The organism is Janthinobacterium sp. SUN026 (assembly GCF_030397625.1).
In the GTDB taxonomy this organism is placed as follows: Bacteria; Pseudomonadota; Gammaproteobacteria; order Burkholderiales; family Burkholderiaceae_D; genus Janthinobacterium; species Janthinobacterium kumbetense.
The window spans coordinates 55,391-512,450 of sequence record NZ_JAPQNU010000002.1 but is presented as its reverse complement, the minus strand read 5'-3'; the positions used below and the strand labels follow the sequence as shown (position 1 = coordinate 512,450).

Here is a 457,060-nt window from a genome sequence, read left to right as displayed (position 1 = left end):
TGGGGCACGTCGAGATCGGCAACCGCTGGTACGGCTACCTGTGCGATCAGCGGGGGCTGGAACTGCGCGCCACCTATGCCGAGCTGGCGCTGCGCTACGAAGCGCCCACCCTGCGCGGCCCGTTCAATCTGGAAGCGCGGCGCCGGGCGGGGTTTTCGGAGCTGGAACTGTCCGACTTGCCTGCCTGACGCCGTCGCGGCATTCCCTTCACGGATGGGCCGTCATGCTCAGATGCCAGTGGTGCAAGTGGGACGGGTCGATGCTCACCTTGAGGGGTTTGGTCCACACCGGCACGCCCGGTATCCGCGCGTGCGGCGGGCTGGCGAAACAGCCGTCGATGAGGGCCAGCTTGATGAAGCGGTGGCCGATGTAGACGACGCGCGTGCTGGCGGCGCCCGCTTCCAGGGTCAGCATGGCCCGGTTGGCCGTGATCCACGCGCCCAGCCTGGCCAGTTTCGGCTTTTTCGGCAAGCCGGCCGCCACTTCCGCTTCCGCATCGTTGATCAGCTGCAGAATGGCGGCGCCATTGCCCAGGCCGCCCAGCTCGTCCGAATAGCCGCCCGCGCCATCCGCGTAGCGCATGTCGATCTGCTGGCCATCGCTGTGGCCGTCGTGGTCGAGGATGGAGCGGCCTGACGCCTCCTGCGTCACGTGCTGGCCGCTGATATCGTTGAAACGGTAGGGTTTTCCCGCCAGCCAGGCGATGGTCAGGCGCGTGGCCCACGAGTCGCCGCCGTCATCGCGCGGCCCGTAGCGCCGCTTCGCCAGCGCCGCTTCGTTGTGGGCAAGATACAGCGGGATGAACGCCGTGTCGCCCTTGAGCTCCACCTGCCCCCCTTCCGCGGGGTCCGACACGGCGTTGGCATTGCCAACGCGTCCCTTCAGGCGGACGGTGAGCACGGCTTTCCTGTCGATTTTCGGCCCCGGAAAGTCGGGCAGCTTCAGGCGCGGGAAGGTGATCCTGTCCTTGCCGCGGATGTTGGCCTGGTCGAGCAGATTGACCGTGCTGAAGGCCGGGTTGGCGCCGTCGGCCGACATGCCGATATTCACCTCGGTCAAGTTGACCCGCTCCGGCGAATAGCGCACTTCCAGTGAGATGGTATGCCGGTCGGGCGTGTTCTGCGGCACGGACACGTAGGGTCCGGGGAGGTTGTGCGTGAGATTGCGCGGCTGCAGTACGGGATGCAGGTCCGCATTGATGGGGAACAAGCGCGCCCGCGTGATCTTCAAGCCCTTGCAGGCCAGGCTCAGTTCCACCGTGGTGAGCGTGGCCAGCAGGCTGTCGCCGATATTCGTGGCGCTGACGGCGCCCGTGATGACGAGCGGCCCCGCCTTGGTTTGCTGGCTGACATCCACGCATTCCGTCCTGACGGTGGTGCCTTGCGTGAAATGCGACTGGTTGACGGCGCCCATGCTTGCCAGGTCGACGCCCGGCAAGCCGACCACGACGTAGGACCAGGTGTCGTTGTACTGGCTTTGCTGGGTCGTGTAGGTGGGATATTCCGCCGTCCTGACGGTGATTTTCACGCCCACGTCCTGCGTGCCTTTCGGTACCGTGTAGCTGAAGGGACGCACGACGGTCTGGTTTTGCGGGCCGGCCGTGGCGGTGAAGGACTGCGTGCCGTCCTCGTCCTCATCCTGCGGCGTGGCCTGCGCCGCTTGCCGCACCGGCGGCGCGGCGCCATCCTGCGTCACGGCTGCGGCGGTCCATGGCGCCGTCGCCGCCTGCAAGCCGGGGCCGGCGGCATACGGGTAGGTGATGTTGACGTTGACGATGGTGCTGGTGGGGAAGATGGCCGTGCTGATGCCGACGACATTCGGATGGTCGAGGTCGTTCAGGGTCAGCTGGTAGGTGTCGGGAATGACGCCGTCGAAATGGAAGGCGCCCGCCGCGTCGATCACGGCCACGCGGCGCAGGTGGAAGTTATAGCCAGTGAGCAAGATTTTCTTGCCGGCCAGGCCGCTGGCGTTGCCGCCTGCCGGCGTGCGCATCTGGCCCTGCAGCACGGTGGCGGCCTTGATGACGGTGAGCGCGTATGACACGGCAAATTCGCCATCCTGCGTGACAAAATTCAGGTGCAGCTGCAGCGCGCCGGCCGGCAGCACGTTCAGCAGTTGCTGCATGGCCGTGGCGCTGATGCTGAAGCTGCCCGTGTCCGCATGAAAGACCCAGTAGGAATGGATGGCCACGGTGGCGCCGCCTTGCGCCGCCAGGAAGCCGCCGCTGTCGTTGCGCAGGTTCATCGGCGCCACGCCCTCGAGGCGGAAGGAGAGGCCGCCGGGCTGCAGCGTATTGTTCGGCCCCAGGCCGCCGATGGCCAGCTTCGGCGGCGCGGGCGGCAGCGAACCGTTCTCGAGCGGCTCGACATACACTTGCAGGGCGGTCGGCAGCTCGCTCTGGATCAGCAGGTCGAGGGTGGTGACGATGTTGCCCTTGGTGACAAAAAACTGCGCGTGCTGGTCTTCGCCCGTGTCGCCCGGGGTGGAAAAGCGCAGGCTGCCATCTTTCAGCAGCACGTCCGTCACGGCGCCGCTGGCCGCGACCTTGTCGGCGCCGGCGGGAAAGCCCAGTTCGGCCAGCGGCAGGCTGACCACCTGCGCCGGGCGCACGGGGTCGAGCGCCACGCTGGCGCCGGACGTGATGTTCCACGCCAGGCCGCCAAGCTCGAACGGACGGATGCGGTCGATGCGCAGGGTGATGGTGTCGTCGGGAGTGACCGTCGCGCCCGCGTCCATGCCGCCGGCCAGGACGCTGTCGTCCACGATGCCGGCGCCGGCGGGCACGCTGGCGAGGACGGCGCGCACGTTGCTTGCCGCTTCGCTGCCATTGTTGCGGATGCTGATGCGGAACGTGTATTCGTAGATGCGGCGGTTGATGCGCTGCTCGCCCACCTTGTGCAATGCCGTCACCGTGAAGGGGCCGGCAGCCAGGCCGGCGTCCGCGCTGGCCGCCTGGGGCGCGGCCGTGTCCGGCCCCAGCGTATCCGCATCCGGGGCCAGCATGACTTTCGGCGTGGGCGGCTGCGTGGGATCGTTCGAACCGCCGCAGGCGCACAGGCTCAGGGTCAGCAATGGGGCCAGCACGGCGGCGGCCAGCTGCCGGCGCCGCAGGCACAGCACGGCCAGCACGCCGGCCAGCAGCAGCCAATATGTGGAGGGCAGGGCGATGGCGGCCGGCTGCGTGCTGCCGGAGTCGAGTTCGATGAAGGAAACGGGGTCGAGGATGGAAAACGGCTGGGCGCCGGGGCTGCCCGCGCCCAGGTAGTCGAAGGTGACGGAAAAGCCCGTGGCCGTGGCGCCGGGATTGATGCCGCCGGCCAGCGCCAGCGCGTCGAGGTAGCCGCTGGCGGGGATGGCGGGATCGGGCTGCACCAGCAGCAAGTCCCAGCCGGGCGCCGTGGAGACCTTGTGCAGGTTGGCGTACTCGCCCACGTTGAAGAACAAGGTGAATTCCCCGATGGGCACGCCCAGGGTGGTATTGCTGACGGTATAGTCGTAGCGCCACTGCGTGCCGCCCAGCGCGGTTGCCGTGTAGCCGATGCGGGTGGCGTGCGCGGCGGACATGGCGCACAGCAGCAGCACTAGCAGCGCCTGTTTGATAAAACCCATGATCGTTCCCCCGTTGACTGGCGCCAAGCGTGCCCAGGCAAGAGGTCAAGCAGGAAGCGTTCCCGTACAAAATGTGCTGTAAAAACAAGGGCTTGGTTGAGGCGGGGTGGCGCCGGTGTCAAATCCGCCGACACGGGTTTTTATGACTGAGCCTGTCAGCGCTGTCCTACTTATCTTGTCGAAACTGTCTGATTGTATGCCTTGCGGAAACACGCGATGATGATGTTCATGCTGCAACAGCCAACCAGTCCGACGGAGTATGCGATGCAAAAGCCAGTCCAGTCCATCCACGTGAACAAGCCGTTCCTGCTGATCTGCCTGTTTACTTTCTCGACCCTGGCGGCCACCTTGATGAATACGGACGAGGCGCGGACGGACGATGCCGCCCCGGCGCCCGTGGCGCGCGATGCAGGCCACGGCGCCTTGCCCGTCTGCCGCAGCGACGCCCTCACACTGTCGGCCAAGTGCCAGCCCCAGCCGGCCCGCCAGGCTTGATGGGGTCAAGCCTGCAGGCGCTGCTGCAGCAAGGCCAGCACGGCCGCTTCTTCCGGCGCCAGCGCCGGCAAGTCTTCCTGTAATTGCTGCCGCGCCCGCGCGCGCATGCCTTCCCATAAGCTGCCATCCAGATACGATTCCAGCACGGCCGGGTGCACATAGCACTTGCGGCAGATCGTCGGCGTGTTGCCCAGTTTTTTTGCCACCGACTCGATCGCTTGCACGATGTTTTTCTTCGCTTGCGCCTCGGAATCGACCTGCTCGAACGCCTGCAGGGCCAGCGCGGCCAGGAGGGTGCCGGACCAGGTGCGGAAATCCTTGGCCGTGTAGTCTTCGTCCGTCACTTCGCGCAGGTAATCGTTGACGTCGCCCGAATCGACGCCATGGCGCGCGCCATCCTCATCGACATATTGAAACAGTTCCTGCCCCGGCAGCTCGCGCATGCGCTGCAGCACCCTGGCCAGGCGCCGGTCGCTCAGGCGGATATCGTGGCGCACGCCGCTCTTGCCCTTGAAGCGGAAGGCCACGGCGTTGCCGTCGAGCTGCACGTGGCGCGTGCGCAAGGTGGTCAGGCCGAATGATTTATTGGTGCGCGCATATTCTTCGTTGCCGATGCGCATCATCGTCAATTCCAGCAAGTGCACGATGGTGGCCAGTACTTTTTCACGGGGCAGGCCGGGCAGCTGCATGCCGCGCGCGACGGCGGCGCGGATGGCGGGCAAGGCGCGGCCAAAACTGAGCATGCGCTCGTACTTCACTTCATCGCGTACCTGGCGCCAGCGCGCATGGTAGCGGTACTGCTTGCGGCCCCGCGCATCGCGCCCCGTCGCCTGCAGGTGGCCAGTCGCGTACGGGCAGATCCACACATCCGTCCAGGCGGGCGGTATGGCCAGTGCCTTGATGCGCGTCAAGGCGGCGGCATCGCGCAGGAACTGGCCATCCCCGTCGCGGTAGCGGAACTTGCCGGGCTTGCCCAGGCGGGCGATGCCGCGCTGGTGGTCGCCCGTGTAGCGCAGGCCGGCGGCGCGGGCCGTGGTGGTGGCGGATATTTCCATGACGATAGCTTACCTTGCATGCCGCGCGCCCGGCGCGCCGTTATGCTAAGGTGCGCATTCGTAACGCCGTGCGCGGCAGACAGGAGCAGCAGATGTTTGGCAGAAAAAGGAATCTGGAAGAAGACCACGCCCCCCAGGCCGACAAGCAGTATGAAAAGAAATACACGGATGACAGCTTCTGGGACAAGGTCGTCAAGTTCGCCAAGACGGCGGGGCGCGAAGTCATCGAGAAAGCCCTGTGGCTGTATTACGCGGCGCAGCAGCCGAACACCCCGCTGTGGGCCAAGACGGCCATCTATGGCGCGCTCGGCTATTTCATTTCGCCCATCGATGCGATTCCCGACATCACGCCCGTCGTCGGCTATGCGGATGACCTGGCCGTGCTGGCGGCGGCCGTCGCCACGGTCGCCACCTACATCACGGCCGACGTCAAGGAACGGGCCGCCGAGAAACTGCGCGGCTGGTTCGGCGCCTAGGCTTTCTTTGCCGCCGGCGCGCCGCTGCCCCCATGGGCCAGCAGGCGCAGCACGACTTCTTTCTGGAATGAACGAAACTCCTTGTCCGCGCTGACGTTGGCGAAGGCCAGCACGGCCGTCTTGCTGGCGCGGTCGACGCAGACGACGGACGCGGCGCCCGGGTCGCCGCCGCTGTGCGTGGCCAGCGGCTTGCCGTCGACGTCGCGCAGCAGCCACACCAGCGCCTGGCGCACGGATGAATCGGCGGGCACGACGGGGGCCGCTTGCGGGGCGAAAAACAGTTGCAGGGTGGCATCTTGCAGGTAGCGGTGGCCATCGACCCGGCCGCCATTGCTGAAAATGGCCAGGAAACGGGCGAAGTCATGCGCCGAGCTGCGCAGCAGGCCGGCCGGCCAGTCCGGATAGCCGACGGGCGGCAGCACTTGCAGGCCCGGCTCCTTGTGCACATACGGCTGGGCGACGACGGCGCGCCGCGGCAAGCCGGCCAGGCTCCACGCCGTATGGTCCATGCCCAGCGGTTCGAACAGGTGCTCGTGCGTAAAGGCGTCGAGGCCATCGGGGTTCACGCGGCCCACCAGATAGCCGAGCAGGGCGATGCCGACATTGCTGTAGCGCCATTCCGTGCCGGGCCGTGCCGCAAACGACACATCCGCGTCGTACCAGGCGCCGCCGCGCGACAGATAGCCCTTGACGAAGTCGCGCAGCGGTAATCGCGGGTCGCCCTGCACGGCAAACGCCGTCGTTTTTTCGTACACGGCGTCGGAAATGCCCGAGGTGTGGTTGAGCAGATGGCGAAAGGTGATGGGCACGTCGGGAAACTTCGGGTGCATGAGCGGGAAGTCCAGGTAGGCCGCCACCTTGTCGTCCAGCTGGAAGGCGCCCTGTTCCAGCAGCATCATGACGGCCGCGGCCGTGACAAGCTTGCTGACGGACGCGACATGGAAAACCGTGTTGGCATCGGCCTTCTTGCCGGCCTGGATGTCGGCCCAGCCATAGCCGCGCGCGAAAATGGTCTGTTCGCCGCGCACCACGGCCACGCCCATGCCCGGCGTTTCCGTGCGGGCCAGTCCATCGCGCATGAAGCCGTCAAATTCCGTTTCCCACGCCAGCCTGGCCGGATCGGTGGCGCAGCCCGTTTGCAGCAGGGCCAGTGAGACGCCCAGTCCCAGCACGCTTCGTCGTTTCATTGATTCTCTCTTTTGCCATTTTTAATTATCTTAACAACATTTCCGCCCAGCATAGGGGCGATTGACAAAACATTGCTTTGAACCAATGACAAAGTTGGCCGACTGGTGCCTATTTGCGCCAGTAGCGTTCCAGCAGGGGCTTGACCGTCAAGCCGTGCGCGACGATGGACAGGATGACGACGACCAGGGTGATGTCGGCCAGTTCGCGCGCCAGGCCGCGCGGCAAGCCATGCGCGATGGCATAGCTGAGGTAGTACAGCGAGCCGATGCCGCGCACGCCGAACCAGGCGGCCAGCCCGCGCAGGCGCACGCTGGTGCCCGAAGCGAGCAAGCCGAGCATCACGCTGGCCGGGCGCGCCACCAGCAGCAGGAACAGCGCCACGCTCCACGCCTGCCAGCGCCAGGCGGCGGCCGTGACGGCGCCGCCCAGCAACAGTACCAGGGTCAGTTCGGACAGGCGTTCCAGGTGTTCCTTGAAGACGAGCGATTCGCCGCTGACCGTCAGCGTCACCTCGCCGTCGTGCGCCCTGGCGGCGGACGCGGCGTGGGTTTCCCCCGCTTGCAGCAAGCCTTGCCGGTCTTTCGGCGCGCCGGCCAGCCGCAGTTCCGTCTGGCGCAGGGCCACGCCGGCAAAGAACACGGCCAGAAAGCCCCACGCGTGCAGCCAGGTCGCCACGCCGTACACGCAGGCGATCAAGCCCAGGGCCGCCAGGTCGTCCAGCATGGCGTGTTTCGGTTCCTTGGCGCGCACCTGCCAGGCCAGCCAGGCCAGCAGCGCGCCGCCGGCCGCGCCCAGGGCGATGGCGCCCGCGCTGGCCCAGACCAGATCGCGCCACAGCCAGGTGGCGCCATGGGGACCCAGTTCATGCAAGCCCAGCAAACCGAGGCCCAGCATGACGAAAGGAAAGCCGCTGCCATCGTTCATGCCCGCTTCGCTGGTCAGGATGAAGCGCAATTGCTCGCTGTCGCCCGCATGGCGCAGCTGCACGTCCGTGGCCAGCACGGGGTCGGTGGGCGCGAGGATGGCGCCCAGCAGCACGCCCGCACCCAGGGGCAGGCCCAGCACCAGGCATGCAAAGGCCGCCACCAGGGCCACGGAAATGGACATCGACAGCCACGCCAGGCGCAGCGACGGCAGCCAGCGCGCCAGGCTGAAGGGCACGGGCATCTTCACGCCGGCGGAAAACAGGGAGATGAGGACGGCGATTTCCGTCAGGGTTTCCAGCAGGGGCGCCTGCCGCACCAGGTCGAAGGCAAACAGGCCGAGAAACATGGGCCCCAGCAGCAGGCCCACGCCCAGATAAGCGATGGCCGAGGTCAAGGGCAGGCGCGCAATGCGGTCGGCGCCCAGGCCGCGCGCCAGCATCAGGCAGCCGATCAGGATGAACCAGGCGGTGGTGCTCATGCGGCCCATTGTAGCGGCGCGCCGGCAAGGGCAGCGCGCCGCACGGTTTCTTTACACCTTGTACAGCGACACGCTGTCGTTCTGCGCCTGCATGGCGTGCACCTCGACGGGGTCGTGCGTGGAGCGCAAACGGGGCAGGCCGTGCGGATAGCGGGCCGTGATAAATGCCAGCATCTGCTCGCGCACGATGCAGCGCAGCTCGAAAGCCAGGCCCGAATCTGCCGCACTGACGAGGAAGCGCACGCGCACGGCCCGTTCGTTCGAATCCGTCGCCTGCACGGTGCAGACGCGGCCATCCCATTGCGCGGCCGACTCGCAGATGCGCGTGAGCTCCGCGCGCAGCGGGTCGAGCGGGATGCTGAAATCGAGCCACAGGAACACCGTGCCCAGCAGGGTGGACGAGCTGTGCGTCCAGTTCTCGAACGGATTTTCAATGAACCACTGCAGCGGCACGATCAGGCGGCGCTCGTCCCACACGCGCACGACGACATACGTGCCCTTGATTTCCTCGACCTTGCCCCATTCGCCATTGACGATCAGCACGTCATCGATGCGGATCGGTTGCGAAAATGCAATTTGCAGCCCAGCAATGAAGTTGCCGAGCACGGGACGGGCGGCGATACCGGCCACCAGGCCCGCCACGCCGGCCGACGCGAGCAGGCTGGCGCCGATCTGCCGCGCGCCGGGCAAGGTCAGCAGCACGAAGGCCAGGCCCAGGATGACGACGATGGCGTGCGCGCTGCGCGTGAGCACGCGGGCTTGCGTGATCAGGCGGCGCGCGCGCAGGTTGTCGGCCACGTCGACGGGGTTGACTTCGGAAATCGTGATGGACAGGGCCTGGATGCATTGCATGGCCAGCCAGGTCAGCGCGATGATCAGCGCCACGCTGGCGAGATGCGACATGGCCAGCAAGCCCGGCGTGTCGTCGGGCGCGCCGGCCAGCACCATGCGCAGGCCGAAGACGATCACGCACAGCTGGCTGGCGCGAAAGGCCACGCGCGTGGCGTTGGTGGTGAACGGGCGGCCATTGGCCAGCCTTTTCAGTAAACCAATGCCGGCCCGGTGCACGCCGATGGCGACCACCGTGACGAGCAGGGCGGAAACGAGCACGGTCAGCGCCGAGCGCAGCGGGCCTCCCATCAGCGAGTGGAACGTGCTGAGATCCATAGGCGAAAACTCCTTGTTTTTAGTGAAATGGATGTCGGAAGCGGTATTTTACGGGCAGATGGCGTAACGGGGGCGTGCGTTGCCGTACGGATAAGACCTGCGTCAAGGTGGATACTGGAAGAAATTGCTGCGCTGCGCCATGCCACGTTGACGTTTCGCTACGGAAAGCAAACGGGCGTCGCCGCAGTGGAAACATAGTCATACTTGCCATGCTTTTTGTTTTTGCAAAGGAAAACGATGATAGTACGATCACTCCGAATGTCCTTGCGCTTCATCCTGCCACTGGCTCTGGTGCTGGGATTGTTTGCTTATATCGTGGTACCCCTGCTCGACAACATCACCCTGCGCTGGTATGTGCGCGACCTCGACAGCCGGGCAGAATTGCTCGCTGGAACCCTCCGGCCCTCGCTCACCGAATACCTGCCCGCGCAGGACGCCACGCGCGTCAAAGAACTGTTCCAGGGCGCCACGCGCGACGAACGCCTGATCGCCATCGGCTTTTGCGACAATGCAGGCCACTTGCTGTACCAGTCCGCGCAATACCCAACTTCCATCGGCTGCTGGAGCACGCCTCCCACGGGTGGCCTGTACAAATCCCTCGCGCAATTGCCGCAGGGCCAGGTCCACCTCAGCGAAACCCCCGTCATGCAGGATGCGTCCCAGCTGGGACGGCTGGTGCTGGTGCAGGACATGAGCTTTGTCGAGCGCCGCAATACGGATACCAAGCGTTTCATCTTTGCCTTCCTGGCCGTGCTGGCCGTGCTGATTTCCCTGATGACCGTGTTCGTGGCCCACCTGAGCTGGCGCGGCTGGCTGTTGGCCGTGAAGGATATTTTACGGGGTGAATTATTACCGAAAAGTAATGGTGCCGTGGCCGCCGCCGCACCCGCCGCCGCGCCCGCGCCGCCGCCGGAAATGCAGCCGCTGATCGGCGACTTGCGCGAATTGCTGCAGGAATACCATCTGGAACGCCAGAGCGATAACGGCTGGTCGTCCGACTGGACGCCGGACAAGCTGCGCGCCTTGCTGGAAGCGGACTTGCAGGGCGACCAGGTGCTGGTGGTATCGAACCGCGAACCGTACATCCACACGAAAACAGATACCGGCATCGCCGTCCAACGTCCCGCCAGCGGCCTGGTGACGGCCGTGGAAGCCGTGATGCGCGCCTGTTCCGGCACGTGGATCGCGCATGGCGCCGGATCCGCCGACCGCGAGACGGTGGATAAACTCGACCATGTTCCCGTGCCGCCCGACAATCCCAGCTATACCTTGCGCCGCGTATGGCTGACGGAAGAGGAAGAGCAGGGCTATTATTATGGTTTCGCCAATGAGGGCATGTGGCCGCTGTGCCATATCGCCCATGTGCGCCCCGTGTTCCGCTCGTCCGACTGGGAGCAGTATGTGAAGGTCAACCGCCGCTTCGCCGACGCCGTGATCGCCGAAGCGAAGACGGACAACCCCGTCGTGCTGGTGCAGGATTACCACTTCGCCTTGCTGCCGCGCATGGTGCGCGAAGCCTTGCCGAAGGCGACGATCATCACGTTCTGGCATATCCCCTGGCCGAATTCCGAATCGTTCGGCATTTGCCCATGGCGCGAAGAAATCCTCGACGGCTTGCTTGGCAGCACCATCCTCGGCTTCCATACGCCATTCCACCGCAAGAATTTCCTCGAAACGGTGGACCGCTACCTGGAAACCCGCATCGAGCCGGAAGCGTCGACCATTTCCTACGGCGGCGAAATGACGCAGGTCGAGGATTACCCGATTTCCATCGCCTGGCCCGAGGACGACCCGGCGCAGCCCGACGTGGCCACCTGCCGCGCACAGATCCGCAGCGAGCTGGGCGTGGCCCAAGACCACTTGCTGGGCATCGGCGTGGACCGCCTCGATTACACGAAAGGCATCGTCGAGCGCTTCCAGGCCGTCGAGCGCATGCTGGAACAGCAGCCTGGCATGGTGGGCAATTTTACCTTTGTGCAAATCGCCGCCCCCAGCCGCGCTTCGCTCGATGAATATCAGAGTTTTGACGCCAGGGTGCGCAAGATGGTCGAACGCATCAACCGCCGTTTCGGCAGCGGAGATTATGTGCCCATCCTGCTGAAAGCGGAGCACCACGGCCAGGACGACTTGCAGCGCTATTTCCGCGCCTCGGAAGTGTGCATGGTGACAAGCTTGCATGACGGCATGAATCTGGTGGCCAAGGAATTCATCGCCGCGCGCGACGACGAACTGGGCGTACTTGTTTTAAGTCAATTCACGGGCGCCGCGCGCGAGCTGCACGAAGCGCTGATCATCAATCCTTATCACATCGAGCAGGGCGCGGACGCCCTGTACCGTGCCCTCGTGATGCCGCCCGTGGAACAGCGCGAGCGCATGAAGAGTATGCGGGCCCGTGTGAAACATTTCAATGTGTACCGCTGGGCCGGGCGCATGCTGCTGGATGCGGCCCGCTTGCGCCAGCGCGACAAGGTCATGACCAAGATCGACGCCCACAGCCGCATCAAGCGGCGCAAGGGGATGATTTGATGGCCGATATACCTGACGATAGCGCAGCCTTGCTGCAGTTGCTGGGTACGCCCGGCACAGGCGTTTTCCTCGACTTCGACGGCACCCTGGTCGACCTGGCGCCCACGCCCGACGGCGTGCGCCTGGAAGCGGGCGTCATTGAGGCGCTGGCGCTGCTGGCCGAACGCCACGGCGGCGCGTTGGCCGTCATTTCCGGGCGTCCCGTGGCGCAGATCGACGCCATGCTGGCGCCCCTGGTGTTGCCGGTGGCGGGCGTGCATGGCGTGGAGCGGCGCGGCGCCGATGGCACGTTCAGCGTGGCGGCCACGCCCGACGTGTCGCCCGTGCTGGCGCGCGCGCAGGCGCTGGCGGCGACGTACCCCGGCTTGCTGGTGGAACGCAAGCGGGGCGCCGTGGCCCTGCATTACCGGCTGGCGCCGGAACTCGAGCAACTGTGCACGCAAGAAATGACGGCGGGCGTGCAAGCGTGCCCAGGGGTATTGCTATTGCATGGCAAAATGGTCCTGGAAGCCAAGCCGTCCGCCACGGACAAGGGCGGCGCCATCGCCGCCTTCATGCAGGAAACCCCGTTCGCCGGCCGCAGGCCCGTGTTCGCGGGCGACGACACCACCGATGAGGCAGGCTTTGTCTTTGTTCAACAAGCAGGCGGGCAGGGCGTGAAAGTGGGCAGCGGCCCCAGCGCCGCCACCCTGCGCCTGGCCAGCCCGCGCGCCTTGCGCGCCGCGCTGCTGGCCGCGTCCGTATCCCCTTTCAAGGAGTAGCCGATGACCATATCCCATGAACAAGCTGATGACACCCCCGGCGGCGCGCCCGCGCCAGCGTCCCTCAACTGCGGCGTGGTGGGCAATTGCGCCTTCAGCGCCCTGATCGACCAGGCGGGGCAGGTCGTCTGGTCGTGCCTGCCCCGTTTCGACGGCGATCCCGTCTTCAACCGCTTGCTGGACGACACTGAAAACGGCAGCGTGTGGGCCATCGACATCGAAAACTTCGCCCGCAGCGAACAAGTCTACGAGCCGAATACGGCCGTGCTGCGCACTCGGCTGTACGATACGCAGGGGCGCGGCGTGGAAATCACGGATTTCGCCCCCCGATTCCTCAGCCGCGACCGCATGTTCCGCCCGCTGATGCTGATCCGCCGCGTCCGGCCGCTCGACCACGCCGTGCGCATCCGCGTGCGCCTGCGCCCCCGCTACGACTGGGGCAAGCTGGCGCCGCAGATCACGCAGGGCAGCCACCACATCCGCTACGTGGGGCCGGAACAGACCTTGCGCCTGAACACCGATGTGTCGCTCAACTATGTACTGAGCGAAACGTATTTCGTGCTGGGCGGCACGGCCAACTTCCTTCTCGGTCCCGATGAAACCCTGGCCGGCGGCATCGACGAGACGGCGCGCATTTTTGAGAAGGAAACCATCAACTATTGGCGCACCTACACGCGCCGCCTGGCCGTGCCGCTGGAATGGCAGGACGTGGTCATCCGCGCCGCCATCACATTAAAACTGTCTTTATATGAAGACACGGGCGCCATCATCGCCGCCATGACCACCAGCATTCCGGAAGCGCCCGGCAGCAGCCGCAACTGGGATTACCGCTATTGCTGGCTGCGCGACGCCTTCTTCGTCGTGCGCGCATTGAACAGCCTGTCGGAAGTGGGCACCATGGAGGAATACCTGCGCTGGCTGACGAATATCGTCGCCCGCTCGAAAGGCGGCCACATCCAGCCCCTGTACGGCATCGGCCTGGAAGAGCAGTTGCCCGAATCCATGCTCGACCACTTGCCCGGCTATAGGGGCAACGGCCCCGTGCGCGTGGGTAACCAGGCGCAGGAACACTTCCAGCACGACGTCTACGGCAACATCGTGCTGGGCGCCGCGCAAGCCTTCCTCGACCACCGATTGTTCCACCGGGCGGGAAAAGCCGAGTTTGCCGCGCTGGAAGCCGTGGGCGACCAGGCGTTCCGCCTGCACGCGGAGCCGGACGCGGGCATGTGGGAACTGCGCACGCGGGCGAGGGTCCACACCTCGTCCATGCTGATGAGCTGGGCGGCCTGCGACCGCCTGGCCAAGGTCGCGCACAAGCTGGGGCTGGACGACCGGGCCGACCACTGGAACAGCCGCGCCGTGCTGATCCGCGAGAGATTACTGCGCGAAGCGTGGAGCGAAGAGCGCCTAGCCTTCGCGGAAAGCCTGGGCGGACGCGACCTGGATGCTTCCGTCCTGCTGATGGCGGAAGTCAACTTCATCGACCCCATGGACCCCCGTTTCATCGCGACAGTCGATGCGCTGGAAGCGTCGCTGTGCGACGGCCCCTACATGCGCCGCTACGAAGCGCCCGACGACTTCGGCAAACCGGAAACGGCCTTCAACATCTGCACCTTCTGGCGCATCGACGCCCTGGCGCGCATCGGCAGGAAGGACGAAGCCCGCAAAATCTTCGAAACAATGTTGATGGCGCGCAACCACCTTGGCCTGCTGTCGGAAGATACGCATCCCGTGACGGGCGAAATGTGGGGCAATTTCCCGCAGACTTACTCGATGGTGGGCTTGATTAACTGCGCGGTGAGGTTGTCGGCGCCGTGGGATAGCGCTATTTAACTGTGCTATTCCAGCTTAATTATTCTAATTGAGTTTGATTTAATTTTTTCCTTGAAGTCCGCTGAAAGCGGGCTTTTCTCATACAGCGTTTGATCGATATTTTTAATGCCTTTATCACGCGGATTTTGTATTGCAAGGTGTAATCTAAAATAAAATTCCACTTTGAATTTTTCAGTTATATGAGAAGGTGTCTGTGGAGGTAAGTCACCTTCGAGTAGGCTTAGAGTAAGACGCGACGACTATCCGGAGCAGCCATTGCGGTGTTGGGAGATACAGTGGATAAGGTAAGCCCAAAAGTTAAATTATCAATATCTTCCTGCATGATGCACAGATCTTTCGCCAGCATGCTGCGTGTGATCTTTTCTGCCCGAAGTGCATCGAAAATTTTTCGTAAAACTTGAGAGGATTCATGACGCATCGGTCTTGGCTCTGAGGTGCGATAGCCATTTTTTGCCATTTGAATGCAAAGATTGCGATATGACCACTCAGTAAATAGGCCTAAATGATTCATTCGATATGCAAGAGCCGCTAACGAGACCCCCCATATATGTTTTATCTGCATCAATTTGTCTAGCGTCAAAACTCCAGAACCTCTTGCGAGTACATTCGCTCTCGGCATTAGGAATGCCGAGGCAAATGCATTCGCCTCACGTTCCATCTCCGGGTTATGATCCTCTCCGTGCAACATGCTATGTCGGTCGCGGACTAAGTGACCTAGCTCATGAGCAGCATCAAATCGGCTATGTTCGGCAGACTTGAACGTGTTGAGAAAGACAAAAGGATGTTCCCGGTGCCACACGCTAAATGCATCTACCTCTTTAGCTTCAATCGCTAATGAATAGACCCGAATTCCTTTTGCTTCTAGTAGATGAATAAGGTTGCCGATCGGAGTCTCTCCCAAGCCCCAAACACGACGTAAGGTTGCTGCTGCGTCTTCAGGGGATAGGTCACTTAGGTCAGGTAAGTTGGCCTGTGGAAGGCGAAATCGTTCTTCTATCCAATCGTTGAGTAAAAATGCCATTACACCAGCACCTAGAGCGGTGTTTCTTAGTGCTGCGGACATTTTTGACATTGACCGGAAACTGACTGTGTCCGGTTCAATAACGGGCAGGTCGTCTCCTGAAAAAAATTCTACTGGGAAATGGAGAAGCGAACTAATCGCTGCAAGTTTCTCCGGTTCTGGTGTGTATTCGCTCAATTCATATCCTTGTATCGAGCGCACTTGCAGACCTAATTCCTTGGCAAGGCGAGCCTTCGTAAATCCGCGTCGTGTACGAGCGAACGTTAGCCTTGATGGGTTAAAAAACATTATACCTCTAAATTATTTATGTTCCAGTGCGTCGTTCAATGGGTACATCAATCGGTCCAGTGGGACTGTCATTTTGAATAAAAGCTTCACCGTCAGGTAGAATGGAAGAGAGAATAATTCTCTCTTTCCAATTTATAATTTTTTTTCTTTCAAATTCCGAAGGCAATGAGAGTTCAGCTCTAATTTCAGCTTTCCCATTTGAGCCAGTACTGACGTGATAAAGTAAAACCCACAGTTGTGTAGCTTCTTTCGAATTGGCAAGCCTTGTAGATGCCAAATCTGCGTTAAAAAGAGTCAATTGTTTGTAGTTGTTGGCTACGGCTTGTTTAAGAACAGCCCCTTTTTCTGCTTGATTTGTGGGATATCCGCCGATGGAGCCAGTATCTGAATCACCTGTCATTACTACAATTGCAATTTTTCGATTGGGGTCGACAATAAACGGACAATTACGCGTGTTCTCAGGTTTCCAACCGCGCTCAACTAGTAAAGAGCGAATAGCGTACACAGCAGCGTGCCAATGATATGAACCAGCGGCTGTGGTCGAGTGTAACTCTGTCGCTTCAATTCGCGCTCGGTAGCCATGTTCGCTGACTTCTCGTAACAACGCTTCATTCAGGCTTGCGCTCAGTTCAGAGAGGCGACTAGAGACCAATGTGGGCTCCCAGACTACCTTGCACACAAATTGATTGGGCATCGGGGGAATACCAGGCAGTTCTTGTAACAAGGAAGCCTCCACAGGTAAATTTACTTCCGATAATCTTACCACGGAATGAGGTTGATAAACCGGAAGTTGGCGCTCGATTAGACTATAAGCATTTTTCGTCTGCACGGTGGCGTGGTAACGACGAGAACTCTCCTTCGTAGGCTCGAACACGGATCGTAAGGGCTACTGGCAACTTTTATGGCTACTGATACTCTGAAAAGCGTTCATAAAGCAGAAATCTATTAAGCACTCGAGAGCCTGCTGAACAGAATCATTCGCTGCGCTCGCCACGCCCATACAACCTGCACTCCGCCGCCAGCGCCAGCAAGTTCGGGTCGCGCTCGCGGCTGCTCAGCATCAGCAGGGTGATTTGCTGGTGCGAGCCGTAGCGGGCGTCCAGGGGCAGCAGTTCGATGCGCGAGCTGAAGGCGCGCACGCGGCCGGGCAGCAGGCTGTAGCCGATGCCGCCGCTTACCAGGTTGATCAGCGAGAAGATGTCGCCCACGCGCATGGCCGTGTCGGGCACGAAGCCCGCCAGCTCGAATGCATGGTTGAAGCTTTGCGAGGTGACGAAACCCTCGTTGAGCGTGACGAATTTGTCGTCGCGCAATTGCTGCAAGTCCACGGAAGCGGCCCCCGCATAGGGCGAGGCCAGCGGCGCGGCCAGGAAGATGTCGTCCTGGAACAGGGGCACGGCCACCAAACCCGCATGCTGTTCGTCTTCCTGGACGCCGACGATGATGGCGTCCAGCCTGCCATCGGCCAGGCTTTGCAGCAGGTCGCGGTTCGAGCCCAGGGTCAGGTCGATGTCCAGGCCCGGCCTGCGCAGCTTCAGGGCGATTACCAGTTGCGGGATGCAGTGCAGAGTCAATGAATACAGCGAACCGATCTTCAGGCGCACGGGGTTGATGCCCGACATTTCGCGCACCTTGCGCACGCCTTCCTCGCACTCGGCCAGCGCGCGCCGCGCCGATTCGGCAAAGGTGTAGGCCGCATGCAACGGGATCAGGCTGCGGCCCTCGCGCTTGAACAGGGGGCAGCGCAAGCCGTCTTCCAACGAGTGCATGGCGCGGTGCACGCTGACGGTGCTCTGGCCCAGCGCATCGGCCACCCGCGCCAGGTTGTTCAATTCCATAAAGCTGAGAAACACTTCCAGCTTCTTCAAGGTGATTTCTTCATTGATGGCCATGGCTAGCCTCTTTTATGGCAGTTCATTAACTTCAGAGTAATGAACATGGTAGCAGGTTGATTGTCGCGGTGACGCTTTCGTTCTATCGTCGGGGTTCGATAGCTCATTCCGGAGGCATGATGTCAACCGCCACAGCAGCGCCAGCGCAGCGGCAAAAACAATGGGACACGCGGCGCACGGAGAAGCACCGCCGCCTGGAAGCCGTGCGCCAGTACGCGAGCGGCCCCGTGCTGCAACAGGGCGACATGGTCGCCGTGCTCGAAGCGCTGCTTGCGCCGGGCGACCGCGTCGTTCTTGAAGGCAATAACCAGAAACAGGCCGACTTCCTCGCCCGCATGTTGACCCAGGTCAACCCCGACAAGATCCACCATCTGCACCTGATCATGCCCAGCGTCAGCCTGCCCGAGCACCTGGACTTGTTCGAGCGGGGCATCGCCCGCAAGCTCGATTTTTCGTTTGCCGGCACGCAAAGCCTGCGCATCGCGCAATTCCTGCAGGATGGCTTGCTGGAAGTGGGCGCCATCCACACGTATATCGAGCTGTATGCGCGCCTGTTCGTCGACCTGACGCCCAACGTCGTCATGGTGGCCGGCTACATGGCCGACCGCCAGGGCAATCTGTACACGGGCCCCAGCACCGAGGACACGCCCACCCTGGTCGAATCGGCCGCCTTCCGCGACGGCATCGTCATCGCCCAGGTGAATCAGATCGTCGACGACGTGAGCGACTTGCCGCGGGTCGACGTGCCCGGCTCGTGGATCGATTTCGTCGTGCAGTCCGATAAACCGTTCTTCATCGAGCCCTTGTTTACCCGCGACCCGCGCGTCATCAAGCCCGTGCACGTGCTGATGGCCATGATGGCGATCCGCGGCGTGTATGAAAAACACCAGGTGCAGTCGCTCAATCACGGCATCGGTTTCAATACGGCCGCCATCGAACTGATTTTGCCCACCTACGGCGAGCAGCTGGGCTTGAAGGGCAAGATTTGCCGCAACTGGGTGCTCAACCCGCATCCGACCCTGATTCCCGCCATCGAGACGGGCTGGGTCGAGAGCGTGCACTGCTTCGGCGCGGAGCTGGGCATGGAAGGCTATGCGGCCGCGCGGCCCGACGTGTTCTTCACGGGGCGCGACGGTTCCATGCGCTCGAACCGCGCCCTGTGCCAGCTGGCGGGCCAGTATGCGGTCGACCTGTTCATCGGCGCCACCCTGCAGATGGATGGCCTGGGCAATTCGTCCACCGTCACCAACGGCCGCCTGGCCGGTTTCGGCGGCGCGCCCAACATGGGCCACGATCCGCACGGCCGGCGCCACCCGACGCCCGCCTGGCTGGACCTGATCGAGACGGACGACCCTCTTGCGCGCGGCAAGAAGCTGGTGGTGCAGATGGTCGAAACCTTCCAGGACGGCGGCCAGCCGACCATCGTCGAATCGCTCGACGCCGTGGCCGTGGGCCAGGCCAGCGGCATGCCGCTGGCGCCCGTGATGATCTACGGCGACGACGTCACCCACGTGCTGACGGAAGAGGGCATCGCCTACCTGTACAAGGCCCGTTCGCTCGACGAACGCAAGGCCATGCTGGCGGCCGTGGCCGGCGTCACGCCCATCGGCCTGCGTCACGACCCGAAGACGACGGCGAAACTGCGCGCCGACGGCCTGATCGCGCTGCCCGAGGATATCGGCGTGCAGCGGGGAGCGGCCAGCCGCTCGCTGCTGGCCGCGAAAAGCATCGCCGACCTGGTCGAATGGTCCGACGGACTGTATCAACCACCCGCCAAATTCAGGAGCTGGTAATGATGACAATGATGACCACAATGACGACGACAGTGCCGGTGCAGGTACGCCCTGCGGCGCTGGCGCGCCAAGTGCTGCAGGCGCTGCTCGATGAAGTGACCCTGACGCCGAAACCGGGCCTCGTCGATTTGCGCAGCCGTGGCGCCCATGCGGACTTGAACTGGGCCCTGATGTGCCACTCGGCCTGCGTGCTGCAGCCCGTGTTTGCCGCCATGGCGCAAGCGGGCTGGGAAAGCGGCGATGACGACAGCCTGCGCCAGCGCATCGGCGCCATCGGCCGCGACGGCGAAGCGCTGATGCTGGCAGCCACGGGCGGCGTGAACACGCACCGGGGCGCCATCTGGGCCCTGGGCCTGCTGGTGACGGCGGCGGCGCAGCAGGGTGCGCGCGGCGCGTCGCTGGCGCCGCAAGCCGTGGCGGCGCGGGCCGGCGCGCTGGCCCGCTTGCACGACCGTGGCGCGCCTGGCGCCACTGGCAACAAGGGCGAGCTGGCGTGTCGCCAGTATCAGGTCGATGGTGCGCGGGGCCAGGCCCGTGCCGGCTTTCCCCTGGTGACGGGCGCGGGCTTGCCCGCTTTGCACGCCTCGCGCTTGCGCGGCGACAGCGAGACGACGGCGCGCCTGAACGCCTTGCTGGCCATTCTCAGTGGCCTGGACGACACCTGCGTGCTGTCGCGCGGCGGCGAGGCGGCCTTGCTGGCACTGCAATCGGGAGCGGCGCGGGTGCTGGCGGCCGGCGGCGCGGCCACGGCTGCCGGCACCGAGGCGCTGCTGGCGCTGGAAGCGGTGGCGCTGGCGCGCGGCGTGTCGCCGGGCGGCGCGGCCGACTTGCTGGCGGCCACCCTGTTCCTCGATCGATTGACAGAAGGAGAAGCGCATGGAAACGCGTGACTATACATTCCCGGCCGGGCCAGCGGCGCCGGGGCGCGCCCTGGCCGGCGTCGTCGGCTCGGGCGACCTGGAAGTGCTGCTGCAGCCGGGCGACGATGGCGTGACCCGCATCGTCGTCAACACGTCCGTCGATGGCAAGGGCGCCGTGTGGGATGCGCTGTTGCAGCGCGTCTTCGGCGGCGAGCCGCTGCCGGCGGCGGCCATCGTCATCAACGATTGCGGCGCCACGCCGGGCGTGGTGCGCATGCGCATCGAGCAAGCGTATGAAGAATTGCAAGCGGGGAGGTCTACATGAGCACCTTGACGCAATTGCTGGAGCGCGACAGCTTCATCGAGCGGGGGGCGCGCAGCCGGGCCAAGGCCTTGCTGGACTCTGGCAGCATGCGCGAACTGCTCGACCCGTTCTGCGGCATCGCTTCGCCGTGGCTGCCAAAGCAAGGCGTAACGGCGCAGGCGGACGACGGCGTGGTGGTGGCCAAGGGCCTGTTCGACGGCCAGCCGGCCGTGGTGCTGGCCATCGAAGGCGCCTACCAGGGCGGCAGCATGGGCGAAGTGGGCGGCGCGAAGATCGCCGGCGCGCTGGAACTGGCGGCGCGCGACAACCGCAACGGCGTGCCGACGCGCGCCGTGATCCTGTTCGAAACGGGCGGCGTGCGCCTGCAGGAAGCCAACCTGGGTCTGGCAGCCATTGCCGACATCCATGCGGCCATCGTCGACCTGCGCCGCTTCCAGCCCGTGGTCGGCATCACGGCCGGTACCGTGGGCTGCTACGGCGGCATGTCGATCGCGGCGGGCCTGTGCAGTTATCTGGTCGTCACGCGCGAGGCGCGCCTGGGTCTCAACGGCCCAGCCGTGATCGAGCAGGAGGCGGGCGTGGACGAATTCGACTCGCGCAACAAACCCTTCATCTGGAGCCTGACGGGCGGCGAGCAGCGCTTCCACAGCGGCCTGGCCGACGCCTATGTGGAAGACGACACGGCGCAGATGCGCGCCACCGTGGCCGCATTGTTCGCGCGCGGCGTGCCGGCGCAGCACCGCAGCGACCAGGCGGAAGGCTACCTGGCCCGCCTGGCGCAAGTGGACGCGGGCCCGCAAGCCACGCCGGAAGCCGTACGTTTGATCTACAGCAAAGGAGCAGCAGCATGAACGCCATCACCGACACGAGCCGCGGCGCCGTCTGGCTGGCGGCACTCACGAATACCGCTGCGCCGCTGGACGGCTATCCGCCTTCCGTGCGCGTGGTGGACGCGCCGCTGGCGGGCGAGCCGGCGCGCTACCTCGCCGTGCTGCCCGACCCCGGCAACCGTTTTACGCGCGCCCGCACGGGTGAAATCGGCCTGGCCGAGGCGTGGCAGCTGGCGCGCGCCGTGCAGCAGGTGCTTGCCGAGGACCGCGACCTGGCCGTGAAGCGGCCCATCGTGGCCGTCATCGACGTGGCCAGCCAGGCGTATGGCCGGCGCGAAGAGGCGTATGGCATCCACCAGGCGCTGGCCGGCGCGGCGGGCGCCTATGCCGAGGCGCGCCTGGCGGGCCATCCCGTGATCGGCCTGATCGTCGGCAAGGCCATGTCGGGCGCCTTCCTCGCCCACGGCTACCAGGCCAACCGGCTGATTGCGCTCGACGATCCGCAAGTGATGGTGCATGCCATGGGCAAGGCGTCGGCCGCGCGCATCACTCTGCGCACGGTGGAAGCGCTCGAAGCGCTGGCCGCCACCATCGCGCCCATGGCCTACGACATCAGGAACTACGCCACCCTGGGCCTGCTGTGGCAAACCTTGCAGGTGGCGCAGCCGGACGCGCCGTCGGAGCTTGATCTGGCGCAAGTGCGCGCCAGCCTGCAGGCGGCGCTGGCCGATATCCGCGCCGATCCGGAACGGGGACTGGACAGCCGCCTGGGCGCGCCGCACCGCCAGGCGTCGGCAAGAGTCAGGGAGGTGCTGGGGCAGCAGTGGTAGGTGCAACAACAGAGAAGACATCAAGTCATTCCTATTCCTATAACGGAGACAATCATGATCATTTACGGAACCGCATTGCTGGCCCTGTGCCATTTGCTCGGCATCTTCCTGGGCGACCTGCTCGGGCAGCTGATGGGCGTCAAGACCAACGTGGGCGGCGTGGGCATCGCCATGCTGCTCTTGATCTGCGCCCGGCTCTACATGCAGCGCCGCGCGTGGCTGCCGCAGATGACGGAGCGGGGCGTGGAATACTGGGGCGCCATGTATATTCCCGTGGTGGTGGCCATGGCGGCGCAGCAGGATGTGGTGGCGGCCCTGCGCGGCGGCCCGGTGGCCGTGCTGGCCGCCATCGGCTCCGTGCTCGTTTGCGGCGCCGTCATTTCTCTTATTAACAGGATGGAAAGCCCAGCCGCCATCGCTGCCGCTGAAGCCGACCGCGTGCAAGCCGACTCGATGTTGATGAAGGAGCACCGTCATGCTTGAAATCTTTGAAAAAGCCGCCATCCACAATGGCCTGGTGACGGCCTTCGCCTTCGTCGGCCTGATCATGCTTGTCTCGGTGGCGCTGTCGAAATATCTGACCCTGGGCCGCGTGCACGGCTCGGCCATCGCCATCGTGATCGGCCTGGGCCTCGCGTACTGGGGCGGCGTGCATAGCGGCGGCCACAAGGGCCTGGCCGATTTGTCGCTGTTCGGCGGCATCGGCTTGATGGGCGGCGCCATGCTGCGCGACTTCGCCATCGTCGCCACGGCCTTCGAGGTGCAGGCGACGGAAGCGCGCAAGGCGGGCCTGATCGGCGTCGTGGCACTGATGCTGGGCGTGGTGCTGCCTTTCCTCGTCGGTGCCGGCGTGGCCTATGCGTTTGGCTATTCGGATGCCGTCAGCATGACCACCATCGGCGCCGGCGCCGTCACGTACATCGTTGGCCCCGTCACGGGCGCGGCCATCGGCGCCAGCTCCGACGTCATGGCCCTGAGCATCGCGGCAGGCCTCATCAAGGCCATCCTGGTGATGGTGGGCACGCCCGCCGCGGCGCGCTTTTTGCGCCTGAAAACGCCCCGTTCGGCGATGGTCTTCGGCGGCCTGGCCGGCACCGTCAGCGGCGTGTCGGCCGGTCTTGCCGCCACCGACCGCAAGCTGGTGCCGTATGGCGCGCTGGTGGCCACGTTTCACACGGGCCTGGGCTGCTTGCTGGGACCATCGCTGCTGTTCTTCGCCGTCAAGGCGGTGGTGGCTTGATGGACGCCTGGCGCGCGCATGACTTGCTGTGGGTGTCCGGCTTGCCGGACGGTGCATGCTTGCCCGCCTGGGCCGACGCAACCTGGCTGCAGGCGGCGCCGCTGGTGGTGCGGCGCGCCAGCAGCGCGCCCGGACGCATCCCCGTGGGCTTGCGCGGCCGGCTGCGCAGCGAACGGCATGCGTGCGAAGTGGAGTCTTCCGCCGTGCTGCGCCGCGTGACGCCGGAGGTGTTGGCGCGGCTGGCGCACACCCCGCCGTCCGGTTTTGACTGTACTGCGCTCGATGCGCTGCGGCTGGTGGCGCCGCTGCTCGATGCCACGGGCTGGGCCTGGGGCCCGACGGGCGGCGTGGGCTTCGCCCTGGCGAGCGGCTTGCCCGTGCTGCGCGCCGACAGCGACCTCGATCTCGTGCTGCGCATCGCCGCGCCGCCGGACCCCGCGCAAGCCGACGCCCTGCGCGCCATCGCCGCCACGGTCACGGCGTGCCGGCCGGATCTGCAAATCGACACGGGCCATGGCGGCTTTGCGTATGCGGAATGGGCGGCGGGCCGGGGCAGGGTCTTGCTGAAAACGGACCATGGTCCCGTGCTGACGGCGACGCCCTGGGAGCGTACATGAGCGTGTTATTCACCTTTCCGGGACAGGGCGCCCAATATCCCGGCATGCTGCATGCGCTGCCCGACGATGCGGCCGTGGCGGCGGCCCTGGCCGAAGCGGCTGACGTGCTGGGCCAAGATTCCCTGGCGCTGGACACGGCCGAAGCGCTGGCGTCGACGCGGGCCGTGCAACTGTGCTTGCTGATCGCGGGCGTGGCGATGGCGCGTTCGCTGGCGGCGCGCGGCGCGCTGCCCGACATGGTGGCCGGCTTTTCCATCGGCGAGTATGCGGCGGCCGTGGTGGCCGGCGCGCTCGATTATGCGGATGCCGTGCGCCTGGTGGCGCGGCGCGGAGAGTTGATGGAACAGGCGTATCCGGCCGGCTACGGCATGGCGGCCATCATCGGACTTGATCTGGCGCAACTCGAATCGTTGCTGGCGCAAGTGCATGGCGCCGCGAATCCCGTGTATGTCGCCAACCTGAATGCACCGCGCCAGATCGCCATTGCCGGTAGCGAGCCCGCCTTGCAAGCCGTGATGGCGCTGGCCTTGGCGCAGGGCGCCAGCAAGGCCAAGCGCCTGGCCGTCAGCGTGCCGTCGCATTGCCCTCTGCTGGAAGGCGCGGCGGGCGGCATGGCCGCCGTTTTTGAGGGCGTGACCGTGCGCCGCCCCTCGCTCGTCTACCTGAGCAGCAGCGCGGCGCGCGCGCTGTTCGACCCGGCCCGCATCCGCGACAGCCTGGCCGCCAACATGGCGCGGCGCGTGCAGTGGACCAGTACCGTGCGCCTGGCGTGGGAGCGGGGCGCCCGGCTGGCGCTGGAAATGCCGCCCGGCAGCGTCCTGACGCGGCTGACGGCGCCCGATTTCACGGACGGCGTGGCCGTCTGCTGCGACGGCAACCGGGGCGACAGTGTGCTGGCGCTGGTGCGGCGGGAGCGGAACGGCAGCGTGCCTTAAAGCCTGGCGCTCAAGCCAACTTGAAAGCCACGGCCCGGCAAGGGCGCGATGTATTTCAGTGGGGAATTGTGCGGCCTGGCATCCGCATCGAGCAGGTTGCTGCCGCTGATAAACACGTCGATGCCTGCAAACGGCGAATTGGCTACCTGCAGGGCGCGGCTCACCTGGAAGTTCACCATGGTGTAGCCGTCGAGCGGCACTTCCTCGCTGACATTCTTGCCCAGGTACTTTTGCTTGTCGTAGCGGGTGCCGGACAGCCTGGCCTTCCACCCCTTGTTTTCCCACTGTACATTTGCGCCATAGCGGTTGGTGGGCATATTGGGCAGGTAGGCGCCGTCGTTGTGCGCACGCAGCTTGTCCGGGTTATCTGCCTTGTTCTTGACGAGGTCGGCAAAGGCGGAGAGGTTCAGCTTGCCGTAGCTGCCAAGCTGCACGACCTGGGAGGCGTCGATCTCGAATCCCCTCACCGTCGTATCCGTCTGCTTCCAGTACTTCAAGGGCAGGCGATTGGCCATCTGGGCGCCAGAGTGGCCAAGGTAGAGGTAATTCTCGTACTTCATGACGTAGCCCGTTGCCGACAGCTGGAAGCCGCGGTTGGCGAACAGGCCGGTGAGTTCCGTATTCTTCGCGCGCTCGGCCTTCAGGTTCTGGTTGCCTTCTTCCTGGGTCATGATCGAATAGTGGCGGTTGCTTGCATACAATTCATTGACGTCGGGCGCTCTTTCCGACGATGCGTAGCGCAGCTTCGCGCCGAACAGCTGGCCCAGCTTGGCCGAGGCCCCCAGGCTATAGCTGTTCAGGCTGAACGACTTGTCCTCGAGTGTCGAGTTGCTCGCATTCCTCGACGTCTTGAAGCCGCTCTTGCGGATCTCGTGCTCGACTTTTTCATGGCGCAAGCCCGCATCGAAGGTGGCCCAGTCGACATCGAGGCTTTCCTTGAGGAACAGCGCGCGGCTGACCGTGTTCGCGTCGGGAAGGTACAGCTGCGGCCCGCTGCCGGCGATATCCCTGGCCTTGTGGCTCAAGCCCAGCATGCCGGTCAAGGGGCCTGCGCGCCGGTGCGCCAGCAGGAGCTCGGCCTGATTCGTGTCGAACTGGTAATCATTCGCCTTGATGGAACCCAGGCGCTCTCCCGACGCATTGTTCAGGCGTGACATGCGCAATTGCACGCTTTCAAGATACGCAACGGGGCTGGACAGCCGGGCTTCCAGCGCATATTTATCCTGTTTGATCACGACGCCGACGGGCAACCCCTCGTCATAATTCGCCCCGAACGACTTGTTTTCCATGGAAAAACCCGGCACGCCATACTCGCTCTCCTTGGAGTCGAGGCTGACGGCCACGTAGCCCTGGTCGAAAAAGTAGGTCGTGCCGACGGCAAAGTGGGCATTGCTGGCATGGCTGTTGCCCAAGGTGCCGTGGTAGTCGGGGGTGACGTCCTTGTTGATCTTGTTCTGGGTCATCGACGGCGTACCCGGCACGTAAGCGGGATTGGCCGGGTTGACGTAGGTCTTGCGTTGCCAGACGGAGGTGGGATTATTGGTGTAGAAGGAAAAATCACCGTCCGCCCAGTCCGGATTTTCCTTCATGAACTGGTCGATAAACGGTTGCGACGCCTTGTTGTAGATTTGCTGGATACGCGCTTCCTTCTGGCAACTGTCGGCCAGGAAGGTGTTGACACCGCCGTTTGCAGGGAACAGCTGGCTGTTGCACACGCCGGCCTTGCTGTTGCCGGGAATATCGTAATGCCCGATTTTCTGGAAGGACAGTTGCAGATTCGTCGAGAAGCGCTTGCCATCGTTGAAGTTCATGCGCAAACCTTGCGCGTCGGCATCGTTGAAGCCCTTGCGCAGGACCAGTTCCACGTCCTTTTCCTTGCTTTCCATCTTCCTGGAAACGATGCCGGAATCGACGTCGACGCTGCCGCCGATGGCATTGCCGCCGAAACGCACGCTATCGGACGATTTGTTCACCGTCACGCTGCGCGCAAACAGCGGGTCGAAAGGGATGTTGATGTCGCCGCTGAGCGCATTCATGCCGAGGATGGACTGGCCATCTTCGAGGATCTGCACGCGGCTGCCGCTCAGGCTGCGGATCACCGGCGCGCCCGCATTCGGCCCGAAGGCGCTGCTTTGTACGCCCGAGACATGTTCGAGCATGCCGCCCAGGGTCCGGTTCTGGGTTTGCGTATTCTCGACGAGGACGACGCTGTCGATGCTGGAAGGCCGGTCAGCCCGGACCTTGATGGTTTGCAGGGTGACGTCGTCCGCCGCGTAAGCGAGCGGGGCAGTGGACAGCATGGCAGCTGCGAATACGTGATGGCGCATAGGACTTTCTAAAAAGGCGGAAGGTGGTGCTGGACGCGGGTCCGGCGTGAAGGTGTAAATGCAATTGAGTTGCAATAATAGTTTGCGCCCAATGCTATTGCAAGTAAACTGCATTTGATGGCATCGGCGGACTGGCGCACGGAAGCTGCGCAGCGCAGGCAGCCGGCATGTGCCGGCTACTAGGTTGTAAAGTGGGGAGGTGTGCTGGCGTTGCGCGTTGCGCGTGATCAGGCCGCTGGCAAGGTGTGCGGCGCAGACTGCATTGGTCCGCCTGCGCCGTGATGGAGTTGCTGCTTCAGGTGATGTTCGCTGGCTTTTTCGCCTGCAGCCGGCGCGCGCGCCGTTTTCTTTCCCAGATGACGATGCCCGTCACGGACAGCATGGCCACCATCAGGCCCATGCAGGACATCAGTATGCGCCCCGGCAAGCCGAGGATGCGGCCCGAGTGCAGCGGGAATTGCAGTTGCACGAAGACGTCGGCGGCCGTGCCTTCCCACGGCTTGTGCTGGCCGATGATGCTGCCGTCCATGCCGTCGACGTACAGGTTCGACAGGCCCATGCCGGCCGCGCCGAATTCGTCGGCCGGGTCGAAGAAGGAGACGTTGTAGAACGAATAATTGCCGCCATAATAAATGCCGCCGATGGGCGCCGTGATGCCGCGCTGCGCGGCTTGCTTTTTGGCAATCTCCACCGCCTGCTCGAAGCCGATCGCGGGCGTGATATACGTGCCGTAGGGCGCCGGCGTCTGCGTTTCGTACGGTCCCGGCGTGGTGGTGGACACGAGCGACATGACGGGATAAAACACTTCGCGGTACAGGTTCAGCGAAAACGAGGTAAACGCGACGACGATGATGACGGGCCACACCCACAGTCCGCCCGCGCGGTGCAGATCGAAATTGAGCTTGTAGCCGCCGGCCGCCCAGCGCAGCACCCACGACGGTTTCCACCGCTGCCACCAGCTGGCGGCATCGCGGTGGCGCGGTGCCTCGTCCTGCGTGCGCGGGCGCAAGCGGCGCGGCGTGGTCAAGTAAAACGCCACCATGCAGTCGAGCAGCCACACCAGGGCTACCGTCCCCATCAGCCAGTAACCCCAGCGGTCCGTGCCCCAGAAGGCGGGCACGTGCAGGCTGTAGTGCAGGTGGCGCAAGAACGGCATCAGGCTGCGGCGCGACAGGGAAATGGCCGTCGAATCGCGCGTGCCCGTGATCTGCGCCGTGACGGGGTCGATGTAGACGGTGTTGTAGTCGAGCACGAACGGCTTGTTCGTGGCCGGGTCCGTCAACGGGCGCACCATGAAGGCGGCCGCATGGCCTTCTTCCAGGCCCAGGGTCATGTAATTGACTTCCACGCGCGGGTCGGCGGCGGCAACTTTTTGCGCCAGCACAAACGGCGGCTGCAGGGGACCGCGGCCCGGCGTGTCCATGATGTCGGCGTTGAGCCATTCGTCCAGTTCGTGGTCCCACGACGTGACGGCGCCCGTGAGGCCCGCGACGATGAGGAAGAGGGCGATGGTCAGGCCAGCCCAGCGGTGTATGACAGTCCAGAAAGCGCGCATGCGGTACAAACCTTCAACATAAAACCGGCTTGTTGCCGCCAGCAGGCGCCACGGGGGCGCACAGGGAAAAGCCAGGCACACGCCTGCTATTTTGATAATGGGAATCGTTCTCATTATCCGCCGTAGCGTGGCGTTTGTCCAGCGCCAATGGTGTTGCCCAGGGTCAAATGGCGCATGCTAAGATGCTAGCAAGAAGTTAATTTACATTCCACATGGAAATATTCAAGGCTGAGGCGGCATGCGCATAGAAGACCGGAACAATGTCCGCATTCGCGAATGCAACGGTGCGCCGCAGGCGGGCGCCGCTGCCACCATGGTGTTCATGCATGGCTTTGGCTGCGACCAGACCATGTGGCGTTACCTGGAGCCGCTGTTTCGTGCGCGCTACCGCACCGTGCTGTTCGACCTGGTCGGCAGCGGCGCTTCCGACCTCAGTGCCTATGATTTCGATAGCTACGCGCGGCTCGACGCGCATGGCGCCGATTTGCGCCAGGTCATCCATGCCGTCGGCGGCGGCCCCGTGATTTGCATCGGCCATTCCGTCAGCGCCATGAGCGCTTTGCTGGCCAGCATCGCCGAGCCGGAGCTGTTCGCCGCGCAAGTCATGCTGGCGCCGTCGCCGTGCTATGTCGACGATGCGGCGGCCGGCTATCGGGGCGGCTTCAGCCGTGCCGATATCGACGACTTGCTCGATGCCATGGACAGCAATTACCTGGGCTGGTCCGCCGGCATGGCGCCTGCCATCATGGGCGCGCCAGGGCAGCCGGCGCTGGGGCAAGACCTGGCGAACAGTTTTTGCCGCACCGACCCCGTCATCGCCCAGCATTTCGCGCAAGCCACGTTCTTGTCCGACCACCGCGCCGTCTTGCCGCAGAACAGCACGCCGGCCCTGATCGTGCAATGCAGCGACGACTTCATCGCGCCACCTTGCGTGGGTGTGTACTTGCGTGAAATGTTGCCGCACAGCACCCTGCACGTGCTCGAAAACGTGGGCCATTGTCCGCACATGAGCGTGCCCGATGCCAGCTACCGCGCCATCCGCCACTTTCTCGACGGCCAACACCTGTAATGCGCGACACGATGCCTTCCTTGCCTGACGCCGCTACCCTGTTCCAGCACGCAGCTTGCGGCTTGCTGCTGTGCACGGCCGACGGCACCATCGTGCAGGCGAACGCCACCTTTTGCGGCTGGCTCGGTTATGGCGCCGGGGAGTTGCTCGGGAAAAAGAAACTGCAGGACTTGCTGACCATCGGCGGGCGCGTATTCCACCAGACGCACTGGCTGCCGCTGATGCAGGTGCAGGGCAGCGTGTCGGAAATCCTGCTCGACATGCGCCAGCGGCAGGGGCAGTCCATCCCCATGCTGTTCAACGCCGTGCGCCGCGAACATGATGGCGTGCGTTATGACGAGATCGCCGTCTTTGTCGCCAGCGACCGGCGCAAGTATGAACAGCAGTTGCAGCTGGCGCGCAAGGAGGCTGGCGAGCTCAACGAGCAGCTGGCGGCCGCCGACCGGCGCAAGGACGAGTTCCTGGCGACCTTGGCGCACGAGCTGCGCAATCCTCTGGCGCCCATGCGCAATGTGCTGGAAGTGCTGCGCCTGGCGCAACTGGACGACCCGCAGCTGCGCTGGGCCCGCGACGTGCTGGGCCGGCAAGTGGGGCACATGACGCACCTGGTCGACGATTTGATGGAAGTGTCGCGCATCACGCAGGGGCGTTTGGAACTGCGCCGCGCCAGTGTGGAACTGGCGCCCGTGGTGGAGGCCGCCCTGCATAGCGTGGCGGAGCTGGCGGTGCAATCCGGCCACAAGGTGCTCGTGGAGCAATGGCCGCAAGCCATCTGGCTCGACGCCGACGCCACGCGCCTGGGGCAGATGATCGCCAACCTGCTGACGAACGCCATCAAGTACACGCCCGCCAACGGCGTCATCGGACTGGAAGTGGCATGTACGGACAACGACGTGCACATCAGCGTGCGCGATTCGGGCATCGGCATTGCGCCCGAGCACCTGGACACGGTATTCGATCTGTTTTCGCAGCTGGAACCGGCCCTGTCGCGCGCCCAGGGCGGCCTGGGCATCGGCCTGTCGCTCGTGCGCGGCCTGGCCGAGTTGCATGGCGGCAGCATCAGCGCGCACAGCGATGGCGTGGGGCAGGGCAGCACCTTCGCCTTGCGCCTGCCGCTGCCCGCCGTGCCCTTGCAGGCGCCGCCCGAACCCAACCGCCGCTTGCTGGCCGGCACGCGCGAAGGCAAGGTGCTGGTGATCGATGACAGCGCCGACGCGGCCGAAAGCCTGGCGCTGGCGCTCGACATCCTCGGCTATGACGTGCGCACGGCCTACGACGGCGCGGCGGGCATGGCGGCGGCGCAAGTTTTCATGCCGCAAGTGATCTTGCTCGACATCGGCTTGCCGCATATGAATGGCTACGACGTGGCGCGGCTGTTGCGCAGCCAGCTCTGCGGCAAGGACGCCATCCTCGTGGCCGTCACGGGCTGGGGCCAGGACAAGGACCGTCAGATGGCGTCCGACGCAGGCTTTGATTTGCATCTGACCAAGCCCGTGGATTTTTATGAGCTCGATGCGGTGTTACAGAAGATGCTGCAGGCGGGTGCAGAGTAGTATGCGTGAATTGAAGGTAATTGAACAACTGACAGCACTTGAAATCGCCGTTTTCCAGCTGCGCATGGGATTTGGTCATGCCGACCGCTGCGTGGACTGGGCCGTGGAGCGTTTGCGCCTCGACCAGGAAGGCGACGACCTGGAAGTCGTGCTGCTGGCCAGCGCCCGGGGCCGCGACGAGGTGCTGCCGCTGGCCGAGGTGATCATCGAGCGCTACCGGGGAACGCAGCGGCTCAGTGAACAATTCCTGGCCGGCAAATACATCGTCGAACTGCGCGCCGCCTACCTGGCGGGCCGGGAAAGCGCGGCGTCGCTCGATGCCATCTTTACCCGCCTGTACCCGGCGCTCGATTATCCCGACTGGCTGGTGATGCTGAGCCGCAATTGCGAGTATGCGATGGACGTAGCCGATTTCGAGCTGCCGTTCGAGGATGAATTCCGATATATTGCCAGCCTGTGGGCGCAGGCGGATAGCCTGGCCGCGTTCGAGCGCGAATGCCGCCGACAGACCTCCAATACCCATGATATCAAGTAGGTGCAGATGACTGACAATAATGTGCTGCGCGCGCTGGGACTCAGCGAAGCTTTGCTGGCTCATCTGGATGGTGATAGCGTTGCATCGCCATTGGATTACCGTTGCCAGGCGGCGCGTGCATGGCGTTCCTCGCCCATGGCAGGGAGCGGGATCGTGGCCTTGTGGGAATGCGGCATGGTGCTCGATTACTTCAATCCTGCCAATGGATGTTTCGAGCGCTGCAGCCTGGAAAATATTGACGAGGTGTGGCGCAGCTATGCATCGCTGCAAGGCTTACTGGCAGAACTATTTCTTAATGCATACGAGGATGAAGTGGATGACGCCGCGCTGTGCGCCTGCGCCAGCCTGTTTGGCTTCCATGCGATACAGCGTTTGCTGGCGGAGGCCGCTAACGCGGGAACGGGCTACAGGCAATGGCGTAAGGGCTTTGGCGCGAGTTGTACGGACCGTTAAGTGGTCTGTCGCACCATCGTTGACATGCTTCACTTCTGACAGTCCTGTCCGCTTGCATCGCTGAGATAAATTGATATATCTCACCGTATAATTTGCGCAATTCTTTTCGCTGGGAATAATGTGCAAAACAAGACTATAGGTTTACTTGGCGGCATCGGCTGGGCTTCGACCCTGGAATACTACCGGCTCATCAATGAAATGCTCGTGGCGCGCATCGGACCCGCGCACAGCGCGCGCATCCTGCTGGTCAGCATGGACCAGGCCGATTTCGTCGCGCACGCATCGCAGCCCGATTCCCATGCCATTGAGCAATTCCTCGTCGGGGAAGGGCAGCGCCTGCAAGGCATGGGCGCGGACTTCTTCCTGCTGTGCGCGAATGGCGCACACCGCTTCGCGCCGGCCGTCGTGCCGCGGATCGGCTTGCCTTTTATCAGTATCGTCGAGGAAACGGCAAAGCGGGTGCAGCAGTCGGGCATACGCAAGGTGGGTTTGTTGGGCGTCAAGCAGACGATGGCAGGGAGTTTTTACCACCAGGCGCTGGCGCAGCTGGACATTGCCACGGTGACGCCCGAGGCGGCCGACCAGGAGATCCTCCACGACCTGATCTATACGGAACTGGTGCAGAATATCTTTACCGACGCCAGCCGGAAGATTTTTCTCGCCATCATCGAGAAACTGCGGCGGCAAGGCGTGCAGGGCGTGATTTTGGGATGTACGGAGATACCGCTGCTGATCCAGCAGGGCGATGTGGACTTGCCGCTATTTAATACCACGGCCATTCATTGCGAGGCGGCGGTGGCGTTTGCCATCGAAGATTGAGCACTGCCAACAGAGCGGCTGTCTGGGCAGGCTGCCGCTCTCGTCATCATCAAGCCGGCTGCGCGCCGCTCACATTCCGGCTGCGGTTTTCCACCAGCACGGAAATACCGAGCACGACGATGCCGCCGCAGGCCAGCATGGCGCCCACCCAGCCCGTCGAGCGCAAACCCATGCCCATGGCGATGGCGATGCCGCCGGCCCAGGCGCCCAGCGCGTTGGCGATGTTGAAGGCTGAATGGTTGAGGGCGGCGGCCACGGTTTGCGCGTCGCCGGCCACGTCCATCAAGCGCGTCTGCACGGCCGGGGCGACGGCGATGCCAGCGCCGATGGCGAACAGGTTGATCGCCGTCAACCAGACATTGCTGCTGGTATAAGTAAAGGCGGCCAGCGCGGCCACGTTCCACAGCAGCACGCCAAAGATGGTCCACAGGCGCGAGCGGTCGGCCAGCCAGCCGCCGATCAGATTACCCACCGTCATGCCGATACCGATAATGGCCAGCAAGATGGAAATGACCAGCGGCGACACTTTCGTCACTTCCAGCAGGGTTGGCGTAATAAACGTGTAGACGGCGAACATGCCGCCGAAGCCGATCGCCACCATCAGCAGGGTCAGCCACACTTGCAGGCGGCGGAACACGCCCAGTTCGCGGCGCGGGCTGGAATCGCCGGCGGCCACCATGGGCACGAAGATACGCACCATCAGCATGGTCAGCAGGCCCAGCGCGGCGACCAGCAGGAAGGCCGAGCGCCAGCCCAGGGTCTGGCCGATGTAGGTTGCCAGCGGCACGCCGAAGATATTCGCCACGGTCAAGCCCATCAGGACGCGCGCGACGGCCTGGCCGCGCCGATCCGGTTCGGCCAGCGCGGCCGCCACCAGCGCCGCCACGCCAAAGTAGGCGCCGTGCGGGATGCCGGCCACGAAGCGGGCCACCACCAGCAAGCCATAATTTGGGGCGATGGCGCTGAGCAAGTTGCCGCCAGCGAACATCAGCATCAGACAGATCAGCATCAATCGGCGCGGCATGCGCGCCAGGAAGATGGTGATCAGGGGCGCGCCGATGACCACGCCCAGCGCGTAGGCGCTGATCATGTGGCTCATCTGCGGCAAGGTCGTGCCCAGGTCGTCGGCCACCACGGGCAGGATGCTCATGGAGGCGAACTCGCCCGTGCCGATGGCGAGGCCGCCGATGGCCAGGGCCAGGTCGGCGTATCCAGCGCCAAAAGGCGCGGTGACGCGCGGAATCAGGGGATCTACGGAGGCGTGCATGTTCTTGTTAGTTGGGTAAAGAATGACAGGGCGGAGGGGCGCGCAGTGGCCCAGCCGGAGGTGGCAATGCGCCACCAGAGTCGACGGATGGCCGGTATTTTCGGGCTAGAAGAGCTGCCCAAAGACAACATTGTAAGAGATTCGGGCAAGCTCTGCAGGGCGCCGGCTAAAATCTGCTGCACTGCACACAACAGCGTTTGCTCTTGTTGTTAACGATAACACGGAATCAGCGCGATTCCGCCACAGGGAGAGCGAAGAAAGCCTGGCTGTGGCGGAAATGGTCTTCTTTGCGTATTACTTCGCTAACGATTGCTGCAGCGCTTCCAGTCCCGCCACGTAGATGCCGTGGAACAGGTCCGTCACTTCCTGCTCGCTCACGCCCACGGGCGTGAAGCGGCCCGACCAGGTGACCCGCGCGCCATCGCTGCCGGCAAGTGGGTCCACTTTCAGGGTCGACAGGTAATCGGTGGCGGGAAACGGCGCCTGCAGGATGGAATAGCTGTAGCTGCGCGCCGTGTTGTCGTACGCTTCCAGTTGTTCGACGATGACGTCGCCGGCCGGGTTGGCCAGGTGGCGGATGCGGCCCCCTGCGCTCAAGGTGCTGCTGGGAATGTAGGGCAGCCAGTCGGGCAGGGCATTGAAGCCGCCGATCAGTTGCCATACTTGCGCCGGCGTGGCGGCGATGTCGATCGAGGTGGTGGTGTGTGCCATATGTATTCCTTATCTATTAGTTGGCGCCGGTTGGCAGCGGGGCGAATGGCGACACGAGTTGCTCGGCGCGCATGTCGTGCCAGAAGGCGGCGGGGATGACCGCGTGTAACGCTTGCTGGTCTTCGGCCAGGCGTTCAGGACGGCTGGCGCCGGGAATCACGGCGGCCACGGCCGGATTGGCCAAGGAAAATTGCAGGGCGGCAGCCTTGACGCTGACGCCGTGGCGCGCGGCAATCGCCTTGATGCGTTCTACTTTGGCAATGATGTCGGGCGAAGCCTTCTGGTATTCGAAGTGCGCGCCGCCGGCCAGGATGCCCGAGCTGTAGGGGCCGCCCACGACGATGTCGACGTTCTGTTTTGCCGCGGCCGGCATCAGGCGCTGCAGCGCCCGTTCATGGTCGAGCAGGGTGTAGCGGCCGGCCAGCAGGAAGGCGTCCGGCTGGGCTTCGGCCAGGTCCAGGGTCAGTTCCAGCGGTTCCACCTTGTTCACGCCCACGCCCCAGGCCTTGATGACGCCTTCTTCGCGCAAGCGGGTCAGCACGCGGAAGGCGCCCGTGCGGGCAATCTCGAATTGCGCCAGCCAGTTGTCGCCGTGGAAATCCTGGGCGATGTCGTGCACCCAGACGATATCGAGGCGGTCTGTATCCAGGCGTTTCAGACTGCCTTCGATCGAACGCAGCGTGGCGTCGGCCGAGTAGTCATCGACGATCTTGTTCTTGCGGCCAAATTCGAACAAGCCCCCTTTTTCGCCCAGTTCGCGGGTGGCCGGGTCTTCCAGTTCGTCGAGGATGAGCCGGCCGACCTTGGTGCTCAGCACGTAATCGTCGCGGCGGCGCTGCTTCAGGGCGGCGCCCAGGCGCAGCTCGGCCAGGCCGGCGCCGTAGAACGGGGCCGTGTCGAAGTAGCGGATGCCCGATTCCCAGGCCGCGTCGACGGTCGCCAGCGCTTCCTGTTCCGGAATGTTGCGGAACATATTGCCCAGCGGCGCCGTGCCGAAACCCAGTTTGCCTGTCAGTAAGTGTTTGATTGTCATGGTGTTTTCCTTCAATGAGTGAGTCAGTGCAGACAGAATAGCTGGACAAGTTAAGCCTGTCCAAGACATAATTGGCGCAACTTGAGTCCTGAAAGGTCTGACATGCTGGACATACGCCAATTGCAATACTTCATCGCCGTCGCCGAGGAAGAGCACGTGGGGCGGGCCGCCGAGCGCCTGCATATTTCCCAGTCGCCGCTGAGCCGGCAAATCGCCCAGCTCGAAGACCGGCTGGGCCTGACCCTGTTCGAGCGCAGCGCCCAGCGCATCCGCCTGACGCGCGACGGCCACACCTTCCTGGCCGAAGCGCGCGCGTTCATTACCCACGGGAACCGCCTGGAAGCGCTGGCGAAACGCCTGGGGCGCGGCGACGAGGGTGGCCTGTGCATAGGCTACATCGAAAACGCCATGCATGCGGGCGTCTTGCCGGAGGGGCTGCGCGCCTTGCGCGCCACGCGGCCGCAAGTGCACGTGGCCCTGTACAACCTGCATTCGGCCGAGCAGATCGAGGGCTTGCGCCAGCGCAGCCTCGATATCGCGCTGCTGTGCGAGCCGCCGCTGCCGAACGACCCGGACCTCGATTGCGCGCAAGTGCTGAGCGACCCCATGCTGCTGGCCTTGCCCGCGACGCATCCGCTGGCGGACAAGGCCCAGCTGACCCCGGACGACCTGGCGGGCCAGGAGTGGATCGCCGTGCTGCACAAGGAAAGCGTGCTGAAGCACGATAACTTCATCGCCGCCTGCGCGCGCGCCGGTTTTACGCCCGACATCCGCATGGAAGCAACAGAGCCGCTGACGGCGCTGGGCCTGGTGGCGGCCGGACTGGGCATGGCCATGATCCAGCACAGCCTGCGCCAGCACGCACCGGCCGGCGTCGTCGTGAGGGAATTGCCGTGGTTCAGCTACCGCACGCCCCTGTGGCTGGCCTGGCACAAGGTCAATCTGCGTCCGCTGGTGGGCATCTTCCGGGAAACCTTGCTGCAGCAGGCGGGCGCAGCCGCTTAGCAACACCTAACAAAACCGTAGCGAGCGGGATGAGTTGTGGCTGAGAAGCGGAGCTGTGCTTGAGCACAGTGAGCATCGGAGGCCGCAAATCGCGACGCGCAGTAGGTTTGGTTAGGTGTTCTAGATTTTCCTGGCGTGCTTCAAGTGCAGGGGCAGCCACCACCACATGCAGACGATGAGCGAGCCCATCAGCACGCAGGCGATGATGCCTGCGACGTGGCCGAACACTTCCGACATCACCAGATTGGTGCCGAGGATGAACGCCAGCGCCAGCGAAAAGGCGCCGCACATCATGATGCGGTCGGCCACGCGCTTGAAACGTTCGCGGTCTTGCAGGGGGCGCATCACGCGGTGCTGGATGGCTGGCGCGCTGAGCAGCACCAGGCTGGTCATGGACAGGAAAAACGTCAGCAGGAAGACGATTTTTTCCGCCTGCACGATCTTCGCGAAGCCGCCGTTGAAGGGCAGGATGATGAGGAAGGCCGTCAGCATCTGCGCGCCCGGCAAGAGGATGCGCAATTCGCTGAGCAGGTCGGACAAGTCGCCTTCCTCGCCTGCTTGATTATTGTCGTCATGTGGCGGGGTGTGCGGCATGGCGCTATTCCTGTTGGTGGCGATGGGGCCAGTCTACGCACAGGCGGGCAGGCCGACTGTGGGCGGGCGCACCTTCGGAAGCATTGCGTCAGAACCAGTGCGGGTAGCGTTGGCGCAGCCGCCACAAGGGCGTCGAGACGATGGCCGTGGCGCTGTGCGAGGCGTCGTGGCCGCAATGGCCGCAACTGTGGCGCCGGTGCGGCGCCAGCGCGAAGTCGCCCAGGTCCAGGTGCGGGTGGCCGCAGCGGGCGCAGTCGCTGCAGCCCAGCGGTGCGCCAGCCTGCAAGGCGGCGGCGAACGCCTGCGCGGCGGGCGGCGTGATATTCAGCTGCACGATGTCGGGAGGAAACAGGCCGGGCAGGGCGCGGCAATCGATGGCCAGCGCGGCCGCGTCGCGCGCCAGCAGGGCGCCGCCGTCATTGGCCCGGGCGCGCAGTTGCAGCAGGCCATCATTGCCCAGGCGCAGGGTGCTGGCGTGGAATTGCGTGGGGTCGAACAATTCCGGATACAGCACGTAGCCCATGGGGCTGGCGTGCTGGCGGCACTGCATGGGTTGCGCGGACGGGCAGGCGGCCAGGTCGGCTTGCGTGCCCCAGTAGCACTGGTGCGTGCGGCACCAGTGGCGCGCCGCGCCATTGCGAAATTTTCCAGCGGGCAGCAGATCGCACACGATGATGGCGTCCAGTCCCGCACCGGCTCGAAAGTGGCCCGTGATGTGGGACGTGGTGACGGCAAGATGGCCCGTGCTCGCGTGCAGGGGCCAGCAAATGCCGGGCAGGGTCAGCGGCGTGGCCAATGGCGCCTCCGCGCGGCTATCGGCTTGCCAGCCGCCCGCTGGCCGGAAGCAAAAAACCCGCCGGTTGGGGCGGGCTGTGCTGACGGGGATGCCTGAGGCATGGCCCGGTCTATTCTTCCGTATCGGCCAGGGTGACGATGGCGCGCGCCCACTTCGAGTATTTCAGGTTTGCCAGGTCGCGCACGGTCTTGATATTGAATGCCTGCTTGAGCAGCTCCGCATCCTTCTCGCTCACGCCTTGCAACGCATCGACGGGTGCATCAGCGATTTCCTTGAACGTCTTTTTTTCGTAAGCCTTGTCTACCGCTTTATTGATGTTCATGTGTTGATACTCCTCAGTAAGTGGGAAAATTAATTCTACACGTTTTTGAGAACCGTCAATTTACGCTTGCAAGTTGTGCTGAACTAAATATGATGGAGGTGGGCGCCTCGACAGTGAGGCCGTCTGTGCGTTCGCCTTGAGATTGTAATTATGTCACTGTTATTATTCATAGTATAATTATTTCCATGGCGGAGAATGGTCTGCGCCATGCCGGACACCGCGGTCACGCGGCACCAATCGATAGCGTTCAGGAGAATACGATGAGTTTGCTAGATCAACTTGCAGGACAGGCGATGAGCGCTTTGGGCAATAAAAGTGCTGACGGGGAAGCCCCATCGGGATTGATGGCCAGCGTGATGGACCTGGTCAACCAGCATGGCGGCTTGCCCGGCCTGCTGCAGAAATTCCAGGAAAGCGGCCTGGGCGACCAGGTGGCCAGCTGGATCGGCACGGGCGCCAATGCACCCGTCTCCGGCGAACAGATCAAGGATGCGCTGGGCAGCGACACGATCACCCAGATCGCTGAGAAAGCGGGCGTCGCCCCGGACGCGGCCTCGGGCGGCCTGGCCGCCTTGCTGCCCCAGCTGATCGACAAGCTGACCCCGGATGGTCAGGTGCCGGAAGGCAACGACCTCGTCAGCCAGGGCTTGAATATGCTCAAGGGCAAGATCTTCGGTTGATTCCCTGGTCTTGCAAGTGAAAAACCTCGCAGCGATGCGAGGTTTTTTTATATGCAAGGTTTCTGGGGGATCAGTGTTAACGTCGGAAAAACGCCTGTGGCTAGGCGCCGCCCCGAAGACAGTACGCGAGTACGGCGAGGGACAAGAGTAACCCCGGCAACAACGCCACGGGCGTTTTTCAGGCGGCGGCCATTATTCCCAGGCGCTGCGCCATATACGCCGGTTCGCTGGTCAGCCGCGCCGTACTCCCTTCCACCAGATACGAGCAATACCGTCTCCGCTCGGCGCTGCCGCCGCGCCGTTCCATCAGTTCGCCCAGCATGGCGACGGCATCGGCGGCCATCTTTTGCACGGGCTGGCGCAGGGTGGTGATGTCGTAGCTGAGCCAGCCGGACGCTTCCAGCGCGTCGAAGCCGGCCACCGACATTTGCAGCGGCACCTGGATGCCCATCTGGTGGCGCGCCGTGTCCAGGCAGCCGATGGCCATGATGTCGTTGCCGCAAATGACGGCATCCGGCACGCGGCCCAGGCGGTCGATGACCTTGCGCAAGCCCCGTCCGCCGCTGGCGTAGTCGTAGTTGCCGCTGACGACGATGGGCGCGGGCAAGCCCAGGGTCAGCAGCCGGTCCAGCATGCCGGCCTTGCGCTCCTGCGCGACGGCCGAATCGCCGGGGCCGTCGATGATGGCGAACTGGCGGTGGCCCGCTTCGGCCAGGCGCGAGACGAGCAGGCGCGCCGCTTCGCCCTGGTCGCACAGCACGGCATGCACGGCGTGTTCGCGCGGGCTGCGGTTGAACAGCACCAGGGGCACGTCGCGCCGGCCGAATTCGGCCATCTGCTCGTCCGACAGGCAGGCTGCCACGACGGCGCCGTCGACCTGGTATTGCCACACATCGCTGAGGACCTTGCCGATGTCCGCTTCGCGCTCCAGGGTAAACAATAACAGGCGCTTGCCCTGGCGGGCGATGTGCTGGCTCAGGTCGGACAATACTTGCGGATAGTACAGATTGGCCAAGTTGGAAATGATGACGGCCACCAAGTTCGAGCGGCGCGTGATCAGGCTGCGCGCGGCCGCGTTGGGGATGTAGTCGAGGCTGATGGCCGCCTGCATGACCTTGGCGTGGGTGGCTTGCGAGATGCTGGCGCCGGGCTTGAAGCAGCGCGACACGGCCGATTGCGACACGCCGGCCAGCAAGGCCACGTCATACGAGGTCACGCGCCGTCCGGCGCCGGGTATGGCGCGGCTGGCGGTGCTGGGTGTCCGGGCTACAGTATTCTTTTTTCGCATATTGGTCTGGCAAGCAACCTGTCTCAAAGTATTCCTGCAGGCCCGGCCGCTTGTGGCGGCCTGGGCGGGCAGAATGAGCATAGCGTAAAAGATTGCCGCATGGCAAGACTGTTTTCTTGTTCATGTTGCAAAAAATATGACTGAATGGCAAGTGGTATGCTTGCTCCTCAATCGGCGCTGTCGCAGGGCCCGCTGCCATAGGGGCTGAGGCGTCCCGGCGGGTCCACGCGGCGCGCGCTGAAATCGCTGGCCAGCGTGGGTAATGGCCATTCCGCCGTGGCGCTCGCTTCCGTGCCGCTGACTGTGCCGCGCACGGTCAGCGCCACGTGTACCCAGGAACCATAGTTGCGCGGATAGCTGACGGTGACGGTGGCCATGCCCAGTGCGTCGCTCAGGCCGCTGGCGCTGACGGTCAGGGGAATGCCCGGGTCGAGGACGCCATTGCCGTTGCGGTCGTAGGCGGCGTCAAAGATGCCGTTGCGCAAGACATCCTCATTGGCGCAGCTGTAGAGGGGCAGGGCCAGGCGCCAGACGCCCGTGTCGGGGAACTCGGGCTTGTCCGCCTGCCACACGTAAGATCCCTTGGCATAGCGGCTGGGCCAGGCGGCGGCCGTGATGGCGACGCCCGGCACGGCATTGCCGGCGCTGTCGGACACGAACACGGCAAAGTCCTTCTGCAGCACGCTGGGTGAATATTCGCGCAGCAGGCTGCCCGTGCCCAGCTTGATCGACAGCGCTTGCCGCGCCACCGTCAGGCGCACGAGGGCCGTGGCCGCCGCTTGTGGCGCGCCTTCGATGCGGGCCTGGATCAGCACGCCGTCGCGGCCGCTGTCGGCCGGCCCCGCCACATATACGGCGCGCGCCAGGCCATCGCTGCCCGTCAGCACCCGGCCAGCCTGCCGCAGGTAGCCGCCGCTGGGGTCGCTCAAGATGGAAAACAGCACGGGCGCGTTCTTGACCAGGTTGTTGGCCGCGCCATCGCGCACCACGGCGCTGATGGTGCTGATACTTGTGCTGACGTTGTCGGCCGATGCCGCCGAAGTGGTCGTATTCGCCCGCAACACTGCCGGGTCCGCTTGCACGGCCAGCTTGCTGGCGCCGCTCAGGAGCGCGACGAATTCCAGCCGCGTCTGCGCCGTGGGGCCGCCCGCCACGGCGGCCGTGAGGGTGGCCACGCCCGCGTTGGCCGATTGCACATAGCTGCGCGGCAAGTTGCCATTGTTGAAAATCAAACTGGCAGGCAAGGCCTGGCTGCAGGCGCTGTCGCTGAACAGGCTGCCGCGCGAGGTCGACAGGCTGGCGCTGCCCGCTTGCGGCACGCCCGCCTTGTCATAGTGCGCGTCGATGGGCTGGCACGCCAGGGTCGCCACTTCCGGCAGCACGTCCGCGCCGCTGGCGTCCTGGCTCACGGCCGGACTCAGGCGCAGGTCGCTGCCGGCCACGGCATATGCTTGCGTGGCGGCGGCGCCCAGCGCGCTGACGGACACGGCATCCTTGCCCAGGCTGCCAGCCGTCAGGCGCAGCACCAGCTGGCCTTGCGCATTGCTGAGCGCCGCGCCCCCATCCTTGACGCGCACGCCGTTGCCGGCACCCGTGCTGTAGGCGATGGCAGCACCGGCAACGGGTTTGCGGGCCGAGTCGCGCACGGTGACGGTGAGGTCGGTGCCCTGGCCCAGCATCAGGGCAGCCGGCCCCAGCACTTCCACGCTGCTGCCCGTGACGGCCACCGTGCCCTTGCCGCTGCGCGCGCCGACAGTCGCCGTCACGGTGATGCTGCGGTTGCTGTTGGCGCCGCCGGTCCCCAGCAGGGCGCGCGCCTGGCCGTTCTTGTCCGTCACGGCGTCGACGCTGCCGAGGATGCCGGAATCGGCGGCAAAGGAAATCTTTGCGTTTGGCAAGGCGAGGTTGGCGCCATCCTTGACGAGGGCGGTGACGGCCACTTCGCTGCCGGCCAATCCCGCCGAGGCCAGTTCCGTGCTGGAAAACACCAGGTTGACGGCGCTGGCCAGGCTGGCCGGCTCGGGCGGCGTGACCGGCGGAATCACGGGGGGCGTCACGGGCGGGGTGACCGGCGGCTTCACGGGCGGCACGGTGGGCGGCGGGCTGCCGCCGCAGCCTGTCGTGCTGTGCAGCGAGCAGCCGGCGCCGGCCTGGGCATCGGCGGAACCGCCGCCGCAGCCGGCCAGGGAAACGAGGAAGGCCGCCAGCACGGTAGCAGGCAGCAAAGCAGCGGGCAGGTGGCGCGGGTGGCGCAGGCGGGCGAGGGGCACGATGGGTCTCCGGGAGCTGGCCGAGTTGCTCGGCATTCATTTCCCAAGAGTAGCTTTTGCGCGCGGCCGCTACTTGATGCAAAGCAAGTTTATGCTGTTGACCCCGTCGAAAGGGTTTTGCTGGTGCAATAGCCTGCCTTCTGATAACATAACGCCCCTTTATTCAGGGAAGGGTCGACATGGCCAATGCTTGCGGCGTCGATTTCGGCACGTCAAATTCCACGGTAGGCTGGGCACGTCCCGGGCAGAGCACCATGCTCGGCCTGGAAGATGGCAAGACGACCTTACCGTCCGTCGTCTTCTTCAATGCGGAAGACGAGGAAGTCAGTTTTGGCCGCGCGGCGCTGGCCGGCTATCTGGCCGGTTACGAGGGGCGTTTGATGCGCTCGCTGAAAAGCTTGCTGGGCACGAGCCTCATCGATGGCCAGACGGAAGTGGGTGGCCGCGCCTTGCCATTTCGCATGTTGCTGGCGCAATTCATTGGCGAAGTGAAACGTCGCGCCGAGCAGTCCGCCGGCCGGGAATTCTCGTCCGCCGTGTTCGGCCGTCCCGTCTTCTTTATCGACGACAATGCGCAAGCCGACCAGCTGGCGCAAGACACGCTGGCCGAAGTGGCCCGCTCCGTCGGTTTCAAGGACGTCGCGTTCCAGTTCGAGCCGATTGCCGCCGCGTTCGACTACGAGTCGCAGATCGACAAGGAAGAACTGGTGCTGATCGCCGACATCGGCGGCGGTACGTCCGACTTTTCGTTGGTGCGCCTGTCGCCGGAACGGGCGAAGAAAACCGAGCGGCGCGACGACATCCTCGCCACCGGCGGCGTGCACATCGGCGGCACGGATTTCGATAAATACCTGAGCCTGTCATCCGTCATGCCCTTGCTGGGCTACGGCAGCCGCCTGCATAACAATAGCGAAGTCCCGTCCAGCTATTATTTCAACCTGGCGACCTGGCACACGATCAACCTGGCCTACACGAAGAAGATCTGGGTGCAGCTGGCCGACGTGTGCCGCGATGCGCGTGAGCAAGACAAGATGGGCCGTTTGCAAAAGCTGATCGACGAGCGCGCCGGCCACTGGCTGGCCATGAAAGTTGAAGAAGGCAAGATTGCCCTGTCCGACGCGGCCGAAGTGCAGCTGGAACTGGACCGCCTGTCGCCCGCGCAGAGTCTGTTGCTCAAACGCACGCAGTTCGACGAGGCCATCGGCCACCTGTGCGGTTCCGTGGAAGAAACCGTGCTGCGTCTGCTGCGCGACGCGGGCGTGGCGCCGGAAGCCGTCGACACCGTGTTCTTCACGGGCGGTTCGAGCGGCGTGCGCTTGCTGCGCGAAAAGATCGCAGCCCTGGTGCCGGCCGCGCGCAAGGTCGAAGGCGATCTGTTCGGCAGTATCGGTGCGGGTTTGGCGCTGGACGCCGTGCGTAAATTTGGTTGATAAAATGTGCATGGCGGCGTTGCCGCGTCTTGCCGTACTGGTGTACTGTCTGCGACGCGGCGCCTTGCCCTGCGCATTTTATCGATACCCCCACTGTTGCACCCACGAAAGAGCGCCCCATGAATGTGTTTGACAAACCGATCGTCATGATCGACTTCGAGACGACCGGTTTATCTCCCGACATGGGCGACCGCATCACGGAAGTGGCGGCGCTGCGCATCGAGGGCGGGCAGATCACGGACCGTTATGTGACCCTGATCAACTGCAATGCGCGCATCCCCTCGTTCATCACGGGCTTGACGGGCATCACGCAGGCGATGGTGGACAAGGCGCCGCCCGTGGCCGAGGTGGTGCCGCGGCTGCTCGACTTCATCGGCAGCGATGCCTTGTCGGCGCACAATGCCAGCTTCGACGAGAAATTCCTGCGCGCGGAAAGCGCCAGGCTGAACCTGACACCGGCGCACCAGTCGCTCGTGTGTTCATTGAAACTGTCGCGCCGCGTGTTTCCCGGCATGGCCAGCTACAAGCTGGGTTTGCTGTCCAGCCAGCTGGGCATCGCCTTCAAGAGCGCCGCCCACAGGGCCGAGTCCGATGCGGAAGTGGCGGCGCAAGTGCTGATCCATATCGGCCGCCATTTGCGCAGCAGCTATGGCATCGCCGACGTCGACGCGGACTTGCTCGTGTCGCTGAACAAGCTGGCCGCCGCCAAGGTGCCGCAATTCCTGCAAAAACACCCATCACGCCGCTGAGCGCCATGCCTGCCTAAGCGGGCTCATCAAAACGATATAATTTTGTTATTTCGTTTGAGCCTGCTCAAGTCCTTCCCCAGCATCGAATTTAAAATTTAAGCAACACATGATTTCGCCGCCCTGGGCCGCCGTTTTGCGCGTGCTGCCAGCAAGCGCAATGTGGATGGGGGCGCACATGGACAAGCACCATACTGCCAGAGATAGCCACGAGGCGTATATCTGGTTCCGCACGGCTGCCGAGCAGGGCAATGCCTACGCCCAGTTCAATCTGGGATTGATGTACAAGAAGGGCGAAGGCGTGGCGCAGGACGATGCGCGCGCCTTTGTCTGGCTACGGCTGGCCGCGCTGCAAGGGCTGGCGTTCGCGCAAAACCACCTGGGCGCCCTGTATTACCACGGCCGCGGCGTGGCGCAGAGCGACGAGGACGCCGTGCTGTGGTTTCGCCGCGCGGCCGCGCAGGGCGACGCCTCGGCCCAGCAAAACCTGGGACAGATGTACCGCAAGGGGCGGGGCGTGCTGCAGAGTGACGAACTGGCCCTGGCGTGGTTTTACCGTGCCTCCGAACAGGGCGTGGCCAGCGCGCAATCCTTGTTGGGCGAAGCCTATGCGCAAGGCCTGGGCGCGAAAAAGAACGATGCGCTGGCCCTGGCGTGGTTCCGCAAGGCGGCCTTGCAGGGCGATGCGCAGGCGCAGCTGAACCTGGGGCTCGTCTACAAGCGGGGCCAGGGCGTGGCGCAAAGCGATACGCAGGCGCTGGCCTGGTTCCGCCAGGCCGCTGCCCAAGGCCTGGCCGTGGCGCAGCGGCAACTTGGCGTGGCGTATGCGGAAGGCCTAGGCGTGGCGCCCGATCAGCTGCGCGCCTACGCCTGGCTGCAGCGGGCGGCCGAGCAGGATGATGCCGACGCCCAGTTCAACCTGGGCCTGATGCTGGCGCGGGGGCAGGGCGTGGACAAGGACGAGGCGCGCGCCGTCGTCTGGTACCGGCGTGCCGCCCTGCAAGGTCACTGCATGGCGCAATACAATCTGGGCGGCATGTTTGCGGGCGGGCGGGGCGTCGCCCGCGACCTGCGCCAGGCGCTGGACTGGTATGCCAGGGCGGCGGCCCAGGGCGCGTCGAATGCGCAGTTCAACCTGGGCGTGATGTATGCCAATGGCCAGGGTGTGGAGCGCGACGAGGTGTGCGCCGTGCGCTGGTACCGCACGGCGGCCGAGCAGGGCGATGCCAGTGCGCAAAACAACCTGGGCGTCATGTATGCGAGCGGCCACGGCGTGCCGCAAGACGATGGCCTGGCCGTGCAATGGTATGCGCGCGCGGCCGGCCAGGGCCATGCGCTGGCGCAGTACAACCTGGGCGGCATGTACAACAGCGGGCGCGGCGTGGAGAAGGATCCCGTTTGCGGCTATATGTGGCTGGCGCTGGCGGCCGAGGGCGGCGATAGCGGGGCGGCCAGGGCGCGGGAAGCGGCTGCCGCCAGGCTGGAGCCGGCACAGCTGCAAGAGGCGCAGCAGCGCATGCGGCAATGGCACCAGGTGCGTTCCCCGCCACGGCCGCCACGGCCATCGCGCGACTGAAGCGTGGGCGCGGACGCGGGCTGCGTGCGATAATTGCTGGCAGGAATGTCGCGAAGGCGGCGTGGTTTTTGGCACAGCGAAAGGCGGAATATGGTAAGGCAGGCAGGCGAGGATGCATCCGAACAAAAAGTCATCGACGACATCGCCACGCATGGCTGGCATGGCGTGCATATCAGTGCCGATGAAGAGGGCCCCGGCTACGCCTTCACGATAGGCGCTTGCCACAGCTTTGGCCAGCCTGAATTTCTCATCATGGGCTTGCCGCGGGCCGTGGCCCACCAGATACTCGACGTGGCGCTGGACGCCGCGCGCAGCGGCGCCATCACGGATTTCACAGCCACCACGGACGTCTTGCTGAAGGGCCATCAGTGCGCCTTCGTGCGCGTGCCCGTCGAGCAATACCGCAACTATGTCGGCTATGCGCGCTGGTATTACCAGGGTGACGAGTTTACCGTGTACCAGATCGTCTGGCCGTCGCGCGATGGCCATTTTCCATGGCAGGCGCAAGCCAGTGCGCAGTACGTGGAAAGCCAGCCGCTGCTGGGACCGGCGCCGCTGGCGGCATGACGAGAATCGTGACCGGCACGGCCACCCTGTGCGTGTTCGATCCGGCCCTCTTGCGCCACAAGCTGGAAGATGACTGCGACTGGTGGAGTATTCCCAGTGCGGAACTGGCGGCCGTGAACGCGGGGCAGGTAGCGTTTTTCAACGTCGGCGGCGACGGCGCGTATGACATCGCCTTGCACGCCGAACTTGCCGAGCCGCATGTGGTCGTGCATCTGGCCGTGGTCTCCGGCCGCGTCTTCATCGGCGCCGGGGAAGACGTCACCGGCGGCGGCCAGGAACCGGACACGGCATATGGCGGCCTGTTCGTCGACGTGCCTGCAGGCAGTTACCGCTTGCAGGCGCGCCGCGACGAGGCACGCATCAGCCTGGCATTCGTGCCCGATGCCCGCAGCAGCAATGCGTTTGTCGACCTCGTGCGTATTTGAGCGTGCCTGGCCTGTCCCTGTCCAGCTTTTGACTATTGCCCCTGGTTACGCATCCATGCGTGCCGCGCCCGCGCCTTGCCGCCGGTCCAGGAACAGGCTGTTGCCGTGGATTTTCTTGGCCTGCTTCTTCGCTTCCGCCGCCTGCGTGGCAATCTGGTGGTGCGTGTAATACTGGTGCGCTTCCACCTTGATGACGCCCAAGGATAGGCTGATCAGGGAATAAAACACTTTCTTGCCTTGCCGGTCTTCGCTGATGTAGCCGCCCCGTTCGCAATCGCTGGTGCTGTAATAGGCGAGGATGGCGGCCGCGAAGTCGTCCAGCATGGCCTGGCAGCGCGCTTCCCAGTCTTCGCTCTGGAACAGGATCATGAAATCGTCGCCGCCGATGTGGCCGATGAAGTCGCGGTTCGGGTCGCAATGGCTGCTGAGGATTTCTCCCGTCAGCTGGATCACGTCGTCGCCCTTGCGGTAGCCGTACACGTCGTTGAAGGGCTTGAAGTGGTCGAGGTCGCAATAGCAGACCCAGAAGCGGCTGCCACTGTGCAGCAGGCGGTCGATATGCTCGTTGATGGGCACGTTGCCGGGCAGTTGCGTCAGCGGATTGGCATAGCGGGCCGCGTTGATCTGCATCTGCGTGATTTCGCGCATCAGGTCGTGTCCCGTGCCCATGCCCAGGTAGCGGCCGTGTTCGGTAATGATGAAACCGTTGAACAGATGGTGGGCGCTCGATTGCACCATGGTGTAGCTGAGTTCCTGCAAGCTCGTCTCGTGGTCAGCGATCAGCGGCGTGGCATCCATGAACAGGCTGCACGATTTCTTGCCATACAGTTCGCGCTGGTAGGGGCGGGCGAAGTGATCGATCATCTCGAAGCGGCTGATCAGGCCCAGCGGCACGCCGTCGTCGACGACGGGAATGATCATCAGCTTCGGGTCTTTCAGGAAAATATCGTACACCTCGTTATTGTTTTTCTCGGGCGAAACGGCCGCCACGCGGTGCAGCAGCTTGCGGATGCTGGCGCCGTTCTTTTCCAGGCTGCTGCGCTGCGGATACACGGCCACGCCGTTGCGTCCCAGCGCCTGCACCACTTCGGCCGGCAGGGCGCGCGCCGGCACCGCGTTGGGCCGGCCCAGGTGATAGCCTTGTCCGAACGCCACGCCCAGGTCGCGCAAGACGAGCAATTCCGTCTGCGCCTCGATGCCTTCGGCGATTACCAGGGTACCCGATTTCTCCGCGATTTCCTGGATCGAGCGCACGAACTGCAGTTTCACGGGGTCATTATTGATGCCCTGGATGAAATGCATGTCGATTTTCACGTATTCCGGGCGCAGTTCCGACCACAGGCGCAGGCTGGAAAATCCCTCGCCCAGGTCGTCGATGGCGATCTGGAAACCCATGTTGCGGTAATGCAGCACCGCTTCGCGCATCAGCTCGTAGTCATACGTGGGCTGGTTTTCCGTCAGCTCGATGATGACGCGGTCCGGATTGATGCCGATGTGTTCGATGTATTCCAGGGTTTCGCCATGGCGGGCATTGCGCAGCAACAGGCATTCGGGGCTGACATTGAGAAACAGCTTGCCCGGCAACTGCAGTTCGGCGAAGCGTTCGAGCACCACTTGCCGGCACAGGTGTTCCACTTCCAGGGTCAGGTCATGCGCGCGCGCCACCTTGAACAGATTCATCGGCGCGTGCAATGGGCTGTCGGACGGCCCACGTATCAAGCCTTCGTAGCCGATGATGTCGCCGCTGTGCATGTGGATGATGGGCTGGAACAGCGCGCTGAGCTTGCGGCCCGCGAGGATCTCGTGCAAGGCATCCGTCCCTTCGATGCTCATGGATACCGACGGCGGCTTCAGGTAAGCCACATTCGATGGCACCGCGCCGGGCGGCGCGGCGGTGGCGGTGGGGAGGGCGAGAGTGTGCATAGGCGGATGTGGCGGCACGGCCTCTGGACGGGCCATGAACATGTTGCCGATAGTAAAGAAGATTTATGACGGCTTGATGAAACGACTTTGTTTTTGATAATGTTTCTTGCATGAATGTCAGTTTGCCGATTCCGGCGAAAGCGAGATTTATCATGGTCATTCATGTAAATTCCCCAAACAAAAGACGGTAAATCCACTGGATAACTGTGCTTTAAAAGTGGCAATCCGCGCTATGATTTCTCTTGGCGAAAGTCAACATGGGCAGCCGCCGCGCATGCAGGCGGCCTGCTTTCCTCGACATCCAACAATGAGACAACAACCCATGCAATTACGTAGTGCAACCCTCATATTCAGCTTGATGGCCGCCTTCGGTGGCAATGCCCTGGCGCAAAGCGCCGCGATGCCATCGTGCCCGGCCGGCGATGGCGCACCCGTGACGTATCCGGTCAGCAAAAAAGTCGACCAGCAAGACAGCTATTTCGGCACCACCATCGCCGACCCGTACCGCTGGCTGGAAGATGCCAACAGCGCCGAGACAGGCGAATGGGTTGCGGCGCAAAACAAGCTGACGCAATCGTACCTGGGCACCATCCCGGAACGTGCCGCGATCAAGCAGCGCCTGACCAAGCTGTGGAACTATGAGCGTTTCTCTACGCCAACGAAGCAGGGCGGCCGTTACTTCTACAGCCGCAATGACGGCTTGCAGAACCAGGCCGTGCTGTACACGGTGAAAAAACTGACGGACGAGCCGCGTCTGTTGCTGGACCCGAACACCCTGTCCACGGATGGCACGGTGGCGCTGGCCGGCACTTCGATCAGCCCGAACGGCAAGTACCTGGCGTATGCCACGTCCGCTTCCGGTTCCGACTGGAACGAGTGGAAGGTGCGCGACATCGAATCGGGCAAGGATTTGACGGACCACATCAAGTGGGCCAAGTTCTCCGGCGCTTCCTGGACCAAGGACAACACCGGTTTCTTCTACAGCCGCTATGATGCGCCGAACGAAGCGACCAAGCTGGCCGATATCAATTACTTCCAGAAATTGTATTTCCATAAGATCGGCACGCCGCAAAGCGACGACGTGCTCGTCTTCGACCGTCCCGACCAGAAGGAATGGGCGTTTGGCGGCAGCACCGTCAGCGACGACGGCAATTACCTGATCATCACGGCCACGCAAGGCACGGAACGCAAGAACCGCATTTTCTACAAGGACTTGCGCCAAAAGAACGCCAAGGTGGTGGGCTTGCTGGAAGCGTTCGATGCGTCGTACTCGTTCATCGACAATGACGGCCCCGTGTTCTTCTTCAAGACGGATAACAAGGCGCCGAAATCGCGCGTGATCGCCATCGACACGCGCAAGCCTGCGCCTGCCGACTGGAAAGAGATCGTGCCGCAAAGCGCGGAAACCCTCGTCGCCGTCAACCTGATCAACAACCAGTTGGTGCTCGACTACTTGAAAGATGCGCAAACGCAAATCAAGATCGTCGACCTGAATGGCAAGCTGGTGCGCGAAGTGGCCTTGCCGGGCATCGGTTCGGCCGGCGGCTTTGCCGGCAAGCGTGGCGACACGGAAACGTTCTACTCGTTTACCAGTTTCACGACGCCGGCGACCATCTACCGCTACGACATGAAATCGGGCAAGAGCAGCGTGTACCGCCAGCCGAAGGTCGATTTCGACCCGAACGCCTTTGAAACGCGCCAGCAATTCTTCACCAGCCGCGATGGCACCAAGGTGCCGATGTTCATCGTCTCGAAAAAAGGCATGAAGCTCGCCGGTTCCAACCCGACCTATCTGTACGGCTATGGCGGCTTCAATATTTCGCTGACACCGAGCTTCTCCGTGGCAAATCTTGCCTGGGTGGAAATGGGCGGCGTCTACGTGATGGCCAACCTGCGCGGCGGCGGCGAATACGGCGAAGCCTGGCACCAGGCCGGCACCAAGCTGAACAAGCAAAACGTGTTCGACGACTTTATTGGCGCGGCGCAATGGCTGGTCGACAACAAGGTCACTTCGCCATCGAAGCTGGCCATCGGCGGCGGCAGCAATGGCGGCTTGCTGGTGGGCGCGGCCATGACGCAGCGTCCCGACCTGTTCGCCGCGGCGATCCCGCAAGTGGGCGTGCTCGACATGTTGCGTTTCCACAAGTTCACCGTGGGCTGGGGCTGGGTGCCTGACTACGGTTCGTCGGACGATGCCGAGCAGTTCAAGGCGCTGGTGAAATATTCGCCGCTGCACAACCTGAAGGCGGGCGGCTGCTATCCAGCCACCATGATCACGACGGCCGACCACGACGACCGCGTCGTGCCTGCCCACAGCTTCAAGTTCGCCGCCGCTGCCCAGGCAGCGCAAGGCGGCGCGGCGCCCGTGCTGATCCGCATCGACAGCAAGGCCGGCCATGGCGCCGGCAAGCCGACGACCAAGCAGATCGAAGAAGTGGCCGATCGCTGGGGCTTCCTCAGCCGTTCGCTGAAGATGACGCCAGTCGCGGCGCCGGAACCGGCGAAAGTGGCGGCGCAGTAATTAGTTGGTGTTCAGGTAAAAAGCGCGGGTGCCGTTGGCCCGCGCTTTTTTACGTCCGGCGCAAAGGCGCGATGCGCGCCAGCACGCCGTTGCCAAACGTGGACTGGAACGGCAAATCCTTGCGCTGCGCATATCCGATATAGCAATCGCACTTGAAGCGCGGGCAGGATTTTTCTTGCAGCATGTCCGTCAGGTCGTCCGTGTACAGGTTGCCCAGGCGCTCGGGCACGAAATGGCAGCGCGCCAGCTCGCCGTCGCCATCGACGGACAGCGACGCCTCGCCCGCCAGGCACGGTTTATTGCGCGAGGGCGAAGGGCGCCGGTTTTGCGCGAACCACGGGTCGACGGCGTCCAGCCAGGCCAGGTCTTCCACCGCGTAGTAGCCGGGACCACGCCGGTCGTACGCGTTCAGCCACAGGTAGACGTGCGCGGGCAGGGCCGCGCGCAGGGCGCGGATGGCGTCCAGGTGCTCGTTCATCGCCACGACGCCGACGGAATAGCGCACGCCCATGGCGTCCAGGCGCGCGCAGCGTTCGAGAAAGCGGGCCAATGTCGTCTGATCCGGGTGGTAGGTGCACCACAGGCCGATCTTTTCCAGCCCATCCATCCCCTGCAGCCAGTTCAGGGGGCCGGACAGATTCGTTTGCAGCGCCACCTGGCGCACGTGCGGCAGTGCGGCCAGGGTTTGCATGGCCGCGCGGTAGTGGCGCCGCACCAGCGCTTCGCCCCAGGGGGTGAACAGCACGCCGATGGGGCGCGTTTGCCGCGCCACCCAGTCCGTGAAGCGGACAAGCTCGCGCGCATCGCGGGCCAGCGCGGCGCGGCTGTCGCGCTTCTTGGCAAACGGGCAGTAGCCGCAGGCGTAGTTGCAGCTCGCCAGCGTGCCCCGGTACAGCAGGGACAAAGTGCCAGGCTGGGTTGTCAGCACGCCTGGCCCTCTTGCGCCATCAGCGCGCGCACCGTCTCGGAGGCCAGCCACGGGCCGATGGTGTCGGCGTAGCTGTAGCCGCGGTCATTGAGGCGCAGCAGCGGACCATCCTCCTGCACCAGCTCCAGCGCGTGCAGTTCGGCCAGCTGCGGCAGATCCATCTCGCAGCGCGTGCCGAAGCGCGCCGTGTAGGCGTCGCGGTCCAGGCCCGGTTCCGTCAGCAGCGACTGGATCACGTAGCGCCGGCGCTGTTCTTCCTCGCCCAGCACGTAGCCGTGTTCGGCCTGCGCGAAGCGTTCCTCGTCCAGCGCCAGGTAGTTGTCGATGATGCCGATGGTCTCTGTCCGTGCCACCGCGTACTCGCTCGAATAATGCAGGCTGGCCGTGTAGGAGCGCGCGCCCGCGCCCAGGCCCACCATGCCGTCATTCTGGCAGCAATACGAGGGACCGTTTTGTTCCGGCGCATGGGGAGCGCGGAACATGCGCATCGATACCTGTTCATAGCCTTGCGCGCGCAAATGGTCGCGCGCGGCCGCGTACAGGGCCAGCCGGCTGTCGCCGTCCTGCGCCAGCATGATGGGGTTCAGCGTATCGGCGCCTTTGCGCCGCGCGATCTTGCCGAGGCCCGTCTGCTCGCGCACGTACAGCGGATACAGATAGATTTCCTCGGGCCGGAAGGCCAGCGCGCTGTCGATGGACGCCAGCAGGCTGGCGACGGTCTGCCCCGCGATGCCGTAGATCAAGTCCAGGTTCAGGGTGGGAAAGCCGGCCGCGCGTATCAGGCCGATGGCGTGATGGACGGTGGCGTTTTGCTGGGGACGCGCCAGCGCGCGCATCTCGCCGGCGGCAAAGCTCTGGATGCCCAGGCTGACGCGGTCGATGCCGTGCGCGCGGCAGACGGCCAGGCGCTCGGCCGTGATGGTTTCGGGCGACGCTTCGATGCCGGCCGGCGTGGCTTGCAAATCGATGCCGAGGATGTCGCGCGCGCCGGACAGCAAGGTGTCCAGCTGCGCCGGCGACAGATAGGTGGGCGTGCCGCCGCCCAGCGCGAAGCGGGCGAAGCGCCGTTCGCCCAGCGCGCCGGCCAGTGCGCGCATCTGCACCAGCACTTGCCGCACGTAGCGTTCGACCATGTCGGCGCCGGGGCGGGCCATGGCGAACAGGTTGCAAAAGCCGCAGCGCATCTCGCAAAACGGAATATGGATGTACGCGAACAGGGCGGAGCGGTCTTGCCGCGCCCACAGGGGCGCCAGCGGCGCCGCCTGCGGCAAGGCGCGGTAGGCCGCCTTGTGCGGATACGAATACGAATACGCCTGGTAGGGCGTGTGGCGCATGCGCTGCGCCAGGGTGCCAGGTTGTTCGGCTGGGCTCACGGTGGGGACTCCTTGGGAGGTGTATCGGGGGCGATGAAGAAGTGCGCATACGGCACGTTCCACACGCTGTCGTGGGCGATGCGGTGGCCGCGGTAGCCATCTTCGCCATAGGCGCTGCCGTGATCCGAGCAGACGATGGCAAACGTGGGCGCGCGCGCGGCGCAGGCGGCAAACAGGGGCGCCAGCGCGCCATCGACATAGCGCAGCGCTGCCGCGTGGCTGTCCAGGCAATCGGCGCGGCAGCCGGGCAGGTAGGCGCGGTTCGGCGTGTGCAGGGCGGCCACGTTGATGAACAAAAAAGTGCGCTGATCGCCATCCGCCAGGCGGGCTAGGGCCAGCGCCACCTGCTTTTGCGTCGAATGGCGGCTGGCCACGCCCATGCCCGCGCTCCAGTGGCTTTCCTGGAACAGCGACGGCAGCACCGTGCCCAGCGCCGTTTGCTTGTTGAAGAAGCCCACGCCGCCGATGCAGATGGTGCGGTAGCCGCGCGCGGCCAGCGCGGCGGGAAGGTCCGCTTCCGCGAAGGTAAACGTGTCGGGCGACGTCGTTTCGCTGCCCGCAAACGCGCTGGCGAACAGGCGCGGATGGCGGCCCGGCGCGGCCGGCGTGGGCAAAAAGCCCGCGAAGAAGGCCTGGTGCGCCGCATAGGTGAACGTGGCGGGCGAGTGGCGCCGTTCCCAGCCGCCCGGCGGTAAAAAACGTCCCAGCACGGGCAATTCACCCGCCTCGTACAGGGCTTGCGCCACGTCAAAGCGCAGGGTGTCGAGCGTGAGGAAGACGATATCGTGGCTGCCGACGATGGCGTGCATGTCGGGGATGGCCGGTGTGTCCGGTGTATCTTTAAGCATGTGTCAGTTGCGTCAATTGCGCCGCATAGGTGTCCGCGCCTTGCCACAGCAGGCCTGGCAGCAGGTCGCCGAAGGCGTTCGCTTCCAGCACGTGGGCCTGGCCCTGGCGCACGACGAGGTCGTAGCCCGTCACGTGGCTGGCGGGGAAGGCGCGCGCGGCCTGGGCGGCAGCCGCTTCCAGTGCCGCCAGGTCGGCTGCGTTCAAGAGGCCGGATGCCTCGCCGCGCCGGTTGTCGAGGTGCAGATTCGTCATCATGTGCTGTCCGATGCGCGCCACCCGGTGTGCGGGCTGGCCCGCCAGGGTCACGACGCGCAGGTCGTAGTGGCTGTCGCCGCTGCGCGGCTTGTTCAGCCACGTTTCCGCATACAGCTCCTGGGCGGCCAGCGCGTCGACGAGGGCGGCGATGTCGTGCTGCGTGTCATAGCGCGCCATGCGCTTGACATTGAACAGCCGCGCCGCGCCATCCCCATGCTGCAGGGCGGCCGAGGTGGTGGCTTGCTGGCGTCCTGCCCTGTTCCTGCGGTAGGCGACGACGCCGGACGCGGACGAGCCGTAGCGCGGCTTCAGGTACACGCGGTCGAGGTCATGCTGGTGCAGCAGCGCTTGCAGGTGCTCGTAGCCATGCACGGGGCCGAGCAGGGCGGGAATGGCGATGCCGTGTGCGGCCAGGTGGCGCTGGCAGGCCAGTTTGTCCGTCATGCGGACAATCTCGGCCGGCGCATTGAAGACGCGTATGTGCGGCAAGGCCGCCAGTTGCCCCGCCAGGTCTTGCATGGCACTGGAAAAGCCCGCAAACCACGCATCCATGGCCAGCAGTTCGCCATGTTCGGGCGCCTCGACGAGGGGACGGTCCAGCAAACGGCAGCCCGCCTGCAGCAAGAGAAAATGCGCGGCGGGATCGTCGCCGGGCGGTTCGATCTTCAACAGGCCGGGCTGGCGCAAGGCGTCTGCCAGCAGCGCCGGCCGCGCCAGCCAGTGGCGCCATTCCAGCACCTGCGCGGGCGGCAGGCGCAGTTGCGCGCGCGCCGCCTGCATCAGGCGCACGCGCTTGCTGCCGGCGCCGGCCAGCAGGGTGAGGGGTGTAGCCAAGGAAAAAGACTCCGTTTATTCGCCCACGGCCACGTAGCGGTAGCTTTCGCCGTCGTCTTCGTCCGCTTCCTGCGGGTCGTCCAGCACCACCTCGAAGGGCAGCGCCTTCAGCTTGGCCTGGTTTTCTTCCGAGATGTAGTGGTGCGACAGGTCCAGGCGTTTCAGCTTGCCCAGCTGCGTGTGATTGAGCACGGCCACGGCGCCCAGGTCGCCGATGGTGCCCAGCGACAGGTCGAGCGTGTCGAGCTGCGCCACCAGCGGCTCTTCCGCCAGCCACACGGCCAGGTCATCGGCGATTTCCGCGTCGCGCAAGCCCAGGTAGCGCAGGGTCGGTACGGTCAGCTGCGCCAGCACCTTGCGGTACAGGTCGACGTCGCCCGAGAAGCCGTATTCCTCGGTGCCCAGCCACAGTTCCAGGTGTTCCAGCTGCGGCATGCTCGATTGCGCCAGCGCTTCGGCGATCTTTTGATCGAGGCCGCCCGCTTCGATGGTGAAGCGGCGCAGGTGCTGGTGCGCGAACGGCTCGATGACGAGCTCATTGCCGCCGCGGATGCGCAATTCTTCCAGCTGCGGGAAGGCGTCCAGCAGGGGCTTGTAGCTGCCTTGCACGATCCACGAGATTTCGCATTCCTCGTACGTCATGTCGCCGATGAACAGGGCGCGCACATTGGGCAGTTGCGGCGCGTGGGCGATCAGCGCGGCGATCACTTCGTCGGCGCCCGATTCGTACGGGTCGCCCCACATGCCGATGATCAGCGCTGCGAGCGCATTCTGGTCCGCCTTGGCGAGAAAGCCGGCGATCAGCTCGTCCATCTTGCGCTTGTCGTCGTACTCGAGCGACAGGCGGTAGACGATGTCGGGCGAGGCGTCGAAGGGCAGGTCAGGGTCGTACTGGACGACTTTCTTGTTGTGGAAGGTGGTGGTGCTGTCGGAAATCGTCATCGGTAAGGCTCCATGAAGGGCAGTGGAAATCTTGTCTAGTCCGAAATCTTAGCATGGGCATAAGGGCTTATTGCACACTGCTGGCCCCTGCACGGGGAGCCATCAATGCTTATCTTGCATCAGAGTTGTCAAAAAGGTTTACCTTTTTTATATTATCGATTATCTTGTTAATTTTATTGGAAAATTGACAATGAAACCGATACATAAAACCCTGTGTTTCTTGCTGTTGAGCGCTGCGACAACGACGGCGTTTGCACAAATCCTGCCTGCACCTGCACCGATTTTCTCTTCGACAACGTTTGCGCTCCCCTCGACTGGCCGTTTGCAGTGGGGCGGCATCACGGCGCTGGGCGAACTGTATGGCTATGTTCAGCTGAATGGCGTGGACATGTGGTACGGCACATCAGGCTCGGCAGTGACGGCCGTGCCTGCGGCTCAGGCAACGAATATGCTGCGTGGCGGCAATATTGCAGGAGACTTGCTGCTGCGCTCCACCGCCGCCGATGGCACCTTGCACATGCAACTGCAGTCGGGCAACACCCTGACGTCGCTGGATATTCCCGGCCAGGTGTCGTGGACCGGTCAAGTTAATGCGTCGGGGAAAGTTGCGTTTGGCGCCACCGTGGTCGACAGCCAGACCAAGGCCAGCAGCACCAACGCCTATCTGTACGATTCCGCATCGGGCATTACTCCCCTCGGTACGCTGGGCGGCGCCTGGAGTAGTGTTTCAGCAATCAATGATCATGGGGTCATCGTCGGCAACTCCTCGACGGCCAGCGGCAAGCAGCACGGTTATATCTATGAAAATGGTGTGATGAGAGACATCACGCCCACGATCAGAGACGCCGAGGTGAAGATGCGAGGGATTAACAATGCAGGGGAAATCGTGTTCAACCAGTACTTCCGCAATGCCCCCTGGCCGGTTCCCTACCGCGCCTTCAAGATGGTGGACGGCAGCTGGAGCGGGATCAACTCCATGTCGGAAGCGCTCGGGATCGATGGCAAAGGGAACGTGGTGGGTATCAGCCTTTCAGGTGCGGAATCCATTATCAATATGAATGGCAACACCTATATGCTGGCCGACCTGGTCGATGGCATGGAAGGCTGGCGCAATCTGCAAGTCAATGGCATAAACGAGGCTGGCCAGATCGCCGCCAGCCGCTGCAACGACCGCTTTTGTGAAGTGATCCGCCTCGACCCGCTCAGCGCCGTGCCGGAGCCTGAAACCTATGGCATGTTGCTGGGCGGCCTGGCATTGCTCGGCTTTGTCAGCAGAAGACGTCAGCGCCAGGCCTGACGCCGGAGCCGTACGCCGCGTTGCTGGTGGCCACTAGCGGTGGATCACCACCAGCAGCGCTTTTCCTTCCGTCTTGCCCAGGTTGCGTATCGTATGCGGCAAGTCCGCCGGATACCTGGCCGTGCCGCCATTCTTGACCTTTTTCTTCGCCGTCCCCACTTCCAGTTCCAGGTTGCCGTGGATCACCGTCAAATGCTCGGTGGTGCCCGGATCGTGCGGCTGCGACGCCAGCTCGCCGCCCGGCGCCAGGGTCACCTCATACCATTCATATTTGCCGGCCAGTTCCATCGGTCCCAGGATGCGCAGCACGTAGCCCGCGTGGTCGCCGGGCAGGGTGGGGGTTTCGTGGGCGTCCGTGATGCGGATGGTTTCCACGGCTTTTTCCGCGCTGGACAGCAATTCGCCAATCTGCACGCCCAGGGCGTTGGCCAGGCGCCACGTGATGGCGATGGTGGGATTGGCTTTTTCGCGCTCGATCTGCGACAGCATGGACTTCGAGACGCCCGCGATGCGCGACAAATCCTCCAGTGTCAGGCCGCGCGCAAGGCGCAACCGTTGCAGGGTGGCGCCCACTTCGGGCGGAGAATTGGTCGAAACGCTGGTTTTCATCGGCAGGTGGCTTGCAAAGTTCAAAAGGCTTGGGTAATATCCACTATATTGAATTTCAGTTCGAAATAGTGGATTTTGAGGAAAAACACGGAAACGTGTAGACTTCAAACAGCGCTTCACGGTACAGCATTGTGCGCGCACCGGTCAAGCGGACGCTTTTCCCTATGGCAACTGAGCTCACCCGGATAGCACACATACAACAGGGACACACAAGGATCATCATGAGCGAGCAAGCGAAGAACACCTTTTTCAGCGGTCTGCAACAGAATCTCGATCAACTGCGCCAACAGGGCTTGTACAAGCCCGAGCGCGTGATCGCCTCGCGCCAGGGCGCTGAAGTGGTGTGCGACGATGGCCGTACCCTGATCAATATGTGTGCGAACAACTACCTGGGCCTGTCCGGCGACGTGCAGACGCAGGAAGCGTCTATTGCCGCCACGCAAAAGTATGGCTACGGCCTGTCGTCCGTGCGCTTCATCTGCGGCACGCAAACCGTGCATAAAGAGCTGGAACAGGCCATCTCCAGCTTCCTGGGCACGGAAGACACGATTTTGTACGCGGCCGCATTCGACGCCAACGGCGGCGTGTTCGAGCCCCTGTTCGATGAAAACGACGCCATCATCTCGGATGCGCTGAATCACGCTTCCATCATCGACGGCATCCGCCTGTGCAAGGCTGGCCGCTACCGCTACGCGCACAACGACATGGCCGACCTGGAAGTGCAGCTGAAAGCGGCCGTCGCCGCCGGCAAGCGCCATAAAGTCATCGTCACGGACGGCGTATTCTCGATGGATGGCACGATCGCGCAACTCGACAAGATCTGCGACCTGGCCGACCAGTACGGTGCGCTGGTGATGATCGACGAATGCCACGCTTCCGGTTTCATGGGCGCGACGGGCCGCGGCACGCACGAACACCACAATGTGATGGGCCGCATCGACATCATCACGGGCACCCTGGGCAAGGCCCTGGGCGGCGCCATGGGCGGTTTCACGTCGGCACGCAAGGAAGTCATCGACACTCTGCGCCAGAAATCGCGCCCTTATCTGTTCTCGAACACCCTGGCGCCATCGATCGCCGGCGCCTCGCTGTCGGTACTGGAGCGCCTGGCCAAGTCGACGGAACTGCGCGACCGCCTGCATGAAAACACGGCTTTCTTCCGCAGCGAAATCGAACGCATCGGCTTCACCATCAAGCCGGGCACCCATCCCGTCGTTCCCGTGATGCTGTTCGACGCTCCCGTGGCGCAGAAATTCGCCGCCCGCCTGTATGAACTGGGCGTGCTGGTGACGGGCTTCTTCTACCCGGTCGTGCCGATGGGCCAGGCCCGGGTGCGCGTGCAGCTGTCGGCCGCCCACACCCGCGAACAGCTGGTGCAAGTGCTGGCCGCCTTCGAGCAGGCTGGCAAGGAACTCGGTTTGCTGACCGCCACTAACACTACCAACTAACAGGAATTCAGGAAAATAGCATGGAACGCATCTTAGTCATTGGCGCAAACGGCCAAATCGGTAGTGAACTGGTGGGCGCACTGGCGCAGCAGCACGGCGCGGACAACGTGATCGCCAGCGACATCGGCACGAATAATCTGTACCAGGCCAAGCGCTATGCGCAATTGAATGTGCTGGACAAGGACGGCCTGGCGAAGATCATCGCCGACGAAGGCATCACCCAGGTGTACCAGCTGGCGGCCATGCTGTCGGCCACGGGCGAAGCGGCGCCGTTGAAGGCGTGGAGCCTGAACATGGACGGCTTGCTCAATATCCTGGAGCTGGCGCGCGAGCGGGGCGAAGCGGGCAAGCCGCTGCGCATCTTCTGGCCATCGTCGATCGCCGCCTTCGGCCCGAACACGCCGCAAGTGAATACGCCGCAAATGACGGTGATGGACCCGACCTCGATGTACGGCATCAGCAAGCTGGCCGGCGAGCGCCTGTGCGAGTACTACTTCAACAAGTACGGCGTCGACGTGCGCAGCATCCGCTACCCGGGCATCATCAGCTACAAATCGCCTCCGGGCGGCGGCACCACCGATTACGCCATCGCCATCTTCCATGCGGCCTTGCGCGGCGAGCGCTATGACTGCTTCCTCGATGCGAACACCACCTTGCCGATGATTTACATGCCCGACGCCATCCGCGCCACCATCGAACTGATGGACGCGCCTGTGGCCCAAATCAAGATCCGCTCCTCGTACAACGTGGCCGGCGTGTCGTTCAACCCCGAGCAGCTGGCCAAGGCCATCGTGCGCATGGTCCCGGACTTCAAGATCAGCTACAAGCCGGACAGCCGCCAGGCCATCGCCGACAGCTGGCCGCAAAGCCTGGACGACAGCAAGGCCAGCGCCGACTGGGGCTGGAAGGCGCAGATCGGCGTCGAGCAGATGGTCACGGACATGCTGGCCAATGTCGATGTTGGCCATGCGGCCAAGGCAGCCTGAATCCAGCACCGGCATTCATAAAAACATACTAATATAAAGAGACACTACATGGACATGAGCGTATTTGACCTGTTTAAGATCGGCATCGGGCCGTCGAGTTCCCACACTGTGGGGCCGATGGTGGCGGCGCGGCGTTTTCTGGTCGAATACGGTCCGCTGGACCAGGTAGTGGGCGTCGAGGCGGCCCTGTATGGCTCGCTGGCGCTGACGGGCGTGGGCCATGCGACTGACAAAGCCGTCATTCTGGGCCTGATGGGCGAGACGCCGCAAGACGTGGCGCCCGATGCCGTCGACAGCAAGCTGGCCGCCATCGAGGCGGCCGGCGAAATCGCCTTGCTGGGCACGCACGTGGTGCCATTCACGGCCGCCACGGGCTTGATCTGGCACAAGAGCGAATCCTTGCCCGAACATCCGAACGGCATGCGCTTTACCCTGAAACTGGCGGATGGCAGCCGCGTCGACAAGGTGTATTACTCGATCGGCGGCGGCTTTATCCGCGAAGCCGGCGAGGCCCAGGCCGAGGCGGCCGTGGAGTCGGCCGCCAGCGCGCGGGTCGTCTTCCCCTTCGATACCATGGAGCAGTTGCTGGCGCACGGCGTGGAAAGCGGCTTGTCGATCCCGGAAATGCTGCGCGCGAACGAATGCGTCAAGCGCAGCGACGATGAATTGAACGAGGGCCTGGACCGTATCTGGCACGTCATGCGCGACTGTATCGCGCACGGCCTGGAAACGACGGGCAACCTGCCGGGCGGCTTGAACGTGAAGCGCCGCGCCGCAAAATTGTGGCGCCTGGCGCAGGAAGCGAAAGCATCCGATAACCGCGCCAACGACTTGCCGCACGACGCCGTGCACCTGGTCAGCCTGTACGCGATGGCCGTCAACGAGGAAAACGCGGCGGGCGGCCGCGTGGTGACGGCGCCGACCAACGGCGCCGCCGGCATCATCCCGGCCGTGCTGCGCTACTACGCGCAGGATTGCCGCCCCAGCGACCCGGTCGGCGGCGTGCGCCGCTTCATGCTGACGGCGGCCGCCATCGGCATGTTGTGCAAACGCAATGCCTCGATCTCGGGCGCCGAAGTGGGTTGCCAGGGTGAAGTGGGCGTGGCGTGCGCCATGGCGGCGGCCGGCCTGGTGGCGGCACTGGGCGGCACCAATGAGCAAATCGAGAATGCGGCCGAAATCGGCATCGAGCACCACCTGGGCATGACGTGCGACCCGATCGGCGGCCTGGTGCAGATTCCCTGCATCGAGCGCAACGGCATGGGCGCCGTGAAAGCCATCACGGCCGCCTCGCTGGCGCTGAAGGGCGACGGCACGCACTTCGTCAGCCTCGACGAAGTCATCGAAACCATGCGCCAGACGGGCGCGGACATGCAGGACAAGTACAAGGAAACGTCGTTGGGCGGGCTGGCCGTGCACGTCATCACCGTCAACCACGCCGCTTGCTGAGGGCGACGTCCCGTACGATTCCCTAACATCGTGTATGTCGGCTTGCCGCAGTGCGCAAGCCGACAGCCTTACTCCTCCTCAAACAGCTGCTCCAGCCTTCTCGGGTAGTTATTCAGGAAATCGCGCGTCACGGCGTAGTGTTCCGTGTCTTCATACGCCACTTCGTGGATGCCGCCGCCCGTAAAACTGAGGATTTTCGCATTCGGATAGGCCAGCAGGATGGGCGAATGGGTGGCGATGATCAATTGCGAGTCGTCCTGCACCAGCTGGTGGATCACGGACAATGCCGCCATCTGGCGGCTGGGCGACAGGGCCGCCTCGGGTTCGTCCAGCAGGTACAAGCCTTTTCCCCGCAGCTTGTTGATCAGGGTGGCCATGAACGCCTCGCCGTGCGATTGCGCGTGCAGCGACTTGCCGCCGTAGCTGGCCAGGTATTCCGGCATGTCGTCCATGTAGGTGGCGACGTTGAAAAAGCTTTCGGCGCGCAGGAAATAGCTGTCCTCGGGTTTTTTATAGCTCTTGCTCAGGCGCAAGTGCGCGTGCAAGCCCGATTCCTCGTCCGACGGCAGGGCGATGCGCACGTTGCGCGTGCCGCCATCCTTGCCGAAACCGAGGGCCACGGCCAGCGCTTCGAGCATGGTCGACTTGCCGCTGCCATTCTCGCCCACGAAAAACGTCACGTCGCGGTGGAAGTCCATGTGCACGAAATCGCGGATGGCGGGAATGGTGAACGGATAGTGGTCCAGGTCGACTACGGCGTCAGGGCGCAGCGCGGCGCTTTGCAAATACGGTTTTTTACTCAGCGACATGGCCGGTTCCATGAATGACCCGGAGGCGGGCCGACGGGTGCCAGTGTGGCGCAAATCCGGCGCACGCGCCAGCACGCGCGCCGGATTTTTTGATATTACAGGTCGTTCAGGCAGTTGCCGAAGTAGTCGTTATAAAATGCTGTGGGTGCACCATTCTTGTCGAGCAAGCCAAAATGTCTACCGACATTGAGGCCTACACGATACAAAGTGTCGGCCGAGTTTTCTGTTCCGGCATAGCCTCGCTCCATCAATAATGCTTCGCGGGCATTATCCGTTAGGTGGGCAACTCGTCCTGCAAGCAGTGCGTCAAAAAGACAAATGTGTTCGCGTTCGTCACTTTCCTTGTACGCATCTTTACTGCCGACAGCCATGTATAGGCCAGCTTCGCCACCAGCGCTGATGCACTCCAGGTCAGCAACTGATCGTTCATGGAGGCCGAATTCGCCCTTTGCCAAAGGAAAACAATAGCTGTTTGCACTACTTTCCTTCAGCGTCTTTGTTTTATAGTTGTTCGTAAGCCATTTGGAAAACGCGGAAGAGCTTGGCTGGCCGCCCTGGCGACGATAGGCGGTATAGTAAGTGAGTACGGTCGAAAAAGGGTGGCCGCTAGGTACGGCTCCGAATGTTCCTGATTTGGCTACCGCCGGCATCGTGGCTGCAACCGTATCTGCTGGACCAAAACACCGCAAGTCATACCCCAGCATGAACAAACTCGCTTCGAAGGCATGGCAGCGGGCGGCCATGTCGGCGCTGTCCGCCTTGAACCAGTCGCACTTTTCCAGCACGGCGCGCAGGAGCCAGCCCAGCTTGACCTGCCACTGCGCCCAGTCCTGGCACGACACGGCCTTGCCAAAGAATTGCGGTGCGCCGGCAAAGCCGCTGTCGATACCCTTGGGATTGCGGATCTGCTTGCCGCGTGCGGCGCCCGAGGGGAAGGCCAGCCAGTGTTTCTTTGCCAGTTTGGCGCCTGCCTGGCTGCGGTACTGCGCATACAGCATGGCCATGGCCGCGCCCACGCGGCTGTCGTAGATGGGCGAGCCGCTGTCATCAAACAGGGCGTGGATCTTGGTCAGACCCGCGTCGAAGCGCTCCACGCTGTCCGTATCGAGCGCATCGAGCGGCGCATCCGAGTCGAGCGACATGAATGGCGCCAGGCGCGTGAAGTAGGCGGCCAGGCGGCCTTGCGCATGCAGGCGCTTCAGGAAGACGATGGCGCCGCGCACGCCGCCCCATTCGAGGATGGCCAGGCAGGCCGCCAGCACCTGGTCTTCATCCTGCCGCGCGATGGCGTCCTTCAGCCAGCCGCGCAGCAGGCCCAGCGAGGCGGTCGTCTCGCGCCAGTTGCCCGAGACGACCGCCTTGCCGCGCGCATCGGTCCAGCGGGTGTTCCACACATAGTGCCCCAGCACCGCTTCCAGGCCCGTCGCCTGCACGTCCAGGCCGCCCGGCACGAAGCGGCTGCGCGCCATCTTCAGCTGAAAGCGCTTGACTGGCAGTTCGGCCGCCAGCCAGTCGATAAAACCGCGTACATCGTCCTGCTTGAGAAAATCGTCACGTTTCGTGTGGAATGGCTGTGGCATGGTCGTCATGGGCAGGGTTGGCGCCCGCTTGGTCTGGAAAGCGGCCATGATACAGTTGCCGTGCGACAAGGTGTGTCGTTTGGCAACAGTCGCCGCTCGCATCAGGACGGCGGCGCCCGGGCAAACGCCACGCGATTCGCCTTGGACGGCGGCTGGCACTATAATATCCGCTGCCATTCATGATCAACCGCACTCAGCTCAACTGGACTCTTCAAATCTATGCACTACGTGTCTACCCGCGCTGATAAAGCGCCAATGAATCCGCAGCAATTCTCCGACATCCTCCTGGGCGGCCTGGCCCCCGATGGCGGACTGTATCTCCCTGAACACTACCCGCAAGTCACTGGTGCCGAGCTGAACGCCTGGCGCACATTGTCGTATGCCGACCTGGCCTACGAAATCCTGAAGAAGTTCGCCACCGATATCCCGGCCGCGGACCTGAAGGCGCTGACGGCGAAAACCTATACCAAGGCAGTCTACAAGAACGCCCGCGCCGGCGAAAACGCGGCCGACATCACGCCGCTGCGCGTGCTGGAAGAAAACGTCGTCAAGGGCGGATCGACCACCCTGATCCTGCAGGCGCTGTCGAACGGCCCGACCCTGGCCTTCAAGGACATGGCCATGCAGCTGCTGGGCAACCTGTTCGAATACACGCTGGCCAAGCACGACGCCGAACTCAATATCTTCGGCGCCACCTCGGGCGACACGGGCAGCGCGGCCGAGTACGCGATGCGCGGCAAGAAGGGCATCCGCGTCTTCATGTTGTCGCCGCACAAGAAAATGAGCGCCTTCCAGACGGCGCAGATGTTCAGCCTGCAAGACCCGAACATCTACAATATCGCCGTCGAAGGCGTGTTCGACGATTGCCAGGACATGGTCAAGGCAGTGTCGAACGATTTGCCGTTCAAGGCGAAACAGAAGATCGGCACCGTCAATTCCATCAACTGGGCAAGAGTCGTGGCGCAAGTCGTGTATTACTTCCGCGGCTACCTGGCGGCCACCACCAGCAACGAGCAGAAAGTGTCGTTCACGGTGCCGTCTGGCAACTTCGGCAATATCTGCGCCGGCCACATCGCCCGCATGATGGGGCTGCCCATCTCGAAACTGGTGGCCGCGACGAATGAAAACGACGTGCTCGACGAATTCTTCCGCACGGGCGTCTACCGCGTGCGCAAGTCCGCCGAAACGTACCATACGAGCAGCCCGTCGATGGATATCTCGAAAGCGTCGAATTTCGAGCGCTTCGTCTACGACCTGGTGGGCCGCGACAGCGGGCGCGTGCGCGCGCTGTTCACGAAAGTGGAAACGCACGGTGGCTTCGACTTGTCCGGCAAGCCGGGCAGCGATGGCGACGAGTTCAAGCTGGTGGCCAAATATGGCTTCAAGTCGGGCAAGTCCACGCACCAGGACCGCCTCGACACCATCCGCGACGTGGCCGACGACTATGGCATCACCATCGACACGCACACGGCCGACGGCATCAAGGTGGCGCGCGAGCACCTGGAGCCGAACGTGCCGATGATCGTGCTGGAAACGGCGCTGGCGGCCAAGTTCAACGAAACCATCCTCGAAGCGCTGGGCGTGGATGCGGAACGTCCGGCCGGCTTCGAGAACATCGAAGACTTGCCGCAAAAGTTCGTCGTGATGGATGCGGACGTGGAAAAAATGAAGGCGTACATCGCCTCGAACACGGGACTGTGATGACAGACGCGAGCACTGTACGTAAACCCATGCTGTCGGTGGCCGAGGCGCAAGCCTTCATGCTGGGCGCGGCGCGCCCGGTGACCGACGTCGAGCTGGTCGACACCATGCGCGCCAACGGCCGCGTGCTGGCGGCCGCGCAAACGTCGACCCTGAACGTGCCCGAGCGCGACAACACGCAGATGGATGGCTACGCCGTGCGCGCGCAGGATTGCGCCAGCGGCGCGGCCAGCCTGCCCGTGTCGCAGCGCATCGCGGCCGGCCACGTGGGCCAGCCTTTGCAAGCGGGGACGGCGGCGCGCATCTTCACGGGCGCCCTGATCCCGGACGGCGCCGACTGCGTGGTGATGCAGGAGCAGTGCACGGTGGCGGATGGCGTGGTGACGGTCAATCACGTGCCGCACGCGGGCGAATGGGTGCGCCGCCAGGGCGAGGATATCCGCGCCGGCGGCGAAATCCTCGGCGCCGGCCGGCGCCTGCGCAGCCAGGAAATGGGCCTGGCCGCCTCGGTGGGCCTGGCGCAAGTGCCCGTGCTGCGCAAGCTGCGCGTGGCCGTGTTCTTCACGGGCGACGAGCTGGCCATGCCGGGCGAGCCTTTGGCGCCGGGCGCCGTCTACAACTCCAACCGTTTTACCTTGCGCGGCTTGCTGGAAAATTTGGGCTGCGAGATCACGGACCTGGGCATCGTGCCCGATAGCCTGGACGCGACGCGCGCCGTGCTGCGCCAGGCGGCCCAGGGCAATGATTTGATCATCACTTCGGGCGGCGTGTCCGTGGGCGAGGAAGACCATATCAAGCCGGCCGTGGAAGCGGAAGGGCGGCTGAACATGTGGCAGATCGCCGTCAAGCCGGGCAAGCCGCTGGCGTTTGGCGAAGTGCAGGACGCGTTCTTTGTCGGCTTGCCCGGCAATCCCGTCTCCAGCTTCGTCACCTTTTTGCTGTTCGTGCGCCCGTTCATCCTGCGCCTGCAGGGCGTGGCGGGGAGCCTGGCGCCGCGCAGCTACAAGCTGCCGGCCGCGTTTGAACGCCTGAAGGCGGACAAGCGCAACGAATTCTTGCGCGCCAAGGTCAATGACGAAGGCGAGCTGGAACTGTTCGCCAACCAGAGTTCGGGCGTGCTGACGTCCACCGTGTGGGGCGACGGCTTGATCGATTGCCCGCCGGGGCTGTCGATCGCGCGCGGCGACATGCTGCGGTTTATCCCGTTTAATGAATTGCTGTACTAAGGAAGTCTTGATGAAGATCAATCTGCGATTTTTTGCCAGCGTGCGCGAGCTGGTGGGCACGGGCCAGGAAGCGCTGGAAGTGGCCGGGCCGCTGACGGTGGGCGAGGTGCGGGCCCTGCTGATCGCCCGTGGCGGCAACTGGGAATATGCGCTGGCGCAGGGCCGCGCGCTGCGCATGGCGCATAATCAGGTGATGTGCGATGCCGATACCGTAACAGGCGACGGCGACGAAGTGGCGTTCTTCCCGCCCGTGACGGGCGGCTGATCCCGCGCGCCAAATGAAACGGCCACTTCATCGAAGTGGCCGTTTTTTCATGGCGCCTTGGTTTTCGGCTTGCTGGCCGTGGTATCGCCGCAGGTGGCGCAGGCGATGGCTTTCTTGTAGCGCCAGTATTTCGAGCCGATGAAGATGGCTGACGCCACCAGCGACCAGGCCAGCGCGCTGAGGATGTCGGCGCGGCTGGTGGTGCCCTTGCTGTACTCGACCACCGTCAGGATGATGAATAAAATCGAACTGGCCAGCAAATAACGGGAAATCCAGAATCCTGCGCCCATGTGTTTCTCCTCTTGTCGTCGCGTTGTCTCGTGAAGTCGAAGTGCCGATCGCTGCAGCATGTCCGCGCAGTATGCATCATTTTTCGGCCTTCTTGCCATCCGCCGGCCTTATCTCGACTAAAATGCCGGGGTTTTCACCGTCTTTCCAGCTCGCCATGACCCAAACCAGTTCCCCTCCGTTTCACATCGCCGTCATCGGCGGCGGCCCCGCCGGCCTGATGGCCGCCCAGGCGGCCACCGACCAGGGAGCCAGGGTGGAGCTGTTCGACGCCATGCCGTCCGTCGGCCGCAAATTCCTGCTGGCGGGGCGGGGCGGCATGAATATCACGCATGCGGAAGGCTACCAGGCCTTTGTCTCGCGCTACGCCAGGCAAGCGCACCGGGTGAAACCGGCGCTGGACCAGTTCGGCCCGCAAAAGGTGCGCGACTGGGTGCACGGCCTGGGCGTGGAAACCTTCGTCGGCTCCTCGAACCGCGTCTTCCCGACCGATATGAAGGCGGCGCCCTTGCTGCGCGCCTGGCTGCACCGCCTGCGCGAAGCGGGCGTGCAATTTCACATGCGCCACCGCTGGACGGGCTGGCAAGACGGCCAGCTGGCCTTCGCCACGCCGGACGGCGAACGGCTATTCGCCTTCGACGCCGTGATCCTGGCGCTGGGCGGCGGCAGCTGGGCGCGGCTGGGATCGGACGGCGCCTGGGTGCCGCTGCTGCAAGAGCAGGGCGTGGCCGTGACGCCCCTGGCGCCGGCCAATTGCGGCTTCGACGTGGACTGGAGCGAGTATTTCCGCAGCCGTCATGCGGGCGATCCGCTGGCGACGGTGGCCATCACGGCGCGCGACATCGATGGCTTGACGATCAAGCGCCAGGGCCAGTTCGTCATCACGGCGGGCGGCGTCGAGGGCAGCCTAATCTACGCGCTGTCGGCCGCGCTGCGCGAGCAGATCGCCGCCGAGGGCAGCACCACCATCTGGCTCGACCTGGCGCCCGACCACAGTCATGAACGCGTGTTCGAAGAAGTGACGCGCCCGCGCGGCGCCCGCTCCATGTCCAGCCACCTGAACAGCCGCCTGGGCATCAAGGGCGTGAAATCGGGCTTGCTGCGCGAATGCCTGAGTGCGGCCGACTTTGCCGACGAGGCCAAGCTGGCCGCCGCCATCAAGCTGCTGCCCGTCACCTTGCAGCGTCCGCGCCCCATCGATGAAGCCATCAGCAGCGCCGGCGGCGTGGACTTCGAAGGCATCGATGGCAGCATGCTGCGCGCCATGCCGGGCGTGTTCCTGGCGGGGGAAATGCTGGACTGGGAAGCGCCGACGGGCGGCTACCTGCTGACGGCCTGCCTGGCGCAAGGCAAGGCGGCCGGCGAACAGGCCATCCATTGGCTAGAGGCGCGCTCCGCCTGATTTCATTACGGTGTGCCCGCGCGCTGCCGCGGGCGCATGCTCTTGCGCTATTTCCCATTTCCTAATTTTATTGACAATCAATAATGCCCTGCGCTAGTATCGTGCCTCGCTATATCGATTGTCGATATAGTGGGGCACGATATGGAGCAGCATGGACGATATCAACTTTTCGCGCTACCTGCCGCTGTCCGAGGCCACGTTCTATGTGCTCGCTTGCCTGCATGAACCCATGCATGGCTATGCCATCATGCAAAAGGTGGACATGCTCAGCGGAGGCAGTGTCAGCATTGGTCCCGGCACCTTGTATGGCGCTTTTGCCACGCTGGAAAAGCAGGGCTTGATCGTCAAGCTCCGGGAAGAGGAGCGGCGCAAGATATATGGCATGACGAAGCTGGGGCGCGAGGTCTTGAGCGAGCAGGTACGGCGCTTGGACATCATGGCAGCCACAGGAAAAAGAACATTGTCACTTCTACAGGGGGATGCGGCATGAGCAAGCAACTGGTCAAGAAATTCAAATGGTGGTGGGTGTGGCAAGACGGGATGCATGAGCGATGGCTGCAAGAGCAGGCGCGCCAGGGACTGCACTTGCATGCAAGCGACCCCCTGGGCATCCGCATGACGTTCCATCGGGGCGCACCGGCGGACATCGCGTATCGATGGGACTTTCCGGGTGTAAAGGCGGATCCTGTTTACACGCAACTGTTTGTGGATGGGGGTTGGGAACGCGTGGTGGATGTGGCGGGATGGCGTTGCTGGCGCAAACCTGTGGTGGATGGAAAAATACCCGAAATTTTCACGGATGTGTCATCGAAGGTGCGGAAATACCAGCGCAATCTGGCCTTCTTGTTGGTCTGCGGTTTGCCATTGTTCGTGGTGGTCGTTGCGCCAGCATCACGCCATGCCTTGCTGGCCGAACCCCGGGCAGCCACCGTTGCTGGCGGGGCCATGTTGATGCTCGTCTACGCCATTGGCAAACTCGTGCAGCGCATGCGTCAATTGGGCCAGGGCGTGGCGCAGTAAGCCCGGTGCCAGGTACGGCTGGCCCGCTCAGTGCCAGATGATGTCGCCCGAGCCGCTCTTCTGCGTCTCGCGCTGGCGCGGGTTGCCGTGGACGTGGATGTCGCCGCTGCCGCGCACGGTCAGGTTGGCGGCGTCGCGCACGAAGACGGTGCTCGTGCCCGAGCCTTGCAGGCTGACGCTGGCCTTGTCGGCGGCCAGGTGCTCGGCATCGATGTCGCCTGAACCGCTGAGGTCGGCGCGCAGGAATTTCGTGTTGCCGCTGGCGGCGATGCGCCCGGAGCCCACCATTTCCAGCACCACGCTGTCGCTGTTGCCCGCATTGATGTCGAGGTCGCCACTGCCGTTGACGGTGGCTTGTACCTGCTTGTAGCGTCCCGTGAAACTGACGTCGCCGGAACCCGTCAATTCCAGGATGAAACTGTCGCCGGAAAAGCCCGTGATCTTGCTGTCGCCATTGCCGTGCACTTCGACGCGCACGAGGGCTGGCAGCACCAGTTCCACCTGCAGCGGCTGGCGATGGTGGAACAGCATGCCTTTCGGGCCGATATGCACGGTCGTGCCATCCTGCGTGGTGTCGACGTTCGACAGCAAACGCTGTTCGCCGCTGACCTTCAGCGATGGCGTGGCGCCGCGGCGCAGCACCAGGTCGATGGGGCCGGCCAGGTCGATGCTGGTGATATCGGCGGAAATCGGGCGCGTTTCGCTGCGCACGGCGCGGCCGGCAGCGCTGCTGGGATTGCTGATTCCCTTGGCGCGCAGCGCCGCATACGACATGGCGATCAGGACCAGTGCCAGCAAGAGCATGGACAGGCCAACTTTGAGCAAGCGTTTCATGGCAGCCTTTCTAGTGACCTTTGAGCAGGGAAACATTCATGGCAACGTAGCGCTTGATGCCGATCAAGGTATAGCGCGTTACGACCAGACTGAGCAGGAAGATGGCGATGCCGCCGAGCAGCATGCCCACGCCAAAGACGGTTTGCGTGGTGCGCGCATCGCGGTCCATGTCGGTGGAGATGCGGATGCCGCCGCCGGCCAGCGCTTCGGCCCGTTCCATCATGCGCGATGAGGCGCCCGGTGCCTCGGGTGCGGACTCGGCTTTGACGGGGCCGGGCACGTGGTCGACTTCGATGCCCGTGTCGCCGATGGTGATGCGCGTTTCGCGCCGTTCGCCGCCTTCGCCGCCGTCATCGTCATGGATGAAGACGTGGCGCAGGGGGCCGTCGAGCACCAGTTCGTTGGCGCCGGACAAGCCGCTGGCCGTGATGGCGATGCCGGCCAGGTAAAAGCTCAGGCCGACGGCGTACAGGGTGGCCAGCAGGGCCGCGTAGACGGCGGCTGGCACGACCATGAACAGGTTGAAGATGGCCAGTCCCACCAGCGAGACGAGCAGGCGCAGCAGGTTGATGGGCGTTTTCTTTTGCTCGAAAGCCTGGCGATGGGTGCTGCTGCGCAAGGTGAGGGCGATTTTTTTCGGGTCGCCCAGGTCGTCGGCGATTTCGTGCTCGCTGCGGCCGGCCGCAGCGCCTTCGATGAAGGTCTGTTCGTAATAATCGAGGGTCTTGGCCACCAGGTCCGGTGGCAAGCCTGCCAGTGCGCGCCGCAGCGCGTCGAGATAATCTTGCTTGTTCATCATATTCTTCCTGTCCGCCGCTTCAGCCCACTGCCGGCAGCAACATGCTTGCCTGGCTCAGCAGCAACGGTGCCTGTGGCGCCTGCTGTACCTGCATGACGATCAAGGTGGCCAGCACCACACCCGCCAGCAGCGCCAGGGCTTTCAAGCTGTTTTTCAAGTGCAAGGTGGTGTGCATGGTATTCCCCGTGGCATGGCCGTTGTCGATGATCAGACTGTACCCAAGCGCACGCGAGCGCACCAGCGCGGTGCGACAGAATGCAATTTCGCGGGGGCGAGCGACGCCAGGGGAGGATGCACCGTCAAGTCTACTTTGCCGCCTTGCCCGTGGTGACGACCTTGGCCGCCGCCACGCCGCTGCGCACGGCCGCCTCGATGGTGGCCGGATAGTCAAGCGTGCGGTCGTCATTCGCCGTGTAGTCGCCGGCCAGCAGCAGGCCCGGCACGCCGCTGGCGTTGCCGGGGCGCGCCAGGTCCGGCGTGCAGGCGAACGTGGCGCGCTTTTCCGTGATCAGCTGGGTCCACAGGGGCTGGGCCAGGGCAGGGCGCTGCAACACTTGCGCCAGCTGGGCCGCGATGGCTTGCGCCAGCGGCCCGTGGCCTTGCTCGGCGGCAGGGCCGGAAGCGCTGATGACGACGGCCAGCAAGCCGGCCTGTTTGCTGTCGAGCTGGCCCCGGTCGAAGACGAACTGGCCCCAGTGCCGGTTCGCCGGCGTATCGACGAGGGCGTAGAACGGCAAGTCCAGGCGCACCGTGGCGTCGTATTGCAGGTAGCAGGTGCTGATCGCTTCCGGCGTGAAGGCTTGCATTTTGGCAATAACGTTATCGAGGCGCGCGTCCTGCAAGCCTTGCAGCAGGCCGGCCGCTTGCACGGACGAGGTGGCGACGATGACGCCGTCAAAGATTTCTCCATCGTCGACGCCGTCATCGAGCCGCCAGCGGCAGTCGGGCAGCGCCTGCAGGGCGGCCACCTTGGCGCCCGTGCGCACTGCGCCGCCATGTTGTGCCACATAGCGGGCGGCCGCGTCGGGCAAGACGCTGCTCAGGTCCGCCTTCGGGACCAGCATGTCGGAGGCGCGGCGGCGGCTGGCGCCCAGGCTGTCGCGCAGCACGTTGAGGAAGACGCGGGCCGAGGCGCGCTCGGGCGGGGTATTTAATGCAGCCAGGCACAGCGGGTGCCACATCAGCCGGCACAAAGTGTCCGTCTGGTCGAAGCGCTGCAGCAATTCGCTGACCGTGCAATCGTTGTACAGCTGCCAACCCATCGTCCGCATGGCGGTGGAAAAGCGCATCAGGGCCAGTTTGTCGGCGCGCAATAGTCCCGTGGCGCGCAGCAGGGCCCAGACCAGGTGCAACGGCGCGGGCAGGCGGGGTGCGATGAAATCCATGCCCCCGGAGCCGGCCGGATAGCGCATCTGCAGGGGCAGCGTGAGGATCAGTTCGTCCGGGTCTTGCCCCGCCAGCTTGATCAGGCGCAAGGTTTCCGTGTAGGCGCCCAGCAAGATATGCTGGCCGTTGTCGAGCACCGTGTTTTCTCTCTCGACCCTGCGCGCGCGTCCGCCCAGGGTGCGCGCCGCCTCGAATACGGTCACCGGGTGACCGGCACGCGCCAGTTCCATGGCCGCCGCGCAGCCAGCCCAGCCGGCGCCGATGACGGCGTAGCGTTGCTTCACGATAGGCTTAGCCACGAACCCAGGTCTTCCAGGCCAGCCACAGTTTGCGGATCGGGGTGAGCGAGATGCGCTGTTTCAGCACGTGGTAGCCGTCGCGCTCGACTTCGTTGAGCAGGGTGCGGTAGATGGCGGCCATGATCAAGCCCGGACGCTGGGCGCGGCGATCCTCGGCTGGCAACAGCGCGAAAGCTTCGTCATACGCCTTTTGCGCGCGCGCCACCTGGAAACGCATGAGGTTTTCAAAGTTTTCGCTGTGGCGCGCGTTCAGCAAGTCGGCCGCCGTCACATTGAATTGCTGCAATTCGCTGATCGGCAGGTAGATGCGCCCCTTGCGCGCATCTTCGCCCACGTCGCGGATGATGTTGGTCAGCTGGAAGGCATGGCCCAGTTTTTCCGCGTACAGCAGGGTTTCCGGGCGGGTCGCGCCAAAGATGCTGGCCGACAAGATACCCACCACGCTGGCCACATGCCAGCAATAGCGGCTCATGGCCTGGTAATCGAGGTAGCGGGTCTGGTTCAAGTCCATTTCCATGCCGTCGATGATGGCCTGCAAATGCTTTTCTTCCAGTTGATACACGGCCAGATGCGGTTCCAGCGCGCGCATCACGGGATGCGTGGGGATGCCCTCGTACATGGCCTTGACTTCCTTGCGCCACCAGACCAGCTTGGTGCGTGCCACGGCTTCGTCCGTGCATTCATCGACCGTGTCATCGACTTCGCGGCAGAAGGCGTACAGGGCCGTGATGGCCTTGCGGCGCTCGGCGGGCAGGAACAGGAAGCTGTAGTAGAAGCTGGAGCCGCTCTGGGCGGCCTTTTGTTGGCAGTATTCGTCGGGAGACATAGTCAAAAGAGCAAGGGTTGCAGATCGAAGCCGCTATTCTATCGTCTTACAGAGTGGGCGACGGGGGAAAAGCCGTTTTTACTTGTGTCTCTTGATGCAAGCTTTTGCGCGACATGCGCAGGGCGCGCCAGAAAATGATCAGCCAGTCGCGTTTCTCCAGCTTGGGACGGCGCCGGAACACGTCGTAATTGACGGCTTCGATGCATTCGAGGATGCGCAAGCCGCCTTGCACCACCAGGCGCAATTCCCAGCCGATGCGCCCGCGCAAGCGCAGGGCCAGCGGCGCGCCGGACAGCATCAGGGCGCGCGTGCGGGCCACTTCGAAGCGCATCAGGGCGCTCCACTTGCCGTGTGCCTCGGGCCGCTCGAAGGCGGCGGCGGAGACGGCAAAGCGGCTCAAGTCTTCCATCGGCAGGTAGATGCGCTCTTTTTGCTGGTCGATGGCGACGTCTTGCAAGAAATTAATTAGTTGCAAAGCTGAACATATCGCATCGGAATCGCGTACATTCTGTTCATCGGCCGCGCCATACAGGTGCAGCATCAGCAGCCCTACGGGGTTGGCCGAGCGGGCGCAGTAATCGAGCACATCGTCATAGCTGGCGTAGCGCGTCGTTTCCACATCCTGTTTAAATGCCGACAACAGATCGTGGAACGGCTTCAGCGGCAGCTGGTGTTTGGCGATGACGGCGGCCAGGCGCTCGAACATGGCGGCGTTCTCGCCGGCATGGCCTTCGTGGCGGTCCATGCGGCCCAGCGCTTCTTCATAGGCGTGCAGGGCGGCCAGGCGCTCGGCCGGCGTGGCGTCGCCCTCATCGGCCAGATCGTCGGCGCTGCGGGCGAAGGCATAGATGGCTTCGACGGCGGGCACCAGGCGGCGCGGCAGTAAAAATGATGCAACAGGAAAATTTTCGTAATGGTCTACAGGCATGAACACACTTCTCTAGTCTTGCGTTTGTCCGGCACCCTCACACGCTGGAATGGGGCCGGACGTTGTACGTCTCAAGATTAATGACGCAAAAGTCACTAAAAACTTTTACGCACGATTATAATTAATAACCAGAAAGTCATTAGGGGGAAATCGCTCCCCGCGATGACCAAGCTGATATTGTCACAAATTTAAGGATATCGCGTGCGAAAAAGTTTGGCTTGGCCCAAAGGACAAGCAAAAAGTTTCTCCGCATAAAAATATTGCAGCCCGCATAGTAAAGGAAAATACCTTGTTTGCCCTGAAAACCCTGCGCCGCGAGACCGGCGCTCCCGCACTTCCCGCCCTGCGGCTGATTGCCGCCGCCGCCCTGGCGCTGACCCTGGCGGCTTGTTCCAAGCCTGCCGTCAAAGTGGAAGACGTGCGCCCCGTGCGCGCGATCGTATTGTCTAGCAGTAATGTTGACGTGAGTGCCGAGCTGTCGGGCGAGGTCATGCCCCGTGTCGTATCGCAGCTGGGCTTCCGCGTGGGCGGCAAGATCGTCGCGCGCAAGGTGGACGTGGGCGCCAGCGTCAGGAAGGGGCAAGTGCTGATGCAGCTCGACCCTGCCGACTTGCAGCTGTCGCAGGCGCAGGCCAAGGCTTCGCTCGTTAGCGCGGAAACGAGCCGCGACCTGGCGCGCGCGGAATTGAAGCGCTACCAGGATTTGCGCGAGAAAAATTTCGTCAGCCAGGCCGTACTTGACGGCAAGGACGCTACCTACAAGGCGGCGCAGGCGAACGTGGAAGCGGCCCAGGCCCTGTACCGTGGCCAGGCGAACCAGTCCGGCTATGCCAGCTTGCTGGCCGACGTCGATGGCGTCGTCACGCGCATCGAGGCCGAAGTGGGGCAGGTGGTGGCGCCCGGCGCGCCCGTCGTGCAAGTGGCGAAGAGCGGCGAGAAGGAAGTCGTGATCGGCATTCCTGAAGACAAGGTCGAGACCTTGCGCGGCGTCAAGGATGTGGTGGTGCGCCTGTGGGCCGACCCGAAGCAGGGCTTGCCGGGCAAGATACGCGAAGTGTCGCCCGTGGCCGATGCCGCCACGCGCACCTATATTGCCAAGGTCAGCATCCCGGACGCGCCGCAGGCGCGCCTGGGCATGACGGCCGTGGTGCAGTTCGCCTCGCAAACGGCCACGCCGCAGATCAAGGTGCCGCTGACGGCCCTGTTCAATGAGAAATCGCAAAGTTCCGTGTGGGTGGTGGAAAACGGCGCCGTGAAGCTGGTGCCGGTGACGGTGGGCGGCGTGGCGGGCAATGAGCTGCTGCTGACCTCGGGCGTGAAAGCGGGCCAGACCGTGGTCACGGCCGGCGTCAACCTGCTCAAGCCGGGCCAGAAAGTGACCATCCTCGGCGCCGAACTGGCCAGCAAGCCTGCCGCCGGTGCCGCCGCCGTCAGCGTGGGTGCGGCCAAATGAAGGGCGGCTTCAATCTGTCGCGCTGGGCGCTCGAACACATCCCGCTGACGCGTTACTTGATGGCCGTGCTGCTGATCGGCGGCATGCTCAGCTACGCCAGCCTGGGCCAGGATGAAGATCCTCCGTTTACTTTCCGCGCCATGGTGCTGCAAGCGTACTGGCCCGGCGCCACGGCCTTGCAGATGGCCGAGCAGGTGACGGACAAGCTGGAAAAGAAACTGCAGGAAACGCCGTACATCGACGAAATCACCAGCTATTCGAAGCCGGGCGAAACCCTGATCCTGCTGGAACTGCGCGAATCGGCGCCGCCCAAGGAAACGGCCGCCGCCTGGTACCAGGTGCGCAAGAAGATCGGCGACATCCAGGGCACCTTGCCGGCCGGCGTCGTGGGCCCGTTCTTCAATGACGAGTTCGGCGACACGTATGGCTCCATCTTCGCCCTGTCCGGCGACGGTTTTACGTACGCGGAAATGAAGGATTACGCGGACAAGGTGCGCCAGGAATTGCTGGCCGTGGGACAAGTATCGAAGGTGGAACTGTTCGGCGTGCAGGATGAAAAGATCAATATTGTCTTTTCTCACAAGAAATTTGCCCAGCTGGGCATTCCTTTCGACGCCATCGTGCAGCAACTGTCCGCGCAGAACAGCATCAACGCCACGGGCGTGCTGGTGACGCCGACGGACAATCTGCAAGTGCGCGTGACGGGCGCCATGCTGACCGTCAAGGACCTGGAAAACCTGGAACTGCGCGCCAACGGCACCACCTTCCGCCTCGGTGATTTTGCTACCGTGAAACGTGAACTCATCGATCCGCCGAAGGACAAGATGCGTTTCAACGGCAAGGAAGTGATCGGCCTGGGCGTGTCGATGGAAAAGGGCGGCAATATCATCGACATGGGCAAGGCCTTGCAGGCAACGGTCACGCGCATGAAGAGCGAGTTGCCGGTCGGCATAGAACTGCAGCGCGTGTCGAACCAGCCGGAAGCCGTGTCCGCCTCCGTGGGCGAGTTCGTGCACACCCTGGTCGAAGCCATTCTGATCGTGCTGGCCGTCAGCTTTGTCGCGCTGGGCTTGCACACGAAACCGCTGCGCATCGACGTGCGTCCGGGCCTGGTGGTGGCGCTGACCATTCCGCTGGTGCTGGCCGTCACCTTCCTGTTCATGCGCCTGCTCGACATCGACTTGCACAAGATTTCGCTGGGCGCCCTGATCATCGCGCTGGGCTTGCTGGTCGATGACGCCATCATTGCTGTCGAGATGATGGTGCGCAAGATGGAAGAGGGCATGTCGCGTTTCGACGCGGCCACGTTCGCCTATACGTCGACGGCCATGCCCATGTTGACGGGTACCCTGATCACGGTGGCGGGCTTTTTGCCCATCGGCCTGGCCAAGTCGGCCGCCGGCGAATACACGTTCTCCTTGTTCTCCGTCAATGCGCTGGCCCTGATCATCTCGTGGGTGGTGGCCGTCGTCTTCACGCCCTACATCGGCTATGTCTTGCTGAAAGTCAAACCGCACGCGCACAACGACCATGAATTGTTCGATACGCCGAACTTCCGCCGCTTCCGCCGCGCCGTCACCTGGTGCGTGGAATGGCGCAAGACGACGATTGCCGCCACCCTGGCCATCTTTGCGCTGGGCATCTACGGCTTTAACTTTATTGAAAAGCAATTCTTCCCCGATTCCAGCCGTCCCGAACTGATGGTGGAACTGTGGTCGCCCGAAGGCACGACGTTTGCCGCGAATGAAAAGCAGGTGAAGAAATTCGAAGCCTTCGTGGGCAAGCTCGACGGCGTGGAAAGCGTCACCAGCTATGTCGGCACGGGCAGTCCCCGTTTCTACTTGCCGCTGGATCAGATCTTCCCGCAGACCAACGTGTCGCAAGTGGTGGTCTTGCCGAAGAGCCTGGCTGACCGCGAACGCTTGCGCCAGCAAATCGTCGATGTCTTCAAGAAAGATTTCCCGGAAGTGCGGGGCCGCGTCAAACTGTTGCCGAACGGACCGCCCGTGCCGTATCCCGTGCAATTTCGCGTCACGGGACCGGAAGTGGCCCGTGTGCGCGCCATCGCCGACCAGGTCAAGGACATCATGCGCGCCAATCCGAACACCTTGGGCGTGAACGACAACTGGAATGAATCGGTGAAAGTATTGCGCCTGGACCTGGACCAGGACAAGATGCGCGCGCTGGGCGTCACGTCGAAAACGGTGATGCAGGCGGCCAATACGATCCTGTCGGGCACGGTCATCGGCCAGTTCCGCGAAGACAATAAGCTGATCGATATCCAGGTGCGCCAGCCGCTGGAAGAGCGGGCGACGATTTCCGTGTTGAATGACACGAATATTCCGACGGCGACGGGCAAGTCCGTGCCCATCTCGCAGCTGGCCCGCGCGCATTTCGTGTGGGAACCGGGTGTCGTCTGGCGCGACAAGCGTGAATGGGCCATTACCGTGCAGTCGGACGTGATCGACGGCATCCAGGGCGCCACCGTGTCGACGCAGCTGGCGCCGCAGCTGGACGCCTTGCGGGCCAAGTTGCCGGCCGGCTACCGCATCAATGTGAAGGGCGTGGCGGCCGACAGCGGTGAAGCGGAAGCGTCGATCTCGGCGAACTTGCCGCTGGCCATCTTCATCATCTTCACCTTGCTGATGCTGCAGTTGCACAGTTTCTCGCGTTCCCTGCTGGTGTTCCTGACGGGGCCGCTGGGCGTGGCGGGCGCCGCGTTTGCCTTGCTGCTGCTGCACCGTCCGCTGGGCTTCGTGGCCAACCTGGGCGTCATCGCGCTGTTCGGCATGATCATCCGCAACTCGGTGATCCTTGTCGACCAGATCGAGCAAGACATCCGCGATGGTTCGGCCCCATGGGACGCCATCATCGACTCGGCCGTGCGCCGCTGCCGCCCCATCGTGCTGACGGCCGCCGCCGCCGCGCTGGCCATGATTCCGTTGTCGCGCTCCGTGTTCTGGGGGCCGATGGCGGTGGCCATCATGGGCGGCCTGATCCTGGCGACGGCCTTGACTTTACTGTTCCTGCCGGCCCTGTATGCGGCCTGGTTCCGGGTCAAGAAGCCGGCGCCGGCGACCGTAAAAGAAGGCTAGCAGCCAGCGCCAGGGCATAGGCAAAAAAAGGCGGCATTCCTCTGGGAAATCCAGTAGAATGCCGCCTTTGCTTTACTGAGGGCTTGCTCGTTGAGTCTGCGGTAGCCAGATCGCTCCCGAGTTGTTAAAATCAGGGAGGCGCAGACGACAGTCTGCGCGGCGGCAGTCTGTTGCTGGTAGTGAAAAAATGCGGATGTGGTGGAATTGGTAGACACGCTGGTCTTAGAAGCCAGTGCTTCGGCTTGGGAGTTCGAGTCTCCCCATCCGCACCAATCCGGGTTGTTCCAGCCCGGACGTGCAGCACCATCAAGTTGTTCTTCAGCCTCGTTCAGGCATCTTCCTGTTTTTCTTCCCGTTCTTCCCGTGTTTTCGTCATGGGATGCGTCTTCCAACGCGCTATTTTTCGTCCGGCACGGCAGGATAGGGCGGGGTATGGGCGGCGATTTGCCTGAAAAATGGCCAAATTGAGATAAATCAAAGGTTTTTTGCCCGAAATCTTCGCCATGAGCGCATTTCTTTGTTTCGGACGGGGCGCCAGTTCGCATATACTAATGAACGAAGCAGGCTGGAAAGCCTGTCTCTGGCGAAACAAAGAATGCCGGGGCAAGAGTAAAGACAGGGCACCCCCAGGCTGTGGCGACTCGTTCGCCGCCGCTGGTATCCTCTGTGGCCGCGCTGCAAAGCCAGCCACTTTCCCGAAGTCCTTTGTTATAATGCCACGCTTTACCGAATGATGGCCGGCCCTGCATTTACTTAGAAGCAAGGCTGGACGCTCGGAGCCCTGTCGCAGTACTGGAAGCGGCGGATTGTTTGGTGCCTGGTGCGGGTTTTCCCTCAGCCGGGTAGACCAGGTCCATTGTCCTGTTTGCAGTACTTTTACAGATGATATATGCGAGCGAGTGAAGCTGGGCCCATGTCTTGCCGCCAGTGATGGCGCAAGGGGTCGGGTCTTCTTTTCTCGCACCAACAGTGTTTATTTTTTGGACGATTTTTTACATGGCAACTGCAGTCGAAACCTTGGGCAAACTCGAACGTCGTATCACGATCTCCTTCCCGCTGACGGACGTCCGCACGGAAGTTGAGAAGCGCCTGAAAGTGCAAGCCCGTACGGCTAAGGCACCGGGCTTCCGTCCGGGCAAAGTGCCGTTGAAAATGGTCGCAGCACAATACGGCTACCAAATTGAATCCGAAGTGCTGAATGACAAAGTCGGCCGCGCGTTCAACGACGCCGCCAACGAAAACAATCTGCGCGTGGCCGGTTTCCCGAACATCGTGCCGAAAGAAGAAGCAGCCGAAGGCCAGCTGGCTTTCGACGCAACGTTCGAAGTGTATCCGGAAGTCGCCATCGGCGACCTGACGGCCGTTGAAATCGAAACCGTGCAAGCCGACGTGTCGGAAGCCGAAATCGACAAGACCATCGACATCCTGCGCAAGCAGCGCGTGCACTTCCACACCAAGGGCGAAGCTGGCGAACACGGCGACGGCGGTGAGCCGATCGCTGCCAACGGCGACCGCGTGACCGTCGACTTCGTTGGCTCGATCGACGGCGTTGAATTCCCAGGCGGTAAAGCTGAAGGCTACGCTTTCGTGCTGGGCGAAGGCCGCATGCTGCCAGAATTCGAAGCAGCAACCCTGGGCCTGAAAGTGGGCGAGTCGAAGACTTTCCCATTGTCGTTCCCTGAGGACTATCACGGCAAGGACGTAGCCGGCAAAACCGCTTCGTTCACCATCACCCTGCAAAAGCTGGAATGGGCGCACCTGCCGGAAGTCGATGCTGAATTCGCCAAATCGCTGGGCGTTGCCGATGGCGACCTGGCCAAAATGCGCGAAGACATCAAAGTCAACCTGCAACGCGAAGTCGCTGGCCGCGTGAAAGCACGCAACAAGGAAGCCGTCATGGACGCGCTGATCAAAGTTGCTGAGCTGGAAGTGCCAAAAACGCTGATCGCTCAGGATTCCGAGCGCCTGGCCGAAATGACCCGCCAGGACATGGCGCAGCGCGGCATGAACGTCAAGGACGTGCCTTTCCCAGCAGAACTGTTCGCAGACAAAGCCGAGCGTCGCGTACGCCTGGGCCTGATCCTGTCGCAACTGGTGGGCGACAACAAGCTGCAAGCTACGCCTGAGCAAGTCAAGGCGCAAATCGAAGATTTCGCTCAAAGCTACGAAGATCCACGCGAAGTGCTGAAGTACTACTACAGCGACCGTCGTCGTCTGGGTGAGATCGAAGCCCTTGTATTGGAAGAAAACGTCGTCACTTACGTGTTGGGCCTGTCGAAAGTCACGACGAAAGCAGTTGCTTTCGACGAACTGATGGGAAGCAACGCACAAGCGTAAACCAGTTGGTATTGGGATGCCATGATCGCTTTTAACACCTGATAGAACCGTAGCGAGCGGATGGGAGTTGTGGCTGAGAAGCGGAGCTGTGCGAATGCACAGTGAGCATCGGAGGCCGCAAATCGCGACGCGCAGTAGGTTTTGTCAGGTGTTCCAAGGTGGTGGTAGCATCCCCTAACTGCTTCACAAGGAAATGAAATGACAGGTATGAACCGTAACCCAGCGCTGGACACAGAGATGCTCGGCCTGGTGCCGATGGTGGTGGAACAAAGCGGTCGCGGCGAGCGCTCGTATGATATTTACTCGCGCCTGCTGAAGGAACGCTTGATTTTCATGGTCGGCCCGGTCAATGACCAGATGGCCAACCTGGTTGTCGCCCAGCTGCTGTTCCTGGAAAGCGAAAATCCGGAAAAGGAAATCTCGCTCTACATCAACTCGCCAGGTGGTTCGGTCTCGGCCGGCATGGCCATCTACGACACCATGCAGTTCATCAAGCCGGACGTCTCGACCCTGTGCACGGGCATGGCTGCTTCGATGGGCGCTTTCCTGCTGGCCGCTGGCGCCAAGGGCAAGCGTTTCTCGCTGCCGAACTCGCGCATCATGATTCACCAGCCGTCCGGTGGTTCGCAAGGCATGGCGTCCGACATCGAGATCCAGGCGAAGGAAATCCTTTACCTGCGCACCCGCTTGAACGGCATCATGGCCGAGCGCACGGGCCAGACGATCGAACAGATCGCCAAGGACACCGACCGCGACCGTTTCATGTCCGCCGACGAGGCCGTTGAGTATGGTTTGATCGACAAAGTGTTGACCAGCCGCGCTTGATGAGCCCCTACCGGTATTGCTAAGTACGTAAGTAAACGCCCGGGCGCTCAAACGTTCGGGCGTTTCGCTTTTATTTCGGGTAGCATGGAGCTTGTGCACGTTGTTGACTTGCGCCATGGGGAGTTGCCTTAACGGGCGGCAACCATCATCCGGCTTGCGATTTTGCAATATTGTTAATGCAGTTCCAACCAAAATGCCTTATGTCAGACAAAAAATCCTCTAGCGGCGAAAAATTACTGTATTGCTCGTTCTGCGGCAAAAGCCAGCACGAGGTGAAGAAACTCATCGCCGGCCCGTCCGTATTCATTTGCGACGAGTGCATCGACCTGTGCAACGACATCATCCGTGATGAAACGTCGAGCATCGAGACGGTGACCGGTACCAAATCCGACCTGCCGACGCCGCAAGAAATTGCCGCCTTGCTCGATCAGTACGTGATCGGCCAGCAGACTGCCAAGCGCATCCTGTCGGTGGCGGTGTACAACCATTACAAGCGCCTCAAGCACCTGGGCAAGAAAGACGACATCGAACTGGCCAAGAGCAACATCTTGCTGGTCGGTCCTACCGGCTCGGGCAAGACCCTGCTGGCACAGACCCTGGCGCGCATGCTCAACGTGCCGTTCGTGATCGCCGACGCCACCACCCTGACCGAAGCCGGTTACGTGGGTGAAGACGTGGAAAACATCATCCAGAAGCTGCTGCAAAGCTGCAACTATGACGTCGAGAAAGCCCAGCGCGGCATCGTCTATATCGATGAAATCGACAAGATTTCGCGCAAGTCCGACAATCCGTCCATCACGCGCGACGTGTCGGGCGAGGGCGTGCAGCAAGCCTTGCTGAAACTCATCGAAGGCACGATGGCTTCCGTGCCGCCACAAGGCGGCCGCAAGCATCCGAACCAGGATTTCGTGCAGATCGACACGACCAACATCATGTTCATCTGCGGCGGCGCCTTCGACGGCCTGTCGAAAGTGATCGCCAACCGTTCCGAAAAGAGCGGCATCGGCTTCTCGGCCACGGTGCGCAGCAAGTCGCAAAGCTCGGCCAGCGAACTGATGCTGCAAGCGGAACCGGAAGACCTGGTGAAATTCGGCTTGATCCCGGAACTGGTGGGCCGCCTGCCCGTCATCGCCACCCTGGCGGAATTGACGGAAGAGGCGCTGATCCAGATTCTCGTCGAGCCGAAGAATGCGCTGATCAAGCAGTATTCGAAGCTGCTCGAGATGGAAGGCGCGGAACTGGAGATTCGTCCGGCCGCCCTGCATGCGATCGCCAAGAAAGCGCTGGCGCGCAAGACCGGTGCCCGTGGCCTGCGTTCCATCCTGGAACATGCTTTGCTGGACGTCATGTACGAACTGCCGAGCGAACAAAATGTGGTGAAAGTCGTCATCGACGAAAATACCATCACCAGCGGCGCCAAACCTTTGTTGATTTATCAAGAGACTGCCAAAGCCTCCGGAGAAAATTGAAAACTGCCGAGACAAATGCATAAAAAGGGTTTTGATTCCTTAATGCATGGCAGTACAATTTAAATCAATGAGTGCAGGCTTCAATCGGAAAGCCACTCGCGGCGCTTAGCTGCGCGTGGCTTTTTTACTGTGAAAACTGCATTTATTACCGTCATGCGGGTGTGTTTTGCGAAATAAACAGAAAAATGTTTGTTTCACAGAATTATTTATTCTCGCCGGTCTTGTGTTTTGGCAGCGAGCGCCAACATCGTAAACACGCTTTCTATAAGGTACGCCATGACAACTTCCAAATTAACTGAGCAAACTCAACTGCCGTTATTGCCGTTGCGGGATGTCGTCGTTTTCCCGCATATGGTGATACCGCTGTTCGTTGGCCGTCCAAAGTCGATCAAGGCGCTGGAAGCTGCGATGGAGCAGGGCAAGAGCATCATGCTTGCCGCTCAAAAAGCAGCCGCGAAGGACGAGCCGTCTCCTTCGGATATCTATGAAATTGGCTGCGTTGCCAATATTCTGCAAATGCTGAAGCTGCCCGATGGCACCGTCAAGGTGCTGGTCGAAGGCGCGCAGCGTGCCCGTATCAACCACATCAGCGATGCCCCGACGCACTTCATCGCCGACCTGACGCCGCTCGAGTCCGAGCCGGGCGACGAGTCGGAAGTCGAAGCCATGCGCCGCGCGATCGTGCAGCAGTTCGACCAGTACGTCAAACTCAACAAAAAAATCCCGCCGGAAATCCTCGCTTCCCTGTCGGGCATCGACGATGCCGGCCGCCTGGCCGACACGGTGGCCGCGCACTTGCCGCTGAAACTTGAGCAAAAACAAGTCATCCTGGAAATTTTCAGCGTGGCCAAGCGCCTCGAGCACCTGCTGGGCCAGCTCGAAGGCGAACTCGACATCCTGCAGGTGGAAAAGCGCATCCGCGGCCGCGTGAAGCGCCAGATGGAAAAATCGCAGCGCGAGTACTACCTGAACGAGCAAGTCAAGGCGATCCAGAAAGAACTGGGCGAGGGCGAAGATGGTGCCGACCTCGACGAGCTGGAGAAAAAAGTCGCTTCGGCCAAAATGCCGAAGGAAGCGCTCGACAAGGCTACCAACGAGTTGAAAAAACTCAAGCTGATGTCGCCGATGTCGGCCGAAGCCACCGTCGTGCGCAATTACATCGACACCCTGGTCAACTTGCCTTGGAAAAAGAAATCCAAGGTCAATAACGACCTGGCGAACGCTGAAAAAGTGCTCGAGGGCGACCACTACGGCCTCGACAAGGTCAAGGAACGCATCCTGGAATACCTCGCGGTGCAACAGCGCGTCGACAAGCTCAAGGCGCCTATCCTGTGCTTCGTCGGTCCTCCGGGCGTGGGCAAGACCTCGCTGGGCCAGTCCATCGCCCGCGCGACGAACCGCAAGTTCGTGCGCATGGCCCTGGGCGGCGTGCGCGACGAAGCGGAAATCCGCGGCCACCGCCGCACCTACATCGGCTCGATGCCGGGCAAGATCCTGCAATCGCTGTCGAAAGTCGGCGTGCGCAATCCCTTGTTCCTGCTCGATGAAGTCGACAAGATGGGCGCCGATTTCCGTGGCGACCCGTCGTCGGCCCTGCTGGAAGTGCTCGACCCGGAACAGAACCACACGTTCTCCGATCATTACATCGAAGTCGATTTCGACTTGTCCGACGTGATGTTCGTGGCGACGTCGAACTCGTACAACATTCCGCCAGCCTTGCTCGACCGCATGGAAGTGATCCGTCTGTCCGGTTACACGGAAGATGAAAAGACCAGCATCGCGCAGCGTTACCTGTTGCCGAAGCAGATCAAGAACAATGGCTTGAAGGAAGAGGAAATCTCGGTGGCCGAGTCGGCGCTGCGCGACATCATCCGCTACTACACGCGGGAAGCCGGTGTGCGTTCGCTCGAGCGGGAAGTGTCGAAGATCTGCCGCAAGGTGGTCAAGATGCTGCTGCTGAAGAAATCCGACAAGAAAGTCATCGTCAACTCGAAGAACCTGGATAAATTCCTCGGCGTGCGCCGCTATGATTTCGGTGTCGCAGAGAAAGAAAACCAGGTAGGCCAGGTGGTCGGTCTGGCATGGACGGAAGTGGGCGGCGATCTGCTGACCATCGAAGCCGTGTCGATGCCGGGCAAGGGCGGCATCATCCGCACGGGTACCCTGGGCGACGTCATGAAAGAGTCGATCGAGGCAGCCCGCACGGTGGTGCGCAGCCGGGCACAGCGCCTGGGCATCAAGGCGGACGTGTTCGAGAAGAGCGACATCCACATCCACGTGCCGGAAGGCGCGACACCGAAGGACGGTCCTTCGGCTGGCGCGGCCATGACGGTGGCGATGGTGTCGGTCTTCACGGGCATTCCCGTGCGCGCCGACGTGGCGATGACGGGCGAGATCACCTTGCGCGGCGAAGTATTGCCGATCGGCGGCTTGAAGGAAAAGCTGCTGGCGGCCCATCGCGGCGGCATCAAGACGGTCCTGATTCCAGAGCAAAACGTGAAAGACCTGGCCGATATTCCGGACAACGTCAAGAACAAACTGGAGATCGTACCGGTGCGCTGGATCGACAAAGTGCTGGAAATCGCCCTCGAACGCATGCCTGAAGCGTTGGCGGACGTCGCTGTGGTGGAGGCTGTCACGGCTGCCGCGGCCAAGCCTGACGCGGCCGGTGAGGTAGTAAAACACTAACGTTTTACCCCTGTTTTCCCCAAACAAGCGCTTTTAGAGCGCTTGTTTTATATTGAAACGTGAATTGCGCCCCCAAAGCGCTTGACACATATACAGTGTGGCTTGTTTAATACGCCTGCACATTTTTTTCGCCGGACAGCTGTGGTGCCAAAAGTGCCGCAACGATACGGTAAACGTTTTATACCTTTGTAATTGGGGATGCTAGTGAACAAGACTGAATTGATCGACCACATTGCTGAAAAAGCTGACATTTCCAAAGCCGCCGCTGCGCGCGCACTCGACGCTGTTATCGGCGGCGTGACGGAAACTTTGAAAAACAACGACAGCGTGACGCTGGTTGGTTTTGGCACTTTCTCGGTCAGCGAACGCGCTGAGCGTACCGGCCGCAATCCGCGTACCAAAGAAGCGATCACGATCGAAGCAGCAAAAGTTCCAAAATTTAAAGCTGGTAAAGCTTTGAAGGATGCTGTAAACTAACGGACTTCGGTGAGGTGACAATCACCGGAAACATTTGGCGGCGCCTCCGGGTGCCGCGATTTCAGGATCGACGTTCTTGAATGGCGATCCTGGATACAAATGCAAATAGTACTGTGTATTTTTCGGAGTGGTAGTTCAGTTGGTTAGAATGCCGGCCTGTCACGTCGGAGGTCGCGGGTTCGAGTCCCGTCCGCTCCGCCAAAAAAATACGCTCTCAAGGAGTGGTAGTTCAGTTGGTTAGAATACCGGCCTGTCACGTCGGGGGTCGCGGGTTCGAGTCCCGTCCGCTCCGCCAGAATATAGAAGCCCGCGCTGCTGAATAAGTAGCGCGGGTTTTTCTTTTTCAGCGCCAGATTATCTCGGCGCGCCTGCTTTTTAAAATTCCATCCTGCCGTGTTGAATAAAAACGCCGGCGTTTAAATCCCCTTTAAGCTGCGTCGGGTTAAATGCCCGAGTCCGGCGCCTTGCCATCCAGGCGGCGCCAGGGCAGGGCGCGCGCCCTGATTTACTCTTGCTATAGCGCTATGGGCATTGTAGAATCAGGAGATAATGGCTTGGGCGTCAGAATCCTGCTTTAGTTCCAGCGCCAAGTTGTTGAATCTAAAGGGGAAGTGGACATCTGTCCCGTCCATTCCGCCGAAGAAATCAAGGCGAACGCATGTTCGCCTTTTTTTATAGTGATCCACTCATCCCGAATTGGCTGACCATGTTTGAATTTATTCGTACCCATCGACGCTTGATGCAGTTTCTCCTGATGCTGGTCATCGTCCCGTCTTTTGCACTGGTCGGTATCAGCGGCTACCAAAGCTTCGGCGATGGCGCGAACACCATCGCCAAGGTCGGCGACCAGGTCGTTACGCAGCAGCAATATGAAGAAGCGCAACGCCAGCAGATCGACCGCTACCGCCAGATGATGGGCGAGCAGTTCGACCAAAAAATGTTTGACACGCCGGAAGCGCGCCAGAGCATCCTCGACAACCTGATCGCCGAGCGCGCCGTGGCCGCCGAAGTGGGCCGTAGCCACCTCGTCATCAGCGATGCCGTGTTGCAAAAGGAAGTGCTGGAAATCCCAGGCTTGACCTTGCCGGACGGTAAATTCGACCTGGAACGCTACAAGGCCATGCTGGCTGCCCAGGGCATGACGCCGCAGATGTACGATGCGCGCCGCCGCAGCGACCTGGCCCTGCAGCAACTGGCCGGCGCCGTGCAAGGCACCGCCTTCGCGCCGAACACCGTGTCCAAGCGCCTGTCCGACATCACCTCGGAAGAGCGTGAAGTGCAGGAACTGCTGTTGCCGATCGCCCAGTACGTGTCGGAAGTCAAAGTGACGGACGCCATGATCAAGGCGTTCTATGACAAGAACAGCAAGTTCTTCGAAATCCCGGAACAAGCCAAGATCGAATACGTCGTGCTGGACGACAGCGCCGCCGGCGAGCAAGTCGACGTCAGCGACGCCGACGTGACCGGCTACTACGCGAAGAACCAGAAAGCCTACACGACGGAAGAAGCGCGCCAGGCCAGCCACATCCTCGTAGCCGTCAAGAAAGACGCCTCGGCAGCCGACAAGGCAGCCGCCAAGGCCAAGGCCGAAGCGATCCTGGCTGACGTGCGCAAGGCGCCTGCCAGCTTTGCCGCCGTGGCGAAAGCCAAGTCGGAAGACCCGGCTTCCGCGGAACAGGGCGGCGACCTGGGCGTGATCGGCAAGGATGGCTTGCCAGCACCCCTGCTGAGCGCTGTTTCGAAACTCAAGCAAGGCGAAATCAGCGATGTCGTCGCTTCCGATTTCGGTTTCCACATCCTGACCGTCACCTCGCTCAAACCGCAGCACGTGCGTGCGCTCGATGAAGTGCGCGGCGAAATCACGGCCGACCTGCGCAAGCAGTTCGCTGCGAAGAAATACTCGGAAATGGCCACGGTCTTTACCGAGACCGTCTATGACCAGTCCGATAGCCTGAAGCCGGTGGCCGACAAGCTGAAACTGAAAGTGGAATCCGTTGCCAACCTGTCGCGCACGCCGTCGCCGGCACTGGGCAAGGCGCCGTTCAACAACGCCAAGTTCCTGGCCGCCATCTTCTCGAACGATTCGCTGAAAGACAAGCGCAACACGGAAGCCGTGACCGTCGCACCTAACGTGCTGATCGCTGGCCGCGTGGTGGAATTCAAGCCGGCAACGAAGCGTCCGCTGGCCGAAGTCGAAGCGATGATCCGTCAGCGCGTGACCCTGGAAGAAGCGGAAAAGCTGGCCAAGAAGGCGGGTGAGACCAAGCTGGCCGCCTTGAAGGCGTCGGGCGATGCGACGGGCTTCGGCGCGGCGCAATGGGTATCGCGCAGCAAGCTGGACGGCATCAACCGTGCCGCCATCGCGCAAGTCATGAAGGCCGACACGAGCAAGCTGCCAGCCTATGTGGGCGTGGAGCTGCCAGCCCTGGGCTACGGCATCTACCGCATCGGCAAGGTGCAGCAGCCGGCGCAAGTGGACGCGGCACGCCGCCAGCAAGAGAAAGACCAGATCAGCGGTATCCTGGCGCAACAGGAAATGTTCGATTACGTCGAGTACCTGAAAGCCAAGGCCAAGGTGAAGATCGTCAAACCGCTCACCGCCCCAGCCGTAGCAGCGCCGGAAGCGCCGTAAGATTTAGTTTCCACGCATAAAAATAGCCGCTCTCGAGCGGCTATTTTTTTGTCTGCAGAATGTGTGGACTACTTGGCTTTCAGCAACGGCGCCAGTTGCGGCCAGATGTTTTTCAGAATCGTCGGATGCGCCTTGGCATTCGGGTGCATGCGGTCGGCCTGGAACAGCTGCGGCTGGTCGGCGATGCCTTCGAACATGAAGGGGACCAAAGGCGCCTTCCATTCCTTTGCCAGCTTGCCGTACACGCCATAGAATTGCTCGCCGTAGGCGCGGCCATAGTTGGGCGGCATGCGCATGCCCACCAGCACCACCTGCGCACCCGATTTCCTGGCCGCCTCGCCCATGGCGCGCAGATTCGCTTCGGCGGCCGCCACGGGCAAGCCGCGCAAGCCGTCGTTGGCGCCCAGTTCGATCAGCACGACGTCGGGCTGGTGCTTCGCCAGCAGCGCGGGCAGGCGCGCGCGGCCGCCGCTGGTGGTCTCGCCGCTGATGCTGGCGTTGACGATGCGCGTGTCGTTCTTTTGCGCTTGCAGCCGCTGTTCCAGCAGCGCCACCCAGCCCGTGCCCCGTGCCAGCCCATACTCGGCCGACAGGCTATCGCCGAGCACCAGCAGCGTTTTTGGTGCAGAATAGGCGTTCGTCATGCCTGACACTAGGAGCAGGGCTGCCGCAGGAAGCAAGGACAGGGTACGCCGCCGCAGGCGGTTGCCGCCCTCGACACTTATTTGTTCACGAAATTTTTTAAGATAGATCAGCATGCCCGAATTCCCTAAAGCGACTTCCACCAGTTTTCTCCCGTCAGAAGCAGCGGCCCAGCGGCCCGCCGCACCTAACAGTCAAAACAGCCAAAATGCCCGGCCGGCCATCGAAGTGGTCCAGCTGGCCAAGCGCGTACCCGATGCCGATGGTGAGCTGACCATCCTGCATCAAGTCGATTTTACCGTGCAAACGGCCGAGACGCTGGCCATCGTCGGCGCCTCCGGTTCCGGCAAGTCCACTTTATTGGGTTTGCTGGCCGGCCTGGACACGCCCAGCGAGGGCAAGGTCATGCTCGACGGCACCGATATCTTCGCCCTCGACGAAGACGGCCGCGCCGGTTTTCGCAAGGAAAAGCTCGGCTTCGTGTTCCAGTCCTTCCAGCTGCTGGCCCATCTGACGGCGCTGGAAAACGTCATGCTGCCGCTGGAATTGCGCGGCGACCCGGACGCGAAAGAGAAGGCGCAAGCCATGCTGGGAAGGGTGAACCTGGGCAGCCGCCTGAAGCACTATCCGAAATACCTGTCCGGCGGCGAGCAGCAGCGCGTGGCGCTGGCCCGCGCCTTCGTCACGGAGCCGCCGCTGCTGTTCGCCGACGAGCCGACGGGCAGCCTGGACGCGGCCACGGGCGAAGCCGTGATCCAGCTGATGTTCGAGTTGAACCGCGAGCGGGGCTCGACCCTCGTGCTCGTCACGCACGACAGCTCGATCGCGGCCCGTTGCGGGCGCACGATTACGATTGCGGCGGGGAGGCTGGTGTGATTGCTGCTGCTGATTGTCGGATTACGCGCTGACGCGCTAATCCGACCTACTTGCTGTCAGGCGTCGTGACATTCCTTGTAATACGTCGTTATTACACCGACAAGGCATTGATCAACTTGCGTATCGCCGGTATCAATTCCCCCGCCGTCAATCCGATGGGGCCGCTGCCTGCCGCCACCAAGGCATCGGCCGCCGCGCCGTGCAGCCACACGGCGCCCAGCGCCGCTTCCCATTCCGGCCAGCCTTGCGCCAGCAGGCTGCCGCACAGGCCCGCCAGGACGTCGCCCGTGCCGGCCGTCGCCAGCGCGGGGCCGCCCGTGTTGTTGACGACGACCTGGCCGTCGGGCGCGGCGATCACCGTGCCCGACCCTTTTAACACGACGATGACGCCCAGCTGCGTGGCCAGCTGGCGCGCCGCGCCCAGGCGGTCGGCTTGCACCTCGGCCACCGTCATGTCGAGCAGGCGCGCCGCTTCCAGCGGATGCGGGGTCAATATCGTCGCCCCCGCGCCCGTGCGCACGGCCAGCGCCGATTGCAGTTCCGGTTCGGCCGCCATCAGGTTCAGCGCATCGGCGTCCAGCAGCAGGGGGCTGTCGCTGTCGAACGCCCGCAGCAGCAGCTCCACCGTGCCGGCCTTGTCGCCGAGGCCGGGCCCCGCCACCAGCGCGGCGAAGTGCAGGCCCGAGAAATCCACGTCCCGGGCGTGCCGGCACATGAGTTCCGGCTGGCCGCTGTCGAACGCCGGTGGTGCGTCGGGAAACGCGAGATACACCCGTCCCGCGCCCGCATGCAGGGCCGTGCGGGCGGCCAGGATGGGCGCGCCGGCCATGCCTTGCGCGCCGCCGATGATGGCCACGCTGCCGTAGCTGCCCTTGTGCGTGTTTTGCCGGCGCGGCTGCAGCTGGCGGGCGAACAGGTGCAGGCCGCCCAGCTGCGCCTTCGCCGCGGGCAGCAGGGCAGGGGCGATGGCCAGCGCGGCCACTTCCACTTCGCCCGCATGGTCGCGGCCATTTGCCGTGTGCAGGCCAGGCTTGTCGCCGATGAAGGTGAGCGTATGCGTGGCGCGGATGGCGACGCCGTCGATGGCGCCCGTGTCCGCGTGCAGGCCGCTGGGCACGTCGAGCGCCAGCACGGGGCAATCCAGCTGGTTCACCAGCTGGACCACGTCGCGGCATTCGCCTTCCAGGGGACGCGACGCGCCGATGCCGAACAGGCCATCGATGACGAGGTGCCACGGCGCGGCGCCCACGGCGGCCGACGCCGTGCTGGTTGCCGCGTCCATGCAGCGCGCGGTGCTGTTGCGCGCGCGGCTCAGCGCCTGTTCGCGCTCGGGCGACGTGGCTTGCGCCGCGGGCGCCAGCCAGACGAGCACCTCGGTGCCGCTGCCGGCCAGGTGCGCGGCCGCTTCCAGCGCGTCGCCGCCGTTGTCGCCGGGGCCGGCCAGCACCAGTACGCGCCGGTGGCCCGCATCGCCGCCTTCTTCCTGGGCGTGCAGCAGCTTCAGGGCGGCACTGGCGGCGGCCTGGCCCGCGCGCTGCATCAGCAGCCCTTGCGGCAAGTCGCGCATGGCCGCCTGTTCGATGGCGCGCAGTTCGGCGATGGAGTACAGTGGTGTTGCAGAGTCGATCAGGGGCATGGAGCGTGTTCCGTTAGTCAGCATGTCTTCAACATAAGGCCGATGCGGGCGAAAGGCAAGGCGCGCACGCCTGAAATGCGCGCCTGTTTGGCGGCTACAATAGCCATCTCACACAAGCGCGGGGGCAAGGCGATGGACTGGCAATTCTGGATCGACCGTGGCGGCACCTTTACGGACATCGTGGCGCGCCGTCCCGATGGCAGCCTGGCCACCTGCAAGCTGCTGTCGGAAAATCCGGGCCAGTACCGCGACGCGGCGCTGGCCGGCATGCGCCGGCTGATGGGCCTTGCGCCCGGTGCGCCGCTGCCCGTGGAGCAGGTGGGCGCCATCAAGATGGGCACGACGGTTGCCACGAATGCGTTGCTCGAACGCAAGGGCGAGTCCACCGTGCTGGCCATCACGCGGGGTTTTCGCGACGCCTTGCGCATCGCCTACCAGAACCGTCCGCAATTGTTCGCGCGCAAGATCATCCTGCCCGAACTGCTGTATGGTGACGTGATCGAGATCGATGAAAGGATGGGCGCCCATGGCGACGTCGTCACGCCGCTCGACGAGGCGGCCGCGCGCGCCGCGCTGGCGCAAGCCCATGCGCGCGGCGTGCGCGCCATCGCCATCGTGCTGATGCACGGCTACCGCCATCATGCGCACGAGGCGCGGATGGCGCAGCTGGCGCGCGAAGCCGGTTTTACGCAGGTGTCCGTGTCGCATGAGGTCAGCCCCATGATGAAACTGGTGGCGCGCGGCGACACCACCGTGGTCGACGCCTACCTGTCGCCGATCCTGCGCCGCTATGTCGACCAGCTGGCGATGGAGCTGCCCGGCGTGCACCTGCAATTCATGCAGTCGAACGGCGGCTTGACGGATGCGCGCGCCTTCCAGGGCAAGGACAGCATCTTGTCCGGTCCCGCCGGCGGCATCGTCGGCATGGTGCGCGCCAGCGCGCTGGCTGGTTTCGACAAGGTCATCGGCTTCGACATGGGCGGCACTTCGACGGACGTGTCGCATTACGCGGGCGAGTTCGAACGCGTGTTCGAGACGCAGATCGCCGGCGTGCGCATGCGCGCGCCCATGATGAGCATCCACACGGTGGCCGCGGGCGGCGGCTCCCTGCTGCATTTCGACGGCGCCCGCTACAAGGTGGGACCGGACAGCGCGGGCGCCAATCCGGGCCCCGCCAGCTACCGGCGCGGCGGCCCGCTGGCCGTCACCGACTGCAACGTCATGCTGGGCAAGCTGCAGCCCGCGTTCTTCCCCCGCGTCTTCGGCCCCGACGCCGATGAAGCGCTGGACGCGGCCACGGTGCGCGCCCAGTTCGAGGCACTGGCGCGCACGGTCAATGCCACGCCGGAGGAGGTGGCCGAAGGCTATGTCGCCATCGCCGTGGGCAATATGGCCAACGCCATCAAGCAGATTTCCGTGCAGCGCGGCCACGACGTCACGGAATATACGCTCACCAGCTTTGGCGGCGCGGGCGGCCAGCATGCCTGCCTGGTGGCCGACGCGCTGGGCATGCGCACGGTGTTCATCCACAGTCTGGCGGGCGTGATGTCGGCCTACGGCATGGGCCTGGCCGACCAGAGCGCCATGCGCGAGCGGGCCATCGAAGCGACACTGGGGGCCGACCTGGCGCGCGATTTCGCCGCACTGGGAGAGCAGGCGCGGGGCGACTTGCTGCGCCAGGGTGTGGCTGGCGAGCGCATCGCGCTCGTGCATCGCGTGCACCTGCGCTACGAAGGCACGGATTCGGCCCTCGTCGTGCTGTTCGATACGGTGGCCAGCATGCAGGCGCAGTTCGAAGCGGCGTACAAAAAACGCTTTTCCTTCCTGATGCCGGCGCGCGCCTTGATCGTCGAAGCCATTTCCGTGGAAGCCATCGGTGCATCCGATGCGCCGCAAGTGGCCACGCCGGCGTATGCGGCCCGCGCTGGCACGCTGGCGCCCGTGCAGACGGTGGCCATGTACTGCGCCGGTGCGTGGCGCGACAGCGGCCTGTATGCGGCGGACAGCCTGCGTCCCGGCGATACGATCGCCGGCCCGGCCATCGTCAGCGACGCCAACGCCACCACCGTGATCGAACCGGGCTGGCGCGCGCAAGTGACGGCGCACGGCCATTTGATCTTGCGCAGGGTCGCCGCCTTGCCGGAGCGGCGCGCCATCGGGACTGATGCCGACCCCGTGATGCTGGAAATTTTCAACAACCTGTTCATGTCGATCGCCGAGCAGATGGGCCTGCGCCTGCAAAATACGGCCCATTCCGTCAACATCAAGGAGCGGCTCGATTTCAGCTGCGCCATCTTCGATGCGCAAGGCCACCTGATCGCCAATGCGCCGCACATGCCCGTGCACCTGGGTTCCATGGGCGAGAGCATCCGCACCGTCATGACGCGCAATGCGGGCGCCATGCGGCCGGGCGACGTTTTCATGCTGAACGACCCGTATCACGGCGGCACGCATCTGCCCGACGTGACGGTGATTTCGCCCGTCTTCGATGAAAAGGGGGATTCCATCCTGTTCTACGTCGGCTCGCGCGGCCACCATGCGGATATCGGCGGCACGACGCCCGGTTCGATGCCGCCGGACTCCACGCGCATCGAGGAAGAGGGCGTATTGATCGACAATTTCAAGCTGGTCGACGGCGCCACGGGCGTGATGCGCGAGGCGGAAACACTGTCCCTGCTGGCGGGCGCCAGCTGGCCGGCCCGCAATCCGCGGCAAAACCTGGCCGACCTGCGCGCCCAGGTGGCGGCCAACCAGAAGGGGGCCGACGAACTGCATAATATGGTCGCGCATTTCGGCTTGCCTGTCGTGCAAGCCTACATGGGCCATGTGCAGGACAATGCCGAGGAAGCCGTGCGCCGCGTCATCACGACCCTGAAGGATGGCAGCTATGCGCTGGACCTGGACAACGGCGCGCGCATCCAGGTGGCGATCAAGGTCGACGTGGCGCGGCGCAGCGCCGTCATCGATTTCACGGGCACCTCAAGCCAGCTGCCGAACAACTTCAATGCGCCGTCCGCCGTCTGCATGGCGGCCGTGCTGTATGTGTTCCGCACCCTTGTCGACGACGAGATTCCCCTGAATGCCGGCTGTCTGAAGCCTTTGACCGTGATCATCCCGCCCGGCTCCATGCTCAACCCGCGGTATCCGGCTTCCGTCGTTTCGGGCAACGTGGAAACCTCGACCTGCATCACGAATGCCCTGTATGGCGCGCTGGGGGCGATGGCCGCCTCGCAGGGGACGATGAACAATTTCACGTTCGGCAGCGTCAAATACCAGTATTACGAGACGATATCGGGCGGTTCGGGCGCTGGCCCCGGCTTCGACGGCACGGACGTGGTGCAGACGAACATGACCAATTCGCGCCTGACGGACCCGGAAATCCTCGAGTGGCGCTTCCCCGTGCGCCTGGACAGCTACAGCATCCGCGCCGGATCGGGCGGGGCGGGGCGCTGGCACGGCGGCAATGGCGGCATGCGCCGGGTGCGCTTCCTGGAGCCGATGACGGCGGCGATCCTGTCGAACAACCGGATTATTCCGCCGTTCGGCATGGCGGGCGGCGAGGCGGGCGCGCTGGGGCGCAATTACGTCGAGCGGGCCGATGGCACGGTGGAGCACCTGGCGCATATCGGTAAGACGGCCATGCGGGCGGGCGACGTGTTCGTCATCGAAACGCCGGGCGGCGGCGGCTACGGCAAGACGGAATAGGCCAGGTCAGCACTGGCACTGGCGGCACCGGCGCCGCTGAGCTGCGCGCGCACCTGGCCCACGTCGCGCATGGGCGCGCGGCCGAACTGGCGGCTGTATTCGCGGCTGAACTGCGATTCGCTGGCGTAGCCGACCCGGTAGCCGGCCGTGCCCGCGTCGATCTGCTCGACCAGCATCAATCGCCGCGCTTCCTGTAGCCGCAGCAGCTTCTGGTACTGCATCGGCGTCATGGCGGTAATCGCCTTGAAGTGGTGGTGCAGCGACGACATGCTCATGTTCGCCATGCCGGCCAGGTGCTCGATGCGCAGCGGCTGCGCGTAATGGTGCTTGATCCAGTCGATGGCTTGCCCCACCTGGTGCGACTGGCTGCTGGCCAGCGCCATGTGGCGCAGGCGCGCGCCTACAGGGCCATTGAGCAGGCGGTAGGTCAGCTCGCGGCGGATCAGGGGCGCCAGCGCGGCGATTTCCCCCGGCTTGTCGAGCAGGCGCACGAGGCGCAGCATGGCGTCGAGCAGCTCGGGCGACACGTCGCTGACGGAAATGCCGCGCGTGGCGGGCAGGATTTTCTGCTGCGCGGCGCTGTCGCCGCCGCTTTCGCTATCGAGCAGCGCGGCCACGTCGGCGATGTCGATGCCCAGCACCACGCACAGGTGCGGCTTGTCCACGCTCGCTTCCACCACGCGCACCTGCACCGGCAGGTCGACGGACGTCAGCAGATACTGCATGCGGCTGTAATGGAAGGTTTCCGTGCCCAGGGTGACGTCCTTCGCCCCTTGCGCGATGATGGCCACGCTGGGGCGCGCCGCATGGAACAGCGACTCCGTGACGGACGACTGGCGGTGGAAGGTGAGGTTGCCGATGGCCGTCGCGTAATCGCCCGTGCGCGGCGCGTGGCGGCTGATCAGGGCGGCGATTTCATCTTGGGGCAGGAGTAAGGTAGGCATGGGTGGCAGTATGCGTCAGGCGAGGGAGGGCAGGGGTTGATCTTACGCAGATTTGGAGGATCGTGCAAAGGTCTTGCAGGATCGCGGTAACGGCGGGCCGGCTTCTCGGGCACACTTGTGCAATCGCATGCATGGCACGCGTTCCCCCTCGTTACACACATATAGATACAGGAGTTTTCATGACCACCATCGCCAAAGGCTACGCCGCACTGGGCCCGACCTCCGCACTGCAACCGTTCACGTTCGAGCGCCGCGCCCCGCGCGAAGACGACGTGGCCATCTCGATCAAATACTGCGGCGTGTGCCATTCCGACATCCACCAAGCGCGCGATGAATGGGGCGGCGCCGCCTTCCCGATGGTGCCAGGCCATGAAATCGCCGGCGTCGTCACGGCCGTCGGCGCCAACGTCAGCAAGTTCAAGGTGGGCGACCACGTGGGCGTGGGCTGCTTCGTCGACTCCTGCACCACTTGCAAGACGCGCAACGTGGACCTGGAACAGTACATGCCCGGCCTGATCCAGACCTACAACGGCGTCGAAGCGGACGGCAAGACGGCCACGCAGGGCGGTTACTCGGACAGCATCGTCGTCAAGGAAGGCTATGTGCTGTCGATTCCCGACAACCTGCCGCTGGATGCGGCCGCGCCGCTGCTGTGCGCCGGCATCACCCTGTACTCGCCGCTGAACCACTGGAAAGCCGGCCCCGGCAAGCAGGTCGCCATCCTGGGCATGGGCGGCCTGGGCCACATGGGCGTCAAGATCGCCCATGCCATGGGCGCCGAAGTGACGGTGTTGAGCCAGACCCTGTCGAAGCGCGAAGACGGCCTGCGCCTGGGCGCCGATCACTACTACGCCACCAACGACGCGGAAACGTTCAGCAAACTGGCCGGCACCTTCGACCTGATCATCTGCACCGTGGGCGCGTCGATCGACTGGAACCAGTACATCAACCTGCTGAAAGTCGATGGCAGCATGGTCATCGTCGGCATTCCCGACGGCGCCGTGCCGCCGATCAGCGCCTTCGGCCTGGTGGGCGCGCGACGCAGCCTGTCCGGCTCCATGATCGGCTCGATCAAGGAAACCCAGGAAATGCTGGATTTCTGCGGCAAGCACAACATCGTGTCGGACATCGAGATCATCCGCATCCAGGATATCAATGAGGCGTTCGAGCGCGTCGTGAAGAGCGATGTACGATACCGCTTCGTCATCGACATGGCATCTCTGTAACGCTCGAGAAAAAGCCCAGGGCGTTGTTGCAGCGTCTCGCCGTACATTCGTACTGTCTTCGACGCGGCGCCTAGCCCTGGGCATTTTTCGAGCGTTCCAACGGCGTTTGCTTGAAAATCAAAACCGGCATGCCGGCGTCGCATCGCCATCTCCACCATCCAATCTCCGCCAAAAATCAAGCTCCTGCATCAATTTTTCTTTCCTTGCGTCAAAAATCGGCATAAAATGAAACCGTACAGTACAGTTTCACTACGTAGATTTAAAAAATCAGCCATCCCCGGCGTGTTGGCCTGGGCAGGGGAGGCGTCATGGATAAAAAATGGACACTTCAACAAAGAATGGAGCGGCGGCGATCCCGGCGGTCTCCAGGGGCAAGCGCATTGCCCTGGCGGTTTTTGGCGTTTTTCTCGGATGTTCCGGCCTGGCCCTGGCGGCGGGCGGCATCGAACTGATTAGCCTCGGCGGTTCCTGGTATTACCTGCTGGCCGGTCTCGGTTTAATATTGGCAGGCGTGCTGTATTGGCGCCGCAAACCGCTGGCTAGTGGCATCGTCGCCGCGCTGGTGCTGGCTACCTTGCTGTGGGCCGTGTGGGAAATCGGCTTCGCCTTCTGGCCCATGGTGCCGCGTTTGGCGCCATTCCTCGTCATCGGTCTGGCGGCCGCCTTGCTGCATCCGTGGCTGGCAGGCCGTGGCCACGGTGGCCAGTCGCGCGGCTTCGCGGCCCTGTTTGCCGTCGTGCTGGTGGCCGGCTTTGCCTCCATGTTCCAGCCGCACGGCGTGCTGGAAGCCACCGCGCAGCCGCAGTACGATACCGTGACGCCCGTCAATGACGGCAGCGCCAACTGGGCGCATTATGGCCATGGGCCGAAAGGCACGCGCTTCGTGCCCTACACGCAGATCGACCCGCAGAATGTCGGCCAGTTGCAAGTGGCGTGGAGTTACCGCACGGGCGAGCTGGCCGAGGGCGCGTCCGAATCGCAGAATACGCCGCTGCAGATCGGCGACACCATCTATACGTGTACGCCGACCAGCAAGGTCATCGCGCTGGACGCGGACACGGGCAAGGAGCGCTGGACCTTCGATCCGAAGCCGGCCAACACCAAAACGTGGAACCGCTGCCGCGGCGTCGGCTATTACGAGCCGGCCAAAGTGACAAAGCCGTTCCGTGTCGAGGGCATGCAGGTGGCCGGCGCGCCGGCGGCGGGCGCGTGCGCCAAGCGCATCGTGCAAGTGACCATGGATGCGCGCCTGATCGAGATCGACGCGCAGACGGGCAAGCAGTGCGAGGGCTTCGGCGACAAGGGTTCCGTCGACCTCACCGTCGGCCTGGGCAAGGTGAAAATGAACGTGCCGTACTACGCCTACACATCGGCGCCCACGGTGGCGCGCAACCTGATCATCCTCGGCGGCTGGGTCTTCGACGGCCGCTCCACCGATGAACCGTCGGGCGTCGTGCGCGCGTACAGCGCCGACACGGGGGAACTGGTGTGGGCCTGGGACCTGGGCAATCCGGCCATCACCAAGCTGCCGCCGGAAGGGCAGACCTACACGCGCAGTACGCCGAACATGTGGTCGACCCCGGCCTTCGACGACGAATTGGGCCTCGTCTACCTGCCGACGGGGAACGAGCAGCCGGACTTCTGGGGCGGCAAGCGCCCGCCGCTGACGGAAAAATACGCGTCGGCCATCGTCGCCCTCGACATGGCCACGGGCCGCGAACGGTGGACGTATCAAACCGTCCACCACGATATCTGGGACTACGACGTGGCGGCGCAGCCGGCCCTGTACGACGTCCCGGACGGCAAGGGCGGCAAGATTCCCGCGCTGGTACAGCTGACCAAGCGTGGCCAGATCTTCATGCTGGACCGCCGCACGGGAAAACCGATTGCCGAAGTCATCGAAAAAGCCGTGCCGCAGGAGCACGCGGCCGGCGACTGGGTGGCAAAGACGCAGCCATATTCCACCGGCATGCCGGCCCTGGGCGCCGACACGCTGACGGAGCGCGACATGTGGGGCGCCACCTTCTTCGACCAGCTGGCGTGCCGCATCAGCTTCCGCAAGCTCAATTACAAAGGGGAGTTCACGGCGCCAAGCACGCGAGAGACCTTGATCTATCCAGGCTACTACGGCGGCTTCAATTGGGGCGGCGCGGCCGTCGATGAAAGCAATGGCTATATGTTCGTCAACGATATCCGCATGCCGCAAGTGGTCAAGCTGGTGCCGCGCGAAACGGTGGACGTGGCCAAGCTGACGTCGGGCCACGGCGTGGGCAGCACCTATCCGATGGATGGCACGCCCTTCGTCATCGACCACAAGGCCTTCAATTCGCCGCTGGGCATACCTTGCCAAAGCCCGCCGTGGGGCGTGTTTTCCGCCATCGACCTCAAGACGCGCACGAAAGTGTGGGAGCGTCCGGCCGGCACGGTGCAGGACGCCGTCATCAACGGCGTGCGCGCGCGGCTGCCCATCCCGCTGGGCATGCCCACCCTGGGCGGCGGCGTGAGCACGGCGTCGGGCCTCGTGTTTTATGCGGGCACGCAGGATTATTATCTGCGCGCCATGGATATCGCCACGGGACGTGAAGTGTGGAAGGCGCGCATGCCGGTCGGTTCGCAAGGCACGCCGATGACGTATGTGTCGCCCAAGTCGGGCCGCCAGTATGTCGTGGTGGTGGCGGGCGGCGCCCGCCAGAGCCCGGACCGGGGAGATTACGTGATAGCATACGCGCTTCCCAAGACACAGTAAGAGTTTGCTTCATGCCCCAGTTGCGCACCGTTCCAGCTTCCCCGAGTACCCGAAGCGAGGAGCGGCGGCGCAAGCTGCTGGCGGCGGCGGCGGACCTCTTCCTCGCCTCCGGCTACGACGGCGTCAGCATGGACGCCATCGTGGCCGAGGCGGGCGGCTCGAAGGCCACGGCCTACCGCTATTTCGGCAGCAAGCAGGAGCTGCTGGTGGCGGTGGTCGAATACCTGTGCGCCGATTTCATCATCGACCTGCGCCGGCTCGATACCTCGCAAGCGGGCCTGGAACAGGGCTTGCAGCTGATCCTCGATGAACTGGTGGCCGTCGTCACCAGCCCCCGCCACGTGGATTTCTACCGCCTCGTCGTCACGGGCGCGGCCGCCGTGCCGGCCGTGGGCCTGACCTGGTACGAACACGGTCCGCAAGTGTGGCATGCGCTGATATTACGCCTGCTGGAGCAGCAGCGCGCCCAGGGCCGCATCGCGCCCGACGCCTCGTTTTCCAATCTGCCGCAAATTTTGTTCGACGCCGTCTTTTCGCACCTGACCACGCGCACCGTCATGCTGGGGCAGGGCGGTAATGCGGCTACGTTCCGGCCCTTGATCGCGGAGCTGATCGAGCTGGTGGTGGCAAGGGTGGCGCGCAAGGCGGATTCGGCCCGGTAGGACCGTAATCCGAGAATAGTCTGTTGGCCGGTGGCCTCAGGGATTTGTGCGCCGGAGCTTTTCCAGTTCTTCAGTCGCGTGGCGATTGCCGGGATCCAGGGCCAATACCTTCGCATAACCGGCGCGGGCGCCTTCGCGGTCTCCCGATGCAAGCAGGGCTTCAGCCAGGCTGTCGTGGACGTTATGGCTAAGGGGATGGGCTTCCGCATTCCAGCGAAAGACCTGGATGGCAGCTTCCGGCTGGCCCTTGCGCAACAGGCTATAGCCAAAAGCGTTGAGCGCGGATTCGCTCACATCGTACGTTGCGGACTCGCGTACGCCAAGGCGGAGGTAGGCGGCACGCATCGCGTCCAGGCCTTCACGAAACAAGATGGGACTAAGGGCAGCCTGCAGGCTGCGTCGTGGCAAGGCCACCGGTTTGCCGTGCACAAGGTCGGCAATGTCCCTGGCCATCGCGACCACCGTCGCCCCCTGCCAGGCATTGTCAAGAATGACGATCGCCACATGATCGGATAAGGAGCGCACAAATATGCTCTGGTAGCCAGGGATGCTTCCGGTATGCAGGACAACGGGAAGTGGCGCATCCGTGCTTACGGCCCAGTCCGCGACCTCCCAGCCGTAGCCATAGCCCTTGCCCCTGTTGGTGTACATTTCGCGCTGGGAGGTCTGCTTGAGCAGGCGGCCGCCGGCCAGCGCAGAGTCAAAGCGCACCAGGTCGAGCGCCGTCGCATACAGGCCAGCGGCGGAATAGGATACGGATGGATCGATATAGGGGGGCATCACGCGCGTGCCATCGTCGGCCTGCACGGTTCCCTGTGCAAGTTTCGCGATAATTGTGCGGCCATCGAATACGCCGCTGTCTTGCATGCCCGCCGGCGCAAAGACATATTGTTTCATATTCTCGGCATAGCTTTTTCCGGTGGCCGCTTCAACTATCATTCCGAGCAAGTAATAGCCGTTGTTGTTGTAGCGCCAGGTTCCGGGTTCGCTTGCCAGTGCGCCAGGAATCCATTCGCTTGCGAATTCTTTGGGCGTGTAATGACGGCGTGCGTCCTTGCTCCAGAATGGATCGGTGTAGCGGGATGGCAGATCGGCCAGGCCGGACGTATGCGCCAGCAGTTGTCGCACCGTTATTTTCCCCGCGGCAGTACCTGCATACGCCGCCGGGAGGTAGGTGCCGACGGTTTCATCGAGGTCGATACGGCCAAGCTCCGCGAGCCGCATGACCAAGGTCGCGGTGAGCGGCTTGCTGAGCGAACCGATACGAAAGACGCTATCGTCGGTGACGGCTACCTTCCAGGCCGGCTGCGCGATGCCAAACGCGGCCTGGTAGATGGGCTGGCCATCGCGCGCGACCAGCACGACGCCGCTAAAGTCGCGCTGTTCAGCGTAAGCGCGCACGAGTTCGTCAAGCGTGCTTGCCTGGACATTGACAGCGGCGCTCATGGCGAATACGACCGCAGCTATCAGACCTATCGTTTTTTGCATTGTTTCCCCTTGTTTGGCAGCGTGCTATCCGCCGCTCATGATAAAGACTTAACAATACGCTGTGATTTTTCAGCGCCAGACAGGCATGCGACGGGCCGCGCGAATACAGGGACAGAATGCACACTGGCCGGATATATGGAGTGTGTCCATTGCGCAATTGCGTCGGGCAGCTTCTGGCCGCTATTTTGGGCCTGATGCCGCCAGGGGGCGGATGATATAGTGGCGGGAATGTATACACTGAAAGAAACTGCCATGAAAAACGACGCAACCGCGCGCCCGCAAGCCAGCCAGACGCCTGCCAGGCTCAGCAAAGGGGACTTCGTCACCGCATTGCGCAAACTGCTGCAAGAAGAGGGAAAGGCCGGCAAGACCAGCGTGGACGTGCGCGCTGCAACCCTGCACACCGACGTCGGCATCTATCCGGCGCGCGGCCACTCGATGCCGACCTGTTGCACGGTGATGTATGAAGAGATGCTGCCCGGTGACGAGATACTGCTGACGCCATCCGGCGGCAAGGGACCTACGCTGCTGATACGGTATAAATTGCCGCGCTGACAATCGCGGTCCTGGAAATAGCTTACAACCTGGCGTAAATGCAGGCGATGACCTGTGGCGCGCCGTAGCTGGCGCGCTGCTGATGCCAGCCCGGTCGGGCAGGGCATCCTAAGCCATCCGTCAGGGCGGGAATGCCCCGTTGGCCCCAGACGCCATCCATCCGTTTTTCACCTTATCTCGTCTCTCACCTTCCTTAGTTCCACACGGCAGCCTCCGGCGGCGGCTTGTCGTAAAAGTTTTCAAATATGTAAAATATTTATATAAGCTCTTATGTAAATGGTGCTACCATGGTTCCATGAAACCTGGACTCGGCACACAATTACGACATCTCATCGAACTGCTGGACGGCGCGGTTGAGCAAGCCTACGTGGACGCGGGGCTGGATTACCGGCCGCGCTACACACCGGTGATGCGGGTGCTGGCCGAGCAGGCTAGCGCGACCATCGGCGAGCTGGCGGCCCTGGCCGGCCTCACGCAGCCGGCCGCGACGCAGACGGTGGCCTTGATGGTGAAAAAAGGCCTGTTGACGGTGGCCGCCGGCGGCGCAGACGGCAGGCAGCGCGTGGTGCGCCTTAGCGCCGCTGGCGAAACGCTGCTGCCGCGCCTGCGCGTGTGCTGGCAGGCGACCAAATCGGCGGCCGACAGCCTCGATGCGGAACTGGCGTTTCCCTTGTCCGCCTGCCTCGGACAGGCGATCGCCGTACTCGAGACACGCTCCTTCGGCGCGCGCATCCGCGACGCCAACTTGCAGCGCCTGCGCGACGGCGGGCCGCAGCCGGATACCGCTCCGGCGCAGGCACGGCCACACCTGGACGATCAACCCGAATGATGCAGGCATGCCTGCCCAGGCGCCGCTTCGATGACGCGCCCGGGGGGGGGGCATCACGCGTATTTTTTACATAACGATCAATCGCTTCGCAGTCCAACTTGGAGGAATGTATGTCAGGTAGCAAGAAATTTGTCGCAGCTGTCGTATTGGGTACGCTGGTGTCGTTTCAGGCTTTTGCGGCGGCGGACACCGCGTTGAACGTGTCCGGCCGCGCGGCGATCGTGCAGACACTGGTCACGAAAATGAACGCGAACTACATCGAGCCGGCCGTGGCCGAACGGGTCGGCACTGCGATCGCCAGGAAAAATGCCGAAGGAGGCTATGCGAGCGCCGCCACCACCCAGGCGTTCAGTGCTGCGCTGGCAAAGGACTTGCGGGAATTGAGCGGCGACTTGCATTTCGGCACTGCAGTGTACGAAGGCCTTCGCGAGCGCAGCGCCAACCCCGAGCTGCCTAGCCGCGCCAAGACGGACGAATGGCGCGACCAGACCGCGCGGCGCGGCTACGACATCGAGAAGATCGAACGCCTTCCCGGCAACGTCGGCTATATCGAGCTGCGCGGCTTCGGCGGCCCGGAATACGTCGGCGCGGCGTACACGGCAGCGATGTCGCTCATGGCGGGGACGGATGCGCTGATCCTCGACCTGCGCCGCAACGGCGGCGGCAGCCCGGCCAGCGTGGCTTACCTGATGAGTCATTTCTTCCCGCTCGGCGACGAGCGTCACCTGATCGACATGTACGATCGCCCGACCGGTCTGACGCGGCAGTTCTGGACCGTGAAGACGGTCGCACAGCGTTACGACAAGCCCGTGTACGTGCTGACCTCGGCCCGCACGTTTTCCGCCGGGGAGGACTTTTCCTATGGCATCCAGGCGCAAAAGCGCGGCACGGTGGTCGGGGAAACCACCGGCGGCGGCTCCAATCCCGTGAGCTGGTACAACCTGGGGCAGGACATCATCGTCTCGATCCCGACCGCGCGCACGACCAATGTCGTCACCAAAACCAACTGGGAGCATGTCGGCGTGAAACCGGACATCGCCGTGCCCGCGGCGCAGGCGCTGCAGGCGGCGCATGTCGCCATCCTGCGCAACCTGGTGTCATCGGCCAAGGAGGGCAGCGAGCGCAAGGAACTGCAGCGCGTGCTTGCGATGGCGGAAAAAGGCGAATCCGAGAAGCCGGTCTACACGCTCAGGGGAGAGCCTTGATACAAGCCGCCGGACATGGCCGCGAAGAAGCGCGCGGCTCGCTAATCCGACCTGCGCGTTTTTGACGCCAACGCACGTCACGACGCCTCTGAAAACCGTAGCGAGCAAGCCCAATGTCGGGTTGAGCAGCGCAGCCGTACTTTAGTACGGTGAGCAACGCCGACCCGAGAGTGGGCTGCACAGCAGGTTTGCAGCGCGTCCCTCCACTCAGGTCGCAATACCGTATTTGTGCTGCATGGCCGCATACTGCTGCTTGAGCGACTCCAGTTTCGGATGCTTGGGGTCGATCTTGCGGATCACCTGCATCTGGTGCTGCGCCTGTTCGGCCAGCGGCGCTTCCCAGCCCAGCATATTGAGCTGGCGCAAGATGGCGTCGACGGAGGCGAACAGCACGGGCAGGTTGCCAGGCGTCTTGCGCAGGGCCTGGCGCAGCACGAAGACGGCGCCCTTGAGCTCTCCGCTTTCCGACTTGCTGGCCGCATCCTGCATCAGTTCCTGCACCTGGTTCGTGATCTGCTGGCCCATGCCTTGCGCCAGATCATGGCGGCCCGCCTTTTCAAACACGTCCACGGCCGCTTCCATCGTCACCTCGCTGTCCGCTTCGTTGACGAGTTTCATCATGACGTCGGACGCCGCCTGTTCCAGGTTGTTCTTCAGGCAGCTTTGCACGAGGCCCACCTTCAGTTGCGTCGACAGGCCCCGCGCCGTATCCAGGGCGGCGGCGGCCAGTTGCAGTTCGCTGGCGGCGGCGATGTCGTTGCCCGACAATTCATGCAGCATGGCGGCCGAGATGGCGCGGCACGCTTCCACGTTGGCGCCGCCGCGCAGCGAGCGCTCCATGTCGCGCAGCACGCCGCTCGCCTGCGGCGCATCGCCTTTCTTCACCAGTGTCTTCACCAGGTTGACGTGGTCTTCCGGATCGCGGAATTCGGAGTACTTCGCTTTCGTCACGACCTGCTTATACGCCCGTTCGGCCGCGCCGATGTCTCCCGTGTCATACGCGATGCCGCCAAGGTGGCGCAGGCGGCGCACCATGTGCGGCGAGATGGCCACCGCGTCTTCGAGGATTTTCTTCGCCTGCAGCTGCTGGCCCATGGCTTCGTGGTTTTTCGCCAGCAAGTCGTAGGCGGCCATGAAGCGGGGATAGATTTCCACCAGTTCCAGCAGCGCATCCTGCGCCTCTTCGTGGCGCTGCTGCTCGAACAGGGTGCGCGCCAGTCCCAGGTGGGCCCAGGCCATGGGCCGCGTGGCCAGCATGTCGGCGTACAGCTGCTCCGCTTCCTTCCATTCGCCCAGGGTGAGGTGCAGCTCGGCGCGCAGGCGGGTGAAATCGGCCGCCAGGCGCGGATGCTGCAGCTCGGCCGCGCGGCAGCTTTTCACGGCTTCGCGCAAGTCGCCCTTGTCGATCAGTTGATACGTGGGCAGGAACATGGCGCGCCGCTCGATGGCGCGCGCGATGCGTCCGCTCAGCACGTCGACGGTGAACGGTTTTAATATGTAGTCGGACGGGGTCAGTTCGGCCGCGCTGATCACCTTGCTGTGGATGGCTTCGGAAGTCAGCATGATGAAGATCGTCCACAGGCCGATCAGCTTGTGGTGGCGCAAGTCTTCCAGCAATTGCTGACCATCCTGGCCATCCGTGCCACTACCAAGATCGTATTCGCACAGGATGATGTCGAACGGTTTCTTCGTCAGCAAGCGGATGGCCGTGCCGGAATTGACGGCATATTCCACCTTGGTGATGGCCGCCTGGTTCAGCATATTGTGCAGATTGCCCCGCATGCTGGGGTTCGGGTCGACGATCAGGACAGATAAGTCGCTAGTTTCTGGCATTGTTCAGCTCTCGTTCATCTGTGTATGGCTCTGCGGCTCGATGGTACGACGGTCTAATAATATTACTATTTGTCAGCATACTGCAAAGCCAGTGCAAATCGCTAACAAAATGCAGGCGAGTGCGCGCGGCGCGACACGGCAGGCGTGCGCGCTTGCGGGCAGGGCAGGCGCGGGGTATCCTAAAAGCAACCTTTTGCGTTCGCTCATGCCTGACACCACGCCTGGAAAGCCGCCATGTACTTGACCGACACTCGCAGGCAAACCCTGCACCACCTGCTTTTCGGCGGAGGACGGGCGCATGCCGAGAAGTATTTTCCCGAATTGCGCCGCATGGCCGTCGTCAGCGAGTCCTTTGGCCTGGCCAGTATCTTGTTCGTGTGGGCTTTTATTCCGCATGTAAATACGCTCGACAGGGGCGCGCTGCTGTATGCGCTGGCCGGCATCGTGCTGGCGATCGGCATCAATGTGGCCGCGCGCGCCATCTGGGTGCTGAAACTGGGGGGCGCCGTGGGCATGTGCGCCATTGCCTTTTGCTTCCGCCTGCTGGCGGAGGCGGCGGGGCAGGCCGAATTCTGGATGCAGCCCGTGGGCGTGTTCATGGTGCTGCTGGCGGCGCCCATCTTCAATGGCTGCGTCGTGTATCTCATCGTTGCCGCGGCAGTCTGGCTGATACTGGGCTACGGGCATTTCCCGATCGATCCCGCCATGGCGCATGCTGCCTGGGCGAACTTGCTGATCGTCTACAGCATGCTGTTCGGCCTGGTCCTCAGCATCAGCTTTAATCTGTTGCGCCTGCGCGACTTCCGCGCCAGGGAGGCGCTGACCCGCCTGGCCTACCAGGATGGCTTGACGGGCTTGAACAACCGCCGCCGCTTTACGGAATTGACGCAGCAATTGCAGCAGCGGCCGCAACCGATGTACTTCCTGATGATCGATATCGACAATTTCAAGAAAATCAACGATACCCTGGGCCATGACGCGGGTGACGTGGTGCTGGTCAAGACGGCGGGCATCATCGCCGATGCCTGCGGCGGCCACCTGTGCGGACGCCTGGGCGGCGAGGAGTTCGGCATCGTCTACGCGGGCGACCGGCGCGCCGTCTGCCAGTTCGCCGCCAGCCTCGTCGATGCCGTCTACCTGGCCTTCAATCCGGGGCAGGCCGTGTCGATCAGCGTGGGCATTGCCGAGCTGGCCTGCGACACGGAGCTGGCGCACAGCTACCGCCTGGCCGATGCCTCGCTGTACCAGGCCAAGCACCAGGGCAAGAACCGCTATGTCATTGCCTGACGGCATGCACATGAGTCTTGCGGAGGCGCCAGGGAGCGGGTATTCTGTTTGTATTAATATATCAGCCGCAGGCAGGCGCGATGTGGCGCAGACGCAGAGTTTCACCGTGACGTGACCGCTGGCGTTTTACCTTTACCAGAGAAAATCCAGCCTTCGTGATGCGCCTTCCTTCCATGAGTACCCTGCGGCGCATTGCCGTCCCCCTCGCTTTTGGCGGCAACAGCGAGCAGCAGCACACGTATTTCGCGGAATTGCACCGGGTCGGCATGGTGACGCAGCTGCTGGGCATCATCGCCTACAGCCTGACCTGGCTGCTGATGCCCGATCCCTATCATCCGAACTTCTCGCACGCCGTGCTGGCGCTGCTGGGCATGTTGACGAGCCTGATCGTGCGCTACCGCTGCACCACCTTGCCCGTGCTGACCATTACGGGCGCCTGCGCCGTGCTGACCCTGACCTTCGGCTTGCGCACCATGGCCGACGCCGTCCATCACGCCAGCTTCTGGGTCTTGCCCGTGGGCGTGTTCATGACCCTGGCCATCGCCTCGATCTTCAATGGCGGCCTCAGTTACCTGGCCGTCGTGGCCGGCGTGTGGTGGAACGTGGGCCACGGCCTGTATCCGGTGAACGCGGGCTTGCCCGACGAATCCTGGGCGCCGCTGATGATCGCCGTCAGCGTGCTGTTCGGTCTGGCGCTGAATGTCAGTTTCAGTTTATTGCGCTTGCGCAACTATCACTCCAAGGTGGAATTGACGCGGCTGGCCTTCCAGGACGGCTTGACGGGCCTCAACAACCGCCGCATGTTCACGCAGCGCGCCCAGCAGATGCATGGCGCGCCGCACGGCGGCATGCTGTACTTCCTGATGATCGATATCGACGATTTCAAGATCATCAACGACCAGCAGGGCCACGATGCGGGCGACGAGGTGCTGGTGCGCACGGCCGCCATCATCGCCGACAAGGCGCAAGGCCATCTGTGCGGGCGCCTGGGCGGCGAGGAGTTCGGCATCGTCTACGCGGGCGACCGCGACGCTGCGCGCGCCTTTGCCGGCGCCCTGGTCGAGGCCGTCAGTCAGGCTTTCCATGCGGCACAGTTTGTGTCGATCAGCGTGGGCGTGGCCGAGCTGGACCGGGCCAAGGAGCTGGGCCACAGCTACCGGCTGGCCGACGAGGCGCTGTACCTGGCCAAGCGGCAGGGCAAGAACCGCTACGTGATCGCCTGATCGTCGGCTGACGGTGTTGTTGTCGCGTCATAAATGGCCGCTGTGCGGGGCAAAAGGGTGGCAAAGGCCCAAGTTCCGGTCATAAGGCAGGGGTAAAACGGGTATAATGCGCGCAAAGGAAATTTGCCGTACGAAAGATATTGTCATACCTACCTTTAACCCGCAGCCACGCTGCATCAACCACCTTCCAATCATGTTGATACTGCCGGGTTCCAATGCCCTGTCCCATTTCCGTAGCCACCGTCTGTTAAGCCAACTGCAAGCCGTTTCGCCTGCGATTGTTGCCGTGCAAGCACGCTATGTCCATTTCATCGATGCCAGCGCGCCTCTCACCAACGACGACAGCACGCGCCTTGGCGCCTTGCTGACGTACGGCGAGCCGGCCCAGGCTGACAATACGGAAGGCGCTGCCGAAGAATTCTTCGTCATCCCCCGTTTCGGCACGATTTCGCCGTGGGCTTCGAAAGCCACGGACATCGCGCACAACTGCGGCATGGCGCACATCAAGCGCGTCGAACGCGGCATCGCTTTCCGCATCAACCTGAAATCGGGCATCCTGGGCAGCGCCATTGGCGCCGGCAAACTGACGGACGAGCAGGTACAGGCCGTGGCCGACCTGCTGCACGACCGCATGACGGAATCCGTGCTGCGCAGCGCCGACGACGCCAAGGACTTGTTCCGCACCCTGGAAGCACGTCCATTGGAATCGATCGACTTGCTGGGGCAGGGCAAGCTTGCTTTGGAAACGGCGAACACGGAACTGGGCCTGGCGATGTCGGAAGACGAAATCGACTACCTGGACGCCGCCTTCACCAAGGCCGGCCGCAACCCGACGGACGTGGAACTGATGATGTTCGCGCAGGCGAACAGCGAGCATTGCCGCCACAAGATCTTCAACGCCGACTGGACCATCGACGGCGTGGCGCAGCCGAAATCCCTGTTCGGCATGATCAAGAACACGCATGAACTGCAGCCGAAAGGCACCGTCGTCGCCTACAGCGACAACTCGTCCATCATGGAAGGCGCCACGGTGTCGCGCTTCTACCCGCGCGGCGACAAGCACGAATATGCGGCGTCAAACGAATTGACGCACACCCTGATGAAGGTGGAAACGCATAACCACCCGACGGCGATTTCTCCATTCCCCGGCGCCTCCACGGGCGCGGGCGGCGAGATCCGCGACGAAGGCGCGACGGGCCGCGGCGCCAAGCCGAAAGCCGGTTTGACGGGTTTCACCGTATCGAACTTGTCGCTGCCGGATGCCGTGCGCAGCTGGGAAACGGCCGCTTCCGTGACGGCGCCATTGGCCGCGCGTACTGATGCAGATCAATACGGCAAACCGGAACGCATCGCTTCGCCCCTGCAAATCATGATTGAAGGCCCATTGGGCGGCGCCGCGTTCTCGAACGAATTCGGCCGTCCGGTCCTGGGCGGCTACTTCCGCACGTATGAACAGAACGTCGGCACGGACAAAGACGCCGTCTTCGGCTACCACAAGCCGATCATGATCGCAGGCGGCATCGGCAATATCTCGGCGCAGCACACGCACAAGAACGACATCCCCGTCGGCAGCCTGCTGGTGCAGCTGGGTGGCCCGGGCATGCGTATCGGCATGGGCGGCAGCGCCGCTTCGTCGATGACCACCGGCAGCAACACGGCCGACCTGGACTTCGACTCCGTCCAGCGCGGCAATCCGGAAATGGAACGCCGCGCCCAGGAAGTCATCAACGCCTGCTGGCAAATGGGTGCGGACAATCCGATCATCTCCATCCACGACGTGGGTGCGGGCGGCTTGTCGAACGCCTTCCCGGAAATCACCAACGACGCCAAGCGCGGCGCGATTTTCGACTTGCGCAAAGTGCCGCTGGAAGAATCGGGCATGGCGCCGAAGGAAATCTGGAGCAATGAATCGCAGGAACGCTACGTTCTGGCCATCGCGCCGGAAAGCCTGCCGCTGTTCAAGGCCATGTGCGAACGCGAACGCTGCCTGTTCGCCGCCGTGGGCGTGGCCACCGAAGAGCGTCAATTGAAGCTGATCGACCCGGAACTGGGCAACGAGCCGGTCGACATGCCGATGGACGTCTTGCTGGGCAAGCCGCCAAAGATGCAGCGCGACGTGGTCCACGTGGCCAACGATTTCCCGGCCATCGACTTGACGGGCATGGACCTGGTTGATGTAGCGCAAAAAGTGCTGCTGCTGCCGACCGTGGCCGACAAATCCTTCCTGATCACCATCGGCGACCGCAGCGTGGGCGGCATGACCGTGCGCGACCAGATGGTGGGACCATGGCAAGTGCCGGTGGCCAATTGCGCCGTCACCACCATGAGCTTTGAAGGTTATCTGGGCGAAGCGATGGCCATGGGCGAACGCACGCCGCTGGCCGTCATCGACGCCGCCGCCTCGGGCCGCATGGCCGTGGGCGAAGCCGTCACCAACATCGCCGCAGCAGCCATCGGCGACATCTCCGACATCAAACTGTCCGCCAACTGGATGGCCGCCTGCGGCCAGCCTGGCCAGGACGCGGCCCTGTACGACACGGTAAAAGCCGTCGGCATGGACCTGTGCCCGGCGCTGGGCATCAGCATCCCCGTCGGCAAGGATTCGCTGTCGATGCGCACGACGTGGAAAGACGAGAGCACGGGCGCGGCGAAATCCGTCACGTCGCCCGTGTCCCTGATCGTCTCCTCGTTCGCGCCAGTCACGGACGTGCGCAAGTCGCTCACGCCGCAGCTGAAGACGGACAAGGGCGACACGTCCTTGATCTTGATCGACCTGGGCCGCGGCAAGAACCGCCTGGGCGCCTCGGCGCTGGCGCAAGTCATGGGCCAGCTGGGCAATGAAACGCCGGACGTGGACAGCGCGGAAGACTTGAAAGGCTTCTTCGCCGCCATTCAAAAGCTCAACAGCGACGACAAGCTGCTGGCCTACCATGACCGTTCGGACGGCGGCCTGTACGCCACCCTGACGGAAATGGCCTTCGCCGGCCACACGGGCATGTCCGTCAACCTGGACATGCTGACCATGGAAGGCGAGCACTCGAGCGACTGGGGCGACGCCAAGAACTGGACGGGCCAGGTAGCGGAACGCCGCAACGAACTGACCCTGCGCGCCCTGTTCAGCGAAGAGCTGGGTGCTGTGATCCAGGTGCGCGCGGAAGAAAAATCGCTCGTCATGGACGTGCTGCGCACCTTCAACCTGGGCGCCTGCAGCCATATCATCGGCAAATTGAACGACCGCGACGTGATCGAATTCACGCGCGACGCCAAGCTGATCTACACCCAGCCGCGCGCCGACCTGCACCGCCTGTGGAGCGAAACGAGCTGGCGCATCGCCCGCCTGCGCGACAATCCGGCCTGCGCGGACGCCGAGTACGACCGCCTGCTGGACGTGCAAGATCCGGGCATGTCGCCTATCGTCACCTTCGACCAGAACGACAACATCGCCGCGCCATTCATCGCCACGGGCGTGCGTCCGCGCGTCGCCATCCTGCGCGAGCAGGGCGTCAACTCGCACATCGAGACGGCGTACGTGATGCACCAGGCAGGCTTCACGGCCGTCGACGTGCACATGAGCGACCTGATTGCGGGCCGCGTGAAACTGGACGACTTCCAGGGCGTCATCGCCGTGGGCGGTTTCTCGTACGGCGACGTGCTGGGCGCGGGCGAAGGCTGGGCGAAGACGATTTTGTTCAACGCCAGCCTGGCGGAACAGTTCGCGCGCTTCTTCAACCGCACGGACAGCTTCGGCCTCGGCATCTGCAACGGCTGCCAGATGATGAGCAACTTGAAATCCATCATCCCCGGCGCCCACGCCTGGCCCAAGTTCACGCGCAACAAGTCGGAGAAATTCGAAGGCCGCTTTGCCATGGTCGAAGTGATGGATTCCCCATCGATCTTCTTCAATGGCATGGCCGGCACCCAGGCCGGCATCGCCATCGCCCACGGCGAAGGCTACGCCGACTTCTCGCAAACGGGCGACATCACCCAGGTCACCAAAGCCATGCGCTTCGTCGACAACAAGGGCGCCGCCACGGAAGCGTATCCGTACAACCCGAACGGCTCGCCGGAAGGCATCACCTCCGTCACCACGCCAGACGGCCGCTTCACCGTGCTGATGCCGCACGCGGAGCGCGTGTTCCGCAGCGTGCAACAGTCCTACCACCCTGAAGCATGGGGCGAGGATTCGCCGTGGATGCGCATGTTCAGAAATGCACGGAAGTTTGTGGGGTAATTAGTTCGCTTGCAGGGCAGCGCTGGAGTTCAAGGCGTTGCTGCTGGGGTAGAAATGAGAAAGCCGCTGTCGGGAGACAGCGGCTTTTTATTTTCCATCATTCAATGATTTAAATATTTTTATTGAGTAACATAATTTTATTGTATTGCACGTTCAGAAATTATCTCTTTCAATTAATGCGCGTAAAAAATATGGAAGTTCTCGGCCCATCATCCATATATCCTTGTCTGGGGAATAGATATCTCTCATCATTGGATTTTCAAGGGTAAAACTTACTAACTGAGAAAATTTTTCTATTGTTCTTTCTTTTTTCTCTCTTGATAGAGTTAAACTACGAAGACTTTTTAAGGTTTCCATTCCAGAATCGTAAAGCCAGGGGAAATCTTCTTTTAATAAACTTATTGCAATCTGAAATCCAGTGAATTTGTCCAGGAACGTATGGCTATTGTTTAATAATTCCTCAAAGAACATCGGATGAAATCTGCGATTTTTCCTCATTCTCCGTGGCTCTCCATCAAAATCCATTCGCTTTGCCACTTTTTCTACAGCAATTCTTATGGATTCGACTTCTTTAGTGAATTCTCCATCGGGATTTCTTAAGAGTTTTTGATTGCTTCTTGTTAAATCCAATATTTCTTCTAGTATTTTCCCTGTCGTATCAATGATTTCTTCTTTTTCTTCATTGAATGACGATTCAATATTAATTTTGTGTAGCGAATTAAGTTGTTCTTCAAGTGTTGGGTACCATACTGAGAATGCTTTTTCTAGCCGTTCTTCGCTTAAATTTTCAGTAGCACACGCTCTATTTAATGATGATATTAACTTCCTGATATCTTCTTTTTCGAAAATTGTCGACTGGAATTGCAGAATTGGGCCGCTAACTTCTGACCGTTTTATGTCGAATAAGAAAGGGCTAACAGAGGCCTTTTCCATTGTTTTTGATAGCGCCCCTGCTTCAAATGTTAGCCATGGAGCATGAACATTTTCTTTTGTTACGCATAATATCCCAAAACTGGAATCCTCTAATTCTTGAGCAATGTCCGTGCTCCACCTCGCACCCTTGTCAATATCCTCAGAAGAAACATAAGGGACTATGGACTGAATGACTGATGGTAACCAATCTCTAAAAATTATGGCAGTCTTATGGCTTGTTATGCCTGACCAGCTAAGAAAAACCTTCATGTTTGCCTTTAAATTTCTTTAATAAAATTTCATTTCTGAAAATTGCGTTTACAACTTATTAGCCACCCCCACAATCACTACCGCCGACGGCACCAATAAAAACTGCGCAATCAGCGTCCCCGCCAGCCGGCTCCCCACCAGCCACACCACCGCCCGTCGGAATTGCGATTCTTCGATCTTGCCTTCGATGACGTCATCCGTCATGCCCGACATGTGCGGGTCGATGAAGACGGCCATCATGATGGTGGCGCCGCCGTTGATGATGGAGGACAGGGTGCTGGAGGTGACGCGCACGCTCGGGTCCAGCACGCCCGCGTACAACGCCGCGATGACGCCCACCGTCCACAGGGCCGTGGCGATGACGTTCATGGCCGTCATGGAGACGGAGACGCCGGATTTTTCGCGCAGGCCCGTGACGTTGGCGGGCTTGGGCAGGCTGGCGGAGGTCTTGAGGTAGGACAAGCCACCCTTGAAGACGGCGTGCAGCAGCAGTTTCGGCACGGACCTGTGCACCTGGAAATGTTCGACGGCGCGGCAAAAGGCGCGCTGGAAGGTGGGGATCAGTATCGCGCCCAGTAAGGTCGCCAGACTGGCGGAGAACAGCAGCCAGCGGAAGTCTACCAATAGCGTGCTGGCGGCCACGTGCTGGTCTATGCCCGTTTCCACGCGCTTGGCGAGGAATGGCCCGAGGAAGGAATTCGAGGTGCGCGACAGCAGCATCAAAATGCTGAACAGGGCCAGGGATACGGCGATGCGCCGCGTGCGGATGCCGGCGATGCGCACGGAATAGGCGAGGGTGCCGATGATGTGGATGATGAACGTCAGTGCGCAAATCAACAGCAATTGCTTGTCCATCACAACCTTGCAGTAAAGAAAATGTAATTCCATGCTGCCATGAAGTTACTTATTTTTCAACTGCAAATTATTTAACGTTGCGTGTGGCTCAATTGGTGTTGGATTGCAGTTGTTTTTCAGGGCAAGGCATGGATATCTGCAAACGCGGCGCGCTCAGTGGCGTGCTTGTTGCTCGTGCCTTGCTTGTATTTCAAGCTTGCACCCTCAACTATCCCTGGTGGCGGCATGTCTTGCCGCTCGATATGCACCAACCAAACCGGAGGTACACCATGAGTTTCGATTCCTTTCTGTCCAAACTGAAGACCAAAGCCAGCGAACTGAAAACCGAGGCACTGAAGTACAAGAACAAGGATTTTCTGAACGCCGCGATGGCGGGCTCGGCCCTGATCGCCATGGCGGACGGCAGCGTCAGTGCGGAAGAGAAGCAGAAGATGGTGAAGTTTATTGAAAGCAATGACGCGCTGTCCGTGTTTACCACCACGGATGTGATCAAGGCTTTCCAGGAATATGTCGGCCAGCTGGAGTTCGACAAGGATATCGGCGAAGCCAAGGCGTATCAGGCGCTGGGCAAGATGAAGTCGAATGTGGAGGCGTCGCGCCTGCTGGTGCGCATGATCATCGCCGTCGCCTCGTCGGACGGCAATTTCGATGCCAACGAGCAGCGCGTGGCCGGCAAGATCGCGCGCGAGCTGGGCTTGGCTCCGGCGGAGTTCGAGCTGCAGTAAGCGCCAAGCCAGCCGGTCCCGGCTGGCTAGCTTAATCCTTGTCCCACCACGGCGGCGCGCTCTCCGACCTCGGGCATGCCATCTTCAATGGACTTATCTTGTAGCGGATCTCGATCACCTGCCCTTGGTGAAACGGACCGCGTATCCAGTCGCCGGAATTAAAGAGGTAGGACTTGCCATTGATGCAACGTTCGGTCGGCAGGTCGCCGATGGGGCCGGTCGAACGCAGGGTGACGCGCACTTCGCCAGTTGCATCGAGCGGCGCGTCGGCGCTTGCATACAGTATATCGATGCCGACATCGCAGACACTGGTGCTGCCTATCTTGCTGCAGTACTTGATATACGTTTCCTGGCGCGCCATGACCATGTGATCTTCATGCCGCATCGGCTTGCCATCGTCAAAGGTAAAGCGCAGGATGACTTGCGTGGGCTCGCTGGCAGGATGGCGCGTGGTGCTGGTGCAGGCGGCGCTGACGAGGGCCAGCAAGGGCCAGGCCAGCAGGCGCAGGACGCGGCGCAGCAGCGCCGGGATCGGGTTGTTGCCGAATGGATGCTGCATGTAGCGTTGCCATTTATCTCATGAACGGGGCGCCGATCATAGCATGCGCCAAGGGCGGTTCCGCTAGCACGCGCCGCGATTCAATTCCTGCAACACTTTCTTGCACAGCACACCATAGCCCACGCCCGTGCCCCGTTTGTGCGCGGCCAGGTCGTAGCCGGCGCTGATGTCGTCCCACGCCACGCTGCCGGGCAGGGGGCGCAAGTCGTCGTCGAGGTCCATCTCGAAATGAATGAAGTGGCCATCGGCGCTCAGCAGCTTGCCGTACACGGCGGGCATGCCGGGGCAGGCCAGTTTCAGGTCGAGCATGAGGGCCGTGCCCAGCGCCACGCCATGGCTGGCGGCGCACTGGCGCAAGGCGTCGGGCAGGGGACGGGCGCGCCACCAGGCCGCCGTCTGCTTGATGGCGGCCTGGGTCAGCGCGTTTTGCTGTTGCACAGAATACTGTTTGCTCATGGCTGTCACCCATGCGGCATGCGGCTTGCCGCCCTAACGCGATGCCAGGCTCATGCTTTGCACATGGGCGGGCACAAGCTCGCCGCTGGCCAGTTTTTCGGCCGGTACCCGCATCAGCACTTCGCCGCCCACGCTGCCGTCGTCGCGCAAGTCGATGCGCATGGCCAGTTGCTGGTCGAGCGCCACGAAGCTGTCGCTGCCGGTGGCGACGATGCGGTGTTCTTCCTGGTCATCGATGCGCGCATACATGATGGCGCCGATGTTGCCCGCATTGCGCAGGTAGAGCACTTGTCCGTTCGACAATTCATAGCCGCCGCGGAACGGGGCAAACCTTTCCGCACTCATGAAATGTCTGTGTGCCGGCAATTCGATCGTGTGCATGCGTCCGCCGGGAACGACGACGGTCTGGCTGTCGGGGAGTGTTTGCGCATTTGCCAGCAGGGCGCAGACGCCCAGGGTGCCGGCCAAGATCCATGTTTTCATTTTTTTACCCATCCTTGAACTGTGGTGCCGTCCCGCTGCCGGCGCGGCGATGTTGATGTGGGTGACAGGGAAACCGCACCGGCTGGTCCGCAAGCGCTGCTGTCACACTGGCAAGGCGCGGGCTGCCGGTCTTGCCAGTGTAGGCAGGCAATATGCAGCGCGCATCATCCGATCGGATGACACGGCCTCATGCATCGAGTACGGCCAGGTGCGCCGTGGCGCCGTGGATCAGGGCGATCAGCTCGCCCTGGCGCCGCGTATCCGTCTTTAAATAGGCGTGGTGCAGGTGCGTCTTGACGGTGTTGACGCTGATGCCGCCCTGCGCGGCGATTTCTTCGATGGTGGCCCCCTGCGCCAGCGCCTTGCCCACTTGCGCCTCGGCTTGCGTCAAGTCAAACAGTTGGCGCAAGGCAGGGACGGACGTGCACGTTTTCGTGGGGTCGCGGGCGATCAGCAGGGCGCAGGTGGGCTGGCAATCGGCAAGCGGGGTGACGGTCAGGGCCAGCGGCGCTTGCTGCTTGCGCGGCAGGCGCAGCGACTGGCATTGCGTAGCGCCACCGGCGCTGGCGATCACCAGGCGCACGGCGCGCACCAGGGCGGGCGGGGCCGCGTGTTCCAGTTGCGCCGCATGCAGGGCGTGTCCGGCGGGGGTGGCGAAACGCAAGGCGAGGTTGCCATCGAGCACCAGCACGGCCGCGCCCATGGCATCGAGCGCCGCCAGCGCGCAGTGGCTGGCCAGTTGCGCCTCGCGCAAGCGTTGCTGCAGGCACAGCGCGCGTTGCAGATGCGGCAGGAGTTCCTGCCATTGCTGGCCGTTCAGTCCAGCGTTGTCGAGCTGCGGCCAGTCGCCCGTGCCGCAGGCCGAGTCGTACATGGCGCCGATCAGTTTGCCCACATCCGCGGTGACTGTCCCTGTGTGCATGCTTGCCCCCAATCCTGATTACATCAGTGTGCCGCAGGCGTGCAGGTGCGGAACTGGGTAAGGGCGGTGTTGCGCAGCGATCCGCCCCACCTTTGTGAGGAGGGGCGGGTCGCTGCCTTCTGTCCTGGGCAACTATCAAGATAGTACATACGTGGCGCCACCGCAATGCGGCGCTGCCGATGCAATCGTGCTCCTGGATAAAAAATTCCCCGATACAATAAAAAATTGTCAAAAATATAAACTCCAGGTATGGGGCGGGAGTCGCATGCCACTCACTTAGCGAAAGTTCTTATGCAACCAAGCAAGCCTTACCCGACGACGTTCCCGGCGCTGGTCCTGTGCGCGGCGCTGGCGTTTATCGGTGGCAACCCCATGGCGCAGGCTGCCGACAAGGCGGCGCCGCAAGCCTCCAGCGGTGCGCGGCAGGTCAAGGTCAAGCCTGCCGATACCGCCAACCTGGTCAGCCATCTGCGGCGCGTGATCACGGATGAAACGAATGACACGCCGCCGCGCGTGCTCAATGCCTTCGTTGCCAAATACCAGCAGCGCGCGCTCGATGCGGGAATCGATGACCTCGACCGGCAGACGCAATATGTGCTGCTGGCGCTCTACACGTCGGGCAAGGCGATGGAACAGCCGCAGTTCGTGACCCTGATGAAAAATCCGCCCGCCTCGCTGGACGCCTTTTACGACGCTTTGCACGCCTTGCCGAATACCGTCTGGGAGGCGGGCACGCCGTTGTGGGATGCGCAGGCGGCAAAATAGGCAATCGTCGAGGCGCGACAACAATGCAGAATTGACAGCGTCATTCATACGCGATTGCCGAGGGTATCCCATGCTCAAGAATCTTTTTTCGAGGAAAGCGGTGCTGATCGGCTTCCTGTGGCTGTTCACGGCCTTGCCGCATGCCGCGCAGGGCAAGGAAAGCCGGGAACTGACGGTGAATTTGAGCGGCTACAACCATACCGATCACGGGGTGGGAAGCTATGAGGTGACCTTGCAGAACGGCGCCACTGCGGGGGCGGGCTATCTGGACGCGGGCCAGGGCGGCGGCGGATTGACGTGCTGCCTGTCCATTCCCCGCGTGTGGCAAGCGGGAATGACGGCAAATATCGTCATGCATACCATCAAGAACGGCAAGGATATCCGCGTGGAGCAAACCGTGCCGGTGCCGAAGTATGCTCCCGCCGATGCGGGCCGGTTCGTCGTGCATTTTCTTCACGATGGCAGCTACAAGGTCTTCGTGACCAAATACTCGCTGGGGCATCGAAAATATCCGCTTTCCGGCAAGGAGGCGGAGCTGGAGCCGGGCGTGCCCTTGGAAATCATCTGGGAATAGTGCTGCTAACTTGCGGCTGTACGTCGCGCACCGTCGGCTATCAGGCTTTGCAGCAACATGCGCGATTTCGCGTCCGTGACGCGGACATCCCCTATCCTCGCGAGCAACTCGCCCGGATCAAATTTTTTGATTAATTTGCAATAATCTTCCGTTTCTCGCGGACAGAATTCGAGTTCCAGCAACGCAACGGTTTTCGCGATCAAGCCACGTCGTTGCATCTCGGACAGCAGGTCGGCACGTTGCCTTAACGCCCTGGCGAAACCGCTCTTGAGGAGCTTGCCAAAGGGCATGCCAGGATCCTTTGTCAATATCAGGACGGCGACGCGCACGGCAGTGGCGTTGCCGTTGCGGATGTCCAGCGCCACCTGCCTGCACACCTGCGACAGCCGCAGCCCCGGATGGGCGATCGGCGGCCCAGCATCGAACTGGTCCAGTTTTTCTCCCAGGAATTCTTCCAGCTCTTCCAGGCTGGCGATCGGTATCATCATCCAGTTTGCTTATTGCAGGGTGGCCGGCACTGCCGTTGTCTTGCGCCGTATCACAACCGTACCAGCGATCTTGTCGTGCCATCCCTGCTTGCGCGGGTCCCTGGCGACCCAAAGGAATCCCAGGTAAAACGGCAGTGCCGACAGGTAAGCACTGAGACAACGTTTGACACACTGGCTGGCAGACGGTTTGCCGCCCGTTTTCGCATCGACAATGATCGCGCCGATGGCCATCTTGCCAGGAGTTGTAGACAGGGTCATCCAAAACCCCAATTGAATCAGTGGCGGCATGACACATGAAATCATGAAGTGGGCCGGGCCACGGAAAAAGGAATCGGTCAAAAAGTAGCTTTCGCCATATATGGCAATCAACATCGGTATGATAAAAATCAGCAAGAGAAAGGTGTCGATCAACGTCGCGCCAACGCGCGGCCAAAAGCCGACATAGTCCATTTCAGGGTGCAGTTGCATAATTTTTCCAAAACGTCAGTAAATGGATGGCCGCCAGAGTCGGAGCAGAATGGCGCAGTGTACGAGCTTGTTATTTTTATTGCAAGCCAGAGGTTTTGTCAGGTGTTTGATGCCGCATGGTGAAATCTGAAGCAATCGGACGCATGGAAAACATATCCATAGGGTAAGCTTCGGCCCTAAGCTATTTCGCAACTCTATCAAAATTACATGACTTCCATAATGATCCCCGACGTCGCCCTGGTCGACAATACCGAACAACGCACGCCGCTGGTGCTCGTGCTGGACTGCTCCGGCAGCATGGATGGCGAACCCGTCTCGCTGCTCAACGAAGGCCTGGCCTTGCTGGAACAGGAACTCAAATCCGACGTGATCGCCGCCAAGCGCGTGCGCATCCTGGTGATTCAGTATGGCGCGCACGACGAGGCGGTCGTCGCCAGCAACTGGTGCGACGCCATGGATTTCACGGCGCCTCGTCTTGAAGCGAACGGCACCACGCCGACCGGCGCGGCCGTGGAGCTGGCGCTGGCGGAAATCGAGCAGGAAAAGCAGCGTTTCCGCCAGGCAGGCGTGGCGTACACGCGGCCGTGGCTGTTTTTGATGTCCGACGGCGAACCGACGGACCGCTGGCAGCATGGCGCCGAACAGGCGCGCGCGGCCGAGCAGGCGAATAAAGTGGCGATCTTCCCCATCGCCGTGGGCGACCATGCGAATATCGATTCCCTGGGCGAATTCTCCAGCCGTGGCGAACGGGGCGTGAAGCAGCTGAAAGGCTTGCAGTTCCGCGAACTGTTCCTGTGGCTGAGCGCCAGCATGCAAGTGGTGTCGCAATCGCGTCCCGGTGCGCAGGCCCAGCTGGCCTCGACGGACGGCTGGTCGGTCGTGAATACGTGAAAGCCCGCTGATCCATGACTGCAGTACAGAATATCTGGCGCGTGTTCGGCGCCTCCGTCACGGGCAAGGCGCACCTGGATAAAGACATCGCTTGCCAGGATGCGCACGCGCACGCCGTCGTGAATGGCGTGCTGGTCGCCATCGTCTGCGATGGCGCCGGTTCGGCCAGGCTCAGTGAGCAGGGCGCGCAGTTTGTCGCAACGCAAACCGTGCAAGCGCTGGCCGGACGGCTGGAGCAGGGCGCCACCGTGCAGGATTTGCATGACGGCGCGCTGGCGGCCACCCTGGCGCAGATCCGCGCCGCCCTGGACGACATCGCCCGCGCCGCCAACGCCACCCTCGACGACTACGCTGCCACCGTCATCGGCGTGGTCATGGGGCAAGATGCTGGCTTCTTCTTCCACCTGGGCGACGGCCTGGGCGTGGCGCAACTGGGCGATGGCGGAGAACTGATCTCGTTGCCCGCCAACGGCGAATACGCCAACGAAACCTATTTTCTGTCGGGCGAGCGCTGGCGCGAACAGCTGCGCCTGTTGCCGATTCCCCGGTCCGCGCGCGGCGTGGTGCTGATGTCGGATGGCTGCATGCCCTTTGCCATGAGCAAGAACAATGGTGGCCTGTACGCGCCGTTCATGGATGCCGTGCAAGGCTATCTGCGCACGGTCGCAAGTATCGAACTGGGCAATACGGCGCTGGCGTCCACCCTGGCCGACCCGCGCACGCACCAGATCACGGGCGACGACAAGACCCTGCTGCTGGCCTTGCGCGCATGAGCCGGAAGCAAGGCGTGACACCCGGCCTGAGTCCGGGTGGAAAAATTTGGCTGGATAAAGTCCGCAGTTTGATCTTGGGCAAACTCGTCAAGAGCGGCGGCGCGGGCAGCGTGTACCTGCTGCCCGGCGCACCCGCGCAGGTTGCCAAGCTGTACCACCCGCACCTGGACCGGGCCGCCAACCGGCGCAAGCTCGAAGCGATGCTGGAATTGTCGCCCGAGCTGCCCGATCAAGTGGAAAACGGCAAGCGCTACGTCCAGATCGCCTGGCCGCAAGCGGCCGTGTTCGATGGCCAGGGCGGCTTTGCCGGTTTCGTCATGCCCTTGCTGGACATGGCGCAGACGGCCGAGCTGGAACAGATCATGCAGGAGCGGCAAGCGCGCGCGGCAGGCTTGCCCACGGGACTCGGTCCCAAGCTGACCCTGGCCGCCAACCTGGCCGCCGTCATCGATGCGCTGCACCAGCAGCAGCATTACGTGGTCGATCTGAAACCCGTGAACCTGCGCTTTTACCGCGATTCGCTGTACATCGCCATGCTCGATTGCGACGGTTTCAGCATCCAGGGCCATGCGGAGCGATTTCCTGCCGAGCAATTCACGGCCGACTACCTGGCGCCGGAATTCCAGCGCAAGGGCATGCCGCCGGGCACGGAAATGGCGCAAGACCGCTTCGCTCTGGCCGTCATCATCTTTCAGTTGCTCAACTTCGGCATCCACCCGTACAGCGGGCGGCCCGGCAATGCGCAAGTGGCGACCGATATTCCCGGGCGCATCCGCGACGGATGCTATGCATATGGCGTGAAGCGCCACAAGCAGCTGGCGCCGAACGCCACCAGCGGCCATGCGCTGATGCCGCCCGAATTGCGGGCCATGTTCGACCGCGCGTTTTCCCAGTCGCCGAAACCCCAGCGGCCCGCGGCGGCCGACTGGGCGCAGTTGCTGCGCGGCTATGCGCAGCGCAGCGGGGGCAAGCTCGTCGTGTGTACCGCGCATCCCGAACACCAGCATTTTGCGGGCCTGGGCTGCGCGGCCTGCGCGCGCGACAAGGTCATCGGTGCGGCCGCGCAAGCGTCCGTGCAGGCGCAGCAGATGCAATTGCAACAGCCGCCGCAGCAGCGCAGCGCGCGCCGCACGGCGCCGGGGCAGGCGCCCGTCGCCATTCCCGCTGCGAATTGGGCCGGCAATGTGGCCGGCAATGTGGCCGGCAATGTGGCGGGCAACGCGGGCGGCGGCATCACGGGCAAGGGCTGGGCCGTGGTGGTGCTCTTGATCGTGCTGTTCCTGATCGGCTTTACGGCCTGGACCTCGTCGTCCGATGAAGTCAAGGACAAGGCCAACTTGCAGGCGCAAGCCGACCAGGCGGCCGGCCTGGAAGTATTTCGCTGGCGCCCGCGCAAGGCGGCAGGTTTCCAGCCGTCCGATGCGCGCAAGGCCGTGCGCAGCCTGTCGCAAGCCGTCAGCAAGGGCGACGATGACGCCGTCACGCGCGGCTTGCAACTGCTGTACCGGGCCGGCGAAGAAAAGCAGTCCGGCTACGGCGGCGACCGCACGCAGGCACAGCTGCGCGCTTCGTTGCTGGAAGGCCTGGGCTGGGTGCCCGGCTATCAGCCGGCGCTGGTCGCCAACTATCTTGATCTGCTGCAAGCCAACCCGCGCGACCATCTGGTGGCGGCGGCCATGGGCCGCATGCACCTGAGCGTGAACGAACCGCAGGCGGCGCGCCAGTACTTCGAGCAAGCCGTGTGGGCGCGCCCGACCGATGGCACGGCCTGGCTGGGCATCGCGGCTGCTGCACAGCTGCGCGGCGGCGACGAGCGCGACGCCGTCAATCTGGTGGCGCTGGCGCGCCTGACGGCTTACCGTTATGCCGTGCAGAACGCCTTGCCGGCCGACCCGGGCGAGCCGGCCGACAATGGCGTCGCGCGCACGATGCAGCGCATGGACCTGACCGCCCGGGTGTTGCGCCTGGCGCAACCGGGCGCCTACCAGAAACGCTGGGACAAGACGCTGGCCGATGGCGCGCTGCTGGCGCAAAAACTCCAGGCCATGCCGCCGCTGCGTGACCAGGTCGGCGGCGTGCAGCGCGAGACGATGACGACGGTCGACTACGGCGTGCTTGATGCAAAGCACGCGACGGGCGAAAACCGCTTGATCCTGTCGATTGCCGCCGACGGCAGCCTGACGCTTGCGACAGCGGAATTGCCGATGGAACCCATGCTCAACAAGGCGCTGCTCGATAGCGTGCAGCGCTGGACCTATCTGCCGGCCGTGCAGCACGGTCAATTGATGGATGTCAAGGTGGTGGTGCTGGTGCGTTACCGCGATGGCCGGGTCAGCTTCGTGCCGGGCGGTATAGCCGTCACGGCGGAAAATTAGAGGAATAGCATGAAAATCAAGACGATATGCGCCGTGCTGGGCGCTTCCTTGCTGTATTCAGCCATGGCGCAGGCGGAAATCGTGCAGCGTCTGGTGGTGACGGCGATGGCCAGCGAGCCGGATAGCGAAGGCGGCGATGTGTTCACTATTGCCGGCACGACGGCCTGCGGCGGCAAGCAGATACGCATGGATGCGCGCTCGGTGAACCTCGACGAGGCGCCGTACGAGGCGCTGAAAGTCCGGCTGGCTGAACGCATGCGCGCCAGGACGCCCATGCTCGTCACCGTGAAAAAATGCCCGGAGGATGCGAGCGTGCCCATCGTGCGCCAGATCGCCGCCTGCACGCCGGCCGCCTGTGCCGATGGCCGGGCGCGACTGTACCTGCACGAGCGTTTCTACCCCATCGAGCAGGAAAACGCGCCCAACGTGCTGCTGTTGCCCTTGCCGAAAGGCAAGCTGCCGCGCACGTGGAAGGTGGAGATTGTCAGCGTGGCGGGCGGCAAGCTGCGCCTGTCGGGCCAGGTCAACCGCGCCGACTATGCGCAGGGCGAGCTGGTAGGCGGCTATGTCACGTATTACCCGGATGGAAAGATCGAGAAACAGGTGGCGCAGGATGGGCAGGGACGGCAGGATGGCGTCACCAGCCTGTATCGTGCGGATGGCAGCCTGGAATCGCGTGGCAACTGGCGCCATGGTTTGCCGGAAGGCACGCACCAGCAATATCACGCCACGGGCCAGCTGCGCGAGGCCAGCGTGTACCGCAACGGACAGCGCGTGGACGGCCCTGTGCAGACGTTTGACGCGAATGGCAAGCTGAGCACCAGTTACGTGCTGCGCGATGGCCGCATGGAAGGCGAACTGCTCTCGTATTTCCCGGATGGAAAAGTAGCCGGCCGCACGCAAGTGAGCAAGGGCAAGTTCAATGGCCGCAGCGCGGAATACTATCCCGATGGCGCCGTGCGCGCCACCATGACGCAGGTCAACGATTTGCCCGTAGGGGAGGCGCTGGAGTTCTATCCCGACGGCAAGGTGCAATCCCGCCAGCAATATGGCGACGAAGGCGGGCTGCTGAGCGTCCGGCGCTACAGCCCCCAGGGCGTGCTGGTACTGGAAAGACGGTGGGATGCGCAATTGCGCGAGCAGGGCACGTCGCGCTCGTGGTATGAAAATGGCAAGCCCGAGCAAGCCATCGAGTACGTGAACGACCGGCGCGACGGCTGGAGCCGCAGCTGGCACGAGGATGGCAGCTTGAAGGGCGAGTGCCAGTATCTGGCCGGCAAGGCCCAGGGTGACTGCGGCGAAGCGCCGCCAGCGCCCGAACTGCAGCGCAAGGAGCAAGCATGGCGCGCACTTTGAAACATTTGTTTGGCGCCATGCTGCTGTTGCCGGCGCTGGTCCATGCGGAAATCGTGCAGCGGCAAGTGGTCACGGCGATCACGGCCGCACCCGGCGGCGGCGATATCCTGACCGTGGACGAGGACACGGGCTGCGGCGGCAGGCAGCTGCGCATGGAGGAAGGGGAGCTGGCGAAGGGGGACGCGTATGCGGCGTTGAGGGCCACGCTGGCCAGGCGTATCCGCGACAAGACGCCGATGCTCGTCACATTGGCCCGGTGCCCGGTGGTGGGCGCGACGGGCGATGCGGCCCTTCCGCTGGTGCGCAAGCTGTCGGCTTGCCAGCCCGGTGCTTGCGCCGACGGCAAGGCGCGCCTGTACCTGGATGAACATCTGGTCCCGCAAGAAAAACGGCTGGCACCTTATATGCTGGTGTTGCCCCTTCCGCCAGGAAAATTATCCGGTGCGTGGCAGGTGGAGATTGTTCACGCAGTGGATGAGCAGAAACCGCGCATGTCGGCCCAGTTCGATGCGGCCGATTTTGTGTCGGGCAAGCCGGTGGGCGGCTATACCGCCTATTACGACGATGGCAAGATCGAAAAGCAGGTGGGACTGGATGCGCAGGGCCGCAAGGATGGCTTGAGCAGCAGCTTCTATCCCGATGGTCTCCCGGAAACACGCGGTGCATGGCGTCACGGTCTGCAAGAGGGCGTGCATGAAACGTTTCATGCTACGGGGAAGCTTTTGGAAGCGTTCACCTACCGCGACGGCATGCAGGTCGACGGGCCGTTCGAGGCGTTTGACGAGGATGGCAATCTGGTTGCGCGCCAAACCTTGCGGAACGGCAAGCTGGACGGTGAAATCATTACCTTTTTCCCTGATGGCAAGGTTGCCAGCCGCGCGCAGGCCGGCGATGGCATGCTCAACGGCCTGTGCACCGAATACTATCCCGATGGCAGCGTACGCAGCACGGTCACGCGAGTCAATGATAAGGCCACCGGCGATGCTCTAGAATATCACCCGAATGGAAAACTGGCCAGCAAGCTCACATACGGCGATGACGGCAAGCGGCGCAGCGCCCGCAGCTTCAATGAGCAGGGCGTGCTGATCCTTGAAGAAGCGTGGGATCCACAGGAGCGCCTGCAGGGGACGATCCGCGCATGGCATGACGATGGCAGCGTGAAAAGCGAATGCCTGTACGTGGCCGGCAAGGCCCAGGGCAAATGCGGAGTGGCGCAGCCATCTCCGGAAACATTATGAAAGGAGCAAGCATGGCGCGCACTGAATTGAAACGCCTGCTTGGCGCCATGCTGCTGTTGCCGGCGCTGGCCCATGCCGAGATCGTGCAGCGGCAAGTGGTCACGGCGATCACGGCCGCGCCCGGCGGCGGCGATATCCTGACCGTGGACGAGGACACGGGCTGCGGCGGCAGGCAGCTGCGCATGGATGCGGCGTCGGTCGGACTGAACGAGGAACAGTATGGCGTCATGAAGGCCGAGCTGGCCAACATGATACGCGACAGGAATCCCTTGCTCGTGCGTTTGCGCGCCTGCCCGGCGCCCGAGCGGACCAAGGCCGAGGCCATTCCCGTCATCCACATGCTGCGCGGCTGCGATGCGCACTGTGCCGACGGCAAGGCGCGGCTCTACCTGAACCACAACCTGTCGCGCGGCGAGGTGATGGAAGAGGCGCGCTATGCGCTGGTCCTGCCGCTGCCGCCCGGCAAGACGCCCGGCACCTGGCAAGTCGCAATCTATCATGTGCGCGAAGGCGAACCGAAGCGGCTGATTGGCCACGTCAACGCTCCCGATTACCTGCGCGGCAAGCTGGTGGGCAACTACAGCATGTATTACCCGCATGGACAAGTCGAGATGCAGATGGAGCGGGATGGGCGCGGCGTGCAGGAGGGTGTGCAGACTCTGTATTACCCGGACGGCAAGGTTTCCATGCGTATTACGTGGCGCAATGGCGTGCAGGACGGGGAGGAGCAGACTTTTCACCAGAATGGCAAGCAGATCGCGTCGCGCACCTACCGCAACGGCGCACGCGCCGATGGTGTGATGGAAACGTTTGACGAGGACGGCAAGCTGAAAACGCGCACGACCCAGGTCAAGGGCAGGACGGATGGCGAATTGCTGCGGTTCTATCCGGACGGCGCCGTGGAAAGCCGCAGCCAGCATGACAACGGCGTCATGACGGGCCCCAGCATCGGATATTTTCCGGATGGCAAGGTGCAGCGCACTGCCAACTACGTGGACGGCAAGCCTGTCGGCGAGAGCGTCGAATATTACCCGGACGGTAAAGTCGCCAGCAAGCGCACGCACATCGATCACTTTGTGTTGCGCAGCGAACAACGCTTCAGCCGGGCCGGCGTATTGATCGTGCACAAACTATGGAACGCGGGCGGCCGCGAGGAGGGCGCCTTGCGTTCCTGGTATGCCGATGGCAAGCCGAGGCAGTTGATCGAGTACGTGGATGGCGAGCGCCAGGGCTGGACCCGGCACTGGCGGGAAGATGGCAGCGTGGAAAGCGAATGCCGCTATGTGGCGGACGAGCCGCAGGGCGCATGCACGGGCGAGTCGGCCAAGATGTCGTACACGGAGGATGGGATCGAGTTTGAGATGCCGGAAGAATAATGCGCGCCGGTACCAGTCCGGCGCGCATTCCAGCCGCGGTTAGCGGTGCGGCGGCGTCAGCACACTCGCTATCGCCTTCGGTAACGTTTCCGGATAATCGCGGCTGAAGTGCAGGCCGCGGCTTTCGCGGCGGGACAGGGCGCTGTTGACGATCATCGAGGCCACGTCGACCAGGTTGCGCAATTCCAGCAAATCGTGGGTGATGCGGAAGTTGCGGTAGTACTCGTCGATTTCTTCCTTCAGCAGGGCGATGCGGTGCTGGGCCCGCTCCAGGCGCTTGGTCGTGCGCACGATGCCCACGTAATTCCACATGAAGCGGCGCAGCTCGTCCCAGTTGTGGGAAATCACCACTTCCTCATCCGCATCCGTGACGCGGCTTTCATCCCAGTCGGGCAGGTATGGCGTGCCCAGTTTTTCCTTGCTTTCGATATCCTGCGCGCAGGCGCGGCCGATGACGATGCATTCCAGCAAGGAATTGCTCGCCAGGCGGTTCGCGCCATGCAAGCCCGTGCACGCCGTCTCGCCCACGGCGTACAGGCCCGGCAGGTCGGCGCGGCCGGACAAATCCGTCACGACGCCGCCGCACGTGTAGTGGGCGGCGGGCACGATGGGGATAGGCTGCTTGGTGATGTCGATGCCCAGTTCCAGGCAGCGCGCGTAGATGGTGGGGAAGTGTTCGATGAGGAATTCGGCCGGCTTGTGGCTGATGTCCAGGTGCACGTAATCGAGACCCCGTTTCTTGATCTCGAAGTCGATGGCGCGCGCCACGACGTCGCGCGGCGCCAGTTCGGCCCGCTCGTCGTGCGCCAGCATGAAGCGCGTGCCAGCCGCCGCGCCCGCTTCGGGCGGCAGCTTCAGCAAGCCCCCTTCGCCACGGATGGCTTCGGTGATCAGGAAGGATTTCGCGTATGGGTGGTACAGGCAAGTGGGGTGGAACTGGATGAATTCCATGTTCGACACGCGGCAGCCGGCGCGCCAGGCCATGGCGATGCCGTCGCCGCTGGCCGTGTCCGGGTTGGTGGTATATAAATACACCTTGCCGGCGCCGCCCGTGGCCAGCACGGTGTGCTCGGCAGCAAAGGTGAGGACTTTCCCCGTTTGCTCATCCTGTACGTACAGGCCGTGGCAATGCGGTTGCGCGTTGCGCTGGGCGGGTTTCATGCCCAGCTTGTCGGAAGTGATCAGGTCGATGGCGCAATGGTGTTCGAACAGGCTGATGTTCGGGTGGGCGCGCACCTTTTCTTCCAGGGTCACTTGCACGGCGTGCCCGGTGGCATCGGCCGCGTGGATGATGCGGCGCTGGCTGTGTCCGCCTTCGCGGGTCAGGTGGAAACCCAGCTCGGCCGTGGCGTCGCGCGTAAACGGCACGCCTTGCTCGATCAGCCATTCGATGGCTTCGCGGCCGTGCTCGACGATGTAGCGCGTGGCGCTCTCGTCGCACAGGCCGCCGCCCGCGATCAGGGTGTCTTCGATGTGCTGCTGGTGGCTGTCGCCCGAGTCCAGCACGGCCGCGATCCCGCCTTGCGCCCAGTTGCTGGCGCCATCGAGCAGCGCGCGTTTGGAAATGATCGCGACGGTGCGCGTCTCAGCTAAATGCAGTGCAACCGATAAACCCGCCAGGCCACTGCCGACAATCGCTACATCAAATTTCATGACATTTATCTTTTTTCAGGGGAAGCATACTATAGTCCATTTCACATCAATCGGTAATGTGTTGAGATAAATTCTGCCAGTGAAAGATAGCTGGGGCCGTAGCTTGTGGCGTATCAATGTCTTCGTGGAACAGTTCGCCATGATGGCAGGAGAGCAGCAGGCCGCCTTGTGCGCGGCGTGTCGCCTTTGCCGCAGGAGGCCCCATGATCCGCATCTTCAGCCATTACGTCTCGAAAACAGCGTTTATCTTGCTGTTGCTGGAAATCCTGATCCTGCTGCTGTCGGCCACCCTGACGTCGCTGCTGTGGCTGGCGGATGGCAGCCGCCTCGTGCGGGCGAGCGAGGTGTATTTGTCGTCCTCGATCTTTGCCCTGGTCATCGTTTTCAGCATGAGCGCGCTGGGCATGTACCAGCACCGCTCGCGCGAAGGCATCCGCAACACCCTGCTGCGCATCCTGCCGTCGTTCGCGCTGGGTTTTGCCGTGCTCAGCGTCTTGATCCGCTTTATTCCTTCCTTGCATTTCGGGCGCGGCAGCGTGCTGATCTTCGGCCTGGGCGCCATCGGCGTGCTGCTGGCGCGCCTGGTGGTGTTCAAATCCTCGCAGTCGGCGCTGATGGAAGGCCGGCTGATCCTGGTGGGTGGCGGGGCGCTGGCGCGCGAATGCATGGAGTTGGCGGCGAGCAAGATCGGTTTCCACCAGTTTACCGTCGTCGGCTGCATCGACGTGGCTGGCGAGCAATGCTGCGTGCCGGCTTCGGCCTTGCTGCCGGCGGAACCGTCGCTGCTGGCCATGGCTCAGCGCCATGCGGCGCATGAAATCGTCGTTTCCGTCAGCGACCGGCGCAATGGTGCATTTCCTGCCAAGCAACTACTGGAATGCGCGCTGGGCGGCGTGAAAGTGATCGACGCGGCCACGTTCTTCGAGCGCGAAGCGTGCCAGATCCGCATCGATTCCTTGCAACCGAGCTATCTGATCTATGGCGGCGGCTTCGACCAGAGTTTTTTCCGCGCCGCCTCGAAGCGGTTGTTCGACCTGGCCGCCAGCGGCGTCATCTGCCTGGCGGCGTTGCCCGTGATGCTGGCGACGGCCGTGTGCATCCGCCTGGAAGACGGCGGCCCCGTGTTTTACCAGCAAGAGCGGGTGGGGCGCGACGGCTTGCCCTTCAATGTGCTGAAATTTCGCAGCATGCGCTGCGACGCGGAGCGCGATGGCAAGCCCATCTGGGCGCTGGACAACGATGCGCGCATCACGCGCGTGGGCAAGCTGATCCGCAAGCTGCGTATCGACGAGTTGCCGCAGATGCTCAATGTGTTTCGCGGCGAGATGAGTTTCGTAGGGCCGCGGCCCGAGCGCGCCTACTTTGTCGAGCAATTGAAGCAGCAGGTACCGTACTACAACATTCGTCACAGCATCAAGCCGGGCATCACGGGCCTGGCGCAGGTGCGCTATCAATATGGCGCCTCCGTCGACGATGCCGTCAAAAAACTGCAATACGATCTGTATTATGTGAAAAACAATAGCCTGTTCCTCGACTTGCTGATCTTGCTCGACACGGTGCAGGTGGTGCTGTTTGGCAAGGGCAGCCGATGATGCGGGCGCAGTCGGACTGGCTGGCGGCGGCCGATGCGGCGGCCCTCAGCCACGGCCTGGCGTCGCTGGCCTTCTTCGTGCTGGCTCTGCTACTGATCAGCAACTGGCGCGCGCGGCAAAACGTGCGCGCCTTGCTGGTCGCCTGCCTGGCGACGGGCGGCTGGGCGACGGGCACGGTCGTGCTGGTGCTGCTGGGACAGCGCACGGCGCTGGCCGGCGATGCGCTGGAACTGCTGCGCACCCTGGCCTGGCTGGTGTTCCTGCTGCTGCTGATCGAACCGGCGCGGTCCCGTTTGCGCCTGGTGCTGGCCGGCATCGCCCTCACGGCGCTGGCGCCCTGGCTGCTGTCCATGGCCTCGTCCTGGCTGGCGCTGCCTTTGCCGGCGCGACTCATCGCCAGTGTCTGCCGTTTGCTGCTGGCCGTGCTGGGCATGTTGCTGGTGGAACAGTGGTACCGCAATACGCCGCCCTTGAAACGCTGGGGCATCAAGTTTGCGTGCCTGGGTGTCGGTGGCCTGTTCGCCTACGATTTCTACCTGTACAGCGACGCCTTGCTGTTTCGCGCGGTCAACGACGACATCTGGGCCGCGCGCGGCATCGTCGACGCCCTGTGCGCACCCCTGCTGGCCGTCTCGGCCGCGCGCAATCCCGGCTGGGCGCTGGGTTTGTCCGTGTCGCGCCAGATGCTGTACCGCTCGGCCGCCTTGCTGGGCTCGGCCATCTATTTGCTGGCCATGGCGGCCAGCGCCTACTATTTGCGCTACTTCGGCGGCACCTGGGGTTCCTTGATGCAAATGGCCTACCTGGGCGGCGCGGCCTTGCTGCTGGCGGGCGTGCTGTTTTCCGGCAGCTTGCGCGCCAAGCTGAAGGTGACGATCAACAAGCATTTCTACAATGCCATCTTCGATTATCGCGAGGAGTGGCTGCGGTTTACGCGCGCGCTGTCCGAAGACGGGCCTGACCTGGGCGAACGCACGATACAGGCCATGGCGCAGCTGGTGGAAAGCCGCGCCGGCGCGCTGTGGATCTTGCGCGAGCAGGACCGGTTCGCGCCGGCCGCCAGCTGGAACTGGCCGCCGGGCACGTGGAGCGAGCCGGCGTCCGGCCCCCTGTGCCAGTTCCTGGAAGCAAGACAATGGGTGATCGACGTGCCCGACTGGGTGCAGAATCCGGACCAGTACGGCGGCTTGCCGTTGCCGCCCGCGCTGCTGGCGCTGCCCGACGTGTGGCTGCTGGTGCCCTTGATGCTGCATGGCCAGCTGTTCGCCTTTGTCGCGCTGGCGCGGCCCCGCACGCGTATCGGCCTGAACTGGGAAATCCGCGACGTGCTGAAAATTGCCGGCAGCCAGGCCGCCAGCTACCTGGCGCACCGCGAATCGCTCGCTACCCTGACGGTGGCGCGCCAGTTCGACTCGTTCAACCGCATGTCCACCTTCATCGTGCACGATCTCAAGAATTTGGTGTTCCAGCTGTCGCTGCTACTGAGCAATGCCGAGAAGCACCGCGCCAATCCCGCCTTCCAGGAAGACATGCTGGGCACTTTGGACCATTCCGTGCAGAAAATGAAGACCCTGCTGCAGAAACTGGCGCGCGGCGAAGCGCCGGAAGCACCGGCGCCGCTGCTGCTGGACGGCTTGTTGCGCCAGGCCGTGGCGGCCAAGGCCAGCCTGGCGCCGGCCCCGTGCCTGGAAATCGTCGATGGCGAACTGACGGTGCTGGCCAACCGCGCGCGGCTGGAGCGGGTGCTGGGCCATTTGATCCAGAACGCCATCGAGGCCACGGCCAGCGACGGCAAGGTGGCCGTGCGCTTGCGGCGCGTGCAGCATACGGCCGTCGTCGAGCTCGACGATACGGGGCAGGGCATGAGCGAACAGTTCATCCGCGAACGTCTATTTACACCGTTCGACACGACCAAGACGGCGGGCATGGGCATCGGCGTGTTCGAAAGCCGCGAATACCTGCGCGAAGTGGGCGGCAGCCTGGAAGTGCGCAGCGAGCCGCAAGTGGGCACGACGTTTCGCGTGATCCTGCCGCTGCATGCGGCATAGCAAAGGAGTGCCATGGGCAAACAGAAACTGCTGGTCATCGAAGACGATCCCGGCCTGCAAAAGCAGTTGCACTGGAGTTTTGACGGTTACGACGTCTTGCTGGCGGGCGAGCGCGAGGCGGCGCTGGCGCTCGTGCGGCGCCACCAGCCGGCCGTGGTGACGATGGACCTGGGCTTGCCGCCCGATCCGGACGGCGCCACGGAAGGGCTGGCCACCCTGCAGCAAATCCTCGCGCTGGCGCCGGACACGAAAGTCATCATCCTGTCGGGCAACCAGGAGCGCGCGCATGCCTTGAAGGCCATCGCGCTGGGCGCCTACGATTTTCACCAGAAACCGTTCGAGGCCGACATGCTGGGCCTGGTCATCGCGCGCGCGTTTTACTTGCACGCGATGCAGCAGGAAAACCGCCGCATGCTGCAGACCCAGGCCGACTCGCCCCTGGCCGGCATCGTCAGCCGCGATCCCGGCATGCTGAAATTGTGCCGCAACGTGGAAAAAGTGGCGCCCTCGTCGGCCAGCGTGATGCTGCTGGGCGATTCGGGCAGTGGCAAGGAGTTGATCGCGCGGGGATTGCATGCGCTGTCGAGCCGCCATGCGCAGCGTTTCGTTGCCATCAATTGCGCAGCCATCCCGGAAAACCTGCTGGAAAGCGAGCTGTTCGGCTATGAGCGGGGCGCGTTCACGGGCGCGGCGCGGCAAACCCTGGGCAAGATCGAACTGGCCCACGGCGGCACGTTCTTTCTCGATGAAATCGGCGACATGCCGATGCCGCTGCAGGCGAAATTGCTGCGCTTCCTGCAGGAGCGGGTCATCGAAAGGGTGGGCGGGCGCGCCGAGATCGCCGTCGACGTGCGTATCGTCTGCGCCACGCACCAGGACCTGAAAGTGCTGGCGGAACAGGGACGTTTCCGCGAAGACTTGTTTTACCGCCTCAGCGAAATCGTCTTGCGCATTCCGCCCTTGCGCGAGCGGGCCGGCGATTGCACCTTGCTGGCGCAGCATTTCAAGAACAAGTTCTGCGCCAGCGAGGGCCGCAGCAACCTGCATTTCAGCGCGGGCGCGCTGCAGCTGATCGAAAGCTATGGCTGGCCCGGCAATGTGCGCGAAGTGGAAAACTGCATCAAGCGGGCCGTCATCATGTGCGACGGGCCGCAGATCGCCGCCGACGACCTGGGCTTGCCCGCCAGCGCCCGGGCGGCGCCCCCGGACGAGCCGCTGAACCTGCGCCAGGCCCGCGAAGGGGCCGAATACAGGGTGATGGTGCGCGCGCTGGCGCGGGCCGACGGCAATATCGCCAAGGCGGCCGAGCTGCTGGGCGTGAGCCGGCCCACCCTGTACGACCTGATGGGCCACCACGGCATCAAGTAGGCGAATGTATTAAAAATCAAGATTGTGTAAGGCGTCGCACATACGCTGGCGCCGCCGTGGCGCATCCTTGCCTCATCCACAACGAGGAGGCGCCATGAACGCGATCAGTTTATTGATGCAGGACCATAAGGCCGTGAAGGCTTTGTTTGCACAATATGAAGGCTTGAGCGACCGCTCATTTGCCACCAAGAAAAAGCTGGCCGATCAGATCTGTCAGGAATTGACCGTGCACACGCAGCTGGAAGAAGAAATCTTTTACCCGGCCGTGCGCCGCCCCATCCACGATGGCGATCTGATGGATGAAGCCGTCGTCGAGCACGCGAGCGCCAAGGAACTCATCGCGCAGATCGAAGCGATGGACCCTGCCGACGACCTGTACGACGCCAAGGTCAAGGTGCTGTCCGAACAGATCGAGCACCACGTCAAGGAAGAAGAGGGCGACATGTTTCCCAAGGTGCGCCACACGGCCGTCGACCTCGATGCGCTTGGCAAGGAAATGGCCGCGCGCAAGGAACAGCTGACGGGCGTCGCCGCCTGAACGGCTTAAACAATCAACAACCAAGGGAGTATTTCATGCAAGCTACACAACTGTCCGTCTCGGACTTGAACAATCCGGGCGTCTCCTGGGGCGCCGTGCTGGCGGGCGCTGCCGCTGCGGCCGCCTTGTCCTTCATCCTGCTGATCCTCGGCGTGGGCCTGGGCCTGTCGTCCGTGTCGCCGTGGTCGTTCAATGCGACGGCCATCGGCGTGTCGACCATCGCCTGGCTGGCCTTCATGCAACTGGCCGCGTCCGGCATCGGCGGCTACATGGCGGGCCGCCTGCGCGTGAAATGGAGCTCCATCCACACGGATGAAGTGCATTTCCGCGATACGGCGCACGGTTTGCTGGCCTGGGCCGTGGCCACCCTGATCACCGTGGCAGTGCTGGCCGGCGGCACGCGGGCCGTGCTGAGCGGCGCCATTGATGCGGGCAGCGGCGTGGCGGCGGCAGTGGGCCCGGCCGTAGGGGCGGGCGCTGCGGCGGCCGGCGCCAAGGCGGGCGAGGGCAGCAGTGCCAATCCGCTTGATTATTACTCGGACATGCTGCTGCGCGCCGCTCCGGCGGCCGGGGCGGGTGAAGCGGGCGGCGTATCCGCCGGGCAGCGCGGCGAAATCGGCAAGATCTTCGCCACCGGCCTGTCCACGGGCAGCCTGGCCGCCGATGACCGCGCCTACCTGGGCCAGGTCGTCGCCAGCCGCACGGGCTTGACGCAGGCGGAGGCGGAAGCGCGCGTCGACGCCGTCTACGCCCGCGCCGCCAAGGCTGCTGCCGATGCCAAGGCGCAGGCACAGCAAGCGGCCGATACGGCCCGCAAGGCCGGCGCCCATACGGCGCTGTGGATGTTCGTCGCCTTGCTGCTGGGTGCTTTCGTGGCCAGCCTGGCTGCAACGTTTGGCGGCCGCCAGCGCGACCATGAGCGCGTGCTGCGCCATGTGACCATTTAATTCACCGATTAATCCACCAATTCAATCCAGGAGATTGCCATGCGTTCCATCCTCTTGCTGTTGCTGGGCATTCCATTGCCCATCGTTATACTGATCGCCCTGTTCGTGCGCTGACAAGGCCCACATGCAAACCGGCGTCCGCTGCAAGGTGGGCGCCGGTTTTTGCGTGAAAGCGGGCGCATGTGTAATATGGCGCCATCTTTCCACCGAGACTATCCATGAACGTGACCGCCTTTCGTCCCTTGCTGAAAACCGCCGCCATCGCCGCCTTGGCTTGCAGCGCGCTGGCCGCGTGCTCCACCCTGATCGGCCCGCGCGACGTGAATGTGTCGCTGAGCAAGATGCAGCAAGGCCTGGAGCGCCGCTTTCCCATCGACAAGCGGGTGCTGTCCGTGCTGGATGTCAAGCTGACGCATCCGCAATTGTCGCTGCAGCCCGAGCGCGAAAGAGTCGCCCTCAGCGTGGACGCCAGCGTCTTGCCGCCATTCATACGCCAAAGCTGGCGCGGCAGCCTGGCCATGTCGGGCCGCCTCGTGCTTGACGCCCAGCGCAACGCCGTCTACCTGAGCGAAGCGAGCGTGGACAAGGTGACCATCGACGGCATGGACGAGTCGCAGCAGCGCCAGTTCGCCAAGGTGGCCAGCCTGGTGGCCGACCAGCTCATGCATGAAACGCCGATCTATACGTTCAAACCCGACGAATTGCGCTATGCGGGCGTGCAATTCGTGCCCACGCAGATCCGGACTACGGGCAACGGGTTGACGGTGACGTTCGAGCCGGTGAAATAAGAAAGTAGCTAGGCCTGGAACGCGGGCGTGGTGATTTGCGTGGCCGTGTTATTGCGCGGCGTCGCCTCTTCATGGAACAGGTCCGCCAGGTATTCGCATAACGCATCGCCTTGAATATCGTCGGGAATGATGAAATCGGCGGGTCTGCGCTTGCCTTCCGCGCCGAGATAGAAGGCGCGCCATGCTCCTTGTTGCCCCCGGACGGCAATCAGCGTGCCGAAAATATTGAATCTGCATTCCTGCATCAAACTTCTCCAGTCCAAGAGCCAGGCAAAAAAGGTGGTGAGCGACAGGTATGGCTATTGCCAGATGGTAACATTTGCTGGTCATCGGCGCGGGCTTGAGGCGTGCTGCAGCGAACATCGGATCACCGGGATTGTTCAACCGACATTGTTTCCCCACAAGCATGCCGACTATAATCCGACCTCTCATGCCTGGATACAGCATGTTCCCCAACATGAAGTCAAAACAATTAAAGGAATCTTCGTGAAACGTTCGCTTGTCGGCGCCGCCTGCTGCGCCTTGTTCGCCTTGTCTTCGCCGTCGCTGTACGCCCAGGAGGCGAGCAATCCGACCGCGCCGGTCTCCGGCATCGACCTGAAAACCTTGGACCCGGCAGTCAGCCCTCGTGACGACTTCTACGGCTACGTCAACGGCGTCTGGACCCGCAATACGGACATCCCGGCCGACAAATCCGTCTGGGGCACGTATATCGAATTGCGCGAAATCGCGCAGGGCCAGTTGCGCGGCCTGATCGATGCCACCGTCAAGAACCCCGGCAAGCCCGGCAGCGAGGCGCACAAGATCGCCGACCTGTACACGAGTTTCATGAACGACAAGGCGCGCAATGCGGCCGGCTTCAAGCCGCTGCGCGCCGAGCTGGCCCGCGTGGCTGGCGTGAAAGACAAGAAGGACTTGCCGGCACTGCTGGCTTACCTGCAGGGCAATGGCGTTGCCACGCCGTTTTCCGCCTACGTGGCGCCCGATGCGCAAGACCCCGAGCGCTACACGGTCAACATCAGCCAGTCCGGCCTGGGCTTGCCTGACCGCGATTACTACCTGAAGGATGACGACGCCAAGCTGCAAGCCGTGCGCGCCAAATACCTCAAGCACGTCGAAACTATGCTGGCCATGAGCGGCGACAAGGCCGCTGCCGCGCACGCGGCGCAAATCCTCGACCTCGAAACGCGCCTGGCGGCGGTGCAGTGGACGCGCGTGCAGATGCGCGACCCCGTCAAATCGTACAACCGCGTCGATTTCGACAAGTTCGCGGCGCTGGCGCCGGCCTTCGACTGGAACGCCTACTTTACGGCTGCCGGCCTGGCGCCGAAAGCCACCTCGGCCGTGGTGCGCCAGCCCAGCTTCATGACAGGTTTTGCCGAGACCGTGGCCGCCGTGCCGCTGGAAGCGTGGAAAAGCTACCTGAACTGGCGCATCATCGAAAGCTATGCCTCCTACCTGGACAGCGCCGCCGTCAAGGAACGCTTCGCCTTCGATGGCACGGTGCTGCGCGGCGTGCCGCAAAGCGAACCGCAGTGGCAGCTGGCGCTGCGCTTCACGGATAACGCAATCAGCGACGCCGTCGGCAAGCGCTACGTGGAAATGTATTTGCCGCCGGAAACCCGGCCCCGCGTGATGGCCATGTTCGACAATTTCGTCGCCTCGTTCAAGGATGGCATCGAGCAGCTGGACTGGATGGGACCGGAAACCAAGAAGGAAGCCCAGCTCAAGCTGGCCGCCCTGAAGCCGAAGATCGCGTATCCCGCTACCTGGCGCGACTACGGCAGCATGAAGACGCAGCCGAACGACCTGATCGCCAACGTGCGCGCCGCGCGCGCGTGGAGCCGCCAGCAAAACCTGGCCAAGCTGGGCAAGCCGGTGGACCGCGACGAATGGTCGATGACGCCGCAAACCGTCAACGCCAGCTACAGCCCGGCCCTCAACGCCATCACGATCCCGGCCGCCATTTTGCAGCCGCCGTTCTTCAACGTGAAAGCGGAAGACGCCGTCAATTACGGCTTGCTCGGCATCACTTTCGGCCATGAAATCAGCCATGCCTTCGACGATTCGGGCAGCCAGTACGACGCCAAGGGCCGTCTGCGCAACTGGTGGACGGCGGAGGACCGCGCGGCCTTCAAGGCGCTGGCGGCCGGGCTCGTCAAGCAATACGGCGCCTACAGCCCCGTGCCTGGCTACCATATCAATGGCGAACTCACCCTGGGCGAAAACATCGGTGACAATTCCGGCCTGTCGATCACCTACAAGGCGTACCAGCGTTCGCTCGGCGGCAAGCCGTCGCCCGTCATCGATGGCTTGACGGGCGAACAGCGCCTGTACATCGGCTTTGCGCAGAAATGGCGCGCGAAATTGCGTCCGGAAGCGGCCATCGCCCAGATCAAGAGCGACCCCCATTCGCCGGGCGAATTCCGCGCCAAGGGCACGGTCAAGAATCAGCCCGGCTTTTACGAAGCGTTCGGCATCAAGCCGGGCGACCCGATGTACCTGCCGCCCGAGCAGCGCGTGATCATGTGGTAATCAGCTAGGGCGTTGGGCAAGCGCGCCGGGGACTATTCCTTGGCGTGGTTGAGCGTGTACCTGGGCAGTTCGAGCGTCAGGTCTTCCTGCGCCATGCGCGCCTGGCAAGACAGGCGCGAGTGTGGCTGCAAGCCCCAGGCCTGGTCGAGCATGTCTTCTTCATTGTCGCCAAGTTCGTTGAGCGAGTCGAAACCCTGCACCACGACCACGTGGCAGGTGGAACAGGCGCCCACCTGGCCGCAGGCGTGTTCCATGTCGATCTTGTTGAGCAGCAAGGCGTCGCAAATGCTCATGTTTTGCGGCGCGTCAAACACGGCGCCTTCGGGGGCCAGCTCGGGATGGGGTAATACGGTGATGGTTGGCATACGATAATCTCCTTGAGTACCGCTACCTTGCACCTTCCCGTCTGGACAAGGTCAAGCGCAATGTTGCGCCTGACGGGGATGGCTTGCGCCTACAGCTTCGAGGCCGGATGTTCCGCGAGCGGGACAAACTGGCCGGTAGACTCGTCGAGCGCATCAAGCGAGCCATTTTCGATGTCATACACCCAGCCATGCAGGGTCAGGCGCTTTTGCGTGATGCCCAGCGCCACCGAGGGGTGGGTGCGGATGTTGTTGAGTTGCGCCACCACATTGGCCCGCACCATGCCATCGATGCGGTCCTGTTCCGTCGCATGCTCGATCGATTCATTGATCATGCGCGCCGCGTCAGAGTGCCGCAGCCAGTTCTTGACCGCCGGCATGTGATCGAGGCAGGTGCAGGTGGCGATGGCTTTCATCGCGCCGCAATCGGAATGGCCGCAAATGACGATGTCCGTCACATTCAGGGCCGCCACGGCAAATTCGACGGACGCGCTCACGCCGCCCGGTTCCGGGCCAAACGAGGGCACGATATTGCCCGCGTTGCGGATCACGAACAGTTCGCCAGGTTCGCGCTGCGTCACCAGTTCCGGCACCATCCGGCTGTCGGAGCAGGAAATGAACAAGGCCTTGGGCGTCTGTCCCGTGGCCAATGTCTTGAACAGCTCTCGGCGTTCAGGAAAGACTTCCTTCTGGAAACGTAGAAATCCGGCAATGATGTCGCGCATAAATAAAAGAAGAGAGTGGTGTGAACCCGTATTATCGCCGATGTCAGCGCGGCTGGCTTGCCGGCCGGCCCGTTTCAGGGGCCGCCGTGCAGCGCCCGACATGCTCGAGCAATTGCAGGAACACGCGTTTGTCGGCCATGTGGTTCAGCGTGTTGCTCGTGAAGACGTCGCTGGCGGCCGCTGCCACGGCGTTGCGGGCTTGCGCGCAGGCGGCGTGCAGTTGCGCGCGGTCAAGGTCTACCAGCGCCGCAGCGATACCTTCGGGCGTGAAATCGAAGGCATCCATGCCGCAACAACCGGCCACGCAATAGGTTTCCAGGCGGCAGATCAGCGGCCACAGGCCGTCCAGCAGGGCATCGATGTCGATGGCCTGGTCATAGCGGCCGTCAAGGCTGATGAACTCGATCCATGCATCGTCGCCGATCTGGATATCGTACTGGCGGTCGCGTTCGGTCATTTGCAGATTCTCCTGGTGAGTGGCATCGCATTATAAAAAAAAACCGCCCGAAGGCGGTTTTTGTCAAAGTGGCGATGCCGGCATCTAGATAAAGTAGATCAGCGCGATCACGCCCACGACGAGGGCCACGCGGGTGACCTGGTACGCCGTCTTGTTCCACGCCTTGAAGCGGCGGCGGTACTGGCCCATGGTCCAGGAAATCTGGAACAGCTTGCTCACGCCGCCCACCTGGTCGCCCAGCTCGTTCGGCGAGGCGGCGGCCGTCATCAGGGTGCGGCCCAGCCAGCGGTTCAGCGCTTGCGCCCAGCGGTAGCGCATCGGGCGCTCGATGTCGCAGAACAGGATGATGCGGTCGCTGTCCGCGTCGTTGCGGGCCCAGTGGATATACGTTTCATCGAACATCACGGCCTGGCCGTCGCGCCAGCTGTGGCGTTCGCCATCGACATCGATGAAGCAGCGGTCGTCGTTCGGCGTCTGCAAGCCCAGGTGGTAGCGCAGGGAGCCGGCGAACGGGTCGCGGTGCGGGTTGAGCTTGCCGCCTTGCGGCAGTTCCGCGAACATGGCCGCCTTGATCGATGGAATCGATTGCAGCAGCGCATAGGTTTGCGGGCACATCTGCTGCGCCGACGGATGGTTCGCGTCATACCATTTCAGGTAGAAACGCTTCCAGCCATACTTGAAGAAGGAATTGAAGCCCACGTCATTGTTCTTTTCGGCCGCCTTGATCTTTTTCATTTCCTGCATGCGCAGCGCTTCATCGCGGATGATCTGCCAGTTCTGCTGCAGCGGCGCCAGTTCCGGGAATTGCTCGACGGCTAAATAGGGCGTGGCCGGCACCTTGGAAAAGGTGTGCATGAACAGGTTCAGCGGCGCCATGAACGAGGAGTGATCGAAGATCTGGCGGCGGAACGGCAGGCGCACCTTGCCACGAAAATGAATATGTAAAACAGAAAACACAAAAATGCCCAGCAAGGCCCACTTCATACACAACCTCGTTTTTAAAGAATGGGGCAATTATAACCAGTTAATGCCGGCGCCACCCCGTGCCACGGTGAAGGAAAGATGAAGCGGCGCACGGCAGCGCTCTGTCCTACAATGGCTGTTCTCTCCACTGATATGAGGTAACGATGGAAATCTGGCACGCACCGCTCGACCTGGCCACCCTCAACGCCGCCAGCGAAGGCACGGCCATGCGCCACCTGGGCATCGAATTTAGCGCCTTCGGCCCCGACTGGATCGAAGCGACCATGCCCGTCGACCACCGCACCATGCAGCCTTTTAAACTGCTGCATGGCGGCGCTTCCGTGCTGCTGGCCGAAACCCTGGGCAGCATGGCCGCGAATGCCTGCCTCGATTCCAGCCGGCAAGTGAGCGTGGGCCAGGAAATCAATGCCAACCACGTGCGCGGCGTACGCGGCGGCCAGGTGACGGGGCGCGCCACGCCGATCCACCGGGGCCGCACCAGCCAGGTCTGGGAAATCCGCATCACCGACGACGATGGCAAGCTGTGCTGCATCTCGCGCATCACCATGGCCGTCATCGATACGCCAGGCCAGCGTTAATTGTCTTTTTTGATATGCGTCAAGGCATTAAAAGTGAGCGCGTGGAATCATCCATAACGCTGTTCGCTTATAATTCATTGTGCTGTTGTATGGCGCAGGGTATGTCCCGCGCGCCTGCATTGCCCGAAATTAGAAGCTGACTGCCCAAAAAACGCCAGTTAGAGACCCATCCTGCGCCATGCAGGAAAGGCAACACGACGGCGAGCAGATCGCTGGTTTTTAAATAACCAGCAACAATCAACTTTATTTACAGGGCAATAACAACAATGATGTCATTCAATCGTTTGACGATAGGCGCGCGCCTGAGCGCAGGCTTCGGGCTGCTGGTGGTATTCATGCTGGTGCTGGCGGCTTTCGCGCTGCTGCGCATCGGCGCCATCTCCGGCGCCATGGACGCGCAAGACAAAGTCCAGCTGGAAAAACTCGAACCCCTGTACGTGGCGCGCGAAGCGCTCGACCAGACGGGCCTGGCCGCCCGCAACGCGTATATCTTCCATGACCAGGCCGCCGCCGAAAAAGAGCTGGCCATCCTCGACAGCCAGAAGGCGCTGTACCTGGAAGCGCTGGCGCGCCTGGCGCCGCGGTTCGCCGGCGATCCGCAATTCGAAAAAGTCAGCGCGGGCTTGAACACCATGGCGCAGCAATTGCAGCGTCCGCGCCAGTTCCGCGCCACGGGGCAGATGGAACAGTACGGCACCTTCCTCGTCGAGGAGTGCAGCCCCCTGCGGCGCCAGATCGTCGCCGACATCGATACCGTGCTGAAAAACGTGCAGCGCGAATCGGAGCAGGCCAGCGTGGCCGCGCGCGCCATCTACGGCCAGTCGCTGCGCTGGATCGGCGTGCTGGCCGCCCTCAGCGTGCTCATTTGCATCTTTGTTGCCACCGTCATCACGCGGGGATTGCTGCGCCAGCTGGGCGGCGAACCGGGGTATGCGGCCTCGATCGCGGGGCGCATCGCGCTCGGCGAACTGGCCATCGACGTGCACACGCGCCACGGCGACGACAGCAGCCTGCTGTTTGCGATCAAGACCATGCGCGACAACCTGGCCGCCATCGTCGGCAAGGTGCGCCACGGAACGGAAAGCATCGCCACGGCTTCGACCGAGATCGCCTCGGGCAACCGCGACCTGTCGCAGCGCACGGAGCAGCAGGCCGGCTCGCTGGAAGAGGTCGCCTCATCGATGGAAGAACTGATTTCCACCGTGCGCCAGAATGCGGACAATGCGCAGCAGGCCAACCACCTGGCGCGCGAAGCGTCGAAGGTGTCGGAGCAGGGCGGCAAGGCGGTGGCCGAAGTGGTGCACACCATGAGCCTGATCAATGCCTCGTCGAACAAGATCGTCGACATCATCGGCGTGATCGACAGCATCGCCTTCCAGACGAATATCCTGGCCTTGAACGCGGCCGTGGAAGCGGCGCGCGCGGGCGAGCAGGGGCGCGGCTTTGCCGTCGTCGCCACGGAAGTGCGCAACCTGGCGCAGAGGTCAAGCGCCGCCGCGCGCGAAATCAAGCTGCTGATCGACGATTCCGTCAGCAAGGTGGGCACGGGAACCTTGCTCGTCGAGCAGGCCGGCGTCACCATGCATGACGTGGTGGCCGGCATCGGCCGGGTGACGGGCATCATGGCCGAGATCAGCCACGCGACGCAGGAGCAGGGTGCCGGCATCGAGCAAGTCAACCGCGCCATCGTCGACATGGACCGCGTGACCCAGCAAAACGCGGCTCTGGTCGAGCAGGCGGCGGCCGCCGCGCATGAATTGCAGCAGCAGGCGGCGCAGCTGGAACAGGAAGTGGGCATCTTCAAACTGGCCAAGCCGGCCAACGGTCCGCTGCGCCTGGCGGCCTGACGCCGATAGCGCGGCAGCGCGGCGCGCCATGCGCCGCGCTCCACAGCCATGCGCGAACAGTCCTATTCCGCGCTACAATGAGCGCTGGATCACCGCCAGGACTACTCATGCAAGTGCGCAGCAGCCATGATCTCTCCAGCCCGGACGACGACGGCCCGGCGCCACCCGTGCTGCAGCTGGCCCTTGCCGGCCTCGGCTGGGGGTTACTCACCTGCATGCTGTGCTTTGCCATCCTGTTCCTCACCAAATGGCTGTTGCCGCCCGAATACTGGGGCGCGCACACGGGCTTGTCCAAGTTCAAGCGCGAAATGTCGCTGCCGCTGCTGGTGTTCTGGGTCGTCATCTATTCCCCCATCCTGGAAACCTTCCTCGGCCAGCTGCTGCCGCTGGAAATCCTCCGGCGCCTGGGCGCCAGCCGCCAGCTGAGCATTTTTATCGGCGCCATCCTGTGGGCCATCGTGCATTTCATCAGCGGTGGCTTGCTGCACGCCATCGTCGCGCTGGGGTCGGGCGCTATGTTCAGCTTTGTCTACCTGCGCTACCGCGGCCCGAGTGTGGCCGTGGCCTACGCCACAACGACATTCTCGCGCGCCTGCAATAACATCGCCATCCTCGTCGCCGTGTTTTACGGCCTGGACGCCTAGGACGCCTGCCCAAACCTGCTGCGCGTCGGTATAGATGGCCTGCGATGCTCACCGTACCTGAGTACGGTTGCGCTTCTCGACCACCTCTACCTTCCGCTCGCGAAGGTTTTGTCAAGCGTCGTGAAGTTCTCTTTTCTTGAGTAAATACGGCACCAGCGCCGCCAGCGCCGCGGCCAGCACGGCCAGGCTATTGAGCAAATGGCGGAAAGCGGCGTCATAGCTGGCGCGCAGCAGCGCTTCCTGGCCGCCCAGCAGTTGTGTTGCCTGTTGGATATCACCGAGCGCGGCGCGGCTGGCGGCGGCCAGCACGGGCAGGCCGGCGGGCAGCTGGTGCTGCAGCGCGGCGCCGATCAGGCTGGCCAGCACGGCGCCCGCCAGGGCCAGCGCCACGCCATCGGCGCTGATGCGCACGGTATTGAAGATGCCCGTCGCCATGCCGGCCCGCGGCGTGTCCACCACGTTCAGGGCCATGCCATCCATCAAGCCCCACGGCAAGCCGATGCCGGCGCCCACCAGCAGCAGCGGTCCCGCCAGCGCGGCGGTGCCGCCGTTGCCCAGCACTTGCGCCAGCCAGGCCAGTCCGGTGGCCGCCAGCAGCAATCCCGCCGCGCACACGGTGCCGGCCTTGAACCAGCGCAATAGCAGCGCCGCCAGCATGGGCACGACCAGCAGGGGCGCGGCCAGGGCGATCATCAGGCGGCCCGCCGCCAGCGGCGACACGCCGTCGATGCCGATGAAGCGCCCCGGCAGCATGACGATCAGCACGATGAACAAAAAGGCGGGCGAGGCGGCCAGCACTTGCACGGCGACAAAGCGGCGCTGGCGGAACAGGGTCAAGTCCAGCATGGGCCGCGCCGTCCTGCGTTCGACCGCGACAAACACGCAAAACAGCAGCGCGGACGAGGCGATGGGCAGTTGCACGGCCCCGTTGCGCCAGCCATGTTCGGGCGCCAGCAGCATGCCCAGGGTCAACAGGGACAGCGCGCCGCTGAAGCTGAGGGCGCCGGGCCAGTCCAGCCGGCCCTGGGCACGGGGCGCATCGGCCGGCACGCTGGCCAGCACCAGCAGCGCACCGATGGCGCCCAGCGCGGCCGTGGCGTAAAAGATGGCGGGCCAGCGGGCCAGTTCCAGCATGGCGCCGGCCGCCAGCGGGCCGAAGGCCAGGCCCAGGCCGAACGTCGTGCCCAGCACGCTCATCACCCGGCTGCGCGCTGCGCCGTGGAACAGGGGCGCCAGCGACGACATGGCGGCGGCGAACGCGGCCGCGCCGCCCAGGCCCTGCACGAAGCGCAGCGCGGCGACCAGCGCGACGGACGGGGCCATGGCGATGGCCAGGGTGGACGCGCAAAACAGGGCCAGGCCCGCCAGCCAGACGCGGCGCCGGCCCAGCACGTCCGTCAGGCTGCCGGCCACCATCATGGCGCTGCCATAGCTGAGGATGTATGCATTGATGACCCAGTTCAGGGCGGCGGCGCTGCCGCGCAATTCGGCGCCGATGGCGGGCAGCGCCACGGCAGGGCCCGTGAAGCACAAAGGAATCAGCAAGCCTGTCAGGCAGGCGGCCAGCACTTGCAGGGCAAGTGTCAAACGTGGGGAAGAGGGCATGGATGTCGGTTCGGAGAGAAGGAGCGGCAAGTATGGCGCACCCGTCATTGAAGAAAAATGGGCTAAACTGATCAACATATCGGACACATTTGTCTTTAATGGGGGCGCATGGATAGTCTCGGCGGCATCGCCATGTTCGTACAGGTGGCCGACAGCGGCAGTTTCTCGGCCACGGGCCGGCTGCTGGGCCTGTCTTCGTCGGCCGTGGGCAAGAGCGTGGCGCGCATGGAAGCGCGGCTGGGCGCGCGCCTGTTCCAGCGCAGCACGCGGCACCTGGCGCTGACGGCGGAAGGGGAAAAATTCCTGCAGCGCTGCAAGCGCATCCTGGCCGAGGTGGACGCGGCCGAGCGGGAATTGAGCGAGGCCAGCAGCGGCCCCAGCGGCCGCCTGCGCATCAGCCTGCCACGCTACAGCGGCTTGTTCGAGCCGGCCATCGGCGCTTTCATGCAAGCCTATCCCGCCATCGAACTCGATCTCGATTTTTCCGACGCCATGGTCAACCTCGTCAGCGACGGCTTTGACGCGGCCGTGCGCACGGGCGAGCTGGCCGATTCAAGCTTGATGCGGCGCAAGCTATGCACGTTCCGCCGCTTGCTGGTGGCGTCGCCCGCCTACCTGGCGCGCCATGGCTGGCCCGCCGATGGCGCCGCGCTGCTGCGGCACACCCGCCTGGACTACCGTTTTCCCGCCACGGGCCGCCTGGAGCCGTGGCCGCTGATGGATGCGCTGGCCCAGCCGGCGTCCGGCATGGTCTGCAACAGCGTGGAAATGCGCGTCTTCCTGGCCTTGCAGGGGCAGGGCATCGCCTACCTGCCCGCGTTCGCCGTGCAGCGCGAGTTGGCGGCGGGGCAGCTGGTTTCGCTGCTGGACGCGCATACGCAGGCGCGCACGGCATTCTGGCTGCTGTGGCCGGCCAGCAGCCATCTGCCGCCGCGCTTGCGCGTGTTCATCGATTTCCTGGTGGCGCAGCTGCAGGATCAGACGTTCGGCGCCGGGCCGTCAAGCGAGAGCTCTGTCCCTGCCGCCTGAAACCATACGCCATCGCAGCGGGCGCGCCCGCGCGCTTCCTTCCCCGCCTCCCTTCCACCATGCAGTGTGACATTTGCATGACAAATAACAGTGCTACACCCGCTTGAACGTCAATACGGCGTGCATGCGAGGCGGCGTTCAATCGCGCGCCGTCCCTGCGCCGAAAGTGCCGGACCGTTGAAGGTGCACGCTGAACTGCAAGTGGAGGCGGCCGGAACTTTTGCCTTGCATGTCAGCTTGCGCCGACATATTCACTCTTGGTTTTGACGTTTAATGACAGGAAACTGCAACATGACTGAAAAATTTGCATCGCAAACTTCCACCGCTGCCGACGGCATGTCCGCCATCGAGGCATACCTGAACAGTGTCGCGGCCGCCCCGCAGCGCTTCATCGGCACGGCGAACGCGGATGTGCTGACCGGCACCACGGGCGCGGACGTGCTCGAAGGCCTGGCCGGCGACGACACGTATTACGTCAACGACAGCGGCGACGTGATCGTCGAACTGGCCAACGGCGGCAACGACAGCGTGTACACCAGCGTCAATTACACGGTGGCCGAGAACGTGGAGAAAGTCTACCTGACCGCCGCCGGGCTGACCGTCACGGGCAGCGCCAATACCAATAATATCTTTTACGTCGACACGGCCGGCGGCAACAGGATCGATGGCGGCGGCACGGGCAACTCGGTTGTGTATATCGGTTCCCGCACGGGCGTGACGGCAACGCTGCTGGGCGCGAATGACCCTCTGACGGCGCCAGCGGGCAGCGACGTGCTGCTCAACTTCGCCAACCTCATCGGCAGCAAATTCGATGATGTGCTGATCGGCAATGAACTTAAAAACAGTCTCCTGGGCGGTATTGGCAACGATACCTTGCGCGGTGGCCAGGGCGATGATCACCTGATTGGCTTGGGCGGTGACGACACCTATATTTTTGCCCGTGGCGATGGTGCAGATTTCATCACCGAAATGGCCGAAGCGGGGGCGCACAACGTCGTTTCCTTCCTGGCCGGCGTCAGCGCCGACCAGCTGTGGTTCCGCAAGGTCGGTTCGAACCTGGAAGTGAGCACCATCGGCACCGGCGACAAGATCACCATCGGCGGCTGGTACAGCGAGGGCATCGTGCCCCGCATCCAGGAATTCCGCACGGCCGACGGCCGCGTGCTGCTGGGCAGCGACGTGCAAAACCTGGTGCAGGCGATGGCGGGACTGACGCCGCCGCCGCTGGGCCAGCTGACTTTGCATGTCTACGAAGCCACCGTCCTGGCGCCCGTGCTGGCGCAGAACTGGCGCACCGAGGGACCAAGCCAGCCCGCCAATGGCGTTTTTACCGGCACGGCGAATCCCGACATCATCAAGGGCACGACGGGCGCCGACGTGATGGCGGGCCTGGGCGGCGACGACATTTATTACGTCAACCATGGCAACGACGTGGTAACTGAACAGCCTGGTGGCGGCCGCGACACTGTCTACACGACCGTCAACTACACCATGGCTGCCAACATCGAAGAACTGCACCTGGCCGCAGCGGGCCTGGGTGTGACAGGCAACGGCAGCGGTAACGTCTTTCACGTCGACGTAGCCGGCGGCAACTTGTTGTATGGCATCGGCAGCAATAATTCCGCCACCTATGCCGGTTCCAGGGCGGGCGCCACGGCGACCATCGCTCCCGCCGGCGGCAGTACCGCATTCCTGCCAGGCAGCGATGTGCTGGTCAATATTTCCAGCGTGACAGGCAGCGCCTATGACGATGTGCTGATCGGCAACGAACTGGCCAACAGCCTGTCCGGCGGCCTCGGCAACGACACCTTGCAAGGCGGCCAGGGTGCCGACACGCTGGCCGGCGGCCTGGGCGACGATACCTACGTCTTTGCCCGCGGCGACGGCGCCGACGTCATCACCGAGCTTTCCGCCGACGCCGGCTACGACGCCATCGCCTTCCTGCCCGGCGTCAACATCGACCAGCTGTGGTTCCGCCAGGTGGGCGCGGACCTGGAAGTGAGCACCATCGGCACGACGGACAAGATCACCATCCGCGCCTGGAACGCGGCCGCGCCGAACATCGAGGAATTCCGCACGGCCGCCGGCCACGTCCTGCGCGGCGCCGACGTGCAATCGCTGGTGCAGGCGATGGCGTACCTGGCGCCGCCTGCGCTGGGCCAGCTGACCTTGCCTGCCATTACGGCCGCCGCCCTGGCGCCCGCGCTGGCCCAGGCCTGGCACTTCAACGGCCCCACGCAGCCGACGGGGCAAACCTTCACGGGTACGGCAAATGCCGACGTCATGTATGGCACGGCCGGCGCCGACCTGCTGCAGGGCCTGGGCGGCGACGACACGTATTACGTCAACCACGGTGGCGACTTCATCGACGAACGGGACAACGGCGGCAACGATACCGTGTTTACCACGGTCAACTACACGGTGGCCGACAACGTCGAGAATGTGCGCCTCGGGGGCTCTGGCCTGACCGTGACGGGCAGCTCCTTCACCAACAACATCTTTTTCGTCACTACCCCCGGCGGCAATGTGCTCGACGGCGGTGGTGCGGGCAACGCGCTCAATTACGTCAACGCAAGCGCCGGCGCGACGGTTGCCTTCGCAGCCGTAGGCACGGCACTGGCGGCGCGTCCGGGCGTGGATGTGGTGGCCAATTTCAACGCGGTCGTCGGCAGCAAGTTCGATGATGTGCTGATCGGCAATGAACTGAAGAACACCCTGCTGGGCGCCCTGGGCAACGATATCTTGCAGGGCGGCAAGGGCGACGACGTCCTGGCCGGTGTGCAGGGCAACGATACCTATATCTTCGCCCGCGGCGACGGCGCTGACATGATCAACGAGGCCAACGAGGCGGGCAGCCGCGACGTGGTGTCCTTCCTGGCCGGCGTCAGCGCCGAGCAGCTGTGGTTCCGCCAGGTGGGCACGAACCTGGAAGTGAGCACCATCGGCACCACGGACAAGATCAGCATCACTGGCTGGTATGCGGCGACGGGGGCGAGCATCGAGGAATTCCGCATGGCCGATGGCCGCGTCTTGCTGGGCAGCGACGTGCAAAAACTCGTGCAGGCGATGGCGGGCCTGACGCCGCCGCCGGCTGGTCAGCTTACCTTGCCTGCCGGCACGGCCGCCACCCTGGCGCCCGTATTGGCGCAGAACTGGCGCGCTGCGCAACAAACCCAGGCCGTCAGCTCGGGCGGCTTTGCCGGCTGGCAAGCGGATGCGTCGCAACTGGTGCAAGCGATGGCCGGCTTTGCCGTGCCGGCGGCCGCATCGGCGCCGTGGTCGGCCCATGGCGGCCCGGCGGCGCAGATCCAGCTGGCGGCGGCCCACTAACGGCTAGCTAGCCGTATCGCCACTTACGCAGCCAGGCCGGCTTTGCACGCGCCGGCCTGGCTGCGCCATTGAATTTCTGACATGATCCGATGACCGCATTTTCATATCGCCACGATACGCCCCCCCTGGAACCTGCCGCGCCCGACACGGGCTTGCTGTCGCTGCTGCTGATGGCCAGCCTGCATGGCATTGCTGCCGACGGCGCCCAGCTCAAGCACGCATTCGGCCAGTCCGTGTTCACGCGGCAAACCGTCTTGCTGGCCGCAAAACAGCTGGGCTTGACGGCCAAGCTGGTGCAGCAAGCGCCTGAACGGCTGGCGCAGGCGCCGCTGCCGGCCATCGCCATCGGCCACGACGGCCGTTTCTTTATCCTCGGCAAGGTCGACACGGGCGACGGCGGCGTGAGCAAGGTGCTCGTCCAGCATCCGGGCCAGCCGCCGCAAATCCTGGGCCGCGACGATTTCCTCGCCATCTGGTCGGGCGAACTGATCTTTTTCACCAGCAAGGCCAGCTACGCGGGCGAGACGGCCCGCTTCGACTTCAGCTGGTTCATCCCCGCCATCGTCAAATACCGCCGGCTGCTGGGCGAAGTATTGCTGATTTCCTTCGTGCTGCAGCTGATCGGCCTGGCCACGCCCCTGTTTTTCCAGGTGGTGATGGACAAGGTGCTGGTCAACCACGCCATGCAGACCCTGAACGTGGTGGCCATCGGCCTCGTGTGCGCCATCGTCTTCGAGGCCGTGCTGGGCCAGATACGCACCTATGTCTTTGCGCGCACCAGCAGCAAGATCGACGTGGAACTGGGCGCGCGCCTGTTCCGCCACCTGCTGGCCTTGCCGATCGCGTATTTCCAGGCGCGCCGCGTGGGCGATTCCGTGGCCCGCATCCATGAATTGGAAAGCATACGCTCGTTTCTCACCGGCAACGCCATGACCCTGGTGCTCGACGTGCTGTTTTCCTTCATCTTCATCGCCGCCATGCTGTGGTACAGCGCCGCGCTGAGCGTGATCGTGCTGGCCTCGATTCCCGTGTATGCGGCCCTGTCGATGCTGCTCACGCCCGTGCTGCGGGGGCGCTTGAACGACAAATTCAACCGCAGCGCGGAAAACCAGTCTTTCCTGGTCGAAACGATCAGCGGCGTCGACACGGTCAAGGCCATGGCCGTCGAGCCCCGCTGGCAAGTGCAGTGGGAAAAGCAGCTGGCCGGCTACGTGTCGGCGGGCTTGTCGGCGAACAACATCGGCATGCTGGCCAGCGGCGGCGTCACCCTCGTCAGCAAGCTGGTGACGGCCGCCATCATGTGGTGGGGCGCCACCCTCGTCATCGACGGGAAAATGACGGTGGGCGAGCTGGTGGCCTTCAATATGCTGGCGGGGCAGGTGGCTTCGCCCATCCTGCGCCTGGCGCAGCTGTGGAACGATTTCCAGCAAGTGGGCATTTCCATGAGCCGGCTGGGCGATATCCTGAATGCCCGCACGGAATCCGGCGGCCTGGGCGGCAGCCAGAAGGCGCGCATGCCGCGCATCGCGGGCGCCATCGAATTCCAGCAGGTGGGTTTCCGTTACCGGCCCGACGCGGCCGAGGTGCTGCGCGACGTGTCGATCGCCATCGCGCCCGGCGAAGTGATCGGCATCGTCGGGCGTTCCGGCTCCGGCAAGAGCACCCTGACGCGGCTGGCGCAGCGCCTGTACATCCCCGAACGGGGCAGGGTGCTGATCGACGGGCAGGATATCGCGGTCATCGACACGGCCTCGCTGCGGCGCCAGATCGGCGTGGTGCTGCAGGAAAATATCCTGTTCAACCGTTCCGTGCGCGACAATATCGCGCTGAGCGACCCGGCGCTGCCCATCGACGCCGTCATTGCCGTGGCGAAACTGGCGGGCGCCCACGATTTTATCTGCGAGTTGCCAGAAGGCTACGACACCATGGTGGGCGAGCACGGCACGGGCCTGTCGGGCGGCCAGCGCCAGCGCATCGCCATCGCCCGCGCCCTCGTCGGCAATCCCCGCATCCTGATTTTCGATGAAGCGACGAGCGCGCTCGACTACGAGTCGGAAAAAATCATCCAGGACAATATGCGCGGCATCTGCGCGGGGCGCACCGTGCTGATCATCGCCCACCGCCTGTCGGCCGTGCGCGAGGCGCACCGCATCGTCGTCATGGAGCGGGGGCAGGTGGCCGAGCTGGGCACGCACAACGCGCTGCTGGCCAGGCCGAACGGCATCTACGCCCACCTGTACGGCTTGCAGCAGGGAACGACCGGGAGCGCCGCATGAGTGCCGGCCACCGCCTGGCCGCGTATGGCGAACTGCTGGCCCGCTATGGCCAGGTGCTGCGGCACAGCTGGCGCAGCCGCGCCACCCTGGGCGGACCCGTGCTGAGCGAGGATGAGGCAGCCTTCCTGCCGGCCGCGCTGGCGCTGCAGGAGCGGCCCGTGTCGCCGTCGCTGCGCTTCACGGCGCGCGTGCTGATGCTGCTCGTCGGCTGCGTGGTGCTGTGGGCCGTCTTCGGCAAGGTCGACATCATCGTCAATGCGGCGGGCAAGATCATTCCCTCCGGCAATACCAAGACCATCGCTTCCGTCGACGTGGCCGCCGTGCGCGCCCTGCACGTGCGGGAAGGACAAGCCGTCAAAGCGGGCGAGCTGCTGGTGGAGCTCGACAGCCGCGGCCCCGACGCCGAGCGCGACAAGGCTGCCGGCGACGCCGTGGCGGCCGCGCTGCAGATGGCCCGCTCGCGCGCGCTGATCGCCGCCGTCGACGCCGTGCGCGCGCCGAAACTGGCGCCGCCCGCGGACGCTTCCGCCGCCGACGTCGCCGCCGCGCAAGCGCATGTGGACGGCCAGTACGCGAATTTCCGCGCCCGGCTGGCCCATCTCGACGGCGAAATCGCCCGCTATGCGCAGGCGCTGCCGCTGGCGGTGCAGCGCGCCAGCGACTACCGGGCGCTGGCGGGGACGCGCGACGTGGCCGAACACGCGTGGCTGGAAAAGGAGCAGGCGCGCATCGACCTGGCCGGCCAGCTGGCGTCGGCCCGCAGCGAACGGGCGGCGCTGGTCGCGCAGACGCGCAAGGATGCGTACGACGCGCTGGCGGAAGGGGCCAGGGTGGCAGCCGCCAGCGGCCAGGATGCGCGCCGCGCCGGCGCCCGCGGCAGCCTGTTGCGCTTGACGGCCCCCGTCGACGGCACGGTGCAGCAACTCAAGCTGCACACGGTGGGCGGCGTGGTACCGGCCGCGCAGGCGCTGATGCAGATCGTGCCGCGCCAGGGCAGGCTGGAAATCGACGCCATGCTGGAAAACCGCGACGCCGGCTTCGTGCAGGCAGGGCAGGCGGTCGCCATCAAGGTCGACGCCTTCGACTACACGAAGTATGGCACCGTGCCCGCCGTCGTCAGCAGCGTGTCGCGCGACGCCATCGAGGATGAGAAGAAGGGCCTCGTCTATGCCGTTCGGATCACGCTGCAGCAGCCGGCCATCGCCGTCGACGGCAGATTGGTGCCGCTGTCGGCCGGCATGGCCGTGCGCGCGGAAATCCGCACGGGCACGCGACGGGTGATCGAATACGTGCTGTCGCCGCTGGTGCAGCACCAGAAGGAGGCGCTGCATGAACGCTAGATGCCGCGCCGCCTTGCTGGCCGCCGCCTTGCTGGGGACCTTGCCCGTGCGGGCGCAACCGCTGCAGGAGCTCGCCGCCGCGCCATGTCCGTCCAGCTGGGAGTCCGAAGTACAGCTGACCTTACCATTGACCCTGCCGGCGGCCGTCGACCTGGCCCTGTGCCGCAACGCGCAGGTGCACGGCGCCTGGGCCGGCATCCGGCTGCAGGCGGCCGGCGTGGGCGAAGCGAGGGCCGCCTATCTGCCCACGCTGAATGGCAGCCTGAGCCGCGTGCATGACCGCACGGCCTATCCCGGCGCCAGAACGGCTTCCAGCAGCCTGGACAGCAATACGGGTTCGCTCGGCCTGTCCTGGCGTTTGTTCGACTTTGGCGGCCGGGCGGCGGGCCAGCGTTCGGCCCAGGCCTTGCTCGATGCGGCCCTGGCCAACCGCGACGCCGTGCTGCAAAAGACCCTGGCGGCAACGGTCAGCGCGTATTTCGATGCGCAGACGGCGCGCGCCAGCGTGCGGATGCGGCAGGCGTACGAGGCGCTGGCCCGGGAAACGGTGCAGGCGACGCAGCGGCGCGCGCAGCGGGGCCTGGGCTCGCACAGCGACACCTTGCAAGCGACGAGCGCGCTGGCCAAGGCGGCCCTGGGCGCCAGCCGCGCGGACGGCGACGAGCGCAAGGCCCGCGCCGTGCTGGTGTACACCCTGGGCTTGCCGGCCGACACGGCGGTGCTGGTGGACGACGACGGGGATGGCGCCGGGGCGGGCTTGAACGCGGGCTTGCGCGACGACTTGAGCGCCTGGCTGGCGCTGGCCAGGGAACGGCATCCGGCCATCGTGGCGGCGCAGGCGCAGCTGGCGGCCGCGCGCGAGCGGGTGGCCGTGGCCCGCTCGGAAGGCCGGCCCAGCATCGACCTGACGGCGAATCTGTACCAGAACGGCCGCCCGAACCAGGGCTTGTCGCCCGCTTCCACGCGCGAAACCTTGGTGGGCATCTCGCTCAACATCCCCCTGTTCGATGGTTTTGCGCGCCACTACAAGGTGCGCGGCGCGCAGGCGCAGGCCGAGCAAAGGGAAGCGGAGGCGCAGGAGGTGCAGCAGCAGACCCTGATGGACCTGGTCAGGACGCATGCGGAGGCGAGCACGGCCCTGGCCAACTTGGCCACGGCGCAAACGTGGCTGGACGCGGCGCAGGACGCGCTGGCCAGCGTGCAGCGCAAGTTCGGCCTGGGCGCGGCGGACATCCTGGAAATGCTCAATACGCAGTCGGCGCTGCTGGAAGCGCAGCAGGAACGCATCCGTTGCCAGGCGGAATGGCGCTCGGCCCGGCTGCGCCTGCTGGCCAGCGCCGGCATGCTGGGACGCGCCGATATCGCGCAAGAGGGGAGTACAAGCGGCGGCACAGGCGGCGGCAAATTGCGCGCCTCGACGGCGCGATAGTGACTATGATGGAGCACTGGCCTTCCCGCACAGGGAAGGTGTTTCTACTTCGGCCAAGGGAGACATCATGCACAGCGTACAAAAGATTACCCCATGTTTATGGTTCAACGGCAACGCCGAGGCGGCGGCCCGGTTTTACACTGAAATATTTCCCAATTCAAAGATCGGCCAGATCCTGCGCTATGGCGAAGAGGGCAGGGAAATCCACGGCCAGGAGCCGGGCAGCGTGCTGACGGTGGCCTTCGAGCTGGACGGCCAGACGTTCACGGGCTTGAATGGCGGCCCCCTGTTCCAGTTTTCCGAGGCGATCTCGTTCCAGGTCAACTGCGAAACCCAGGACGAGGTCGACCATTACTGGCGCCTGCTGTCCGAAGGGGGGCCGCCGGAAGCGCAGCAATGCAGCTGGCTCAAGGACCAGTTCGGCGTGTCGTGGCAAATCGTGCCCACCCTCATGATCAAGCTGCTGACCGATCCCGATCCCGTCAAGGCCGGGCGCGTGATGAAGGCCATGATGGGCATGAAAAAGATCGACATTGACGAGATCAAGCGGGCGTACGCCGGTTAGAAGCTGGCCCGCAAGGTCAGCTGCGCGTTGCGCGGGTCGCCATAGTAGCCGCTGCCGTACAGGCCATAGCCACTGTAGTAACGCTTGTCGAAGACATTATTGATATTCAGCACGGCGCTGAGCCCCTTGCCGAACTCGTAGCGCGCCATCAGTCCCGCCACGCCAAAGCTGCCTTCGTCGGCGCGCGCCGGCACGTCGCCCGTCAGGACGGTGTGGTAATAGGTCCGGCCTTGCCAGTTGATATTGCCGCCCACGCTCAAGCGGCGCCAGTCGCCGCCCAGGCGGTAGCTGGTCGCCAGCTTGACGCTGCGTTCGGGGCGCGTCGTATCGATGCGCTGGCCATCCTTGTCGCGCGGGCGGCTGAACGTCGCGCCCGCCTGCACTTGCCAGCCCGGCAACAACTGGCCCGCCACTTCCAGCTCCACGCCGCGCGTGGTGGTGCCGTCGATGGGCCGGTAGACTTCCCGTTCGTTGGCGTCCGTGCCCACGTAATCGGCCAGGTTGTCTTGCTGGATGTGAAAGATGGCCACGCTGGCGTTCAGCTTGCGCTCGAAAAACTCGCCCTTGATGCCGCTTTCCCAGGATTTCCCCGTGGTGGGCGGCAGCGCCCTGGCATTCGCGTCGCTGACCGATTGCGGCTCGAAGATGCTGGCATAGCTGAGATACGCGGAATACGTGCCGTTCAAGTCGTAGACGGCGCCCGCATACGGCACCAGCCGGTGTTTTTCCTTCGCGTCGTCGCGGCCCGTGCCGCCCCAGCCGTAGATCAGGTCGCCCGTGCGCTCATAGCTGTTCAGGCGGCTGCCGACGATCAGCGACATTCCATCGGCCGGCTTGAAGCGGGCCGCGCCGTACGCCGCGTACTCCTTGAAGCTGTATTTTTGCGTCAGGCTGACGGCCATGCTCGCCGGCAGCGGCACATTGTTGTTCCAGTGGCGGTAATCGATTTCCACATTGCCGCCGCCATACGCCAGGTAGTCGGACGTGCGGTGACTGGCGTTGACGCCCAGCACCAGTTCATGCTGGCGGCCCAGCCACTGGAATGGTCCCGTTGCATACGCATCGAGGGAATTGCTGTCGATGACATAGGTTTTCGCGCCCCGCTGCACGGTGGCCAGGCCCGTGGCGGGGTTTGGATACGGTCCCCAGCTGATGATGTTCGCCTGCAACTGGTCCGTATCGCCTTTCCAGTGGCTCGCTTCCGCCTTCACTTGCCAGCCGTTGTCGAACAGGTGCTCGGCGGCGGCGAACACGCGCGTGCTGGTGCTGCCCGCGTCCGTCCAGCGCGCGGCGGGGTTGAAGGCGCGCGCGAACCGCGTGCGGCTGCCATCGGCGTAAAACAGGGGATTCTGGCCGAACGACGACCCCTTCGAATCGATTTTCTGGTAATCGATGCCGGCCAGCACGCGCGTGCGCGGCGTCACATCGGCCTCGATGACGCCGTACACCACGCTCTTGTCCTGCTGGTAATAGTCGATGTAGGAGCCGTGCTCCTGGTGCGCGGCCACCAGGCGCGCGCGCACGGAACCGTCCGCATTCAAGGGGCCGGAGACATCGGCTTCCGCGCGGTAGCGGTCCCAGCTGCCGATGCCCGCCTGCGCATACGCCTGGAACTGGCGCGTGGGTTTCTTGCGCACCAGGTTGACGGCGCCGGCCGGGCTGCCTGCGCCGCTCATCAGGCCATTCGCGCCGCGCACCACTTCCACCCTGTCGTAGATGGCCATGTCGCGGATGCCCAGGCCGTTCGAATTGGTGCTGAAATCGAAGGTGGGCACGCCGTCATACTGGAAGCTGTTCAGGCTGAAGCCGCGCGCATAGTAGTTATAGCGCTCTGTATCGTCGTGCGAAACGGTCACGCCCGGAGTTTGCTGCAGCACGTCGGCCAGGCTCAGCACGCCCTGGTCATCCATCTGCTGGCGCGTGATGACGGTCAGCGATTGCGGCGTTTCGCGCGGCGACAGGGTAAAACGCGTGGCCGTGCCAGCCAGCGCCGCCGCATAGGCGCCGCTGCCTTCCGTTTCCAGCGCCGGCTCGCCGCCGGCCGTGACCGTGATTTCGGCCAGTTGCTGCGCGCCATCGGCCGCCGCGTTCGCCGACTTGGGCAGCGGGCGCAGGACGAAATCGTTGGGCGCCAGCCGCAGCGCCGCCAGGCCGCTGCCGGCAAGCAGCGCATCGAGGCCGGCGGCGGCGCTGTAATTGCCGGCCAGGCCGGCCGTGCGCAAGCCGCGCACCTCGGCCGCCTGGTAGGTAAGCGTCAGGCCCGCCTTGCGTGCCAGCTGTTCCAGCGCCGCATCGAGCGGGCCGGCGGCGATCTGCAGGGTGTACGTGGCGCTGGCGCTGCTGGCCTGCGGCGGCTTGTGCTGGGCCAGGACGGGCGCCGCGCCGAGCAGCAGCAGGGCGCCGGCGACGGCGCCGGCCAGGCGGGAGCGGGCGGGAAGTGGTGGGAATGGCTGGGGGCGGGGCAGGAAAGAGTGGTTCATAATCGCTATCAAGTTGGGGGGTATCAAGCTGTATGCCGTGCGGCCAGCCCGATCCCCTCATCTTTTTTACGCTTTTTTCAGCGTGACCCAGAAGCGCGTGCGGTACACGGCCACGATGGGCTGCGTCTGCAGCAGCACGCGCAGGGCACGTTCGGGGTCGTCCAGCTGGAAGACGCCGGAGACGGGCAAGCTGGCGATATCGGCGTCGCACAGCAGCAAGCCGTGCCGGTGGCGCGCCAGTTCGGCCACCAGCTGGCCCAGGGGCATGTCGCGCGCGGCAATCACGCCGTCGAGCCAGGCGGCCGGATCGTCATGGACCGGCTCGCGCCAGGTGCGCGCGCCATCCGTCAGGACGCTGTCGCCGGCCCGTACCAGCACGGGACTGGCCACGCCTGTGCTTGCGCCGGCCTGCAGCTGCACCGCATGCTCCTGCACGGCCAGGCGCGTCAGCATGCCGTCGGCGCCGGCGAGACGGCGCACCGTGAAGCGCGTGCCCAGCGCCAGCATGCGCGCTTCGCCCGTGTCGACGAGAAACGGCCGGCGCTGCGGGTCGGCTTGCGTGGTGACGGCCAGCTCGCCATGCAGCAAGGTCAGCAGCCGTTGCTTGCCGTCAAAGCGCAGCCTGACGGCCGTTCCCGCATTCAGGTGCAGCAAGCTGCCGTCCGGCAGGCGCACGGCCAGGCGCTGCCCCGTGCCCGTGCGGTAGTCGGCGCGCGTATCGATGGCGAACCAGGCGGCCGTGCCGGCAAAGCCGATACCGGCCAGCACTTTCAAGGCTTGGCGGCGCTGGCGGCGGCGCGCCAGGCTGGCGTCGAGGGTGGCGCGGCTCGCTTCCGGCGGCAAGCCCGAGAATTGATGGCCGATGGCGGCCAGGCGCTGCCACGCCTGTTCGTGGCCGGGATCGGCATCGCGCCAGCGCTGCAGCGACTGCAGGGCGTCCGGCGTGGCGCCGTGCATCTGCAGGCGCACGGCCCAGGCGATCGCTTGCTCGACGGGGTCATCCTGCAAGGCGGCCGTCACTGGAAATACACGCGGTAGCAGGCGCGCCAGGCGCTGGCCAGGTCGCGCTCGACGGTGGCCAGCGAGACGTCGAGCCTGGCGGCGATGGCGGGCCCCGTCAAGCCGTCCAGCTGGGCCAGCAAAAAGGCCTGCCTGGCGCGCGGCTTGAGGGCGTCGAGCGCCGTATCGAGGCGCACCAGGGTGTCGATGATCAGCAGCCGCGTTTCGGGCGACGGCGCCGTCTGTTCGGGCAGGGCGGCCAGCGCCTGCAGGTAGGCGTATTCCACGTCGCGGCGCCGGTAATGGTCGATCACCAGGCCTTGCGCGATGCGCGTCAGGTAGGCGCGCGGTTCGCGCAGGGCCGGCTGCGGCCGTTCGCGCCGCTGCAGCAGGCGCAGGAAAGTGTCGTGCGCCACGTCGGCCGCATCGGCGCCGCAGCCCAGCTTATGCCGCAGCCAGCCCTGCAGCCAGCCGTGGTGGGCGCGGTACAGGGTGGCAAGGTCGGGCGGTGCGGCAGGGTTCATGGCGGCAAGGACGATGGTCGGCGATGGTTAATTGAGAATCATTCTCAATTATTGCATTGACTGCGGGCGCTGGCAAGTGCCGCCGCCAGCGCCTGCACGGTTGGCGCACCCTGTCCAAGCGGGCCGGCATTTGTTATAGTCCCAGCCATCTTTCCATCTGCCTACAGACCCTGCCATGACCACTAGCAACACCAGCAGCACCATCGCGCCCCGCACCTTCGGCACACCGCTGTCGTCCACCGCCATCAAAGTCATGCTGCTCGGTTCCGGCGAGCTGGGCAAGGAAGTGATCATCTCGCTGCAGCGCCTGGGCGTGGAAGTGATCGCCGTCGACCGCTATCCGAACGCGCCGGGCCATCCGGTGGCGCACCGCTCGCACGTGATCGACATGAGCGACGGCGTGGCGCTGGCTGCCTTGATAGCCCTGGAAAAGCCGGATCTGATCGTGCCGGAAATCGAAGCCATCGCCACCGATACCCTGGCTGCGCTGGAAGCGGCCGGGCAAATCACGTGCATTCCGAACGCGCGCGCGGCCATGCTGACGATGAACCGCGAAGGCATCCGCACCCTGGCCGCTGAAACCCTGGGCGTGGCGACGTCGCCGTACCGCTTCGCCAGCAGCCTGCAGGAGTTGCAGGACGCTTGCCGGGAAATCGGTTTCCCGTGCGTCGTGAAACCCGTGATGTCGTCGTCGGGCAAGGGCCAGTCCAAGCTCGATGGCGCCGCCGAGGTGGACGCGGCGTGGGCGTATGCGGCCAGCGGCAGCCGGGTCGATACGGGCCGCGTCATCGTCGAGGGTTTCATCGACTTCGATTATGAAATCACCCTGCTGACGGTGCGCGCCGTCGGGGCTTCGGGGCAGGTCGAGACGCAGTTTTGCGAGCCGATCGGCCACTTGCAGGTGCACGGCGACTACGTGGAATCGTGGCAGCCGGCCCGCATGGCGCCGCTGGCGCTCGAACGCGCGCGCGAGATCGCGCGCAAGGTGACGGACAACCTGGGCGGCCTGGGCCTGTTCGGCGTGGAACTGTTCGTCAAGGACGACATGGTGTGGTTCTCGGAAGTGAGCCCCCGTCCGCATGACACGGGCATGGTCACCATGGCCAGCCAGGTGCAGAGCGAATTCGAGCTGCACGCGAAAGCCATCCTCGGCTTGCCCGTCAACGTGGCGCTGCGTTCGCCCGGCGCCTCGGCCGTCATCTATGGCCAGCTGGAAGCGAAAGGCATCGCCTTCGAAGGCGTGGCCGACGCCTTGAGCGTGCCGGGTACGGACTTGCGCCTGTTCGGCAAGCCGGAATCGTTCGCCCGCCGCCGCATGGGCGTGGCGCTGGCCACGGCCGACGACATCGACACGGCCCGCGCGCGCGCCGTGCTGGCCGCGTCCAAGGTCAAGCCGGTGGCGCCGTAAGCGTGTTGGCCGATACAACAGTCATCAACATGGAAGCCGGTGCATGACGGAACTCGATCATTATCTCGCGCAGCACTATCTGGACGAGACGCAGCTGGCGGCCGCCGCCGCCATGACCATGGAAGAAATCGACGCCCTGATCCAGGCCCGCCTGGTTCCCGCGCCGGCATACGTGGTCGATGCCAGTGGCAATCTGTGCTCGTTCGTCTTTGGCGCCATGGCGGCGCCGGGGGCCAGGGCCGGCCGCTATTTTCCGCCGTCCCAGCTGGCCTGGATTGCCATTGCGCGTGACGCTGTTGCCGGCGATGCGGAAACGGCGCAAGCGCGCCTGCAGGCGCAATTTGCTTCCCGCTACGCGGCCGCGCTGGCGACCCTGAACCTGACGACCTGGCGCCTGCGCGACAGTTTCGACGACAGGGGCGCGCCGATCGCGGAGGGCTTGCGCGCCCGCACCGACAGCGCCTGGACGTATTTCTTGAACGGTACGTTTTCCCTGTGCGTGGCCAATCCCATGTCCGAGGCGCACATCGCCTGGAAGGAAGTGCTGCAGGAAAAGCTCGCGCAGCAAAGCGGGAATGGCAGCAAGACGCTGTTGGCGCAAGCGCAGGCGCAGCAGATGCATGCGCTGATCGATGCCTATGCGGCGGCCGCCATGCCTTTTTCGCCCATCGAATACGCCTTGAGCAGCCGCAAGCGCCTGGTCGAGGATCTGCGGGCGAACCTCCGCGTGAGCGACGCGCAGGATACGCCCGCATGACGGCATCAGCGACGCACGGCTTGCCGCAGGCCGATGCGGGCGGCGACGACGTCAAGCGCAAGCTGCGCGGCCACATCGCGCGGCGCAACCTGGCCGGCGCCGCCAACGACTGCAAGTGGAACGCGTTGCTGGCCTTCATGCGCGGGCAGCCCGATTGGGCGCCGTCCTACCGTTACGGCTCCGTCACCGGCTATGTCTCGCGCTGGGATACGGAATGGGATTACCACCCGCCGTTTCCCTTCCTGGGCGTGGAATGGTTCGACATCAGCCTGTACTCGGAAGAACACGTGGCCATGCTGCTGCCAAAGAAAATCATCGACCATGGCGTGTGGATCGTGCCGGAACTGGCACGCATCGGCTTCGATTTCGAGGTGCGCGACCGGGTGGCGCGCATCTGGGGCTATCTGCCCCGTTCCTATCATGACTTTCCACCTGCCGATTGACACCTGAAAAAACCTACTGCGCGTCGGTATAGGCGGCCTGCGATGCTCACCGTACTAGAGTACGGTTGCGCTTCTTAGCCACCTCTCCCTTCCGCTCGCTACGGTTTTGTCAGGTGTCGTAAATAAAGGATTAATAACATGCCTGATAACGACATTCCCCAAGTAGCGCAACCGGACGACGCCGTCGTCGGCAAGGAAGCGGGCGCGCGGATGCTGGCTGCGGCCTGCGCCGCGCGCGACGCCTTTTACGCCACCCTGGGCACTGTAGATGCCGACGTGCTGGCGCCCCTCGTTAATCCCGCCTTCATGGGAGGCCCGCGCTGGCCATCGTTGCGCCAGGCGTGGCGCGTGATCCGCCGCGCCGAGTCGATCATTCTCGCCAGCGATGGCTTGAGCGATCCGTTCGAGGATGACGACGACGTGTTCGTCCCGCGCGGCCACCTGCTGGAAGTGTGCATCGAAGCGCCGCTGTCCGCCTTCGACGACCAGGAAGTGGCGCAATCCTGGCTCTTCGACGTGATTTACCAGGTCAGCCAGAATGCGGCCGACCACGGTTCCATCGATTTGCTGCTGCAGCGCCACGGCAGCGTGTCGATGGTGCTGGACGTGCAGGATGCTCCGGCAGGACTGGAAGACGAAAACGAACAGGTGGGCGTGCTGCTGGCCCAGGGCGTGGCGACGATTCCCCCATCCTTCGACACGCCGTATGGCGAAGTGATGCTGCTCACCGCCACCGTGCTGCAGCCGGCGGAACTGGCGCACATCGGCAATGCCGCCGACAAGGCGCAGTCGCGGCGCGACCTGGCGGCCGCGCTGGCCGCGTCGCCGACCGGGCATATGAGCGTGGCCGGGCGGCCCGCCGTCATTCCCCGCTAGGCTGTTCGACCGGCGGCACGGCCGGTTCTGTCGCTGCCTTCGGTGCTTCCTTGGCTTCCACGACGGCCGGCGGCGGCTCTTTCCACTTGCCCGCCGCCTTCAGCTTGTTCTTCAGGCCCGGCAAGGGAAATCCCAGCGCGTAGGCTTTTTGCGCGTGCGCGCTGGCCTTGTCGTATTCCTTCTTTTTCACGTACATCAAGCCCAGGTTGTACTGGATGGTGGCCTGGTCGGGCGCCAGGCGGCTGGCGGAGTCCAGCTGTTCCAGCGCTGCCGCGTCCTGGCCCGTGGCCAGCAGGTAGTTGCCATACACCATGCGCGCCGTCACGTCGTGCGGCGCGAAGGCGATCGCCCGTTCGAAGTAGCAGTTGACCGTGTAGCGGGCGCCGACGGGTTGCGCGCTTTTCAGCCGCAAGCCGAGTTTTGCCATCGACGCCAGCGCCCGGTGGTGATTCGGGAAGTGCTCGAGCGTGTAGCTGATGTCGCCGCCCAGGCTGGTCGTCATGCCTTGCGTGAGCGTTTCCACGGCGCGCGAAAAATGGAATTTCTCGACCACGGACAGGCCGGAACGGTCTTCCTCGCTCGTGTAGTCGCCGCCCGGCGTGTGCTTGACGTAGGGCGGGCATTCGGCCGCGCCGGCATGGGCGCAGCAGGCGGCGAGGGTGCAAGCAAGCAGGCGATGCTTCATGTCGGGCTCCTGTGACTGACCTGGTCCAGCAAGGCGGCCAAGGCGTTGCTGCGGGCTTGCCGCGATTGCAGGGCGATGGCGGCGGGGCTGGCCAGCGGCGCCTGGCCCTGGCGCGCCAGTTCCAGGAAGTGCAGCAGGGCGCGCGCGCAATCGCCGCTGGAGGCCAGCTGGCCGATGGTGTCGATGCCGCAGTGGCGCAGCTTGGCTGCGCTGTCGCCCGCCGCGTCGGTCAGCGCGAGGATGGGCCGGCGGCAGCGCAGGTATTCATACAGCTTGGCGGGAATCTGCCCGTTGCAATTGGCCGCCTGCAGCAGCAGCAAGCCGTCCGCGGCCTGCATTTCCTGCAGCGCCGCGCCGTGCGGCTGCAAGGGTTCCAGGCGCACCAGGTCGAGGATGGCGTATTTCACCAGCAGGCCCGCCAGCCACGCATCGTGGCCCGTGGCGCGCAGCACCAGCTGGAAATTGCGCGCGTGGAGCACGCCGTCGCGGCGCAGCCGGGCCAGCGCTTCGAACAGCGCTTGCGGATCGCGCTCGGACGGGTAGATCACGCCGCTGTGCAGCAGCAGGAAGCGGCCGCGTTGGCCCGTGCGCTCATGGCCGCCGTCATGCGCATAGCCGTCTTCATCGTAACCGTTCTCGATCAGGTGGAAACGCTCGCGCGCCACCTGCGCCAGGCGCCGCTGGTGCGCCGCGATGGCGCCCGGCGTGGTGCAGACGATGGCCGCGCTGCGTGCTGCGATGCGCTGTTCGATCCACGCATGCATGCGGTGCAGGCGCGGCTCGGGCGGATACGGCGCCTGCGGGTCGCTGTCGTCCAGCATCGGGTCGCGCTGGTCGGCGATCCACGGCAGGCCGCTGAGTTTATGCAGGGTCAGCGCGATCAAATGCGCCGTGGCGATCGGGTACGTCGACCAGATGGCGTCGGGACGGTAGGCGCGGATCATGCGCAGGCCGGCCGGCACGGCGCTCAGCCACCAGGAACTCCAGCGGTCGGGCAGCGCCAGGCAGCGCGGATAGCGCCCGCCGACGGCGAAATGGCGCGCCGCATCCAGCGCCAGGGTGCGCCGCACGGTGGCTTGCGTGGCGGCCTGCGCCAGTTGCGTATCGCCCCGCTGCGCATATGCGCTGGCGCTGGGGCTGAGCACGAGCGGCTGCCAGCCGCAGTCGGGCAAATGGCGCGCAAAGCCCAGGGTGCGCAGGATGCCGCTGCCGCCTGCCAGGGGCGGAAAATGGTAGGCGACCATCAGCACCCGTTTTGGCCGGGCCGCTACCATGACTGCAGCCACCGCGCGCACAGCTGTTCGACCGCGCCGCGCCAGGCGGCGCTGGCAAACGTGTGGTTGGCGCCGTCGACCTGCGCCTGCGTCCATTGCCCGCGGGCGGCCACGGCGCGCCACGCCGCGTCGCCTTCGAGCAGCGCCTGCCACTCGCGCGCGCCCAGGTCGTCGCCGCTGAGGATCAGCAAGACCTTGCCCTGGAATTGCGCCAGCGCCCGCAGCAGGGCCGGCGCGGGCGCGTCGTCTTCCCCCGTTGGCGCTGCCCGCGTGGCGGCCGCCACCTGGCGCAGCGACGCCAGGCTGGCGCCCAGCCGCAATCCGCCTTTGGCCAGCTTGCGCCAGAAGTCGCCTTGCAGCAGGCGCCCGAAGTAATAATGGCGCAAGGTGGCGCGCGCCAGGCCGGCGCTGCTGCGCACCCACGGGTTGAGCAGGACCAGCGCCTTGACGCGCGCGTCGCGTGGCGCATGGCAGGCGGCGGCCGTGGCGCCGTCGCACAAGCCCCACAGCGCCACTTCGCGCAACGAGGGCACGGCGTCGAAGAATTGCGCCAGCGCCCCGGCGATGTCGGGACCGGCGGCGCGGTAGTCGCGCGCGCCGCCCTCGCTGTCGCCCATGCCGCGCAAGTCGAAGCGCAGCACGGGCCAGCCTTGCGCGGCCAGCGCGCGCGCCAGCAGGACGAACTGGCGGTGGCTGCCGATCCGGTACTGCGGTCCGCCCGTGACGATCAGGACGCCGCGCGGGCCAGGCGCGTCGGGCAGGCTGAGGATGCCGGCCAGGCGCGCCTGCGCCTCCTCGTCTTCGGCTGCACTGCGAAAGCGCAGGGCCAGCTCGCGCACGGCGTGCTGCCGGCTGTCGTCGCGCTTCATCGCGGGGACCTTTCCTCGTCGAGCCAGTCGCGGCACAGTTCCCGCGTGGCGTACAGCAGTTGCGGGCACGCGAGCAGCTCGCCGCTGTGCCAGAACGGGCCGTCGTCGAAGCTGGCCACGTGCACGGCGGCGCCGCGTTTGCGCCATTGCCGCGCCAGCAGCGGCGGCGACCAGGCGTCCTTTTGCTCCGCCGCGCGGTAATCGAGCCAGTAGACGGGCACGCAAGGCAGCAGCGTCGACGCGTTGACACCGTCGATGGCCTGCGCCAGTTCGGGCGCCAGCAGGTAGCCGGCCACTTCCACAGGTGCACTTTCCGCCAGCGCGGCGCGCGCCTGGCCGGGCGCTTCCTGTGTAGCCCCGGCCAGCATGTGGGACGCCAGGCGCAGGCGCAGGAAGCGGTCGATGCTGCGCCGTCCGTCGAGTTCCGGTTGCCACAGCAGCAAGCGCGCCAGGGGCAGCGGCGCGCGGCTGGCGAAATCGAGGGCCAGCAGGGCGCCCAGACGCAAGCCCCATACGGTCAACGGGCCGTCGACGCGCTGCGCCAGCCACGCGCAAGCCAGGTGCAGGTCGTTGTGCCAGATATCCCAGCGCGCTTCGCCAAAGTCGCCGCTGCTGTCGCCGCAGCCGAACAGGTCGATCTGCAGCACGCTGTAGCCGGCCGCGGCAAAGGCACGCGCCTGCGCGGCGGCCACGTGGCGGCTCTTGTTCAGCTCTTCCGCGAACGGATGCACGTAGAGGATGCCGCCGCGCGCGGCCTGGCCCGGCGGCGGCAGGTGCAGCAGGCAGTAGCGCTGGCCGCCGCTGGCGGGCAGGAAGAAGGGCAGCAGCGGCAGGGCGTCGAGGGCGGCGCGGTTCATGCCCGCAGCTTTGCAAACACGAAATCGTGCAGGGTGCCCACGGTGGCGAAGTGGCGCGCATGGATGTCGTCGTCGGCGACCGCGATGCCGAAATGGTCTTCCAGCGCGGCGATCACGCCGATCACGGCCATCGAGTCGAGTTCCGGCACGCTGCCCAGCAGCGGCGTGTGGGCTTCCAGCACGCGCCCGTTCAAACCCAGCGTCGTGTCGAGGATGTGCTTTACTGCTTCAAGATGCGGCATGTCAGCTCCAGGGAAGGGTAGTGCGGCAGGGAAGACGTATCGAAGGCCAGGCAGGGAATATCGTCGGGACGGCGCGACAGGTGCAGATACGGCGGCAGGCTGGCGGCCATCGCTTGCCAGCGCCCGCAGCGAAGAAAGGTGGCCGTGCCCAGCGCGTGCGTGCCCAGGCGCGCATGGGCGCCCAGCGAGGCGCGGTTGAAGCGCGAGATGCGGCTGCACGTCCAGCGCACGCCCTGCGCGTGCAGCACGGCGTTGGCTTCCTCCCACAGGCGCGCGAAGACGAGACCGCCGCGCCGTTCGGGGTGCACCCACACGTCCAGGTCCCACGACGACTGCTGCGACGCCAGCGCATAGCGGGCGCGCACCTCGTCTTCCTGGCAGCCGTGGCGCAGCAGCCAGATCCAGCCCAGCATGCCCGACGCGTCGCGCGCCACCAGGCATTGCGCGCCTTGCCGGTAGCGCTCGCGCAGGGCGCCGGGCCGGCGCTCGGGGCCGGGCGGCAAGTCCGCTTCCGCCAGGCAGGGCGTCACCTTGATCGACTGGCCGCGCCCGCGGCACAGCGAGCCGGGCGCGACGGCCTGCGCGACGAACTGGTAGCGGTACAGCGCGCAGCGTCCGCCCGGCGCCATCGCCAGCAAGCGCGCCACGGCCAGCCAGGCGCTGTCGCGCCAGCCCAGTTGATCGAGGCTGGCGGCCAGTCGTTGCAGCAGGGGAAATTGCGGGGATAGGGCCATGGCGGTAACGGATGGGGCGGCTATGCAGCCAACGCTGTCCATTAGAGCGCAGCGGCCAGCGGCGGTCTTGCGCCGGCTCAAGCTGTGTTGCTGAAACTGTTAATTGATCAAAATCAAGACCGCTGTGGCCGTTTGTCTGAATCATAGGGGAATGCATGGCAATCATGGCAACCCGGGGATGACACGATGGCGACACTGATACACGATCTGATCTTTGAAACGGCGCAGCGCGCGCCGCAGGCGCCGGCCCTGTCGTGGCAGGGTGAGGAAATGCACTATGCCGCGCTGGCGCAATCCGTGCGCGAGGCGGCCGGCGCCTTGCTGGCCCTGGGCTTGCAGCGCGGCGCGCGCGTGGCCGTGTACCTGGAAAAACGCCCGGAAAACGTCAGCGCCATGTTTGGCGCGGCGGCGGCCGGCGGCGTGTTCGTGCCCGTCAATCCGCTGCTCAGGCCGGAGCAGGTGGCGTATATCCTGGCCGATTGCAACGTGGACATCCTCGTCACCTCGCGCGAACGCCTGGCGCAGCTGGGCCCCGCGCTGGCCGCCTGTCCGGACTTGCGCACGGTGCTGCTGACGGGCGAAACGCTGCCGGAATCGCGCCTGGGCAAGGTGCGCGTGCTGGCGTGGACCGCCGTTCCCGCAAATGTGCCCGCCAACGTGCCCGCCGGCGCGTGCGCGTCCCGGCCGCATGCGGCGATCGACGCGGACATGGCCGCCATTCTATATACCTCGGGCAGCACGGGGCGGCCGAAAGGCGTGGTGCTGTCGCACCGCAACATGCTGGCGGGCGCGCTCAGCGTGTCGGGCTATTTGCGCAATACGCCGCAAGACCGCATTTTGTGCGTCCTGCCGCTCAGTTTTGATTACGGCCTGAGCCAGCTGACGACGGCGTTTGCCAGCGGCGCTTGCGCCGTGCTGATGAATTACCTGCTGCTGCGCGATATCGTTGAAGCCGTGGAGCAGGAAGCCATCACGGGCCTGGCCGCCGTGCCGCCCCTGTGGGTGCAGCTGTCGCAGCTGAGCTGGCCCTTGTCCACGCCCTTGCGCTACATCACCAATTCGGGCGGCGTGATGCAGCGCGCCACGCTCGACCGGTTGCGCCAGTCGCTGCCGCGCGTGCAGGTCTACCTGATGTATGGCTTGACGGAAGCGTTCCGCTCCACGTATCTGGCGCCGGAACAGCTGGAGCGGCGCCCCGATTCCATCGGGCAAGCGATCCCCAACGCGGAAGTGCTGGTGCTGCGCCCGGACGGCAGCGCGTGCGACACGGACGAGCCGGGCGAGCTCGTGCACCGTGGCGCGCTGGTGGCGCTCGGCTACTGGAACGATGCGGCGCGCACGGCCGAGCGCTTCAAGCCGCTGCCGCCCCAGGCGAGCGGCCTGGTGCTGCCGGAACTGGCCGTCTGGTCGGGCGACACGGTGCGCCGCGATGCGGACGGCTACCTGTATTTCGTGGGCCGCAGCGATGACATGATCAAGACGTCCGGCTACCGGGTCAGCCCGGCCGAGATCGAGGAAGTCGTGTATGCGAGCGGGCTGGTGGGCGAGGCGGCCGCGCTGGGCTTGCCCCATGCCGTGCTGGGCCAGGCCATCGCCTTGCTCGTCACGCCCGCGCCGGGCGTCGTCTTGCTGCGCGACAGCGTGCTGGCCGCCTGCCGCGCGCGCTTGCCCAGCTATATGGTGCCGCTGTGGGTGGAGATCCGCGACGGCGTGTTGCCGCGCAACCCGAACGGCAAGATCGACCGCCCCTTGCTGGCCAGGGAACTGGCGCATGCGTATGCGGTCCAATCAGGAGATGCGGCATGAAGGACTTGATACGCTCGAACAATACGGAATTGCCATCGCACCCACCGCTGCGCCAGTTCGCAGTGGAAAACGACATGCTGCAGCTGGGCGGTGTTTCCCTGCGCCGGCTGGCCCAGCGGGTGGGCAGCACGCCGTTTTATGCTTATGAACGGGCGCACATCGCGCGGCGCGTGGCGGATTTGCGCGCCGCCATGCCCGCCGGCGTGCACGTGCATTACGCCATGAAGGCCAACCCCATGCCGGCCGTGGTGCAGTGGCTGGCGGGGCTGGTCGACGGCATCGACGTGGCGTCCGGCGGCGAACTGGCCACCGCGCTCGATACGCCCATGCCGGCCGAACGCATCAGTTTTGCGGGGCCGGGCAAGAGCGATGGGGAACTGGCGCGGGCCGTGGCCGCGGGCGTGCTGGTCAATGTGGAGTCGGGCGCCCAGCTGGAACGCCTGGCGCTGGCCAGTGAACGGCTGGGCCTGACTGCCAGGGTGGCCGTGCGCGTGAATCCCGATTTCGCCTTGCGCCGCACGGGCATGCGCATGGGCGGCGGGGCGCAGCCGTTCGGCGTCGACGCGGCCCTGGTGCCGGCGCTGCTGGGCCGCATCGGCCAGCTGGGACTGGATTTTCACGGCTTTCACCTGTATGCGGGTTCGCAAAGCCTGTCGGCGCCAGCCTTGGCCGAAGCGCAGGCGCTCAGCGTGCAACTGGCCCTGCAACTGGCCGACAGCGCACCGTCGCCCTTGCGCACCCTGAATATCGGCGGCGGCTTCGGCGTGCCGTATTTTCCCGGCGACCAGGCGCTGGACCTGGCGCTTGTCGCCGAAGGCTTGCAGCGGCAGCTCGCCATCCTGGCCCAGGAAGCGCCCGGCGCGCGCCTGAACCTGGAACTGGGCCGCTATCTGGTGGCCGAGGCGGGTGTGTATGTGTGCAAGGTGCTTGAACGCAAGGTGTCGCATGGGCAGGTATTTCTCGTGACGGATGGCGGCTTGCACCACCACCTGGCCGCGTCCGGCAACTTTGGCCAGCTGATCCGCAAGAATTACCCGGTCGCCATCGGCAACCGGCTGCTGGGCGGGCCGCGCGAAGTGGCGTCCGTCGTGGGGCCGCTGTGCACGCCGCTGGATTTGCTGGCCGATCAAATGGAGATGGCGCGCGCCGAGGAGGGCGACCTGGTGGTGGTGTTCCAGTCGGGCGCCTACGGCTTGACGGCCAGCCCGACGGCCTTTCTCGGCCATCCGCTGCCGGCCGAGGTGCTCGTATGAGCGGCCTGTGCGGTTGGCTGGCGGCGCCTGGCGGGGTGGCGCACGGCGCTGCGTCCGATGGCGCTCCGGCCAATGCGGCCACGGCGCTGGCAAGCATGGCCGCGCCCCTGTCGCGTTTCGATGGCGCGTCGCTGGCCAGCAGCTTGAGCGAAGTGGGCGGCGTGGCCGTGGCCGCCATCGACGGCAGCCGCCATGTGTATCAGCAAGATGGCTTGCAAGTGGCCCTGTGGGGCCGGCCCGAGCTCGACGGTTCGGCCGACGACGTGGCGTGCCGCCTCGCCTCCCTGTGGCTGAGCCGTGGCGTGGCGGCTTGCGCCAGCCTGTCCGGCCCCTTTGCGCTGGCCATCCTCGACGCCTTTTCCGGCTCGGCCCTGCTGGCCGTGGACCGCGCCGGCATGCATCCGCTCAGCTATGCGAGCAATGCGCAAGGCCTGTTCTTTGCCTCCTCGGCGGACGCCTTGCTGGCCCATCCGTCCGTGCGGGGCGCGCTCGATCCGCAGGCACTGTATCACTACCTGTACTTCCACATGGTGCCGGGCCCGGCCACGGCTTACCTGGGCCAGCAGCGCCTGCTGCCCGGCGAATACCTGCATATGCGGGGCGGCAAGCAATGCAAGGGCAGCTATTGGCAGCTGGCCTTCCAGGAGCCGGCGGCGCGCACGCGGGCCACCTTCGCCAGCAACAAGCAGGAATTCCTGCGCCTGCTGCGACAGGCAGTGGAAAGCAGCCTGGGCGCGGATGGGGCGGATACGGGCGCGTTTCTCAGCGGCGGCACGGACAGTTCCACCCTGGCCGCCATCATGGGGCAAGTGACGGGCCGGCCCGCGCGCACGTATTCCATCGGCTTCGACTTTCCCGGCTATGACGAAATGGCGTATGCGCGCCTGGCGGCCAGCCATGCGGGCAGCCTGCACCACGAACGCTATGTGACGCCAGGCGACGTGCTGGCCGCCATCCCCGCCATGGCGGCCATTTTCGACCAGCCTTTCGGCAATGCCTCGGCCATTCCCGCTTACTATTGCGCGCAGATGGCGCGCGAGGATGGCGTGACGCGCTTGCTGGGCGGCGACGGCGGCGATGAACTGTTTGGCGGCAATGAGCGCTATGCGCACCAGGCCTTGCTGTCGCAGTACGAGCGCTTGCCCGTCATCTTGCGCCAGGCCATCATCGAACCGCTGCTGTTCCGTGAACAGACAGGTAAACCGTGGAGGCTGGGCGACAAGGCGCGCCGCTACATCGAGCAAGCCAGCTTGCCGTTGCCGGCCCGCCTCGACGGCTACAACTTGCTGCTGCGCCATGGCTACCGCACGGTGCTGGAAGCGGGCTTCATCGATACCATCGACCCCGGCATGGCACCTGGCTGCGTGAATGGCGCATATTGGGAGCGGCAAGGCCAGGGCTTGAGCCAGATCAATGAACTGCTGGCCCTGGACATGCGCTTCACCCTGGCCGACAACGACTTGTTCAAGGTGCGCAAGGCGTGCGAGCTGGCCGGCGTGGAAGCGGCGTTTCCCTTCCTGCACGATGCGATGGTGGCGTTTGCCGCGCGCCTGGCGCCGCGGGACAAGCTCGACGGACAAAATTTGCGGCCGTTCTTCAAGCGGGCGCTGGCCGAGATCTTGCCGCCGGCCATCGTGCGCAAGAAAAAGCACGGCTTCGGCTTGCCGTTCGGCCAGTGGCTGCACAGCCACGTGCCGCTACGCGAGTTTGCCTTCGACAACTTGACCCAGCTGCGCGGGCGCGGCATCGTGCGGCCCGCCTTCATCGACGATCTGCAAGGGCGCTTGCTGGCGGAACACCCGGCCTATCACGGCACCATGGTGTGGCTGCTGCTGATGCTGGAACAGTGGCTCAGCCAGCATCCGGGCGCGCTGGGTGCGCTTGCCAGCGGTTTTGCCGCATGCGCCACAGAAACGCCAGCCGTCCTCGATCCCACGGCGTAAAGCGGGGCAGCTGGAGCAGGTCCAGATCCGCGCCGGGGCGCGCAACGCCCCAGTCCGTCGCGACGGCCGCCTGGAAACCGAGGCGCTTGACCATCGCCACGTGCGGCGCGCCATAATCGCGCCCGGCCTTGCCGTTCGGATAGGCAAACAGGGTGACGGGCGCCTGGACCAGGCTTTCCAGCTGGCGCTTGCCATTTGCGATGTCCAGCTGCGCGGCCCGCTCCGCCAGGGTCGATAGAATCGGATGGCTGGCCGTATGCCCGCCCAGCGTCATGCCGGCCCCGTGCAGCTGGCGCAGTTGCGCCGTGCTCAGCATGGCTGGCGCGCTTGCCCGGGCGCCCGCCTGGCGGCGGATCTGCATGGCCAGCCGCTGGCGCTGCGCGAAGGGCAGGTATTTGAGCCGGCCCAGCAAGGTGGCGACGGCCGCCTGCCGCTGCGCCAGGGTGGCGACGGGGAAGGTCCCCAATTCCTGTGCGCGCAAGTCCAGCACGGCGCCTGGCGCCTGGCGCACGGCGTCGATCACCGTGTCGTTCCACATCTGTCCCCCGTCCAGGTAGCCCGTGGCGATAAAGAACGTGGCATGCAAGCCGTGGCGCAGCAGCAGCGGCAGGGCGACTTGCGCATTGTCCGCATAGCCGTCGTCGAAGGTGATGCAGGCGGCGCGCGGCGGCAGGCTGCCATCCTGCAGGCGCCGCACGGCGTCACCCAGCGGCAGCGGCGTATAGAAACGCTTTAACAGGCGCAACTGGCGCTGGAACAGGGCCGCATCGACTTCGCCGGGAAACAGCGGGTCGGGCCGCGCCAGCACGCGGTGGTAGATCAGGATGGACAAGGCGGCCGTCATGGCTGCTCCGCGATGGCGGTGCGGGGCTTGGCCGGGCGCGAGGTCGGGGCCGGCGCCTGCTGTTCGACGACGATGCGCGTGGCGATCAGGGCGGCCATCAGGTAATACGGCATGTCGAAATACAGCAGGCTGAGGAAGGCGCCGCCCACGGCAAAACCGATCAGGCTGGCCTGGCTCATGGTGGCCAGGCCGTGCGCCCAGCGCAATTCCGGCTTGCCCCGCGTGCGGCGGATGATGGCGGCCGCCGTGCGCCAGGTGGCGATGCCCAGCGCCAAGTAAATCAGCAAGCCGATAAAGCCGTGTTCGCCCAGCGCCTGGAAGTAGATGCTGTGCGCCGCGTGCACATCCATGGGGTTTGGCGCATAGCGGGCGAAGACGGCGGCGTCGGAGACGTCGAAGCCGCCGCCGGAAAAGCGGTCGCGCGCCAGGTTCCAGGCCATGCGCCACGCATTCAGGCGGCCCATGGCGGATTCGTCATCCTGGTAGGTATTGATGGTGTCCATGCGTTCGGCCCAGCGCTCGGGCATGAAGGCCAGCAACAGCGGCGTGACCGCGGCGAGCAGCGCGCCCAGCACCAGCTTGCGGTCGCTTTTCAGCCACATGAACAGGCCCATGGCGGCGATGGCCAGCAAGCCGCCGCGCGAATACGAGCCCAGCGCGGCGAGGGCCGACAGCAGCATGGCCCCGGACAAGCCGTGGCGCAGCCAGCGCCGGTCCGTGTTTTGCTGCAGATAATACATGAGGGGGATGGTGATGATCAGGGCCAGGGCCAGCGCGTTGTTATCGCCGATAAACGTGTCTTCCGGCCCCCACACCCTTTCCGTGCCGCCGCTGCGGATGGTGAAGATGCCGCCTTTCACGCCGTAATAGCCGATCGAGCCCACCAGCACCCAGACCAGGCGCACGATGTCGCGCCGCGAGCGTATCACCATCATCACGACAAAGCTCATCAGCATGATCTTCATGACCTTGTTCCACTGCACCCACGACGACTGGGGCAGCAGGGCGAACGGCGCCGTCACGTTCATCCACGCGACGAACAGCAGCAGCAGCACGCTGACGGGGGTCAGCGGCAAGTTCTTCGGTTCGCGCGTCATGAGCAGGCCGAGCAGGGTGGCGATGGCGATGATGAAGGCGAACGGCATGTGGGTGGCGAAACCCCAGCCCTGCGTGTGCGGGTTCATGACGCTGACCCAGACCCACATCAGGCCGCCGATGGCCGGCGCCTTCAGGATGAAGGGCAGCGAACCCAGGATGATGACGGTGATCAATATGTCGCGCATGAAGGGGGACGCTCCTGGTGTTGCCCGGTTTGCCAAGGTCTTGATGCCTGTCAACGGGCTGGCGGGCAGGCTCAGTACACTGGTTCAATACCGCCCGGCGTTGTTGAAACTGCCAATCAGTTTTGTCATGGTAAGACCAAGGAGGCATGTCCTTGTTGACCGTTCTCATGGCGACCTACAATGGCGCCGGCACCTTGCCCCAGGTATTGCGCGCCTACATGGGCTTGCAGTCGCCCAGGGGCGGCTGGCGCCTGGTCATCGCCGACAATGGCAGCACCGACGCCACGGCCCAGGTGATCGCCGCCTTTCGCGGCCGCTTGCCCTTGAGCTATATCTACGTGGCGCGGCGGGGACGCAGTCCCGCCCTGAACGGCGCCGTCGAACACGCCCTGCGCCAAGGGGGGGATGGCGGCGAGCTGTTCGTGTTTGGCGACGACGACGCCATGCCCGCATCCGACTGGCTGTGCCGCCTGCAGGACAGCGCGCGCGCCCACCCCGGCTACGCCCTGTTCGGCGGCGCCATCGTGCCCGCCTGGCGCGAGCAACCGGAGGAGTGGCTGCTGCGCCTGACGCCGGTCGGCTTGACGTGGGGCATCACCAGCGCCGACTTGCGCGACGCCCCCATCTATCCGGGCCTCGTCTGGGGCGCCAACATGGCGATACGCCGCCGCATCTTCGAGGCGGGCGCCCGTTATGACGAAAGCATCGGCCCGCAGGGCGCCAATTACGCCATGGGCAGCGAAACCCGGCTCAACCTGGAGATGCATGCGGCCGGCAATCCTTCCTGGTTCTGTCCGCGGGCGCGTGTGGCGCACATCATCCGCGTCCCGCAAGTGCGGCGCGCCTGGATACTGCGCCGCGCCATGCTGTTCGGCCGGGGCCAATGCCGGCTGGCGACCTTCGCCCCCAGCGTGGAGTTGCTCGGCGTGCCGCGCTGGATGCTGGGCAGATACGTGCGCGATACCCTCGGCGCCGTGCGGGCCTGGCTGCGGCGCGACCACGCCGACCTGTTCCTGCGACAGTGGGAACGGGCCTGGCTGCGCGGTTTCTTCCACGAAGCGTGGCGGGGACGGCGCAAACGCTTGCCGCGCATCGTCATCAGCAGTTATTCGGGCGAGCTGGGCGGCATGGAGCTGCGCATGGCGCAAGAGGCAAGGATGCTGGGCGCGAACGGTTATGACAGCGTGCTGGCCCTGCGGCGCTTTCCCGGTTTCAGCCAATGGGCGCAAGGCTTGCGCGCGCAGCAGCTGCAGGTGCGCGTGTATGAGCCGCCCTTGTTTCTCGAACACTGGGCCTGGCGGCGCTGGAACTGGCTGCGCGCCAGGGTCACGGGCGCGTGGCGGCTGCGGCGGCTGCGGCCCGATATCGTCCACGTGGCGTTTTGCTGGACCAGCTATGGCGCTTCCATCCTGTGGCTGGCCCGGCAATGCCGGCTGCCGGCCGTGATCAGCGTGCACAATGCGTTTCCCTTGGAACCGTTCAGCGACTGGCAGCGGCCCCGGTTGCAGGAAGCGTTTCGCACCGTCAAGGGCGTGTACGCCGTGTCGGCCTCGTCCATGCAGCATTTCCTCGACCTGTACCGCGACATGCTGGCGCCGGACACGCGGCTGGCCGTGATTCCCAACGGCGTCGATACGGAGACCTTCATCGTCTCGCCGGAACGGAGAATACTGGCGCGCAAGCAGCTGGGGCTGCCGCCGGACGCGCTCGTGCTCGGCTGCGTGGCGCGGCTTTCCGCACAGAAGCGCCCGCAAGCGCTGCTGGCCCTGTTCGCCCGCCTGGCGCCCCGGTTTCCCCATTTGTATCTGGTGTTCGTAGGCACGGGGCCGCTGGACGCCATGCTGCGGCTGCAGGCGCAACAGACGGGCTTGCAGGACAGGGTCGTGTTTGCCGGTTTCCAGCAGCGCGTCGAATGGCTGATGCCGGCCTTCGACCTGCATGTGTTGCTGAGCAAAAATGAGGGTTTCGGCATCGCCACCATCGAAGCGATGGCGTGCGGCGTGCCGGCCGTGGGGACGGATGTGCCGGGCACCCACGATATCCTGCACGACAGCGTTGGCGGCTTGCTGCTGCCGCTGGACGACGAGCACGCGGCCTGCGCGGCCGTGGCGCAGCTGCTGATGGATGCGCCACGGCGCGCCCGCATGGGACGGCTGGCCCGCGAAGAAACCGTGCAGCGCTATTCGATGCCGCGCCTGGAGCGCCAGCTGCGCCAGTTCTATGCCGGCCTCGTGTAGGCGCCGGTCACGGGCATGAACGCCACCCGCCATTCGTTTTTCTTTTCCTTCGCCGAAAAATACACGGTGCTGCTGCTGGGCATCATCGCCACCATGGTGCTGTCGCGCCTGCTGACGCCGGCCGAGGTGGGCGTGTATTCGCTGGGCGCCGTGCTGGTGGCCCTGGCACAAGTGGTGCGTGACTTTGGCGTGGGACAATACCTGATCCAGGAAAAGCAGCTCGACATGGCGAAATTGCGGGCTGCGCTGGCCACCAGCCTGCTCGTCGCCTGGCTGCTGGCGGGCGTGGTGCTGCTGGCCAGCGCGCCGCTCGCGCAATTCTATGGCGAACCCCGGCTGACCCTCGTGCTGCGCCTGCTGGCCATCAATTTTGTCCTGATCCCGTTCAGCGCGCTGACCTTGCCGATGTTGCGCCGGCAACTGCGCTTTCGCGCCATCTACGCCATCAATGCGGCCAATAGCGCCGTCAACCTGCTGGTGGCCGTGCTGCTGGCGCTGCAGGGCTGCAGTTATATGAGCATGGTGTGGGCGGCGCTGGCCGGTTCCTGCGCGTCGCTGCTGGTGAGCCTGCTGGTGCGTCCCAAGGAGCTGCCGTGGCTGCCGGGACGGCGGGGCATGGGCGCCATCGGCCGTTTTGGCGCGTATGCGACGGGGGGCGGCCTCGTCGACGAGGCGGGCGTGGCGGCGCCGGACCTGATCATCGGCAAGCTGATCGGCATTGAAAGCCTGGCCCTGTTCGGCAAGGCGCAAAGCGTGCTCAATATCTTCAACCAGGCCATCACCAGCGCCATTTCTCCCGTCGTGTTTCCCCTGTTCGCGGCGCGTGCCCGCGGGGAAGGGGGGCAGGGCGGGGCGGAACTCGTGTATCTGCGCACGATCAGCTACATGACGGCGCTGGCCTGGCCGTTTTTTCTCTTTCTCGCCTGCATGGCTTTGCCCCTGGTCAAGGTGTTGTATGGCACGCAATGGCTAGGCTGTGTGCCCTTGATCCGCATCATGTGCCTGTCCTCGGCCGTGTATAGCATGTTCAGCATGGCCCGCTACCTGTTCGTGGCGACGGGCCAGCTGCAGGCGCAAGTGCGGCTCGATGCCTGCGCCGGCGGCATCAAGGTGGCGCTGCTGCTGGCCGCGGCGCCGTTCGGCCTGGTGGCCGTGGCCTGGGCCGTGGTGCTCAGCAACGTGCTGCGCAGCTGGCTGAACTACGGCTGTCTGCGGCGCTTGAGCGCCCTGGACTGGCGCATCCTGGCGCGGGCCTTGCGCAAGAGCCTGCTGCTTTGCGGCGTCAGTAGTGTCGCGCCCGTCGCTGCGCTGCTGTGGCTGCCCGTGGACACGCCGGCGCTGCTGGCGCTGGCGGGCACGGCGCTCGTCACCTTGCTGTGCTGGCTGGCGGGGATTTTCCTGTTGCAGCATGAGCTGGCCGGAGAATTTTTGTTATTGCAACGCAAGCTGGCGGGACGCTGGCTGGCAGTCAAATGGACGAAAGGATGACCATGCGTGTCGGTATCTTGTCCTACCCGATGCTGTTCCAGCGCGACGGCGGCTTGCAGATCCAGGTACGCGAAACCATTGCCGCGCTGAACCGGCTGCCCCAGTTGCCGGCGCGTCCCCTGGCCGTGCAGCTGGTCGACGCCAACCATCAGCGGCTGGCCGATTTCGACGTGCTGCACGTGTTTTCGGCGAGCAATGGCACCTACCGCATCATGGAAATGGCCAGCGAGCAAGGCGTGCCCGTGGTCCTGTCGCCGCTGCTGTCGCCGGGCTGGGGCCGGGCCAATGCCTGGCGCGCGCGGCTGGCCGACCGGCTGGCGGGGCGCTTGACGGAGTGGATGGTGCAGACGAGCTATGCGCAGACGCGGCGCGCCCTGCAGCTGGCCGACGTGGTGATCGCCCTGGGCGAGGCGGAGCGCGACGCGATCGTGCACGGTTTCGGCATGCCGGCGCAAGCCATCCGCGTCTTGCCGAACGGGATCAACCCGCATTTCTTTACGGCCAATGGCGACCTGTTCCTGCGCGAGACGGGCATCGCGGGGCCGTTCGTGCTGATGGTGGGCAGCATTTCGCCGTATAAAAACCAGCTGGGTCTGGCCCAGGCGCTGGCGGGCGCCGGCTTGCCCCTGGTGCTGATCGGCGCCGCGCCGCGCGAACAGCAAGCGTATCTGCAGCAATTGCTGGACTTGCCGCACGTCAGCTGGCTGGGCGCGCTCGACCACGCCGACCCGCTGCTGGCCAGCGCCTACCATGCGGCGGCCGTGGCGGCCTTGCCCAGCCAGGGCGAAGTGTTTCCCTTGAGCGTGCTCGAAGCGCTGGCGGCCGGCACGCCTGTCGTCATGACGGCGCAAAGCGCGCTGGACTTGCCCGATTCCGCGTTTGCGCTGCGCAAGGTGCGCTGGGACGATGGCGCCGCGCAGCGCCAGGCCATCCTCGCATTGCTGGCGCTGCCCCCCGGACGCGGACGCGTGCAAGCGCTGGTGGAACGTTTTACGTGGGAACGGGTGGCGGCGCAGATCGCCGAGTGTTATTACCAGGCGCAGTCGCTGCCGGCCAGGAGGCAACATGCTGTTTAATTCCTTCGCCTTCCTGTTCGGCTATCTGCCCATCGTGCTGGCCGGCTATTTTCTGCTGGACCGCTGGGCCACCGCCGGCGCCTCCGCCAGCTGGCGCCGCCTGGCACCGGCCACTTGGCTGGCCGGCGCATCGTTGTTCTTCTATGCCTGGTGGGATGTGCGCTACCTGCCGCTGCTGCTGGCGTCCATCTGCGTCAATTACGCCGCCGGGCGCCTGATCGGCGCGCGCGCAGGCGCGGCCCGCAAGCGCGTGCTGCTGGCGGCGCTGGCGCTGAACCTGGGTTTGCTCGCCTACTATAAATATGCGAACTTCTTCATCGACAGCGTGAATGCCGTCGCCGGGCTTGCCGGTGCTGGCGCTGGCAGCCTGCCGTGGTCCGGCCTCGATATCATCCTGCCGATCGGCATCTCGTTCTTTACCTTCACGCAGATCGCCTTCCTCGTCGATTGCTACCGGGGCGAGGTGCGCGAATACCGTTTCATCCATTACGTGCTGTTCGTCAGCTACTTTCCGCACCTGATCGCCGGGCCCGTGCTGCACCACCGCGACATGATGCCGCAATTCGCCGACCCGGCCAACGCCCACCCGCGCGCGGCCAATTTCGCCATCGGCCTGTCGATCTTTACCATCGGCCTGGCAAAAAAGGTGCTGATCGCCGATAACCTGTCGCCGCTGGCCATCCCCGTCTTCGCGGCCGGCGCCACGCCCACCCTGATCGAAGCGTGGATCGGCGTGCTGGCCTACACTTTCCAGCTGTATTTCGACTTTTCCGGCTATTCCGACATGGCCATCGGCCTGTCGCGCCTGTTCGGCGTGAAATTGCCGCTGAACTTCAATTCGCCGTACAAGGCCGCCAATATCGCCGACTTCTGGCGCCGCTGGCACATGACCTTGTCGCGTTTCCTGCGCGACTATCTGTATATTCCCCTGGGCGGCAGCCGGCGCGGCGAGGCCATGCGCTACCGCAACCTGATGCTGACCATGCTGCTGGGCGGCCTGTGGCACGGCGCCGGCTGGACCTTCGTCATCTGGGGCGGCTTGCACGGCCTGTATCTGGTGCTGCAGCAGGCGTGGCAGCGGGTGTTCGGCGCGGCGCGGGCGTACCGCTGGCTGCGCTGGTGGCCTGGCTTGCTGACTTTTCTTGCCGTCATGCTGGCCTGGATCTTTTTCCGCGCGCCCGACGTGGCCACGGCCTGGGATATCGCGGGCGCGCTGGTGGGCGCGAACGGCGTGAGCCTGCCGCGCGGCCTGGCCAGCCATGGGGCCAGCCTGGCGCAGTGGGGCATGCATCCCGCGTTCGACGGCATCCGCTGGATCGAACTGGCGGGACCGGGCTTGCCCGTGCTGCTGGCGGCGATGTTGCTGGCCTTCAAGGCGCCGAATACGCAAGAAATATTCTTTCTCTACGAGCCTGCCATTGAAAGAATCTTTCAGCCGGCAGGGCGCTGGGCCTTCAGCTGGCGTCCCACGCGCCGCTGGAGCGTGGGCTTTGCCGCGCTGTTCATCGCCTGCATCTTCGGCATGAACCGGGTCACCGAATTTCTCTACTTCCAGTTCTGAACATGGACACCGCCGCCCGCCATTACCTCACCGGCTTTTTCGCCTGCGTCGGCCTGGTGCTGGGCGCCGTCTCCTTGCTCAATTACCAGGTCGATCCCTATCTGCTGCACCAGTGGGACAGCCCCTTGCTGCAGCGCCCGCGCCAGCTCAATGAAAAGCTCGGCGCCTGGGCCAAGACCTACGCCGTGGCGCGCTACCGTCCCGCCGTCATCTACATCGGCAATTCGCGCACGGAACTGGGCTTGCCGACGGGCGTGCGCGCCTTGTTCGACGGCAAGAGCGTCTTCAACAGCGCCGTGTCCGGCGCCTCGATCGGCGACGCCATCCGCCTGGCCGAGCATGCGGCCAGGGTCAGCCGCGTCGAGACCATGGTGTGGGGCGTCGACGCGCCCACTTTTTCCCTGGACATGGGCGCGGCGCGGGTGGAAGACAGCCTGACGGGCGCCGAGCACGGCTTTTTCGCCCGGCGCGCCCTGGTCAACCTGAAGCGGGGCCTGACCCTGGACATGACGGAAGACAGCGTGCGCATCCTCACGGGCAAGGCCGGCGACGTCTGCCGCTCCAACCTGGCCCTGTACGGGCAGCGCGACGAGACGTGCACCCGCAAGGGCATGCGGCACTGGCTGGGAACGAAGGACGCCATTCCCGTGCGGCTGCAGGAATTCGGCGACGGACTGGGGCCGACGCCGCCCTCGACACTGGCGCTCGACGCCAGCATCGCCAAGCTGTGCCGCAGTGGCCTGCGCCTGCGCCTGTACATCAACCCCACGCACGCGCTGACCTTGTACGCGCTGCACTGGCGCGGCAAGTGGGATGCCATGCAAGCCTGGCAGCGGGGACTGGTGCAGCTCGTCGAGCGCCACCGCCTGCACGGCTGCGACGTGCGCCTGCATGATTTTTCCGGATTTAACAGCATCACGACGGAAGCGACCCCGCTCGTCAGCGGCAAGCCCGACATGCATTATTACTGGGAAGTGTCGCATTACCGGGACAATGTGGGCCGTTTGATCCTGGCGCGCCTGTTCGGCGGCGACACGCCGCCGCCGGCCGATTTCGGCGTGGAACTGACGCAGGCCAACGTCGACGACCACCAGGAGGCCATGCGCGCGGCGCGCGACCGCTATGGCGTGGAACACGCGCACGAGGCGGCCTATGCGCGGCGGGTGCTGGACGGGCCGCTGATCCGGCGCTGAACGCCATTTCTCTACTCATTTTGCTACTTCCCGTGCTGACCATGGATACCACCGCCCGCCGCTATCTCGCCATCTTCTTCGCCTGCGTGCTGGCCGCGCTGGCCCTCGTGTCCGCCGTCAATTACCACGTCGATCCGTATCTGCTGCACCAGTGGGACAGCCCGCTGCTGCAGCGATTGCGGCCGACGACCGAAAAGCTCAGCGTGTGGGGCAAGACGTATGCCGTGGCGCGCTACCGGCCGGCCGTCGTCTACATCGGCAATTCGCGCACGGAAATGGGCTTGCCGACGCATCGCGTGCGCACCTTGTTCGCAGGCAAGAGCGTCTTCAACAGCGCCGTGTCGGGCGCCTCCATCGGCGAAGCCATGCGCCTGGCCGAGCATGCGGCCAGGGTCAGCCATGTCGACACCATGGTGTGGGGCATCGACGCGCCTTCGTTCTCGCTGGAACTGGGCTCGGCCGGCGTGGAGCCGGGCCTCACGGACCCCGGCCCCGCGTTTTTCGCGCGGCGCGCCTTGCTCAACATCAAGCGCGGCCTGACTGTCGACATGACGCGCGACACCTGGCGCATCCTCAGCGGCAGCTATGACGGCGTGTGCCTGTCCAGCCTGGCCTTGCACGGCCAGCGCGACGAATCCTGCCTCACCAGCCGCAACCGTACCTGGACCGGCACGGCGCGCGCTTTCACGCCGCGCCTGCAGGAATTCAGCGACGGCCTGGGCCCCACGGCGCCCGCGCTGCACGCCTTCGATGCGAGCGTGGGGAAACTGTGCCGTGGCGGCACGCGCCTGCGCCTGTACATCAATCCCACGCATGCGCTCACCCTCGACGCCCTGTACTGGCGCGGCAAGTGGGCTGCCATGGAAGCGTGGCAGCGCGACCTGGCGAACATGGCCGGACGCTACCGGCGCCAGGGCTGCGACGTGCGCCTGCTTGATTTTTCCGGCTTTAACAGCATCACCAGCGAGCCGATTCCCCAAGTGACGGGCGCGCGCGAGATGCGCTATTACTGGGAAGCGTCGCACTACCGGGACAATGTGGGGCGCATGATCCTGGCGCGCCTGTTCGGCGGCCCGGAGCCGCCGCCGGCGGACTTCGGCGTGGAACTGACGCAGGCCGGCATCGACGCCCACCAGGCGGCCATGCGCGCCGCGCGCGAGCGCTACCACGCGCAGCACGCCGAGGAAACGGCCTACCTGCGCCACGCGCTGACCTTGCCCCGCGAACCCAAATAGGCGGCCGGCGGCGCCAGGCGTACGGCGTGGGGCAGGGCGCTTGCGCTATGATAATGTTTTGCCATCCAGCAAGTTCCAGGACTCCCCATGAAAATCGCCTTCTTTGCCAGCCAGCCCTATGACCGCCGTTTCTTCGACGAAGCCTTGCCGGCCCAGCCCGATTCCGCCGGCATCGAACTGGTTTACCACAGCGCCTTGCTGAGCCAGGAAACCGTGGTCCTGGCGCAAGGGGCCGATGCCGTGTGCGTCTTCGTCAACGACGTGCTCGACGCGCCCGTGCTGGAAGCCTTGCACGGCTACGGCGTGCGCGCCATCCTGCTGCGCTGCGCCGGCTACAATAACCTCGACCTGGAAGCGGCCAGGCGCCTGGGCCTGTTCGTCGCCCGCGTGCCGGCCTACTCGCCGGAAGCCGTGGCCGAATACACCTTGGCCCTCGTGCAAACCCTGAACCGCCACACGCACCGCGCCTACGCCCGCGTGCGCGAAGGCAATTTCTCGCTGGACGGCTTGCTGGGCGCCACCCTGCACGGTAAAACGGTCGGCATCGTCGGCACGGGCAAGATCGGCCTGGCCACGGCGCGCATTTTCAAGGGTTTCGGCTGCACGGTGCTGGGCCACGATCCGTTCCCGGCGCCCGCGTTCGCGGACCTGGGCACGATGGTGGAGCTGCCGCGGCTGCTGGCCGAGTCCGACATCGTCTCGCTGCATTGCCCGCTGATGGACAGCACGCGCCACATGATCAGCGAAGCAACCTTGCCGCTGATGAAGAAGGGCGCCATGCTGGTGAATACGTCGCGCGGCGGCCTGATCGACACGGGCGCCGTCATCGAAGCGCTCAAATCGCGCCAGCTCGGTTCGCTCGCCATCGACGTGTACGAGCAGGAAAGCAATCTGTTCTTCCAGGACCGCTCGTCCGACATCATCGACGACGACATCTTCCAGCGATTGATGACCTTCCCGAACGTGCTGGTGACGGGCCACCAGGGCTTCTTCACCATGGAAGCGCTGCGCGAGATCGCTGCCATCACGTATCACAACCTCGCGTGCTTCCGCCAGGGCAAGGCGTGCGAAAACAGCGTCTTAACCAGCTGACACCTGTTTTTTAGGCTTGGGCGGCGGCTTGGGTTTCGGCAGCGGCAAGGCGTCCGCCGTGCGCCGCGCCAGCTGGCTCAGCCAGTCGCGTTCGTCCCACAGCCCGCCATCGATGAGGAAATACGGCTTGGCTTGCGGATAGGGCGGCGCTTCCTGCAGCGTGCCTTGTGCGCTGATCCAGGCGCGGCCCGCGTCCGTCGGCTTGATAAACAGCTGGTCGTCGGCGACGATGGCGAACATCTTGCCGTCGCAATACAGGCCATACTCGCCAAACATTTTTTTCGCGCTGATGCTGCCCGCGCCCGCCATCTGGTCGAGCAAAAAATCCACCGTGCCTTGCTGTGATGCCATGTCGTCCTCCGTGTGAAAGAACAGTGTAGCGCACTGGCCAGGACGGGCCGCGGCGGCTACACTATCGCCATTATTTATTTTGCATTAGCTATTTTGCCATGACACCCCAGCATATTGTTCACCGCGGCATCCGCATCGCCACCCTGGCCGCCGGCGATGCCATCGAATCCCATTGCGCACCGGGCCAGACGGCCATCCGCGAGCAGGGCGACGGCTGGTGGCTGTACTTTGTCGACGAGGATGGCAAGGTCGACGGTTATGACAGCCCGTTCGCCAGCCATGCCGAAGCGCTGTGGGCGGCCAAGGCCGCAGCCGAGTTCAGCGCGCAATGAAGGCCAGTCCCTGGGCTTTCCTGGGCTTGCCGCAAGCCCCTGTGCCGGAAGCGGAAAGCGCGGACTACGGCGCCTGCCGCGCCGAGCTGCACGGCAAGCGCCTGGTCTTGCGTGTGGCCAAAACCACGCCGACGAAGATCGGCCAGTTCGTCACCGTCTGGAAGCGCCCCCATCCCGACGCCGACATCGCCCCGCTGGATGAAGCGGACCCCGTCGACATCGTCATCATCGCCGTGGCAGACGAAGACGGCGCGCGGCACGGCTTTTTCATCTTCCCGCGCAGCGTGCTGATCGAGCGCGGCGTCATGTCGCGCGCCGCCCAGGGCGGCAAGCGCGCGCTGCGCGTGTATCCGCCGTGGTGCGCGCCGGAGTCCATCCAGGCACAGCGCACGCAGCGCTGGCAGGCGGCGTGGTTTGTGACGGCGGGGGATCAGCAGGGGCTGGCAAAGCTGCTGGACATCGCCTGACGTTTCCGGCCCAGGGGCAGATATACATACTGAACGGCATGGGAAAGCGGGAATGAAGTCCTTTTTTGATGGAAAAATTTATCTGACGCTTTTTGTCGTGTTCGCGATCTTCGTTCTTTCCCAGCTGGGCCGCAATGACACGCCCAAGCGCGGTCCCGACGTCATGCAGTTCATCGAGAGCGACCTGGCCGAAGTGCTGCAGAACGGCGGCAATGTGATCGACCGGACGAGCCGGGTGCAGCTGCATGGTGTGGTCTATTCGGTGCGCTTCAAGGACGAGGGCTGGAGCGCTGCGCTGCGCGACAGGAATATCGCCACCTTGCGCAGGCTGGACTGGACGCAGCGTGCACCGGCCGTGCTGTGCAAGATGGGCGCGCAGGCGACCATCGGGGAAGGTGAGAGCATGTATCGTGGCCAGGGCACGAATAGCATCAATTTCGACTATAGCGCGAAGACCGTCAGGGCGTGCGCGGCGCCGGCCCCATCGTCGAGTTACTAGCGCTTTGGGGCGGCTCCAGTATCCGGTGCGCGATCGCGTCGGAATGGCAGCGTTGCCCTGCCTGCCTGGACAGGAAATTCAAAGAAAAAGGAGAGTGAAATGCAATTGCTTATAAATAAATATGGTCAGCACATCATTGATGCGGCGGCCAGGCTCTCGCAGCGTGAAAATGTTGCAGTATTGATCAATTTCATCAGGCGCCAGGCGCCATTGATGGAGCAATTCGATGTCCGCTATGGTGAAAACAGGTCCCGGTATTTTTTGAACATGGTCGAACTGTCATTGAATGGGGAGGCCTGCTTTCAAGATGAACAGGTATTGGGGAATATGCTGGCGACCCTTGATTCGGAAATTCCTGACAGCGAGGAGTTTGGCGATATCGAGGGCGATCTTGCACAAAATGCGCTTATTTCAGCCAGTTATGCGATTCAGTACATGCAATATGGCAAGCTTGCCGATTTTTGCGCTTCGGTAGAAAAAGTGCTTGAGACGGTGGATGTACTCCACTACTCAGAAAATCCCGATTACGATGAGCGCAAAGCGATGATGCGGGAAATCGGATTGCTTGGCCTTCTCGTCCGTGGGCTTAGTGTTCCCCTGACGAACACGGTGCTTGAAAATCTGGACGAGATCGCCAGAAATGCGCCGATAGGGGCAGATAGCGCTGAAATTTCTTGATGGCTGCCACCACCTCGGCTGTGGCGCAATCTCCGCCCAAGCACAGCGCACGCAACGCTAGCAGGGTGGTTTGTGGCGGCGGAAGATCAGCCAGGGCTGGCAAAGCTGCTCGGGCCGTGATTGTTTCCGTTCACCTTAGAATTTATCTGCACCTTGCCGCTGTGATATAAGGGCTTGAGAAATCTCTTTTTATCAGGATGGTAATAAAATCTTTATTGAGGTATTGTCATCGTCCGCTGGCGGCCAGAAGCAGCCGTTGACTTCATGAGTGACAGAGAGTTGACCATTCGAATGCAGTTTTTAAATCCACGAATCAAAGAATTCATTATTGTCTGTGTGATATTGACCTCATGTGCGACATCCGTATTCGCGCAGGAGCCGGGGCGAATGGCCCAGGTTGCAAAAGAGTCGTCTGGGGCCGAAAGCTGGCTGCATATCTATCGGGATGTATCGCCAATGATCGTTCCAGCCGATAAATGCCCATATGACGAATATCTGAATTTAGATCATGTGGAAGTCAAAGGGGAGTGGGTACTGGTGCATATAAGGACCATTCGTGATGGACCTTCCACGGAGTACCATGGCAAGCTGATACTGAGCACCTTGGCTATTGCCTGCGAACGGGTCAAGTTCGGCCACCCTTATATAGCCGGCTTTCACGATGTGGAAGGACGCATGCCGATGCACGAAACCACCCTTACCTTTGCGGAGCTGGATCGGCTTGCCAGTGGGCGTATACCTGCCGCAAATTCGCCAAGTGCAATCTATTATCGCTTTGCCTGCCTTGGCCTTAAGCCGCGGCCAGAGGAGGTCGGGTGGACTGGGTCCTGAAAAGGACGGCGACTTCCTCCTGCCACCTTCAGTCAGTCGAGCACAGGCGAAATTCAATGACGCCGTGATAACTTCCAACGGAACCGTATTGTGCAATCCAGCCTATGAATATTAACTACACATCCGATCAGCCATGCGCCGAGGCGTTTAAGGCCCTGTACGACACGACTGGCTGGGGGCCAATATCGCGCGGGACTGCTTTCTATCAAGATTCACTTGACGGCTCCTGGTGTTCGCGATCCGCCTATTTTGGCGGCCAGTTGGTTGGTTTTGTGCGTGTCATTTCGGATGGCCGCTTGCATGCGTTTGTCACCGAGATGATTGTTCACCCCGAATTTCAACATCAAGGAATCGGGGCCGCGTTGCTTAGTGCAATTCTTGACGATTGTCGCGATGCTGGCATTTCAGATGTCCAGCTTTTCAGTGCCAAAGGCAAGTCGATATTCTACGAAAAACTTGGATTTTCCTCACGGCCGGAAGATTCGCCTGGCATGCAATTCAATGCAGCCACCTGACTAGTCGTTCAAACCATCGCTGAATGACAGTTGCGGAGCAAATCGTATGTCTCATGTGGCGCGGAAATTCCCAATAACGGCAACCGGCCAGAAACGGACGCCTGGACGCTTGCCAATTCGTCTGGCCACACAAGTTCCATAATGCGGATTCAGGCCGGCGGTGTCGTTGCAAGCGAGAATGGGCTGCGGCACTGAAGCCCCCCGGTCTTTTAATCTCTGGGCCCGCCGGCTCAGCTACAAGTCAGGTTGCGACATGGAGTATTCGTTTTCACGCTTGATAATTGCGGCTGGCTTGGCTTGTTTAGCCATGGGCATGGCCGCCATTCAACAGATGCGCCTTGGTCGCCCCCTTCGTAAAGTAAAAAACTTCCTGCTGAAATTAGCGGTATTAATCTGGCTGGTGAGCGGGCTATTTGTCGGAACATTCTACAGTCACGGATTCGATGTGGCGTGGTACATTTTTGGCGCCGCCGTCAGTCTGGCCGGATGTGTCGTTGCGGGCATTGTGGTCCTTGCCTGGGCGGTTTTCACAGGGCGCAAGCAGGACAGTTAAGTGCTCTCAAGTGGGGGCGGACAGGATCTAAAAGGCCAAGTTTAATGTGGAATTTTTTTAAGCGTAAAAATACGCCAGAATTGCCTATCACGCCTCAGATTGTGGCGCAGGTTGAAGTTGAGATAAGTCAAAATAGGTCTGCAGAAAAAAATAAAATATCCTTCTCGTGCGCTGAAAAAATTCTTGAGTGTTTTGAAAACTCCCAGGGACTTCTTGCACCTGACAGCGAGAGTGAACTCGACTCGCCGCGGGTGCGCCAACAACTCTACAAAATTCTGCTGGAGCGGCCACTCGCGCCATACTCCACGCTAATTCGACAAGTCTTCGAGAAGGAAGTGCAGTATAGAATTGCGCTTTGGAATGGGACAATTAAGGATGATGGTGATTCTTACGAAGGAATTTATCGTTGTGCCTACTTGCTTTATCGCCTCGGCAGCACAAACGATATCCATAGCCTTTGGGTAGCAAAGCATATAAATATGGATGTCGGAACATCAATGGGCGTGGAATTTTTTATTGGGGCGGGATTTCAAGCGACAGTTTCATATTTGGCAGAATCGAACTTGCAGGATGCGGATGAAATATCCTCTTACGTAGCCGGCTGGTTCGATCAGGACGATTCAGAAAAATGGCAAAAGGACTGGGAGCTAAGTATGGTGCAGAATATTTCAAGTGCCAGCGATGCGTGAAGCCCCACAACGGCGCCAAACCTGCCAACGGCGGCAAGCAGCCGGAATTCGGCACGCCAGCAAACGCGGGCCGCAATTCATCCGGGAAAATGACCGTCCATGGCTGATATTTGACGGCCTGTCGCAATCCCGCATGGCGGCAGGACGGGCTGACGTATCGTCAAGGTTTCCTTCCTGGCATCCGTCCATCACCGTTGAAAGAATCGTTCATGCGAGTTCATCCCCTGGCACTGGTCCTTCCCCTGTTGTTCGCAAGTAGCGCCCGGGCGGACGCATTGGACGACATCGTCAAGGCCGAAATGAAGATGCGGCAAATCCCCGGACTGTCGCTGGCCATCATCGAGAACGGCAAGATTGTCAGGGCGCAAGGGTACGGTGTCACGGAAAAGGGCGGCAAGACGCCGGTCGGCCCGCACACGCTGTTCCAGGCCGGGTCGGTCAGCAAGCCGGTAGCCGCGCTGGGGGCGCTGCACCTGGTAGAGCAAGGCAAGCTTGGCCTTGACGAAGACGTCAATCCCCGGCTGCTCACGTGGAAGCTGCCGGACAGCGCCCTGACGGCCGAACAGAAGGTGACCTTGCGCAGGCTGCTCAGCCACAACGCGGGGCTGACCGTGCACGGCTTCCCCGGCTACGCCAGCAATGCGCCGCTGCCCACCGTGGTCCAGGTGCTGAACGGCGAGCAACCGGCGAATACGGCACCCATCCGCGTTGACATGGTTCCAGGCAGCAAGGTGCGTTACTCCGGTGGCGGCTATACCGTCATGCAACAAATGGTGGCCGACGTCAGCGGCCAGGCGTATCCCGACTACATGCGCGACGCGGTCCTCACGCCCTTGGGCATGCAGGAGAGCTCCTATGTGCAGCCGCCGCCGGCCGAGCGCGCGCGCCTGAATGCCAGCGGCCACCTTGCCGACCGCAGCCTGGTGGCGGGACGCTGGCATGTGTATCCGGAAATGGCGGCGGCCGGTTTATGGACCAACGCGTCGGACCTGGCGCGCTTCGCCATCGGCGTGCAGCAATCCCTGGCGGGCACGTCGAATCCGGTCATCTCGGCAGCCTTGACGCAACAGATGCTGACCCCGCAAATAGAGAACGCGGGCCTGGGCGTCTTCCTGCACGGCAGCGGCAGCGCGCAACGCTTCTCGCACGGCGGGCGTGACGAAGGCTTCGACACCTTGTTGACGGCATTTTCCCGCACGGGCCAGGGCGCCGTGATCATGATTAACGCGAATGACAATTCCCGCATGATGGACCGCCTGACCGACGCCATCGGCCGCGCCTACCACTGGCCGGATGCCGATTACGCCGTCTTGCGCAAGCACCCCGCCATCAAGATCGATGCCAGGGCGCTCGGCCGCTACACGGGCCGCTACGAGTTGGCGAACAACACGATAGGCACCTTCGATGTGCAGGGTGGCCGGCTGCGCAGCATTTACGATGGCTTGCCGGACGAAACTTTCGTGCCTGCCGGCGCGCACCGCTTCCAATCGACATCGCGCAATTGCGAACTGGCGTTCGCCATCGATGCACAAGGAGAGGTGACAGGCGTCGTCGTGACGACCAAGGACAAAGCCAGCACGGCGCCGCGCATCGGCCCGCTGATGCACACTTTGAAAGCGCGCACCGACCCCAAGCCTGCGCGTACCCGGAGTGTGCAGGCTTTGCTGGCCGATATCGCGCGTGGCGGCAGCGCCCTGGCCAACTCGGATTTTGCCACGCCGGGCATCAAGAGCAACTTTGGCACACAGGCGATTGGCGAACTCGCCAATGTGAAGTCGCTGACTTTTTTGCACGAGCAAGCTGTTGCAGGCCGCGCGATCGAACGGCATGGCAGCAAGGTGGACAACATTCTTGCCTTCCATGCCAGCGGCATCCAGCCGGAGCGCACGCTGCTGGTTTACCTGACGGCGGACGGCTTGTTTGCCGACTTCGATCTGGTGGACGACTGAACGCTGCGGTCGAGCACGGCGTTTCCCTGGAAATAAACAACTGACCGACAATTTCCCATGAAAAATCCCAATACGGACAACAAGACGCTGCTGCCATTAAAAACAGTGGCGTTTTCTTTCTTGCTGATGGCATCCGCCTTCGTGCATGCCCAGGCTGGCGATCATGCCCATGCGGAAAAGGCCGATGATTACTCCGCCAAAATTGACAAGCTGGTACAGGCAACCAGTCCACGACGTTTTAATGGCGTCATTCTCATCACGAAAAATGGAAAAACAAAATACTCGAAAGCGTATGGCTATGCGGATTTTGAAAACAGGATACCGTTAAGGCTGGACGATAATTTCAGGATTATGTCGAATAGCAAGCAAATGACGGCTGTATTGATTTTAAGGGAAGTTGAAAAAGGCAAGATAGACTTGCACAGTCCCGTAAGACGATACTTGCCCGATCTGCCGCAAGCCTGGGCCGATCAAGTGACCGTGCATCAATTGCTCAATTTTTCGGCGGGAATCACTGAAATCGACCAGCCGCTGAGCTTCAAGCCGGGAACGGATTTTCTGTACGGCGTGACAACGTATACCATGCTGGGTCAAATTTTTGAAAAAGTCAGCGGGAAAACGTATATCGAGGCAGCAAATGACTTGTTCAAGGAACTGGGAATGAAGAACAGTTTTTGCTATGAGGAAGATAAGAATAATAAGGTCATCAATGGCTATGTGAACACGGAAAATGTCTTCGCGCTGAAGGCGCATCCGGTGCAGGGAAAAGACTGGATCGGCTTCATCCCGGCCGGCGGTATTGTTTCAAATGCAAAAGATTTGACGATCTGGGATGAAAATCTGCATCGGGGAAGAATGTTAAAACCGGAAACCTATCAGCGGATGACGAGTTACGACATATCCAGCCAGCATGTCGCTTTTGGCGATGGAAAAAACGGTTATGGCTACGGCGTTTATGTGAGCGATACAACGCCCGTCAAATATATAGGCCACTCGGGAAAAGGCCTGGGATTTGCATCGATTAAGGTGTATTTTCCTGAAAAAGACGTCGATGTGGTTGTGTTGGAAAATCAATATAGCGAGGATAGCGGCCTTCATTACTATTTTGAAATAAAAATAAGGGAAATAGTAATGAATAGCAATCTTTTAAGATAGAAGGCCCGATTTGCTTCAGGAATATATGGAAGAACACCGCATCTGCGCGATTTGCAGTTTATGTGGTTCGTCCAGCGCCACTGTTTGCGCCAGCTGTGGCCTCGCTTTCGCTGGCATGGCCCGCTTGTCGCGCCGGATGAAGTCATCGACAATATGGCATGCCAATCAAGATATCGCCTAAAAAAATCCTGCTGTGCCTGCTCATCCTCAGCCCGGCCTGGTATGTCGCCGCATGCTGCGTGTTTTCCAACAGCCGCAAGGCGGCGTTCTATCAAATCCAGACGGGCGATACGCGACAAGCGGTGCTTGACCGCTTCGGCGCGCCGACGCATGTGGAGCGTGCGGGAGTCTCTTTCAAACAGTATTCCACCACGCCATGCGCCGCGCCTTGCGTCGAGCGGCTGTGGTTCGAGAACCGCTTGAACACGGAACTGGAGGTGTGGTCCTTAGAACTGGACCGGCATGGTCGCGTGGTGGGGAAGAATTATCTGATGTCGTCGTAGGCCGCCTGGCTAGGCGACTTTGCTGAGCACATAGCGGTACTTGCCCGACGCCTCCGCCGCGATTTCGTCGACTTCCTCGATAACGACATCCACTTGCGCGCCCAGCCTGGCCTGGAAGCCGGTGACGATGGCGGCGCGGGTGGCGTCGTCCAGGCGCGGCTGGCAGACCAGCAGCACGCGCGTGCGCAGCAGGGTTTCCTGGATGATCTTGAAGCTGCGCACCTGCGGCAGTTCGCGCACGATGTAGACGAGGGCCAGGCCGTGCATGACGGTGCCGTCCGCGGCGGTGAGGAAATCCGTGCTGCGCCCCTCGATCTTCTGCAGCAGGGGCAGGCCGCGGCCGCAGGCGCACGGCTGCGTGCCCAGCGCGCCCATGTCGCCCGTGGCGTAGCGGATGAACGGGTAGTCTTGCGTGGCCAGGTGGGTGACGACGATTTCGCCCGTCACTCCCGGCGGCAGCGGCTGGCCCTGGCCATCAAGGATTTCCACGATCACGTCTTCGGCCGTGATGTGCATGCCGCCGTCCGGGCATTCGTGGGCGATGAAGCCCGCGTCGCGCCCGCCGTAGCCGTTGGCCACGGGGCAGCCGAAGGCGGCGGCGATCTGCGCGCGCTGCTCGTCGTACAGGCGTTCGGCCGTGACGAAAGCCACTTTCACGCCCAGGCCGTCGAGCGGCAGGTCGCGCGCGCTGGCGTGGCTGGCGATGCGGCACAGGGCTGACGGGTAGCCGAACAGCATGCGCGGACGCCAGCGGCGCAACTGCCGCACGTAGCCGTCGAGGCGGTCGGGCGACATGGCAAACGCGGGCAGCAGGGTGGTGCGCAGCAGCGCATCGCGCAGGCGGCGCACGCGGTCTTGCGCATGCAGCTCGATGGGCGAACCCCACAACACGGCTTCGCGGTCGCCGATGTCGACGCCCCACCAGCGCGTGGCGCGCCACTTGGCGGCGATGTCGTGGCTGACCCTGCGCCGTCCCAAGAAAAACTGCAGCGGCTCGCCGCTGGAGCCGCCCGTGGCGAACGGGCGCAAGCCCACGGCGCGGGCGGACTTGAAACTGTCGCGCGCAGCCGCGATGTCGCGCTTGCGCAGCAGCGGCAGGCGCGCCAGATCGGCCAGCTGCCGCACCTGTTCCGGGTCGAAACCGCTGCGGGCGAACAGGGCGCGGTAATGCGGCACGTGCGCGCCCGCGTGGCGCAGCAGCGCTCGCAGGCGCGCCAGCTGCCACGCTTCCAGCTGCTGCGCGCTCCACCACTGCGAGCGTTCCAGGCGGCGCAGCAGGCGCGCACTGTGGTGCCCCTTCAACCATTCGTGCAGGGGAAACAGCCAGCGGGCGACGCAGCGCGTGTAGGCGCCGGGGCGCGGCGCGGCGCGGATGCGGCGGTAATGGGCGGCCAGCCGGGGCGCGATGCCGGGCCAACCGAAGGTGGCGGCGTGCGCCAGGCCCGCGTCTGCCATGGCCCGCGCGCGGGGCGGGTCGCGCAGCAGCGCCACGATGGCTTGCGCCATGGCGGCCGGCTCGCCGGGCGGCACCAGCAGCGCCGTCACGCCGTCCTGCAGCAGGGCGGGGATGCCGCCCACGTTGGTGCTGACGACCGGCACGCCGCAAGCCAGCGCTTCGAGCACGGAATTGGGCATGTTGTCGGCCAGGCTGGGATTGAGGACGATGTCGCTGGCCTGGTACAGGGCCGGCATGGCGGCGTTGTCGACGGGGCCGGTGAAGCGCACGGCATCGAGAACGCCGAGGGACCTGGCCAGGCGCGCCAGCGCCGCGCGCTGCGGCCCGCCGCCTGCCAGCACCAGGCGCGCCGTGGGATAGGTCCGTCGCACGAGGGCGAAGGCGCGCACGGCGCTGGCGTTGTCGTACAGGCTTTCCAGGTGGCGCGCCACGAGGATGCACGGGCCATCGGCCGATGCTGGCGCGCCACGTGCGGCGTGGGTAAAACGCTGCAAGTCCACCACGTTCGGCACGATGTGGGCCGTATGGCCATGGCGCTCGAAGACGCCGGCCAGGTAGGCCGAGGGCACAACGATGGCGCTGGCGCGGCGCAGGCTGAAGGCCACCAGGCGCGGCGAGCGGGCGAAAAAAGCGGCCGCTTCGCCACCCCGGTAATTGAGCAGGGCCGGCTTGCCTTTCAGGCTGGCGATCCACAACGCGGGCGCGGCCTGCAAATGCCAGGACCAGCCGGAATTGGCCATGATGTGGAACAGGTCGACCGTATTGGCGGCGCGCCACAGGCGCCACAGGTGCACGGGCAGGCGCAGCGCGGCGCGCAGGTAGCGGATGCGCGCCAGCCAGGGCGGCAGCAGGGGGCCGTTGACGGCCAGCAGCTGCACCTGCGCGCCATCGTCGCGCAGCTTGCGCGCCAGTTGCGCCGTCTGATTCGCCATGCCGCCGGCCGGCGGCGGCAGCGGGCCGACCAGCGCGATGCGCAGGCCCGTGAAGATCATGGCATCGCTCCCGCCGCCACGCGTGCCGCCGCCGCGCGCGCATACACTGGCGCGTAGCGGCCCACGCTGGCGTCCCAGCTGCGCTCCGTCTCGACGAAGGCGCGCGCCTGGCGCCGCAGCGCCGGCCAGCTGGCAGGCGCCAGCAGCAGGGCCAGTATGGCGTGCGCCAGCGCGTCGGCGTCGCCGGCGCGAAACAGCATGCCCGTCTTGCCATGCTCGATCAGTTCGCGGTGGCCGCCCACGTCGGACGCCACCACGAGGCGGCCCTGGGCCATCGCCTCGAGCGGTTTCAAGGGCGTCACCAGCTCCGTCAGGCGCATCGGCAGGCGCGGGTACACGCAGATGTCGATCAACTGATAATACTTGGCCACCTGCGCATGCGGCACCCTGCCGGCGAAGACCACGGCGTGGGCGATGCCCAATTGGGCCGCCAGCGCGTGCAGCGCCGCTTCCTGCGGGCCGCCGCCGGCCAGCAGCAGCCGCAATGCCGGCTGCGCCGCCAGCAGGCGCGGCATGGCGCGCAGCAGCAGGTCCAGTCCCTCGTAGGCGTAAAACGAGCCGATGAAGCCGATCGTCAGGTGGCCATGCAGCCCCAGCTTGTGCGCCAGCCAGTGGTCTTCTGCGGCGGTGGCGCTGAAGGCGGCCGCATCGACGGCGTTCGGGATGACGGTGATCTTATGCGCGGGCACGCCGCGCGCGCACAGCTCGCGCCGCAAGCCGTCGCAGATGGTGGTGACGGCGTCGGCGCGGCGCAGCGCGTAGGTTTCCAGCGCCCGCGTGAGCCGGTAGCGCAGGCCGCCGGGCCGGCTGCTGCCATGGTCGGCGGCCGCGTCTTCCCAGAAGGCGCGCACTTCATACACGACGGGGATGCCCAGCGCGCGGCCCGCGTTGAGGGCGGCGATGGCGTTCAGGGCGGGCGAATGCGCGTGCAGGATGTCGGGCTTGAGCCGCCGCGCCAGCCGGCGCAGGCGCACGGCCAGGCCGGTGATGACGGCCACCTGCCGCAGCACGGGCAGGCGCGCCCACCAGCGCGCATCGGGCGCCGTGCGGTAAAAATGCCAGCCGTCGACCAGCTGCTGCGCGCCATCCGTCGGCCCCTGCTTGGCACTGGTGAGCTGCATCGTGTGCCAGCCCAGCGCGCGCTGCTGCCGCAGGATGGCCAGGGTGCGGAAGGTGTAGCCGCTGTGCAGGGGCAGCGAGTGGTCGAGGATGTGCAGGATGCGCATGGATTTACTCCATTGCCAGGGCCGGCGCGGGCGCCGGCGTCTTGGGCGCACCTGCCGGCAGCACCTGGCGCAGGAAGGACTCGAACATCAGCAGCGCCCACAGGGGCGCGCTGTAGTCGCGCCGCCCGCTCGCATGCTGTTCCAGCAGCAGGCGCACGTAATCCATGTCGAACAGGCCGCACTGCGCCAGGGTGGGGCCCAGCAGGCGCTGTTGCAGGCGCTGGCGCAGCGGGCCGCGCAGCCAGTCGGCCAGCGGCACGGAAAAGCCCATCTTCTGGCGGTACAGCAGGGCGTCGGGCAGCAGCGGGCGCAAGGCTTTTTTCAGCAGGTACTTGCCTACGCCGCGCCGCAGCTTCAATTGCGGCGGCAGGCCGGACATCCACGCCACCAGTTCATGGTCGAGCAGGGGCGAGCGCACTTCCAGCGCATGCGCCATGCTGGCCCGGTCGACTTTGGTGAGAATGTCGCCGGGCAGGTAGGTCTTCAAGTCCAGGTACTGCACCTGCGACAGCGGGTCTTGCGCGGGACTGGCCAGCGCGTGGCGGCGCAGCACTTCCACGGCGCGGTAGCCGTGCAGGCTACGCCGCAGCTCGGGACTGAACAGGCGCGCGCGCATGGCGTCGCCCAGCAGGCTGACGCCGTGAAAATACGCGTCCGTCGTGTCGCGCGCCAGGCCTTCGAACGTGGTCTTGGCGCGCAGGAAACGGGGCGCCCAGTCGGCCTTCGGGTACCACCGCCCCAGGGTGCCGAACAGCGACTGGCGCAAGCCGGCGGGCAGCAGCGGGTCCATGGCCTTGCGCACCTTTTCCTCGCGCGTGTGCAGGCGGTAGCGCCGGTAGCCGGCCAGGCTTTCATCGCCGCCGTCGCCCGACAGGGCCACCGTGACCCGCTGGCGCGCCAACTGACAGACGCGGTAGGTCGGCATGGCGGAACTGTCGGCGAACGGTTCGTCGTACAGGTTGGCCAGCAGGTCGATCAGTTCGAAGTCGTCCTGCTCGACCTGGCGCGCGTGGTGCGCCGTGGCGTAGCGGCGCGCCACCAGGTCGGCGTAGCGCGCTTCGTTGTACGCCGGGTCGCCGAACGAGATGGAACAGGTGTTGACGGGCGTGCTGCTGGCCCCCGCCATCAGCGCCACGACGGCGCTGGAATCGACGCCGCCCGACAGGAAGGCGCCCAGCGGCACTTCGGCCACCATGCGGATGCGCACGGCTTCGCGCAGGCGCGCCAGCAGCTCGTCGGCCGCCTGCGCTTCGCTGGCGGGCGGGTTCGGCGTGAACGGGATATCCCAGTACGGCTGCGGCGCGGGCAGCGGCTGGCCGGCGCGGATGGACAGGGTATGCCCGGGCGGCAGCTTGCGCGCGTGCTGGAAGATGCTGCGCGGCTCGGGCACGTAGCCGTAGGCGAAATACTCTTCCACGGCCAGCGGGTCGAGCGCGCGCGGCATGGCCGGATGCGCGAGCAGGGCCTTGAGTTCGGAGCCGAACAGCAGGGTGCCGTCGTCCGCCTCGCCGTAGTACAGGGGTTTCACGCCCAGGCGGTCGCGCGCCAGGAACAGCAGGTGGCGCCGGCGGTCCCACAGGGCGAAGGCGAACATGCCGCGCAGGCGCTGCACGCATTGCTCTCCCCATTGTTCCCAGGCGTGGACGATGACTTCCGTGTCGCTGCTGGTGCGGAACGGGTGGCCGAACTGGCGCAGTTCCGCCATCAGGCTGCGATAGTTATAGATTTCGCCATTGAAGACGACGGCGATGCTGCGGTCGGCGTTGAACAGCGGCTGCTGGCCGCTGGCCAGGTCGATCACGGACAGGCGCCGGTGCGCCAGGCCCAGTCCCGGCTCGCGGTGCAATCCCCCTTCGTCCGGCCCACGGTGGCGCAGGCTGTGGTTCATGCGCGCCAGCAGCAGCACGTCGATGTCGCGCTGGCCCTGCAAATCAAAGATGCCGCTGATGCCGCACATGGGAGGCCTTTCAGGGAGTGGTGGACAGGGGGGAGGGCTGGCGCGCGCCCGTCAGGCGGTCGTACACGGCCAGGTAGGCGCCGGCCATGGCGGGCAGGCTGTGCTCGGCCAGCACCTGGCGCCGCCCGCGCGCGCCGTGGCGCGGACCCAGTTCGGGCATGCTGTAATAGTCGAGCATGGCGTCGGCCAGCATCTCGGGCGATCCGGGCGGCACCAGGGTGCCGCTCCAGCCCGACTGCACCAGTTCCGCATTGCCGCCCACCTGCGTGGCGACGATGGGCAGCCCCGTGGCCATCGCTTCGAGGATGGTGTTCGAGCTGCCTTCGGCCAGCGACGGCAGCACGAACAGGTCCATGGCGCGCAGCAGTTGCGCCACGTCGTCGCGCGCACCGGGCAGCCAGGCAAGGTGCGCCACGCCGGACTGGCGCAGCAAGTCCAGGCATGCCTGGCGGCACGGTCCGTCGCCGACGATGATCAGGCGCAGGCGCGCGCGGGCGCCCGGCTGCGCCAGCAACAGCAGGAAGGCGTGCACCAGCGAGGCGTGGTCCTTGACGGCCGCCATGCGGCCCACGCTGCCGATGACGAAGGCGCCGTTGCACAGGAAGCCGGGCGGACCCACGGCGGCCGGCGGGCCCAGGCGCGGATGGAATTGCACGCTGTCGACGCCATTGCCGATGTGCGACACCTGCGCGGGCGCCGCGCCGATGGCGTCCACCAGCCATTGCCCCAGGTCGGCGCTGACGGCGATGAAGTGCTGCACCAGCGGCAGCATGCATTTGCGCAGCAGCCGGTATTTGCGGCGGGTGCCGTGCAAGTCGCTCATGTCGCGCCCGTGTTCGCCATGCACGCGCAGGCGCACGCCGGCCAGGCAGGCCAGCAGTTGCGCTTCGAGGCAACCCAGGTTGCGCGTGTGCACCAGCGTCGGGCGCAGCTGTTTCAGCACGCGGTACAGGTGCAGATAGTGGCGCCAATCCTTGCCTTCGCGCTTGTCCAGGCTGATGATGTCGACACCGGGCGTGGTCAGGCGCTGGCGAAACGCGGTGGCGTTCTTCAGGCAGACGATGGCGTGCCGGTAGCGTTCCGGCGGCAAATGGTTGATCAGGTTCACCAGGCCGTTTTCCAGCCCGCCCACGTCGAGCTGGTGGATCACGTGCACGATCAAGGGGGCCGTGCTGGCCGCCGGCGCGCGGCCCGTCTCGGTGTCAAGGGCCATGCGGCAACTCCTGCAAGCGTTGTTCGATGACGGGCAGCGCCGCCCGCAGGAAGGCTTGCAGGTGCGCGCGCGGCGGCGGCGCCAGCTCGTCGTAGGCGGCAAGGACGATGAGGTCGGCGCCATCCTGGCGCCTGCCCAGCAGCTTGGCTTGCGCCAGCAGCAGTTTCACCAGCACGGGCCGGGCCGTGAAGACGCCGCCCTGGCGGTAGACGCGCCACACCAGCAGGCGCTCGCCGCCGTGGGCCAGCACGCTTTCGCGCACGTCCAGGGCGCCGCCGGGCAAGCCGACCTGCCGCACGCGCTGCGCCAGGGCCGTCCAGCGCGCGCCGTAGGGCGACGATAGATGCGTCAGCAATTCGGCATCGCGCACCTGGCGCGCATACCAGTGCAGTTGCAGTCCCACCGGCGCGCCGTCGCCGTCCTGGCGCGCATACGTGGCGGCAAACAGCGCGGGCTTGCCCGCATACGGCGCTTGCCAGTCGATACTCCCCGGTGCCGCATCGTGCAGCCGTCGCCAGGCGGGCGGATCGGGCAAGGCCAGCGCGATGGCGGGCAGCGCGGCGCCGTCGTCGCGGTGGCTGGCCAGCGCCAAGGCGGGCCACAGGGCCGCCAGCAGCAGGCAGGCGGTGCTGGCGCGCACGACGGCGCGCAGGCTGGCCGCGGCGTCGCCTAGGCGTACGGGTTGAGCTGGCGGCACGGCGCGCGCCGGCGGCAGTTCGCGCCAGCGCGCGGCCAGCCAGAACAGCAGCAGCGCCACCAGGCCGAAGAACAGCCAGCCGTAGATCAGGTGGTCGACGCCGACGGCCAGGCGCATGTTGCTCAGGTGGCCCAGCATCACGATCATATAGGCGCGCACGCCATTGGCGAGGATGGGCACGAGCAGCGCGGCGGCCATGACGGCCAGGCGCCGCCGCGTGCTGTGGAAGTTGACGTGGGCGAACAGGGCGCCCAGGGCCAGCGCGGCGATCAGGTAGCGCAAGCCGCTGCACGCTTCCACCACCGACCAGTTGCCCGTGGGCAGAGAGAAATTGCTGCCATCGCGAAACACGGGCACGCCCGTCCACTGCAGCGCGGTGACGGTGAAGGCGGCCGTGAAGTCGATCAGCGGTTCGAGGAAGACTTCGCCAAACGGCACGGCGAGAAACAGATACGCGAGGGGAAAGGCCAGCAGGCGCACGGCCGGCCAGCCGAGGATGGCCAGCACGCAGGCGGGCAGCATGGCCGTGGCCGCATATTGTTCCACCACGGGCACGTTGGCGGCGTCGGCCAGCAGCCATGCCAGGCCCAGCGCGCCCAGCAGCAGCAAGCCCGGCCGCGACGGCTGGGGCGCCAGCGCGGCAAGGCGCGCGCGCCGGCGCCAGGCCAGCCAGCAACTGATGGGCACGATCAAGAAGCCGTGCGCGAAGGTTTGCGAGCGCGACCACAGTTCCAGCATCGACCAGAAGGTGGCGTGGTACAGCAACACGACGGCGGCCAGGGCCAGCAGCAGGAGCGGCAGGGCATGCCGCTGGCCATGCCCGTCCGGCCGGACGGCCGCCTCCGGCAAGCAGGCCACCGGGTCGAGTTGCACGCTCATGTGGAGGGTTCCCGCACGGGCAGCACCGGCGCGGAGGCGCCGCCGGCCGGCGTATTCGACCCGGCCTCGGCCTCAGCCGATATGCCCAGCATGGCGCCCAGGCCGTGCAGGTTGCGCTCCCAGTCGTAATCCTGCAAGACCAGCTGGCGCGCCGCCGCGCCCATGGCCACGCCGCTCGCTTCGGCCGCGCCGTCCTGGGCATGGCGCAGCACGCGCGCGGCATGGTGGATGAATTCGGCCTCGTCGCGCGCCAGCAGCAGTTCCAGGCCCGGCTGGGCGGCGATGCCTTCCAGCGCCTGCGGCGTGGCCAGCACGATCTTGCCCATCGCCATCGCTTCCAGCACCTTGTTTTGCACGCCGCGGGCGATGCGCAGGGGCGCCACGGCCAGGGCCGCGCCCGCCAGGTAGGGGCGGATGTCGGGCACCTTGCCCGTCACCACCACGCCGGCCACCCTGGCCAGCGCCGTGACGGCGGACACGGGCGCGCTGCCGACGATATAGAACTGCAACCGGGGAAACTCGCGCCGCAGGGCGGGCCAGACGTGGCGCACGAACCATTGCACGGCGTCGATGTTCGGCCAGTAATCCATGGCGCCCGTAAACACCAGCGCCTGCACGCCGGCCGGATACACGCTGGCCCGGGCCGGCTGGGGCGTGAAATACGCCGTGTCGACGCCGTTGTTGAAGTATCCCGTCTTGCGCCGCGCCATCGGCGCGCACTGGCGGAACAGGGCCGCCTCGGCCGGCGAAACGAAGCTGGCGGCCGTGAACTGCTGGGCGATGTGGCGTTCGTACTGCAGCAGCAGCTGCGCTTCGCGCCGGTACAGCAGCGACATGGGCCAGGGTTTGCTGTCGCCGTACTGGCGCCACTTGTCGGAATCGACGTCGACGAAATCGATTACGCGGTGCAGGGCGCGGCCCGCGCTGCCGTCGATGTATTGCGCCATGGGCCCGGAAAAGGCCAGCGCATGGCGCACCTTGCCGCCGGACAGCAAGCCGTCGACCCATTGCAGCAGCCGCGCATCGCGGTAATAGTGCACGCTCATGGCTTGCCGCGACAGCAGCGCCTGCATGGCGCGCCAGCGGGCCGTGCCGCGCTGCAAGCCGATGAAGCGCGTGCTGGCGCACAGGGCGGCCACGCTTTTGGCGTGCCGCCAGTCGTCGTCATCGTCGATGAAGCAGCCCAGGTGCACGCGGAAATGCCGGCTCAGGTATTGCAGCATGTGCCACGAACGTATCTTGTCGCCCTTGTTGGGCGGATACGGCAGGCGGTGGGCGAGGAAGAGCAGTTCGCGCATGGTATGTCCCCTTGCTTAGCCCAGTTGCCGCACGATGTGCGGCCCCAGTAGGTTGGCCAGCGGCAGCGGCAGGCGGCGCCAGGCGCGGATGAACAGCGCGTATTTCGGATTCAGTGGATTGACTTCCGGCAACGCCTTGGCGCGCACGAGCCGGCACGCATACGGCAGCGGCTGCGGCGTAAAACCCCAGTTCTTCTTGAAATCGTATGCCCCGGTGCCGAGCTTGCTGCGGCCGAAATCGAACAGGCGGCAGCCGCGCGCGCTGGCGCGGCGCATCGCTTCCCAGTACATGAAATCGTTGGCGCCCGTGCGGCGCGCCAGCACGCTGCCGCCGCCATAGTACGGCAGCACTTCGTCGCGGAAATAGAACAGCAGCACGCTCGCTTGCGCCTGCTGGCCGTGATACACGGTGAGGATCTCGCAATCGCCGCCAAACACCGTGCGCAGCAGGGCAAAATGGCGGCGCGCGAAGACGGGCGTGCCCAGCCGGTGCACGCTGGATGCGTAGAGCGGGTAGAAACGCTCGAGGTCATAGTCGATGGCGCTGTGCAAGCCGCCCGCCATGGCCTTGCGCACGACGGCGCGCTGCTTGCGGGGGATCGCCAGCAAATTCTGTTCCGCCTCGGGGAACAAGGCGCGGCGGAAGGTGGCGTACAGGGGTTTGTGCAGCCAGGCCGCGTCCGGCTGTTGTTCCACCTCGCGCCAGCGGTATTCCAGGTGGCCCACGCCGAGGCGCCGGGCCAGCGCCAGCGCCGCGCCGTCGAGGGCCTGGCGCACGGCCGCGCCGCCGCCGGCGATGCCGCCGTACACGCAAAAGGGCAGCGAAACGAGGGACGAACCGAACAGGCGGCTGCGCACATGGGCCAGCGGCAGCACGCCGGCGATGCGCCCGTGCTGTTCCACGTACAGGAAATGGCTGTCGTGCCGGAAACCCTGCTGCATGACGGTGTGCCAGCCGGCGCGGTGGAAGAAGGTCGCTTCCGGGCAGGTATCGACGAAGGCGTCCCAGCGCGCATGTTCGTGCCCCTGCAGCGAGCGCACGGCGATGGCGGCGCTGCCATGCAGCGGGTCGGGAGGAAGGCTGGCCTCGTGCATCATGTGCTTTCCAGAAAAATACGGTCCATGCGGTCCCAGGAGAAATCGCCCGTCAGGCGCGCCAGCCGCGCTTCCATGCGACCCAGGTTCAGGTAGTGGCGAAAGCGCGTCCTGGCGTCGAGGCCCGCCGGGCGCGGCTGGCCGGGATCGAGTTCCCAAGGATGAAAATAGAATATGCCAGCTTGCCCGTCGCGCGAATTGATGCGTCGCAAAAGCCAGCGCGACAGTGCATACGGCATCAGCCTGAAATAACCGCCGCCGCCGGCCGGCACGTTGCGCCCGCGCAGGCGCACGGTGCTGACGGGCAATTCCAGCACGCCCTGCGGTCCCCGCGGGCGCCAGGCGAAGCGGGGCGAGTCCGGCATGCCGTAGTGGTCGTGGCGGATCGGGTAGATGCTGGAACTGTAGCGGTAGCCCGCTTCCTGCAGCACGTCGAAGGCCCACAGGTTGGCCGCGCCGATGGAAAAGCTGGGCGCCCGGTAGCCGTGCACGGCCAGCCCCGTTATTTGCTCGAGGATGGTCTTGCTGTGGCGCACGTCGTCGGCGAATTGCGCGGCCGACTGGTCGCAGGCGCGCAGGTGCGCATAGCCGTGGCTGGCCACTTCGTGCCCGGCGTCCGCCACGCGGCGCAGCATGGCCGGATAGCGCTCGGCGATCCAGCCCAGGGTAAAAAAGGTGGCGTGGATGCGCCGGCCTTCCAGCAGCAGCAGGATGCGCTCGATATTCGCCTCGACCCGGCATTCCAGGCGCGGCCAGTCGGCGCGCGCGATGTGCGGCGCGAAGGCGGACACCTGGAAATAGTCTTCCACGTCGATGGTCAGCGCATTGCGCAGCATGGCCGGCGGCGTCATGGCGGCCCCCGGCGCGCCGCCAGCCAGGGCGCGACGACGGCGGCGATGCGCTCGGCCGCGCGGCCATCCCACAGGGGCGGAAGGCGACCGCGCTTGCCGCCCGTGTCCAGGATGCCCCGCGCCAGCGACAACATGGCGGCCGGCTGCGTGCCGGCCAGGGTATTCGTGCCGTCGCTGACGGTGACGGGGCGCTCCGTCGTGTCGCGCAGGGTCAGGCAGGGCACGCCCAGGGCCGTGCTTTCTTCCTGCACGCCGCCCGAATCCGTCAGCACCAGGCGCGCCTCTTGCATCAGGCCCAGCATTTCCAGGTAGCCCAGCGGCGGCAGGCTGACGATGGCATGCCGCGCCAGCTGCGCTTCCAGGCCCGCCAGGCGCAGGCCGGCCAGGGTGCGCGGGTGGATGGGAAACAGCAGCGGCAGCTGGCGGGACAGCTGTCCCAGCGCCTGCAGCAGCGCTTCGAGTTGCGCCGGGTCATCCACGTTCGACGGCCGGTGCATCGTCAACAGGCCATACGCGGGCGGGCAGGCGTGGCCGTGGGCGCGCAGGGTGGCGGCGGGCGGCATGGCGCGCGGCAGCTGCTGCCGCAGGCTGTCGATCATGACGTTGCCCGTGAAGTGGATGCGTTCGGCGGCGATGCCTTCGCGCAGCAGGTTGGCGCGCGCGCCTTCCTCGCTGGTCAGCAGCAGGCTGGATAACTGGTCCGTCAGCACGCGGTTGATTTCCTCGGGCATGCGCCGGTCGCCGCTGCGCAAGCCCGCCTCGACGTGGATCACGGGCGTGCCGCGCTTGGCCGCCACCAGCGCGCAGGCCAGCGTGGAATTGACGTCGCCCACCACCAGCACGGCATCGGGCGCCAGCGGCGGATGGGCGTCGAGCACGGCGTCGAAGCGGCGCATGATCTCGGCCGTCTGCTGCGCGTGGTTGCCGGAGCCGACGTCGAGGGCGATGTCGGGCGGGCGCATGTCCAGGTCGATGAACAGCTGTTCGTTCATGGCCGTGTCGTAATGCTGGCCCGTATGCAGCAAGGTCACGCGCACGGCGGGGGCATGGCGCGCCAGGGCGGCCAGGATGGGCGCCATCTTCATCAGGTTGGGGCGCGCGGCCACCACGCACAGCAGGTGCGCCGGCGCGGCGGATGACAGCGATGGGTCGGACATTGCGGGCTCCTTAGAATTGCATGGTGAGCGTGGCGCTGACGCCGTTTTCGCGGTAGTCTCCGCCGCGGTTGCTGGCGTGCCGCGTATGCCGCACGTCGATGCTGGCCGTCATGTCCGGCTGCAGGATGCGCGTGTAGCCGGCCGTCAAGGTGATGTTGTTGTCGCGCCGGGGCGCGCTCAGCGAACGCACGCCGGCGTAGCCGGCATTGACATTGACGGTGGTGCGCGAATTGGCTTGCCAGCCCCAGCCCAGGTTGCCGCCGACCTGGCGCGTGCGGTCTTCGCTGCCGAACTCCACGCCGGGCAGCAAGCCGCTGTCGATGCCGCTGGCCGTTTGCGCCGTGCGGTCGACGGCCGTGACGCCGACGATCATCGTGCTTTTCGCCGTGGCGCGCGCCATCGTCAGCTTCAGCTGCTTTTGCAGGAAATAGCGGTGGCTGAAGTAATTGATGGCGCCCCGTTCCGGCCCCAGGCTGTTGGCGTAACGCAGGAAGGCATCGATGCGCAAGCGCCGGTCGCGCGCATTGGGAAAGATGCCGCGCCACAATTGATCGAGCAGCCGGCCCGCATCGCGGTCGCCCAGGCGCGAAAACTGCGTCGGCATGGTGGTGATGTTTTCGCCGTAGCTCAGTTGCCAGTTGGTATGGCGCTGCAGGAAGGTGGCGTCCAGGCTGTAGGTGGTGCCAAAGAAGCGCTTGCCCGTGCTGAAGGCCACGCTGGTGCGCGGCGACGGCGTCCACACGCCGCCCAGCGACCAGAAGCGGCCCGCCGGCGCCTTGCCGCTGGTCGACAGATAGCCTTCCTTTTCCATGCCGCCGGTGACCGTGGCCGCCCACTTGCTGTTGATGGGATAGCGCAAGCCCGCGCTGCTGCGCTGCATGCGCACGGGCGCCAGCTTGCTGTCCTGCGTGCGGCGCACGTCGTGGCTGGCGTTCCAGGTCCAGCCGTTGCCGCGCGGCTCGCCATTGAGCAGCAACTCCAGTTCATCGCTGTGCACGGAGAGCAGGTCGCCGCCGCTGTCGACCGTGTTGCGCGTGTAGCGCAGCTCGGCCGAGGCCAGGCCGCGGAAACGGTGGCGCAGGTAGGGGCTGATGCCCGTCGTGCGCACGGTGCTGGCATTGTCCGTGTCGGGCAGGCCGTCGATCAGTTGCGGGCCGAATGGCGAGATGTTGCGCCGGCTCACGCTGGCGTCCGCATCGATGAAGAACCAGTCCTGCACCAGCTCGGCGTCGGCCGAGGCGTGCAGTTCGTGGGTATCCGTATCGGCGCGCTGCCCCGACAGGTATTTGCGCCAGCTGTAATCGAGGTGCACGCGCAGGCGCGGGCCCGTGCCGATGAGGGCAATGGCGGGCGCGATTTCCGTGATGAAGTCCGATTGCGCCTGGCCGGACGGCGCGCGCAAGGCATTGTCCGTATAGCTTTCGCGCAGGCGCAGCGACGGTTTCACCAGCCAGTCGACGGCGCCGGCCGGCAGGGGCAGCAGCAGGGACAGGAACGGCAGCAGCGGCAGCGGAACCCGGCCGCTAGTCGTAATAGCCATAGCCGTAGTAGTCGTTGCCGGGGAACGATTTGGTCTTGTTGTAGATCAAATGAATGTGTTCGCACGACTCGATCTGCCGCAGCGCTTCCTTGACGGCGTGCTGCGTCGTCGTTTCCGCCTCGACCACCATCACCACTTGTCCCATTTGCCCGACCAGCGCGTGCGCCTCGCTGGTGATCAAGAGGGGCGGCGAATCGAAGATGACGACGCGGTCGCTGTAGCGGCTGGCAATTTCCGCCAGCAGGCGGCTCATGGCGCGGCTGGCCAGCAATTCCGTCGCATGCTTGTTGCTGCGCCCGGCGGGCAGGATGCTCAGGTTGGCCACGTTGGTTTTCAGGATCACGTCGCCCATGGCCAGTTGCGGGTCGAGCAGCACGTCCATCAAGCCCGGCTCCGGCGGCAGGCCCAGCACCTTCAGCACGGACGGGCGCGCCACGTCGGCATCGACCAGCAGCACCGTGATATCCATTTCCATGGCGATGCTCATGGCCAGGTTCACGGCGCAGTAGGTCTTGCCTTCGCCGGGCATGGCGCTGGTGACGACGATCAGGTTGCCGTGGCGGATGGCCTCGGCGCCGCTGGCGCGCGCCTGGCGCAGCAGCGGGCGCTTGATGATGCGGAAATCCTCGGCCACCGAGCTGCGTCCGCCTTCCTGCGTGAGCATGCCTTGCTCCGCCAGCCGGGCCAGGTTCAGGGGGCGGTACTGGGGCGACCGGGCCGCATCCGCGCCATCCGCACCCGCCGCGCCGTACGGCACGCCGGCCTCGGCCACGCCCAGGATGGTGGGTTCCTGCTTGCCGCTGTCCTTGCTGCTCATCGTCGCTCCCCCGGGATCTAGAATTTCAGCAGCGCGGCCGTCATGACCCCGCCGTACAGCACGAACAGGCTGCCCAGGCAGGCGCCAAAGCCGTAGCGGGCGCGACGGCGGCGCACTTGCTGCAGCGCCGTCCAGTTCATCGATACCGTGCCCAGCACGTTCAAGCCCGTGGCGTCGCGCAGTTCGGCGGGGCTGAGGAAGGTGGGACGCACCTGGCTGATGAGCAAGGCCGTGGCGACGCCGGCCACCAGGGCCGCGCCCAGCGCCGCGCTGAACAGCAGCGGGCGGTTCGGGCCGACGGGCGCATATTGCACCGTGGGCGGGTCGATGATCTTGAAGGCCATCATTTCCGTGGTGGAACTGAGTTCGCCCGACAGCTTGGCCGCTTCGCGCCGGCCGATCAGCTTTTCATAGTTTTCCTTGTTGATGATGTAATCGCGGTTCAGCTGCGCCAGCTGCGATTCCACCTCGGGCACGGCATTGCTCTGCGCCAGCAGGCGTTCATTGCGCGCGTTGTATTCCTGCACGCGGGCGCGGATGGCGGCCACCTTGGCGTCCGCATCCGTCAGCGCCACCTTCAGCTGCTGCAGCATGGGGCTGTAGTTCTTGCCGGGGTCGCCGGCCGCCGTCTTCAGCTTGCTTTCCTCGATCTTGCGTTCTTCCAGCTGGGCAATGAGGCGCTTCGAGGAGATGATGTCGGGGTGCAGTTCCGTAAATTGCATGCGCAGGCTGTCGAGGTTCTTGTTGAGCGTGGCGATGCGCTCGTCGAGTTCGGGATTCGCGATGGCCGATGCGTTCGGTTCCAGGTCGAGCACGGGCTCGTCGCCTTCGATCTGGCTCTGGATGGCCTTGCGGGCCTGCTCCGCCTCGACCAGTTCCAGCTTGGCATTGTTCAGGCTATCGGACGACATCAGCAGCTGGCTGCCATAGTCGATGCCCTGGCGCGGCAGCAGCAGGTTGTTGCGGATCTTGAATTCCTTCACGAGGTTTTCCGCCGCGCTCAGCTTGTCCTCGTAATTCTTGATCTGCTCGTCGATGAATTGCACCGCCTTTTGCGAATCGCCCTTTTTCCCCTGGAAACTGCCTTCGACAAAGATGGTGAGCAGGCTTTGCACCACGTCACGCACCAGCTTCGGGTCGCGCCCGCTGTAGCTGATCGTGTAGATGTCATACGCGTTGGTGCCCGTGATCTTGATGCGGCTCATCAGGTCGTCGAGCTGGGCCTCGTGTTCGCGCATGGTCTTCGAATCGAGGTCGAGGTCGACCATGCGCATGACGCGCTCCACGTTCGGACGGCTGAGCAGGGTGCGGCTCATGATGGCCACCTGCTGTTCCGTGTTCGGCACGCTGGTCATGCCGGCCATCAGCGGCTTGAGGATGGTTTGCGTATCGACAAACACGCGCGCCGACGTCTGGAAGTCGTCTGGCAGGGTGATCACCTTGATGAAGCCGACGACGGCCACCAGCCACGCCACCAGCACCGCATGCCAGCGGTACTTCCAGATGCCTTTCAGGCTGGAAAGCAATTGCTGTATCAATTCTTCCATGTCGCTTCCTTCAAGTGACGGTGCTGCACGGTCGATGGGCTGGCGACGGCGTCTTGCAACAAATGCTTGCCTGTTGAGTAAGCAAAGTATAGGGCGGCTGAGAGGCAAAATTTCCCAAGATGATTGCTTCTTGATACGCCTCAAGGTTGACTTGCCGGGTTTTAATAATCATAGGAAGTTCGCGGCCCAGGCTGGTTCTGCGGGGCCGGCCATGGACGCGCCATCGACTCGAAGAGGCTCCGCATGAATCCGTTTCGCCGTGCATTTGTCTGCAACACGCTGGGCCTGGGCTTGGCCGCCGGCTTGCTGGGCGCCTGCCGCACGTCCCATCCGCTGGCGCCCTCCGACGACAGCGCGCCCATGCACGACTACCTGATCGGACCGGGAGACTCTGTCAACATCATCGTCTGGCGCAATCCGGAAGTGTCGCTGACGGTGGCCGTGCGGCCGGACGGCAAGATCACCACGCCGCTGGTCGAGGATTTGCCCGCCAGCGGCAAGACCTCGACCCAGCTGGCGCGCGACATCGAGCAAGCGTTGGGCAAGTTCATCCAGCAGCCCGTGGTGACGGTCATCGTCACCAATTTCTCGGGCCCGTATGGCGAGCAGATCCGCGTCATCGGCGAAGCGGCCAAGCCGCAGGCGCTGCCGTACCGGCTGGGCATGTCGCTGATGGACGTGCTCATCGCCGTGGGCGGCATCACCGATTTTGCGGCCGGCAACAAGGCCAGCATCATCCGCATGCGGGAAGGCAACCAGCAGCAGCTAGGCGTGCGCCTCGACGACCTCTTGAAGCGTGGCGATATTTCCGCCAACGTCATGATGCGCCCGGGCGACGTGCTGCTGATACCGGAGAGCTTCTTTTAATAGCGGACTCGGCAATATCAAAACAGCACTTATATTTGTCATTTTGTACTTGCAGGCAAATTTCAGCATGAAATTTTGCTATTAAGTAGCATATTTCTTCTGTTTTTTTTGCCTGGCGCGGGAACTTCTCCAGTTTTTCTCTTGTCACAAGGCATTGGCTTCAGTCCGTCTCGACGGCGGCCGATGAACGTGAGGACAAGATGAGCTTTGAAGATGAACCCATTATTTCCTTCGACACGCCCGGTACTTTCAATGACCTGGTGGTGGGCGAGGGGCAGATCGATCCGGCCATGGAGCATGAGCTCGACCTGCAGCGCTTTCATATCCGCATGGCCAATTCGCGCGGCCGGCGCGAGGCGGCCAGTTTGCTGATCCGCAAGATGTACGGCTGGCGCGGCTATGCCGTCGACCCCGGCATCGCGCATGCCCTGAATAAAATCACGCTGTTTGCGGAAACGGCCGGCACCACCGTCGGCACCATGACCCTGTGCCTCGACAATGACGAGACCGGCTTGCCGGCCGATGAAAACTTCCGCGACAAGCTCGACATCCTGCGCGAGGAAGGCCGGCGCCTGTGCGAACCGTCGCGCCTGGCCATCGACAAGGGGGTGAGCAAGCGCGTGTTCGCGGCGCTGATTCATATTTCTTATATCTATGCCCACAATATTCACGGCTTTACGGATTACGTGATCGAAGTCAATCCGCGCCACGTGGTGTTTTACAAGCGCATGCTGGGATTCCAGGACTTCGGCGGCGAGCGCGAGTGCACGCGCGTGGGGGCGCCGGCCGTGCTGCTACGGCTGGACCTCGATTACATGGGGGCCCAGATCCGTAAATACGGTGGCCTGATGGAACAGCATGGGGGTGAACGGTCGTTTTACCCCTTTTTTTTTCCGACATGGGATGAGCCTGGCATTACGGACCGGCTGAGGCAGGGGCGCAACTGATCACTCATTTGTTTTTCAGCAAGAGCGTCTGCATGTAGCTGCCCGGAATCGCGTAGGTGATGCCGCTCGGGGCGCTGATGGCCGCTTCCTTGAGGCCCTTTACGTACACCATGTTGACGATGCCGTAGACGAGACCGGTCTCGGGATCGAACAGGGGGCTGCCGCTGCTGCCCGGATACGCCGTCGCGTCCAGCTGGAACACGGTGTACGGCGCCTTTTGCAGCTGCGCCAGGCGCCGGATGTCGAGGCGCTGCGCGTTTTCGCTGGGCATGACCACCGGCGTCAGCGATGACACGGTGGCGCGGTGCGTCACGTGGTGCAGCCCGAGCAAGGTGCCCAGCGGAAAGCCCGTAAACGCCATGGCCTGTCCTTCGCGTACCGTGGCCGCGTCGCCCAGCGCCAGGGCGGGCAGGGGCGCGCCCGCCAGGCGCAGCAAGGCCAGGTCGTGTTCCGTGTCCAGCGCCTGGACCCTGGCGGGGCGAAATTGCGCCGCTTCGCCCTGGCCCGTGAGGATGCCGATGACTTCGTTCGGATTGGCGTCGAGCAGTTTCTGGATCACGTGGGCGCAAGTCAGCACGCTCAAGCCGTCGCCCGTCACGAAACCCGTGCCGATGAAATTCATCGGCGGCGTGCGCGTCTTTTGCAGGCTGCCCACGCCGACGATGGACGGCTTGATGCGCGCGATGGTTTGCGCCAGCGGCGCATCGGCGCGGCACGGCGCGCTGGCCAGGGCCAGGCAGAATAGGAGGGCGGAAAACAGGGGTGTCATGGCGGCGCGCTTTCAAGGTGGGGAGGTGGCGGGGAGGGCGCGGGCTGCAGCAGCGCGCACAGCAGCATCAGATGGCACAGCAGGGCGAGGCGCGGCACGTCGAGCAGGCTGTCGAACAGGCCGACGACGAGAAAACCCAGCAGGGCGGCGGCGCAAGCCAGCGCGCCCGGCTCGCCCCGCGCGGCGCGGCGCAGCAGGCGCAGGCCGGCCACGGCCAGCAGGGCCAGCATGGACAGTGCGCCGCACCAGCCCGTTTCCACCAGCAGGTGCAGCGCCATGCTCTTGATATGCCACGGCAAGTGATGGTGGTCGCTGCTGAAAAACCAGTAATTGTTGGCCTGCGTAAAACGGCCGTTGGCGATCAGTTCCTCGCCGCCTGGCGCGCGCAAGCTCAGGTTGTCGACGTCGAGCAGGGACGAAGCGGCCGTGCCGCTGGCCGCCAGTTCCAGCTGCACGGGCGGGCGCAGCAGCCAGGCTCCCGTTCCCAGCCAGGCGCTGTCGAACGGCACGTCATAGTGTTGCCAGGCCGCCGGCGGATTGCCGGGCGGGGGCGGGCGCAGGCGCAGGGGGATTTCCACGCAATTTTGTGCATACAACAATTGCCGCTGGCACAGCCGCACCTGCAGCACGGGCATGGGGCCGCTTCTGCGCACGTCGAGCGCCAGGGTGTAGCGCGTGGCCGGCTGCACGCGCAGGCGTTGCAGCAGCCGCAGCAGTTCGCCATAGCCGGCGCTGTAGCCGGGACTGGCCAGGCGCACATAATAATTGCCGGGCGCGTCCCTGTCTTCTGCATACGCGATGCTGGCCGGCACCTCGCGCCCCGGATTGTGCCAATAATAGGTGGCGGGAAAGCTGCCGCTGCCCATGCCGAACAGGCGGTCGCCCCAGTCGGGCGGCTGCATGGCCAGCACTTGCCGCCAATGGCGCAAGCGGCCCTGCATGTCGAAGGCCGTGGTGGCGAAACGTTCGGTGGCGTAATAGCTGGCCGACACGGGGATGGCCAGCAACAGCAGGATGCCGGCCGCGCCCGCGATGCTCAGGCTGGCCCGGTTCAGCCGCCACAGCGGCGGGTGCAAGCGTCCGTTGCACAGCATCAGCATGGCCAGCAGCACGACCAGGCCGGCCGGCAACAGGGCCGGCGGACCGGCCCAGTGCCAGCCTATCCAGGCGAGATTGCATGCCAGCATGGTCCACGCCATCATCGCCAGGCCCAGCCTGGCTGGCCCCTTGCCGCCGGCGCCGCCCGGCCACAAGGTGCCCGTCAGCAGCATGGCGGCCAGCAGGAACAGGAAATACGGGCCTTTCAGCCAGCCGGCCGTTGGCTGCAAGGCCGGCTCCGGCCACCAGGCGGCCAGCAGACCTTGCAGGCACAGCGCGCACAGCAGGCTGGCCGGCGCCAGGCGCCACGGCAGGGGCCGCGCGGCCAGCACGAAGCTGGCGGCGAGCAGGACGGCGGCGGCCAGCAAGCCCCGGTAGCCGGCCAGGCTGAACATGTACAGCAGCAGGGCGGTGCCCAGGCCGGCCAGCAGCAGCTTGAGCAAGATGCCCCGCACGGGCGGCCGTCCGCGCGCTTGCCGCCCCGCGCCGGGCGGCGCCCGCAGGGCTTGCCACAAGGCCAGCAGCATGGCCGCCGCCAGGGCCGCGTACAAGCCCCGTGAAAAGGTGGTGAACGCCGCGTGCAGGGCCAGGGCCAGCAGCAGCAAGGCCAGCGCCGCCTGCCAGCGGCTGCGCGCGCGCGCCAGCCACAGGCCGGCAAAGGGCAAGCCCAGGGCCAGGTAACCGTCCAGCGCGGCGCCGCCCGTGTGCATGGCGGAAAACGGCGCCGTGATGCGGTAGTCGCTCGACAGGTTCAGCAGGCCGGGAAACACGGCCCGTTCCCACAGGGCGAACAGGGACACCATGGCCAGCCCGGCCAGCATGCCCGGCAGCGCGTAGCGGCGCAAGGCGTGCGGATGCGCGTCGCGCAGCAGCAGCGGCAGCAGCAGCATGCTCCAGGCCCAGGCCTTGCCCAACCGCAAACTGTTGTAGGGGCTCAGATAGTTGTCCCAGGCATTCAGGTCGAGCGGCGCCAGCGGCAGGACGCCGCGCAGCAGCGCCGCCAGCCAGGCCAGGCTGCACAGCAGCAAACATAGGCGGGCGGCGGGCGACAGCCGCGCCGCTGTCGGCTGGCTGGGTCCGCCCAGGCGCCAATAGCCGCAGGCCACCGTCAGCAACAGCAGCACGTCGATTTCTTCGAGGAAGAACCAGCCCGTCCACGGCGCCAGGTCCAGCACGGGCAGCAGGGCGGGCACGCAGAACAGCCAGCAGGCGGGACGCCAGCACAGCAGCAGGAAATACGCGGGCAGCAGGATGGCAAACAGCAGGCCGGGCCAGCCGTGGCCCAGCGGATAATGGCGCAGGGCCAGCACGCAGGCCGCGCCCGCCAGCAGGGCCAGCGGCCGCGCCGCCACGCCGGGCATGGCCGCTTGCACAGCCATGGCCTACAACTGGGTCAGCAAGGCCTGCGCCGCGGCCCGCTGCGGAAAGTCCTTGTTGGCGGCAAGCAATTGTTCCAGTTGCTTGCGCGCACCGCCCTTGTCGCCCGATTTCGCCAGGGCCGCGCCCAGGTGGTATTGCACTTCGGGCGATGCGGGCGCCAGGCCCGCCGCCTTGCGCAGCAGCGTCGTGGCGCGCTTGACGTCGCCTTGCTCCAGCGCGATCCAGCCCAGGGTGTCGAGCACGGCGGCATTCTCGGGCGCCAGCTTCAGCGCCTGCTCGGCCGTGGCCAGCGCGCGCGGATCCTTTTCCTGCTGATACGCCCAGGCCAGATCGTTCAAGGCCACCACGTTGCCCGCATCCTTGGCGACGACATACTGGAACTGTTCGATGGCGGCGCGGTATTGCTTGGCTGCCAGCCGGGTGCCTGCCAGGTAAGTGCGCGTCGGCAAGTCTTCCGGATGCTCTTTCAGCCACGCGGCCATGCGCGCATCGGCTTCGCGCTCCTGTCCCGACGCCTGCAAGGCGCGGTACAGCTGCACTTGCAAGGGGCCGATGGGACTGATGCCGAAGGCGTGCTGGTACAGCTTGACGGCTTGCTGCGGCAGCTTTTGTTCCATCAGCACGTCGCCCTCGAGCTTGTAGCCGGCCGCCAGCTTCGGCTGCTGTTCCTGCACTTGGCGCGCCACGGCCAGCGCCTCGCGCTGGCGGTTCAGGGTCAGCAGCATGGCCACTTCCACCACGCGCGCTTCCAGCAGGGCCGGGTCGAGCGCCTGCGCCCGCTTGACGGCTTGCAGCGCATTGTGATGGTCGCCCAGCGCCATGTGCAGGCTGGCGATGCGCATCTGCAAGGGCGCCGACGTGCTCTGTATGCTGGCCAGCTTGATGTAGCTGTCGAGCGCGGCCGGCGCCAGGCCGGCGCTGTATTCCACCTGGGCGCGCAGGGCCAGCGCATCGGCGTCGCCCGGATGGCCCGTCTGCAGGGTGCGCGCCAGTTCCAGCGCCTTGTCGGGCGCGCCCGTCTTCAGGTAAAAGTTACTCAGCAGCAGGGCCGGCGCGACGGCGTCGGGATTGTCGCGGTTGGCCCGTTCGAGCCAGCGCCGCGCCTCGTCCGTCTTGCCCTGCGACGCGGCCAGCTTGGCCAGCGCCGCGCACAGGTCGGCATTTTTCGGCGCCTTCGCCAGCGCCCGTTCGAAGCGCTGCCTGGCTTGCTCCGGCTTTTTCTCGACCAGGTCGATCTGCGCCAGGTTGTTCAGCGCGGGCAGGTAGACCGGGTCCATGCCCAGCGCTTGCTCGAAGCTGGCGCGCGCGGCCGGCAATTCGCGCAAGGCCAGGTAGACGCCGCCTTTCAGGTTCAGCAGCAAGGGATTCGTGCCTTTCTGCTGTTGCTCCATCATCTTGACGCTGGCCAGGGCCTTGTCGTTCTGCTTGTTGCGCAGCAAGGTCATCACCAGCATGGTGCCCGCCTGCGGCGTGCTCTTGTCGAGCATGCTGGCCCGTTCCAGTTCACTGATGGCGCGGCCGTTCTCGCCCTGGCCCAGGCGGCTGATGCCCAGCGCCGCGTGCAGTTTGGCCGTGTCCGGCGCCAGGATGCTGGCCTGTTCGAAATACGCTGTCGCCTTGTCGTACTGGCGCGCGCGCAAGTGGGCTTCGCCGGCCAGCGACAGCAATTCCACGTCTTCGGGAAAGGCGGCCAGCATCGGCTGCAGCAAGTCGATCGCCGCGTCGGTCTTGTTGCGCATCAATTCGATCGACGCCATCATCTTGACGGCATACAGGTGCCGCGGATACACGGCCAGGAAGCGCCGCAGGTAGCTTTCCGCCTGGGGCGGCGAGCCGAGCGCCAGTTGCACGGCGCCGGCCAGCAGGATGGACGGCATGTGGTCGGGCGCCGCCTTGAGCACCAGTTGCAAGCCTTGCAAGGCGGCCTTGTGCTTGCCTTCGCGGAAATCGAGCAGCGCCTGGGTTTGCAGCAAGCCCAGGCTGTTGGGCGCCGTCTTGCGCGCCGTGGCCAGCTGGGCCGCCGCTTCCAGGTAGCGGTTTTCCAGGATGTCCAGGTTGGCCAGGTCGATGTGCGCCTGGGTATTGTCCGGTTTTATCTTGAGGATCTGCATGTAGGCGAGCCGCGCCGCTCCATTCTTGCCTTGCAGACGCAGCAGGTCGCCCTGCAGGCGCAAGGCGTCGAGGTTGGCGGGCGCGCCTTTCAACGCTTGCGCCAGCAGCAGCTCGGCCGCCGGCACCTGCTGCTGCAGCGCGGCCAGGCGCGCCAGGCCCAGCAAGGCTTCGAGCTGGTCCGGATGGGCTTCCAGCAGGCGCGCATACACGGCGCGCGCCTCGTCCTGGCGGCCCAGAGCCAGCAAGGCGTCGCCGCGCAGGGCCAGCACGCTGGCGGGCTGCGCCGCATCGTCGGGGATCTCGGCCAGCACCCTGTCGAACTGGCCCAGCATCAGCCAGGCCTTGCCCAGCAATGGCATCACTTGCGGCGACGCCAGGCCCAGCGACTTTGCCTTGCGCAATTCTTTCTCGGCCGACAGCGCTTCGCCCGTGTCGATGTAGATGCTGCCCAGCAGCAAGCGCGCGGCCTTGTTGTCCGGCTCCTTTTGCAGCAAGTTCTTCAACTGGATGATGGCGGCGCGCGCCTCGCCTTTCTGGCGATACTGCTGCGCGTCGGCCAGCAGGGTCTCGCTGCTCTGCGTGCCGTGGCAAGCCGTCAGCAGTGGCAGCAGCAGGGTGCAGCACAGCGCGGCGGCCGGCAGGCCGGGGAAAGGGCGGGGCAGGGAACGGGCCATGGAAGTCTCCGGTAGCGGCGTGCATGAGTGATCGGCATGGCCTAGCTTAAAAAGATGGCCGCCGCTCTCCTTGATTGCGCTCAACAAGCCGCCGATTCTCCGCGCGCCCGCCGGCCGCCGCCCCGCGTTCCTTGTTCCTGCTCAAGAATGGCCGGACCGGCAACCGTAGAATTTCCCGGACGGCGATGCTCAGGCCGCAACCCTACGGAGCACATGCATATGGACAGCAAGGCGGATAGCAAGGTGGATGGCAAGGCGGGCGTGGTGGCGGTGGTGGGGCTCGGTTATGTGGGCTTGCAGCTGGCCGTGGCGTTCGGCATGCGCCAGCGCACGATAGGCTTCGACTTGTCGGCACGCAAGGTGGAAAGCTACCGGCGCCACATCGACCCGACGGGCGAAGTCAGCCATGAACAGTTGCTGGCGGCGCAAGGGCTGAGCGTCGGCTGCGATCCGGCCGAGCTGCAACTGGCCGATTTCATCGTCGTGGCCGTGCCCACGCCCGTCGACAGCGCGCACAATCCCGACTTCTCGGCCCTGGCCGGCGCCAGCGCGGCCGTCGGGCGGCACATGCGGCGCGGCGCCATCGTCATCTACGAGTCCACCGTGTATCCGGGCGCCACCGAGGAAATCTGCATCCCCCTCCTGGAACAGCACTCCGGCCTGCGCTGGAAGGAAGACTTCCACGTGGGCTTTTCGCCCGAGCGCATCAACCCCGGCGACCGCGACCATACCCTGCACAGCATCCGCAAGGTGGTCTCGGGCGACGACGCCGCCACCCTCGACAAGGTGGCCGCCCTGTACGAGGGCGTGGTCGAGGCGGGCGTGCACCGGGCGTCCAGCATCCGCGTGGCCGAGGCGGCCAAGGTGATCGAAAACACGCAGCGCGACCTGAATATCGCGCTGATGAACGAGCTGGCCATCATCTTCGACCGCATCGGCATCGACACCCTGGAAGTGCTGCAGGCGGCGGGCACGAAATGGAATTTCCTGCCGTTCCGTCCCGGCCTGGTGGGCGGCCACTGCATCGGCGTCGACCCCTATTATCTGACGCACAAGGCGGAAATGCTGGGCTACCACCCGCACGTGATCCTGGCCGGGCGCCGCATCAACGACGGCATGGCCAAGTTCGTGGCGGAAAAGACCATCAAGGAAATGGTGCGGGCAGGTTTCAAGCTGAAGGGAGCGCACGTGAACGTGCTGGGCCTGACCTTCAAGGAAAATTGTCCGGACTTGCGCAACTCGAAAGTGGTCGACATGATCCACGAACTGCAATCGTACGGGGTGCAGGTGCACGTGCACGACCCGGTGGCCGATGGCCGCGAAGCGCTGGAAGAATACGGCCTGACTCTGGAAAGCTGGGAGCAGCTGCCGCGGGCCGAGGCCATCATCAGCGCCGTCTCGCACCAGGCCCTGCTGGCCAGGCCGCTGGCGGACTTCCAGGCCAAGGTGCTGGAAAACGGTTGCTTCATCGACATCAAATCGCATTTCGACCCCCGTCCGCTGGAAGACGGCGGCTTGCACGTGTGGCGGCTGTGATGGCGGCCGGTGTCTTCGATCGGGCGGCGGGCGCGGCGCAAGGCGCCCCCGCTGGCGCTCCCACTGGCGGCCCGGCTGCCGGCGCGTACGCGGCGGCCTGCGAACGGCTGGCGCAGGCGCCGCGCCGCTGGCTGGTGACGGGCGTGGCCGGCTTCATCGGTTCGCACTTGCTGGAAACCCTGCTGAACCTGGGACAGGAAGTGCGCGGCCTCGACAATTTCATGACGGGCTACCGCCACAACCTGGAGCAGGTGCGCGCCAGCGTGGGCGAGCAGGCGTGGCAGCGCTTCACCTTCATCGAAGGCGATATCCGCGACCCGCAAGCGTGCGCGCGCGCGTGCGGAGCAGGCGCTGGCATGGCCGGTATTGCCGGCATGGCAGGCATGGCAGGCATGGCAGGCGCAGGCGGCGTCGCAGGTGCAGGTGCCGACATCGCCAGTATCGGCGCCCCTCATGCCGGACATGCCGGGCGCCATGCGGGTCATGCCGCCGGTGCAAGCGACGGCGGCGAACCTCCGGATGGCCGTGCAGATCCGGACGGTCCCGGCGCCGGCGCCGGCGTTGCCGTCGACTATGTGCTGCACGAGGCGGCGCTCGGTTCCGTCTCCCGTTCGCTGGAAGACCCGCTGCTTTGCCACGCCGTCAATGTCAGCGGCTTCCTGAACATGCTGGCCGCCGCGCGCGAGGCGGGCGTGCGGCGCTTCGTGTATGCCGCTTCCAGCGCCACGTACGGCGACCATCCGGACTTGCCGAAAGTGGAACAACACATCGGCGCGCCCCTGTCGCCATATGCCCTGAGCAAATATGTCAATGAACTGTATGCGCAAGTGTATGCGCGCTGCTACGCCATGCAGACGGTGGGGCTGCGCTACTTCAATGTCTTCGGTCCGCGCCAGGACCCGCTGGGCGCCTACGCGGCCGTCATTCCCCGCTGGATCGCCGCCATGCTGGACAACGAGGCCGTGCACATCCACGGCGACGGCGCCACCAGCCGCGACTTTTGCTTCGTGCACAATGCCGTGCAAGCGAATATTCTCGCCGCCACAGGCACGGACCCGGCGGCCGTCAACCAGGTCTACAACGTGGCCGTCAACGCCCGCACCAGCCTGACGCAGCTGCACGCCACCATGCAGCAGATGCTGCTTGCCGCCCGCCCGCAGCACGTGCCGCAGGCGCCGCAGTACGGCGAGTTTCGCGCCGGCGACGTGCGCCATTCGCAGGCGGACATCGCCAAGGCGGCCCGCTTGCTCGGCTATGCGCCCACGCACGACCTGGCGCAAGGCTTGCGGCACACCATCGCCTGGTATGTGGCGCAGGCGGACGGGGCTTGAAAAACACGCCGGCCAGGCCGGCACATGCCGGCCGCGCTTGCGGTGCGCGCGCAGGCGGCCGGCGGCGTGCGCGTCCGGCACTGGCCATTCGCATGTTTTCATTGCCAGATATGCATGCTGACATGCATATCAGATACATATACACATACCCATACCAGATATGCCTACCAGATGCACATGCCAGATACACATACCCGATACCCATGCCAGATGTACATGCCGGATGCACATATCAGATGCGCAGGCTCGCCATCCGTCCGGTAGCCTGCCGCCCGGCCGCAAGACCGCCAGACCGATTGGTGCCTGGTGCCTGGCGTTCAGCGTTGCGTGGGCGGCGCTGTCGGCGTTGCTGACGTTACTGTTGACGTTGTTGATGACGTTGTCGGCGCGGGCGGCTCGGGTACGCCGTCGCTCTTGCTGCGCAGCACCCGGGGCGTGCCCCGAAAGTCGGCCGTATGCAGGGTGACGGGACGGCGCCAGACGCGGGCGATATACGCCAGTACCTGTTCCGCCCGCTCCAGATCGAGGCCGCGCCCATCGCGCAGGTGGTCATGGCGCAGCACCAGGCTGCCGTCGTCGTTGAGCAGGGTGACGGCGATGCACGGTGCGCCATAGTTGTATTTGGGCGCCAGGATGGTTTCGCGGATGACCCGCAAGTCGCGGCTGGCCAGCCGTGTTTCGCCGTCGCGGCGGCTTTCATGCACGAACAGGCCCAGGCGGTCAGCCAGTTCGGCGTCCAGATAGTTGCGTATGAAACTGCAGTCATCGTCGTCGCGGCAAATCTGGCGCGCCCGCGCCAGTCCTTCGCGCTCGATGATGTGTTCCCACATGCAAAAGCCCAGGTGATAGGGATTGACGGCCAGCGCTTGCTGGTGCTCGCCCGCGTATGGGCGCACCACGTCCGAGTGCGACTTGAGGGCGGCCAGGTACAGGGCCGGCGGCAGGAAATCCGCTTCGCGCAGCAGCCGCGCATGCCAGTACGAGGCCCAGCCTTCGTTCATGATCTGGCAGGCGTACACGGGATAGAAGTAAAACGACTCTTCGCGCACGGCCAGGAAAATGTCGCGTTCCCAATCGGCCAGCTCCGGCCCATGTTGCGCGATGAACCAGAGCAAATCGTATTCGGGCTGCGGCGGCAGGAGCGGGCGCTGCGTCACGCGGGCCCGTGCCGTCTCGCGCGCCGCCAGCGCGGCCGCTTCGCCGGGCAGGCGCCGGTAGCGTCGTGCAAACGGGTCGTCTCCCCCGGCGCCGCCACGCCTGCCGGCGACACCGGCCGGTCCAGATAGCACGGCATAGGGCGGGCGGTGCAGCTCGGCGTGGATGTCCACGTGCTGCTCCAGCGCCAGTGCCGCGTCGAGCACGGCTTCCACCTGTTCCTGCCCATGGCGTTGTAGCGCCATTTCCAGACGTTGCGCCCGCGCCGCGCTCTGTTCCAGGATGTGCTGGCCCGCCATGGCGCCGAAACGCAGGAACAGGGCATTGCGGCTGGCGAAATCGGCGTGGCCCAGCACGTGGGCCGTGACGAGGGTGTTTTCCGCCACGGAATTGTGTTCGGCCATGTAGGCATGGCAAGGGTCGCCGGGAAACATGACTTCGAACATGTGCGAGTTGCCCATCTTTTGATGCACGAGCTGGTGGATGTAGCGCACGCCGAACGACCAGTGGCGCATGCGCACGGGCAAGCCATAGATGGCGATCTCGGCCATGAAACTGTCCGGTACCAGCTCGAACTCGACGGGGGCGAACGCCAGCCCCAGTTGCCGCGCCAGCGCTTCGATGCGCGCCGCGTAGCCGTCCAGGCCAGTTGTGTTCGCCATGTCCGCCGTATCGGCCATATTGGCCGTGTTGGCGTGGCGCCGGGCGTCATGCCGCGTCATGCCGCGTCCTCCGTATCGGCCGCCTCGTGCCGGAAAAAGGTGCGGATGGCTTCCCACACGTCGTCGCTCTTGCCGAGGATACTGCTGTGCAAGGGCAAGCCGCGCCGTTCCTGCTCGGCGAACAAGCTGTGCATTTCAGTTTCCAGGCTGCGCGGCATGCCGGGCACGGTTTCCACATAGCCCATATAGTTAAGCAAGACGGCCAGTTCGCCCAGGGCCGCGCTGGCCGGCCCCCGGTCTTCGCTGAAATTCTCGCCATCGGAGGCATAGAACAGATAGGCGTTGTAGCGGCCCGGCGCGTAGTGTTCCTGTAGCAATTCGCGGCTCAGGCGAAAGGCGGTGGACGCCATGGTGCCGCCCATGCCATTGACCTGGAAGAACTCGGCTTCGGAAAATTCCCAGGCCCGCGTCGTATGGGCGATAAAGCGCGTCTCCACGCGCGCATACCTGCGGCGCAAGCCTTGCAAGGCAAAGAAAAAGAACGATTTGGCCAGCTTGCGCTCGGGCTGCGCCATGCTGGCCGACACGTCCAGCACGAAAAACACGACGGCGTTCGTGCTGGGCCGGGGTTGCGGCAGCACCTGGCGGTAGCGCAAGTCCTCATTGGTGAAGGGCACTGGCTGCGCTTGCAGGGCGCGCCGCTTGATGGCTTCCTTGACGGTGCGCCGCCGGTCCAGCCGCGAACGGGCGCCATGCCGGTCCAGGCCGCTACGCACGAGCCGCACGTCGTCGATGGCGCCCAGGTGGCGTGGCGTCAGGTGCGGCAATTCGAAGGCGTCCCACAGCCAGTCGAGTATGTCGTCGATGGGAAACTCCAGCAGCAGGTGCACGGCTCCCTCGCCATCGCCGCCGTCACCTTGCGTGCCGGCCCCGCCCGTGGCGGCGGGCCGGGCCGGGCGCAGGATATCGCCGGGCTGGCCGTCCCCCTGGCCCGCGCCCAAGCTGCTGCGCGCGGGCGCCAGGCGGAAACGCGCATGTTCGAGCAGGCGCATGGGCACTTGCACCGTGCGCTGCTGCGGTCCGCCGATCAGGTCGGGCGTGGCGACCAGCTCGGGCAAGTGCGCCTGCACGGCTTCGCGCACTTTCTGGTTGTGGCGCAGCCAGTCGCGCGCGCCGCGCGAGAACAGCGCGTACCAGGGCCGGGCCAGAGCTGGCGCGGCGCCCGCTGAAGCCGCCGCGCCGGCGGAACCGGCGGAGCCGGCCGTGGCGGCGGGGGCTGCGGTGCCTGCGGGGTCCGTGGAATCCCCCCAGGCCGGATGGCCATCCGGTGTGCCGCTGCCTGGCGTCGTGGTGGCGGCCATGGCTATTCCTGCGCCAGCAAGGTGGTCACGTAGTTGAGCGCTTCGCGCGCGCTATGGGCGTCATAGCCGTATTCGTCGACCAGGCGCTGCTCGACGGCGGAGATCCTGGCCCGCACGTCGTCGTCGGGCCGCTTGGCCGAGCCGACGAGACGCAGCACGTCGCGCCGCTGCTCGAACAGGTATTGCTGGATGGCGTCGTGCAATGGCGCATGGCTGGCCAGGCCAAATGCTTCGCCCCGCTTGAAGGCGCTCATGGCCTTGCGCACCACTTCTTGCCGGAAGGATTGCTTGCCCGAGTCGCTGATGTGGATTTTCTCTTCCACGGCGCGCAGGAAGCGCTCGTCGGGACGGCGCTCTTCGCTGGTGATGGGATCGCGGATCTGGCGGTTGTCGAGCATGGCTTCGACTTCATCGAGATATTTGTTCAGCAAGTCTTGCGCTTCTTGCTCGAATGATACGAACAAGGCCTTGTGCACGTCGGCCTTGACCCAGCGGTTATAGAAATCCTTGCGCGTGAGCACCAGGTAATCGACCCATTTGCGCTTGCGCCGCGGTTCGATGCGCGCATCGTTTTCGATGCCGTCTTTCAGGGCCAGCAGCACGTCCATGGTGGACAGGCTGTTGCGCTGGGCGGAAATGATGGCATGCGACAGGGCATTGATGACGAAGCGGGGCGACACGCCCGACAGGCCTTCGTCGGGCGACTTGTCGCGCTCGCGCATGCGGCGCAGGTCGGCCGGCTGCAAGTCGTCGACATCTTCGTTCGCGTAGATGCGCAGTTTCTTGACCAGCTCGGCCTCCTTGTCCTCGCCCTCGGGCATGCGGCTGAGGATGGCAAACACGGCCGCCGCATGCAGCAGGTGCGGATCGAGGTGCACGTCGCGGAAGGCGGGCGCGGCCGCGAGGATCAGCTTGCGGTAGATGCGCGCTTCCTCGCGGTAATTGAGCGTATAGGGCACTTGCACGATGACCATGCGGTCGAGCAGCGCCTCGTTTTCGCTCTCTTGCAGGAATTTGCGGAATTCGGCCAGATTCGTGTGCGCGAGAATGGTTTCATCGAGGTAGATCAGGGGGAAGCGCGACACCTTGACATTCTTTTCCTGCGTCAAGGTCAGCAGCAAGTAGAGGAATTCCCGCTTGACCTTGAGGATTTCGATCATTTCCAGCATGCCGCGGCTGGCCGCGTACACGGCGCCGGACCACGACCAGGCGCGCGGATCGCCTTCGTCGCCGTATTGCGCCACTTTCGACAGGTCGACGGAACCGACCAGGTCGGCCAGGTCGGCCGTCGTGGGATCGTGCGGCGCATACGTGCCGATGCCGCAGCGGCCCGCCTCGGACAAATGGATGCGCTCGACGGGCATGCGCAGGAAGTCGCCCGCATACTGCTCTTCCAGGCGGGCGCGGCAATGTGGGCACAGTTCGCCCTGCAGCTCGGCATCATAGCTGGCGCGAAAGTCGGCGCGCATGCTGTGCGGCACCAGGTGCAGCGGCGATTCGTGCACGGGACAGCCGGCGATGCCGTACAGCGCGCCTTCGCTGCTGTGGCTGTATTCTTCCAGGCCCCGCTTGAGCAAGATCACCATGGTCGACTTGCCGCCCGATGGCGGGCCCAGCAACAGCAACATGCGGCGGCCCACTTCGGAGCCGGCGGCGGCCGCCTTGAAGTAGGCGGCGACCCGGTCGATCGCCTCGTCGATGCCGAACAGCTCGTCGTCGAACAGGCGGCAGCGGAAGCGCCCGTTGCCGTCGGTCTGGCCATTCCAGCGCATCATGTCCCACAGGTACTGGTGCGCGCTGCGCGTCAGCAGGGCGGCGCGGCCGGGCAGGATTTGCTCGAGGAAGTCGGCAAAACTGCCGCGCCAGGGCGTGATGCGGTGTTTTTCCGCCCAGGCCGCCATGCCGTGCACGAAACCCGCATGCTGGGCCGCGCCACCGGCGTCCGTCGTATTGTCGGCGGCTGTATTGGCGCCGGCTGAGGCCGCTACCGCAGGGGCGTCGTCGGATTGGCGTGTCATACCAGGGCTCGTTATTGCAGGGCTCGTCATTGTTTCCTCATCCTTGCTGTTGCTGGCGTTGCTGCCGTGGAGCAGGCCCGGTTCCAGCCTGTCGGCCAAGTATACGGCGGCGCCTCTGCCCGCACGCCTGATCCCGCTCAACCTTGACGAGGGAACTATTTTTGCACTTGCTGTCCCCCAATGGGGCAGGGCGGCCAGGCATCCGCGCGGTTCAATCCAGATCAATACCGGCCCGCGCAGCCCGTCCACACTGGAAGCTTGCGGCGACCCACGAGGAGAACACGATGATAGGCAACGAAAATGGTTTCAGCGCCCCGCCCGGCAGCAGCGGCAGGGGACAGAGCGCGGACGATGAAGAGGCCGTCGGCCAATTTTCCGTCCCGGGCGAAGACGACAATACAATCGAGAGCGCGTCCGTCGCGGATGTGCCCGACGCGCTGAGCGGCGTCAGCATGGAATTGCTGGAAATCAAGCGCAGCATCGAGGACGGCATGCGGCAAAGCATCGCGCAAGCGGGCGGCGCGCGCGCGGCCGACGCCTTCAGCGACAGCGGCAATATCCAGGGCGTGTCCATCGGCCTGGGCGAGGGCGCCAGCGACAGCTCGTCCGGCGAGCCGGGCTTGCCGGCCCTGACCCTGTACGTGGCCGAGCCCACTTCCGTCGACCGCGCCAAGGCCGCCATCGTGGGGGCCATGGGCGTGCGCGCCGTGGCCAGCGACAAGGTGCCCGTCAACATCGTCGTCACGGGCGTGATCGATGCGCAGCCCCACCGTTTCCGCCTGCGCCCCGCGCCGGGCGGCGTGTCGGTCGGGCATTTTCGCATCACGGCCGGCACCATCGGCTGCCTGGCCGTGGGGCGCAGCGCACCGCGCAACAGCCGCCTGATGATTCTTAGCAATAATCACGTGCTGGCCAATTCCAACGGCGGCGTGTTCAACGATTGCATCGTGCAGCCTGGCCCCATCGACGGCGGCCGCTGTCCGCAAGACCAGGTGGCCGTGCTCGAACGCTTCGTGCCCATCAATTTCAGCGGCGGCGTCAATTTTGTCGATTGCGCCACCGGCTGGGCCTGGCCAGACAGGGTGCGTCCCGAACTGGTCTACCTGAGCGGCGGCGTGCCCGCGTACTTCCGCATCAGCAATGCGCTCGTGGCGCCCGCACTGGGCATGATGGTCGGCAAGTCCGGCCGCACGACGCAATTGACGCAGGGCCGCATCACGGGCCTGGGCGCCACCATCAACGTCAATTACGGCGGCGGCAGGATCGCGCTGTTCCAGGACCAGATCGCCATCACGGGCGTCAGCGGGGCGTTCAGCGCGGGCGGCGATTCCGGCTCGTCCATCTGGACTTGGAACCAGCAGCGCAATCCCGTCGGCCTGCTGTTTGCCGGCGGCGGCAATATCACGTTTGCCAACCAGATGCGGCGCGTGGTGGTGGCGCTCGACATCAATTTGTACACCTGAGCACGCTTTAGGAGCCGGTCGGGCGGCCGCGTGCCGCCTTGCCCGGCGCTGTTTTTTGCACGATGACGATCTTGCTCAAGTATTGCGCAAGGGCGGCCGCCGCGCATGGTCTTGGCCGGCGAAGCGTGCTGCAGCGCCGGTTGGCCGGGTGTATCATGCAAGGCATCGGGAGGGTTTGTCATATCAGGAGGGTGTGTCATGTCAAACAGTAAGTTCGCACAATCGCCATATGCCGTCTTCGAGGACGCCGCCATGCCGTACTTGCCGGATGCCCTTCCTGGACAGGGCCCGGGACAGCATGCCCAGGCCGCGCCGCACGGCCGCCTGGAAGCGGCCCGGCGGCGCAACGAGCGGGCGCTGATGGCCATCGACGGCGTGGAAGGCGTCAGCCTGGGGCAGACGGCCGTGGGCACGGAAGCGCTCGTCGTGTACCTGCGCGACTCGTCCGTCAAGCGGCGCGTGCCGTTGCAGGTCGAGGGTTATCCGGTGGAAACGAGCATCACGGGCCAGATTGATATCCAGCGCCGCTAGGCCAGCCGGCCTGGCGGCGGGGGCCTCCGGCCGCGGATGGCGGCGGAAGGCCCGTCGCCAGGCCTTCCGTGTTTACTGTCAGCCTGGGCTCAGGCGACCGATCGCTGCGGCCACGCCCGCGCCATAGGCAGGGTCGCACAGCGTGCAGTTGCCGATGTGGCGTTGCTTGACTTGCTCCGAGGCGCCCGAGATGGCGCGCGCCGTGTTGTCGAACAAGGCTTGCTGCTGCGCCGCGGTCATCAAGCGGAACAGGGCGCGCGGCTGCGAATAGTAATCTTCGTCGACGCGGTGGTTCCAGTGGTCGGCCGCGCCTTCGATGCTGAGCGGCGGCTCGCGGAAATCGGGCTGCTCGGCCCATTCCTGCTCGCTGTTCGGTTCATAGCCCAGGGTTCCGCCCTGGTTGCCGTCGACCCGCATCTGGCCGTCGCGGTGATAGCTGTGGAACGGGCATTTCGGCGCGTTGACGGGGATATGGCTGTGGTTGACGCCGAGGCGGTAGCGCTGCGCGTCGCCATACGAGAACAGCCGGCCTTGCAGCATCTTGTCCGGTGAAAAGCTAATGCCGGGCACCACGTTGGCCGGATTGAAGGCCGCCTGTTCCACTTCCGCAAAATGGTTGTCGGCATTGCGGTTCAGTTCCAGCACGCCCACCTCGATCAGCGGATAGTCGCCGTGCGGCCACACTTTCGACAGGTCGAACGGGTTGAGGTGATACGTGCCTGCCTCTTTTTCCGGCATGATCTGCACGTACAGCGTCCAGCGGGGGAAATCCTTGTTTTCGATGCTTTCATACAGGTCGCGGTGCGAGCTTTCGCGGTCCTTGCCCACCAGCGCCTCCGCTTCGGCATCCGTCAGGTTCTGGATGCCTTGCTGGGTTTTAAAGGTGAACTTGACCCAGAAACGCTCGTTTTGCGCATTCAGGAAGCTGAAGGTATGGCTGCCGAAGCCGTGCATGTGGCGGAAGCTGCGCGGCAATCCCCGGTCGCTCATCACCACCGTCACCTGGTGCAGGGCTTCCGGCAGCGAGGTCCAGAAATCCCAGTTGCTGTTGGCGCTGCGCAAGCCCGTGCGCGGGTCGCGCTTGATGGCGTGATTCAAATCGGGAAATTTCAAGGGGTCGCGCATGAAAAACACGGGCGTGTTGTTGCCGACCAGGTCCCAGTTGCCTTCTTCCGTATAAAACTTCAGCGCGAAGCCGCGGATATCGCGTTCCGCGTCCGCCGCCCCCCGTTCGCCCGCCACCGTGGAAAAGCGCGCGAACATCGGCGTTTGCTTGCCCACTTCGCCAAAGATTTTCGCCCGCGTGTAGCGCGTGATGTCGTGCGTGACGGTAAATGTGCCGTGCGCGCCGGAACCCTTGGCATGCATGCGGCGCTCGGGAATGACTTCGCGGTCGAAGTGGGCCAGCTTTTCCAGGAACCACACATCTTGCAGCAGGGCGGGGCCGCGCGGGCCGGCCGTCTGGATGTTCTGGTTGTCGACTACGGGCGCGCCAAAGGCGGTGGTCAGCTTTTTCATTGGACTCTTTCTTTATAGGGGAGGTCAACGGACGAGCCAGGGCCTACCCAAACACTGGCTGGGCTGAGCGTGTACGACGTGCTCACCGAGGCTGGTCCAGAGTAACAAATTTCTAAAAAGCAAATTCAGTGTAATCCATTTCGGAGCCGGCAACAGCCCCGCCGCGTCCGGGGAAGCGGCTTGCCCATCATAGCCTCTCGGCCTTGTCCAGCCCAACACGATTGACCTGGCACAAAGCGCAGCGTGATTTCCGACGTATTGGCGATATGTATTGGCGGTATCAGCGATATTGGGCCCAGTTAGCCCGCAGCCACGTCAGCACGGCGGCATGGCCGCGTATGTCGGCGGGCAAGTGGCGCTGGATCAGGCGTTCGCATTTGAGCGCCGTCGCCAAGCTGCCGCCGGACCAGCTGTTGCAGCTGTATAGCACTTCATACCATTCGTGGCGGTTCAGCAAGGTGCTGTCGGGGATGCCGCGCTGCGCCGGGTCGTCGCCCGCCGCCGGGCCATCCGGATAGCTGAACTGCAAGTCGCTCTTGGTCATGGGGCCCAACCGGTGATCTGCCATGCCTGCCTCGCGATGAAGTTGTGCGCGAACAGCCGTCCGTGCCAGGCAAGCTTATGCCACCGGCAAGCATTCCATTTGGCAATATGGGCCGGCCTTGACCTGGCTTAAAACTTGTTCCAGTTATTGTGCCGGTGCTCCGTCGCCTCCTTCATCAGGTGGCCGGCGCGCAGGGCGTCGTCCGCTTGCACCGTCATGGCCAGTTCCTGGATGGCGGGCGGGTATTCGTGGTGGGCCGCTTCTTCCAGCAATTCGCGGCCTTTCGCCAGATCGCGCGGCACGCCGCGGCCTTCGCGGTAGGCGTTGTACAGCAGGAACATGGCGTGTGGATTGCCCAGTTCGCTGGACTTGTCCAGCCAGTGCGCGGCGGTCACGGGGTCTTTCGGCACGCCTTCGCCATTCGCGGCCAGCAAGCCCAGCATCAGGGCCGCCTTCGCGTGGCCTTGCTGCGCCGCCTGGCGGTACCACAGCCAGGCCTGGGCCGGCGTGGCCGCGCGCAGCATCTGGCCCAGCTCGAAGGCCGCTTCCGTGTCGCCCGCGCGGGCCGCCTGTTCGAACAGGCTCAAGGCCTCGGCACGGCGTTCGGCGCGGGGCTGGTAAATCAGCGCCAGTTCGCGCTCGGCGACGGGCATGTCCTTGCCGGCCCAGCTGCGCACCTTGCGCTCGGCCTGGTGGTCGCCCGCCTGGCGCGCATGCATGGCAACGGCTTCGATTTCCGCCGCCGTGGGCGGTGGCGACGCCTGGCAAGCGGCCAGGACGGAGGCCAGCACGATGGCGGGCAGGGAGAGTGCGTGTTTCATTGTGATCAACTTTCATCAAAACGGGCCGGAACTGCGCTTGTTCCGGCCCTCGGACCTTATTTGCTCAGGTCGATGCGGTACTTGGCAAAGCCGCTGGCGTCGAGTCCGCCTTCGGCCGCCACGTTGGTGATGCCGCTGCCTTGCGCCAGCGCCAGATGGCCGGGCGCCGAGCGCAGGATCACGGGACCGGCCGTGGCCGTCTTGACGAAGCTCCAGCTGCGCGCGCTGCCATTGTTGGCCAGAGTCACCTTGCCGCCCTTGGTGCTCAGCGACGCCAGGTAGTTGCTCACCACGGCCTGGTTCGCATCGGGCGACTTGATGATGGTCTTGCTGCCATCGATGCCAGGCACGGCGCCGCCGCCACCGGCGCGGTAATCGTTGGTGGCGACGATGAAGTCATCGCCATCGGCGACGGCCGCACCCTTGTACGTGAGGTTGACGATGCGGCTGCCCGGCTTTTTCGTCACGTCGATCTGGTACGTCAGCGCATTGTTTTCCGCGTAGAACACGTCATAGTTATAGATCGTGCCATACGACGGCACCAGGTCTTGCTCGGCGCTGCTGGCCGGGTCGATCTGGTTGAATTGTTTGGCCGACGTTTCCAGCCACGCTTTCAAGTCCGCGCCCTTGATCTTCACGGCTTGCAGGTTGTTGTTGCTATATAAATACAGGTCGCCCGGATTGCGCACTTGCAAGCCGACCGGCGCGGCAGGGGAAGCGCCAGCGGCCACGTCCGTGAAGTCCGATGGCCCGTTGCGGCCCGCCTTGAATGGCGCGCTGCAGGAAATGACGGGGATGTTCTTGTAGCTGGACAAGGTGGCATCCGTGCTGGTGGCGATGAAATTTTTCACGTAATCGAGCTGCGCCTGGTTCACCAGCTGGATGGCGCTGACGTCGCCCACCAGCGCGAAATAGGCGGACATCTCGAAATCCGTGCTGATGCCCAGCGGCTGCTTGGCGTAGGCGATGGTGGCCGCGTGCTCGGTGGCGACCAGCGGGGCGATGGCCGGGTCGGCTTTCACGAGCGTCTTGCCATCCGTGTATTTGAAGCCGCGCGATTCCACCGTCGTCTTGGCCGGCTGCACCACCCACTTGCCGCCCTGATAGGCCATGGTCAGCTTGATGATGCCCAGGCGGCGACCCCAGCTTTGCGCCATGACGGTGGGCACGCCATTGACGAAGCCGTTCTCGGCATCGATCTTGGCGCTGGCGGGGAAGGCGGCAAACGAGGCGTCCAGGGCGGCCGCGCCCGTTTCCTTGCCTTTCGGGAAGATCAAGTGCGAGTGGCCGATCATCAAGGCGTCGATGCCCGTGCTGGTCAGGTGATAGCTGCCGTTTTCCATCTTCGGGCTGTAGGGGCTGGTGTCCAGGCCGCCGTGCGACAGGGCCACGACGAGGTCGGCGCCCTTGCTGCGCAATTCCGGCACGTATTGTTTCGCCGCTTCCTGCACACCCGTCACGCTGACTTTGCCAGCGAGTACTTTCTGATCCCATTCGAGGATTTGCGGCGGCACAAAGCTCAGCACGCCCACATTGATTTTCACGGTCAGCTTGCTGCCGTCGGGCGCCGTGGCGGCGAAATCGCGGGGCAGCAGGGTGTAGGGCTGGAAAATCGGCTTGCCGCTGGACACGCCGACGACATTGCTCAGCACGGAAGGGAAGGCCGGCGCGCCGCACGTGCCCGTCGGCTTGGCCACGCCGGGAATGCCGAAATCCGTGTTGGTGATCTGGCTCAGATAAGGCAAGCCGTAGTTGAATTCGTGGTTGCCCATGCCGCCCGCATCGTATTTCAGCGCGTTCATGGCCTTGTGCACGGCCAAGGTGCCGCTGCAAGGCACGGGCGCGGCCACGGCTTGCAGGTCGGCCAGCAAGGTGCCCTGGATGACGTCGCCATCGTCGAGCAAGACGTTGTTCGGATTTTCCGCGCGCGCCGCCTGGATCAGGGTCGACGTGCGTTCCAGGCCCAGGCTGGTGTCTTCGGCCAGCGCGTAATAGTTATAGCTGAGGACATTCGAGTGGATATCCGTGGTTTCCAGCAAGGCGACGGTGACCGTCGTGCCTTCGGGAATGGCCGGCGCCGTGTTCGAACTGCCGTTGCAACCGACGAGACCTGCACTTGCCAGCGCCGCCAGCATGATCCAATTTGTTTTCATTGCCGCCCTTAGAATGATTCAAAAGACGCGACTGTAACGCCGGCATATGACGCCACCATGACAGTGTGGCAGGGCGCATGGCGTCGTGCCGGCGCATCAATGCGCCGGCAGCTTTATCAACACCTCATTGCTGAAGTATGGTTCATCCTCCACCCAGAAAATATAGTCCAGGCCCAGGTAGTTGCGGGCAAAGTCGAGGACATCCTCGACCGAGTTTTTTTTCCCGGTGCGGGGATTGATCTGGCGCAGATTGCCGTCTTGCACGGCCATGCCTTTGACCAGATCGGCCGGGTAGTCCTTGATGAAGCCGTAGCTTTGGCCCATATGGCTTTTTCGATACGGCATCAGGTCGGGGCCGCCCACGCCCATTTGCAGCGTTTGCGCTTGCGCAAACACGCTGCGCATATAACCCTTGTCGCTCCACGGAAGCCATTCACCTGGCAAAAAATTCAAATACACCATGGTATTGGTGTGAGGAAAGGCGCCGGCCAGCACCCGCATGTTTTCCTTGATGGCATCGACATACTGTTGCGGCTTGAAATCATCGGGAAAAATCGTATTTCCTTTACCGTCTTCGACGCCGATGTCGATCGAGCTTTCGCTGAAATTAATGCCCTCGATTTTCCCGTCGAATTCCTGGCCCAGCGCCCGGATCAAGCGCTGGTAACGGTCGCGCACCGGTTGTTCCCACATCTTTGGCGACCAGCCGTATTCATCATCCGTCACCGGTTTGTGCGGGTCGCGCTCCGGCGCCGAGAGCATGCTTTGCTTGATGATGCCGCCCTGGTAGCGAGGATCGCTGAGCAGATAGGCCGGCACATTATGGCGCGGCGTGAAGGATTTTTCCTGCAGTTGTATCCACAGTTTTTTGCCGATTGAATCGAGATAGGCGATGTCGTGGCGGATCGCCGAAAAATCATACCGGTCCTGTTGCGGCTCCAGGCTGCGCCAGGTGTAGACGATTTGCGCGCCACGGAAGCGGGCATCGTTTAACGCTTTATCCGAGCGGATGTTTTCCCCGTTCAGTTCACGGTGACTAAAGTAAAGATAGTGCTGGATCGGCTTTTTTATGTCTGCGGCAATGGCGCTGCCCATCATCAAAACAAGTACGGCAAGAAGCCTTATGGAGTTGCGCAAGAACATCGATTCCTTGGTGATTGTGAAAATTGAACTGTGGCAAGATGGAGTATCTTCACGCGCCATGCAAGCATAATTGATCAAGCGCGACAAAATCTAATTTTGTATTAAATCTATATCTTCTGCTGATCTTTTGGCCAATTCAGGATTATTGCTATTATTTAAAACCCAGAGAGCAAGCTTGCCATTTTCAATAATTTCTTTTTTGGAATAGATTGTACTAAAATAATCCTGTAGTTTGTTATTGTCTGTCGGTAACGGCAAATTTTTCTTCTTCTCTTCAGGGATATCTTCGAAGTAATACCTTGATTTTTCCAATGAAGGATACTTCTTTAGCAAATAATCATTCACGGTATATGGCTCATAATTTCCCACGAATAAGTCTTTTGTCAAAATTCCTGTAATTGTAATTTTATTGATATGTTTTTTTAAATATTCAAAATTCTCTTTTGTGGTCGAGAAGTCGGATTGTAAAATTGTGTTATTTTTCGACAATTGCCTGACCACAGAAAGCCGAACATGATCGCCATTGATCTCTATTACTTTGAAAATGTAATAATCCGTTTGAATGCTTTGGCTTCCACCATTAACCCCTGTTGTTTTGTTGAAAATAAAACTTCCAATTTGCAATTTATGCTCAGGGCTGTTAATGGTTTGTTTCCATATATACGGGTTGTAAATCATTTTCTTAAAAGAATATATGGAGATGAGAGCGAGCAGGCTTATTATCAGTATTTTTTTCATTGGCTAGGCGAGAATAAAATATTTAAGAGCGGCTTGCTAAGGGCTAATAAAATCGAAGCCAGCCGATGTGATGCTCGCGCTGCCGCACGGTTGAGAAGCACGGCTGTATGTCTGCACGGGGGGGCAGAATCAGTCTTCATCGCATCATCCAGGGGCTGTCGACAACAGTTCAGCCGCCATGCGCTTACTTCGATGGCATCGCCGACGAGTTCGCACTCTAGCACGTCGAGGGCCGGGATACTGATCCTGCTGGTAGCGCATGGATTCCTCTTTTTCACGGTGGCAGGCAAAGATCGCCAGACAAATGCAAGTTGGTTGCATTATAATTCGAAAACGCAATTCATTTGCATTAGTGCGACCTTCGCCAACCCAGCAACTCAGCCAGCCTAAGGAATCCCCATGCCACAGCGCAAACTCCCTGTCACCGTCCTGTCCGGCTTTCTCGGCGCCGGCAAGACCACCTTGCTCAACCACATACTGCGCAACCGCGAAGGCAAGCGCGTGGCCGTCATCGTCAACGACATGAGCGAAGTCAATATCGACGCTTCGCTTGTCAGGGATGGCGCCGAGGCGGCCGGCGCGGCCCTGTCGCGCACGGAAGAAAAGCTCGTGGAAATGTCCAACGGCTGCATCTGCTGCACCCTGCGCGACGATTTGCTGCTGGAAGTGCGGCGCCTGGCCGCGGAAGACCGCTTCGATTACCTGCTGATCGAATCGACGGGCGTGGGCGAACCGATGCCCGTGGCCGCCACCTTCGACTTCGAGGATGAGCACGGCGACAGCCTGAACGACGTGGCGCGCATCGACTGCATGGTCACCGTCGTCGACTGTGCCAACCTGCTCAACGATTTCCACAGCGAAGACAGCCTGGAGCAGCGCGGCGAAATCGCGGGCGAGGGCGACGACCGCCAGCTGGCCAATTTGCTCACGGAACAGATCGAATTTGCCAATGTCATCGTCCTTAACAAGGTCGACATGGTGGCGGCGGACGAGCGCCTGCGCGTGCTGGCCATTTTAAAAGCCCTCAATCCCGGCGCGCGCATCATCGAAACGAACCAGTCCGTCGTGCCGCTGGACGCCATCCTGGGCACGAACTTGTTCGACCTGGAACAGGCGGCCGGCATGCCGGGCTGGGCCCAGGAGCTGGCCGGCGTGCACACGCCGGAGACGGAAACGTATGGCATCAGCAGCTTTGTCTACCGCGCCAAGGAGCCGTTCCACGCGCAGCGCCTGCACGATTACATTGCCCAGCCGATCAAGGGCGTGGTGCGCAGCAAGGGATATTTCTGGCTGGCCAGCCGGGCCGAATGGGTGGCCAGCCTGTCCGGCGCGGGCAAGCTGATGAATATCGAACCCGTGGGCCTGTGGTGGGCGTCCGTGCCGAAGGAGCGCTGGCCCACGGATGCGGCCTCGCTGGCGGAAGTCAAGGCGGGCTGGAGCGAGCCATATGGCGACCGCTACCAGGAGCTCGTCTTCATCGGCCAGGACATGGACCAGGCCGCCATCGAGGCCGACTTGAAGAAATGCCAACTCAACTACACGGAAACGCGCCAGGGCATGGCCGCCTGGCGCAAGCTGCCCGATCCGTTTCCCCAATGGCAGCGCATGGAAGAACTGGAAGATTAACCATCGATAGGAAACAAATATGACAGAATTGATCCCCGTCACCATCATCACGGGTTTTCTCGGCAGCGGGAAAACCACCTTGCTCAAGCGCATATTGCAGGGCGATCACGGCGTACGCATCGCCGTGATCGAAAACGAATTCGCTGCCGAAAGCATCGACCATGGCTTGCTGGTGCAGGACAGCGACGAGCAGATCGTGGAAATGAACAATGGCTGCATCTGCTGCAGCGTGCGCGGCGACCTGATCCGCATCCTGGGCGAGCTGCACGCCAAACGCGAATCCGGCACCATCGTTTTCGACCACGTGATCATCGAAACGACGGGGCTGGCCGCGCCCGGTCCCGTGGCGCAAACCTTCTTTGCGGAACCGTCCGTCAGCGAGTACTACATGCTCGACGCCATTTTGACGGTGGTCGATGCGCGTCATGCGCAGCAGCAATTGACGGCGCACAAGGAAGCGCAGGAGCAGGTGGGCTTTGCCGACCGCATCCTGCTGTCGAAGACGGACCTGGTCGGCAAGGACGAGCTGGCCGCGCTGCGCCAGCGCCTGGTCGCCATCAATGGCCGCGCCAGCATCCAGAAAGTGCGCTTTGGCAATGTGCCCTTGCGCGATATCCTGAACATCCGCGGTTTCAATTTGAACGCCATCGTCGAGCTGGAGCCGGATTTCCTGGGAGAATTGGGCCACCGCCATGGCGACGGCGTGCAATCGTTCGTCTATCACCAGTCCCAGCCCCTCGATCTGTTGCAGGTGGAAAATTTTCTCGATGCCGTGGTGCAGCTGTTCGGCAGCCAGCTGATGCGCTACAAGGGCATCCTGTACGTGGCCGACTTGCCGTGCCGCGCCGTCTTCCAGGGCGTGCACATGCTGATGGGCTCGGAACTGCGCGCACCGTGGAACGACGGGGAAACGCGCGCCAGCAAGATGATCTTCATCGGCCGCGACTTGCCGCAGGATATGCTGACCCGTGGCCTGGACCGTTGCGTGGCCAAGGCGGACAGCCCCGCCGAGGTGGCGGCGTGAGCGTGGAAGCGGGCTTGCCCGCCCTGGCGCTGATCTTTTTGCTGGGCATGCGGCACGGGCTGGAACCGGACCACCTGGCTGCCGTCGACGGCCTGACCCTGCGCAGCCAGGCCGCGGCGCCCCGCTGGACGCCGTGGATGGGCGCGCTGTTTGCGCTGGGCCATGGCGTCACCGTGCTGGCCATCGTAGCCGTGGCCGCCGTAGCGTCACAGCAATTTTCACCGTCGGAAACCGTGTTCGGCTGGCTGGAATGGCTGCCCATCGCCTTGCTGCTGCTGATCGCGGCCCTGAATGCGCGCAGCTTGCTGGCCGGTGCCCAGCTGGCCCAGGTGCGCGGCTGGCTGCTGCCGCGCTGGCTGCGGGGCGCCTCCGGGCCGCTCGCCGCCATTCTCGTCGGCATGCTGTTCGCGCTGGTCGTCGACACGGCCTTGCAGGCGGCCGCCTGGGGCTATGCGGCCGTCGCGCTGGGCGGCATGCAGCCGGCCTTGCTTACGGGCCTGGTGTTTGCCGTCGGCATGGGCGTGACGGATACCTTCGATGGCTGGGTTACGGCAAAAGTCATGCGCACCGGCCAGATTGACCTCGTGCGCGCCTTCCGGCGCCGCCTGGGCTGGCCCATCGTCGCCATTTGCGTGGCCATGGCCGCTTGCATGGCGGCCGGCAAGCTCGACCCGGCCTGGTCGTTGCCGGAAAGCTGGACGGCGGCACTCGGTGCGGCCATGGTGCTGCTGATGGCGGCCCTGTACGGCTGGACCTTGCTGGGTTTGCGCCGCGTGCGTGCCTGAGGCGGGGGCGTGGGTATAATGGAAAAAACTGCCGGATTCCACCATGCCCGCACCTGAAATCGTCATTCGCCTGCTGACGCCGGCCGACACCGCCGCCTTTTGCGCGCTGCGCCTGCGCGCCATCCTCGATTCGCCCAGCTCGTTTTCCTCGTCGCGCGAGGACGAGCTGGCGCGCACGCCCGAAGAACACGTGCAGCGCATCGCCGACGGCCCGCTGCACCGGGCGTTTGGCGCCTTCGATGGCGAACGCCTGGTCGGCTTTGCCGGCTTGCGGCGCGAATCCATGCGGCAACTGTCGCACAAGGCCTTGCTGTGGGGCGTGTTCGTCGATGTGGCGCAGCGGGGCAAAGGCGTGGCGCGGCGCCTCGTGAACGCCTGCATCGCGCAGGCCGAAGCGGACCCTGCCGTCATGCAAGTGCATTTGAGCGTGAATGCGGAAAACAATGCCGCCCTGGGCCTGTATGAATCGCTGGGATTTATCGCGTATGGCACGGAACCGCGCTCGATGCGCGTGGGCGAGCTATTTTATGACGAGCATCACCTGGCTTTATTGATCAGGTAATGCTGCCGCCGATTACTTGCAGCGCGGGCACAGGCCCTTGATCAGGTAATCGACTTCGCCGCCGCTGAAACCTTCCGGCAAGAGCACGGGCGGGGGCAGCTTGACTTCATTGAAGCAGGTGACGTTCGCGCATTTCGTGCACTGGAAATGCGCGTGTTCGTGCGCCTGGTGGCCGGCGCCCGCGCTGAAGCGCCACACCTGGTCGGCGCCCGCGATGCGGTGCACCAGTTCATTTTCCGTCAGCCATTCCAGCACCCGGTACAGGGTGACGGAATCGATGTCGCTGTCCTGCGACAGCGCTTGCTGGATTTCATGGTGGGTCAGCGAACGGCTTTGCGCCATTAAAAAGTCGAGCACCTTCACGCGCGTCTTGGTGACGCGGGCATTGGTGTTGCGGATCAGCGATTCGGCTTGCGGTGTAGAAGATGATGTCAACATGATAGGCCTGCTTGCGGGGGATCGGCTGGCGGCGTCATCGCCGTGCCTTTGCCACCCTCTGGGCCGTATCTTAGCATGCGTGCCGTACTCGATGGAACGGCGTCACGGTTTGAACGTCCAATAGCGGCCGGCCACTGTATCGACGGGGTCGAGAAAACGCTGGTCGGCGCGCGCCTGGTTGCGTATCAGATAAAACATGTCGGACAGGGCCGAGCGCTTTTCCGCAAAGTAAGAGTGCTTCATGAAACTCGTGTCCACGCCCGTGGCGTCGATGGTTTCCACGCCCGCCACGATCAGCATGCCGGCGCCGCTGTCGCCCGCGCGAGGGTAGCCGTGCACGGCTTTCGAGGCGGCCAGGGCCAGGTCTTGCGACGAGGCATACAAGGTGACGGGGTTGCGCGCGGCGGCCAGTTTCGGCGCGATATCGTGCTTGAAGATGGCGGCGTCGATATCGGGCGCAGACAGGATGATTTCCGTAATCTTTTGCGCCAGCTGCGGCTGCGCGGCCAGCAAGTCGGCCACGGCGCGCGCCAGGCCGCGGTTGCCCATGCTGTGTCCGACCAGATACACTTGCGCCGCCTCCGTGCTGGCAAGAAAGTCGCTCAGGAAGCTGGCGAGGTGGGGCGTGCTCCACTCGATATTGTTTTCATCGATGGTGTAGCCGGCCACCTCGCCGCGCGACGGCCAGCTGTAGAACACGGGCGCGCCGTCAAAGCCCAGGTCGTAGGCCATCTGTCCCGTGCGCCGGGCCGCATCCTCGAAACTCATGTTATAGCCATGCACGAAGATAAAGGCGCTCTTGCCAGCCGAGGCGCGGATCTGGGTCTTCAAGGCGGCAAGGAAGTTGCCGCGGTCTTGCACCTCGGCCGACAGCAGCACCACGTGCTTGGCCGGGTCGTCGCGAAATTCCAGGCGCCACAGCGACGGCGATTCCAGCTGCCCCATGCGGTGGTCGCGGGGGATGCTGACGTCGCAGCTGCCATAGCTGAGGGGGCCATTGCCGCCCATGATGTTGCGTTCGCCGCTGAAGCGCTGGGCCGGCGGCTTGCCCACGTCGCGCTGGCGGTCCGTGGCGAAATACACTTTCACCACCGCATAGTTCGACACGACGGCGCCCTGGTCGGCAGGGGCGGGCGACGGGGGAAATGGACGCAGCGGGGGCTGCACGGCATCGAGCAAGCCTTGCGCGGCAAACAGGGTTTCCATGTCGTCCGGCACTTTTGCGCTGGACAGGGCGGCGGACAGGGCCAGTTGCAGCCGGGTATCGGCAGGTTCGGTTTCCAGCGCGGCGATGGCGGCCAGGATGGCGGCGGCGCCGTCGAACTTGGCGATGGCTTGCTTGAGCCGTTCATAATGGCTGGCGACGGCTTCGGGAGCATGGCCGGGCGCGCCATGCCCGATGGCTGCCACGACGGCGGAAGTGATCAAGTCCATGCGCCACCTGCCTTTCAGGTCAATCTGGATTGAATGTCAACCCATATTGCCATAAAAGCACGCGGAAAGCGACTTGTCCAGCGTCCCGCGCAGCGGGCCTGTCAACGGTCAATGCTGCTTGTCGTCGCTGAACTGCTGCGCCAGGGATTGCAGGGGCGCCACGGTCAGGCCGCCGCGGCTCACGTGCTCGGGGATGGCCACGCGCACGGGCTTGCTTTGCATGTTGGACGACGATAAGACGTTCGTCGTCGTTTCCGGCGCCGCATTCCACACGGGATCGACGATGCCTTCGAACACATGTTTCAATTGTTCGCCCCACGTATCGCGGATCATGCGGAAATACTGGTTCTTTTCATCGATGGTGACGAAGCGCGTGACGGCCAGGCTGCCCGTCTCGTAGACGAGCAAGTCCAGCGGCAAGCCGACGGAAATGTTCGAGCGCAGGGTGGAATCCATGGAAATGAGCGCGCACTTGGCCGCCTCGTCCAGGCGCGTGAACGGGTTGATGACCCGGTCGATGATGGGCTTGCCGTATTTCGCTTCGCCGATCTGGAAATACGTGTTTTCATCGTGCGATTCGATGAAATTGCCGGCCGAATACACCTGGAACAAGCGGCAGCGCTCGGCGCCTATCTGGCCCCCGAGAATGATGCTGACATTGAAATCGATGCCGCAGTCGGCCAGCGCCTTCGCTTCGCGCAGGTGCACGGTGCGCACGGCTTCGCCCACGATGCGGGCCGCGTCGTACATGCTGGCCACGTTCCAGATGCTGCGCCCGTCCGCATCCACGTGCTCGGACACGATCTGGCGGATCGCCTGCGAGATCGACAAATTGCCGGCCGTCATCAAGACCAGCATGCGGTCGCCCGGGTTTTCGAACACGCTCATCTTGCGGAAGGTGCCCACCTGGTCCACGCCGGCGTTGGTGCGGGAGTCGGACAGGAAGACCAGGCCTTCGTTCAGGCGCATGCCTATGCAATAAGTCATTGTCGTAAATCAAATCAAAAGGGGAAGCATTTTACACCAGCCGGGCCTTGCCTACCGCCTGCAAGGCCCGGCCAGCCTCATTCCTGCCCGTTTACACGGGCACGATCTGCACATCGACTCGTAATGTTTCCGTGCCGCCACCCTGGCGCACGCCCCGCACGGGGGCGGCCGAATCGTAGTCGCGTCCGATGGCCAGGCGGCAATACGCATCCGTCATCAGCCGCGCATGCGTGACGTCGATGCTGACCCAGCCCGCGAAATCCGCGTCTTCCGCCCAGGCGTCGACCCAGGCATGGCTGGCCGCGTGGCCCGTCGTGCCCGGATCGATATAGCCGGACACATAGCGGGCGGGGATGCCCCAGGCGTGGCAGCACGCGAGGAACAGATGGGCGTGGTCCTGGCACACGCCGCGCCCCAGGGCCAGGGCGTCGCCGGCCGTGGTGGTGACCATGGTGGCGCCGCTTTCATACGCCACCTTGCCGACGATGTGCTCGGCCAGGCGCAGCAAATGGCCCGTGCCGGCCGTCACGCGGCGGTCCGGCAGGCTGGCGGCCGTCAGTTCGATGATGGCGGGGTTGGCCTGGGTCAGCGGCGTCGGCATGGTAAACAATAGCGGCGACAGGGTATCGACCAGGTTCAGCCGTCCCTTGTGCGGGTAGATGGTTTCCACCACGCCGTGCGCCACCAGGCTCAGCGACTGATGGCTGCCGTTAATCGTCAGCATGTGCGACAGATTGCCGTAGGCATCCGTGTAGGCGTGGCACTGGCCCGGCGTGGAAATATGCCAGGACAGGGCGCGCTGCTGCGGCTCGATACGCGGCGTCAGGTGCAGCTGCTGGATGGTGTAGGCCAGCGGCGCACTATAGGCGTAATGGGTTTCGTGGCGGATGGTGAGCTGCATCAGGCCGCCAATGGTACGAGGAAGTCGCGGCTGACCCGGTTGCCCAGGTCATAGATGTTTTCCAGAAATTCCGTCAATGTATGGTGCAAGCCCGCCTTCATGATGTCGTCGATATGGCCGAATTTCAGTTCCGCATGCAATTTGCCGGCGAAACGCTCCGTATCGGCCGACACGTCGTTGCGGATATGTTTCAGGTTTTCCACCACGTCATCCATGCAGGCCAAGAGCGACCTGGGCATGTCGCCGCGCAGCATCAGCAATTCCGCCACCCGTGCCGGCGTGATCACGTCGCGGTAGACCTTGCGGTAGATTTCGAAGCCGGAAACGGAGCGCAGCAGGGCCGCCCAGTAGTAGAAATCGCGCTGGGTGATGTCTTTCGACGTGTCGCGCGCGCCGTGGAACTTCACGTCGAGGATGCGCGCCGTGTTGTCGGCCCGCTCCAGGAAGGTGCCCAGGCGGATGAAGTGGATGGCCTCGTCCTTGAGCATGGTGCCCAACGTGACCCCGCGCGACAAATGCGAGCGGTATTTCACCCATTCGAAGAACTGGCTGGGGTCCGTTTCCAGCAGATTGCTCTTCAGGCGCTTTTGCATGTCGAGCCAGGTGGCGTTCTGGATTTCCCACACTTCCGTCGTCAAGGTGCCCCGTACGGCGCGGGCGTTTTCGCGCGCGCCCGTCAGGCAGGCGAGGATGGAAGACGGGTTGTTCGGGTCGCGCACCATGAAATCGAGCACCTCGCGCGTGTGGAAGCGGCCATATTTGTGGTCGTACGCGCTTTGCAGCTCGGAAATGCCCAGGGTGGCGCGCCAGCCTTGTTCCGCGTCCTGCTCGGACTGGGGCAGCATCGACGTCTGCATGTTGACGTCCAGCATGCGCGCCGTGTTTTCCGCTCGCTCCGTGTAGCGGGCCATCCAGAACAAATGATCGGCGGTGCGGCTCAGCATGTTTTCTCTCCTGCAAAAGCGGATGTGGCTTCCAATACCCAGGTATCCTTGGTGCCGCCCCCTTGCGAGGAATTGACCACCAGCGAGCCTTCGCCGAGGGCCACGCGGGTCAGGCCGCCCGGCACCATGGAAATTGTCTTGCCGGACAGCACGAACGGGCGCAAATCGATGTGGCGCGGCGCAATGCCGGCCTCGACATACGTGGGGCAGGCGGACAGGGCAAGTGTCGGCTGGGCAATGTAGCCGCCCGGATTGGCCAGCAGGCGCTGGCGGAAATCCTCGATTTGCGCGAGGCTGGACGCCGGGCCCACCAGCATGCCGTAGCCGCCCGCGCCATGCACTTCCTTGACGACAAGTGTCGGCAAATTCGCCAGCACGTAGGACAAATCGGCCGGTTTGCGGCATTGGTACGTCGGTACGTTGTTGAGGATCGGCTCCTGCGACAAATAAAACTTGATCATGTCGGGCACAAAAGGATAGATCGACTTGTCGTCGGCCACGCCCGTGCCGATGGCGTTTGCCAGGGTCACGCGGCCCGCACGGTACACGGACAGCAGGCCCGGCACGCCCAGCGACGAGTCGGAACGGAAGGCCAGCGGGTCGAGGAAATCGTCGTCCACCCGGCGGTAGATGACGTCGACCCTCTTCGGCCCGCGCGTCGTGCGCATGTACACGGAATTGTCGTTGACAAACAAATCCTTGCCTTCGACCAGTTCCACGCCCATTTGCTGGGCCAGGAACGCGTGTTCGAAATAGGCGGAGTTGTACATGCCGGGCGTCATGACGACGACCGTCGGGTCGTCCACGCCCATGGGCGCGACGGAACGCAGGTTGTCGAGCAGCATGTCCGGGTAATGGTCGACGGGGGCGATGCGGTTGCGGGCGAACAGTTCCGGGAACAGCCGCATCATCATCTTGCGGTCTTCCAGCATGTAGGACACGCCGGAGGGCACGCGCAAATTGTCTTCCAGTACATAGAATTCGCCCTGGCCGGCGCGCACGATGTCGACGCCCGCGATGTGGGCGTAGATGTCGGAAGCGACGGAAATACCCTGCATTTCCGGGCGGTATTGGGCATTCTTGTAGATTTGCTCGGCAGGAATGATGCCCGCCTTGATGATGTTTTGCTCATGATAAATATCATGGATGAACATGTTCAAGGCTTGCACGCGCTGCACCAGGCCCGTTTGCATCTGCGCCCATTCGGCGGCGGGGATGATGCGGGGGATGGTGTCGAACGGAATCAGGCGTTCCGTGCCGGCATCGTCGCCGTAGACGGCGAACGTGATGCCGACCCGACGGAACGTGAGGTCGGCTTCGGCCCGCTTGCGGGCGATGGTCTCGGGCGATTGCTGTTCCAGCCAATTGCTGAATTCACGATAGTGTTCACGTACCTTGCTGTCCGTACCCACTTCATTTGCAGTCATTTCATTGAAAAAATTTGCCATGTTGTGATTTCCCTTGAGCCGTGTCTGGGTATAGCTCAGCAGGAAGCGTGCCAACAGGGCGGACGTGAACAGGTGTAAATATGACCACTTTTGTGGCGTCGCGCCATTCCTTGCACCAATTCGGTGCGCTAGGCGCCACTCTTGGGGACGTCGGCGGACGGGACGAAGGGGCGGCAATCGACGGGCACGTCGAAGATGAAGCTGGTGCCCGTTTCGGACGCGCTGTCGACGGCGATGCTGCCGCCGTGGCTTTCGGCCACGCTTTGCACGAAGGGCAGGCCGATGCCCCAGCCTGGCGCGGGGTTGTCGTTTTCGCGGCGCAAGTAGTCGAAGATGCGTGCGGCCTGTTCCGGCGCGATGGCCTGGCCGCCATTGTGGACGGTGACGATCAGGCGTTCGTGGACCGCTTCCACGTGCACGCTGATGGGCGTGTCGTCGCCATACTTGAGGGCATTGCCGAGCAGGTTTTCCAGCGCCCGCCGCAGCGAGTTCTCGCACCACCAGCCGGTGACGGCTTGCCCGCTGACCCGGCATTTGTCCGGCCGCTGCAAGTTCACCTGGCCGGCCACGGCGTGTACCAGCGGCAGCACGTCGAATTGGCTCAGCACCAGCGGCAGCTGCTGGCCCTGGTGGTAGCTGAGGCCATCGAGCAATTCCTCGATCATGCTGTCGAGCCGCTTGCTGTGCTCGACAATCTTGTGCGCCAGCAATACCACCCGCTCCGGGTCGGCTGGCCTGAACAGCAGCTGGGCGCTGGTGCTGATGACGGCCAGGGGATTGCGCATGTCGTGCGACAGGCCGGCCGCGACGCGGCGCCGGAAGCTTTCGTGCATGCTGGTAAATTCGCGTATCGATTCGCGGATGCCCACGTCGATCGACTTGTTGATCACTTGCCAATCCTTGCTGCGCAGGGTGATGCCGGACTCATGTGCAGTGGCGGCGAAGCAGTCGCGGAAGATCTGGTATTCCTGGATCACCTGTTCCGGGCCGTAATTGGTCATGCGCGCCCGTTCGTTGCCATGCACGGCGGGCACGTTGCTGTTGCTGGCGGCGTTGTCGCGCGGGTGGCCGGGGGTGAGGGCTTCGGCCAGGTTGTCGAAAAAGGCCGGCAAGGTATTGATGAGTATGGGCGTGAGCAGCTGGTCCGCGCCGCGCACGCTGGCGCGCACGCGCTGTTCCCAGGCCTCGAGGACGGCGTCGCGCATGGCGAAGATGCGCTGCGCGCGCTGCAATGGCTGCTGCGCGCCGGCCAGGCGACCCGCGTGCTGATCCGTGCTGATGCTCACCTGGCCTCCCTGACCGCAGTGACTATGCTTGCAATAGTATGCACCTAATCAGCCGGCGGGGAAACGCTTTATTGTCCAGTCTCGGCCTGGCGCAAGGCCGCATACAGGCGGGAAAGCGAGGCTGACCACTCGCTCAGCGAAAAGTTCTGTGGGTCATCATGACCATTCGCAAACCCTGTATCGAGCACGGCGTGGAAGGCGGGAATCAGCCACGTTCCCTTGCGCACGCTGGCGGCGATATACAGCAGGGCCAGGCGGTCGTATTGGGCCGGCGTAAAGCCGGGATCGGGCGCCAGGCCATCGTTGCCCTTGCCGCCGCCAGGCACGGAGTTGCGCGGTTGCACCAGTTCCACGTGCAGGAACAGGCCCGTCAGCGAAGGCTTGTCCTTTTCCAGCTTGCTGGCAAAGCTGGCCGTGCCGAAATCGCGCACCTGCAAGGAACCGCCCAGGCGGTTCACGTAGACATGGCCCTTCGGACCGCCGCCCAGCGCCGGATTGCGCAGGCTGAAGTCGTTGAAATCCCAGCTGGCGTCGTTGATGTGGTCGGGAATGGTTTCTAACAAGAAATTCGGGTAGCTGGTGTCGTGGATGACGAAATAGCGCGCCATCGGCGCTGCCAGCCGGCCCACGGCGCGCGACAGGGGCGCATCGACGGCGCCGCCCACGTCCGCCTCGGCGATGCCCTGTTCCGCCAGCCAGGCGCGCAGGCGGGCCGGCGCGATGCCCGCGCGCTGGCCGATGCGGGCGGCCAGGAAGTCCGGCAGCGGCGCGCTGTCGCCCAGGCGCGCATACAGCTTGACGGGACGCAGCAGGCACGTGGCTTGCGCCAGCGCATCGCCCTTGAAGCCGCTTTTCCAGGCGGCGTACGGGCAGGCGGCTTGTTTTTGGGCAAGGGCCGGCAGGGACAGGCAAAGCAACAGCAGCAGGGCAGGGAGTCGTTTCATGTCGGCATTGTCGCCGAAGCGCGCCTTGCGGCACAGGCGCACACATGAAAAAAAAGCTGCCCGAAGGCAGCTTTTCATCGTGCGACAGGTGCGCGGTCTTTAAAACGCCACGCTGGCCGACACGACCACGGTGCGCGGCGCGGCCAGAACCAGCGAGCCGATATTGAAGGACGACACGGCCGACGACCAGTAATTGCGGTCCGTCACGTTGTCCACGCGGGCGCGCACGGTCACGTCACGGCCCGCCACCTGGGTCAGGTAGCGCGCGCCGATGTCGATGCGGGTCCACGATGGCAGTTGCCGGGTGTTGGCCAGGTCAGCGTATTGCGTCGAGGTGTAGATGGTGCGGGCGTTCAGGGTCAGGCCTGGCGCGCCGGGCACGTCCCATTCGCCGCCCACGCTCATCTGCGTTTCCGGTGCGCCGATGGGTTTCTTGCCATTGTTGGCGGCCACGCCGGTATTGCTGAGCTTTGCATCGAGCCAGGTCAAGCCGCCCAGCAGGCGCACGCCCTGCATCGGCGTGCCGAAAATCGACAATTCCAGGCCGCGGTTGCGTTGCTCGCCATCAAGTTCGGCCCGCTTGCCGAGCACGGCCAGCAAAGGCTTGCTTGTCGTGAACAGGGCCGCGCTCATGCCCAGCTTGCCGCCGTCATACTTGACGCCGATTTCCTTCTGCTTCGATTTATACGGCGCAAACACCTCGCCCATGTTGTCGACATTGACCTGCTGGCCGTTTTCCAGATACGTTCCCGTGGCCGTCGGTCCCTTGACCAGCGCCTCGATGTAGTTGGCGTACAGCGACACGTCCTTGCTGGCCTTGAACACGATGCCGGCCACGGGCGTCGTGGCGCTCTCGTCATAGGCCTTGCCTTGCGGCGCCGAGGTGTTGTAGTCGTAACCGGCATCCTTGATCTGCTGGCGGCGCAAGCCCACGGTCAGCAGCAGCTTGTCGTCGAGGAAGGCCATGGTGTCGGCCAGGGCGTAGCTGTTGAGGATGGTTTTCTGGGTGATGCGCGGGTCGCTCATGATGCCGCCCGTGTAGGGCGCCGGCGGCGCCGTCACGTTGACCGGTGCGTAAATGTTGGTGGCAAACTTGTCGCCGATCGCAAACGCGTTCTTCGCTTCATTCCAGTGCCCGGACCAGCTGGCCACCAGGGTGTGCTTGACGGCGCCCGTAACGAGCTTGCCGCGAATGCCCAGTTCGCCCGTGCGGATTTCTTGCTTGCGGGCATTGTCGAAGCGCGACACCGTGGCGTCGCCATTGATCGAAGTCAACGTCGGCTCGGCCAGGCTGTTGGCTTCCTTGGTCGAGCGGGAGCCAAATGCGGCCCAGGCCACGACATCCTTGGCCAGGTCCACTTCGGCGCGCGCCGTGCCGAACACATCGTGTTCCTTCGAATAGCTCCACGGCTGGGCAAAGTTCTTCGACGCATCGGGTGCGGAGGGCAGCACGGCCACGCTGCCAATGCCGACGGACGGGCGCGGCGATGTCAGGTCGAAATTCTGGTAGCCGGCGTCGGCCGACAGGCGGTAGCCGCTGCCGCGGTAGTCGAGGCCGACCGAGAACATGCCCACGTCGTGGTCTTCGCGCTGGATGCCGGTCTCGCCCTGGCGCTTGGCGGCGTTGACGCGCACGCCGAATTCCTGGCGCTCGCCAAAGCGGCGCGCCACGTCGATGGCTGCATAGGCGTGGCCGCCCGATTCCACGCCCACCGTCAATTCCGTCAGCGGCGCATTGCCGGCGCGCTTGGGCATCAGGTTGATGGCGCCGCCGATGCCGCTGCCGCCCGGTGCCGCGCCATTCAGGAAGGCGCTGGCGCCACGGAACACTTCCACGCGCTCGAGCAATTCCGGCGAGACATATTGACGGGGCAGCACGCCGTACAGGCCGTTGTACGCCACGTCGTCGGAATCGAGGGCGAAGCCACGGATCACATACACTTCCTGGAAATTGCCATAGCCGCGCGACATGCGCACGGCCGGATCGCTCTGCAGCAAGTCGCCCACGCTGCGCGCTTGCTGATCGGCAATGAACTGCTGCGTGTAACTGGTGCTGCCGAATGGCGAGTCCATCATGTCCACGGCACCGAGGATGCCCATGCGCCCGCCGCGCGCCACCTGGCCACCCGCATACGCCTTCGACAACCCTTCCGCCGACGCATCGGCCGAGGCATTGACGACTACCGTGGGCATGGTTTGCGCGTCGCCGGCCGGCGCGGTGGTGGTGGCTTGGGCGGCGGCGCTGGCCAGCAGGAAGGCGGCCAGGGCGAACGGGGTAGGGACGAGGTGGAAGGTGCGCATGGAGTTATCTGGATATTAATGAGAATGATTATCATTATATTCCAGCGTGGCGCAGCGCGTGGGAAAGTGTGAGAAAGCGGTCAAGAAAGTCGCCATTCGTACAACACCGGGCAGGCCAGGGTGCTGGAATCTGGCGGAAAAAGGCGCGCCAGGCGATACCTTGCGGATTTATTAATGTGCATATTCAAGTTTCGCTAGAATAGGCCATCGCGCCCCGCGCCCACAGGACACCGCATGCCATTGCTTCACCACTTACCGTCCGCTTCCATGCGCATGCGCATACGGGACGGCTTGAGCCTGAAAGGCGCGGCCGTCGCGCTGATCCTGGCCATGCACGTGCTGGGCCTGTATTTCCTGCTCTTGCCGGCGCGGCAACTCAAGCAATACACGGAAGTGGCGTTCATGACCTTGCTGCCGCCCCGTGCGTTGCCGCAGACGCCGCCGATGGCCTTGCCGATGCCCATGCCGGCTCCTGCGCCGCGCGCGCGGGCTGTTGCGCCGCCCGCCGCGCCGCCCGTCTTCTTCGCGCCGCCGCCCGTGGCGGCGGAAGCGATCACCGTACCGGCCGAGGAATTTCCCGCCGCGCCAGCCACGGCGCCTGCCACGGCCGACTTGCTCACGCGCGCCCGGCTGGCCGCGGGCGCCGCCGACAAGGCCCTGCGCGGCGAACGCAGGCAAGACCAGCCGTGGCTGGCCGCTGCCGACCTCAAAAGCGAAAACACCTTCCAGAAACTGGTCGCCTCCGCCTGGCGCGGCGGCCCCGTCATCCGCGTGGAGGACTACCTGACGGCCGACGGCCGGCCCGCCACACGCGTCGTCAGCGCCGGCGGCGCCACGTGCTTTGGCATGGCCGAGAACCCGGGCTCGGGCGCCGATCCGGCCAGGACGGGCGGCAAGGTCAAACGCGTGCCTTGCCCGGGCTAAAGTTTCCGCGCAGTACACGGTTTTCACGGCATACGGGGCGCTCAACCCCGGCCGGTTCCCAAATATGCTAAGTTGCGTCTGCTAATCCTGTCGACACCAACTTGGACGCCCATGCACCCCGAACTCCTCATCCTCGCTCCCAGCCCTTCGGCCGCCGTCAACGCGCAGCTGGAACAGCACTACACCTGCCATCACGCCTGGCAAGTGCCGGCGGACGAGCGCCACGCCTGGCTGGCCGAACGGGCGCCGGTCATCCGCGGGGTCGTCACGACGGGCGCGCTGGGCTTGAACGCCGCCGACATGGCCTTGCTGCCGAAGCTGGAAATCGTCGCCGTCAACGGCGTGGGCCTCGACGGCGTGGCGCTGGACGTGGCGCGCGAACGGGGCATCGCCGTCACCACCACGCCGAACGTGCTGACCGATGACGTGGCCGACGTGGCGCTGGCCTTGCTGCTGGCCAGCGCGCGGCATATCGTGGCGCTCGACCGTTTCGTGCGCGACGGCGGCTGGGAACGCCGCGAGGCCATCGTCCCCGCATCCAGCCTGCGCGGCAAGACGGCCGGCATCTTCGGTTTCGGCCAGATCGGGCAAGCCATCGCGCTGCGCCTGGCCGCGTTTGGCGTCAAGGTGCGCTACTTCCAGCCGCGCGCCATTGCCGGCGCGAGCGCGCCGCGCGCCGCATCCTTGCAGGCCCTGGCGCAGGAAAGCGACTATCTGATCGTCTGCGCGCCGGGCACGCCGGCCACGCGCAAGATCGTCGAGCGCAGCGTGCTCGACGCGCTCGGCCCGCAAGGCACGCTGATCAATATCGCCCGCGGCGCCCTGATCGACGAAGACGCGCTGATCGCCGCCTTGCAGGATGGCCGCCTGGGCGCGGCCGGCCTCGACGTGTTTGCGGACGAACCGCGCGTGCCAGCCGCCTTGCGCGCCTTGCCGAACGTGGTGCTCACGCCGCACGTGGGCAGCCTGACCGTGGAAACGCGGCACGCCATGGGCCAGCTGGTGCTGGACAATCTGCAAGCCCACTTTGCCGGCTTGCCGCTGCTCACGCCCGTGCCTTGACGCCGCGCCGCCGCGTCAGGGCCGCACCACCCAGCGCACGTCTTCGAGCGACAGCAGCAGTTGCTCGGGCGCGCCGTCCGTAAAGAAGTTCAGGCGGAAATCCATGGCGGCGCCGCCATCCGTGGTCGGCTGCTGCGCGTCATACCATTGCTGCACCTGGGCCACCAGGGCCATGGGCGCGGCGGGAGGCTGGGCCGCATCGATGGGCGCGAGCACGGCCGGCAGCAGGCTGACCGGCAGCGAAGTGCGGGGAAAGCCCGCCACGGCCGGCATCACGCTGTAGGAATAGCTGCCATCCATGGCGATGCGCACGCTGCCCGAGGCGCCCGTGAAGAGGGCGTTGAAGAAGCCTCGCATATAGGCCGCCACGTCGCTGCCGCCCACCGGTGCGACTTGCCGCAAATCATAGCCTTGCCAGCTCAGGCGTGGCAGGATGGGGTCGCTGAACTTGACGACCGGCGTCTGGTACAGGAAGGCGTGCATGGTCGACACCTGCGTCTGGCTGGGCGGGCACAGGTAGCGGTTGCGCTGCACGTACAGCGAAGCCTGGGCGTTCTTGTACACCATCACGTTCAGCCCCGGCATGCGCACCTCGCGGCCGGTATTGGCCAGCGCGGCGGCAAACGACAGGTCGGGCGCGTCGGCGGCGATGGCCGCGTAGCGGTAGGCCAGCAGCGCATCGGGTGGCGTGGGCGTGGCCGGCGTGGCCCGGTACTGCTGCGCATCGATGTCGAGCACGGGCACGGGCACGCTGACGGTGCCGTTGCTCAGGGTGCCGGACAGCGGGTCGTAGGTGGCGGGCACGCCGCCGACGGTGACATTGAGCAGCGCATACCAGGCGTCGCCGCCATGGTCTTCCAGGCGCGCGTCGAATTCCACGGCCACGCTGGCCTCGCCTTGCGCCGCCGCCAGCCGCGCCGTGCCGAAATGCTGGCCATAGCTGGTTGCCACCAGGGTCACCAGTTGCTGGAAGGCGGTGGTGGCCAGTGTTGCCTTGGCGACACTATCGGGCGTATCCTGCTTGCCATCGAGGGGGGCGAGGAAGGCGTCGAGGTCAGCCGAGATGAGCGGATAGTTGCTGACGAAGGCGGCCAGCGCCGTGAACAGGTCGGGACCGGTCGCCGCGGACAGTCTGGCAACCTGCGACGGCACGTTGAGCACGACGCTGACGTGCACGGCATCCTGCGCCGCCTGGCGGTAGGTGTAGCTGAAGCCGTAATCCCACTGGGCCAGCTGGGCCGGCTGCAAGCCACCGGCGGCCAGGCGCATGCGGCCGCCCTGCGGCGCGGCGGACGCGGTGGCGGTCTGCCGGTTGACCGTGGGCGGCACGGGCAGGGCGCGGTTCAGCACGGGGATATATTGCGTGCCATTGCCCAGCGGTACCTCGAACGGACCGGTGATGAACAGCAGCCACTGGCTTTGCAGGTATTTTTCGATGCCGGGCACGGGGCGCTGGTCGAATTCCATGTGCGTGATCTGATAGCGCAAGTCCAGCGGCACATAGGCCTGGCCTTCGACGTTCTTCGAGATGAAGTTGAATGACAGCCGGCTCTGGTCCTGCGCGGCCGTGCCTAGCAAAGGCAGCCGGGTCGGGAACAAGGTGTAGTTCTGGTTGCCATCGCCGGCCGCGCCGTCGGCTGTGCCTGCAGCGGCGGGCTGGCCGTACAGCGCTGGCGGCGCGCCCTCGTCTTCGTCGTCCGCGCCCGTGACCTGGTCCACGCCGTACACCACCACGGCGCCGGCAGCAAAGGCCGGCCCCAGAGTGGTCAGCAACTGCTGCCGCATGGTGGCGGCCGCGCTGACGCGCGTGGCTTCGTCCCCGGCGCTGCTGCTGAGCACGGGGCTGACCGTGGCGCTGATGACGTCGGCCAGCGTCTGTTTCGCCTTGAGTACGAGGCCCAGCTGGCCGCTCTGCAGCGGATCGGCGACGCCGTTGAGGCGATCGAGGATGTAGGCGGGCGGCGCATAGGTGGCCGAGAGGAACTTGTCGATGGCGTCGAGACAGCTTTGCAGCCACAGGTTCAGGTCGACGCTATTGAGCGTCAGCGCATGCGGCGTATTGGTCGGATAGGCGTCGATGCTGACCGTGCGGCTTTCCAGCGAATTGGCGACGGGCAACGGCGCGTAGTAGCTGGCTTGCTGGCCCAGGCGGAAATGGATGCCCTGGCCCGGCGTGTCGCTGAAACGCACGGCGAACAACTGCTGCGTCTGCTGTCCGGCGCTGCCTATGCGCGTCAGCCCCGCGCCCGCGCGCATCGACCATTGCGGCGTCTTCAGGCACGCTTCGAGCGCCTTGGCAAACGTGGTGAAGCTGGACGCGCCGCCGTTCGTGTCGGCCTGAGGCAGCACGGCGCTGACCACGCTGGCGCCGTCCGGCAGGGCCGCCAGCGCGGGATCGAGCAGGATGGCCTGGCGCGTCAGCACCAGCGCCACGTCAAGCGCGATGCGGTTGGCGCTGGCCAGTTGCGCCAGCGGCACCGGCACCGACAGCGTGGCGGCGGGCGCCGTGGCACTGCCGCCGTTGGCCAGGGCTTGCAGGTAGATGGCGCAGGCGGCGGCGAAGTCGCGCACCTGGCGCGACCGGGCCTCGTCCAGCGGCTGCAGCGGCGTGGCCAGCAGGGAGTTGCTGAGGGAAATGCTCACCGCATTTCCGCTCAGTCCGGGCACGCCCAGGCCCGTATAGTCCTGGTGCAGCTGGAAGTACAGGCGTTGATAGAAAGGCAAGTCTTGCGCCGCGTCGGCTGGCGTGGCGTAGGCCAGGCCATCCATGCGCAAGGTCAGCAGCAGCGCGGGCGCGCCGCCCGCATCCGTGCCATACAGGTAGCTGGCCTGGACTTTCGGCCAAGCGGACAGGCCCAGCAGGCGATCCGTGTAGCGCAGCGGGGCGGGGGCCTGGTCCAGCGCACCCGTGTAGCCGGCCGGCGGCGCCTCGAACGGCGTGACGGTGGTGTTGCCGAACAGGTCTTGCCAGCGCAGGGCCAGCGACGCATGGCCGCCCACGCCCAGGTAGGGATTGTCGGCGGCGGGCGGCAGGCCGGCCGGCGGATTGGCCGGCGCCGCATTGAGCGTGGCGAACGGCCGTCCCTGGCTGTTGTTGCCCAGGTAGCCCAGTGCCTGGCGGTAGTCGTAATCGGCCAGCGCCGCGGCCGCATAGCGCCGGCGGTGAGTTTCGCCATCGTCGCTGCCGTCGCTGTCGTTCGCATGGTCTTGCGGTCCGAAAGGCAGGCTGTAGGGACTGGGCAGGAAAAACGGGTTGCGGCCCAGGCCGGCCGACAGCGTGTTGTACAGCGCGGACAGGGTCGCCTGCGCATATTGCTGCCGTTGCTGCGGCGTGGGATTGGGCGGCAGCACGGGTACGCCGTCGTTGGTGCGCTTGAGCTGGAACGACAGGTTGCCAGGCGCCAAGGTCGCTTGCGCATCGAGGGCCAGGCTGTCGACGTCGAGCACGGCGCCATCGGCGTACAGGCCTTCGGTGTCGGCCGCGCCCAGGGCCAGGGCGTCCACCGGCAAGCCGTAGTAGGCGGCCAGGGTGGCGAAGGTATTGCCGGGACCGCCAGAGTTGGCGGGCACGCGGTAGACGAGCGGCGGAATGCGCATGGTCGCGCCCAGCGCCACCGTCACGCCGGGATTGTAGGCGGCGATCTGCGCCGCGCTCAGCGGGGTGGCGCCGGCCGAGTAGTACGCGGCCAGCTGCTCCAGCGCTTGCGCGGGCGCGGCCATGTCTTGCAGGTTCAGCTGGTGCAGGATGCCGGCCACGGGCACGCTGGCGCCGGCGCGCAGCGGCCGCCCGGCGTTTTGCCGCGCCAGCTGTCCCACGCCCATGCCGTACGTGGCGGCCACGGCGGTCAAGGTGCGCGTGGCGGCCACGGCCAAAGGCTGGCTCTTGGCCGGCTTGCTCAGCGACTCGAACACCAGCACGTCTTGCTGCGGATCGATCGCTTGCGTCGTCAGCAGGGCGTTGACGAAGTTCGGCACGGTGTCGGCGGCGCCCGCCGCCTGGCGCGCCAGCGGCACCACCAGGGTCAGCGTGGCCGTGCCCGTGGCGTCGAAGACGGATGGGGGCAGGCCGGCGCCCGACACCATGTCCTCGAAATACAGATAGTATCCGCCGCCGCGCACCACCGATTGCTCCCACAGCAGCTTGATGAATTGCGAGGGGCTGTTGGCTATGCCGCGCGGCAAGACCGTCCCCTCCGCGTCCAGCAGCATGCGGCTGGCCGGCGGATGGCTTTCCGTGGACAGATTGGTTTGCGTCAGGAAGCACAGGTAGTCGGCATCGGCCTGGCCCGTCAGCGCTACCTGGTCGCTTCCGCCTTCGCTGTACAGCAGGAACAGGCCGGCCACCAGGGTTTCGCCCACGGCGGCCATGCCGCTCAGCAAGTATTCCAGGCGCTGGGCATCGGCGGCCGACGGTCCCACCAGCTCGTATACGTGGGCCAGGGTGGCGGCGCTGGCCAGCGCGGTGCCGCTGGCGTCGTTGGTGGCCACGGTGGCGGCCGGCATGCGCGTGATCTGGAAGTCCACGCGCGTGGCATAGGCATAGCCGCTCAAGTCCTGGAACACCGTGCTGCTGCTGTTGGGCGGCGTGTTGCCGATGCGGGGACGATAGGCGGGCATCAGGGCCAGTATGTCCGCGTATGGCGCCTGGGGGTACAGCGTCTGCAGCGTATCCTGGCGCTGGGTGATGCTGGCCAGCATGGCGTCGGGCAATTGCCACAGATACGGCGCAGGCGCGGCCTGGCTGGCGGCGGCGCGCGCGCCTGGCGCGGCGCCGGACGTCACGGCCGTCAGGCGCGCCAGGTCGGCGGTGATCCAGGCGGCGTAGCCTGCCGCAGGGAACTGCCGCGGCTGCAAGGACGCCAGCGGCAGGATGTGCAGCGCAGGCGACGGCACGAAGTTGCCCGCCTGCGCATACGCCAGCACGCCCGACAGCAAGCCGTATGCGGCGCCCAGGTCGATGGGCAGGCTGGTGCCGGGCGCGCCGGCGAAGGTGATGAAATCGAGGGCGACGCCATGCGAAACGGCATTGCGTCCCAGGCCGATGCGGTAGCCGCCGGCGGCGCTGGCGGGCGTGGGGAATTGCTGGCCCGTCAGCTGGTACAGCGCGTAGTCGGTCTGCGTCCTGCTATACAGGAAGGATGGCGACAGGCTCAGGCCCGCCGCCACCGGCAGGCGCAAGCCATAGGTGATGAAGCGCGCGACCTGGCCGGCGGCCTGGGCCACGGCGCCGCTCGCCTGCACGCCGCTCCACAGTTGCTCCAGCGGCAAGGCGTCGAGGTGGGCGATGGCCAGCCGGCCCGGAGCCGCGGCGAACAGATTGGCGATGCCGGCATTGTCGCGCCCCAGCGCGGCCGTCGTGGCGGCGAAGCGGCTGGCGATGCCGGCCAGGGTATCGCCGGCGACGGAAGTATAGGCCAGCGGCGGCACGGCGAGGGTGGCCGTCGGCAGCAGCAGGTCGGCGCGCGCATACAGCGATGCCTGCTGCGCCAGGGTGGCCAGCGGCACGCCCAGCGCGGCGGCGATGGCGCCGAAGCTGTCGCCGGGCGCGGTGACGTGGCTGACGGCACCGGCGCCGAAGTCGAAGACCAGCGTCACGCCCGTGCGCAGCGCGCGCGGTTCGGCATTCGCGCCGATGAGCTGGGCGGCGGTGGTGTGCCAGCGCCCGCCGGCGCCGGCCGGATCCGTGTAGCGGGCGGCGACGGCCGCCAGCGTATCGCCGGCCTGGATCACGGCGGACAGGCCGCCGACCTGCAGCGGCAACGCGCCGTTCAGCGGATACGCGGCATTCGGCAGCGACACGTCGTCCGCGTCGATGGCGTTGCCGGCCCGGTTGAAGGCGGCGACGATGCCGGCGATGCTGTCGCCCGGCTGCAGCGCATAGCTGTAATTGTCGAAGGCATCGATGGCCGATTGCAGCAGCGCGCGGCCGATCAGGCTGAAGACGTCGACGAAGATGAAGGCCGCCATCGATTCGGGCTCGGCGTCGTCCTGCGCCAGCAGCGCGGGCTTGGCGGGCGCCTTGCCCACCTTGGCGGCCACCTGGCGCAGCAGGCCGGCCACCGTGCTGCGGTACTGTTCCGTCGCCGTCGCGTAGGTTTCGAGGTCGATCGCCTGCGTGCCGGCGCCGCCTTGCGGGTCGGGGACGTCCAGCCGCAGCCCGTCGAACAGCGGGAAGAGCGTGGCGCCGTCCATATTGGCTCCCGGCGCGCTGATGTTCACGATGAAGCTGTCCGCGAGGAAGTGCAGCAGGTCGCCCATGCCGAATGGCTGCATGGCGGGGTCGGCCAGCACCTGGATGCCCGCCACCAGCTGCGCCAGCGTGACGCTGGCGGTCGCGGCGGCAGCCAGGTCCAGCGCCTCGGCGTCGGCCCGCACCGCCGGCTGCAGGGCGTCGAGCAGCCACGGGAAATACGCCTTGCACAGCAGATCGAACGAGGTCGTGCCCGTTCCCGCGCCGCCGGCGGCCGGGTCCGGCGCATCCATGGCGAACAGGCAGACGAACGCGCCTTGCTGCGCGCTGCTGGCCGTGGCGCCCTGCGGCGCCAGCACCGTGAATTGCGGCGCCGTCACCAGTTGCAGCACCGGCTTGGCGTCGGTGCGCAGCACGCGTCGCGGCTGGCGGCGCGGCCCGGCGCGCAGCATGGCGGCCTGCAATTCCATCGGCAGGCTGCGCGCGCGGCCGCGCGCCAGGCTGTCCAGACGCAGCGCGCCGCCGCCGTCCCACGGCGCGCGGCTGTCGTCGCCGATGCGGAATTGCGCGCTGACGGTGGCGGAAAAGCCCACGGAAATGGTGAAGCTGAAGATGCCCAGGTCGATCTTGACGCGCAGGCTGATGCGCACCGAGGCCGTCACGGACAGGGGGATGGCGCGGTAGGATTCGTAGCCGATCTGCACCGACACGGTGATATTGACGAGCAGCGAAGCGCTGATGATCTTCAAGTCCACTTCGCCGTACAGCATGCCGATCACGCCGAACGTGCCCGTCAGCTTGAAGTAGCTGCTTTCCTGGACGCTGCCGGAGGCGCCGGCGTTGGCCAGCGCGACGGCGTTGCTGCGGTCGTACGGATGGTAGGTGGCGATCACGCCTTCGATGATGCCGAACACGGTCAGCGCGAAACCGGCTTTCAGCGGCCCCTTGACGAAGTTGTAGCCCAGGCCCAGCTGCAGGCCCAGGCCGAAGACGATGACGGGATTGAAATACCCGAGATCGGTTTTCGGCACCTGCGTCGCCGTCGCGCCCGACAGCTTGCCGAAATACACGCCGCCCGAGCCCAGCACCGGCACGCCGTAGACGATGGCGCTGAAGCTGAACGAGCGCGTAAAGTCCATATTGTAGGGAAAACCGATGTCGATCAGGAAATCGCCATTCGTGTAGATCTTGATGCCTATCATCGGCAGCACAACGCTGACGGCGCCGAAGTTCAGGTTGCGGATGCTGTCGGGGAAGGTGAAGTCGATCTGGAACAGGCCCACGTCGTCGCTGATTTTCTTGTACAGGATGTCGACCACCAGGCCGGCCAGGCCGCCCATCTTGGGGCTGCCCAGGGTCAGGCGCAAGCCGTACAGGTTGGGATCGTTGAAGACGATCTGGACGTCGACGGCCCATACGCCGGCCGTCTGCAGCACGCCGAAATGCGCGGCGATCAGCCAGTTGCTGTCCGGCTGGTAATACGGCTGGCCGTGCACGCCGCTGCCCGGGTTGACGGGATTGTTCTTGCCCGTGGTGGGCGGCACGCCCGCGAGCGCGTCGATGACGGCCTTGGTCGAGCTGAAGTCGGACGCGCCGTTGATGGCCACGCGCTGGCCCAGCATCAGCAGGAAGACCTTGAAATAGCTGGAACCGGCGCCCGGCACGCTGGGCATCTCTTCCACGTCCTGTCCCTTGTCCGGGTCCAGCAAGTCGCCCATGCTGCCTTTGAGCAATGGTGGCACGGTGGCGTCCAGCGCCAGGGTCACCTTGCCGTCCGTATTGCGCTTGAAGACGATGCTGCGGATGACGATGAATCCCAGGTTGAGGGGTGAACTGAGCGTGTAGGTGGCGCTGAGGCGGTTCTTTTCGCCGGTTTTCAGCGACACGTTGACGGACAGGCCGTCCAGCGTGACCTGGTTCAGCAAGTCCCACGGCGATGGCAGCACGAAATATGGATCGCCCAGCGTGCGCACGAGCGCCTGGATCAGGCTGCCCAGGGACCAGCCCGCCAGGGTGAAGCTGAGCATCTCGTTGCCGCTGGTATAGGTTGCCGTGAAGCCTTCCCAGCTCACGTACAGCGTGTGGTTCGGCCCCTTGTCCGTCGGCTGGAACGCATAGCCGAAGCCCAGCTTCAGATTGATGGCGGTATAGATCCATACGGCGTCGGCCTTGCCCGAGAATTGCTGCGCGGCCGGTTTGGCGCCGTCATACTGTACCGAGAGCGTGGCTTTCTGCAAGCCGATCTGTTGCTGGCCAAGCAAGAACAGCCAGGTAAAGGTGGTGTCGACCGTGTAGCTGGTGGCCAGGTCCGTGCTGGGCTTGCCGCTGGGAATGACCGCGGCGATGGCGAACGCGGAAATCTTCAGGTTGCCCGGCAAGAAGACCGGGAAATCATAGATGCCGCCGGCGGCAAAGAATTGCTTGATCATCTCGCCCACGTCGAGTTCCTGCGCGAGCGAGGCGGAGAGGGTCCAGCGGGGCGGCGTTTCCTGGCTGCTGTAGGCCACGCTGACGGCCGCCTGCAGGCTGGCGCCCACGCCCAGCAAGCCGGAAATGGAACCGGCCCAGGCCGTGCCGGCGCCCGCCTTGCCGGCCTCGACAAGGGCCAGGGCGCCTTCCTGCTTGTCCGCGGCCACCGTGGCGCTGATGCCCGACAGGCTGATCTGGCCATCCGAAATGCTCAGGATGGGCGCGCCGCCCACCGTCAGGAAGGACAGGCTGATGGCGTAGTCGCTGGAAAACGCGAAGGACTGGGCCGCGCCGTCTATGCTCAGCGCGATATTCGACACCTCGGCCTGGATGGTGTCGGGCAGGCTGACGAGGCCGTTCGAGACGACGGACAGGAAGTCCGACAGCGTGGCCTTGCCGGGAAAGCTGGCCTGGAACAGCTGCGCCGAGTTGAACTGCACGTCGAATTCGCCGCCCGGCGTGCCGTCGAGGTTGCGAAATACCGTGGGCAACAGGGTGAAGGTGGTGCCGAACAGGTATTCATAGCGCGACTTGCCGCTGGCCTTGCTCGCCAGCGGCTGGTAAGCCGTCCAGTCGAGGAAGAACGAGGTGATGGTAAAGCTCAGCGCGGGCGTGGGCGCCGGGATGGGCTGCCAGCTGAGATCGCGCACGCTGCGCAGCTGCAGCGTGACCTGGTCCACCGTGGGGGCCGCCTTGGGCGGGATGCTGCCGCTGATGGTCATGCCGCCGAGGCCGAACGACGTCAGGAACTCCTGCAGCACGGCCGGGGTGGCGCGGAAATAGCTGGCGCCCCCGCCGATCAGGCCGATGGCGGCGGTGGGACTGAGGGGCGGCCCGTCGCTGCCCGCTTCCAGGCTGACCGCGTAGTTGCCGTCGCCGTCGGCGTTCGATGGCTGCAGCAGCAGCGACAGCGTGTAGTCGGCAGCGCCGGCGCCTTCCACGCTGAGCGTGGCCGTCAGGGCCAGCGTGGCGGCCTGGTCGCCGTCGGCCGCTTCCTCGTCGTCCGCTTCGCCGGCGCCGCGCAGCAGCAGCTGCATGCCGCCGTCGAGCAGCAGGGCGTCGGGCGGCGGCGCGTCGACGGGCGGCGGGATCGTCACGGTCAGGCTGGGCGCCGCCACGCGCAGGTAGCCGGCGAACGTGCAGTCGAGCTCGCTGAGCGTGGCCGACAGCACGCCGCTGGGCATCAGGCCGCCCAGTTCGAACGTCTTGCCGTCGTACAGCGCCATGTCCAGGTAGCCGCCGATCTGCAGCTTGCCCGGCGGCGCCGCCAGGTCGGAAAACAGTTCCAGAAACGGCGTCACGAAGGCGGGCAGGGCCACACTGGCGCTGAGGTTCTGCTTGGCGCCGCCCGTGACGGACAGCGCGCTGTCGCCGCCCCATGGATAGACGCCGTCGGCGCTGGAAAACACCAGCAGCGCGCCCGACAGCGGCAACTCGCTGAACGGCCAGCCGCCCATGAAGGGAAAGCTGCTGTCCCAGTTCCAGTCGGCGGGACTGGCGGCCACCTGCACCACCAGCACGGCCGCGTCATCCCCGCCGTCATCCCCGTCCTCGCCCGATGTGCGTGCGGCGGCAGGCTGCGTGGAAAACACCAGCGTGGCCGGGGTTCGCAGCAGACCGCCGATGAAGGGCAGGTTGGCCTTGCTGACCGTAAACACGCCGTCGCTCACGGCGCCCACGTCGGCTGCCGCGCAGCTGATCAGGAACTGCGCCGCGTCGATCTGGAATGCCTGGCCGATGATGGCGTCGAATTTTTCGGGCGGCGCGACGTCCGGGTCGGCCAGGCCCGCTTCCAGGAAGGCGGCATCGAGGGCGAACGGGCCACTACTGGCGGCGTTGACGATGGCTTGCTGCAGGTTTTCCAGCGCGGTATCGGTGGTGGCCATACGAACTTGCTCCTTGAATCAGTCATGATGTCCAGGGCGGACGCTCGCACCCGCCCGGACGCTCTGTCTACAGCACGGCAAACAGCGCCAGGTGGTCGCTGGTGCTGCGCAGGTAGCCGTAATTGGCCCAGCCGTTCAGGGTGCGCGCCTGGCCTACGGCATACACGGCCGCCGGCGATTGCGGCCAGACCATGCCGGCAGGCACGTTCGGAAATTGCGCGGGCAGCGGGCGCGTGCCGATGGGTACGCCCGGGGGCATGCCGCCCGCCACCGTGAACGGCGTGCCCGACACGGGGTTCATCACCGTGAACTGGTAGTTATTCGCCGCCACCAGCGGGTTGACGAGCATATTGTCGATCGAGAAAAAGTTGCTCACCATATCGCTGCCGATATAGTTATAGCCGGGATACGGCGCCGCCACCAACGCGCCGCCGGCCGTATTGTCGGACCACAGGAAGCGCGATTGCTGCGTCAGCTGCTGCTTGGTGCGCTTGGGGCGGATATGCGTGGCCAGGTAACCCTGGTACGCGTCCAGCGTCAGGTTCGGCGCCACCGGCATGGCAGGCGGCGGGTCCAGCAGCGGTATGTAGTTGATCGCGCGCAACTGGTCGTAAGCCGTCGTCCGTCCGCCCGCGCCGGGCGGCTGCGCGTAGATGGCGTTCAGGTTGAAGTCGCCGCAGATCAGCTTGACTTCATTGTGCGGCGCGCCGGCGGGCGGCGCCGCCACGTCGAGCACGCCGCGCAGCAAGATGTTGATGAAATTGGTGGCGCCGCCGTGGTTGGGCGGCGCATGCACGGCAAACAGGGTCAGGTTGCGCGTGATGACGTCGGTCCGGTTGGTTTCCACGAAAGTGACCATGAAGGGCTGGCGCAAGCCGTTGAAATTGACCAGGCCGCCAACGACGGGCGGCACGGCCGGCGCCGGCGCGGGGGCGAAGGCGATGCGCGCCGCCGCCATGCCCTCGGCCAGGCCGCCGTTGTACTGCGCGCCGGCCGGGATGGTGCGCGCCGGCTGGCCTTGCGGGTTGAGCAAATCCTGGATGTCGGGCGCGCCGGCGCCCCCGGCCGGGTAGGCGGCAGGCACGGCGCCGGCCGCCACGGCCGCCACGCCGCCGCCCGTCCACACGTTCGGCCCCGTGAAATAGCGCCGCACTTCCGTGGGCGTGCCAACCGTGCCCGATATGCCGCGGTACAGCACGGCGACCGATTCCGTGCGCCCGCCCGTGCCCACTTTCAGCGGCGGCACCATGCGCCAGGCAGCGCGGTTGGGGTCGGCGGGGTCGGTGCGCAGCTGTTGCAGCAGGAAGATCGCGCCCTGCAAGCCGCCCGTGTCGGGCGCCAGGTCGCCGGCGCCGGCCGCGCTGGCCGACACCTCGATCAACACGAAGATATCGGGCTGCGTGGCGCGCAGGATGGTCAGGATGTGATTGCGGCGCTGCAGCGCGGCCACGGCCGGCAGGTTGCCGCCGCAGCGGCCGCCTTCGCCATAGCGGGGCCGCTTGCGGCTGGGATTGTTGACCTTGTTGATGCCGAAGTTCTCGATATTCCAATACACGACGTTGGTCATGCTGCGCTCCCCAGTGAAATGGCCGGCAATGGCAGCGCGGCCAGTGCCTGCTCCTGGCGGGCGGCCGCATCGGCGATGTACGCGGCATACCAGCCCAGGCTGCCCGTATTCTTCGGGTCGCCAAACAGGAAGAACTGGATGTTCGCGTCGGGCGGCAGCTTGGCAATGCCGAGGAACTTGATGGCGATATTGTCGAGCCGCAGGCAATAGTAGTAAGAGTCGCCGTCGGGCACTTTTTGCCGCATCAGCCCGATATTGTCGATGGCCAGCTTGAAGATGCCTTGCAGGCTGATCAGCCTGGCGCCCGGCGCCGCGCCGGGCAGCGACAGGCCGACGAAGACGGCTTGCTCGTCGTCGTCGGCCGTGCTGGCGGGCGACCAGGCCAGCAGCAGGGTCGAATGGAAGCCGGCGGCCGAGACGAGCGCGCCCGGCCCGCCCATGGTGACGTCGTACACGATGCCGTGCCATGGCCCGTCGAGCGTGCCCAGGTTCAGCGCCGTGCTGACGGGCAGGAAGCCGAAATCGGCCGGCTTTTGCCCGTCGGCGGCGGCGATAAAGCCCGACAGTTCCAGGCCGAAGCCCTTGAACAGGCTGTCCGGCCTGGCCTGGCTGGCGTCGAGGTCGTAGGCCAGGTTGGCCGTCACCTCGTCGAAGCGCACGGCCGACGGCGTCGTCTGCGGATAGCGCATGTCGATCACCAGGTTGGAAAAGGCCAGGCCTGCGCCGTCCGGCGGCAGGTCCGGCGCCAGCGCGCCGAACGACAGCAGGTCCAGCACGGCGCCCGTGCGGTCGTCCAGGCTGGCGAAGTCCAGCGTGCCCCAGACGGAAAAACGGTTCAGCACGGTCGCGCCCGCGTCGGTGGTGCCCAGGCAGTTGAACTGGATGCGCTGGAAAGCCACATGGCGCAGCAGGTTGCTGTCGAGGCTGAATATCGATGGCGTGGCTTGCTCGAAGATGTAGATGCCGGTGCCGTTCTGGTCGATATAGCTGCCGTCGAGCACCACGCCGTTGTTCGGCATCGCATTGCCGCCGAAGGTGGTGGCCGTCACGCGCGAGCCGAGCAGGCCGTTGACGGCCAGCTGCACGTAGCTCTTGAAGGTCTTGATGACGGCATTGTCGAACAGCACCTGCAATTGCAGCACGCGGAATGCATAGTTGTCGGTGTCGGGCAGGGCGATGGGGGTATCGGGCGGCAAGCCGTTGCGCTGGCCGGCGGCGAAGGCCGGATCCTGGTAGTCGACCAGGCCGAAGGTGCTGGAATTGCCGTTGAGGGTGATGCTGCCGTCGCCATGCACCGTCACGCGGCTGGCCGTGAAGCCGAAATGGTGGGCGACGAAGCGCGTCAGGTCGAGGCCGGCCGCGATGCCCTGCAGGCCGGGCGGCAGGCTGGACGGATCCAGGTCCGCCTGCAGCACCAGCACGCCCGTCCAGGTGGGATCGCTGACCAGTTCCAGGAAATGCTGGTACGGCGATTCGGGCTTGTCCGCCGCCAGCACCTCGGCCGCTTCGATGACATCCTGCAGCCATTGCGACAGCCCCGTGTAGGCGATGCCCTGGACGTCGGGGCCGGCGTCGGCGGCCAGCGAAAAATCGGGCGCGCCCGACCAGGCGTTCGGATTGGCGACGCGTTCCCTGACGCTGCCGCTGCAATACTTGAGCAGCATCACGTTGCGGTAGGACGTGGGCGTCACGCCGACGCCCACCTGCGCTTGCATGGTCCAGCCCGCGATGCCCACGATATTGTCGAAGTGCGCGGCGCCGTCCGACAGGTGGGCCGCGTTGACGGCCACGAGGAACAGCTGGTTGGTCTGCAAGGCATCCTGCAAGGTCGCGTCCGGGAAGCGGAAGCCGAACGGCAAGACCTGGCCGCCGCCGCCCAGGGTCTGACCCAGGGTCACTGACAGGAAGGCGTCCTGGTCCTGCGCCTGGCTGGACACGGTGGCGACCGCTCCCTGCGGCGTGGTGCGGTAGTGCGGCGCTTCCGCCACCGCGTCGCCGGCGGCCAGTCCACGCACGCGGCGGCAGGCGGCCGCACGCGCCTGCCAGGTGGCGCTGGCGCCGCTGGAAATGACGGCCTTGCGGGTGGCGGCGACGATGCTGCTTTCAAAGCTCGACAGCAGGGCGGCGCTGACATCCAGCGGGCCGCCGCTGACGGCGCCGCCATACGGCAGCAGGGGAAAGGCGTGCGCGGCGCCCTGCGGCACGGGCAGCGAGGGCGGGGTCGAGGCGAGCACGGTATCGGCAGCCACGGCGCGCAGCAAGGCGGCGGCCCGGGCGGCCGGCGGCAGGCCGTACATGGGACTACCCGCCGGCTCCGCATGGTATTGCGGCATGGCCGCGCCGCCCTTGAGCACGCTGGCCCAGCAACCGAGGTAATCGGCCGTCAGCGGCGTGGCCACGTTACCGGAATCGGGCAAGTCCAGGGTCGCGGCCTGGAACGGGAAGACGGACGCGTAGGCGGGCGAGCCGGGCACGAACAGCAGGCTGTCATTTTCCGGCGCGGCGCCATCATAGGTGGTCATGCTCAGCTGTTCCGAGCCGAAGATGCCGCATAACAAGTTTGTCTGCGCCCCGTCAGCCTGGCCGATGGCGCTCAGGCCAAAGCGCCCGGCCGGCGTCAGCAGGGCCTTGCTGGTAGCGGGCTGGGAAGGCGACCGGGCGGCGCAGCCAAAGGCCAGGGCGCCCGACTGCAGGCCGACCACGGGCGGCTGCCCGCTGGCGGCGCCCAGCGGCCGCAAGATCGTCGCATGGCCCAGCGCCGTGCGGTAGGTGGACGGCAAGGCGGGCCGGTCGGCCGGCAGCAAGCCGCAGCGCAATACGCCTTCCAGCCGCGCCTTGGCGGACAGCTTCTGATTGTAGGGATCGAGCGGGTCGACGGTGCCGACCCAGGCCAGGCTGGCCGACAGCTTGGCGGGCGCGCTCAGCGCCGGGTAGAACAGCTGCTGCAGCTGGCCGCTGGCCGTGTCGCGCGCGGTCATGGGGAAGCCGACGGCCAGGCCGCTTGGGCCGAAGGTGACGGGAGGGTTGACGGTGGCCGTGAACGTCAGGCAGCCCGCATTCGCGCCCGCCAAAGGCACGAACGTGCGGATCGTGCTGCCGCTGCCCGTGACGCGTATGCCGATATCGCTGGCATTGCGCTGGAAGGCCAGCGCCGGCGGCGTAGCCAGCGGCGCGGCCAGCCGCAGACTGCCGCTGGCGGCGTCGATGGACAGGCCGACGCCGGACAGCACGTTGAACAGCAGGTCCTGTCCCAGCCGGAAATTGACGTTGGTGCTGGTGGCAAAGCCCTTGGTCAGCTGGTTATAGGTGTAGCTGCAGCCGTAGTTCTTGAAGGAATCAGTCGGCGCTGCATCGGTGTCGCGCAGCCACAGCAGCGCGTTCAGGTTCAGTCCCGGCGCCGATGACTGCCGGTCGATATACGCGACGAGGGCGGCGATGAAGGGGCCGGGCGCCGCGTCCAGCGCCGCCGGACGGGCGCTGGCAAACACGTAGCTACCCATGCGCTGCGGCGACAGGCTGTCGGCATAGCTGATGCTGTCCGGGGGCGTGGCCGGCGGCGCGACGGGCGGCAGCAGGTAGCCGGCCCAGGCATGCTCCGCCTGCGGCGGCGATTCATACAGGCTGACCTTGCTGGCGGGATCGGTGGCGACGAAACTGAAACCCATGACAACCTCCACTCAAGACGCGACTCGGGCTGCGATGCGGCGGCATGGCTGCCGCGCGGCAACGCAATCGTTTACAACGGGTGGGCCCGGAAGGGCGTCGGATGGCCAGGTGGCTTGCCTGGACGCGGTGGCGGGCGGCCATCCAGAGCGCCCGCCCGCAGGCGGGCGCGGAACCGCCGCTTACTGCGAGTTGGAGGTAAAGGTGGCCAGCACGAAGCCCGTGTAGCTATACAAGGTGCCGCTGTCGACGATGTCGCCGGAGAGCAGCACGTTATACAGGCCCGTGCTTTGCGGCGAGTAGGTGACCGTCAGGCCGGCTTTCCACGTGACGACGCCGTTGCCCGTGTCGCTGGCCAGCTTGGCCGTGGTAAAACCCGTGGTGACGCTGGGATTCCAGTACGTGGTGCGGCCCTGGAACTGGAAGGCGATGCCGGTCTGGTTGTTGCTGTCGCCGCTGGCGATGGACAGCGCGATGCTGTTCGGCGTGGTGTTGGTGGTGACGCTTTGGCCGGAAGCCAGCGTATGGTTGGTGACTTCGACGCGAGGTAAGTTAGACATGACATTCTCCATGAGGTGATATCGGCCTGCACTTGCGGTGGGCGCCCCGTGGCCGACAGGTTCGGGGCAGTTGGGTAAGTCGGTAGAAATGGTATTGCGACGGCTTTGCGACCATGCCATAAAAATATGGCAGGACAATACACAATTTCAAATAAAGACAAGACATTTGATATTAATCAATCCGGAATTGATTAATATATTTCGTATTTGCTTATTCAAAAAAGTAGTTTCCGGCTATTCGTAATATAACCATGCCGGCTCTTGCGCATGACGAGTAGCGATTCTATGCCTATTTTTTTGCGCGATTCTCTCGAATTGTCGCGAAGGCAAGAATAATGCGGCTTCCGGACGCGGCGCGGGAATGTGCTGTAGGCCATTTTGCGCGGCGGCAGGCAAGCGGAATAGGAAATGCAATTGAATATAAACGGTTTATTGATTTAAATAGATGGCCTGCGCGGCTTTATTGCGCGGCTGGCGCGGGCGGGGCCGGACAGCGTTCAAAAACGGCTACCACCTTGCCAGTCAGCGTGTATTGCGTGCCGTCATCGAGGATGGGGCCATCGATGAGGATTTGATATTGCTGCGGACCGAGCGCCTGGAAACGCAGGGTCAGTCCTTTCTGGAACGTCACGATGGTATCGCCGCGGTCGGCGCCCAGCTGCAGCAGGATATTCGCTGTCGACAATAAAACCGTCCAGTAGGCGGTGCCGTTGGCGCGCAGCGCCACCAGGGTATTGTCATTGATATCGTTGCTGGCCGTGGCGATGGCGTCGCTGTTGACCGTCAGCGCCATGGTTTGCGGCGCCCGGCACGCGGGGGCCGGTTCGGCCAGCTGGCGCGCCAGCGCCGGGGCGTCGCCACCGAGCGATAGCAGCAGCACGGCAGCGAGCCAGGGGCCGCGCCAGTTCAGCTGATACATGGTGGAGGTGGTGTCCCGCGCATGCGACCCATCGTAACGAAATTCGGCCGGAAGAGCAAACGCATGCCGACCGCAGGGCGTCGCCATGGCCGCCATCCCCATCTGCTATCATCGTGCCGTTTTGGCCAGCGCCGCGGGCGCCGGTCCGGTATTTATGCAAGGAAAAAAATGAATAATCGCATTTCCCTGCTGCGCCAGCGCGGCGTGCAGGACAGCGGCAAGGTGGGCATGATCGAGCTGTTCTTCGACCTCGTGTTCGTATTTGCCGTCACGCAACTGTCGCATGGCTTGCTGGCGCATCTGAGCGCCATGGGCTGGCTGCAGACGGGCCTGCTGCTGATGGCCGTCTGGTGGGTGTGGATCTTTACCTCGTGGATCACCAACTGGCTCGATCCAGAACGCATTCCCGTGCGCATCAGCCTGTTCGCCATGATGCTGGGCGGCTTGCTCATGTCGGCCTCGATTCCCGAAGCGTTCGGCACGCGGGGCCTGGGTTTTGCGGGCGCCTACGTCGCCATGCAGGTGGGCCGGCCCCTGTTCGCCTGGTGGGCCGTGCGCCACGAGGAACTGTCGCGCCGCCGCAATTTCCAGCGCATCGCCCTGTGGGCCGTGCTGTCCGGCATCTTCTGGATCGCCGGCGGCATCGCGTCGCCCGAGCAGCGCATCTTCTGGTGGGGCGCGGCCCTGCTGATCGACCTGGCCGGTCCCTGGATGCAGTTCGGCATGCCGGGCCTGGGCCGTTCCTCGACGGCCGACTGGGATGTCGACGGCGGCCACATGGCCGAGCGCTGCGCGCTGTTCGTCATCATCGCCCTGGGGGAATCCCTGCTGGTGACGGGCGCCACCTTCGCCGGCCTGGAATGGACGGCCGCCAACTGGCTGGGATTCCTGTCGGCCCTGGTCGGCAGCATCGCCATGTGGTGGATCTATTTCGACACGGGCGCCGAGGCGGGCCACCACCGCATCGCCCACTCGAAGGATCCGGGGCGCATCGCCCGCAAGGCTTACACGTATATCCACGTGCTGATCGTGGGCGGCGTGATCGTTTCCGCCGTGGCCGACGAGCTGGCCCTCGTGCATCCGGACGAAGCGAGCTTCGCCGGCATCAGCGCCTTGCTGGGCGGCCCGATCCTGTATCTGCTGGGCAATGCCTTGTTTAAATGGGTCAGTAACGACCGCGCCACGCCGCCGCTGTCGCACCTGCTGGGCATCTTGATCATCCTGGCGCTGATCCCGATGGCATATGGCCGGCTGTATTCGCCCCTGACCCTGGCCTGCATCACCAGCTGCGTGCTGGTATTGGTGGCCGTGTGGGAACATATGGCGCTGCGCCGCCCGCCGCCGGAGATCGATCTCTGATGCGCGCTCCTTGATATTTGTTTGACCTCAACCGGACGGCGCAATGCCGTCCGGATCGCTGCGCGTGTCGAGTTGCAGCTGCAGGAACGCCAGGTCCAGCCAGGCGCCGAACTTGGTGCCCACCTGGCGCATCAATCCCACCTCTTCGAAACCCAGCTGCTTGTGCAGGGCGATCGAGCCGGCATTGCCTGCTTCGATGCCCGCCACCATCACGTGCTTGCCCAGGCCGCGCGCCCGCGCGATCAATTCCCCCATCAAGGCCTTGCCGACCCCGGCGCCGCGCCGATCGGCGCGCACGTACACGGAATGCTCGACCGTATGCCGAAAGCCTTCGAACGGGCGCCAGTCGCCGAACGAGGCGTAGCCGGCCACATTTTCTTCCGCATCGATGGCGACGAGCACGGGATAGCCGGCCTTTTCGCGGTCGGCCAGCCAGGCGGCGCGGTTGGCCGCATCGACCGTCCGTTCATTCCAGATGGCCAGGGTATTGCTGACGGCATCGTTGTAGATGGCCGTGATGGCCTCGATGTCGCCCGCATGGGCATCGCGTATCTGCATGTTGCTCTCCTTGCTAGGCGTCTACTATAATGGACAAATCATAGATTGCCGCCCATGCTTTTGTCCAATAAATCCTGATCATGTCCACTAAACCAGACGAATTGAACCAACGCATCGGCGCCAGGGTGCGCCTCGAGCGGGAAAGCCTGGGCTGGTCGCTGACGGAGCTGGCGGCCCGCTCGGGCGTGTCGCGCGCGATGGTGCACAAGGTGGAGCGGGGCGATTGCAGCCCCACGGCCACCTTGCTGGCGCGCCTGTCGGGCGCCTTCGACCTGAGCATGTCCGAATTGATCGCCCGCGCCGAAATGCGCGCAGGGCGCTTGCTGCGCCAGGCTGACCAGCCCGTGTGGATCGACCCGCAGAGCGGCTATGTGCGGCGCCACGTGTCGCCCGCGTCCGACATGCCGCTCGACCTCGTGCATATTACCTTGCCGCCCGGCGCCGTGGTGGCCATGCCGGCCGCCGCCTATGCGTCGCGGCGGCAACTCATCTGGTCGCTCAGCGGCAGCCTCGTCTTCATCGAAGGGGAGAGCCGCCACGTGCTGGACGAGGGCGACTGCCTGGAACTGGGCCCGCCGGCCGACTGCGTGTTCAGGAATGAAACGGCCACGGCCTGCACCTACGCCGTGGCCGTATTGAAAGGCGTTTGACCTTAAGTCAGCGCCGCCGCGCGCAGCTGGGCGATGAAGGCGCGCGCGGCGGGCGCCTGTTCGTGGCGGCGGAAGGCCACGGCGATTTCCGAGCTGATCTGCGGCCCTTCCAGCTCGCGGAATACCACACCGGGCAATTGCACGCTGGCCATCACCGAGTGGGGCACGATGGCGCAGCCCACGCCCAGCGACACTTCCGTCAGCACGGCCACCAGGCTGCCCGGGCGCGACACCACCTGGGCCGCAAAGCCGCCGCGCCGGCTCGCTTCCAGTGTCCCCAATTCCTGTTCCGGCACGATGAACGCCTGCTGCGCCAGCGCGGCCGGCCCCGCCACGCCGAGGCTTGCCAGCGGGCTGTCCGCTTGCACGGCCAGCACGAAGCGGTCGCGCAGCAAGACCACGCTGTCGAGTCCATCCGGCAAATGCAGGGGCGGGCGCACGAAGGCCAGGTCCACCCGGCCCTGGTCCAGCAAGCCGGGCAGGGCATCCATCGCGTACTCGCGCGCGCCGATGTGGATGCCGGGGTGGCTGGCGCGAAAGCGGGCGAACTGGTCCTGCAGCACGCCTGAGTAGGCGGCCGAGGCCACGTAGCCGATTTCCAGCCGTCCCAGCTCGCCCCGTCCCGCCCGCCGCGCCACTTCCTGCGCCTGCGCCAGCTGCCCCAGCGCGCGGGTGGCTTCGATGACGAACAATTCGCCGGCCGCCGTCAGGGCCACGGCGCGCTTGCTGCGCTGGAACAGGCGCGTGCCGAGCAAGCTTTCCGTTTCCTGCACCTGCTTGGTCAGCGCGGGCGGCGAAATGCCGAGTTCCGCGGCTGCTCGCGCGAAGTGCAGGCTGTGCGCGACGGCCAGCACGCAGCGGAAATGCCGTAATTCCATGTCTTTGTCTGTATTCACCATTAGTGAATTATAAGGCGATCATCTTATAACAGGAAATAATACAAGCGTGCTTACAATCGGGGCATGAAGAATACCAACTGGACCTTATATACGTGCTCGGGCGTGTGCGCGCTGATCATGCTCGACACCAACGTGGTGGCCGTTTCCCTGCCGTCGATCGCCCGCTCGCTCAACGCCAGCTTCGTCGACGTGGAATGGGTGGTCAGCGCCTACATGCTGGCGTTCGCCTCGTTCCTGTTGCCAGCCGGCAGCATCGCCGACCGCCTGGGACGGCGCAGGGTGATGCTGTTTGGCCTGGCCGTGTTCGCGCTGGCGTCCCTGCTGTGCGGCCTGGCCTGGACGCCGTTCGTGCTCAACGTGGCGCGTGCCGTCAAGGGACTCGGCGCCGCGCTGCTGCTCACCTCCGCGCTGGCCGTCATCGGCCACACGTTTCATGCGGAAAAGGAGCGGGCGCGCGCCTGGTCCGTGTGGGGCGCGGCCATGGGCGTGGCCATGACGGTGGCGCCCCTCTTGGGCGGCCTGATCACGAGCGCCATCAACTGGCGCTGGATTTTCTACCTGAACCTGCCCGTCGTGGCCATCTTGATGTGGCTGGTTAGCAGGCACGTGGATGAATCGAAGGATGCGTCCAACGCCAGCTTCGACCCGGCGGGCGCGCTGCTGTTTTCCGCCGGCCTGTTCTGCATCATCTGGGGCTTGATCGACGCCAGCGTGGCGGGCTGGTCCAGCCGCGCCACACTGCTGCGCTTCCTGGCGGGCGCGGCGCTGCTGCTGGTGTTCGTGCTGGTGGAGCGGCGCCAGCGCGCGCCCATGGTCGATTTATCCCTGTTTGGCCGGCGCGTGTTCGTCGGCGCCGTGCTGGGCATGTTCGGCTACGCCATCGCCGCGCAAGTGATGATGACCTTTTTACCGCTGTATCTGCAGAACGCCTTCGGCTTTTCCGCCGTGCTGGCCGGCTGCGCCATGCTGCCGTTTGCCGTCGCCATGGTCGTGCTGTCGCGCCTGGCGCCGCGCGCCATGCATTACCTGGACGACCGCGGCATCCTCGTGACGGGGCTGCTGATCGTCGCCGCGGGCAACGTGGCCACGGCCCTGGCCGCCGCCAGCCTGCAGTATGGCTGGGTGGCGGCGGGCATGGTCGTCACGGGGGCGGGGGCCGGATTGCTCAACGGCACCACGCAAAAAGCCATCCTCGCCTGCATCCCCCGCGAACGCACGGGCATGGGCTCCGGCATCAGCACCACCACGCGCTTCGTCGGCATCGTGCTGGCCGTGGGCGCGCTGGGCGCCGTGCTGGCCATGCGCACGGCCGCCTCGTTCGAGCAACTGGCGTGGCTGCACGGCTTGAAGGCTTCGCCGGAAATGATCGGTCGCATCGTCGCCGGCAACGCGTCCGACGCCTTCGGCCAGCTGCCGCCCGCCCTGCAAGCCGTGGCGCAGGAAGCGGCGCGGCACGCCTTCATCGACGGCTTTGCCAGCGTGCTGTACCTGGCTGGCGGCTTGGCAGCCGTGGTGGCGGCGCTGGTGTTCGTGCTGGCAAGGCCGCTGGAAAAAGTGTAACTGTTCAGCAAGTTCTGCGTGCGCGGCCTCTGCTTGTAATATGATGCCATCAGGAAATACATGGCAATCATATAACTACCGCAGGTAATCACATGCGCAGAAAACGCATCATCATCACCAGCGTGCTGGTGGCCGTCATCGGCGTGGCCGCTCCCCTGAGCCTGGCCTTTTACCTGTCGTCCGTGCGCGCCGAGCAGGGCGAGCAGGAACGCCTGCGCCTGCTGGCCGGTTACGCGCTCGAGCGCGCCCACCGTTCGATCGCCTCGGCCAGCATGGCCCTGCGCAGCGCCGATGCGCTGGAGCTGGCGCCGTGTTCGGAAGCCCATGTCCAGCAATTGCGCCGCATCACCATCACCACGCGCAGCATCGACGATATCGGCTATGTGGAAAACGGCTTGCTCAAATGCACGTCCACGGGCATCGAGGAAGAGCGCATCGCCGTCACGCCCGCCGACTTTACCCTGGACAATGGCATGGGCCTCGATTTCGACCTGCGCCCCGTCGTCAGCGGCGGCAAGCGCATGGTGGGGCTGTCGTATCGCGCCTACAAGGTGCTGATCGATCCCGTGCGCTTTTCCGACGTCATCGTCGACAGCGACATCCAGATGGCCGTGGCCATCGGCAAGCGGGGCGTGCTCGACACCTTGCACCATCCGGACCCGGCGCTGGTGCAAGCCTTGCTGGCCGGCCAGCCGGCGGCGGCCGGCGCCGTACCGGACGGCAGCATCCATGCCATGCTGTACCGCGATGGCTTGACGGCCGTCATGATCGAACCGCGTAGCAAGCTGAACGACAGGCTGCGGCGCGAACAGCTGCTGCTCTTGCCGCTGGGCCTGCTGATGGCTGCCTTCCTCGTCGGCATCGTCGTGTGGCTGTCGCGCCGCCGTTTGTCGCTGATGGGAGAGTTGCGTATCGCCATCGACCGGCGCGAATTCTTTGTCCATTATCAACCGATCATTGCCCTCGACACGGGCGTGTGCGTGGGCGCCGAGGCGCTGATACGCTGGCGCCGCCCCGATGGCAGCATGATACGGCCCGACCTGTTCATCCCCGTGGCCGAGGAAGGCGATCTGATCTTGCCCATCACCGACCAGGTGATCGATTGCGTCATCGCCGACATGCGCGCCGCGCTGCTGGCCGACCGCGAATTGCACATCGCCATCAACCTGTGCGCCAGCGATATCGAAACGGGCCGCGTGCTCGACGTGCTGGAGCGGGCATTGGCCGGCACGGGCATCGAGGCGCAGCAGATCTGGCTGGAAGCGACGGAGCGGGGCTTCATCAACGTGGACGCGGCGCGCGCCACCATCGAAAAGGCCAGGGCGCGCGGCCACGCCGTGGCCATCGACGACTTCGGCACCGGCTATTCCAGCCTGTCGAGCCTGCAAAACCTGCCGCTCGACGCCTTGAAGATCGACAAATCCTTCGTCGATACCATCGGCACGGACGCCGCCACCAGCAGCGTCACGCCGCACATCATCGCCATGGCCCGCACCCTGAACATGCTGATCGTGGCCGAAGGCATCGAAACGCAGCAGCAAGCCGATTATTTGCTGGAACGCAAAGTCGAATTCGGCCAGGGCTGGCTGTTCGCCAAAGCGCTGCCGGCCGCGCAATTCCTCGCCTTTTATCAAACGCGCCGCGCGCCAGCATCCCCATGAAACCGCCACGCTTTCCCTATCCCTTGCAGCCGCTGCGGGTACCGGGCGGCTGGCACATCACCGTCAACACCCTGTTCGAGGTGGAGCCGGGGCCGGACACCATGGAATGGTTCAGCAGCGCATTGCTGCTGTGGGGCAGCTGCCGCGACAGCGGTTACTGCTTCAATTCGCACTTCGAGCCGGAAGACGATCCGCAGGGCGAATTCGTGCTGGAGATGGGCAAGGTGGCATACGACCGCGACGGCAAGATCGTGCAGGGCAGCGACGCCTTCCTGGGCGAGTTTCGCACGCGCAGCAAGGCGGAGTTTGTCGCGCGGGTCGAGCAATTCATGCAAGACCCGGCAGCTTGATCGCTACGGTTTGCGCGGCAAGACCGTGTCCTGCCCGCTTTGCTTGAGCACGGCACTGGCGATCTTGCCCGCCGCATCGCGCGTAAACGCCAGTTCCGCGTCGATGGCGCGGAAGAAGAACTGGTCTTTCGCGCTGGCAAACAAGGGGGCGGATCCCATGCCCGTACCGGCCGCTTCCAGGCCTTGCTTGCCCAGGCTCACCGTCAAGGTGAAATCCTTGTCCAATGGATACTCGCCAACGTACTCGGCGAGCGCGGCGCGCGGCACGTCGATGGCCGCTTGCGGCTTTTTCAGCGGCGGCAGGGGCGTGCCGGGCAGCAAGGTGGACAAGCCCAGTGCATCGACGTCGCGCGCCGTATTCGTCAGCACCACCACGCCCCGCTTGCCGTCCGTCGTGAACGCCGCATAGCTGCTGTAGCCGCCCGTCTGGCCGCTGTGCCAGGCGTAGGCCTGGCCCTGTCGCTGTTCCAGCAGCCAGGACAGGCCGATTTTCGTGTCGTCGCCGGACGCCACCGGACGCTGCGGCTGGATCGCCAGCGCATACGGGCGCAGCGGCTTGAACATATATGCCTGCAGGTAGGCGACCATGTCGCGCGCGCTGGAATACACGCCGCCGGCCGGCGCCACCACATTCAAATCCCAGGCGGGCGTGGCTTCGCCCGACAGCAGATGGCCTGGCGCCAGGCGCGCCAGCATGCCGTGCGTGGGCTTGTTCGAGGTGGAGCGCATGCCGAGCGGCACGGCGATGCGCTTTTGCAGCAGCGCTTCATAGCTGGTGCCGGCCTGTGCGGCCAGGGCCGTGCCCAGCACGGCGTAGCCGATGTTCGAGTAGTCAAAGGCCGTGCCTGGCGCACGCGGCAGGTGGTAGGCGGCGAGAAACTGCCGCTGCTTCGTTTCCGTGTAATCGGCATACGGGTTGGCCGGGTCCTTGGGCGCAAAGTTGTCGGGCAAGCGCGGCAGCGAGGAATAATGCGTGGCCAGGTCGAGCAGGCTGATCGTTTTTCCATCGAAGGCAGGCACGGCATAGCCCGGCAACAAGGCCGCCACGGGCTCGTCGAGCTTGACCTTGCCTTCGACGACGGCGTTGGCCAGCAGCAAGGCGGTCATGGTCTTGGTGACGGAACCGATCTGGTAAACGGTGTCGGCGCCAGGCTTGGCGCTCTTGCCTGTCTGGCTGCTGCCAAAACCATATACGGCGCTGTCCTTGCCTTCGATCACGGCGATGACGATGCTGGCGTGCAAGCCCGTGCGCGTGAGTTCTTCCGCGCGCTGGCGCACGGCGTCGTCCAGCGCGGGCGCGGCCAGTGCAGCGCTGCCGGCGAGGCAAAGGGGGAGGAGGGCGAAAGTGGGTGTCATGGGTAACCTTGTCCAGAGTGGATCGAAGGCACGCCGGCGCATGGGGAAGGTGGCTGGCATGCATGGTGAAGGATACGGGCCCAACATGAAGGTTGCCTGAGTTTTATGTTTGCCGGTATGGCAAGGCTTGCGTTTGCTCAATGTTCAGCCATCGGCGCTTCCAGCAGGCACGCCAGCTGCGCGCGCATGTCGGCAGACATGCATTGCAGCAATTCACCGCGCCGGCGCGCATCGGCCCGTTTCTTTGACGGCACGTCGGCCAGATCGGGCGCCCGGTAGGGGGCGCAGGGCAAGTGATAATTACCGTCGCGCATGCGCAAGGCATGCAATTCCTGCCATGCCAGGTCGTAATCGGCGGCGATATGGCGCCGGCGCCGCGCATTCAGGGCGATGCGGTTGTCATTGCTGATCAAAAACAGGTTATTGCAGGCAAAAAAATCGCCGAAATCGCGCAGGGCCGTCACCATCAGGTTTTTCGGGCGGCAACCGTGCAGCGCCCGCGTGGCCGCCTTCACGGCTTGCGCGCCCGCTTCCGAGCGCAAGCCTTGCAGCGCACCCAGTTGCAGGGACACGCCATCGGCGCGCGGTAGGAACAGGAAGCTGGCCAGGTAGAACGGCTGGCCGTCGCGCGTCAGGCGCAGGCACAGTTCGCCTTCGCGGTAGCTGTCGTGGATGGCCGTCAGCTGCAAGCGGTACAGCGCCCCATCCTTGCCTTCGAACGCGGCCAGCACCACGGGCTGGCGCGCGGCCCGCTCGACCAGGGCGCGCGCCCCGGCTTGCCACAGGAAACGGTAATGGCCTTCCAGCAAGGCCAGTCTGTCCGCGCAACCGAGCCGGCGCGAGGCGTAAGGGCGGTAAATCTTGAAGCGCAAGCAAGGATGCAGCTGCGCCAGCGAATTCAGGCCGGGCATGCTGCCCAGGAAAGCTTGCCAGCGCGTGCGCTGGCGGGGAAAGAAGAGGGCGCCCAGCGCCGCTTTCAAACGGTGGCCGCTGGCAGGGTGCGGCACGGCGGCGCCGTGGTGCAGGGGTAAAGCGATGTCATTCATGATTCAGCCGGAAAAGGGCAGGCGCTGCACAATGAGAGCCTTGCCAATCTGAATGCTACGCGGGCCAGGTGAATTTCCTATTAAGAAGCCACGCACGCGGGCTTTAGAGGATGGCAACTAAACATTTGCCTTCTGGCAATATGGACGGTTATGCTCGCGGCACCTTCACTCCTGACTGATGCCGCTCATGAATCGCCGCCCATTGCTTGCCATTCCCATGCTCGTTGCCGCCCTGGCCGTCCAGGCGCAAGACCGCACGGCCGATCCCCTGGGGCCGTTGGCGCAATGCATCAACCGCAGCGAGTTCCAGTTCCGGCAGCAGGACCGCCTGCCCGCGCACGTGACGACGCGCAGCGTCAAGCTGGCGACGGGAGAGGGGCAGGTGTCGACGGCCGATGGCTATCGGCTGATGCTGTTCCGCAAGGGCAGCTTGCCCCTGGTGAACCTGAAAATCGAACGCAGCGCCGAAGGCAGGTTTGCCGCCGACCGCGACACCATCGTGGCGCAGATGCAGCAGATGGCCGCCAACAGCAAGGCGCCCCAATTGGTGTCGCTGGAAACGGACACGCGCCAGGGCGTGGAAGTGCTAGGATTGAACAATCCCAATGTCACGCAATCGGCGGGCATCATCAGTTTATACACCTTGCTGCATGCCGCCAGCGGGACGGTCGCCACCGCCTATCTGCTCAACCAGCCGGCGGACAAACGGGAATTCGCGACGGATGCGCAGTACCAGGCCTTGCGCGACCAGTTCATCAGCTCGCTGGCCGCTTGCATGGCCGATCCCGCGCCGTAAGGCAGGCGCACACAGGCACAGGCAAGCCAGGAAAGGAGATCACCGCCATGAAAAAAGCAGAGCCAAATACGCAGTCCCAGGATGGCGCGGTGAGCGCCGAGTCCGCTGCTCGCCTGATCGACGCGAAAATCGCCGCGCTGGCCGACTGGCGCGGCAAGACGCTGGCCACGGTGCGCGCACTGATACGCCAGGCGGACCCGGACGTGGTCGAGGAAGTCAAATGGCGCGGCGTGCCCGTCTGGTCCCACGCGGGCATGATTTGCACGGGCGAAACCTATAAACTGGCCGTGAAACTCACCTTCGCCAAGGGCGCCGCCTTGCCCGATCCGGCCGGCCTGTTCAATGCCAGTCTGGACGGCAACACGCGCCGGGCCATCGACCTGCACGAAGGCGCGCACCTCGATACGGCGGCGTTCAAGGCGCTGATACGCGCCGCCGTGGCGCTGAATACGACACCGAAACCCAAACGGACTCCGACTTGAGACATTATCTGTATCTGTGGCACGACCCGGCCGAGCGCATGCTGGTCGCTTCCGGCATTGAATTCAAGGATTTTCTCCCCAGCCTCGGCGAGTCCGGCGGCATCGTGCTGCGCAAGGGCAGCGCCGGAACGGCCAGGAAGCCCGCCGGCTACCAGACCCTGGCGCGGCAACAGTTGCCGGCCCTGGCCCGGGAAGACCTGCACGCCTGCGGCAGCCATGCCTGGGCCGACTGGCGGGGCGCGGCGCCGGCGCCCCAGGATGGGGACGTGGCCGCGGCGCTGGCCTATCACGCCGCCGCGTCGCGGCGCACGGGGCTGGCCGCCTTGCAAAACCGCTTCCTCGCCTTTGCCCACGACGACGGCTGGTACCTGAAACTGTTGTATGCGGCCTGGGACGATGCAGCCGCTGTTCTCGCCGGCGCCATCCCGCCAGCGCTGGGCACGCTCGACCTGGACGCGCTACGCCAGGGGGACGACGGTTACTGGCTGCAAGACGGCACGCTCGAAGTGGAATTGAAAACCCACGATATCGACAGCGTGCTGAACCGCCGTTTGTGACCGTATAATGGCATTCCGATAACTGATACGCGCCCGCCATGCTTCGTCCTCATTTCGCCACGGCATCGCCTCGCTTGCGCGCCGCCGCATGACGCCAGCCACGCTTCGGCCATTCGCGCTGGCGGACACGCCTTCCTGCGCCGCCATCCTGGCGCTGGCGGGGCGCGACACCTTCGGCCCTGTCGCCAGCGCCGCCGCTTTCACGGCAGCGACGCAGGGCGAAGAAATCCTCGTTGCCGAGCGTGACGGCATCGTCGCCGGCTTTGCGGCCGTGCACACGGGCGACGCGCCCGAGCATTTCCTGCACCATTTATATGTGCACCCGGCGCACAGCGGACTGGGCATCGGCACACAGCTGCTGGCCGCCGTGGCGGCGCGCTTCGGCCCCCGGCTGAGCCTCAAGACGCAGCTGGCCAATACGGGCGCGCGGCGCTTGTATGCGCGCGCGGGCTGGGTCGAAGACGCCGGCGACGGCGGCGTGGACATCCTCGGCGCGTGGATACGGGTGCGCTACCGCGCCGCACCGCCCGGGCGATGAAAGACCCTGGCGCCATCGACCCCGCCCTGGCGAGAATGATGGGCTGGTTCCTGATCCTGCTCGCCCTTCCCACCGCGTATTTTTCCTTCTGGCGCGCGTATGACAAGCTCGCCTCGCCAGCCTGGCCCGTGACCAGCGCCGAGATCGTACGCAGCAGCATGTATCAGCGCACGGGAAAGTCGCAGGACTGGTGCGTCAAGCTCAGCTACCGCTACAGCGTGGATGGCAAGGCCTACCGCAGCTCGCGTATCGGCGTCTCGCGGATAGGCAACGCCGGCTGCCACCGCGACCAGGCCGTCACGGCTTGGCGCCTGGCCAGCATGGCGCCCGGTGCGCACATCCGCGTGCATTACCGGCCGCGCGACCCGAACGATACCGCCGTGTTCCTCGCCAGCCTCGATTTCCTCGATTATTTTGGCGTCCTGCTGTGGGTCGTCCTGTTCGTGCTCGGCGTGTCGGAAGCGCGCAAGCAAGCGCCGCCAGCCGGATCCACTTTGTCAAACGTGGCATCCATGGGAGCACGGTCATAGTTTTGCTCGAGCGGCGCGCCGATCGGCGTCAACGTGAAATGCGGCACATATTTGCCCCGTCGGCCGTCATGGGACAGGCGAAATAGCGGGGCAAGCCCCGATAGCGGGCGATGTCCGTCCTGGGGCCATCATGGAGATCCCAGACCATGTGGACGGGTTCAAACATCGCGCTTCCGCTTGCTATCCATGAGCAGTCCCAGCCTGGCCGCCATGCCGGCATTGTCGCGCAGCAAGCCGTCGCGCTCCTGCGCCAAGGCTTCCATTTTCTGTTGCGATAGTTGCCCGTTTTCCGCCAGCATGTCGAGTTGCCGGTCTTGCGCGGCCAGCGCCACCTTGGCGTCGTTCAGCGCCAGCAGGGCCGTGTCGAGCTTGGCCAGCAGCGCGTCGGCGGACGTGGCCGCCTGCAAGTATTGAAATTCGAACTGGTCGCGCTCGGGACGCACGGTCGCCAGGGCTTCGCGGTCTGCCGCGGCCTGGGCCGCCAGCGTCGTTTGCTTCGCCTGCAGCTGCGCCAGCCGCATATCCTGCTGCACCAGCGTCGCTTGCTGGCCTTGCAGGCGCTGTTGCAGCTGGGCGTTGTCCTGTTCCAGGCGACTGATCCGTTGCTGCGCCTGGGCCCGTTCCTCGCTGCGCTGCGTGGCGGCCGCTTCCTGGTAATGCTCGAACTGCGAACGCACCTGCGCCAGCTGGCGGTTCAGGGCGGCGATTTCCTCGCCCCGGTCGGCCAGGCGCTGCGTCAGGCCCGCGTTATCGCTGTGCAAGGTGGCCAGGGTGACTGCGCGGAAATGGTGTTCTTCCTTCAATTGCGCCAGCGCGTGCTGCGTGGCGCGCAATTCCTGGGTGAGGGCGGCGCGCGCCTCCGTCAGTTTCAAGCGTTCCGTTTCCGTCTTCTTCAGCTGCGCCAAAGCCGCGTCGAGTTCGGCGCGGTTTTCCCGCATGCCCGTTTCCAGCTGCTGCGCCACGTCGCGCTGCTGCTTGTCGTACACGCCGCGCATCGCTTCCATCAGTTCTGCCGGCAAGCCTGATTCCGTTTTCACGGCGCCCACGCCCTGGAACTCTTCCTTCCAGCGTTTCAGCAGGGGAGCGATGGTGCTCTTGCTGCCCGTGCTGCCCAGCGCTTCGCGCACGCTGTCGACCGTGGGATTGCGCCCGTCGGCAGCGACGATTTGGGCTGCTTTCATAACATCAGAGTACAGAATGCCGGTGCGGGCCATGAAATCACCTATGAGCGAAATTTAGTAACGTATTACATAATACGTAATATCGCATAATATTACGATATAAATTTTGATCGTTTTTGAAAAATATATATCTCGATAAGATCGCTTATCGCGGGTTATGGGTGTGGTTTGCATGGTATTCTGCGTATTTCCCAGTACACCAGCCCGATTTCAGCGATTCCATGCCCGATTTGCCTCTTTCCAAACGCCGTGTCGCCGTGCCCAAAAGCGCCGCCTTGACTCCTGTGCCGTTACGCGGCGCCCTGATCGATGCCGAGCTGGCCGCGCGCCACCAGGCGTTTCTTACCGCCGCCACGTCCGACAACACGCGCCGCACCTACCGTTCCGCCATCCGCCACTTCCAGGCCTGGGGCGGGGCGCTGCCCGCCGACGAGTCCACCGTCATCCGCTACCTGCTGGCGTATGCGGACAGCCTGAACGCCCGCACCCTGGCCCTGCGCCTGACGGCCCTGTCGCAATGGCATGTGTACCAGGGCTTTGCCGACCTCGCATCCACGCCCACCGTGCGCAAGACCCTGGCCGGCATCGCGCGCCTGCACGGCAAGCCGAAGAAAAAGGCCAAAGCCTTGCCGCTGGAAGACCTGGAGCTGATCGTCGCCAGGCTGGCCGCGCTGGGCAGCGTCAAGGCATTGCGCGACAGCGCCTTGCTGCAGCTGGGATTTTTTGGCGGTTTCCGGCGCAGCGAACTGGCGGGGTTGATGCTGGAAGACGTGAGCTGGGAGCCGCAGGGCATGGTGATCACCTTGCCCCGCTCGAAAACGGATCAACTGGGGGAGGGCATCGTCAAGGCGATCCCGTTCGGCGACGGCGTCTGCTGTCCGGCCACGGCCTTGCGCGCCTGGCTGGCCGCGGCGCATATCCGCACGGGGCCGCTGTTACGCCCCATCAATCAATGGGGCCATGTCAGCGCGAAAGCGCTGCACGCGAGCAGCATCAATACCATACTGGAAAGCTGCGCCAGGCTGGCCGAACTCGATTACGTGCCGGAATTGTCCAGCCACAGCCTGCGCCGGGGGATGGCCACCAGCGCGCACCGGGCAGGCGCCGATTTCCAGGCCATCAAACGCCAGGGCGGCTGGCGCCACGACGGTACCGTGCATGGCTATATAGAGGAGGCAGGGCGTTTTGAAGAGAATGCGGCGGGAAGTTTATTGAAGGCGAAGAAGAAACCGGCGGGGTGAGGCGGCCGACAAGACCTTGCGGCGCGCCTTCAGCAGGTGACGGAACGCCTGATAATAATCATGGGTGCTGCTGCTTGTAGAGAAACCAGGTTAATACTGCCATGATCAGCAGAGAGAATAGGGCGCTGATGAACAGTATTCGTTGTGCGCGAGGCTTTCCAATCACGATTCCCAAGAGTCCAGCCCATGCGATTGGCAAGATCGCATAGATGACGACTGACACGATTTTTAGCGAGTTGGAGCATGATTCGCGACAAACGTTGCTCTTTGCAACGACCTCAACCGCATGAGGCACCATATCGAATGCGATGCCAACCAGGAACCCGAGGACAATAAAGGCGATCTTTTTAGCCATCATTTGACCTCAAAGAAAAGGATGCATTTCAAGTTCCGAAGGCGAGACCTGGCCGGCTGAAGTCACCTCAAATGCCATACTTGTTGTGAACAGCGGCCTTAAGCTCAGCCTGCGGCAAGCCTCCTCGCCGCCAAAACTCAAAAAAATACTCCAATGTTTCGGCAGAAGCGCCAATATCCATAGGATGCAAGGCGCAGATGGCAGTTCTTATTTTCAAAACGTCGGGCTCGTCCGATTGATCGCGCCCTTCAATTGCTCGCCAGAGCCGTACACGCTCAGCAATGACTTCCTCAGCCGTCGCCGCGCCGGTGATGTATCGATTCGCCACAGCTGCGGCTGATTTAGCAGCCTCAGGTAATTGTGAAGTTACTCTTCCTATCGCCTCAATCATGAATCGCTGAGATAAAAATTGTTCTGCAGGGTCATCCAAGTCCACCGCAGATGCGATAGCATCAAATAGTCTCTTATTCAACATTTGCATTAAGTTTCAGTGATTGCTCGGGGCCCACATCGGGACCGCTTCTGGCCGGTTGCGGTCGGTGGCGACCATCCGAAATTATTCCTCGTCACGCAATTGTTCCCGAGCTTTTGACAGCGCTTGACCATATTCCATATTAAATGGAGCTACTGATTTCTTCTCAAAAATGCAGCACAAATTCCAGAGCGCTCTTTGTTCTGCTTGGTCTATTATGTTCAATTGACCTGAATCAGAGTAGCGCCTCAAAAACTCAAATAACACAAGGGCCTCATCAGCAGTAAGTGTTACGTGAACTTCAGAATTTGTATGCTCGTTCATATGAATGATGTAAATTCGCGCTTTATCTTCGTCTGTAAATGGCCGATTGCCGCTGTTGGTGGGTGACGCATATGCCTTGTTTTTTCTGCTTTTGGCTGAGCTCAACCTAAGTCTTCAGGACAGCATTTCAAAGCAGTTCGTCAGTCCCTCCGAAGGACGTGACAAACGGCTGTATCGAAATAGTTTCTACTTGTGCCGGAATACGCAGCCAAAATGAATTCGGTGAGAATACGAACGTTGAGGTCATTACAAATCTGATGAGGTTGAAGTAAGGTACCGACCGAGACATAAAATCCTCCTGCAGCACAATCTCACGCGCAAGAAAATACGTAGCTACGTGACCGTTTCATAAAACCCGCGGCAAGAGGAGCGACGCCATTCGGATTTGTAACAAACTCAAATTTTCTTGGGCAGATTCGAGCAGCTTCGCGTTGCGCGTGAATGAATATGCGCTGCTCAATTGAACCCTCAGTTTCAGCTAGAGCCGGTGATGCTGTCACTACCAACATATGTTTGCCATTACCGAGAGCTTCATGCTCTGCTGCTACACCACCGGTAATGCCAACTGACCCGGTATCTCCTGTAAGTGTGGCATGAGAACAGCCGCCAAATAAGGATATAAAAGCAAGCATGAGGAGCGAATTTTTCATCTTTTCTTATACCTGAGGTATTCAATCGTAGATTGCGAGAGGCAGCTTCTGGCCCGTAGCGCAGGACCAGAATGGCGCAGTGTATGGCATTGTTGCTCTTTTGAAAAGTAGAAGACAGGAAAGTGATTTTACGAAGCGTTCTTGGACAATGCTTTGATGAAATTAATGCGCTCCCTGGCCGTGTCACCGTAGTGTTCGACGACACGTATCTGATAGCCATTGCGGATCAGCAAGCGCAGCATGGCGGAATAGCGGTTCATCGATTTTACGGTGACGGCCGCAAAGTCGTGCTCGCGTGCCCAGCTTTCCTGGCGCTCCAGCAGGCGCTGCGCCAGGCCCGTCTTGCGGTGCGCGAGCAGCACGCCGCCGAGCCAGCTATACAAGGAGCCATCCTCGGCGGCATAGCCCAGCTTGCAGCCGACGGGCTGGCCGTCCGCTTCCGCGATCAGCACCAGCGCGCCGGCGGGCAGGCGCTCCTGCAATTGCGCCAGGCTGCGCTCTTGGTCGAACTCTGGGATGGCCTGCAGCACCTGCCAGGCTTCCTCGATGTTGCCAATACGGATCATGCGGCCGCTTGTTCCCGCTGGGCCGGACGGATGATCATGCAGGTGGCCGTCGCGTGCGCATACACCTTACCGGCTTCGTCGCGGATCGTGCCTTCGGAAATGACCAGGTTGCGTCCCGCATTGATGACCTTTCCTTCCGCGTAGACCGTCACGTTGAAGGGCAGGGGGCGGCACATCTTGATGTTCAGGTCCGTCGTGCCGTAGCTTTCGCCGGCCGGCAAGACCGTGTGCGTGGCGCAACCCGTGACCGTGTCGAGCACGGTGGCGGCAAAACCGCCGTGCACGCCGCCCATGGGATTGGTGTGGTTTTCATTCGCCGTCGCCGTGAAGATGACCCTGCCATGCTCGATCGTGTGGGCGTCCATCGGCATGGTCTTGGAAATGCCGGGCCGGGGAAACAGGCCTTGCGCGAAAGCTTGCATCAGTTGCAAGCCGGTCATGTCGTTGGGGTGCATGGTAACTCCTGTGGGGTGAGGGTTGGGTTAAACGTCTTGCCGATTAAATGTCTTGCTGGAAACGCAGGCGCGAGGCATGCAGCAGGAAGCGGGCGACAACGGCCAGTTCTTCCTCGCTGAAACCTTGCTTCAGTTGTTCATTCAGGCTGTCGAGCAGGGGCAGGGCGGCGGCCAGCACCTCGCCGCCCCTGGGCGACATGTGCAGGGTGCCGGCGCGCGCGTCGAGCGCCGACTGGCCGCGCACGATGAGGCCGTTTTCTTCCATGCGCGTCACGAGGCCCGTGACGGCCGAGTTTTTCAGCTGCAGCGCCCGCCCCAGATCCTTCAATTGGCAGCCTTCCTCGCCTTTCAGGGCAAACAGGGCGACCACTTGCGTGCCGGAAAACCCAAGTTCGCTGGTAAACACGGCATCGGCCGAGCGAAACAGGTTCTGGCGCGCCAGATTGAGCAGATTGAACAGGCGCGGCGAGCGCTCGCCCAGCGGGCAGGCGGCGGCATCGGGTACGTCTGGGGTGGGGGAGGTATTGGTACGCATGCGAAGTATACTACTACGTATGCGTAATAAATCAAGCGTGAATTTTCAGTCGCGCTGGTGGCGCCCGATATAGCGGGCGCGCGGGCGTATCAGGGCCGCGCTGTCTGCCTGCTCGGCCGCATGGGCTATCCAGCCGGCCGAGCGGGCCAGCGCAAACACGCTCATGCCCGCGCCCTCGGGCCAGCCGAACGCCAGTTCCATGGCGGCCAGCGCCAGGTCGGCGTTCGGTTTTACTTCGAGCAACTCGCCCGCCATGGCGCACGCGGCCAGGATGGCGTGCAGCTGCGGGGACCCGCGCGACATCGCGGACAGGATTCCCAGCAGATACGCGGCGCGCGGGTCGCCCAGCGGGTACAGCGGGTGGCCGAAACCGGCGAATTCCGGCGCGATGGCTGTGTAAAAGGTAGCGATGGCAGCCCTGGCATCGGGCGCGGCCAGCGCCTGCGTCAACATGCACCTGGCCGCCGCGCTGCCGCCGCCATGCTTGTCTCCGGACAAGGCCGCCAAGCCCGCACCCAGCGCCGCCGGCAGGCTGGCGCCCGTCGAGGCGACGCAGCGCACGGCAAACGTCGACGCATTCAATTCATGGTCGGCCAGCAGCACGAGGGCGGCGCGCAGCAATGCAGACTGCTGCGCGTCCGCTTGCCACGCCTGGGCCAGCTGCCAGTGCAGCGGCATGGCGGACGGCGCCGTTTGCAGCAGGGCGGCGGCCAGGATGCGCATCACGGCGGGGCCGGATTGCAGCGAGTGCGGCATGTCCGCTGTCGTCAGCATGGCCATGGCAAGCATGGCGCGTGCCAGCGGCGGCGCGTCGGGCGCGCTGGCCAGCCCTGGCGGCTGGGCGGGCGCGTCTTGCTGAAAATAGTCACTCGCACCATCGTCCCACAACAGGCTGGCGGTCATTTCCAGCGTCGCGTGCCGCGCCAGCGCCGCCGCATCGCAGCCGCGATACAGCAAGCGGCCGTCGAGGATGTGGGAAATGCGCGTCTCCAGCACGGGCAAGCCCCAGTGCATGGCGGCCACGGCCGTCTGGCCGCCCCGCTTGGCGTCATTTTTACGGGCCGCCAGGCGCAGCACGTCTTCCTGCGGATAGCGCTTGCGGCGCGACGCACCGTTGCTGACGGAAGCGAGCAAGCCCCGGCTCACATAGGAATACAGGGTGGGCAGGCTGACGCCCAGCAGGCGCGCCGCGTCAAGGGCGGACAGATCGTTGTTCATGGCGGCCATTGTAGCGTTTGTCACTTTATATTGATTCATGGAATCAAGATTGACGGGCCGGGCCACGCGTCACTAGACTCATGCCTTTCCAGGAGTTTCCATGAGCACCTTTGCCATACGCACCCTGCGCCCGGAGGACGCCGCGCCCTTGCTGGCCTTCGAGCAAGCCAACCGGGCATGGTTCGAGCGCCATATCGACCGGCGTCCGGACGCTTTTTACAGCATCGACGGCATCCACGCGCACGTCGCGCAATTCCTGGACGAGCACGCACAGGGGCGCATGCACCCCTGCGTCATCGTGGACGAACACGGACAATTGATCGGGCGCGCCAACCTCAAGGACATTGACCGGGAGCAAGGCGTAGCCGAAGTCGGCTACCGCATCGGGGAACAGCAGGCGGGCAAGGGCCTGGCCACGGCCGCGCTGCAGTACCTGATTGCCCTGGCGCAAGACGAATGGCGGCTGGCCAGCCTGTGCGCCTACGCCATCGATGGCAATGCGGCGTCGATCCGCGTGCTGGAACGCTGCGGTTTTGCGCAGGGAGTGGCTGTGCCCGATATTGCCATCGTGGAAGGCAACGTCGTCGATGGCCACCGGTTTGCGCTGGAATTGCGGGCGGCTGGGGTAGACTCTGCCCTATGATAAATATGCAAACTTGCCAGATATGAATCAAGAAACCTCAAAACGCATCGTCGTCATCGGCGCCGGCATCGTCGGCGCATCGCTCGCCTACCACCTGGCCAGCAAGGGGGCGCAAGTCACCGTCGTCGAGGCGGGCGGCATCGCTTCCGGCGTGACGGGCACTTCATTTGCCTGGCTTAACGCGTCCTGCGCGGGGGTTGATCCCATCGCGGCCCTGCGCGGCGGCGCCATCGCCGCCTGGCGCTGGCTGGAAACGCAGGTGCCCGGCTTGACGGTGCGCTGGCATGGCGCCTTGTCGTATGGCACGCAGGATGGGCGCGTTTCTCCCTCGTGCATGGTGATCGACCGTACCCGCATTGCCCAGCTGGAACCGCAGCTGCGGCAACCGCCGCAACAGGCGCTGTACGAACCGGAGCAGGGCGCCCTCGACGCCGTCGCCGCGACGCAAGCCTTGCTGGCAGCGGCCCGGGCGCTCGGTGCGACGGTCCGCACGCACACGCCCGTGCTGGGCTTTGCCATCCAGGACGGGAAGGTGACGGGCGTGGAAACGGCCGCTGGCCTCATCGATGCGGACGTGATCGTGCTGGCGGCAGGCACCGCCATTGCCGCGCTGGCGGAGCAGCTGGGCGCCAGCCTGCCCATCCACGCCTCGCCCGCCATCTTCCTGCGCTACCAGGCGCCACCCGGCTTGGTGCGCGGCATCATTTCCAGCCATGCCATGGAAGTGCGGCAAGACGAAGATGGCGCCATGCTGGCGGCGGAAGATTATGTGGACGACACCCCGGAAAACCAGCCGGCCGCCATGGCGCAGCGCACGGCCAGCGCGATCCGCAAGGAACTGGAAGGAGCCGAGGCCATCACGCCGGAGTACGCCTGCATCGGCCTGCGCCCCATGCCCGTCGATGGCGTGCCCATCATCGGCTACTTGCCGCAGGTCGAAGGCGCGTACGTGTGCGCCATGCATCCGGGCGTCGTGCTGGCAGGCATCGTGGGTCAGCTTGCCAGCGGGGAAATCGTCGATGGACAGCCAGCGTCAGCCCTGGAAGCTTGCCGGCCCGCGCGTTTTCAGGCGTAAATGACGTGAAGACCCCGTGCCGCGCCGATTCCTACGGCACGGGCACGACAAATACGGGCAGGATGAACGGCGGCGACTCTTGCGCATCGCCTTCCTCCGACGGAGCCTGCATGAAATCTTCGTTGCGCCAGTCCCCGTTCACCACGCGGTCGGCGATCAGAGACAAATCCTGCGTTTCGCGCACCTCGCGGCGAAACGGCAGCCGGCCATGCGAGCGCGACACGAGGCTGAAGCGCAACTGGCGGCACTGCGCATCGTGCCAGCAATAGAACAGCATCTGCTCGCCAACAAGTGCGCTGCGGCGTGCCGCGATCAATTCCTCGATGAATGCAACGATATCCGTGGCTTCTATGTGCGGCGTTTCTTCGTCCGTGGGCGAAAAGCTCCACATGTTCTCCATCGCTTCGCGGTTGATGTCGTCGGCATCAATGAACACTTCGTCGTCTTGCGCCATTTCCAGCCATGCATTGACTGTCCTGCAATTCATCATGTCGTCATGCATCCCATGTTTTAAAAGCCGTCCATACCGAGCGCCATGCGCCATGCGGAAGTTTGGCCTGCATGGAAAGTGACAGTCCGCCGTCGCCCATACGATCGCCTGGCTTCCATTGTTTATTCTTCAGATTAAGTGCCCGTGCTCTTCCCATGTCGACAGTTTTCATGTCTTTGATGTCATAGCCGACTTCCAATACGGGATGCAGCACTTCTCCATTAGCTGTCAAATATAAAGTATCGACATGGACCTTGGGTTTGTCAAAACGTTCGTAAAGCCTTGTTGCAGCGGATTTGAAACCCTGGCCAATGGCGATGCTGATGGTTGTTGGACCATTGCAGCCCAGAAGCGCGGCAAGCGCCCAATAATCATGATCAGCAGTGACAAGCCTGGCCAAACAGCGTTCTATCCATGCCGATTCATCAGTTCTGAATTCTTTCCAGTATGGAGAAAATGAATTTTGCAGATAGCCGACTTCGTGCAGCGCCCCGACCAGGTTAATCTGCTTGTCCACGCAGCCAATATCCTGCAACAGATGGGCTGCGGCTGCGGCGACCGCATACTCGCCTTTGGCCATGGCCTTATCTTCGAGTTTTTTCAGTTTGGTGTTAATACTCATTCTTTTCCTGGTGCGGACGATACCGCGCTCGTTGTGATTGCTGGCGTCCCTCGGAAGCGAGGACTGCGTTGATCGTCATCGCGTGGCCCGCATTGGCGCAAGCTTGAGCGAACGCGACTAAAGATACGCCGGTCGCCAACGCTCCATGCCTTCCTCTTCATCAAGCCATTCTTTTTTATCAATAAACCATTGCTGGTTTTTAAGACCAAATGTATATCTGTATCTATTCTTGAATCCCGAAGTCTGCTGCGTGGAAATGACAGCTTTACTTCCTGAGATGCATGAATTTAAAAATATTTCGGTGGGTGAGTATTCAGGAGGATCGCTGCAGAGCAATGACATCTGGCGACCTTGTTTTCTTTCTTTTTTGGTGCAAAAGCAATTAAAAATAGCATCAAGATCCTGCTTCATTTTTTCTTTGAGAGTAATCAGCCCTTTCTCTCGCACCTCGGGGTAGTAATGAAGTTCCCAACCATTCATGGCCAGAATAAAATCCTTCAATACATTTTCCACATCAACTATTTCAATACTCATCATTTCCCTTGGCTAGCAAATGTCGCTAGTGTCAATAAAGATGCCAGCGCCCGTCATTTCATGCTGCCATCTTTGATCATTCAAGTTCAGACCATTCAGGATTGTGCCACACCTCGACCTTGAAGCTCCGCCTCCTTGCCGTGCCGGATCAGCACTCAGGAACTGGCTTCTATTTATCATAAAAGCCTCAACATTCCTGCACTGACTTGCATGCACTCACCCCCTCGGCCCATCCAATAGCAACTCTGCCAACCTGGTCGTCAGCCACAAACTCGTCTCGCTCAGCTTTTTCCCATGTATCGATAAGCGCCGCACGGGCAGGCGCGACAGGGCCAGCGCAGGGCAGGGCACTTCCTGCAGATATCCCTTGTAGTTGTCGTAATTGGCGATGTTCAGGGGCAGAATTGCCCAGCCCAGCTCGTCCGCGACCATTTCCGCGATGCTGTAGAAACTGTCGGAAAACCAGACGGCGGGGCTGAACGCGTGTTCGCGGTTGAGCTCTGAATCCATGATCAGCTGGCGGTAGCGGGTCAGCTCGTTGCGGCTCACTTCCTGGCCGTGGGCCATAGGGTGGCCTTTGGCGACGAACACGCCTTGCGCCACGCTGCCGATGTGCTGCTGTTCCAGCACGGGCGAGATGGGGCCGCGGTCGAAGTGGAAGGCCACGTCCGCTTGCTGCTGCTCCACGTACTGCGCCACTTCCGACGCCGTGGCGTTGAGCATCACCAGTTCCAGCGCCGGGTAGCGCGCCGCCAATTCCTTCACCAGCGTGCTGATGGCCAAGTAGGGCAGGGCTTCGTCCAGGGCCAGGGTCAGCTGCGCTTCCGGCGCCTCGCTCAGCAACTGGGCGCGCAGCTGCAGGCGCTCGGCCTGGCGCAGCAGTTCGCACGCTTCAAGGTGCATCACCTTGCCCGCTTCCGTCAGCACGGCGCTGCGGCGCGAACGGTCGAACAGTTCAACGCCGAACTCCGCTTCCAGCAGACCGATCGAGGTGCTGACCACCGATTGCGCGCGGCCCAGCCGGCGCGCCGCGCCCGAGAAAGAGCCGGCCGCGACGGCCGCCTCGAAGTAGCGCATTTGTTCCAAAGTCCATTGCATGGCATCCACCTATCTGTTTTACAGATGGATTTTAACTTGAATGCCATTCAGGGGCGACATAAAATGCATTTACATTTTCAACAACACGAGATCCGCCATGAAAAACGCTCAAGCCTATACCCCCGCCATCAGCTTCAGCTGGTGCCACGACGCCACCGCCGAAGATGCGCTGTGCCAGCTCTACCTCGACAACGTCAGCGCCGACTACATCTCCCATTCGGAGCTGCAGGGCGAGCGTGCCGATGCGCCCGGCAACTGGCGCGCGGACTTGCCTGAGGTCATACGCGGCGAAATCCGCGCCGCCCTGTCGCACGACTGGGCGCATGGCGATTCGACCCTGCTGGCCGTCGCCACCTCGGGCGAGGCCATCGTCGGCATGGCGTTGGTTTCCATCGACACGCGCCAGCGCGCTTCGAAATCGTTCGCCGCGCTGGACGACCTGGTCCTGCTGCCTTCCGTGCGCGGCAGCGGCATCGGCAGCCAGCTGGTGGAGTGGGTAGCTGGCGAATTGCGCAGCCACGGCATCGCCCGCCTGTTCCTCGAATGCGGCGCGCACAACCTGACGGCGCAGACCTTCTTCAAGGGCCGCGGCTTCAAGCAAGTGTCCGTCGTCATGCTGCGCGAACTCGACGCGCCGGAAGTGACGGCCGCCGTGGATGACAAGGATGGCGACCGTGGCTGACGCCCGCCGCCCCCGACCAGCCCAGGCCCGTGGCAGCCTGGAACGTAAATATTTGCGCAGCACCAAATTCATCCATACCGATAGTTGTTAAAAGTTACACTAAAATCCATGAGTTGTTTATGCATCCAATGAAAAAATGGCTGACGCTGGCCATCGTCTCCAGCGCCTTGTTCCTCATCGTGGTCGACATGACCGTGCTCTACACCGCCTTGCCCGCGCTGACGCGCGACTTGCAGGCCACTTCCTCGCAAAAACTGTGGATCATCAACGTGTACGCGCTGGTCGTCTCAGGCTTATTGCCAGGCCTCGGCACCCTCGGTGACCGCTTGAGCCACAAACCCGTTTTCCTCGCCGGCCTGGCCGTGTTCGGCGTCGCCTCGCTGTGCGCCGCGTTTTCGCCCGCGCCGGAGTGGCTGATCTTTGCCCGCGTGCTGCTGGCCATCGGCGCCGCGCTGATGATGCCGGCCACCTTGTCCATCATCCGCCTGACCTTTACGGACAACCGCGAACGCTCGTTCGCCATCGGCGTGTGGGCGGCCATCGCCTCGGGCGGCGCCGCATTCGGCCCCGTGCTGGGCGGTTTCCTGATGGAACACTACTGGTGGGGTTCCGTCTTCCTGATCAACGTGCCCATCGTCCTGCTGACCCTGGTACTGGCCGCCGTCGTCCTGCCGAAGCGGGCCGGTAACCGCGACAAGCCGTGGGACTTGAAGGGTTCGCTGCAAGTCATGATGGGCCTGCTTGGTGGCGTGTATGCAATCAAGGAACTGGGCAAGTCGCAGCCGTCGTACGCGCTCGCCGCCGCCTCGTTCGCCGTGGGCGCCTTCTTCATGCTGAAGTTCGTGCGCCGCCAGAAGCGGCAAGCCAGGCCGCTGATCGACTTCGCCCTGTTCCGCGAACTGCCGTTTTCCAGCGCCGTGGCCGCCGCCATGGTGGCTTCCGCCGCCCTGATCGGCATGGAACTGGCGCTGAGCCAACACATGCAGCTGGTGCGCGAATTGTCGCCGCTGGAGGCGGGCTTGCTGCTGTTGCCGCTGCCGCTGGCATCCGTGTTTGCCGGCCCGTTGACGGGTTTCATGCTGCCGCGCGCCGACAAGGCCAAGGTCTTGTGGGGTTCCTTGTTGCTGTCCGGCATCGGCATGGCGTCTTATCTGCTGCTGCATGACGCAGCCGTCTCGGCGCAAGTGGCCAGCCTGGTGATCCTGGGCCTGGGCCTGGGCGCCGTCATGACGGCCGCGTCCAGCGCCGTGATGCTGAACGTAGCGCCGCAACAGGCCGGCATGGCCGCCTCGATCGAGGAAGTGTCGTACGAACTGGGCGCCGTCATCGGCGTGACGGTGCTGGGCACCATCTTGTCGGCCGTCTACAGCGCCACGCTGGTGATCCCGGAAAGCGCGGGCCTGCTGCCAAATGCCCATGACACGCTCGACGCGGCGCTGCTGGCCGCAGAACAGTTGCCGGCCGAACTGGGCTTGCAAGTGTCGGAACTGGCCCGCTCGGCCTTCGACAAGGCATTCATTGTCGTGCTGGCCACGGCTTCCGCCATCCTGATGGCGGCCGCAGCCACCATCCGCCACCTGCATCTGCGGGCACGCCGCGCCGCCTGATTGCCGCCCTTGAAACCACGGAAAAAATGCTGGCGCCGCCATGAGCGGCGGCGCCAGCAGGATTCGGTTTTGGACGAACGGTCGGACGCAAAACAATAGTTTTAGACAAAAATTAATAAATTTGATACAAGTGAGCCTGGCGGCTATGCTTCGGGAACGGTCGCTATCGGCCAGAAGCGGACAGTCGGCCCTCGCCAGCTGGTGTGGCCAGCACATTTTTATATTAGATCAAGAAAGAGCACATCTCCCATGAAGCCACTTCGCTTGTTAAGCTGCGCAACGTTGGTAATTGCATGGTTTGCAGCATCGACAGTCATTGCTCAGACGTCAATTGCCGAACAACAGGATGCACGGGTCATAGAAAATCTGCGTCAGAACGGCGCGGATGTTACCAAAGTACATAACATCGATTTCTTTCTTGTCTTTATTCGAAAGGCCGACGCGGTTGCCACGGCAGAGAAAATCCGAGCCTTGGGATACGAGATTGTAGGCATTGGCCAGCCACCCACCGCGAAGCAATGGGAAATTCACGCCAAACGTAAGATGGTGCCAGAGTTGCAAGCAATGCAGGCAACGACACGCGCGCTACAATCCCTGGCGGAAGTTCGCAAAGGGTATTACGACGGCTGGGGTGCCGTTGGAGTCAAATAGCGGATATTGCCCGATGGACTGCTTCATTGCGCTCACCGACCGCTACGGGGCGGAACCTGGCAGCGGCGGCAACCGGCCAAGAGCGGACTTTTCGTTGGCAATTATTTAAATAAGAAAACATGCACCCACCGTGGAATTTTACCTTTTAGTTTAGGAATGAAAAATTTTCCAAGGAGAAAAGCCGTGGACCATAAGAAAAACAGCAGATTTACACTCAATGATGTCTTGACAAAAACCAATGCTCAGCGTCTTTCTGAGGCACCAAAAAGCGAGAAAATTGTTCATTATTTTTTTGTTGTTGGCATTGCGATTGTTATAGTGGCCTCTCTTATTTTTATGGATTGATTTTTACTCATATACTCTATGGCAACTAATGCCACAGCATTACAGTTTAAATAATCGCACAAGAAATAATGTTTTCTATTTTAGAGACACGATGTATTTCTTAAAAGCAATGCTGCTTGTCGTAACGCCGTTGCTAACAGTACAGCCGACATTTGCGTTTGAGTCCTTGGGAAAAGTTGCGGATGTCGCAATCCGTGCCCTCGCTGATCAGACTGCAAAATAGCTCGCGCAAAATGAACTCGATGGCGTTTACGCATCTATATCGCCTAAACTCAAATTAGCTACTGGCCGCTATGGGCCGAAAGCAGCCGCTCATATAAGCTGAGGAAACAGCAGCCTGCGTCAAATGCTGCAACCATGGCCTCGGCAAGCTTCGACGCGCAATAGTGTCTAACATTCTTGCACGCGCGGCGCGTCGAAGTCGCTTGCCTCATGGGGGCTTGCGTCGAACTTTATGGTTCGTCCACCTTACTCCGTGACAATGATCTTCCCATTCATCTCCTCGTGGCCGCTGCCGCAAAAATTGTCGCATAAAAAGGCGTATTCACCGGCCTTGCCGGGCGTCAGCCTCACTTCGGTGACCTGGCCCGGCAGCAGGTCGGCGCGGATGCGCATGTCCGGGATGAAAAAACCATGGATGAAATCGATGGCCGTGAACGCCAGCACGACCGGTTCATCCTTCTTCAAGGTGATTTCGTTCGGCGTGTAGACGAATTTCTTCGCCTGGATGGCGATGATTCTTTCCTTTAAGGCAACTTTCTTCACGCCCTGGGCGTCGATGGCGGCTACCGTCAGCAGCGCGCCGATACCGCAGGCCAACCTTGCACATAGCTGTCTTCTTGCACGGTCCATGGTTCAGCTCCTTGTCACGGGAAATTCCGTGAGCTTGTAGTCCTTGTTTGCTTCCGCCTCCACCTCGCGCAAGCCCAGGCCCTTGTTCGGCGCGGCGGGGTCCCAGGGCAGGGGCGTGCGCTTTTCCTGCGATCCCGGCGCGGGCAAGGGGAAAATCAGGGACTTGGCGGCGTGGTGCGCGATGTGCTCCGTCATGTGGTGATGTTCCTGGTGGATATGACCATAGAACACGGTCACATTGCTGTACGGCATCAATAGGGCCATCGCCTTGTCGCCGTCGCGCGTGGCCCAGTCCCATTTGGGCACGAGGTCGAACAGGGGACGGTGGGTGAAGACGACGATGCGCGCATCCTTGGCCTGCTTGTCCAGGTCGTCCTTCAGCCATGCCAGCTGCGTGTCGCCGATGCGCGCGCCGGGGTCGGAGACGTTATCGAGGGCAATGAAATGCACGCCCTTGTGCTCGAACGCGTAGTTGGACGGGCCGAAGTTTTCCTTGTAGGCGGCGCCGTTGTCGAGCGAAGCGTCGTGCTCGCCGGGGATGAAGCGCACGTTTTTTACCGTCAAGCCCGCCGCGATGTCCTTGAATTCGGCCATGCGCTGGCGGCGCTCCTTCGGGTCGTCCGTGGTATGCGTGAGGTCGCCCGTAAAGATGATGAAATCGGGCTGCACCTCGAGCGCGTTGACGGTGGCGACGGCCTTCCTGAAGGTGTGGAGGGCATCGGGGTTGGCGGCGCCCGTGAAACCCCAGTGCACGTCGGACAACTGGACGAAATAGAAATCCTCGTAGGGAGCGGCTGCCGTTTTTCCGGCCGCCGCCGGCGCATGCCCGTAGAGTCCGGACATGAACACGGCGCCGCCGCCGACGGCGGCCAGTTTCATGAAGCTTCTGCGGTCCATCATGATGTTTCTCCTTGAAATGCCTGGCAATGGCTGGCAGGCGGTTGCACAACTGTCTCTATTTACTGGCCTGGGCCCCGCTGGCCCGTGCGGATTCCTGCTTCAGATAAGCGATCAGGTCGGCGCGGTCCTGCGCGGACGGCACCAGGTAGCCCATTTTTTGGCCGGGAATCAGTTTTTCCGGACCCGACAGCCATTGGTCCAGCGTTTTCTCGCCCCACACGATGGCGGACGCCTTCACGGCGGGCGAATAGTTGTAGTCGGCGACACTGCCGGCTTTCCTGCCGAACACGCCCTTGTGTGCGGGTCCCACGCCGTTGTAGTCGATCGAGTGGCAGGATATGCACATGGTTTTGTAGAGCACCTGGCCGTGCATGGCGTCGCCGGCGGTGGCGCTCCCGCTGAACGCCATCAGCGTGGCCGCGGCCAGGCCAGGGATGAAGCGGGGATGTTGCATGTTGAACTCCTTTCGCTTTGCGATTGCCAGGCCCCGATGCAATCGGGGCCTGCACATGCTATAACTGCGAAGGTGCGGCAAATATTCCCGCCTGTGCCGGTTTATTTTCTGGCGCAACCGTCATATCGGGAATAAACGGCAGGCAAAGCGAGTCTTGGGAGTTGAGACGCCAGACAGGCGGATGGGTGTTGATTTGAATGACATCGATAAAACCCGGTTCTTTGAAAAAATGGCCTTGCCTCACCTGGACGCCGCCTACAAGCTGGCACGCTGGCTCACGCGCAATGACCAGAATGCCCAGGACCTGGTGCAGACGGCTTTCCTGCGCGCCTACCGCTACATGGACGGCTACCATGGCGACGGCGCGCGCGCCTGGCTGCTGACGATCGTGCGCAATACGTATTACACGTCGCTGCGCGACAGCCGGCCGGAACACGCTGACATCGGCTTTGACGAGGAGCTCCATGGCCACGATGAGGAGGGATGCGGCAACCCGGAAGACATCCTGGCCCGCGCCGACGCGAAGGAGGCGGTCAACCATGCCCTGGATACGCTGCCGCAGCCATTCAGGGAAGTGCTGGTGCTGAAGGAGATCGACGATTTATCCTACAAGGAGATTGCGGACATCGTCGGCATCCCGATCGGCACAGTGATGTCGCGCCTGGCGCGCGGACGCAAGCTGCTGCTGGCGCGCCTGAAACAATCTGATGGTGAGAGCTGACATGGAGTGCAAGGAATCACAAGACAGGCTGTCCGCCTATGCCGATGGCGAGCTCGATGCCTCGGCCATGGCGCAACTGGCGCAGCATCTGGCCCAGTGCCCGGACTGCGCCAAAGCCTGCGAACAGCTGTTTGCCCTGCGCGCTGCGGTGAAACAGCATGCCGTCGGCCATGCCGCGCCCGCTTTCCTGCAGCAGCGCCTGCGCCAGGCGCTGCAGGAAGAGGGCAAGCAGGCAAGGAAAGCCCCGCGCGGCAGGAAATGGGCGCAACTGCCGTGGGCATGGATCAATTTTGGCGTGGCCAGCGCCAGCACGGCGGCCCTGGCCGTCACCCTGGCGCTGTATCTGTCCGTACCCTCGGACGCGGAACGGCTCGACCAGGAGATCGTTGCCAGTCATTTCCGTTCGCTGATGCCCGATCATCTGGCCGACGTGGCGTCCTCCGACCAGCACACGGTCAAGCCATGGTTCAGCGGCAAGCTCGACTTTTCTCCACCCGTGGTTGATCTGGCGCAAGTAGGTTTCCCCTTGATCGGCGGGCGCCTCGACTACATCAACGCGCGTCCCGTCGCCGCCCTCGCGTACCGCCGGCATCAGCATGTGCTGAACCTGTATGTCTGGCCCGACGGGGCACAGCGCGATGCGCCGCCGCGCCTGACTGTCAGGCAAGGCTATCATTTGCTACGCTGGAGCCGCTCCGGCATGCATTATCAGCTCATCTCGGACCTGAATGTGGCGGAGCTGATGGACTTCGAGCGGCGCTTCACGGCACAGATCGACAAGGAAAGTGTGCCGTGAATGCGCCGCGCCGCGCGCTTTACTTCAGCAAGGGCGCCACCTTGTCGCGCAAGACCGTCCATTGGGCGTCGTGCATGGCCTGGTTGGGGTCGTGTCCGGCCCGTTTCACCACGGTAAAATCCTTGGCCGGCGCCGTGATGCTGTCGAAGTAGCTGCGCGCAATGGCGGGCGAGGTGAGCAAGTCCGCTTCGCCCATGATGAAAAACACGGGCAAGTCGAAGCGCGTGCCCAGCGAGGGCAGGTCGACCTTGGCAAACATGCCGTCGCCGCGCATGCCAATGAACTGGATGTACGAGTAGTCATCGGCCGCCTCGGCATCGGCCAGCGCTTGCGGCGTGGCGTAGAACGGCGCCGGCTGCCACCAGTGCTTGGGCGGCGCATCCGTTGCCAATCCTTCATATTTGCGGTCGAAGCGGCGCAGGATGCCGAAGTTGCGCGGATCGCGCCAGGGCGGTGCGCCGAGCGCCGTCAGCTTGTCCACCGTGGCGGTATCGCCGGCCGCTTGCGCCAGAGCAAGCACTTCCCGGTACATGCCGGTTTCGTTGGCCCGCGCATTGACCACCTGCGCCGTGCCGATATACGCGTGGAACAGCTCTGGCTGCGCCTTGGCCATGTGCACGCCCAGGATCGAGCCCCAGGAACTGCCCATCAAAATGACTTTCCGCTGGCCCAGATGCTGCCCGATATAGCGGGCCACGGCGATGCCGTCGTCGCGCATCTGTTCCACCGTCAAGGGCAGCTCTTCCGTTGGGCGCTGTTTGCCATACGTCATGCCCGCGCCGCGCTGGTCCCACTGCACCAAGGTGTAGTGGCGTTCCCAGCCCGCATAGATGGCATCCGCGTAGGGACTCAGCGCATTGCCGGGACCGCCGTGGATGAACAGGATCACGGGATTGCCGCAGGCGGCGCCCGTGATCGTGATCCATTGCTCGATGCCATTGATGGGCACAAAGCCTTGCTCGTGGACGGACTGTGCGGGCGAAGCGCAGATGGACGGCGAAGCGGGCGGCGCCGCTTGTGCCGCGCCGAAACAAGATAACAGCAGCAATGCCAGGCCTGTGATGCGCATATCGTCCTCTTAGTTAGTTGGTGGGAACTGCAGCGTGCAATCCTGCGCCGGTTTGCCGGCGATAAAGCGGGTGCTGGCCTGTTCAAAACAGGCGGGCGCCGTCCACAGGATGAAATGCGGGGCGTTGTGCACGGTGGACAGGGCCACCTTGCCGGCCTTGTTCTGCGTCAAGGCCTGCACTTGCGCCTGCGCGCCCGCGTACGGGGTCTTCGGGTCCAGGGTACCCTGCAGTACCAGAGTGGGCGGCACTTTCGCCGGCAAGGCGCCGAAATAGGCGTCGCGCGGGTAGGTGGGCAAGCCGCCGCCCAGCAGGATGCGGGGCAGGGGACTGGTAAACAGCAAGTCCGCCTCGTCGCGGTCGATGTCGGCGGCGGCCCAGTCCGGGCGCAGCGACGCTTGCAGATTGTTTTCCGAATTGCTGATGATATTAACCAGCGGAATCGACAGCGGCGACTGGGGATAGCTGCCCAGGCCGGCTGCCGCCTGCGTCAACGTGGCGCGCACGGACGCCAGTTCCCCATCCTTGCCCTGGTCCAGCTCCTGCAGCAGATAGGGGATGCGGGCGCGGGCGGCAGGGACGTCGAGCATGCCGCCCAGGAAGTGTTTCAGGTTCTTGCCGGGGATCTTCGCCAGCAGCGCGGGATCGGCTTGCGCCTTGTCCAGCACGCGGCGGTACAGGGTTGTTGCCGGCTCGCCCAGTGCCGCGTGGCAAGCGGCATCCGCATCGCAGCGGGCCAGCACCTGCATGCCGACCGTGTTGACCACGTGCGAGCGCTGGCTCAAGTCCCAGCGCGCATCCGTCTGCGGCGGCACCAGCGAGTCGAGGATGACGCCCTTGACGGGCAGCGGCCCCAGCTGCAAGGTGCGCAAGACCAGTTGCGTGCCATACGACACACTGTATACATACATCGGTGGTTTGTTCTTGCCCTGTTCGCCTGCGATCAAGGCTTGCAAGTCGCGCGCCGCCATGGTGATGGAAAACTGGCCCGCGTATTCCGGCATCAAGTTGATGCCGGCAAAGCAGCTGCCCCATTCGGCACCCGCCAGGGCGCGGCCGCCGGGACTCCGTTCCGACTCTTCCACCTTGCACAGGCGCGAGGAATGACCCGTGCCGCGGTGGTCGGGGATGAGGAATTCAAAGCCGGGAAAGCTGCGGCGCAAGGTGGGCAGCAAGCTGTAGAACGAGGCGCCCGATTCGCCGGGGCCGCCCGCCACCAGCCACAGGGTGCCCTTGGCGGGCTTGCCGGCAGGCACGTCGGCGGCAATCTTGCGCACGAAGACGTGCATGGCGTCCGGCTCACCGATGCCGCGGCCCTGGGCGTCGTAGCTGCCGGGCACGTTCAAACCCGAGCACAGACTGCCGGGCACGGCCGTATCGGAGCAGGGGGTGAAGTACATCGGTTCGGCATGCAGGGAGGTAGCCAGCAAGGTAGCCAGCAGGGGGAGGCGGGGCAGAACGGTCATCGGCTACTTTGGCGAAGGTGGAGATCAAGCGCCAAAGTAGCGTTTTTTACAGCAATTGTCCAGATGGAAATATTTCTGCGTGGGACTATGTCTGCTTGCTATTGTGCAACAATCTCAAACCGTTGGCCACCACCAGCAGGCTGGCGCCCACGTCGGCAAACACGGCCATCCACAGGGTCGCCATGCCGGCCAGCGCCAGGCCGAAGAACACGGCCTTGATGCCAATGGCAAAGCTGATGTTTTGCACGAGGATGCTGCGCGTGCGCTGGCTCAGGCTGATGAATTCGGGCAACTTGCCCAGTTCATCGTCCATCAGGGCCACGTCCGCCGTCTCGATGGCCGTGTCGCTGCCGGCCGCGCCCATGGCAAAGCCGATGTCGGCCTGCGCCAGGGCGGGTGCGTCGTTGACGCCGTCACCCAGCATGGCGACCACGCCGAACTGCTGCTGCAAGGCCTTGATTTCATGCAGTTTATTCTCCGGCAGCAATTCCGCCTTGACCAGGCTGACACCCACTTCATCGCCGATGCGCTGGGCCGTCAGCAAGTTGTCTCCTGTCAGCATGACGGTGGTGACGCCCAGCGCATTCAGGCGGGCGATGGCGGACGCCGCCGTCGGGCGCAGCACGTCGGCCACGGCGATCACGCCCAGCGCGCCGGCCGAGGTGGCCAGCACCATGGCCGTGTAGGCTTGCTGTTCCAGCCGCGCCAGGATGGCTTGCAACTCCGGCGTCAGGGCGTTCAATTCCGTCATCAGGCGCGCATTGCCCAGGTAATACGTTTGTCCATCGATGCTGCCGCGCACGCCGCGTCCATGCAGGGCGGCAAACTGGGTGACGGGCAAGTGGCTGCTCGCGGGCGGACCCGCCTTGACGATGGCGGCGGCCAGCGGGTGGGCGGAATTGGCGTCCAGGCTGGCGGCCAGCAGCAGGATGGCGTCGCGGTCGCTGCCTTCCAGGGCCACCACGTCCGTGACGGCCGGTTTGCCCATGGTCAAGGTGCCCGTCTTGTCGACGGCGATGGCCTTGATGCGGTAACCCGTTTCCAGGAATTGTCCGCCTTTCACCAGTATGCCGCGCCGCGCGGCCGCCGTCAGGCCGCTGACCACGGTGACGGGCGTGGAAATGACGAGCGCGCACGGGCAGGCGATCACCAGCATCACCAGCGCCTTGTAGATCCAGGCCATGAAGGGCGCGCCGAAGAGCAGCGGCGGCAGCACGGCCACGAGGATGGCGAACACGACAACGGCCGGCGTGTAATAGCGGGCGAAGTTGTCGACGAAGCGCTGCGTGGGCGCCTGTTTTCCCTGGGTTTCCTCGATCACCTTGACGATTTTCGCCAGGGTGCTGTTGCCGCTGTTGGCGGTCACGGTGACGTCGAGCAAGCCCCGTTCATTGATGGTGCCCGCATACACGACATCGCCCACATCCTTGTCCACCGGCATGCTTTCACCCGTGATCGGCGCCTGGTTGACGGACGATTCGCCGCTTTGCACGATGCCGTCCAGCGCGATGCGCTCGCCCGGCTTGACGCGCATCAACGTACCGATGGCCACCGTGGCAACGTTCGCCTGGCTCCAGGCGCCGCTGGCGTCGGCCACGGTCGCCGTGTCGGGCGCCAGCTGCATCAGGCTTTGCACGGCATTGCGCGCGCGGTTCAAGGACAAGCCTTCGATCAGCTCGGCAATGGCGAACAGGAAGATGACCATGGCCGCTTCCGGCCACTGGCCGATGGCGATGGCGCCGAACACCGCTAGACTCATCAGGAAATTGATGTTCAGGGTGAACGTTTTCAGGGCGATCCAACCCTTTTTCAGGGTCGGCCAGCCGCCCGTGGCAATCGACAGCAGGGCCAGGGCGATAACGAGGGGCGAACTGTCCGCATGCGTGGTCCACGCCAGCGCTTCGGCGCCCGCCGCCGCCAGGCCGGAGACGACCAGCAAGCCCTTTTGCATGCCGCTGAGACTGCCTTCGTCCGGGTTACGGGAAACGGCGGCGTCCGCCTCCAGGGGAATGGCTTGCATGCCGATGCCGTGCAGGGCCGCTTCCACCGTGGCCAGTGTAGGCAGGGTGTGGTGCACGTCGAGCACGCGGTTCATCAGGTTGAAATCGAGGCCCACGACGCCGGCCATGGTGGCCAGCTTGTTGCGGATCAAGCGCTCTTCCGTGGGGCAATCCATGTTGGCGATGCGGTATTTGGCCGTGTTGGCGCCGGCGATGGCGGCGCTGGGCAGCGCAGGAGCGGACGCGGCGGCAGGCGTGGACGAGCACGCATGCTGGCTGGAACAGCAACTGGCCGCCTTGGGCGCAGGGCTGGGTTCGTGCGCATGCTTGTGGTCGTGCGCATGGGTATGGTTATGGCTATCGTGCGGCATCGCATCGTCCTTCCGGTTTCGTGTATGCTTCCATTAGAAACCCTGTAGCGGCTACAGGGTCAAGCGGAATTTGCATGTTGGAATGAAAAAGGGGATGCCATGCGTATCGGAGAATTAGCCAAACGGACAGATTGTGACGTGGAAACCGTACGTTACTATGAAAAGGCGGGCTTGCTGCAGGAACCGGGCCGCAACAGCGCCGGCTACCGCGAGTACCGGGAAGAACACCAGGAACGGCTGCAATTCATCCGCCATTGCCGCTCGCTGCAGATCGGCTTGACGGATATCCGCGCCTTGCTGGAATTTAAGAACAACCCGGCCGAAGGTTGTCAGAGCGTCAATGAATTGCTCGACCACCATATTCTGCGCATTGCCGAACAAATGGCGAACCTGCAAACCTTGCAGCAGCAACTGGTGACCCTGCGCCACCAGTGCGACCAGCCGCAGCCGTCGCAAGACTGCGCCATCCTGCAAAACCTGTCCGAGGCCGCCAGCGGCCACGACTGCGCCTGCCATACCGAACTTCATTGACGATTGCTGCATGCTGAAACTGTTACCTAAAAAAACTTTATTGACCTTATTCCTGCTGTCGCCGCTGAGCCATGCCGCCGATGCGCCGCCCGCAGCCGGACACTACCTGACCCTGTACGCCGTGCCGGGCGTGCCGCAAGACGATGACCCCTACACCTGGAGCACGGCCGGCGGCAAGCAGCTGGCGAAAGGCGTGACGAAGGCGGACGGCCGCGCCTATCTCAAGGGCGAGGAGGGCGAGGAAAACTATGTGCTGAAAACCGTCAGCATGCGCTGGCAGCTGAAGGTGCCGGCCAAGTGCTGGCAGGGCGCGCCGGAGGCCTTCCTGGATTGCGTGCAACTGGCCAAGACCACGAGCCGCTATGACGAAGAGCGGGAGGCGCTCAAGCTGGCGGAGCAGCAGAAGGAAGCCAGGATGCAGGCCAGGATCGCCGCCTACGCGGTGGAGGCCCGTGCCAACGACGATGCGCTGGCCTGGCTGGGGCGTTTGCCTGCGAACTGGACCCTGGAAGGGTATGGCAAGCGCCTGCTGGGCGTCGGCGACAAGATCGCCAGATACATCGCCGACGAAGTCCCGCAGGACGGGCCCGATGCGCGCCAGTTCGTCTGCCGCGCGCCCGCCGACTACGGCCCCGTGCCGGACCAGGCCTTTGTGGAAGCGTGGATGGCATTGCCGGATGACGCGCGCAAGGTGCGTGCCGGCCCTGCCTGGGATGCGCTGGCGGCGGCAGGCGGGAAGGGCAACTGGATGGCCCGCCTGGAACTGTATTACGCCTTGTCCAGCGTCAATGTCAGCGAATTGAGCTTGCTGGAACAGTACCGCATTGTGCAATTGATGGAATTGCTGCACAAGAAGAAGGTGGGCGGCCTGTACAGCTACTTCAGCGCCGCCATCCCGGCTACGCCAGGCAGCAATGACCACGCCGCCTGGCGCAGGCAAGACCAGGTTTTCCTGTATTCAGCCCTGCTGGGTGATTACCATCAGCAATACCGCATGGGCAATGTCTTGCTGCGGGACGCGGACCCCGCGCTGGTCGGGGCAGGCAAGGCCATGCAAGCCTGCGCCCGGGCCGCCATGCCGCACCGGCGCTAAGGCGCCAGCAACGGCGCGCCGCCTTCGCCCAGGCGGAAGGCGTCGACCACGCGCAATAGATCATGCGCCTGGTCCTGCATGCTTTGCGCGGCGGCGGCCGACTGTTCGACGAGGGCGGCATTGCGCTGGGTCAATTCGTCCATTTCCGTGATGGCGTTGTTGACTTCCTCGATGCCCTTGCTCTGGCGCTGGCTGGCCGCCGTGATGTCGTTCATAATTTCCGTCACTTGCTGAACGGAAGCGACGATATCGCCCATGGTGCGCCCGGCGCTGTCGGCCAGCTCGCTGCCCGTTTCTATCCTGGCCACGGAATCCTCGATCAATTGCTTGATTTCGCGCGCCGCCGTGGCCGAGCGCTGCGCCAGGCCACGCACTTCCGTGGCGACGACGGCAAAGCCGCGTCCCTGTTCGCCCGCGCGCGCCGCTTCCACGGCCGCGTTCAAGGCGAGGATATTGGTCTGGAAGGCAATGCCATCGATGACGGCGATGATGTCGACGATGCGCCCGGAACTGGCCTTGATCGAGCCCATCGTCTCGACCACCTGGCCCACCACGCGGCCGCCCTCGAGCGCCACGTTCGACGTCGACAGGACCATCTGGTTGGCCTGGTGTGCATGGCTGGCATTCTCTCGCACGGTATCCGTCAAGGCATGCATGGATGACGCCGTTTCCTGCAAGGAATGGGCTTGCGATTCCGTGCGGGCCGACAAGTCCGCATTGCCCAGCGCGATTTCGCTCGCTTCCACCGTGATGGTGGAGCCTGCCTGGCGGATGTCGCCCAATAAAGTGTTCCAGTTTTTCAGCACCGTGGCCAGGGCCCGCGCCAGCTTGCCCACCTCGTCGTCGCCCCGGGCGTCGATGCGCGTGGTCAAGTCGCCGGCGGCCAGCGATTCGGCGGCGCGGCAAGCTTCGTCGATGGGGCCCACCACGGAGCGCGCCACCCAGGTGGCGATCAGGGCCAGCAGGGCAAAGCCGATGGCCATGGTGCCCAGCGACAGCCAGCCGGCGCGCTGGCCCGCATTCTTGGTATCCTGCAAGGCATCGACAGTGCGGTGGTCGAGATTGAGCAGCACCTGGCGCAACTGCCCGCGCACTTGCTGGTAATGCGTGGCGGCATTTTGCATCGCCGCCACGCCCGTATTCGGGTCCATGGACGCCAAGTCCAGCGCCTGCGCCACGCTGGCACGGTAGCGTTCGATACCCGGCAGCGCCTGGCCCGCTTCCGTGGCGGCGCCCGAAAATGTCTGCAATTGCTGCAAGCCTTGCGCAATGGCGTTCAGCTGGCCATCCGTTTGCGCGCCGAATTGCTTGAACTGCTCATCCGACAGGCTGGCCGCGATGGCGATCTTCGCATACACGTCGGCGTGCACCTGGCCCAGGGCAATAGCTTGCTGGTTCGCAAGCCGCTCGGCCGTCAGGGTGACGTCTTTCAGTTCGCGCATGCGCTGCTCGTTCTGCTGCATGGCGAAATAGGACAAGGCCCCCATGGCCAGCAGGCAAGCCAGCGCGACCACCGGGACGATCAACATCTTCTGTGCGATTTTCATCGGAGCCCCTATCGTCAAGAGAGCGGACAACCATCCCGGCGCCGGCGGCGCGGCGGCTGGCTACAGGTAGATGCCGCCGCAGACGACGGTCTCGGCCAGCTTTTCGCAATACATCACCTTCGGCTCGATCTTCTTGGTTTCCGGATTCGTGAATTTGTATTCCTGCCAGAACGTGCCCTTGCTCTTGGCCAAGTCGACGCGCTCCTTGACGAAGGCCTTGCCATCGATATCTTTCAAGTCGATCAAGTTCTTGCCCACCATTTTCGGGTTGGCGCCATGCGCGGCGACCGTGCCGTCGAGCTTATACACGACCAGGTACAGGTCGTGCAGGATGAATTGCGGGGACTTGGCCGTGATCTCGCCATACGCCTTGGCGTCGCCGGCGCTCTTGATATAGGCCACGCCTTTCTTGACCATGGCTTCGGCGTCGGCGCGCGTGGCGCCGCCCTCGGCAGCGCTGGCGACACCGGGCAAGGTAGCGGCGGCAAGCATGAGCGACAAGCACATGGCAGGGGCGAACTTGGGCATGAGAATCTCCTTCACATTGCGGCTGGGGGAAGCCGGCGGGGGAACCGGCGCAGTAAGGCGGCGCCTATCGAAGTGCCGACGGCTCATGGTAGCGCGATGCCAGTGGGCATGCGCTGGTGCAACAGATATTTTTTCAGACGGGCGTTTTTGCAACGGCGCGTGCACATTGCCGCAATGGATATTTCATAGGGGAAAGGAGGGCGCAGCCTATCGTGTCGATAGTGTGGCGCGTGCGCCGCGCTACCAGCCGGCCGGGTCTTCCGCCGCCGCGCGCGCCAGGTCCTCGCGCCAGTCTTGCCGCACCAGGCGGTAGATATCGGCAAAGAAGGCGCGCGGGTCGTGCATTTCGTCCCACAGGGCCGGCAGCGCGTGCGTGCTTTCGGGGTCATGTTCGAGGATGGCCTGGAAATCGTAATCAGGGTCTTGCAAGGCCTGCGCCAGCACGGCCACCAGCGCATGGCGGTGGCGGTAGCTGAGTTCCTTGTATTGCGACGTGATGTCGCGCCGTATCAGCGCAGCGCGCTGGGCTGGATCGTTCATGTTCCAGGCATCCAGCTCCACGCCCAGGGTTTCTTCGCGGTCATACACGTCGAAGGGACCGAGGAAATGGTGCAAGGTGGGAAGGTAGGGGGCGTCGCTCCAGGGGCCGCGCAACCCCTTTTGTTTCAGTTCTTGCATGATGATTTTCCGTTCACGCGCACTCGGGCAAGGTCCAGCCTTCATACCCGAGGTCGGTCGGGTAGATGGCGCGGTTCTGGCCCCAGTGGGCATGGTCGAGAATGCCGTCTTCATGCATGTCCAGCACCCATTCCGTGCTTTCCAGCATAGTGCCATCCTTGTGGTACACGCGGAAGAAGGTGGATGTGCTGAACGCGCGCACGATGTTGTTCGGCACGCCGTTGCCGTAGTGCGGCACATAGGTCTTGATCACGCACGTACCCTGGTCGTTCCATTGCTGGGCATACACGGTGGCATTGCGCGCCGCGCTCACCTTGATGAAGAGCCAGCCTGCCAGCAGGATGAGGAACAGGAAGGCGGCGGCGATCAAGCCGGTTTTCTTGAGTAGCTGCATGAGGTCATGGCATGGCCGAAAACGAAGTTGCCGCATTGTATGTCAAGAGCAGAAATACTTGCTGTACAGCACGTACTGCAAGTATTTCCCCGCGTATGGCCGTCTATTTCGCCAATACCGCCTGCAGCGCATGCGCCATTTCCAGGTGATGTTGCAACGCCGGCAAGGTTTTCGTGGCAAAGGCCTTGATGTCGGGATCGCTCGCCTTCTGGCTGGCATCCGTGAACAGTTTCACGGCTTCCTTGTGCGCCGCCACGCCGATGGTGGCCGCATATTCCCTGTCGAAGGCCTGGCCTTCCAGGCGGCCCAGCCGGTCGATCTGCGCCTTGTGTTTCGCGCCGGGCTGGTTGCTGACCTCGATCTGCTTGCTGCTGGCCAACTGTTTCAGCGCGTCGGCCACTGTCGTGTGGGCGGTAACCATGGCGTCGGCGAATTGCTTCACTTCTGCATTGCTGCTCTTGCTTTGCGCTACCTTGCTGGCGGCGATTTCCGTGCTGCCCGCATCGGCGGCCTTGCTGAGGAATTGCTTGTCGTACGCGCCCGGCGCGGCGGCCGCGATGCTGTTGATGGCGATCCCGCTCAACAGCGCCACGGCCGCGCCGATGGCCACGCTTTTCAGGGAGGGGGTACGGGAACTGGTGGTGGAGATAGGCATGGGAAATCCTTTCAAGTATGGCGTTTTATGCAAGCTGATGACAATGTTAAGCCCTCAGCCTGCGCACACCCATAGGACAGGCGCGGCCATGCCCGTAGGACTAGTCCTGTTCGTTAGCGCACAGTTCGACTTGTTTAATAGCAAATAAAGCGGCGATGCCCGCATCGCGGCGCCAGGCGGGCATGCCGATATCGAGCCACTGCGCCATCGCTTCCAGGTGGGAGGGTTCCGAAACGCTGTGTTCGAGTTCCTCCAGCACCGTGTCGCGGTCGATATACAGGCTGTCCAGCCAGGCGTCGAACGAGGGCGCCAGCTCCATCAGGCCATGGGCGCGCTTGCCCGTCCACTCCGGCAATTCCTGCACATAGGCCAGCACCCGGCCGCCGCCTTCTTCCGTCAAGTCCAGGTAGAGCATGGAATTGCCGCCATCGCGGGCGAACGGCAGGATGCGCACCGGCATGTCCGCATGCTGGCGCGCGGCGCGGATTTCGCCGACCAGGGTTTCATCGCAGAAATCGCCTTCGTCGGCGCTGAAAAAGGTATTGAAGCCCATTTTTTCCACGCCGCCATTGCCGTCCGGCACATCGCACGTGTAATCGAACCAGGCGCCGTTGGCGACGCGTAAGAACGCCAGGAAGGCGGGCGGCAAGGGCGCTTCCAGCAAGGTTTCGATGGCGGCGATCTGCTGCGCCGTGGGGGCAGGCTTGGCGCCCTCGAGCGCCAGGTGGCGGTATTGCGTGTAATGGTTGCTCATTGGTACTCCTTGTCGTTATTCTTGTTCATATGCACTGGCGCCGCATCGTCGCAACCCGTCTCCACCTTGGCCAGTGCATCGACGAGGCCGGCGCGCAGCACGGCCATCGAACGGGCCTTGTCATCGATCTGGGCAATTTTCGTTTCCAGCATGGTCCGTTTGGTCTGCGCATCGAGTGCGTTTTCTTGCCAGACGGCAATAACTTCGGCGATTTCCTTCAAGGTAAAGCCCAGCGCCTTGGCGTGGCCGATCAGTTCGATGCGCCGCAACGCTTGCGCCGAGTATTCCTTGTAGTTATTCGTCATGCCTGGCTGCGGCGCTTCTTCCAGCAAGCCCTGGCGCTCGTAAAAGCGCACCGTATCCTTGCTGACGCCCGTCAGGCGGGTGATTTCACCGATGCGCATCGTTTCCTCTTGACCGTGGACTAAAGTCTACAGTTTACATTAGAAACACTCTCAACTACGACACGTTTGCCATGCTCCCATACGACTACACCAACCAAACCGTGCTGATCACGGGCGCCTCGTCCGGCATCGGCCGCGTCTTTGCGCAAACCCTGGCCGCGCGCGGCGCGCACTTGCTGTTGCTGGCCCGTTCCGGCGCCGTGCTCGATGGGCTGGCCAGGGAGCTTTCCCAACGCCACGGCATCTGCGCGCACGCGCTGGTGGCCGACCTGGGCTTGCCCGGCGCCGCGCAAGACGCCCATGCACAGGCGTGCGCCTTGGGCATGCCGCCCGACGTGCTGATCAATAACGCAGGCTTCGCCACGCATGGCAGGTTCGAGAGCATCGACCTGGCGCGCCAGGCGGCCGAAGTCACCGTCAATTGCACGGCCCTCATGGAACTCACGCACTGCGTCTTGCCGCACATGCTGGCCCAGGGGCGGGGCGCCATCATCAACGTGGCGTCCACGGCGGCCCTGCAGCCCGATCCCTACATGGCGATCTACGGCGCCAGCAAGGCGTTCGTGCTGTCGTTTTCGGAAGCGCTGTGGGCGGAAAACCGCCAGCGCGGCGTGCGCGTGCTGGCCCTGTGCCCTGGCGCCACGGACACGGCCTTCTTCGACGTGGTGGCCGCGCCCGAAGCGGCCGTGGGCAAGCGCATGGCGCCGCAAGCCGTCGTCGATGAAGCGCTGCGCGCGCTGGACCGGGGCCGCAGCAGCCATGTGGCGGGCCGGCCGAACCGGCTGCTGGCCTGGCTGCCGCGCTTGCTGCCCCGCCAGACCGTGCTGGGCATCGTGGAAGGCATGCTCAAGCCACGGACTTGATGCGCATCAAAACGCCATGGTGGCAAACATGGCCAGCACGGCCGTTGCCATGACGATGGTCGACAGCCAGCCCAGCACCCGCAGGCGTCTTGAAATGGTGAGCGTGCCCATGATGGCGGGGCGCGAGGCCATCACCATCATCAGGGCCATGATGGGCACGGAAATGACACCATTGATGACGGCGCTCCAGTACAGGGCCTTGATGGGGTCGAGCGGCGTGAAGCACAGGGCCGCGCCGATCACGGTGGCCGTGACGATGATGCCGTAGAACTTTTTCGCGGCCCGGGGCGCCAGTTCCAGGCTGTTTTTCCAGTGGAAGGCGCCCGCCATGGCGTAGGCGGCCGAGCCGGCCAGCACGGGAATGGCCAGCAAGCCCGTGCCGATGATGCCCAGGCTGAACAGGGCGAACGCGAACTCGCCGGCGATGGGGCGCAGGGCGGACGCCGCTTGCGCCGACGTGTCGATATGCGTGATGCCTTGCGCGCCCAGGGTCACGGCCGTCGTCAGCATGATGAAGAAGGCCACCAGGTTGGAAAAGCCCATGCCGATGGCCGTGTCCATCTTGATGCGCTGGAATTGCCGCGGCGCCTGTTCCGGCGCCCGGCGCAGGGCTTGCGCGCCGGCATCCGCCTGCAAGTCTTCCACTTCCTGCGACGCCTGCCAAAAGAACAGGTACGGGCTGATCGTCGTGCCGAACACGGCCACGATCATGGTCATCGAGGCGGCCGACCAGGCGAACTGGGGCCAGACGGTGCGCAGCGCCACTTCGCCCCACGGAATGTGCACGGTCAGCACGGTGGCCACATAGGCCAGCAAGCCCAGGGTCAGCCATTTCAGGATGCGTACATATTGTTGGTAGGGAATAAACACTTGCAGCAGCAGGGACAGCAGCCCGAAGCCCATGGCGTACAGGTGGGTGGGACCGCCGATGATCAGGGTCAAGGCATCTCCCATGGCGGCCACGTCGGCGGCGATATTGATGACATTGGCCAGCAGCAGCAAGCCGACGATGGCGTACAGCAAGGATTTCGGATAGTGGCGGCGGATATTCGTCGCCAGCCCATGCCCGCTGACCCGGCCGATCTTGGCGCTGATCACCTGGATGCCCAGCATCAAAGGGAAGGTCAGGCACACGGTCCACAGCATGCCGAAGCCGAACTGGGCGCCCGCCTGCGAATACGTGGCGATGCCGCTTGGGTCGTCGTCGGCCGCGCCCGTGATCAGGCCGGGGCCCAGCTTGCCCAGCCAGGTGTCGGACGGGGTCGCCGCCTGGCGGGCGGCCTGCTGCGGTTCTGTGTCTTGTTCACTAGACATCTATACGGCCTGTTTTTGTGCCACGAAGGCGGCCGTCCGGTAGGGCACGCTGATGCTGTCCCGCCCGCGCAAGGCCGGCTCCGACGCGACCAGCTGGCCAATCTCGTCATCGATGCGCTGGCGCGCCTGCGGCGGCAAGGCGGCGATAAAACTGGTGGAGCGCACGCGGTTGAACAGCACGTCTTCGGGCGATCCCGTGTGTTCCTGGGAAAATTGTGTTTCCTGCAAGGGAGTAAACCCCGCATGGGGGAAGGCCCGGCGCCAGGCGCCCGTGTAGTAGCGGGGCGTGTCGCCTTCCGCCTGGTTGACGATGGCGTCCAGTCTTGCCACCCAGGGCACGCTGGCGTCGCGCAGATTCCACACGAGGCCCAGCCTGCCGCCCGGCTTGAGCACGCGCCAGATTTCATCGAGCGCCTCCGGGGTGGCGAACCAGTGAAACGCTTGCGCGCAGACCACGGCGTCGACCGAGGCGTCGGGCAGGGGAATGGCCGTTGCCGTACCCGCCAGCGCCTGGACTTGCGGCAAGGCCGCGGCCAGTCTTGCCAGCATGGCAGGCACGGGTTCCACGGCTATCACCGTGGCGCCCGTGTCCAGCAGGCGCGGCGTGAACTTGCCCGTGCCGGCGCCCAGGTCCAGCACGGTGGCGCCCGGCCCCAGACCCAGGCTATCCTGCAGCCAGGCCGACACTGCGGGGGGATAATCGGGCCGGCCCTTGACGTAGCTGGCGGCCGCCGTGGCATAACCGCCGGCTGCCGCGTGGTGGATATTGCTGCTCATGCAAGACTCCTTGGCGTGGTCGTGGCATGAGCGTAGCAGATTACGAACGCGATGGGGCGTCAGTAGCGCGCATCCTTGGGCTTGCCGCCCTTCGGCCAATCCTTGACCTTGTCGGGGAAGTCCGGGCGCGGCATGTGGGTAAAATATTCGGCCACGTCGACGGCGTCCTGGTCGGACAGGTTGCCTTGCCCCAGCGGGAATTTCTGGCCGTGGCCCATCACCATGTTCGCCTTGACGAAGCCGGCCGCCGTGTAGGTGCGGGCCATGCCGGCGCCGATATTGAAGGAGCGCTCGCCCCACAGCGGCGGGAAGGCCACCACGCCGTTGGCGCCGCGGATGCCTTCGCCATTCGCGCCATGGCAGACGGCGCATTGCTCGGCGTACACTTTTTTGCCGTGCACGGGGTCGGGCAGCAGGTTGCGGTCGATCTTCGCCACGCCCCGTCCCGGCACCTTGTCGTTCGCCTGCGTGGCGCCCTTCATCCAGTCGATATAGGCGACCATGGCCTGCAGGTCGGGACCATCCACGGGCAGGGGCTTGCCGTGCATGGAGCGGCGGAAGCAGCCGTTGATGCGCTCGCCCAGGCTGATGACCTTGCCCGCGCGCGGCGCTTCCGCCGGGAAGAAGGCGGAAATGCCGAGGAAGGGCGAACCGTTGGCCACGGTGCCGCCATTCAGGTGGCAACTGCTGCAATTGAGGTCATTGCCCACGTTTTGCGGCAGGCGCGTGCGGGTTTCCGTCATCAGCTGCATGCCGTGGATCAATTGATTGGCGTTCGGGTCGGCCGTCAGGGCGGCGAAGCGGGGCGTGACGAAGCCGCCCGCATCCGGCGCCTTGAGCTTGAGCTCCTTGCGCACCTTGGCGATGTGGCCGGGCGTGACGGGCGCGCCGTGGTTGCCCCATTTGCCGCGCACGAAGGTGAGGATTTCCGCCAGTTCCGTGTCGGACAGGCGGTCATATGCGGGCATGCCGAAGGAACGGGGCGACTGCTGCGTGACGGCCGACTGCCAGCCGGTCAATGCGATATGGATGACGGAAGTAGCGTCCTTCGACTGCACCGAGTCGTTCTGCGCCAGCGGCGGGAAGATGTTTTCCACGCCGCGGCCGTCGCGGCGGTGGCAGGTGGCGCAAAACTGCAGGTAGCCGAGACCGCCGCGCGTGTTGTACAGCGCGTCGTTGCCGGCCGCGACAGCCGGCGCCGGTTTGCTCTGCTGCACTGGCGCGCCCGGCTTGGCCGGCAAGCCGTGCAGGTAATGCGCCAGCGCATCGAGGTCGCCGTCCGTAAAGTATTGCGTGCTGTGCGTGATGACTTCCGTCATGCTGCCGGCCGCCGTGCCGAAGCTGTTGCGGCCCGTTTTCAGCAATTGCACGATGTCGGCCGGCGTCCACAGATTGCGCAAATTGACGGCATGCCAGCCGTCGAAGGTGAAGCCGGACAGATAATGCTTGCCGCTGCTGCCATCCTGGCCCATGGTTTTTTCCTGGAAAGCCACGCCGCGTGGCGTGTGGCACGAGCCGCAATGGCCTAGCCCCTGGGCCAGATAGCTGCCCCGGTTCCACATGGCCGACTTGGCGCTGTCGGGCTTGAATGGCGCATCGTCGAGGAAGACGGCGTTCCACAGCGACAAGCCCCAGCGCATGCTGAACGGCCATTTCATGTCCGTTTCGCGGTTTTGCTGCGCCACGGGCGCCACGCCCCGCTGCAAATACGCGTACAGGGCCTGCATGTCGTCGGGCGTGATCTTCGCGTAGGAAGGGTAGGGCATGGCCGGATACAGGTTGTGTCCGTCCGCCGCCACGCCCTTGCGCATGGCGCGGTCGAATTGCGCGAAGGTGTACGTGCCCAGGCCCGTCTTCGCATCCGGCGTGATATTCGTGCTGTAGATGGTGCCGAACGGCGTTTTCAATTCCAGGCCGCCGGCCATGGCGGCGCCGTTCGGGCTCGTGTGGCAAGCCACGCAGTCGCCCAGGCGGGCGACATACTCGCCGCGCTTGATCAGCTCGGCCGAGGCGACGGGTTTGGACGGCACTGTGGCGGGCGCGGCCCAGGCGCTGGCGCAGAAGGCCAGCATGCCCAGGAGCAGCAGCCAGGTAGTGATCGGAAAGAAGACGGCAGGAGGGCGGCGCGAGCCGCGATGCAGGATGGAAATGGCGTTCATGGTGACCCTTTATTATTCGGGCCAAGCTTACGCATTCCTTCCCAAGGCGAAAATTGGGAGTTTCTTTCGATCGACTAGGTAATTTTGCCTAGTGCATTGCGGCAACAATTCGTGTATGCCAACGCCAGCCGCCTGCCTGCCTCAGCCCATATATGCATACTCGGGCAGCGCGATGGCATCCGCCTTGGGCGTCAGGAACCTGGCCAGTATCGTCTTGATAATTGGCACGTTTGACATGCGCAACATCGCATGGCCGATGGCGATCCCGGCGCGCGAGTGCGGCGAGGCCAGGCGCGGCGCGAAGGTGGGCACGCTTTGCGCCTGGTCAACATACGGGCGCATGATCGCTTCATACGCAGCAAACGCTTGCGCGTGATCGTCATGGCGTCCCAGTTCTCCCGCCAGCACGTAGGCGCCGCACATGCCCAGGCTCGTGCCCATGCCGCTGATGGGCGAGGCGCAATAGGCGGCGTCGCCGACAAGGGCAATCCGTCCCTTCGACCAGCGCGGCATTTTGACCTGGGAAATCTGGTCGAAATACAGGTCGGTGGCGTCATCCAGGGCCGCCAGGATGCGCGGCGTCTCCCACTTCAGGGCGCCGAATTTCTGCTTCAGCAGGGCTTTTTGCTCGGTAATCGGCAGTTTTTCATAGGCGCTGGGCGCTTCCTGGAACGACAGCAGGGCGCGCGTGGTGCCCAGGTTATCGGGACGCAGGCACACGCTCAAGCCGCCCGGGGCGTTGAACCAGCGCATCTGGCGTTCGTCGCCCGGCGCGCGCGGGATGGTGAAATAGGCCGTATAGAGTTTGAACGAGCGGCGTTGGACTTCATCCCCGAACACGAGTTTGCGTGTATGCGAACCGACGCCTTCGGCGCCGATGACGAGATCGAACACTGCTTCGCCGCCCTGTTCGAAGCGTACCTTGACGCCATGGGGCAATTCTTCCAGCGCGGCGATGCTGTCGCCAAAGCGGTAGTCGACCGCGTCGCGGCCATGCTCGATCAGCAGCTTGGCCAGTTCCCCCCGCAAAATTTCCAGCTCGGCCACGGGACCGTTGCCGCCAAAGGCCCCGATGCCGAATTCCGCCTGCGTGCGGTCTTGCGCGTCGACAAACCGGAGTCCATCCTCATGCGTGGTCTTGGCGCGGATGGCGCTCTCGAGTCCCATGCGCTGCGCCACCAGCTTGCCTGCGCCGCGCACGTCGATCGTTTGTCCGCCATCGCGAAACTCGGGCGCCCGCTCGACAACGGTGACGTCCATGCCCAGGCGCGACAGCCAGTAAGCCAGGGTCGGGCCGGCAACGCTGGCCCCCGTGATCAGGATTTTTCGTTTGATCGTCATTTGATTTTCTTTTCTGTTGTGGTTGGCAAAGTGGTCTGGTAAACCGTGATCACTTGCTGGAGAAAGTGTTCTATCGTCGTCCGCTCGTCGGCGGACAAGCCGCTCAGCACGGCGTCCAGTCCGTTGAGCATCGGCGCGATATGCGTGTAGGTTTGCGCCACCGAGGCTGGCACGGGATGGACGAGCACGCGGCGCTTGTCGTCTTGCTGGCGCACGCGCGTCACGTGGCCGGCCCGTTCCAGGCGGTCGATGACGAGCGTGACGCCCGCCGTGGTGACGGCAAGGCGCGCGGCCAGCTCATTCGGAGACAGCGGACCGTGCGTGATCAACTGCTCCATCAGAGCCAAATCGGTCTGGTTGATGCCCATCGCGTTGCTCAGGTGCAACGCCGTTTCGCGCGTCAGGATCGCGATATCCTGCAACTGGCGGCCGATGACGTCGCCGGCGATGTGCATGCCGCGCGGATCGTCGGCCGCGAATGCTTGATTGTGTGTTGGCTGGTCATGCATGATTTACCTCAAGTTCAGATTTTGCAGCAGTGGGAAAGAAGAATGTCACGCCCATGAAGGCGATCAGGATGCAGGTCTGGATCGTCAATGCGGCGCTGAGCGCCCGGTCCGGCGTCAGGGCGGGATGCGCGGCAAAAAATGCGCCGCTGAACAGGGCCACGCCGATCGATGCGGCGATCGATTGCACGGCAGACAGCACGCCGGAACCGGAGCCGATCTGCTTGTTGTCCAGCGACGCCAGAATGATGCTGAACAAGGCTGCGATCACGAGGCCTGCCCCGATGCCGCAGACGAGCATGCCGGGCACGACATGCCACGCAGAAAATGCCGCCGTATTGCCCAGTTCAAATTGCAGCAGCGCCACGCCGGCAAGCTGGACACCGGCTCCCAGTTGCAGCACCTTGCGGCCGAAACGGGCCGCCAGGAACGCGCCGCTCAGGGTGGCGCCGCAGGCCGTACCCACGGCGAATGGCAGGTTGGCAATGCTTGCTTCGCCCGCCGTCAAGCCATGCCCGATCTGCAGGAAGAGCGTCAGCACCAGCTGCATGCCGACGAGCGAACAAAAGAACAAGGCGATGCCGGCCAGCCCGGCCGTGTAGGCGGAGCGCTGGAAGATCGACGTCATGATGAGCGGCGTCTGCCCGGCGCGCACCATCGCGGACTGGCGCAGGCCGAACAGGCCGAAACCCAGCACCGCCATCGCCAGCATCGGCCATCCCCACGCCGGCCACGCTCCCGCCTCGCCCAGCGGCAAGACGAGGAACACGGACGACAGCACCAGCAGGCTGGCGCCGGGGACGTCGATGTGGACGGAGCGGTCTCCCGGACGGTGGGGCAGGTAACGGCGCGCCACCAGGAAGCAGGCGATGCCGATCGGAATATTGATCAGGAACATGGCTCTCCAGCCCAGGCCGAATACGTTCGCTTCGAGCAGCATCCCGCCCAGCACGGGACCGAGTATGCCCGCCAGGCCCAGGATGGGACCGAAGATGCCAAACACCTTGGCCAGGGCCGGTCCCTGGTAGTTTTCACGCAGCAAGCCCAAGCCTTGCGGCAACAGCATCGCGCCGGCCAGCCCTTGCAGCAGGCGAAAGACGATCAACAATGCGATGGTCGGCGCCACGGCGCACAACAGCGAAGCGATGGTAAAGGCGGCCAAGCCGTATAGAAACATGGCGCGCCGCCCGTAGCGGTCGCCCAGCCTGCCGCCGAGCACCAGGCCGGCGCCCAGTGCCAGCGCATAGCCGCCGATCACCCATTGCATCTGGGCGGAACTGGCGCCCAGCGACTCGATCAGGGCAGGTCCGCCGACGTTGACGATGGTGGATGCGGCAAGGTCCATGATCTCGGAAACGATCATGACCAGTAAAATGGGCCAGCGAGGCAGTGCAGCAGTCTTCATACGAATTAATAGCTAACTTAGTTAGTAATAAAACGAGACAGTATACGGCCTGACCCTCTTTGTCAATGGCTCACGCGGGCTTTTCGTTCCACGCCATGATGCGTTCGCGCAGCCAGCGGTGCGCCGGGTCCAGGTGCATGCGCTCGTGCCACACCATCGCCATCTCGTAATCGGGCAGGGTGACGGGCGGCTCCCACGTGCGCAGGGCGCCCAGGGCGTTTTTCAGCAGGCGCGACGGCAGCAGGGCCACCATGTCGGACGCGGCCAGCAGGGGAGGGGCGATGAGGAAATGCGGCACGGACAGCACCACCTTGCGCGTCCGGCCCAGCGTTTCCAGCGCCGTATCGACGTTGCTGCGGAAACCCCCGCCGTTGGGCGAGACGACGATGAATTCCAGCGTGCAAAACCGCTCGAGGTCGGGCGGCGCTTGCAGCAGCGGGTGGTCGCGGCGGCCCGCCAGCACATAGTGTTCGGTGAACAGGGTGCGGTGGCGCAAGCCGGGCGGCGCTTCTTCCTGCGCCAAAAAGCCCAGGTCGACCTGGCCGTTTTCCAGCGCATGCGCCATGCGCGCCGGCACGGCTTCGAACACGGCCATGCGCGACAGGGGCGCCTGCGCGCGCAGGGACGGCAGCATGGGCAGCAGAATCGCATACTCGGTGGCGTCGGCCGCCGCCAGATTCCAGCGCACTTCGGCCGTGGCCGGGTCGAACGCCTGTTCCGGCTGCAAGACTTGCTCCAGCTGGGCCAGCACGGCTTGCAGCGGTGCGAACAGGGCCAGCGCGCGCGCCGTGGGCAGCATGCCGCGCGGGCCGGGCAACAGCAGCGGATCGTCGAAGGCGGCGCGCAGCTTGCCCAGTTGCACACTGACGGACGGCTGGCTCAGGTGCAGCCGCGCCGCCGCCCGCGTGACGTTGCGTTCGATCAACAGGGCGTTCAGGGTCAGCAGCAGGTTCAAGTCCAGCTTGTGCAAATCCAGCTTGTGCAAATTGTTCATGGCTATACCTTGTATATCAACTATTCATTTCCACTATGATAGCGCAAGCCCTACAGTAGTTCCTGTGATATCCACTCTTCATCCATTACAGGAATAAACTGATGCAACTCCATGAATATACAAGCTTTGATGGTCTGGGACTGGCCCAGCTGCTGCGCGACGGCAGCGTCTCGGCCGCCGAATTGCAGGACGCGGCCGCGCGCGCCTGCGCCGCCGTCAACCCGCTGATCAATGCCGTGGTCGAGCTGTGGCCGGCGGATTTGACTGCCATCGACAGCACACTCAGCACTGCGGCGTTCGCCGGCGTGCCCTTCCTGATCAAGGATGTGGCCGTCACGATGGCGGGCCGCCGCAGCGAAGCGGGCAGCCGCCTGGGCGCCGGCCATGTCGCCGCATTTGACTCCCACCTGATGACGCAGTTCCGCGCAGCCGGCCTGGCGACGTTCGGCCGCACGAGCACGCCGGAAATGGCGTTTGCCACCACCACGGAACCCGTGCTCTACGGCGCCACGCGCAATCCCTGGAACCTGGCCTTGAGCGCGGGCGGCTCCAGCGGCGGCGCGGCGGCGGCCGTGGCGGCCGGCATCGTGCCGCTGGCCCATGCGACGGATGCGGCCGGTTCCATCCGCGTGCCGGCCGCCTCGACGGGCCTGTTCGGCTTGAAACCGAGCCGTGGCCGGGTCTCGAACGGCCCCGCCATGGACGAGATCTTCAGCGGCCTGGGCGTGCAGCTGGGCGTGAGCCGCACCGTGCGCGACAGCGCCGCCTTGCTCGATGCCGTGCAGGGCGTGATGGCAGGCGAGCCGTATGTGACGAGTCCGCCCGGCCACGGCTGGCTGTCGCAGGTGAGCGTGGCGCCGGGCAATCTGCGCATCGGCGTGCAGCGCGCAGCCTGCAGTGGCGCCCATCCCGTGCCCGCCATCGGGGCCGCGCTGGACGCCACCATGCGCCTGCTGGAAAGCCTGGGCCACCACGTGGAAGAAGTGTCGCCCGCGCTGGGCGTGTCGTGGGAAGCGTTCGTGCACGCGAATGCCGGCATCTGGTGCGCCAACCTGGTGCCGTGGATCGATGGCCTGGCGCAGGAGAGCGGGCGCGGCGTGTCGCTGGAGACCCTGGAAGCGGCGACCCTGGCCTGTTACCGCCATGGCAAAACGGTCTCGGCGGTGGATTTCGTGGCGACCCTCGACGTGCGCAACACGGTCACGCGCCACGCGGGCGCCTTGTTCGGCCAGTACGACGTGCTGCTGACGCCCACCTTGCCGGATATGCCGTGGCAACTGGGCCGCTATGGCGAAAAGGAAGAACAGCTTGACGGTATTGGCTGGACGGCGCGCCTGTTCGAACATTCACCGTACACGCCGCTGGCGAACGTGGCGGGCTTGCCGGCCATGTCCGTGCCGCTGGGCATGTCAAATGAGGGTGTGCCGATCGGCATGCAATTCATGGCCGGCTACGCCAGCGATGACGTGCTGCTGCGCCTGGCGGGTCAGCTGGAGCGGGCGGCGCCGTGGGTGCAACGGCGGCCGCCCGTGTGGGCAGGGAACTAGGAAGGGGGAGAAGAGGAAGACTACAGAGCGGCGAGGCGGGCCGCGCCGCGGCTTTCCAGGCGAAAGCGGGCTTTTTCCCACAGCCGGTCGTGGAAGGGCAGGACGATCACGTTGCAGATCGGCTCGACCACGGCCAGCAAGCCGCCGAAGGCCATGGACCCCGTGGCCCAGTACATGACGCCGAAGGCCACGCCCATGTGCAGGGTCGTCTGGCTGAGCTTTTCGCCGGCCAGGGCGACAAAGCCCAGGCGGCTGGCGGCGTAGCGGCGGCGGATCGCGTGCCAGGCTTTTTCATGCCACGGCAACAGGGCTACGTTGATGATCGGTTCGATGATCGCGGCCAAGCCACCGAGCGCCAGGGACCCCGTCAGCAAGTAGGCGAGGCCGAAGGCGATCGACATGTGCGTGCAGACCTGGCTGAATGTTTTGATGGCTGTGAACAAGGGATGCTCCTTTCTGTTGAATTCGCTTATCCTTGATTTAGATAGTAACGATTCTCATTTACAAAAGGAAGTAAAATATTTCAACCGAACCCATAGATTGAGGCTATGGTTTGAGAAATATCAATTGCCCCTGCTGCGCACACCTCCCGCAGCCGCCATGGCCGTCAGCGTATCGCCGTCGCCTGCGACCACACGGCTTGCCAGCGCCCAGCGCGCCGCTCATAGCTATCGATATGCCAGTAGCGCGAGCGGGGCACGGCCTGGCCAGCGAAATGGATTTCAAGCTGGGCCTGGTAGCGCAGCACGGCCGCATCGCCATGCACGCGCACGGCGATCTCGCCCGGTTCCCAGCTCAGATAGCGGATGTGGCCCGCCGCGATGGCGCCCAGGTATTCTTCCCGGGACAGCAAGCTGCCGATGGGCGTGACCAGCTGAAAATCGTCGGCGTGCAGGGTGCGCGCCAGCGCCACGTCACCGTCGACCAGCGCCCGCAGGCGGCCGCGTTCGATGTCGCGCAGTTGTTCCTGCATGGCCGCTTCGGAGCCAGGGTGCTGTTCTTGCATGATTCCATCCTTCGCTGTGGGGGATTGACACTTTGACGTAATTTGTCCAAAAGCCATATTGACACTATATATATATAATGTCAATATGCCAGCATGTCACCCCACACCCTCAAGACCCAGCGCATACTCGACGCGGCCCTGGCCGTGTTTTGCCGCTATGGCTACCGCAAGACATCCATGCTCGACATTGCGCAGGCGGCCGATATGTCGCGCGCCGCGCTGTACCTGCACTTCAAGAACAAGGAAGACGTGTTCCGCGCCGGGTCCGAACGGGCCCATGCTACCGTCATGGCGCAAGTGGCAGCGGCGCTGGCCGAACCCGGCCCCGTCTTCACGCGCATCGAAATGGCGCTGCTGGCATTCCAGCAAGGCTTGATGGCGGAAATTTCCGCCAGCGCCCATGGGCAGGAATTGTTCGACGCCAATATGACCCTGGCCGCCGACATCACCTTGACGGCGCGGGCAACACTGGTGGCGTCGCTGGCCGGCGCGCTGGAACAGGCCGAAGCGGCGGGCGATATTGCGCTGCGCCGGGTGGACGCGACCGCCGCGCAGGTGGCCGGTTTGCTGGTCGCCGCCATGGATGGCATCAAGCATGCGCAAGGAGGAGGGGAGGCGTTGCGCCACGGCGTGGCGCTGCACATGCGCTTGCTGGGCGCGGCGCTGCTGCGCATGTGAGCGGCGAAGCTCGCATGCGCAGTCGGGCCTGGGCCGTTACGGCAGGGTTTTCAGCACATTCTTCGTCGGCACGGAGAAATTATAGTTGTCGTGGCGGTCCCAGTTGATCGACCACGTCATCACGCCACGGAAGTCCGGATACGCCTGCAGCGGCTTGATGGTGCCGCAATTGAGCAGGCGCGTCAGGCAATTCAGGGCATTGCTGACGTCGGCATTCGTCGTAAAGCCCGAACCGGCCGAGCTGCGGCCCGACGGCACGCCGAAGCCCACCTGGTCCGGACGCAGGCCGGCGAAGGTATTGCCGCCATAATTGAATCCCTCGATCAGCATGCGCGCCGTGGCCACCAGCTGGTCGGCCGAACCCGCCTTGATGGCGCCCGTCGCGTACGGCGTGTAAATGTCGCCATTGTTGTAGTACTGCGGGTGCAGCACCGTCAGCTCGCTGCGCAAGCCGTTGATGATGGGAATGTAGGCGCCCCAGATGCTGCCATAGCTCGTGTATCCCCCTTCCACATACACCCATTCGGGCGCCATCGACAGGTAAAAACTGCTGCCGACCTTGGTTTTCAGGTTTTTCACGGCGATCGGCAGATAGGTCTGGATGGCCGCGCCTTGCGCAACGCCGTTTTCCAGGTCCAGGTCGATGCCGTCGAAACCATATTTCGTGATGATGGCGTACAGGCTGTTGGTGAAATTCGTCGCTTCGGCCGTGTTGCCGACGGAAACGGAACCGTTTTGCCCGCCCAGCGACAGGATGACTTTCTTGCCCTTGGCCCGCTTGGCCGCCACGTCGGCGATGAATTGCGCTTCCGTGCCCGCACCCGGATCGATGGTCAGGCTGACATTGCCGCCGCCCGCGTTGTCGCCGAACGAGACGACGATCACGTCCCAGTCATCGCTGACCTGGCTGATCGGATACGTGGCGCCGCTGGGGTTGGTGAAGTTGTGCCAGTAGCCGATCAGCGCGTGCTTGGCCAGGCCGGTGGGCGTTGGCGTAGGTGTTGGAGTCGGGGTAGGTGTCGGCGTTGGTGTTGGCGTCGGAGTTGGGGTGGGAGTCGGCGTAGGTGTCGGAGTTGGGGTGGGAGTCGGCGTAGGTGTCGGGGTCGGCGTAGGTGTCGGTGTCGGCGTTGGGGTAGGAGTTGGCGTCGGCGTCGGCGTCGGCGTGCCGCAGTCTCCCACCGCCGTCCAGGGCTGGCCGCTGCCGGCGCCGCCGCTGCTGGTCGACGGGTTATTTCCTTGCGTCCACCAGTTAGCCGTGTAATTGACGTAGTTGTAACTGGCCTGGCCGCCGCCATTGTAGGCAGTGCCGCTATTCCACGGCGTGTAGCAGGCCACTGCTGCGGTCGCGCCGGCCAGCAACTGGCTTGCGCCCCCGCTGGATCCGTCGCCGCTGCCGCCGCCGCAGGCCGCCAGAGTGCCGCCGAAGAGGGTAAGGATGAGGGTATTCATGACTGTCCGGTTCACTTGCATCTCCTTGTGTATTTTTTAGCATGGCCGGGCGGCTGGACACCGTCCGATTTTTCAGAGTGCAAGCATTGCAGGTGGTAGTCAACTGGTTTTGTTCTTTGCGCAAGATCACAATACCAGTTGCGGCATTACCCCAGGAGATGGGCAATGCGGGCCATACCAGTGCCTGTTTTCCAGTGCGCTGGTATGGTGTCCGGAATGGCGCCGGGAGCAGGGAGGGGAAGGGAGGTGAACGCCAGGCAAGGTCTATGGCATCGTTTCCTTGCGCAAATCGGCATACGGCACTAGTAGAGCAAATAGGTCGGTTGCGTGATGTAATGCACCGTGGGAATGTGCTGCGCCTCCCATAAATACCGGCCTGCGCCAGGCCAGGCGGCATTCTTCGGACCGCCATCGCCCGCCGGACTGGAGGCTGGCAGCACGAACGCGGGCGCCGCATCGGCCTGCTTCAGCATGGCGTAGGAAGCGTCCATCAGGGCCGGCGTGCGCGGTGAAAACACGGCGGCCGGCTCGAACCTGCCCGTGAGGCGCAAGTAACCATTGCTGTCAGGCAGCACTTCCAGCGCACCCAAGTTCCCGATGGTGAGCATCGTGGCGATACCTTGCATCAAGCCATCGTCCTGGTGGCGATCCATAAACTGCTTCATGCCCACGCCGCCCGCGAAATGGCCGCTCGTCAACAGCAGCATGACGCTTCGCGGCAAGCTGTCCTGCGGCAGGCGCGCCAGGTACTGGGCCATGTCGACGATGGCGTTCGGTCCATTGTCTTCCAGCGCGTTCGTGCCATCCGTGTGGCTGCCCAGCACCATCAATTCCGCGGACTTGCCGGGGATGATGCCGACCAGGTTGCGCGTCTGCACCTGCCGCACGGTGGCAGCCATGGTCAGCCGCAAGACAGGCGCCGTGCCCGCCAGCACGCTTTCGCGCAGGCGCCGCCCCCGGTCACGGTCGATAAACATGCTGGGCAGCTGGCGCACTTTGCCGTCGTAAGGCGCATACAAGCCGTTCATCGACATGGGCGGCGTATCGAGAATGACGATCACGCCCGCCGCACCGGCTGCCTGCAGGCTGTCCAGCAAGGTGATGAACGGCCCCAGCATCTGGAACTGGCGCGCATACGGCGTGTCCGGCCCCATGGCGTGGTCCGGATCGTGGACATGCACGGCGGACCGATGGAAAACCTTGCCCGTCCACGCCACGGCGGGCATGTCGACGAGCACCAGCTTGCCGGCGAGGCTGGCATCGGGACTGGCCCCCGGCGCCAGATAGGCGATGCGCCCCGTAATGCCGGACGGCGGCGTCACGCCCGAATACGGAATGTAGCCAGCCGTGGGCAGCACGCCAGACCTGTCGTCGTGGACAACTTCCAGGCCCCAGTCTTCCGGCTGCACCGACCATTGCCGGAAACTGACCGGTTCAAAGCGCAGTTGTTTGACACCGGCGCGCGCCAGGCGTTCATGCAGGACGTCGATATATGCTTCATGCCGGGGCGAACCCGTGGCGCGCAGGCGGCGCTCGTCCAGGTCGACTTGCCAGTCCACCAGTTGTTTTCTGGACAGGAATTGCGTGGCATCGACCGTCACGGCAGCCGACGGCGGCAGGGCGCGCGCAGGCCAGGGGCCAGGCTTGCTGGAACAGCCGCACAAGACGGCCGCGATGGCCAGCGCGCCGGCAAGGGATAGAAAGCGCCGGCAATGCGGTAAAAGCAACGCCGTGCGTGCAGGCTGCCGGGTCATGCTGATCTTGAGACTTCTCATGCAAAATAGTCGGCAAACGCCTGATTTCATTGACATTGTAGGTATTGGAGATACTTCTCACGGACGGCAATTTACCACGAGACAAGGCGCCAGGCCGGCACGCCTCACCGAACTCCATGTCCTGGTTAACGCCAATCTGCTGGGCGACGACATGGAAAACCAGGCCAGCAGCATCATTGCCGCCATGCGGGCCTCCGGTGTTGAACGCCTGGTTTTCATCCTGTCGATGGGCATCGACGATGAAGTTCCCGGCACATTCGGCGAATGGACCAACGCCAGGCTGGCGCAACACCTGAAACCATTCCGCCGCGCCGCCGACGCCATCGAAGCACCGGGCCTCGCATAAGCCATCGTGCACCCAGCCTGGGTGACGAACGAAGACGAAGTCGGCGACGAACGGACGATGCGCCGCGCGCCATTCAACGGCACCGTGGTCTCGCGCCGGAGCGTGCCAGACCTGATCGCCAACATCATCGCAATATCAGCGACAGCAGCGCGCAGAGGGGGAAAATCGCATTTGCGATTGAGGAGATGGCAAAATGGAGGTTTTCTCAAATTCATCCATAACTTCGCATAATTTATATTATGTCAAATAACGAAAAGAGTGCAGAAACAAGACAGTACATGAGCGCGCTCCACTTGCATGCATATAACCCTATCCTCAAGGCCAGTCTACTCACATCGGCTGGCCTTACTGCTGTATGACAAAAGTCTGGCCAAACTGCATGCCGACTGCACAGCCGTGGCATCACTCCAGGCATGCCCGCTACGGCAGTACACGTTGCAGGGTTCGCGTAAACTTGGTGCATGCTTACGGGCGGCATAGAATAATGGGTATTACGCTAAGTTCTTTGCAAGCCGCGACAAAATAGGATAGCAGCCAGAGCAACTGGCGGATATGGGAACGTACCGGCTGGCCGTTTTTAAGTTTAGTTAGCTGATTACTCACGTCGGCAGCTGACAAAAACGAACAACATAAAACCGCTTCTCTGCGCAATAAGTTATCACTAAGGATTTGCATTATCCGATCTTCGATTTGCACGATCGTCAGCCCGGGCGGAGCCCGGCGAACTAATGGAATATTGGTTCCGTGATATGAACAATTATAGCCCGCGATTTTGCGACCCATTGCTGCGGGCATGCATAGTAGATTGCCCATGTTCTTTAGTGCTTGCCCCACTACCTCGTGAAGGCTAGACGCGCCAGTAGTTGGCTTGCCATGTTTTGAATGGATGAAAGTTAGGGTCTTTGATGCAGCATGAACTGCGATGTGATCAGCCCACTCATCTCCAAGGTCATCGCAAAATATATAGTCGGCGTTTTGATATTTATCCTCTGCAATAGTAAATACTGAGGTGGGAGGGAAGTTATTGAGCGCCCCCTTATTTGGGTGAGGATTATCTCTGGAAATGTCAATCTTTTCCCTATCGGCGAGAGCAAGTGTTGGCAAGCCTTGGAGCGCTGCAATGACTGACAGGGTTTCACCAACGATACCAGAGTCGCGGTAAATTCCGCCACTCATATAGACATGATCAGGCGAATCGAAATAGACAGAGAAGAGGTCTTTGCTATTAATATACGCGGACAACGCAACATCCTTCTTTCCATCGAATAAGGTGAAATTCCGAAAAGCGTCCAGTTCGACTTTAATTTTGCTTCCGCCCACCGCTAGGCGGCCGAGTGGGAAATCACCGTTCTTAATCACGGCGTTACTCGACAGTTGTCCGATCAGAAAATCCGTCATCTGCGGCGTTGCAACCGGACGTGCAAGTTTACGTTGATTGTCTTTCTTGAATTTCCGACGCCATACGAGACGATCCTGTTCAATTTTTGTTTGTAATCCTAACGTATCGAAAACTATAAGACTTGGGGTTAGATTGGGCATCGCCGTCGCAAAATCTATTGGCTCAGCAAAACGAGACAAAAAAGTTGATCTGTGGTTATTTGTTAACATCGCGCGAATCTGAGAAAACCACATCCCGACTTGATCAATATCGACTGCCGGCCCATACGCGGTAATTCTTGCGGCGCTCGCGGTAACAGAGATCACTGCTCCATTATCATTTGCCTTCAAACTACGCGGGATAGTTTTCCCGCTGCCGAACTGTGGCATTTCATTTTGTAGGGAGTTCCCCTCATACGCGCGACCTGTCAGCCCACTTTGCGCAGGGTTTATTATTTTTGAGACAAGTTTTAGGATATTGGCACCGTTAGTAAGCACGCTTGTAATTTGCCCGTAAGGAACAAGCGAGTGCCCTAAAAACAACGGCTCCACGTCAATAGTACCCAGATGACGAAGCTGCATGGCCGCGTACCCGCCTGCTTCGATAAGAAGTACATAAGCAAGAACCCGCTCTTGAAGAGTTCCGTTCGCAAAGGTAGGCGCGCGTACTGTTTCACCAAGTAAGAATGAAACGGAACCGTAGTTAGGCGGTAGTGCTGTCAAAAGAACTTTGTGCCGGACGACAATTGGAGCGGCATTCTCCAGTTCCGACCGAACACTTATCTCCTTCAACATGACCCGGAGCTGTTTTGCTTTTACCCTCTTTGTCTGGCGCAAAAAAACAAAGCTCCGCGTGAAGCTAAAGTCCTTAAGATTTACTCTCTGCATTATGAACTTTCCTAGGGTAATGGAGCCATCTCATTATGGCAGTAGTAGTGTTCATTGGCAAAAAATAAGTTATTTCTTAGAATTTATAATGCAAGTGAGTTATTGCTCTAGCTTTAACCTCACCTCGTTATACACAGGTCCAGACCGCCGATCAGTCGGCGTGAAAACAGTTGTGCATTCAATGGCTTAACACGCCCCTTGTAATTGACCGCAATTCACAAGCCCCCTGCTCTGCATTTCCTTGCCGTAGTACTTTGCTATGTAGCTGCCTCGGCCACGCCAAAGCCGAAACGGTGCGGGTCATCCTTGCCGATAGTGGTGATGGCCGTCGAAGAAACGGCGCAGTTGGAATGTGTTCCAGCGGTGCGCATTTGGGGCTGCGTCGCCTGGTTGGCACGTCTGCTGAACAGCGCACGCAGCCATCTCTGGCAGTAACGATCATCTGACAGTACCTGGACAAGCGGCCCCCTTCCCTGATCTGCCTGCAAATATCCTACGCCTGCGACTGCCCATCGGCAAACGCGGGCACTTCCCGCGAAACCGGCCTGCTTGCTAATTCTTACCGACGATACCCAAGCTTTCCATGACCCTGGCGGCATTATCCTTGCAGTCCACATCTTCCGGTTTTGCATCGATCAATTGAATCAGCGACAAAAGATGGGCCTTGTTTTGCGCCAGGCGTACTTCCAGCGATTCGATATCGGCTATCTTCTTCTTGAGCGCAGCCATCAATTCATCATGTTTCCATGATGAACTATCTTCCGGCAAGACTTGCTTGATTTCGTCCAGGGAAAAGCCCGCCTGCTGCGCGTCGCTGATAATCGACAGTACCGCCACGGCTTCCAGCGGATAGTCGCGGTAGCCGTTCGATTGGCGGCTCACGGCTTTCAACAAGCCCTTGGATTCGTAGAACCGGATCGTGGACGCCGCCAAGCCGCTGCGCTTGGCCAATTCGCCAATTTTCATTATTTTTCCCGCTGAAGTTGTAGTTTGTTATTCCGTAAAGCCTTGAGCAGAGCTTGCGCCACTTCCTTGCTGGAACCAGGGTTCTGGCCGGTGACGAGGCGGCCGTCCGTCAGCACGAAGCTGCCAAACGGGAAAAAGCCTTTGGCATACAGCGCCCCTTTGCTCTCTACCTCGCTTTGCAAAAGGTAGGGAACCTGGTCCTTAATGCCGGCAAGCGATTCTTCCAAGTTGGAAAATCCTGTCACGCTGCGCCCTTTTATCAGTGGCTCGCCCTTCTCGTCCTCCAGATCCAGCAAGCCAGCGGCGCCATGGCACACGGAGGAAACGACGCCGCCGTTGCGGTAGATGGCCTCGGCAATGCGCTTGAGGTCCTTGTTGCCCTTGAAATCCCACATCGTTCCATGGCCGCCCGTGTAGAAAACAGCCCCATAGGCAGCGGGATCGATGTCGGCCGCAGCTTTTGTCGATTGCAGCAATGCCATGAAAGCAGGATCACTCAGGTGACTTTTTGCCGCCTCATCCATGTACAGCCATCCCTGGCTGCGTTCATCCAGCGGCACCACACCGCCGCTGGGACTGACGAAGTCGATGCCATACCCGGCTTCCTTCAGCACATCATACACATGCGTCAATTCCGTGAGCCACAGCCCCGTATGGTCGTTTCTGCTCGGATATCGGGAATGATTGGTCATGACTATCAGCACTTTTTCCATGGCCGGATCGCGCATGGGGGACACCGGTTCAGCAGCAACCATCTGCAGGAACAGCAAGGGCATGACAGCCAGGAGCAGTTTCTTGAAAACAGACATGGGATCGTCCTCCGAATAGTTGAGTAGTCTGGGCCATGTCCGCCGAACACAGCGTGATCAACTATAAGCTTAAAGCCAACTTGAATGTCAAGCGGCAGATCGGCTGCCACGGGATTTTTGTGGTTCAAGGGGAGCGGCCCTTCTTCAAACCAGTGTCCCGAACGCGACAGTGCGATTTTTTTTCATTTCAGGGCTTGACCTTCAAGTTAGCTTAAAGCTTATCGTGAGGCTATCGCAACCTTGGAGATCAGCATGAAACCCTTTACCGCACTGACATTGCCCAATGGGACAGTCATTCCGAACCGCCTCGCCAAAGCCGCCATGGAAGAAAACATGGCTGACCAGGACCACGCGCCGTCAAAAGAACTGATCCGCCTGTACCAGTCGTGGGCGGACGGCGGCGTTGGCCTGATGATCACCGGAAACGTGATGATCGACCGCCGCGCCATGACGGGCCCCGGAGGCGTGGTGCTTGAGTCCGAGCAATTTGGCGCCCGCTTCGAGCAGTGGTCCCGCACCGCACGGTCACGCGGGGCGCAGATCTGGATGCAGATCAACCATCCAGGGCGCCAGATGCCCGCCGCCCTGGGACAGGAAACCATCGCGCCTTCTCCTGTGCCCATGGATATGGGCAACTTTTCCAGGCAATTTTCGGCGCCGCGGGAAATGACGGAGGCCGATATTGCCGACGTGAAGCAGCGCTTTGTCAACAGCGCCCGGCTGGCCGAGCGGTTTGGCTTTACGGGCGTGCAAATCCATGCGGCGCACGGTTACCTGATCAGCCAGTTCCTCTCCCCGCTGACCAATCAACGCACGGACCGCTGGGGCGGATCGCTGGAAAACCGGGCGCGCTTGCTGGTCGACATCGTCAACGGGGTGCGGCAAGCCGTCGGCAAGGGCTTCGCCGTCGCGGTGAAGCTCAATTCGGCGGACTTCCAGAAAGGCGGCTTCAGTTCGGAAGATGCCAAGCAGGTCGTTTCCATGCTCAATACCCTGGGCGTGGACTTGATTGAGTTGTCCGGCGGCAGTTATGAAGCGCCTGCCATGCATGGCCAGACCCGCGATGGCCGCACGCTGGCCCGCGAAGCCTATTTCCTGGAGTTCGCCAAGGAGATCGCCACGGTGGCCAGCATGCCCCTCATGGTGACGGGCGGCATACGCCGCTACCAAGTGGTGGAGCAAGTGCTCGACAGCGGCATCGCCATGGCCGGCATGGGAACGGCGCTGGCGATCGATCCGCAATTGCCCAAGGCATGGCGCGCCGATCCGTCGGCGAGCCCCCTGCTCAGGGCCATCACGTGGAAAAACAAGGTGCTGTCGTCCATCGCCTACATGGCGATGGTCAAGTATCAGTTGCGGCGCCTGAGCCAGGGCAAGCATACCAGGCCGCAGGTGGCGCCCGCCCTTGCGCTGCTGATGCAGCAATGGGAAACCGCCATCAGGAACCGCCAGTATCGCCGCAGGATGAATAGCGGGATTTGAACTGAATTTTTCCACATCCAACATTAAAGGTGCAAGCCATGAATATGCAAATTGCCGCGGCAGCAGCCGCCTCAGTATCGACATTGATGCTGAGTCTAGCCGCAAGCCCGGCGCGGGCCGAAAATCCTGCCGAAAGCACGCCCGTCATCATCGATATCGCCGGCCATGCCGTCCCCGTGGCCGCTGGCGGCCTGTACGAGCGCTTCCGCTCGAATCCGCCCTTATCGGTCATTGCGTCGGAAGCGCCGGACCTTGACCTGAGCTGGTTCAAGGGCATGCGGAAAGAAAAGGTCGACATCGGCTTTGCCTCGTATTCGCCGAATTTCTATTACAAGAACCGCAAGATCACGGCGGTATTTACGGCCGACCTTGCCCGCTTGAAGGAATTGATGCCGGAAGACATATTGAAGGCAGTCCAGCCGCTGCAAGTGTGGCCAGGCCGGGGTGCCGTGGCGTTGACGGCCTACGCCTACGAATACTGCGACAACGACAGCTACAATGAAATTTCATTGGCGATTGTGACCAACAAGCCCGGCGCCACCAGTTTTGGCCCCTTTACCTTGCTGGGCCAATCGCTGTCCCATGATTTCTGGGGCTATGTGCTCAAGCTTCCCGTCAATACGGAGCTGGCCAGGGTGCGTGGCGTGGTCGGCTACAACTTGCCCAAGTGGCTGACCGGTATCGACATACAGGAAACTGAGGCAAGCGTTTCCTTTGCCGTCACGGACAGCGCGACGGGCAAGCTGGATTTTGTTTTCGAAGGCAAAAAGCTGGGCGACCTGTCGCACGAGGCCGAGGTGGTGAGCAACAGCTTCACCAACAAGGATGGCGGCGGCAAGCTGACGTATGGCTATGCCGTTTCCCGCCTGCTGAGCCATGCATCGAGCACGCGCGCGGAATCGGTCGACCTGAAACTGGGCGACGGCAGTTTTTCCACGTATATCAAATCATTGAAGCTGGGGAAGATGATGAGCTATGAATACGTGCCGGCCTTCCAGAATGCGCTGTATGCCCCGCAGCCGCTGGCAACCCTCGGTGCCGGCAAGTGATTGGCTAAACAGCCGCCAGCGAAAAAGCACCGTTCCAGGTGCTTTTTTTATCGCCTTCCCTCCCGGTATATGTTGATGTAGATCAATCAATTTTCCTATTGTGTGCAGCAGAATATGATCATTCGCAAGCCTCTGTTGAACAGACCATGGCAGAGCGCCTGCGTCCTGCATTACGCATTCACCACTACACAAGGAATAACATGATCCCCACCACCATGAAAGCCGCCGTTGTCGAACAGCTGGGTCAACCGCTGGTGCTGCGCGACGTCGCCGTGCCGGTGCCCGGCCCCGGCCAGATCCTCGTCAAGACGGAAGCGTGCGGCGTGTGCCACACGGACTTGCATGCAGCGCGCGGCGACTGGCCCGTCAAGCCGACGCCGCCGTTCATTCCCGGCCACGAAGGCATCGGCCTGGTGGTGGCCGTGGGTACGGGCGTGACGGAAGTGCAGCTGGGCGACCGGGTCGGCGTGCCCTGGCTGTACTCGGCTTGCGGCCATTGCGAACATTGCCTGGCAGCCTGGGAAACCGTGTGCGCCGAGGCGCAGTTCGGCGGCTACACCAAGAATGGCGGCTTTGCCGAATACATCCTGGCCGACCCGCGCTACGTCGCGCACATTCCGGCCGGCTTGTCCGCCGTGCAGGCGGCGCCCATCATCTGCGCCGGCGTGACCAGTTACAAGGGCATCAAGGAAACGGGCGCGCGGCCGGGCCAGTGGCTGGCCGTGTCCGGCATCGGCGGACTGGGCCACCTGGCCATCGAATATGCGGTGGCCATGGGCTTGCGCGTGGCGGCCGTCGACATCGATGAAGGCAAGCTGGAGCACGCGCGCGCCCTGGGCGCCGAAGTGACCATCAATGCGCGCCAGGGCGACCCGGTCGCGGCCCTGCGCGAAGCGACCGGGGGCGGCGCCCACGGCGTGCTGATCACGGCGCCGTCGATCGATGCCTTCCAGCAAGGCGTGGCGATGACGCGCAAGCGCGGCACCTGCGTATTGGTCGGCTTGCCGCCTGGCGACTTCCCGACGCCGCTGTTCGACGTGGTCGCCAATTGCGTGACGATACGCGGCTCTTTTGTGGGCACGCGCCAGGACATGGCCGAGGCACTCGCCTTCGCCGCCACGGGCAAGGTCAAGGCCGGCGTGGAATTGCAGCCGCTGTCGGCCATCAACGAGATCTTCAGCCGGCTGGAACATGGCCAGGTTGCCTCGCGCGTGGTGCTCGATTTCAGCGGCAGCTGAGCGGCACGCCACCGGCAGGCTGCGCGGTGTGTCGTGCGACGGCAATGCGATTGATGTTGCTATGATGGCATTTCATAAAAGACACACCGAGGATATACCGATGAAGAAATCCCTCTCCCGCCTGCTGGCCTGCGCCGCCCTCGCCTGGTCGTTTTCGGCCAGCGCGGCCAGCGCGGCAGACTCGGCTGCGGCCACGCTGCCCGGACACTATTACCTGCAAGGCGTCATGGAAACGGGTTCCGAACTGCTGCTGAAAAAGGACGGCACCTTCGAATGGATGCTCAGTTATGGCAATACCGACGAGCAAGCCAGCGGCGAGTGGCGCGTTGCCGGCGACCTGGTGACCCTGGAGACGGGCAACGGCGGCAAGGAGCCGCAGTTTCGCGTGTTCGAGGAAGCGGAAATGCGCATCCAGAAACCCGCCGAAGCGGGCATGTGGGTGGCCATCGTCGGCTACCCCCAAGTGGGGCCGATGCCCGGCGTGGAAGTGAAGTTCGAAGCGCAAAGCGGCAAGACGGCCACGGCCGTCAGCGTGGCGAACGGCGACGCCATCGTCCGCATGCCGGCATCGGAACGCTGGGTGCGCGCCGGCTTGCGCCGCCAGGGATCGAAGGCCGACTATCGATGGCTGGCCGTGCCGGCCGAGCGCGCGCAGGAACGCATCGCCGCGTTCGCCGTCACCGATCCCCAGTGGTTGCGGGGCCAGGCCTTCCAGAAGCTGGCCTTGCGCGTCGTCAAGGGCGGCCTGAAGGTCGACGATGCGGACAACGGACTGGCCAGGGGCCTGTACGCGAAAGCGGCATCGAAGCAATAACCTTCCCCCCTCGTTTCATTCTCCAGGCACGCCGTCCTGGTCAAGCATATTGACCAGGATAGCGCTGTTTGCACCCGCGCACGCCCGTGCGCCGTTGACACCCCGCACTGTCTGTCCTATAGTCGCCGGGTTAACGACAAATGAGAATGAGAATCATGTTCAGTTCTATCAAGAAATGGCTCGTGTGCTATCCGCTCGTGGCCGCCAGCCTCAGCCTCTTACTGGCAGGCGGCGCGCAAGCGCAAGTGGCCGACCAGGGTGCCGGCGCCAAGCAGTTGTGGCAATTGATCGATTATGTTGCCGTCGATTACAGCGGTGCCGTCGAGCACGGCAAAGTGGTCAGCGAAGCGGAATACGCGGAAATGCTCGATTTCACGGACAACGCGACGACGCAGATCGCCGCCCTGCCCGCCCACGCTTCCAAGGCGGCCATTGCCGCCGCCATCGCCGACCTGCGCGCGGCCGTCGTCGCCAAGGCGGACGGCGTGGAAGTCAAGCGCCTGGCGCACCACGCGAACGGCTTGCTGATTGCCGCCTACCCGATTCCCGTGGCGCCGAAAGTGCTGCCCAACCTGGCGCGCGGCGCGGCCCTGTACGCGGCCCAGTGCGCGTCTTGCCACGGCGTGGCCGGCGGCGGCGACGGTCCGCTGGCGGCCAGCCTGGAACCGAAACCGATCGCCTTCACGGATGCCGAGCGGGCGCAGTCGCGCAGCCTGATGGCCCTGTACCAGGTCATTTCGCAAGGCGTGTCCGGCACCTCGATGGCCAGTTTCGGCCAGTTGTCCGACAACGAACGTTGGGACCTGGCGTTCTATATCGGCGGCATGTCGCACGACGCGGCGGCAAGCGCGCGCGGCGAAAAGCTGTGGCAGGACGATCCGCGCAGCAAAAAGCTGTACGCCGACCTGGCTGCCGTGACGACCCTGACGCAGGAAGCCGTGGCCGCCAAGCTGGGCGCGGACGAAGCGCAGGCGCTGACGGCCTACCTGCGCAGCCACCCGGACAAGGCCGAGGCGCACAAGCCGGCCGGCCTGGCCCTGTCCCGCTTGCGCCTGGCGGAAAGCCTGGCCGCCATGCATGCGGGCGACCGCGCGGGCGCCACGCGCCTGGGCCTGTCCGCCTACCTGGACGGCTTCGAGCCGATCGAGCCGATGGTCGGCGCGCGCAACAAGTCCTTGCTGCTGGCCGTGGAAAACGCCATGCTGGCGTACCGTTCCGCCGTGGCCAAGGGCACGGTGGCCGAGGCCGAGGCGGCGGGAGAAAAGCTGCAGCAACTGTTTACCCACGTGGAAGCGGAGCTGGGCGACGCCAAGGCCGAGCCGATGACGACCTTTATCGGCGCCCTGACGATCCTGCTGCGCGAAGGCGTGGAAGCGCTGCTGATCGTGATCGGCATCATCGCCTTCCTGCGCAAGGCCAAGCGCAACGATGTGCTGCCTTACGTGCATGCGGGCTGGGCCAGCGCACTGGTGGCAGGCGGCCTGACATGGGTGGCGGCAACGTATCTGGTGACCATCAGCGGCGCCAGCCGTGAAGTGAGCGAAGGACTCGGTTCCGTGTTTGCGGCCCTGGTCCTGCTCAGCGTGGGCTTGTGGATGCACCAGAAGAGCAGCGCCGGCCGCTGGCAGGAATACCTGCACGAAAAACTCACGGCGGCGATGTCGCGGCGCTCCGCCTGGGGCCTGTTCGCGCTGGCTTTCATCGCCGTCTATCGCGAAGTCTTTGAAACCGTGCTGTTCTATTCCGCCCTGGCGGCGGACGGCAATGGCGGCGCCCTGCTGGGCGGCTTCCTCGTGGCCATCGTGCTGCTGGTGGTGATCGCCTGGGCCTTGCTGCGCACGAGCGCCCGCATGCCGATCGGCAAATTCTTCTCGTGGACGTCCGCCTTCGTGGCCGTGCTGGCCGTGATTTTGATGGGCAAAGGCGTGGCCGCGCTGCAGGAAGCGGGCTGGGTCGGCGTCACCCCCGTCGATTTCATGCGCGTCGACTTGCTGGGCATCTTGCCGACCCTGGAAACCTTGCTGGCGCAGGCTGCCATCCTGGCCATCATCGTCGCCGGCTATGGCTGGAACCGTTTCTCGGCAGGCAAGCACAAGCTGGCCTGACCCTGTGACGCCCCGCAGTAACTGAAAGCCCCCGATAGCTGCCTGCAGCTATCGGGGGCTTTTACATTACAGCCGCTTATCGCGTCACTGCCCCTGCGGATGTGGCGGCGTTGTGCACTTTCACCCCTGCCAGCCAGGTTTCCTCCACCACGATGTCGCGCAGCTTGCGCACGTTCTCGTCCAGCGGGTCTTGCGCCAGGATCACCAGGTCGGCCCGCTTGCCGGCTTCCAGCGAGCCCACCAGATGATCCATGTGGCAATGCCAGGCGGCATCAAGCGTGACGGCGCGCAATCCCGCCATGCGGCTGATGCGCTCGTCCGGATTCAGCACCTCTTTCCCTGGGGCACCTTCCATGGTGCGGAACACCGCCTGCTCCATCATGCGCAAGGGGCCCAGCGGCGAGACGAAATGGTCCGAGTGCAAGCTGATGTGCATGCCCGCATTCAATGCCGAGTGGCAACGGTCCAGCAACTGGGCCCGCTCCTGGCCAAAGATGGTCTGCTGGAAGGTGTGTCCCCAATAGCCGACGTGGCCGATGAGGAAACTGGGGTTCAGCTGCAGTGTCGCCATTTTCGTGATGGCCTCGTCATTCAGCAGCGAGGCGTGCTCGACGCGCAGGCGCAGCTGGCGCCGCTTTTGCGCTTCCTCTTCGCTGATGCCGCCTGGCCGTGGCGTCAGTACCTTGTCGTAGCTGTTCAGCACATATTCCACCGCCTTGTCGCCGTTGGCGTGCACCAGCACGGGCCAGCCGCGCCCCACCGCCTTGTCCAGCATGCGGGAAAACACGGACGTGTCGGGGTAGTTGCTCAAGCCGGTGGGCGGCACCTCAGGTATCGAATGTTCATCCGAGCAGGCATAGGGCTGGCTCTGATAACCGGTCAAGCCCTGGTTGGAGCCGTCCGCGATCAGCTTGATCGCCTTGATGCTGAAACGCTGGTCGCCGTGATTGTCCAGGTCCGGCTTGTAATGATCGAGCCAATTGTCCAGTGCTTTTTCGTCGGGTTTGGTGAACAGCGCCGCACCGATGCGCACGGGACCGAGATGGGCCGCCAGCTTGAGCAAACCGATTTCCACCAGCGGCGCATCGGTGGCGCCCAGGCCCGCGTCGAAGACGCTGGTAAAGCCCATGGCCGAGGCATTGTCCAGCACCTGCTTCAGGCACGCGATAAATTCCGGTAGCTTGGGCAGCGGCGCAACCAGCAGCGCCTTGGCGATCCTGATTTCGGTCAGCACGCCGGAAGGACTGTCCTCGATGTTCGCCGCCTCCAGTGCCGCGGTATTGAGATAGGCCAGGTGGCCGGACGAGTTCATCAGCAGGATGGGCACCGTGCTGCTCAGCTTATCGAGTTCGCTGGCGGCGATGTCTTCCCACGACTGCATCAGCGAGGGATCGACGCCGAAGCCCAGCACCCAAGGGTTGCCTTTCTTGTCTTTCGGCAGCTGGTCCGTCTGCCCCAGCGCCGCGCCAATTCGCCAACTGATGCTCTTGAAACTGTATTCCGGATCCAGTTCCTGCTGCCGGGGTGCGCTCAGGAACGGCGTGAGCGACAGCCAGCTCTTGTACAGCGCGCTGGGCAGGATGTGCATATGGGGTTCGACGAAGCCCGGCAGCAAGGTGCGGCCGTCCAGGTCCACCTCGCTTGCCTGATGCGGCTGCATGGCCTGGCGCACCTCGTGCAGCGTGCCGGTGGCAATGATGGTGCCGCCGGCGATACCCAGCGCCGCCACCTGGTCGCTGCCATCCGCAGCCATGGTATGAATGTTACCGTTATGGAAAATCGTCGCTTGCGGCGTCAGTTTCTGGGCGTGCTGGGGATATGCCTGCTGGAACGCCGTGTCCAGTTCGCCGCTGAGTGCGGTTCCCGTCAACAGGCCGCTTGTCAGCGTAGGCAGGTGTGGCAGGTTGCAGCAGGCGCAACCGAGGTGGTCATGGCTCATGCAGATTCCTATCAGAGGTTAATGATTTAAATCAATGAAGTCATCCTTTATTCCGGCTCGAATATACCCGACAACAGAATATCGGGAAAACGCGACGCCTGGACTGGCTTGCTTTTTGCCAGTAACTTCTTCGAAGCATAACGAATTGCCGATCAAAAAAACTCAAACATTGTCACGTTAATGCAAATGGCGGCGCGGCTGCTTCCCATTCCTTGCCTTGGATTTATTTTCTGCAATGCATCCCATATAGTTTCCCTGAAGTAAATATATGGTTATTTATCGAAGAGTGACAATTGAATAGTAATTTTTTTAAAAATCCAACTATATTCAGCATTGCAGTGATGACACCGGCCGCCCGGATTCCGGCCGCATCCGCAATAGCCCATCCATTGAACGCAGCACCAACGAAAGCTTACCGATGAAAATTCAACGCGCAACAACCTGGTCGCTTGGTCTTATCGTGGCAGGCGCCCTGTTCTCTTCCCAAGCCTATGCGGCAAAAATCCCCGATTGCGGCAAAAGGGAACCCAGCAAAACCCTGCCCACCCCGCAAAATAGCGAATACGACGCATACCGCAACGCGAAAACGAGCGCGGTGGCGGGCGGTCCGGGCAATACCGTCTTCAATAATAATGAAAAGCGTCTCCCTGCCGCCGGCAAGGACGAGATTTATTATGAATATTATCTGGGTATCGGCGGCGATGGCGGAGCAGGTTCGCATCGCGCGGTATTGCTCGTGCAGACTCCGGCGGGCAAACGCAAGCTGGTGGAACGCTATTACACGCAGGACCACTATGCTTCCTTTTGCAGCCTGAAGAACTAATCGTTTTTTATTAATTTCCAGCGTGATTCAAGCGGCTCAGGTAAATACCTGGTGCCGCTTGAAATACCCGCATATCAGGCTCGATATTCAACTGTGCTGACTGCGCTTATTTAATGGATATTAGCGCAGGTCCGCAAAACAGGCTTTGATCTACAACAACTCATCAAGCGTGCATGCGGGAACCGCCCGCTTGCGTATATGATGCCGCCTGGACAAGATGAAATGGAAAGGCTGGCGGCGGGAATGACAACGATCACCGGGCGATTGCAGGAATGCGGCATCGATGCGGCGCAGGCAGACGCCCTCGCGCAAGATATTCAACAGAAGAAATATGGTCCCTTGCTGCAGCAGTTGCTGCTGCGCGGCCTGTGGTCCGACGTCATCGACGAGTCCATGCCGCGGCCGCTGTGGCTGGAACGCTGGCGCGAACTGGGAGAATCAGGCTTTCCCTTCATCAACTCCCCTGCCCTGCAGCGCCTGCTGGACGCGGGCGTCGACGTGCACGACCTGACGGACGTGGTGCGTTCCGCGCAGGTATTGACGATCTATAACATTGCCCAGCTGATCGACGAACCTTGCCGCGACCTCGGCTACGATCTGGAGGAAGCGCCCGATCTGGCGCTGGCGGCCGTGGACGACGCCGGCATCACGCACCGTTGCGGCAGCCTGCATGCTGCGCTGGAAGAAAGCGACCCGGCGGGCCGCCACGGCCAGCCCCGTACACTGGAACTGCGCCAGTTCGGCGGCTTGCCGGGCGAATTGCAGAAAGAAATCAAGGACTTGCTGGCGCAAAAGGCGTGGTCGCAGGCGGCCGCCCTGTGGAAGCGCGCCGCGGGCGGCGAGCTCAAGCACTGCCTGGCGACGGTGCAAAGCCTGGCGCGCCAGCTGTAGCGGCGGTGATAGCTTGCGTTACCAGTAGCCGAGCACTTTCCACCAGGTGGTGCCCACGACGGCAAAGATCAGCAGTTCCACCACGCACATGATGAAACCGACGCGCCACCAGTTGCCCATGGTCACGAAGCCGCTGCCGAAGATGATGGGCGAGGTGCCCGTCGCATAGTGGGTCAGTGTCATCATGATGGCCGAGCCGGCCGTCATCATCAGCATGAACGGCACGTGGTATTCGGCCGGGATCAGGTGCAGGCCCACCGTCAGGAAGGCCAGCAGCATGGCGCTGATATGGGCCGTCGTGCTGGCGAAGAAGTAATGCGAGAAGACAAACACCAGCACGAGGACGCCGGCGATCGGCAGCCAGTCCATGCCGCTGGCGATAATCGCCGCCTTCATGCCGGCCGAGAACCAGGCGATCACGCCCGTCTTGTTCAATTGCTCGGCCATCATGACGAGCGCGCCGAACCACACGAGGGTGTCCCAGGCGCTCTTTTCCGACAGCACGTCATCCCAGTCGATGGTGCCGGTAATGATCAGCACGAACAAGCCGACAAAGGCGACGACCGTGGCATCGAGCGAAAACGCGGGACCGAACAGCATGGCTGGGACGTTGGCCCACAGCAAGAGCAGCAAGGCGAAGGTGCCCAGCATGACTTTTTCCGACGGCGACAGCGGGCCCATGCTTTTCAATTCCGCCTTGGCGTAGGTGACGGCGTCGGGCGTGGCTTTCAGTTCCGGCGGCGACAGCCAGTAGATGATCAACGGCATCGCCAGCAGACAGACCAGGCCCGGCAGCAGCATGCACAGGGCCCAGGTGGTCCACGTCAGGTGAAAAGCCTGGCCGCTGGCCTTGGCCACGAAGTCGACCACCAGCGGGTTCGGCGCCGTGGCCGTCAGGAACATAGCCGACGTGATCGGGTTGGCGTGGTAGTTGACGAGGGCCAGATAGGTGCCGACTTTCTTTTCCGTGCCCTTGGCCGGGTCCGAATCGAAGGCGTTGGCGATCGATTTCATGACGGGGTGGACGATGCCGCCGCCACGCGCCGTATTACTTGGCGTAAACGGTGCCAGCACCAGTTCGCAAATCGCCAGGCCATAGCCGATGCCCATGGTGCGCTTGCCCAGCAGCGAGATGAACAGCAAGCCGATGCGGCTGCCCAATCCCGTCTTTTTCAAGCCGCGCGAAATCAGGATCGCCACGACGATCAGCCAGATCAGGGGATTCGAAAAACTGCTGAGCGCATCCGTGATGGCGCCCTTGGACGAGGTCGACGTCACTTGCGACAAGGACACGATGACGATGGCCATCATCGCCATCACGCCGATCGGCATGACTTTCAGGATGATCGCCAAAATCGTGGTGAGGAAGATCGCCACCAGGCCCCAGGCCTTGGGCGTCAAGCCATCGGGCGCCGGCAGCAATAGCATGCTCACCAGCAAGACCGTGCAAATCAGGGCGGGAACGAGGCGGAATGGGACGGCTTCCTTGAAATGCAGGAACATGTCGCGCACTGTTTTATACATCTTTATTACCTTTCGCTGTGGGCCGGGCATCCTCGCGGTCGGAATCGTGCACGCAGATTCATGGGCTGGAAGGCGCACAAACCACGCGCCCGCAAGATGACAGATGCCCAACAATTCTGTTCGGCAATATCATACACGCAAGGTTGGTGCGGCCCCTGCCCTCTAGCGCTACCGCTAGTCAACTATCTTGAAAATCGTTGACCTGTGAGCGACATGTCGCGCATCCGCCCCATCAACTCAGGCCCACATCCCTCCCGGAGACGCCCTGCGCGCCAGGCGCCAGCGTACCGGCATGCTGCAAGCCACGCAGGCAAGCACATCAAATGTAATATTCAGCCAATCCATAGGCAGGATCGCGGCGCGCATGGTTTGCCTCATCGTCGCTTAATTGCTGCCGGTACTCCGCCGTGCCAAACGTACTCTTATATGAAGAAGTATTGGCCGAAGTATTGGTCGAGGTATTGGCCAATTCGGCCTGGGCGAGCTGCGGCGGAGCCGAGCGAATCAGGAAGTCGCAAAAGGCATCCAGCATCCTGATATCGGGATTGGCCCGTTCGATCCAGAGAAACTGGCCCATCTCGTTGACTTCGAGGAAGACATAATCGTCGTCTGGTGTCACCATCAAGTCGATGCAGCCAAATAACAGCCCCAAACGAGCCATCAACTGATGGCATTTGGCTTCGACGGCAGGCGGCAAATCGACCTGCCTGGGTGCCAGTTCTTCAGGCGCGACAGCGCGCCAATCCAGTGCGCTCTTGCTGTTGCCCTGGCTTTCCAGCTGGACCGCGATGATCTTGCCGCCAAAATAATTCACGCGCAATTCATGTTTCTTGTGGATGCGTTCCTGATAAATCCCCACTGCCGCCTGCAGGGCATGATCGGAAAACACCTGTTCCGGCGAAATGGCAGCTGTCTGCAACAGCGCCGTCCCTTCTTCATTGCTCCACTCGCATATCCGGAAAGGTTTGTAAATTTTATTGCCCTCGGCAAGAAAAGCCCGCACCACCGCCGGCTCGTTGGACGCCAGGGTCCGGGGAATGGACAGGCCTGTCTCGCGCGCCAGGCGAAGCTGATATAACTTGCTTTTTGCGAGGCGGCGTTCGCGATAGGGATTGATCCAGCTCGCACGGTCCACCAGCAGCGACCAGACGGATTGATAGAAGGCGCAGTTTTCCTGCATGGCAAACGGATAATCCTCCGGGTCGATATTGCCCGGTACCGTAGGAATGGTCGGGCGCCTGAACCACAGCACGTCGACATCCTCAAATGTTTCAGAGAACCGGGGGCCGTGCACGCGCATTTCCGGACTTTGATCATTGGACATGATGACAGACGCCGTTTGCCGGTCCGGAAAATCGGCAACAAACCACCGGATTGCTTCGTGCCCCCGCTTGTTGAGCGCGGCGGCAACGGCCAGCGCGTGCGTGTCATAAACTTGGGTAGGAATGAGGAATTTCATTGATAACGCTCAGGTAAGGGAACGATCGGGGATCCGTCAACGGAATTGCCGGCGTTTTCCGGAAAAAGACATCAGTCCGGCTTTATTAGCGGCGTCGCCACGGTTTTACAAGCTGAATTCACGCAATAAAATGTACATGAAATGGCAAATCGGCATTCTCTCTTTTCATTATCAGACTTATCTTAATGAATTTAGAATGTCGAGATATTTTCTGTCGAAATTATCGCGGATGGCCGTCAATAATTTTAGATTCCTTCCATTGCCGATATTTTCGGCATGCCGCTCGATTATTGCGTAATGTGTCAGGAACTTCGTCCGATCTCCGGCCGCATAAGCAGCCAACGCCAGCACGAAATCATTGAACTTGAAGGGAAGATTGGCGCTATCGCCAGGGCGTAAGGCGAGCATGAAATTTCTTTCTGCTTCCACGCGCTTGTCCAGCCTGAGTTCGATCTGTCCCAGATGAATAAACAGGCTCGATTGGGGGCCATTGCTTTCCAGATAGCGCTTTAGTATGGACTCGGCCTCGGAAAAACACTGTGCGTCGGCCAGCACGCGCCAGCCGCTGTCGGGAGTCAAATCAAACTCTTTGAGCGACATTGAAGCAACTTGTGCCGTTTGACGGGCAAGTTCTGCGGGACAGTCCGCGATTGGTGCGGACATCGCCATGCCGTGCAGGCCAAGCAAGACGATAATGATGCTTAATTTATGCATGGCGCTATTTCAGTCAATGCCGCGATGTCATGCGGCAGAGCGAACTTTTTAATCGCAGTCAGCTTCAGGTTTTCCCGTCGGCGTGTAATCGCCGCCTGGCTGGGAGTCCGAATCCAGGCCACCAGAAACGGCAGCCACTTCCTCATTACTGAGTTCACGTGCCAGGATACGGCCCAGCGCACGCTCTTTCACAACAACTTCTTTTTCTTCAGCTTTCATTATTTCTCGCGATAAAAAATGAAACAGGTTGACAGAAAATATCAGGGATTCCCCCCTTGCTTATAGAGCAAAACAACTTTATCCAAAACAAAAAAAATGTCAACATTTATTTTTTATTAAATAATATGAGAGCTGCATATTTTTATGGTGCAGACCCCGTTGAATATCTCAACGGGCATTGCCTGATTTAACTCTAAGGTGGATAACACGAAAATCCTGCCGCAGGAAGCGCGGTGGCGCCTTCAACTGGCTTGACTACGACCTGAGCAGCGCAATGAACCCTGCAAGATGCACGCCGCTGCGCAGGACGCGGCGGAAAAGTGAGCCAGGTCAAGAGTCCGCATGCCGCCTGCGTCTTTCACGGTGGTTTTCAGCCCAAACTTGCCAGCCGCACTATAATGTTGGCACCGTGTGCGGCAGCATTGGCGGCGATAGACGGTAACAATTTCGTGTGGAGGCCGGTACAATAGCGTCTGGGCCTACACAGGGTTTCACTTTTGCCAGCAGTTGCCAGCAACTAACCATTTTTTTGACCAGCCAACAAATACTATGAGTTCGATGAATGAAGAGCGCGTTTTAAGCGTGCACCACTGGACGGATACCCTGTTCTCCTTTACCACCACGCGCGACCCGTCGCTGCGTTTCTCGAATGGCCACTTCACCATGATCGGCCTGCGCGTCGACGGCAAGCCATTGCTGCGCGCCTACAGTATCGCCAGCGCCAATTACGAAGACCACCTGGAATTTTTCAGCATCAAGGTACCGGGCGGTCCATTGACGTCGCGCCTGCAACACTTGCAAGTGGGCGACACCGTCATCGTCGGCCGCAAGCCGACGGGCACCCTGGTGTCCGACTACCTGCTGCCAGGCAAGCGCCTGTACATGCTGTCAACGGGCACCGGCCTGGCGCCTTTCCTCAGCATCGTGCGCGATCCGGACATCTACGAGCGCTTCGACGAATTGATCCTCGTGCACGGCGTGCGCCAGGTCGATGAACTGGCTTACCACGATTTGCTGGAAGAGCACCTGCCGAAGCATGAGTTCCTGGGCGAAATGGTCAGCGACAAGCTGCGCTACTACCCGACCGTGACGCGCGAAGACTTCCGCAACATGGGCCGCATCACCGAACTGATCGAAAACGGCAAGCTGGCCGAAGATCTGGGCGTGCCGGCACTCAATCCTGCCGAAGACCGCGTCATGATCTGCGGCAGCTCGGATATGCTGCGCGACCTGAAAGAAATGCTGGAAGCCCGTGGCTTCAAGGAAGGCAATACCTCGACGCCTGGCGACTTCGTTGTCGAGCGCGCGTTCGCCGAGAAGTAATCCGCAAGGAATCAGCAAGACCCGAGGGCCCGGTCCCGCCGCACACTGCGGCGGCGCCGGGCCTTTTTCATTGCCGCGTCAGCGGGCCAGCGGTGCGGCGCGCTGGTAGCGCAAGCCATTCATGAAGCGCTGTACGGGCAAGAAGGCGCTGCTGAGGATATCGTCCTGCGCCGCGTAATAGCGCGTCTCGATCTTCAGCAAGCCCAGCACGGTCGCATCGAGCTTGTCCGTCTGGTAGGGCCGGCTTTCCAGCGCGGCGCGCGCGGCCGCCGATTGCGGCGCCTGCCGGTTATTCCAGATCAACATGGGAATTTCATAGCCGCTCTTGTCCGAGGCCGAATGGCCCGCGTGATTGCGGTTGTAACCCACTTCCTGCCCGTGATCGGAAACGAACAGCAGCGACGCGGCACGGTCCGTCTTGGCCTTTTCCGTCATGCCGATCAGCGTACCGAGCACATAATCGCCATAGCGGATGGCGTTGTCGTACTCGTCGCGCTGGCTGCGTATCCAGCTTGACCTGCCCTGGTGTTCCATCTGCGCGCTGACGGCGTCGTGCGCCCGGTCGAAGTGCGCAAAGCGGCTGGGGTAGCGCATGTCATAGCTGGGATGCGCGCCCAGCAAATGCACGACGATGAGCTTTTTCGGCGCCTCGTCGCGCAGCGCATGGGCGAATGGCTGGAACAGGTTGCCATCAAAATTGTTTTCGCCACGACCGGTGCCGTAGTTGATGAAGTCGCTTTCATCGGCCTCGCCCGCCAGCAGCCCGATCCAGCCATCGTTGCGCGTCTGGTTCGACACCCAGAACGTCTTGTAGCCGGCCGCCTCGGCCAGCATCAGCAAGTTCGGCTTGGCCATCCACGCATCGGGATTGCCGATATCGGCCGGCGTAAGCATCGTCATCATCGATTCCACCGTGCTGGCGGCCGGCGAGATCACATCGTTAAATACCAGCAGCTTCGAGCGCAGGGCGTCGAGCTGGGGCGTGGTGGCGCGCGGATAGCCGTACAGCGACATCGAGGCGCGGTTGGTGCTCTCGCCGATCACCAGGATGACGGTGCGGGCATCCTCGCCCGCATAGCGCACGTTCCAGTCGCGCGGCGCGGCCATGGCCGCCGTCAGCGCGTGCTGCATGGACTTCATCGCCGCCAGTTGCGCGCTGTATTGCTGGTAGCGCAGCGGCCAGAACAGGGCCGGATTTTCGCGCCGCATGGTGGTATTGACGTGCAAGGACACGAGCAATGCGGCCATGAAGACGGCAAAGCCCTTTTGCGGCAAGCCCGGCGGCGCACTGTCGCGCCCGGCCTGCCGGCGCTGCAGCTGGCGGTCGGCCAGCAGCACGGCCGCCGTCACGAGCACGAACCAGCCGGCCGCTTGCGCCAGGGCGACGCTGTTGTGCAGGAAAAACTCTCCCGTTTCGGCTTGATCTGTCGCAAACATCGCCTGTAAAACCGCATTGGGATTCGGCCGCATGCCAAAATAGCCACGCAAGAAGCCCTTGATGGCGGCATCGAGGTAAAACACGGGCACGACCACGCGCACCAGCACGGTAATCGCGCTGGCGCCGGCATTGCCGCGCCACGCATGCAGCACGCCGCCCACGCCCAGCAGGCAGGCCGCCAGCAAGACGCTCAATTTCAGGCATTCGTTCGCGCTTAACTGATCGAAGAGGAAGAACAGCAGCAGGCCAGCAATGCTGAGCAGGACACGGCAAAACAGAATCAGCATGGAGGCGACAAGTAGGAGGTAATCAACAAGCGTACATGGAACAGGGTCATGCCCGCGGTAACGGGCCTGCGATTGTAGCGCAGGCTGTTGCAACTCGTGCCATCATTTTGCGTGGGCTCCTGACAGAAATTGTCAGTGCTTTTTATTATGCTTTCGGCACCAGCAGGCCAGCCAGCCTGTATTCATATTGATATCACCACCTGCGACAGGACTTTTCATGACACGTGCCATTACCATTCTGACCGAGAACTTTGCCGATTGGGAAACCGCCCTGATCAATTCCACGGCGCGCCTGTACTACGGCTTCTACACGCAGTTCGCCACGCCGGGCGGCTTGCCCGTCACCTCCTCCGGCGGCATGCTCGTCACGCCGCAACTGGCGCTGGAAGAAATCAATCTCGAGGAACTCGATTTGCTGATGGTGTGTGGCGGCAGCCACTGGCAAAGCGGCAAGGCGCCCGACCTGGGCCCGTTGCTGCGCGCCGCCCGCGACAAGAATGTCGTGCTGGCAGGCATTTGCGACGGCACGCGCGTGCTGGCGCAAGCCGGCGTGCTCGACACCGTGCGCCACACTTCCAATTCCGCCGACAACCTGGCCGGTACCGGCTATGCGGGCGCGGCCCTGTACCAGGACGTGCCGTGGGCCGTGGCCGACCAGCGCATCATCACGGCGCCCGGCACGGCGCCCGTCACCTTCACGCGGGAAGTCTTGCGGGCCCTGGACATCGCCGATGACAACCTGGCCGCCTACCTGGCCATGCACGGCGCCGAGCACGGCAAGACGGCACCTTAGTTGGCGCCCAGCACGCGCAGGCGCTCGGTGGCGTGCGTATTGCCCGGGTCCAGTTCCAGCGAACGGAGGTAATGCGTGATGGCTTGCGCCTTCGCGCCGTCCGCCTCGTACGCTTCGGCCAGGCTGTCGTGGCCATTCGCCCCTTGCGGGTACAGTTGCACACCCAACTGGAAGACGGCGGCCGCCTGTTTCGGCTGCTGCCGGCCCAGCAGGCGGTAGCCCCAGGCATTCAAATCGTCTTCGGTGGGGGCGGACAAGCCGTGCTGGCGCCGGATGGCCGCCAGTTTCTTGTCCAGCCCATCGAAACCGGCGCTGGCCGCCTGCTGGCGCAGCAAGTGGGCCGCATACGCGCCGCCCCGCTGCTGACGCAGGGCGGGAAGGTAAAAGCCGGCGACGGTATCGATCAGCTGTTCCGGCTGGCCGCCGGCCAGGTTACTCAGGATAACGACGGCCAGGCCATCGTCCGGATACACATAAAAGGCCGAGCGGGCGCCGCCGATGCCGGCCACGGCGCGGTGCGCATCGCGGCCGATGGTGGGCCAGCCCAGCGCCCACGCCCCCGGCTTGCCGTCCTTCAAGCTGGTCGGCTGCCACAGCCGTTTCACGCTGGCGGGCGCCAGCAAGCGCCCCGACTGCAGCGCGACGAGCCAGTTGGCCAGTTCGCCCGCATTGCTGTTGATGCCGGCCCCGGCCCGCATGAACACGGGGAAATCCTCGATCACGTTGCGGTAGCCCTTGCCTCCCCGGTCCAGCACGTAGGAACTGGCCTTGTTCGCGACCACGTCCTTCGCATCGCCAAAGCCGCTGTGCGGCATGCCCGCCACGTCGAATTGCCGGCGCTGGATGAAAGCGGTAAAGGGCTGGCCGCCTTGCAGCTCGATCAATTGCGCCAGCAACACGTAATTGGTCTGGTTATAGCGGTAGCGCTCGCCTGGCTGGGCTTCCACGGGCAGCGCCTGCACGGCAGTCCACGCCGCCGCGGCATCGTCCGGCTGCGGCCCCACCAGCTTGCCGCTGCGCTGGTCCAGCACGTCGGGCAAGCCTGAAGTATGGTTGAGCAATTGGGTCACCGTCACGGCTTGCCAGGCCGGCGGCAAGCCTGTCAGGTACTGGCCGATGGGTGCCGCCAGGTCGATCTTGCCCTCTTGCACCAGTTGCATCACGGCCACGCCCGCAAACGCTTTCGTTGCCGAATTGATGGAAAACAGGCTGGCATCCGTCACCGGCACCTGGTATTGCAGGCTGGCCACGCCGAAATTGCGCGACAACACGACCTTGCCATGCTGAATCACTGCCAGTTGCAAGCCAGGAATCTGACGCTCCTGCATTTCGCTGCGCACAAAGGCGGCGATATCCTGTTCCGCGCGCAAGGCTTGCGGCTGGCTGGTGGCAGCGGCAGCCGCGGTGACAGGAGCAGCCACGGCAGCGAGCGCCATGACGAGCAGGAAAGACGGGAGGCGTGGGTTCAAGATAAGGCTTTCGACAGTTGAAAACGGAACAGCAGCATCCCATACCTATTTATCAACGTCAACGACAATCTTGCCGGTCGGAAAGTTACTCTTCCAGCCACACATCCTCATACCCTTCCCGGTCGAGGATGAACTTGGCGCCGCTGGGCAAGGCCAGGTAATCGACCACCTGCGGCAGCATCTGGTGCAGGTGGTCCGCATGCAGGGGCTGGTAAAAGCCGCTGGCATCGTCGTGCTCGCCGCAGTGGATGAACCAGCTGATGGTGCCGTTTTTCGGCAGCACGATGCGCGTGCCGTAGATGGGCGACTGGGCCAGGCTGCCGATGGCGAAGGCCACCATGGGTTCGGGCGCTTGCGCGGGCAAGCCGAATTTGTCGCAGATGCGCTGCTGTGTGTCGCTGATCGGTGCGGTCATGGTGTTCTCAGGATCCGATGTAGTGGTAATGGAGGCGCAGCGCGCCGTCGTGGCCGGACATTTCCAGGTGCAAGGTCGCCTCGCCCGGCTGGCCATCGGCCAGCAGCAGGCATTCCAGGCCCAGCGGCCCGGCATCGGTGGCATACACATCGACGGCCACGCGGCCCCCCTTGCCCGGCACGAAGGCTTGCGCCAGCGGCGCCAGGGACAGCGCCTGGTTTGCCGCAAAATAACTGTCGAGCATCTCGATGATCTCGTCGGCCACGCCGGGCGACAGGCCCCAGTCGCGTTGCAGCGCAACAGGATCGCGCGTGTCGAGCGTCTGCACGAACGCGGCGGCCTGCGCATATGCCAGCTGCCGCAAGCTGTCTGTGATGGCCATGTCCATAGAGCGATTCCTGCCTTATCCATTCAACAGGCGCCATTATAGTGCGTGCCCGCGCGCATGGTCGATCCGTTTTCCATCGATAATCAGGCATATTGCCGCCCATTTAAAATGGGCCGATATTATTTATCGCACTGCAATAATATAAATTTCCCGCGTGATATTTGGTGAGTATTTCAGAAAGATAATCGCGAATACGATTCAATTCAAGTTGACGCTTATTTATTCCAGCGCTAAGATCGAATGGCCATATACCATGGCATACAACGCAAGCAGTACTTAACCATCACAAGAGGATAGTACAATGCAAAATCAAACCAAATTGTTCGCATTCAAACTGGCAGAGAAACAGGAACAAAAACCGGCGGTACCCGCCACCGCCTGGAAAGTGCGCGACGGCGTCGCCGTGGCCGGCTGCACCGCGGTGCAAGCTGAGCAATACCGCGACTCTTCGCGCTTCCAGCCGAACGACCGCGGCCAGTATTGCTGATCCCCGGCACGCCATAACCCCCGCCAGGCGTGGGGGTTTCATTCAATCTTCCATATTCAAACTGGCGCCGGTGCCAATTCCGGCGCGGCTTTTCTGCGCGCAATGCATAAAGCCATATGATCGCCTTTCAATTGGCGATTCCATTTTTTAAATATGTATTTACCGGTAAACATCGAAACATAACCATTCATAGAGGATATTCCCATGCATAAAGAAACCAAACTGTTCGCATTCAAACTGGCGGAAAAGAAGGAACAGGAAAAACCGGCCCTTCCCGCGCCCTGGAAGGTGCGCGACGGCGTCGCCGTGGCCGGCTGTACGGCGGTCGACAGCGAAGAGCAATACCGCTATTCGCGCATCGGTTCCAGCGATGGCGGCGAGTTCTGCTGATACGTTCCAGCTGAAAGCCTTGCCACGGCAAGGCTTTTTCACCTTCCCTTACGCAGGCCCCTCCATGCACAAAAAGGTCTTGATCATCAGCCATAGCGGCGATCTGCACGCCGACCTGGTCGGATCGCTCCTCGCCGCCCGCGGCCATGCCCCTTTCCGTATCGACCTCGATGCCTTTCCCCGCGATTACCAGCTGTGCCAGCGCGTGCAGGACGGCCGCACCAGCGCACGCCTGCGCCGCCTGCCCGACGGCGACTGGCTCAACTTGCAGGACGTGGGCGCCGTCTGGCTGCGCAAGGCGGCCGACTATGCCTATGCCAGCGCCGACCTGACGCCGCAGGAACGCGCCTATGCGCAACTGGAAACGGAGCAAGCCGTCTTCAGCGTGCTGTACGGTCTCGATTGCTACTGGCTCAGCCATCCGCTGGCCCTGCGCGGCGCCCAATGGAAAGGCGAACAGCTTGCGCGCGCTGCTCGCATGGGCTTTCGCGTGCCCGCCACCGTCATCACCAACGTGCCCGACGACGTGCGCGCCTTCCGCGCAGCCGTCAAAGGACCCATCATTTTCAAGTCCATGTCCACGCCCAGCCTGGCCGCCGAAACAGTCGAAGAGGTTGACAGGGTCAGCGCCGGCATCGGCACCACCATCGTCGACGACGCCATGCTCGACAGCCTGGACGCCGTCGGCGAACTGAGCTGCCAGTTCCAGGAATATATCGCCAAGCAATACGAACTGCGGATCACCGTGATCGGCAAGCAATTGTTTGCCGCGCGCCTGTATTCCCAGGACGATGCCCGCACGGCCATCGATTCGCGCGACATGTCGGCCCCCATCCGCTATGAGGCGTGCACCTTGCCGGCGGAAATACAGCAGCGCTGTCTCGCTTTCGTGCACAGCTACGGCCTCGAATATGGCGCCCTGGACCTGATCGTCACGCCGGAGGGCGAGTATGTTTTCCTGGAAAACAATCCTGTTGGTCAATTCTTGTACGTACAACAACTGGTGCCCGCCCTGCCCCTGCTGGAAAGCGTGGCCGATACCCTGATCGAAGGAGCCGTATGCCGCAGCCCGACCTGAAGCAGATCCCCGTCCAGCTGCGCGAGCTGGAACAAGTGCGCGACAGCCGGGCCATCGTCCTGGCCGCCTCGCACCTGGACATGGAACTGCTGCCCGCCTTGTACGAGCTGTGCCAGGGCATCGGCCCCGTGGCGCGCCTCGACGTGGTGCTGCACGGACGCGGCGGCATCGTCAACGCGGCGCGCCGCATCGCCCTCCTGCTGCGCCAGCATACGCGTCACCTGAGTTTTATCGTGCCCTTCCACTGCGAATCGGCCGCCACCCTGCTGGTCCTGGGCGCGGATGACATCATCGCGGGCGACCTGGCCCTGTTCTCGCCCATCGACCCGCAGCTCGAGGGCGCGGATGGGGGCGCGTTTTCCAGCCTGGACATCAAGGTCTTCGGCGACATGGCGCAACAGTGGTTCGGCGTGGATGCGGCCGAAGCGCGCCAGCAATCGCTGTCCCTGCTGTGCGGCAGCATCTTCCCCCCTTCCCTGACGGCCTTTTACCGCACCACGCTGGAACTGACGCAGATCGGCGAGGAATTGCTGGCGTGGCAATTGCCCGAGGCCGCACCCGAGGCGCGGCACGCCATCGTCGCGCAACTGGTGACGGGTTATCACTCGCACAACTATGCGTTGACGCGCGAAGAGCTGGCGCAGCTGGGCTTGCGCATGGAACGCGACGCGCATGCGGAACGGCTGGGCTGGGCCATTTCGACGCAATTACAGGCCAGCATAGGCGGCGCCCTGCGCAGCGCACCGGACGAGCCGTGGAACGATGCTCTGCTGGCCACGCGCGACGGCGTGCAGCTGCGGCGCCAGCGTCCGGGCGGCTTTGCGCCCGTGTGGAGCACGCAATGCTGACGTCCGTGCTGGCCACGTTACTGGCCGATACCGCGCGCTACTGCATCGCCTTGCTGCTGCTGGCGGCCAGCGTGGGCAAGCTGCGCAGCTACGGCGACTTTCGCGGCAACCTGGCCACCTCGTTCGGCGTGCCGCCCGGCGCCGCCAGCCTGGCCGCGCCGGCCCTCGTGATGGCGGAATTATCGCTCGCCGGCTGGCTGCTGGCCGGCGGTACCCACATACCGATGCTGCTGTCGCTCTTGCTGTTGACTACCCTCACGGCCGTCCTGGCCTGGCGCTACTTCACGCACAGCGTGGTGCGCTGCAGTTGCTTTGGCGAAGCGGCGCGGCCCGTGTCGCGGTACGACTTGCTGCGCAACGTGCTGGCGGTGGGCATCAACGGCGCCTATTTTGCGCTCGCGCAAGAAACGACCTTGCCCGTCGCCACCACGGCATTGGCAGCCGGACTGGCGGCCATCGTCTGCGTGGCCACGATTTCCCTGCACGACATCGCCACCCTGGCAAAGGCCGACTGATGGATGCCACGACCTTGCAATGGGTGCTGGCGGCCCTGGCGTTTGCCGTTGCGGGCAATATCTGGCTAAGCCTGGCCGTGCTGCGCGCCGGCCGCCGCGAACGCCTCGCGCCCATGGCCCTGGAGCCGGGCCAGCCCCTGCCCGCCGTGCAAGCCCGTCCGCTGGCTGGCGGCCCGCGTTTCCAGCCGGGCGCGGCCGGCCAGGCGGCCGTACTGCTGTTCCTGGCCAGCCGCTGCCCAAAATGCGGGGAAAAGCTGGCCGGCATCGAACGACTGCTGCCGCTGGCGCAGGAAGCGGGCCTGGCCCTGTGGCTGCTCAGCGAGGAGCCGGCCCGCCGGCTGCGCGCCTTCTTGCCCGGCGACAGCCTGCGCTCGGCCACGGCGCGGCTTGCCCTGCGCGACTACCGGCGCGTGAATCCCCTGATGAGCTCGCCATCTTATGTCTTTGTTAACTACCAGGGACAAGTGGAAGCTGCCGGCCTGATCGGCGACGAAGACTGGCTGGCCCTCGTGGGGCAATTGCACGCCGAACCGTCGCAGGAGCGCGCCGCATGAGCCATCTGAATGTCGGTCCCCATCTCGAACGGCTGCGCCTGCTGTATCCCGTGCGCTGGCGCATCGCCGCCGGCTTGCTGTGCATGGCCCTCACCGTGGGTGCGCAGCTGGCCTTTCCGCAAGCCATCGCGTATTTCATCGACAACGTGGCGGAACTGACCCGGCGCGGCGTCACGCCGGGCATGGTGGCCGCCATGCTGGCCTTCAGCCTGCTGTATGCGCTGATCACGACCGCGCGCTTCTATCTGCTGCAGTCGGGCGGCCACATGATCGTCATGGGCGTACGCCGGCGCCTGTTCGACGTGGTGATCAACCAGCCCATCGCCTTCTTCGACAAGCACCATGGCGGCGAACTGAACAGCCGGCTCACGTCCGACGTGTCGGCCCTGCACGAAAGCCTGACCATCGGCGCGGCCAACGCCTTGCGCTCGCTGTGCGTCTTCGTGGGCGGCATCGCCATGCTGCTGCATCTGTCACCGATGCTGAGCCTGCCGCTGGCCCTGTTCATTCCCGTCAGCCTGTATCTGGGCAAGTTGTCTGGCAGTAACTACCGGCTGCGCGCGCGGGCCATTTCCGCCAGCCTGGCCGCCAGCGGCAAGGTGGCGCAGGAATACTTTGCCCATGCGCGCCTGGTGCAGGCATTCAACCAGCAAGGCGGCGCCATGGCCCGCTACGCGCAAGCCATGCGGCAATTGCTGGACGTGTCCCTGGCCGGCACGCGGCTGCTGGCCGTGTTCCAGGGCGCGCAGGGCTTGCTGGCCTTCGTTGCCCTGCTGACTACCTTGTGCTTCGGCGCCCACCTGATCGGCCAGGGCCGCTTGAGCGTGGGCGAACTGACGGCCTTTGTCATCTATGCCAGCATGGTGACGGACACGGCCGGCTCCATCAGCGAGTTCTGGAACACGTGGATGCGCACCATGGGTTCGACCGACCGCATCTTCGACATCCTTCGCAGCCACCGCGCCGTGCCCGAGGCGCCGCCGCAGCCGCCGCTGGCCGGCCATATCGCGCTGCGCGACGTGCGTTTTTCGTATCCCGAGCGCGCGCAAGTCATGGCCCTCGACGGCGTCAGCCTGTCCATCCGCGCGGGCGAAAAAATCGCCCTGGTGGGCGCCTCGGGCGCGGGCAAGTCCACCATCGCCAGCCTGGTGCTTGGCCATTACCGGCTTGACGGGGGCAGCCTGCAATTCGACGGCATCGATGCGCACGTGCTGGGCGTGACGCAGCTGCGCCGCCAGATGGCCGTGGTGGAGCAGGAACCGGCCCTGTTTTCCGGCAGCATCGCCGACAATATCGGCTTTGCCGTGCCGGACCGCCGGGTGACGCGCGACGAGATGCTGGCGGCGGCGCGCCTGGCGCACGCCCACGATTTCATCACGGCCTTTCCAGACGGCTACGAAACCCTGGTGGGCGAACGGGGCGTGCAATTGTCCGGCGGACAGAAGCAGCGCATCGCGATCGCCCGCGCCATCCTGCGCGCGCCGAAAATCCTCATCCTGGACGAAGCCACCAGCGCGCTCGACGCCGCCAGCGAACAGCAGGTGCAGCTCGCCCTTGATACCCTGATGCAAGGACGCACCACCATCATCATCGCCCACCGCTTTTCCACCATCGTCAAAGCGGACCGCATCATCGTCTTGGACAAGGGCCGGATTTGCCAGCAAGGCACGCACGCCGAGCTGCTGCGCGCGGGCGGCCAGTATGCGCGGCTGATGCAGCAGCAACTGTCGCAATTCCAGCAGTTGCATGACAGCACGGCAACACTGTAAAGTAAGTCACGATGAAAAAAACCTGTCATGGCAGTTGCCACTGCGGCGCCGTGCGCTTCGCGGCCGAGATCGACCTGGCGGCGCCCAGCCTGCGCTGCAACTGTTCCTATTGCCTGAAAATCCGCTGCTGGGCCAGCCAAGTGCCGCCCACGGCCTTCCGCCTGCTGGCCGGCGAGGCGGACTTGAGCGAATACCGCTTCGGCGCCGGCCGCGAACGCCACTACTTTTGCCGCCACTGCGGCGTGCGCCTGTTCGGCCGTGGCGATTCCGCCCGCAGCGGTGCGTTTGTCGGCATCGGCGTCAACTGCCTCGACGATGCCTCGGCGGCCGAACTGGCCCGGGTGCCCGTCACCTTTGTCGATGGCTTGCATGACGAGTGGAATGTGCCGCCGCAGGAAACACGGCATCTGTAGGGCGTAGGCATCGCTGGGAAGGGAAATGCGGGAGCGCCGCGCCGCAGCCGGCCAGATAAGCACGCGCACCCCGTTGTCTGGATCGGCATTCTGGGCGATAATTACGGCCATGAACGATACCACCACCTTACCCCCATTGCCCGATCGCCTGTCGATCGACCCCAGCAGCCCTTACCACGTTGCAGCCGTGTTCGAGAACGACGTCGGCATCCGCTTCAACGACAAGGAGCGTCTTGACGTGGAAGAATATTGCATCAGCGAACGCTGGATCAAGGTCGCTTCCACCAAGTCGCTGGATCGCCGCGGCCGTCCGCTGCAGATCAAGCTGAAGGGCAAAGTCGAAGCGTTTTACCGCTAAGCAACGCATTCAACTGTCATCGAGGCCGATTTTCATCGGCCTTTTTTGCGTCCGCCGCTTGTTGTTCAAGCATCGCAGGCGACCAGACCGGCCGCGGCCGCCATGGGCAGCCACAGCATGGCGTCGGCCAGCACCTCGTCCGGCGCCCTGCCGCTGGACTGCGCCGCCTGCCGCGCGCACTGCGCCAGCGGCGCGCCGCCGGCCAGCGCTTGCAGCCAATAAAATTGCCAAGACCGCAACTCTTGCATGACGAGCCGGTAATGCATGCGCGTAATGGCGACAAAGGCGGGACTTGCCTCCGGCTGGGCCGGCACGGCGTCGCCGGGTGCGGCCTGCGCCCGTTGCCAGTAGTCGCACAGGGGGAACGACAGGGCCAGCAGCCGCGTGCACGGCGCCAGGCGCCAGGCCGGTGTATTTCCTAATAGCAAGTCCAATCCGGAAGGCAGCATGGGCGGCGCCAGCTTTTCCAGGCCCGGCGCCCTGCCCGCCTCGCTGCGTGCCCGTTCCAGCTGCGCCAGTTCCACGGGAAAGCGCAAGGCTGCCCCTTGCGCGCCGGCGGCACGCTGGCTGGCGGCGAGAAAATCGGCAAAGCCGCCGCCCAGGTCATACAAGGTCGGGGAAGCGGACGGGTGGCGCCAGACATAGGCGCGCGCAAAGAAGGCGAACAGCTCGTCGCCCATGACCTTGCGCAAGACGGGATAGTCGGCTTGCAGGCATTCGAGCAGGCGCAGCACATAGCCATCCGCATGGATGTGCAGCGGCGCCGGCCCGCCCCTGGCCCGTTTCAATACTTGCTCCTGCGTCAAGCCATGGCGCTCGCTGGCCAGCTGGACGCCGCGCGCCGCGCCGCCCGGCGCCGTCATCGCCGTCAGGAACCACGCCTGCAATTGCGCCAGCGGCGCGCGGGCGTCGCCAGATTCGCCTGCGGCGGTGCTACGGGGCATGGGCCGCCTCCAGGTGAAAGCCCAGCGGCGCGGACACGGCGGCGGCAGCCGTGGCGGGCGCCGCATCCGCGAATTCTCCCCGTTCGGCCGCGCGCGCCTTGTCGAGTTCGGCCAGCAGCTGAGGATACGGGGGAATGCCGGCATCCCATTCCAGCAGGGCCGACACGCCGCCCGTCAGCCGCTGCGCCAGCGCGTACAGGCGCCAGACGGCGGCCGGCACGGGCGCGTCGTGGGTGTCGATCAGCACGGCGCCGCACACGGTCGGCCCGGCCAGGTGGATCTGCACGATGTGCGCGTGCGGCAACTGGCGGATGTAGGCGGCCGCGTCATAGCCGTGGTTATGCGCGCTGACGTGGACATTGTTGACGTCAAGCAAGAATCCGCACCCCGTATCCTCGGCCAGGCGGCCCAGGAATTCCCATTCCGGCATGCTGGACTGGGCAAATTCCACGTAGGTGCTGGGGTTTTCCAGGACCAGGGGACGGCCCAGGAATTCCTGCACCTGCCGCACGCGTCCCGCTACGTGGCGCAGGCTGGCCTCGTCCAGCGGCAGCGGCAGCAAGTCGTGGCTGTTGAGCGAGGCGGCACCCGTCCAGCACAGGTGGTCGGAAATCCACACGGGCCGGATCTCCTCGGCCAGCTGGCGCAGCTTGCGCAGGTAGCCGAGATTGAGCGGATCGCTGCTGCCGATCGACAGCGAGACGCCATGCATGACGATGGGCACCTGCGCCGCCACCTGCTCCAGCACGTGGCGCGCATAGCCGTGGTTGTCGATGAAGTTCTCGCTGATGATCTCGAACCAGTCCACCTGCGGCCCGTGGCGCAGGATGTGTTCATAATGCGGTGGGCGCAGCCCCACGCCCAGGCCCAGGTTCGGCAAGCCCAGGCGTGGCGGCACCCCGTGCGTGGCCCGCATCAGGTCGACGGCGGCAAGGCCAGGCGCAGGTCGGTGGGCGGCGGCGGCGCCCCCACCGGCGTGCCGCGCGCCGCCATCACCTTGCCATAGGCTTCCCATGCCTTGTCGTAGACATTGTCGCCCAGCGCAAAGCTCATGCTCTGGCCCAGCGGAATGCTGCGGTGGTCGGGCGCGGGGCCGAAATCGTACAGGGTCATGGTGGCGGGCTCGGGCGGTTCCTTGCCCGAGGTGTTCGGATACAGCTGCGAGGCCGAAATCGGCACGGCGCAGCCGCCGAAGCCGCCGCATTTGTTGTCGCTGGGCGCGCTGTAGACCTTGTCGGGCTGCGGCGGAGGCGGCGGCACGTAGCACGGCGTGCCCGGCGACGCGGCCAGCTTGACCGAGTGGCCGCAGGACGAGCCGCCCGTGTCGGCCTGGGCAAAGCCGCAGCCGCCCTGGGCATGGCAGCCGTTCGAGCCGCGGCAGGTATGGTAGACGGCCAGCGCGGCGCAGGTGGACGAGGCCTCGCCCTCCAGGTGCATGCCCTGGCAGGCGTGGTACAGCACGCTTTTCTCGGCCAGCGGCACGCCCGTTGCCAGGTTCGGCGCCTGGCCCAGCACGGCCCAGCAGATGGCCATGCGGTCGCCCGCGCCCACCATCGACGGATACGGGAAGTCCAGGTCCTGGTTCAGCCAGTACTTGTCCAGCACGGAAGTGATGCCATAGATGGCGCCCGTGGCGACCGTGCTCAGCATCCCCAAGGTGCCGCTGCTATCCTTCAGGCGGTTCAGGGCGCCGGCCACGGCCGCCGGAGCCGGGATATTCCTGGGCGCGGTGGCCGGGTTGTAGCGCTCGTTGGTCAGCATGGCCTCGCTCCAGCGTCCCCCGTCCTGGTGCCAGCCGGCCCAGGTTTTTACGGGCAGCATGGCCTTCACCTGGCCGAAACGCTCGTAGTGGTCGAACGGGGCGCTGTCGTGGCGCGCCTGCGCGTCGCGCGATTCGGCATCCTTGCCATTGTTCGCGTAGGACGGATAATCGCACTTCAGGGCGGCCAGGTCTTCGCGGTAATCGGGCTGCACGGCCATCAGGCGCTGCGCCGCATCGCGGCGGTAGCGCTGGATGGCCGTTGCGCTGCCTTCGCCCTGGTCCGTGATGGCCGCCATCATGTCGATGGCCTTGTTGAACGAGCCCGTCTGGCCGCCATCCTGGTCTTGCGGGCCGAAACAGGTGTCGAACTTGGGAAATTCCGCCCGCGCATGGCCCTGCACCTGGCTGTTGAACATGTCTTGCTGCACCGAGCCGTTGACGAACAGCTTTTGCCACAAGGTCTGGCCATCCGCGTATTCGATGCCGATGTAGCGCGCATAGCATTCGTACATGTAGCCGATGGTGCCGAACAGGGGCAGATCATGCACGTGCTTGCCGGGCGTCCAGCCCACGAACGGTACCTCGGGGAAATATTTGGTGTGGTTGTGCTTGTCGAACTCGGCCAGCTGGGCCCGTGCCTGCTCCTCCGGCTGCTCGATGGCGAGGAACAGGTCGCACTGGTTGGCGTTCAGCTCTTCCAGGTTGACGCGCACGTGGCGGTAGCCGGACGTGTCCTGCAAGTCGACGATGTGCGGGATCACCGTGCGGCTCTTGCCATAGCAGGTCCAGCCGTGGTCCTGCGATTGCAGCTCCGAACCCGTGAAGCATGGCGCCGTGCCGATGGCCGTGGCCAGGTTGGCCGCCATCTGCAGGTGCAGCATTTCCTGGATGAAAACGCTGAAGATGATATTGAAGGCCTTTTGCTCCGCCAGCTCGGGCCGGGCCGTGGTGCCCATGCCCGGCCACTGGCGGCCTTCGTAATACGTGATGCCTTTCGAGTTGATCTGGTGCGTGCCCTGGATCGAATACATGGTGGCCATGTACAGGGGAATGGTGAACAGTTCGACGCTGACGGCCGCCTGGGCGATGGCGCGCACGGCGGCCTTGTCGGTGTCCAGCATGTCGAGCGGACGCCCGGTGATGGCGGGCTGGGTGCTTCCTAAAACGGGCATTTTCATTCTGTATCTCCACAGGAAGGATGCGTTTCGGATATCGGGCCGCGCCGCGCCATCTGCGTGCGCCGATCACGGCACAGAAATCATACGCCTGAGAAAGATACTTTTGCGGCAAGATTTATGCGCCGATCCAGACATTGACCTGCGTCAATATCGCCCCCCTTAGGCCGTGAAAATAGGCGTTTCAGGCGGTCATTCGATGACAATTGAATAGAATCGGCAAAACGCGCGCGTGTATAAGCGGCGCGCCGGCAAACGCCGGCGCGTGGCTTGCATGGTGATAGTCAGGCGCCGGGCGGCGGCTGGAAGGCGCAAAAGCCGGGCCACTGGTCGCGGCTGTCGCACACTTTCAGGCAGCCTTTGTCATCCTTGAACGTGGCGACCACCTTGATGTGGAAACCGTATTTTGGCGTGGTGGCCAGGAAGGCGGACGGGCAGCTTTGCTCGTTGCTGAAACGGAAAGTGATTTCTTCGCGGCGGCCCTTGCGCTCAAAGCCCAGCATGAAGGTTTCATTGCTGTTCCACTGCGCCTTGCCCGGCACGCGGAAGCGGTAGCGCGGGCTGCCCTGCTGCTGGCCGTCGAGTTTCTGGCCGAAGACGCGGCTGCTGGCCGTGGCCGTTTCGACCTTGGCGATCGGATAGGGCACGGCAAACATGTAGGTGCCGGCAAAACCCTGGTCGAAGCCGAGGCCCTTCTGGTAAAACGGTACGACGATATGCGGCGCGCCCGTGTATTCCACGGTATTGCGGGCCGTTACGCGCGACGTCAGCTTGTCATCGGGTGCTTGCCCGAAGACCACGTCCAGTTCCAGCAAGGCTTGTTGCTTGTCGATGTCTTGCGCCAGATAATCCTGGGCGAATATTTCCCCGTGCACGCAGCCGGCCAGCGCGGAGGCGGCGAAGCAGCCGGCGATCAGTCCAGGTATGCTCATGGCTGTTCCCCCTCGGGCGGCGCGGAAATGAGGCCCAGCCCCGTCACCTGCAAGCCGTTCTTGCCCTGTTTCCATTGAAATTGCTGGCCGAACCAGGCCAGTTCCAGCTCGCGCTGGATGCGGTTCGAATCCGTGCGGCCCTGGCGCGCCTTGATGGCGGCGCCCGCCTGTTCGGCAGCGGCCTGCGACAAGGGCTTCAGCCACCGTTGATAGGTGTCGGGCGGCAAGGCCAGGACGCCGGCCACGCCGTCGTCGCGCGTGGCGACGACGACCTCCACGCTGGTCGCCCTGCGGGCCAGATAGGCGCCGCGCCGTCCGTCGGGCGAGACGGAGACCAGCATGGCGGGCGCGTAATCGCCCGTGACGATGCCCGGCATGTCAAACCATAGCAGTTCGCCCGAGTCCGTATCGAGCGCGCGGCCGTCGCGGGCGAACAGCAGTATTTCGCTGCGGCCCGGCTGCGGCACGCCCCATTCGGGGTCGCGCTCCGTGCGCACCATGTCGTCGCGCCGCAAAGGACTGACGGGGCGCATCAACGGTTCGCCGTTCTGCACGCCGATCAATATCGTGCCCTGGCCCGTATAGCCCTTGGTAAAGGCCAGCAGCATGGGCTGGCCTTCGCGCCTGGCCTTGAGGGGCCGCACTTCCACCACTTCGCGCGCGCCGCCGGGCCAATAGCCGTGCTTACGGAAAGACAAGTTGACGAGCGGGTCGTGGCGGTCGCGCGTGACGACAAAGTCGCCGTATTGCTGCATCACCGGCACGTATGGCGTTTGCGCCTGCGCGGCGGGCAAGACGGTGGCCAGCAAGCTGGCGGCGGCCGCCAGGCGGCATAAAGGAAGAGACAGCATGGCATCCTGCAAGAGTCGCACGGGGCGAAGGAACAGCATCATAGACGATTCCTCGTCTGCAACACTGTCCGATAGGAAACATCAGTGGCGCTGGATTTCGATCAGCTCGATCTCGAACAGCTTGGGCCACAGTTTCCCCGTGACAAACAAACGCTTGCCGTGCGCATCCCAGGCGATTCCGTTGAGCACGGCGTCGGGATTGGCCGTGCCCCGCTGCTCGGGCGGCAGCAAGCCCGTCAGGTCGATCCAGCCCACGACTTTGCCGCTGGCCGGGTCGATGCGGGCGATCACGTCCGCGCCCCACACATTGGCAAACAATTGCCCGTCGACCATTTCCAGTTCGTTCAGGCGCTCGATGGGGCGGCCCTCGGCCTTCACTTCGAAGCGGCGCACCTCGGCCAGGGTTTTCGGATTGAGCACGCGGATGGCTGCCGTGCCGTCGCTCATGTAGACGAAATGACCATCGCTGGCCAGGCCCCAGCCTTCGCCCTGGTAGCTGAATTTGCGTTTCAGCTTGAACGTTCTCTGGTCGAACACATAACCGGTCTGCGAAATCCACGTCAGTCCCAGGATTTCATCGCCCACGTCCGTGATGCCTTCGCCAAACACATTCTTGTCCAGCATGCTTTTCTGCAGCACCTTGCCCGTCGTCAATTCCACCTTGCGCAAGGACGACTGGCCGTTCTGGCCCGTGCTTTCATACAGATGGCCATCCTTGAACAGCAAGCCCTGGGTAAACGCCTGGGGGTCGTGCGGATAGGTATTCTTGACGAAATAGCCATACACGGGAATGGCGGCCTGGGCGTAGCCCATTTCGCTCATCAGGCCCACGGTGCATAGCAATCCCAGCAGCAGCGAGCCTGCCGTGCGTTTGATTTTGGCTGTAACCTTGGCGTTGATGTTCATCTGGTCGGACGGAAGTTGGCGAGCGCCTATTGTAAACGTGCCGCGTCCGTCATGCGCGCCCTGACGAGCTCCAGCCAGGCGCGGGCGGCAAACGACAGCCGCCCGCCGCGGCGCCAGGCCAGCATCAGATTCCATTCCACGGGCGGGCCGGCCAGGGGAATGACGGCAAACTGCGATGGTTCCAGGGTGTCGCAATACATCTTCGGCAGCAGGCAGATGCCCACGCCCAGGCGGACCAGCGAGGCAATAAAGTCCCACTGCCCGCTGCGGCCCGTGATGCGCGGGGCGAAACCGGCGCGCTGGCAGGCGTCCAGCACGATGTCGTTCAGGGCAAACGCGGCGCCATAGAAAATGAAGGGGCTGTCGGCCAGTTCGGCCAGGGCGACGGAAGAACGTCCCTGCCACGGCGAGCCGGGCGCGGCCAGCAGGCACAGCGGCGAGCGCACGAGGGGCAGCGCCTCGAAATCCTGCCAGGTGGCCGCATTGCCCGGATAGTCGAGCATGGTGCCCAGCTCCACCGTGCCCGTGCGCAAGTCGCGCTCGATGGCTTGCGTGCCGCTTTCATACATTTTCAGCTCGATGCCCGGATAGCGCTGGTGGTACTCGGCCAGCCACGGCGCCAGGGTGGAATGGGTTTGCGGCGACACGCCGACCCGTAATTCTCCCCGCTCCAGATGTTGCAGGTCGCGCAACTCCACCTTCAGTTCCGCGTGCAGGGCCAGCAATGTATGCGCGCGCGACAGCACCACCTTGCCCGCGTCCGTCAAGGTAAAACGCTTGCCGGCGCGGTCCAGCAAGGCCAGGTCCAGCGACTGTTCCAGTTGGGCAATCATCTTGCTCACTGTCGGTTGCGTCACGTGCAGCCTGGCGGCCGCGCGCGTAAAACTGTTCTGTTCCACCACTTCGACGAAGTAGCGCAGGGAGCGGATATCCATGATGCATTCCAATATCGAATGATTTTCATGAGTTTAAGTCATTTTATCTTTTGATGTGGGGTCTCTACAATGAAAACTTCCCCCTGCCGTTTGAAAGCCTGCCGTGAAAGCCTTGCACTGTTCCACCGCCGCCCTGCCCGCCATCCCTGCCTGGCGCCAGCCCGCACAGACCGTGTGGCAAGTGGGCGTGCTGATCGCCGCCTGGTGGCTGGCTGATGAGGCCGCCTCCGCGCTGCACCTGCCATTTTCCGGCGGCGTCGTCGGTCTGTTCGTGCTGGTGGCCCTGCTGCTGGTAGGCTGGGTGCGGCCAGCCGCCATCGAACTGGGCGCGAACTGGCTGCTGGCCAACATGCTGCTGTTCTTCATTCCGCTGGTCGTGTCCGCGGTGCAATTTACGCAACTATTGAAGTCGCAAGGCCTGATGCTGTTCGTGAATATCGGCCTGGGCTTTGCCAGCGTGATGCTGGCCACGGCGTTGACGGTGGAATGGGTGTGCCGCTATGAGCGCAAGTTGCGCCTGCAGAAACTGCTGCGCCGGCGCGCCGCAAGGACGGCGGCATGAACACCCTGCTTTTGTCCCTGCTGTTTTTGCTGCTGACCCTGGTGCTGTTCTATGCCAACCAGGCGCTGCACCGCCGCCATCCGCATTTCCTGCTCACGCCCGCCATCTGCACCTCGGCGATATTGATCGTCATCGTGCAGGCGACGTCGACGCCGTTCGCCACGTATTTCGGCGAAACGCGCTGGCTGCCGTGGCTGCTGGGCCCGGCCACCATCGCCTTTGCGCTGCCCATCTTCCAGGAACGCAAGCTGATCCGCAAACACTGGCTGGCCCTGTCGCTGGGCAGCTGCGCCGGCATTGTTGCCTCGATGGCCGCCACCCTGTTGCTGGACCGGCTGCTGGGCGTGCATGGCGACATGGCGCGCAGCCTGCTGGCCCGTTCCGTGTCGACGCCGTTCGCGCTGGAAGCGTCGCGCCACATGGGCGGCTCGGCCCAGTTGACGGGCATCTTCGTCGTGATGACGGGCTTGTTCGGCTTGATGCTGGGCAAACCGCTCTTGAAACTGCTGCCCTTGCGCATGCGCATCGCCCGTGGCGCCCCGTATGGCGCGGCCGCGCACGGTTTTGGATTGTCCGTGGCGCGCCGGGTGGGCACGGAAGAAGGCGCCGTGGCCAGCCTGACGATGATTTTCTCGGGCGTCGTGACCGTATTGCTGGCGCCGTTGCTGGGCAGATTGTTGGGCTAACGGTCCACGGGAAAGGCGTTTATCGGGGATAATACGTCTTTCCCCATTCCAAGCAGCCGCGCCACGATGAAATACCCTGCAGTGCTTCCCTTCAGCGACATCCTGCCGCGCCTGAATGAATTCGATGCCATCATCGACGTGCGCAGCCCGTCCGAGTTCGCGGAAGACCACTTGCCGGGCGCCATCAACCTGCCCGTGCTGGACGACGAACAGCGCGTGCGCGTCGGTACCCTATATAAACAGACCAGCGCCTTCGAGGCGAAGAAGCTGGGCGCGGCGCTGATCGCCAGGAACATCGCGCAACATATCGAAGACGGTTTCCTCGGCCACCCGCAGCACTGGAAACCCCTCGTGTACTGCTGGCGCGGCGGCAACCGCAGCGGCGCCATGGCGCATATCCTGGCGCGCATCGGCTGGCCCGTCACGCAGCTCGAAGGCGGCTACAAGGATTACCGCCGCCATGTGAATGCGGAACTGGCCACCTTGCCCGAACGCTTCGACTTCATCAACGTGCTGTGCGGCCCCACGGGCAGCGGCAAGAGCCGTTTGCTGCAAGTGCTGGACAAGCAAGGCGCGCAAGTGATCGACCTGGAAGACCTGGCGGCCCACCGCGGCTCCGTGCTGGGCGGCTTGCCCGAGGCGGACCAGCCGGCGCAAAAAGCGTTTGAAAGCGCGCTGTGGCAGCAACTGCGCCATTTCGACCCGCAACTCCCCGTCTTCATCGAATCGGAAAGCAAGAAAGTGGGCCGTTTGCGCGTGCCCGATGCGCTGATGGACAAGATGCGCGCGGCCGCCTGCACGGACGTGCGGCTGGCCACGGAGCAGCGCGTGCAACTGCTGATGCAGGACTACGAGCATTTCGTCGGCGATGCGGCGCGCCTGAACGTGCAGCTGGCCCTGTTGACGCAGCTGCACGGCAAGGAAAAAATTGCCCACTGGCAGCAGCTGGCCACTTCCGGCCGCATGGCCGAGCTCGTGGAAGAGTTGCTGGTGCAGCATTACGACCCCGTCTACCGGCAATCGATCGCCCGCAACTTCAGCCGCTACGCCCAGGCGACGCCGCTGGTCTTGCCCGACATTTCAGAACATGCCTTTGAGCAAGCCGCGCGCGCATTATGTGCTATCGTCGGCGAACACCGTACCGCCAGCGCCGCGTAAGCGCCGGCGCAGCTTTTGATGACCTTTTTGAGCAGGATGACGACCATGTCCGATAGCGCAGCAACACCCAATACCCCCATCCGATTGACCGAATTTGCCCATGGCGGCGGCTGCGGCTGCAAAATCGCGCCGGGCGTGCTGGCCGATATTTTAAAGGGCAGCGGCGGCTTTCCCCTGCCGAAGGAATTGCTGGTCGGCATAGAAACCTCGGATGACGCGGCCGTCTACCAGCTCAACGACGAGCAGGCGCTGATCGCCACGACGGATTTCTTCATGCCCATCGTCGACGATCCGTTCGACTTCGGCCGCATCGCCGCCACCAACGCCATTTCCGACGTGTACGCCATGGGCGGCACGCCCATCATGGCGCTGGCCCTGGTCGGCATGCCGATCAACAAGCTGCCCGTGGAAACCATCGGCCTCATCTTGAAAGGCGGCGAAACCATCTGCGCCCAGGCCGGCATCCCCATCGCGGGCGGCCACACCATCGATTCCGTCGAACCGATCTATGGCCTGGTCGTGCTGGGCCTGGTCCACCCATCGCAAGTAAAACGCAACGCGGGCGCGCGCGCCGGCGACAAGCTGGTATTGGGCAAGCCGATCGGCGTGGGCATCCTGTCGGCCGCGCTGAAAAAGAACGCGCTGGACGCGGATGGCTACGCTTCTTTAATCGACAACACCACCAAATTGAATACCCCGGGCAAGAAACTGGCCCTGCTGGACGGCGTGCATGCGCTGACGGATGTGACGGGCTTCGGCTTGCTGGGCCACACCCTGGAACTGGCGCGCGGCGCCAAGTTGCAGGCGCGCATCACCATGCGTGACGTGCCGCTGCTGCCGCAAGTGCAGCAACTGGCACAGAACGGCAACATCACGGGCGCCTCGAACCGCAACTGGCAGGGCTATGGCGCGCAAGTGGCGCTGGACGACAGCCTGAGCGCCATCGACAAGGCGATTTTGACGGACCCGCAAACGGCCGGCCCCCTGCTGGTGGCCTGCGCGCCGGAAGCCGTCGAGCAAGTGCTGGCGATTTTCCGCGCCGAAGGCTTTGGCGACGCCGTCGTCATCGGCGAGATGCAGGAAGGCAGTACCGGGGTTTCCGTAATCTAATGAATATTTTTTGCAAAGGCAGTCCCATGACCACATTCTCCAACTCATTTTCCAAGTTCCCCGCCATCCTGGCCACCGTCGCCGCCACCCTGGCCATCCACAGCGGCCTGGCGCAAGCGCAGCAAGTGCTGCGCGTCTCCGCCATCCCCGACGAAGCGCCGACGGAATTGCAGCGCAAGTTCAAGCCGCTGGGCAGCTACCTGGAGAAAAAGCTGGGCATGAAGGTGGAATTTACGCCCGTCACCGATTACGCGGCATCCGTCGAAGGCTTGATCAATAACAAGCTCGACATGGTCTGGTTCGGCGGTTTTACCTTCGTGCAAGCGAACGTGCGCAGCGGCGGCAAGATCGTGCCCCTGGTGCAGCGCGAGGAAGACACGAAGTTCCGCTCGGTATTTGTGACCACCAGCAAGGACATCAATCAATTGTCCGACCTGAAAGGCAAGAATTTCACATTCGGCTCGGAATCGTCGACCTCGGGTCACTTGATGCCGCGCTACTACTTGCTGGCCGCCAAGATCAACCCGGACACGGACATGAAGCGCATCGCGTTTTCCGGCGCGCATGACGCCACCGTGGCGGCTGTGGCCGGCGGCAAGGTCGATGCTGGCACCTTGAACATTTCCGTGTGGGAAAAGCTCGTCGAAACGAAAAAGGTCGATCCAAGCAAGGTGCGCGTGTTCTACACGACGCCAGGCTACTACGATTACAACTGGAGCGTGCGCGCCGACATGAACCCCGTCGTGCGCAAGAAGCTGACGGACGCCTTCCTGGCGCTGGACCCATCGACGGCCGAAGGCAAGGAAATCCTCGAACTGCAGCGCGCCACCAAGTTCATCCCGACCAAGGCCGAGAACTACAAGGATATCGAAGCGGCTGCGCGCGATGCGAAGTTGTTGAAGTAACTGCTGAAACTTGCCGGATGGCGTCCTGCGGACGCATCCGGCACACTCCCCCACACCGAAATCTCGCATGACATTCCAACTTCACAAGGTCAGCGTCCACCACGCGGGCGCCGCCGGCAATGCGCTGGCCCTGCGCGACCTGGACCTGGACGTGGCCCAGGGTGAGCAGATCGCCCTGATCGGCCCGTCCGGCGCCGGCAAGACCAGCCTGCTGCACACCTTGGCGTGCGCGCTGCGTCCCGAATCCGGCACCTTGGACATCCTGGGTATTTCTCCCTGGCAAATCGGCAGCGCCGAGCGCCACGCCTTGCGCGCGCGCCTGTTCCTGGCGCCGCAAACGCCACCCTTGCCGCCGCGCCAGCGCGTCGTCAACGCCGTGCTGGCGGGCCGCTTGCCCCAATGGAGCTTGTGGACGGCCATCCGTTCGCTGCTGGCGCCCGTCGACCCGCGCGCCGCGTGGGAAGCTTTAGGTAAATTCAACCTGCAGGATAAGCTGTATGCACGGGTCGACCGCCTGTCCGGCGGCGAACGCCAGCGCTGCGGCATGGCGCGCGCGCTCGTGTCGGATGCGCAAGTGTTCCTCGTCGACGAACCGCTGTCCGCGCTCGACCCCACGCTGGCCTTGCAGACGATCCACGTGCTGCAAGCGGAAGCGACGGCGCGCAACGCCACCCTGATCTGCAGCCTGCACCAGGTGGAAATCGCCCGCGCCTGCTTTACGCGCATCGTCGCCTTGCGCGACGGCAAGATCGTCTTCGACTTGCCTGGCGCCCAGGTCAGCGACGCCATGATCGCCGAACTGTACCGCAACAAGGCCGATACGGCGCCGCAGTTCGAGGCCGTGGAAATGCAGCTGGACGCCGCGAGGCCCCTTTGCTGACGAGCACCGCCATGCCGCGCGACCCCGCCTGGCGCGGCCGCCTGACCGGCGCCGCCATCGTGCTGCTCGTGCTGTGGCCGATGCTGGCGCAGGCCGAGTTCAAGCCGTGGATTTTATGGGATGCGCAAAGCCTGGCGGCCACCTGGCAATTCCTTGCCAGCTTCGTGCCGCCCGCCCACTCGCTGGAATTCCTGCAACTGGTGGCCGTTTCCAGCTGGGAAACCATCGCCATGGCCACGGCCGGCATGGCGCTGGCCATGCTGGGCGCCATCCCCCTGACCTTGCTGGTGACGGAACGATTGTCGATTTCGCGCCTCGGCTCCGGCCGGGTGGCGCCCCTGGCCGCCGCCCTGCGCCACGCGGTCCGTGCCTTGCTGGTGCTGCTGCGCAGCGTGCCGGAACTGGTGTGGGCATTGTTATTGGTGCGCATCGTGGGACTGGGGCCGACGGCGGGCGTGATCGCCATCGCCCTCACCTATTGCGGCATGCTGGGCAAGGTCTACGCGGAAATCCTCGAATCGTCGGATGCGTCCGCCTGCAACGCGCTATTGCACAACGGCAGCGGCCGCCTGAAAGCCTTGCTGTACGGCGCCCTGCCCGAATCGGCCGCCGAACTGGTGTCGTACACGATTTACCGCTGGGAATGCGCGATCCGCGGCTCCGTCGTCATGGGCTTTGTCGGCGCGGGCGGCCTGGGCCAGCGCATGGATGAATCGATGAAGATGATGGCGGGCAGCGAACTGGCCACCATGCTGATGGTCTTCGTGCTGCTGGTGGCGGGCGCCGACGCCGTCTCCGCCATGTTGCGCCGGAGGCTGGCATGAAGAGCGACACGTCCATGCTGCCTGTTTCAGAGCCTATCCGTTGGTCCACCTGGGCCTTGCTGGCCGGTTTGTTGCTGCTGGTCATCGCCAGCTTCGCCACCCTGCCCCTGAAATGGGGTGAGTTTTTCAGCGCGGACGCCGTGCGCACGAGCGCCGACTTCCTGCACGGCTTCGCCCCGCCCGAGCTGGCCAGCCCCTTCCTGATGAAGGTCGGCGTGGCCACGTTCGAGACCCTGGCCATGTCGGCCATCGGCACGGTCATCGCGGCCGTATTCGGCGCGCTGCTGGCCCTGCCCGCCAGCGGGCGCTTTGGCACCGTGGCGCGCAACGCGACGCGCGGCGTGTTGAATGTGCTGCGCTCGATCCCGGAACTGGTCTGGGCGTCAATTTTACTGATCGCCGCCGGCCTGGGCCCGTTCGCGGGCACCCTGGCGCTGGTCCTGCACACGGTGGGCGTGCTGGGCCGCTTGTTTGCCGACGCCTTCGAGAATTGCCCGCCCTTGCCGGCGGCGACCTTGCGCATCAACGGCGCGCGCCCCGCCGTGGCCTTCCTGTACGCGACCTTGCCGCAATGCAGCCCGCAAATGATGTCCTACACCCTGTACCGCTGGGAAAACAATATCCGCGCCGCCGCCATCCTCGGCGTCGTCGGCGCCGGTGGCCTGGGGCAGATGCTGAAATACCATCTGTCGCTGTTCCAGATGCAGAATGCCGCCACCGTCATCGTCGCCATGCTGCTGATGGTGGCCGCCGTCGATGGCCTCAGCTACCTGCTGCGCCGCGCCATGACCCGTTAAATTTTACTTTTCACAAGGAACGCCCATGTCAGGCTGGTGGACCATTATCTCGACAGAAACGCCGGAACAGCTGGCCGACATGACGAAAATCAACAAGGACGCGTTTCTCGCCACCTGGGAAGCGGGCCTGTTCGGCGCCGACTGGATCGCGCAATTGTGCACCCAAGGCAAGGCGACCCAGCTGTCGTCGAACGGTTTTCCCAACCGCTACACGGCTTCGGCGGACGTCATCGCGCCCCTGCTGCAGGCGGGCATTGCCCAAGCGCAGGACGGTGAGTTTCCTCAAGACAAGCCCACGGGCTGGCCCGGCAGCATTACCGTGCACCGGGAACGCGTTGCCGCCTGCCAAGCCGGGCAACTGCTGACGATCGAAGTGTGGGACCAGTCATGACGCAAGCGTTGATCATTCGCAAGGAAACTGCGGCCGACGTCGACGCCATCGACCGCCTCACGCGCGACGCCTTTCTGCATGCGGAACACACGGACCATACGGAACAGTTCATCGTCAAGGCCTTGCGCGACGCGGGCGCCCTGAGCGTGTCGCTGGTGGCCGAACTGGAAGGCGCCATCATCGGCCACGTGGCCGCCTCCCCCGTCAGTATCAGCGACGGCACGCCGCGCTGGTATGGGCTGGGTCCCGTTTCCGTTGCCCCTGGCCATCAGCAACAGGGCGTGGGCAGCCAGCTCATCGGGCAATTGCTGGACGACTTGCGCCAGCTGGGCGCAGCCGGCTGCGTGGTGCTGGGCGAGCCACGGTATTACGGGCGTTTCGGCTTCCGCGCGGACGCTGCCTTGACCCTGCCGGGCGTGCCGGCCGAGTATTTCCAGACACTGCATCTGGCGGGCCCCTTACCAACAGGCAACGTGACCTACCACCGCGCGTTCGAGGCCAACAGCTAGGCAAAGTCTTACGCGCATACAACACTGCAGCATGCACGGGCACCAGCAAGGCATTGATGCTGTTAATATTGCCAAATACTTAAATGACTGGCGCCATCCATGGATGCGCGCCACGCCATTCAAGCATGATGAACGTCTTTCCCGCCTATGCGGGCCACCCTTGCATGGAATTGCCGGCACCATGAAAAAATTGTTTTTTGGTATTACCACCGCCTGCTGCGGGCTGCTCACCAACGCCAGCGCCGCCCCTGTCGAAGACTTTATCGGCACCTGGAAACTGGAACGCACCACCGTGCCGAACTATGTTGTCATCAAGCACGATGGCGACCGGCTCGTGGCCCTGCGCTACTCGCGCAATGTCCTCACCAACAAGATCGTCGAACGGCGCTTTCCCGCCAGCTATGCGGACGGCGACATCACCATCGCTGCGGGCGAGACAGTCATCGAGGCGCGCAGCGTGAACGACGTGGCGACCGTCACGATGCTGGCGGAAGCGTACAGAAAGATTTCCTCGTCCACGGACGCGCCCACCAGTTAAGGAATGTCGCAGACTTGAATCACATCCTCATCCGCCCCACCGGCGCCGCCGACTGGCCGGCGCTGAAATCCACGCGCCTGGCCGCCTTGCTTGACGCCCCCACGGCCTTTGGCGCCAGCCACGCCAGCGCGGCCGCTTTTTCGGACGCCGACTGGCAGCAGCGCGCCGTCAGCACGCCGCAGCGCACGTTTTTCCTCGCCTTTGACGCAGAACAACCCATCGGCCTGGCCGCGCAAGTGGTGGCCGGCAATGGCGAATGCCACCTGATCGCCATGTGGGTGGCGCAGCCATACCGGGGCCAGGCCGTGGCACAAGAGCTGGTCGAGGCCGTGAAACGATGCGCCGTCGGCAATGGCCACACGCGGCTGGTACTCGGCGTCGCACCGGAAAATGCGCGCGCGGCCGCGTTTTACCAGAAACAGGGCTTTGTCTTTTTACCGGAATGGGAAGCGCTGGAAAGCCATCCCCATATCCGCGTGCAGAAAATGGAATGGCTGGCGGTAGCATGAGTTCTATCACTGCGCGTAGCGGCCATTCTTGCGCCCCCCCGAGGATGAATCGTGTTTGACTGGATTTTTGACGGCATCGTCTGGATCGTTCGTCTGCTGATCTATAACCTGTTAGGAACGGTCATTGAAAAGCTGTTCTATTGGCCGGGCTGGGCAATACTACGACTACTCACGCTTGGCCACTACCCGCCGGCGAGAGCGTTGCCGCATAATCGCTTTGCCGTCGCCCTGTTTGCTGCGGTAGTCATCGCTTCCGGCCTGTTGATGGCATTGACGTAATACAGTGTTTTATCAAATAAAGGGCAACAGCAAGGAATGCCCGCATCCGGGCCCGGATGCCCTGTTTTCCTTCGCGCTGTGGCGATAACAATGTTTCATGCACTGCTCATCAGAATAGAGACGGAATTTCATGTGCCGCTGTAAAGAACTACCATTGGCCATTGCAGATCTCGGCGAAAGGGAAAAAAGCTTTAATTATCAAGGTGCACAGGAATTTTCTGCCTATTTTCAGGAACTGGACACGGAAGACTTCTCACCAGCACTCGACCATGAAAGGTCTCACTATGTGTGCAACATATGTTCGCAAAAATGGTATGTGGAATGCGCACCTGAGCAGACAAGCTGGCCCCTGTTTGCCATGAAAGAGGTGGCGGGTACGCTGACCTGGAAGTCGGCCAGCGTGGCGGCCCAGAAGGCTTTTCTGGAGGTGCTTGCACATGGTGGATTTTCCGGGGAACCATGCTTGTTTAGAAACTGCACCGGATTGGCCTTGAACGGGCGTTTCGTTTGCTACGCACACCTGCAGTAATCAGCCATGCATGCCCCGCTGGAGAATTTACCATCCTTAAAAATTAATGGATTATGCCGAAACATAAAGCACTTGCCGAAGGACTTGCACTGGTCTTTCAAGGTATCGCACATCTCAACTCGACATTTCCAAACCGGAAATTTACTGTTGATGGCCGCCTTGTGGGGGATATTGGAGAGATCATTGCCTCGCTTGAATATGACGTGATGCTCGACGAAGTATCACAGCCCCTCTACGACGGAGTCAGCAGCGATGAAAAACGTGTGCAAGTAAAGGCAACTTTCAAGGATAGCCTGACCTTCAAGGGAACACCCGATTACTTTCTCGGTTTTAAGCTCTTTCCCGATGGAAATTACGAGGAAATATATAACGGTCCGGGCAGTATCATTTATGACAGATACGCGCATCGACGCGGCATCGGCACAACTTTGCTTTCTTTCCCCAATGTCGTTTTAAAGCAGCTTTCAAGTGCGGTAGCACCCGGTTCAAGAGTGCGGAAACGCGACATGCAAGCGGATGAAGATGGTCATGAAGATACGCAATCGACCAGGCACGACATTATCTGCATATGAATAGCTTGAATGTTATTTAAAGGAATTACTCATCACAGTTCCCGAAATATTTTTCCGGCAACCCGGATGCTGTAATTCCAAACCGCATGAATTGCCGTCCTTGCCAGGCGCTCTTTCCCGGCCAATAAATAACTACCCCTGCCATCTGGCGGAAAAGCGTTGAGTCACGGGATTCTAAAAAGAGCGTGCTGCATTTTTGCGGCGCCATGCGAAAAAACAGCTGATTCAAGCATTCCATTGCTCCAGATTGACACTCTGTCCTAAAAATCCCCATTCATCGCCATTCTTTTCTACACTCATGTTTCCTTGAATGGGCAGGAAAAACAGACTGCTCTGACTTGATAAACAATGACGTGAGAGGCAAATGAACAGGATGAATATGCGTGCAATCGCCGGACTTCTGCTGTGTGCATGCGGCTCCGCCGTCCACGCCCAGGCTGATGTAGAACAAGCCGTGGCGACGGCCGTGGAACAGGTCGTGGAACAAACTGAACCCGCGGCGGCGTCCGTCAATGTCAAAGGCATCCGGGATCCGGATTGGAAACCCTACAGCGCCATGCTCAAGGGAGTGAAACGCTTCGAGGAAAAACACGGTCTGGCGCCTGGCGCTGAATTGCGCTTCATCCTGGAGCCGCGCCGTGCCGATGTCGACATGCACGCCATTGCGCTGCGGCTGGAAAGCGACGAGGCGGGCAAGGCGATACCGCTGGGAGAGCGCAATATCTTCACCTTGCCTGTGGAACAGGGTGCGCTGTATGAGAAGGCCGAGCTGACCGTGAACCGCAAGGCGGGGTCGGTCAGGTGGATACCCTACGTCAGGAGCGCGGCCACCAGCGACACGATCCGCCGCCTGGGCGACCTGCGGCTGGCGTGCGAAGTGCATTGGGCCATCGACAAGGAAACCTTGCCTTTCGCCATGCGCACCACGATGAGCGCATTGGGCGGCCCATGCAATTTCGTGTCGCAAAAGGGAACCTACAGCTTTTCCGAACCACGGCGCATCACGGCGGCAACGATCAGTTTTAAAGGCAAGAGCGCACCCGTACCCTTCAGCGGAACGTCGTTCACGCCGCCGCTGCGGGAACAGGACTGGAGCGACGACAGCGTGCTCGAACTGACGTTTGAAGACGAGAAATAAGGTTTTGTTCCTGCCGGCATGGGCGCAACGGGAGAGCAGTCCGCACATTCAGGCGCAGAATGTGCACTGAAACATGGTCCCGTAGGTTGCGCAGGACTTGCATAAAACATCATCAACAGGAGCTTGAAAATGGTTTTATCAATATTCAGGGAATTACATCATGCAAAGTAAAAAATCCAAAGGCCACAAAATTGGATTTTTTGGTTTCCTGACTGGGATAATTGGGTATTTGACGATCAAATATTTATCCGAATCTTTCGGATTTTTCCTGATATATCTGGGATTCGTTCTGTCACTCTGCGGTATCGTCATGGTGTGGATTAATATCCTTGCCAAGAATGACTCCAACTGATGTGCCATACGGTGGCGGGCCAAAGCTGCGGGATGCCTGCCTATTTTACCCGCTGCTTTTCCAGCTTGCGCGCCAGGGTGCGCCGGTGCATGCCCAACCTTCTCGCCGTTTCCGAGATATTGAAATCCGTCTCGGCCAGCATTTCGTGGATGCGTTCCCATTCCAGGGTCTTGATGTTGGTGGCGCGGTTCGTCAGTTCGATGTCGGCGTTGCCGGCCACGTGGCCGAAGGCCGCTTCGATGTCGTCCGTGTTCGACGGTTTCGCCAGGTACTGGCAGGCGCCCAGCTTGATGGCTTCGACGGCCGTGCCGATGCTGGCGTAACCGGTGAGCACGACGATCAGCATCTCCGGGTCGTGCTGGTGCAGCATCTGCACGCAAGCCAGGCCGGAGGTATTGCCGTTGAGTTTTAAATCGACGACGGCGTAGTCGGGGCAATGCTGTTCCAGCAAGGCGCTCGCTTCATCGAAATTCGTGGCCAGGATGACCTGGTAGCCGCGCCGTTCGAACGAGCGGCCCAGGGTGCGGGCAAACGCGGCGTCGTCTTCCACGATCAGTAACAGACGGTCATCCTGCATGGTGGTCGCTTTCTCTTTCCAGTTTGATGGCCGCCAGCGGCAAGGCCAGGTGCACCACCGCCCCGCCCTGCACCCTGTTGCGCGCCGTCACCGTACCGCCCAAGGTACGCGCGACATTCACCACCAGGAACAGGCCGAGGCCGCCGCCGGGCTTGCCCTTGCTGCTCTGGTACGGTTTGCCCAGGTGCGTCAGCATCGACGGCTCGAAGCCGGGGCCCGCATCGGTGATGACCAGGTGCAAGGCATCCGCTTCGCGCGTCGCTTCGAAGCGCAGCCAGTCGGGCGACGCTTCCAGCGCATTGTCGAGCACATTGCAGATGGTTTGTTTCAGGGTCGAATCGAAAACGACGGGCACGTCGTGCTCGATGCGGTTATCGTACTCGAAATCCTGGATAGGCCGGCTGGTGCGCCACTCGTCGACCAGGTCGTTGAGGAAGGTGTTGATCGTCGTCTTGACGGACGATTCGCCGCGCGCCTCGCCCGCCGACAGCAAGATGCCGCTGACGATGCTCTTGCAGCGCTGCAATTGCGCCTGCATTTCCGTGATTTCTTCCAGCAATTCGCTGTTCTTGCTCAATTCCGGCATGCGGCGCCAGTCGCCGAGGATGACGGACAGGGTCGCCAGCGGCGTGCCCAGCTCGTGCGCGGCGCCCGAAGCCAGCAAGCCCATGCGGATGATGTGCTCTTCTTCCGCCGCGCGCTGGCGCAAGTCGGCCACCTTGGCGTCGCCGGCGCGCTGGTTGCGGTTGATGCGCGTAATAAACACCACCAGCAAGGCGGCGTTCAGGATGAAACAGATCAGCAAGCCTTGCACGTACAGGCTGGAAAAGCCCCGTTCCGGGTCGATCGGCAGGATCAAGGGGCCGGGCAGCAAGGCCAGGCCCGCCAGGCACAGGCTGGTAATGGCCACCATGATCCAGGTCGACCACACTTCCAGCAGGACGGCGCTGAGGATGACTTGCAACAAGTACAGGAAGGCAAACGGGTTGCTGATGCCGCCGCTCAGGTAGAGCTGGGCCGTCAGCACGGTGACGTCGACCAGCAGAGCGAGGAACAGGGCCGTGTTGGACACGGGCTGGCGCTCGTGCCAGCGCAGCAGGCTGGCTAAATTAAAAGCGATGAGGCAGGACAGCACTTCGAGCATGTAGGGCACGGGCAAGGCGATGCCCAGTCCCACGCCCACGCCGAAGATCGTGCTGATCTGGCCGATCACGGCCAGCCAGCGCAGCTGGATCAGCAGCTTCATGTTCTGGTGGCCGGCCGGATGTTCCATCTCGGCCGCCACCGCACCGCGTTCTAGCACCTCGCGGTTGGGCAGGATCTCAATCCTGCCCGGCATGGTCGCTTTCTTGCGATAGATCAAGGTGCTGTTGGGACAAGCTGGCCTTGCGCGCGCGGCGACGTTTGTCTTCGCGCACGATCCACCAGCTGATACCGGCTACCATCAAGGCCAGGGTGAACCACGTCAAGGCATACACGAGGTGGCTGTTGTGGAAGGAAATCACGGTCAGCCCGCCGACGGGGGCGTCCGCAGCCGTTTCCGACTTTGCCTTCGCATCGACAAAGTATGGCGCCACGTTGCTCAGCATGTGCGAGGCGCCGATGGCGGCCACGTCGCGCGAATACCAGTGCTGCGTGGCAGGACTGTTTTCGCGCAGGAAACCGCCGCCCGTCTCGCTGACGCGCAGCAAGCCGTCCACGTGGACGATGCCGGCCGGCGTGCTGGCGGCGATGCCTTCGCGTTTCGGCACGAAGCCGCGGTTGATCAGCACGGTGCTGCCATCGGCCAGGCGCAAGGGCGTCACCAGCCAGTAACCGCTGCCCAGTGCCGTCGTTGCTTGCACCAGGGTATTGAAAATGGGGAGATACGTACCGGAGAGTCGCACATGGCGGTATTCATCCGTTTGCTGCGCGACACTGGCCCAGGCTGCGGGTCCAGGCGCGTCCGTTGCGGGCGCATGTACGCGTTGTTCGACGCGCTCGATCAGGTCAAGCTTCCAGAACAGGCGCTTGACTTGCCAGGTGCCCAGGGCACAGAAACCGGCAAATAAGATCCCCGCCAGCAAGGCCAGTGCAATTTTCGAATAATGCACAGCCATGCCGCGTGGGCCTGGCGCGGCATCTTGCGATGCGGCGCCAGGGGCGCGCCCGGTGTTGCTTGGGCGCGTATTACTCATCATGGAGCCGTTTTCGTATGCATGTACTCAGGCATCAGATCCGGCATCATGTTGTGGTTCATGTGGTACATGACCCACAGGGAACCGGCCATGGCAATACCCACGATCATGATCGTGAAGATCAGCGCCATCATGTTCCAGCCGCCTTCGGACTTGGTGTTCATGTGCAGGAAGTACACCATGTGTACCACGACTTGAACAGCCGCGAACGCCAGCAGGACCAGGCCCATGGTGCCCGAGTTGGTGATGGCTTTCGTCATCACCAGCCAGAACGGAATGGCCGTCAGGATCACCGACAGGATGAAGCCGATGGTATAGCTTTTCAGGCTGCCATGATCGTGATCGTCATGGTGGTGGCTATCGCCGTGTGTGTGGTGGTCGCTCATGGCAGCACTCCCATCAGGTAGACAAAGGTGAAGACGCCGATCCAGATGACGTCCAGGAAATGCCAGAACAGCGACAGGCACATCATGCGACGGCCGTTTTCCGGGGTCAGACCATGCTTGTTCAACTGGAACATCAGGGTCACGAGCCAGATCACGCCGAACGTCACGTGCAAGCCGTGGGTACCGACCAGGGCGAAGAACGACGACAGGAACGCGCTGCGCTGCGGACCGGCGCCTTCGTGGATCAGATGAATGAATTCATACATTTCCAGCGACAGGAAGGCCAGGCCGAACAGGCCCGTGATACCCAGCCAGACCAGGGTGCTGCGCAATTGCTTGCGCTGCATGGTCAGCATGGCGAAGCCGTAGGTGATCGACGACAACAGCAGCATGGCCGTGTTGACGGCCACCAGCGGCAGGTCGAACAGCGCGGCGCCCGTCGGGCCGTCCGCGTAGCTGCGGCCGACCACGGCGTACGTGGCGAACAGACAGGCGAAGATCAGGCAATCGCTCATCAGGTAGAGCCAGAAACCCAGCAGACTGCCGTTTTCCGGGTGGTGCTCGCGCACAAAGTAGCTGCGCGTGCTTGGTGCGGCGCCAGCGGCGCCGGTGTTATGGGCGATGGTATCAGACATGGCTGCTCAGCAATTTAGTATAAGCGTCTTCGGTACGGACCACTTCTTCCGCAGGAATGTAGTAATCGCGCTTGTAGTTAAAGGTATGGACGATGATGGTGACCATCATGATCACGAAGCCAACGCTGGCGACGAGCCACATTTGCCAGATCAGGCCAAAACCGACCAGTGCGGACAGTGCGGCGATAACGAAACCAGCCCAGGTGTTCTTCGGCATGTGGATCTTCGTGAAACCGGACGTCGGACGCTGGTAACCGTGTTTCTTCATGTCGGTCCATGCATCGAGTTCGTGCACTTGCGGCGTGAAGGCGAAATTATAGTCTGGCGGTGGCGACGACGTCGACCATTCCAGCGTACGGCCGCCCCATGGGTCGCCGGTCACGTCGCGCAGGGCGTGACGGTTGCGGTAGCTGACGAAGAACTGGATCAGCATGGACGCGATGCCCAGTGCGATCGAGACGGCACCAAACCAGGCGATGATGGTCCAGATTTGCAGCGATGGATCTTCAAAGTGGTTGACACGACGGGTCACGCCCATCAGGCCCAGCACGTACAGCGGCATGAAGGCCAGGTAGAAGCCGACGAACCAGAACCAGAACGAGCACTTGCCCCAGAACGCGTCGAGCTTGTAACCGAAGGCTTTCGGATACCAGTAGTTAATCGCAGCGAAGACACCGAAGACCACGCCGCCGATAATCACGTTATGGAAGTGGGCGATCAGGAACAGGCTGTTGTGCAGCACGAAGTCCGCTGGTGGTACGGCCAGCAATACGCCGGTCATGCCGCCAATGGTGAAGGTGACCATGAAGCCGATCGTCCACAGCATCGGCAGTTCGAAGCGGATACGGCCGCGGTACATGGTAAACAGCCAGTTGAAGATCTTCGCGCCCGTCGGGATCGAGATGATCATCGTCGTGATGCCGAAGAAGGAGTTGACGCTGGCGCCTGAACCCATGGTGAAGAAGTGATGCAGCCATACCAGGTACGAAAGGATCATGATGACGCAGGTGGCGTACACCATCGAAGCGTAGCCGAACAGGCGCTTGCTGCTGAAGGTGGCAACGACTTCCGAGAACACGCCGAACAGCGGCAGGATCAGGATGTAGACCTCTGGGTGACCCCAGATCCAGATCAGGTTGACGTACATCATGGCGTTGCCGCCCAGTTCCGTCGTGAAGAAGTTAAAGCCTGCAACGCGGTCCAGCGACAGCATGGCCAGCACGGCCGTCAGCACCGGGAAGGCGGCGACGATCAGGATGTTGGTGCACAGTGCGGTCCAGGTGAAGACCGGCATTTTCATCCAGGTCATGCCTGGCGCGCGCATCTTGACGATGGTGGCGATCAGGTTGACACCGGACAATAGCGTCCCGACCCCGGCAATCTGCAAGGACCATATGTAATAGTCTACCCCCACGTCCGGACTGCCGACGATGCCCGACAGCGGTGGATATGCCAGCCAGCCCGTGCGGGCGAATTCGCCGACGAACAGCGAAGCCATGACCAGGGCGGCGCCCATGGTGGTCATCCAGAAGCTGAAGTTGTTAAGGAAAGGGAAAGCCACGTCGCGCGCGCCGATTTGCAGCGGCACCACGTAGTTCATCAGACCCGTCACGAAAGGCATCGCGACGAAGAAGATCATGATCACGCCGTGGGCGGTGAAGATCTGGTCGTAGTGATGCGGCGGCAGGAAGCCGGCATTGTCGCCAAAGGCGATCGCCTGCTGGGTGCGCATCATGAGCGCGTCGGCAAAGCCGCGCAGCAGCATGACCAGGCCCAGGATCATGTACATGATACCGATTTTTTTATGGTCGATACTGGTAATCCAGTCGCGCCACAGGGTACCCCAGACGCGGAAATACGTCAGTGCCGCAACGAGTGCGATACCGCCCAGGGCGACCATTGCAAAGGTCGCCAGCAGGATAGGTTCGTGAAATGGAATTGCATCCCAAGTCAGACGGCCGAATATAAGCTTCGTCAGATCAATATGGTCTAGCATTGTTACTCTCAGAGAAAAAAGGGAGGCGCCAGGCAAGCGGCGCCAGTATCTGCAGCGCAATGCGCTGCGGGATTCATGCAGTCGTTACTTGGCTTGAACGCCCTTTTCAACTACTGCATCGCTAGCGACTACTGCCGTTACGGCCGCTACCGGGCTATTTGCCATCGTCAATTTGTATGGCTCGACCGGCGTCACGCACAGAGCGTCGGAAACGATGGTGCGGTTCAGAATTGCCTTGTACAGATCGCTAGGTACGGCGCTGTAGCGGCGGACCGGGTCGCGTTCGCTAGGCTGGGCCAGCGACAGGTAGTCGTCGCGGTTCAGCGCGCCGCCACCGGCACGTGCCGATTCCACCCATTTGTCGAAGTCCGCATCATTCACGCCGTGGAACTTGAAGCGCATGCCCGAGAAACCGGCACCGCTGTAGTTGGCGGAAAAGCCCTTGTAGACGCCAGGCTTGTTGATGACGGCATTCAACTGCGTTTCCATGCCAGGCATGGCGTAGATCTGACCTGCCAGTGCGGGGATGAAGAACGAGTTCATGACGGACGACGCGGTGATCTTGAAGCGGATCGGACGATCGACTGGCGCGTACAGTTCATTCACGGAAGCGATGCCTTGTTCCGGGTAGATGAACAGCCATTTCCAGTCCAGCGCCACGACTTCGACGATCATCGGCTTGTGGCTGGCAGGAATCGGACGGTTGGCGTCGATGCGGCTCAGCGGACGATAAGGATCGAGGGTGTGGGTGCTGATCCAGGTCAGCAGGCCCAGCACGATGATGATCAGCAGGGGCGCGCCCCAGATGATCAGCTCGAGGCGAGTCGAGTGGTCCCAGTCCGGCTCGTATTTGGCCGCGGTGTTGTTTTTTCTATAGCGCCATGCGAAAAGCAGGGTCAGGGCGATTACCGGAACGATAATCAACAGCATCAGCAATGTCGAGATGACAATCAGATTGCCTTGCTGAACTGCGATGTCTCCGGACGGATTCAGTACCACCGTATTGCAACCAGCCAACAATGCGAGAGGTAAAAGAAGCAGTCCGCGACGAACTTTTAATGAAAACATACAGGAAAGTCCAGTACAGGGGATGAAGATATGGTACTGTATTCTCACTGGAGCGCGTTGGCAATTGGACGTTTTGTCCTACCCCTTGCTCGGATTTTCACTCGGTAGTTGCGGAGTTTTCCTACAGCTATCTATTGAATAGTCCTACTCCGGGCGTGAGACACCCGGGGTATGTTACGCGTTGGCCGAACTCGAAACTATATTGGAGACGATCATCATGTCCAGCACGCGCATACACAGCGGGGATGTACCCGCCGACTTTTCCCCTCACTCCCTGCGCGACGCAAGCGGGGCCGGCACGGTCGAATCGCATATCGACCCCGGTGAGATCGCCGTCGGCGTGATCATCGGCCGCGCTTCCGAATACTTCGACTTCTTTGTCTACGCCATCGCTTCGGTGCTGGTGTTTCCGCGCGTCTTCTTCCCGTTTGAAGAGCGCCTGGAAGGGACTTTATATGCCTTCCTGATTTTCTCGTTCGCCTTCATCGCCCGTCCGTTCGGCACCGTGATCTTCATGGAGATCCAGCGCCGCATGGGGCGCAGCGCCAAGCTAACCTTCGCTCTCTTCCTGCTGGGCGTGTCGACGGCCGGCATCGCTTTCCTGCCCACGTATTCCCACCTGGGTTTTGCCGCCATCATCTGGCTGTCCGTGCTGCGCATCGGCCAGGGCGTGGCGCTGGGCGGTTCGTGGGATGGCTTGCCGTCGCTGCTGGCCCTGAACGCGCCGGAAAACAAGCGGGGATGGTACGCCATGCTGGGCCAGCTGGGCGCGCCCGCCGGCTTCCTGATCGCCGCCGGCCTGTTCTGGTTCATGCTGACCACCCTGACGGATGAAGACTTCCTCGATTGGGGCTGGCGTTATCCTTTCTATGTCGCCTTCGCCATCAACGTGGTGGCCCTGTTTGCCCGTCTGCGCCTGGTGTCGACGAATGAATATGCGCGCCTGCTCGACGAACGCGAACTGCAGCCCGTGAGCGTGTTTGAAATGAGCCGCGGCCAGGGCCGCAACGTGCTGATCGGCGCCCTCGCCGCGCTGGCCAGCTATGCGCTGTTCCACCTGGTGACCGTGTTCCCGCTGTCGTGGATTTCCGTCTACCAGACTCGCTCCGCGCCAGACTTCCTGCAAATCCAGATGCTGGGCGCCGTGCTGGCCGCCGTCGGCGTGGTGATTTCCGGCTTGCTGGCCGATAAAGTGGGCCGCCGCACCACCCTGGGCGTGCTGGCCGTGCTGATCGCCATCTTCAGCGCCTTCGTGCCGACCCTGATGGGCGGCGGCAATACGGGCCAGGACGTGTTCATCCTCGTGGGCTTCAGCCTGCTGGGCTTGTCCTACGGCCAGGCAGCCGGCGCCGTGACGGCCAACTTCCCTGCCCGCTTCCGCTATACGGGCGCGGCCCTGACGTCCGACCTGGCCTGGCTGGTCGGCGCTGGCTTCGCTCCGCTGGTGGCGCTGGGCCTGTCAGCCAACTTCGGCCTCGCCTATGTCAGCTTCTACCTGCTGTCGGGCGCCGTCGCCTCGCTGGCCGCCCTGAGCCTGAACCGGGCACTGGAAATCCGCGACTGACATATATATAGTGTGCAGCGCGCACAGCACTGAAAAACGCCGGCTCCGTCCGGCGTTTTTTTCATCCCCGCGCCAGCTTGACGCCACGCTTCCTGGCCACGCTTACTGTATCGCCAGCTGCCGCCCGCCCGTGCCTTCCTTCTTCGGCAAGTCCAGCAGCAGCACGCCATTTTCATAGCGGGCCTGTGCGCCGGCTTCGTCCACCTCATGCTGCAGCACGAAGCTGCGGTATTGCTGGCCGTACTCGCGTTCGCTGCGCACGACCTTGCCGCCGCCGTCCCGCGTCACCCTTTCATTCTTGAGTTCGGCGCTGATGGAGACGCGGTTGCCATCGATGGACACCTGGATATCGTCTTTATTTACGCCGGGAATGTCCGCCTGCAACAGATAGGCTTGTTCGGTTTCGGCAATGTCGACACGCATGCGTCCATTGCCCACGTCGCGCACATGCAAGGCGGGCGCGAAAAAGTCGCGCATGAATTCTTCCATGTCGCTGAAGGGGTCGAAACGTCCCAGCGGGTGCTGCGGATCGCGGTGGATCAAATGATTGGCCATGATGTCCTCCTGCATGGGCTGGCTTGCACACGGCGGCCGCCTGCAAGGACGCCGCCACCTCCTGCATCTTAGGATGACAACAGCCAATCTCTTTGATCTGCCTCAATCGTGGCCAGCTTGATTTTCCCGCCACTTTGATCTGTGCGTTGCCTCGCCTTGCACAGGCGTGCGAGTCGGCAATTGGGCGCAAGACTGTTATGCTAGCGCACGCCATACTTGACCACCAGAAAACTTGCATTTCAATTAAAATTGATTCTTTCGCGACAGCCTTACACGGACATGATGAATACCAAGACACCGATCGATTCCTTCAGCTTTCGCCGCATCCTCGCCCGCAACGTCACCTTGCCGTTGGTCATCGGGGTCATCACGGCCCTCGTGTTCGTCGCCCTGATCGCCTACCTGCTGTCGGCCCTGCGCTCGGTCGAGCATTCCGAACGGGTGATCGGCAATGCGAACGAGGTCATGAAATTGTCCGTCGACCTGGAAACGGGCATGCGCGGCTACTTGCTGACGGGCGACGAAACGTTTTTGGCGCCATATAAATCAGGCAAGGCAAAGATCGCCGTCGAAATGAACACGCTGCTGGAACTGGTATCCGACAGCCCCATCCAGGTCGACCGGCTGCGCCGCATCCGCGCGCTGCAAGGCCAGTGGCTCGATTATGCCGAAGGCGTGATCGCCCAGCGCCGCAGCAACCAGGAATTCCTCGCGCGCGTGCGCCAGGGCGAAGGCAAGCTGGAATTTGACGAAATCCGCCGCGAATTCCTCGCCTTCCTGTCCATGGAACAGCGGCTGCGCCAGGAACGGGCCGATACGGCCGAAAGCCGCACCATGCTGGCCGTGGTGGTCTTCCTCATCCTCAGCCTGGGATTGTCGGGCTTGCTCGCCTACCTGGGACGGCGCGAACTGCTGCGCCTGTCCGACATCTACAACGATGCGCTCGAGCAGCGCGGCAAGGATAACGACGTGCTGCAGGAGCAGGCGTGGCTGCGCACGGGGCAGACGGAATTGGCGGCCCACACGAGCGGCCAGCTGGGCTTGCCGCAACTGGGACGGCACGTGCTGGACTTCCTGGCCCACCGCCTCGACGTGGCCGTCGCCACCCTGTACGTCGTCGACGAGGATGGCAGCCTGCGCCGCACGGCCGTGTACGGCTTCAGCGACCAGGGCGTGAAGGACAAGCCTGTCTTCAAGCTGGGCGAAGGCCTGGTGGGCGAGACGGCGCGCGAAAAGCGCCTCAAGCATGTGCAGCAAGTGCCCGAGAATTACCTGACCGTGACGTCGAGCCTGGGCCACGGCACGCCGCTGGAACTGGTCTTGACGCCCGTCAATAACGAAGGCGTTGTCAACGGCGTCATCGAACTGGGCTTCACGCATCCCGTCAGTGCCCGCGCCAAGGAATGGCTGAACCTGATTGCCGCGAATGTCGGCACGTCGCTGGAAGCGGCCCTGTACCGCCAGCGCCTGCAAAATGTGCTGGAAGAAACCCAGCAATTGAATGAAGAACTGGAAGTGCAGCAGGAAGAATTGCGCACGGCCAATGAAGAACTGGGCGAGCAGTCGCGCGTGCTGGAACAGTCGCAAGCCCACTTGGAAGAGCAAAAGGCGGCACTGGAACAGTCGAACGAGCAGCTGGCCGTGCAGGCGCTGTCGCTGGACCAGAAAAACATGGCCATCGGCGAAGCCCATGCACAGCTGGAAGCGCGCGCCGAAGAGCTGCAGCGGGCCAGCCGCTATAAATCCGAATTCCTGGCGAACATGTCGCACGAACTGCGCACGCCGTTGAACAGTTCGCTCATCCTGTCGAAGCTGCTGTCGGACAATACCAGCGGCAACCTGACGCCGGAGCAAGTGACGTTTGCGCAAACCATTTATTCGGCCGGCAACGATTTGTTGACCCTCATCAACGATATCCTCGACATTTCCAAGGTCGAGGCGGGCAAGCTGGAATTGACGCCGGAAGCCGTGCCCTTCGACGAACTGCTCAGCAGCATGAAGATGCTGTTCGGCGCCCAGGCGCAGCAAAAGAAACTCGTTTTAGACGTCAAGGTGGCGCCGGACGCCCCGCCATCGTTTGTCAGCGACCGCCAGCGCTTGGAGCAAATCCTGAAAAACCTGCTGTCGAACGCCATCAAGTTTACCGATACGGGCAGCGTATCGCTGCATGTGAGCACCGCTGCGGCCGGCCAGGTGCGCTTCCAGGTGCAGGATACGGGCATCGGCATCGCCGGCGACCAGCAGCACAAGATTTTCGACGCCTTCCACCAGGCCGACGGCACCACAAGCCGCCGCTACGGCGGCACGGGCCTGGGCCTGTCGATTTCGCGCGACCTGGCAGCCTTGCTCGGTGGCAGCATCGAGCTGGCCAGCACGCCCGGCCAGGGCAGCACGTTCACCCTCGTGCTGCCGGCCGTCATGCCGGAACGCGCGGCGGAAGCGGCCACCGTGCCCGCCGCCGCGCCGCAGGCGCCCGCCAGAATCGCGGCCGCCGCGCCCAAGGCGGCGCCTGCCGCCAAGCCCGTGCCGCTGCCCACCTTCGAGGATGACAGGAATAGCGTGCCCGCAGCCAAGACGGGCCAGCGTTCCGTGCTGGTGATCGAGGATGAGCCGTCGTTCGCGGGCATCTTGTTCGACCTCGCGCATGAAATGCAATACCGCTGCCTGGTGGCGCACGGCGCCGACGAAGGCTTGCGCCTGGCGCAAGAATTCCTGCCCGACGCCATCCTGCTCGACATGGGCTTGCCGGACCGCCCGGGCTTGCTGGTCTTGCAGCAGCTCAAGGAAAACCCGCTGACGCGCCACATTCCCGTGCACATCGTCTCCGGCAACGACCAGATGCAGGAAGCCATGCAATTGGGCGCCATCGGCTACGCCACCAAGCCGCGCACGCGCGAGCAGCTGAAGGAAGTGTTCCGCAAGCTCGAATCGAAGTTTACGCAAAAGATGAAGCGCATCCTGCTGGTCGAGGACGACGAACGCCAGCGCGAAAGCGTGGTGCACCTGATCAGCGACGACGACGTGGAAATCACGGCCGTGGCGCTGGGCGAACAGGCGCTGGAATTGCTGAAAACACAGATTTTCGACTGCATGATCATCGACCTCAAGTTGCCCGATATCCAGGGCAACGAATTGCTCGAACGCATGGAACATGAAGAGTTGTGCTCATTCCCGCCCGTCATCGTCTACACGGGCCGCAACCTGAGCCGCGAGGAAGAAGCGGACCTGATGAAGTATTCGCGCTCCATCATCATCAAGGGTGCCCGCTCGCCCGAACGCCTGCTCGACGAAGTCACCCTCTTCCTGCACAAGGTGGAATCGGAACTGTCGAGCGAGCGCCAGGGCATGCTGCAGCAGGTGCGCAGCCGCGAGCGCGTGTTTGAAGGGCGCAAGATCTTGCTGGTGGACGACGACGTGCGCAATATCTTTGCCCTGACGAATGCGCTGGAACAGAAAGGCGTGGTGGTGGAAATCGGCCGCAACGGCTTCGAAGCCATCAGCAAGCTCAACAGCGTGGACGATATCGACCTCGTATTGATGGATGTCATGATGCCGGGCATGGATGGCCTGGAAGCGACGCGCTTGATCCGCGCCGACGGCCGCTACAACAAGCTGCCCATCATCGCCATCACGGCCAAGGCCATGAAAAATGACCAGGAAGAATGCCTGCAGGCGGGCGCATCCGATTACTTGGCCAAGCCGATCGACCTGGACCGTTTGTATTCGCTGCTGCGCGTGTGGATGCCGAAGATGGAACGCATGTGATGACACGCCATGCCCGGGAGCGGCGCTGATGTCCCTGCGCACCACGGACGCGCAACTACAGACGCTGATGGAGGCAATCTATCAGCGCTACAGCTATGATTTCCGCGACTACTCTTTACCCTCGCAGCGGCGGCGCCTGCATCAGGCGCTCGAACGCCTGCATTGCGCCGACTTGCCCGCCTTGCAGCAGCTGGTGCTGGACGATGCCGCCGCCTTTGGCAAGCTGCTGCAGATTTTGACCGTGCCCGTCACGCAAATGTTCCGCGACCCGGCGTTTTTCCGCGCCTTGCGCGAACAGGTGGTGCCCGTGCTGAAAACCTATCCGTCGCCGACCATCTGGGTGGCCGGCTGCTGCACGGGCGAGGAAGCGCTGTCGCTGGCCATCCTGCTGCACGAGGAAGGCTTGCTCGAACGCAGCACGATTTACGCCACGGACATCAATCCGCAAGCGCTGGCCACGGCCGCGCGCGGCGTGTATCCGCTGCACCGGCTCGATGAGTACGGCGCCAACTACCTGGCCGCGGGCGGCCTGGGCCAGCTGGCCGACTACTACACGGCCGAGCATGCGACGGCGCGTTTCCAGCAGCGCCTGCTCGACAGGATCAACTTTGCCGACCACAGCCTGTCCACAGACAGTGTTTTTATTGAAACGCAATTGATTTGCTGCCGTAACGTGCTGATTTACTTCAACAAAACCTTGCAGGAGCGGGCCCTGGGCCTGTTCCACGACTCGCTGTGCCACCGGGGTTTCCTGGGCCTGGGCAGCAAGGAAAGCACGCATTTCACCCGCTTTGCCGCCGAATTCGAGCCATTGCCGGGTCCCGAAAAGCTCTACCGCAAGCGTGCGACGTCGCACGCCGCTTCCCACTACGCTGGACGGCAAAGCCATGCCAGGAATGAAACATGATGAATGAAACAAGCACCAAACTGCTGATCGTCGACGACTTGCCGGAAAACTTGCGCGCGCTAAATGCGCTGATACGCGAGAGCGACCGCAGCGTCTACCAGGCATCCTCGGGCGAAGAAGCGCTGGCCCTGCTGCTGGAACACGATTTCGCGCTGGCCATCCTCGACGTGCAAATGCCGGAAATGGATGGCTTTGAGCTGGCGCAATTGATGCGCGGCACGGAAAAGACGCGCCACATCCCCATCGTCTTCGTCACGGCGGCCGGCAAGGAAATGAATTTCGCCTTCCAGGGCTATGAAAGCGGCGCCGTCGATTTCCTGCACAAGCCGCTCGACATCAACGCCGTGCAAAGCAAGGTCAACGTCTTCGTCGCCCTGCACCAGCAGCGCAGCGAAACGCGGCGCCAGGTGCAGGCGCTCGAGCACAGCCGCCAGCAGCAGGAAGCGCTGCTGAAGGAATTGCGCGCCACCCAGGCGGAACTGCAGCGTTCGCTGCGCTTGCGCGACGAATTCATGTCCATGGTGGCGCACGAGCTGCGCACGCCGCTGAACACGCTGTTCCTGGAAACGCAGATGCGCACCGTCAACCTGGAACGGGGCAACCTGGCCGCCTTTGAACCGGAAAAGCTGGGCAAGATGGTGGCGCGCGACGGGCGGCAAATCCGCAGCATGGTGCGCCTGATCGACGACATGCTCGACGTGTCGCGCATCACCAGCGGCAAGCTGTCGATCCGCCGCGAAGCCGTCGACCTGACCAGCCTGGTACGCCGCGTGGCGGACGACCTGGTACCGTATGCGGCCGCCGCCGGCAGCGTGCTGGAAGTGCTGGCATTCGAACCCATCCAGGGTTACTGGGACGCCTTCCGCGTCGAACAGATCGTTGTCAACCTGATCAGCAATGCCGTGCGCTACGGCCAGGGCCAGGCCGTGGAAATCAGCCTGGCGCACACGCAGAACAGCGCCGTCATCGAAGTGCGCGACCATGGCATCGGCATCAACGCGCGCGACCAGGAACGCATCTTCGACGCCTTCGAGCGCGTCATCCACCAGGACCGCACGGGCGGCCTGGGCCTGGGCCTGTTCATCACCAAGCAGCTGGTCGATGCGCACGGCGGCGCCATCACCCTGCAAAGCCAGCCCGGCAATGGCGCCCTGTTCAGCGTCACCCTGCCGCTGGCCGGCAGCTGAGGCCCGCATGAGCAGCACTCCTGCCACCAGCAGCCAGGCCGGCGCCAGCGGCGTGGCGTTCCTGCTGCAACTGGAACGCCGGCTGCGCCTGCTGCAAGACACGGGCGAGATCCTCGCCCTGTCGGCCCAGCTGCTGGGCCAGCGCCTGGGCGCCCAGCAAGTGGCGTGTTTCGATATTGACCAGGTCCTGCAGTGCCCCACCCTGCAGCATGCGTGGAGCGATGGCCTGGCGCCGGGCGCCGCCGGCGAATATTTCCTCGGCGATTGCGCGGCAGGCCTGTCCGAGGCGCTTGCCGCGGGCCAGGCGCTGGCCGTCAGCGACGTGATGAATGACCCGCGCACGGCCCAGCCCGCCGCGCAAGCCACGTTTGCGCGCCTGGGCATCCGTGCCTTCCTGAACATTCCCATTGCCAAGGATGGCCAGCTGGCGGCCCTGTTCGTCGTGCACAGCCGCGCGGCCCGCCTGTGGCATGCGGACGAGATCGAACTGGCCGTGCAAGTGTCGGAGCGGGTCTGGTCGACCATTTTGCGGGCCCAGGCGGAAGCGCGCCTGCGCGCCCTCAGTGCCAGCATGGAAACGCAGGTGGCCGAGCGCACGCGCGAATTCGGCCGCACCTGGAACGTCAGCCCCGACTTGCTGGGCGTGCTCAACCTCGACGGCTATTTCGAATACTCGAACCCCGCCTGGCAAGCCACCCTGGGCTGGTCGGCAGAGGAAATCCGCACGACGAAATTCCTCGAACTGATCCATCCGGACGACTTGCCGCGCACCCACGCGGCCTGGGATGCGGCCAACCAGGGCCAGCCCGCCTTGCGTTTCGAAAACCGCTACCGCCACAAGCTGGGCGGCTGGCACTGGCTGTCGTGGGTGGCCGTGCCCGAAGGCGACAAGGTGTATTGCAGCGCGCGCGACATCACCGTGGAAAAGAAGCTGGAAGCGGACCTGGCCGCGCGCAACAGCGAGCGCGAGCGGCTATGGCGCAGCGCGCAAGACTTGATGGTGGCCATCGATGGCGAAGGCTGCTTTGCCGCCGTCAACCCGGCCGCCGGCGCCATCCTGGGCTGGTTGCCCGAGGAAATGCTGGGCCGCAGCATCTTCGACTTCGTGCTGCCCGAGGATGCCGCCGCCACGCGCGAGGCCTTGCTGCAAGTGGGCAAGGAGTCCATGCCCAGCTTTGAAAACCGCTACCGGCACCGCGATGGCGGCCACCGCTGGCTGTCGTGGGTGGCGGCAATCGAAGGCGACCTGGTGTTTGCCACCGGACGCCACGTCACCCTGGAAAAGGAAGCGCAGAATACCTTGCGCCGCATGCAGGAATCGTTACGCCACAGCGAGATGGCCCTGCTGCAATCGCAAAAGCTCGAAGCGCTGGGCAAGCTGACGGGCGGCGTGGCCCACGACTTCAATAACGTGCTGCAAATTATCTCGGGCAATTTGCAATTGCTGCAGCTGGGCCTGGACAACGACCCGCTGGCCGCCAAGCGCATCGCCAGCGCCTCGGCCGCCGTGGAACGGGGCGCCAAGCTGTCGGCCCAGTTGCTGGCCTTTGCGCGGCGTCAACCGCTAAAACCGCTGGTGACGGACCTGGCGCAACTGCTGCGCGCGACGGAAGAGCTGCTGCGGCGCGCCACCGGCGAAACCATCGAAACGCGCTTGCTGCTGGCCGACGACTGCTGGCGCGCCCTGGTCGATCCGCACCAGCTGGAAAACGTCATCCTCAACCTGGCCATCAACGCGCGCGACGCCATGGAAGGCGAGGGCCAGCTGACCATCGAACTCAGCAACAGCGTGCTGGGCAGCGACTACGCGGCGCGCCATGCGGACGTGGCGCCCGGCGACTACGTGCAGCTGGCCGTCTCCGACACAGGCACGGGCATTCCCGCAGAACTGCTGGACAAGATTTTCGAGCCGTTCTTCACGACCAAGAAAGAAGGCGAAGGCACGGGCCTGGGTTTGAGCATGGCGTACGGCTTCCTGCGCCAGAGCGGCGGCCACCTGACGGTGGACAGCCTGCCGGGCCATGGCAGCACCTTCCGCATCTATCTGCCGCGCTCGCTCGAAGCGGAAACGGAACTGCCGCTGCAACTGGGCGGCCCCGTGCTGGGCGGCAAGGAAACCATCCTCGTCGTGGAAGACGACGTGCAGGTGCAGACGACGGTGGTGGACATGTTGCGCGGCCTCGGCTATGCCGTGCTGCGTGCCAGCGATGGCGAAAGCGCGCTGGCCATCATCGGCAGCGGCGTGCCCATCGACCTGCTGTTTACGGATGTGGTGATGCCAGGCAAGGTGGCCAGCACGGCGCTGGCGCGCCAGGCCCGCGTGCTGCTGCCGCAGCTGGCCGTGCTGTTCACCTCGGGCTATACGCAGGACGCCATCATGCAGGGCGGGCGGCTGGAACCGGGCGTGGAATTGTTGAGCAAGCCATACCGACGCGAAGACCTGGCGCGGCGCATCCGCCACTTGCTGGCGAATGGCCGCCACGTGACGGCCCTGCACCAGTACCGCGCACAGCTGTCGCCGCAGCCGGCAACAGCGCCGCCGGCAGGCCGCCATATCCTTCTGGTGGAAGACAATGCGGACGCGCGCGCCATGACGGGCGACCTGCTGTCCATGCTGGGACACACGGTGCTGGCCGTGGGCACGGCCGAGGAAGCCTTGCCCCTGCTGGACACGCCGGGGCTGGACCTGCTGCTGACCGATATCAGCCTGCCCCGGATGTCGGGCGCCGAGCTGGCCGAACTGGTGGCGCGCGAGCATCCGCGGCTGGAAGTGGTGTTTTCCACGGGCCATGCGCCGGCCAATTCCGGCGTGCTGGACCCGCAAGCGCGCTTCCTGGTGAAACCATTTACCGTCGAGCAATTGCAGCAAGCCTTGCTGCCGACAGGCTAGTAAACGTCGAGCCGGCGCGCCTTCAGTGCGCCGGCCAGCTCTTCCAGGCCAAACGGCTTGCGCAGGAAGCGCGCGCTGGCGTCCTGCATCAGGCTGGCGCCCCAATCATGCCCGGAAGCAAATACCACGTCCAGCTGCGGCCAATGCGCGCGCGCATGGCGCGCCAGTTCCAGGCCGGACATGGTGGGCAGGCTGATGTCCGTCACCAGCACGTCCAGGCCCGGCAAGGCCAGCAGGGGCAAGGCTTCCTCGGCGCTGGACACGCCGTGCACGGTGTGGCCCAGCATATTGAGCATTTCCGTCGTCATTTCGCGCGCATCGTCATTGTCTTCCACCAGCAGGATGCGCCGCCCGGACGGGTCCGGTGCGCCGACCAGGCGGCGGTCGGCCAGCACGTGGCGGATGCGCCGCGCCAGGTCTTCGCGCTGATAGGGTTTGCTCAACAATTCGACGCCCGGATCCAGCCGCCCGCCCTGCATGATGGCGTTGTGCGTATAGCCCGAAGTAAACAAGACGGCCAGTTCCGGCAGCAGCAGCCTGGCTTGCTGCGCCAGTTCCTTGCTGCTGACGGGGCCCGGCATGACGACGTCCGTAAACAGCAGGTCGATGGCCACGCCCGTGCCCAGCAGGGCCAGGGCCGAGGCGCCGTCATCCGCATGCAGCACGTCGTAACCGAGACCGCGCAGCATGTCGACCACCGTATGTTGCACTGGAGCATCGTCTTCCACCACGAGGATGGTCTCGCTGCCGCCCAGCACGGGACCCGTCAGGCCCGGCGGCGGCTCGGCCAGCGTTTCCAGCGAACGGGGCAGATAAATCTTGAACGTCGTGCCGGCGCCCGGCGCGCTGTGCACCTTGATGTGGCCCGCGCTCTGGCGGATGAAGCCGTAGGCCATGGACAGGCCCAGGCCCGTGCCCTCGCCTTCGCGCTTGGTGGTGAAGAAGGGCTCGAAGATCTGGTCGATCACGTCGCGCGTCATGCCGTGGCCCGTGTCGGTGATGGTCAGCAGCACGTATTGCCCTTCCAGCACGTCGGCATGCAGGCTGGCGTAGTCCGCATCGAGCGTGACATTGCTCAAGGTAAAAGTGAGGCGCCCGCCCTTGTCCATCGCGTCGCGCGCGTTGATGGCCATGTTCAGCAGCACGTTTTCCATCTGGTTCGGGTCGACCAGGGTATGCCACAAGCCTTCGCTGATGAAGGTTTCCTCGGCAATCGCTTCGCCCAGGGCGCGGCGGATCAGCTCATGCATGCGGCGCAGCAAGCGCCCCAGGTCCGTCACCAGCGGCCGCAAAGGTTGACGCCGCGCAAAGGCCAGCAGTTGCGACGACAGCTTGGCGCCCCGCTCGACGGCCGAGGCGGCCGAAGCGAGGCGCCTGGCCGCCTGCGGATTGTCGGCCACGGTCAGCTTCAGCAACTGCAAATTGCCCGAGATAATTTGCAGCACATTATTGAAATCGTGGGCCACGCCGCCCGTCAGCTTGCCGATCGATTCCAGCTTCTGTGCCTGCAATAAAGCTTGCTCGCTGCGCACCAGTGCCAGCCGCGCCTCCTTCTCGTCCGTGACATCGCGGCCGATGGCGTGGATCAGCTTTTGCGCCGGCACGGCCGTCCAGGAAATCCAGCGGTAGCCGCCATCGCGGCGCCGGTAGCGGTTTTCCATGCGCAAGGTGGGCGCGCCGTGGGCCAGGCGCGACAAGTCCTTCAAGGCCGCCATGCGGTCGTCGGGATGCACGAGGCTGATGAAATCCATGCCCAGCGACTCGATTTCCGGCCGGTCGAGGATCTTGCTCCAGGCGGGATTGACGGCGATGATCATGCCGGCCAGGTCCGCCACCAGCATGATATCGGTCGACAGCCGCCACATGCGGTCGCGGTCGGCCGTGCGGTTGGCCATTTCCACTTCCAGCGAGGAATTCAGATAGGCCATCTTTTCCAGCACGTTCTTCTGTTCCTGCACGTCCGTATTCGTGCCCACCCAGCGCAGCACCGTGCCCGCCTCGTCGAACAGGGGCAAGGCGCGCGCCAGGAACCAGCGGTAGGCGCCGTCGCTGGCGCGGCGCATGCGGAATTCGTGTTCGTAAGCGCTGGCGGTGGCGACGGCCCGTTCCCAGCTCTTTTGCGTGGCCTGCACGTCGTCCGGATGCACGCAGTGGCGAAAACCGCTGGTGACGAGCGACTTCAGCGATTGTCCCGTGTATTCGCAGACCTGCTCGTTGACCCAGTAGGTGGCGCCGCTGCCATGCGCCAGCCAAGCCTGGTTGGGCATGGTGGAAGCGAGCGAACGGAACTGCGCTTCGCTGTCGAGCAAGGCGTTGCGCGCCTGCCAGTGTTCGTCGATATCCTCGCACGAGCCATACCATTTCGCGGGCTGGCCGCGCTCGTCTTGCCGGCAGTAGGCGCGCGAGTGCATCCAGCGGTAGCGGCCGTCTTGCCGGCGCACGCGCATTTCCTGGTCGAAAGGCTGGCCGCTGCCCACGGCTTCGCTCCAGGCCGCCAGGGAATGGGGCACGTCCTCGGGGTGGATGGCATCCAGCCAGCTGGTGCCCAGGCCGCTGCCGCCCGTCCATTCGCGCCAGCGCTGCGCCACATAATCGAGCTTGCCGTCGACGTCGGCCGTCCACAGCACTTGCGTGTTCAATTCTATGGCGTAATGAAAATGTTCGCGGCTGTCGTGCAGCGATTGTTCCAGCTGGCCCCGTTCGATGACATGCGCGGCCACGCGCGCGGCCAGCGCCAGCAATTCGGTCTCGGGTTGCGTGGGATGGCATGGCGCCTGGAAAAACAGGCCCAGCACGCCGAGGATATGTCCCTTGGCGCCAAAGACGGGGGCGACCCAGCAGGCGCGGTAGCCGTGCAGCATGGCTTCCTTGCGTCCGGCGCTCCAGTTCACGTCACGCGTGATGTCGCCGCAATACACGGGCGCGCCGGAAAAGGCCGCCGTGCCGAACGGGGATGGCTGGTCGCCGCCGTGGCGCAGGGCCAGGCACAGGTCTTGCGGCAGGCTGGGCGCGGACAGGCCGCAAAAGCGGTCGGCTTCGTCGATGAGCACGAGGCAGGCATGCGCGCCGCCCTCGGCCAGGTCTTGCAGCGCCAGCAACAAATGCTCCAATGCATGAGCCAGGTCGGCGCCGGCCGCGATGCTGCCCAGCGCAGTATGCTCGGCGTCCAGCAAGGAAAGAATGTTGTTTGCGTGCACCGTGTCGATAAGGGGAAAACTGATGCCCGAAATATACCATGGGGCACCCCTCTTGCAGGAGGAAAACAGCGCAGCGCTTGATCTCTGCGCCCACGCGGGCCTATGCTAAAGTGTTGCTCTCTTCTCAAGCGAATTCCAGCATGCCTACCTCCTTGCCCTCCTCCCTGATCACCACCGCCCTGCTCACCTCCGCCCACGGCGCCGTCGCCGCCCCCATGAGCCTGGACGACTACCTGGCCCTGAACGGCCCCCCGCCCACGGTGCAGATCGCGTACGGCCCCGCGCCGTCGCAATACGCGCAGCTGTTCCGGCCCGACGGCAGCGGACCGTTTCCCGTCGTCGTGCTCGTGCATGGCGGCTGCTGGACGGTGGCCTTCGGCGGCATCCAGCAGATGCGCAACGTGGCCGGCGCCCTCGTCGCGCAAGGCATCGCCGTGTGGAATGTGGAGTACCGGCGCGTGGACGAGCCGGGCGGCGGCTATCCGGGCACCTATGAAGACATGCACGCGGCGCTGGACAGCCTGCAACAGCACGCGCCCCAATACCAGCTGGACGTGAAGCGCATCGTCGCCATGGGCCACTCGGCCGGCGGCCAGCTGGTGCAGTGGATCGCAGGCAGGGAAAAGCTGCCGAAGACCAGCCCCCTGTACCGCGACAAGCTCCTGCCAGTGAAAAATATCGTCAGCCTGGGCGGCCTGGCCGACCTGCGCCATGAAAAGGACTTGATCAAGACCAGCTGCGAGCGCGACATCGCCCAGCTGGCAGGCAGCGCCAGCACCGAGCGCCCCGACATCTACAGCGACACCAACGCCGCCGACCTGATGCCCAACGGCAGCCGCACCGTCTTGATCACAGGCGAGCTCGACACCATCTCCCCGCCCAGAGTCGCGCACGACTATGCAGCCAAGGCAATCAAGGCCGGCGACCATGCGGAAGTACTGATCTTGCCCGGTGCCAGTCATTATGACGAGATTGCTGCGACGTCGAATGCTTGGGGGATGATATTGCCGGTGGTGCGGGGGATGCTGGGGATGGAGGGCGACAAGAGCCAATAAGGCAAGCGATCAATGGATGCGAATACACAGTTTTCAGACCGGGTAATGAAGGTGAACCATGCGGGAGAGCAAGGTGCCATCGGCATTTATACGGGCCAGATCTTCATGGCACGTTGGACGGCAAGCCATATCGTGCAGGAACTGCGCGCCTTCAGGGCGCATGAGCGGGAGCACAGGACAATATTTCACGACGTTCTCAAGCGCCGTGGCTTGCCGCGCTGCCGCAGCTATTACCTGTGTGCGGCCGGAGGCTATGCGCTGGGCATCGTCACGGGACTGTGCGGAGCGCGCGCGATCTCGCTGACCACCGTGGCCGTCGAACGGGTGGTCCTCCAACATCTGCGGCACCAACTCACCATGTTGAGCGAGGACGATGACGCGGTACACGCCATTGCAGCGATACTCAGGGACGAGCAGGAACATCACGACCAGGCATCGATCTACACGCAAGGCAGCGGGATGTTCGGACGCATGCTGAGCGCTGTGGTGTCCGGCGCCACGGAATCGGTGATCTGGCTGGGGATGCGCCTTTAAGCATCACGAAACACGACGATCTGCACCAGTATCAATACTTATGATATCGAGGGCCACAAGATCGCGTTGTATTTACAGGTCTGCGTGCCTGGTGGATTGGCGAGGGAACGCATGCTCAATGAAGGCCGCGAATCTGCCGGCTGAGATTATCCGTTTCTCATTTCAACTGATACTATTGGCCCGGGCGGCAAGCGGCCAGAAGCGGTCATGCGAGTTGTATTCTAAAACCAAAGCCTTGCAAGGAAACACTTGGATTTCACAGAACTTGCTTTTAAGAGGATCGATGGATCCTGGATAAGGACACTCGACTACGTCGATTGGGCAAATGAGTTGCTGGAAAGCGGTTGTGATGCGCCTAGCATTTGGGAACTCGCTGTGTGCCGCTGGGACGACTACGTCGATTCGGATCAAGTTGAACGATTATTTCAGTCATGCATAAACGAACTAAGATTGGAACTCCCGAGTGACTGGTACAGCGCTCTACGTACTTATTCGAGTAGCATTTGTCAAAAGATGCTTCAAGGCTTACTTTTGCCTTGGGTATGCGTGCAAGAAATGCTAACAATTTCTGATGATTACAATGAGCCTTATATCCACTGGATCTGGCTGGATCTCGTAGACGACCTCGATCCAGCAAAAGCTCAAACCGGCTGCATAAAATTTAACGGAGCGCTTGACCTAAATAAACCCGAAGAGTGCATCCAGACAGTCGCTCAGCAATTCGTTTTCCTCTGTTCTGTATCTCTACCTGAAAGATTTCCGTGGATATGGCGCTGCGAAATGTGCCAGGCACTTAGCGAGGAAAACACATTTACGCAAACCAAGACATGCACCTGTACTCGCTGTGGGGGCATCGCCACAATGAAAAATATGCGATTTTTCGAAAATCGAGACGCATTGGTGAAAAGTCTCGACAGCGGCGAAAAGGCCGACGCAAAATGTTGAGCTGTGTCCGCTGTGGGGCGGAACTTGGCAACGACGGCAACCGGCCAGAAGCGGACGGTTGTGCAAACATGCGAGATGTAGCGCATTACAGTCATTCATCAGCTGAGTAGGGTTAGCAATGCAAGAAGAATCAAAAGAAGAAGTTCGCAGGATTTTGCAGGGAGCCTTTGGCAGCCTAAATCTCCATAGTGAGCTTCCATCAAGGGAGTTTTACGCGAGACTAAGCGTTGTTGGGCGTCCTGACGTATGGATACTGATCTATGGCGACTACATGGATTTCTCTTATACGGAAAATTCTTCACCAGCCCCACTCATCACCGAAGTTTTTGTAGTACTTCAGCCTGCACAGATCATCGATTGGTCGCCCGGCCGGCTGGCATGTGTTCAGTACAGGTCAGCTGACGCTAACATGCTATTTCAAGCGATCGATGCATTACTAAAGAAACTATATGGACTTACCGAATACAAACTCGCTGGCTCCCTAGAAAAGTTTGGACGCGCGTAAGTTTGTGGGAAAGATCCATTATGGGGCGGTAACAATCGGCCAAGAGCTGCGTTACGTTTCCTGCCCCCTGAAGCAGGGGGGGGACCGGCGCAGAGAATTTGCCGTGCAAAAGTTGGGCAGATAATATGGAGCAATAATGTGCGGTACTTTTACAGTAATGGGGCATCGATACCGCTGGATGTTGGTCCGCGAGACAGCCGCGTATCCGGCTTTGACCCGTGCACTAATGCTCCCTCATGTGGTCGATGTTCTTAGAATCGCAAGTGAAGATTCAGATTTTAATATCGTTATGCGAATAGACGGCACGGCCTATGTTGGGGACGGGAGCATTCATCTGGGTCCCATTCTCTGCATTGGAGATGTAGCCGTTTTAGCTCGGCCATCGAGATGGCCAACTGATGCTCTGCTGCGATTGCGGCCGAGGATCGCTCGGGTGCGCGAAGGCACGCCCTTTAAGGTTGCCGCTGAGCGAGTCGTTCAGTGGGTCACCAGTTGCGCCTTTAAAGCCGTCAGGGTCAAACCGACTGAGTGTCTCTGGGTAGATTACGAATAGTTCGGGAGTGTCTGCTTCGGGGCGTAAGCAGACCTTCCTCAACCGCAAACTGCCAACGACAGCAAGAACCCGCCCGCGCCTCAATCAAAGGCTCTCCGGGCCCAGCGGGCCTGAAAAATGGCCAGGGCAAGGCGCGCGGGCGAAGACAGTACGCATGTACGGCGAGCCCAAGCAACGCAGCCATGGACATTTTCTCAGGCCCGCGGCTCTGGCCCGCCGTTCAAAACAATACGATCACTGAACACGCGCCAGGTACTGGGCCAGCTGGCCGAAGGTAGCCTTGAACCCCACCTTCATCGACTCAAACCCCTGCTTGAAAGTCTCATGCTGCTCATCCGTGGCCTTGTGCGGCGTCGACCGCAAGGTCATCGTCGTCTTGCCGTTTTCCTCCGTAAGGGTCATGACATTGAACGATTCCAAAGGCCAGGTGGCGCTGACCGGATGCTGCACCGCATTGCCCTGCTTGTCGGCGAATGACAAAATCGACACGATCTTTTCCGGCGCTTCGATCGCCTGGTAGGTGAATTTGCCCCACATCTCATAGCCATTGTCGGCGCGCATGCCGTAATGGAAAATACCGCCCGGCTGCAAATCCAGCGCCAGCACGCTCAATTCGAAGCCGACGGGGCCCCACCATTGGGCCAGGCGCTCCGGCTCCACCCACGACTGGAACACCAGTTCGCGCGGCGCGTCGAAAGTTTGCGTGATGACAAAGTCGCTGCTGTCGCGGTGCTGTCCGTCCTGCTTCTGTTCTGCGGTGGTCATGGCGGTCTCCTCAGGGTGATGGTCTGGCACTAATGTACCAGCGGCGCAGATAAACGGGAAGGCCTGTACGCCTGTCAAACCAGCATGCTAAAATATTAGTTAGATACCTAACCATTAGACGACTCACCTTATGACTTCTATCGAAGAGCGCTTTTCCGCCGCCCTCCACAAGACGGCGCGCGGCTGGCGCCATGCCATCGACCGGCGCCTGAAAGACCTGGACCTGGGGCAAGCAAGCTGGATGTGCATCGCCATGATCGCCAAGTCGCCCCAGCCGCCTTCGCAAAGCGAACTGGCCCATCAATTGGGCGTGGAAAACCCCACCATGGTGTCGATGCTGGATCGGCTCGTGAAATCGGGCTTCGTGCAGCGCCAGCCATCGGAAACGGATCGCCGCGTGAAACTCGTCGTGCTGACCGAGGCGGGCATGCAGGTATATGACACCGTGCGCAAGGAAGCGGATGGTTTCCGCAAGGAACTGCTGCAGGGCATTGATCCCGATCAATTACGGGCCGCCACCGAACTGCTGGAAGCGTTGCAGGCGGCCACGGAGAAATCCGCATGAGTTCGGCCACAGCCGGCGCCGCACCGGCGCTGCCCGCTTCACTAGACCCCAGCCTGAACCGGCGCATGATCACGATTTCGATCATGCTCGCCACCATCATCCAAGCGCTCGACGGCACCATCGCCAACGTCGCCCTGCCCCACATGCAAGGCAGCCTGTCCGCCTCGCAAGACCAGATCACCTGGGTACTCACTTCCTTCATCGTTGCCGCCGCCATCGCCACGCCCCTGACGGGCTGGCTGTGCGACCGTTTCGGCCAGAAGAACACCTTTCTCGTTTCCGTAGCCGGCTTCACGCTCGCTTCCGTGCTGTGCGGCCTGTCGGGCACCCTGTCCGAGATCGTCGCCGCCCGTCTGCTGCAGGGCGTGTTCGGCGCGGCCCTCGTGCCCCTGTCGCAGGCGGTCTTGCTCGACATCAATCCGCGCGAAAAGCACGGCTCGGCCATGGCCATCTGGGGCATGGGCGTGATGATCGGCCCCATCCTGGGACCGACCCTGGGCGGCTGGCTGACGGACAGCTACAGCTGGCGCTGGGTCTTCTTCATCAACATCCCCATCGGCGCCATGGCTTTCTATGGCATCTGGCGCTACATCCGCAAGGACCCGCCGAACCGCCGCATGAACTTTGACATGTTCGGCTTTGCCACCCTGAGCCTGTCCATTGGCGCGCTGCAGATGCTGCTGGACCGGGGCGAGCAGAACGATTGGTTTTCTTCCACGGAAACGTGGATCGAAGCCATCGTGTTGGCCATGAGCTTGTGCTACTTCATCGCCCACACGGCCCTGCGCCCGGCCGGCAAGTCCTTCCTCGACTACCGGTTGCTGAAAAACTCGAACTATGTGAGCGGCTTGCTGTTCATCTTCATCGTCGGCATGGTGCTGTTCGCCACCCGCGCGCTGACGCCGTCGATGCTGCAAGGCTTGATGAACTATCCGGCGGCCATCGCCGGCCTCGTGACGGCGCCCAGCGGCCTGGGCACGATGCTGGCCATGCTGATCGTCGGCAGGCTGACGGGCAAGATCGATACGCGCATCCTGCTGGGCGTGGGCTTTTCGATTACCGCGTTCTCGTTGTGGCAAATGGCCAATTTCACCCTGGACCTGGTGCCGAAGACGGTCGTGTGGAACGGCATCATCCAGGGCATCGGCCTGGGCCTGGTGTTCGTGCCCCTGAGCGCGGCCACGTTCGCCACCCTGTCGCCGCAGATGCGGGCGGAAGGCACGGCCATCTACAGCCTGGTGCGCAATATCGGCAGCAGCATCGGCATCGCCCTCGTGCAAACCTTGTTGGTGCGCAATACGCAGATCGCCCATGCGTCCCTGACGGAACACATCACTATCGCCAACCCGGCCCTGCATGACCCCGGTATTGCCCAGGTGTTCGACCTGGGCACGAGCACGGGCATGGCGGCCCTGAATGGCGAAATCACGCGGCAGGCATCGATGATCGCCTACCTCGACGACTTCTGGCTGATGATGTGGCTAACCATCCTCGTGCTGCCGCTCTTGCTCCTGATCAAACCACCAAAGAAGAATGCGCCCGTCGTGGTCGACCACGCGGCCATGGAATAACCCTCATGCACACACCTATGAAACTCTCCCTGAGCGTCCTGGCGCTAAGTTTGGCCCTGGCCGGCTGCGCCAGCATCCCGCCCGACACGCAACCGTTGCCGCAGCAAGACCTGGCCACGATACAGCTGGCGGCCGACATCCACCTGGCCAGCGAAGGCTGGCCCGCCGCGCTGTGGTGGCGCCAGTTCCAGGACGCCCAGCTGGACCAGCTGATTGAAAGCGCCCTGTCCAGCAGCCCGAACCTGGATGTGGCGAATGCCCGCATCGGCTCGGCCCTGTCCGCGTTCGATGCCCAGCATGCGCAGCGCGGTCCCAGGGTAGACCTGGGCGCGAATGCCAGCCGCCAGCGCTATTCGGGCAATGGCCTGATGCCCGCCCCCATCGGCGGCAATTACTACAACGAGGTGACCGTGGGCGTGCAAGCCCATTACGACCTCGACTGGTGGGGCAAGCACAAGGCGCAGATCGCGGCCAGCCTGGGCGAAGTCAACGCGCGCCGCGCCGAATACGCGATGGCGGAGCAGATGCTGGCCGCCGAGATCGCCCGCCACTACTTCAGCATGCAGAATGGCTGGGCACGCATGGACAACCTGCATGCGCTCGTCAAGCTGCAACAGCAGCTGGTGGTCGACAAGGAAAAGCGCATCGCCAACGGCCTGGGCGTCAGCGACGACCATTTGTCCGCGCAAACGCGTTTGAGCTTGCTGCAACAGCAGATCGCCTTGCTGGAAACGCAGGTCGTCACGGAACGGGAAGCCTTGCGCGCCCTGCTCGGTGCGGATGCCTCGGCCCTGGCCAGCCTGCAGCAGAAAGAGGCCCAGGCGCTGCCGCACGCCCTGCCCGGCAAGCTGGGCATGGAATTGCTGGCGCGCCGGCCCGACTTGCAGGCGGCCCGCTGGCGAGTCCAGGCAGCCATGAGCACGATCGAGGCGGCGCAAGCCTCGTTCTACCCCGATATCGACCTGGGTGCCTCGTTCGGCCTCGATGCGATCAAGCTGGGCAAGCTGCTGCAGTCGGGCAGCCGCACCCTGTTCATCGGCCCGGCCCTGTCGCTGCCCCTGTTCGACAGCGGCCGCCTGCAGGCGCAGCTGGCTGGCGCGCGCAGCGAACGCAATGAATTGATCGCCGACTACAACCAGAACGTCTTCAATGTCGTGCGCGACGTGGCGCAGGCGGGCGCCAGGATGCAGGGCGTGGAAAACCAGCTGCGCCTGCAGCAGGAAAACCTGCGCGCCAGCGAAGCGCAGTTGCGCAATGCGAATGCGCGACTCAAGCAAGGTCTGGCCGACCGCGCCACGCAACTGAATGCGGAAATGACCGTGCGCGGCCAGGTGGACCTGGGTATGCAGCTGCAAAACCAGCGCCAGGACGCGGAAATCAACCTGACCGTGGCCCTGGGCGGCGGCTACCGTGGCAGCAGCGATTTCGCCGCCGGCGCCGACACCGTCACCACCAAACAATAACCAACGATTACGGAACACATCATGAGCAGCGATACCACCTCCACCTCCGCACCTACCGACAACCCGGGCAAGCGCAAGACCGTCCTCATCGCCATCACGGCCGCCTTCCTCGTGGCTGGCGCGGCCTGGGCCGCGTATTACCAGCTGGTGCTGGCCAAGGAAGAAGTCACGGACAATGCCTACGTGGGCGGCAACCTGGTCACCCTGTCCGCGCAAGTGACGGGCAATGTCGACGCCATCCGCGCCGACGAGACGCAAATGGTGAAAGCGGGCGCCCCGCTGATCACCCTCAATGCCATCGATGCGGAGCTGGCCCTGAGCCAGGCCGAGGCACGATTGGGCAACGTCGTGCGCCAGGAGCGCGAACGCTATGCGAACGTGGCGCAGTACGATGCCGTCATCGAGCAGCGCCGCCTGGCCCTGGCCACGGCGCAGGGCAACCTGGCGCGCCGCGCGCCGCTGGCCGCGGACCAGACCATCTCGGGCGAAGACCTGGCCCATGCGAAACAGGCCGTCGACGATGCGAAAGCGGCCTTGACGGTGGCGCAGCGCCAGGCCGAGTCGGCCAAATCGGGCGTTGCCGGCGTCAGCCTGGCCAGCCATCCGGCCGTGCTGTCGGCCAGGGGCGACGTGCTGCAGGCGTGGCTGGCCGTGCGCCGCAATGCCGTGGTCGCGCCCGTTTCGGGCTATGTGGCCAAGCGCAGCGTGCAGCTGGGCACGCACGTGACGGCGGGCACGCCCTTGATGTCCATCGTGCCGCTGGATCAATTATGGGTCGATGCGAACTTCAAGGAGTCCGAATTGCGCAATATCCGTGTGGGTCAGGCGGCCACCATTGAAACGGACTTGTATGGCAGCAAGGTGGTCTACCACGGCAAGGTGCTGGGCATGTCGGCCGGCACGGGCAGCGCGTTTTCCCTGCTGCCGGCGCAAAACGCCACGGGCAACTGGATCAAGGTGGTGCAGCGCGTGCCCGTGCGCATCACGCTCGACCCGAAGGAATTGGCCGCCCACCCGCTGCGCATCGGCCTGTCGACCACGGTGACGGTCGACACCAGCCATGGCGAAGGAGCCACCCTGGACCAGCCGATGGTGGCCAGCACGGTCTACACGACCCAGGCGCTGAGCCAGCCCGTGGATGAGGCGGAGAAGATGGCGGACGCCATCATTGCGCAGAACTTAAGCCACTGACGCCTACTTCGCCTTCCCCGCCGCCGCCACCTGGTCCAGTATATGCTTGGGCACAGCCGCATAGTGTTTGAATTCCATCGTGTAGGTGGCGCGGCCCTGGGTCAGCGAACGCAAGGTTGTCGAGTAACCGAACATTTCCGCCAGCGGCACCAGGGCCTTGACGATGCGTCCCGCGCCGCCGGGAATGTCGTCGACGCCCTGCACCATGCCGCGCCGCGCCGTCAAGTCGCCCATCACGTTACCCATGAACTCTTCCGGCGTTTCCGCCTCCACCTGCATCATCGGTTCCAGCAGCACAGGATGGGCCTTGCGCATGCCATCCTTGAAGGCGATGGAGCCGGCCATGCGGAACGCGTTTTCGTTCGAATCGACGTCGTGGTAGGAGCCGAAGGTCAGCGTCGCCTTGACGTCGACGACCGGATAGCCGGCCAGCACGCCCGACTTCAAGGTTTCGACGATGCCCTTGTCGACGGCCGGGATGAATTCGCGCGGCACCACGCCGCCCTTGATGGCGTCGACGAATTGATAACCGGTGCCTGGCGGCAAGGGTTCCAGCTTGAGCACCACGTGGCCGTACTGGCCCCGTCCGCCCGATTGCTTGACGAACTTGCCTTCGATATCGTCCACCGCGCGCGTGATGGTTTCGCGGTACGCCACCTGCGGCTTGCCGACATTGGCTTCCACGCCGAATTCGCGGCGCATGCGGTCGACCAGAATTTCCAGGTGCAACTCACCCATGCCCGACATGATGGTCTGGCCCGATTCCTCGTCCGTATGCACCCGGAACGACGGGTCTTCCTGCGCCAGGCGGTTCAGGGCGATGCCCATCTTTTCCTGGTCAGGCTTGGTCTTGGGTTCGACCGCCTGGGAAATCACGGGTTCCGGGAAAATCATCTTTTCCAGCACGATGATGTGGTCGATGGCGCACAGGGTGTCGCCCGTGGTCACGGCTTTCAGGCCCACGGCGGCGGCGATGTCGCCCGCATACACTTCCTTGATTTCCTTGCGCTCGTTCGCATGCATCTGCAGGATGCGCCCCAGCCGCTCGCGCGCGCTCTTGGTGGGGTTGTAGACCATGTCGCCCGAGTTCACGACGCCCGAATACACGCGGAAGAAGGTCAGCTGCCCCACGAACGGGTCCGTCATGATCTTGAAGGCCAGGGCCGAAAAATGCTCGTCGTCCGTCGGGTGGCGCTCCACCTCGTTGTCGTGCTCGTCGTGGCCCATGATGGGCGGCACTTCCATCGGCGAGGGCAGATATTCGATGACGGCGTCCAGCATCGCCTGCACGCCCTTGTTCTTGAAGGCGCTGCCGCACAGCATGGGCACGATTTCATTGCGGATGGTGCGCGCGCGCAAGGCCTGCTTCAGCTCCGCTTCCGTGAACGTGTCGCCGTTCAGGTAGCGTTCCGTCATCTCCAGCGTGGCTTCGGCCGCCTGCTCGACCAGGTGCTCGTGCCACTCCTGCGCCTGCGCCAGCAGCTCGGCGGGAATCTCGCCATAGCTGAACTGCACGCCCTGGCTGGCGTCATCCCACGTGATGGCGCGCATTTTCAGCAAGTCGATGACGCCCGTGAAATGCTCTTCCGCGCCGATGGGCAGCTGGATGGGCACGGCCACGCCTTTCAGGCGCTCGGCGATCTGCTTGCGCACACGCAAGAAATCCGCCCCCACCCGATCCATCTTGTTGATGAAGGCGATGCGCGGCACATGGTATTTGTTGGCTTGCCGCCAGACGGTTTCCGACTGCGGCTGCACGCCGCCGACGGCGTCGTAGACCATCACGGCGCCGTCGAGCACGCGCATCGAGCGTTCGACCTCGATCGTGAAATCCACGTGGCCGGGCGTATCGATGATGTTGATGCGGTGTTCGGGGAAGTTGCCGGCCATGCCTTTCCAGAAGGCCGTGGTGGCGGCCGAGGTGATGGTGATGCCCCGTTCCTGCTCCTGCTCCATCCAGTCCATGGTGGCGGCGCCGTTGTGCACTTCGCCGATCTTGTGATTCACCCCGGTGTAGAAAAGGATGCGCTCGGTGGTGGTGGTCTTGCCGGCGTCGATATGGGCGCTGATGCCGATGTTGCGGTAGCGCTCGATAGGTGTTTTGCGGGTCATCACAATCTCCATGGCTAGCCCGGCGCGCCAGTGTCAGCACCGGTTTTCCAGTGTAGCAGACATCGATTTGGGCGGCACGGCGGCAAACCGTTTACCAGGCGCACAACACTGTCGGCCGCGCGCACGGTAGCCGCACGGGGTAAACAAGGTAATCCGCTATACTTTCATAAGTATTAATCTAATAAAGATTAATCAGGATCAAGACGCACGGTAATTTATCGTGTAAGGCGACGCCGCCGGCATGCAGCCCAGGTGCGCACCGAACGACATGCCCCACTCAGCCTATGACTATCCGACTAAGAAAAATAATTCTCTCTTCCCTGCTGGCGTCGCCGGCACTGGCCATGGCCGGCGAACTGGAACAGCAAATGCAGCGTTGCGCCGTGCTCGGTGACGCCAGCGCCCGCCTCGGTTGCTTCGACACCCTGGCCAAGGCGGCGGAAAAGGCCACCATCGCCGCCGGCGGCGATCCCGCCACGGCGGCGGTCACCCTGGCGGCAGCCGCCGAAGTCGCCCCCCTCACGTTTGTCAGCCCGCCTGGCGTGGCCACGCCGGACGCCGTCAACGCCGCCATTCCCGCCATCGCGCAGGCTGGCGCGGCGCCGCCGGAGGCGCCGATTTCGCGCACGCAACAGTCCTGGGAGCTGAACGACGCCTCGAAGCGGGGACTGTTCAACTTCCGCCCGCACCGCGACACCTATCTGTTGCTGGCCAATTACAGCGACGCGTCGAATGACGAACCGTTCCAGGATTTCACGCCGGCAGGCATCAAGAGCCAACACGTGGAATTGACGTTCCAGCTGAGTTTCAAGATGAAGCTGCTGGAAGACATCGCCGGCACGCCTATCGACATGTGGTTCGGCTACACGCAGCAAAGTTTCTGGCAGGCATATAACCGCAAGGCGTCGAGCCCCTTCCGCGAGACCAATTACCAGCCGGAACTGATGCTGGTCATGCCGATCAACAAGAATTTCGCGGGCATCGAATTCAATTACCTGAACTTCGGCCTCGTGCACCAGTCCAACGGCCAGACGTCGACCCTGTCGCGCAGCTGGAACCGCGTGTATGCCGAGCTGGGCATGGAAAAGGATAACCTGGCCGTCGCGGCGCGCGTCTGGCACCGCCTCGACAACAGCGCGGTCGACAATGACAATATCGACATCACCGATTACCTGGGACATGGCGACTTGCGCGTGAGCTACCGCAACAAGGGGCACGAGTACGCCGTGACGGCGCGCCGCAATTTCAGCAAGAAGCATGGCTCCATGCAGGCAAGCTGGGCTTTCCCTTTGAAGGCCAACCTGAAAGGCTATCTGCAACTGTTCTCCGGCTATGGCCAGAGCTTGATCGACTACAACTATTCGCAGAAATCGATCGGTGCCGGTTTCATGGTTGACCTGTAAGCGGCACCTCAATGACAAATGGCGCCGAGGGCGCCATTTTTTATTGCGGAAACGTAAATCTCAACGCCGCCCGCCGCCCAGCACGCGGGCCGGCAGCATGACGATGGCGCGCAGCAATTCGAACACGCCTTCCACGCCGATGCCGATCAAGCGGAATGGCAGCAACAGCAGCCAGGCCAGCGGATACAGCACGAGGGCCAGCAAGGCCAGGGGCCAGCACACCAGCAAGAGCAGCAGCCACAGCACGAATCCCAGCATTGCGTTCCCCCTAAAATGAAATGTGCGGAGCAAGCCGTGCTTGCCCCGCTACCGTGACAGCACTATAGTAAAGCGCCGCGACGGCGGCAACGGCCATGCGATGAACTGCGTGCTGCGGGGATGAACGGTACGAAAACGGGAATGAACGGGGCTTATTGACCGACGCAAATCACTTTCGTGACGTATTCATGCGCATTCGGCTTCTTGCTGGTGGCCCATTTGATGGCCTGGTTGGCATCTTCGATGGTCATGACGGTGGCCTTGTCCTTCGACTTGATGAAGGACACGCCTTCAAACACGCCTTCCTTGCTGCGCATTACCTTGGCAAACACGGGCGGCCTGGTCTCGCCATCGCTGATTTTGTTCTGTTGCACGAGGTAACGCTGATCGATCTGTTCCATGATAGTAAAGCTGTCCAGTGGGTAAAAGACAAAATATACCCTGAATGGACAAACGCCGCAGGATGAAATCGCTGCGGCGTTGCCTTTACATATTAATGATGCTTACGCATACACGGCGCTCTGCGTCACCGGCTGCAAGTTGACGTCATAGATGACCTGCGCGCGGATCGACGCTTCCAGCGAAGGAATCGAGCCGCCCGCGCGGTACTGGAAAGTCACCTGCAGCACGTCGCCCGCCTTCACGGCGATCGGCGTGGCCAGCGGCAAGCACATGTAGTGGTTCAGCCAGTCGATGGTGGTCGAACGCTCGGGCACGACGGCCAGGATGTTCTTGGTGACGAAACGCAAGGCGTTCAGGGTGCCGCTGCGCTCGACGACAAACTTGCCGTCGAAGCCGAACACGCTGTCCGTCGGCTGGCTGAAGTCGATGATGCTGTAGACGGAAGGCGGCGCCAGTTCCTGTACGCCAGGGTGGATGGCCGTGGTTTCCTGGAATTGCACGATGGGCGCATAAAACCCTTCGAAATCGTATTCCTGCTGCATCGGCTGCACGGCCATGATGACGGCTTCGGGCAGGAAGATGGGCAGCGGACCGCCAAAACGGGCCAGGTAGCGGCGCTTGAACGATTCGATCACTTCCACCTGCTTTTCGCGCAGCATGCCGACATGGATCATTTCGCAGATGACCACGTCGACGGGCTCGGGCGGCAGGTATTCGAAGGCGTCCGCGTGGACGACTTCGACTTTTTCACCGTTGGGATTGAGCGCCAGCATCTTGCGCGCTTCCTTGACCATGTCCGGATTGAACTCCACGCACCACACCTTGTCGGCGCGCGCGGCCGCAAACCACGACAGCACGCCCGTGCCGCCGCCCAGCTCCAGCACCTTCATGCCGGGTTTTACCGCGTAATCGATCGCCGACTTGAACCCGTGCATGCGGTTCTGGTCCATCAACATATTGTGGTGGTAATGGACGGGGATAAATTGCCCCAGGTAACAACTCTCGATTTCTCGTTCATTCAGCATGTCTGTCCTCTTGGAGTCTGGCTCCGATGGCCGATCGGTTTTGTCATTCCAGAAAGCAGTGATATCGCACGGGCTGCGCGAGGGGCGGCGACAATACAGCCGGCGCCTGACGGTGATGTGATGACCCATGCGAGGTATCTCCTGATTAATGCGACACGATCATTATCGTTAATCGGTAGGGAGAACAAAGGGCTGAGGTGAGAGGCAATTCCATGCCAGTTTCAGCGCTGGCATGGAAAGTATTGAAATTAAAACATCACTTGCGGGCTGCGCGCGCCTTCTGTGCCGCTTCGATGATGGCGACCACGCCGGGCTTGTCGCCCGCCTGGGCAAACTGCACGGCCGTCCAGCCATGGTCGCTCTTCAGGCTGGCATCCGCGCCCCAGGACAGCAGCAGCTTGACGGCGCCCTCCTGCCCTTCACGGGCGGCAAACATCAGCGGCGTGACGCTTGCGGGCGCGCGCGCATCGACCACGGCGTCGCGGTCGAGCAATATCTTCATGATGGGCAAGTCGCCGGCCGAGGCCGCATAGTGCAGCGCCGTCCAGCCGCTCTGGTTGACCTTGGCACCCTTGGCCAGCAAGGCGTTCACGGCGTCCTGCTTGTGCTTGTAGGCTGCCATCATCAGCGCCGTGTTTCCGTTGGCCGAACGGGCTTCGATATCGATGCCAGGCGAATCGAGCAATACCTGGAACACCCGGTCCGCATCGTCGCGCAAGGCCAGCACGAGGGGAATGTCGCCCCGCTGGGCGTCAGGCTGGTTCGGATTCATGCCGTCAAGCAGCATGCTGCGCACGCCGCTGACATTGTTGACGGACACGGCGCGGAAGAAAGCATCGGGTTCCGGCGCCGCGTGGCTGCCCGCCGCGCAGCACAGCAGCATCGCCAACGCGAGTTTTTTCATCATGTCTGACCTTAAGAAGTTACGGCAACTGATTGAATAACTTAAAGAAATTATCCGTCGTCTGGCGCGCCACCTGGTCCAGCGGGATGCCTTTCAAGGTCGACAGGTATTCCGCCACGTGGGCTACATAACCAGGTTCGTTCATGCGGCCGCGGAACGGCACGGGCGCCAGATACGGCGAATCCGTCTCGATGAGGATGCGCTCGAGCGGCACTTCCAGGGCCACGGCCTGCAAGTCTTTCGCGCTCTTGAACGTGACGATGCCGGAAAAGGAAATATAGAAGCCCATGTCGATGGCGGCGCGCGCCACTTCCAAGGATTCCGTAAAGCAATGCATGACGCCGGCCACGCCGCCGTCCGACACGCCCGCACCCTCTTCGCGCATGATGCGTATGGTGTCTTCGCTGGCCGCTCTTGTGTGAATAATCAAGGGCTTGCGCGTGATTCTTGAAGCTTTGATGTGAGTGCGGAAACGCTCGCGCTGCCACTCCAGGTCGCCCGTCAGACGGAAATAGTCGAGGCCCGTCTCGCCGATGGCGATGATCTTCGGATGGTCGGCCAGACGGACCAGGTCTTCCACGGACGGTTCAGGCGTGTCCTCGTAGTCGGGATGCACGCCGACGGATGCAAAGATATGCGGATACTGCTCGGCCAGGGCCAGCACCTGTGGAAAGTCCGGCAAGTCGACGGACACGCACAGCGCGTGCGTCACCTTGTTCTCAGCCATCTTGGCCAGGATCTCGGGCATGCGAGCAGCCAGCTCGGGGAAATTGATATGGCAATGGGAATCGATATACATAAGGCGGGATTGTACCGGAGCACGGGAAAACTGGCAGGGGGAAGGTGCAAATCCCTACTGCCGCTGACTGCTCCCGCGTGGTTCGCCTATTGCCCCTGCGGCGGCTGCCACAGCTCCACCTTGTTGCCTTCGGGATCGATGACCCAGCCGAACTGGCCATATTCGGAATCGGGCGCCTTTTCCAGCACGTTGCAGCCCTCGTCGCGCAGGGCTTGCAGCAGCGCGTCGAGGTTGTCGACGCGGTAGTTGATCATGAAGGAGGCCTTGCCGGGCGCGAATTGCTCGCTGTCCTTGGCCGCGACGGACCAGATGGTGGTGCCGCCAGTGGGCTTGCCATCGGCGTCCGTCCAGGTGAAGGCTGCGCCGCCCCAAGGCTGCACGTCCAGGCCCAGGTGGCGCTGGTACCAGGCGCGCAGCGCAGCCGGGTCTTGCGCGTGGAAAAAGATGCCGCCGATGCCAGTGACTCGCTTCATTTGACGCCTCCGGTGCGGCGCTGCCGCGTGGTTTGCAAGGATGACTGACTGTAACACCGCGTTCCCGGCATGGCAAACGGACCCGGCCTGGGGAAGCGGCCAGCCTTGACTGGCATGGCTAGGCAAAAATATTATCAAGATGTATAGTGGCTTGCCGGAGTGCAACCATGGGGTTGCGCGCGGAACCGTGGAGAGTGTTCATGCTGAAAGTTGCCGGCCCTTTGATACTGCTGGCCTGCCTGGCCCTGACAGCGCATGCGCAAGACAAGCGCGATGCGCCGAAGGCCATCCCCGATGCCGGACTGTGCCAGCCCGTCTGCGCCTCGGCGCGCCAGGATTGCCGCGCACAAGCGCAAGGCGCCACGGAAAACGATACCAGCCCCATGCTGCTGCTGAAGCCGAGCAGCAATCCCTACGTTGCCGCTGGCAAAGAAGCCGGCGCCCAGTCGCAGCAGTTGCGCCCGACCGAAGCCGAAGCCTTCCGCGCGCGGCGCGCCGAGCGCCAGCAAGCGTGCGAAGTGCAGTACCGCAGTTGCACGCGCACCTGCGGCTAAGTCATTCCAAACCGGCAAAAAAGCGCGCAATCCGGATTAACTTGGCAGCGCAAGTGTTTGATTTTATTGGCAACTAGATGCGTAGTCGAGCAGCATGTCTTCCAGGAACAGCTTGGGCGACAGCGGATGCTCGGCAATCGCCCGGCGTTCGTTGGCAGCCTTGATGGCGGCCATCAAACGGCTCACGTTGATGCGTCCCGCCAAGGCTTCCAGTTCGCGCCGGTGGCGCGGGTAGTAGCGAATGGTGCCGGACAGCTTGACTGAAAACACGTCGTACAGCCAGCGCTGGAGTGATGCCACGAGCGGCGCCAGCGGAGACTTCTGCAATTTATCGGCCGCTTTCAGGGCCGCTTCCACGCCAGGGTTAGCCAAGACTTGCAACAATTGTTCCGTCTCTTCGCGGCCACCCGATTCGGACTGGGCCAGTGCGGCCAGCGGCGCGCCGCCCTGCTCGCGCAGCCAGCTGTCCGCATCGTTCAAGCCTTGTTGCTTGAGCCACGTTAAGGCTTGCTCATGGCTGGGCATCGGCAAGGCAAATTTCCTGCAGCGCGACAATATCGTCGGCAGCAGGCGGTCCAGGCTGTTCGATGCCAACAGGAACAAGGTGCCCGGCGGCGGCTCTTCCAGCGTCTTCAGCAAGGCATTCGAGGCGGGCGTGTTCAGCGCCTCGGCCGGGTACAGCACCACCACGCGCAAGCCCTGGCGGTGCGTGGAGATGTTCATGAAGTCGGCCAGGTTGCGGATCTGCTCGATCTTGATGTCTTTCGACGGCGTCTTGGTCTTGGCGCTTTTCTTCGCGCCTTCGCCCTCTTCGCCGTCGTCCGCCACGTCGTCTTCCAGCGCTTCCGGACGGACCCGGCGGTAATCGGGATGGTTGCCCTGGCTAAACCAGCCGCACGAGGCGCAGGCGCCGCAGGCATGGCCGTCGGCGCGCACGTCTTCGCACAGCAATGCCTGCGCGAAATGCTCGATGAAGTCGGCCTTGCCGATGCCCTGCGCGCCATGGAACAGGATGGCGTGCGGCATGCGCGGGCGCAAGGCTTGCAATTGCTGCCAAGCGTCCTGCTGCCACGGATAGAGAGAATTCGTCATTTTATTCTTTTCAAATCAACACGTTGCGATGCTTTTCTCAAGTAACACATCAAGCAGCTGCGCCAGTTGTACTTGAATATCGGCAATGCTTTGCGTGGAATCGATGATGCGGAAACGCTGCGGGAACTGGGCCGCGCGGCGCAGATACTCGTTGCGCGTGGCGGCGAAGAAGTCGGCCTGCTCCTGCTCGAACTTGTCGAGCGCACGCGTGGCGTCCAGGCGGGCACGGGCGACGGCCAAGGGCACGTCGAACAGGAACGTCAGGTCCGGCTGCAGGTGCGGGTGCACCCACGCTTCCAGTTGCTCCATCTTGCGCAAATCCATGCCGCGCCCGCCGCCCTGGTAGGCGAAGCTGGCATCGCTGAAGCGGTCGGAAATGACCCATTCGCCGCGCTCGAGCGCGGGCGCGATGACTTGCGCGATGTGTTCGCGGCGGCTGGCGAACATCAGCAAGGCTTCCGTTTCCAGGTGCATCTTTTCATGCAGCAGCAGTTCGCGCAGCTTTTCGCCCAGGCTGGTGCCGCCCGGTTCGCGCGACGAGACGAGAGTCACGCCCCGCTGCTGCAGGTAGTCGGTGACAAAGCCGATATGCGTCGACTTGCCCGCGCCATCGATGCCTTCGAAGGTGATGAAACGGGGTTGATAGTGTGGTGTCATGAAGCTTCTAGTTTGAAATAATTAACGCTGGTATTGATTCACGGCGCGGTTATGGTCGGGCAAGTTGGCCGAGAACTGGCTGGTGCCGTCGCCGCGCGCGACGAAATACAGCGCCTGCGTGCGGGCCGGCGCCAGCGCCGCCGTCAGCGATTGCGCGCCAGCCAGGGCGATCGGCGTGGGCGGCAGGCCGCCGCGCGTGTAGGTATTGTACGGGGTGTCCGCTTCCAGGTCGCGTTTGCGGATCTTGCCCTGGTAGTTGTCGCCCATGCCATAGATCACGGTCGGGTCCGTCTGCAGCAGCATGCCTGTCTTCAGGCGGTTGACGAACACGCCGGCGATCATGGCGCGCTCGGACTTTTGTCCCGTTTCCTTTTCCACGATGGAGGCCATGATCAGCGCCTCGTACGGGTTTTTATACGGCAAGGCCGGATCGCGCTTGTCCCACGCTTCGGACAGGCGGCCGATCATGGCCGCGTGCGCCTGCCTGAAAATCTGCATTTCGCTGGCGCCCTTGGCGAACAGATACGTATCCGGGAAGAACAAGCCCTCCGGCAACACATATTCCGGGCTGATTTTCGCCATCAGTTCCTTGTCGGACAGGCCCGCGGTATCGTGCTTGAGACCGGCATGGTTGGCCATGGCCATGCGCATCTGCTTGAAGGTCCAGCCTTCGATGATGGTCAGCGACTCTTGCGCGAACTCGCCGCGCGCCAGTTGCGTGATCAAACGCTGCGGCGTGGTGCCCGGTTTCAATTCGTAGGAACCGGCCTTGATCTTCGACGTCTTGCCTTCGATGCGCGCCAGCATGTTGAACAGAATGGGCACGATGGGCACGCCCGCGTCCGCGATCTGCTGGCCGGCCGCATGCGCGCCGCTGCCCGGGCTGATCGTAAACGGAATCGCGTCGCCGTCCGTGGTGATGGGCTGCTGCGCCCAGTACACAAAAGTACCACCGACGCCGATGGCGGCGATGACCGAGCTGACTACAAGTTTTTTAAAGAAAGCCATTGTTCCGATTCTTGTGATGCGGGCGCTGATGGCCAACGTCCGCTTGTTATGATCGTTCATTTGTGAAGCAAGTGCGCGCAAAGCGGCGCCAACACTGGCAATCTTGCCGCTGCCGACGCAATCTGCCCGACATCACTATAATGAACCCGTAATGATAATGCTTAATCGCTGATCTAATGGAAATTATGAATAACTGGAATCAATTTTTAACCGCACAAGGCGCCCGCCCCGTTGCCGCCGATGGCGCGCCTGACAGCACCGCCCCCATCGCCACCGCCCCTATCGCCGACTTCGGCCAGTCCCTGACAGTGTCCCAACTGCAAGAAGGTTTTGTCGCGGCCATCACGGACCAGGGCTTGATCGGCTTGAACGGCGACGAGGCAGCCAGTTTCCTGCACGGCCAGCTGACCAACGACGTGGAGCACCTGAGCCCGGAGCAAGTGCGCCTGGCCGGCTACTGCACGCCGAAAGGCCGGCTGCTGGCCAGTTTCCTGATGTGGCGCAACGCCACCACCATTTATCTGCAATTGCCGCGCGCCATACAGCCAGCCATCCAGAAGCGGCTGCAGATGTTCGTGCTGCGCGCCAAGGCCAAGCTGCACGATGCCTCCGGCGACGAAGCGAACCAGGTCGTGCTGGGCCTGGGCGGCAAGCACGCCAACGCGGCCCTGTCCGCCTGGTTCCCCGTCCTGCCCGCCACGCCGTTCAGCAAGGTCGAACACGCGTCCGGCACCCTGCTGCGCGTGGCCGACGCCTTCGGCAGCCCCCGCTATGAATGGCTGACGTCGGCCGCCACGGCGCGCGACGCGTGGACGCCATTGACGACGCAGCTGGCCAAGGGCGGCAATGACGCCTGGCATTTGTCGGACATCCACGCGGGCATCCCGCAGATCACGGCCGCCACGCAAGAGCAATTCGTGCCGCAAATGGTCAATTTCGAGCTGCTGGGCGGCGTCAATTTCAAGAAAGGCTGCTACCCGGGCCAGGAAATCGTCGCGCGCAGCCAGTATCTGGGCAAGCTCAAGCGCCGCACCACCCTCGTCAGCATCGCTGACGCAAGCGTCGCCGCCGGTGGCGAACTGTTTGCCGTCAGCGACCCCGAGCAGCCTTGCGGCATGGTCGTCAACGCGGCGCCCAACGGCGACGGCGGCATCGACGCCCTCGTCGAAATGAAGCTGGGGGCGATCGAAGAAGGTTCAAGCGCCGCCGGCGCCGTACGCTACGGCTCGGCCCAGGGCGCCGCCGTGCAGTTCCTGTCCATGCCTTACGTGCTCGACGCACTCGACTTGTGAGAATGCCATGAAAGATCTGTACGTTTACTATCAGGTAAAAGAAGAGCACGCCCAGGCGCTGGAAGCGCGGGTCCGCGCCCTGCAAGGCAAGCTGGCGGCCGCTTCCGGCGTGGCGCCGCAACTGAAGCGCCGTCCGGAAGCCAAGGACGGCTTGCAGACGTGGATGGAAATCTACCCCGTCGTCGGCGAAGGCTTTACGGAACTGCTGGCCAGCGTGGCCGAGGAAGCGGGCTTGCTGTCCCTGACGGCTGGCGCGCGGCATACGGAAGTGTTCATGGATTTGCCCCCATGTGCCTGATCGTTTTTGCCTGGAAAGTCAATCCGCACATCCCGCTGATTGCCGCCGCCAACCGCGACGAATTCTATGAACGCGCCAGTGCCCCCGCCGGCGCCTGGCCCGAGCACCCGCAAGTGTATGCGGGCCGCGACTTGCAGGCGGGCGGCAGCTGGATGGGCATCACCCAGGCCGGCAGCGGCAGCTCGCGCTTTGCCGCCATCACGAATATCCGCAGCCCGCAAGACCGCAACCCGGACGCCCCCTCGCGCGGCGCCCTGGTGGCAGACTACCTGGCCGGCGACATGTCGCCACAGGACTACATCGCACAGATCCGCCCCGGCTGCACAGCCTACAACGGTTTCAACCTGGTGCTGGGCGACGCGGATACCCTGATCTGGTTTTCCAACCGGGGCGACGGCGATGCGCGCAATGGCCAGCCCTTGGAACCGGGCATCTACGGCCTGTCGAACGCCCTGCTCGACGCGCCGTGGCCGAAGGTGCTGAAAACCAAGGCCCAGTTCGCCAGCCTGCTGTGCCAGGGCGCGCCCGACGAAGCGTATTTCGACATGCTGGCCGACACCACGCGCGCGCCCGACTTCCGCTTGCCGGACACGGGCGTGCCGCTCGACCTCGAGCGCGTGCTGTCCGCCGTCTGCATCGAAACGCCGGGCTACGGCACGCGCACGTCCACCGTCGTGAAACTGTTCCCGGACTCTCCCGGCGAATTGCACGAGCTGGTGATCCAGTAATTGCTGCGGGGCCGGCACCGTCCGGTTCCGCCCTGTTTCCCCCATCCATTCTCTCCCGCGCGGCTTGTTTGCCTTGCAAAATATCGTTCGCGCAAAAAAAGAAAGCGCTTGCGCAAGCGCTTTCTTTTGTTTACGATAGCTTCAATCGCGGCGACACAGCCGTACCCAATCGCAGTACACAATAATAAAAAAACTCAGGAGACACCATGGCCACCATGGAAGATGTAGCGCGGGCGGCGGACGTATCGCTGTCCACCGTCTCTCACGTAGTCAACGGCACCCGCAAGGTCAGCCCGAAAACCGTCGCCGCCGTCAACGCAGCCATGCAGCAGATCGGCTATGTGCCGAACATGCTGGCGCGCGCGCTGGCCGGCTCCTCGTCGGGCACCATCGGCGTGGCCATTTCCGCCTTCACCAATCATTACTTCAGCGAAACCGTGCGCGCCATCGAGGCGGCTTGCACGCGCCATGGCTTGATGATGCTGTTTTCCGATACGCATGACGACCCCGAACAGGAGTTGAAAGTGGTGCAGAACTTGCACCAGCGCCGCGTCGACGGCATCGTGCTGGCGCCGTCCGGCGATCCGCACAACCGCGCCCTCGACTATTTAAATAGCAACAAGATCGCTTCCGTGCTGGTCGACCGCATGTCGCCGCAACCGTTCGACCAGGTGGGCGTGGAAAACACACACGCCACGGCCGAGCTGGTCAGCCACCTGATCACGGTCCACGGCCACCGCCGCATCGGCTTCATCGCGGGCGCGCCCGGCCTGTCCACGACGGACGAGCGCATCGACGGCTACCGGCTGGCCTTGCAGCGCGCCGATATCGCCTTTGATGGGGACTTGCTGCGCTCGGGCGACTCCAACCTGGAGCGCAGCGGCGCGGCCACGCGCGAACTGTTGGCCTTGCCATCGAACAAGCGCCCCACGGCCATCGTCGCCGGCAATAACCTGATGACCATCGGCACCATGCACGCCTTGCGCGACGCGCACATTGCGGTACCTCAAGACGTCGCGCTGGCCGGCTTCGATGATTTCGACTGGGCCGATTATTTCAGCCCCCGCCTGACCGTGATGGCGCAGCCGCTCGAAGAGCTGGGCGCCATGGCCGTCGACCTGTTGATCGACCGCATCGCCAATCCGGGCCGCGCCCAGCACGTGCAGCGCCTGTCGCCAACCTTGCGCGTACGCAACTCCTGCGGCTGCCCCTGACCTTTACATATAGACACACCATGCATCCAGCGATTTCCCTCGGTATCGACCTCGGTACCTCCGAACTGAAAACCGTGCTGATGGACAGCGCAGGCAGCGTGCGCGGCCAGGCGTCCGTGCGCATCGACACCAGCCGCCCGCATGCAGGCTGGTCCGAACAAGCGCCGCAAGACTGGTGGGCCGCCTGCGTCCAGGCGCTGGCCCAGCTGCGCGCCGGCTGGCCGCAGGACTATGCACAGATCGCCTGCATCGGCCTGTCGGGCCAGATGCACGGCGCCGTACTCCTCGACCTTGATGACAACGTCATCCGTCCCGCCATCCTGTGGAACGATGCGCGCGCCGAAGCCGAAGCCGCAACCCTGGCGCGCGACTATCCCGCGTATGCGGACGTGACGGGCAGCCTGCCCATGGCGGGCTTGACGGCACCGAAACTGCTGTGGCTGCAAACGCACGAGCCTGACGCCTTCGCCGCCATCGCCTGCCTGCTGTCGCCAAAGGACTATCTGCGCCTGCAATTGACGGGGATCAAACTCACGGACATGTCCGACGCGGCCGGCACCCTGTGGCTGGACGAGGCCCGACGCGCCTGGTTCGCACCCATGCTGGCCGCCTGCGGCCTGACGCCGGAGCAGATGCCGGCCCTGGCTGAAGGCGACGCCGCCACCGCTACCGTGCTGGCGTCCATCGCCGACCAGCTGGGCTTGCAGGCGGATGTGGTGGTGGCGGGCGGCGGCGGCGACAACCCTGTCTCGGCCGTGGGCATCGGCGCCGTCAACGGCGGCGACAGTTTTATCTCGCTGGGCACCAGCGCCGCCATCGTGTCCGTGACCGAAGCACCGCTGGGCAACCCGGCCGGCGGCGTGCACAGCTTTTGCCACGCCCTGCCCGGCCGCTGGTATGCGATGGGCGCGATATTGTCCGGCGCCAGCTGTTTGCGCTGGGCCACCGGCGTGCTGGGCCAGCCCGACGAAGCTGCCCTGCTGGCGCTGGTGGAAGCGGGCTTGCCGCTCGACGCCCCCGTCGCCCCTTCCGCGCCCCTGTTCCTGCCGTATCTGTCGGGCGAGCGCACGCCGCATAACGACCCGCAAGTGCGCGGCGCCTTTTTGCAACTGGGCCACGACAGCACGCCGGCGCAGCTCGGTTACGCCGTGCTCGAAGGCGTGGCCTTCGCCTTGCGCGACGCCATGGCGGCCGTCACGTCGACAGGCGCCGTCGTTCCCCACTGCATGCTGGTGGGCGGCGGCGCGCGCAGCCAGTACTGGGCGCAATTGCTGGCCAATGTGCTGGGACGCGAAATGCGCACCCTGCACAACAGCGAACTGTCGGCCAGCCTGGGCGCGGCCAAGCTGGGCTTTGCCGCCATCGGCCAGCGCCAGCTGCTGTCCACCGGCTTGCCCATCAAAAACACTTTCCTGCCCGATGCCGCGCACAGCGCAGCCTTGAGCATCCGCTACGGCCGCTACCGTAGCCTGTTTCCCGCCGTGCAAGCCTTGCACCAACTCAGTGATAAGGAATAGTAATGAATCAGCTGCAACAATTGAAGCAACACAGCACCGTCGTCGCCGACACGGGCGACTTCCTGCAACTGGCGCGCTTCGCGCCGCAAGACGCGACCACCAACCCGTCGCTGATCTTGAAGGCCGTGCTGCAGCCCGAGTACGCGCCCTTGCTGGAAAGCACGGTCGCCGCGCATCAATCCGCCAGCCTGGACGATATCGTCGATCAGGTGCTGGTGCGCTTCGGCCTGGAAATTTTGAAAGTCGTGCCGGGCCGCGTCTCGACGGAAGTCGATGCCCGTTTGAGCTTTGACCGCGACGCCACCGTCGCCCGCGGTCGCCGCCTGATCGCCCTGTACGAGCAAGCCGGCGTGGCCCGCGAACGCGTGCTGATCAAGGTCGCCGCCACCTGGGAAGGCATCCAGGCCGCGCGCGAGCTGGAAAAAGACGGCATCTTTTGCAACCTGACCCTGCTGTTCGCGTTTTGCCAGGCCGTCGCCTGCGCCGATGCGAACGTGCGCCTGATTTCGCCGTTTGTCGGCCGCATCTACGACTGGCACAAGAAGTCGCAGGGTGCGGCATGGGACGAAGCGGCGCGCAGCTTGTCCAACGATCCAGGCGTGCAATCGGTCACGCGCATCTTCAATTACTACAAGCAACATGGCATCGCCACCCAGGTGATGGGCGCCAGCTTCCGCAACGTGGGCCAGATCACGGCCCTGTCCGGTTGCGACTTGCTGACCATCAGCCCGGATCTGCTGGCCAAGCTGGAAGCGGCGGATGCGCCGTTCGAACGCGCCTTGGGCGGCGACCTGGGCGCGCCGCAACCGGCCGTCACCTACGACGAAGCCGCTTTCCGCTACGCCTTGAACGACGACGCGATGGCGACCGAAAAGCTGGCCGAAGGCATCCGCGGCTTCGCCGTCGATGCGGGCAAGCTGGACGCCATGATCGAGAAATTGCGCACTCGCTAAGTTTTCACCCAGTTTTTACCGTAGCACCGTTTGTTTTTTACAATAAAAACCCTTGGAGATCCTCATGAAAAAAGTCATTACCGCCTCCCTGCTGCTGTCCGCCGCCTGCGGCGCCTTCGCCGCCGACAAACCGCTGAAATCCATCGGCGTGAGCGTGGGCGACCTGGCCAACCCGTTCTTCGTGGCGATTGGCCGCGGCGCGGAAGAAAGCGCGAAAAAACTGGGCGGCCCTGGCGTGAAAGTCACGACTGTTTCCAGCAAGTATGACCTGAACACCCAGGTGGACCAGATCGAGAACTTCATCGCCAACAAGACCGACATCATCATCCTGAACGCCGTCGATTCCAAGGGCATCGCGCCAGCCATCAAGAAAGCGCGCAATGCGGGCGTGGTCGTGATCGCCGTCGACGTGGGCGCCGTGGGCGCGTCGGCCACCGTGATGTCCGACAACACCATGGCGGGCGACGTATCGTGCGCCTACCTGGCCAAACAGATCGGCGGCAAGGGCAATGTGGTGATCCTGAACGGCCCGCCCGTGACGTCCGTGATCGACCGCGTGAATGGCTGCAAGAAGACCCTGGCCGCGTTCAAGGATATCAAGATTCTGTCCGACAACCAGAACGCGGGCGGCAGCCGCGACGGCGGCATGACCGTGATGTCGAACTTGCTGACGGCCCATCCGAAGATCGACGGCGTGTTCGCCATCAACGATCCGACGGGTATCGGCGCCGAACTGGCGATCAAGCAGTCGAAGCGCACGGACGTGAAACTGATCACGGCTGTCGACGGCGCGCCCGATGGCCAGAACGCCCTGAAAAACAAGGCCGGCCTGTTTGCCGCCACCTCGGCGCAAAACCCGTACCGCATGGCCACGGACGCCGTGCAGATGGGCTACGACATCATGAACGGCCGCACGCCGAAACAGACCATGGTGCTGTTGCCGACCCCGGCCATCACCAAGGAGAACGTCGCCACCTACACGGGCTGGGTAAAGAACTGATCTGCCTGACCTGAACCACGTGTTGCCCGCCCCGGCCCCGGCCGGTGGCGGGCGGCAGTTTCACCAGCAAGGATATCCCCATGAGCGACGATATTATTTTTGAAATGCGCGGCATCGAGAAGCGCTTTGGCGCCACGCGCGCGCTGCGCGGCGTGCACCTGACGGTGCGCAGCGGCGAAATCCATGCCGTGATGGGCGAAAACGGCGCCGGCAAGAGTACCCTGATGAAGATTCTGTCGGGCGTGTACACGCCGGACGCGGGCGAAATCATTCTCGACGGCAAGCCGATTCGTATCCGCAACCCGGGCGAGGCCCGCGCGCTGGGCATCAACCTGATCTACCAGGAATTGAGCGTGGCCAAGAACATGACGGTGGCGCAAAACGTCTTCATGGGTAGCGAGCCGCAAGGACCGTTCTGGACCGTCAAGGGCGGCGAAATGCGCGCGCGCACGAACGCCATCCTGGCCGACCTCGGTTCCCGCTTCGACGCGGACACCATGGTGTCCACCCTGTCGATCGCCGAGCAGCAGCAGGTGGAAATTGCCCGCGCCCTCGTGCACGAAAGCCGCATCCTGATCATGGACGAGCCCACTGCCGCCCTGTCCGACCGGGAAACAGAACAATTGTTCCGCATCATCGAAGAACAGCGCGACAAGGGCCTCGCCGTGCTGTACATCAGCCACCGCATGGCCGAAGTGGAGCGCCTGGCGCGCCGCATCACCGTGCTGCGCGATGGCGCCTATGTGGGCGAGCTGGGCAAGGATGAGCTGGATCAAAAGAAAGTCGTGCAAATGATGGTGGGCCGCCCCGCCGACGACTTTTATTCGCACCAGCGGCGCACCACGCGGGGCGCCGAGCGCTTGCGCGTGGAAAACGTGGGCGGCGGCAAGGTCAAGCCCGCCTCGTTTTCCCTGCATGCGGGCGAAGTCACGGGCCTGGCCGGCCTCGTCGGCGCGGGCCGCACGGAATTGGCGCGCCTGATCTTTGGCGCGGACAAGAAACAAACGGGACAAGTGTGGCTCGATGGCCAGGAAGTGCACATCCAGCGCCCGCTGGCGGCCATCCGCCACGGCATCGGCTACCTGCCCGAGGACCGCAAGAGCCTGGGACTGTTCATGCAATTGTCGGCCATGGAAAACATGTCGATGAATATCCTGTCCAAGCATGCGACGGCGGGCGTGGTCAACCGTGGCGCCCTGACGCAGCTCACGCGCGAGGCGATCAGCAACCTGAACGTCAAGGTGTCGGGGCCGGACGGCATCGTCGGCGGATTGTCTGGCGGCAACCAGCAGAAAGTATTGCTGGCGCGCTGGTTGGCCATCGCGCCGAAAGTGCTGATCCTCGACGAACCGACGCGGGGCGTGGACGTGGGCGCGAAGAGCGAAATCTACAAGATCATCCACCAGCTGGCCGATGCGGGCACGGCCGTGCTGTGCATTTCCAGCGAACTGGCCGAGCTGGTCGGCATCTGCGACCGCGTGATGGTGATGTGCGAAGGACGCCTGACGGGCGAAGTGACGGGCGACGACATTACGCAGGAAAACATCCTCGCCTATGCCACGCAGCTGGAAGCGGCATAAAAATAATCATTCAGGAGATTCAACATGACAACGACTACCACCCGCGGCGCCGCGCGCGCCGGCGAACCCTTCAATGCCTCGAACCTGATGCGCCGCCTGGGCATGCTGCCCGTGCTGGTGGTGCTCTACCTGGCCATGTATGGCTTGACCGTGTATTTCTCGGCCGACGGCACGTCCACGTTCATGACCAGCAATAACACCATGAACATCTTCCGCCAGGTGTCGATCAACATCGTGCTGGCGTCCGGCATGACTTTCGTCATTTTGACCAGCGGCATCGACCTGTCCGTCGGCTCCGTGCTGGCCGTCTCGGCCGTGGCAGGCATGCTGATGTCGCTGTCGGCCCAGTTCGCCGGCTTCTCGATTCCCGCCTTCCTCATCGTCGGCCTGCTGCTGGGCGCACTCAATGGCGTGCTGGTGGCCCTCGTCGGCCTGAACCCCTTCGTCGTGACCCTCGGCACCATGACGGCCCTGCGCGGCGCCGCCTACCTGCTGGCGGACGGCACCAGCGTGCTGAACACGGAAATCCCCAGCTTCGAATGGATGGGCAACGGCAGCTTCCTGGCCGTGCCCTGGCTGATCTGGCTGGCGGCGGCCGTTGTCGTACTGACGTGGTTCATCTTGCGCAAGACCACCCTGGGCCTGCATATCTACGCCGTCGGCGGCAATATCCAGGCAGCCCGTTTGACGGGGATCAAGGTCGGTCTCGTCTTGATGTTTGTCTACACGATCAGCGGCCTGTTCGCGGGCCTGGGAGGCGCCATGTCGGCCAGCCGCCTGTATGCGGCCAACGGCAACTGGGGTACCGGTTATGAACTCGATGCCATCGCGGCCGTCGTGCTGGGCGGCACCAGCCTGATGGGCGGCGTGGGTTCCGTCTGGGGCACAGTCATCGGCGCCCTGATCATCGGGGTGATGAACAATGGCTTGACGATCCTGGGCCTGTCCTCGTTCTGGCAGTATGTGGCGAAAGGTGTCGTGATCGTGCTGGCCGTGATTCTGGACAAATGGCGCCAGAGCCACGCGCAAAATTAAGCGTAGCCGCGCGGCGTCCGTATTCGCGGACGTCGTGCGAACCACGCCTGCTTGATTAATCAGGCAAACTGCAGGCGCATTTCGACATGCGCAATCCCCGCCTCTTCGAATACTTCCCCCTGCTGCACGAAACCGTGGCGCGCATAGAATGGCGCGGCTACGGTTTGCGCGTTCAGCACCACCGCCAAGTCTCCCCGTTCGCGGGCTTTGTCCATCAGCAAGGTCAAAATGGCGCCGCCCACGCCCGTGCCGCGGCCCGGCTGGCGCACGGCCATGCGGCCGATGTGGCCGTCAGGCAATAGCCTGCCCGTGCCGATGGCATTGCCGGCATCGTCATAGGCGACGGCGTGCAGGCAGACGGCGTCCATGTCGTCGAGTTCGATCTCGGCCGGCACTTTTTGTTCATCGACGAAAACTTCAAAACGGATGGCGGTGGCGTCAGGGCCCAGGGTGGCCCAGTCGCCGAGGCGGATGGTGTGCTTGGTCATGGTGTAATGTAGAAAGAGACAGGCCGCAATTGTCGCACGACCTGCCTTTCCACAGAGAGATCAGCTGAGCTTGATCAACTGCTTGCCGAAGTTACGGCCTTTCAACAGGCCGATGAAGGCCTCGGGCGCGCTGGCCAGGCCGTCAGCCACGGATTCGCGGAATTTCAGCTTGCCCGTCGCCACCAGCGTGCCCAGTTCACTCAAGCCTTGCGGCCAGAATTCCGGCTGCTCGGAAACGATGAAGCCGCGCACGGTGAGGCGGTTGGTGAGGATCAGGCGCGCATTGTCGAGCGGCGTCGGTTCGCCGTTGTAGCCGGCGATCCAGCCGCACACGGCGATCCGGCCAAACGCGTTGGTGCGCGCCAGGGCCGCATCGAAGATGGCGCCGCCCACGTTTTCAAAGATGGCGTCGATGCCGTCCGGCGTGGCCGCCGCCAGGTCGGACACCAAGCTGCCCGCCTTGTAGTCGACGCAGGCGTCGAAACCCAGTTCATTCACCACATACGCGCACTTGTCCGCGCCGCCGGCGATGCCGACCACGCGACAACCTTTCAATTTCGCCAGCTGCCCCACGACGCTGCCCACGGCGCCGCTGGCCGCCGACACGACGACCGTTTCGCCCGCTTTCGGCGCCATGATCTGGTTCAAGCCATACCACGCCGTCATGCCCGGCATGCCGACGGAACCCAGGTAGGCGGAAGCGGGAATGTGCGTCGTATCGACCTTGCGCAGCATGGTGCCGTCCGACACGGCCACTTCCGTCCAGCCCAAAGTGCCCACGACGGTGTCGCCCACGGCAAACTTCGGATGCTTCGATTCCAGCACCACGCCCACCGTGCCGCCTATCATGGTTTCATCGAGCGCCTGCGGCGCCGCATAGCTTTTATTGGCGCTCATGCGTCCGCGCATATAGGGGTCGAGCGACAGGTACTGGTTGCGCACCAGCAATTCGCCATCCTGGATGGCGGGAATGTCTTTGGTTTCCAGGCGAAAATGTGCCGGCTGCACTTCCTCATTGGAGGCGGGGCGCGAGGCGAGGACGATGCGTTGGTAGGTGGTCATGATGCTCCTGTCAATAAAGTGAGAGAGTTACATGCTGATGAACAAGGTGTCTGCTGCGTAAAGACTAAATCTCATAATCCATACATTGGCGCGCTTCGCGCACGGCGCCGAAGAATGGCTTGATTTTCACGTGCTCGGGGTGGTTCTGGTAAGCGTCGAGCGCCTCGCGGCTGGCAAATTCGCTGTACAGCACGATGTCGTAGGTCGCTTCCAGGCCAGGCTGGGCCACGGCTGCCTCGAATTTCAGGATGCCGGGCACCAGGTCCGAGCAGGAATCGAGCAGGGCTTTCAGTTTCAATGCATTGGTGGCGCGGTCGGCGCCTTCGGCGTGGTCTTTGAGTTTCCAGAAAACGATGTGCTTGATCATGGCGGCAGGCTGCTTGTTTATTAATGAAGCATTACTGTAACCGCTATCGGCGCGTCTTGCAGGAACAGGGCGCGAAATGCAAACGGGCGGCCCTGGAAGCCGCCCGCGGACCAGGTTTACCTATATCACAGCACTTCGAACAGCCCGGCCGCGCCCTGCCCGCCGCCGATGCACATGGTCACCACCACGTATTTGACGCCACGGCGCTTGCCTTCGATCAAGGCGTGGCCCGTCAGGCGGGCGCCCGACACGCCGTACGGGTGGCCGACGGCGATCGCGCCGCCGTTCACGTTCAGGCGGTCCATGGGGATGCCCAGGGTGTCGGCGCAGTACAGCACTTGCACGGCGAACGCTTCATTGAGTTCCCACAGGCCGATGTCGGCTACCGTCAAGCCCGCCTTTTTCAGCAGCTTCGGGATGGCAAACACGGGCCCGATACCCATTTCATCGGGTTCGCAGCCGGCCACGGCGAAGCCGCGGAAGATGCCCAGCGGCTGCAAGCCTTTCGCTTCGGCCACTTTCGCATTCATGACGATGGCCATCGAAGCGCCATCGGAAAACTGGCTGGCGTTGCCGGCGCTGATGACGCCGCCCGGAATGGCCGGGCGGATCTTCGCCACGCCGTCATACGTCGTGTCCGCGCGGATGCCTTCGTCTGCCGAGATCGTCACTTCGCGCGACACCAGCATGCCGCTGGACTTGTCAGCCACGCCCATGACGGTGGTCATCGGCACGATTTCCGCATCGAACAGGCCGGCAGCCAGGGCCGCGGCGGCGCGCTGCTGGCTTTGCGCGCCGTAGGCATCCTGGCGTTCGCGCGAAATCTGGTAGCGCTTGGCCACGGTCTCGGCCGTCTGCAGCATGGGCCAATACACTTCCGGCTTGTGCTGCTGCAGCCAGACGTCGCGGTACATATGCGTATTCATCTCGTTTTGCACACAGGAAATCGATTCCACGCCGCCCGCCGCATAGATATCGCCTTCACCGGCGATGATGCGCTGCGCCGCCAGGGCGATGGCCTGCAAGCCCGAGGAACAAAAACGGTTGACGGTCATGCCGGCCGTCGTGACGGGGCAGCCGCCGCGCAAAGCCACCTGGCGCGCGATGTTGCCGCCCGTGGCGCCTTCGGGAAAGGCGCAGCCGACCAGCACGTCCTCCACTTCCTCCGCCTCGATGCGCGCGCGCTCGACGGCAGCCGCCAGCACATGGCCGCCCAGGGTGGCGCCATGCGTCATGTTGAACGCGCCCTTCCAGGACTTGGCCAGGCCCGTGCGGGCGGTCGATACGATGACGGCTTCATTCATGCTGTGTCTCCTTGTGGGAATGTTATATGGTCGGGTGATAGATCTGCGGAATCAGAATAGCACATTTAAGTACGGTCGTTCGCAAAGTTGAAATGAATGGCAATTTGTAAGCTTGCTGTAAGTTTCAAGCAAGCATGACGTAAGGTTCGGAGAACACACTCGCCTCCAAGCTGTTGCAAGAATGGTCAAAAAGACCTCGGCACCAGTTCACTATAAAACATAGGGAGACAAACCATGGCATCACCATCCGGCTCTGCCGACGTACGGAAAATTTCCACCAAAGGAACGCCGATTACGCCAGAGGAACGCAAGGTCATCTTTGCATCCTCCTTGGGCACCGTCTTTGAATGGTACGATTTTTACCTGTACGGTTCGCTGGCATCGATCATCGCCAAGCAATTCTTCATCGGCGACCCCACCACCACCTTCATCTTCGCGCTGCTGGCCTTTGCCGCCGGCTTCATCGTGCGTCCGTTCGGCGCGCTGGTCTTCGGCCGCCTGGGCGACATGATCGGCCGCAAGTACACCTTCCTGATCACCATTCTGATCATGGGCGGCTCCACCTTCATCGTCGGCTTGCTGCCGGGCCATGCGTCCATCGGCATCGCCGCACCGATCATCCTCGTCATCCTGCGCATCCTGCAAGGCCTGGCGCTGGGCGGCGAATACGGCGGCGCAGCCACCTACGTGGCCGAGCATGCGCCTGAAGGCAAGCGCGGCGCGTTCACGGCGTGGATACAGACGACGGCAACCCTGGGCTTCTTCCTGTCGCTGATGGTCATCCTGGGCACCCGCCTGGCAACCGGCGAGAAGGATTTCGAAGCGTGGGGCTGGCGCATTCCCTTCCTCGTCTCCGTCATCCTGCTGGGTATTTCCGTGTGGATCCGCCTGGCCATGAATGAATCGCCGGCGTTTGCCAAGATGAAGGCCGAGGGCAAGACCTCGAAAGCCCCGCTGACGGAAGCGTTCGGCAAGTGGAAAAACCTGAAGATCGTCATCCTGGCCCTGATCGGCCTGACCGCCGGCCAGGCTGTCGTGTGGTACACGGGCCAGTTCTACGCCCTGTTCTTCATGATCCAGACCCTGAAGGTGGACCTGGCAACGGCCAACGTGCTCGTCGCCGTCGCCCTGCTGCTGGCCACGCCGTTCTTCCTGTTCTTCGGCAGCCTGTCCGACCGCATCGGCCGCAAGTACATCATCCTCGGCGGCTGCCTGATCGCCGCAGCCACCTACTTCCCGATCTTCAACGGCCTGACCCACTTCGCCAACCCGCAGCTGGAAGCGGCACTGAAGAACTCGCCAGTGGTCGTCGTGGCCGATCCGGCTTCCTGCCACTTCCAGTTCAACATGACGGGTACGAAGAAGTTCCCATCGTCGTGCGACATCGCCACGGGCTTCCTGTCGAACAGCTCGGTGAACTACACGAAGGAAGACGCGCCGGCCGGCAGCATCGCCAAGGTGCGCATCGGTACGAAGGAATTTAGCTCGTTCAACGCCGTCATGACGGCCGACGGCCTGAACTTCGATGCGGACAGCAAGGCCCACGAAGCGGCGCTGAAGAAAGAATTGGGCGCCGGCATCAAGGAAGCGGGCTACCCTGCGAAAGCGGATCCGGACCAGATCAACAAGCCGATGGTCGTCCTGCTGCTCTTCATCCTGGTGCTGTACGTGACCATGGTGTATGGCCCGATCGCCGCCATGCTGGTGGAAATGTTCCCGACGCGCATACGTTACACCTCGATGTCCCTGCCCTACCATATCGGTAACGGCTGGTTCGGCGGCCTGCTGCCGACCACGGCCTTCGCGCTGGTGGCCTTCAAGGGCGACATTTATTATGGCCTGTGGTATCCGATCGTCGTCGCCCTGGCGACTGTCGTGATCGGCACCCTGTTCGTCAAGGAAACCAAGGACAACAATATCTACGCCGACGATTAAATGGATGCCAGCCCCGGCCGCAAGACCGGGGTCCGCAAAGCAAAACGCCGCTGACTGGTCAGCGGCGTTTTTTTATGTGGCGTCTATGGCGGCAGGCTTACTTGTCGTTTTTCTTTTTCAGCTGGTCGCGCTGCTGCACGTATTCCTGGTAGCTGGTCTGGTTGCGCTTGCGGCAGGCGTTGCGGTCGTCAAAATTATTGAGGCTGTTGCAATACTCGCCGATCTTGTCCCGGTTTGCGTCATACAGTACTTCACAGCCAGTAATGGCCAGCAAGAAGGGAATGATCAGATATTTCATTGCTACTCTCATGGATAGGGACGGGATTGCGCGAAAAACACCAGATTGCCCACTGGATAAGCGGGCAGCTTTATCTTAACGCGATCCTGGCGAAAAGTACAAGCGCTCGGTATTACTTATTAGAAAGGATTACCTGCGCGCGCCCCACTGCATGCTATGGTGGAAGTTTCTCCCACCGGACTCGTCCCCAGGCATGCCGACCATTCCTCCCGCCCCCTGCGGCCCGCTGCAGCACCATTTCGACGCCTTGCTGCAAGACGTCTGCGCCAGCCTGGCTGCGCACGCCGGCAACTTGCTGGACGGCATCTACCTGTATGGCAGCATCGCCCGCGGCGATGCCACGCCGGGCGTGTCCGACCTCGACCTGACCCTGGTGCTGCGCCAGCCGCCCACGCCGCCGCAACTGGAAACGCTGGAAGCGCTGCGCCTGGCCCTGCAGTCACGCCACCGGGAAGTACTGAAAATCGATTTCGATATCGGCCACCGGGCCCAGGTGCTGGCGCCGGAGCACCTGTACAGCTGGGGCTACTGGCTCAAGCACCAGTGCCGCTGCCTGTGGGGCGAGGACCTGGCGCCGCACTTTGCGCCGTTCGCACCCTCGCGCGCCATCGCCCTGGCCGTGAATGGCGACTTTGCCCGCGTGCTGGACGATTATGCGCGGCGCCTCGATGACGAGCGCGACCCTGCCGCCATCGCCCGCCTGCAGCGCGAAGCGTCGCGCAAGCTGATCCGTTCCTGCAACCTGCTGCGCCAGGATGGCGATCCCGGCTGGCCCGCCAGCCTGGACGAGCATGTCGCGCTGTTGCTGCGCCGCTATCCCGCCATGCAGGCGCAGGCGGCCTATTTTCTTGCCCAGGCCAGGCCCGGCGCCGCGCCGGCCAGCGGCTTTGCGCCGGCGCTGCGCCGATTCACGCAGTGGCTGGTGCAGCAACAGGCGGGCTAGACGCCGGCCTCGTCGTTCAACAGCGGATTGCCGGCCGCAAACGCCGCCAGGTGTTCGAGCAGCACGCGCACGCGGGCCGGCAGGTAGCGCCGCTGCGTCCACACGGCGTACACGTGGCGCGGCTGCGGCATCCAGTCGGGCAGCACGCGCACCAGGCTGCCGCTGGCCACTTCGTCGCGGCATTGCAGAAGCGGACACAGCAGGATGCCGATGCCCGCGTCGGCCATCTCCACGGCCAGGCGCATCTCGTTCACGCGCAGGCGCGCCTGCGGTTCGATCACCATTTCGGCGCCGTCGCCGGGCCGCCGCAAGCGCCAGGTGCGCAGCGGTTCGGCCACGATCAGCTCATGCTTTTCCAGCTCCTGCAAGTCGCGCGGCACGCCGGCGCGCGCCAGGTAGCCGGGCGCGGCCACCATCACCAGCGCGGCGCTGCCCAGGCGGCGCTGCATCAGCGAGGAGTCGTCGAGCGAGCCCACGCGGATGGCCAGGTCGGCGCCGCTGCCCACCAGGTCTTGCAGCAGGTTCGACAGTTCCAGCTCCAGGCGGATGTCCGGATACTTCTGCATGAAGCTGACCCAGGCCGGCGTCAGCAAGCCGCTGGCGAAGTTGACGGGCGCCAGCACGCGGATGCTGCCCGAGACGGCCGACAGGCTGGCATCGAGTTGCTGCGTGGCTTGCCGCAGGGCATGGACCAGGGGACGGCACTGCTCGTAGTATTGCCAGCCTTCCGCCGTCGGCTGCAAGCGGCGCGCGCTGCGGTTGAGCAAGCGGTAACCGAGCTGGCTTTCCAGCTTTTGCAGCCGGCGCGTGACGGTCGCGGCGGGCAAGTCTTCCTTGACGGCCGCCGCATGCAGGCTGCCCGCCTCGACAATGGAAACAAACAGGGCTAAATCATCGAGCATGATTGCATTTTCGGAATTTGAAATTAAAAATATGGCCCTAGTATAGATTGCTGCAAGTTGTTACGCTGCCCTTTCCTTACCATTTTGAAAGTGTCCCATGTCCGAAGCCCTGCGTTTGCGTTGCGTATTTGCTTTCCTGATGTCGCTGGTCATGACCCTGCTGATGAGCGCCTGGGTCACCTGGCTCAATATCGGCCTGCAGGCGGACTTCCTGCCCCGCTGGCGCCACGCGTTCTTCGCCGCCTGGCCCGTGGCCTTCTGCGCCGTGATGCTGTTCGCGCCCCGCGTGCAAGTCATCAGCCGCAATATCGTCACCCGGCTGGCGCGCCCGGCGCCGACCTGCCCCGCCTGCGCGGCCGATGGGCCATGTGCGTGCGTCCGCCGACCTTAACCAGCAGTCGGCCACCGGCAGTATCACTCGGTCACTCCCGCCCACGGCCGCCCTGATCCGGGCTATGCTATGGCCGTCCTTGTTTTTACTGCGGAGTGACCATGCTCGACCACGTTTCCCTCACCGTCAGCGACCTGGAACGCGCCGAGCGCTTCTACGACGCCATCTTCGCCGCACTCGGCGTGCCCAAGGTGGGCAGCGACCATGCCAATGCGTGGATAGGCTATGGCGAGCGCAGCGATGCCGAACACCCCGAACGCAGCTATTTTTCCGTCCGCCTGGGCCCCGCGCCCGACGACGCGCCGCGCCGCCATTGCTGCTTCAAGGCCCCCTCGCGCGCGGCCGTGGAAGCGTTCTGGCACGCGGGACTGGCGCAGGGCGGCATCGACCTGGGCGCGCCCGGCTTGCGCCACTATCACGCCAGCTATTACGCGGCCTTTTTGTTCGATCCGGACGGCAACCGCATCGAAGCCGTCTGCCACCGCGCCGACGCCGGCTGACAGGACGGGAAATCCGTCTCTGTTCGGCATTTCCACTTCGTGACGATTTGCCTATAATGGCTGGCACGCCATACCGGTCCCCGGTCCCTGCACCAAGAAGGAGATTCATGCATCATCTATTCGTCGGCCGCCCCGCGCGCACCATGCTCCTCTCCAGCGCAGGCTTGCTGCTGGCAGGCTGTTTTTCCGGCTGCTCCCTGTTGCCATCGACCCCGGTCATGCCCGGCGTGCCGGCTACCGCCGCCCTGCCCGACGCCAGCATCGCCTACACCGTGAGCGGCCAGGGCGGCGTGCCCGTCGTGTTCCAGTCGGGCATGGGCGACGGCAAGGATGTGTGGGCCAAGGTGGCGCCCGAAGTGGCCAAGCAGCACCGCGTGCTCGTGTACGACCGTCCCGGCTACGGCGACAGCAAGAAAACCACCACGCCGCGCGACCCGTGCACCATCGCCGCCCAGCAGCGCGCCCTGCTGGCGCAAGCGGGCCTGAAACCGCCGTATGTGCTGGTCGGCCATGGCTTGGGCGGGCTGTACCAGTATGTGTATGCGAAGCTGTACCCGCAGGACGTGGCCGGCCTGGTCTTGCTCGATCCCACGCATCCGCAGCAATGGAACCGCCTGCAGACGGACGCATCCACCTACGCCATGCTCGTCAAGACGCGGCGCAAGCTGATGTTCAACAGTACGGAATCGGCCGAATTTGATGCCCAGACGCAATGTCTGCAGCACGTCGACATGGGCAGCCCGCTGCGCGTGCCCGCCATGCTGCTGGTGCGCGACAAGTTCGGCATCGAGGAAATGGGCTCGTTTGAAAACGTGGTGCGGGCCCAGGAAAAGGATTGGCAGCGCCTGTCCGGCGCGCCAGCCATCGAGCGCATCACGGGCGCCGGCTACTACATCCAGAAGGACAACCCCGTCATCGTCAACGAGGCGGTCAAGATGGTAGCGAAGAAGAAATAAAAAAAGGGCAGAGAAATCTGCCCTTTGTCATTCAACAACCCAACATCAACTATTGAAGCCCTTGCCTTCGCCCGCCAGCTTCACCAGCAGGGGCGCCGGCGTCCACGCTTCGCCGTGGCGGCCTTTCGCATAGCCGGCGATGGTGTCGAGCACGTTCGGCAAGCCGACCGTGTCCGCGTAGAACATCGGGCCGCCGCGGAACAGCGGGAAGCCGTAGCCCGTCAGATACACCATGTCGATGTCCGAGGCGCGCAGGGCGATGCCCTCTTCCAGGATGCGCGCGCCCTCATTGACGAGCGCATACACGAGCCGTTCGACGATTTCCTGGTCGCTGATCTTGCGCCGCGCCACGCCGATGTCGGCGGAGTGCTGGACTATCATGGCGTTGACCTGTTCCGAGGCGTACGCCTTGCGGTCGCCCGGCTTGTAGTCGTACCAGCCGGCGCCCGTCTTCTGGCCATAGCGCCCCAGTTCGCACAGCAGGTCGGCCGTCTTCGAGTAGCTCACTTCCGGTTTTTCCACATAGCGGCGCTTGCGGATGGCCCAGCCGATGTCGTTGCCGGCCAGGTCGCCCATGCGGAACGGACCCATGGCAAAGCCGAATTTCTCGACGGCCTTGTCGACCTGCTCCGGCAGGCAGCCTTCTTCCAGCAGGAAACCGGCTTGGCGGCTGTATTGCTCGATCATGCGGTTGCCGATGAAACCGTCGCACACGCCGGAAACGACGCCCGTCTTTTTCAGCTTTTTCGACAGCGCCAGCGCCGTGGCCAGCACATCCTTGCCCGTTTCATTGCCACGGACGATTTCCAGCAGTTTCATGACGTTCGCCGGGCTGAAGAAATGCGTGCCGACCACGTCCTGCGGGCGCTGGGTGAACGCGGCGATCTTGTCCAGGTCCAGGGTCGAGGTGTTCGAGGCGAGGATGGCGCCCGGCTTCATGACGGCGTCCAGCTGCCTGAACACGGTTTCCTTCACGCCCAGCTCTTCGAAGACGGCTTCGATGACGATGTCCGCCTGCGCGATGTCCGCATACGCCAACGTGCCGGAAACGAGCGCGATGCGCTGCTCGGCCTTGTCCTGCGTCAATTTACCCTTCTTGACCGTGTTTTCATAATTCTTGCGGATGGTGGCCAGGCCCTTGTCCAGCGCTTCCTGCTTCGTTTCCAGCAAGGTCACGGGGATGCCCGCGTTGGCGAAATTCATGGCGATGCCGCCGCCCATGGTGCCGGCGCCGACAATCGCCGCGCTGGCGATGGCGCGCACGGGCGTCTCGGCCGGCACGTCGGGCACCTTGCTGGCGATCCTCTCGGCAAAGAAGGCGTGGCGCAGGGCTTTCGATTCCGGCGACTGCACCAGCTGCATGAACAGTTCGCGCTCGTACTTCAAGCCCTCGTCGAACTTCATCGTCACGGCGGCCGCCACGGCATCGACGCATTTCAGCGGTGCGGGGAACGGGCCGGACATGGCTTTCACGGTATTGCGCGAAAATTGCAGGAACGCTTCGTGGTTCGGGTAATCGACCTTGCGCTCGCGCACTTTCGGCAGCGGGCGCACGTCGCCCACTTTCGTGGCGAAGGCCACGGCGGCGGCCAGCAAGTCCGCGCCGGGCGCGATGACTTCGTCGAACAGGGCCGTGCCGGCCAGTTTTTCGGATGCCACGGGCGTGCCCGAGACGATCATGTTCAGGGCCATTTCCAGGCCCAGCACGCGCGGCAGGCGCTGCGTGCCGCCCGCGCCCGGCAAGATGCCAAGTTTGACTTCAGGCAAGGCCATCTGCGCGCCAGGCGCGGCCACGCGGTAATTGCAGCCCAGCGCCAGCTCCAGGCCACCGCCCATGCAGACGCTGTGGATGGCTGCCACCACGGGCTTGGTCGATTGCTCGACGACGTTGATCAGGGTGTGCAGCGTTGGTTCCGTGAGCGCCTTGGGCGAATTGAATTCCTTGATATCGGCGCCGCCCGAAAAAGCCTTGCCGGCGCCCGTGATGACGATGGCTTTGACGGCGTCGTCCGCCAGCGCCTGGCGGATGCCGGCCACGGCGGCCGTGCGCGTCGCCAGGCCCAGGCCGTTGACGGGCGGGTTGGCCAGGGTAATGACGGCAACGGCGCCGTTCACTTGATATTCAGCACTCATGTCTCTTCCTTGTTGGTCTATAGGTTTTTGCTTGGCGATGAGGTGGTTGCAAGGGATGAAGCTGCACTATACCGCATAAAAGAACGCTCGTATTATTTTTGTCGTGCGCGCGCCGGCGCCAGCATGGTACGCCATGGTACAACATCATTTGCGGAAAGATTCTGCTGCATGCAGCAAGGTCCAGTAGAAGCTATCACTTGGATATTCATTTAAATAATAAAAGCACAATAATAATAACGCCGTTTTATTATGCAAGGAAATGCGTTTGTTATATGCCGACATGGGCCAATTACGACAGTTTTTACATTATTTATTCCCGCCCCTTGTTTTTCGCCAGATGCTGGGGAATAATAAAATTGTTGATACAAATCAATACTCTACAATTTATCTACAATAAGGCATACCGCAGGAAAAACACTGGCGGCCGTTCTGCGCGCACATTCTCACCGATTATCACCAGATGTCGACCGCGGCAATAACATTGCTGCCTTTTATGGATAGCAGTAAAAGTAATAGCAGCGGCATTATCGTTCCCATTCCTCTTCTCACCCCGAAGGAAATACTATGGACGCAGCCAGCCATGTCAGCCACTCCCAGGATCTGGACTTACAAGCGATAAATACTGCATTGAACCGTGTCCAGGCCGTGATCGAATTCGAACTCGACGGCACCATCCTGCATGCGAACGACAATTTCCTGCGCGTCGTCGGCTATACCCTGGCGGAAGTACAAGGCAAGCACCATGCCATCTTCTGCGACCCCGAGTATGTCAAGACGGATGAATACAGCAACTTCTGGGCCAAGCTGGGACGTGGCGAGTTCGACCATGGCGAATACAAGCGCCGCGCCAAGGATGGGCGCGAAGTGTGGATCAACGCATCCTACAACCCCATCCTCGACGCGGACGGCAAACCGTATAAAGTCATCAAGTTTGCCACCGACATCACGGCCACCAAGCGCCGCAACGCCGATTACGAAGGCAAGATCGACGCCATCAGCAAGGCCCAGGCCGTGATCGAATTCCGGCTCGACGGCACCATCCTCGACGCCAACGACAATTTCCTCAAGTCCGTCGGCTACACGCTCGACGAGATCAAGGGCAAGCATCACCGCATGTTTTGCCTGCCCGACTACGCCAACAGCGACGACTATGCGCAGTTCTGGCACAAGCTGGGGCAAGGCCAGTTCGACGCGGGCGAATACAAGCGCCTCACCAAGGACGGCCGCGAAATCTGGCTCAACGCCTCGTACAACCCCATTTTCGATACGGAAGGCCGGCCCTTCAAGGTGGTCAAGTTCGCCAGCGACGTCACGGCCCTGAAAAAGCGCAACGCCGAGTACGAAGGCAAGGTCAGCGCCATCGGCAAGGCGCAGGCCGTGATCGAATTCGACATGCAGGGCAATGTGCTGGATGCGAACGACAATTTCCTCGCCGTCATGGACTATGACTTGAGCGATATCAAGGGCGAGCACCACCGCATGTTTTGCGAGCCCGAGTATGCGAGCAGCGCCGAGTACAAGAAATTCTGGCAAAAGCTCAACCGCGGCGAATTCGACGCGGGCCGCTACAAGCGCCTGGGCAACCATGGCAAGGTGGTGTGGATACAGGCCACCTACAACCCCATCCTGGACCTGAACGGCAAGCCGTATAAGGTGGTCAAGTTCGCCATCGACATCAGCGAACAGGTGAACCTGGAAAACAGCATCCAGTCCAAGGCCGCCAACGACAGCCGCAAGGTCAATGCCTTGCTCGAGTCGGTGGCGCGCGCGGCGCAAGGCGACCTGACCTGCAATATCGTGCCCGAGGGAGACGAGCCGATCGACCTGCTGGCCGGCGGCATCAGCAAGATGATCATCGACTTGCGCGGCGTGATCGGCAACGTGGTGTCGGCGGCGAACGGCTTTGCAGACGCCTCGCACGCGATCGCCGAACGGGCCACGGGCGTGGCCGTGGGCACGCAGGCGCTGGGCGCCACGGTGGAAGAAATGAACGCCTCCATCGACGGCCTGACATTTTCCATCAATTCCATCGCGGAAAACACCTCGAACGCCGATTACCTGGCGAAAGCCACGCAGCAGGAAGCGGAAGCGGGCGCGCGCGCCGTCGCCAAGTCGATCGAAGCGATGGACTTGATCAACCGCTCGTCGGAAGACATCGGCGAAATCGTCAAGGTGATCAGCGAAATCGCCAACCAGACCAACATGCTGGCCTTCAATGCGGCCATCGAGGCGGCGCGCGCGGGCGAGCACGGCCTGGGCTTTTCCGTCGTCGCCGACGAGGTGCGCAAGCTGGCCGAGCGCTCCTCGCAGGCGACCAAGGAAATTTCCAAGCTGATCAACGAATCCGTCAAGCGCGTCTCGACGGGCAGCGAAATCTCCCGCCAGGCCAGCGACGCCTTCGACAAGATCGTCTCGGGCGTGGCGAAGACCACCCTGGCCATCTCGGATATCTCGAAGGCGGCCAACGAGCAGCTGCTGACGGCGCGCGAAGTGTCCACGGCGATCCAGTACATTGCCGAGGAAACGGAAAAGTCGGCTGCCAACTGCGACAGCATCGCCCGCTCGACGGATGGCTTGAACGAGCGCGCGGGCAGCCTGAACCAGACTGTCTCCGGCTTCGTGGTGTAGGCCATGAGCCACGCGGCCACCTTGACGCCCGAGGTGCTGACGACCCTGATCGCGCTGGTGCGCCAGCATACGGGCATCGCCATGACAGCGCGCAAGAGCGTCTTGCTGGAACGGCGCTTGCAGCCACGGCTGCAGGCGCTGTCCCTGCACAGCTACCAGGCGTACCTGGACCGCGTGGCCAGCGACCGCGACGAGGTGGCCCATTTCATCGACCTGGTGACCACCAACGACACCCTGTTCTTCCGCACGCCGTCCATCTGGGATTACTTCCGCGACCGCTACCTGCCCGCCTGGGCCCGCGCGCATCCGGGCGGCTGCCTCGCCATCTGGTCGGCGGCCGCCGCCAGCGGCGAAGAACTGTATTCGATCGCCATGCTGTGCGAGCAATTCAAGCAGCAGGCGCCCGCCTTCCGCTACCAGATCCTGGCCAGCGACATTTCGCAGCAGATCCTGGGCGCGGCGCGGGCCGGTCAGTACAGCGGCCGCTCCGTCGAGCGCATCCGCCTGTCGCATCCGGACTTGCTGCGCAAATATTTCACGCCCGCGCCGTATGGCGTCAAGGTCAACGAGGAATTGCGCCAGCACGTCAGCTTTGCCCAGCATAATTTGCTGGAAGCGCTGCGCCCGGCCCAGCGCTTCGACCTGGTCTTCCTGCGCAATGTGCTCATTTATTTCGACGCCGAGCACCAGGAAACCGTGCTGCGCCAGGCGCGCCTGAGCCTGAAGGACGAGGGCCGGCTGATCCTGGGCGAGTCGGAAACCATCGCCCGCCTCGGCACCGGCTATCAATTCGAGTTTCCCATGATTTATAAGGCGGGTACCGCATGAGCATCATCATCGAGCATAAGCTGCCGCTGCAACATGTTGGCATGGGGCAACTCAGCGTGGGCACGCAGGGCGAGCAGCTGCAAGCCTTGCTCGGCTCCTGCATCGGCATCGGCTTCATCTGGAAGAATGGCCCGTGCTGCGGCCTGGCCCACTGCCTGCTGCCGGAAGCGCCCGGTACCGCCGGCGCCCCTGGCGCTCCGAATGCACGCTATGTGAGCCAGGCCGTGCCCTCGCTGCTGCGCCTGATGGGCGTGCGCCAGGCCGATTACGCCGATATCGAAGTGGTGCTGGCGGGCGGCGCCAGCATGTTTGGCCCGCGCAACGGGCGCTTGCAAGTGGGCCGGCAAAACGCGGAAGCGGCGCAAAAATACCTGGACCAGTGCGGCTTGCACGTCAGTTTTTGCGCGCTGGGCGGCCGCCACGGGCGCCAGTTGCTGATCGATTGCGCCCGGCACAGCTATGCCGTCACCGATGTGGTGGCGCAACCCGAATTGATTCCACGCAAGGAAGGCGCATATGGATATGCATGAAGCAACGGGCTTGCAAGCGCAGGGCGCCAGCGACACGGCCACCGAACTGTTCGGCTCCTTCCACCTGGGCGACGATGAATTCGCCCTGCCCGCCAGCTGCATCCGCGAGGTCGTCAATTACCCCGCGAAAGTCACCGCCCTGCCCCTGTCGCCCGCCTACCTGGAAGGCATGTTCACCTTGCGCGGCAGCGTCATTCCGGTGGTCAACCTGGGCCGCTTGTTCCGCGCCGACGCGCCGCGCGCCGTGGCCACGGACAAGATCGCCATCCTCGACTTCCAGCAGGTGCTGATCGGCATCGTCTTCCAGGATACGGGCGAAATCCTGCGCGTGCCCGCCAGCGCCCGCAGCGCCCTGCACTATGCGGCCGGCGACAGCCACGCCGTCATCGCCGGCACGATCCTGCAGGACGGCGGCGCGCGCCTGCTGCAGGTACTCGACCCGCACGCCCTGCTGCGCATCGAAAACGTGCCCCACGTGCTGGCCCTGCAAGCGACGGGCGCCAGGCTGAGCACGTCCCGCTACCACGCGCAAAGCGAACGCCGGCAGTGCGTCAGCTTCCATGCGGCGGGCGCCACGTTTGCCTTCGAAATGCTGGCCATCCAGGAAATCATCCGGGTGCCGGAACTGCACAGTTCCCTGCTGAACAGCGAACTGTGCCTGGGACGCATGCATTTTCGCGGCAGCCAGGTGGCCGTCGTCGATTTCGGCGCCCTGCTGCAGGCGGGCGAACCGGGCAAGGCAGCCACCGGCGACCAGCGCATCATCGTCGTGCGCCTGGAGGACACGACCGTGGGCTTCCTCGTCGACTCCGTCGACAGCATCGTGCATTTCTTTGGCGACGAAGTGCTGCCGATTCCCCTGCTGAGCAAGGCGCGCGCCGCCATGTTTGCCGGCTGCATCACAAAAGAAGGCCTGGGCGATATCATTTTCCTGGACCACAAGGAAATCCTGTCGCAGGCGGAGATCGTCGAAATGCGCGACGGCCACGCGCGCCTGTACCCCAGCGACCCGGAAACGGCCACCGCCGCCACGCGCAAGGCGCAGCGCCGCGTCTACATCACGTTTACGGTGGAAACCCGCTTCGCCGTGGAAATCGGACAAGTACGCGAAATCATCGATTTCAGCGGCGCCATCACCACGCCGCCGGGCATGCCTGCCTGCATGCGCGGCATGCTGAATTTACGCCAGCAAATGATCAGCATCATCGACTTGCGCCAGCTGTACGCGATGCCGGCCTTGCCGGACGCCAGCGCGGGCAAGATTCTGATCGTGGAACGGGGTGACGAGCGCTACGGTTTTCTCGTCGACCATGTCGATAACATCATGACGATATCCGACAGCCAGCGCTTTGCGGCACCGCAAATCATCCGCACGGGAGAGCATGACGACTTGCGCAGCGAAATGGATGAAATGATCGATATCGGCACGGATGCGCAGCGCCAGACCCTGTCCGTCTTCCAGTGCGATCATTTGCTGGAAAAGCTGGGGTCGGCGCTGCCGCAGGCGGCCTAGGCTGCTTTACATGCCCGGCAACTTGTGCCCCTTGAACTGCTCGCGCAGCTTGTTTTTCTGGATCTTGCCCGTGGCGCCCATGGGCAAGGCGTCGATGAACAGCACGTCGTCCGGCGTCCACCACTTGGCGATCTTGCCTTCGAAAAATTGCAGTAACGCATCGCGCGTGACCGTCATGCCGGGACGCAGCACCACCACGAGCACGGGGCGCTCGTCCCATTTCGGGTGGAACACGCCGATGCAGGCCGCCTGCAGCACGGCCGGGTGCGCCATGGCCAGGTTTTCCAGGTCGATGGTGCCGATCCACTCGCCGCCCGACTTGATCACGTCCTTGCTGCGGTCCGTGATCTGCATGTAGCCGTCCCCGTCGATGGTGGCCACGTCGCCCGTGGGGAACCAGCCATCCTGCAGCACCTCGCCGCCCTCGTTCTTGTAGTACGAGGAAATGATCCACGGCCCTTTCACCAGCAAATGGCCGTAGGCCACGCCATCCCACGGCAATTCCTTGCCATCGTCGTCGACGATCTTCATGTCCACGCCATAAATCGCATGGCCCTGCTTTTGCAGGATCTTGCGCTGTTCCTCCTTCGGCAAGTCCAGGTGCTTGGTCTGCAAGCCGCCGGCCGTACCCAGCGGCGACATTTCCGTCATGCCCCAGGCGTGGATGACCTCGATGTCGAACTTGTCGATCAGGGTATCCATCATGGCGGGCGGGCACGCGGCGCCGCCGATCACCGTGCGGCGGAAGGTAGAAAACTGCAAGTTATTCTGCAAGGCGTGATTGAGCAAACCCAGCCAGACGGTGGGCACGCCGGCCGAAAACGTCACTCTTTCCGCCTCGAACAGTTCATACAGCGACTTGCCATCGAGCGCCGCGCCGGGAAACACCATGCGCGCGCCGGACAGGGGCACGGAATACGGCAAGCCCCACGCGTTCACGTGGAACATGGGCACGACGGGCAGCACGGTGTCCGAAGCGCGCACATTCAGGGCGCTGGGCATGGCCGACGCGTACGCGTGCAGCACGGTCGAGCGGTGCGAATACAGGGCGCCCTTGGGGTTGCCCGTCGTGCCCGACGTGTAGCACAGGGTGGCGGCTGCATTTTCGTCGAACAGGGGCCAGGCGTAATCGTCGGAATGCGTGGCGATCAAGTCTTCATAGCACAGCAGGTCGGGAATCGTGCTGCTGGCGGGCATGCGGTCGCGGTCGCACATCAGCACGAAGTGGCGCACAAAGGTGCAGTCGGCGGCGATTTTCTCCACCACGGGCAAGAAGGTCAGATCGAACAGCAAGACCTGGTCTTCGGCATGGTTCGAGATGTAGGCGATCTGGTCGGGGAACAGGCGCGGATTGATGGTGTGCAGCACGGCGCCCGAGCCGGACACGGCATAATAGGCTTCCAGGTGGCGGTAGCCATTCCAGGCCAGGGTGGCGACCCGGTCGCCCATGCCGACGCCGAGGCCATGCAAGGCGTTCGCCAGGCGCCGCGCGCGCTGGTGGCAATCGCGGTAGGTATAACGGTGCATATCGCCCTCCACCCGCCGCGAAATGATTTCGCTGCCTCCATAATGACGCGCTGCAAACTCGATAATGCTGGAAATCAGCAGGGGCTGATTCATCATCTGGCCCATCACTGGACTCAAGGGAAATGCCGACATCGTGTCTCCTGGGTTGGATACTCGGTTATTGTTGGAATTTAAAGATTTTCCTTAGTTTCGTACGGTCGTGCGGAAATCGTCAACGCATTTCGATATTGCATTGCAGCATGGAATTTTCGATTCCGTTTTTTGCCGCCTTGGCCCCATTTCCGCGCCCGCCACGCAGCTTGGCGCCGTGCGGTAAAATCGCCTTCCAGGCTGGCGCACCTTGCCGGCCCCTCTTATCTGACTGGAATTGCCATCACCGCTCATACCTTACCACTGGATAACGCCTTTGCGGCCTTGCCGCCCGCGTTCTATACGCGCTTGATGCCCACGCCCCTGCCCGCCCCGTATTTCGTGGCCGCCAGCGCGCCGGCCGCCAGCCTGGTCGGCCTCGATGCCGCGCGCCTGGCCGGGCCCGATTACGTGGAGCTGCTGAGCGGCAACACGGTTGCCGAGCGCTCGATTCCCCTGTCGGCCGTGTATTCGGGCCACCAGTTCGGCGTCTGGGCCGGCCAGCTGGGCGACGGCCGCGCCATCTTGCTGGGCGATATCGCCACCGAACACGGCCCGATGGAGCTGCAGCTGAAAGGCGCCGGCGCCACGCCGTACTCACGCATGGGCGACGGGCGCGCCGTGCTGCGCTCGTCCATCCGCGAATTCCTGTGCTCGGAAGCCATGGCGGCGCTGGGCATTCCCACCTCGCGCGCGCTGTCCATCATGGGTTCGCAGCAAGGCATCATGCGCGAAACGGTGGAAACGGCCGCCGTCGTGACGCGCATGGCGCCCAGTTTCGTGCGCTTCGGCTCGTTCGAACACTGGTTTTACCGCAAGAAGCCGGAGGAGCTGAAAATCCTGGCTGATTACGTCATCGACGGTTTTTATCCCCATTTGCGCGCCGCATCAAATCCATATCAAGCCTTGCTGGCCGAAGTGTGCGTGCGCACGGCGCACATGATTGCGCACTGGCAAGCCGTGGGTTTCATGCATGGCGTCATGAACACGGACAATATGTCCATCCTGGGCTTGACGCTCGATTACGGCCCCTTCGGCTTCATGGAAGCGTTTGACGCCGAGCACATCTGCAACCATACGGACCAGCAGGGCCGCTATTCCTACGCCAACCAGCCGCAAGTGGGCCACTGGAACTGCTATGCGCTGGGCCAGGCCCTGCTGCCGCTGATCGGCGAAGTGGAGCTGGCGCAGGCGGCGCTGGACGGCTACCAGCCCGCGTTTGCGGACAAGATGAATGCCTTGCTGCGCGTCAAGCTGGGTTTGCGCACGGTGCAGGACGACGACACGGCCCTGTTCGACAGCATGTTTGCGCTGATGCAAGCCAATCACGTGGATTTCACCAACTTCTTCCGCGCGCTGGCGACCTTGCAAGTGGCGGCCCCCGAACACGACACGATGCTGCGCGACATGTTCATCGACCGCCCCGCCTTCGATGCGTGGGCGACGACCTACCGCGCGCGCCTGCTGCAAGAAAAGAGTATCGATGCCGAGCGCAGTGCAGCCATGAACCAGGTCAACCCGAAATACGTGCTGCGCAACTACCTGGCGCAAGTGGCCATCGAGAAAGCCCAGCAGCACGATTACACGGAAGTGGCGAAATTGCTGGAAGTTTTGCAAAAGCCATTTGACGAACAGCCCGAACACCAGCACTATGCGGCCCTGCCGCCCGACTGGGCCAGCCACCTTGAAGTCAGCTGCTCATCCTAAGGAGTCCTTATGACCACGAATAAAGTCAAGAAAACCGACGCCGAATGGCGCGCCATGCTCGATTCGATGCAATACGAAGTCACGCGCCACGCGGCCACGGAACGGGCCTTCACGGGCAAGTTCTGGGACCACCATGAACACGGCGTCTACACCTGCGTCTGCTGCAACACGCCACTATTTGCCTCGGACACGAAATTCGACTCGGGCTGCGGCTGGCCCAGCTATTTCCAGGCGCTCGACCCGGCGAATGTCACGGAAATCGTCGACCGCAGCCACGGCATGGTGCGCACGGAAATCGTCTGCGCCGTCTGCGACGCCCACCTGGGCCACGTGTTCCCGGACGGCCCGCCGCCGACCGGCTTGCGCTATTGCATCAATTCGGCTTCCCTGCGCTTCGATCCGCAGCCGTGATGCCGGCAATGGCTTGGGCCTTGCTCCTAAGCCATTCCTAAGATGATTTTAATAAGACCAGTGTAAAGTCTCGCCATGAAATTTCTATTCGACCTCTTCCCCCTGATCGCCTTCTTCACCGCCTTCAAACTGGGCGGCATGTATGAAGCGGCCACGCACGATTTCGTGCAGCAATATCTGTCCGGCTTCGTGTCCGGCGGCCTGATCAAGGCCGACCAGGCGCCGTGGATACTTGCCACCCTCGTCGGCATCGTCGCCACGGCTTGCCAGGTCAGCTATCTGCTGCTGCGCGGGCGCAAGGTGGACGGCATGCTGTGGCTGTCGCTGTTCATCTTTGTCGTGTTCGGCGGCGCCAGCATTTACCTGCATGACGATTTCTTCCTGAAATGGAAGCCGACCCTGATCTACTGGCTGTCCGGCCTGGCCCTCTTGATCGCCCACGTGGGTTTCAAGAAAAACCTGATCCGCAAGACCATGGAAGCGCAAGTGCAATTGCCGGATGCCGTCTGGAACCAGCTGCTGGCCGCATGGATCATTTTCTTTGGCGCCATCGGCGCACTGAACCTGTTCGTCGCCTTCGTGCTGTACAAGGGCGACATGGCTGCCTGGGTCAGTTTCAAGGCGTTTGGCGCGACGGGCATTTTCTTTGCCTTCATCGTGGCGCAAACCCTGTTCCTGGCCAAACATATCAAGGAAGACGCATGATGCACACCACCACCGAAAATACTTCGCCGGAAACGCGCATGCAGCGCATTCGTACCCGCCTGGAAACGGCACTTTCCCCTCTGGAATGCGTGCTGGAAGACGACTCGGCGCGCCACCGGGGCCATGCGGGCGCCGCCTCGGGCGGCGGCCATTACAATCTACGCATTATTTCTAGTCAATTTGAGGGGCTCAGGCTCGTCATGCGCCATCGACTGGTGTATGATTCCGTGCACGATATGATGCATAATGAGATACATGCATTGGCGATTGTGGCATTGGCGCCGTCCGAGGTAGCATAAGGATGGCGTTTTTGGCGTACCCGGATCACTTGGGTATGCCCTTGCTTCTGGCGCCATGCCTGGATTTCTTTCCATGCGTTTTTTACGAAACTTTCCCTAACAGGATTTAATAATGACTTTTAAGCCAGCCCGCTTGCTGATCGCACTACTCGCCGTTGTCGCGGTACCTGTTTTTGCGCAAAATGTTGCCGTTGTTAATGGCAAGCCTATCCCATCGTCGCGCGTTGATGCAGTCGTCAAGCAAGTCGTCGCCCAAGGCCAGCAACCGGATTCGCCGCAATTGCGCGAAATGATCAAGAAGGACTTGATCGGCCGTGAAGTGCTGATGCAAGAAGCGGAAAACAAAGGTTTCGGTAAAGATGCAGCAGTCAAGCAGCAAATCGAGAACGCACGCCAGGCCATCGTCATCAACGCCCTGGTCGGCGACTACCTGAAAAAGAACCCCGTCAACGACGCTGAAATCAAGGCGGAATACGACCGTTTCGTGGCCCAGACCGGCGACAAGGAATACCACGTACGCCACATCCTGGTAGCGACCGAAGCGGAAGCGAAAGACATCATCGCCAAGCTGAAAGGCGGCGCCAAGTTCGAAGACCTGGCCAAGCAATCGAAAGATGCCGGCTCGGCCGACAACGGCGGCGACCTGGATTGGGCAGCGCCATCGTCCTTCCCGAAAGTCTTCTCCGACGCCTTCGTGAAACTGCAAAAAGGCCAGGTCACCGACACCCCGGTGCAAACGCCTAACGGTTTCCACGTGATCAAGCTGGACGACACCCGCGCGGCAAAATTGCCAACCCTGGAAGAAGTCAAGCCACAGATCGCCGAAGCGCTGCAGCAAAAGAAACTGCAAGCGTATCAGGAAGAAATGATCAAAAAAGCGAAAGTTCAGTAAGAACTGACCTCCCCGGCGCCCTTTTCGGCGCCGGTCGTGTATTCTGCGCCTGAATGCGTACTGCACGGCAGTCGCGATCTTTTGTATCGGTTTTTGTATACTTATTAGGAATGAACATGATTTTGAAGCCAGCCCGCCTGATCTTAGCCCTGGTCGCCGTTGTAGCGATCCCTGCGTTCGCGCAAAACGTGGCCACCGTGAACGGCAAGGCCATCCCTTCGTCGCGCGTCGACCAGGTCGTCAAGCAAGTCGTCGCCCAAGGCAAACAAGCCGATTCGCCGCAATTGCGCGAAGCCATCAAAAAAGACCTGATCGGCCGTGAAGTGCTGATCCAGGAAGCCGACAAACAAGGCTACGGCACGCGTCCGGAAGTCAAGTCGCAGATCGACAATGCCCGTCAAAGCATCATCATCAACGCCCTGCTGGCCGACTACGTGAAGAAGAACCCAGTCAAGGACGCTGAAATCAAGGCCGAATACGACAAGTTCAAGGCACAAGCGGGCGACAAGGAATACCATGCACGCCACATCCTGGTAGCCACCGAAGCGGAAGCGAAAGACATCATCGCCAAGCTGAAAGGCGGCGCCAAGTTCGAAGAACTGGCAAAAGTATCGAAAGACGGTTCCGCAGCCAATGGCGGCGACCTGGACTGGGCTAGCCCAGCTTCGTACGTGAAGCCATTCTCCGACGCCATGGTCGCCCTGAAACCAGGCCAGGTCACGCAAACGCCCGTGCAATCGCAATTCGGCTTCCACGTGATCAAGCTGGAAGAAACCCGTCCGACGAAGTTGCCGGCACTGGAAGAAGTCAAGGGCCAGGTGGCCGAGTCGCTGCAACAGAAGAAACTCGCCGCCTACCGCGATGAGTTGATGAAGAAGGCAAAAATCCAATAAAAACGCCTGATATAAGCTACTGCGCGTCGCGCTTTGCGGCCTGCGATGCTCACCGCCTCGGCGGCCCCGTACTTTCGTACGGTTGCGCGTCTCGGCCACAAATCGCTGCCGCTCGCTACGCTTCTATCAGCCGTTTGGATGGCTGGACAAGAGCGCTCTTCGGAGCGCTTTTTTTACGTCTGAAAAAAGCGAGATGCGATGGATTTACATGCAGAACTGAAGGCGGCGCTGGAAGCGGTTGCCGAACCGGGCCGTGCGGGGCCCATGCAGGCCTACATGCGCGACCAGTTCGTTTTCCTGGGCGTGGCAGCGCCGCAGCGGCGGCTGGCCGCCAGGGGCTTGCTGGCGGGCTTGCAAGGCATCGGTGCCGATGCCCTGCTGGAACATGCGCAACTGCTGTGGCAACAGCCGGAGCGCGAATACCAGCACGTGGCGCTCGACATGCTGGCCCTGCACCGGCGCCAGCTGGGCATCGAGCACCTCCCCGCCCTGCTGGCACTGGCGCGCCAGCGCGCGTGGTGGGACAGCGTCGACGGCATGGCGGGCATCGTCGGCGAGGTG

410 protein-coding genes, 3 tRNA genes and 1 pseudogene (2 of these 414 cut by a window edge) are annotated in these 457,060 nt (G+C 63.6%); 221 read left to right on the top strand and 193 right to left on the bottom strand.

What is annotated here, in order from left to right; genetic code table 11:
• Positions 1–188: the 3' end of a ferritin-like domain-containing protein gene (locus OX459_RS12055; RefSeq protein WP_289905194.1), read on the top strand. Its footprint begins 625 nt before the window's first position; the window shows 188 of its 813 coding nt (coding positions 626–813); its start codon lies beyond the left edge, outside the window; the stop codon is at positions 186–188.
• A 19-nt stretch (positions 189–207) separates the two neighbouring features.
• Here OX459_RS12055 and OX459_RS12050 read toward each other — a convergent pair whose 3' ends face one another.
• Positions 208–3,609, bottom strand: coding sequence for a hypothetical protein (locus tag OX459_RS12050; RefSeq protein ID WP_289905193.1), 3,402 nt, complete (start codon positions 3,607–3,609; stop codon positions 208–210).
• A 264-nt stretch (positions 3,610–3,873) separates the two neighbouring features.
• On the opposite strand from OX459_RS12050, the gene OX459_RS12045 reads away from it, so the two are divergent.
• Positions 3,874–4,104 carry a hypothetical protein gene (locus tag OX459_RS12045; protein ID WP_289905192.1) on the top strand — a complete coding sequence of 77 codons (231 nt, stop codon included), beginning with the start codon at positions 3,874–3,876 and terminating at the stop codon, positions 4,102–4,104.
• A gap of 5 nt (positions 4,105–4,109) precedes the next feature.
• Here the strand turns inward: OX459_RS12045 and OX459_RS12040 are convergent, their stop codons facing one another.
• Positions 4,110–5,159: a DNA topoisomerase IB gene (locus tag OX459_RS12040; protein WP_289905191.1), complete on the bottom strand. Its 1,050-nt coding sequence runs from the start codon at positions 5,157–5,159 to the stop codon at positions 4,110–4,112.
• 92 nt (positions 5,160–5,251) lie between these two features.
• Here OX459_RS12040 and OX459_RS12035 point away from each other — a divergent pair, with 92 nt between their 5' ends.
• Positions 5,252–5,635 (top strand): DUF1232 domain-containing protein, encoded by a 384-nt coding sequence (locus tag OX459_RS12035; RefSeq protein WP_289905190.1) that lies wholly within the window; start codon positions 5,252–5,254, stop codon positions 5,633–5,635.
• On the opposite strand, the gene OX459_RS12030 is transcribed toward OX459_RS12035, so the two are convergent.
• From OX459_RS12030 to OX459_RS12020, 3 genes are all read right to left on the bottom strand, one after another.
• Positions 5,632–6,822: a serine hydrolase domain-containing protein gene (locus OX459_RS12030; protein WP_251348961.1), complete on the bottom strand. Its 1,191-nt coding sequence runs from the start codon at positions 6,820–6,822 to the stop codon at positions 5,632–5,634. The two genes, OX459_RS12035 and OX459_RS12030, sit on opposite strands and share 4 nt — an antisense overlap.
• 109 nt (positions 6,823–6,931) lie before the next feature.
• A complete protein-coding gene (locus OX459_RS12025; RefSeq protein ID WP_289905189.1) occupies positions 6,932–8,227 on the bottom strand; it encodes a cation:proton antiporter in 1,296 nt (431 codons plus the stop codon).
• A gap of 51 nt (positions 8,228–8,278) precedes the next feature.
• On the bottom strand, positions 8,279–9,394 hold the full coding sequence (locus OX459_RS12020; RefSeq protein WP_289905188.1) for a mechanosensitive ion channel domain-containing protein: 1,116 nt from the start codon (positions 9,392–9,394) through the stop codon (positions 8,279–8,281).
• Between the two features lie 258 nt (positions 9,395–9,652).
• Between OX459_RS12020 and OX459_RS12015 the strand changes: the two genes are divergently transcribed.
• From OX459_RS12015 to OX459_RS12005, 3 genes are read left to right on the top strand one after another with little or no spacing between them, the layout of a single operon-like run.
• A complete protein-coding gene (locus OX459_RS12015; RefSeq protein WP_289905187.1) occupies positions 9,653–11,920 on the top strand; it encodes a trehalose-6-phosphate synthase in 2,268 nt (755 codons plus the stop codon).
• Positions 11,920–12,681, top strand: coding sequence for a trehalose-phosphatase (gene otsB / locus OX459_RS12010; protein ID WP_289905186.1), 762 nt, complete (start codon positions 11,920–11,922; stop codon positions 12,679–12,681). The genes OX459_RS12015 and otsB overlap by 1 nt, the downstream gene beginning before the upstream one ends.
• Before the next feature lie 3 nt (positions 12,682–12,684).
• Positions 12,685–14,514 (top strand): glycoside hydrolase family 15 protein, encoded by a 1,830-nt coding sequence (locus OX459_RS12005; RefSeq protein ID WP_289905185.1) that lies wholly within the window; start codon positions 12,685–12,687, stop codon positions 14,512–14,514.
• A gap of 220 nt (positions 14,515–14,734) precedes the next feature.
• Here OX459_RS12005 and OX459_RS12000 read toward each other — a convergent pair whose 3' ends face one another.
• The 3 genes from OX459_RS12000 to OX459_RS11990 form a co-directional block, all read right to left on the bottom strand.
• The gene (locus OX459_RS12000; protein WP_289905184.1) at positions 14,735–15,823 is read right to left on the bottom strand and encodes an XRE family transcriptional regulator; all 1,089 of its coding nucleotides are present in this window, start codon (positions 15,821–15,823) and stop codon (positions 14,735–14,737) included.
• A gap of 16 nt (positions 15,824–15,839) precedes the next feature.
• Positions 15,840–16,547, bottom strand: a complete 708-nt coding sequence (locus OX459_RS11995; RefSeq protein ID WP_289905183.1) for a hypothetical protein — start codon at positions 16,545–16,547, stop codon at positions 15,840–15,842.
• A 250-nt stretch (positions 16,548–16,797) separates the two neighbouring features.
• Complete coding sequence (locus tag OX459_RS11990) at positions 16,798–17,715, bottom strand: LysR family transcriptional regulator (RefSeq protein ID WP_289905182.1); 918 nt, start codon at positions 17,713–17,715, stop codon at positions 16,798–16,800.
• A gap of 119 nt (positions 17,716–17,834) precedes the next feature.
• On the opposite strand from OX459_RS11990, the gene mdcA reads away from it, so the two are divergent.
• Genes mdcA through mdcH form a run of 9 tightly spaced genes read left to right on the top strand, consistent with a single transcriptional unit; the run spans position 17,835 to position 25,145 of the window.
• Complete coding sequence (gene mdcA / locus OX459_RS11985; protein WP_289905181.1) at positions 17,835–19,508, top strand: malonate decarboxylase subunit alpha; 1,674 nt, start codon at positions 17,835–17,837, stop codon at positions 19,506–19,508.
• Between the two features lie 20 nt (positions 19,509–19,528).
• Positions 19,529–20,398 carry a triphosphoribosyl-dephospho-CoA synthase gene (locus OX459_RS11980; protein WP_289905589.1) on the top strand — a complete coding sequence of 290 codons (870 nt, stop codon included), beginning with the start codon at positions 19,529–19,531 and terminating at the stop codon, positions 20,396–20,398.
• On the top strand, positions 20,385–20,693 hold the full coding sequence (locus OX459_RS11975; protein WP_289905180.1) for a malonate decarboxylase subunit delta: 309 nt from the start codon (positions 20,385–20,387) through the stop codon (positions 20,691–20,693). The genes OX459_RS11980 and OX459_RS11975 overlap by 14 nt, the downstream gene beginning before the upstream one ends.
• Entirely contained in the window at positions 20,690–21,544 is an 855-nt protein-coding gene (locus OX459_RS11970; protein WP_289905179.1) for a biotin-independent malonate decarboxylase subunit beta, read from the top strand. The genes OX459_RS11975 and OX459_RS11970 overlap by 4 nt, the downstream gene beginning before the upstream one ends.
• Positions 21,541–22,353 (top strand): biotin-independent malonate decarboxylase subunit gamma, encoded by an 813-nt coding sequence (gene mdcE, locus OX459_RS11965; protein ID WP_289905178.1) that lies wholly within the window; start codon positions 21,541–21,543, stop codon positions 22,351–22,353. Before OX459_RS11970 ends, mdcE begins: the two co-directional genes overlap by 4 nt.
• Positions 22,354–22,407: 54 nt before the next feature.
• On the top strand, positions 22,408–22,836 hold the full coding sequence (gene madL, locus OX459_RS11960; RefSeq protein WP_289905177.1) for a malonate transporter subunit MadL: 429 nt from the start codon (positions 22,408–22,410) through the stop codon (positions 22,834–22,836).
• A complete protein-coding gene (gene madM / locus OX459_RS11955) occupies positions 22,829–23,593 on the top strand; it encodes a malonate transporter subunit MadM (protein ID WP_219308892.1) in 765 nt (254 codons plus the stop codon). The genes madL and madM overlap by 8 nt, the downstream gene beginning before the upstream one ends.
• Positions 23,593–24,210 carry a malonate decarboxylase holo-ACP synthase gene (locus tag OX459_RS11950; RefSeq protein WP_289905176.1) on the top strand — a complete coding sequence of 206 codons (618 nt, stop codon included), beginning with the start codon at positions 23,593–23,595 and terminating at the stop codon, positions 24,208–24,210. The genes madM and OX459_RS11950 overlap by 1 nt, the downstream gene beginning before the upstream one ends.
• Complete coding sequence (mdcH, locus tag OX459_RS11945) at positions 24,207–25,145, top strand: malonate decarboxylase subunit epsilon (RefSeq protein WP_289905175.1); 939 nt, start codon at positions 24,207–24,209, stop codon at positions 25,143–25,145. Before OX459_RS11950 ends, mdcH begins: the two co-directional genes overlap by 4 nt.
• Here mdcH and OX459_RS11940 read toward each other — a convergent pair.
• Complete coding sequence (locus OX459_RS11940; protein ID WP_289905174.1) at positions 25,142–27,445, bottom strand: TonB-dependent receptor; 2,304 nt, start codon at positions 27,443–27,445, stop codon at positions 25,142–25,144. The genes mdcH and OX459_RS11940 overlap by 4 nt on opposite strands.
• A 322-nt stretch (positions 27,446–27,767) precedes the next feature.
• Positions 27,768–29,027 carry a PepSY-associated TM helix domain-containing protein gene (locus OX459_RS11935; RefSeq protein WP_289905173.1) on the bottom strand — a complete coding sequence of 420 codons (1,260 nt, stop codon included), beginning with the start codon at positions 29,025–29,027 and terminating at the stop codon, positions 27,768–27,770.
• 238 nt (positions 29,028–29,265) lie between these two features.
• Here OX459_RS11935 and OX459_RS11930 point away from each other — a divergent pair, with 238 nt between their 5' ends.
• The 5 genes from OX459_RS11930 to OX459_RS11910 all read left to right on the top strand — a co-directional run bounded on the left by OX459_RS11930 (position 29,266) and on the right by OX459_RS11910 (position 33,456).
• Positions 29,266–30,096, top strand: a complete 831-nt coding sequence (locus tag OX459_RS11930) for an alpha/beta hydrolase (protein ID WP_289905172.1) — start codon at positions 29,266–29,268, stop codon at positions 30,094–30,096.
• Between the two features lie 11 nt (positions 30,097–30,107).
• Positions 30,108–31,649, top strand: a complete 1,542-nt coding sequence (locus OX459_RS11925) for an ATP-binding protein (RefSeq protein ID WP_289905171.1) — start codon at positions 30,108–30,110, stop codon at positions 31,647–31,649.
• Position 31,650: 1 nt separating this feature from the next.
• A complete protein-coding gene (locus tag OX459_RS11920) occupies positions 31,651–32,184 on the top strand; it encodes a hypothetical protein (protein ID WP_289905170.1) in 534 nt (177 codons plus the stop codon).
• Between the two features lie 6 nt (positions 32,185–32,190).
• On the top strand, positions 32,191–32,637 hold the full coding sequence (locus tag OX459_RS11915) for a hypothetical protein (protein ID WP_289905169.1): 447 nt from the start codon (positions 32,191–32,193) through the stop codon (positions 32,635–32,637).
• A 120-nt stretch (positions 32,638–32,757) separates the two neighbouring features.
• Positions 32,758–33,456, top strand: coding sequence for an amino acid racemase (locus OX459_RS11910; protein WP_289905168.1), 699 nt, complete (start codon positions 32,758–32,760; stop codon positions 33,454–33,456).
• 49 nt (positions 33,457–33,505) lie between these two features.
• Here the strand turns inward: OX459_RS11910 and OX459_RS11905 are convergent, their stop codons facing one another.
• From OX459_RS11905 to OX459_RS11895, 3 genes are all read right to left on the bottom strand, one after another.
• Positions 33,506–34,723, bottom strand: a complete 1,218-nt coding sequence (locus OX459_RS11905) for an MFS transporter (protein WP_083299622.1) — start codon at positions 34,721–34,723, stop codon at positions 33,506–33,508.
• Positions 34,724–35,017: 294 nt separating this feature from the next.
• The gene (locus tag OX459_RS11900) at positions 35,018–35,434 is read right to left on the bottom strand and encodes an SRPBCC family protein (RefSeq protein ID WP_289905167.1); all 417 of its coding nucleotides are present in this window, start codon (positions 35,432–35,434) and stop codon (positions 35,018–35,020) included.
• A gap of 16 nt (positions 35,435–35,450) precedes the next feature.
• Positions 35,451–36,467 carry an aldo/keto reductase gene (locus OX459_RS11895; RefSeq protein WP_289905166.1) on the bottom strand — a complete coding sequence of 339 codons (1,017 nt, stop codon included), beginning with the start codon at positions 36,465–36,467 and terminating at the stop codon, positions 35,451–35,453.
• 102 nt (positions 36,468–36,569) lie between these two features.
• Between OX459_RS11895 and OX459_RS11890 the strand changes: the two genes are divergently transcribed.
• On the top strand, positions 36,570–37,472 hold the full coding sequence (locus tag OX459_RS11890) for a LysR family transcriptional regulator (RefSeq protein WP_289905165.1): 903 nt from the start codon (positions 36,570–36,572) through the stop codon (positions 37,470–37,472).
• Positions 37,473–37,592: 120 nt separating this feature from the next.
• Here OX459_RS11890 and OX459_RS11885 read toward each other — a convergent pair whose 3' ends face one another.
• From OX459_RS11885 to OX459_RS11875, 3 genes are all read right to left on the bottom strand, one after another.
• Positions 37,593–38,066 carry a DUF6328 family protein gene (locus OX459_RS11885; RefSeq protein WP_289905164.1) on the bottom strand — a complete coding sequence of 158 codons (474 nt, stop codon included), beginning with the start codon at positions 38,064–38,066 and terminating at the stop codon, positions 37,593–37,595.
• An 88-nt stretch (positions 38,067–38,154) separates the two neighbouring features.
• Positions 38,155–38,862, bottom strand: a complete 708-nt coding sequence (locus OX459_RS11880; protein ID WP_289905163.1) for a hypothetical protein — start codon at positions 38,860–38,862, stop codon at positions 38,155–38,157.
• Between the two features lie 109 nt (positions 38,863–38,971).
• Complete coding sequence (locus OX459_RS11875) at positions 38,972–39,184, bottom strand: hypothetical protein (RefSeq protein WP_034751103.1); 213 nt, start codon at positions 39,182–39,184, stop codon at positions 38,972–38,974.
• A 260-nt stretch (positions 39,185–39,444) separates the two neighbouring features.
• Here OX459_RS11875 and OX459_RS11870 point away from each other — a divergent pair, with 260 nt between their 5' ends.
• A complete protein-coding gene (locus OX459_RS11870; protein ID WP_034751100.1) occupies positions 39,445–39,864 on the top strand; it encodes a YidB family protein in 420 nt (139 codons plus the stop codon).
• A gap of 178 nt (positions 39,865–40,042) precedes the next feature.
• On the opposite strand, the gene OX459_RS11865 is transcribed toward OX459_RS11870, so the two are convergent.
• Entirely contained in the window at positions 40,043–41,080 is a 1,038-nt protein-coding gene (locus OX459_RS11865) for a LacI family DNA-binding transcriptional regulator (RefSeq protein WP_251348933.1), read from the bottom strand.
• Between the two features lie 239 nt (positions 41,081–41,319).
• Positions 41,320–43,422, bottom strand: coding sequence for an Ig-like domain-containing protein (locus OX459_RS11860; protein WP_289905162.1), 2,103 nt, complete (start codon positions 43,420–43,422; stop codon positions 41,320–41,322).
• 179 nt (positions 43,423–43,601) lie between these two features.
• On the opposite strand from OX459_RS11860, the gene OX459_RS11855 reads away from it, so the two are divergent.
• The 5 genes from OX459_RS11855 to OX459_RS11835 all read left to right on the top strand — a co-directional run bounded on the left by OX459_RS11855 (position 43,602) and on the right by OX459_RS11835 (position 48,166).
• Positions 43,602–44,852: an Hsp70 family protein gene (locus OX459_RS11855; protein ID WP_034781446.1), complete on the top strand. Its 1,251-nt coding sequence runs from the start codon at positions 43,602–43,604 to the stop codon at positions 44,850–44,852.
• A 119-nt stretch (positions 44,853–44,971) separates the two neighbouring features.
• Complete coding sequence (locus OX459_RS11850) at positions 44,972–45,601, top strand: 3'-5' exonuclease (protein ID WP_289905161.1); 630 nt, start codon at positions 44,972–44,974, stop codon at positions 45,599–45,601.
• A gap of 175 nt (positions 45,602–45,776) precedes the next feature.
• The gene (locus OX459_RS11845; protein ID WP_289905160.1) at positions 45,777–47,174 is read left to right on the top strand and encodes an SEL1-like repeat protein; all 1,398 of its coding nucleotides are present in this window, start codon (positions 45,777–45,779) and stop codon (positions 47,172–47,174) included.
• Between the two features lie 90 nt (positions 47,175–47,264).
• Positions 47,265–47,741 (top strand): DUF4262 domain-containing protein, encoded by a 477-nt coding sequence (locus OX459_RS11840; protein WP_251348931.1) that lies wholly within the window; start codon positions 47,265–47,267, stop codon positions 47,739–47,741.
• Positions 47,738–48,166, top strand: coding sequence for a DUF6386 family protein (locus OX459_RS11835; protein ID WP_289905159.1), 429 nt, complete (start codon positions 47,738–47,740; stop codon positions 48,164–48,166). Before OX459_RS11840 ends, OX459_RS11835 begins: the two co-directional genes overlap by 4 nt.
• Before the next feature lie 45 nt (positions 48,167–48,211).
• Here OX459_RS11835 and OX459_RS11830 read toward each other — a convergent pair whose 3' ends face one another.
• Positions 48,212–49,999 (bottom strand): GGDEF domain-containing protein, encoded by a 1,788-nt coding sequence (locus OX459_RS11830; protein ID WP_289905588.1) that lies wholly within the window; start codon positions 49,997–49,999, stop codon positions 48,212–48,214.
• Between the two features lie 412 nt (positions 50,000–50,411).
• Between OX459_RS11830 and OX459_RS11825 the strand changes: the two genes are divergently transcribed.
• Complete coding sequence (locus tag OX459_RS11825) at positions 50,412–52,610, top strand: prolyl oligopeptidase family serine peptidase (protein ID WP_289905158.1); 2,199 nt, start codon at positions 50,412–50,414, stop codon at positions 52,608–52,610.
• Between the two features lie 49 nt (positions 52,611–52,659).
• On the opposite strand, the gene OX459_RS11820 is transcribed toward OX459_RS11825, so the two are convergent.
• Genes OX459_RS11820 through OX459_RS11800 form a run of 5 tightly spaced genes read right to left on the bottom strand, consistent with a single transcriptional unit; the run spans position 52,660 to position 57,791 of the window.
• On the bottom strand, positions 52,660–53,538 hold the full coding sequence (locus OX459_RS11820; RefSeq protein WP_289905157.1) for an STM4011 family radical SAM protein: 879 nt from the start codon (positions 53,536–53,538) through the stop codon (positions 52,660–52,662).
• Positions 53,532–54,911 carry an STM4012 family radical SAM protein gene (locus tag OX459_RS11815; protein WP_289905156.1) on the bottom strand — a complete coding sequence of 460 codons (1,380 nt, stop codon included), beginning with the start codon at positions 54,909–54,911 and terminating at the stop codon, positions 53,532–53,534. The genes OX459_RS11820 and OX459_RS11815 overlap by 7 nt, the downstream gene beginning before the upstream one ends.
• The gene (locus OX459_RS11810; RefSeq protein WP_289905155.1) at positions 54,908–55,759 is read right to left on the bottom strand and encodes an STM4013/SEN3800 family hydrolase; all 852 of its coding nucleotides are present in this window, start codon (positions 55,757–55,759) and stop codon (positions 54,908–54,910) included. Before OX459_RS11810 ends, OX459_RS11815 begins: the two co-directional genes overlap by 4 nt.
• Entirely contained in the window at positions 55,752–56,849 is a 1,098-nt protein-coding gene (locus OX459_RS11805) for an STM4014 family protein (protein ID WP_289905154.1), read from the bottom strand. Before OX459_RS11805 ends, OX459_RS11810 begins: the two co-directional genes overlap by 8 nt.
• A 15-nt stretch (positions 56,850–56,864) precedes the next feature.
• Positions 56,865–57,791, bottom strand: coding sequence for an STM4015 family protein (locus OX459_RS11800; protein ID WP_289905153.1), 927 nt, complete (start codon positions 57,789–57,791; stop codon positions 56,865–56,867).
• Positions 57,792–57,981: 190 nt separating this feature from the next.
• On the opposite strand from OX459_RS11800, the gene OX459_RS11795 reads away from it, so the two are divergent.
• The gene (locus OX459_RS11795; protein WP_289905152.1) at positions 57,982–59,088 is read left to right on the top strand and encodes a PEP-CTERM sorting domain-containing protein; all 1,107 of its coding nucleotides are present in this window, start codon (positions 57,982–57,984) and stop codon (positions 59,086–59,088) included.
• 33 nt (positions 59,089–59,121) lie between these two features.
• On the opposite strand, the gene OX459_RS11790 is transcribed toward OX459_RS11795, so the two are convergent.
• On the bottom strand, positions 59,122–59,697 hold the full coding sequence (locus OX459_RS11790) for an XRE family transcriptional regulator (RefSeq protein WP_077403922.1): 576 nt from the start codon (positions 59,695–59,697) through the stop codon (positions 59,122–59,124).
• Positions 59,698–59,918: 221 nt separating this feature from the next.
• On the opposite strand from OX459_RS11790, the gene kbl reads away from it, so the two are divergent.
• The 3 genes from kbl to OX459_RS11775 are packed head-to-tail and all read left to right on the top strand — an operon-like array spanning position 59,919 to position 63,580.
• A complete protein-coding gene (kbl, locus tag OX459_RS11785; protein WP_289905151.1) occupies positions 59,919–61,145 on the top strand; it encodes a glycine C-acetyltransferase in 1,227 nt (408 codons plus the stop codon).
• A 20-nt stretch (positions 61,146–61,165) separates the two neighbouring features.
• Positions 61,166–62,131: an NAD-dependent epimerase/dehydratase family protein gene (locus tag OX459_RS11780; RefSeq protein ID WP_099664155.1), complete on the top strand. Its 966-nt coding sequence runs from the start codon at positions 61,166–61,168 to the stop codon at positions 62,129–62,131.
• A gap of 48 nt (positions 62,132–62,179) precedes the next feature.
• The gene (locus OX459_RS11775; RefSeq protein WP_289905150.1) at positions 62,180–63,580 is read left to right on the top strand and encodes an L-serine ammonia-lyase; all 1,401 of its coding nucleotides are present in this window, start codon (positions 62,180–62,182) and stop codon (positions 63,578–63,580) included.
• 68 nt (positions 63,581–63,648) lie between these two features.
• On the opposite strand, the gene OX459_RS11770 is transcribed toward OX459_RS11775, so the two are convergent.
• Entirely contained in the window at positions 63,649–64,389 is a 741-nt protein-coding gene (locus OX459_RS11770; protein ID WP_099664153.1) for an AAA family ATPase, read from the bottom strand.
• A 95-nt stretch (positions 64,390–64,484) separates the two neighbouring features.
• Positions 64,485–66,017: a hypothetical protein gene (locus OX459_RS11765; RefSeq protein WP_289905149.1), complete on the bottom strand. Its 1,533-nt coding sequence runs from the start codon at positions 66,015–66,017 to the stop codon at positions 64,485–64,487.
• Positions 66,018–66,188: 171 nt separating this feature from the next.
• Here OX459_RS11765 and thrC point away from each other — a divergent pair, with 171 nt between their 5' ends.
• The 3 genes from thrC to moaD are packed head-to-tail and all read left to right on the top strand — an operon-like array spanning position 66,189 to position 69,161.
• Positions 66,189–67,670: a threonine synthase gene (gene thrC, locus OX459_RS11760; protein ID WP_289905148.1), complete on the top strand. Its 1,482-nt coding sequence runs from the start codon at positions 66,189–66,191 to the stop codon at positions 67,668–67,670.
• Positions 67,670–68,896: a gephyrin-like molybdotransferase Glp gene (gene glp / locus OX459_RS11755; RefSeq protein WP_289905147.1), complete on the top strand. Its 1,227-nt coding sequence runs from the start codon at positions 67,670–67,672 to the stop codon at positions 68,894–68,896. The genes thrC and glp overlap by 1 nt, the downstream gene beginning before the upstream one ends.
• 10 nt (positions 68,897–68,906) lie before the next feature.
• Positions 68,907–69,161, top strand: coding sequence for a molybdopterin converting factor subunit 1 (moaD, locus tag OX459_RS11750; protein WP_077403939.1), 255 nt, complete (start codon positions 68,907–68,909; stop codon positions 69,159–69,161).
• Positions 69,162–69,208: 47 nt separating this feature from the next.
• Here the strand turns inward: moaD and OX459_RS11745 are convergent, their stop codons facing one another.
• Complete coding sequence (locus OX459_RS11745; protein WP_099664150.1) at positions 69,209–69,451, bottom strand: hypothetical protein; 243 nt, start codon at positions 69,449–69,451, stop codon at positions 69,209–69,211.
• Positions 69,452–69,606: 155 nt separating this feature from the next.
• Here OX459_RS11745 and OX459_RS11740 point away from each other — a divergent pair, with 155 nt between their 5' ends.
• The 3 genes from OX459_RS11740 to OX459_RS11730 all read left to right on the top strand — a co-directional run bounded on the left by OX459_RS11740 (position 69,607) and on the right by OX459_RS11730 (position 71,871).
• A complete protein-coding gene (locus OX459_RS11740; protein ID WP_289905146.1) occupies positions 69,607–70,851 on the top strand; it encodes a TIGR03862 family flavoprotein in 1,245 nt (414 codons plus the stop codon).
• A 151-nt stretch (positions 70,852–71,002) separates the two neighbouring features.
• Entirely contained in the window at positions 71,003–71,341 is a 339-nt protein-coding gene (locus tag OX459_RS11735; RefSeq protein ID WP_289905145.1) for a PadR family transcriptional regulator, read from the top strand.
• Positions 71,338–71,871: a DUF2812 domain-containing protein gene (locus tag OX459_RS11730; protein ID WP_289905144.1), complete on the top strand. Its 534-nt coding sequence runs from the start codon at positions 71,338–71,340 to the stop codon at positions 71,869–71,871. The genes OX459_RS11735 and OX459_RS11730 overlap by 4 nt, the downstream gene beginning before the upstream one ends.
• A 27-nt stretch (positions 71,872–71,898) precedes the next feature.
• Here the strand turns inward: OX459_RS11730 and OX459_RS11725 are convergent, their stop codons facing one another.
• From OX459_RS11725 to hpnC, 6 genes are all read right to left on the bottom strand, one after another.
• Positions 71,899–72,705 (bottom strand): head GIN domain-containing protein, encoded by an 807-nt coding sequence (locus tag OX459_RS11725; protein ID WP_289905143.1) that lies wholly within the window; start codon positions 72,703–72,705, stop codon positions 71,899–71,901.
• 10 nt (positions 72,706–72,715) lie between these two features.
• Positions 72,716–73,504: a DUF1700 domain-containing protein gene (locus OX459_RS11720; RefSeq protein ID WP_289905142.1), complete on the bottom strand. Its 789-nt coding sequence runs from the start codon at positions 73,502–73,504 to the stop codon at positions 72,716–72,718.
• A gap of 19 nt (positions 73,505–73,523) precedes the next feature.
• Positions 73,524–73,679: a hypothetical protein gene (locus OX459_RS11715; protein WP_180278542.1), complete on the bottom strand. Its 156-nt coding sequence runs from the start codon at positions 73,677–73,679 to the stop codon at positions 73,524–73,526.
• Positions 73,680–73,809: 130 nt separating this feature from the next.
• Positions 73,810–75,189 (bottom strand): hydroxysqualene dehydroxylase HpnE, encoded by a 1,380-nt coding sequence (gene hpnE, locus OX459_RS11710; RefSeq protein ID WP_289905141.1) that lies wholly within the window; start codon positions 75,187–75,189, stop codon positions 73,810–73,812.
• Positions 75,182–76,015: a presqualene diphosphate synthase HpnD gene (hpnD, locus tag OX459_RS11705; RefSeq protein ID WP_077403957.1), complete on the bottom strand. Its 834-nt coding sequence runs from the start codon at positions 76,013–76,015 to the stop codon at positions 75,182–75,184. The genes hpnE and hpnD overlap by 8 nt, the downstream gene beginning before the upstream one ends.
• Positions 76,016–76,061: 46 nt before the next feature.
• Complete coding sequence (gene hpnC / locus OX459_RS11700) at positions 76,062–76,943, bottom strand: squalene synthase HpnC (protein WP_289905140.1); 882 nt, start codon at positions 76,941–76,943, stop codon at positions 76,062–76,064.
• Positions 76,944–77,232: 289 nt separating this feature from the next.
• On the opposite strand from hpnC, the gene OX459_RS11695 reads away from it, so the two are divergent.
• The 3 genes from OX459_RS11695 (at position 77,233) to OX459_RS11685 (ending at position 81,763) form a co-directional block, all read left to right on the top strand.
• Positions 77,233–78,396: an efflux RND transporter periplasmic adaptor subunit gene (locus tag OX459_RS11695; protein WP_289905139.1), complete on the top strand. Its 1,164-nt coding sequence runs from the start codon at positions 77,233–77,235 to the stop codon at positions 78,394–78,396.
• The gene (locus tag OX459_RS11690) at positions 78,393–81,491 is read left to right on the top strand and encodes an efflux RND transporter permease subunit (protein WP_289905138.1); all 3,099 of its coding nucleotides are present in this window, start codon (positions 78,393–78,395) and stop codon (positions 81,489–81,491) included. Before OX459_RS11695 ends, OX459_RS11690 begins: the two co-directional genes overlap by 4 nt.
• A gap of 189 nt (positions 81,492–81,680) precedes the next feature.
• A tRNA-Leu gene (locus OX459_RS11685) sits at positions 81,681–81,763 on the top strand.
• 56 nt (positions 81,764–81,819) lie between these two features.
• On the opposite strand, the gene OX459_RS11680 is transcribed toward OX459_RS11685, so the two are convergent.
• Positions 81,820–81,996: a hypothetical protein gene (locus OX459_RS11680; protein WP_289905136.1), complete on the bottom strand. Its 177-nt coding sequence runs from the start codon at positions 81,994–81,996 to the stop codon at positions 81,820–81,822.
• A 491-nt stretch (positions 81,997–82,487) separates the two neighbouring features.
• Here OX459_RS11680 and tig point away from each other — a divergent pair, with 491 nt between their 5' ends.
• The 8 genes from tig to OX459_RS11640 all read left to right on the top strand — a co-directional run bounded on the left by tig (position 82,488) and on the right by OX459_RS11640 (position 91,919).
• Positions 82,488–83,828, top strand: coding sequence for a trigger factor (gene tig / locus OX459_RS11675; protein WP_077409110.1), 1,341 nt, complete (start codon positions 82,488–82,490; stop codon positions 83,826–83,828).
• A 198-nt stretch (positions 83,829–84,026) separates the two neighbouring features.
• On the top strand, positions 84,027–84,653 hold the full coding sequence (gene clpP / locus OX459_RS11670; RefSeq protein WP_034787300.1) for an ATP-dependent Clp endopeptidase proteolytic subunit ClpP: 627 nt from the start codon (positions 84,027–84,029) through the stop codon (positions 84,651–84,653).
• 200 nt (positions 84,654–84,853) lie between these two features.
• The gene (gene clpX, locus OX459_RS11665; RefSeq protein WP_010398446.1) at positions 84,854–86,122 is read left to right on the top strand and encodes an ATP-dependent Clp protease ATP-binding subunit ClpX; all 1,269 of its coding nucleotides are present in this window, start codon (positions 84,854–84,856) and stop codon (positions 86,120–86,122) included.
• A 276-nt stretch (positions 86,123–86,398) separates the two neighbouring features.
• Positions 86,399–88,810: an endopeptidase La gene (gene lon / locus OX459_RS11660; RefSeq protein ID WP_289905135.1), complete on the top strand. Its 2,412-nt coding sequence runs from the start codon at positions 86,399–86,401 to the stop codon at positions 88,808–88,810.
• 204 nt (positions 88,811–89,014) lie between these two features.
• Positions 89,015–89,287 (top strand): HU family DNA-binding protein, encoded by a 273-nt coding sequence (locus tag OX459_RS11655; RefSeq protein ID WP_010398442.1) that lies wholly within the window; start codon positions 89,015–89,017, stop codon positions 89,285–89,287.
• A gap of 124 nt (positions 89,288–89,411) precedes the next feature.
• Positions 89,412–89,488 (top strand) — tRNA-Asp (locus OX459_RS11650).
• A gap of 17 nt (positions 89,489–89,505) precedes the next feature.
• Positions 89,506–89,582 (top strand) — tRNA-Asp (locus OX459_RS11645).
• Positions 89,583–89,993: 411 nt separating this feature from the next.
• On the top strand, positions 89,994–91,919 hold the full coding sequence (locus OX459_RS11640; protein ID WP_289905134.1) for a SurA N-terminal domain-containing protein: 1,926 nt from the start codon (positions 89,994–89,996) through the stop codon (positions 91,917–91,919).
• 68 nt (positions 91,920–91,987) lie between these two features.
• Here OX459_RS11640 and OX459_RS11635 read toward each other — a convergent pair whose 3' ends face one another.
• Positions 91,988–92,563: an arylesterase gene (locus tag OX459_RS11635; protein WP_251349225.1), complete on the bottom strand. Its 576-nt coding sequence runs from the start codon at positions 92,561–92,563 to the stop codon at positions 91,988–91,990.
• Positions 92,564–92,789: 226 nt separating this feature from the next.
• Between OX459_RS11635 and OX459_RS11630 the strand changes: the two genes are divergently transcribed.
• Positions 92,790–93,437 carry an ABC transporter ATP-binding protein gene (locus OX459_RS11630; RefSeq protein WP_289898417.1) on the top strand — a complete coding sequence of 216 codons (648 nt, stop codon included), beginning with the start codon at positions 92,790–92,792 and terminating at the stop codon, positions 93,435–93,437.
• 91 nt (positions 93,438–93,528) lie between these two features.
• Here the strand turns inward: OX459_RS11630 and OX459_RS11625 are convergent, their stop codons facing one another.
• Entirely contained in the window at positions 93,529–95,073 is a 1,545-nt protein-coding gene (locus OX459_RS11625; protein WP_289905133.1) for an NAD(P)H-hydrate dehydratase, read from the bottom strand.
• A gap of 132 nt (positions 95,074–95,205) precedes the next feature.
• Here OX459_RS11625 and OX459_RS11620 point away from each other — a divergent pair, with 132 nt between their 5' ends.
• A complete protein-coding gene (locus tag OX459_RS11620; protein ID WP_289905132.1) occupies positions 95,206–98,778 on the top strand; it encodes a hydantoinase B/oxoprolinase family protein in 3,573 nt (1,190 codons plus the stop codon).
• On the opposite strand, the gene OX459_RS11615 is transcribed toward OX459_RS11620, so the two are convergent.
• The gene (locus tag OX459_RS11615) at positions 98,760–99,722 is read right to left on the bottom strand and encodes an AraC family transcriptional regulator (RefSeq protein ID WP_289905131.1); all 963 of its coding nucleotides are present in this window, start codon (positions 99,720–99,722) and stop codon (positions 98,760–98,762) included. The two genes, OX459_RS11620 and OX459_RS11615, sit on opposite strands and share 19 nt — an antisense overlap.
• Before the next feature lie 179 nt (positions 99,723–99,901).
• On the opposite strand from OX459_RS11615, the gene OX459_RS11610 reads away from it, so the two are divergent.
• The 3 genes from OX459_RS11610 to OX459_RS11600 all read left to right on the top strand — a co-directional run bounded on the left by OX459_RS11610 (position 99,902) and on the right by OX459_RS11600 (position 104,356).
• Positions 99,902–100,948 carry an NAD(P)-dependent alcohol dehydrogenase gene (locus OX459_RS11610; RefSeq protein ID WP_289905130.1) on the top strand — a complete coding sequence of 349 codons (1,047 nt, stop codon included), beginning with the start codon at positions 99,902–99,904 and terminating at the stop codon, positions 100,946–100,948.
• Positions 100,949–101,267: 319 nt separating this feature from the next.
• Positions 101,268–103,694, top strand: a complete 2,427-nt coding sequence (locus OX459_RS11605; RefSeq protein ID WP_289905129.1) for a membrane-bound PQQ-dependent dehydrogenase, glucose/quinate/shikimate family — start codon at positions 101,268–101,270, stop codon at positions 103,692–103,694.
• 11 nt (positions 103,695–103,705) lie between these two features.
• Positions 103,706–104,356: a TetR/AcrR family transcriptional regulator gene (locus OX459_RS11600; RefSeq protein WP_289905128.1), complete on the top strand. Its 651-nt coding sequence runs from the start codon at positions 103,706–103,708 to the stop codon at positions 104,354–104,356.
• Between the two features lie 36 nt (positions 104,357–104,392).
• Here OX459_RS11600 and OX459_RS11595 read toward each other — a convergent pair whose 3' ends face one another.
• On the bottom strand, positions 104,393–105,844 hold the full coding sequence (locus OX459_RS11595; RefSeq protein WP_289905127.1) for a serine hydrolase: 1,452 nt from the start codon (positions 105,842–105,844) through the stop codon (positions 104,393–104,395).
• Between the two features lie 252 nt (positions 105,845–106,096).
• Between OX459_RS11595 and OX459_RS11590 the strand changes: the two genes are divergently transcribed.
• From OX459_RS11590 to OX459_RS11580, 3 genes are all read left to right on the top strand, one after another.
• Positions 106,097–106,399 carry an HNH endonuclease gene (locus OX459_RS11590; RefSeq protein ID WP_289905126.1) on the top strand — a complete coding sequence of 101 codons (303 nt, stop codon included), beginning with the start codon at positions 106,097–106,099 and terminating at the stop codon, positions 106,397–106,399.
• Positions 106,400–106,694: 295 nt separating this feature from the next.
• On the top strand, positions 106,695–107,228 hold the full coding sequence (locus OX459_RS11585) for a MarR family transcriptional regulator (RefSeq protein ID WP_289905125.1): 534 nt from the start codon (positions 106,695–106,697) through the stop codon (positions 107,226–107,228).
• 110 nt (positions 107,229–107,338) lie between these two features.
• Positions 107,339–108,433, top strand: coding sequence for a S41 family peptidase (locus OX459_RS11580; RefSeq protein ID WP_289905124.1), 1,095 nt, complete (start codon positions 107,339–107,341; stop codon positions 108,431–108,433).
• 207 nt (positions 108,434–108,640) lie between these two features.
• Here the strand turns inward: OX459_RS11580 and OX459_RS11575 are convergent, their stop codons facing one another.
• Positions 108,641–110,266: a tetratricopeptide repeat-containing response regulator gene (locus OX459_RS11575; RefSeq protein ID WP_289905123.1), complete on the bottom strand. Its 1,626-nt coding sequence runs from the start codon at positions 110,264–110,266 to the stop codon at positions 108,641–108,643.
• A gap of 234 nt (positions 110,267–110,500) precedes the next feature.
• On the opposite strand from OX459_RS11575, the gene OX459_RS11570 reads away from it, so the two are divergent.
• The 3 genes from OX459_RS11570 (at position 110,501) to purL (ending at position 117,007) form a co-directional block, all read left to right on the top strand.
• Complete coding sequence (locus OX459_RS11570) at positions 110,501–111,553, top strand: GGDEF domain-containing protein (RefSeq protein WP_289905122.1); 1,053 nt, start codon at positions 110,501–110,503, stop codon at positions 111,551–111,553.
• A 158-nt stretch (positions 111,554–111,711) separates the two neighbouring features.
• Entirely contained in the window at positions 111,712–112,776 is a 1,065-nt protein-coding gene (locus OX459_RS11565; RefSeq protein WP_251348899.1) for a GGDEF domain-containing protein, read from the top strand.
• Between the two features lie 193 nt (positions 112,777–112,969).
• Positions 112,970–117,007, top strand: a complete 4,038-nt coding sequence (gene purL, locus OX459_RS11560; protein ID WP_289905121.1) for a phosphoribosylformylglycinamidine synthase — start codon at positions 112,970–112,972, stop codon at positions 117,005–117,007.
• A gap of 153 nt (positions 117,008–117,160) precedes the next feature.
• On the opposite strand, the gene OX459_RS11555 is transcribed toward purL, so the two are convergent.
• Together OX459_RS11555 and OX459_RS11550 are read right to left on the bottom strand one after the other, a co-directional pair.
• The gene (locus OX459_RS11555; RefSeq protein ID WP_289905120.1) at positions 117,161–118,189 is read right to left on the bottom strand and encodes a hypothetical protein; all 1,029 of its coding nucleotides are present in this window, start codon (positions 118,187–118,189) and stop codon (positions 117,161–117,163) included.
• Between the two features lie 48 nt (positions 118,190–118,237).
• Positions 118,238–119,044: a lipid II flippase Amj family protein gene (locus OX459_RS11550; RefSeq protein ID WP_289905119.1), complete on the bottom strand. Its 807-nt coding sequence runs from the start codon at positions 119,042–119,044 to the stop codon at positions 118,238–118,240.
• 269 nt (positions 119,045–119,313) lie between these two features.
• Between OX459_RS11550 and OX459_RS11545 the strand changes: the two genes are divergently transcribed.
• On the top strand, positions 119,314–119,769 hold the full coding sequence (locus OX459_RS11545) for a tellurite resistance TerB family protein (RefSeq protein WP_289905118.1): 456 nt from the start codon (positions 119,314–119,316) through the stop codon (positions 119,767–119,769).
• Positions 119,770–119,800: 31 nt separating this feature from the next.
• Here the strand turns inward: OX459_RS11545 and OX459_RS11540 are convergent, their stop codons facing one another.
• The 4 genes from OX459_RS11540 to OX459_RS11525 all read right to left on the bottom strand — a co-directional run bounded on the left by OX459_RS11540 (position 119,801) and on the right by OX459_RS11525 (position 122,189).
• A complete protein-coding gene (locus OX459_RS11540) occupies positions 119,801–120,328 on the bottom strand; it encodes a hypothetical protein (RefSeq protein WP_289905117.1) in 528 nt (175 codons plus the stop codon).
• A 63-nt stretch (positions 120,329–120,391) separates the two neighbouring features.
• Positions 120,392–120,784 (bottom strand): hypothetical protein, encoded by a 393-nt coding sequence (locus tag OX459_RS11535; RefSeq protein ID WP_289898059.1) that lies wholly within the window; start codon positions 120,782–120,784, stop codon positions 120,392–120,394.
• A gap of 33 nt (positions 120,785–120,817) precedes the next feature.
• Positions 120,818–121,267 (bottom strand): hypothetical protein, encoded by a 450-nt coding sequence (locus OX459_RS11530; protein ID WP_289905116.1) that lies wholly within the window; start codon positions 121,265–121,267, stop codon positions 120,818–120,820.
• A gap of 187 nt (positions 121,268–121,454) precedes the next feature.
• Positions 121,455–122,189: a helix-turn-helix transcriptional regulator gene (locus OX459_RS11525; RefSeq protein ID WP_289905115.1), complete on the bottom strand. Its 735-nt coding sequence runs from the start codon at positions 122,187–122,189 to the stop codon at positions 121,455–121,457.
• A 291-nt stretch (positions 122,190–122,480) separates the two neighbouring features.
• On the opposite strand from OX459_RS11525, the gene OX459_RS11520 reads away from it, so the two are divergent.
• Both OX459_RS11520 and OX459_RS11515 read left to right on the top strand, forming a co-directional pair.
• The gene (locus OX459_RS11520; RefSeq protein ID WP_289905114.1) at positions 122,481–122,954 is read left to right on the top strand and encodes a hypothetical protein; all 474 of its coding nucleotides are present in this window, start codon (positions 122,481–122,483) and stop codon (positions 122,952–122,954) included.
• 70 nt (positions 122,955–123,024) lie between these two features.
• On the top strand, positions 123,025–123,528 hold the full coding sequence (locus tag OX459_RS11515; RefSeq protein WP_289905113.1) for a DUF3304 domain-containing protein: 504 nt from the start codon (positions 123,025–123,027) through the stop codon (positions 123,526–123,528).
• Positions 123,529–123,533: 5 nt separating this feature from the next.
• Here the strand turns inward: OX459_RS11515 and OX459_RS11510 are convergent, their stop codons facing one another.
• Together OX459_RS11510 and OX459_RS11505 are read right to left on the bottom strand one after the other, a co-directional pair.
• Entirely contained in the window at positions 123,534–124,016 is a 483-nt protein-coding gene (locus OX459_RS11510; RefSeq protein WP_289905112.1) for a hypothetical protein, read from the bottom strand.
• A 9-nt stretch (positions 124,017–124,025) separates the two neighbouring features.
• Entirely contained in the window at positions 124,026–124,484 is a 459-nt protein-coding gene (locus OX459_RS11505; RefSeq protein WP_289905111.1) for an RDD family protein, read from the bottom strand.
• Between the two features lie 207 nt (positions 124,485–124,691).
• Between OX459_RS11505 and OX459_RS11500 the strand changes: the two genes are divergently transcribed.
• From OX459_RS11500 to OX459_RS11475, 6 genes are all read left to right on the top strand, one after another.
• Positions 124,692–125,375, top strand: a complete 684-nt coding sequence (locus OX459_RS11500) for a VWA domain-containing protein (protein ID WP_077404035.1) — start codon at positions 124,692–124,694, stop codon at positions 125,373–125,375.
• 14 nt (positions 125,376–125,389) lie between these two features.
• Positions 125,390–126,148 (top strand): PP2C family serine/threonine-protein phosphatase, encoded by a 759-nt coding sequence (locus tag OX459_RS11495; protein ID WP_289905110.1) that lies wholly within the window; start codon positions 125,390–125,392, stop codon positions 126,146–126,148.
• Positions 126,149–126,222: 74 nt separating this feature from the next.
• On the top strand, positions 126,223–128,523 hold the full coding sequence (locus OX459_RS11490) for a hypothetical protein (protein WP_289905109.1): 2,301 nt from the start codon (positions 126,223–126,225) through the stop codon (positions 128,521–128,523).
• A gap of 9 nt (positions 128,524–128,532) precedes the next feature.
• On the top strand, positions 128,533–129,879 hold the full coding sequence (locus OX459_RS11485) for a toxin-antitoxin system YwqK family antitoxin (protein WP_289905108.1): 1,347 nt from the start codon (positions 128,533–128,535) through the stop codon (positions 129,877–129,879).
• A complete protein-coding gene (locus OX459_RS11480; protein ID WP_289905107.1) occupies positions 129,864–131,117 on the top strand; it encodes a toxin-antitoxin system YwqK family antitoxin in 1,254 nt (417 codons plus the stop codon). The genes OX459_RS11485 and OX459_RS11480 overlap by 16 nt, the downstream gene beginning before the upstream one ends.
• Positions 131,118–131,128: 11 nt before the next feature.
• A complete protein-coding gene (locus tag OX459_RS11475; RefSeq protein WP_289905106.1) occupies positions 131,129–132,493 on the top strand; it encodes a toxin-antitoxin system YwqK family antitoxin in 1,365 nt (454 codons plus the stop codon).
• A gap of 39 nt (positions 132,494–132,532) precedes the next feature.
• Here the strand turns inward: OX459_RS11475 and nadB are convergent, their stop codons facing one another.
• Positions 132,533–134,146 carry an L-aspartate oxidase gene (gene nadB, locus OX459_RS11470; protein WP_099664111.1) on the bottom strand — a complete coding sequence of 538 codons (1,614 nt, stop codon included), beginning with the start codon at positions 134,144–134,146 and terminating at the stop codon, positions 132,533–132,535.
• Between the two features lie 203 nt (positions 134,147–134,349).
• Here nadB and OX459_RS11465 point away from each other — a divergent pair, with 203 nt between their 5' ends.
• The 6 genes from OX459_RS11465 to OX459_RS11440 all read left to right on the top strand — a co-directional run bounded on the left by OX459_RS11465 (position 134,350) and on the right by OX459_RS11440 (position 141,427).
• Positions 134,350–135,738, top strand: coding sequence for a TIGR03013 family XrtA/PEP-CTERM system glycosyltransferase (locus OX459_RS11465; protein ID WP_289905105.1), 1,389 nt, complete (start codon positions 134,350–134,352; stop codon positions 135,736–135,738).
• Positions 135,735–137,786, top strand: coding sequence for an XrtA/PEP-CTERM system histidine kinase PrsK (prsK, locus tag OX459_RS11460; RefSeq protein ID WP_289905104.1), 2,052 nt, complete (start codon positions 135,735–135,737; stop codon positions 137,784–137,786). Before OX459_RS11465 ends, prsK begins: the two co-directional genes overlap by 4 nt.
• A 12-nt stretch (positions 137,787–137,798) precedes the next feature.
• The gene (gene prsR / locus OX459_RS11455) at positions 137,799–139,154 is read left to right on the top strand and encodes a PEP-CTERM-box response regulator transcription factor (protein WP_289905103.1); all 1,356 of its coding nucleotides are present in this window, start codon (positions 137,799–137,801) and stop codon (positions 139,152–139,154) included.
• 94 nt (positions 139,155–139,248) lie between these two features.
• Entirely contained in the window at positions 139,249–139,692 is a 444-nt protein-coding gene (locus OX459_RS11450; protein ID WP_289898046.1) for a hemerythrin domain-containing protein, read from the top strand.
• A 35-nt stretch (positions 139,693–139,727) separates the two neighbouring features.
• Entirely contained in the window at positions 139,728–140,639 is a 912-nt protein-coding gene (locus tag OX459_RS11445) for a hypothetical protein (RefSeq protein ID WP_289905102.1), read from the top strand.
• A 218-nt stretch (positions 140,640–140,857) separates the two neighbouring features.
• On the top strand, positions 140,858–141,427 hold the full coding sequence (locus OX459_RS11440) for a DUF1439 domain-containing protein (RefSeq protein ID WP_289905101.1): 570 nt from the start codon (positions 140,858–140,860) through the stop codon (positions 141,425–141,427).
• An 8-nt stretch (positions 141,428–141,435) separates the two neighbouring features.
• On the opposite strand, the gene OX459_RS11435 is transcribed toward OX459_RS11440, so the two are convergent.
• Entirely contained in the window at positions 141,436–141,672 is a 237-nt protein-coding gene (locus OX459_RS11435) for a hypothetical protein (RefSeq protein WP_289905587.1), read from the bottom strand.
• A gap of 241 nt (positions 141,673–141,913) precedes the next feature.
• Here OX459_RS11435 and OX459_RS11430 point away from each other — a divergent pair, with 241 nt between their 5' ends.
• Complete coding sequence (locus tag OX459_RS11430; RefSeq protein WP_289905100.1) at positions 141,914–143,962, top strand: M13 family metallopeptidase; 2,049 nt, start codon at positions 141,914–141,916, stop codon at positions 143,960–143,962.
• A 32-nt stretch (positions 143,963–143,994) separates the two neighbouring features.
• Here OX459_RS11430 and fdx read toward each other — a convergent pair whose 3' ends face one another.
• The 4 genes from fdx to lpxO all read right to left on the bottom strand — a co-directional run bounded on the left by fdx (position 143,995) and on the right by lpxO (position 146,490).
• Positions 143,995–144,327 carry an ISC system 2Fe-2S type ferredoxin gene (gene fdx, locus OX459_RS11425; protein WP_289905099.1) on the bottom strand — a complete coding sequence of 111 codons (333 nt, stop codon included), beginning with the start codon at positions 144,325–144,327 and terminating at the stop codon, positions 143,995–143,997.
• A gap of 89 nt (positions 144,328–144,416) precedes the next feature.
• Complete coding sequence (locus tag OX459_RS11420; protein WP_099664103.1) at positions 144,417–145,049, bottom strand: carbonic anhydrase; 633 nt, start codon at positions 145,047–145,049, stop codon at positions 144,417–144,419.
• A gap of 43 nt (positions 145,050–145,092) precedes the next feature.
• Positions 145,093–145,506 (bottom strand): DUF6331 family protein, encoded by a 414-nt coding sequence (locus OX459_RS11415; RefSeq protein ID WP_289905098.1) that lies wholly within the window; start codon positions 145,504–145,506, stop codon positions 145,093–145,095.
• A gap of 84 nt (positions 145,507–145,590) precedes the next feature.
• Positions 145,591–146,490: a lipid A hydroxylase LpxO gene (gene lpxO / locus OX459_RS11410; protein ID WP_099664101.1), complete on the bottom strand. Its 900-nt coding sequence runs from the start codon at positions 146,488–146,490 to the stop codon at positions 145,591–145,593.
• A gap of 143 nt (positions 146,491–146,633) precedes the next feature.
• Here lpxO and OX459_RS11405 point away from each other — a divergent pair, with 143 nt between their 5' ends.
• The 3 genes from OX459_RS11405 to OX459_RS11395 all read left to right on the top strand — a co-directional run bounded on the left by OX459_RS11405 (position 146,634) and on the right by OX459_RS11395 (position 149,559).
• Positions 146,634–147,068: a hotdog fold thioesterase gene (locus OX459_RS11405; protein WP_289905097.1), complete on the top strand. Its 435-nt coding sequence runs from the start codon at positions 146,634–146,636 to the stop codon at positions 147,066–147,068.
• Between the two features lie 266 nt (positions 147,069–147,334).
• Positions 147,335–148,915 (top strand): methyl-accepting chemotaxis protein, encoded by a 1,581-nt coding sequence (locus OX459_RS11400; RefSeq protein WP_251348872.1) that lies wholly within the window; start codon positions 147,335–147,337, stop codon positions 148,913–148,915.
• Positions 148,916–149,022: 107 nt separating this feature from the next.
• Positions 149,023–149,559: a CPBP family glutamic-type intramembrane protease gene (locus OX459_RS11395; RefSeq protein WP_099664098.1), complete on the top strand. Its 537-nt coding sequence runs from the start codon at positions 149,023–149,025 to the stop codon at positions 149,557–149,559.
• Between the two features lie 111 nt (positions 149,560–149,670).
• Here OX459_RS11395 and OX459_RS11390 read toward each other — a convergent pair whose 3' ends face one another.
• Complete coding sequence (locus tag OX459_RS11390; protein WP_289905096.1) at positions 149,671–151,164, bottom strand: MFS transporter; 1,494 nt, start codon at positions 151,162–151,164, stop codon at positions 149,671–149,673.
• Between the two features lie 108 nt (positions 151,165–151,272).
• On the opposite strand from OX459_RS11390, the gene OX459_RS11385 reads away from it, so the two are divergent.
• The 6 genes from OX459_RS11385 (at position 151,273) to OX459_RS11360 (ending at position 161,133) form a co-directional block, all read left to right on the top strand.
• Positions 151,273–152,193 (top strand): LysR family transcriptional regulator, encoded by a 921-nt coding sequence (locus OX459_RS11385; RefSeq protein ID WP_289905095.1) that lies wholly within the window; start codon positions 151,273–151,275, stop codon positions 152,191–152,193.
• A 291-nt stretch (positions 152,194–152,484) separates the two neighbouring features.
• A complete protein-coding gene (locus OX459_RS11380) occupies positions 152,485–155,523 on the top strand; it encodes a calcium-binding protein (RefSeq protein ID WP_289905094.1) in 3,039 nt (1,012 codons plus the stop codon).
• Positions 155,524–155,612: 89 nt separating this feature from the next.
• Complete coding sequence (locus tag OX459_RS11375) at positions 155,613–157,799, top strand: type I secretion system permease/ATPase (protein WP_289905093.1); 2,187 nt, start codon at positions 155,613–155,615, stop codon at positions 157,797–157,799.
• On the top strand, positions 157,796–159,139 hold the full coding sequence (locus OX459_RS11370) for an HlyD family type I secretion periplasmic adaptor subunit (RefSeq protein ID WP_289905092.1): 1,344 nt from the start codon (positions 157,796–157,798) through the stop codon (positions 159,137–159,139). Before OX459_RS11375 ends, OX459_RS11370 begins: the two co-directional genes overlap by 4 nt.
• Complete coding sequence (locus OX459_RS11365; RefSeq protein WP_289905091.1) at positions 159,129–160,568, top strand: TolC family protein; 1,440 nt, start codon at positions 159,129–159,131, stop codon at positions 160,566–160,568. Before OX459_RS11370 ends, OX459_RS11365 begins: the two co-directional genes overlap by 11 nt.
• Positions 160,569–160,632: 64 nt before the next feature.
• Positions 160,633–161,133: a VOC family protein gene (locus OX459_RS11360; RefSeq protein ID WP_251349222.1), complete on the top strand. Its 501-nt coding sequence runs from the start codon at positions 160,633–160,635 to the stop codon at positions 161,131–161,133.
• Here OX459_RS11360 and OX459_RS11355 read toward each other — a convergent pair.
• The 3 genes from OX459_RS11355 to OX459_RS11345 form a co-directional block, all read right to left on the bottom strand.
• Positions 161,130–163,613, bottom strand: a complete 2,484-nt coding sequence (locus tag OX459_RS11355) for a TonB-dependent siderophore receptor (RefSeq protein ID WP_289905090.1) — start codon at positions 163,611–163,613, stop codon at positions 161,130–161,132. The two genes, OX459_RS11360 and OX459_RS11355, sit on opposite strands and share 4 nt — an antisense overlap.
• 66 nt (positions 163,614–163,679) lie before the next feature.
• A complete protein-coding gene (locus tag OX459_RS11350; protein ID WP_289905089.1) occupies positions 163,680–164,621 on the bottom strand; it encodes a FecR domain-containing protein in 942 nt (313 codons plus the stop codon).
• An 8-nt stretch (positions 164,622–164,629) separates the two neighbouring features.
• Complete coding sequence (locus OX459_RS11345) at positions 164,630–165,136, bottom strand: sigma-70 family RNA polymerase sigma factor (RefSeq protein ID WP_289905088.1); 507 nt, start codon at positions 165,134–165,136, stop codon at positions 164,630–164,632.
• Between the two features lie 175 nt (positions 165,137–165,311).
• Here OX459_RS11345 and purT point away from each other — a divergent pair, with 175 nt between their 5' ends.
• From purT to OX459_RS11325, 4 genes are all read left to right on the top strand, one after another.
• A complete protein-coding gene (purT, locus tag OX459_RS11340) occupies positions 165,312–166,544 on the top strand; it encodes a formate-dependent phosphoribosylglycinamide formyltransferase (protein ID WP_289905087.1) in 1,233 nt (410 codons plus the stop codon).
• 43 nt (positions 166,545–166,587) lie between these two features.
• Positions 166,588–167,301, top strand: a complete 714-nt coding sequence (locus OX459_RS11335; RefSeq protein ID WP_289905086.1) for a DUF6058 family natural product biosynthesis protein — start codon at positions 166,588–166,590, stop codon at positions 167,299–167,301.
• A complete protein-coding gene (locus tag OX459_RS11330) occupies positions 167,298–167,744 on the top strand; it encodes a DUF6678 family protein (RefSeq protein ID WP_099664086.1) in 447 nt (148 codons plus the stop codon). Before OX459_RS11335 ends, OX459_RS11330 begins: the two co-directional genes overlap by 4 nt.
• Positions 167,745–167,882: 138 nt before the next feature.
• Positions 167,883–168,620, top strand: a complete 738-nt coding sequence (locus OX459_RS11325) for a hypothetical protein (protein WP_289905085.1) — start codon at positions 167,883–167,885, stop codon at positions 168,618–168,620.
• On the opposite strand, the gene OX459_RS11320 is transcribed toward OX459_RS11325, so the two are convergent.
• Genes OX459_RS11320 through OX459_RS11295 form a run of 6 tightly spaced genes read right to left on the bottom strand, consistent with a single transcriptional unit; the run spans position 168,607 to position 173,281 of the window.
• Entirely contained in the window at positions 168,607–169,305 is a 699-nt protein-coding gene (locus OX459_RS11320) for a tetratricopeptide repeat protein (RefSeq protein WP_289905084.1), read from the bottom strand. The genes OX459_RS11325 and OX459_RS11320 overlap by 14 nt on opposite strands.
• The gene (locus OX459_RS11315) at positions 169,302–170,579 is read right to left on the bottom strand and encodes a glycosyltransferase (protein WP_289905083.1); all 1,278 of its coding nucleotides are present in this window, start codon (positions 170,577–170,579) and stop codon (positions 169,302–169,304) included. The genes OX459_RS11320 and OX459_RS11315 overlap by 4 nt, the downstream gene beginning before the upstream one ends.
• Complete coding sequence (locus OX459_RS11310) at positions 170,573–171,448, bottom strand: hydrolase 1, exosortase A system-associated (protein ID WP_289905082.1); 876 nt, start codon at positions 171,446–171,448, stop codon at positions 170,573–170,575. Before OX459_RS11310 ends, OX459_RS11315 begins: the two co-directional genes overlap by 7 nt.
• Positions 171,445–172,305, bottom strand: coding sequence for a hydrolase 2, exosortase A system-associated (locus tag OX459_RS11305; protein ID WP_289905081.1), 861 nt, complete (start codon positions 172,303–172,305; stop codon positions 171,445–171,447). The genes OX459_RS11310 and OX459_RS11305 overlap by 4 nt, the downstream gene beginning before the upstream one ends.
• Positions 172,302–172,547 (bottom strand): phosphopantetheine-binding protein, encoded by a 246-nt coding sequence (locus OX459_RS11300; RefSeq protein ID WP_099668090.1) that lies wholly within the window; start codon positions 172,545–172,547, stop codon positions 172,302–172,304. Before OX459_RS11300 ends, OX459_RS11305 begins: the two co-directional genes overlap by 4 nt.
• On the bottom strand, positions 172,526–173,281 hold the full coding sequence (locus tag OX459_RS11295; RefSeq protein WP_289905080.1) for a hypothetical protein: 756 nt from the start codon (positions 173,279–173,281) through the stop codon (positions 172,526–172,528). The genes OX459_RS11300 and OX459_RS11295 overlap by 22 nt, the downstream gene beginning before the upstream one ends.
• Positions 173,282–173,467: 186 nt before the next feature.
• Between OX459_RS11295 and OX459_RS11290 the strand changes: the two genes are divergently transcribed.
• The 3 genes from OX459_RS11290 to OX459_RS11280 are packed head-to-tail and all read left to right on the top strand — an operon-like array spanning position 173,468 to position 178,283.
• A complete protein-coding gene (locus tag OX459_RS11290; protein WP_289905079.1) occupies positions 173,468–175,087 on the top strand; it encodes an acyl-CoA ligase (AMP-forming), exosortase A system-associated in 1,620 nt (539 codons plus the stop codon).
• Positions 175,084–176,340: a pyridoxal-dependent decarboxylase, exosortase A system-associated gene (locus OX459_RS11285; RefSeq protein ID WP_289905078.1), complete on the top strand. Its 1,257-nt coding sequence runs from the start codon at positions 175,084–175,086 to the stop codon at positions 176,338–176,340. Before OX459_RS11290 ends, OX459_RS11285 begins: the two co-directional genes overlap by 4 nt.
• Positions 176,337–178,283 carry an asparagine synthase-related protein gene (locus tag OX459_RS11280; protein WP_289905077.1) on the top strand — a complete coding sequence of 649 codons (1,947 nt, stop codon included), beginning with the start codon at positions 176,337–176,339 and terminating at the stop codon, positions 178,281–178,283. Before OX459_RS11285 ends, OX459_RS11280 begins: the two co-directional genes overlap by 4 nt.
• Here the strand turns inward: OX459_RS11280 and OX459_RS11275 are convergent.
• Both OX459_RS11275 and OX459_RS11270 read right to left on the bottom strand, forming a co-directional pair.
• Complete coding sequence (locus tag OX459_RS11275) at positions 178,192–179,127, bottom strand: polysaccharide deacetylase family protein (RefSeq protein ID WP_289905076.1); 936 nt, start codon at positions 179,125–179,127, stop codon at positions 178,192–178,194. The two genes, OX459_RS11280 and OX459_RS11275, sit on opposite strands and share 92 nt — an antisense overlap.
• A complete protein-coding gene (locus tag OX459_RS11270) occupies positions 179,124–180,410 on the bottom strand; it encodes a putative O-glycosylation ligase, exosortase A system-associated (RefSeq protein ID WP_289905075.1) in 1,287 nt (428 codons plus the stop codon). The genes OX459_RS11275 and OX459_RS11270 overlap by 4 nt, the downstream gene beginning before the upstream one ends.
• A 152-nt stretch (positions 180,411–180,562) precedes the next feature.
• On the opposite strand from OX459_RS11270, the gene OX459_RS11265 reads away from it, so the two are divergent.
• The 7 genes from OX459_RS11265 (at position 180,563) to OX459_RS11235 (ending at position 190,292) form a co-directional block, all read left to right on the top strand.
• On the top strand, positions 180,563–182,647 hold the full coding sequence (locus OX459_RS11265) for a glycosyltransferase (protein WP_289905074.1): 2,085 nt from the start codon (positions 180,563–180,565) through the stop codon (positions 182,645–182,647).
• Between the two features lie 15 nt (positions 182,648–182,662).
• Positions 182,663–184,135, top strand: a complete 1,473-nt coding sequence (locus OX459_RS11260; protein ID WP_289905073.1) for a lipopolysaccharide biosynthesis protein — start codon at positions 182,663–182,665, stop codon at positions 184,133–184,135.
• Between the two features lie 2 nt (positions 184,136–184,137).
• Positions 184,138–185,211 (top strand): glycosyltransferase family 4 protein, encoded by a 1,074-nt coding sequence (locus OX459_RS11255; RefSeq protein ID WP_289905072.1) that lies wholly within the window; start codon positions 184,138–184,140, stop codon positions 185,209–185,211.
• Positions 185,201–186,772: an MBOAT family O-acyltransferase gene (locus OX459_RS11250; RefSeq protein WP_289905071.1), complete on the top strand. Its 1,572-nt coding sequence runs from the start codon at positions 185,201–185,203 to the stop codon at positions 186,770–186,772. Before OX459_RS11255 ends, OX459_RS11250 begins: the two co-directional genes overlap by 11 nt.
• A gap of 2 nt (positions 186,773–186,774) precedes the next feature.
• The gene (locus tag OX459_RS11245; RefSeq protein WP_289905070.1) at positions 186,775–187,965 is read left to right on the top strand and encodes a hypothetical protein; all 1,191 of its coding nucleotides are present in this window, start codon (positions 186,775–186,777) and stop codon (positions 187,963–187,965) included.
• A 41-nt stretch (positions 187,966–188,006) separates the two neighbouring features.
• The gene (locus OX459_RS11240) at positions 188,007–189,200 is read left to right on the top strand and encodes a hypothetical protein (protein ID WP_289905069.1); all 1,194 of its coding nucleotides are present in this window, start codon (positions 188,007–188,009) and stop codon (positions 189,198–189,200) included.
• An 87-nt stretch (positions 189,201–189,287) separates the two neighbouring features.
• The gene (locus tag OX459_RS11235; protein ID WP_289905068.1) at positions 189,288–190,292 is read left to right on the top strand and encodes a 2-hydroxyacid dehydrogenase; all 1,005 of its coding nucleotides are present in this window, start codon (positions 189,288–189,290) and stop codon (positions 190,290–190,292) included.
• Here OX459_RS11235 and OX459_RS11230 read toward each other — a convergent pair.
• The gene (locus OX459_RS11230; protein WP_289905067.1) at positions 190,281–190,643 is read right to left on the bottom strand and encodes a TfoX/Sxy family protein; all 363 of its coding nucleotides are present in this window, start codon (positions 190,641–190,643) and stop codon (positions 190,281–190,283) included. The genes OX459_RS11235 and OX459_RS11230 overlap by 12 nt on opposite strands.
• Before the next feature lie 98 nt (positions 190,644–190,741).
• Between OX459_RS11230 and OX459_RS11225 the strand changes: the two genes are divergently transcribed.
• The 11 genes from OX459_RS11225 to OX459_RS11175 all read left to right on the top strand — a co-directional run bounded on the left by OX459_RS11225 (position 190,742) and on the right by OX459_RS11175 (position 198,814).
• Positions 190,742–190,975: a hypothetical protein gene (locus OX459_RS11225; RefSeq protein ID WP_251348841.1), complete on the top strand. Its 234-nt coding sequence runs from the start codon at positions 190,742–190,744 to the stop codon at positions 190,973–190,975.
• The gene (locus tag OX459_RS11220; RefSeq protein ID WP_289905066.1) at positions 190,972–191,442 is read left to right on the top strand and encodes a MepB family protein; all 471 of its coding nucleotides are present in this window, start codon (positions 190,972–190,974) and stop codon (positions 191,440–191,442) included. The genes OX459_RS11225 and OX459_RS11220 overlap by 4 nt, the downstream gene beginning before the upstream one ends.
• Positions 191,443–191,494: 52 nt before the next feature.
• Positions 191,495–191,941, top strand: a complete 447-nt coding sequence (locus OX459_RS11215) for a hypothetical protein (RefSeq protein ID WP_099393589.1) — start codon at positions 191,495–191,497, stop codon at positions 191,939–191,941.
• Positions 191,942–192,040: 99 nt separating this feature from the next.
• Positions 192,041–192,619: a hypothetical protein gene (locus OX459_RS11210; protein WP_289905065.1), complete on the top strand. Its 579-nt coding sequence runs from the start codon at positions 192,041–192,043 to the stop codon at positions 192,617–192,619.
• 264 nt (positions 192,620–192,883) lie between these two features.
• A complete protein-coding gene (locus tag OX459_RS11205; RefSeq protein WP_289905064.1) occupies positions 192,884–193,450 on the top strand; it encodes a hypothetical protein in 567 nt (188 codons plus the stop codon).
• Positions 193,451–193,554: 104 nt separating this feature from the next.
• Positions 193,555–193,965, top strand: a complete 411-nt coding sequence (locus OX459_RS11200; RefSeq protein ID WP_289905063.1) for a GNAT family N-acetyltransferase — start codon at positions 193,555–193,557, stop codon at positions 193,963–193,965.
• 253 nt (positions 193,966–194,218) lie between these two features.
• Positions 194,219–194,518 (top strand): hypothetical protein, encoded by a 300-nt coding sequence (locus tag OX459_RS11195; RefSeq protein ID WP_289905062.1) that lies wholly within the window; start codon positions 194,219–194,221, stop codon positions 194,516–194,518.
• Positions 194,519–194,562: 44 nt separating this feature from the next.
• Entirely contained in the window at positions 194,563–195,207 is a 645-nt protein-coding gene (locus OX459_RS11190; protein ID WP_289905061.1) for a hypothetical protein, read from the top strand.
• A gap of 209 nt (positions 195,208–195,416) precedes the next feature.
• Positions 195,417–197,156, top strand: a complete 1,740-nt coding sequence (locus tag OX459_RS11185) for a serine hydrolase (protein ID WP_289905060.1) — start codon at positions 195,417–195,419, stop codon at positions 197,154–197,156.
• Positions 197,157–197,213: 57 nt separating this feature from the next.
• Entirely contained in the window at positions 197,214–198,311 is a 1,098-nt protein-coding gene (locus tag OX459_RS11180; protein WP_289905059.1) for a serine hydrolase domain-containing protein, read from the top strand.
• Between the two features lie 158 nt (positions 198,312–198,469).
• Positions 198,470–198,814: a hypothetical protein gene (locus tag OX459_RS11175; RefSeq protein WP_099668072.1), complete on the top strand. Its 345-nt coding sequence runs from the start codon at positions 198,470–198,472 to the stop codon at positions 198,812–198,814.
• A 9-nt stretch (positions 198,815–198,823) separates the two neighbouring features.
• Here OX459_RS11175 and OX459_RS11170 read toward each other — a convergent pair whose 3' ends face one another.
• The 12 genes from OX459_RS11170 to OX459_RS11115 are packed head-to-tail and all read right to left on the bottom strand — an operon-like array spanning position 198,824 to position 215,539.
• The gene (locus OX459_RS11170; RefSeq protein WP_289905058.1) at positions 198,824–201,262 is read right to left on the bottom strand and encodes a glycosyltransferase; all 2,439 of its coding nucleotides are present in this window, start codon (positions 201,260–201,262) and stop codon (positions 198,824–198,826) included.
• Positions 201,259–202,488: a TIGR04063 family PEP-CTERM/XrtA system glycosyltransferase gene (locus OX459_RS11165; RefSeq protein ID WP_289905057.1), complete on the bottom strand. Its 1,230-nt coding sequence runs from the start codon at positions 202,486–202,488 to the stop codon at positions 201,259–201,261. Before OX459_RS11165 ends, OX459_RS11170 begins: the two co-directional genes overlap by 4 nt.
• Positions 202,489–202,492: 4 nt before the next feature.
• The gene (locus OX459_RS11160; RefSeq protein ID WP_289905056.1) at positions 202,493–204,445 is read right to left on the bottom strand and encodes an XrtA/PEP-CTERM system amidotransferase; all 1,953 of its coding nucleotides are present in this window, start codon (positions 204,443–204,445) and stop codon (positions 202,493–202,495) included.
• Positions 204,446–204,455: 10 nt separating this feature from the next.
• Positions 204,456–205,658: a TIGR03088 family PEP-CTERM/XrtA system glycosyltransferase gene (locus OX459_RS11155; RefSeq protein WP_289905055.1), complete on the bottom strand. Its 1,203-nt coding sequence runs from the start codon at positions 205,656–205,658 to the stop codon at positions 204,456–204,458.
• The gene (xrtA, locus tag OX459_RS11150; RefSeq protein WP_289905054.1) at positions 205,648–207,234 is read right to left on the bottom strand and encodes an exosortase A; all 1,587 of its coding nucleotides are present in this window, start codon (positions 207,232–207,234) and stop codon (positions 205,648–205,650) included. Before xrtA ends, OX459_RS11155 begins: the two co-directional genes overlap by 11 nt.
• The gene (locus OX459_RS11145; RefSeq protein ID WP_289905053.1) at positions 207,231–208,532 is read right to left on the bottom strand and encodes a TIGR03087 family PEP-CTERM/XrtA system glycosyltransferase; all 1,302 of its coding nucleotides are present in this window, start codon (positions 208,530–208,532) and stop codon (positions 207,231–207,233) included. The genes xrtA and OX459_RS11145 overlap by 4 nt, the downstream gene beginning before the upstream one ends.
• 15 nt (positions 208,533–208,547) lie before the next feature.
• Positions 208,548–209,627 (bottom strand): FemAB family XrtA/PEP-CTERM system-associated protein, encoded by a 1,080-nt coding sequence (locus OX459_RS11140; protein ID WP_289905586.1) that lies wholly within the window; start codon positions 209,625–209,627, stop codon positions 208,548–208,550.
• Positions 209,627–210,478 carry an XrtA system polysaccharide deacetylase gene (locus OX459_RS11135; RefSeq protein ID WP_289905052.1) on the bottom strand — a complete coding sequence of 284 codons (852 nt, stop codon included), beginning with the start codon at positions 210,476–210,478 and terminating at the stop codon, positions 209,627–209,629. Before OX459_RS11135 ends, OX459_RS11140 begins: the two co-directional genes overlap by 1 nt.
• Positions 210,475–211,635, bottom strand: coding sequence for a UDP-N-acetylglucosamine 2-epimerase (non-hydrolyzing) (wecB, locus tag OX459_RS11130; protein WP_289905051.1), 1,161 nt, complete (start codon positions 211,633–211,635; stop codon positions 210,475–210,477). The genes OX459_RS11135 and wecB overlap by 4 nt, the downstream gene beginning before the upstream one ends.
• A gap of 10 nt (positions 211,636–211,645) precedes the next feature.
• Complete coding sequence (locus tag OX459_RS11125) at positions 211,646–213,175, bottom strand: TIGR03016 family PEP-CTERM system-associated outer membrane protein (RefSeq protein ID WP_289905050.1); 1,530 nt, start codon at positions 213,173–213,175, stop codon at positions 211,646–211,648.
• Positions 213,159–213,992, bottom strand: coding sequence for an XrtA-associated tyrosine autokinase (locus OX459_RS11120; protein WP_289905049.1), 834 nt, complete (start codon positions 213,990–213,992; stop codon positions 213,159–213,161). Before OX459_RS11120 ends, OX459_RS11125 begins: the two co-directional genes overlap by 17 nt.
• Before the next feature lie 17 nt (positions 213,993–214,009).
• On the bottom strand, positions 214,010–215,539 hold the full coding sequence (locus tag OX459_RS11115) for an XrtA system polysaccharide chain length determinant (RefSeq protein ID WP_289905048.1): 1,530 nt from the start codon (positions 215,537–215,539) through the stop codon (positions 214,010–214,012).
• A 243-nt stretch (positions 215,540–215,782) separates the two neighbouring features.
• Between OX459_RS11115 and OX459_RS11110 the strand changes: the two genes are divergently transcribed.
• Positions 215,783–216,406, top strand: coding sequence for an XrtA/PEP-CTERM system exopolysaccharide export protein (locus OX459_RS11110; RefSeq protein ID WP_099668060.1), 624 nt, complete (start codon positions 215,783–215,785; stop codon positions 216,404–216,406).
• Positions 216,407–216,606: 200 nt separating this feature from the next.
• Complete coding sequence (locus tag OX459_RS11105) at positions 216,607–217,353, top strand: long-chain N-acyl amino acid synthase (RefSeq protein WP_099668059.1); 747 nt, start codon at positions 216,607–216,609, stop codon at positions 217,351–217,353.
• Positions 217,354–217,357: 4 nt separating this feature from the next.
• On the opposite strand, the gene OX459_RS11100 is transcribed toward OX459_RS11105, so the two are convergent.
• Genes OX459_RS11100 through prsT form a run of 3 tightly spaced genes read right to left on the bottom strand, consistent with a single transcriptional unit; the run spans position 217,358 to position 223,386 of the window.
• Positions 217,358–218,122 carry a serine protease gene (locus OX459_RS11100; protein WP_289905047.1) on the bottom strand — a complete coding sequence of 255 codons (765 nt, stop codon included), beginning with the start codon at positions 218,120–218,122 and terminating at the stop codon, positions 217,358–217,360.
• The gene (locus OX459_RS11095) at positions 218,119–220,599 is read right to left on the bottom strand and encodes a hypothetical protein (RefSeq protein ID WP_289905046.1); all 2,481 of its coding nucleotides are present in this window, start codon (positions 220,597–220,599) and stop codon (positions 218,119–218,121) included. The genes OX459_RS11100 and OX459_RS11095 overlap by 4 nt, the downstream gene beginning before the upstream one ends.
• A 3-nt stretch (positions 220,600–220,602) precedes the next feature.
• Positions 220,603–223,386, bottom strand: coding sequence for an XrtA/PEP-CTERM system TPR-repeat protein PrsT (prsT, locus tag OX459_RS11090; protein WP_289905045.1), 2,784 nt, complete (start codon positions 223,384–223,386; stop codon positions 220,603–220,605).
• Between the two features lie 213 nt (positions 223,387–223,599).
• Here prsT and OX459_RS11085 point away from each other — a divergent pair, with 213 nt between their 5' ends.
• Entirely contained in the window at positions 223,600–224,922 is a 1,323-nt protein-coding gene (locus tag OX459_RS11085; RefSeq protein ID WP_289905044.1) for a nucleotide sugar dehydrogenase, read from the top strand.
• Entirely contained in the window at positions 224,922–226,253 is a 1,332-nt protein-coding gene (locus OX459_RS11080; protein ID WP_289905043.1) for an SDR family oxidoreductase, read from the top strand. The genes OX459_RS11085 and OX459_RS11080 overlap by 1 nt, the downstream gene beginning before the upstream one ends.
• Before the next feature lie 317 nt (positions 226,254–226,570).
• Here OX459_RS11080 and OX459_RS11075 read toward each other — a convergent pair whose 3' ends face one another.
• From OX459_RS11075 to OX459_RS11065, 3 genes are read right to left on the bottom strand one after another with little or no spacing between them, the layout of a single operon-like run.
• Positions 226,571–228,130 carry a SpoVR family protein gene (locus tag OX459_RS11075; RefSeq protein ID WP_289905042.1) on the bottom strand — a complete coding sequence of 520 codons (1,560 nt, stop codon included), beginning with the start codon at positions 228,128–228,130 and terminating at the stop codon, positions 226,571–226,573.
• Positions 228,127–229,431 (bottom strand): DUF444 family protein, encoded by a 1,305-nt coding sequence (locus OX459_RS11070; RefSeq protein WP_289905041.1) that lies wholly within the window; start codon positions 229,429–229,431, stop codon positions 228,127–228,129. Before OX459_RS11070 ends, OX459_RS11075 begins: the two co-directional genes overlap by 4 nt.
• Positions 229,432–229,433: 2 nt before the next feature.
• A complete protein-coding gene (locus OX459_RS11065; protein ID WP_289905040.1) occupies positions 229,434–231,449 on the bottom strand; it encodes a serine protein kinase in 2,016 nt (671 codons plus the stop codon).
• Positions 231,450–231,733: 284 nt separating this feature from the next.
• On the opposite strand from OX459_RS11065, the gene OX459_RS11060 reads away from it, so the two are divergent.
• Both OX459_RS11060 and OX459_RS11055 read left to right on the top strand, forming a co-directional pair.
• On the top strand, positions 231,734–232,912 hold the full coding sequence (locus OX459_RS11060) for a hypothetical protein (RefSeq protein WP_289905039.1): 1,179 nt from the start codon (positions 231,734–231,736) through the stop codon (positions 232,910–232,912).
• Between the two features lie 198 nt (positions 232,913–233,110).
• Entirely contained in the window at positions 233,111–233,443 is a 333-nt protein-coding gene (locus tag OX459_RS11055; protein ID WP_289905038.1) for a hypothetical protein, read from the top strand.
• A 78-nt stretch (positions 233,444–233,521) separates the two neighbouring features.
• Here OX459_RS11055 and OX459_RS11050 read toward each other — a convergent pair whose 3' ends face one another.
• The 6 genes from OX459_RS11050 to OX459_RS11025 form a co-directional block, all read right to left on the bottom strand.
• Entirely contained in the window at positions 233,522–234,961 is a 1,440-nt protein-coding gene (locus OX459_RS11050) for a catalase (RefSeq protein ID WP_289897978.1), read from the bottom strand.
• 280 nt (positions 234,962–235,241) lie between these two features.
• A complete protein-coding gene (locus OX459_RS11045; RefSeq protein ID WP_289905037.1) occupies positions 235,242–235,505 on the bottom strand; it encodes a hypothetical protein in 264 nt (87 codons plus the stop codon).
• A 128-nt stretch (positions 235,506–235,633) separates the two neighbouring features.
• Positions 235,634–236,326 (bottom strand): tetratricopeptide repeat protein, encoded by a 693-nt coding sequence (locus OX459_RS11040; RefSeq protein WP_289905036.1) that lies wholly within the window; start codon positions 236,324–236,326, stop codon positions 235,634–235,636.
• 56 nt (positions 236,327–236,382) lie between these two features.
• Positions 236,383–238,479, bottom strand: coding sequence for a bifunctional 2',3'-cyclic-nucleotide 2'-phosphodiesterase/3'-nucleotidase (locus OX459_RS11035; protein ID WP_289905035.1), 2,097 nt, complete (start codon positions 238,477–238,479; stop codon positions 236,383–236,385).
• A 96-nt stretch (positions 238,480–238,575) separates the two neighbouring features.
• Positions 238,576–239,622: a hypothetical protein gene (locus OX459_RS11030; protein ID WP_289905034.1), complete on the bottom strand. Its 1,047-nt coding sequence runs from the start codon at positions 239,620–239,622 to the stop codon at positions 238,576–238,578.
• A gap of 90 nt (positions 239,623–239,712) precedes the next feature.
• On the bottom strand, positions 239,713–240,360 hold the full coding sequence (locus tag OX459_RS11025; RefSeq protein ID WP_289905033.1) for a hypothetical protein: 648 nt from the start codon (positions 240,358–240,360) through the stop codon (positions 239,713–239,715).
• A gap of 399 nt (positions 240,361–240,759) precedes the next feature.
• On the opposite strand from OX459_RS11025, the gene zigA reads away from it, so the two are divergent.
• From zigA to OX459_RS11005, 4 genes are read left to right on the top strand one after another with little or no spacing between them, the layout of a single operon-like run.
• The gene (gene zigA / locus OX459_RS11020; RefSeq protein WP_289905032.1) at positions 240,760–241,986 is read left to right on the top strand and encodes a zinc metallochaperone GTPase ZigA; all 1,227 of its coding nucleotides are present in this window, start codon (positions 240,760–240,762) and stop codon (positions 241,984–241,986) included.
• A gap of 19 nt (positions 241,987–242,005) precedes the next feature.
• Complete coding sequence (locus OX459_RS11015; protein WP_289905031.1) at positions 242,006–243,010, top strand: GTP-binding protein; 1,005 nt, start codon at positions 242,006–242,008, stop codon at positions 243,008–243,010.
• The gene (locus OX459_RS11010; protein ID WP_289905030.1) at positions 243,007–243,795 is read left to right on the top strand and encodes a hypothetical protein; all 789 of its coding nucleotides are present in this window, start codon (positions 243,007–243,009) and stop codon (positions 243,793–243,795) included. The genes OX459_RS11015 and OX459_RS11010 overlap by 4 nt, the downstream gene beginning before the upstream one ends.
• Before the next feature lie 43 nt (positions 243,796–243,838).
• Positions 243,839–244,357: a GNAT family N-acetyltransferase gene (locus OX459_RS11005; RefSeq protein WP_099668040.1), complete on the top strand. Its 519-nt coding sequence runs from the start codon at positions 243,839–243,841 to the stop codon at positions 244,355–244,357.
• A 12-nt stretch (positions 244,358–244,369) separates the two neighbouring features.
• On the opposite strand, the gene OX459_RS11000 is transcribed toward OX459_RS11005, so the two are convergent.
• The 9 genes from OX459_RS11000 to OX459_RS10960 all read right to left on the bottom strand — a co-directional run bounded on the left by OX459_RS11000 (position 244,370) and on the right by OX459_RS10960 (position 255,040).
• The gene (locus tag OX459_RS11000; RefSeq protein ID WP_034787417.1) at positions 244,370–244,795 is read right to left on the bottom strand and encodes a transcriptional repressor; all 426 of its coding nucleotides are present in this window, start codon (positions 244,793–244,795) and stop codon (positions 244,370–244,372) included.
• Positions 244,796–244,897: 102 nt separating this feature from the next.
• A complete protein-coding gene (locus OX459_RS10995; protein WP_289905029.1) occupies positions 244,898–246,229 on the bottom strand; it encodes an alpha/beta hydrolase in 1,332 nt (443 codons plus the stop codon).
• 108 nt (positions 246,230–246,337) lie between these two features.
• Positions 246,338–247,216 (bottom strand): peptidase, encoded by an 879-nt coding sequence (locus OX459_RS10990; RefSeq protein WP_077404313.1) that lies wholly within the window; start codon positions 247,214–247,216, stop codon positions 246,338–246,340.
• Between the two features lie 91 nt (positions 247,217–247,307).
• Positions 247,308–248,117 (bottom strand): transglutaminase family protein, encoded by an 810-nt coding sequence (locus OX459_RS10985; protein ID WP_289905028.1) that lies wholly within the window; start codon positions 248,115–248,117, stop codon positions 247,308–247,310.
• Positions 248,117–249,061 (bottom strand): alpha-E domain-containing protein, encoded by a 945-nt coding sequence (locus tag OX459_RS10980; RefSeq protein ID WP_289905027.1) that lies wholly within the window; start codon positions 249,059–249,061, stop codon positions 248,117–248,119. Before OX459_RS10980 ends, OX459_RS10985 begins: the two co-directional genes overlap by 1 nt.
• Positions 249,055–250,509 (bottom strand): circularly permuted type 2 ATP-grasp protein, encoded by a 1,455-nt coding sequence (locus OX459_RS10975; protein ID WP_099668036.1) that lies wholly within the window; start codon positions 250,507–250,509, stop codon positions 249,055–249,057. The genes OX459_RS10980 and OX459_RS10975 overlap by 7 nt, the downstream gene beginning before the upstream one ends.
• Positions 250,510–250,637: 128 nt before the next feature.
• Positions 250,638–251,795, bottom strand: a complete 1,158-nt coding sequence (locus OX459_RS10970) for a HAMP domain-containing sensor histidine kinase (protein ID WP_289905026.1) — start codon at positions 251,793–251,795, stop codon at positions 250,638–250,640.
• 68 nt (positions 251,796–251,863) lie between these two features.
• Positions 251,864–252,739, bottom strand: coding sequence for a hypothetical protein (locus OX459_RS10965; protein ID WP_289905025.1), 876 nt, complete (start codon positions 252,737–252,739; stop codon positions 251,864–251,866).
• 99 nt (positions 252,740–252,838) lie between these two features.
• Positions 252,839–255,040 (bottom strand): TonB-dependent receptor, encoded by a 2,202-nt coding sequence (locus OX459_RS10960; protein ID WP_289905024.1) that lies wholly within the window; start codon positions 255,038–255,040, stop codon positions 252,839–252,841.
• 234 nt (positions 255,041–255,274) lie between these two features.
• Between OX459_RS10960 and OX459_RS10955 the strand changes: the two genes are divergently transcribed.
• Positions 255,275–255,964, top strand: coding sequence for a hypothetical protein (locus tag OX459_RS10955; protein ID WP_289905023.1), 690 nt, complete (start codon positions 255,275–255,277; stop codon positions 255,962–255,964).
• Positions 255,965–256,075: 111 nt separating this feature from the next.
• Positions 256,076–257,026: a 2-hydroxyacid dehydrogenase gene (locus tag OX459_RS10950; RefSeq protein ID WP_289905022.1), complete on the top strand. Its 951-nt coding sequence runs from the start codon at positions 256,076–256,078 to the stop codon at positions 257,024–257,026.
• A 15-nt stretch (positions 257,027–257,041) separates the two neighbouring features.
• Here OX459_RS10950 and OX459_RS10945 read toward each other — a convergent pair whose 3' ends face one another.
• From OX459_RS10945 to OX459_RS10925, 5 genes are all read right to left on the bottom strand, one after another.
• Positions 257,042–267,571: a hypothetical protein gene (locus OX459_RS10945; RefSeq protein ID WP_289905021.1), complete on the bottom strand. Its 10,530-nt coding sequence runs from the start codon at positions 267,569–267,571 to the stop codon at positions 257,042–257,044.
• A gap of 67 nt (positions 267,572–267,638) precedes the next feature.
• Positions 267,639–269,138 carry an endonuclease/exonuclease/phosphatase family protein gene (locus OX459_RS10940; RefSeq protein WP_289905020.1) on the bottom strand — a complete coding sequence of 500 codons (1,500 nt, stop codon included), beginning with the start codon at positions 269,136–269,138 and terminating at the stop codon, positions 267,639–267,641.
• The gene (locus tag OX459_RS10935; protein ID WP_289905019.1) at positions 269,135–272,803 is read right to left on the bottom strand and encodes a hypothetical protein; all 3,669 of its coding nucleotides are present in this window, start codon (positions 272,801–272,803) and stop codon (positions 269,135–269,137) included. The genes OX459_RS10940 and OX459_RS10935 overlap by 4 nt, the downstream gene beginning before the upstream one ends.
• Positions 272,804–272,983: 180 nt before the next feature.
• Positions 272,984–273,361, bottom strand: a complete 378-nt coding sequence (locus OX459_RS10930) for a hypothetical protein (RefSeq protein WP_251348792.1) — start codon at positions 273,359–273,361, stop codon at positions 272,984–272,986.
• A gap of 460 nt (positions 273,362–273,821) precedes the next feature.
• The gene (locus tag OX459_RS10925; protein WP_289905018.1) at positions 273,822–274,280 is read right to left on the bottom strand and encodes a hypothetical protein; all 459 of its coding nucleotides are present in this window, start codon (positions 274,278–274,280) and stop codon (positions 273,822–273,824) included.
• Positions 274,281–274,448: 168 nt separating this feature from the next.
• On the opposite strand from OX459_RS10925, the gene OX459_RS10920 reads away from it, so the two are divergent.
• The gene (locus OX459_RS10920; RefSeq protein WP_099668027.1) at positions 274,449–275,639 is read left to right on the top strand and encodes a low temperature requirement protein A; all 1,191 of its coding nucleotides are present in this window, start codon (positions 274,449–274,451) and stop codon (positions 275,637–275,639) included.
• A 27-nt stretch (positions 275,640–275,666) separates the two neighbouring features.
• Here the strand turns inward: OX459_RS10920 and OX459_RS10915 are convergent, their stop codons facing one another.
• Positions 275,667–276,197 carry a GNAT family N-acetyltransferase gene (locus OX459_RS10915; RefSeq protein ID WP_289905017.1) on the bottom strand — a complete coding sequence of 177 codons (531 nt, stop codon included), beginning with the start codon at positions 276,195–276,197 and terminating at the stop codon, positions 275,667–275,669.
• A gap of 80 nt (positions 276,198–276,277) precedes the next feature.
• Here OX459_RS10915 and OX459_RS10910 point away from each other — a divergent pair, with 80 nt between their 5' ends.
• Entirely contained in the window at positions 276,278–276,847 is a 570-nt protein-coding gene (locus tag OX459_RS10910) for an XRE family transcriptional regulator (protein WP_289905016.1), read from the top strand.
• Between the two features lie 2 nt (positions 276,848–276,849).
• On the opposite strand, the gene OX459_RS10905 is transcribed toward OX459_RS10910, so the two are convergent.
• Complete coding sequence (locus OX459_RS10905; RefSeq protein WP_289905015.1) at positions 276,850–277,725, bottom strand: LysR substrate-binding domain-containing protein; 876 nt, start codon at positions 277,723–277,725, stop codon at positions 276,850–276,852.
• 81 nt (positions 277,726–277,806) lie between these two features.
• On the opposite strand from OX459_RS10905, the pseudogene OX459_RS10900 reads away from it, so the two are divergent.
• From OX459_RS10900 to OX459_RS10890, 3 genes and pseudogenes are all read left to right on the top strand, one after another.
• Positions 277,807–279,306 (top strand): annotated as a pseudogene (locus OX459_RS10900) (MFS transporter); the annotation flags it as partial.
• A 92-nt stretch (positions 279,307–279,398) separates the two neighbouring features.
• On the top strand, positions 279,399–280,967 hold the full coding sequence (locus OX459_RS10895; protein WP_289905014.1) for an EAL domain-containing protein: 1,569 nt from the start codon (positions 279,399–279,401) through the stop codon (positions 280,965–280,967).
• Positions 280,964–281,317 (top strand): hypothetical protein, encoded by a 354-nt coding sequence (locus tag OX459_RS10890; protein ID WP_289905013.1) that lies wholly within the window; start codon positions 280,964–280,966, stop codon positions 281,315–281,317. Before OX459_RS10895 ends, OX459_RS10890 begins: the two co-directional genes overlap by 4 nt.
• Before the next feature lie 3 nt (positions 281,318–281,320).
• Here OX459_RS10890 and OX459_RS10885 read toward each other — a convergent pair whose 3' ends face one another.
• Both OX459_RS10885 and OX459_RS10880 read right to left on the bottom strand, forming a co-directional pair.
• Positions 281,321–282,673 (bottom strand): serine hydrolase, encoded by a 1,353-nt coding sequence (locus OX459_RS10885; RefSeq protein WP_289905012.1) that lies wholly within the window; start codon positions 282,671–282,673, stop codon positions 281,321–281,323.
• A 137-nt stretch (positions 282,674–282,810) separates the two neighbouring features.
• A complete protein-coding gene (locus tag OX459_RS10880; RefSeq protein WP_289905011.1) occupies positions 282,811–283,719 on the bottom strand; it encodes a DUF535 family protein in 909 nt (302 codons plus the stop codon).
• Positions 283,720–283,906: 187 nt separating this feature from the next.
• Here OX459_RS10880 and OX459_RS10875 point away from each other — a divergent pair, with 187 nt between their 5' ends.
• The 5 genes from OX459_RS10875 to OX459_RS10855 all read left to right on the top strand — a co-directional run bounded on the left by OX459_RS10875 (position 283,907) and on the right by OX459_RS10855 (position 286,622).
• A complete protein-coding gene (locus OX459_RS10875) occupies positions 283,907–284,515 on the top strand; it encodes a hypothetical protein (RefSeq protein ID WP_289905010.1) in 609 nt (202 codons plus the stop codon).
• Positions 284,516–284,562: 47 nt separating this feature from the next.
• Positions 284,563–284,997 (top strand): DUF1801 domain-containing protein, encoded by a 435-nt coding sequence (locus OX459_RS10870; protein ID WP_289905009.1) that lies wholly within the window; start codon positions 284,563–284,565, stop codon positions 284,995–284,997.
• Complete coding sequence (locus OX459_RS10865) at positions 284,994–285,554, top strand: hypothetical protein (protein WP_289905008.1); 561 nt, start codon at positions 284,994–284,996, stop codon at positions 285,552–285,554. The genes OX459_RS10870 and OX459_RS10865 overlap by 4 nt, the downstream gene beginning before the upstream one ends.
• A gap of 88 nt (positions 285,555–285,642) precedes the next feature.
• On the top strand, positions 285,643–286,092 hold the full coding sequence (locus tag OX459_RS10860; protein WP_289897944.1) for a GNAT family N-acetyltransferase: 450 nt from the start codon (positions 285,643–285,645) through the stop codon (positions 286,090–286,092).
• Complete coding sequence (locus tag OX459_RS10855; RefSeq protein WP_289905007.1) at positions 286,089–286,622, top strand: DUF3592 domain-containing protein; 534 nt, start codon at positions 286,089–286,091, stop codon at positions 286,620–286,622. The genes OX459_RS10860 and OX459_RS10855 overlap by 4 nt, the downstream gene beginning before the upstream one ends.
• A 158-nt stretch (positions 286,623–286,780) precedes the next feature.
• Here the strand turns inward: OX459_RS10855 and OX459_RS10850 are convergent, their stop codons facing one another.
• The gene (locus OX459_RS10850; protein WP_289905006.1) at positions 286,781–287,803 is read right to left on the bottom strand and encodes a DNA-binding protein; all 1,023 of its coding nucleotides are present in this window, start codon (positions 287,801–287,803) and stop codon (positions 286,781–286,783) included.
• Positions 287,804–288,024: 221 nt separating this feature from the next.
• Between OX459_RS10850 and OX459_RS10845 the strand changes: the two genes are divergently transcribed.
• Positions 288,025–289,044 (top strand): tyrosine-type recombinase/integrase, encoded by a 1,020-nt coding sequence (locus tag OX459_RS10845; protein WP_289905005.1) that lies wholly within the window; start codon positions 288,025–288,027, stop codon positions 289,042–289,044.
• Between the two features lie 58 nt (positions 289,045–289,102).
• Here the strand turns inward: OX459_RS10845 and OX459_RS10840 are convergent, their stop codons facing one another.
• The 8 genes from OX459_RS10840 to OX459_RS10805 all read right to left on the bottom strand — a co-directional run bounded on the left by OX459_RS10840 (position 289,103) and on the right by OX459_RS10805 (position 293,643).
• Positions 289,103–289,399, bottom strand: coding sequence for a hypothetical protein (locus OX459_RS10840; protein ID WP_289905004.1), 297 nt, complete (start codon positions 289,397–289,399; stop codon positions 289,103–289,105).
• A gap of 67 nt (positions 289,400–289,466) precedes the next feature.
• Positions 289,467–289,880, bottom strand: coding sequence for a hypothetical protein (locus OX459_RS10835; RefSeq protein ID WP_289905003.1), 414 nt, complete (start codon positions 289,878–289,880; stop codon positions 289,467–289,469).
• A gap of 75 nt (positions 289,881–289,955) precedes the next feature.
• Positions 289,956–290,300, bottom strand: a complete 345-nt coding sequence (locus OX459_RS10830; protein WP_289905002.1) for a hypothetical protein — start codon at positions 290,298–290,300, stop codon at positions 289,956–289,958.
• A gap of 206 nt (positions 290,301–290,506) precedes the next feature.
• The gene (locus tag OX459_RS10825) at positions 290,507–290,845 is read right to left on the bottom strand and encodes a hypothetical protein (protein ID WP_289905001.1); all 339 of its coding nucleotides are present in this window, start codon (positions 290,843–290,845) and stop codon (positions 290,507–290,509) included.
• A gap of 128 nt (positions 290,846–290,973) precedes the next feature.
• Positions 290,974–291,411 carry a GNAT family N-acetyltransferase gene (locus OX459_RS10820; RefSeq protein WP_289905000.1) on the bottom strand — a complete coding sequence of 146 codons (438 nt, stop codon included), beginning with the start codon at positions 291,409–291,411 and terminating at the stop codon, positions 290,974–290,976.
• Complete coding sequence (locus OX459_RS10815; RefSeq protein ID WP_099668007.1) at positions 291,408–291,866, bottom strand: PaaI family thioesterase; 459 nt, start codon at positions 291,864–291,866, stop codon at positions 291,408–291,410. Before OX459_RS10815 ends, OX459_RS10820 begins: the two co-directional genes overlap by 4 nt.
• A gap of 43 nt (positions 291,867–291,909) precedes the next feature.
• The gene (locus OX459_RS10810; protein ID WP_289904999.1) at positions 291,910–292,401 is read right to left on the bottom strand and encodes a MarR family winged helix-turn-helix transcriptional regulator; all 492 of its coding nucleotides are present in this window, start codon (positions 292,399–292,401) and stop codon (positions 291,910–291,912) included.
• Between the two features lie 45 nt (positions 292,402–292,446).
• The gene (locus OX459_RS10805) at positions 292,447–293,643 is read right to left on the bottom strand and encodes a citrate synthase (RefSeq protein WP_289904998.1); all 1,197 of its coding nucleotides are present in this window, start codon (positions 293,641–293,643) and stop codon (positions 292,447–292,449) included.
• 76 nt (positions 293,644–293,719) lie between these two features.
• On the opposite strand from OX459_RS10805, the gene OX459_RS10800 reads away from it, so the two are divergent.
• Positions 293,720–294,262 carry a GNAT family N-acetyltransferase gene (locus tag OX459_RS10800; RefSeq protein WP_289904997.1) on the top strand — a complete coding sequence of 181 codons (543 nt, stop codon included), beginning with the start codon at positions 293,720–293,722 and terminating at the stop codon, positions 294,260–294,262.
• Between the two features lie 22 nt (positions 294,263–294,284).
• Positions 294,285–295,337 carry an FAD-binding oxidoreductase gene (locus OX459_RS10795; RefSeq protein WP_289904996.1) on the top strand — a complete coding sequence of 351 codons (1,053 nt, stop codon included), beginning with the start codon at positions 294,285–294,287 and terminating at the stop codon, positions 295,335–295,337.
• A 31-nt stretch (positions 295,338–295,368) separates the two neighbouring features.
• Here the strand turns inward: OX459_RS10795 and OX459_RS10790 are convergent, their stop codons facing one another.
• The 4 genes from OX459_RS10790 to OX459_RS10775 all read right to left on the bottom strand — a co-directional run bounded on the left by OX459_RS10790 (position 295,369) and on the right by OX459_RS10775 (position 298,081).
• A complete protein-coding gene (locus tag OX459_RS10790) occupies positions 295,369–295,827 on the bottom strand; it encodes a hypothetical protein (protein WP_289904995.1) in 459 nt (152 codons plus the stop codon).
• 4 nt (positions 295,828–295,831) lie between these two features.
• Complete coding sequence (locus OX459_RS10785; RefSeq protein ID WP_099668002.1) at positions 295,832–296,449, bottom strand: hypothetical protein; 618 nt, start codon at positions 296,447–296,449, stop codon at positions 295,832–295,834.
• Positions 296,450–296,566: 117 nt separating this feature from the next.
• Positions 296,567–296,986 (bottom strand): NTF2 fold immunity protein, encoded by a 420-nt coding sequence (locus OX459_RS10780; RefSeq protein ID WP_289904994.1) that lies wholly within the window; start codon positions 296,984–296,986, stop codon positions 296,567–296,569.
• 213 nt (positions 296,987–297,199) lie between these two features.
• Positions 297,200–298,081, bottom strand: a complete 882-nt coding sequence (locus OX459_RS10775) for a LysR family transcriptional regulator (protein ID WP_180278791.1) — start codon at positions 298,079–298,081, stop codon at positions 297,200–297,202.
• A 97-nt stretch (positions 298,082–298,178) separates the two neighbouring features.
• On the opposite strand from OX459_RS10775, the gene OX459_RS10770 reads away from it, so the two are divergent.
• The 4 genes from OX459_RS10770 (at position 298,179) to OX459_RS10755 (ending at position 301,366) form a co-directional block, all read left to right on the top strand.
• Positions 298,179–298,763, top strand: a complete 585-nt coding sequence (locus OX459_RS10770) for a GNAT family N-acetyltransferase (protein WP_289904993.1) — start codon at positions 298,179–298,181, stop codon at positions 298,761–298,763.
• A gap of 128 nt (positions 298,764–298,891) precedes the next feature.
• Positions 298,892–300,370, top strand: a complete 1,479-nt coding sequence (locus OX459_RS10765; RefSeq protein ID WP_289905585.1) for an MFS transporter — start codon at positions 298,892–298,894, stop codon at positions 300,368–300,370.
• A gap of 249 nt (positions 300,371–300,619) precedes the next feature.
• Complete coding sequence (locus OX459_RS10760; protein WP_289904992.1) at positions 300,620–301,021, top strand: ribonuclease E inhibitor RraB; 402 nt, start codon at positions 300,620–300,622, stop codon at positions 301,019–301,021.
• 183 nt (positions 301,022–301,204) lie between these two features.
• Positions 301,205–301,366 (top strand): hypothetical protein, encoded by a 162-nt coding sequence (locus tag OX459_RS10755; RefSeq protein WP_289904991.1) that lies wholly within the window; start codon positions 301,205–301,207, stop codon positions 301,364–301,366.
• 468 nt (positions 301,367–301,834) lie between these two features.
• On the opposite strand, the gene OX459_RS10750 is transcribed toward OX459_RS10755, so the two are convergent.
• Genes OX459_RS10750 through OX459_RS10740 form a run of 3 tightly spaced genes read right to left on the bottom strand, consistent with a single transcriptional unit; the run spans position 301,835 to position 303,572 of the window.
• Positions 301,835–302,218, bottom strand: a complete 384-nt coding sequence (locus OX459_RS10750; RefSeq protein ID WP_289904990.1) for a cupredoxin domain-containing protein — start codon at positions 302,216–302,218, stop codon at positions 301,835–301,837.
• Positions 302,219–302,221: 3 nt separating this feature from the next.
• On the bottom strand, positions 302,222–303,115 hold the full coding sequence (locus OX459_RS10745) for a metallophosphoesterase (protein WP_289905584.1): 894 nt from the start codon (positions 303,113–303,115) through the stop codon (positions 302,222–302,224).
• Between the two features lie 58 nt (positions 303,116–303,173).
• Positions 303,174–303,572 carry a c-type cytochrome gene (locus OX459_RS10740; protein ID WP_289904989.1) on the bottom strand — a complete coding sequence of 133 codons (399 nt, stop codon included), beginning with the start codon at positions 303,570–303,572 and terminating at the stop codon, positions 303,174–303,176.
• A gap of 229 nt (positions 303,573–303,801) precedes the next feature.
• On the opposite strand from OX459_RS10740, the gene OX459_RS10735 reads away from it, so the two are divergent.
• Positions 303,802–304,293, top strand: coding sequence for a sigma-70 family RNA polymerase sigma factor (locus tag OX459_RS10735; protein ID WP_289904988.1), 492 nt, complete (start codon positions 303,802–303,804; stop codon positions 304,291–304,293).
• Entirely contained in the window at positions 304,280–305,089 is an 810-nt protein-coding gene (locus OX459_RS10730) for an anti-sigma factor (protein ID WP_289904987.1), read from the top strand. Before OX459_RS10735 ends, OX459_RS10730 begins: the two co-directional genes overlap by 14 nt.
• A 19-nt stretch (positions 305,090–305,108) precedes the next feature.
• On the opposite strand, the gene OX459_RS10725 is transcribed toward OX459_RS10730, so the two are convergent.
• The 3 genes from OX459_RS10725 to OX459_RS10715 form a co-directional block, all read right to left on the bottom strand.
• Entirely contained in the window at positions 305,109–306,158 is a 1,050-nt protein-coding gene (locus tag OX459_RS10725) for an alpha/beta hydrolase (RefSeq protein WP_289904986.1), read from the bottom strand.
• Positions 306,159–306,167: 9 nt separating this feature from the next.
• Positions 306,168–307,622, bottom strand: coding sequence for an alpha/beta fold hydrolase (locus OX459_RS10720; protein WP_289904985.1), 1,455 nt, complete (start codon positions 307,620–307,622; stop codon positions 306,168–306,170).
• Positions 307,623–307,707: 85 nt separating this feature from the next.
• Positions 307,708–309,993 (bottom strand): heavy metal translocating P-type ATPase, encoded by a 2,286-nt coding sequence (locus tag OX459_RS10715; protein WP_289904984.1) that lies wholly within the window; start codon positions 309,991–309,993, stop codon positions 307,708–307,710.
• 99 nt (positions 309,994–310,092) lie between these two features.
• On the opposite strand from OX459_RS10715, the gene cadR reads away from it, so the two are divergent.
• Positions 310,093–310,524 (top strand): Cd(II)/Pb(II)-responsive transcriptional regulator, encoded by a 432-nt coding sequence (gene cadR, locus OX459_RS10710; protein ID WP_034787498.1) that lies wholly within the window; start codon positions 310,093–310,095, stop codon positions 310,522–310,524.
• 10 nt (positions 310,525–310,534) lie between these two features.
• Positions 310,535–311,617 (top strand): hypothetical protein, encoded by a 1,083-nt coding sequence (locus OX459_RS10705; RefSeq protein WP_289904983.1) that lies wholly within the window; start codon positions 310,535–310,537, stop codon positions 311,615–311,617.
• Here OX459_RS10705 and OX459_RS10700 read toward each other — a convergent pair.
• The 7 genes from OX459_RS10700 to OX459_RS10670 form a co-directional block, all read right to left on the bottom strand.
• Entirely contained in the window at positions 311,614–313,164 is a 1,551-nt protein-coding gene (locus tag OX459_RS10700; protein WP_289904982.1) for a methyl-accepting chemotaxis protein, read from the bottom strand. The two genes, OX459_RS10705 and OX459_RS10700, sit on opposite strands and share 4 nt — an antisense overlap.
• A gap of 60 nt (positions 313,165–313,224) precedes the next feature.
• Positions 313,225–313,692 (bottom strand): cache domain-containing protein, encoded by a 468-nt coding sequence (locus OX459_RS10695; protein ID WP_328572601.1) that lies wholly within the window; start codon positions 313,690–313,692, stop codon positions 313,225–313,227.
• Positions 313,693–313,932: 240 nt separating this feature from the next.
• The gene (locus OX459_RS10690) at positions 313,933–314,370 is read right to left on the bottom strand and encodes a hypothetical protein (RefSeq protein WP_289904981.1); all 438 of its coding nucleotides are present in this window, start codon (positions 314,368–314,370) and stop codon (positions 313,933–313,935) included.
• A 13-nt stretch (positions 314,371–314,383) separates the two neighbouring features.
• Complete coding sequence (locus OX459_RS10685; protein WP_099667984.1) at positions 314,384–314,764, bottom strand: hypothetical protein; 381 nt, start codon at positions 314,762–314,764, stop codon at positions 314,384–314,386.
• A gap of 103 nt (positions 314,765–314,867) precedes the next feature.
• A complete protein-coding gene (locus tag OX459_RS10680; RefSeq protein ID WP_289904980.1) occupies positions 314,868–315,419 on the bottom strand; it encodes a DUF4142 domain-containing protein in 552 nt (183 codons plus the stop codon).
• A gap of 100 nt (positions 315,420–315,519) precedes the next feature.
• Positions 315,520–316,173 (bottom strand): SMI1/KNR4 family protein, encoded by a 654-nt coding sequence (locus tag OX459_RS10675; protein ID WP_099667982.1) that lies wholly within the window; start codon positions 316,171–316,173, stop codon positions 315,520–315,522.
• Positions 316,170–316,577, bottom strand: coding sequence for a MerR family transcriptional regulator (locus tag OX459_RS10670; protein WP_289904979.1), 408 nt, complete (start codon positions 316,575–316,577; stop codon positions 316,170–316,172). The genes OX459_RS10675 and OX459_RS10670 overlap by 4 nt, the downstream gene beginning before the upstream one ends.
• A gap of 71 nt (positions 316,578–316,648) precedes the next feature.
• Here OX459_RS10670 and OX459_RS10665 point away from each other — a divergent pair, with 71 nt between their 5' ends.
• Positions 316,649–317,440: an SDR family oxidoreductase gene (locus OX459_RS10665; RefSeq protein ID WP_289904978.1), complete on the top strand. Its 792-nt coding sequence runs from the start codon at positions 316,649–316,651 to the stop codon at positions 317,438–317,440.
• A 6-nt stretch (positions 317,441–317,446) separates the two neighbouring features.
• Here OX459_RS10665 and OX459_RS10660 read toward each other — a convergent pair whose 3' ends face one another.
• From OX459_RS10660 to OX459_RS10630, 7 genes are all read right to left on the bottom strand, one after another.
• Positions 317,447–318,754: a divalent metal cation transporter gene (locus OX459_RS10660; protein WP_289904977.1), complete on the bottom strand. Its 1,308-nt coding sequence runs from the start codon at positions 318,752–318,754 to the stop codon at positions 317,447–317,449.
• Complete coding sequence (locus tag OX459_RS10655) at positions 318,755–319,531, bottom strand: class I SAM-dependent methyltransferase (RefSeq protein WP_289904976.1); 777 nt, start codon at positions 319,529–319,531, stop codon at positions 318,755–318,757.
• 59 nt (positions 319,532–319,590) lie between these two features.
• On the bottom strand, positions 319,591–321,603 hold the full coding sequence (locus OX459_RS10650) for a c-type cytochrome (protein ID WP_289905581.1): 2,013 nt from the start codon (positions 321,601–321,603) through the stop codon (positions 319,591–319,593).
• Positions 321,604–321,831: 228 nt separating this feature from the next.
• Complete coding sequence (locus tag OX459_RS10645) at positions 321,832–323,031, bottom strand: FAD-dependent monooxygenase (RefSeq protein WP_289904975.1); 1,200 nt, start codon at positions 323,029–323,031, stop codon at positions 321,832–321,834.
• A complete protein-coding gene (locus tag OX459_RS10640; protein WP_289904974.1) occupies positions 323,028–323,540 on the bottom strand; it encodes a MarR family transcriptional regulator in 513 nt (170 codons plus the stop codon). Before OX459_RS10640 ends, OX459_RS10645 begins: the two co-directional genes overlap by 4 nt.
• Positions 323,533–324,882 (bottom strand): MFS transporter, encoded by a 1,350-nt coding sequence (locus OX459_RS10635; RefSeq protein WP_289904973.1) that lies wholly within the window; start codon positions 324,880–324,882, stop codon positions 323,533–323,535. The genes OX459_RS10640 and OX459_RS10635 overlap by 8 nt, the downstream gene beginning before the upstream one ends.
• A gap of 130 nt (positions 324,883–325,012) precedes the next feature.
• Positions 325,013–325,936, bottom strand: a complete 924-nt coding sequence (locus tag OX459_RS10630) for a LysR family transcriptional regulator (protein WP_289904972.1) — start codon at positions 325,934–325,936, stop codon at positions 325,013–325,015.
• A gap of 101 nt (positions 325,937–326,037) precedes the next feature.
• On the opposite strand from OX459_RS10630, the gene OX459_RS10625 reads away from it, so the two are divergent.
• Positions 326,038–327,483 carry an amidase gene (locus tag OX459_RS10625; RefSeq protein WP_289904971.1) on the top strand — a complete coding sequence of 482 codons (1,446 nt, stop codon included), beginning with the start codon at positions 326,038–326,040 and terminating at the stop codon, positions 327,481–327,483.
• Positions 327,484–327,503: 20 nt separating this feature from the next.
• Here the strand turns inward: OX459_RS10625 and OX459_RS10620 are convergent, their stop codons facing one another.
• Together OX459_RS10620 and OX459_RS10615 are read right to left on the bottom strand one after the other, a co-directional pair.
• Positions 327,504–327,926: a DUF2061 domain-containing protein gene (locus tag OX459_RS10620; RefSeq protein WP_289904970.1), complete on the bottom strand. Its 423-nt coding sequence runs from the start codon at positions 327,924–327,926 to the stop codon at positions 327,504–327,506.
• A gap of 164 nt (positions 327,927–328,090) precedes the next feature.
• The gene (locus OX459_RS10615; protein ID WP_289904969.1) at positions 328,091–328,489 is read right to left on the bottom strand and encodes a nuclear transport factor 2 family protein; all 399 of its coding nucleotides are present in this window, start codon (positions 328,487–328,489) and stop codon (positions 328,091–328,093) included.
• A gap of 93 nt (positions 328,490–328,582) precedes the next feature.
• Here OX459_RS10615 and OX459_RS10610 point away from each other — a divergent pair, with 93 nt between their 5' ends.
• Positions 328,583–329,167 carry a TetR family transcriptional regulator gene (locus tag OX459_RS10610; RefSeq protein WP_289904968.1) on the top strand — a complete coding sequence of 195 codons (585 nt, stop codon included), beginning with the start codon at positions 328,583–328,585 and terminating at the stop codon, positions 329,165–329,167.
• A gap of 36 nt (positions 329,168–329,203) precedes the next feature.
• Here the strand turns inward: OX459_RS10610 and OX459_RS10605 are convergent, their stop codons facing one another.
• Together OX459_RS10605 and OX459_RS10600 are read right to left on the bottom strand one after the other, a co-directional pair.
• Positions 329,204–330,616 (bottom strand): glycosyl hydrolase family 18 protein, encoded by a 1,413-nt coding sequence (locus OX459_RS10605; protein WP_289904967.1) that lies wholly within the window; start codon positions 330,614–330,616, stop codon positions 329,204–329,206.
• A 302-nt stretch (positions 330,617–330,918) separates the two neighbouring features.
• Positions 330,919–332,370 (bottom strand): PA domain protein, encoded by a 1,452-nt coding sequence (locus tag OX459_RS10600; RefSeq protein WP_289904966.1) that lies wholly within the window; start codon positions 332,368–332,370, stop codon positions 330,919–330,921.
• On the opposite strand from OX459_RS10600, the gene OX459_RS10595 reads away from it, so the two are divergent.
• Positions 332,369–332,737 (top strand): NAD(P)H-binding protein, encoded by a 369-nt coding sequence (locus tag OX459_RS10595; RefSeq protein WP_289904965.1) that lies wholly within the window; start codon positions 332,369–332,371, stop codon positions 332,735–332,737. The genes OX459_RS10600 and OX459_RS10595 overlap by 2 nt on opposite strands.
• Before the next feature lie 465 nt (positions 332,738–333,202).
• Here OX459_RS10595 and OX459_RS10590 read toward each other — a convergent pair whose 3' ends face one another.
• The 3 genes from OX459_RS10590 to OX459_RS10580 all read right to left on the bottom strand — a co-directional run bounded on the left by OX459_RS10590 (position 333,203) and on the right by OX459_RS10580 (position 336,777).
• On the bottom strand, positions 333,203–335,002 hold the full coding sequence (locus OX459_RS10590) for a hypothetical protein (protein WP_289904964.1): 1,800 nt from the start codon (positions 335,000–335,002) through the stop codon (positions 333,203–333,205).
• Between the two features lie 552 nt (positions 335,003–335,554).
• Positions 335,555–335,968 (bottom strand): MerR family transcriptional regulator, encoded by a 414-nt coding sequence (locus OX459_RS10585; RefSeq protein ID WP_289904963.1) that lies wholly within the window; start codon positions 335,966–335,968, stop codon positions 335,555–335,557.
• Positions 335,968–336,777, bottom strand: coding sequence for a type 1 glutamine amidotransferase domain-containing protein (locus OX459_RS10580; RefSeq protein WP_289904962.1), 810 nt, complete (start codon positions 336,775–336,777; stop codon positions 335,968–335,970). Before OX459_RS10580 ends, OX459_RS10585 begins: the two co-directional genes overlap by 1 nt.
• Positions 336,778–337,029: 252 nt before the next feature.
• Between OX459_RS10580 and OX459_RS10575 the strand changes: the two genes are divergently transcribed.
• The 5 genes from OX459_RS10575 to OX459_RS10555 all read left to right on the top strand — a co-directional run bounded on the left by OX459_RS10575 (position 337,030) and on the right by OX459_RS10555 (position 343,465).
• Positions 337,030–338,259: an NADH:flavin oxidoreductase/NADH oxidase family protein gene (locus OX459_RS10575; protein WP_289904961.1), complete on the top strand. Its 1,230-nt coding sequence runs from the start codon at positions 337,030–337,032 to the stop codon at positions 338,257–338,259.
• Between the two features lie 86 nt (positions 338,260–338,345).
• Positions 338,346–339,308, top strand: a complete 963-nt coding sequence (locus OX459_RS10570) for an acetoacetate decarboxylase (ADC) (RefSeq protein WP_289904960.1) — start codon at positions 338,346–338,348, stop codon at positions 339,306–339,308.
• A gap of 203 nt (positions 339,309–339,511) precedes the next feature.
• Complete coding sequence (locus tag OX459_RS10565) at positions 339,512–340,546, top strand: zinc-dependent alcohol dehydrogenase (protein ID WP_251349216.1); 1,035 nt, start codon at positions 339,512–339,514, stop codon at positions 340,544–340,546.
• 100 nt (positions 340,547–340,646) lie between these two features.
• Complete coding sequence (locus OX459_RS10560) at positions 340,647–341,360, top strand: hypothetical protein (RefSeq protein ID WP_289904959.1); 714 nt, start codon at positions 340,647–340,649, stop codon at positions 341,358–341,360.
• Positions 341,361–341,515: 155 nt separating this feature from the next.
• Positions 341,516–343,465: a cytochrome c/FTR1 family iron permease gene (locus OX459_RS10555; protein ID WP_289904958.1), complete on the top strand. Its 1,950-nt coding sequence runs from the start codon at positions 341,516–341,518 to the stop codon at positions 343,463–343,465.
• A 76-nt stretch (positions 343,466–343,541) separates the two neighbouring features.
• Here the strand turns inward: OX459_RS10555 and OX459_RS10550 are convergent, their stop codons facing one another.
• Positions 343,542–345,404: an amidohydrolase gene (locus OX459_RS10550; RefSeq protein ID WP_289904957.1), complete on the bottom strand. Its 1,863-nt coding sequence runs from the start codon at positions 345,402–345,404 to the stop codon at positions 343,542–343,544.
• A 418-nt stretch (positions 345,405–345,822) separates the two neighbouring features.
• Here OX459_RS10550 and OX459_RS10545 point away from each other — a divergent pair, with 418 nt between their 5' ends.
• Both OX459_RS10545 and OX459_RS10540 read left to right on the top strand, forming a co-directional pair.
• Positions 345,823–346,227, top strand: coding sequence for a ribonuclease domain-containing protein (locus OX459_RS10545; protein WP_099667959.1), 405 nt, complete (start codon positions 345,823–345,825; stop codon positions 346,225–346,227).
• Positions 346,228–346,470: 243 nt separating this feature from the next.
• Complete coding sequence (locus tag OX459_RS10540; RefSeq protein WP_289904956.1) at positions 346,471–347,118, top strand: hypothetical protein; 648 nt, start codon at positions 346,471–346,473, stop codon at positions 347,116–347,118.
• An 18-nt stretch (positions 347,119–347,136) separates the two neighbouring features.
• On the opposite strand, the gene OX459_RS10535 is transcribed toward OX459_RS10540, so the two are convergent.
• The 4 genes from OX459_RS10535 to OX459_RS10520 all read right to left on the bottom strand — a co-directional run bounded on the left by OX459_RS10535 (position 347,137) and on the right by OX459_RS10520 (position 351,034).
• Positions 347,137–348,642 (bottom strand): anion permease, encoded by a 1,506-nt coding sequence (locus OX459_RS10535; protein ID WP_289897881.1) that lies wholly within the window; start codon positions 348,640–348,642, stop codon positions 347,137–347,139.
• A gap of 319 nt (positions 348,643–348,961) precedes the next feature.
• Positions 348,962–350,101 carry an MvdC/MvdD family ATP grasp protein gene (locus OX459_RS10530; RefSeq protein ID WP_289904955.1) on the bottom strand — a complete coding sequence of 380 codons (1,140 nt, stop codon included), beginning with the start codon at positions 350,099–350,101 and terminating at the stop codon, positions 348,962–348,964.
• Positions 350,102–350,278: 177 nt separating this feature from the next.
• Positions 350,279–350,815 (bottom strand): hypothetical protein, encoded by a 537-nt coding sequence (locus OX459_RS10525; protein ID WP_289904954.1) that lies wholly within the window; start codon positions 350,813–350,815, stop codon positions 350,279–350,281.
• A gap of 48 nt (positions 350,816–350,863) precedes the next feature.
• Positions 350,864–351,034, bottom strand: a complete 171-nt coding sequence (locus OX459_RS10520; protein WP_289904953.1) for a hypothetical protein — start codon at positions 351,032–351,034, stop codon at positions 350,864–350,866.
• 549 nt (positions 351,035–351,583) lie between these two features.
• Here OX459_RS10520 and OX459_RS10515 point away from each other — a divergent pair.
• Positions 351,584–352,357, top strand: a complete 774-nt coding sequence (locus OX459_RS10515; protein WP_035818959.1) for a ferredoxin--NADP reductase — start codon at positions 351,584–351,586, stop codon at positions 352,355–352,357.
• Positions 352,358–352,435: 78 nt separating this feature from the next.
• On the opposite strand, the gene OX459_RS10510 is transcribed toward OX459_RS10515, so the two are convergent.
• Positions 352,436–354,082 carry a phosphoethanolamine transferase gene (locus OX459_RS10510; protein ID WP_289904952.1) on the bottom strand — a complete coding sequence of 549 codons (1,647 nt, stop codon included), beginning with the start codon at positions 354,080–354,082 and terminating at the stop codon, positions 352,436–352,438.
• Positions 354,083–354,299: 217 nt separating this feature from the next.
• On the opposite strand from OX459_RS10510, the gene OX459_RS10505 reads away from it, so the two are divergent.
• Entirely contained in the window at positions 354,300–354,875 is a 576-nt protein-coding gene (locus OX459_RS10505) for a type 1 glutamine amidotransferase family protein (RefSeq protein WP_289904950.1), read from the top strand.
• Here the strand turns inward: OX459_RS10505 and OX459_RS10500 are convergent.
• The 3 genes from OX459_RS10500 to OX459_RS10490 all read right to left on the bottom strand — a co-directional run bounded on the left by OX459_RS10500 (position 354,872) and on the right by OX459_RS10490 (position 357,141).
• Entirely contained in the window at positions 354,872–356,344 is a 1,473-nt protein-coding gene (locus OX459_RS10500) for a serine hydrolase domain-containing protein (protein WP_289904949.1), read from the bottom strand. The two genes, OX459_RS10505 and OX459_RS10500, sit on opposite strands and share 4 nt — an antisense overlap.
• A gap of 85 nt (positions 356,345–356,429) precedes the next feature.
• The gene (locus OX459_RS10495; protein WP_289904948.1) at positions 356,430–356,759 is read right to left on the bottom strand and encodes a hypothetical protein; all 330 of its coding nucleotides are present in this window, start codon (positions 356,757–356,759) and stop codon (positions 356,430–356,432) included.
• A 7-nt stretch (positions 356,760–356,766) separates the two neighbouring features.
• Entirely contained in the window at positions 356,767–357,141 is a 375-nt protein-coding gene (locus tag OX459_RS10490) for a hypothetical protein (protein ID WP_251348682.1), read from the bottom strand.
• A 307-nt stretch (positions 357,142–357,448) separates the two neighbouring features.
• Between OX459_RS10490 and OX459_RS10485 the strand changes: the two genes are divergently transcribed.
• From OX459_RS10485 to OX459_RS10445, 9 genes are all read left to right on the top strand, one after another.
• Positions 357,449–357,634, top strand: coding sequence for a hypothetical protein (locus OX459_RS10485; protein ID WP_251348681.1), 186 nt, complete (start codon positions 357,449–357,451; stop codon positions 357,632–357,634).
• 204 nt (positions 357,635–357,838) lie between these two features.
• Positions 357,839–358,024, top strand: coding sequence for a hypothetical protein (locus OX459_RS10480; protein ID WP_099376727.1), 186 nt, complete (start codon positions 357,839–357,841; stop codon positions 358,022–358,024).
• Positions 358,025–358,088: 64 nt separating this feature from the next.
• On the top strand, positions 358,089–359,102 hold the full coding sequence (locus OX459_RS10475; RefSeq protein WP_289904947.1) for an MvdC/MvdD family ATP grasp protein: 1,014 nt from the start codon (positions 358,089–358,091) through the stop codon (positions 359,100–359,102).
• A complete protein-coding gene (locus OX459_RS10470) occupies positions 359,084–359,950 on the top strand; it encodes a hypothetical protein (protein WP_289904946.1) in 867 nt (288 codons plus the stop codon). The genes OX459_RS10475 and OX459_RS10470 overlap by 19 nt, the downstream gene beginning before the upstream one ends.
• Positions 359,944–360,465 (top strand): MauE/DoxX family redox-associated membrane protein, encoded by a 522-nt coding sequence (locus OX459_RS10465; protein ID WP_289904945.1) that lies wholly within the window; start codon positions 359,944–359,946, stop codon positions 360,463–360,465. The genes OX459_RS10470 and OX459_RS10465 overlap by 7 nt, the downstream gene beginning before the upstream one ends.
• Complete coding sequence (locus OX459_RS10460; RefSeq protein WP_289904944.1) at positions 360,465–361,019, top strand: hypothetical protein; 555 nt, start codon at positions 360,465–360,467, stop codon at positions 361,017–361,019. The genes OX459_RS10465 and OX459_RS10460 overlap by 1 nt, the downstream gene beginning before the upstream one ends.
• Positions 361,016–362,788, top strand: a complete 1,773-nt coding sequence (locus OX459_RS10455) for an ABC transporter transmembrane domain-containing protein (RefSeq protein ID WP_289904943.1) — start codon at positions 361,016–361,018, stop codon at positions 362,786–362,788. The genes OX459_RS10460 and OX459_RS10455 overlap by 4 nt, the downstream gene beginning before the upstream one ends.
• 11 nt (positions 362,789–362,799) lie before the next feature.
• Complete coding sequence (locus OX459_RS10450; RefSeq protein ID WP_251348675.1) at positions 362,800–363,201, top strand: GFA family protein; 402 nt, start codon at positions 362,800–362,802, stop codon at positions 363,199–363,201.
• Between the two features lie 109 nt (positions 363,202–363,310).
• Positions 363,311–363,559, top strand: coding sequence for a DUF3297 family protein (locus tag OX459_RS10445; protein ID WP_010398340.1), 249 nt, complete (start codon positions 363,311–363,313; stop codon positions 363,557–363,559).
• A 65-nt stretch (positions 363,560–363,624) separates the two neighbouring features.
• On the opposite strand, the gene OX459_RS10440 is transcribed toward OX459_RS10445, so the two are convergent.
• From OX459_RS10440 to OX459_RS10410, 7 genes are all read right to left on the bottom strand, one after another.
• Positions 363,625–364,503: a DNA-binding domain-containing protein gene (locus OX459_RS10440; protein WP_289904941.1), complete on the bottom strand. Its 879-nt coding sequence runs from the start codon at positions 364,501–364,503 to the stop codon at positions 363,625–363,627.
• A complete protein-coding gene (locus OX459_RS10435) occupies positions 364,493–365,419 on the bottom strand; it encodes a DUF692 domain-containing protein (RefSeq protein ID WP_289905580.1) in 927 nt (308 codons plus the stop codon). Before OX459_RS10435 ends, OX459_RS10440 begins: the two co-directional genes overlap by 11 nt.
• Positions 365,419–367,443 (bottom strand): ferritin-like domain-containing protein, encoded by a 2,025-nt coding sequence (locus OX459_RS10430; RefSeq protein ID WP_289904940.1) that lies wholly within the window; start codon positions 367,441–367,443, stop codon positions 365,419–365,421. The genes OX459_RS10435 and OX459_RS10430 overlap by 1 nt, the downstream gene beginning before the upstream one ends.
• 281 nt (positions 367,444–367,724) lie before the next feature.
• Complete coding sequence (locus OX459_RS10425) at positions 367,725–368,372, bottom strand: hypothetical protein (protein WP_289904939.1); 648 nt, start codon at positions 368,370–368,372, stop codon at positions 367,725–367,727.
• Positions 368,369–369,265: a hypothetical protein gene (locus tag OX459_RS10420; protein ID WP_289904938.1), complete on the bottom strand. Its 897-nt coding sequence runs from the start codon at positions 369,263–369,265 to the stop codon at positions 368,369–368,371. Before OX459_RS10420 ends, OX459_RS10425 begins: the two co-directional genes overlap by 4 nt.
• 39 nt (positions 369,266–369,304) lie before the next feature.
• A complete protein-coding gene (locus OX459_RS10415) occupies positions 369,305–370,129 on the bottom strand; it encodes a glutaminyl-peptide cyclotransferase (RefSeq protein ID WP_289904937.1) in 825 nt (274 codons plus the stop codon).
• A 26-nt stretch (positions 370,130–370,155) separates the two neighbouring features.
• The gene (locus OX459_RS10410; protein ID WP_289904936.1) at positions 370,156–371,064 is read right to left on the bottom strand and encodes a LysR family transcriptional regulator; all 909 of its coding nucleotides are present in this window, start codon (positions 371,062–371,064) and stop codon (positions 370,156–370,158) included.
• A gap of 103 nt (positions 371,065–371,167) precedes the next feature.
• Here OX459_RS10410 and OX459_RS10405 point away from each other — a divergent pair, with 103 nt between their 5' ends.
• From OX459_RS10405 to OX459_RS10330, 16 genes are all read left to right on the top strand, one after another.
• The gene (locus tag OX459_RS10405) at positions 371,168–371,626 is read left to right on the top strand and encodes a CidA/LrgA family protein (RefSeq protein ID WP_289904935.1); all 459 of its coding nucleotides are present in this window, start codon (positions 371,168–371,170) and stop codon (positions 371,624–371,626) included.
• A complete protein-coding gene (locus OX459_RS10400; protein ID WP_289904934.1) occupies positions 371,623–372,312 on the top strand; it encodes an LrgB family protein in 690 nt (229 codons plus the stop codon). The genes OX459_RS10405 and OX459_RS10400 overlap by 4 nt, the downstream gene beginning before the upstream one ends.
• A gap of 66 nt (positions 372,313–372,378) precedes the next feature.
• Complete coding sequence (gene mnmH, locus OX459_RS10395) at positions 372,379–373,470, top strand: tRNA 2-selenouridine(34) synthase MnmH (protein ID WP_289904933.1); 1,092 nt, start codon at positions 372,379–372,381, stop codon at positions 373,468–373,470.
• Positions 373,471–373,515: 45 nt separating this feature from the next.
• The gene (gene selD, locus OX459_RS10390) at positions 373,516–374,580 is read left to right on the top strand and encodes a selenide, water dikinase SelD (RefSeq protein WP_289904932.1); all 1,065 of its coding nucleotides are present in this window, start codon (positions 373,516–373,518) and stop codon (positions 374,578–374,580) included.
• 26 nt (positions 374,581–374,606) lie between these two features.
• Positions 374,607–375,485, top strand: coding sequence for a putative selenate ABC transporter substrate-binding protein (locus OX459_RS10385; RefSeq protein ID WP_289904931.1), 879 nt, complete (start codon positions 374,607–374,609; stop codon positions 375,483–375,485).
• 67 nt (positions 375,486–375,552) lie between these two features.
• On the top strand, positions 375,553–376,365 hold the full coding sequence (locus tag OX459_RS10380) for an ATP-binding cassette domain-containing protein (protein ID WP_289904930.1): 813 nt from the start codon (positions 375,553–375,555) through the stop codon (positions 376,363–376,365).
• 11 nt (positions 376,366–376,376) lie between these two features.
• Entirely contained in the window at positions 376,377–377,189 is an 813-nt protein-coding gene (locus tag OX459_RS10375; RefSeq protein WP_289905579.1) for an ABC transporter permease, read from the top strand.
• Complete coding sequence (phnE, locus tag OX459_RS10370; RefSeq protein WP_289904929.1) at positions 377,186–377,986, top strand: phosphonate ABC transporter, permease protein PhnE; 801 nt, start codon at positions 377,186–377,188, stop codon at positions 377,984–377,986. Before OX459_RS10375 ends, phnE begins: the two co-directional genes overlap by 4 nt.
• A gap of 25 nt (positions 377,987–378,011) precedes the next feature.
• Positions 378,012–378,377, top strand: coding sequence for a hypothetical protein (locus OX459_RS10365; RefSeq protein ID WP_289904928.1), 366 nt, complete (start codon positions 378,012–378,014; stop codon positions 378,375–378,377).
• The gene (locus tag OX459_RS10360) at positions 378,374–378,886 is read left to right on the top strand and encodes an N-acetyltransferase (RefSeq protein ID WP_289904927.1); all 513 of its coding nucleotides are present in this window, start codon (positions 378,374–378,376) and stop codon (positions 378,884–378,886) included. Before OX459_RS10365 ends, OX459_RS10360 begins: the two co-directional genes overlap by 4 nt.
• Before the next feature lie 181 nt (positions 378,887–379,067).
• Positions 379,068–379,424 carry a hypothetical protein gene (locus OX459_RS10355; protein ID WP_289904926.1) on the top strand — a complete coding sequence of 119 codons (357 nt, stop codon included), beginning with the start codon at positions 379,068–379,070 and terminating at the stop codon, positions 379,422–379,424.
• A gap of 14 nt (positions 379,425–379,438) precedes the next feature.
• Positions 379,439–379,933: a GNAT family N-acetyltransferase gene (locus tag OX459_RS10350; RefSeq protein ID WP_289904925.1), complete on the top strand. Its 495-nt coding sequence runs from the start codon at positions 379,439–379,441 to the stop codon at positions 379,931–379,933.
• Between the two features lie 51 nt (positions 379,934–379,984).
• Positions 379,985–380,212, top strand: a complete 228-nt coding sequence (locus tag OX459_RS10345) for a hypothetical protein (protein WP_289904924.1) — start codon at positions 379,985–379,987, stop codon at positions 380,210–380,212.
• Positions 380,213–380,366: 154 nt separating this feature from the next.
• The gene (locus tag OX459_RS10340; protein WP_289904923.1) at positions 380,367–380,741 is read left to right on the top strand and encodes a hypothetical protein; all 375 of its coding nucleotides are present in this window, start codon (positions 380,367–380,369) and stop codon (positions 380,739–380,741) included.
• A 53-nt stretch (positions 380,742–380,794) separates the two neighbouring features.
• Complete coding sequence (locus OX459_RS10335; protein WP_289904922.1) at positions 380,795–381,313, top strand: hypothetical protein; 519 nt, start codon at positions 380,795–380,797, stop codon at positions 381,311–381,313.
• Between the two features lie 478 nt (positions 381,314–381,791).
• A complete protein-coding gene (locus tag OX459_RS10330; RefSeq protein ID WP_289904921.1) occupies positions 381,792–382,451 on the top strand; it encodes a hypothetical protein in 660 nt (219 codons plus the stop codon).
• Between the two features lie 392 nt (positions 382,452–382,843).
• On the opposite strand, the gene OX459_RS10325 is transcribed toward OX459_RS10330, so the two are convergent.
• The 7 genes from OX459_RS10325 to cyoA all read right to left on the bottom strand — a co-directional run bounded on the left by OX459_RS10325 (position 382,844) and on the right by cyoA (position 389,642).
• Positions 382,844–383,380 (bottom strand): response regulator transcription factor, encoded by a 537-nt coding sequence (locus OX459_RS10325; RefSeq protein ID WP_034788474.1) that lies wholly within the window; start codon positions 383,378–383,380, stop codon positions 382,844–382,846.
• Complete coding sequence (locus OX459_RS10320; protein ID WP_099667925.1) at positions 383,370–384,719, bottom strand: ATP-binding protein; 1,350 nt, start codon at positions 384,717–384,719, stop codon at positions 383,370–383,372. Before OX459_RS10320 ends, OX459_RS10325 begins: the two co-directional genes overlap by 11 nt.
• Positions 384,703–385,479: an SURF1 family protein gene (locus tag OX459_RS10315; protein WP_289904920.1), complete on the bottom strand. Its 777-nt coding sequence runs from the start codon at positions 385,477–385,479 to the stop codon at positions 384,703–384,705. The genes OX459_RS10320 and OX459_RS10315 overlap by 17 nt, the downstream gene beginning before the upstream one ends.
• A 77-nt stretch (positions 385,480–385,556) precedes the next feature.
• Positions 385,557–385,943: a cytochrome o ubiquinol oxidase subunit IV gene (gene cyoD / locus OX459_RS10310; RefSeq protein WP_099667923.1), complete on the bottom strand. Its 387-nt coding sequence runs from the start codon at positions 385,941–385,943 to the stop codon at positions 385,557–385,559.
• Positions 385,940–386,578, bottom strand: coding sequence for a cytochrome o ubiquinol oxidase subunit III (gene cyoC, locus OX459_RS10305; protein ID WP_086144570.1), 639 nt, complete (start codon positions 386,576–386,578; stop codon positions 385,940–385,942). The genes cyoD and cyoC overlap by 4 nt, the downstream gene beginning before the upstream one ends.
• Positions 386,571–388,574: a cytochrome o ubiquinol oxidase subunit I gene (cyoB, locus tag OX459_RS10300; RefSeq protein ID WP_289897856.1), complete on the bottom strand. Its 2,004-nt coding sequence runs from the start codon at positions 388,572–388,574 to the stop codon at positions 386,571–386,573. Before cyoB ends, cyoC begins: the two co-directional genes overlap by 8 nt.
• Before the next feature lie 84 nt (positions 388,575–388,658).
• Positions 388,659–389,642: a ubiquinol oxidase subunit II gene (gene cyoA / locus OX459_RS10295; RefSeq protein ID WP_251348654.1), complete on the bottom strand. Its 984-nt coding sequence runs from the start codon at positions 389,640–389,642 to the stop codon at positions 388,659–388,661.
• A gap of 217 nt (positions 389,643–389,859) precedes the next feature.
• Between cyoA and OX459_RS10290 the strand changes: the two genes are divergently transcribed.
• Positions 389,860–391,206 (top strand): MFS transporter, encoded by a 1,347-nt coding sequence (locus OX459_RS10290; RefSeq protein ID WP_099667920.1) that lies wholly within the window; start codon positions 389,860–389,862, stop codon positions 391,204–391,206.
• Between the two features lie 102 nt (positions 391,207–391,308).
• On the opposite strand, the gene OX459_RS10285 is transcribed toward OX459_RS10290, so the two are convergent.
• Positions 391,309–391,761 carry an Hsp20/alpha crystallin family protein gene (locus tag OX459_RS10285; protein ID WP_289904919.1) on the bottom strand — a complete coding sequence of 151 codons (453 nt, stop codon included), beginning with the start codon at positions 391,759–391,761 and terminating at the stop codon, positions 391,309–391,311.
• 282 nt (positions 391,762–392,043) lie between these two features.
• Between OX459_RS10285 and OX459_RS10280 the strand changes: the two genes are divergently transcribed.
• From OX459_RS10280 to OX459_RS10265, 4 genes are read left to right on the top strand one after another with little or no spacing between them, the layout of a single operon-like run.
• Complete coding sequence (locus OX459_RS10280; protein WP_289904918.1) at positions 392,044–395,526, top strand: response regulator; 3,483 nt, start codon at positions 392,044–392,046, stop codon at positions 395,524–395,526.
• Positions 395,527–395,554: 28 nt separating this feature from the next.
• Entirely contained in the window at positions 395,555–396,433 is an 879-nt protein-coding gene (locus OX459_RS10275) for a CheR family methyltransferase (protein WP_289904917.1), read from the top strand.
• Positions 396,430–397,620, top strand: coding sequence for a hybrid sensor histidine kinase/response regulator (locus OX459_RS10270; protein ID WP_289904916.1), 1,191 nt, complete (start codon positions 396,430–396,432; stop codon positions 397,618–397,620). The genes OX459_RS10275 and OX459_RS10270 overlap by 4 nt, the downstream gene beginning before the upstream one ends.
• A 7-nt stretch (positions 397,621–397,627) precedes the next feature.
• Positions 397,628–400,510: a PAS domain S-box protein gene (locus OX459_RS10265; protein WP_289904915.1), complete on the top strand. Its 2,883-nt coding sequence runs from the start codon at positions 397,628–397,630 to the stop codon at positions 400,508–400,510.
• Here the strand turns inward: OX459_RS10265 and OX459_RS10260 are convergent.
• Positions 400,507–403,707 (bottom strand): PAS domain-containing protein, encoded by a 3,201-nt coding sequence (locus OX459_RS10260; RefSeq protein ID WP_289904914.1) that lies wholly within the window; start codon positions 403,705–403,707, stop codon positions 400,507–400,509. The genes OX459_RS10265 and OX459_RS10260 overlap by 4 nt on opposite strands.
• Positions 403,708–403,847: 140 nt before the next feature.
• On the opposite strand from OX459_RS10260, the gene OX459_RS10255 reads away from it, so the two are divergent.
• The 4 genes from OX459_RS10255 to OX459_RS10240 all read left to right on the top strand — a co-directional run bounded on the left by OX459_RS10255 (position 403,848) and on the right by OX459_RS10240 (position 406,746).
• A complete protein-coding gene (locus OX459_RS10255) occupies positions 403,848–404,762 on the top strand; it encodes an alpha/beta hydrolase (protein ID WP_289904913.1) in 915 nt (304 codons plus the stop codon).
• 12 nt (positions 404,763–404,774) lie between these two features.
• Complete coding sequence (locus tag OX459_RS10250; protein WP_289904912.1) at positions 404,775–405,296, top strand: demethoxyubiquinone hydroxylase family protein; 522 nt, start codon at positions 404,775–404,777, stop codon at positions 405,294–405,296.
• A gap of 249 nt (positions 405,297–405,545) precedes the next feature.
• Entirely contained in the window at positions 405,546–406,241 is a 696-nt protein-coding gene (locus OX459_RS10245; RefSeq protein ID WP_289904911.1) for a hypothetical protein, read from the top strand.
• Between the two features lie 118 nt (positions 406,242–406,359).
• Positions 406,360–406,746: a hypothetical protein gene (locus OX459_RS10240; RefSeq protein ID WP_289904910.1), complete on the top strand. Its 387-nt coding sequence runs from the start codon at positions 406,360–406,362 to the stop codon at positions 406,744–406,746.
• A gap of 787 nt (positions 406,747–407,533) precedes the next feature.
• On the opposite strand, the gene OX459_RS10235 is transcribed toward OX459_RS10240, so the two are convergent.
• Positions 407,534–408,064, bottom strand: coding sequence for an SRPBCC domain-containing protein (locus OX459_RS10235; protein ID WP_289904909.1), 531 nt, complete (start codon positions 408,062–408,064; stop codon positions 407,534–407,536).
• Positions 408,065–408,194: 130 nt separating this feature from the next.
• Here OX459_RS10235 and OX459_RS10230 point away from each other — a divergent pair, with 130 nt between their 5' ends.
• The 4 genes from OX459_RS10230 to OX459_RS10215 are packed head-to-tail and all read left to right on the top strand — an operon-like array spanning position 408,195 to position 412,854.
• Complete coding sequence (locus tag OX459_RS10230; RefSeq protein WP_152280889.1) at positions 408,195–408,629, top strand: MarR family transcriptional regulator; 435 nt, start codon at positions 408,195–408,197, stop codon at positions 408,627–408,629.
• Positions 408,626–410,200, top strand: a complete 1,575-nt coding sequence (locus OX459_RS10225) for a DHA2 family efflux MFS transporter permease subunit (protein ID WP_289904908.1) — start codon at positions 408,626–408,628, stop codon at positions 410,198–410,200. The genes OX459_RS10230 and OX459_RS10225 overlap by 4 nt, the downstream gene beginning before the upstream one ends.
• Positions 410,201–410,217: 17 nt before the next feature.
• On the top strand, positions 410,218–411,663 hold the full coding sequence (locus OX459_RS10220; RefSeq protein ID WP_289904907.1) for an efflux transporter outer membrane subunit: 1,446 nt from the start codon (positions 410,218–410,220) through the stop codon (positions 411,661–411,663).
• Between the two features lie 21 nt (positions 411,664–411,684).
• On the top strand, positions 411,685–412,854 hold the full coding sequence (locus OX459_RS10215) for an HlyD family efflux transporter periplasmic adaptor subunit (protein ID WP_289904906.1): 1,170 nt from the start codon (positions 411,685–411,687) through the stop codon (positions 412,852–412,854).
• A gap of 3 nt (positions 412,855–412,857) precedes the next feature.
• Here the strand turns inward: OX459_RS10215 and fusA are convergent, their stop codons facing one another.
• Positions 412,858–414,966: an elongation factor G gene (gene fusA / locus OX459_RS10210; RefSeq protein ID WP_289904905.1), complete on the bottom strand. Its 2,109-nt coding sequence runs from the start codon at positions 414,964–414,966 to the stop codon at positions 412,858–412,860.
• 284 nt (positions 414,967–415,250) lie between these two features.
• Here fusA and OX459_RS10205 point away from each other — a divergent pair, with 284 nt between their 5' ends.
• Positions 415,251–416,369, top strand: a complete 1,119-nt coding sequence (locus tag OX459_RS10205; protein ID WP_251348638.1) for a phospholipase A — start codon at positions 415,251–415,253, stop codon at positions 416,367–416,369.
• Positions 416,370–416,429: 60 nt separating this feature from the next.
• On the opposite strand, the gene OX459_RS10200 is transcribed toward OX459_RS10205, so the two are convergent.
• The 6 genes from OX459_RS10200 to OX459_RS10175 form a co-directional block, all read right to left on the bottom strand.
• Positions 416,430–416,627: a hypothetical protein gene (locus OX459_RS10200; RefSeq protein WP_034784591.1), complete on the bottom strand. Its 198-nt coding sequence runs from the start codon at positions 416,625–416,627 to the stop codon at positions 416,430–416,432.
• A gap of 152 nt (positions 416,628–416,779) precedes the next feature.
• The gene (locus OX459_RS10195) at positions 416,780–417,028 is read right to left on the bottom strand and encodes a hypothetical protein (protein WP_092708370.1); all 249 of its coding nucleotides are present in this window, start codon (positions 417,026–417,028) and stop codon (positions 416,780–416,782) included.
• Between the two features lie 102 nt (positions 417,029–417,130).
• Positions 417,131–418,054: a methyltransferase domain-containing protein gene (locus OX459_RS10190; protein ID WP_289904904.1), complete on the bottom strand. Its 924-nt coding sequence runs from the start codon at positions 418,052–418,054 to the stop codon at positions 417,131–417,133.
• Positions 418,055–418,310: 256 nt separating this feature from the next.
• Positions 418,311–418,961, bottom strand: coding sequence for an ankyrin repeat domain-containing protein (locus tag OX459_RS10185; RefSeq protein ID WP_289904903.1), 651 nt, complete (start codon positions 418,959–418,961; stop codon positions 418,311–418,313).
• Between the two features lie 16 nt (positions 418,962–418,977).
• A complete protein-coding gene (locus OX459_RS10180; protein WP_077404693.1) occupies positions 418,978–419,757 on the bottom strand; it encodes a TatD family hydrolase in 780 nt (259 codons plus the stop codon).
• An 86-nt stretch (positions 419,758–419,843) separates the two neighbouring features.
• On the bottom strand, positions 419,844–420,230 hold the full coding sequence (locus OX459_RS10175; protein ID WP_289904902.1) for a VOC family protein: 387 nt from the start codon (positions 420,228–420,230) through the stop codon (positions 419,844–419,846).
• Positions 420,231–420,430: 200 nt separating this feature from the next.
• Between OX459_RS10175 and OX459_RS10170 the strand changes: the two genes are divergently transcribed.
• A complete protein-coding gene (locus tag OX459_RS10170) occupies positions 420,431–420,784 on the top strand; it encodes a hypothetical protein (protein ID WP_289904901.1) in 354 nt (117 codons plus the stop codon).
• A 63-nt stretch (positions 420,785–420,847) separates the two neighbouring features.
• On the opposite strand, the gene OX459_RS10165 is transcribed toward OX459_RS10170, so the two are convergent.
• The 3 genes from OX459_RS10165 to mltG are packed head-to-tail and all read right to left on the bottom strand — an operon-like array spanning position 420,848 to position 423,541.
• Complete coding sequence (locus tag OX459_RS10165; RefSeq protein ID WP_289904900.1) at positions 420,848–421,876, bottom strand: DNA polymerase III subunit delta'; 1,029 nt, start codon at positions 421,874–421,876, stop codon at positions 420,848–420,850.
• 15 nt (positions 421,877–421,891) lie between these two features.
• Positions 421,892–422,533 carry a dTMP kinase gene (gene tmk, locus OX459_RS10160; RefSeq protein ID WP_251348633.1) on the bottom strand — a complete coding sequence of 214 codons (642 nt, stop codon included), beginning with the start codon at positions 422,531–422,533 and terminating at the stop codon, positions 421,892–421,894.
• Positions 422,534–422,554: 21 nt separating this feature from the next.
• Entirely contained in the window at positions 422,555–423,541 is a 987-nt protein-coding gene (mltG, locus tag OX459_RS10155) for an endolytic transglycosylase MltG (protein ID WP_289904899.1), read from the bottom strand.
• Between the two features lie 176 nt (positions 423,542–423,717).
• On the opposite strand from mltG, the gene OX459_RS10150 reads away from it, so the two are divergent.
• The 9 genes from OX459_RS10150 (at position 423,718) to OX459_RS10110 (ending at position 433,158) form a co-directional block, all read left to right on the top strand.
• Positions 423,718–424,833, top strand: coding sequence for a folate-binding protein (locus OX459_RS10150; RefSeq protein WP_289904898.1), 1,116 nt, complete (start codon positions 423,718–423,720; stop codon positions 424,831–424,833).
• Positions 424,834–424,840: 7 nt separating this feature from the next.
• The gene (locus OX459_RS10145; protein ID WP_289897836.1) at positions 424,841–425,131 is read left to right on the top strand and encodes a DUF4936 family protein; all 291 of its coding nucleotides are present in this window, start codon (positions 424,841–424,843) and stop codon (positions 425,129–425,131) included.
• Positions 425,122–425,859, top strand: a complete 738-nt coding sequence (locus OX459_RS10140) for an NRDE family protein (protein ID WP_070253757.1) — start codon at positions 425,122–425,124, stop codon at positions 425,857–425,859. The genes OX459_RS10145 and OX459_RS10140 overlap by 10 nt, the downstream gene beginning before the upstream one ends.
• Positions 425,860–426,065: 206 nt before the next feature.
• Positions 426,066–427,073: a LacI family DNA-binding transcriptional regulator gene (locus tag OX459_RS10135; protein WP_289904897.1), complete on the top strand. Its 1,008-nt coding sequence runs from the start codon at positions 426,066–426,068 to the stop codon at positions 427,071–427,073.
• Between the two features lie 32 nt (positions 427,074–427,105).
• The gene (xylB, locus tag OX459_RS10130) at positions 427,106–428,590 is read left to right on the top strand and encodes a xylulokinase (protein WP_354669663.1); all 1,485 of its coding nucleotides are present in this window, start codon (positions 427,106–427,108) and stop codon (positions 428,588–428,590) included.
• Between the two features lie 2 nt (positions 428,591–428,592).
• Positions 428,593–429,543, top strand: a complete 951-nt coding sequence (gene tal / locus OX459_RS10125) for a transaldolase (protein ID WP_289904895.1) — start codon at positions 428,593–428,595, stop codon at positions 429,541–429,543.
• Between the two features lie 64 nt (positions 429,544–429,607).
• Entirely contained in the window at positions 429,608–430,543 is a 936-nt protein-coding gene (locus OX459_RS10120) for an ABC transporter substrate-binding protein (RefSeq protein ID WP_077404737.1), read from the top strand.
• An 80-nt stretch (positions 430,544–430,623) separates the two neighbouring features.
• Entirely contained in the window at positions 430,624–432,123 is a 1,500-nt protein-coding gene (locus OX459_RS10115; RefSeq protein ID WP_289904894.1) for a sugar ABC transporter ATP-binding protein, read from the top strand.
• Between the two features lie 24 nt (positions 432,124–432,147).
• Positions 432,148–433,158: a ribose ABC transporter permease gene (locus OX459_RS10110; protein WP_099667894.1), complete on the top strand. Its 1,011-nt coding sequence runs from the start codon at positions 432,148–432,150 to the stop codon at positions 433,156–433,158.
• 59 nt (positions 433,159–433,217) lie between these two features.
• Here the strand turns inward: OX459_RS10110 and OX459_RS10105 are convergent, their stop codons facing one another.
• From OX459_RS10105 to OX459_RS10090, 4 genes are all read right to left on the bottom strand, one after another.
• Positions 433,218–433,646: a GNAT family N-acetyltransferase gene (locus OX459_RS10105; RefSeq protein ID WP_289904893.1), complete on the bottom strand. Its 429-nt coding sequence runs from the start codon at positions 433,644–433,646 to the stop codon at positions 433,218–433,220.
• Positions 433,647–433,706: 60 nt separating this feature from the next.
• Complete coding sequence (locus tag OX459_RS10100) at positions 433,707–434,711, bottom strand: NADP-dependent oxidoreductase (protein WP_289905578.1); 1,005 nt, start codon at positions 434,709–434,711, stop codon at positions 433,707–433,709.
• 61 nt (positions 434,712–434,772) lie between these two features.
• Entirely contained in the window at positions 434,773–435,075 is a 303-nt protein-coding gene (locus OX459_RS10095; protein WP_289897829.1) for a Dabb family protein, read from the bottom strand.
• Positions 435,076–435,200: 125 nt separating this feature from the next.
• Positions 435,201–436,379, bottom strand: coding sequence for an acetyl-CoA C-acyltransferase (locus OX459_RS10090; RefSeq protein WP_289904892.1), 1,179 nt, complete (start codon positions 436,377–436,379; stop codon positions 435,201–435,203).
• A gap of 234 nt (positions 436,380–436,613) precedes the next feature.
• On the opposite strand from OX459_RS10090, the gene OX459_RS10085 reads away from it, so the two are divergent.
• Positions 436,614–438,314 (top strand): MFS transporter, encoded by a 1,701-nt coding sequence (locus tag OX459_RS10085; RefSeq protein ID WP_289904891.1) that lies wholly within the window; start codon positions 436,614–436,616, stop codon positions 438,312–438,314.
• A gap of 97 nt (positions 438,315–438,411) precedes the next feature.
• Here the strand turns inward: OX459_RS10085 and OX459_RS10080 are convergent, their stop codons facing one another.
• Positions 438,412–438,612, bottom strand: coding sequence for a hypothetical protein (locus OX459_RS10080; RefSeq protein WP_077404762.1), 201 nt, complete (start codon positions 438,610–438,612; stop codon positions 438,412–438,414).
• Between the two features lie 193 nt (positions 438,613–438,805).
• Here OX459_RS10080 and OX459_RS10075 point away from each other — a divergent pair, with 193 nt between their 5' ends.
• On the top strand, positions 438,806–439,555 hold the full coding sequence (locus tag OX459_RS10075) for a nucleotidyltransferase domain-containing protein (RefSeq protein ID WP_289904890.1): 750 nt from the start codon (positions 438,806–438,808) through the stop codon (positions 439,553–439,555).
• On the opposite strand, the gene OX459_RS10070 is transcribed toward OX459_RS10075, so the two are convergent.
• Positions 439,552–440,457, bottom strand: coding sequence for a LysR family transcriptional regulator (locus tag OX459_RS10070; RefSeq protein ID WP_251348622.1), 906 nt, complete (start codon positions 440,455–440,457; stop codon positions 439,552–439,554). The two genes, OX459_RS10075 and OX459_RS10070, sit on opposite strands and share 4 nt — an antisense overlap.
• 97 nt (positions 440,458–440,554) lie before the next feature.
• Here OX459_RS10070 and OX459_RS10065 point away from each other — a divergent pair, with 97 nt between their 5' ends.
• From OX459_RS10065 to OX459_RS10055, 3 genes are all read left to right on the top strand, one after another.
• Positions 440,555–440,848, top strand: a complete 294-nt coding sequence (locus OX459_RS10065; RefSeq protein ID WP_289904889.1) for a DUF2798 domain-containing protein — start codon at positions 440,555–440,557, stop codon at positions 440,846–440,848.
• 101 nt (positions 440,849–440,949) lie between these two features.
• Positions 440,950–441,348 (top strand): VOC family protein, encoded by a 399-nt coding sequence (locus OX459_RS10060; RefSeq protein WP_289904888.1) that lies wholly within the window; start codon positions 440,950–440,952, stop codon positions 441,346–441,348.
• A 107-nt stretch (positions 441,349–441,455) separates the two neighbouring features.
• Positions 441,456–442,304 carry an alpha/beta hydrolase gene (locus OX459_RS10055; RefSeq protein WP_289897824.1) on the top strand — a complete coding sequence of 283 codons (849 nt, stop codon included), beginning with the start codon at positions 441,456–441,458 and terminating at the stop codon, positions 442,302–442,304.
• A 45-nt stretch (positions 442,305–442,349) separates the two neighbouring features.
• Here the strand turns inward: OX459_RS10055 and OX459_RS10050 are convergent, their stop codons facing one another.
• Positions 442,350–444,437 (bottom strand): 3-hydroxyacyl-CoA dehydrogenase NAD-binding domain-containing protein, encoded by a 2,088-nt coding sequence (locus OX459_RS10050; RefSeq protein ID WP_289904887.1) that lies wholly within the window; start codon positions 444,435–444,437, stop codon positions 442,350–442,352.
• Positions 444,438–445,064: 627 nt separating this feature from the next.
• Between OX459_RS10050 and OX459_RS10045 the strand changes: the two genes are divergently transcribed.
• Genes OX459_RS10045 through OX459_RS10030 form a run of 4 tightly spaced genes read left to right on the top strand, consistent with a single transcriptional unit; the run spans position 445,065 to position 449,936 of the window.
• A complete protein-coding gene (locus tag OX459_RS10045) occupies positions 445,065–447,065 on the top strand; it encodes a PAS domain-containing methyl-accepting chemotaxis protein (protein WP_289904886.1) in 2,001 nt (666 codons plus the stop codon).
• A 3-nt stretch (positions 447,066–447,068) separates the two neighbouring features.
• Positions 447,069–447,893 (top strand): protein-glutamate O-methyltransferase CheR, encoded by an 825-nt coding sequence (locus OX459_RS10040; protein WP_289904885.1) that lies wholly within the window; start codon positions 447,069–447,071, stop codon positions 447,891–447,893.
• The gene (locus tag OX459_RS10035) at positions 447,890–448,423 is read left to right on the top strand and encodes a chemotaxis protein CheD (RefSeq protein WP_289904884.1); all 534 of its coding nucleotides are present in this window, start codon (positions 447,890–447,892) and stop codon (positions 448,421–448,423) included. The genes OX459_RS10040 and OX459_RS10035 overlap by 4 nt, the downstream gene beginning before the upstream one ends.
• On the top strand, positions 448,410–449,936 hold the full coding sequence (locus OX459_RS10030) for a chemotaxis protein CheW (RefSeq protein ID WP_257219017.1): 1,527 nt from the start codon (positions 448,410–448,412) through the stop codon (positions 449,934–449,936). The genes OX459_RS10035 and OX459_RS10030 overlap by 14 nt, the downstream gene beginning before the upstream one ends.
• 6 nt (positions 449,937–449,942) lie before the next feature.
• On the opposite strand, the gene OX459_RS10025 is transcribed toward OX459_RS10030, so the two are convergent.
• The gene (locus OX459_RS10025) at positions 449,943–451,595 is read right to left on the bottom strand and encodes a 3-(methylthio)propionyl-CoA ligase (RefSeq protein ID WP_289904883.1); all 1,653 of its coding nucleotides are present in this window, start codon (positions 451,593–451,595) and stop codon (positions 449,943–449,945) included.
• A gap of 261 nt (positions 451,596–451,856) precedes the next feature.
• Here OX459_RS10025 and OX459_RS10020 point away from each other — a divergent pair, with 261 nt between their 5' ends.
• The 7 genes from OX459_RS10020 to OX459_RS09990 all read left to right on the top strand — a co-directional run.
• Positions 451,857–453,299, top strand: a complete 1,443-nt coding sequence (locus OX459_RS10020) for a protein adenylyltransferase SelO (RefSeq protein WP_289905577.1) — start codon at positions 451,857–451,859, stop codon at positions 453,297–453,299.
• A gap of 9 nt (positions 453,300–453,308) precedes the next feature.
• Complete coding sequence (gene msrB / locus OX459_RS10015) at positions 453,309–453,710, top strand: peptide-methionine (R)-S-oxide reductase MsrB (protein ID WP_034756083.1); 402 nt, start codon at positions 453,309–453,311, stop codon at positions 453,708–453,710.
• 75 nt (positions 453,711–453,785) lie between these two features.
• On the top strand, positions 453,786–454,415 hold the full coding sequence (locus OX459_RS10010; protein WP_099411909.1) for a septation protein A: 630 nt from the start codon (positions 453,786–453,788) through the stop codon (positions 454,413–454,415).
• On the top strand, positions 454,412–454,714 hold the full coding sequence (locus OX459_RS10005) for a BolA family protein (RefSeq protein WP_251348613.1): 303 nt from the start codon (positions 454,412–454,414) through the stop codon (positions 454,712–454,714). The genes OX459_RS10010 and OX459_RS10005 overlap by 4 nt, the downstream gene beginning before the upstream one ends.
• A 112-nt stretch (positions 454,715–454,826) precedes the next feature.
• Positions 454,827–455,606, top strand: coding sequence for a peptidyl-prolyl cis-trans isomerase (locus OX459_RS10000; protein ID WP_077404793.1), 780 nt, complete (start codon positions 454,827–454,829; stop codon positions 455,604–455,606).
• Between the two features lie 116 nt (positions 455,607–455,722).
• Positions 455,723–456,499 (top strand): peptidylprolyl isomerase, encoded by a 777-nt coding sequence (locus tag OX459_RS09995; protein WP_034756072.1) that lies wholly within the window; start codon positions 455,723–455,725, stop codon positions 456,497–456,499.
• Between the two features lie 198 nt (positions 456,500–456,697).
• Positions 456,698–457,060, top strand: the 5' portion of a protein-coding gene (locus OX459_RS09990) for a DNA alkylation repair protein (RefSeq protein ID WP_289904882.1). It continues 318 nt past the right edge of the window; 363 of the gene's 681 nt are visible here — the first part of the coding sequence; the start codon lies at positions 456,698–456,700; its stop codon lies off the right edge, out of view.

Coding starts and splice junctions, on each gene's coding strand:
- OX459_RS10135 (WP_289904897.1), top strand. CDS start 426,066: ATGGCCACCATGGAAGATGTAGCGCGGGCGGCGGACGTATCGCTGTCC.
- phnE (WP_289904929.1), top strand. CDS start 377,186: ATGAAGAGCGACACGTCCATGCTGCCTGTTTCAGAGCCTATCCGTTGG.
- mltG (WP_289904899.1), bottom strand. CDS start 423,541: ATGGCTTTCTTTAAAAAACTTGTAGTCAGCTCGGTCATCGCCGCCATC.
- OX459_RS10145 (WP_289897836.1), top strand. CDS start 424,841: ATGAAAGATCTGTACGTTTACTATCAGGTAAAAGAAGAGCACGCCCAG.
- OX459_RS10955 (WP_289905023.1), top strand. CDS start 255,275: ATGCCATTGCTTCACCACTTACCGTCCGCTTCCATGCGCATGCGCATA.
- OX459_RS11845 (WP_289905160.1), top strand. CDS start 45,777: ATGGACAAGCACCATACTGCCAGAGATAGCCACGAGGCGTATATCTGG.
- OX459_RS10475 (WP_289904947.1), top strand. CDS start 358,089: ATGCACAAAAAGGTCTTGATCATCAGCCATAGCGGCGATCTGCACGCC.
- OX459_RS10595 (WP_289904965.1), top strand. CDS start 332,369: ATGCTGATCTTGAGACTTCTCATGCAAAATAGTCGGCAAACGCCTGAT.
- OX459_RS11285 (WP_289905078.1), top strand. CDS start 175,084: ATGAAGGACTTGATACGCTCGAACAATACGGAATTGCCATCGCACCCA.
- OX459_RS10335 (WP_289904922.1), top strand. CDS start 380,795: ATGCCGAAACATAAAGCACTTGCCGAAGGACTTGCACTGGTCTTTCAA.
- OX459_RS10540 (WP_289904956.1), top strand. CDS start 346,471: ATGACAACGATCACCGGGCGATTGCAGGAATGCGGCATCGATGCGGCG.
- OX459_RS10690 (WP_289904981.1), bottom strand. CDS start 314,370: ATGCAAGAACTGAAACAAAAGGGGTTGCGCGGCCCCTGGAGCGACGCC.
- OX459_RS11135 (WP_289905052.1), bottom strand. CDS start 210,478: ATGACGCCGCCGGCCATGCTGCGCAATGCGCTGACCATCGACGTGGAA.
- OX459_RS11330 (WP_099664086.1), top strand. CDS start 167,298: ATGACGGCATCAGCGACGCACGGCTTGCCGCAGGCCGATGCGGGCGGC.
- hpnC (WP_289905140.1), bottom strand. CDS start 76,943: ATGCCTGTAGACCATTACGAAAATTTTCCTGTTGCATCATTTTTACTG.
- OX459_RS11765 (WP_289905149.1), bottom strand. CDS start 66,017: ATGGCCGCTTTCCAGACCAAGCGGGCGCCAACCCTGCCCATGACGACC.
- OX459_RS11380 (WP_289905094.1), top strand. CDS start 152,485: ATGACTGAAAAATTTGCATCGCAAACTTCCACCGCTGCCGACGGCATG.
- OX459_RS11030 (WP_289905034.1), bottom strand. CDS start 239,622: ATGTTCTTGCGCAACTCCATAAGGCTTCTTGCCGTACTTGTTTTGATG.
- otsB (WP_289905186.1), top strand. CDS start 11,920: ATGGCCGATATACCTGACGATAGCGCAGCCTTGCTGCAGTTGCTGGGT.
- OX459_RS10250 (WP_289904912.1), top strand. CDS start 404,775: ATGGATGCGAATACACAGTTTTCAGACCGGGTAATGAAGGTGAACCAT.
- OX459_RS10855 (WP_289905007.1), top strand. CDS start 286,089: ATGAAAGACCCTGGCGCCATCGACCCCGCCCTGGCGAGAATGATGGGC.
- OX459_RS11780 (WP_099664155.1), top strand. CDS start 61,166: ATGGAACGCATCTTAGTCATTGGCGCAAACGGCCAAATCGGTAGTGAA.
- OX459_RS10095 (WP_289897829.1), bottom strand. CDS start 435,075: ATGATCAAGCACATCGTTTTCTGGAAACTCAAAGACCACGCCGAAGGC.
- OX459_RS11280 (WP_289905077.1), top strand. CDS start 176,337: ATGAGCGGCCTGTGCGGTTGGCTGGCGGCGCCTGGCGGGGTGGCGCAC.
- OX459_RS11300 (WP_099668090.1), bottom strand. CDS start 172,547: ATGCCGCATCTTGAAGCAGTAAAGCACATCCTCGACACGACGCTGGGT.
- OX459_RS11615 (WP_289905131.1), bottom strand. CDS start 99,722: ATGCCTACCTTACTCCTGCCCCAAGATGAAATCGCCGCCCTGATCAGC.
- OX459_RS10280 (WP_289904918.1), top strand. CDS start 392,044: ATGAATACCAAGACACCGATCGATTCCTTCAGCTTTCGCCGCATCCTC.
- OX459_RS10440 (WP_289904941.1), bottom strand. CDS start 364,503: ATGCCCCGTAGCACCGCCGCAGGCGAATCTGGCGACGCCCGCGCGCCG.
- OX459_RS10930 (WP_251348792.1), bottom strand. CDS start 273,361: ATGTCTAACTTACCTCGCGTCGAAGTCACCAACCATACGCTGGCTTCC.
- mdcA (WP_289905181.1), top strand. CDS start 17,835: ATGTCAACCGCCACAGCAGCGCCAGCGCAGCGGCAAAAACAATGGGAC.
- OX459_RS10230 (WP_152280889.1), top strand. CDS start 408,195: ATGACTTCTATCGAAGAGCGCTTTTCCGCCGCCCTCCACAAGACGGCG.
- OX459_RS10780 (WP_289904994.1), bottom strand. CDS start 296,986: ATGATGAGTATTGAAATAGTTGATGTGGAAAATGTATTGAAGGATTTT.
- lon (WP_289905135.1), top strand. CDS start 86,399: ATGACAACTTCCAAATTAACTGAGCAAACTCAACTGCCGTTATTGCCG.
- clpP (WP_034787300.1), top strand. CDS start 84,027: ATGACAGGTATGAACCGTAACCCAGCGCTGGACACAGAGATGCTCGGC.
- OX459_RS10055 (WP_289897824.1), top strand. CDS start 441,456: ATGCATCATCTATTCGTCGGCCGCCCCGCGCGCACCATGCTCCTCTCC.
- OX459_RS10355 (WP_289904926.1), top strand. CDS start 379,068: ATGAAAAAATTGTTTTTTGGTATTACCACCGCCTGCTGCGGGCTGCTC.
- OX459_RS11275 (WP_289905076.1), bottom strand. CDS start 179,127: ATGACGGCCGCCTTGTCCATCCTGATCTACCACCGCGTGCTGGCGCGG.
- OX459_RS10825 (WP_289905001.1), bottom strand. CDS start 290,845: ATGAAAAATTCGCTCCTCATGCTTGCTTTTATATCCTTATTTGGCGGC.
- OX459_RS10490 (WP_251348682.1), bottom strand. CDS start 357,141: ATGGCCATCACAGACAGCTTGCGGCAGCTGGCATATGCGCAGGCCGCC.
- OX459_RS11610 (WP_289905130.1), top strand. CDS start 99,902: ATGACCACCATCGCCAAAGGCTACGCCGCACTGGGCCCGACCTCCGCA.
- OX459_RS11195 (WP_289905062.1), top strand. CDS start 194,219: ATGGAGTATTCGTTTTCACGCTTGATAATTGCGGCTGGCTTGGCTTGT.
- OX459_RS11770 (WP_099664153.1), bottom strand. CDS start 64,389: ATGTCGCTGAGTAAAAAACCGTATTTGCAAAGCGCCGCGCTGCGCCCT.
- OX459_RS10640 (WP_289904974.1), bottom strand. CDS start 323,540: ATGCATGACCAGCCAACACACAATCAAGCATTCGCGGCCGACGATCCG.
- OX459_RS10695 (WP_328572601.1), bottom strand. CDS start 313,692: ATGCCCAAGTTCGCCCCTGCCATGTGCTTGTCGCTCATGCTTGCCGCC.
- OX459_RS10435 (WP_289905580.1), bottom strand. CDS start 365,419: ATGCGGGCCACGCACGGGGTGCCGCCACGCCTGGGCTTGCCGAACCTG.
- OX459_RS10115 (WP_289904894.1), top strand. CDS start 430,624: ATGAGCGACGATATTATTTTTGAAATGCGCGGCATCGAGAAGCGCTTT.
- OX459_RS11035 (WP_289905035.1), bottom strand. CDS start 238,479: ATGAAAACAAATTGGATCATGCTGGCGGCGCTGGCAAGTGCAGGTCTC.
- OX459_RS10815 (WP_099668007.1), bottom strand. CDS start 291,866: ATGCACCCCAACGACATGACCGGCTTGCAACTGATGCAAGCTTTCGCG.
- OX459_RS11385 (WP_289905095.1), top strand. CDS start 151,273: ATGGATAGTCTCGGCGGCATCGCCATGTTCGTACAGGTGGCCGACAGC.
- OX459_RS11440 (WP_289905101.1), top strand. CDS start 140,858: ATGAACGTGACCGCCTTTCGTCCCTTGCTGAAAACCGCCGCCATCGCC.
- OX459_RS10630 (WP_289904972.1), bottom strand. CDS start 325,936: ATGAACAATTTGCACAAGCTGGATTTGCACAAGCTGGACTTGAACCTG.
- OX459_RS10360 (WP_289904927.1), top strand. CDS start 378,374: ATGACGCAAGCGTTGATCATTCGCAAGGAAACTGCGGCCGACGTCGAC.
- OX459_RS11355 (WP_289905090.1), bottom strand. CDS start 163,613: ATGAACCACTCTTTCCTGCCCCGCCCCCAGCCATTCCCACCACTTCCC.
- OX459_RS10650 (WP_289905581.1), bottom strand. CDS start 321,603: ATGCTGGCCTTCTGCGCCAGCGCCTGGGCCGCGCCCGCCACAGTGCCG.
- OX459_RS11065 (WP_289905040.1), bottom strand. CDS start 231,449: ATGACACGCCAATCCGACGACGCCCCTGCGGTAGCGGCCTCAGCCGGC.
- prsT (WP_289905045.1), bottom strand. CDS start 223,386: ATGGCCCGTTCCCTGCCCCGCCCTTTCCCCGGCCTGCCGGCCGCCGCG.
- OX459_RS10480 (WP_099376727.1), top strand. CDS start 357,839: ATGCATAAAGAAACCAAACTGTTCGCATTCAAACTGGCGGAAAAGAAG.
- OX459_RS10170 (WP_289904901.1), top strand. CDS start 420,431: ATGCTGAAAGTTGCCGGCCCTTTGATACTGCTGGCCTGCCTGGCCCTG.
- OX459_RS10455 (WP_289904943.1), top strand. CDS start 361,016: ATGAGCCATCTGAATGTCGGTCCCCATCTCGAACGGCTGCGCCTGCTG.
- OX459_RS11950 (WP_289905176.1), top strand. CDS start 23,593: ATGGACGCCTGGCGCGCGCATGACTTGCTGTGGGTGTCCGGCTTGCCG.
- OX459_RS11825 (WP_289905158.1), top strand. CDS start 50,412: ATGCAATTACGTAGTGCAACCCTCATATTCAGCTTGATGGCCGCCTTC.
- zigA (WP_289905032.1), top strand. CDS start 240,760: ATGCCACAGCGCAAACTCCCTGTCACCGTCCTGTCCGGCTTTCTCGGC.
- OX459_RS11905 (WP_083299622.1), bottom strand. CDS start 34,723: ATGCACGCCTCCGTAGATCCCCTGATTCCGCGCGTCACCGCGCCTTTT.
- OX459_RS10085 (WP_289904891.1), top strand. CDS start 436,614: ATGGCATCACCATCCGGCTCTGCCGACGTACGGAAAATTTCCACCAAA.
- OX459_RS11185 (WP_289905060.1), top strand. CDS start 195,417: ATGCGAGTTCATCCCCTGGCACTGGTCCTTCCCCTGTTGTTCGCAAGT.
- OX459_RS11165 (WP_289905057.1), bottom strand. CDS start 202,488: ATGCGCATCCTGCACATCCTCGACCACTCGCTGCCCCTGCACAGCGGC.
- OX459_RS10400 (WP_289904934.1), top strand. CDS start 371,623: ATGAACACCCTGCTTTTGTCCCTGCTGTTTTTGCTGCTGACCCTGGTG.
- OX459_RS11565 (WP_251348899.1), top strand. CDS start 111,712: ATGCGCCTTCCTTCCATGAGTACCCTGCGGCGCATTGCCGTCCCCCTC.
- OX459_RS11125 (WP_289905050.1), bottom strand. CDS start 213,175: ATGGCTATTACGACTAGCGGCCGGGTTCCGCTGCCGCTGCTGCCGTTC.
- OX459_RS10275 (WP_289904917.1), top strand. CDS start 395,555: ATGTCCCTGCGCACCACGGACGCGCAACTACAGACGCTGATGGAGGCA.
- OX459_RS11105 (WP_099668059.1), top strand. CDS start 216,607: ATGAGCTTTGAAGATGAACCCATTATTTCCTTCGACACGCCCGGTACT.
- OX459_RS10705 (WP_289904983.1), top strand. CDS start 310,535: ATGCTGAAACTGTTACCTAAAAAAACTTTATTGACCTTATTCCTGCTG.
- selD (WP_289904932.1), top strand. CDS start 373,516: ATGTCCGATAGCGCAGCAACACCCAATACCCCCATCCGATTGACCGAA.
- OX459_RS10725 (WP_289904986.1), bottom strand. CDS start 306,158: ATGCGCATCACAGGCCTGGCATTGCTGCTGTTATCTTGTTTCGGCGCG.
- OX459_RS10445 (WP_010398340.1), top strand. CDS start 363,311: ATGAACGATACCACCACCTTACCCCCATTGCCCGATCGCCTGTCGATC.
- OX459_RS11465 (WP_289905105.1), top strand. CDS start 134,350: ATGATCCGCATCTTCAGCCATTACGTCTCGAAAACAGCGTTTATCTTG.
- OX459_RS11225 (WP_251348841.1), top strand. CDS start 190,742: ATGACACCCCAGCATATTGTTCACCGCGGCATCCGCATCGCCACCCTG.
- OX459_RS10240 (WP_289904910.1), top strand. CDS start 406,360: ATGCAAGAAGAATCAAAAGAAGAAGTTCGCAGGATTTTGCAGGGAGCC.
- OX459_RS11990 (WP_289905182.1), bottom strand. CDS start 17,715: ATGGCCATCAATGAAGAAATCACCTTGAAGAAGCTGGAAGTGTTTCTC.
- OX459_RS11095 (WP_289905046.1), bottom strand. CDS start 220,599: ATGGCTGTGCAAGCGGCCATGCCCGGCGTGGCGGCGCGGCCGCTGGCC.
- OX459_RS11190 (WP_289905061.1), top strand. CDS start 194,563: ATGTGGAATTTTTTTAAGCGTAAAAATACGCCAGAATTGCCTATCACG.
- OX459_RS10415 (WP_289904937.1), bottom strand. CDS start 370,129: ATGAACATCAACGCCAAGGTTACAGCCAAAATCAAACGCACGGCAGGC.
- OX459_RS10935 (WP_289905019.1), bottom strand. CDS start 272,803: ATGGGTTTCAGTTTCGTCGCCACCGATCCCGCCAGCAAGGTCAGCCTG.
- OX459_RS10010 (WP_099411909.1), top strand. CDS start 453,786: ATGAAATTTCTATTCGACCTCTTCCCCCTGATCGCCTTCTTCACCGCC.
- OX459_RS10700 (WP_289904982.1), bottom strand. CDS start 313,164: ATGAAAATCGCACAGAAGATGTTGATCGTCCCGGTGGTCGCGCTGGCT.
- OX459_RS10860 (WP_289897944.1), top strand. CDS start 285,643: ATGACGCCAGCCACGCTTCGGCCATTCGCGCTGGCGGACACGCCTTCC.
- OX459_RS10590 (WP_289904964.1), bottom strand. CDS start 335,002: ATGCAGAGAGTAAATCTTAAGGACTTTAGCTTCACGCGGAGCTTTGTT.
- madL (WP_289905177.1), top strand. CDS start 22,408: ATGATCATTTACGGAACCGCATTGCTGGCCCTGTGCCATTTGCTCGGC.
- OX459_RS11590 (WP_289905126.1), top strand. CDS start 106,097: ATGAAAAACGACGCAACCGCGCGCCCGCAAGCCAGCCAGACGCCTGCC.
- OX459_RS11585 (WP_289905125.1), top strand. CDS start 106,695: ATGAAACCTGGACTCGGCACACAATTACGACATCTCATCGAACTGCTG.
- OX459_RS12040 (WP_289905191.1), bottom strand. CDS start 5,159: ATGGAAATATCCGCCACCACCACGGCCCGCGCCGCCGGCCTGCGCTAC.
- OX459_RS10510 (WP_289904952.1), bottom strand. CDS start 354,082: ATGCTGATTCTGTTTTGCCGTGTCCTGCTCAGCATTGCTGGCCTGCTG.
- OX459_RS11115 (WP_289905048.1), bottom strand. CDS start 215,539: ATGGAAGAATTGATACAGCAATTGCTTTCCAGCCTGAAAGGCATCTGG.
- OX459_RS10320 (WP_099667925.1), bottom strand. CDS start 384,719: ATGCCGGGCAGGATTGAGATCCTGCCCAACCGCGAGGTGCTAGAACGC.
- OX459_RS11055 (WP_289905038.1), top strand. CDS start 233,111: ATGTCAAACAGTAAGTTCGCACAATCGCCATATGCCGTCTTCGAGGAC.
- OX459_RS11320 (WP_289905084.1), bottom strand. CDS start 169,305: ATGAAGCATCGCCTGCTTGCTTGCACCCTCGCCGCCTGCTGCGCCCAT.
- OX459_RS11160 (WP_289905056.1), bottom strand. CDS start 204,445: ATGTGCGGCATCAGCGGCATCTTTGATTTGCAGGGCCAGCGCGACATC.
- OX459_RS10425 (WP_289904939.1), bottom strand. CDS start 368,372: ATGAGCATACCTGGACTGATCGCCGGCTGCTTCGCCGCCTCCGCGCTG.
- fdx (WP_289905099.1), bottom strand. CDS start 144,327: ATGCCAACCATCACCGTATTACCCCATCCCGAGCTGGCCCCCGAAGGC.
- OX459_RS10450 (WP_251348675.1), top strand. CDS start 362,800: ATGAAAAAAACCTGTCATGGCAGTTGCCACTGCGGCGCCGTGCGCTTC.
- OX459_RS11935 (WP_289905173.1), bottom strand. CDS start 29,027: ATGCGCGCTTTCTGGACTGTCATACACCGCTGGGCTGGCCTGACCATC.
- OX459_RS10740 (WP_289904989.1), bottom strand. CDS start 303,572: ATGCAACATCCCCGCTTCATCCCTGGCCTGGCCGCGGCCACGCTGATG.
- OX459_RS11005 (WP_099668040.1), top strand. CDS start 243,839: ATGCCCGCACCTGAAATCGTCATTCGCCTGCTGACGCCGGCCGACACC.
- OX459_RS11975 (WP_289905180.1), top strand. CDS start 20,385: ATGGAAACGCGTGACTATACATTCCCGGCCGGGCCAGCGGCGCCGGGG.
- lpxO (WP_099664101.1), bottom strand. CDS start 146,490: ATGAAGTGGGCCTTGCTGGGCATTTTTGTGTTTTCTGTTTTACATATT.
- OX459_RS11810 (WP_289905155.1), bottom strand. CDS start 55,759: ATGCTTAAAGATACACCGGACACACCGGCCATCCCCGACATGCACGCC.
- OX459_RS11085 (WP_289905044.1), top strand. CDS start 223,600: ATGCATATGGACAGCAAGGCGGATAGCAAGGTGGATGGCAAGGCGGGC.
- OX459_RS11795 (WP_289905152.1), top strand. CDS start 57,982: ATGAAACCGATACATAAAACCCTGTGTTTCTTGCTGTTGAGCGCTGCG.
- OX459_RS11740 (WP_289905146.1), top strand. CDS start 69,607: ATGACCCAAACCAGTTCCCCTCCGTTTCACATCGCCGTCATCGGCGGC.
- OX459_RS11270 (WP_289905075.1), bottom strand. CDS start 180,410: ATGCGCGACATATTGATCACCGTCATCATCCTGGGTTCGCTGCCCTTC.
- OX459_RS11680 (WP_289905136.1), bottom strand. CDS start 81,996: ATGGCGAAGATTTCGGGCAAAAAACCTTTGATTTATCTCAATTTGGCC.
- OX459_RS10105 (WP_289904893.1), bottom strand. CDS start 433,646: ATGACCAAGCACACCATCCGCCTCGGCGACTGGGCCACCCTGGGCCCT.
- mdcH (WP_289905175.1), top strand. CDS start 24,207: ATGAGCGTGTTATTCACCTTTCCGGGACAGGGCGCCCAATATCCCGGC.
- OX459_RS11925 (WP_289905171.1), top strand. CDS start 30,108: ATGCCTTCCTTGCCTGACGCCGCTACCCTGTTCCAGCACGCAGCTTGC.
- OX459_RS11930 (WP_289905172.1), top strand. CDS start 29,266: ATGCGCATAGAAGACCGGAACAATGTCCGCATTCGCGAATGCAACGGT.
- OX459_RS10585 (WP_289904963.1), bottom strand. CDS start 335,968: ATGAAAATTGGCGAATTGGCCAAGCGCAGCGGCTTGGCGGCGTCCACG.
- OX459_RS11510 (WP_289905112.1), bottom strand. CDS start 124,016: ATGATGATACCGATCGCCAGCCTGGAAGAGCTGGAAGAATTCCTGGGA.
- OX459_RS10660 (WP_289904977.1), bottom strand. CDS start 318,754: ATGTCTAGTGAACAAGACACAGAACCGCAGCAGGCCGCCCGCCAGGCG.
- OX459_RS11000 (WP_034787417.1), bottom strand. CDS start 244,795: ATGTTGACATCATCTTCTACACCGCAAGCCGAATCGCTGATCCGCAAC.
- OX459_RS10890 (WP_289905013.1), top strand. CDS start 280,964: ATGAAACCGCCACGCTTTCCCTATCCCTTGCAGCCGCTGCGGGTACCG.
- OX459_RS11485 (WP_289905108.1), top strand. CDS start 128,533: ATGAAAATCAAGACGATATGCGCCGTGCTGGGCGCTTCCTTGCTGTAT.
- OX459_RS10080 (WP_077404762.1), bottom strand. CDS start 438,612: ATGAAATATCTGATCATTCCCTTCTTGCTGGCCATTACTGGCTGTGAA.
- OX459_RS10180 (WP_077404693.1), bottom strand. CDS start 419,757: ATGTATATCGATTCCCATTGCCATATCAATTTCCCCGAGCTGGCTGCT.
- OX459_RS10820 (WP_289905000.1), bottom strand. CDS start 291,411: ATGATCCGTATTGGCAACATCGAGGAAGCCTGGCAGGTGCTGCAGGCC.
- OX459_RS11310 (WP_289905082.1), bottom strand. CDS start 171,448: ATGAAGCGCGACGACAGCCGGCAGCACGCCGTGCGCGAGCTGGCCCTG.
- OX459_RS11335 (WP_289905086.1), top strand. CDS start 166,588: ATGACGGAACTCGATCATTATCTCGCGCAGCACTATCTGGACGAGACG.
- OX459_RS10990 (WP_077404313.1), bottom strand. CDS start 247,216: ATGACTTATTGCATAGGCATGCGCCTGAACGAAGGCCTGGTCTTCCTG.
- OX459_RS10850 (WP_289905006.1), bottom strand. CDS start 287,803: ATGAAAGCAGCCCAAATCGTCGCTGCCGACGGGCGCAATCCCACGGTC.
- OX459_RS11435 (WP_289905587.1), bottom strand. CDS start 141,672: ATGCAGGAATGCAGATTCAATATTTTCGGCACGCTGATTGCCGTCCGG.
- OX459_RS11060 (WP_289905039.1), top strand. CDS start 231,734: ATGATAGGCAACGAAAATGGTTTCAGCGCCCCGCCCGGCAGCAGCGGC.
- OX459_RS11245 (WP_289905070.1), top strand. CDS start 186,775: ATGGACACCGCCGCCCGCCATTACCTCACCGGCTTTTTCGCCTGCGTC.
- OX459_RS10975 (WP_099668036.1), bottom strand. CDS start 250,509: ATGGCAAATTTTTTCAATGAAATGACTGCAAATGAAGTGGGTACGGAC.
- OX459_RS11835 (WP_289905159.1), top strand. CDS start 47,738: ATGACGAGAATCGTGACCGGCACGGCCACCCTGTGCGTGTTCGATCCG.
- OX459_RS10945 (WP_289905021.1), bottom strand. CDS start 267,571: ATGGCCACCACCGATACCGCGCTGGAAAACCTGCAGCAAGCCATCGTC.
- OX459_RS10895 (WP_289905014.1), top strand. CDS start 279,399: ATGCGCAGAAAACGCATCATCATCACCAGCGTGCTGGTGGCCGTCATC.
- glp (WP_289905147.1), top strand. CDS start 67,670: ATGACAGACGCGAGCACTGTACGTAAACCCATGCTGTCGGTGGCCGAG.
- tmk (WP_251348633.1), bottom strand. CDS start 422,533: ATGACACCACACTATCAACCCCGTTTCATCACCTTCGAAGGCATCGAT.
- OX459_RS10785 (WP_099668002.1), bottom strand. CDS start 296,449: ATGAGTATTAACACCAAACTGAAAAAACTCGAAGATAAGGCCATGGCC.
- OX459_RS09995 (WP_034756072.1), top strand. CDS start 455,723: ATGATTTTGAAGCCAGCCCGCCTGATCTTAGCCCTGGTCGCCGTTGTA.
- OX459_RS10030 (WP_257219017.1), top strand. CDS start 448,410: ATGGATATGCATGAAGCAACGGGCTTGCAAGCGCAGGGCGCCAGCGAC.
- OX459_RS11505 (WP_289905111.1), bottom strand. CDS start 124,484: ATGCAACTGCACCCTGAAATGGACTATGTCGGCTTTTGGCCGCGCGTT.
- OX459_RS10520 (WP_289904953.1), bottom strand. CDS start 351,034: ATGAAAGCTGAAGAAAAAGAAGTTGTTGTGAAAGAGCGTGCGCTGGGC.
- OX459_RS10535 (WP_289897881.1), bottom strand. CDS start 348,642: ATGTATAAAACAGTGCGCGACATGTTCCTGCATTTCAAGGAAGCCGTC.
- OX459_RS10190 (WP_289904904.1), bottom strand. CDS start 418,054: ATGCTGAATGAACGAGAAATCGAGAGTTGTTACCTGGGGCAATTTATC.
- OX459_RS10255 (WP_289904913.1), top strand. CDS start 403,848: ATGCCTACCTCCTTGCCCTCCTCCCTGATCACCACCGCCCTGCTCACC.
- OX459_RS11100 (WP_289905047.1), bottom strand. CDS start 218,122: ATGACACCCCTGTTTTCCGCCCTCCTATTCTGCCTGGCCCTGGCCAGC.
- kbl (WP_289905151.1), top strand. CDS start 59,919: ATGAGCGAGCAAGCGAAGAACACCTTTTTCAGCGGTCTGCAACAGAAT.
- OX459_RS10110 (WP_099667894.1), top strand. CDS start 432,148: ATGACAACGACTACCACCCGCGGCGCCGCGCGCGCCGGCGAACCCTTC.
- OX459_RS11250 (WP_289905071.1), top strand. CDS start 185,201: ATGCTGTTTAATTCCTTCGCCTTCCTGTTCGGCTATCTGCCCATCGTG.
- OX459_RS11540 (WP_289905117.1), bottom strand. CDS start 120,328: ATGCAGCATCCATTCGGCAACAACCCGATCCCGGCGCTGCTGCGCCGC.
- OX459_RS11735 (WP_289905145.1), top strand. CDS start 71,003: ATGGACGATATCAACTTTTCGCGCTACCTGCCGCTGTCCGAGGCCACG.
- OX459_RS10950 (WP_289905022.1), top strand. CDS start 256,076: ATGCACCCCGAACTCCTCATCCTCGCTCCCAGCCCTTCGGCCGCCGTC.
- OX459_RS11170 (WP_289905058.1), bottom strand. CDS start 201,262: ATGATCTTCACGGGCCTGCGCATCGCGCTGGTCGGCCCGCTGCCGCCG.
- OX459_RS11720 (WP_289905142.1), bottom strand. CDS start 73,504: ATGATGAACAAGCAAGATTATCTCGACGCGCTGCGGCGCGCACTGGCA.
- OX459_RS11140 (WP_289905586.1), bottom strand. CDS start 209,627: ATGCACGAGGCCAGCCTTCCTCCCGACCCGCTGCATGGCAGCGCCGCC.
- OX459_RS10555 (WP_289904958.1), top strand. CDS start 341,516: ATGTTCAGTTCTATCAAGAAATGGCTCGTGTGCTATCCGCTCGTGGCC.
- OX459_RS11145 (WP_289905053.1), bottom strand. CDS start 208,532: ATGCGCGAACTGCTCTTCCTCGCCCACCGCCTGCCGTATCCGCCCAAC.
- OX459_RS10795 (WP_289904996.1), top strand. CDS start 294,285: ATGAATCAAGAAACCTCAAAACGCATCGTCGTCATCGGCGCCGGCATC.
- OX459_RS10385 (WP_289904931.1), top strand. CDS start 374,607: ATGACCACATTCTCCAACTCATTTTCCAAGTTCCCCGCCATCCTGGCC.
- OX459_RS11725 (WP_289905143.1), bottom strand. CDS start 72,705: ATGAAACGCTTGCTCAAAGTTGGCCTGTCCATGCTCTTGCTGGCACTG.
- OX459_RS11745 (WP_099664150.1), bottom strand. CDS start 69,451: ATGGGCGCAGGATTCTGGATTTCCCGTTATTTGCTGGCCAGTTCGATT.
- OX459_RS11570 (WP_289905122.1), top strand. CDS start 110,501: ATGTACTTGACCGACACTCGCAGGCAAACCCTGCACCACCTGCTTTTC.
- OX459_RS10810 (WP_289904999.1), bottom strand. CDS start 292,401: ATGCGTACCAATACCTCCCCCACCCCAGACGTACCCGATGCCGCCGCC.
- OX459_RS11580 (WP_289905124.1), top strand. CDS start 107,339: ATGTCAGGTAGCAAGAAATTTGTCGCAGCTGTCGTATTGGGTACGCTG.
- hpnD (WP_077403957.1), bottom strand. CDS start 76,015: ATGTCTCCCGACGAATACTGCCAACAAAAGGCCGCCCAGAGCGGCTCC.
- prsR (WP_289905103.1), top strand. CDS start 137,799: ATGGGCAAACAGAAACTGCTGGTCATCGAAGACGATCCCGGCCTGCAA.
- OX459_RS11715 (WP_180278542.1), bottom strand. CDS start 73,679: ATGCACACCACCTTGCACTTGAAAAACAGCTTGAAAGCCCTGGCGCTG.
- OX459_RS11605 (WP_289905129.1), top strand. CDS start 101,268: ATGGACACTTCAACAAAGAATGGAGCGGCGGCGATCCCGGCGGTCTCC.
- OX459_RS11890 (WP_289905165.1), top strand. CDS start 36,570: ATGCTGGACATACGCCAATTGCAATACTTCATCGCCGTCGCCGAGGAA.
- OX459_RS11970 (WP_289905179.1), top strand. CDS start 20,690: ATGAGCACCTTGACGCAATTGCTGGAGCGCGACAGCTTCATCGAGCGG.
- OX459_RS11940 (WP_289905174.1), bottom strand. CDS start 27,445: ATGCTGTCCACTGCCCCGCTCGCTTACGCGGCGGACGACGTCACCCTG.
- OX459_RS10920 (WP_099668027.1), top strand. CDS start 274,449: ATGAATAATCGCATTTCCCTGCTGCGCCAGCGCGGCGTGCAGGACAGC.
- OX459_RS11530 (WP_289905116.1), bottom strand. CDS start 121,267: ATGAAAACATGGATCTTGGCCGGCACCCTGGGCGTCTGCGCCCTGCTG.
- OX459_RS10995 (WP_289905029.1), bottom strand. CDS start 246,229: ATGGACTTGATCACTTCCGCCGTCGTGGCAGCCATCGGGCATGGCGCG.
- OX459_RS11110 (WP_099668060.1), top strand. CDS start 215,783: ATGAATCCGTTTCGCCGTGCATTTGTCTGCAACACGCTGGGCCTGGGC.
- OX459_RS10495 (WP_289904948.1), bottom strand. CDS start 356,759: ATGACCGCACCGATCAGCGACACACAGCAGCGCATCTGCGACAAATTC.
- OX459_RS11550 (WP_289905119.1), bottom strand. CDS start 119,044: ATGGACAAGCAATTGCTGTTGATTTGCGCACTGACGTTCATCATCCAC.
- OX459_RS10610 (WP_289904968.1), top strand. CDS start 328,583: ATGTCACCCCACACCCTCAAGACCCAGCGCATACTCGACGCGGCCCTG.
- OX459_RS11850 (WP_289905161.1), top strand. CDS start 44,972: ATGAATGTGTTTGACAAACCGATCGTCATGATCGACTTCGAGACGACC.
- cyoD (WP_099667923.1), bottom strand. CDS start 385,943: ATGAGCGACCACCACACACACGGCGATAGCCACCACCATGACGATCAC.
- OX459_RS10075 (WP_289904890.1), top strand. CDS start 438,806: ATGCCGACCATTCCTCCCGCCCCCTGCGGCCCGCTGCAGCACCATTTC.
- OX459_RS11240 (WP_289905069.1), top strand. CDS start 188,007: ATGGATACCACCGCCCGCCGCTATCTCGCCATCTTCTTCGCCTGCGTG.
- OX459_RS12025 (WP_289905189.1), bottom strand. CDS start 8,227: ATGAGCACCACCGCCTGGTTCATCCTGATCGGCTGCCTGATGCTGGCG.
- OX459_RS10225 (WP_289904908.1), top strand. CDS start 408,626: ATGAGTTCGGCCACAGCCGGCGCCGCACCGGCGCTGCCCGCTTCACTA.
- OX459_RS10735 (WP_289904988.1), top strand. CDS start 303,802: ATGGCCTTGCCTCACCTGGACGCCGCCTACAAGCTGGCACGCTGGCTC.
- OX459_RS11915 (WP_289905169.1), top strand. CDS start 32,191: ATGACTGACAATAATGTGCTGCGCGCGCTGGGACTCAGCGAAGCTTTG.
- OX459_RS10560 (WP_289904959.1), top strand. CDS start 340,647: ATGAAGAAATCCCTCTCCCGCCTGCTGGCCTGCGCCGCCCTCGCCTGG.
- moaD (WP_077403939.1), top strand. CDS start 68,907: ATGAAGATCAATCTGCGATTTTTTGCCAGCGTGCGCGAGCTGGTGGGC.
- thrC (WP_289905148.1), top strand. CDS start 66,189: ATGCACTACGTGTCTACCCGCGCTGATAAAGCGCCAATGAATCCGCAG.
- OX459_RS10940 (WP_289905020.1), bottom strand. CDS start 269,138: ATGACCAACGTCGTGTATTGGAATATCGAGAACTTCGGCATCAACAAG.
- OX459_RS10205 (WP_251348638.1), top strand. CDS start 415,251: ATGACTATCCGACTAAGAAAAATAATTCTCTCTTCCCTGCTGGCGTCG.
- OX459_RS11875 (WP_034751103.1), bottom strand. CDS start 39,184: ATGAACATCAATAAAGCGGTAGACAAGGCTTACGAAAAAAAGACGTTC.
- OX459_RS11075 (WP_289905042.1), bottom strand. CDS start 228,130: ATGACGCGGCATGACGCCCGGCGCCACGCCAACACGGCCAATATGGCC.
- OX459_RS11395 (WP_099664098.1), top strand. CDS start 149,023: ATGCAAGTGCGCAGCAGCCATGATCTCTCCAGCCCGGACGACGACGGC.
- OX459_RS10665 (WP_289904978.1), top strand. CDS start 316,649: ATGCTCCCATACGACTACACCAACCAAACCGTGCTGATCACGGGCGCC.
- OX459_RS10380 (WP_289904930.1), top strand. CDS start 375,553: ATGACATTCCAACTTCACAAGGTCAGCGTCCACCACGCGGGCGCCGCC.
- OX459_RS10885 (WP_289905012.1), bottom strand. CDS start 282,673: ATGACACCCACTTTCGCCCTCCTCCCCCTTTGCCTCGCCGGCAGCGCT.
- OX459_RS11840 (WP_251348931.1), top strand. CDS start 47,265: ATGGTAAGGCAGGCAGGCGAGGATGCATCCGAACAAAAAGTCATCGAC.
- OX459_RS11015 (WP_289905031.1), top strand. CDS start 242,006: ATGACAGAATTGATCCCCGTCACCATCATCACGGGTTTTCTCGGCAGC.
- OX459_RS11775 (WP_289905150.1), top strand. CDS start 62,180: ATGGACATGAGCGTATTTGACCTGTTTAAGATCGGCATCGGGCCGTCG.
- nadB (WP_099664111.1), bottom strand. CDS start 134,146: ATGAAATTTGATGTAGCGATTGTCGGCAGTGGCCTGGCGGGTTTATCG.
- mnmH (WP_289904933.1), top strand. CDS start 372,379: ATGAAATACCCTGCAGTGCTTCCCTTCAGCGACATCCTGCCGCGCCTG.
- cyoC (WP_086144570.1), bottom strand. CDS start 386,578: ATGTCTGATACCATCGCCCATAACACCGGCGCCGCTGGCGCCGCACCA.
- OX459_RS11415 (WP_289905098.1), bottom strand. CDS start 145,506: ATGACCGAACGCGACCGCCAGTACGATATCCAGATCGGCGACGATGCA.
- OX459_RS11215 (WP_099393589.1), top strand. CDS start 191,495: ATGAAGTCCTTTTTTGATGGAAAAATTTATCTGACGCTTTTTGTCGTG.
- OX459_RS10840 (WP_289905004.1), bottom strand. CDS start 289,399: ATGGCTAAAAAGATCGCCTTTATTGTCCTCGGGTTCCTGGTTGGCATC.
- OX459_RS11920 (WP_289905170.1), top strand. CDS start 31,651: ATGCGTGAATTGAAGGTAATTGAACAACTGACAGCACTTGAAATCGCC.
- OX459_RS11495 (WP_289905110.1), top strand. CDS start 125,390: ATGACTGCAGTACAGAATATCTGGCGCGTGTTCGGCGCCTCCGTCACG.
- OX459_RS10655 (WP_289904976.1), bottom strand. CDS start 319,531: ATGAGCAGCAATATCCACCACGCGGCAGCCGGCGGTTATGCCACGGCG.
- OX459_RS11230 (WP_289905067.1), bottom strand. CDS start 190,643: ATGGCATCACAGCAAGGCACGGTGGATTTTTTGCTCGACCAGATGGCG.
- OX459_RS11895 (WP_289905166.1), bottom strand. CDS start 36,467: ATGACAATCAAACACTTACTGACAGGCAAACTGGGTTTCGGCACGGCG.
- OX459_RS11040 (WP_289905036.1), bottom strand. CDS start 236,326: ATGAAACACGCACTCTCCCTGCCCGCCATCGTGCTGGCCTCCGTCCTG.
- OX459_RS10550 (WP_289904957.1), bottom strand. CDS start 345,404: ATGAGCCATGACCACCTCGGTTGCGCCTGCTGCAACCTGCCACACCTG.
- OX459_RS10120 (WP_077404737.1), top strand. CDS start 429,608: ATGAAAAAAGTCATTACCGCCTCCCTGCTGCTGTCCGCCGCCTGCGGC.
- fusA (WP_289904905.1), bottom strand. CDS start 414,966: ATGACCCGCAAAACACCTATCGAGCGCTACCGCAACATCGGCATCAGC.
- OX459_RS10730 (WP_289904987.1), top strand. CDS start 304,280: ATGGTGAGAGCTGACATGGAGTGCAAGGAATCACAAGACAGGCTGTCC.
- OX459_RS11080 (WP_289905043.1), top strand. CDS start 224,922: ATGGCGGCCGGTGTCTTCGATCGGGCGGCGGGCGCGGCGCAAGGCGCC.
- cyoA (WP_251348654.1), bottom strand. CDS start 389,642: ATGTTTTCATTAAAAGTTCGTCGCGGACTGCTTCTTTTACCTCTCGCA.
- OX459_RS11180 (WP_289905059.1), top strand. CDS start 197,214: ATGAAAAATCCCAATACGGACAACAAGACGCTGCTGCCATTAAAAACA.
- OX459_RS11045 (WP_289905037.1), bottom strand. CDS start 235,505: ATGACCAAGAGCGACTTGCAGTTCAGCTATCCGGATGGCCCGGCGGCG.
- OX459_RS11475 (WP_289905106.1), top strand. CDS start 131,129: ATGGCGCGCACTGAATTGAAACGCCTGCTTGGCGCCATGCTGCTGTTG.
- OX459_RS11025 (WP_289905033.1), bottom strand. CDS start 240,360: ATGAAAAAAATACTGATAATAAGCCTGCTCGCTCTCATCTCCATATAT.
- OX459_RS10605 (WP_289904967.1), bottom strand. CDS start 330,616: ATGAATACCCTCATCCTTACCCTCTTCGGCGGCACTCTGGCGGCCTGC.
- OX459_RS10615 (WP_289904969.1), bottom strand. CDS start 328,489: ATGCAAGAACAGCACCCTGGCTCCGAAGCGGCCATGCAGGAACAACTG.
- OX459_RS10215 (WP_289904906.1), top strand. CDS start 411,685: ATGAGCAGCGATACCACCTCCACCTCCGCACCTACCGACAACCCGGGC.
- OX459_RS10875 (WP_289905010.1), top strand. CDS start 283,907: ATGAATCGCCGCCCATTGCTTGCCATTCCCATGCTCGTTGCCGCCCTG.
- OX459_RS11315 (WP_289905083.1), bottom strand. CDS start 170,579: ATGGTAGCGGCCCGGCCAAAACGGGTGCTGATGGTCGCCTACCATTTT.
- OX459_RS10460 (WP_289904944.1), top strand. CDS start 360,465: ATGGATGCCACGACCTTGCAATGGGTGCTGGCGGCCCTGGCGTTTGCC.
- OX459_RS10685 (WP_099667984.1), bottom strand. CDS start 314,764: ATGCAGCTACTCAAGAAAACCGGCTTGATCGCCGCCGCCTTCCTGTTC.
- OX459_RS10600 (WP_289904966.1), bottom strand. CDS start 332,370: ATGACCCGGCAGCCTGCACGCACGGCGTTGCTTTTACCGCATTGCCGG.
- OX459_RS11885 (WP_289905164.1), bottom strand. CDS start 38,066: ATGCCGCACACCCCGCCACATGACGACAATAATCAAGCAGGCGAGGAA.
- OX459_RS11255 (WP_289905072.1), top strand. CDS start 184,138: ATGCGTGTCGGTATCTTGTCCTACCCGATGCTGTTCCAGCGCGACGGC.
- OX459_RS10675 (WP_099667982.1), bottom strand. CDS start 316,173: ATGAGCAACCATTACACGCAATACCGCCACCTGGCGCTCGAGGGCGCC.
- OX459_RS11260 (WP_289905073.1), top strand. CDS start 182,663: ATGAACGCCACCCGCCATTCGTTTTTCTTTTCCTTCGCCGAAAAATAC.
- OX459_RS10060 (WP_289904888.1), top strand. CDS start 440,950: ATGCTCGACCACGTTTCCCTCACCGTCAGCGACCTGGAACGCGCCGAG.
- OX459_RS12005 (WP_289905185.1), top strand. CDS start 12,685: ATGACCATATCCCATGAACAAGCTGATGACACCCCCGGCGGCGCGCCC.
- OX459_RS11120 (WP_289905049.1), bottom strand. CDS start 213,992: ATGAGCAGCAAGGACAGCGGCAAGCAGGAACCCACCATCCTGGGCGTG.
- clpX (WP_010398446.1), top strand. CDS start 84,854: ATGTCAGACAAAAAATCCTCTAGCGGCGAAAAATTACTGTATTGCTCG.
- OX459_RS11365 (WP_289905091.1), top strand. CDS start 159,129: ATGAACGCTAGATGCCGCGCCGCCTTGCTGGCCGCCGCCTTGCTGGGG.
- OX459_RS11600 (WP_289905128.1), top strand. CDS start 103,706: ATGCCCCAGTTGCGCACCGTTCCAGCTTCCCCGAGTACCCGAAGCGAG.
- OX459_RS11290 (WP_289905079.1), top strand. CDS start 173,468: ATGGCGACACTGATACACGATCTGATCTTTGAAACGGCGCAGCGCGCG.
- OX459_RS10960 (WP_289905024.1), bottom strand. CDS start 255,040: ATGCGCACCTTCCACCTCGTCCCTACCCCGTTCGCCCTGGCCGCCTTC.
- OX459_RS10645 (WP_289904975.1), bottom strand. CDS start 323,031: ATGACGATCAAACGAAAAATCCTGATCACGGGGGCCAGCGTTGCCGGC.
- OX459_RS10270 (WP_289904916.1), top strand. CDS start 396,430: ATGATGAATGAAACAAGCACCAAACTGCTGATCGTCGACGACTTGCCG.
- OX459_RS10235 (WP_289904909.1), bottom strand. CDS start 408,064: ATGACCACCGCAGAACAGAAGCAGGACGGACAGCACCGCGACAGCAGC.
- OX459_RS11900 (WP_289905167.1), bottom strand. CDS start 35,434: ATGGCACACACCACCACCTCGATCGACATCGCCGCCACGCCGGCGCAA.
- OX459_RS11390 (WP_289905096.1), bottom strand. CDS start 151,164: ATGCCCTCTTCCCCACGTTTGACACTTGCCCTGCAAGTGCTGGCCGCC.
- xrtA (WP_289905054.1), bottom strand. CDS start 207,234: ATGAGCGTGCAACTCGACCCGGTGGCCTGCTTGCCGGAGGCGGCCGTC.
- OX459_RS10035 (WP_289904884.1), top strand. CDS start 447,890: ATGAGCATCATCATCGAGCATAAGCTGCCGCTGCAACATGTTGGCATG.
- OX459_RS10195 (WP_092708370.1), bottom strand. CDS start 417,028: ATGGAACAGATCGATCAGCGTTACCTCGTGCAACAGAACAAAATCAGC.
- OX459_RS10765 (WP_289905585.1), top strand. CDS start 298,892: ATGAAAAAATGGCTGACGCTGGCCATCGTCTCCAGCGCCTTGTTCCTC.
- OX459_RS11525 (WP_289905115.1), bottom strand. CDS start 122,189: ATGCACACAGGGACAGTCACCGCGGATGTGGGCAAACTGATCGGCGCC.
- OX459_RS12030 (WP_251348961.1), bottom strand. CDS start 6,822: ATGAAACGACGAAGCGTGCTGGGACTGGGCGTCTCACTGGCCCTGCTG.
- OX459_RS11575 (WP_289905123.1), bottom strand. CDS start 110,266: ATGCCAGAAACTAGCGACTTATCTGTCCTGATCGTCGACCCGAACCCC.
- OX459_RS11220 (WP_289905066.1), top strand. CDS start 190,972: ATGAAGGCCAGTCCCTGGGCTTTCCTGGGCTTGCCGCAAGCCCCTGTG.
- OX459_RS11535 (WP_289898059.1), bottom strand. CDS start 120,784: ATGAGCAAACAGTATTCTGTGCAACAGCAAAACGCGCTGACCCAGGCC.
- OX459_RS10915 (WP_289905017.1), bottom strand. CDS start 276,197: ATGCAGATACGCGATGCCCATGCGGGCGACATCGAGGCCATCACGGCC.
- tal (WP_289904895.1), top strand. CDS start 428,593: ATGAATCAGCTGCAACAATTGAAGCAACACAGCACCGTCGTCGCCGAC.
- OX459_RS10965 (WP_289905025.1), bottom strand. CDS start 252,739: ATGAAACGACTCCCTGCCCTGCTGCTGTTGCTTTGCCTGTCCCTGCCG.
- OX459_RS11445 (WP_289905102.1), top strand. CDS start 139,728: ATGCAAGCTACACAACTGTCCGTCTCGGACTTGAACAATCCGGGCGTC.
- OX459_RS12045 (WP_289905192.1), top strand. CDS start 3,874: ATGCAAAAGCCAGTCCAGTCCATCCACGTGAACAAGCCGTTCCTGCTG.
- OX459_RS10770 (WP_289904993.1), top strand. CDS start 298,179: ATGAAAAACGCTCAAGCCTATACCCCCGCCATCAGCTTCAGCTGGTGC.
- OX459_RS10325 (WP_034788474.1), bottom strand. CDS start 383,380: ATGCAGGATGACCGTCTGTTACTGATCGTGGAAGACGACGCCGCGTTT.
- OX459_RS12015 (WP_289905187.1), top strand. CDS start 9,653: ATGTCCTTGCGCTTCATCCTGCCACTGGCTCTGGTGCTGGGATTGTTT.
- OX459_RS10470 (WP_289904946.1), top strand. CDS start 359,084: ATGCCGCAGCCCGACCTGAAGCAGATCCCCGTCCAGCTGCGCGAGCTG.
- OX459_RS11620 (WP_289905132.1), top strand. CDS start 95,206: ATGGACTGGCAATTCTGGATCGACCGTGGCGGCACCTTTACGGACATC.
- OX459_RS11790 (WP_077403922.1), bottom strand. CDS start 59,697: ATGAAAACCAGCGTTTCGACCAATTCTCCGCCCGAAGTGGGCGCCACC.
- OX459_RS10315 (WP_289904920.1), bottom strand. CDS start 385,479: ATGGCTGTGCATTATTCGAAAATTGCACTGGCCTTGCTGGCGGGGATC.
- tig (WP_077409110.1), top strand. CDS start 82,488: ATGGCAACTGCAGTCGAAACCTTGGGCAAACTCGAACGTCGTATCACG.
- OX459_RS10800 (WP_289904997.1), top strand. CDS start 293,720: ATGAGCACCTTTGCCATACGCACCCTGCGCCCGGAGGACGCCGCGCCC.
- OX459_RS11205 (WP_289905064.1), top strand. CDS start 192,884: ATGAGTGACAGAGAGTTGACCATTCGAATGCAGTTTTTAAATCCACGA.
- OX459_RS10165 (WP_289904900.1), bottom strand. CDS start 421,876: ATGACGAATTCTCTCTATCCGTGGCAGCAGGACGCTTGGCAGCAATTG.
- mdcE (WP_289905178.1), top strand. CDS start 21,541: ATGAACGCCATCACCGACACGAGCCGCGGCGCCGTCTGGCTGGCGGCA.
- OX459_RS10410 (WP_289904936.1), bottom strand. CDS start 371,064: ATGGATATCCGCTCCCTGCGCTACTTCGTCGAAGTGGTGGAACAGAAC.
- OX459_RS10790 (WP_289904995.1), bottom strand. CDS start 295,827: ATGATGAATTGCAGGACAGTCAATGCATGGCTGGAAATGGCGCAAGAC.
- OX459_RS10530 (WP_289904955.1), bottom strand. CDS start 350,101: ATGAAATTCCTCATTCCTACCCAAGTTTATGACACGCACGCGCTGGCC.
- OX459_RS10465 (WP_289904945.1), top strand. CDS start 359,944: ATGCTGACGTCCGTGCTGGCCACGTTACTGGCCGATACCGCGCGCTAC.
- cyoB (WP_289897856.1), bottom strand. CDS start 388,574: ATGCTAGACCATATTGATCTGACGAAGCTTATATTCGGCCGTCTGACT.
- OX459_RS10525 (WP_289904954.1), bottom strand. CDS start 350,815: ATGCATAAATTAAGCATCATTATCGTCTTGCTTGGCCTGCACGGCATG.
- OX459_RS11640 (WP_289905134.1), top strand. CDS start 89,994: ATGTTTGAATTTATTCGTACCCATCGACGCTTGATGCAGTTTCTCCTG.
- OX459_RS10750 (WP_289904990.1), bottom strand. CDS start 302,218: ATGGACCGTGCAAGAAGACAGCTATGTGCAAGGTTGGCCTGCGGTATC.
- OX459_RS10375 (WP_289905579.1), top strand. CDS start 376,377: ATGCCGCGCGACCCCGCCTGGCGCGGCCGCCTGACCGGCGCCGCCATC.
- purT (WP_289905087.1), top strand. CDS start 165,312: ATGACCACTAGCAACACCAGCAGCACCATCGCGCCCCGCACCTTCGGC.
- OX459_RS11545 (WP_289905118.1), top strand. CDS start 119,314: ATGAGTTTCGATTCCTTTCTGTCCAAACTGAAGACCAAAGCCAGCGAA.
- OX459_RS10290 (WP_099667920.1), top strand. CDS start 389,860: ATGTCCAGCACGCGCATACACAGCGGGGATGTACCCGCCGACTTTTCC.
- OX459_RS10220 (WP_289904907.1), top strand. CDS start 410,218: ATGAAACTCTCCCTGAGCGTCCTGGCGCTAAGTTTGGCCCTGGCCGGC.
- OX459_RS10575 (WP_289904961.1), top strand. CDS start 337,030: ATGAAACCCTTTACCGCACTGACATTGCCCAATGGGACAGTCATTCCG.
- OX459_RS11980 (WP_289905589.1), top strand. CDS start 19,529: ATGACGACGACAGTGCCGGTGCAGGTACGCCCTGCGGCGCTGGCGCGC.
- OX459_RS10925 (WP_289905018.1), bottom strand. CDS start 274,280: ATGTATCAGCTGAACTGGCGCGGCCCCTGGCTCGCTGCCGTGCTGCTG.
- OX459_RS10265 (WP_289904915.1), top strand. CDS start 397,628: ATGAGCAGCACTCCTGCCACCAGCAGCCAGGCCGGCGCCAGCGGCGTG.
- OX459_RS10745 (WP_289905584.1), bottom strand. CDS start 303,115: ATGGACCGCAGAAGCTTCATGAAACTGGCCGCCGTCGGCGGCGGCGCC.
- OX459_RS10000 (WP_077404793.1), top strand. CDS start 454,827: ATGACTTTTAAGCCAGCCCGCTTGCTGATCGCACTACTCGCCGTTGTC.
- msrB (WP_034756083.1), top strand. CDS start 453,309: ATGACCACGAATAAAGTCAAGAAAACCGACGCCGAATGGCGCGCCATG.
- OX459_RS10070 (WP_251348622.1), bottom strand. CDS start 440,457: ATGCTCGATGATTTAGCCCTGTTTGTTTCCATTGTCGAGGCGGGCAGC.
- OX459_RS11520 (WP_289905114.1), top strand. CDS start 122,481: ATGCAACCAAGCAAGCCTTACCCGACGACGTTCCCGGCGCTGGTCCTG.
- OX459_RS11870 (WP_034751100.1), top strand. CDS start 39,445: ATGAGTTTGCTAGATCAACTTGCAGGACAGGCGATGAGCGCTTTGGGC.
- OX459_RS10545 (WP_099667959.1), top strand. CDS start 345,823: ATGAAAATTCAACGCGCAACAACCTGGTCGCTTGGTCTTATCGTGGCA.
- OX459_RS10570 (WP_289904960.1), top strand. CDS start 338,346: ATGCTGAGTCTAGCCGCAAGCCCGGCGCGGGCCGAAAATCCTGCCGAA.
- OX459_RS12020 (WP_289905188.1), bottom strand. CDS start 9,394: ATGGATCTCAGCACGTTCCACTCGCTGATGGGAGGCCCGCTGCGCTCG.
- OX459_RS10505 (WP_289904950.1), top strand. CDS start 354,300: ATGACACGTGCCATTACCATTCTGACCGAGAACTTTGCCGATTGGGAA.
- OX459_RS11450 (WP_289898046.1), top strand. CDS start 139,249: ATGAACGCGATCAGTTTATTGATGCAGGACCATAAGGCCGTGAAGGCT.
- OX459_RS11050 (WP_289897978.1), bottom strand. CDS start 234,961: ATGAAAAAGCTGACCACCGCCTTTGGCGCGCCCGTAGTCGACAACCAG.
- OX459_RS11730 (WP_289905144.1), top strand. CDS start 71,338: ATGAGCAAGCAACTGGTCAAGAAATTCAAATGGTGGTGGGTGTGGCAA.
- OX459_RS10005 (WP_251348613.1), top strand. CDS start 454,412: ATGATGCACACCACCACCGAAAATACTTCGCCGGAAACGCGCATGCAG.
- prsK (WP_289905104.1), top strand. CDS start 135,735: ATGATGCGGGCGCAGTCGGACTGGCTGGCGGCGGCCGATGCGGCGGCC.
- OX459_RS11515 (WP_289905113.1), top strand. CDS start 123,025: ATGCTCAAGAATCTTTTTTCGAGGAAAGCGGTGCTGATCGGCTTCCTG.
- OX459_RS10485 (WP_251348681.1), top strand. CDS start 357,449: ATGCAAAATCAAACCAAATTGTTCGCATTCAAACTGGCAGAGAAACAG.
- OX459_RS10185 (WP_289904903.1), bottom strand. CDS start 418,961: ATGATGAAAAAACTCGCGTTGGCGATGCTGCTGTGCTGCGCGGCGGGC.
- OX459_RS10175 (WP_289904902.1), bottom strand. CDS start 420,230: ATGAAGCGAGTCACTGGCATCGGCGGCATCTTTTTCCACGCGCAAGAC.
- OX459_RS11175 (WP_099668072.1), top strand. CDS start 198,470: ATGCCAATCAAGATATCGCCTAAAAAAATCCTGCTGTGCCTGCTCATC.
- OX459_RS11405 (WP_289905097.1), top strand. CDS start 146,634: ATGGAAATCTGGCACGCACCGCTCGACCTGGCCACCCTCAACGCCGCC.
- OX459_RS10720 (WP_289904985.1), bottom strand. CDS start 307,622: ATGACCGTTCTGCCCCGCCTCCCCCTGCTGGCTACCTTGCTGGCTACC.
- OX459_RS10050 (WP_289904887.1), bottom strand. CDS start 444,437: ATGAGTGCTGAATATCAAGTGAACGGCGCCGTTGCCGTCATTACCCTG.
- OX459_RS11400 (WP_251348872.1), top strand. CDS start 147,335: ATGATGTCATTCAATCGTTTGACGATAGGCGCGCGCCTGAGCGCAGGC.
- OX459_RS10065 (WP_289904889.1), top strand. CDS start 440,555: ATGTCCGAAGCCCTGCGTTTGCGTTGCGTATTTGCTTTCCTGATGTCG.
- OX459_RS10870 (WP_289905009.1), top strand. CDS start 284,563: ATGAAAAAAGCAGAGCCAAATACGCAGTCCCAGGATGGCGCGGTGAGC.
- OX459_RS11375 (WP_289905093.1), top strand. CDS start 155,613: ATGACCGCATTTTCATATCGCCACGATACGCCCCCCCTGGAACCTGCC.
- OX459_RS10140 (WP_070253757.1), top strand. CDS start 425,122: ATGTGCCTGATCGTTTTTGCCTGGAAAGTCAATCCGCACATCCCGCTG.
- purL (WP_289905121.1), top strand. CDS start 112,970: ATGTTGATACTGCCGGGTTCCAATGCCCTGTCCCATTTCCGTAGCCAC.
- OX459_RS10845 (WP_289905005.1), top strand. CDS start 288,025: ATGCCCGATTTGCCTCTTTCCAAACGCCGTGTCGCCGTGCCCAAAAGC.
- madM (WP_219308892.1), top strand. CDS start 22,829: ATGCTTGAAATCTTTGAAAAAGCCGCCATCCACAATGGCCTGGTGACG.
- OX459_RS11200 (WP_289905063.1), top strand. CDS start 193,555: ATGAATATTAACTACACATCCGATCAGCCATGCGCCGAGGCGTTTAAG.
- OX459_RS10985 (WP_289905028.1), bottom strand. CDS start 248,117: ATGCAGCTCACCATCCGCCACGAAACCCATTACGCCTATAGTGCGCCG.
- OX459_RS10905 (WP_289905015.1), bottom strand. CDS start 277,725: ATGGAATTACGGCATTTCCGCTGCGTGCTGGCCGTCGCGCACAGCCTG.
- OX459_RS10200 (WP_034784591.1), bottom strand. CDS start 416,627: ATGCTGGGATTCGTGCTGTGGCTGCTGCTCTTGCTGGTGTGCTGGCCC.
- OX459_RS10515 (WP_035818959.1), top strand. CDS start 351,584: ATGAGTTCGATGAATGAAGAGCGCGTTTTAAGCGTGCACCACTGGACG.
- OX459_RS10680 (WP_289904980.1), bottom strand. CDS start 315,419: ATGCCTATCTCCACCACCAGTTCCCGTACCCCCTCCCTGAAAAGCGTG.
- OX459_RS11595 (WP_289905127.1), bottom strand. CDS start 105,844: ATGCAAAAAACGATAGGTCTGATAGCTGCGGTCGTATTCGCCATGAGC.
- wecB (WP_289905051.1), bottom strand. CDS start 211,635: ATGTCCGACCCATCGCTGTCATCCGCCGCGCCGGCGCACCTGCTGTGC.
- OX459_RS11210 (WP_289905065.1), top strand. CDS start 192,041: ATGCAATTGCTTATAAATAAATATGGTCAGCACATCATTGATGCGGCG.
- OX459_RS11690 (WP_289905138.1), top strand. CDS start 78,393: ATGAAGGGCGGCTTCAATCTGTCGCGCTGGGCGCTCGAACACATCCCG.
- OX459_RS11070 (WP_289905041.1), bottom strand. CDS start 229,431: ATGGCCGCCACCACGACGCCAGGCAGCGGCACACCGGATGGCCATCCG.
- cadR (WP_034787498.1), top strand. CDS start 310,093: ATGCGTATCGGAGAATTAGCCAAACGGACAGATTGTGACGTGGAAACC.
- OX459_RS11295 (WP_289905080.1), bottom strand. CDS start 173,281: ATGGCCCTATCCCCGCAATTTCCCCTGCTGCAACGACTGGCCGCCAGC.
- OX459_RS11235 (WP_289905068.1), top strand. CDS start 189,288: ATGAAAATCGCCTTCTTTGCCAGCCAGCCCTATGACCGCCGTTTCTTC.
- OX459_RS11830 (WP_289905588.1), bottom strand. CDS start 49,999: ATGAGCATCGAAGGGACGGATGCCTTGCACGAGATCCTCGCGGGCCGC.
- OX459_RS10430 (WP_289904940.1), bottom strand. CDS start 367,443: ATGAAAATGCCCGTTTTAGGAAGCACCCAGCCCGCCATCACCGGGCGT.
- OX459_RS10365 (WP_289904928.1), top strand. CDS start 378,012: ATGTCAGGCTGGTGGACCATTATCTCGACAGAAACGCCGGAACAGCTG.
- OX459_RS10580 (WP_289904962.1), bottom strand. CDS start 336,777: ATGTCTGTTTTCAAGAAACTGCTCCTGGCTGTCATGCCCTTGCTGTTC.
- OX459_RS11555 (WP_289905120.1), bottom strand. CDS start 118,189: ATGAAGGTTTTTCTTAGCTGGTCAGGCATAACAAGCCATAAGACTGCC.
- OX459_RS10775 (WP_180278791.1), bottom strand. CDS start 298,081: ATGCAATGGACTTTGGAACAAATGCGCTACTTCGAGGCGGCCGTCGCG.
- OX459_RS10635 (WP_289904973.1), bottom strand. CDS start 324,882: ATGGACCTTGCCGCATCCACCATCGTCAACGTCGGCGGACCTGCCCTG.
- OX459_RS12035 (WP_289905190.1), top strand. CDS start 5,252: ATGTTTGGCAGAAAAAGGAATCTGGAAGAAGACCACGCCCCCCAGGCC.
- OX459_RS11155 (WP_289905055.1), bottom strand. CDS start 205,658: ATGGCCCTTGACACCGAGACGGGCCGCGCGCCGGCGGCCAGCACGGCC.
- OX459_RS10420 (WP_289904938.1), bottom strand. CDS start 369,265: ATGATGCTGTTCCTTCGCCCCGTGCGACTCTTGCAGGATGCCATGCTG.
- OX459_RS11305 (WP_289905081.1), bottom strand. CDS start 172,305: ATGAACCGCGCCGCCCTCGACGCCCTGCCGCTGCTGCCCTTCTTCCTG.
- OX459_RS10835 (WP_289905003.1), bottom strand. CDS start 289,880: ATGCAAATGTTGAATAAGAGACTATTTGATGCTATCGCATCTGCGGTG.
- OX459_RS11325 (WP_289905085.1), top strand. CDS start 167,883: ATGCCTGATAACGACATTCCCCAAGTAGCGCAACCGGACGACGCCGTC.
- OX459_RS11500 (WP_077404035.1), top strand. CDS start 124,692: ATGACTTCCATAATGATCCCCGACGTCGCCCTGGTCGACAATACCGAA.
- OX459_RS11635 (WP_251349225.1), bottom strand. CDS start 92,563: ATGACGAACGCCTATTCTGCACCAAAAACGCTGCTGGTGCTCGGCGAT.
- OX459_RS10880 (WP_289905011.1), bottom strand. CDS start 283,719: ATGAATGACATCGCTTTACCCCTGCACCACGGCGCCGCCGTGCCGCAC.
- OX459_RS10670 (WP_289904979.1), bottom strand. CDS start 316,577: ATGCGCATCGGTGAAATCACCCGCCTGACGGGCGTCAGCAAGGATACG.
- OX459_RS10025 (WP_289904883.1), bottom strand. CDS start 451,595: ATGTCGGCATTTCCCTTGAGTCCAGTGATGGGCCAGATGATGAATCAG.
- OX459_RS12050 (WP_289905193.1), bottom strand. CDS start 3,609: ATGGGTTTTATCAAACAGGCGCTGCTAGTGCTGCTGCTGTGCGCCATG.
- OX459_RS12000 (WP_289905184.1), bottom strand. CDS start 15,823: ATGTTTTTTAACCCATCAAGGCTAACGTTCGCTCGTACACGACGCGGA.
- OX459_RS10090 (WP_289904892.1), bottom strand. CDS start 436,379: ATGAATGAAGCCGTCATCGTATCGACCGCCCGCACGGGCCTGGCCAAG.
- OX459_RS11345 (WP_289905088.1), bottom strand. CDS start 165,136: ATGAACCCTGCCGCACCGCCCGACCTTGCCACCCTGTACCGCGCCCAC.
- OX459_RS11420 (WP_099664103.1), bottom strand. CDS start 145,049: ATGCGCGACATCATTGCCGGATTTCTACGTTTCCAGAAGGAAGTCTTT.
- OX459_RS10980 (WP_289905027.1), bottom strand. CDS start 249,061: ATGCTGAGCCGCACCGCCGATCATTTGTTCTGGATGGCCCGCTACACG.
- OX459_RS10760 (WP_289904992.1), top strand. CDS start 300,620: ATGAAGCCACTTCGCTTGTTAAGCTGCGCAACGTTGGTAATTGCATGG.
- OX459_RS10040 (WP_289904885.1), top strand. CDS start 447,069: ATGAGCCACGCGGCCACCTTGACGCCCGAGGTGCTGACGACCCTGATC.
- OX459_RS10625 (WP_289904971.1), top strand. CDS start 326,038: ATGCAACTCCATGAATATACAAGCTTTGATGGTCTGGGACTGGCCCAG.
- OX459_RS10150 (WP_289904898.1), top strand. CDS start 423,718: ATGGAAATTATGAATAACTGGAATCAATTTTTAACCGCACAAGGCGCC.
- OX459_RS10715 (WP_289904984.1), bottom strand. CDS start 309,993: ATGCCGCACGATAGCCATAACCATACCCATGCGCACGACCACAAGCAT.
- OX459_RS11480 (WP_289905107.1), top strand. CDS start 129,864: ATGGCGCGCACTTTGAAACATTTGTTTGGCGCCATGCTGCTGTTGCCG.
- OX459_RS11855 (WP_034781446.1), top strand. CDS start 43,602: ATGGCCAATGCTTGCGGCGTCGATTTCGGCACGTCAAATTCCACGGTA.
- OX459_RS10910 (WP_289905016.1), top strand. CDS start 276,278: ATGTCCACTAAACCAGACGAATTGAACCAACGCATCGGCGCCAGGGTG.
- OX459_RS11625 (WP_289905133.1), bottom strand. CDS start 95,073: ATGCCCCTGATCGACTCTGCAACACCACTGTACTCCATCGCCGAACTG.
- OX459_RS11800 (WP_289905153.1), bottom strand. CDS start 57,791: ATGACGATTTCCGACAGCACCACCACCTTCCACAACAAGAAAGTCGTC.
- OX459_RS11370 (WP_289905092.1), top strand. CDS start 157,796: ATGAGTGCCGGCCACCGCCTGGCCGCGTATGGCGAACTGCTGGCCCGC.
- OX459_RS10285 (WP_289904919.1), bottom strand. CDS start 391,761: ATGGCCAATCATTTGATCCACCGCGATCCGCAGCACCCGCTGGGACGT.